This window comes from Ilumatobacteraceae bacterium, from assembly GCA_033344875.1.
Lineage (GTDB): Bacteria > Actinomycetota > Acidimicrobiia > Acidimicrobiales > Ilumatobacteraceae > Ilumatobacter.
On the sequence record JAWPMO010000001.1, the window covers coordinates 3,102,581 to 3,563,953 of the forward strand.

The 461,373-nt window shown below is 67.5% G+C and carries 417 protein-coding genes and 7 tRNA genes (2 of these 424 only partly in view); 206 read left to right on the forward strand and 218 right to left on the reverse strand.

Going from position 1 to position 461,373, the window contains the following annotated elements:
* From R8G01_14680 to R8G01_14690, 3 genes are all read left to right on the forward strand, one after another.
* Positions 1–860 carry the 3' portion of a hypothetical protein gene (locus tag R8G01_14680; protein MDW3215244.1) on the forward strand. It extends 478 nt beyond the left edge of the window, so only the last 860 of its 1,338 coding nucleotides appear in the window; the start codon falls outside the window, past its left edge; its stop codon occupies positions 858–860.
* Positions 861–978: 118 nt separating this feature from the next.
* Positions 979–1,353: a hypothetical protein gene (locus R8G01_14685; protein ID MDW3215245.1), complete on the forward strand. Its 375-nt coding sequence runs from the start codon at positions 979–981 to the stop codon at positions 1,351–1,353.
* Between the two features lie 388 nt (positions 1,354–1,741).
* A complete protein-coding gene (locus R8G01_14690; GenBank protein MDW3215246.1) occupies positions 1,742–2,890 on the forward strand; it encodes an IS110 family transposase in 1,149 nt (382 codons plus the stop codon).
* 228 nt (positions 2,891–3,118) lie between these two features.
* On the opposite strand, the gene R8G01_14695 is transcribed toward R8G01_14690, so the two are convergent.
* Together R8G01_14695 and R8G01_14700 are read right to left on the reverse strand one after the other, a co-directional pair.
* Positions 3,119–4,258, reverse strand: a complete 1,140-nt coding sequence (locus tag R8G01_14695; protein ID MDW3215247.1) for a site-specific integrase — start codon at positions 4,256–4,258, stop codon at positions 3,119–3,121.
* A 101-nt stretch (positions 4,259–4,359) separates the two neighbouring features.
* Positions 4,360–4,435 (reverse strand) — tRNA-Ala (locus R8G01_14700).
* A 659-nt stretch (positions 4,436–5,094) separates the two neighbouring features.
* Here R8G01_14700 and R8G01_14705 point away from each other — a divergent pair.
* The 6 genes from R8G01_14705 to R8G01_14730 are packed head-to-tail and all read left to right on the forward strand — an operon-like array spanning position 5,095 to position 11,690.
* Positions 5,095–5,553, forward strand: coding sequence for an OB-fold domain-containing protein (locus tag R8G01_14705; GenBank protein MDW3215248.1), 459 nt, complete (start codon positions 5,095–5,097; stop codon positions 5,551–5,553).
* Positions 5,550–6,743, forward strand: a complete 1,194-nt coding sequence (locus R8G01_14710; GenBank protein ID MDW3215249.1) for a lipid-transfer protein — start codon at positions 5,550–5,552, stop codon at positions 6,741–6,743. The genes R8G01_14705 and R8G01_14710 overlap by 4 nt, the downstream gene beginning before the upstream one ends.
* A 2-nt stretch (positions 6,744–6,745) precedes the next feature.
* Positions 6,746–7,900 carry an acyl-CoA dehydrogenase family protein gene (locus tag R8G01_14715; protein MDW3215250.1) on the forward strand — a complete coding sequence of 385 codons (1,155 nt, stop codon included), beginning with the start codon at positions 6,746–6,748 and terminating at the stop codon, positions 7,898–7,900.
* 3 nt (positions 7,901–7,903) lie between these two features.
* On the forward strand, positions 7,904–8,920 hold the full coding sequence (locus tag R8G01_14720) for an acyl-CoA dehydrogenase family protein (protein ID MDW3215251.1): 1,017 nt from the start codon (positions 7,904–7,906) through the stop codon (positions 8,918–8,920).
* Positions 8,917–10,173: a cytochrome P450 gene (locus R8G01_14725; protein MDW3215252.1), complete on the forward strand. Its 1,257-nt coding sequence runs from the start codon at positions 8,917–8,919 to the stop codon at positions 10,171–10,173. Before R8G01_14720 ends, R8G01_14725 begins: the two co-directional genes overlap by 4 nt.
* A complete protein-coding gene (locus R8G01_14730) occupies positions 10,170–11,690 on the forward strand; it encodes a class I adenylate-forming enzyme family protein (protein ID MDW3215253.1) in 1,521 nt (506 codons plus the stop codon). The genes R8G01_14725 and R8G01_14730 overlap by 4 nt, the downstream gene beginning before the upstream one ends.
* Before the next feature lie 23 nt (positions 11,691–11,713).
* Here R8G01_14730 and R8G01_14735 read toward each other — a convergent pair whose 3' ends face one another.
* Entirely contained in the window at positions 11,714–12,169 is a 456-nt protein-coding gene (locus R8G01_14735; protein ID MDW3215254.1) for a pyridoxamine 5'-phosphate oxidase family protein, read from the reverse strand.
* An 89-nt stretch (positions 12,170–12,258) separates the two neighbouring features.
* On the opposite strand from R8G01_14735, the gene R8G01_14740 reads away from it, so the two are divergent.
* Positions 12,259–13,233 carry an LLM class F420-dependent oxidoreductase gene (locus tag R8G01_14740; protein MDW3215255.1) on the forward strand — a complete coding sequence of 325 codons (975 nt, stop codon included), beginning with the start codon at positions 12,259–12,261 and terminating at the stop codon, positions 13,231–13,233.
* A 50-nt stretch (positions 13,234–13,283) separates the two neighbouring features.
* Positions 13,284–14,510, forward strand: coding sequence for an acyl-CoA dehydrogenase family protein (locus R8G01_14745; GenBank protein ID MDW3215256.1), 1,227 nt, complete (start codon positions 13,284–13,286; stop codon positions 14,508–14,510).
* Positions 14,511–14,514: 4 nt separating this feature from the next.
* Here the strand turns inward: R8G01_14745 and R8G01_14750 are convergent, their stop codons facing one another.
* The 5 genes from R8G01_14750 to R8G01_14770 all read right to left on the reverse strand — a co-directional run bounded on the left by R8G01_14750 (position 14,515) and on the right by R8G01_14770 (position 20,512).
* Entirely contained in the window at positions 14,515–16,167 is a 1,653-nt protein-coding gene (locus R8G01_14750; protein MDW3215257.1) for an AMP-binding protein, read from the reverse strand.
* 5 nt (positions 16,168–16,172) lie between these two features.
* Entirely contained in the window at positions 16,173–16,661 is a 489-nt protein-coding gene (locus R8G01_14755; GenBank protein ID MDW3215258.1) for a hypothetical protein, read from the reverse strand.
* A 75-nt stretch (positions 16,662–16,736) separates the two neighbouring features.
* A complete protein-coding gene (locus R8G01_14760) occupies positions 16,737–17,858 on the reverse strand; it encodes an LLM class flavin-dependent oxidoreductase (protein MDW3215259.1) in 1,122 nt (373 codons plus the stop codon).
* Between the two features lie 235 nt (positions 17,859–18,093).
* Complete coding sequence (locus R8G01_14765) at positions 18,094–18,903, reverse strand: thioesterase family protein (protein ID MDW3215260.1); 810 nt, start codon at positions 18,901–18,903, stop codon at positions 18,094–18,096.
* Between the two features lie 25 nt (positions 18,904–18,928).
* The gene (locus R8G01_14770) at positions 18,929–20,512 is read right to left on the reverse strand and encodes a class I adenylate-forming enzyme family protein (protein ID MDW3215261.1); all 1,584 of its coding nucleotides are present in this window, start codon (positions 20,510–20,512) and stop codon (positions 18,929–18,931) included.
* An 83-nt stretch (positions 20,513–20,595) separates the two neighbouring features.
* Between R8G01_14770 and R8G01_14775 the strand changes: the two genes are divergently transcribed.
* The 4 genes from R8G01_14775 (at position 20,596) to R8G01_14790 (ending at position 24,207) form a co-directional block, all read left to right on the forward strand.
* Positions 20,596–21,837, forward strand: a complete 1,242-nt coding sequence (locus R8G01_14775; protein ID MDW3215262.1) for an acyl-CoA dehydrogenase family protein — start codon at positions 20,596–20,598, stop codon at positions 21,835–21,837.
* On the forward strand, positions 21,834–23,006 hold the full coding sequence (locus R8G01_14780; GenBank protein ID MDW3215263.1) for an acetyl-CoA acetyltransferase: 1,173 nt from the start codon (positions 21,834–21,836) through the stop codon (positions 23,004–23,006). The genes R8G01_14775 and R8G01_14780 overlap by 4 nt, the downstream gene beginning before the upstream one ends.
* Positions 23,007–23,200: 194 nt before the next feature.
* Positions 23,201–23,407, forward strand: a complete 207-nt coding sequence (locus R8G01_14785; protein ID MDW3215264.1) for a hypothetical protein — start codon at positions 23,201–23,203, stop codon at positions 23,405–23,407.
* Positions 23,407–24,207 carry an SDR family oxidoreductase gene (locus R8G01_14790; GenBank protein ID MDW3215265.1) on the forward strand — a complete coding sequence of 267 codons (801 nt, stop codon included), beginning with the start codon at positions 23,407–23,409 and terminating at the stop codon, positions 24,205–24,207. Before R8G01_14785 ends, R8G01_14790 begins: the two co-directional genes overlap by 1 nt.
* A gap of 20 nt (positions 24,208–24,227) precedes the next feature.
* On the opposite strand, the gene R8G01_14795 is transcribed toward R8G01_14790, so the two are convergent.
* From R8G01_14795 to R8G01_14830, 8 genes are all read right to left on the reverse strand, one after another.
* A complete protein-coding gene (locus tag R8G01_14795; protein ID MDW3215266.1) occupies positions 24,228–25,013 on the reverse strand; it encodes a GntR family transcriptional regulator in 786 nt (261 codons plus the stop codon).
* Positions 25,014–25,340: 327 nt separating this feature from the next.
* Entirely contained in the window at positions 25,341–26,117 is a 777-nt protein-coding gene (locus tag R8G01_14800) for a crotonase/enoyl-CoA hydratase family protein (protein ID MDW3215267.1), read from the reverse strand.
* Positions 26,114–27,163 (reverse strand): ATP-binding cassette domain-containing protein, encoded by a 1,050-nt coding sequence (locus R8G01_14805; protein ID MDW3215268.1) that lies wholly within the window; start codon positions 27,161–27,163, stop codon positions 26,114–26,116. Before R8G01_14805 ends, R8G01_14800 begins: the two co-directional genes overlap by 4 nt.
* Positions 27,160–28,200, reverse strand: coding sequence for an ABC transporter ATP-binding protein (locus R8G01_14810; protein MDW3215269.1), 1,041 nt, complete (start codon positions 28,198–28,200; stop codon positions 27,160–27,162). The genes R8G01_14805 and R8G01_14810 overlap by 4 nt, the downstream gene beginning before the upstream one ends.
* The gene (locus tag R8G01_14815) at positions 28,197–29,108 is read right to left on the reverse strand and encodes an ABC transporter permease (protein MDW3215270.1); all 912 of its coding nucleotides are present in this window, start codon (positions 29,106–29,108) and stop codon (positions 28,197–28,199) included. The genes R8G01_14810 and R8G01_14815 overlap by 4 nt, the downstream gene beginning before the upstream one ends.
* Positions 29,108–30,049 carry an ABC transporter permease gene (locus R8G01_14820; protein ID MDW3215271.1) on the reverse strand — a complete coding sequence of 314 codons (942 nt, stop codon included), beginning with the start codon at positions 30,047–30,049 and terminating at the stop codon, positions 29,108–29,110. Before R8G01_14820 ends, R8G01_14815 begins: the two co-directional genes overlap by 1 nt.
* 28 nt (positions 30,050–30,077) lie before the next feature.
* The gene (locus R8G01_14825) at positions 30,078–31,757 is read right to left on the reverse strand and encodes an ABC transporter substrate-binding protein (protein MDW3215272.1); all 1,680 of its coding nucleotides are present in this window, start codon (positions 31,755–31,757) and stop codon (positions 30,078–30,080) included.
* Positions 31,758–31,770: 13 nt separating this feature from the next.
* On the reverse strand, positions 31,771–33,363 hold the full coding sequence (locus R8G01_14830; GenBank protein ID MDW3215273.1) for an AMP-binding protein: 1,593 nt from the start codon (positions 33,361–33,363) through the stop codon (positions 31,771–31,773).
* Between the two features lie 90 nt (positions 33,364–33,453).
* On the opposite strand from R8G01_14830, the gene R8G01_14835 reads away from it, so the two are divergent.
* Together R8G01_14835 and R8G01_14840 are read left to right on the forward strand one after the other, a co-directional pair.
* A complete protein-coding gene (locus R8G01_14835) occupies positions 33,454–34,224 on the forward strand; it encodes an alpha/beta hydrolase (GenBank protein ID MDW3215274.1) in 771 nt (256 codons plus the stop codon).
* A gap of 119 nt (positions 34,225–34,343) precedes the next feature.
* Positions 34,344–34,811: a hypothetical protein gene (locus tag R8G01_14840; protein MDW3215275.1), complete on the forward strand. Its 468-nt coding sequence runs from the start codon at positions 34,344–34,346 to the stop codon at positions 34,809–34,811.
* 526 nt (positions 34,812–35,337) lie between these two features.
* Here the strand turns inward: R8G01_14840 and R8G01_14845 are convergent.
* The 5 genes from R8G01_14845 to R8G01_14865 form a co-directional block, all read right to left on the reverse strand.
* Complete coding sequence (locus R8G01_14845) at positions 35,338–37,032, reverse strand: amidohydrolase family protein (protein ID MDW3215276.1); 1,695 nt, start codon at positions 37,030–37,032, stop codon at positions 35,338–35,340.
* Between the two features lie 27 nt (positions 37,033–37,059).
* Positions 37,060–38,238: an amidohydrolase family protein gene (locus R8G01_14850; GenBank protein ID MDW3215277.1), complete on the reverse strand. Its 1,179-nt coding sequence runs from the start codon at positions 38,236–38,238 to the stop codon at positions 37,060–37,062.
* On the reverse strand, positions 38,235–39,887 hold the full coding sequence (locus R8G01_14855; protein MDW3215278.1) for an ABC transporter substrate-binding protein: 1,653 nt from the start codon (positions 39,885–39,887) through the stop codon (positions 38,235–38,237). Before R8G01_14855 ends, R8G01_14850 begins: the two co-directional genes overlap by 4 nt.
* Positions 39,888–40,847: 960 nt before the next feature.
* On the reverse strand, positions 40,848–42,500 hold the full coding sequence (locus tag R8G01_14860; protein MDW3215279.1) for an AMP-binding protein: 1,653 nt from the start codon (positions 42,498–42,500) through the stop codon (positions 40,848–40,850).
* Positions 42,497–43,663, reverse strand: a complete 1,167-nt coding sequence (locus tag R8G01_14865; GenBank protein ID MDW3215280.1) for an alcohol dehydrogenase catalytic domain-containing protein — start codon at positions 43,661–43,663, stop codon at positions 42,497–42,499. Before R8G01_14865 ends, R8G01_14860 begins: the two co-directional genes overlap by 4 nt.
* A gap of 193 nt (positions 43,664–43,856) precedes the next feature.
* Here R8G01_14865 and R8G01_14870 point away from each other — a divergent pair, with 193 nt between their 5' ends.
* Complete coding sequence (locus R8G01_14870) at positions 43,857–44,822, forward strand: alpha/beta hydrolase (GenBank protein ID MDW3215281.1); 966 nt, start codon at positions 43,857–43,859, stop codon at positions 44,820–44,822.
* Positions 44,819–45,670 (forward strand): SMP-30/gluconolactonase/LRE family protein, encoded by an 852-nt coding sequence (locus R8G01_14875; protein ID MDW3215282.1) that lies wholly within the window; start codon positions 44,819–44,821, stop codon positions 45,668–45,670. The genes R8G01_14870 and R8G01_14875 overlap by 4 nt, the downstream gene beginning before the upstream one ends.
* A gap of 19 nt (positions 45,671–45,689) precedes the next feature.
* Here the strand turns inward: R8G01_14875 and R8G01_14880 are convergent, their stop codons facing one another.
* The 10 genes from R8G01_14880 to R8G01_14925 all read right to left on the reverse strand — a co-directional run bounded on the left by R8G01_14880 (position 45,690) and on the right by R8G01_14925 (position 56,649).
* Complete coding sequence (locus R8G01_14880) at positions 45,690–46,220, reverse strand: cupin domain-containing protein (protein MDW3215283.1); 531 nt, start codon at positions 46,218–46,220, stop codon at positions 45,690–45,692.
* 73 nt (positions 46,221–46,293) lie between these two features.
* The gene (locus R8G01_14885) at positions 46,294–47,307 is read right to left on the reverse strand and encodes an ABC transporter permease (GenBank protein ID MDW3215284.1); all 1,014 of its coding nucleotides are present in this window, start codon (positions 47,305–47,307) and stop codon (positions 46,294–46,296) included.
* Positions 47,300–48,424, reverse strand: a complete 1,125-nt coding sequence (locus tag R8G01_14890) for an ABC transporter permease (GenBank protein ID MDW3215285.1) — start codon at positions 48,422–48,424, stop codon at positions 47,300–47,302. The genes R8G01_14885 and R8G01_14890 overlap by 8 nt, the downstream gene beginning before the upstream one ends.
* A complete protein-coding gene (locus tag R8G01_14895; GenBank protein ID MDW3215286.1) occupies positions 48,421–49,416 on the reverse strand; it encodes an ATP-binding cassette domain-containing protein in 996 nt (331 codons plus the stop codon). Before R8G01_14895 ends, R8G01_14890 begins: the two co-directional genes overlap by 4 nt.
* Positions 49,416–50,456 carry an ABC transporter ATP-binding protein gene (locus R8G01_14900; protein MDW3215287.1) on the reverse strand — a complete coding sequence of 347 codons (1,041 nt, stop codon included), beginning with the start codon at positions 50,454–50,456 and terminating at the stop codon, positions 49,416–49,418. The genes R8G01_14895 and R8G01_14900 overlap by 1 nt, the downstream gene beginning before the upstream one ends.
* 28 nt (positions 50,457–50,484) lie before the next feature.
* A complete protein-coding gene (locus tag R8G01_14905; GenBank protein MDW3215288.1) occupies positions 50,485–52,197 on the reverse strand; it encodes an ABC transporter substrate-binding protein in 1,713 nt (570 codons plus the stop codon).
* Between the two features lie 332 nt (positions 52,198–52,529).
* Positions 52,530–53,411, reverse strand: coding sequence for a glucose 1-dehydrogenase (locus R8G01_14910; GenBank protein MDW3215289.1), 882 nt, complete (start codon positions 53,409–53,411; stop codon positions 52,530–52,532).
* A gap of 27 nt (positions 53,412–53,438) precedes the next feature.
* Complete coding sequence (locus R8G01_14915) at positions 53,439–54,620, reverse strand: amidohydrolase family protein (GenBank protein ID MDW3215290.1); 1,182 nt, start codon at positions 54,618–54,620, stop codon at positions 53,439–53,441.
* Positions 54,621–54,660: 40 nt separating this feature from the next.
* A complete protein-coding gene (locus R8G01_14920; protein MDW3215291.1) occupies positions 54,661–55,569 on the reverse strand; it encodes an SDR family NAD(P)-dependent oxidoreductase in 909 nt (302 codons plus the stop codon).
* A 252-nt stretch (positions 55,570–55,821) separates the two neighbouring features.
* Positions 55,822–56,649, reverse strand: a complete 828-nt coding sequence (locus R8G01_14925) for an enoyl-CoA hydratase-related protein (protein ID MDW3215292.1) — start codon at positions 56,647–56,649, stop codon at positions 55,822–55,824.
* Positions 56,650–56,712: 63 nt separating this feature from the next.
* On the opposite strand from R8G01_14925, the gene R8G01_14930 reads away from it, so the two are divergent.
* From R8G01_14930 to R8G01_14950, 5 genes are all read left to right on the forward strand, one after another.
* Positions 56,713–58,371, forward strand: coding sequence for a class I adenylate-forming enzyme family protein (locus tag R8G01_14930; protein ID MDW3215293.1), 1,659 nt, complete (start codon positions 56,713–56,715; stop codon positions 58,369–58,371).
* Positions 58,372–58,466: 95 nt separating this feature from the next.
* Positions 58,467–59,171, forward strand: coding sequence for a class II aldolase/adducin family protein (locus tag R8G01_14935; GenBank protein ID MDW3215294.1), 705 nt, complete (start codon positions 58,467–58,469; stop codon positions 59,169–59,171).
* Positions 59,168–60,094, forward strand: coding sequence for a CoA ester lyase (locus tag R8G01_14940; GenBank protein ID MDW3215295.1), 927 nt, complete (start codon positions 59,168–59,170; stop codon positions 60,092–60,094). Before R8G01_14935 ends, R8G01_14940 begins: the two co-directional genes overlap by 4 nt.
* Positions 60,091–62,484: a CoA transferase gene (locus R8G01_14945; GenBank protein MDW3215296.1), complete on the forward strand. Its 2,394-nt coding sequence runs from the start codon at positions 60,091–60,093 to the stop codon at positions 62,482–62,484. The genes R8G01_14940 and R8G01_14945 overlap by 4 nt, the downstream gene beginning before the upstream one ends.
* Positions 62,481–63,239 (forward strand): hypothetical protein, encoded by a 759-nt coding sequence (locus R8G01_14950; protein MDW3215297.1) that lies wholly within the window; start codon positions 62,481–62,483, stop codon positions 63,237–63,239. The genes R8G01_14945 and R8G01_14950 overlap by 4 nt, the downstream gene beginning before the upstream one ends.
* Positions 63,240–63,244: 5 nt before the next feature.
* Here R8G01_14950 and R8G01_14955 read toward each other — a convergent pair whose 3' ends face one another.
* The 3 genes from R8G01_14955 to R8G01_14965 are packed head-to-tail and all read right to left on the reverse strand — an operon-like array spanning position 63,245 to position 65,679.
* Entirely contained in the window at positions 63,245–64,420 is a 1,176-nt protein-coding gene (locus tag R8G01_14955; protein ID MDW3215298.1) for an acyl-CoA dehydrogenase family protein, read from the reverse strand.
* The gene (locus R8G01_14960) at positions 64,417–64,827 is read right to left on the reverse strand and encodes a nuclear transport factor 2 family protein (protein ID MDW3215299.1); all 411 of its coding nucleotides are present in this window, start codon (positions 64,825–64,827) and stop codon (positions 64,417–64,419) included. Before R8G01_14960 ends, R8G01_14955 begins: the two co-directional genes overlap by 4 nt.
* Before the next feature lie 9 nt (positions 64,828–64,836).
* The gene (locus R8G01_14965) at positions 64,837–65,679 is read right to left on the reverse strand and encodes a MaoC/PaaZ C-terminal domain-containing protein (protein MDW3215300.1); all 843 of its coding nucleotides are present in this window, start codon (positions 65,677–65,679) and stop codon (positions 64,837–64,839) included.
* Positions 65,680–65,777: 98 nt separating this feature from the next.
* Between R8G01_14965 and R8G01_14970 the strand changes: the two genes are divergently transcribed.
* On the forward strand, positions 65,778–65,966 hold the full coding sequence (locus tag R8G01_14970; GenBank protein MDW3215301.1) for a hypothetical protein: 189 nt from the start codon (positions 65,778–65,780) through the stop codon (positions 65,964–65,966).
* Between the two features lie 28 nt (positions 65,967–65,994).
* Positions 65,995–66,312 (forward strand): hypothetical protein, encoded by a 318-nt coding sequence (locus tag R8G01_14975; GenBank protein ID MDW3215302.1) that lies wholly within the window; start codon positions 65,995–65,997, stop codon positions 66,310–66,312.
* Here R8G01_14975 and R8G01_14980 read toward each other — a convergent pair.
* From R8G01_14980 to R8G01_15015, 8 genes are all read right to left on the reverse strand, one after another.
* On the reverse strand, positions 66,302–67,507 hold the full coding sequence (locus R8G01_14980) for an amidohydrolase family protein (protein MDW3215303.1): 1,206 nt from the start codon (positions 67,505–67,507) through the stop codon (positions 66,302–66,304). The two genes, R8G01_14975 and R8G01_14980, sit on opposite strands and share 11 nt — an antisense overlap.
* Before the next feature lie 160 nt (positions 67,508–67,667).
* Positions 67,668–68,438, reverse strand: a complete 771-nt coding sequence (locus R8G01_14985; protein ID MDW3215304.1) for a class II aldolase/adducin family protein — start codon at positions 68,436–68,438, stop codon at positions 67,668–67,670.
* Positions 68,438–69,187 carry an ABC transporter ATP-binding protein gene (locus R8G01_14990; GenBank protein MDW3215305.1) on the reverse strand — a complete coding sequence of 250 codons (750 nt, stop codon included), beginning with the start codon at positions 69,185–69,187 and terminating at the stop codon, positions 68,438–68,440. The genes R8G01_14985 and R8G01_14990 overlap by 1 nt, the downstream gene beginning before the upstream one ends.
* Before the next feature lies 1 nt (position 69,188).
* The gene (locus R8G01_14995) at positions 69,189–69,950 is read right to left on the reverse strand and encodes an ABC transporter ATP-binding protein (protein MDW3215306.1); all 762 of its coding nucleotides are present in this window, start codon (positions 69,948–69,950) and stop codon (positions 69,189–69,191) included.
* Positions 69,943–70,950, reverse strand: a complete 1,008-nt coding sequence (locus tag R8G01_15000; protein ID MDW3215307.1) for a branched-chain amino acid ABC transporter permease — start codon at positions 70,948–70,950, stop codon at positions 69,943–69,945. The genes R8G01_14995 and R8G01_15000 overlap by 8 nt, the downstream gene beginning before the upstream one ends.
* Before the next feature lie 2 nt (positions 70,951–70,952).
* Positions 70,953–71,828, reverse strand: coding sequence for a branched-chain amino acid ABC transporter permease (locus R8G01_15005; GenBank protein ID MDW3215308.1), 876 nt, complete (start codon positions 71,826–71,828; stop codon positions 70,953–70,955).
* 86 nt (positions 71,829–71,914) lie between these two features.
* Complete coding sequence (locus R8G01_15010; protein MDW3215309.1) at positions 71,915–73,150, reverse strand: ABC transporter substrate-binding protein; 1,236 nt, start codon at positions 73,148–73,150, stop codon at positions 71,915–71,917.
* A 156-nt stretch (positions 73,151–73,306) separates the two neighbouring features.
* Positions 73,307–73,483, reverse strand: a complete 177-nt coding sequence (locus R8G01_15015) for a hypothetical protein (protein ID MDW3215310.1) — start codon at positions 73,481–73,483, stop codon at positions 73,307–73,309.
* Between the two features lie 75 nt (positions 73,484–73,558).
* Between R8G01_15015 and R8G01_15020 the strand changes: the two genes are divergently transcribed.
* The 4 genes from R8G01_15020 to R8G01_15035 all read left to right on the forward strand — a co-directional run bounded on the left by R8G01_15020 (position 73,559) and on the right by R8G01_15035 (position 78,820).
* The gene (locus tag R8G01_15020) at positions 73,559–74,959 is read left to right on the forward strand and encodes a hypothetical protein (protein MDW3215311.1); all 1,401 of its coding nucleotides are present in this window, start codon (positions 73,559–73,561) and stop codon (positions 74,957–74,959) included.
* A 92-nt stretch (positions 74,960–75,051) separates the two neighbouring features.
* Positions 75,052–77,547, forward strand: a complete 2,496-nt coding sequence (locus tag R8G01_15025) for a xanthine dehydrogenase family protein molybdopterin-binding subunit (protein ID MDW3215312.1) — start codon at positions 75,052–75,054, stop codon at positions 77,545–77,547.
* 179 nt (positions 77,548–77,726) lie between these two features.
* Entirely contained in the window at positions 77,727–78,170 is a 444-nt protein-coding gene (locus R8G01_15030; GenBank protein ID MDW3215313.1) for a GNAT family N-acetyltransferase, read from the forward strand.
* On the forward strand, positions 78,164–78,820 hold the full coding sequence (locus R8G01_15035) for a trypsin-like peptidase domain-containing protein (GenBank protein ID MDW3215314.1): 657 nt from the start codon (positions 78,164–78,166) through the stop codon (positions 78,818–78,820). The genes R8G01_15030 and R8G01_15035 overlap by 7 nt, the downstream gene beginning before the upstream one ends.
* 16 nt (positions 78,821–78,836) lie before the next feature.
* On the opposite strand, the gene R8G01_15040 is transcribed toward R8G01_15035, so the two are convergent.
* The 16 genes from R8G01_15040 to R8G01_15115 all read right to left on the reverse strand — a co-directional run bounded on the left by R8G01_15040 (position 78,837) and on the right by R8G01_15115 (position 96,477).
* On the reverse strand, positions 78,837–80,231 hold the full coding sequence (locus tag R8G01_15040; protein ID MDW3215315.1) for a site-specific DNA-methyltransferase: 1,395 nt from the start codon (positions 80,229–80,231) through the stop codon (positions 78,837–78,839).
* Positions 80,221–81,483, reverse strand: a complete 1,263-nt coding sequence (locus tag R8G01_15045) for a TIGR03862 family flavoprotein (protein MDW3215316.1) — start codon at positions 81,481–81,483, stop codon at positions 80,221–80,223. Before R8G01_15045 ends, R8G01_15040 begins: the two co-directional genes overlap by 11 nt.
* 80 nt (positions 81,484–81,563) lie before the next feature.
* Positions 81,564–82,010, reverse strand: coding sequence for a GNAT family N-acetyltransferase (locus R8G01_15050; GenBank protein MDW3215317.1), 447 nt, complete (start codon positions 82,008–82,010; stop codon positions 81,564–81,566).
* A 160-nt stretch (positions 82,011–82,170) separates the two neighbouring features.
* Positions 82,171–83,769 (reverse strand): M20/M25/M40 family metallo-hydrolase, encoded by a 1,599-nt coding sequence (locus tag R8G01_15055; GenBank protein MDW3215318.1) that lies wholly within the window; start codon positions 83,767–83,769, stop codon positions 82,171–82,173.
* A gap of 176 nt (positions 83,770–83,945) precedes the next feature.
* Positions 83,946–85,247: a D-arabinono-1,4-lactone oxidase gene (locus tag R8G01_15060; protein MDW3215319.1), complete on the reverse strand. Its 1,302-nt coding sequence runs from the start codon at positions 85,245–85,247 to the stop codon at positions 83,946–83,948.
* A 62-nt stretch (positions 85,248–85,309) separates the two neighbouring features.
* Positions 85,310–85,702: an ATP-binding protein gene (locus R8G01_15065; protein MDW3215320.1), complete on the reverse strand. Its 393-nt coding sequence runs from the start codon at positions 85,700–85,702 to the stop codon at positions 85,310–85,312.
* A 26-nt stretch (positions 85,703–85,728) separates the two neighbouring features.
* The gene (locus tag R8G01_15070) at positions 85,729–86,334 is read right to left on the reverse strand and encodes a response regulator transcription factor (GenBank protein ID MDW3215321.1); all 606 of its coding nucleotides are present in this window, start codon (positions 86,332–86,334) and stop codon (positions 85,729–85,731) included.
* Between the two features lie 283 nt (positions 86,335–86,617).
* A complete protein-coding gene (locus R8G01_15075) occupies positions 86,618–87,781 on the reverse strand; it encodes a phospholipase D-like domain-containing protein (GenBank protein ID MDW3215322.1) in 1,164 nt (387 codons plus the stop codon).
* Complete coding sequence (locus tag R8G01_15080; protein ID MDW3215323.1) at positions 87,778–88,548, reverse strand: phosphatase PAP2 family protein; 771 nt, start codon at positions 88,546–88,548, stop codon at positions 87,778–87,780. The genes R8G01_15075 and R8G01_15080 overlap by 4 nt, the downstream gene beginning before the upstream one ends.
* Positions 88,549–88,557: 9 nt before the next feature.
* The gene (locus R8G01_15085) at positions 88,558–89,394 is read right to left on the reverse strand and encodes a polyphosphate kinase 2 family protein (GenBank protein MDW3215324.1); all 837 of its coding nucleotides are present in this window, start codon (positions 89,392–89,394) and stop codon (positions 88,558–88,560) included.
* Positions 89,391–90,263, reverse strand: a complete 873-nt coding sequence (locus R8G01_15090; GenBank protein ID MDW3215325.1) for a diacylglycerol kinase family lipid kinase — start codon at positions 90,261–90,263, stop codon at positions 89,391–89,393. Before R8G01_15090 ends, R8G01_15085 begins: the two co-directional genes overlap by 4 nt.
* Entirely contained in the window at positions 90,260–91,123 is an 864-nt protein-coding gene (locus R8G01_15095) for a DUF1206 domain-containing protein (protein MDW3215326.1), read from the reverse strand. The genes R8G01_15090 and R8G01_15095 overlap by 4 nt, the downstream gene beginning before the upstream one ends.
* A complete protein-coding gene (locus tag R8G01_15100; protein MDW3215327.1) occupies positions 91,120–92,019 on the reverse strand; it encodes a hypothetical protein in 900 nt (299 codons plus the stop codon). Before R8G01_15100 ends, R8G01_15095 begins: the two co-directional genes overlap by 4 nt.
* Entirely contained in the window at positions 92,016–93,533 is a 1,518-nt protein-coding gene (locus R8G01_15105) for an ABC transporter permease (GenBank protein MDW3215328.1), read from the reverse strand. Before R8G01_15105 ends, R8G01_15100 begins: the two co-directional genes overlap by 4 nt.
* Positions 93,530–94,633: an ABC transporter ATP-binding protein gene (locus R8G01_15110; protein MDW3215329.1), complete on the reverse strand. Its 1,104-nt coding sequence runs from the start codon at positions 94,631–94,633 to the stop codon at positions 93,530–93,532. Before R8G01_15110 ends, R8G01_15105 begins: the two co-directional genes overlap by 4 nt.
* Positions 94,634–94,722: 89 nt before the next feature.
* Positions 94,723–96,477 carry an alkaline phosphatase D family protein gene (locus tag R8G01_15115; protein MDW3215330.1) on the reverse strand — a complete coding sequence of 585 codons (1,755 nt, stop codon included), beginning with the start codon at positions 96,475–96,477 and terminating at the stop codon, positions 94,723–94,725.
* A gap of 174 nt (positions 96,478–96,651) precedes the next feature.
* Between R8G01_15115 and R8G01_15120 the strand changes: the two genes are divergently transcribed.
* Together R8G01_15120 and R8G01_15125 are read left to right on the forward strand one after the other, a co-directional pair.
* Positions 96,652–97,482, forward strand: coding sequence for a hypothetical protein (locus tag R8G01_15120; protein ID MDW3215331.1), 831 nt, complete (start codon positions 96,652–96,654; stop codon positions 97,480–97,482).
* A 57-nt stretch (positions 97,483–97,539) separates the two neighbouring features.
* Positions 97,540–98,157, forward strand: a complete 618-nt coding sequence (locus R8G01_15125) for a class F sortase (GenBank protein ID MDW3215332.1) — start codon at positions 97,540–97,542, stop codon at positions 98,155–98,157.
* Between the two features lie 18 nt (positions 98,158–98,175).
* On the opposite strand, the gene R8G01_15130 is transcribed toward R8G01_15125, so the two are convergent.
* Entirely contained in the window at positions 98,176–98,955 is a 780-nt protein-coding gene (locus tag R8G01_15130) for a SigB/SigF/SigG family RNA polymerase sigma factor (GenBank protein ID MDW3215333.1), read from the reverse strand.
* Positions 98,942–99,325, reverse strand: coding sequence for a hypothetical protein (locus tag R8G01_15135; protein MDW3215334.1), 384 nt, complete (start codon positions 99,323–99,325; stop codon positions 98,942–98,944). The genes R8G01_15130 and R8G01_15135 overlap by 14 nt, the downstream gene beginning before the upstream one ends.
* A gap of 245 nt (positions 99,326–99,570) precedes the next feature.
* On the opposite strand from R8G01_15135, the gene R8G01_15140 reads away from it, so the two are divergent.
* Complete coding sequence (locus R8G01_15140) at positions 99,571–99,873, forward strand: STAS domain-containing protein (protein MDW3215335.1); 303 nt, start codon at positions 99,571–99,573, stop codon at positions 99,871–99,873.
* 106 nt (positions 99,874–99,979) lie between these two features.
* Here R8G01_15140 and R8G01_15145 read toward each other — a convergent pair whose 3' ends face one another.
* On the reverse strand, positions 99,980–100,297 hold the full coding sequence (locus R8G01_15145) for a CsbD family protein (GenBank protein ID MDW3215336.1): 318 nt from the start codon (positions 100,295–100,297) through the stop codon (positions 99,980–99,982).
* 171 nt (positions 100,298–100,468) lie between these two features.
* Between R8G01_15145 and R8G01_15150 the strand changes: the two genes are divergently transcribed.
* Both R8G01_15150 and R8G01_15155 read left to right on the forward strand, forming a co-directional pair.
* On the forward strand, positions 100,469–101,959 hold the full coding sequence (locus tag R8G01_15150) for an SDR family oxidoreductase (protein MDW3215337.1): 1,491 nt from the start codon (positions 100,469–100,471) through the stop codon (positions 101,957–101,959).
* On the forward strand, positions 101,872–102,225 hold the full coding sequence (locus R8G01_15155; GenBank protein ID MDW3215338.1) for an AraC family transcriptional regulator: 354 nt from the start codon (positions 101,872–101,874) through the stop codon (positions 102,223–102,225). The genes R8G01_15150 and R8G01_15155 overlap by 88 nt, the downstream gene beginning before the upstream one ends.
* Positions 102,226–102,434: 209 nt before the next feature.
* Here the strand turns inward: R8G01_15155 and R8G01_15160 are convergent, their stop codons facing one another.
* Positions 102,435–103,235 carry a hypothetical protein gene (locus tag R8G01_15160; GenBank protein ID MDW3215339.1) on the reverse strand — a complete coding sequence of 267 codons (801 nt, stop codon included), beginning with the start codon at positions 103,233–103,235 and terminating at the stop codon, positions 102,435–102,437.
* A 79-nt stretch (positions 103,236–103,314) separates the two neighbouring features.
* Here R8G01_15160 and R8G01_15165 point away from each other — a divergent pair, with 79 nt between their 5' ends.
* From R8G01_15165 to R8G01_15180, 4 genes are all read left to right on the forward strand, one after another.
* Entirely contained in the window at positions 103,315–103,824 is a 510-nt protein-coding gene (locus R8G01_15165; protein MDW3215340.1) for a helix-turn-helix domain-containing protein, read from the forward strand.
* Between the two features lie 127 nt (positions 103,825–103,951).
* The gene (locus R8G01_15170) at positions 103,952–106,000 is read left to right on the forward strand and encodes a molybdopterin-dependent oxidoreductase (protein ID MDW3215341.1); all 2,049 of its coding nucleotides are present in this window, start codon (positions 103,952–103,954) and stop codon (positions 105,998–106,000) included.
* A 90-nt stretch (positions 106,001–106,090) separates the two neighbouring features.
* Entirely contained in the window at positions 106,091–107,347 is a 1,257-nt protein-coding gene (locus R8G01_15175; GenBank protein MDW3215342.1) for a CBS domain-containing protein, read from the forward strand.
* Positions 107,344–107,892 carry a DUF1003 domain-containing protein gene (locus R8G01_15180; GenBank protein MDW3215343.1) on the forward strand — a complete coding sequence of 183 codons (549 nt, stop codon included), beginning with the start codon at positions 107,344–107,346 and terminating at the stop codon, positions 107,890–107,892. Before R8G01_15175 ends, R8G01_15180 begins: the two co-directional genes overlap by 4 nt.
* Before the next feature lie 4 nt (positions 107,893–107,896).
* Here R8G01_15180 and R8G01_15185 read toward each other — a convergent pair whose 3' ends face one another.
* Together R8G01_15185 and R8G01_15190 are read right to left on the reverse strand one after the other, a co-directional pair.
* Complete coding sequence (locus R8G01_15185; GenBank protein ID MDW3215344.1) at positions 107,897–108,826, reverse strand: hypothetical protein; 930 nt, start codon at positions 108,824–108,826, stop codon at positions 107,897–107,899.
* Positions 108,826–108,969 carry a hypothetical protein gene (locus R8G01_15190; GenBank protein ID MDW3215345.1) on the reverse strand — a complete coding sequence of 48 codons (144 nt, stop codon included), beginning with the start codon at positions 108,967–108,969 and terminating at the stop codon, positions 108,826–108,828. Before R8G01_15190 ends, R8G01_15185 begins: the two co-directional genes overlap by 1 nt.
* 80 nt (positions 108,970–109,049) lie before the next feature.
* Here R8G01_15190 and R8G01_15195 point away from each other — a divergent pair, with 80 nt between their 5' ends.
* On the forward strand, positions 109,050–111,179 hold the full coding sequence (locus R8G01_15195; GenBank protein MDW3215346.1) for a DEAD/DEAH box helicase: 2,130 nt from the start codon (positions 109,050–109,052) through the stop codon (positions 111,177–111,179).
* Positions 111,180–111,233: 54 nt separating this feature from the next.
* Here R8G01_15195 and R8G01_15200 read toward each other — a convergent pair whose 3' ends face one another.
* On the reverse strand, positions 111,234–112,625 hold the full coding sequence (locus R8G01_15200) for a tetratricopeptide repeat protein (GenBank protein ID MDW3215347.1): 1,392 nt from the start codon (positions 112,623–112,625) through the stop codon (positions 111,234–111,236).
* A gap of 113 nt (positions 112,626–112,738) precedes the next feature.
* Entirely contained in the window at positions 112,739–115,372 is a 2,634-nt protein-coding gene (locus R8G01_15205) for a DUF4331 domain-containing protein (protein ID MDW3215348.1), read from the reverse strand.
* 501 nt (positions 115,373–115,873) lie between these two features.
* Between R8G01_15205 and R8G01_15210 the strand changes: the two genes are divergently transcribed.
* The 3 genes from R8G01_15210 to R8G01_15220 all read left to right on the forward strand — a co-directional run bounded on the left by R8G01_15210 (position 115,874) and on the right by R8G01_15220 (position 118,372).
* Positions 115,874–116,986 (forward strand): tyrosine-type recombinase/integrase, encoded by a 1,113-nt coding sequence (locus R8G01_15210; GenBank protein MDW3215349.1) that lies wholly within the window; start codon positions 115,874–115,876, stop codon positions 116,984–116,986.
* Between the two features lie 320 nt (positions 116,987–117,306).
* Entirely contained in the window at positions 117,307–117,807 is a 501-nt protein-coding gene (locus tag R8G01_15215; GenBank protein MDW3215350.1) for a DUF433 domain-containing protein, read from the forward strand.
* An 82-nt stretch (positions 117,808–117,889) separates the two neighbouring features.
* The gene (locus tag R8G01_15220; protein MDW3215351.1) at positions 117,890–118,372 is read left to right on the forward strand and encodes a hypothetical protein; all 483 of its coding nucleotides are present in this window, start codon (positions 117,890–117,892) and stop codon (positions 118,370–118,372) included.
* 21 nt (positions 118,373–118,393) lie between these two features.
* Here R8G01_15220 and mobF (R8G01_15225) read toward each other — a convergent pair whose 3' ends face one another.
* From mobF (R8G01_15225) to R8G01_15245, 5 genes are all read right to left on the reverse strand, one after another.
* On the reverse strand, positions 118,394–121,687 hold the full coding sequence (gene mobF, locus R8G01_15225) for a MobF family relaxase (protein MDW3215352.1): 3,294 nt from the start codon (positions 121,685–121,687) through the stop codon (positions 118,394–118,396).
* Positions 121,688–121,773: 86 nt separating this feature from the next.
* On the reverse strand, positions 121,774–122,178 hold the full coding sequence (locus tag R8G01_15230; protein ID MDW3215353.1) for a MarR family transcriptional regulator: 405 nt from the start codon (positions 122,176–122,178) through the stop codon (positions 121,774–121,776).
* On the reverse strand, positions 122,168–122,449 hold the full coding sequence (locus R8G01_15235) for a helix-turn-helix domain-containing protein (protein ID MDW3215354.1): 282 nt from the start codon (positions 122,447–122,449) through the stop codon (positions 122,168–122,170). The genes R8G01_15230 and R8G01_15235 overlap by 11 nt, the downstream gene beginning before the upstream one ends.
* A gap of 485 nt (positions 122,450–122,934) precedes the next feature.
* Complete coding sequence (locus tag R8G01_15240; protein ID MDW3215355.1) at positions 122,935–124,527, reverse strand: hypothetical protein; 1,593 nt, start codon at positions 124,525–124,527, stop codon at positions 122,935–122,937.
* Positions 124,524–125,069 (reverse strand): sigma-70 family RNA polymerase sigma factor, encoded by a 546-nt coding sequence (locus R8G01_15245; GenBank protein MDW3215356.1) that lies wholly within the window; start codon positions 125,067–125,069, stop codon positions 124,524–124,526. The genes R8G01_15240 and R8G01_15245 overlap by 4 nt, the downstream gene beginning before the upstream one ends.
* A gap of 434 nt (positions 125,070–125,503) precedes the next feature.
* Here R8G01_15245 and R8G01_15250 point away from each other — a divergent pair, with 434 nt between their 5' ends.
* Both R8G01_15250 and R8G01_15255 read left to right on the forward strand, forming a co-directional pair.
* A complete protein-coding gene (locus tag R8G01_15250; protein MDW3215357.1) occupies positions 125,504–126,055 on the forward strand; it encodes an RNA polymerase sigma factor in 552 nt (183 codons plus the stop codon).
* A gap of 452 nt (positions 126,056–126,507) precedes the next feature.
* Complete coding sequence (locus R8G01_15255; GenBank protein MDW3215358.1) at positions 126,508–127,833, forward strand: hypothetical protein; 1,326 nt, start codon at positions 126,508–126,510, stop codon at positions 127,831–127,833.
* 343 nt (positions 127,834–128,176) lie between these two features.
* On the opposite strand, the gene R8G01_15260 is transcribed toward R8G01_15255, so the two are convergent.
* The 6 genes from R8G01_15260 to gyrB form a co-directional block, all read right to left on the reverse strand.
* A complete protein-coding gene (locus R8G01_15260) occupies positions 128,177–128,692 on the reverse strand; it encodes a GNAT family N-acetyltransferase (GenBank protein MDW3215359.1) in 516 nt (171 codons plus the stop codon).
* Positions 128,693–129,093: 401 nt separating this feature from the next.
* Positions 129,094–129,170: transfer RNA gene (locus tag R8G01_15265), tRNA-Ile, on the reverse strand.
* 37 nt (positions 129,171–129,207) lie between these two features.
* Positions 129,208–130,188 (reverse strand): DUF3566 domain-containing protein, encoded by a 981-nt coding sequence (locus tag R8G01_15270; protein MDW3215360.1) that lies wholly within the window; start codon positions 130,186–130,188, stop codon positions 129,208–129,210.
* Between the two features lie 21 nt (positions 130,189–130,209).
* A complete protein-coding gene (locus R8G01_15275) occupies positions 130,210–130,506 on the reverse strand; it encodes a hypothetical protein (GenBank protein ID MDW3215361.1) in 297 nt (98 codons plus the stop codon).
* A gap of 66 nt (positions 130,507–130,572) precedes the next feature.
* A complete protein-coding gene (gene gyrA, locus R8G01_15280; GenBank protein MDW3215362.1) occupies positions 130,573–133,089 on the reverse strand; it encodes a DNA gyrase subunit A in 2,517 nt (838 codons plus the stop codon).
* A 191-nt stretch (positions 133,090–133,280) separates the two neighbouring features.
* Positions 133,281–135,254, reverse strand: coding sequence for a DNA topoisomerase (ATP-hydrolyzing) subunit B (gene gyrB / locus R8G01_15285; protein ID MDW3215363.1), 1,974 nt, complete (start codon positions 135,252–135,254; stop codon positions 133,281–133,283).
* A 323-nt stretch (positions 135,255–135,577) separates the two neighbouring features.
* On the opposite strand from gyrB, the gene R8G01_15290 reads away from it, so the two are divergent.
* Complete coding sequence (locus R8G01_15290; GenBank protein ID MDW3215364.1) at positions 135,578–136,069, forward strand: sigma-70 family RNA polymerase sigma factor; 492 nt, start codon at positions 135,578–135,580, stop codon at positions 136,067–136,069.
* On the forward strand, positions 136,062–138,563 hold the full coding sequence (locus R8G01_15295; GenBank protein MDW3215365.1) for a hypothetical protein: 2,502 nt from the start codon (positions 136,062–136,064) through the stop codon (positions 138,561–138,563). The genes R8G01_15290 and R8G01_15295 overlap by 8 nt, the downstream gene beginning before the upstream one ends.
* 55 nt (positions 138,564–138,618) lie before the next feature.
* Here the strand turns inward: R8G01_15295 and R8G01_15300 are convergent, their stop codons facing one another.
* Complete coding sequence (locus R8G01_15300) at positions 138,619–139,095, reverse strand: GatB/YqeY domain-containing protein (GenBank protein MDW3215366.1); 477 nt, start codon at positions 139,093–139,095, stop codon at positions 138,619–138,621.
* A 9-nt stretch (positions 139,096–139,104) separates the two neighbouring features.
* Here R8G01_15300 and R8G01_15305 point away from each other — a divergent pair, with 9 nt between their 5' ends.
* The gene (locus R8G01_15305; GenBank protein MDW3215367.1) at positions 139,105–139,806 is read left to right on the forward strand and encodes a hypothetical protein; all 702 of its coding nucleotides are present in this window, start codon (positions 139,105–139,107) and stop codon (positions 139,804–139,806) included.
* Between the two features lie 15 nt (positions 139,807–139,821).
* Here R8G01_15305 and R8G01_15310 read toward each other — a convergent pair whose 3' ends face one another.
* Complete coding sequence (locus R8G01_15310; GenBank protein MDW3215368.1) at positions 139,822–140,142, reverse strand: DUF721 domain-containing protein; 321 nt, start codon at positions 140,140–140,142, stop codon at positions 139,822–139,824.
* Positions 140,129–141,226, reverse strand: a complete 1,098-nt coding sequence (locus R8G01_15315; protein ID MDW3215369.1) for a DNA replication/repair protein RecF — start codon at positions 141,224–141,226, stop codon at positions 140,129–140,131. Before R8G01_15315 ends, R8G01_15310 begins: the two co-directional genes overlap by 14 nt.
* Before the next feature lie 184 nt (positions 141,227–141,410).
* Between R8G01_15315 and R8G01_15320 the strand changes: the two genes are divergently transcribed.
* Positions 141,411–141,812: a hypothetical protein gene (locus R8G01_15320; protein ID MDW3215370.1), complete on the forward strand. Its 402-nt coding sequence runs from the start codon at positions 141,411–141,413 to the stop codon at positions 141,810–141,812.
* Between the two features lie 102 nt (positions 141,813–141,914).
* A complete protein-coding gene (locus R8G01_15325; GenBank protein ID MDW3215371.1) occupies positions 141,915–142,481 on the forward strand; it encodes a hypothetical protein in 567 nt (188 codons plus the stop codon).
* A 22-nt stretch (positions 142,482–142,503) separates the two neighbouring features.
* Here R8G01_15325 and dnaN read toward each other — a convergent pair whose 3' ends face one another.
* Positions 142,504–143,598, reverse strand: coding sequence for a DNA polymerase III subunit beta (gene dnaN, locus R8G01_15330; GenBank protein ID MDW3215372.1), 1,095 nt, complete (start codon positions 143,596–143,598; stop codon positions 142,504–142,506).
* Between the two features lie 250 nt (positions 143,599–143,848).
* Positions 143,849–145,240 carry a chromosomal replication initiator protein DnaA gene (dnaA, locus tag R8G01_15335; GenBank protein MDW3215373.1) on the reverse strand — a complete coding sequence of 464 codons (1,392 nt, stop codon included), beginning with the start codon at positions 145,238–145,240 and terminating at the stop codon, positions 143,849–143,851.
* A 265-nt stretch (positions 145,241–145,505) separates the two neighbouring features.
* Between dnaA and rpmH the strand changes: the two genes are divergently transcribed.
* The 6 genes from rpmH to R8G01_15365 all read left to right on the forward strand — a co-directional run bounded on the left by rpmH (position 145,506) and on the right by R8G01_15365 (position 151,991).
* Positions 145,506–145,640 carry a 50S ribosomal protein L34 gene (rpmH, locus tag R8G01_15340; GenBank protein ID MDW3215374.1) on the forward strand — a complete coding sequence of 45 codons (135 nt, stop codon included), beginning with the start codon at positions 145,506–145,508 and terminating at the stop codon, positions 145,638–145,640.
* 564 nt (positions 145,641–146,204) lie between these two features.
* Positions 146,205–147,386 carry a YidC/Oxa1 family membrane protein insertase gene (locus R8G01_15345; protein MDW3215375.1) on the forward strand — a complete coding sequence of 394 codons (1,182 nt, stop codon included), beginning with the start codon at positions 146,205–146,207 and terminating at the stop codon, positions 147,384–147,386.
* Between the two features lie 44 nt (positions 147,387–147,430).
* Complete coding sequence (jag, locus tag R8G01_15350; protein ID MDW3215376.1) at positions 147,431–148,285, forward strand: RNA-binding cell elongation regulator Jag/EloR; 855 nt, start codon at positions 147,431–147,433, stop codon at positions 148,283–148,285.
* Between the two features lie 18 nt (positions 148,286–148,303).
* Positions 148,304–148,840, forward strand: coding sequence for an RsmG family class I SAM-dependent methyltransferase (locus R8G01_15355; protein ID MDW3215377.1), 537 nt, complete (start codon positions 148,304–148,306; stop codon positions 148,838–148,840).
* Positions 148,841–150,286: 1,446 nt separating this feature from the next.
* On the forward strand, positions 150,287–151,087 hold the full coding sequence (locus R8G01_15360; protein ID MDW3215378.1) for an AAA family ATPase: 801 nt from the start codon (positions 150,287–150,289) through the stop codon (positions 151,085–151,087).
* On the forward strand, positions 151,074–151,991 hold the full coding sequence (locus R8G01_15365) for a ParB/RepB/Spo0J family partition protein (GenBank protein MDW3215379.1): 918 nt from the start codon (positions 151,074–151,076) through the stop codon (positions 151,989–151,991). Before R8G01_15360 ends, R8G01_15365 begins: the two co-directional genes overlap by 14 nt.
* A 135-nt stretch (positions 151,992–152,126) precedes the next feature.
* Here the strand turns inward: R8G01_15365 and R8G01_15370 are convergent, their stop codons facing one another.
* The 9 genes from R8G01_15370 to R8G01_15410 form a co-directional block, all read right to left on the reverse strand.
* Positions 152,127–152,873 (reverse strand): peptidoglycan-binding protein, encoded by a 747-nt coding sequence (locus R8G01_15370; protein ID MDW3215380.1) that lies wholly within the window; start codon positions 152,871–152,873, stop codon positions 152,127–152,129.
* 221 nt (positions 152,874–153,094) lie between these two features.
* Complete coding sequence (gene trxA, locus R8G01_15375) at positions 153,095–153,433, reverse strand: thioredoxin (protein MDW3215381.1); 339 nt, start codon at positions 153,431–153,433, stop codon at positions 153,095–153,097.
* Positions 153,434–153,681: 248 nt separating this feature from the next.
* Positions 153,682–154,680, reverse strand: a complete 999-nt coding sequence (trxB, locus tag R8G01_15380) for a thioredoxin-disulfide reductase (protein ID MDW3215382.1) — start codon at positions 154,678–154,680, stop codon at positions 153,682–153,684.
* A 29-nt stretch (positions 154,681–154,709) separates the two neighbouring features.
* A complete protein-coding gene (locus R8G01_15385) occupies positions 154,710–155,033 on the reverse strand; it encodes a hypothetical protein (protein MDW3215383.1) in 324 nt (107 codons plus the stop codon).
* Between the two features lie 45 nt (positions 155,034–155,078).
* A complete protein-coding gene (locus R8G01_15390) occupies positions 155,079–156,029 on the reverse strand; it encodes a hypothetical protein (GenBank protein ID MDW3215384.1) in 951 nt (316 codons plus the stop codon).
* Positions 156,026–156,625 carry a sigma-70 family RNA polymerase sigma factor gene (locus R8G01_15395; GenBank protein MDW3215385.1) on the reverse strand — a complete coding sequence of 200 codons (600 nt, stop codon included), beginning with the start codon at positions 156,623–156,625 and terminating at the stop codon, positions 156,026–156,028. The genes R8G01_15390 and R8G01_15395 overlap by 4 nt, the downstream gene beginning before the upstream one ends.
* Positions 156,622–158,457: a protein kinase gene (locus R8G01_15400; GenBank protein MDW3215386.1), complete on the reverse strand. Its 1,836-nt coding sequence runs from the start codon at positions 158,455–158,457 to the stop codon at positions 156,622–156,624. Before R8G01_15400 ends, R8G01_15395 begins: the two co-directional genes overlap by 4 nt.
* 82 nt (positions 158,458–158,539) lie before the next feature.
* Complete coding sequence (locus tag R8G01_15405; protein MDW3215387.1) at positions 158,540–159,376, reverse strand: DegV family protein; 837 nt, start codon at positions 159,374–159,376, stop codon at positions 158,540–158,542.
* A gap of 12 nt (positions 159,377–159,388) precedes the next feature.
* Entirely contained in the window at positions 159,389–161,236 is a 1,848-nt protein-coding gene (locus R8G01_15410) for a DUF6049 family protein (GenBank protein ID MDW3215388.1), read from the reverse strand.
* Here R8G01_15410 and R8G01_15415 point away from each other — a divergent pair.
* Positions 161,235–161,549 (forward strand): hypothetical protein, encoded by a 315-nt coding sequence (locus R8G01_15415; protein MDW3215389.1) that lies wholly within the window; start codon positions 161,235–161,237, stop codon positions 161,547–161,549. The two genes, R8G01_15410 and R8G01_15415, sit on opposite strands and share 2 nt — an antisense overlap.
* Positions 161,550–161,610: 61 nt before the next feature.
* Here R8G01_15415 and R8G01_15420 read toward each other — a convergent pair whose 3' ends face one another.
* Positions 161,611–162,285, reverse strand: a complete 675-nt coding sequence (locus tag R8G01_15420; GenBank protein ID MDW3215390.1) for a GNAT family N-acetyltransferase — start codon at positions 162,283–162,285, stop codon at positions 161,611–161,613.
* Between the two features lie 164 nt (positions 162,286–162,449).
* Between R8G01_15420 and R8G01_15425 the strand changes: the two genes are divergently transcribed.
* Both R8G01_15425 and R8G01_15430 read left to right on the forward strand, forming a co-directional pair.
* Complete coding sequence (locus R8G01_15425; protein MDW3215391.1) at positions 162,450–163,874, forward strand: CCA tRNA nucleotidyltransferase; 1,425 nt, start codon at positions 162,450–162,452, stop codon at positions 163,872–163,874.
* A 79-nt stretch (positions 163,875–163,953) separates the two neighbouring features.
* Complete coding sequence (locus R8G01_15430; protein ID MDW3215392.1) at positions 163,954–166,113, forward strand: EAL domain-containing protein; 2,160 nt, start codon at positions 163,954–163,956, stop codon at positions 166,111–166,113.
* 96 nt (positions 166,114–166,209) lie between these two features.
* Here R8G01_15430 and R8G01_15435 read toward each other — a convergent pair whose 3' ends face one another.
* Positions 166,210–166,806 carry a methyltransferase domain-containing protein gene (locus tag R8G01_15435; GenBank protein ID MDW3215393.1) on the reverse strand — a complete coding sequence of 199 codons (597 nt, stop codon included), beginning with the start codon at positions 166,804–166,806 and terminating at the stop codon, positions 166,210–166,212.
* A gap of 33 nt (positions 166,807–166,839) precedes the next feature.
* Here R8G01_15435 and R8G01_15440 point away from each other — a divergent pair, with 33 nt between their 5' ends.
* Complete coding sequence (locus tag R8G01_15440) at positions 166,840–167,232, forward strand: DUF5318 family protein (GenBank protein ID MDW3215394.1); 393 nt, start codon at positions 166,840–166,842, stop codon at positions 167,230–167,232.
* Between the two features lie 26 nt (positions 167,233–167,258).
* Complete coding sequence (locus R8G01_15445; GenBank protein MDW3215395.1) at positions 167,259–167,807, forward strand: DinB family protein; 549 nt, start codon at positions 167,259–167,261, stop codon at positions 167,805–167,807.
* 15 nt (positions 167,808–167,822) lie between these two features.
* On the opposite strand, the gene R8G01_15450 is transcribed toward R8G01_15445, so the two are convergent.
* Positions 167,823–168,308: a DUF4234 domain-containing protein gene (locus R8G01_15450; protein ID MDW3215396.1), complete on the reverse strand. Its 486-nt coding sequence runs from the start codon at positions 168,306–168,308 to the stop codon at positions 167,823–167,825.
* A gap of 89 nt (positions 168,309–168,397) precedes the next feature.
* Between R8G01_15450 and mftD the strand changes: the two genes are divergently transcribed.
* Complete coding sequence (gene mftD / locus R8G01_15455) at positions 168,398–169,570, forward strand: pre-mycofactocin synthase MftD (protein ID MDW3215397.1); 1,173 nt, start codon at positions 168,398–168,400, stop codon at positions 169,568–169,570.
* A gap of 12 nt (positions 169,571–169,582) precedes the next feature.
* On the opposite strand, the gene R8G01_15460 is transcribed toward mftD, so the two are convergent.
* Positions 169,583–169,753, reverse strand: coding sequence for a hypothetical protein (locus tag R8G01_15460; GenBank protein ID MDW3215398.1), 171 nt, complete (start codon positions 169,751–169,753; stop codon positions 169,583–169,585).
* A 210-nt stretch (positions 169,754–169,963) separates the two neighbouring features.
* Between R8G01_15460 and R8G01_15465 the strand changes: the two genes are divergently transcribed.
* On the forward strand, positions 169,964–170,473 hold the full coding sequence (locus tag R8G01_15465; protein ID MDW3215399.1) for a DUF192 domain-containing protein: 510 nt from the start codon (positions 169,964–169,966) through the stop codon (positions 170,471–170,473).
* A gap of 879 nt (positions 170,474–171,352) precedes the next feature.
* Here the strand turns inward: R8G01_15465 and R8G01_15470 are convergent.
* Together R8G01_15470 and R8G01_15475 are read right to left on the reverse strand one after the other, a co-directional pair.
* On the reverse strand, positions 171,353–173,149 hold the full coding sequence (locus R8G01_15470; GenBank protein ID MDW3215400.1) for an ABC transporter ATP-binding protein: 1,797 nt from the start codon (positions 173,147–173,149) through the stop codon (positions 171,353–171,355).
* On the reverse strand, positions 173,146–174,912 hold the full coding sequence (locus R8G01_15475; GenBank protein MDW3215401.1) for an ABC transporter ATP-binding protein: 1,767 nt from the start codon (positions 174,910–174,912) through the stop codon (positions 173,146–173,148). The genes R8G01_15470 and R8G01_15475 overlap by 4 nt, the downstream gene beginning before the upstream one ends.
* Positions 174,913–175,046: 134 nt before the next feature.
* Here R8G01_15475 and R8G01_15480 point away from each other — a divergent pair, with 134 nt between their 5' ends.
* The 5 genes from R8G01_15480 (at position 175,047) to rplI (ending at position 178,026) form a co-directional block, all read left to right on the forward strand.
* Positions 175,047–176,021, forward strand: coding sequence for an AAA family ATPase (locus tag R8G01_15480; GenBank protein MDW3215402.1), 975 nt, complete (start codon positions 175,047–175,049; stop codon positions 176,019–176,021).
* A 206-nt stretch (positions 176,022–176,227) separates the two neighbouring features.
* Positions 176,228–176,557 carry a 30S ribosomal protein S6 gene (rpsF, locus tag R8G01_15485; protein MDW3215403.1) on the forward strand — a complete coding sequence of 110 codons (330 nt, stop codon included), beginning with the start codon at positions 176,228–176,230 and terminating at the stop codon, positions 176,555–176,557.
* Positions 176,558–176,591: 34 nt separating this feature from the next.
* Positions 176,592–177,059, forward strand: coding sequence for a single-stranded DNA-binding protein (gene ssb / locus R8G01_15490; GenBank protein ID MDW3215404.1), 468 nt, complete (start codon positions 176,592–176,594; stop codon positions 177,057–177,059).
* A 62-nt stretch (positions 177,060–177,121) separates the two neighbouring features.
* Positions 177,122–177,574, forward strand: coding sequence for a 30S ribosomal protein S18 (gene rpsR, locus R8G01_15495; protein ID MDW3215405.1), 453 nt, complete (start codon positions 177,122–177,124; stop codon positions 177,572–177,574).
* Between the two features lie 2 nt (positions 177,575–177,576).
* Positions 177,577–178,026, forward strand: a complete 450-nt coding sequence (gene rplI, locus R8G01_15500; protein MDW3215406.1) for a 50S ribosomal protein L9 — start codon at positions 177,577–177,579, stop codon at positions 178,024–178,026.
* Between the two features lie 113 nt (positions 178,027–178,139).
* Here rplI and R8G01_15505 read toward each other — a convergent pair whose 3' ends face one another.
* Entirely contained in the window at positions 178,140–178,553 is a 414-nt protein-coding gene (locus tag R8G01_15505; protein MDW3215407.1) for a hypothetical protein, read from the reverse strand.
* Positions 178,554–178,601: 48 nt separating this feature from the next.
* On the opposite strand from R8G01_15505, the gene R8G01_15510 reads away from it, so the two are divergent.
* Positions 178,602–179,408, forward strand: a complete 807-nt coding sequence (locus R8G01_15510; protein ID MDW3215408.1) for a thioesterase family protein — start codon at positions 178,602–178,604, stop codon at positions 179,406–179,408.
* 14 nt (positions 179,409–179,422) lie between these two features.
* On the opposite strand, the gene R8G01_15515 is transcribed toward R8G01_15510, so the two are convergent.
* A complete protein-coding gene (locus tag R8G01_15515; GenBank protein ID MDW3215409.1) occupies positions 179,423–180,364 on the reverse strand; it encodes an LLM class F420-dependent oxidoreductase in 942 nt (313 codons plus the stop codon).
* Between the two features lie 49 nt (positions 180,365–180,413).
* On the opposite strand from R8G01_15515, the gene pyrE reads away from it, so the two are divergent.
* Positions 180,414–180,983, forward strand: coding sequence for an orotate phosphoribosyltransferase (pyrE, locus tag R8G01_15520; GenBank protein MDW3215410.1), 570 nt, complete (start codon positions 180,414–180,416; stop codon positions 180,981–180,983).
* Between the two features lie 5 nt (positions 180,984–180,988).
* Here the strand turns inward: pyrE and R8G01_15525 are convergent, their stop codons facing one another.
* The 7 genes from R8G01_15525 to R8G01_15555 all read right to left on the reverse strand — a co-directional run bounded on the left by R8G01_15525 (position 180,989) and on the right by R8G01_15555 (position 189,127).
* Entirely contained in the window at positions 180,989–182,407 is a 1,419-nt protein-coding gene (locus R8G01_15525) for a hypothetical protein (GenBank protein MDW3215411.1), read from the reverse strand.
* Positions 182,404–183,675 (reverse strand): prepilin-type N-terminal cleavage/methylation domain-containing protein, encoded by a 1,272-nt coding sequence (locus tag R8G01_15530; GenBank protein ID MDW3215412.1) that lies wholly within the window; start codon positions 183,673–183,675, stop codon positions 182,404–182,406. Before R8G01_15530 ends, R8G01_15525 begins: the two co-directional genes overlap by 4 nt.
* A gap of 32 nt (positions 183,676–183,707) precedes the next feature.
* Entirely contained in the window at positions 183,708–184,235 is a 528-nt protein-coding gene (locus R8G01_15535) for a hypothetical protein (GenBank protein MDW3215413.1), read from the reverse strand.
* Between the two features lie 66 nt (positions 184,236–184,301).
* Positions 184,302–185,540 carry a hypothetical protein gene (locus R8G01_15540; GenBank protein MDW3215414.1) on the reverse strand — a complete coding sequence of 413 codons (1,239 nt, stop codon included), beginning with the start codon at positions 185,538–185,540 and terminating at the stop codon, positions 184,302–184,304.
* A 67-nt stretch (positions 185,541–185,607) separates the two neighbouring features.
* Positions 185,608–186,807: a hypothetical protein gene (locus R8G01_15545; protein ID MDW3215415.1), complete on the reverse strand. Its 1,200-nt coding sequence runs from the start codon at positions 186,805–186,807 to the stop codon at positions 185,608–185,610.
* A complete protein-coding gene (locus R8G01_15550; protein ID MDW3215416.1) occupies positions 186,801–188,384 on the reverse strand; it encodes a collagen-binding domain-containing protein in 1,584 nt (527 codons plus the stop codon). Before R8G01_15550 ends, R8G01_15545 begins: the two co-directional genes overlap by 7 nt.
* Positions 188,381–189,127, reverse strand: a complete 747-nt coding sequence (locus R8G01_15555) for a hypothetical protein (protein ID MDW3215417.1) — start codon at positions 189,125–189,127, stop codon at positions 188,381–188,383. The genes R8G01_15550 and R8G01_15555 overlap by 4 nt, the downstream gene beginning before the upstream one ends.
* A gap of 57 nt (positions 189,128–189,184) precedes the next feature.
* Between R8G01_15555 and R8G01_15560 the strand changes: the two genes are divergently transcribed.
* Entirely contained in the window at positions 189,185–192,220 is a 3,036-nt protein-coding gene (locus R8G01_15560; protein ID MDW3215418.1) for an MMPL family transporter, read from the forward strand.
* A gap of 509 nt (positions 192,221–192,729) precedes the next feature.
* Here the strand turns inward: R8G01_15560 and R8G01_15565 are convergent.
* From R8G01_15565 to R8G01_15605, 9 genes are all read right to left on the reverse strand, one after another.
* A complete protein-coding gene (locus R8G01_15565; protein ID MDW3215419.1) occupies positions 192,730–193,524 on the reverse strand; it encodes a hypothetical protein in 795 nt (264 codons plus the stop codon).
* A 118-nt stretch (positions 193,525–193,642) separates the two neighbouring features.
* Entirely contained in the window at positions 193,643–194,422 is a 780-nt protein-coding gene (locus tag R8G01_15570) for an ABC transporter permease (GenBank protein ID MDW3215420.1), read from the reverse strand.
* The gene (locus tag R8G01_15575; GenBank protein ID MDW3215421.1) at positions 194,419–195,387 is read right to left on the reverse strand and encodes an ATP-binding cassette domain-containing protein; all 969 of its coding nucleotides are present in this window, start codon (positions 195,385–195,387) and stop codon (positions 194,419–194,421) included. Before R8G01_15575 ends, R8G01_15570 begins: the two co-directional genes overlap by 4 nt.
* Positions 195,388–195,462: 75 nt before the next feature.
* A complete protein-coding gene (locus tag R8G01_15580) occupies positions 195,463–195,864 on the reverse strand; it encodes a PaaI family thioesterase (GenBank protein MDW3215422.1) in 402 nt (133 codons plus the stop codon).
* Between the two features lie 4 nt (positions 195,865–195,868).
* Positions 195,869–196,561 carry a hypothetical protein gene (locus R8G01_15585; GenBank protein ID MDW3215423.1) on the reverse strand — a complete coding sequence of 231 codons (693 nt, stop codon included), beginning with the start codon at positions 196,559–196,561 and terminating at the stop codon, positions 195,869–195,871.
* Positions 196,562–196,637: 76 nt separating this feature from the next.
* Positions 196,638–198,071: a replicative DNA helicase gene (gene dnaB / locus R8G01_15590; GenBank protein MDW3215424.1), complete on the reverse strand. Its 1,434-nt coding sequence runs from the start codon at positions 198,069–198,071 to the stop codon at positions 196,638–196,640.
* 171 nt (positions 198,072–198,242) lie between these two features.
* A complete protein-coding gene (locus R8G01_15595; GenBank protein ID MDW3215425.1) occupies positions 198,243–198,866 on the reverse strand; it encodes a hypothetical protein in 624 nt (207 codons plus the stop codon).
* Between the two features lie 5 nt (positions 198,867–198,871).
* Positions 198,872–200,185, reverse strand: coding sequence for an adenylosuccinate lyase (gene purB / locus R8G01_15600; GenBank protein ID MDW3215426.1), 1,314 nt, complete (start codon positions 200,183–200,185; stop codon positions 198,872–198,874).
* Between the two features lie 159 nt (positions 200,186–200,344).
* Positions 200,345–201,619 carry an adenylosuccinate synthase gene (locus R8G01_15605; protein MDW3215427.1) on the reverse strand — a complete coding sequence of 425 codons (1,275 nt, stop codon included), beginning with the start codon at positions 201,617–201,619 and terminating at the stop codon, positions 200,345–200,347.
* Positions 201,620–201,811: 192 nt separating this feature from the next.
* Here R8G01_15605 and hisD point away from each other — a divergent pair, with 192 nt between their 5' ends.
* From hisD to R8G01_15620, 3 genes are all read left to right on the forward strand, one after another.
* Complete coding sequence (gene hisD / locus R8G01_15610) at positions 201,812–203,098, forward strand: histidinol dehydrogenase (GenBank protein ID MDW3215428.1); 1,287 nt, start codon at positions 201,812–201,814, stop codon at positions 203,096–203,098.
* 78 nt (positions 203,099–203,176) lie between these two features.
* A complete protein-coding gene (locus tag R8G01_15615) occupies positions 203,177–203,857 on the forward strand; it encodes a response regulator transcription factor (GenBank protein MDW3215429.1) in 681 nt (226 codons plus the stop codon).
* A gap of 12 nt (positions 203,858–203,869) precedes the next feature.
* Positions 203,870–205,114, forward strand: coding sequence for a HAMP domain-containing sensor histidine kinase (locus R8G01_15620; GenBank protein ID MDW3215430.1), 1,245 nt, complete (start codon positions 203,870–203,872; stop codon positions 205,112–205,114).
* 202 nt (positions 205,115–205,316) lie between these two features.
* Here the strand turns inward: R8G01_15620 and R8G01_15625 are convergent, their stop codons facing one another.
* The gene (locus tag R8G01_15625) at positions 205,317–207,833 is read right to left on the reverse strand and encodes an AAA family ATPase (GenBank protein MDW3215431.1); all 2,517 of its coding nucleotides are present in this window, start codon (positions 207,831–207,833) and stop codon (positions 205,317–205,319) included.
* Between the two features lie 176 nt (positions 207,834–208,009).
* The gene (locus tag R8G01_15630) at positions 208,010–209,788 is read right to left on the reverse strand and encodes an acyl-CoA dehydrogenase (protein MDW3215432.1); all 1,779 of its coding nucleotides are present in this window, start codon (positions 209,786–209,788) and stop codon (positions 208,010–208,012) included.
* 138 nt (positions 209,789–209,926) lie between these two features.
* Here R8G01_15630 and R8G01_15635 point away from each other — a divergent pair, with 138 nt between their 5' ends.
* From R8G01_15635 to R8G01_15660, 6 genes are all read left to right on the forward strand, one after another.
* Positions 209,927–211,795, forward strand: coding sequence for an AMP-binding protein (locus R8G01_15635; protein MDW3215433.1), 1,869 nt, complete (start codon positions 209,927–209,929; stop codon positions 211,793–211,795).
* Positions 211,795–212,868 (forward strand): branched-chain amino acid ABC transporter permease, encoded by a 1,074-nt coding sequence (locus tag R8G01_15640; GenBank protein ID MDW3215434.1) that lies wholly within the window; start codon positions 211,795–211,797, stop codon positions 212,866–212,868. The genes R8G01_15635 and R8G01_15640 overlap by 1 nt, the downstream gene beginning before the upstream one ends.
* Positions 212,869–212,871: 3 nt before the next feature.
* The gene (locus tag R8G01_15645) at positions 212,872–214,179 is read left to right on the forward strand and encodes a branched-chain amino acid ABC transporter permease (GenBank protein MDW3215435.1); all 1,308 of its coding nucleotides are present in this window, start codon (positions 212,872–212,874) and stop codon (positions 214,177–214,179) included.
* 121 nt (positions 214,180–214,300) lie between these two features.
* Complete coding sequence (locus tag R8G01_15650; GenBank protein MDW3215436.1) at positions 214,301–215,779, forward strand: ABC transporter substrate-binding protein; 1,479 nt, start codon at positions 214,301–214,303, stop codon at positions 215,777–215,779.
* A 105-nt stretch (positions 215,780–215,884) separates the two neighbouring features.
* Positions 215,885–216,679, forward strand: a complete 795-nt coding sequence (locus tag R8G01_15655; GenBank protein MDW3215437.1) for an ABC transporter ATP-binding protein — start codon at positions 215,885–215,887, stop codon at positions 216,677–216,679.
* Between the two features lie 118 nt (positions 216,680–216,797).
* Entirely contained in the window at positions 216,798–217,625 is an 828-nt protein-coding gene (locus R8G01_15660; GenBank protein MDW3215438.1) for an ABC transporter ATP-binding protein, read from the forward strand.
* A gap of 364 nt (positions 217,626–217,989) precedes the next feature.
* Here the strand turns inward: R8G01_15660 and R8G01_15665 are convergent, their stop codons facing one another.
* Positions 217,990–218,415 (reverse strand): hotdog fold thioesterase, encoded by a 426-nt coding sequence (locus R8G01_15665; GenBank protein MDW3215439.1) that lies wholly within the window; start codon positions 218,413–218,415, stop codon positions 217,990–217,992.
* A 60-nt stretch (positions 218,416–218,475) separates the two neighbouring features.
* On the opposite strand from R8G01_15665, the gene R8G01_15670 reads away from it, so the two are divergent.
* The 6 genes from R8G01_15670 to R8G01_15695 all read left to right on the forward strand — a co-directional run bounded on the left by R8G01_15670 (position 218,476) and on the right by R8G01_15695 (position 227,007).
* Entirely contained in the window at positions 218,476–219,003 is a 528-nt protein-coding gene (locus R8G01_15670) for a CAP domain-containing protein (GenBank protein ID MDW3215440.1), read from the forward strand.
* A 63-nt stretch (positions 219,004–219,066) separates the two neighbouring features.
* Positions 219,067–222,048, forward strand: a complete 2,982-nt coding sequence (locus tag R8G01_15675; protein MDW3215441.1) for a DEAD/DEAH box helicase — start codon at positions 219,067–219,069, stop codon at positions 222,046–222,048.
* Positions 222,045–222,746, forward strand: coding sequence for an SWIM zinc finger family protein (locus tag R8G01_15680; GenBank protein MDW3215442.1), 702 nt, complete (start codon positions 222,045–222,047; stop codon positions 222,744–222,746). The genes R8G01_15675 and R8G01_15680 overlap by 4 nt, the downstream gene beginning before the upstream one ends.
* A gap of 81 nt (positions 222,747–222,827) precedes the next feature.
* A complete protein-coding gene (locus tag R8G01_15685) occupies positions 222,828–223,778 on the forward strand; it encodes a MoxR family ATPase (protein ID MDW3215443.1) in 951 nt (316 codons plus the stop codon).
* Positions 223,778–224,887: a DUF58 domain-containing protein gene (locus tag R8G01_15690; GenBank protein MDW3215444.1), complete on the forward strand. Its 1,110-nt coding sequence runs from the start codon at positions 223,778–223,780 to the stop codon at positions 224,885–224,887. Before R8G01_15685 ends, R8G01_15690 begins: the two co-directional genes overlap by 1 nt.
* Complete coding sequence (locus tag R8G01_15695) at positions 224,878–227,007, forward strand: transglutaminase domain-containing protein (protein ID MDW3215445.1); 2,130 nt, start codon at positions 224,878–224,880, stop codon at positions 227,005–227,007. Before R8G01_15690 ends, R8G01_15695 begins: the two co-directional genes overlap by 10 nt.
* A gap of 7 nt (positions 227,008–227,014) precedes the next feature.
* Here the strand turns inward: R8G01_15695 and R8G01_15700 are convergent, their stop codons facing one another.
* Both R8G01_15700 and yihA read right to left on the reverse strand, forming a co-directional pair.
* On the reverse strand, positions 227,015–228,751 hold the full coding sequence (locus R8G01_15700) for a class I adenylate-forming enzyme family protein (protein ID MDW3215446.1): 1,737 nt from the start codon (positions 228,749–228,751) through the stop codon (positions 227,015–227,017).
* 43 nt (positions 228,752–228,794) lie between these two features.
* Positions 228,795–229,379 (reverse strand): ribosome biogenesis GTP-binding protein YihA/YsxC, encoded by a 585-nt coding sequence (yihA, locus tag R8G01_15705; GenBank protein MDW3215447.1) that lies wholly within the window; start codon positions 229,377–229,379, stop codon positions 228,795–228,797.
* Between the two features lie 103 nt (positions 229,380–229,482).
* Here yihA and R8G01_15710 point away from each other — a divergent pair, with 103 nt between their 5' ends.
* Entirely contained in the window at positions 229,483–230,094 is a 612-nt protein-coding gene (locus R8G01_15710) for a hypothetical protein (protein ID MDW3215448.1), read from the forward strand.
* A 31-nt stretch (positions 230,095–230,125) separates the two neighbouring features.
* Here the strand turns inward: R8G01_15710 and R8G01_15715 are convergent, their stop codons facing one another.
* Positions 230,126–230,335, reverse strand: a complete 210-nt coding sequence (locus R8G01_15715; protein ID MDW3215449.1) for a hypothetical protein — start codon at positions 230,333–230,335, stop codon at positions 230,126–230,128.
* Between the two features lie 42 nt (positions 230,336–230,377).
* On the opposite strand from R8G01_15715, the gene R8G01_15720 reads away from it, so the two are divergent.
* The 12 genes from R8G01_15720 (at position 230,378) to R8G01_15775 (ending at position 244,553) form a co-directional block, all read left to right on the forward strand.
* Entirely contained in the window at positions 230,378–231,763 is a 1,386-nt protein-coding gene (locus R8G01_15720) for an AMP-binding protein (protein ID MDW3215450.1), read from the forward strand.
* Between the two features lie 97 nt (positions 231,764–231,860).
* Positions 231,861–232,130, forward strand: a complete 270-nt coding sequence (locus R8G01_15725; GenBank protein MDW3215451.1) for a WXG100 family type VII secretion target — start codon at positions 231,861–231,863, stop codon at positions 232,128–232,130.
* 12 nt (positions 232,131–232,142) lie between these two features.
* The gene (locus R8G01_15730; protein MDW3215452.1) at positions 232,143–232,415 is read left to right on the forward strand and encodes a hypothetical protein; all 273 of its coding nucleotides are present in this window, start codon (positions 232,143–232,145) and stop codon (positions 232,413–232,415) included.
* 16 nt (positions 232,416–232,431) lie between these two features.
* Positions 232,432–233,502, forward strand: a complete 1,071-nt coding sequence (locus R8G01_15735; protein MDW3215453.1) for a hypothetical protein — start codon at positions 232,432–232,434, stop codon at positions 233,500–233,502.
* A 12-nt stretch (positions 233,503–233,514) separates the two neighbouring features.
* A complete protein-coding gene (locus R8G01_15740) occupies positions 233,515–234,108 on the forward strand; it encodes a hypothetical protein (GenBank protein ID MDW3215454.1) in 594 nt (197 codons plus the stop codon).
* Positions 234,109–234,148: 40 nt separating this feature from the next.
* Positions 234,149–234,847, forward strand: a complete 699-nt coding sequence (locus R8G01_15745; GenBank protein ID MDW3215455.1) for a hypothetical protein — start codon at positions 234,149–234,151, stop codon at positions 234,845–234,847.
* A gap of 81 nt (positions 234,848–234,928) precedes the next feature.
* Entirely contained in the window at positions 234,929–235,654 is a 726-nt protein-coding gene (locus tag R8G01_15750; GenBank protein ID MDW3215456.1) for a protein phosphatase 2C domain-containing protein, read from the forward strand.
* The gene (locus R8G01_15755; protein ID MDW3215457.1) at positions 235,651–236,505 is read left to right on the forward strand and encodes an FHA domain-containing protein; all 855 of its coding nucleotides are present in this window, start codon (positions 235,651–235,653) and stop codon (positions 236,503–236,505) included. The genes R8G01_15750 and R8G01_15755 overlap by 4 nt, the downstream gene beginning before the upstream one ends.
* 59 nt (positions 236,506–236,564) lie before the next feature.
* The gene (locus tag R8G01_15760) at positions 236,565–237,326 is read left to right on the forward strand and encodes a hypothetical protein (protein MDW3215458.1); all 762 of its coding nucleotides are present in this window, start codon (positions 236,565–236,567) and stop codon (positions 237,324–237,326) included.
* Positions 237,327–237,332: 6 nt separating this feature from the next.
* Positions 237,333–241,670, forward strand: coding sequence for an FtsK/SpoIIIE domain-containing protein (locus tag R8G01_15765; protein ID MDW3215459.1), 4,338 nt, complete (start codon positions 237,333–237,335; stop codon positions 241,668–241,670).
* Positions 241,667–243,202, forward strand: coding sequence for a serine/threonine-protein kinase (locus tag R8G01_15770; GenBank protein MDW3215460.1), 1,536 nt, complete (start codon positions 241,667–241,669; stop codon positions 243,200–243,202). Before R8G01_15765 ends, R8G01_15770 begins: the two co-directional genes overlap by 4 nt.
* 115 nt (positions 243,203–243,317) lie before the next feature.
* Positions 243,318–244,553, forward strand: a complete 1,236-nt coding sequence (locus R8G01_15775; GenBank protein MDW3215461.1) for a hypothetical protein — start codon at positions 243,318–243,320, stop codon at positions 244,551–244,553.
* 544 nt (positions 244,554–245,097) lie between these two features.
* Here R8G01_15775 and R8G01_15780 read toward each other — a convergent pair.
* From R8G01_15780 to R8G01_15790, 3 genes are read right to left on the reverse strand one after another with little or no spacing between them, the layout of a single operon-like run.
* Positions 245,098–245,541, reverse strand: coding sequence for a universal stress protein (locus R8G01_15780; GenBank protein ID MDW3215462.1), 444 nt, complete (start codon positions 245,539–245,541; stop codon positions 245,098–245,100).
* 6 nt (positions 245,542–245,547) lie between these two features.
* Positions 245,548–247,185, reverse strand: coding sequence for an MDR family MFS transporter (locus R8G01_15785; GenBank protein MDW3215463.1), 1,638 nt, complete (start codon positions 247,183–247,185; stop codon positions 245,548–245,550).
* Positions 247,182–247,664 (reverse strand): MarR family transcriptional regulator, encoded by a 483-nt coding sequence (locus R8G01_15790; GenBank protein ID MDW3215464.1) that lies wholly within the window; start codon positions 247,662–247,664, stop codon positions 247,182–247,184. Before R8G01_15790 ends, R8G01_15785 begins: the two co-directional genes overlap by 4 nt.
* Before the next feature lie 141 nt (positions 247,665–247,805).
* Between R8G01_15790 and R8G01_15795 the strand changes: the two genes are divergently transcribed.
* The 6 genes from R8G01_15795 to R8G01_15820 all read left to right on the forward strand — a co-directional run bounded on the left by R8G01_15795 (position 247,806) and on the right by R8G01_15820 (position 252,645).
* The gene (locus tag R8G01_15795; protein ID MDW3215465.1) at positions 247,806–249,077 is read left to right on the forward strand and encodes an IS256 family transposase; all 1,272 of its coding nucleotides are present in this window, start codon (positions 247,806–247,808) and stop codon (positions 249,075–249,077) included.
* A gap of 255 nt (positions 249,078–249,332) precedes the next feature.
* Positions 249,333–250,031 carry a hotdog domain-containing protein gene (locus tag R8G01_15800; protein MDW3215466.1) on the forward strand — a complete coding sequence of 233 codons (699 nt, stop codon included), beginning with the start codon at positions 249,333–249,335 and terminating at the stop codon, positions 250,029–250,031.
* A 33-nt stretch (positions 250,032–250,064) separates the two neighbouring features.
* Entirely contained in the window at positions 250,065–250,655 is a 591-nt protein-coding gene (locus tag R8G01_15805; GenBank protein MDW3215467.1) for a TetR/AcrR family transcriptional regulator, read from the forward strand.
* 196 nt (positions 250,656–250,851) lie between these two features.
* Entirely contained in the window at positions 250,852–251,217 is a 366-nt protein-coding gene (locus tag R8G01_15810; GenBank protein MDW3215468.1) for a hypothetical protein, read from the forward strand.
* Positions 251,214–252,116 (forward strand): alpha/beta hydrolase, encoded by a 903-nt coding sequence (locus R8G01_15815; GenBank protein ID MDW3215469.1) that lies wholly within the window; start codon positions 251,214–251,216, stop codon positions 252,114–252,116. The genes R8G01_15810 and R8G01_15815 overlap by 4 nt, the downstream gene beginning before the upstream one ends.
* Positions 252,117–252,288: 172 nt before the next feature.
* A complete protein-coding gene (locus R8G01_15820; GenBank protein MDW3215470.1) occupies positions 252,289–252,645 on the forward strand; it encodes a MarR family transcriptional regulator in 357 nt (118 codons plus the stop codon).
* Between the two features lie 364 nt (positions 252,646–253,009).
* Here the strand turns inward: R8G01_15820 and R8G01_15825 are convergent, their stop codons facing one another.
* The 5 genes from R8G01_15825 to R8G01_15845 all read right to left on the reverse strand — a co-directional run bounded on the left by R8G01_15825 (position 253,010) and on the right by R8G01_15845 (position 260,539).
* A complete protein-coding gene (locus R8G01_15825; GenBank protein ID MDW3215471.1) occupies positions 253,010–254,551 on the reverse strand; it encodes an IS1182 family transposase in 1,542 nt (513 codons plus the stop codon).
* Between the two features lie 854 nt (positions 254,552–255,405).
* The gene (locus tag R8G01_15830) at positions 255,406–255,999 is read right to left on the reverse strand and encodes a TetR/AcrR family transcriptional regulator (GenBank protein ID MDW3215472.1); all 594 of its coding nucleotides are present in this window, start codon (positions 255,997–255,999) and stop codon (positions 255,406–255,408) included.
* A 2-nt stretch (positions 256,000–256,001) separates the two neighbouring features.
* Positions 256,002–256,409 carry a hypothetical protein gene (locus tag R8G01_15835; GenBank protein MDW3215473.1) on the reverse strand — a complete coding sequence of 136 codons (408 nt, stop codon included), beginning with the start codon at positions 256,407–256,409 and terminating at the stop codon, positions 256,002–256,004.
* A gap of 104 nt (positions 256,410–256,513) precedes the next feature.
* Complete coding sequence (locus tag R8G01_15840) at positions 256,514–258,091, reverse strand: MFS transporter (GenBank protein ID MDW3215474.1); 1,578 nt, start codon at positions 258,089–258,091, stop codon at positions 256,514–256,516.
* Between the two features lie 159 nt (positions 258,092–258,250).
* A complete protein-coding gene (locus tag R8G01_15845) occupies positions 258,251–260,539 on the reverse strand; it encodes an MMPL family transporter (protein MDW3215475.1) in 2,289 nt (762 codons plus the stop codon).
* 142 nt (positions 260,540–260,681) lie between these two features.
* Between R8G01_15845 and R8G01_15850 the strand changes: the two genes are divergently transcribed.
* Positions 260,682–261,230, forward strand: coding sequence for a TetR/AcrR family transcriptional regulator (locus tag R8G01_15850; GenBank protein MDW3215476.1), 549 nt, complete (start codon positions 260,682–260,684; stop codon positions 261,228–261,230).
* Between the two features lie 285 nt (positions 261,231–261,515).
* Here the strand turns inward: R8G01_15850 and R8G01_15855 are convergent, their stop codons facing one another.
* Positions 261,516–262,133 (reverse strand): biotin transporter BioY, encoded by a 618-nt coding sequence (locus R8G01_15855; protein MDW3215477.1) that lies wholly within the window; start codon positions 262,131–262,133, stop codon positions 261,516–261,518.
* Positions 262,134–262,306: 173 nt separating this feature from the next.
* Here R8G01_15855 and R8G01_15860 point away from each other — a divergent pair, with 173 nt between their 5' ends.
* The 5 genes from R8G01_15860 (at position 262,307) to R8G01_15880 (ending at position 264,507) form a co-directional block, all read left to right on the forward strand.
* Positions 262,307–262,828: a YceI family protein gene (locus R8G01_15860; GenBank protein MDW3215478.1), complete on the forward strand. Its 522-nt coding sequence runs from the start codon at positions 262,307–262,309 to the stop codon at positions 262,826–262,828.
* Positions 262,825–263,316, forward strand: coding sequence for a MarR family transcriptional regulator (locus tag R8G01_15865; GenBank protein MDW3215479.1), 492 nt, complete (start codon positions 262,825–262,827; stop codon positions 263,314–263,316). Before R8G01_15860 ends, R8G01_15865 begins: the two co-directional genes overlap by 4 nt.
* 6 nt (positions 263,317–263,322) lie before the next feature.
* Entirely contained in the window at positions 263,323–263,598 is a 276-nt protein-coding gene (locus tag R8G01_15870) for a hypothetical protein (GenBank protein ID MDW3215480.1), read from the forward strand.
* Between the two features lie 142 nt (positions 263,599–263,740).
* Entirely contained in the window at positions 263,741–264,055 is a 315-nt protein-coding gene (locus R8G01_15875) for a hypothetical protein (protein ID MDW3215481.1), read from the forward strand.
* A complete protein-coding gene (locus R8G01_15880; GenBank protein MDW3215482.1) occupies positions 264,052–264,507 on the forward strand; it encodes a GNAT family N-acetyltransferase in 456 nt (151 codons plus the stop codon). The genes R8G01_15875 and R8G01_15880 overlap by 4 nt, the downstream gene beginning before the upstream one ends.
* A 27-nt stretch (positions 264,508–264,534) precedes the next feature.
* On the opposite strand, the gene R8G01_15885 is transcribed toward R8G01_15880, so the two are convergent.
* Together R8G01_15885 and R8G01_15890 are read right to left on the reverse strand one after the other, a co-directional pair.
* A complete protein-coding gene (locus R8G01_15885; protein ID MDW3215483.1) occupies positions 264,535–265,722 on the reverse strand; it encodes a tyrosine-type recombinase/integrase in 1,188 nt (395 codons plus the stop codon).
* Positions 265,706–266,404 (reverse strand): helix-turn-helix transcriptional regulator, encoded by a 699-nt coding sequence (locus R8G01_15890; protein ID MDW3215484.1) that lies wholly within the window; start codon positions 266,402–266,404, stop codon positions 265,706–265,708. The genes R8G01_15885 and R8G01_15890 overlap by 17 nt, the downstream gene beginning before the upstream one ends.
* 106 nt (positions 266,405–266,510) lie before the next feature.
* Between R8G01_15890 and R8G01_15895 the strand changes: the two genes are divergently transcribed.
* The 4 genes from R8G01_15895 to R8G01_15910 all read left to right on the forward strand — a co-directional run bounded on the left by R8G01_15895 (position 266,511) and on the right by R8G01_15910 (position 271,330).
* Positions 266,511–266,702, forward strand: a complete 192-nt coding sequence (locus R8G01_15895; GenBank protein ID MDW3215485.1) for a hypothetical protein — start codon at positions 266,511–266,513, stop codon at positions 266,700–266,702.
* Positions 266,703–266,714: 12 nt separating this feature from the next.
* Positions 266,715–267,119: a hypothetical protein gene (locus R8G01_15900; protein ID MDW3215486.1), complete on the forward strand. Its 405-nt coding sequence runs from the start codon at positions 266,715–266,717 to the stop codon at positions 267,117–267,119.
* 295 nt (positions 267,120–267,414) lie between these two features.
* Entirely contained in the window at positions 267,415–270,336 is a 2,922-nt protein-coding gene (mobF, locus tag R8G01_15905; GenBank protein MDW3215487.1) for a MobF family relaxase, read from the forward strand.
* Between the two features lie 187 nt (positions 270,337–270,523).
* Entirely contained in the window at positions 270,524–271,330 is an 807-nt protein-coding gene (locus tag R8G01_15910; GenBank protein MDW3215488.1) for a hypothetical protein, read from the forward strand.
* Positions 271,331–271,406: 76 nt separating this feature from the next.
* Here the strand turns inward: R8G01_15910 and R8G01_15915 are convergent, their stop codons facing one another.
* Entirely contained in the window at positions 271,407–271,562 is a 156-nt protein-coding gene (locus R8G01_15915) for a hypothetical protein (protein ID MDW3215489.1), read from the reverse strand.
* Between the two features lie 688 nt (positions 271,563–272,250).
* On the opposite strand from R8G01_15915, the gene R8G01_15920 reads away from it, so the two are divergent.
* Together R8G01_15920 and R8G01_15925 are read left to right on the forward strand one after the other, a co-directional pair.
* Positions 272,251–272,433, forward strand: a complete 183-nt coding sequence (locus tag R8G01_15920; protein MDW3215490.1) for a hypothetical protein — start codon at positions 272,251–272,253, stop codon at positions 272,431–272,433.
* A gap of 120 nt (positions 272,434–272,553) precedes the next feature.
* Complete coding sequence (locus R8G01_15925; protein MDW3215491.1) at positions 272,554–273,786, forward strand: IS256 family transposase; 1,233 nt, start codon at positions 272,554–272,556, stop codon at positions 273,784–273,786.
* A 654-nt stretch (positions 273,787–274,440) separates the two neighbouring features.
* Here R8G01_15925 and R8G01_15930 read toward each other — a convergent pair.
* The 3 genes from R8G01_15930 to R8G01_15940 form a co-directional block, all read right to left on the reverse strand.
* Positions 274,441–274,513: transfer RNA gene (locus tag R8G01_15930), tRNA-Phe, on the reverse strand.
* A gap of 64 nt (positions 274,514–274,577) precedes the next feature.
* Positions 274,578–274,652, reverse strand: a tRNA-Asp gene (locus tag R8G01_15935).
* A 16-nt stretch (positions 274,653–274,668) separates the two neighbouring features.
* A tRNA-Glu gene (locus tag R8G01_15940) sits at positions 274,669–274,741 on the reverse strand.
* Between the two features lie 239 nt (positions 274,742–274,980).
* Between R8G01_15940 and R8G01_15945 the strand changes: the two genes are divergently transcribed.
* The 4 genes from R8G01_15945 (at position 274,981) to R8G01_15960 (ending at position 278,742) form a co-directional block, all read left to right on the forward strand.
* Positions 274,981–276,603: a CAP domain-containing protein gene (locus tag R8G01_15945; GenBank protein ID MDW3215492.1), complete on the forward strand. Its 1,623-nt coding sequence runs from the start codon at positions 274,981–274,983 to the stop codon at positions 276,601–276,603.
* Between the two features lie 70 nt (positions 276,604–276,673).
* On the forward strand, positions 276,674–277,156 hold the full coding sequence (locus R8G01_15950) for a glycine/sarcosine/betaine reductase selenoprotein B family protein (GenBank protein ID MDW3215493.1): 483 nt from the start codon (positions 276,674–276,676) through the stop codon (positions 277,154–277,156).
* Between the two features lie 18 nt (positions 277,157–277,174).
* A complete protein-coding gene (locus R8G01_15955; GenBank protein MDW3215494.1) occupies positions 277,175–277,855 on the forward strand; it encodes a hypothetical protein in 681 nt (226 codons plus the stop codon).
* A gap of 80 nt (positions 277,856–277,935) precedes the next feature.
* The gene (locus R8G01_15960) at positions 277,936–278,742 is read left to right on the forward strand and encodes a crotonase/enoyl-CoA hydratase family protein (GenBank protein MDW3215495.1); all 807 of its coding nucleotides are present in this window, start codon (positions 277,936–277,938) and stop codon (positions 278,740–278,742) included.
* 17 nt (positions 278,743–278,759) lie between these two features.
* Here R8G01_15960 and R8G01_15965 read toward each other — a convergent pair whose 3' ends face one another.
* Entirely contained in the window at positions 278,760–278,894 is a 135-nt protein-coding gene (locus R8G01_15965; GenBank protein MDW3215496.1) for a hypothetical protein, read from the reverse strand.
* A 140-nt stretch (positions 278,895–279,034) separates the two neighbouring features.
* On the opposite strand from R8G01_15965, the gene R8G01_15970 reads away from it, so the two are divergent.
* The 3 genes from R8G01_15970 to R8G01_15980 are packed head-to-tail and all read left to right on the forward strand — an operon-like array spanning position 279,035 to position 280,743.
* Positions 279,035–279,373 (forward strand): DUF6204 family protein, encoded by a 339-nt coding sequence (locus R8G01_15970; GenBank protein ID MDW3215497.1) that lies wholly within the window; start codon positions 279,035–279,037, stop codon positions 279,371–279,373.
* 45 nt (positions 279,374–279,418) lie between these two features.
* Positions 279,419–280,027 (forward strand): MBL fold metallo-hydrolase, encoded by a 609-nt coding sequence (locus tag R8G01_15975; protein MDW3215498.1) that lies wholly within the window; start codon positions 279,419–279,421, stop codon positions 280,025–280,027.
* The gene (locus tag R8G01_15980) at positions 280,024–280,743 is read left to right on the forward strand and encodes an alkyl sulfatase dimerization domain-containing protein (GenBank protein ID MDW3215499.1); all 720 of its coding nucleotides are present in this window, start codon (positions 280,024–280,026) and stop codon (positions 280,741–280,743) included. The genes R8G01_15975 and R8G01_15980 overlap by 4 nt, the downstream gene beginning before the upstream one ends.
* Positions 280,744–280,746: 3 nt before the next feature.
* Here the strand turns inward: R8G01_15980 and R8G01_15985 are convergent, their stop codons facing one another.
* A complete protein-coding gene (locus tag R8G01_15985) occupies positions 280,747–283,188 on the reverse strand; it encodes a hypothetical protein (GenBank protein ID MDW3215500.1) in 2,442 nt (813 codons plus the stop codon).
* A gap of 62 nt (positions 283,189–283,250) precedes the next feature.
* Here R8G01_15985 and R8G01_15990 point away from each other — a divergent pair, with 62 nt between their 5' ends.
* On the forward strand, positions 283,251–284,207 hold the full coding sequence (locus R8G01_15990) for a DMT family transporter (protein MDW3215501.1): 957 nt from the start codon (positions 283,251–283,253) through the stop codon (positions 284,205–284,207).
* Here R8G01_15990 and R8G01_15995 read toward each other — a convergent pair.
* Genes R8G01_15995 through R8G01_16010 form a run of 4 tightly spaced genes read right to left on the reverse strand, consistent with a single transcriptional unit; the run spans position 284,171 to position 288,103 of the window.
* The gene (locus R8G01_15995) at positions 284,171–285,601 is read right to left on the reverse strand and encodes a cyclopropane-fatty-acyl-phospholipid synthase family protein (GenBank protein ID MDW3215502.1); all 1,431 of its coding nucleotides are present in this window, start codon (positions 285,599–285,601) and stop codon (positions 284,171–284,173) included. The genes R8G01_15990 and R8G01_15995 overlap by 37 nt on opposite strands.
* Positions 285,598–286,374: a DUF1365 domain-containing protein gene (locus tag R8G01_16000; GenBank protein MDW3215503.1), complete on the reverse strand. Its 777-nt coding sequence runs from the start codon at positions 286,372–286,374 to the stop codon at positions 285,598–285,600. Before R8G01_16000 ends, R8G01_15995 begins: the two co-directional genes overlap by 4 nt.
* The gene (locus tag R8G01_16005; GenBank protein MDW3215504.1) at positions 286,371–287,666 is read right to left on the reverse strand and encodes an FAD-dependent oxidoreductase; all 1,296 of its coding nucleotides are present in this window, start codon (positions 287,664–287,666) and stop codon (positions 286,371–286,373) included. Before R8G01_16005 ends, R8G01_16000 begins: the two co-directional genes overlap by 4 nt.
* On the reverse strand, positions 287,663–288,103 hold the full coding sequence (locus R8G01_16010; GenBank protein MDW3215505.1) for an SRPBCC family protein: 441 nt from the start codon (positions 288,101–288,103) through the stop codon (positions 287,663–287,665). The genes R8G01_16005 and R8G01_16010 overlap by 4 nt, the downstream gene beginning before the upstream one ends.
* A 274-nt stretch (positions 288,104–288,377) precedes the next feature.
* On the opposite strand from R8G01_16010, the gene R8G01_16015 reads away from it, so the two are divergent.
* Entirely contained in the window at positions 288,378–288,689 is a 312-nt protein-coding gene (locus R8G01_16015) for a putative quinol monooxygenase (GenBank protein MDW3215506.1), read from the forward strand.
* Between the two features lie 103 nt (positions 288,690–288,792).
* Positions 288,793–292,041 (forward strand): SdrD B-like domain-containing protein, encoded by a 3,249-nt coding sequence (locus R8G01_16020; GenBank protein MDW3215507.1) that lies wholly within the window; start codon positions 288,793–288,795, stop codon positions 292,039–292,041.
* Between the two features lie 86 nt (positions 292,042–292,127).
* Here the strand turns inward: R8G01_16020 and R8G01_16025 are convergent, their stop codons facing one another.
* Entirely contained in the window at positions 292,128–293,489 is a 1,362-nt protein-coding gene (locus R8G01_16025; protein ID MDW3215508.1) for a hypothetical protein, read from the reverse strand.
* Positions 293,486–294,109, reverse strand: a complete 624-nt coding sequence (locus R8G01_16030) for an ATP/GTP-binding protein (protein ID MDW3215509.1) — start codon at positions 294,107–294,109, stop codon at positions 293,486–293,488. The genes R8G01_16025 and R8G01_16030 overlap by 4 nt, the downstream gene beginning before the upstream one ends.
* Positions 294,110–294,282: 173 nt before the next feature.
* Between R8G01_16030 and R8G01_16035 the strand changes: the two genes are divergently transcribed.
* Positions 294,283–294,370, forward strand: a tRNA-Ser gene (locus tag R8G01_16035).
* Positions 294,371–294,440: 70 nt separating this feature from the next.
* On the opposite strand, the gene R8G01_16040 is transcribed toward R8G01_16035, so the two are convergent.
* Positions 294,441–296,021, reverse strand: coding sequence for an alpha/beta hydrolase (locus R8G01_16040; GenBank protein MDW3215510.1), 1,581 nt, complete (start codon positions 296,019–296,021; stop codon positions 294,441–294,443).
* A gap of 75 nt (positions 296,022–296,096) precedes the next feature.
* Between R8G01_16040 and R8G01_16045 the strand changes: the two genes are divergently transcribed.
* Positions 296,097–297,965: an ABC transporter ATP-binding protein gene (locus R8G01_16045; protein ID MDW3215511.1), complete on the forward strand. Its 1,869-nt coding sequence runs from the start codon at positions 296,097–296,099 to the stop codon at positions 297,963–297,965.
* 147 nt (positions 297,966–298,112) lie between these two features.
* Here the strand turns inward: R8G01_16045 and R8G01_16050 are convergent, their stop codons facing one another.
* The 8 genes from R8G01_16050 to R8G01_16085 form a co-directional block, all read right to left on the reverse strand.
* Entirely contained in the window at positions 298,113–300,965 is a 2,853-nt protein-coding gene (locus R8G01_16050) for a hypothetical protein (GenBank protein ID MDW3215512.1), read from the reverse strand.
* On the reverse strand, positions 300,962–302,956 hold the full coding sequence (locus R8G01_16055; protein ID MDW3215513.1) for a prepilin-type N-terminal cleavage/methylation domain-containing protein: 1,995 nt from the start codon (positions 302,954–302,956) through the stop codon (positions 300,962–300,964). Before R8G01_16055 ends, R8G01_16050 begins: the two co-directional genes overlap by 4 nt.
* Positions 302,956–303,441: a prepilin-type N-terminal cleavage/methylation domain-containing protein gene (locus R8G01_16060; GenBank protein MDW3215514.1), complete on the reverse strand. Its 486-nt coding sequence runs from the start codon at positions 303,439–303,441 to the stop codon at positions 302,956–302,958. Before R8G01_16060 ends, R8G01_16055 begins: the two co-directional genes overlap by 1 nt.
* 529 nt (positions 303,442–303,970) lie before the next feature.
* Entirely contained in the window at positions 303,971–304,210 is a 240-nt protein-coding gene (locus R8G01_16065; protein ID MDW3215515.1) for a hypothetical protein, read from the reverse strand.
* Between the two features lie 119 nt (positions 304,211–304,329).
* Positions 304,330–305,022 (reverse strand): peptide-methionine (S)-S-oxide reductase MsrA, encoded by a 693-nt coding sequence (gene msrA / locus R8G01_16070; protein ID MDW3215516.1) that lies wholly within the window; start codon positions 305,020–305,022, stop codon positions 304,330–304,332.
* A gap of 78 nt (positions 305,023–305,100) precedes the next feature.
* Complete coding sequence (locus R8G01_16075; GenBank protein ID MDW3215517.1) at positions 305,101–305,910, reverse strand: ABC transporter permease; 810 nt, start codon at positions 305,908–305,910, stop codon at positions 305,101–305,103.
* On the reverse strand, positions 305,907–306,689 hold the full coding sequence (locus R8G01_16080; protein ID MDW3215518.1) for an ABC transporter permease: 783 nt from the start codon (positions 306,687–306,689) through the stop codon (positions 305,907–305,909). Before R8G01_16080 ends, R8G01_16075 begins: the two co-directional genes overlap by 4 nt.
* Positions 306,690–306,704: 15 nt before the next feature.
* On the reverse strand, positions 306,705–307,643 hold the full coding sequence (locus R8G01_16085) for an ABC transporter ATP-binding protein (protein ID MDW3215519.1): 939 nt from the start codon (positions 307,641–307,643) through the stop codon (positions 306,705–306,707).
* On the opposite strand from R8G01_16085, the gene R8G01_16090 reads away from it, so the two are divergent.
* A complete protein-coding gene (locus tag R8G01_16090) occupies positions 307,642–308,628 on the forward strand; it encodes a GNAT family N-acetyltransferase (GenBank protein ID MDW3215520.1) in 987 nt (328 codons plus the stop codon). The two genes, R8G01_16085 and R8G01_16090, sit on opposite strands and share 2 nt — an antisense overlap.
* Before the next feature lie 10 nt (positions 308,629–308,638).
* Positions 308,639–309,148, forward strand: a complete 510-nt coding sequence (locus R8G01_16095) for a GNAT family N-acetyltransferase (protein ID MDW3215521.1) — start codon at positions 308,639–308,641, stop codon at positions 309,146–309,148.
* Here R8G01_16095 and R8G01_16100 read toward each other — a convergent pair.
* Genes R8G01_16100 through pobA form a run of 3 tightly spaced genes read right to left on the reverse strand, consistent with a single transcriptional unit; the run spans position 309,141 to position 311,854 of the window.
* Entirely contained in the window at positions 309,141–309,989 is an 849-nt protein-coding gene (locus tag R8G01_16100; protein ID MDW3215522.1) for a DegV family protein, read from the reverse strand. The genes R8G01_16095 and R8G01_16100 overlap by 8 nt on opposite strands.
* Positions 309,990–309,996: 7 nt before the next feature.
* Positions 309,997–310,629 carry a glycerol-3-phosphate acyltransferase gene (locus R8G01_16105; GenBank protein ID MDW3215523.1) on the reverse strand — a complete coding sequence of 211 codons (633 nt, stop codon included), beginning with the start codon at positions 310,627–310,629 and terminating at the stop codon, positions 309,997–309,999.
* A 43-nt stretch (positions 310,630–310,672) separates the two neighbouring features.
* Positions 310,673–311,854: a 4-hydroxybenzoate 3-monooxygenase gene (gene pobA / locus R8G01_16110; protein MDW3215524.1), complete on the reverse strand. Its 1,182-nt coding sequence runs from the start codon at positions 311,852–311,854 to the stop codon at positions 310,673–310,675.
* 59 nt (positions 311,855–311,913) lie between these two features.
* Between pobA and R8G01_16115 the strand changes: the two genes are divergently transcribed.
* Genes R8G01_16115 through R8G01_16135 form a run of 5 tightly spaced genes read left to right on the forward strand, consistent with a single transcriptional unit; the run spans position 311,914 to position 315,886 of the window.
* Positions 311,914–312,957, forward strand: a complete 1,044-nt coding sequence (locus R8G01_16115; GenBank protein ID MDW3215525.1) for an amidohydrolase family protein — start codon at positions 311,914–311,916, stop codon at positions 312,955–312,957.
* A complete protein-coding gene (locus R8G01_16120; protein MDW3215526.1) occupies positions 312,954–313,634 on the forward strand; it encodes a 4-carboxy-4-hydroxy-2-oxoadipate aldolase/oxaloacetate decarboxylase in 681 nt (226 codons plus the stop codon). Before R8G01_16115 ends, R8G01_16120 begins: the two co-directional genes overlap by 4 nt.
* Positions 313,635–313,638: 4 nt before the next feature.
* On the forward strand, positions 313,639–314,055 hold the full coding sequence (ligA, locus tag R8G01_16125; GenBank protein ID MDW3215527.1) for a protocatechuate 4,5-dioxygenase subunit alpha: 417 nt from the start codon (positions 313,639–313,641) through the stop codon (positions 314,053–314,055).
* On the forward strand, positions 314,055–314,936 hold the full coding sequence (locus R8G01_16130; GenBank protein ID MDW3215528.1) for a class III extradiol dioxygenase subunit beta: 882 nt from the start codon (positions 314,055–314,057) through the stop codon (positions 314,934–314,936). Before ligA ends, R8G01_16130 begins: the two co-directional genes overlap by 1 nt.
* A complete protein-coding gene (locus R8G01_16135) occupies positions 314,933–315,886 on the forward strand; it encodes a Gfo/Idh/MocA family oxidoreductase (protein ID MDW3215529.1) in 954 nt (317 codons plus the stop codon). The genes R8G01_16130 and R8G01_16135 overlap by 4 nt, the downstream gene beginning before the upstream one ends.
* Positions 315,887–315,904: 18 nt before the next feature.
* Here R8G01_16135 and R8G01_16140 read toward each other — a convergent pair whose 3' ends face one another.
* The 7 genes from R8G01_16140 to R8G01_16170 form a co-directional block, all read right to left on the reverse strand.
* Positions 315,905–316,159, reverse strand: a complete 255-nt coding sequence (locus tag R8G01_16140; protein ID MDW3215530.1) for a YrhK family protein — start codon at positions 316,157–316,159, stop codon at positions 315,905–315,907.
* A gap of 84 nt (positions 316,160–316,243) precedes the next feature.
* On the reverse strand, positions 316,244–317,815 hold the full coding sequence (locus tag R8G01_16145; GenBank protein MDW3215531.1) for an AMP-binding protein: 1,572 nt from the start codon (positions 317,813–317,815) through the stop codon (positions 316,244–316,246).
* A 304-nt stretch (positions 317,816–318,119) separates the two neighbouring features.
* A complete protein-coding gene (locus tag R8G01_16150) occupies positions 318,120–319,571 on the reverse strand; it encodes an NAD(P)/FAD-dependent oxidoreductase (GenBank protein MDW3215532.1) in 1,452 nt (483 codons plus the stop codon).
* A 7-nt stretch (positions 319,572–319,578) separates the two neighbouring features.
* A complete protein-coding gene (locus tag R8G01_16155; protein MDW3215533.1) occupies positions 319,579–320,319 on the reverse strand; it encodes an SDR family NAD(P)-dependent oxidoreductase in 741 nt (246 codons plus the stop codon).
* A 76-nt stretch (positions 320,320–320,395) separates the two neighbouring features.
* Positions 320,396–321,682, reverse strand: a complete 1,287-nt coding sequence (locus tag R8G01_16160) for an acyl-CoA dehydrogenase family protein (GenBank protein ID MDW3215534.1) — start codon at positions 321,680–321,682, stop codon at positions 320,396–320,398.
* A gap of 10 nt (positions 321,683–321,692) precedes the next feature.
* The gene (locus R8G01_16165) at positions 321,693–322,406 is read right to left on the reverse strand and encodes a GntR family transcriptional regulator (protein MDW3215535.1); all 714 of its coding nucleotides are present in this window, start codon (positions 322,404–322,406) and stop codon (positions 321,693–321,695) included.
* 152 nt (positions 322,407–322,558) lie between these two features.
* Entirely contained in the window at positions 322,559–323,890 is a 1,332-nt protein-coding gene (locus tag R8G01_16170) for an ABC transporter substrate-binding protein (GenBank protein ID MDW3215536.1), read from the reverse strand.
* A gap of 324 nt (positions 323,891–324,214) precedes the next feature.
* On the opposite strand from R8G01_16170, the gene R8G01_16175 reads away from it, so the two are divergent.
* Genes R8G01_16175 through R8G01_16185 form a run of 3 tightly spaced genes read left to right on the forward strand, consistent with a single transcriptional unit; the run spans position 324,215 to position 329,666 of the window.
* Positions 324,215–326,965 carry a branched-chain amino acid ABC transporter permease/ATP-binding protein gene (locus R8G01_16175; protein MDW3215537.1) on the forward strand — a complete coding sequence of 917 codons (2,751 nt, stop codon included), beginning with the start codon at positions 324,215–324,217 and terminating at the stop codon, positions 326,963–326,965.
* Positions 326,962–327,870, forward strand: coding sequence for an ABC transporter ATP-binding protein (locus R8G01_16180; GenBank protein MDW3215538.1), 909 nt, complete (start codon positions 326,962–326,964; stop codon positions 327,868–327,870). Before R8G01_16175 ends, R8G01_16180 begins: the two co-directional genes overlap by 4 nt.
* A 5-nt stretch (positions 327,871–327,875) precedes the next feature.
* Positions 327,876–329,666: a DUF3556 domain-containing protein gene (locus R8G01_16185; protein ID MDW3215539.1), complete on the forward strand. Its 1,791-nt coding sequence runs from the start codon at positions 327,876–327,878 to the stop codon at positions 329,664–329,666.
* 70 nt (positions 329,667–329,736) lie between these two features.
* On the opposite strand, the gene R8G01_16190 is transcribed toward R8G01_16185, so the two are convergent.
* Both R8G01_16190 and R8G01_16195 read right to left on the reverse strand, forming a co-directional pair.
* Positions 329,737–332,088, reverse strand: coding sequence for a hypothetical protein (locus R8G01_16190; GenBank protein MDW3215540.1), 2,352 nt, complete (start codon positions 332,086–332,088; stop codon positions 329,737–329,739).
* A 129-nt stretch (positions 332,089–332,217) separates the two neighbouring features.
* A complete protein-coding gene (locus tag R8G01_16195) occupies positions 332,218–332,373 on the reverse strand; it encodes a hypothetical protein (protein ID MDW3215541.1) in 156 nt (51 codons plus the stop codon).
* A gap of 438 nt (positions 332,374–332,811) precedes the next feature.
* On the opposite strand from R8G01_16195, the gene R8G01_16200 reads away from it, so the two are divergent.
* Complete coding sequence (locus tag R8G01_16200) at positions 332,812–333,528, forward strand: hemolysin III family protein (protein ID MDW3215542.1); 717 nt, start codon at positions 332,812–332,814, stop codon at positions 333,526–333,528.
* Between the two features lie 283 nt (positions 333,529–333,811).
* Here the strand turns inward: R8G01_16200 and R8G01_16205 are convergent, their stop codons facing one another.
* Entirely contained in the window at positions 333,812–335,662 is a 1,851-nt protein-coding gene (locus tag R8G01_16205) for an NAD-binding protein (protein ID MDW3215543.1), read from the reverse strand.
* 92 nt (positions 335,663–335,754) lie between these two features.
* On the opposite strand from R8G01_16205, the gene R8G01_16210 reads away from it, so the two are divergent.
* Positions 335,755–335,937: a hypothetical protein gene (locus R8G01_16210; protein MDW3215544.1), complete on the forward strand. Its 183-nt coding sequence runs from the start codon at positions 335,755–335,757 to the stop codon at positions 335,935–335,937.
* 63 nt (positions 335,938–336,000) lie between these two features.
* On the opposite strand, the gene R8G01_16215 is transcribed toward R8G01_16210, so the two are convergent.
* A complete protein-coding gene (locus R8G01_16215) occupies positions 336,001–338,148 on the reverse strand; it encodes a hypothetical protein (GenBank protein ID MDW3215545.1) in 2,148 nt (715 codons plus the stop codon).
* A 295-nt stretch (positions 338,149–338,443) separates the two neighbouring features.
* Between R8G01_16215 and R8G01_16220 the strand changes: the two genes are divergently transcribed.
* The gene (locus R8G01_16220) at positions 338,444–338,983 is read left to right on the forward strand and encodes a TetR family transcriptional regulator (GenBank protein ID MDW3215546.1); all 540 of its coding nucleotides are present in this window, start codon (positions 338,444–338,446) and stop codon (positions 338,981–338,983) included.
* On the opposite strand, the gene R8G01_16225 is transcribed toward R8G01_16220, so the two are convergent.
* The 5 genes from R8G01_16225 to R8G01_16245 all read right to left on the reverse strand — a co-directional run bounded on the left by R8G01_16225 (position 338,975) and on the right by R8G01_16245 (position 343,803).
* On the reverse strand, positions 338,975–339,448 hold the full coding sequence (locus R8G01_16225; GenBank protein MDW3215547.1) for a rhodanese-like domain-containing protein: 474 nt from the start codon (positions 339,446–339,448) through the stop codon (positions 338,975–338,977). The genes R8G01_16220 and R8G01_16225 overlap by 9 nt on opposite strands.
* Before the next feature lie 33 nt (positions 339,449–339,481).
* The gene (locus R8G01_16230; protein MDW3215548.1) at positions 339,482–340,561 is read right to left on the reverse strand and encodes a TauD/TfdA family dioxygenase; all 1,080 of its coding nucleotides are present in this window, start codon (positions 340,559–340,561) and stop codon (positions 339,482–339,484) included.
* Between the two features lie 210 nt (positions 340,562–340,771).
* Positions 340,772–342,052: a collagen-like protein gene (locus tag R8G01_16235; GenBank protein MDW3215549.1), complete on the reverse strand. Its 1,281-nt coding sequence runs from the start codon at positions 342,050–342,052 to the stop codon at positions 340,772–340,774.
* A gap of 167 nt (positions 342,053–342,219) precedes the next feature.
* Positions 342,220–342,552 (reverse strand): hypothetical protein, encoded by a 333-nt coding sequence (locus R8G01_16240; GenBank protein ID MDW3215550.1) that lies wholly within the window; start codon positions 342,550–342,552, stop codon positions 342,220–342,222.
* Positions 342,553–342,681: 129 nt separating this feature from the next.
* Positions 342,682–343,803: a helix-turn-helix transcriptional regulator gene (locus R8G01_16245; protein MDW3215551.1), complete on the reverse strand. Its 1,122-nt coding sequence runs from the start codon at positions 343,801–343,803 to the stop codon at positions 342,682–342,684.
* A gap of 466 nt (positions 343,804–344,269) precedes the next feature.
* Here R8G01_16245 and gdhA point away from each other — a divergent pair, with 466 nt between their 5' ends.
* The gene (gene gdhA, locus R8G01_16250; GenBank protein ID MDW3215552.1) at positions 344,270–345,610 is read left to right on the forward strand and encodes an NADP-specific glutamate dehydrogenase; all 1,341 of its coding nucleotides are present in this window, start codon (positions 344,270–344,272) and stop codon (positions 345,608–345,610) included.
* 28 nt (positions 345,611–345,638) lie between these two features.
* Here the strand turns inward: gdhA and R8G01_16255 are convergent, their stop codons facing one another.
* The 3 genes from R8G01_16255 to R8G01_16265 all read right to left on the reverse strand — a co-directional run bounded on the left by R8G01_16255 (position 345,639) and on the right by R8G01_16265 (position 348,258).
* Positions 345,639–346,916 carry an amidohydrolase family protein gene (locus tag R8G01_16255; GenBank protein ID MDW3215553.1) on the reverse strand — a complete coding sequence of 426 codons (1,278 nt, stop codon included), beginning with the start codon at positions 346,914–346,916 and terminating at the stop codon, positions 345,639–345,641.
* A 99-nt stretch (positions 346,917–347,015) separates the two neighbouring features.
* Positions 347,016–347,429 (reverse strand): hypothetical protein, encoded by a 414-nt coding sequence (locus R8G01_16260; GenBank protein MDW3215554.1) that lies wholly within the window; start codon positions 347,427–347,429, stop codon positions 347,016–347,018.
* Between the two features lie 46 nt (positions 347,430–347,475).
* Positions 347,476–348,258 (reverse strand): enoyl-CoA hydratase-related protein, encoded by a 783-nt coding sequence (locus tag R8G01_16265; protein ID MDW3215555.1) that lies wholly within the window; start codon positions 348,256–348,258, stop codon positions 347,476–347,478.
* Between the two features lie 450 nt (positions 348,259–348,708).
* Here R8G01_16265 and R8G01_16270 point away from each other — a divergent pair, with 450 nt between their 5' ends.
* From R8G01_16270 to R8G01_16280, 3 genes are all read left to right on the forward strand, one after another.
* Entirely contained in the window at positions 348,709–348,900 is a 192-nt protein-coding gene (locus tag R8G01_16270; protein MDW3215556.1) for a hypothetical protein, read from the forward strand.
* Entirely contained in the window at positions 348,901–349,818 is a 918-nt protein-coding gene (locus R8G01_16275; protein ID MDW3215557.1) for an aldolase/citrate lyase family protein, read from the forward strand. It begins immediately after the preceding gene.
* A 106-nt stretch (positions 349,819–349,924) separates the two neighbouring features.
* On the forward strand, positions 349,925–351,022 hold the full coding sequence (locus R8G01_16280) for an amidohydrolase family protein (GenBank protein MDW3215558.1): 1,098 nt from the start codon (positions 349,925–349,927) through the stop codon (positions 351,020–351,022).
* Positions 351,023–351,061: 39 nt separating this feature from the next.
* Here the strand turns inward: R8G01_16280 and R8G01_16285 are convergent, their stop codons facing one another.
* Positions 351,062–353,407 (reverse strand): CoA transferase, encoded by a 2,346-nt coding sequence (locus R8G01_16285; GenBank protein ID MDW3215559.1) that lies wholly within the window; start codon positions 353,405–353,407, stop codon positions 351,062–351,064.
* 129 nt (positions 353,408–353,536) lie between these two features.
* Between R8G01_16285 and R8G01_16290 the strand changes: the two genes are divergently transcribed.
* From R8G01_16290 to R8G01_16310, 5 genes are all read left to right on the forward strand, one after another.
* Positions 353,537–354,433 carry a CoA ester lyase gene (locus R8G01_16290; GenBank protein MDW3215560.1) on the forward strand — a complete coding sequence of 299 codons (897 nt, stop codon included), beginning with the start codon at positions 353,537–353,539 and terminating at the stop codon, positions 354,431–354,433.
* The gene (locus R8G01_16295; protein ID MDW3215561.1) at positions 354,430–355,212 is read left to right on the forward strand and encodes a GntR family transcriptional regulator; all 783 of its coding nucleotides are present in this window, start codon (positions 354,430–354,432) and stop codon (positions 355,210–355,212) included. Before R8G01_16290 ends, R8G01_16295 begins: the two co-directional genes overlap by 4 nt.
* A gap of 115 nt (positions 355,213–355,327) precedes the next feature.
* Positions 355,328–357,064, forward strand: coding sequence for an ABC transporter substrate-binding protein (locus R8G01_16300; GenBank protein ID MDW3215562.1), 1,737 nt, complete (start codon positions 355,328–355,330; stop codon positions 357,062–357,064).
* Between the two features lie 93 nt (positions 357,065–357,157).
* Positions 357,158–357,874, forward strand: coding sequence for a class II aldolase/adducin family protein (locus tag R8G01_16305; GenBank protein ID MDW3215563.1), 717 nt, complete (start codon positions 357,158–357,160; stop codon positions 357,872–357,874).
* A complete protein-coding gene (locus tag R8G01_16310) occupies positions 357,861–358,793 on the forward strand; it encodes a CoA ester lyase (GenBank protein MDW3215564.1) in 933 nt (310 codons plus the stop codon). The genes R8G01_16305 and R8G01_16310 overlap by 14 nt, the downstream gene beginning before the upstream one ends.
* 86 nt (positions 358,794–358,879) lie before the next feature.
* On the opposite strand, the gene R8G01_16315 is transcribed toward R8G01_16310, so the two are convergent.
* Positions 358,880–359,821: a TIGR03619 family F420-dependent LLM class oxidoreductase gene (locus R8G01_16315; protein ID MDW3215565.1), complete on the reverse strand. Its 942-nt coding sequence runs from the start codon at positions 359,819–359,821 to the stop codon at positions 358,880–358,882.
* Positions 359,822–360,033: 212 nt separating this feature from the next.
* Here R8G01_16315 and R8G01_16320 point away from each other — a divergent pair, with 212 nt between their 5' ends.
* From R8G01_16320 to R8G01_16360, 9 genes are all read left to right on the forward strand, one after another.
* Positions 360,034–360,819 (forward strand): hypothetical protein, encoded by a 786-nt coding sequence (locus R8G01_16320; GenBank protein ID MDW3215566.1) that lies wholly within the window; start codon positions 360,034–360,036, stop codon positions 360,817–360,819.
* Between the two features lie 87 nt (positions 360,820–360,906).
* Positions 360,907–361,371, forward strand: a complete 465-nt coding sequence (locus R8G01_16325; GenBank protein MDW3215567.1) for a hypothetical protein — start codon at positions 360,907–360,909, stop codon at positions 361,369–361,371.
* Positions 361,368–362,312 (forward strand): aldolase/citrate lyase family protein, encoded by a 945-nt coding sequence (locus R8G01_16330; protein ID MDW3215568.1) that lies wholly within the window; start codon positions 361,368–361,370, stop codon positions 362,310–362,312. Before R8G01_16325 ends, R8G01_16330 begins: the two co-directional genes overlap by 4 nt.
* Before the next feature lie 6 nt (positions 362,313–362,318).
* Positions 362,319–363,260: an ABC transporter permease gene (locus R8G01_16335; GenBank protein MDW3215569.1), complete on the forward strand. Its 942-nt coding sequence runs from the start codon at positions 362,319–362,321 to the stop codon at positions 363,258–363,260.
* Between the two features lie 13 nt (positions 363,261–363,273).
* A complete protein-coding gene (locus tag R8G01_16340) occupies positions 363,274–364,212 on the forward strand; it encodes an ABC transporter permease (GenBank protein ID MDW3215570.1) in 939 nt (312 codons plus the stop codon).
* A complete protein-coding gene (locus R8G01_16345) occupies positions 364,209–365,261 on the forward strand; it encodes an ABC transporter ATP-binding protein (GenBank protein MDW3215571.1) in 1,053 nt (350 codons plus the stop codon). The genes R8G01_16340 and R8G01_16345 overlap by 4 nt, the downstream gene beginning before the upstream one ends.
* On the forward strand, positions 365,258–366,340 hold the full coding sequence (locus R8G01_16350; GenBank protein ID MDW3215572.1) for an ABC transporter ATP-binding protein: 1,083 nt from the start codon (positions 365,258–365,260) through the stop codon (positions 366,338–366,340). Before R8G01_16345 ends, R8G01_16350 begins: the two co-directional genes overlap by 4 nt.
* 106 nt (positions 366,341–366,446) lie before the next feature.
* Positions 366,447–367,229: a hypothetical protein gene (locus R8G01_16355; GenBank protein MDW3215573.1), complete on the forward strand. Its 783-nt coding sequence runs from the start codon at positions 366,447–366,449 to the stop codon at positions 367,227–367,229.
* On the forward strand, positions 367,219–368,460 hold the full coding sequence (locus R8G01_16360) for an MFS transporter (GenBank protein MDW3215574.1): 1,242 nt from the start codon (positions 367,219–367,221) through the stop codon (positions 368,458–368,460). The genes R8G01_16355 and R8G01_16360 overlap by 11 nt, the downstream gene beginning before the upstream one ends.
* A 37-nt stretch (positions 368,461–368,497) precedes the next feature.
* On the opposite strand, the gene R8G01_16365 is transcribed toward R8G01_16360, so the two are convergent.
* Complete coding sequence (locus tag R8G01_16365) at positions 368,498–369,952, reverse strand: amidohydrolase family protein (GenBank protein MDW3215575.1); 1,455 nt, start codon at positions 369,950–369,952, stop codon at positions 368,498–368,500.
* 329 nt (positions 369,953–370,281) lie between these two features.
* Positions 370,282–371,064, reverse strand: coding sequence for a GntR family transcriptional regulator (locus R8G01_16370; protein MDW3215576.1), 783 nt, complete (start codon positions 371,062–371,064; stop codon positions 370,282–370,284).
* 219 nt (positions 371,065–371,283) lie between these two features.
* Here R8G01_16370 and R8G01_16375 point away from each other — a divergent pair, with 219 nt between their 5' ends.
* Positions 371,284–371,847, forward strand: coding sequence for a hypothetical protein (locus tag R8G01_16375; GenBank protein MDW3215577.1), 564 nt, complete (start codon positions 371,284–371,286; stop codon positions 371,845–371,847).
* Positions 371,848–372,017: 170 nt separating this feature from the next.
* Here the strand turns inward: R8G01_16375 and R8G01_16380 are convergent, their stop codons facing one another.
* Positions 372,018–373,172 (reverse strand): acetyl-CoA C-acetyltransferase, encoded by a 1,155-nt coding sequence (locus tag R8G01_16380; GenBank protein ID MDW3215578.1) that lies wholly within the window; start codon positions 373,170–373,172, stop codon positions 372,018–372,020.
* 102 nt (positions 373,173–373,274) lie between these two features.
* On the opposite strand from R8G01_16380, the gene R8G01_16385 reads away from it, so the two are divergent.
* From R8G01_16385 to R8G01_16395, 3 genes are read left to right on the forward strand one after another with little or no spacing between them, the layout of a single operon-like run.
* Positions 373,275–374,864 carry a FadD3 family acyl-CoA ligase gene (locus R8G01_16385; protein MDW3215579.1) on the forward strand — a complete coding sequence of 530 codons (1,590 nt, stop codon included), beginning with the start codon at positions 373,275–373,277 and terminating at the stop codon, positions 374,862–374,864.
* A gap of 34 nt (positions 374,865–374,898) precedes the next feature.
* On the forward strand, positions 374,899–375,798 hold the full coding sequence (locus R8G01_16390) for an SDR family oxidoreductase (protein ID MDW3215580.1): 900 nt from the start codon (positions 374,899–374,901) through the stop codon (positions 375,796–375,798).
* A 12-nt stretch (positions 375,799–375,810) separates the two neighbouring features.
* Entirely contained in the window at positions 375,811–376,458 is a 648-nt protein-coding gene (locus tag R8G01_16395) for a TetR family transcriptional regulator (GenBank protein MDW3215581.1), read from the forward strand.
* Here the strand turns inward: R8G01_16395 and R8G01_16400 are convergent.
* The gene (locus R8G01_16400; protein MDW3215582.1) at positions 376,455–377,207 is read right to left on the reverse strand and encodes an SDR family oxidoreductase; all 753 of its coding nucleotides are present in this window, start codon (positions 377,205–377,207) and stop codon (positions 376,455–376,457) included. The two genes, R8G01_16395 and R8G01_16400, sit on opposite strands and share 4 nt — an antisense overlap.
* A 158-nt stretch (positions 377,208–377,365) precedes the next feature.
* On the opposite strand from R8G01_16400, the gene R8G01_16405 reads away from it, so the two are divergent.
* The 8 genes from R8G01_16405 to R8G01_16440 all read left to right on the forward strand — a co-directional run bounded on the left by R8G01_16405 (position 377,366) and on the right by R8G01_16440 (position 385,470).
* Positions 377,366–377,899, forward strand: coding sequence for a hypothetical protein (locus R8G01_16405; protein MDW3215583.1), 534 nt, complete (start codon positions 377,366–377,368; stop codon positions 377,897–377,899).
* Positions 377,896–379,086: an alpha-hydroxy acid oxidase gene (locus R8G01_16410; GenBank protein MDW3215584.1), complete on the forward strand. Its 1,191-nt coding sequence runs from the start codon at positions 377,896–377,898 to the stop codon at positions 379,084–379,086. The genes R8G01_16405 and R8G01_16410 overlap by 4 nt, the downstream gene beginning before the upstream one ends.
* A gap of 23 nt (positions 379,087–379,109) precedes the next feature.
* The gene (locus R8G01_16415; protein MDW3215585.1) at positions 379,110–380,072 is read left to right on the forward strand and encodes an NAD(P)-dependent oxidoreductase; all 963 of its coding nucleotides are present in this window, start codon (positions 379,110–379,112) and stop codon (positions 380,070–380,072) included.
* Between the two features lie 229 nt (positions 380,073–380,301).
* Positions 380,302–380,976: a class II aldolase/adducin family protein gene (locus R8G01_16420; protein ID MDW3215586.1), complete on the forward strand. Its 675-nt coding sequence runs from the start codon at positions 380,302–380,304 to the stop codon at positions 380,974–380,976.
* A gap of 51 nt (positions 380,977–381,027) precedes the next feature.
* Positions 381,028–382,287: an amidohydrolase family protein gene (locus R8G01_16425; GenBank protein ID MDW3215587.1), complete on the forward strand. Its 1,260-nt coding sequence runs from the start codon at positions 381,028–381,030 to the stop codon at positions 382,285–382,287.
* Between the two features lie 156 nt (positions 382,288–382,443).
* Positions 382,444–383,421: a D-2-hydroxyacid dehydrogenase family protein gene (locus R8G01_16430; GenBank protein ID MDW3215588.1), complete on the forward strand. Its 978-nt coding sequence runs from the start codon at positions 382,444–382,446 to the stop codon at positions 383,419–383,421.
* 64 nt (positions 383,422–383,485) lie between these two features.
* Positions 383,486–384,685 (forward strand): acyl-CoA dehydrogenase family protein, encoded by a 1,200-nt coding sequence (locus tag R8G01_16435; protein ID MDW3215589.1) that lies wholly within the window; start codon positions 383,486–383,488, stop codon positions 384,683–384,685.
* Positions 384,686–384,708: 23 nt separating this feature from the next.
* Positions 384,709–385,470, forward strand: a complete 762-nt coding sequence (locus R8G01_16440; protein MDW3215590.1) for an SDR family oxidoreductase — start codon at positions 384,709–384,711, stop codon at positions 385,468–385,470.
* 5 nt (positions 385,471–385,475) lie between these two features.
* On the opposite strand, the gene R8G01_16445 is transcribed toward R8G01_16440, so the two are convergent.
* Positions 385,476–387,098, reverse strand: coding sequence for a class I adenylate-forming enzyme family protein (locus R8G01_16445; GenBank protein ID MDW3215591.1), 1,623 nt, complete (start codon positions 387,096–387,098; stop codon positions 385,476–385,478).
* A gap of 301 nt (positions 387,099–387,399) precedes the next feature.
* Here R8G01_16445 and R8G01_16450 point away from each other — a divergent pair, with 301 nt between their 5' ends.
* From R8G01_16450 to R8G01_16505, 12 genes are all read left to right on the forward strand, one after another.
* Complete coding sequence (locus R8G01_16450) at positions 387,400–388,203, forward strand: alpha/beta hydrolase (protein ID MDW3215592.1); 804 nt, start codon at positions 387,400–387,402, stop codon at positions 388,201–388,203.
* Between the two features lie 35 nt (positions 388,204–388,238).
* Positions 388,239–389,432 carry an LLM class flavin-dependent oxidoreductase gene (locus R8G01_16455; protein ID MDW3215593.1) on the forward strand — a complete coding sequence of 398 codons (1,194 nt, stop codon included), beginning with the start codon at positions 388,239–388,241 and terminating at the stop codon, positions 389,430–389,432.
* Complete coding sequence (locus R8G01_16460; protein MDW3215594.1) at positions 389,429–390,274, forward strand: NAD(P)-binding domain-containing protein; 846 nt, start codon at positions 389,429–389,431, stop codon at positions 390,272–390,274. The genes R8G01_16455 and R8G01_16460 overlap by 4 nt, the downstream gene beginning before the upstream one ends.
* On the forward strand, positions 390,264–391,001 hold the full coding sequence (locus R8G01_16465) for an SDR family NAD(P)-dependent oxidoreductase (protein MDW3215595.1): 738 nt from the start codon (positions 390,264–390,266) through the stop codon (positions 390,999–391,001). The genes R8G01_16460 and R8G01_16465 overlap by 11 nt, the downstream gene beginning before the upstream one ends.
* A complete protein-coding gene (locus R8G01_16470) occupies positions 390,998–391,153 on the forward strand; it encodes a hypothetical protein (protein MDW3215596.1) in 156 nt (51 codons plus the stop codon). The genes R8G01_16465 and R8G01_16470 overlap by 4 nt, the downstream gene beginning before the upstream one ends.
* A gap of 8 nt (positions 391,154–391,161) precedes the next feature.
* Positions 391,162–392,337, forward strand: coding sequence for an LLM class flavin-dependent oxidoreductase (locus tag R8G01_16475; protein MDW3215597.1), 1,176 nt, complete (start codon positions 391,162–391,164; stop codon positions 392,335–392,337).
* 119 nt (positions 392,338–392,456) lie between these two features.
* Positions 392,457–393,788, forward strand: coding sequence for an ABC transporter substrate-binding protein (locus R8G01_16480; protein ID MDW3215598.1), 1,332 nt, complete (start codon positions 392,457–392,459; stop codon positions 393,786–393,788).
* A gap of 78 nt (positions 393,789–393,866) precedes the next feature.
* Positions 393,867–394,742: a branched-chain amino acid ABC transporter permease gene (locus tag R8G01_16485; GenBank protein MDW3215599.1), complete on the forward strand. Its 876-nt coding sequence runs from the start codon at positions 393,867–393,869 to the stop codon at positions 394,740–394,742.
* Positions 394,729–395,820 carry a branched-chain amino acid ABC transporter permease gene (locus R8G01_16490; protein MDW3215600.1) on the forward strand — a complete coding sequence of 364 codons (1,092 nt, stop codon included), beginning with the start codon at positions 394,729–394,731 and terminating at the stop codon, positions 395,818–395,820. The genes R8G01_16485 and R8G01_16490 overlap by 14 nt, the downstream gene beginning before the upstream one ends.
* Entirely contained in the window at positions 395,804–396,550 is a 747-nt protein-coding gene (locus R8G01_16495; protein ID MDW3215601.1) for an ABC transporter ATP-binding protein, read from the forward strand. The genes R8G01_16490 and R8G01_16495 overlap by 17 nt, the downstream gene beginning before the upstream one ends.
* A 3-nt stretch (positions 396,551–396,553) precedes the next feature.
* A complete protein-coding gene (locus tag R8G01_16500; protein ID MDW3215602.1) occupies positions 396,554–397,282 on the forward strand; it encodes an ABC transporter ATP-binding protein in 729 nt (242 codons plus the stop codon).
* A complete protein-coding gene (locus tag R8G01_16505) occupies positions 397,279–398,949 on the forward strand; it encodes an NAD(P)/FAD-dependent oxidoreductase (GenBank protein MDW3215603.1) in 1,671 nt (556 codons plus the stop codon). Before R8G01_16500 ends, R8G01_16505 begins: the two co-directional genes overlap by 4 nt.
* A 24-nt stretch (positions 398,950–398,973) precedes the next feature.
* Here R8G01_16505 and R8G01_16510 read toward each other — a convergent pair whose 3' ends face one another.
* Genes R8G01_16510 through R8G01_16520 form a run of 3 tightly spaced genes read right to left on the reverse strand, consistent with a single transcriptional unit; the run spans position 398,974 to position 401,550 of the window.
* A complete protein-coding gene (locus tag R8G01_16510) occupies positions 398,974–399,906 on the reverse strand; it encodes an alpha/beta hydrolase (protein MDW3215604.1) in 933 nt (310 codons plus the stop codon).
* 58 nt (positions 399,907–399,964) lie between these two features.
* On the reverse strand, positions 399,965–400,783 hold the full coding sequence (locus tag R8G01_16515; protein MDW3215605.1) for a phytanoyl-CoA dioxygenase family protein: 819 nt from the start codon (positions 400,781–400,783) through the stop codon (positions 399,965–399,967).
* Positions 400,780–401,550 carry an SDR family oxidoreductase gene (locus R8G01_16520; GenBank protein ID MDW3215606.1) on the reverse strand — a complete coding sequence of 257 codons (771 nt, stop codon included), beginning with the start codon at positions 401,548–401,550 and terminating at the stop codon, positions 400,780–400,782. Before R8G01_16520 ends, R8G01_16515 begins: the two co-directional genes overlap by 4 nt.
* 62 nt (positions 401,551–401,612) lie before the next feature.
* Between R8G01_16520 and R8G01_16525 the strand changes: the two genes are divergently transcribed.
* Genes R8G01_16525 through R8G01_16545 form a run of 5 tightly spaced genes read left to right on the forward strand, consistent with a single transcriptional unit; the run spans position 401,613 to position 405,556 of the window.
* The gene (locus R8G01_16525; protein MDW3215607.1) at positions 401,613–402,389 is read left to right on the forward strand and encodes an enoyl-CoA hydratase family protein; all 777 of its coding nucleotides are present in this window, start codon (positions 401,613–401,615) and stop codon (positions 402,387–402,389) included.
* Positions 402,386–403,276, forward strand: a complete 891-nt coding sequence (locus R8G01_16530; protein ID MDW3215608.1) for a CoA-transferase — start codon at positions 402,386–402,388, stop codon at positions 403,274–403,276. The genes R8G01_16525 and R8G01_16530 overlap by 4 nt, the downstream gene beginning before the upstream one ends.
* A complete protein-coding gene (locus R8G01_16535) occupies positions 403,273–404,025 on the forward strand; it encodes a CoA-transferase (protein MDW3215609.1) in 753 nt (250 codons plus the stop codon). Before R8G01_16530 ends, R8G01_16535 begins: the two co-directional genes overlap by 4 nt.
* Positions 404,025–405,089, forward strand: a complete 1,065-nt coding sequence (locus R8G01_16540) for a nitronate monooxygenase family protein (protein MDW3215610.1) — start codon at positions 404,025–404,027, stop codon at positions 405,087–405,089. The genes R8G01_16535 and R8G01_16540 overlap by 1 nt, the downstream gene beginning before the upstream one ends.
* 8 nt (positions 405,090–405,097) lie before the next feature.
* Complete coding sequence (locus tag R8G01_16545; GenBank protein ID MDW3215611.1) at positions 405,098–405,556, forward strand: dehydratase; 459 nt, start codon at positions 405,098–405,100, stop codon at positions 405,554–405,556.
* 79 nt (positions 405,557–405,635) lie between these two features.
* On the opposite strand, the gene R8G01_16550 is transcribed toward R8G01_16545, so the two are convergent.
* From R8G01_16550 to R8G01_16560, 3 genes are all read right to left on the reverse strand, one after another.
* Positions 405,636–406,340 (reverse strand): class II aldolase/adducin family protein, encoded by a 705-nt coding sequence (locus R8G01_16550; GenBank protein MDW3215612.1) that lies wholly within the window; start codon positions 406,338–406,340, stop codon positions 405,636–405,638.
* A gap of 109 nt (positions 406,341–406,449) precedes the next feature.
* The gene (locus R8G01_16555) at positions 406,450–407,196 is read right to left on the reverse strand and encodes a GntR family transcriptional regulator (protein ID MDW3215613.1); all 747 of its coding nucleotides are present in this window, start codon (positions 407,194–407,196) and stop codon (positions 406,450–406,452) included.
* A gap of 196 nt (positions 407,197–407,392) precedes the next feature.
* The gene (locus R8G01_16560) at positions 407,393–408,247 is read right to left on the reverse strand and encodes an LLM class F420-dependent oxidoreductase (protein ID MDW3215614.1); all 855 of its coding nucleotides are present in this window, start codon (positions 408,245–408,247) and stop codon (positions 407,393–407,395) included.
* A gap of 215 nt (positions 408,248–408,462) precedes the next feature.
* Between R8G01_16560 and R8G01_16565 the strand changes: the two genes are divergently transcribed.
* Together R8G01_16565 and R8G01_16570 are read left to right on the forward strand one after the other, a co-directional pair.
* Positions 408,463–409,419, forward strand: a complete 957-nt coding sequence (locus tag R8G01_16565) for a TauD/TfdA family dioxygenase (GenBank protein MDW3215615.1) — start codon at positions 408,463–408,465, stop codon at positions 409,417–409,419.
* Positions 409,420–409,717: 298 nt separating this feature from the next.
* Complete coding sequence (locus R8G01_16570; protein MDW3215616.1) at positions 409,718–411,133, forward strand: peptidoglycan-binding protein; 1,416 nt, start codon at positions 409,718–409,720, stop codon at positions 411,131–411,133.
* A 97-nt stretch (positions 411,134–411,230) separates the two neighbouring features.
* Here the strand turns inward: R8G01_16570 and R8G01_16575 are convergent, their stop codons facing one another.
* Positions 411,231–412,634: a lipase maturation factor family protein gene (locus R8G01_16575; GenBank protein MDW3215617.1), complete on the reverse strand. Its 1,404-nt coding sequence runs from the start codon at positions 412,632–412,634 to the stop codon at positions 411,231–411,233.
* A gap of 140 nt (positions 412,635–412,774) precedes the next feature.
* The gene (locus R8G01_16580; GenBank protein MDW3215618.1) at positions 412,775–413,926 is read right to left on the reverse strand and encodes a trypsin-like peptidase domain-containing protein; all 1,152 of its coding nucleotides are present in this window, start codon (positions 413,924–413,926) and stop codon (positions 412,775–412,777) included.
* Between the two features lie 109 nt (positions 413,927–414,035).
* On the opposite strand from R8G01_16580, the gene R8G01_16585 reads away from it, so the two are divergent.
* On the forward strand, positions 414,036–414,248 hold the full coding sequence (locus R8G01_16585; protein ID MDW3215619.1) for a hypothetical protein: 213 nt from the start codon (positions 414,036–414,038) through the stop codon (positions 414,246–414,248).
* Positions 414,221–416,611, forward strand: coding sequence for a M23 family metallopeptidase (locus tag R8G01_16590; GenBank protein MDW3215620.1), 2,391 nt, complete (start codon positions 414,221–414,223; stop codon positions 416,609–416,611). Before R8G01_16585 ends, R8G01_16590 begins: the two co-directional genes overlap by 28 nt.
* A gap of 231 nt (positions 416,612–416,842) precedes the next feature.
* On the opposite strand, the gene R8G01_16595 is transcribed toward R8G01_16590, so the two are convergent.
* The 6 genes from R8G01_16595 to R8G01_16620 all read right to left on the reverse strand — a co-directional run bounded on the left by R8G01_16595 (position 416,843) and on the right by R8G01_16620 (position 421,235).
* Positions 416,843–417,799 carry a Ku protein gene (locus R8G01_16595; protein MDW3215621.1) on the reverse strand — a complete coding sequence of 319 codons (957 nt, stop codon included), beginning with the start codon at positions 417,797–417,799 and terminating at the stop codon, positions 416,843–416,845.
* 12 nt (positions 417,800–417,811) lie between these two features.
* The gene (locus tag R8G01_16600) at positions 417,812–418,084 is read right to left on the reverse strand and encodes a Rho termination factor N-terminal domain-containing protein (GenBank protein ID MDW3215622.1); all 273 of its coding nucleotides are present in this window, start codon (positions 418,082–418,084) and stop codon (positions 417,812–417,814) included.
* Between the two features lie 169 nt (positions 418,085–418,253).
* Positions 418,254–418,715: a nitroreductase family deazaflavin-dependent oxidoreductase gene (locus R8G01_16605; GenBank protein ID MDW3215623.1), complete on the reverse strand. Its 462-nt coding sequence runs from the start codon at positions 418,713–418,715 to the stop codon at positions 418,254–418,256.
* Positions 418,712–419,479: an ABC transporter permease gene (locus tag R8G01_16610; protein ID MDW3215624.1), complete on the reverse strand. Its 768-nt coding sequence runs from the start codon at positions 419,477–419,479 to the stop codon at positions 418,712–418,714. Before R8G01_16610 ends, R8G01_16605 begins: the two co-directional genes overlap by 4 nt.
* On the reverse strand, positions 419,476–420,255 hold the full coding sequence (locus tag R8G01_16615) for an ABC transporter permease (protein MDW3215625.1): 780 nt from the start codon (positions 420,253–420,255) through the stop codon (positions 419,476–419,478). Before R8G01_16615 ends, R8G01_16610 begins: the two co-directional genes overlap by 4 nt.
* Positions 420,252–421,235, reverse strand: a complete 984-nt coding sequence (locus R8G01_16620; protein MDW3215626.1) for an ATP-binding cassette domain-containing protein — start codon at positions 421,233–421,235, stop codon at positions 420,252–420,254. The genes R8G01_16615 and R8G01_16620 overlap by 4 nt, the downstream gene beginning before the upstream one ends.
* 55 nt (positions 421,236–421,290) lie before the next feature.
* Between R8G01_16620 and R8G01_16625 the strand changes: the two genes are divergently transcribed.
* The gene (locus tag R8G01_16625) at positions 421,291–421,863 is read left to right on the forward strand and encodes a TetR/AcrR family transcriptional regulator (protein MDW3215627.1); all 573 of its coding nucleotides are present in this window, start codon (positions 421,291–421,293) and stop codon (positions 421,861–421,863) included.
* Between the two features lie 27 nt (positions 421,864–421,890).
* Here the strand turns inward: R8G01_16625 and R8G01_16630 are convergent, their stop codons facing one another.
* The gene (locus R8G01_16630) at positions 421,891–422,544 is read right to left on the reverse strand and encodes a response regulator transcription factor (GenBank protein ID MDW3215628.1); all 654 of its coding nucleotides are present in this window, start codon (positions 422,542–422,544) and stop codon (positions 421,891–421,893) included.
* The gene (locus R8G01_16635) at positions 422,541–423,683 is read right to left on the reverse strand and encodes a histidine kinase (protein MDW3215629.1); all 1,143 of its coding nucleotides are present in this window, start codon (positions 423,681–423,683) and stop codon (positions 422,541–422,543) included. The genes R8G01_16630 and R8G01_16635 overlap by 4 nt, the downstream gene beginning before the upstream one ends.
* Before the next feature lie 131 nt (positions 423,684–423,814).
* Between R8G01_16635 and R8G01_16640 the strand changes: the two genes are divergently transcribed.
* Genes R8G01_16640 through R8G01_16650 form a run of 3 tightly spaced genes read left to right on the forward strand, consistent with a single transcriptional unit; the run spans position 423,815 to position 425,448 of the window.
* Positions 423,815–424,564 (forward strand): ATP-binding cassette domain-containing protein, encoded by a 750-nt coding sequence (locus R8G01_16640; GenBank protein MDW3215630.1) that lies wholly within the window; start codon positions 423,815–423,817, stop codon positions 424,562–424,564.
* Positions 424,561–425,298 carry a hypothetical protein gene (locus tag R8G01_16645; GenBank protein MDW3215631.1) on the forward strand — a complete coding sequence of 246 codons (738 nt, stop codon included), beginning with the start codon at positions 424,561–424,563 and terminating at the stop codon, positions 425,296–425,298. The genes R8G01_16640 and R8G01_16645 overlap by 4 nt, the downstream gene beginning before the upstream one ends.
* A gap of 12 nt (positions 425,299–425,310) precedes the next feature.
* Positions 425,311–425,448: a hypothetical protein gene (locus tag R8G01_16650; GenBank protein ID MDW3215632.1), complete on the forward strand. Its 138-nt coding sequence runs from the start codon at positions 425,311–425,313 to the stop codon at positions 425,446–425,448.
* Positions 425,449–425,640: 192 nt separating this feature from the next.
* On the opposite strand, the gene R8G01_16655 is transcribed toward R8G01_16650, so the two are convergent.
* The 4 genes from R8G01_16655 to R8G01_16670 all read right to left on the reverse strand — a co-directional run bounded on the left by R8G01_16655 (position 425,641) and on the right by R8G01_16670 (position 430,203).
* Complete coding sequence (locus R8G01_16655; protein ID MDW3215633.1) at positions 425,641–425,874, reverse strand: HigA family addiction module antitoxin; 234 nt, start codon at positions 425,872–425,874, stop codon at positions 425,641–425,643.
* Positions 425,875–425,954: 80 nt separating this feature from the next.
* On the reverse strand, positions 425,955–428,069 hold the full coding sequence (locus R8G01_16660) for a hypothetical protein (protein MDW3215634.1): 2,115 nt from the start codon (positions 428,067–428,069) through the stop codon (positions 425,955–425,957).
* A gap of 253 nt (positions 428,070–428,322) precedes the next feature.
* Positions 428,323–429,441 carry an NAD(P)-dependent alcohol dehydrogenase gene (locus R8G01_16665; protein MDW3215635.1) on the reverse strand — a complete coding sequence of 373 codons (1,119 nt, stop codon included), beginning with the start codon at positions 429,439–429,441 and terminating at the stop codon, positions 428,323–428,325.
* An 18-nt stretch (positions 429,442–429,459) separates the two neighbouring features.
* The gene (locus R8G01_16670; GenBank protein MDW3215636.1) at positions 429,460–430,203 is read right to left on the reverse strand and encodes a DUF4386 domain-containing protein; all 744 of its coding nucleotides are present in this window, start codon (positions 430,201–430,203) and stop codon (positions 429,460–429,462) included.
* A 158-nt stretch (positions 430,204–430,361) separates the two neighbouring features.
* Between R8G01_16670 and R8G01_16675 the strand changes: the two genes are divergently transcribed.
* The gene (locus R8G01_16675; GenBank protein MDW3215637.1) at positions 430,362–431,327 is read left to right on the forward strand and encodes an AraC family transcriptional regulator ligand-binding domain-containing protein; all 966 of its coding nucleotides are present in this window, start codon (positions 430,362–430,364) and stop codon (positions 431,325–431,327) included.
* Positions 431,328–431,524: 197 nt separating this feature from the next.
* On the opposite strand, the gene R8G01_16680 is transcribed toward R8G01_16675, so the two are convergent.
* Positions 431,525–435,388 carry a hypothetical protein gene (locus R8G01_16680; GenBank protein MDW3215638.1) on the reverse strand — a complete coding sequence of 1,288 codons (3,864 nt, stop codon included), beginning with the start codon at positions 435,386–435,388 and terminating at the stop codon, positions 431,525–431,527.
* Positions 435,389–435,492: 104 nt separating this feature from the next.
* Between R8G01_16680 and R8G01_16685 the strand changes: the two genes are divergently transcribed.
* Together R8G01_16685 and R8G01_16690 are read left to right on the forward strand one after the other, a co-directional pair.
* Positions 435,493–437,931: a winged helix-turn-helix domain-containing protein gene (locus R8G01_16685; GenBank protein ID MDW3215639.1), complete on the forward strand. Its 2,439-nt coding sequence runs from the start codon at positions 435,493–435,495 to the stop codon at positions 437,929–437,931.
* Positions 437,932–438,054: 123 nt separating this feature from the next.
* The gene (locus R8G01_16690) at positions 438,055–440,994 is read left to right on the forward strand and encodes an EAL domain-containing protein (protein MDW3215640.1); all 2,940 of its coding nucleotides are present in this window, start codon (positions 438,055–438,057) and stop codon (positions 440,992–440,994) included.
* A gap of 300 nt (positions 440,995–441,294) precedes the next feature.
* Here the strand turns inward: R8G01_16690 and R8G01_16695 are convergent, their stop codons facing one another.
* From R8G01_16695 to R8G01_16715, 5 genes are all read right to left on the reverse strand, one after another.
* The gene (locus R8G01_16695; GenBank protein MDW3215641.1) at positions 441,295–442,458 is read right to left on the reverse strand and encodes an ABC transporter permease; all 1,164 of its coding nucleotides are present in this window, start codon (positions 442,456–442,458) and stop codon (positions 441,295–441,297) included.
* A 10-nt stretch (positions 442,459–442,468) separates the two neighbouring features.
* Positions 442,469–443,641 (reverse strand): ABC transporter permease, encoded by a 1,173-nt coding sequence (locus R8G01_16700; protein ID MDW3215642.1) that lies wholly within the window; start codon positions 443,639–443,641, stop codon positions 442,469–442,471.
* Positions 443,641–444,588 carry an ABC transporter ATP-binding protein gene (locus tag R8G01_16705; protein MDW3215643.1) on the reverse strand — a complete coding sequence of 316 codons (948 nt, stop codon included), beginning with the start codon at positions 444,586–444,588 and terminating at the stop codon, positions 443,641–443,643. Before R8G01_16705 ends, R8G01_16700 begins: the two co-directional genes overlap by 1 nt.
* Before the next feature lie 260 nt (positions 444,589–444,848).
* On the reverse strand, positions 444,849–446,003 hold the full coding sequence (locus tag R8G01_16710; GenBank protein ID MDW3215644.1) for an ABC transporter permease: 1,155 nt from the start codon (positions 446,001–446,003) through the stop codon (positions 444,849–444,851).
* Positions 446,000–446,896 (reverse strand): ATP-binding cassette domain-containing protein, encoded by an 897-nt coding sequence (locus tag R8G01_16715; protein MDW3215645.1) that lies wholly within the window; start codon positions 446,894–446,896, stop codon positions 446,000–446,002. The genes R8G01_16710 and R8G01_16715 overlap by 4 nt, the downstream gene beginning before the upstream one ends.
* 236 nt (positions 446,897–447,132) lie before the next feature.
* Between R8G01_16715 and R8G01_16720 the strand changes: the two genes are divergently transcribed.
* The gene (locus R8G01_16720; protein ID MDW3215646.1) at positions 447,133–448,404 is read left to right on the forward strand and encodes an IS256 family transposase; all 1,272 of its coding nucleotides are present in this window, start codon (positions 447,133–447,135) and stop codon (positions 448,402–448,404) included.
* 145 nt (positions 448,405–448,549) lie between these two features.
* On the opposite strand, the gene R8G01_16725 is transcribed toward R8G01_16720, so the two are convergent.
* The 3 genes from R8G01_16725 to R8G01_16735 all read right to left on the reverse strand — a co-directional run bounded on the left by R8G01_16725 (position 448,550) and on the right by R8G01_16735 (position 450,532).
* A tRNA-Gly gene (locus tag R8G01_16725) sits at positions 448,550–448,627 on the reverse strand.
* 236 nt (positions 448,628–448,863) lie between these two features.
* Complete coding sequence (locus R8G01_16730) at positions 448,864–450,225, reverse strand: NAD(P)/FAD-dependent oxidoreductase (protein MDW3215647.1); 1,362 nt, start codon at positions 450,223–450,225, stop codon at positions 448,864–448,866.
* 58 nt (positions 450,226–450,283) lie between these two features.
* Positions 450,284–450,532 carry a hypothetical protein gene (locus R8G01_16735; GenBank protein ID MDW3215648.1) on the reverse strand — a complete coding sequence of 83 codons (249 nt, stop codon included), beginning with the start codon at positions 450,530–450,532 and terminating at the stop codon, positions 450,284–450,286.
* 362 nt (positions 450,533–450,894) lie between these two features.
* On the opposite strand from R8G01_16735, the gene R8G01_16740 reads away from it, so the two are divergent.
* Positions 450,895–451,299: a heavy metal-responsive transcriptional regulator gene (locus tag R8G01_16740; protein ID MDW3215649.1), complete on the forward strand. Its 405-nt coding sequence runs from the start codon at positions 450,895–450,897 to the stop codon at positions 451,297–451,299.
* A 74-nt stretch (positions 451,300–451,373) separates the two neighbouring features.
* Here R8G01_16740 and R8G01_16745 read toward each other — a convergent pair whose 3' ends face one another.
* Positions 451,374–451,712 carry a YnfA family protein gene (locus tag R8G01_16745; protein ID MDW3215650.1) on the reverse strand — a complete coding sequence of 113 codons (339 nt, stop codon included), beginning with the start codon at positions 451,710–451,712 and terminating at the stop codon, positions 451,374–451,376.
* 73 nt (positions 451,713–451,785) lie between these two features.
* Here R8G01_16745 and R8G01_16750 point away from each other — a divergent pair, with 73 nt between their 5' ends.
* A complete protein-coding gene (locus tag R8G01_16750) occupies positions 451,786–452,778 on the forward strand; it encodes an alpha/beta hydrolase (protein MDW3215651.1) in 993 nt (330 codons plus the stop codon).
* A 287-nt stretch (positions 452,779–453,065) separates the two neighbouring features.
* Here the strand turns inward: R8G01_16750 and R8G01_16755 are convergent, their stop codons facing one another.
* From R8G01_16755 to R8G01_16765, 3 genes are all read right to left on the reverse strand, one after another.
* Positions 453,066–454,295: an MFS transporter gene (locus R8G01_16755; GenBank protein MDW3215652.1), complete on the reverse strand. Its 1,230-nt coding sequence runs from the start codon at positions 454,293–454,295 to the stop codon at positions 453,066–453,068.
* 627 nt (positions 454,296–454,922) lie between these two features.
* Positions 454,923–457,100 carry a heavy metal translocating P-type ATPase gene (locus R8G01_16760; protein ID MDW3215653.1) on the reverse strand — a complete coding sequence of 726 codons (2,178 nt, stop codon included), beginning with the start codon at positions 457,098–457,100 and terminating at the stop codon, positions 454,923–454,925.
* Entirely contained in the window at positions 457,097–457,414 is a 318-nt protein-coding gene (locus R8G01_16765) for a metal-sensitive transcriptional regulator (GenBank protein MDW3215654.1), read from the reverse strand. Before R8G01_16765 ends, R8G01_16760 begins: the two co-directional genes overlap by 4 nt.
* A 240-nt stretch (positions 457,415–457,654) precedes the next feature.
* Between R8G01_16765 and R8G01_16770 the strand changes: the two genes are divergently transcribed.
* The 3 genes from R8G01_16770 (at position 457,655) to R8G01_16780 (ending at position 459,837) form a co-directional block, all read left to right on the forward strand.
* Positions 457,655–458,029, forward strand: coding sequence for a hypothetical protein (locus R8G01_16770; protein ID MDW3215655.1), 375 nt, complete (start codon positions 457,655–457,657; stop codon positions 458,027–458,029).
* 96 nt (positions 458,030–458,125) lie between these two features.
* A complete protein-coding gene (locus R8G01_16775; protein ID MDW3215656.1) occupies positions 458,126–459,268 on the forward strand; it encodes a L,D-transpeptidase family protein in 1,143 nt (380 codons plus the stop codon).
* Positions 459,269–459,516: 248 nt separating this feature from the next.
* Complete coding sequence (locus R8G01_16780) at positions 459,517–459,837, forward strand: DUF2933 domain-containing protein (protein ID MDW3215657.1); 321 nt, start codon at positions 459,517–459,519, stop codon at positions 459,835–459,837.
* Between the two features lie 52 nt (positions 459,838–459,889).
* Here the strand turns inward: R8G01_16780 and R8G01_16785 are convergent, their stop codons facing one another.
* The 3 genes in view from R8G01_16785 to R8G01_16795 are tightly spaced (at most 1 nt apart) and all read right to left on the reverse strand, a layout consistent with a single transcriptional unit that may run on beyond the window.
* Entirely contained in the window at positions 459,890–460,516 is a 627-nt protein-coding gene (locus R8G01_16785) for a TlpA disulfide reductase family protein (protein ID MDW3215658.1), read from the reverse strand.
* A gap of 1 nt (position 460,517) precedes the next feature.
* The gene (locus R8G01_16790; protein ID MDW3215659.1) at positions 460,518–460,772 is read right to left on the reverse strand and encodes a hypothetical protein; all 255 of its coding nucleotides are present in this window, start codon (positions 460,770–460,772) and stop codon (positions 460,518–460,520) included.
* On the reverse strand, positions 460,769–461,373 hold the 3' portion of the coding sequence (locus R8G01_16795; GenBank protein ID MDW3215660.1) for a redoxin domain-containing protein. Its footprint extends 112 nt past the window's final position; only the last 605 of its 717 coding nucleotides appear in the window; its start codon lies off the right edge, out of view; it ends in the stop codon at positions 460,769–460,771. The genes R8G01_16790 and R8G01_16795 overlap by 4 nt, the downstream gene beginning before the upstream one ends.

Consider the following 461,373-nt stretch of genomic DNA (forward strand, 5'->3'; position numbering starts at 1 on the left):
CGTTCTCGCTCGCGCGACGCACCTTGGTCGTCGTCGATCGCCATGTCCTTCCCGACTGGGACATGGTGACGGGCACCGACGAGTGGTCGTCGGTGAGCGTCGAACTCGACCAAGGTTCGTGGACGAGCACGCGCGATGCGCTGGGCACGTCTTTCTTCAACTACTCGGTGCGCCAGACGCCGCAGGGTGCCGAGTTGCTCGACGAGGACGGCACGGTCGTGCTCGGGGTCAACGGTGTGCCCGGCTTCGTCGGTGCCGACCCAGTCCAGCTTTTCGCCGGAGGTGTCTCCGTCACCGAGCTGTACGAGTTCGACAGCGGCACCCTCCGATCGATCGATGTTCCCTGGGGAGTCGGTGACCGTATTCGGTTCGCGGAACTCAACGGAACGCTCATGGCCTACCGCTCGTCGTCGCCCCCAGCGAATCAGACGCTCGCAGCGTGGTCGTCGGCCGACGGCCTCACCTGGGATCGACTGGCCCTCCCGGTAGACGCAGCCGACGGCTACTTCAACCGCAACGTCGACGGCGACGTCATGCTGATCGACACGAGTATCCCGTCACGGGCTTGGACGACCGTCGACGGGCGCTCATTCGAATCGATCCAGCCCACCGAGGGAGACGGGCGTTCTGCTGGAGACTTCGGGTTCGTCACAGTCGCGAACTACGACAGCCCGTCAGTGCTCGTCAGCCCGGACGGCGCCGAATGGGAGCGCATCGACGTCGACGACCTACGAGAATTGGACGACGGCACCACCTTCGACTTCTTCGAGTTCCGGGCGATCGGCGACCGGATCTTCCTGACCGGCAGCGACGGCAACCGACGGCTACTCCTTTTCGGAACCGTGTCATCGAACGAATGAAACTCGCCCCGTCTCGATGCCGGCGCACTGGTTCGCATATTACGTGGCACCGCACCGGGGCCGCGATGCGGCGCGGAGGCGTCCGAACGTCAAGTTCGACGCGTGGTAGCTGGCCGGTGTGGAAGTGTGGATTCAGACCTTTGACCCGATCATGGAGGCACGGATGAAGCGAAGCGCAACGCGAACTCTCTTCGGCGGCGCAACGGTCGCGTTGGCCGCCGCCGGTTGCGGCGGCTCCGAGGCTGACTCCTCGAGCGATGCAAATTCTGCGACACAGTTCTTCCTCGACTTCGCCGACGTGGCGGGTGTCGAACTCGACCGATCGTGCGTCGAAGATGCGGTCGAAACGCTGAGCCCTGAGGACACGAAGATTCTGGCCGACGCGCCGGCCGCGAGCATGGAACTGATCGCAAGTGCGCCGTTCAACGACGCGATCGAAGCCGTCGGTGAAAGGATATTTGATGACTGCGTCACACCGGAGCTTGACGAGTGACGCTTCTGCTCTAAGGTCAGTCCGTTGGTCGGCGTCCATTTCAACGCTCGACATCGCCCCAGACCTGCGCGATATCCTCACTTCCAATCGGGGACAGCGCGCTGCTCCAGCTCATAATCGCGGCCGAGAACGGGCTGTCCCGTACTCGGCTTCCGGCCTCTTGTCATAGTTGACGGTGATCCGGGGGCTCGGCCAGCCTTTGGGTCGGGGTTCTGGATGGTTCGCTCGGTATTCCGGCTGCCCGACGCGTTGTAGCGCGGCGTGGCTCTGCTTTCGGCTTGCGGCCTGAACCTCGAGACGGGGTCGTGGCTGAAGAGAGGTCTGCACAGCTCAAAGAGGCGTTGCCCTGCTCCGTCGCACAACCTGCAACGAGAGAAGGGAATCTGTGATGTTGAACGAAGTCGTGATCGGTCTCGATCCGCACAAGGTGTCGAACACGATCGTCGTGTTGGAACGCGACGAGACGTTGTTAACGAGACGCCGATTTGTCCATGACGACGACGGCCTGGCCGCGATGTTCGCGGCGGTGGCCGAGTTCCCGAAGCGGGTCTGGGCGGTCGAGGGTGCGAATGGGATGGGCCGCAACATCGCCCAACGGCTTGTCGCCGCGGGTGAGACGGTGATCGATGTGCCGGCGAAGTTGTCGACTCGGGTGAGGGTGTATTCGACCGGGCACGGCACCAAGACCGATCACACCGACGCGGTCGCGATCGCTCGTGCTGCGATCCACTCCAAGCATCTGCGTCGGGTGCAGCCTGACGGTCCGAACGTGGCGTTGAAACTGTTGTCGGATCGACGCACCGAACTCGTGCGGTCACGCACCTCCGCGGTGTGCCGGCTGCACAGGTTCTTGCGCGAACTGATCTCGGGTGGGGCGCGACTGTCACTGTCAGCTGAGCATGCGTTTGACCTGCTCACAGCACTTGAGGTCGACAACGTCGCCGATCAGATGCGGGTTGAGCTCGCGATGGAGTTGATCGACGACATCGCCCGGCTGGATCTGAAGATCGATGAGATCACCAAGCGCATCAACGCCACCGTGAAGGCGTCGGGCACCACGTTGACGCGGGTGTATGGGGTCGGGCCGATCAACGCTGCGTTGATTCTCGGTGAGGTCGAAGACGTCTCCCGTTTCGCCACCCGTGATCACTTCGCGAGCTACTGCGGGACCGCCCCGATCGCAGTGTCATCCGGTGATGTGAACCGGCATCGACTGTCACGTTCCGGGAACCGTCAACTCAACCGAGCCATCCACATGGCTGCGGTCACCCAGATCAGATTCGACACCCCCGGACGGGACTACTACCGCCGCAAGATCGCCGAAGGCAAGAGCCGCCTCGAAGCACTCCGCTGTCTGAAACGACGTGTGACCGACGCCGTGTGGCGCCAACTCCAAGTCGACCGGCAAGACGACCAAACCCAAGACGACACCTGGCCACGCCGGCCATCGACACGACAAGGTGAACCGTCGTATCGGTCACCAGCGACACTGCGGATGAACGGCAAGCCGATGCAACCACGACCGACCCCGGTCTAACCTCGGCGTCGGGTTCGGGGTGTGGCCGCAACGAAGAATCAGCCTCGAGGTGCGAGCTGATCACGCGGACGGCACACGCCAACAGACGTCCTCATATGCCCACCCCGAACCCACCTCTTGACAGAGAGGAGCCGAAGTCGCACGCCTGATCGGCAACTTGGGGCGCCCCATAATCTCCGAGTTCGCGGGCGAGCGGATAGCTCGAACAACCCAGGCGTTCCTGACCGCTTACCCGCGCTGCTCGGGCCCTCGGCGGAGACGCTCGACGACGGCGGCTTGGCTGTTGGGCAAGGCGTGGGCGTAGGTGTTCATGAGCATCTCGGGGCTGTGGCCTAACAGGTCGGCGATCGCTCTCAGCTCGCCGAGATCTGTCGAACCCTGGACCATGTGGGTGGCGGCCGTGTGGCGCAGCCCATGGGACGTGAGTCCGGGGAGGTTGTTCCGTTCGATGATGGTGGCCAAGGCTCGATCGAACGATCGTGGGAGCACCAGTCGACCTGACCGCGTCGCAATGATCAGGTTGTTGTCCTCCCACTCGCTGCCGGCTGCCAACCGTTCTGCCGCCTGTTCGGCCCTTCGCTTCGCGACGACCCGCATCGTGTCGTCGTCGATCGGGATCGTGCGTCTCGAGCGTTCGTTCTTCGCGTCGCTCCATCGCGGTCCCGCCTTGGTCGCGACCAGACTCTCGTCGATCCGCAACGTGTTCGCCTTCACGTCGAGGTCGTCCCAACGCAATGCGAGCACCTCGCTCCGACGCAGGCCATAGAGCACGCCCAGCCGAAACGCGATCGCCCAGCGATGGTCGGCGGTGGCGGCGAGGAAGCGGTCAACTTGCTCCGCCGTCCACGCAACCGTCTCTTTCTCCTTGACCGGCTTCGCCACCGACCGGGGCAAGCCAACACGAGCCGCCGGCGATCGGGAGATCAGACCTTCGTCGACGGCCTCCGTCAACGCCGCCCTCAGCACCGTCCGACAGATCTGCACGCTGCGCTTCGACAGCCGTCCGCCAGCGGCGAGCGCTTCGATCCATTGCGCCACATCGTCCCGGTCCAACGTCGCCAAGGGAATCGCACCGAGACCGTCCTCGATGTGCGGGATCGCCCAGGCGTACTGCTCCTGCGCCTTCTCGGTGATGTCGGTCCGGCCGGCCACGTAGCGACGCACGAGCCAACTCACCGTCCCACGTTCGGTCGACCGATCCTCGGCCTTCATCGACCGCGCTGCGGCAAGAGCGGACCGCTGCGACGCGTACGTCCCGATCTGCCGCGGGCGGTGTTTGCCGGTGGCAGTGTCGATCCCGTCGACACGCACGACCCACTTGTCACGCTGCTTGCGGACTGTCGGCTGACCGGTTGGCTTCCACGCCATGTCGCCACCCCCGAGGCTGATCGGCGCCCGGCGGCTGATACATCGCTGATACATCCACGATTTGCCGGACTACCTCCAAGCGTATCATGCCTGGTCAGACCTGGTGGAGACGATGGGAATCGAACCCACGACCTTCTGCTTGCAAAGCAGATGCTCTACCAATTGAGCTACGTCCCCGAGTTGGCGACCGTCAGGATAGCGAGCGATTCCGGGTTCTCCAGAGGTCCGACCGGTGCGGATGTCGGCGAACTGCACCGCACGGTGCTCGAGCGTCGAGGACCGTGGACCTTGCTCCGTCCGCCCGCGTGACCATCGTCGGCACCGTTGGCAATCCAACATGCAATAGATTACAATCTTCTTGATGGCTAGCGAGGTGAGCCCCACCGACGATGGCACCCGCAGGGTGATCGTGGGTGCATTCGTCTCCGACGCCCCGCCAAGTGTCGGCCGACACGAAGTCGCAACGGACCGAGGCACGGACCTCAGCCGATGAGTCTCGACACACGCACCGATCTCGCCGACATCGTCGCCGAACTCGAATCCAGGATGACAATCGCCATCGGCGGACGGGCCACTCGTTCTCGCCGGTGCCAGCCGGCGCGACCTGATCCGCGAAGGTGTTGCGATGAAGCGTGGACCAGTCCGATCATGGACCCAGACCATGCTCGCCACCGAAGCACCGATGCTGATCGGTCCGGTCTCGTCGAGGGCCGAGTCGGCGCCGGAATTCTCCCGACCGGTCAGGTCGTCGGCGCGATCGACGACCTTCCCTCCGTTGCCAACCTGATGACCGAGATCGATGCGCGCAGCGCACGAGCCACACCAGAGAGGGCCTGATGAGCCAGACCGCAAGCCGCACACCGATTCCCGCCGTCGACGGGTGGTTCGAACTCGAACCCGAACCCGCCCTCATCGGAGCACGATGTGTCGAATGCTCGACCGTGGTGTTCCCGCCACCGAGCGAGTCGACCCCGTGCCCGAACCCGCGTTGCGCGAGTGACCGGTTCGAGTCCCACCGCCTCGCGACCACCGGAACGATCTGGTCGTACACCGACGCCCAATATCAACCGCCACCCCCCTACATCCCCACCACCGACCCATACGAACCTTTCGCGTTGGCCGCAGTCGACCTGGCCGACGACGGCTTGATCGTGCTCGGCCAGGTCGCGGAGGGTTTCGGCGTCGACGATCTCGCCGTGGGCATGCAGGTCACCCTCGTGATCGAGACCTTGTACAGCGACGACCAGCACGATCACCTGATGTGGCGCTGGCGACCCGAAGGAGACCAGTCATGAAACACGATGACGTCGTGATCGCAGGTGCAGGGATGCACCCCTGGGGCAAGTGGGGGCGCCACTTCAGCACGTACGGTGTCGCAGCGGCGCGGACCGCGCTGGCCGACGCCGGGATCGAGTGGACCGACGTCGACTTCATCGTCGGCGGAGAAACCGTGCGCAACGGCTATCCCGGATACGTTGCCGGCGCGACGTTCGCTCAGGCCCTCGGCTGGTCGGGGGCGCGGGTGGCGACGTCGTACGCCGCATGCGCTTCGGGCGCCCAGGCGATCGATGTCGCCCGCGCCCGGATCATGGCCGGGTTGTCGGAAGTGGCATTGGTCGTGGGGGCCGACACGACACCGAAGGGCTTTCTCGCACCGGTTGCCGGTGATCGCTGGGACGATCCGGACTGGCTGCGGTTCCGTCTGCTCGGAGCCACGAACCCGACGTACTTCGGCTTGTACGCCCGCCGCCGGATCGACCTCTACGGAGCGACGACGGACGATTTCGCCCACGTCAAGGTGAAGAACGCCCGTCATGGTCTCCACAACCCGAACGCTCGGTACCGCAAGGAGGTCACGACCGACGACGTCGCAGCGTCGCCGGTCGTCGCCGATCCGCTCCGACTGCTCGACATCTGCGCGACGAGCGACGGCGGGGCCGCCGTCGTGCTGTGCAGCGCGGACTACGCACGACGACTCGACGATGCTCGTCCGGTTCGCGTCCGTGGCGTCTCGACGGTCACGCCGACCTACCCGAACACGGTCATCGAGATGCCCAACTTCGCCACCGACTCGAGCGCGGTGGTCACACCGTCCGACACGGCGTTCCGCGACGCCATCGCCGCCGCCGCGTACGCGGAGGCGGGTCTCGGCCCTGATGACGTCGACGTCGCCGAGGTCTACGACCTGTCCACCGCACTCGAACTCGACTGGTACGAGAACCTGCAACTCTGCGGTGTCGGCGAAGCGGAGAAGTTCCTGCGTGACGGACACTCGACGATCGGTGGTCGGACCCCGGTCAATCCGTCCGGTGGGCTGGCCTGTTTCGGTGAGGCGGTGCCCGCTCAGGCGCTCGCCCAAGTCTGCGAACTCACGTGGCAGTTGCGCGGCGAGGCCGGCGACCGTCAGGTCGAGGGCGCTCGGGTCGGAATCACCGCGAACCAGGGCCTGTTCGGTCACGGCTCATCTGTCATCCTGTCGACCTGACGATGGACCTTCGATGGACGCCGGAACAGGACGACTTCCGGCACGAAGCACGCAACTGGCTCGTGGAGCACCGAGATCAGTGGCTCCAGTCGTGTGACCACCGCCCCGAATCGGGTGACACGAAGACCGGGTTCGCCCAGCACCTCGAATGGGAGCGAATGCTCCATCAGGGTGGCTGGGCTGCGGTGTCGTGGCCGAGCCGGTACGGCGGGCGCGACGCCTCGCTGTGGGAATGGCTGATCTTCGAGGAGGAGTACTACCGCGCCGAGTGCCCGCAACGGGTCACGCAGAACGGGATCTTCCTGCTGGCGCCGACCGTGTTCGAATTCGGAAACGATGCGCAGCGCGACCACGTCCTGCCTCGGCTCGCAGCCGCAGACGACCTCTGGTGCCAGGGTTGGTCCGAACCGAACGCAGGTTCCGACCTCGCCTCGCTGACGTGTCGAGCCGAGCGCGTCGACGACGGGTGGCTGCTCAACGGCCAGAAGACGTGGACGACGCGAGGCGCGTTCTGCACGCACCTGTTCGGATTGTTCCGCACCGATCCCGAGCAGCAACGGCACCGCGGCCTGTCGTACCTGATGGTTCCGCTCGACGCCGACGGCGTCACGGTCCGCGGATTCGGCCGACTCGATGGTGACGAGGGTTTCGCCGAGGTGTTCTTCGACGACGCCTTCGTGCCCGACACCGCGATCCCTGGCGGGGTGGTGCTCGGTGGCGTCGACGACGGTTGGGCGGTCGCCATGGCGACGACCGGTTCCGAGCGCGGTCTCACCCTGCGATCTCCTGGACGATTCACCGCTGCGGTGAATCGGCTCGTCGACCTCGCCTCCGAGACCGACCACGCCGTCACCGACGACATCGCCGACGTCTGGATGCGGGCCGAGGCCTACCAACTCTTCACGCTGCAAACCGTGACCCAGCTCGCGAACGGGGCGTCGATCGGAGCCGAGTCGTCGATCAACAAGATCTGGTGGTCGGAGCTCGACATCGGCATCCACGAACTCGCGCTCGATCTGCTCGGCCCAGATGCCGAACTCGAGCATGCGTGGTCGAAGGCATTCCAGTTCGCCCTGTCCGGTCCGATCTACGCCGGGACCAACGAGATCCAGCGCAACATCGCCGCTGAACGTCTCCTCGGTCTCCCCAGGAAGTGACCCATGCACTTTTCGTTCGATGATGATCACCATGCCTTTGCCGACGCGACGCGAGCGGTCCTCTCCGAGCAGTGTGGCCCCGACGTGGTCCGCGCCGCATGGGAGGCACCGGCCGGACAGCTCGATCGTGCGGTCTGGGATCAACTGGTCGGCCTCGGCGTCAATGCGCTCCTGGTCGACGAGCAGCACGGCGGGCTCGGGCTCGACGAGGTCTGGGCGGCACTCGTGCTCGAACAGACCGGACGGGCCGCTCTGCCGCACCCGCTCGTCGAGTCCGCGATCGTCGCTGCGGCGTTCGATCCGTCGGTGGTCGACGGCACGTTGATCTCGACCGATCTCGGCGGCCCCAACGTTCCATGTGCTGCCGACGCGGACCGGCTGCTCCTGCTCGACGAACGCGCCGGTGCGCTCCATCTCGTGGATCGCGAATCGGTCGAGCTCGTTCCCGACACCGCGGTCGACCGCTCGCGGCGGATCGCCACCGTGGTGTGGTCACCTTCCCCCGATTCGATCGTGACCGACGACGCAGCCGAGATCGCACTCGCGCGCGACCGCGGCGCCTTCGGGACCGCCGCCGTGCTCCTCGGCCTGGCCGACTCGATGTTGGCGATGACGGCGGACTACGTGCGGGAGCGTCGCCAGTTCGGCGTACCGGTCGGATCGTTCCAAGCCGTCAAGCACCAGCTCGCGGATGCACTCATGCAGGTGTCGTTCGCCCGACCCGCCGTGCACCGCGCCGCGTGGTCGATCGCCCGGGGCGAGCCGACGCGCCGCCGGGACGTTTCGATGGCCAAGGCGCTCGCCTCCGATGCCGGTGTCACGGTCGCACGCACTGCGCTGCAGTGTCACGGGGCGATCGGGTACACGGTCGAACACGACCTGCACCTCTTCCTGAAACGCACGTTTGCGCTGTCGAGGTGTTGGGGCAGCGCCGCCGACCATCGACGCGTCGTCGCCGCGGCGATCACCCGTGAGCGCGACCGGGATCGTGATCGGCACGGGGCAACGACGACCGTATGACGCTCGACGACGACATCGACATCTGGATGACGCCCGGCCATCCCGACCGAGCGTCCTTGATCGCGGATCCGTACGCACTGTTCGATCGGATACGCGAGCAGGATCCCGTCTATCGGTCGCGGTCGGGAACATGGATCCTGACCAACTTCGATGACGTGCTCGAGGTCTTGCGCGACCGGCGCTGGAGTCGCGACAGTCGTCACGCACGATTCGCGGACCTCCGCAAATCGGACGCCCCGGCATCCGGCGACGTTTCAGGAGCGTCGGGCGCCGTTCAGCGCATCTTCGCGACCTGGATGCTGTACGCCGACCCGCCGGAACACACCCGACTGCGGCGACTGGTCGCCCGTGCGTTCTCGCCGCACGCCGTGGCACGTCGTTCGGAGCGGATCCACGAGGCCATCGATCGGTTGACGAGCGAGGTCCGGGCGCGCGACCAGTTCGATCTCCACGGCGAGTTCTCCACGGTCTTGACGGGGATCGTGATGAGCGAGATCATCGGCATGCCGCTCGAACGCTTCGATGAGTTCGCGAGATGGTCCGGTGCCTTGATCCGTCTCCAAGAGCCCGACGCCGACTCCGATGCGACGCTCGAAGCGCAGGCGCTCCTCCAGGACTGTCTCGACTTCTTCGAGGAGTTGATCGCCGAGCGCCGACGACACCCGACCGACGACATCGTCTCGTTGCTCCTCGAGACCGAACGGGACGAACGTGTCAGCCACGAAGAGATCGTCGGCATGTGCCTCATGTTGCACGTCGCCGGACACGAGACGACGGCGAATCGGATCACGAACTCGATGTACCACCTCCTGCAGGATCCGGAGCAGTACGCACTGCTGCGGTCCGAACCGGCGCGCACCGAAAACGCCATGGAGGAGACGTTGCGGCTCGGCTCCACGGGTCCCCTCCCGAGGTTCGCGATCGAAGACATCGACATCGCGGGGACGACGATTCCGGCCGGCGACATCGTCATCCCGTCGCAGGGGGCCGCCAATCGGGACCCGCAGCGGTTCCCCGACCCTCACCGTTTCGACATCACGCGTACGAACGCGGCCGACCACATCGCATTCGGCGCCGGAATCCACTTCTGTCTCGGCAGCCACCTCGCCCGCCTGGAAGCCATCGAAGCACTCCGTGCACTCGTGACGACCGACACGGAACTCGTGCTGACCGGTGAGGCCGTCACCTGGCGCGACAGCTTCGTCGTCCGCGGACTCGAAGCGCTTCCGGTCACCTGGAGCAGCGCCGCATGACGCTGATCGGATCGATCATCAGGCGCGCTGCATCTCGCAGCGGCGATCGGGCGGCGATCATCACCCCGGCCGGCTGGACGGTCTCGTTCAACGATCTCGATCGATGGTCCGACGAAGTCGCGGGCACCTTCGTCCGTCGGGGCGTCACGGCCGGCGACCCGGTCGTGATCTCGCTCGCCTCCGGTCCCGAGTACGCGGTCACCTATCTGGCATTGGCCAAACTCGGCGCGATCACCGCCGGCGTCAACCCCCTCCTCACGACCACCGAACGGTCATCGCTGATCGACATCTCAGGTGCCCGGCTCGTCGTCACGACGAGCGAGAGCGTCGAACATCTCCCGCACGAGGTCGACGCTGTCGTGGTCCGACCCGCCACACGGCCCGACGACGTGATGGCCGATCATCGCGTCGAGGGCCATGTCCCTGCGCCGATTCCCGAGGACGACGACCGCGTGGTCGCGATCGTCTTCACGTCCGGAACGACCGGGGTCCCGAAGGGAGCAACGTTCGGGGAACGCCAACTGCGAGCCGTCCTTGCGTCGGAGTTGGCCGACCCGTGGGCGGCCGACGGGCACATCCTGTCGGGGACCCAGTTCGCCCATGTCGGTTTCATGCTGCGGCTTCACACGTATCTGGAGATGAACACGACCCTGTGTCTGATGGATCGCTGGCGCGCCGCCGACGCACTCGAGCTGATCGAGCGATACGCGATGCCCGCCGTCAACGGCGTGTCGTCGCAGATCGCCTTGATGCTGCAGGTACCCGAGTTCGCGACGTACGACCTGTCGTCGGTGCGTCGGATCGTCACCGGGGGCGGGCCATCGACTCCCGACCTCGTCGACGAGGCGACCCGACGATTCGCGGCGCCGTACACGACACGCTATTCGATGACCGAATCAGGCGGAATGGGAACTGCGACGAGCATCGACGCTTCCGACGAGGAGCGGTACCACACGGTCGGCCGGCCACGCACGGGCCTGGAGCTGCGAATCGGACGTCACGATGACCCGACCGGTATCGGCGACGTGGGAGAGGTGTGCGTTCGCGGACCTTCGGTCATGACGGGCTACTGGGGAGATCCAGCGGCGACCGAGAACACGATCGTCGATGGATGGCTCCACACCGGCGACCTCGGACGGATCGACGATCAGGGCTGTCTCCGATTGGCAGGTCGCAGCAAGGAGATGTACATCCGGGGCGGATACAACGTGTATCCCCAAGAGGTCGAAGCGGTGCTCAACAGCCACCCGGGGGTTCGCTCCGTCGTCGTCGTTCCGCGGCCGGATGCCGTGATGGGCGAGATCGGCGTCGCGGTCATCGTCCCGTCGACGGTCGGTTCATTGCCGACGCTCGACGAACTGCGTCGGTTCGGAGCCGAGAGACTGACGCACTTCAAGTTGCCCGAAGCGCTCCGACTGACCGACGCCCTCCCCGTGACCTCGATGCAGAAGGTCGACCGGCGAGCGTTGCTCGACGACGTGAGCGATCCATCTGGCGACGCCGAACGGTTGCGCTGATCGACGACGTCGCCCGACGCCGGTCACGCCGTCGGGCGGACCAGTTTCGAGTTGTCCCACGTGAGCTCGCGCCGTTCGGGCACCAGCCGGTAGTACATCGTCTCGTCGGCGTAGTGCGCCGACGTGGCCGTCGGGACCTCGTCGGGAACCCCGCGACCACGGTACTTGTCGTTCAGCGCGTCCTCGACCGCGGTCGCGGCGTCACCGGTCACCTCGACCATCGTGCCGCTGATCGCCACGGAGCGGAGATCGACCCATGCCGCTCCGCTGTCGACGACGAAGCATGCCCGCCCATCGCGTGCGATCCGGCCGACCTTGCGTGCCGACGCTCGGGTCCGGATGTGGACGTCACCATCGATCATCACGAACCACATCGGCAACGCGATCGGACTCCCGTCGCGCCGCAACGTTGCGAGCACCCCGGTGTCGGCCTGTTCCAGGAACGTATCGCGCTCCGCTGCCGTCATCCGGACACTCATGCGTCGTCCTCGACGATTCGCTCTCGCTCCGCATCCATCTATACAATCTTAGCTATGTTGAGGTCGACGGTGTGCATCGGAGCACCCAGATGAGCGTCGGTGTGACCATGCCGCTCGGTGATCTCCCGCTGCATCGACACGGCCCAGCGATCGTCGAGTTGGCCGACCTCGGTGTCCGCCATCTCTGGGCAGGGGAAGCCAACGGTCTCGACGCCGTGGTGCCGTTGGCTGCGGCAGCCGCATGGGAACCACGCATGCACGTCGGCACCAGCATTCTGCCGGCGTTCACCCGTGGCCCCGGCGTCCTCGCGACCACCGCAGCGGCGCTGGCCGAACTCGCGCCGCAGCGGGCCTCGGTCGGCATCGGAGCGTCGTCGCCGATCGTCGTCGGCGATTGGAACGCCGGCGAGTTCTCCCAGCCCTATCAGCGAACCGCCGACATGCTCGACTTCCTCCGCCGCGCCCTGAACGGCGAACGCGTCACGAAGTCGTACGACACGTTCGACGTCACCGGATTCAAGCTGGACCGACCACCGGCCGCGCCGCCCTCGCTCCTGATCGCCGCACTCCGGCCTCGAATGCTCTCGCTCGCCGCGCGCCGAGCCGACGGAGCCATCACGACATGGGTCGCGCCGGCCCACACCGCCCAGGTCGCACGCGAGCTCCGCGCCAACGCACCCGACGGCGTCACCCCACGACTCGTGGTCTGGGTGACGGTCGCTCCCGCCATCGACCCCGACCTCGTCCGCCGGCGCGCCCGCCCGCTGATCGCGTCGTATCTGAATGTTCCCGCCTACGCGGCGTTCCATCGATGGCTGGCCAACGACGAGTTGCTCCGACCCGTCTGGGACGAATGGGCTGCCGGACGACGCCGGCAGGCTCTCGACGCCGTGAGCGACGAACTCGTCGACCAGTTGATCATCCATGGTTCGCCGACACACTGCATCGAGCAGATCGACGCCCACCTCGAGGCCGGCGCCACCGACGTGGCGGTCACCGTCCAGTACGGGACGGACGACCCGATGGCCGCGCTCCGCCGGATCTCGGATGCGTTCACCGGCTGACCGATGTCGTTCTCGAAGTCCACGTACCCATCGAAACGGAGTCACCCCGAATGGACCTGACCTACCCGCCGGAAGCCGAGGCGTTCCGATCCGTCGTTCGCGACTGGCTCGACGAGGAACTGCCGGACGGCTGGTTCCACGGCGACCGGCCGACCGGCTCGGATTGGATCGCGTTCTGCGACGCGTGGAACGAGCGCATCCACGCGACTGGCTGGGCGACGCCGACTTGGCCGACGGAGTACGGCGGCCGCGGTCTGCAGCAGATCGAAGCGATCGTGCTCGCCGAAGAGTTGGCGAACTCCGGTGTGCCGATCCAACCACCCGCCGGCGGTGAGATCCTGCTCGGTCCGACGGTCCTGCACTGGGGGACACCCGAGCAGAAGGCTCGCTTCCTCCCCCCGATCGCGCGCGGCGAGGAGATCTGGTGCCAAGGCTTTTCCGAGCCCGATTCGGGGTCGGACCTCGCGTCGCTCCGAACGAGCGCAGTCCGAGACGGTTCGGACTGGCGAGTCAACGGCCACAAGATCTGGACGAGTCAGGCGCAGGACGCCGACTATTGCTTCATGCTCGTGCGCAGCGACCCCGAGACCACACGCCACCAGGGGATCTCCTACATCCTGATGCCGATGGACCAACCTGGCGTCGAGGTTCGCACGATCGTCCAGCCCGACGGCACCGCCGGGTTCGCCGAAGTGTTCTTCGACGACGCCATCTGCCCCGTGGAGAACACGGTGGGACCGATCGGCGAGGGGTGGCGCGTCGCGATGTCCACGCTCGGATTCGAACGCGGCACGTCGGCAACGTCCAGTTGGCAGCGGTACGCCCGCGATCTCGACGCGATGATCGCCCGGGCCCATGAGCGCGGCCTGACGGACGACCCGATCGTCAGACAGGCGTTGGCGCGCGCGCACACCGAGATCGACCTCATGCGCATCGGCGGCCTCCGGGTCCTCACGAGCGTGCTGCACCCAGAACGGCAAGCCGCGACCGCCGCACTGGAAGCGGGAACCAAGATCGCGTGGACCGAAGCGCAGCAGCGGTTGACCAATCTCGCCATCGACCTCATGGGAGCCGACGGGCAGATCTTGTCAGGTGCCGACGAGCCTGCGGTCGGCGTCGGACTCGGCGATCGCGCCGTGGTGCACGACTACCCGGCCGGCGCCGTACAGAGCGCGTTTCTGTTCGCTCTCGCCGGGACGATCTTCGGCGGCACGAGCGAGATCCAGCGCAACATCGTCGCCGAGCGAGTGCTCGGGCTTCCGCGCGAACCTCGTTGAACGATCAGTCGCCCGCCGTCGCTCGGAGCCACCGATGATCCAGCTTGCCTGACGGACTCCGAAGCACTTCGTCCACGACGATCAGACGGCGCGGCGCCTTGTAGCCGGCGAGCTGCGACTTCACGTGAGTCCGGAGCGTCTCCAAGTCGATCGACGCGCCCTCACGACACGACACGATCGCGGCGACCGCTTCCCCGAAACGGTCGTCGGGCACGCCGATGCACGCCGCATCGGCCACCGCCGGGTGGCGGCGCACCACTTCGTCGACCTCTTCGGGATAGATCTTCTCGCCTCCCGAGTTGATGCATGATGAGCCACGCCCCAACAGGTGCAAGGTTCCGTCGGCATCGACTCGAGCGAAGTCACCCGGGATCCCGTATCGAACGCCGTCGATCTCCCGGAAGGTGCTGGCCGATTTGTCGGGATCATTGTGATATCCGACCGGCAGCACACCGCCGAGCGCCACCAGCCCCTCGCCGGCTTCGCCCGGCGCCAAGAACTCTCCGTCGTCGGTGATCACCCTGACCTGCGGCCCGAGCACGAAGTCGGCGGTGTCGCGGACGTCCCCGCGCGTCGAGATGTTGATGCCGATCCCCGATGCTTCCGACGATCCGAAGGCGTCGACGATCGAGATGTCGGGCAGATGCTCGAGCAATCGCTCCTTCACGACCCGGCTGAAGGTCGCGCCCGACGACACCACGGCCACGAGTGACTCGAGGTCGAGTCGGTCACCGATGGCGTCGAGCGCGTCGACGATCGGTCGGGCCATCGCATCTCCGACGATCACGAGCAACGTCGCGCCCGCACGCGCTGCGGTGGTCAACAGGACGTGAGCGTCGAACGACTCGCCCGGCACGACGACGCTCGTCCCACCGGCCGCGAGCGTGATCAGTTGGTTGAACAACCCGGTCGCGTGCATGTACGGACACGCCGCGACGTCGACCGGCCCCGGACGCGACGTCGCGACGTCGACCAGGTGATCCAACGATTCCGGGGCCGGGAGGTCACGCCATGGGTTTCCCTTCGCGAGCAGGATCTCGAACAGGTCGCGTTGACGCCAGATCACGCCTTTCGGCATGCCGGTCGTCCCCCCGGTGTAGAGCAAGATGGGCACGTCGCCGCTCGGTGCCGAGTTCGAGAGCGCCGCGCTCTCCTCGGCAGAGTTGTCGGTCGCCGCGATGGCGCGATGGTCGGTCGCCCACTCCGGCGCGCTCCCCGCGGTTCCGTCGGGTACCTCGATCCAGACCACGTCGTCGGAAGCCGTTGCTCGAACCGTCTCGATCACGTCACGGAACGCGGCGTGGTAGACCACCGCCCGCGCCCCGGAATCCGCGAGCAGGTAGTCGGTCTCCTCGGCGCCGTACCGATAGTTGATGTTGACCGGAACGAAACCGGCGCGGAACGACGCGGCATACGTCTCGAGGAACGCCGACGAGTTCCGCATGAACACGGCGATCGAATCGCCACGTCCCAGCCCGCGATCGAGCAGGTGGGCGGCGATCCGATTCGAGTTCTGTACGAACTCTGACCACGAGACCGTGGAGCCGTCGGCGTCGACGACGGCGGCGCGATCACCCACACGGGCGGCGATCCGCTCGAAGACGTACGAGAACGGGCCATCGTCGTGGACAAGGGACAGATGCTGATCGACCGTCATGTGTCTCACCAACCGACGTCACTGGTGGGCCGGCATTCGAGGTAGGCGCTGATGCCTTCGCCCGCATCGACGGTCGTCATGTTGAGATCTCGAACGACCGCTTCGAGTGCGAGCGAGTCGTCGCGCCCGGGAGGGAGCGACCGATTCACGAGCGACGTGCACCACGCGATCGTGCATCCCACCGGCGACCTCACCGACGGCTCGGAATGTGGCGCTGTCCGGTCGCGGTCGCCCGAGGAGTGGCGCGCCCAGGTCGGCGCCGGCACAGAACGAGCCGCCACTGCCGGAGAGTACGACGCTCGTACATCCCACCGCTTCGAGACGTCGTCGAGGAACTCGATGATCCGGACGCGTTGGGGTCGCGACGTCGCGTTGCGCCGGTGCGGACGGTTCAGCGTGATCCGTGCGACGCCGTCGGTCACATCGAACAGAACGTCGTCGGTGACGTCCTGACTCCCGCTGTCGACCTCCGCACTCACTGTCACCGCTCCCATCCATAAATGTCTATCTTTCAGATGATAGCGACGCTGCGTGGTGCTGGCGTGTGCACCGGCCGGCGGTGACCCGTTTCACGAGACCGTCGACTGCGCCCTCCTGGGGCGTACCTCGGCAAGCTCCTCGGTGCGCCATTCCTTCAGCACCGGAAGGACCTCGGTCGCGAACAGCGACAGGCTCTCGTGCGCGACGTCTTCGGGCATGTCCGCGAAGTTGAACGACGGATTGAACGCCGCCATGCCCAGGAGATCACGCAACGTCGACAGCTTGTCCAAGACCTGATCAGGCGTCCCCCACGGCATGAGGTTGACGTAGTCGGCCGCGGCGCCGTCCATTCCACGCCGTTCGACGTGCTTGCCGATGCCCGCATAGAACTCATAGCCGCGCACGCCGGCGTGAGCGTTCTCGTTGAACCCGTAGTGCTCGATCACCGAGTGGTAGTAGCCACCGATGTAGCGGTGGGCGCGCTCTCTCGCAGTGTCCGCGTTTGCGTGGAGGACGATGTTGCCGGCGCAGAGCGGAGCCGGTGGCGCCACGTCGGGACCGTGACGGTCGGCCCAGGCCGAACGGTAGGCGTCGAGATCCTCTCCGACGGCCGACCACTCCTTCTGGGGCACCACCAGCACACCGACGCCCAACTTGGCCATGATCGGCATCGCCTCGGAAGACATCGACGCGGCGTAGGTGCGGCCGCGGAACGAATGCACAGGTCGCGGTCGGATTTCGCGTCGGGGTTGGGTGATGAACTCGCCGTCGGCCTCGACCGCTCCCGACTCGAGACCTTCGAGGACGAACTCGGCGTACTCGACGAACCGTTCTCGGGACGTGTTCATGTCAACCCGGTATCCGTCGTACTCGACCTTGCCGAGTCCGCGTCCGATACCCAGGATCATGCGTCCGTTCGACAGATTGTCGAGCATCGTGATCTGCTCGGTGCAACGCACCGGATCGTGCCACGGCAGCACGATGACCCCGGTTCCGAGACGCACGTCCGGGTAGCGCGCCGCACACCAGGTGAGGAACTGCACCGGGTCGGGCGACAGGAAGTAGTCGGTGAAATGGTGTTCGACGACCCAGATCGAGTCGAAGCTGTAGTCGACCGCGGCGTCGATGAGGGAGGTCTCGGTGGCGTACACCTCGGCGTCGGTCTTGTGCTCGGCCGGATTCTGGAAGGACACCGCATATCCCACGTGCATGGACGAACTCCTTCCTGGAACATGACCAAGCGATCGAGTGGTCAGTGCAAGTGCAACCGTAGTCGTCCGCGCCGACGACGGACGATCAGATCGCGCGCCGTCGGCGATTCGTGATGTCGAACAGGATCGCGAAGCCCACGTCGCGCCGGTGCCGTCTGGTCTCGACGGCCAGGAGAGCGATCGATGATCGACGCGCTCCGATCGGAGGACGGCTCGAACCGACAGACCGGCGTCGTCACGGTGAGTCGAGTGGTTCGAGTCGGATGATGCTGCTCTGTTGGGCGGTCCCCAGCAGGCGTCCGTCCTCGCTCCACGTGCGCAACGAACCGTGACCGGTCGAGCGATGGAACCCATCGGGGATCAACTCGATCAACGCCCACTCCGATGGCTCGGGATCGATGACCCGCACGGTGTGATCGAGGCTGATGCCAGTCGCTCGAACATTCAGCGCAGCGCACACGGCGAGCGGGATGATGTCGGTCACGAACGCCTGAGTCGCAGGGCTACCGATGGCTCCGTCGCGAACGCGACACCAGAGCATCACCCGTCCATCGGCGAAAGCGCCGACCCCGCCGGCCTCGTCATCGGTCGCCAGGCGACGCTCGATCCGATCGAGGAACGAGCCCGTCGGCGCACCCTCGAAGGGATCGATGCCACAATCATTCGGACTCGGCACATCCGGCATCGCGCCGAAGTGGGCCCGGTCGCCGCCGGCGCGCGATGTGTGCGCGCACAGTGACGTGAACACCGTCCGGTCGTCGATCGTGCAGGTGACGTGCGACTGCGTCGTCGTCTTTCCCGCCGCCGGGACGGTGACCTCGATGTCGATGTTCTCCGACGGCACGGCCGAACCGACGAACTGGGTGGTGATCCACTGCAGCGGTCGCCCGGTCGCTTGTTCGGCGGCCTCGGCACACGCCGCGACGCCGATGCCGCCGTACATCCTGCCGAACGGTGTTGCGAGCGCGGTGGTCACCGGCAGACGGAATCGTGTCGTCGACACCCGTTCGAGACGCAGCAGGTCGAACTCGGGCAGATCCGTCATCGGACTCGGCCCGTCATCGGCGTGTTCACGTCGTCCCCCCACGATCGACCAACCGGTCTCGCAGCTCCGATTTCACGATCTTTCCCGAGTCGTTGCGCGGGAGTTCGTCGACCACCACGACCCGCTCGGGAAACTTCTGCGACATGACCTCCAGGTCACGCAGGTGCGACACGATGCGATCGAAGTCGACAGAACGTCCGGCGACAACGGTGACCGCAGCGCACACCAACTCGCCACGCTCCCCGTCCGGGAGCCCGACGACTGCGACGTCGGCGACGTCGGGATGGCTGAAGATCAGTTCCTCCACCTCGCGGGCGCTGATGTTCTCGCCCTTTCGCACGATGACATCCTTCAACCGTCCGGTGACGACGAGGAAGCCGTCCGGATCCAGATGTCCGAGGTCACCGGTGTGGAAGAAGCCGTCGGCGTCGAAGACCGCTTCATCGAGTGAAGCATCGACGTATCCCGACATTCGGTGCGGGCCGCGGGCACAGATCTCACCGTCCTCGCCCGGACCGCACTCGCGTCCATCGGCGCCGACGATGGCCACTTCGACCCCGGGTGACGGCCGTCCTTCGCTGATCGCGCGAGAGCTCGCCGGATCGTCGATCGAGTTCATCGTGATCATCGGGAACTCCGTCAGCCCGAACCCCGAGATGATGCCGACACCGCCGACGGTCTCGACGAGATCCTGTTGGAGTGTCCGGGGCTTCGGTGCCGCGCCACCCGGATACGCGCGCACACGCGGGAGCAGCGGCCGATCGGGCCCTCGTTCCCGCTGCTCGGCGAGGTACGCGAGGTGGAACGCCGTCGTGACCCCGGCGAGCGTGACGGGCTCGCCGGCGATGAGGTCCATCGTCTCGGGCGCCGCGAACGACTCGACGACGAGCAGCGAACACCCGGTCATCAGCGACGCCATCAGCCAGTTGATGCCACCGATGTGCGTGAACGGGAACGCCACGACGCTGTGGTCGTCGGCGACGATCTGCATCCCGGCGCACATGGACGACGTCGCGGCGGCCACCGACTCGTGGCCGTGCCGGACGCCCTTGGGCACGCCGGTCGTGCCGGAGGTGTAGAAGTACCAGTGGTCGGTGCGCTCGTCGCGGCCCGTTGCGACCGGCGCGACGACCTCACCGTCGCGTTCGGGCAGGTGCGGACGTCCGATCTCGATCGTTCCGAGCGACGGCACCACGTCGTCGACCAGCCGACTGCCGAGCGCCGAGTAGTCGTAGCCGCGCCACGTGCCGGGGTGGATGTACCACGACGCCGCGACCTCGGAGACGATGAACCCGACCTCGCGGGCCCGCAACTGCGGCAACAACGGATTCTGGATCGTTCGCAAGAAGTCGAGCGCTCCGGTCAGCACGAGACTCTCGAGCCAGGTCGGCATCTGCCACGACACGACGTCGCCGCCACGAACACCTCGGGCGGCGAGTTCGACGGCCAGCGTCCGACACCGGTCACGGTACGCCGCGAACGTGAGTCGACGGCCCAGCTCGTCGGTCGCGAGGAGCGCTCCGGGTGACATGTCGGCACGACGCTCGACCAGGTCCCACAACGAACGACCGGGGTGTGTGGATTCGACTTTCACTCCGGCAACTTCCATCGCTATGATTGTAATGTTATGAACACTGGCAGCACGATTCCGACCGTGTCCCTCGCAGGCCTTCGGCGCGTCGGGCGTCGATGATGGCGGTCACCGACGCTCCGTCCGACCGCGAGCGACAGCTCGTCACCGAGCGGGTCGACCGACTGCTCGAGCTCCACGATCCCACGACCACGCCGCGCGAAACGATCTGGGCGACCCAGTTCGATCTCGGACTGGCCTGGGTCCACTTCGCCGAGGGCCACGGCGGACTCGGCGTGCGACCCCAGCTGCAAGAGGTCGTCAACCAGCGCCTGATCGCGGCCGGCGTGACCAGCAACTACCTCCACAACTTCGTCGGCGTCGGAACCGCCGCACCCACGATCGAAGCGTTCGGCACCACCGAACAGCAGGAGCGTCTGCTCCGCCCGCTGTTCACGTGCGAGGAGATCTGGTGCCAACTCTTCAGTGAGCCCGATGCCGGTTCCGACCTGGCTGCGGTGACGACCACCGCGCAACGCGACGGCGACGAGTGGATCCTCGACGGCCACAAGGTGTGGACCACGATGGGTCACATCGCCAAGTGGGGGATCTGTGTGGCGCGAACCCACCCCGAACTCCCGAAGCATCAGGGGCTCACCTATTTTCTGGTCGACATGACCGTGCCGGGGATCGACGTCCGGCCGCTGCGCCAGATCAGTGGCGAGGCCGAGTTCAACGAAGTGATCTTCGACGGCGCACGCGTGCACGATTCGATGCGGGTCGGTGAGCCGGGAGCCGGCTGGCGCGTCACAATCGGCACGCTGATGAGTGAGCGGGCACACAACGGCGACTCCGCCAAGAAGCCTCGCGGTTTCGGCCCGATCGGTCACGCGGTGCGTGCCTGGCAGGCGACCGACCGGAACGACCCGGTCGCCCGCGACGAGTTGATGCGGCTCTGGAGTCGCGCCGAGGTCATCCGTCTCACCGCGCTGCGAGCCGATGCCTCGCGCCGGTCGGGTACGCCCGGACCCGAGGGATCGGTGCTCAAACTCGCGATCGGCATCCTGCCCCAGGACATCTTCGACTTCGCTGTACGCATGCAGGGTGCGAACGGGATGCTGATCTCGGGATACGACTTCGAGCAGCCGGACGTCATGGCACAGGATCGCATGGGTGACGGAACGGAGGACATCGACGTGGTCAAGGCATTCATCAACGCACGATCGAACACGATCGGCGGTGGCACGACCGAGATTCAGCGCAACACGATCGGCGACCGGGTGCTCGGTCTGCCGGCCGAGCCGAAGGTCGACCGTGATCTGCCCTGGAACGACCTGATCGCGTCGCGGGAGGTCACACGATGACGTTCGATCTACGCGGCGCCACGGCGATCGTCGGTGTCGCCGACGATGCCGACCCGAGCGGCCAACTCCCCGACCACGGCCTCGCGCTCGAGATGCGGATTGCGGCCGAGGCGATCGCCGATGCGGGTCTCACCCCCGATCAGGTCGATGGTCTCGCGATCGCAGGCGGCGCGATGAGCCCGCTGCTCACCGCGCAACGGTTGGGTCTCCGGCCCCGGTGGGTCGACAGCACACACGTCGGCGGGTCGAGCTTCGAACTCCACGTCGAACACGCCGCCGCAGCGATCGCGGCCGGTCTGTGCGACACCGTGCTCATCGTCTACGCCAACACCCCGAAGGGCGATCGCAAGCGCACCGGCGCACTGCGTGGTGATCCCGCACCGTGGGGTACCGATTTCGCCGAGTTCGAAGCCCCCTACGGCATCATGATGCCGCTGGGCCCGTACGCACTCGCTGCTCAGCGGCACATGGCCGTGCACGGCACGACGCCTGAGCAACTCGCACGCTTCGCGGTGGCGTCACGATCGTGGGCGGCCGACAACCCTCGCGCCCGCAACCGTGAACCTCTGACCGTCGACGACGTCATGGCACAGTCCGCGATCTGTGGGCCGTTGCGACCCGCCGACTGTTGCCTCATCACCGATGGCGCCGGAGCCGTCGTCATGACCCGGGCCGACCGCGCTCGCGAACTCCGACCGGACGCCGCGTTCGTGCTCGGCGCGGCCAGCGCCCAGAGTCATCTGACGATTCCGGCGATGGAGGATCTCACGGTCACCCCGGGCGCCGTGAGTGGTCCGAACGCCTTCGCAATGGCAGGCATCACGCCCGCCGACGTCGACGTGCTCCAGATCTACGACTCCTTCACGATCACGGTGCTGCTCGCGCTCGAGGACCTCGGGTTCTGCGCGAAGGGCGACGGCGGTGCATTCGTCGAAGCGGGCCACATCGAACCGGGCGGCTCACTCCCCACGAACACGAGTGGCGGCGGACTGTCCTACACCCATCCCGGCATGTTCGGCGTCTTCTTGCTCGTCGAAGCGGCACGGCAGCTACGCGGTCGTTCGAGCGGACAGGTGGTCGACGACGTCGACATCTCGGTCGCCCACGGCTGCGGTGGCGTGCTGTCGTCGACCGGAACCATCGTGCTCGGAGGAGAGGCCACCGTATGACGCCGATCGAGTTGACCCCGTCCGAGTGGAGCCGACCGTATTGGGACGCGACACGCGAGCGCCGCCTGGTCGTGCAGCGCTGCGAATCGTGTGACACGTGGGCAGCGACGCCACGTCCGCGTTGCCCCCACTGCTGGCGGCCCGACCTGCAGTGGACCGAACCGAAATTCGAACCCCGGTTGTACTCGTGGGCCATGCATCGCGGTCGCGGTGACACCCCCGACCGGATGGTGGCACTCGTCGACCTGCTACCCGGACTGCGTGTGCTGTCCAACCTGATCGACGACGACCTCGACGGGCTGTCGATCGACGAACCACTGGAACTCGCCTGGCTCCCGCTCGACGACGGTCGGGCCCTGCCTCAGTTCCGACGAACGAACTCCCCGGCGGTCAGCAGCTGATGATCGACCTCAACGGAAAAAGGGCGATCATCACCGGAGCAGCATCCGGAGTCGGCGCGGCGACTGCGGCGACGTTCGGGCGGCTCGGCGCTTCGGTGACCGTCGCCGACATCGTCGGCGACGGCGCAACCGCCGTCGCCGACGGCATCAACAACGCTGGAGGCACTGCGATCGCCGTCACCGTCGACGTGACCGACGAAGACCAGGTCGCCGAGATGATCGGTCTGACGAAGCGCGAGTTCGGCGGCATCGATGTGCTCCACAACAATGCCGCTGCACTCTCCAACGACGTTCTCGGCCGCGATCGCGACCTGACCGAGATGACAGCCGAGCTCTGGGATCTCACACATGCGGTGAACCTGCGCGGCGTCATGTTCGGGTGCAAACATGCCGTTCCGGTGATGCTCGAACAGGGCAGTGGGTGCATCGTCAACACGACCTCGACCGCCGGTCAGGCCGGCGACATCTTGCGGGCCGCCTACGGCTCCTCGAAGGCGGGGGTCGAGATGTTCACCAAGTATGTGGCGACGATGTACGGACACCGGGGCATCCGCGCCAACGCCGTGGCTCCGGGTCTGATCCTGAGCCCGATCGCGCTCGCCAATCTGGATCCTGCCGCGTCGGCTCGGTTCCGGCGCGGACGTCTGATCGAACGAGCGGGCACACCTGACGACATCGCGTCGATGGTGGCCTACCTCGCGTCGGACCTGGCCGGCTTCATCACCGGGCAGGTGTTCAATGTCGACGGCGGGGTGCTGGCGCATGCCCCGTCGTATGCCGACAATCTCGGCGAGTTCTGACGCTCCGGCGGAACACGTGATCAGCGCAGCGCTGCTGCGTTGATCCCCATCGCGCCGCCGCCCGAGACGGCGTAGAAGATCGAACCTTCCAGGTGGTGGCGAGCCGCTCGCTCCACCGCGTCGGCATCACCGGCGATGATCAGATCGAGAATCTCCTGGTGCTTGGCCAATGAGTTCGCACGCACTTGTTCGTCGGGGAACTCACCTTGCGCGCTCACGCGCTGCGCCCATTCCTGTTGGTGGGCCGACCACAGCGTCTCGAGCGCACCCACGAGCTGAATCATCGTTTCGTTGCCGCATCCGGCCACGAGTTCCTCGTGGAACAACCGTGCGTACTGGGTCATCTTCAGCTCGTCGTCGGCCGGACACGCGATCGCGGCCTCGTGGAGTTCGGTGAGACGCGGGACGACGGTCGTCATCCGGTCGTCGCGCGCGGCACACAGCGCGGCGCACACCGGCTCGATGTGTTTGATCGCCGCGCCCACGTCGTGCAGCGAGACTTCGCGCGACTGGAGCACGAGGCTGAGCATGTAGGCCGTATTCGACGCTTGTGGTGCGTGAACGATCGCTCCGCCGACATTGCCCCGCTGGACGGTGATCAGTCCCTCGGTCTCGAGGATCCGAAACGCCTCGCGCATCGACGGTTTGGAGACGCCGAACTCCTCGATCAGCTCCTCCTGCTTGGGCAGCGTCGACCCATCGGCGAGTTGACCACTGAGGATCCGATGACGCAGCGTGTCGGCGACCATTTCGGCGAGACGCGGCTGACGAAGCTGCCTGCGTCCTTCATGTAGCGCTTCTGGCACGAACTCCACCTTCGAGTCTGAGCGGTCCACGGCGGTGAACCGGCGGTTGGTCTGGCTTCATCTTGATGATTGACATTGTTCCGGAACCGCACGGGGCGGGTTCAGTAGTCCTGCTCGGCCGGGTGGATCAGGCCAGCCCGCGTCTCGACGTTCGGCTGGAGATTGGAGCCGAACGCCACCGCCGTGAGTTCCGCCTGCCATCGCGATGATGTCGAGATTAGGAAAGATACACATCTTAGGGAGGCGGGACCTGATCAGGGGCACTGGGCAACGGGTGCAGCTCGACCAAGCGGCAGCGGACGGGTGCCACTCGCTTCATCGGTGTCGTCAATCGGCGTCCCAGCGCGGCGGTCGCTTGTCGACGAACGCGCGAGGGCCCTCGATGAAGTCGGCACTCGCCTGCACGACCGCCATCGCTCGTGCGTTCGACTCCCAGCCCGCCGCCTCGCCGAGGTCGGCGGATGCTTCGACCACCGACCTGGATTCGCGGACGGCGACCGACGGGTTGGCGGCGATGTCGACCGCCAACGCCCGGGCGGTCTCGAGCGCGCGCCCGTCATCGGCGATGACGTTCACCAGGCCGAGCGCATGCGCGCGTCCGGCGGTGATCGGCTCGCCCAGGAGCGCGAGCTCCATCGCGACGTTGCGAGGGATGCGGTGCGGAAGCCGGACGAGTCCGCCACCGCCGGCTACGAGCCCACGCTTGACCTCCGGTATGCCGAAACTGGCCGATGACCCGGCGACGACGAGATCACACGCCAGCACGATCTCGAGTCCTCCGGCCAGTGCGCCACCCTCGACCGCTGCGATCAGCGGAGTCTGTCGTTGACGCTCGACCACTCCGGCGAATCCGCCGCGGTCGGTCATCGCGGTGACGGTCCCCTCGGCGATCATCTTCAGGTCGGCGCCCGAGCAGAAGTACGACCCGTCACCGGCGATCACCGCGACCCTGATCCGGTCGTCAGCGTCGATCGTGTCGAGTGCTGCTTCGAGGCCGGCGGCGACACGATGGTCGACGGCATTGCGTACCTCTTGTCGACAGATCGTGATGATCGCGATGCCGTCCGACACGTCGAACCGTACGACGTCGTCGGACCCACTCATGAGAGCCCGGGCATGCGGACGGGTCGGTCGACACCCACCGCCGCGTCGAGCCCTTCGAGGTGCACTTCCTCATCGAGATCGAGCAGGTGGCAGGCGGCCTCGCCACCGCCATCGAGCTGTTGGAGTCGTGGCTCATCGACCGAGCAGCGCGGCATCGCGTACCGACAACGGTCGTGGAACGCACAACCGCTCGGGATCGCGGTCGGGTCGGGCGGGTCGCCCTCGAGCGTGATCCGGTCGCGTGACCGCTGGACGCGAGGGTCCGGGATCGGGATGGCCGAGAGCAGGGCTTCGGTGTACGGGTGAGCGGGCGCCGAGAAGACCCGCTCGATCGGGCCGGACTCGACGACCCTGCCGAGGTACATCACGAGGACTCGATGCGCGATGTGCCGCACCACGGACAAGTCGTGCGCGATGAAAAGGTACGACGTCCGACTGTCGCGTTGGATGTCCTCGAAAAGGTTGATGACCTGGTTCTGGGTCGAGACGTCGAGTGCACTCACCGACTCGTCGCACACGATCAGCTTCGGTTCCAACGCGAGCGCACGGGCGATCGCCACTCGTTGCCGCTGACCGCCCGAGAGCTCGTCGGGGTACCGGTCGGCATAGTCGCGGTCGAGACCGACTCGTTCGAGCAGCCCACCGACCATCTCCGTGCGCTCGGACTTGCTGACGGTGCGGTGAACGACGAGGGGTTGGGCGATGGACTCGCCCACCGTCATCGACGAATCGAGTGACGAGTACGGATCCTGGAACACCATCTGGAACTGGGGCCGGAGCCGCCGGAGGGCCTTGGCGGAGAGCTCGTCGATGCGCACCCCGTCGAGTTCCACCTTGCCGCGGTCGGCCTCGAGCAATCGCATCACGACGCGGGCGAGCGTGCTCTTGCCGGAGCCGGACTCGCCGACGACTCCCAACGTCTCACCACGCCCGAGCTCGAACGAGACGCCGTCGAGCGCACGCACTCCGCCACCCACGCGCACGCGACGACGGCGCGAGAACGTGACCGCGACGTCTTCCACACGGAGCAACGTCGAGTCGGTCACGGGGTGCCACCGGCGAAGAGTTCGGTCCGGCGGATGCACCGTGAGGCCCGCCCGTCTTCGTAGAACTCGAGGTCGACGCTCTCGGCGGCACATGCTTCGGTCGATGCGGGGCAGCGCGGGTGGAAGCGGCAACCCGTCGGGAACCGGCCGGCTCGCGGTGCGACGCCGGGGATGCTCGACAGGCGTCCGCGACGCGCTCCCAACTGCGGGAGTGCGTCGAGCAGTGCGCACGAGTAGGGATGATTCGGTGCGTCGAAAAGTGTCTCGATCGGCGCCTGCTCGACCACCTGGCCGGCGTACATGACGACGACTCGATCGCAGAGATCGGCGACGACGCCGAGGTCATGGGTCACGAACAGGACCCCGGTTCCGAACTCGGCGCACATGGACCGCAAGACGTCGAGGACCTGAGCTTGCACGGTGACGTCGAGCGCGGTCGTCGGCTCGTCGGCGATCAACAGGCTCGGCTCGCACGACAACGCCATGGCGATCATGGCCCGCTGGAGCATGCCGCCGGAGAGTTCGTGGGGGTAGGCATGGATCCGCTGCTTCGGCGCGGCGATACCGACGGCGTCGAGCATTTCGACGGCCCGCAGCGTCGCGTCACGTCGCGAACTCCCCCGATGGCGTCGGACGACTTCGGCGATCTGTTCGCCCACCGTGAACGCCGGGTTCAGGCTCGTCATGGGCTCCTGGAAGATCATCGAGATCTCGCGACCGCGCACATCTTCGAGTTGGCGTGGGGTGACCGCTCGGAGGTCGCGGCCATCGAGCAGGATCCTGCCGGTGGCGATGCGCGAGGTCCGGGCGGGAAGCAACTGGGTGATCGAGAGGCAGGTCACCGACTTGCCCGAGCCCGACTCACCGACCAATCCGACGACCTCGCCGCGATCCACCGAGAATCCGACGTCCTCGACCACGGGACGCCATCCGACGTCGGTCAGGAATTCGACGGTCAGTTCCTCGATCTCCAGGACGGGAGCATCGGCTCGGTCGGGCGTGACCACCGGTGCCTTGTCGGTCGTGAACCGGCTCATGCCTGCCGTTCCCCTCGTCGTCGGAAGCCTCGGCGCAGCCCCTCGCCGATCATGTTGCACGCCAGGACCACGGTCACGATCGCAACACCGGGATACACCGCCTGCCACGGCGCGCGCGAGACGTGACGGTACGACGATCCGAGCATCGAACCCCAACTCGCGTCGGGCGGTTGCACACCGAGACCCAGAAAACTGAGACCGGCCTCGGAGAGCATGCCCAGCCCGGTGGCCAACATGATCTGGATGAGCAGCGGGGAGACGACGTTCGGCAGCACGTGGGAACGGATGATCCGAGCGTTGGTGCAGCCGATCGTTCTGGCGGCATCGACGAAGGTCTCCTCCCGGACGGCGAGCACACTGCCACGTACTACCCGGAAGAACCGCGGGGAGAAGACCACGCCGATCGCGAGCATGGCGTTGGTGAGCCCGGGGCCGAGCACACCGACGATCGCGATCGCGAGCAGGAGTGGAGGAAAGCTCAGGACGCCGTCGGCGACCCGGCTGGCCACCGCATCGAACCAGCCGCGGAAGAACCCGCTGATCAAACCGACGGGCACACCCAGCACGATGCCGACCAGCACCGCCTCCGTGGCGGCGAGCAAGGAGACACGCGCGCCGAACACCAATCGACTCAGGACATCCCGGCCGAGTTCGTCGGTACCGAGCCAGTACTCACCACTCGGGCCTTCGAGCACGTGCCGAAGGTTCTGCGCGTCTGGGTCAGCCGGGGCGAACAGCGGGGCGAAGGCTGCGATCACGACGACGACAGCGAGGAACACGAGCGCGACGACCGCGGAGCGGCGAGATGCGAAACGTCGCCAGAACGTCGAGCGACGGGCCGGTTCGGCGGGATCGGACGGTGGGCGCGGCCCGAGGTCGTCATCGATCGGTTCGATCACGATGCTCATCAGGCCCGAACCTTCGGGTTCAGCCAGGCGTAGGCGAGATCGACGAGGAGGTTGATTCCGACCGACACCACCACCGCAACGAGGACGACCCCTTGGATCATGGGGATGTCGCGCGCCAGGACGGCCGTGATCGCCAGTGATCCCAGTCCTGGGATCGCGAACATCTGCTCGATGATCACCGAGCCGCCGAGCAGGAAGGTCACCTGGAGGCCGAGCACGGTGAGGACGGGGCTGCCGGCGTTCTTCAGCGCGTGCTTGTACAACACGGTCCCGCCCCGCATGCCCTTCGACCGAGCGGTGCGCACGTAGTCGGAATCGAGCACGTCGAGCATCGCCCCGCGCAACTGGCGTGTCGTCTCGGCGGCACCGGCCGTCCCGAGCGCGATGGCCGGGAGCACCATGTGCCGTGCCCACTCGAGTGGGTCGTCACCGAAACTCACGTATCCGACGGGCGGGAACCATCCCAGGCGGAGTGCGAAGACGATGATGAGCACCATGCCGATCCAGAAGCTCGGCAACGCGATGCCGATGGTCGCCACACCGGTGGACGCGTGGTCGATGACGCCTCCCGGACGTCGGGCTGCCAGCAGCCCCAACGGCACCGCGACCATCACCGAGAAGATGATGGCGGCACCGGTCAGCGACAGCGTGACCGGGAGTCGTGACCAGATCGCATCGGTGACCGACGCTGAGCTGTACAGCGACGTCCCCAAGTCGCCACGAACCGCATCCGACACCCACCGTCCGTATTGGACGATGATCGGATCGTCGAGTCCCAGCTGGCTACGAATCTCGGCGATCTGTTCGGGCGTTGGATTGTCGCCCGCCAACGTGATGGCCGGGTCGCCCGGCGTCAGCAGGAGCAACGAGAAGACGATGAACGACACGACGAGCAGCAGCGGGATCAGCGCCAGCAAGCGCCTCACTACTGCCCGTCGCATCGTCGTCAACCCGTCAATTCACCAGGGCTCAGGAACTGATCCCGACACCACGGAACTCGATGACGTCCTTCCAACTCTGCAGACCCGTGACCTTGTCGTTGAAGCCCCACGGGTTCTGCGGATGGAAGATCACGATCGCGAACGCCTGCTCGACGAGCGTTGCCGAGAGCTCTTGGAGAACGGCGTCGCGTTCCTCGATGGTCAGCGTCGAATCGAGGCTCTGTTGATACAGCGCTTCGACCTCGGGAGATGATGCACCGCCGGGGTTGGTGAACGCCCCCGGTTGGAACTGGAGGGCGGTCTCGCTCGGGTCCGGTCGAGCGGCTCCGATCACCGCGGTACCTTCGCCGTTCGCGTCGACGTACACGACCTGACCATACTGCGACAGTTCGACGGCGTTGACCGTGACGTCCACGCCGATCTCTCCGAGCTGGGCCTGGATCGCTTCGGCGTAGGCGACGACGAAGTCGAGTGCCGCCACGTTGATCTCCATCGAGAATCCGTCCTCCAGGCCGGCCTCGGCCAGGAGTTCCCGGGCACGATCCGGGTCGTAGGCGTAGCGATCAGCCGAGACGTCCGGATTGTGGCCGAGGAATCCCTCGGGATAGATCTGCACGGACGGTGTCCCGAGGCCGAAGAACAGCCCCTCGACGATGGCCTCGCGATCGATCGCGTGGTTGAGCGCCTGACGAACTCGAACGTCGTCGAGCGGTGCCTTCGCTCGATTGAGCTGCAGCATGCCGATCTCGATCGAGTCCTGCTTCAGCAGGTTCAGACCAGCGGACTCCAACTCGGCGGCCTGAGCCGGTTCGAGGCGGGCCGCGTCGAGCTGATCGTCGCGCAGGGCGTTCAAGCGGGCGGTGAAGTCGGGCATGATCACGATCTCCATACCGCCGAGCTGCTGAGCCTCTTGGTCCCAGTACTCGTCCCACGCCTCGAGCGTCAGCTTCACGCCGGGCTCGTACGACGTCGGACGGTACATTCCGGCACCGACGGGGTTCTGGTCGAGGTCAGGATTGTCGAGCGCCGCCGGGCTGATCATCATCCCGGGTTGGTTGGCGAGCGTGATCGGCAACGATGCAGCCGGCCCCGACAGGTTGAAGCGGACCGTCAGCGGGTCGATGACCTCGACCGATTCGATCACCGCGAGGTTGCCGGCGACCGACGAACCCTCGAGCGATTGACCTCGCTCGATGTTGGCCTTGACCGCTTCGGCATCGAACGGCTCCCCGTCCTGGAACACCACGCCTTCGCGCAGTTGCAGTTCGAGGTACGACCCGTCGTCGGAGAACTCCCACGACGTGGCGAGTCCGGGCACCGGCTCGACATTGGGTGAGAGGTGCACCAGGCGGTCGTACATCGGATACAGGACGTACTTGTCGGCGCCGATCGACGACTTGTGGGGGTCGAGGCTCGTCGGGGCGACCCACGGGTACCTCAGGACACCGTCGGCGTCGCCGGCGGGTTCGTCACCTGGTTCGTCACCGGAGGTGGCGTCGTCGCCCGAGTCGTCATCGGACGGCTCGTCTCCCGCAGGTTCGTCATCGGCCGGTTCGTCATCAGCCGGTTCATCACCGGCTGGTTCGTCATCGGTCGTGGCATCGTCGGCGGTCGGCTCGTCCGGGGAGGCATCGTCGTCGTCCCCCCCGCACGCCGTCGTCACCAGCGCCAGCGCCAGCGCGCCTGCCATGAGCTTTCGTCTCAGCATGTCGGTCTTCCTTTCACTCGAGGTCTGACGACCCTGGATTGCTCTGACCAGCGGCGCCGATCGGAGATTTGGAGCTCGCGAGGTAGGTCTCGCGAACCTTGCGTTTGAACAACTTGCCGCTCGGGTCGCGGGGAAGCTGATCGATGAACGAGAACTCGCGCGGCACCTTGAATCGGGCCAGGAGCCGCTCGCAGTGCGCTCGCAGCGCCTCGACGTCGGGAGGCTCGTTCCGCGCTTCGACCACCGCGACCACGCGCTCACCCAGGTCATCGTCGGGTATCCCGAACACGGCGACGTCCGCGACGTCGTCGTGCGACAGCAGGGCGTTCTCGATCTCGGCGGGGTAGATGTTGACGCCGCCTGCGATGATCAGGTTCGACGACCGGTCTTTCAAGAAGAGATAGCCGTCGTCGTCCATGTAGCCGATGTCGCCGACGGTGAAGTAGTCGCCGACCCGCGAAGCGGCCGTCTTCTCGTCGTCATTGTGATACCGGAAGCCTTCCGGTCCGAGGTAGATGTACACCGAACCGATCTCCCCCGACGGCACCCGTTCACCCTCGGTGTCGAGGATGCGAAGGTCGGCGCCCTCCCACGCGCGCCCGACCGTGCCGGGGCGCGCGAGCCAATCCGATGAGTTCACGAAGGTTCCACCACCCTCGGTCGTGCCGTAGTACTCGTAGATGACCGGCCCCCACCATTCGATCATTCGCCGTTTGACGTCGGGCGGGCACGGTGCCGCCCCGTGGACCACGTAGCGGAGCGACGACACGTCGACGCCCTTGCGGACCGCGTCCGGAAGGGCGAGGAGCCGATGGAACTGGGTCGGCACCATGTGCGAGTTGGTGACGCCGTACCGCTCGATGAGCTCCAGCGTCTGCGCTGCGTCGAACCGGTCCATCAGCACGACCTGCTGACCGGTGTGGAGCGCCGACGCGGCGAACGCGAGCACGGCCGTGTGGTACAGCGGTGACGTGCACAGGTGGACGTCGTCGCTCGACGTGGTGATCCCGAACAAGCCGAGCATGTCGAGGAAGGGGATCGCGGCATCGTCCGGTGAGGAGTCGGGGAGCGGGCGCCGGACACCCTTCGGACGACCGGTCGTTCCCGACGTGTAGTACATGACGGCGCCGGCCGTTCGGTCGTCCGGCGTTGCCGGGGAGGCCGAGGAGATCCACTGTTCGAACGACTGGTAGCCGTCGACCTCTCCGACGAACGCCGTCGTCGGCGGTGATTCGAGTGTGGCGAGCGCGGCACCGACCGTCTGGCCGTAGCGTTCGTGAGCGATCACGCATCGCGCCTCGGAGTTGGCGATGAGGTACGCGATCTCCGACTCGGTCAGATGATGGTTGACGGGTGTGAGGTACCAACCGGCTTGCATGGCGGCGAGATAGGCGGCCATGATCTCGAGACCATTGGGCAGCACGGTCGCCACGACGTCTCCGACGCCGACACCGTCGGCCCGACCTCGATCGACGATCCGATTCGCCATCGCGAGGACCTCACCGGCCCGATGTTCGACACCGCCCGCGGTGACGAGCACAATTCGATCAGGATCGGCCGTAGCACGGCTCCAGAACCGCATTCTCACCCACTTTCCCCTCGGCATCGTCGATCGCGATCGGCGTCGACGGTTGGTAGTGTAACATCTGTCTACGCAAAGATGTCAAAGGTATAGATGATTGATGATGGTTCCGGCGTGCACATCGATCTGATCGCCGGACCCGACGGTCGGCTCGAGGTCCGCGTGGCCGGCCGAGGGACGACGCTGGTGATGATCGCGTCGCTCGGGAGGAGCGCCGACGACTTCGACGAGCTGGCCGAACTGGTCGCCGCCGTCGGATACCGCGTGGTGGCTCCCGAACCACGCGGGATCAGGGGCTCGGAGCCCGGCCCCGACGACGTCGACCTCCGCGGCTTGAGCGACGATGTCGCCGCGGTGATCGCGCACTACGGCGGACCCGCATTCGTCCTCGGGCACGCGTTCGGGAACCGTGTGGCACGGATGGTCGCAACGAGACATCCGACCCTCGTCGCCGGCGTCATCCTCCTCGGCTGTGGAGGCGCGATCCTGCCGGAGCCGGTCGATGGCCGGGCATTGATCGATGTCTTCGACGAGTCACTCGACGCCGAACGTCACCTCGAGGCGGTCCGCCGCGCGTTCTTCGCTCCGGGCAACGATCCGGCGCCCTGGCGGGACGGCTGGCACCCTGCGGTCGCACAGATGCAGGGGCGTTCGATGACCGACATCGACCCCGACGTGTGGTGGCGCAGCGGCGACGCCCGCGTGCTCGTCGTCCAAGCCGCGAACGACGTCATCGCACCGCCGGCGAACGGCGAGAAGCTGATCGGGGATCTCGGGAATCGGGGCGAACTCCGCATGCTCGGGGGCGCCGGTCACGCGATGCTGCCCGAGCAGCCGGTTCAGCTGGCGGAGATGATCACGGACTGGTTGCGGCGTCACGGGTGATCCGGCTCGCAGCGACCGTCGGCGCGCTTGTCCGAGGCACCAATGTTTTCTATCATTAAAATGTTGATCAATCACCTGGGGGACGGGACACACCCACCCTCGTCATCGAAAGGTCCGTCGTGAACATCTCCGACACACTCACCGCCCGTCTCGGATCGGAACTGGTCGTGACGCCGGCGGACCCGCTCGCCCCCTGCACCGTCATCGAACTCGACGCACTTCCCTGGGTGCCCTACGTCGGTGAAGACGGCGATGCATCGGCGTCGCTGGTCTTCACCAAGACGCTCGTCGATCCCGAATCCGGCCATTATGCGATGGCGGTCAAGCTGATGCCCGGCATCGGTGGGCGAACCCACTGGCACCGCTCCGACACGCTCTACATCGTGCGCCGCGGTGAACTGCACATCGAAGGTGAGGGTGTCTTTCGGGAAGGCAGCTTCCGATGGGTTCGGGGCGGCTACGCCTACGGCCCGGAAACCCCTGGCCCGGAGGGAGCGGAGTTCTTCTTCATCAGCATGGGCCCCTACGGACTGTTCGTCGCCGACGAACACCCACCGCCCCTCGGACGGTGGGACGACCCCGCTTGAGATCGTCGCTCGCAGTAGTGAGACCCGCCGCCGAAGAACTCGACCGATGACCGAGCTGTGGCGTCGTGGCCCCGTCAGCGCGGTCGCCGATGTCGACACACCTGTCGTCGAGCGAATGCGTGCTGCAGACACGATTCCGATCGGTCGGGCGAGTCTGTCGGACCTCGGGCTACGAGTGCACACCATATCGACGTTGCACGGCTGGACCCAAGATCCGTGGAGTCCGGACGTGACCGCCAGCGGGTCGCGAACGGACGGGTCGATCTCACGGTCGGCGTCGGCCTCGTGGCTCAGACCCCGCTCGTGTCGTTCGGCGCAACCGTACGGCTACGACCACTGCGGACCGACGACTGGCCTTCGGCTGGATCACCGACCCCTACCGGAATCTGATCGAACTCGTCACGTACGGTTCGGCCCGTCCGCTGCCCGACGTCGATCAGGTGTCGGGCGCCATCGACGAGGTCATAACTTGACGAGCGCGCGCCCTGCGTGACTCGTCGTCGGCCGAATCATCGGTCGTACGGAATCACCCGTCCGACCGGCCCAACCGCGTCCCGCCCACGATCCGGCCTGCGGCCTCGGTGACGAGAAGTTCGATTCCGTCCTGTCGCACCTGGGTGCCATTGACCCACACGTGGACGAAGCCGACGCTCTCGACGACCACCCGGTCCTCGTCGCCGGGCAGGTCAAACCATCGCTGCTCGGGCTGTGTGTCGATCGTGTCGAGGTCGAACACGACGAGGTCCGCTTTGTGACCAGCGACGATCGTGCCACGATCCGCCAGTCCGACGATCTCAGCCGGTTGTCCCGTCAACATGTGGATGGCGTGTTCCAGGCTGAATGCTGCACGATCCCGGACCCAGCGAGCGATCAGATCGGTCGGCAGGCAGGCGTCGCACAGTTGGCTCGCGTGCGCGCCCGCGTCGGACAACCCGAGCGTGGTCGATTCGTGCTCGAGCAACCGGACCACCTGCTCGGGATCGTCGTTCAGGAGCACCTCGCGGTAGCGGGTCGTCCCGCCGACCGCTAGGTCCACCATCACATCGAACGGCGTGGTGTCGCGAGCGGCGGCCAGATCCTCGAGCGTTCGGCCGACGGCGGACGAATCGGCGGTCGACTCCGCGACGGTGATCCGCGACCAGCGGTGACGCCAGGCCTCGAGTACCTGCGGCCGGGCCCGATCACGCCACTCCGTCGTCCGATAGACGTCGAGCCGCTCCGCTCTGGGTACTTCGAAGATGTCGTGGAACGCCGGCAACGACGCCAAGGATCCGGGCGGGACATCCAGCATCATCTGGAACGTCACCGGACGGGGGGTGACCTGTGGCCACACATTGCCCGGGAGCGCAGCCTGCGCCTCGACGACCTCGATCGCCGGGCGGCGCAGTTCCTGCATGCCGGCGATGTCGGCGAGGAACGACTCCTGACCGACCAGGGCGGCAGCCCAGGTGATCTTCACGCCGTGCGCCACGCTCAGCCGACTGAAATCCGTCGGCGAGAGCCCCGGACCCGCCGTCGCTTGGAGCAGCCCGCCCCACCTGCCGACCTCGGCCACGATCTGTTCTATCTCGTCGGCACCGGCGAGTCGGCTCGGCACCGGGCGGCCACGATCACCGACGTGCGTCGGCGACGCCGACGTCGCGAACCCGACGGCGCCGTTGGCCATCGCGTCGCGGACGTGACCGACCATCTCGGCGATCTCGTCACTCGTCGCCTTTCGCTCGAAGGCGTCGTCGCCCATCACATAGATGCGCAGCGGTGTGTGGCCGATGAAGAAGGCCATATTGGAGCGTAATGAACGCCGTCGCACGGCATCGAGGTACTCGGGAAAGGTCTCGAACTCCCAGGTGATCCCTTCCGTCAGAGCGGTTCGCGACATGCCCTCGACGGTCTCGAGGGTGTTGACGATCGCAGAACGGTCGTCGGGACGAACCGGCGCTATCCCGAAACCGCAGTTGCCCGCCACCACAGTCGTGACCCCATGCCACGACGACGGAGTCATGTCGGGATCCCACAAGACCTGTGCGTCGTAGTGCGTGTGCAAGTCGATGAAACCAGGCGACACGACCAGGCCCGTCACGTCGATCGTGCGATCGAACGAGCCATCGATGTCATCGTCGACCCGGGCGATCACGTCGCCGTCGATCACGACATCGGCCCGGCGAGGGGGGCTACCAGTACCGTCGACCACGATCCCGCCTCGCAACAACGTCGTCGTCATGAGTGCCCCTTGCTCTCCGACATCATCTCAGGTGTCGAGTCCGTAGAGCTCGGAGGCGTTCGTCACGGCAAGTCGTTCGACCGTCTCGAAGTCCAGTGACGCCGCGGTGGCGTCGCGTTGGAGCGCACCGATCGAGTCCGGCCAGGTCCCGGCCCCGTGCGGATAGTCGCTCGACCACATGAAGTGGTCGGCGCCAGTGAACGAGAGGTTGTTGAGCCCGATCGGATCGGTGATGTACGTGAGGCCGACGTTGCGTCGGAAGTAGAACGATGGCGGTTCGGTCAGATCATCCTGACGCGCCGACCAGTGCTTGAAGCTCGCGTCCAGCCGACGTTCCATGCTGGCGGCGTAGTAGATGCCGCCCTCGGCGCCGATCACCCGCAGATCGGGGTGGCGGGCGAACACACCCGACGCGATCAGCTCACAAATCGAACGTTGGAGCTCCTCCTGGACCCCGATCGACAAGTAGAAGCTCGACTCGACCCCATCGGAGAACGATGCCAACTGTTTGCTCTGACGGTGACCGGCGAGGGTGTGCAGCGAGATCGGCAAGTTCATCTCACTCGCCGTCGCCCAGAGCGGCTCGTAGCGAGGCGAGAAGAAACTCTCGCCGACCGGCGGAGCAGTCCAGATGATGATGCCGCGATGACCCAGCTCGGCCGCGCGCCGGACCTCGGCCAACGCGTCGTCGATGTCCCACACCGAGATCAGCGCATAGCCCAACAACCGCGACGGCGCCGTCGAGCAGAAGTCAGCCAACCAGTCGTTGTAGATGCGGAAGCAGGCATCCTGCAGCGGGGGGTCTTCGAGCTGCAGGAGGCTGAGCCCCGCCGTCGGGTAGAGCACCTCGGCTGCGACACCGTCGCGGTCCATGTCGGTGAGCCGGGCGTCGGGATCGAATCCGCCGCGTGCCCCCACGTCGCGGGTGGGGTCGTCGGCGAGCAGACGATCGACTTCGCCCGGCGCCATCCCAGCGGTCCGCGACAACGTGAGATCAATCGCACGGGGATGATCCGGCATCGAGAGGTAGGTGTGATGATTGTCCGGGTCGCGCACGGCGCGCGGACCACGGTCGGCGAGGTCGTCGGGGAGATGTTCCGACCAGAGGTCGCCGGGCTCCACCACGTGGGAATCGGCCGAGATCAAGCGACCGGTCAACCGCTCCGCGATCGCGTTTTCGATGGTCGGATCGGTCATCGTGCTCATTCGGTCTCCTCGATCGAGACGCCACGGAACTCGGGCTTGCCCGAGAGGTAGGACTCGAAGCCGCTCACCGTCGGGGCGGTCGCCCACGGCCGCTCCGTGTGGAACAGCACCACGTTCATCGCGTCCTCGGCGACGATCCGCGACAGTTCCTGCAAGGTCTCCGCTCGTTGTTCGGGGTCGACGCTCGAGTCGAGCGACGACGTGATCAGCTGCTGAATCTCAGGCGTCGTCGCGCCACCCGGATTGGTCAACGTGTCGGTGAACAGCGCGGCAAACATCTGTGACGGGTCGTTGCGGCTGAAACCGGTCGAGATCACGGCGTCGCCTTGCTCTTGCACATAGACGAGCTCACCGAACTGGGAAACTTCGACCGGAACGATCTTCATGTCGATCCCCGCATCCGCGAGCATCGCCTGGATCGCTTCGGCCGTCGTCGTGACGAAGTCCACCGCCGGCACGTTCAGCTCGAACTCCACACCGTCGTCATAGCCGGCCTCTGACAGCGTCCTCCGAGCGAGTTCGGGGTCGTACGGGTAGAGATCGGGCTCGACCTCGTCGGAGTGAGCGAAGAAGCCTTCGGGGTACGGCTGGACGTCGGGCTCGCCCCAGCCGAACAGCACGGCATCGACGAGGGCTTGCCGATCGATCGCATAGCTGATCGCACGGCGGACGGCGACGTCGTCGAGCGGCGGCTTCGAACGGTTGAACTGCAGTTGGCCGAACTCGACGCTCTTGACGTTGACGACGTCAAGGCCGGCGTCGCCGGCTTCGTCCGCCTGTCCGGGCTCGATCAGCGCCACATCGAGCTGGTCGCTGCGCAGGCCATTGAGGCGAGCGACAAAGTCGCCGATCAACTTCGCCTCCATGCCCCCGAGCAGAGCGGCTTCGGGATCCCAGTAGGAGTCCCACGCCTCGTAGGAGATGTTGACGCCCGGCTCGTAGTCAGTGATCCGATACATGCCGGCGCCGGAGGGGATTGCGTCAGAGGCTCCGGCCCCGACCGACTCGGGGCTGACCATCATGCCCGGTGCCCCCGACAGCACCAGCGGCAACGAGGCAGCCGGTCCGTTGAGTTGCAGGCGGACGGTGTACTGGTCGACGACCTCGACCCCGTCGATCACCGCCAGATCGGCCGCGACACCCGAGCCCTCGATCGTCTGACCACGCTCGATGTTGAACGCCACGGTTTCGGCGTCGAACGGCGTCCCATCCTGGAACACCACGTCGTCTCGCAGCTCCAACTCGAGCACGGTTCCGTCGTCGACGAAGGACCACGCCGACGCGAGCCCGGGGACCGAATCGCCATTGGGCGCCTGGTGGATCAGGCGATCGAATGCCGGGTACAACACGACGAGATCCGACGAGATCGTCGACAGGTGGGGGTCGACCGTCGAGGGGGCCACCCACGCGAATCGGAGCACGGCATCGGAGCCTTCCGGTTCGTTGTCGGGTTCGTCGCCCGTGCCCTCGGCGGGAGACGTCGACGTCCGCGTGGTGTCGTCGCCACCCGCCGACGGTTGACCGTCGGCGTTGTCGTTCGACGCCGCCTCGGTCGTATCGGCGTCGTCGCCGGCGTCGTCGCCGCCGCAACTAGCGCCGATCACGATCGCAACGGCTCCCAGCAACGCACCCAAGTGCCGAGTTCTCATCAGTACCCCCAAGTCTCGATAGAGCATCCATCTTTACAGAGATATCAATGTTAGGCAAGATCGAGTGGCGGAGTCCTGTGAGCCGCCCTCTGTGCTCGTGACCCGTTTCCGCTGATCGACCACGGGCGGACGAACCCTCGGAGGGGGCACCCATGGCCACCACTGCACTCGACGACGACGCGACCGGGGATCGACCGGGAGCCGAGCGGATCCGCGACGTCGACGACGAGCGAGCGCATCGCAAGTACAACGTCGCGGCGGCGTTGCGCCTGCTCGCCGCTCAAGGCGTCACCCACGGTGCAGCGGGTCACATCAGCGCCCGCGACCCATGTCACGACAACCGGTTTCTGGGTCAACCCCCGGTGCGAGACGTCTCGCGAATGCCGTCGGACGACCTCCTGCTCGTCGATGGCGCGGTCACGTCCTCGTCGGCGTCGGCCCTCAACCAGGCAGCCTTCGCGATCCATTCACGGCTCCATCGCCCCCGACCCGAAATCGTCGGCGCGGCACATGCCCACTCACCGGACGCCGAGATCTGGGCGTCGACCCGCCGTTTGCTGAAACCCCTGGACGGCTGCGCATACTTCGAGGATCACGAGGTGTTCGCGAGGTTCTGCGGCGTGGTGCTCGACGCCGCCGAGGGCGATGCGATCGCGACGACGCTCGGCGGCCACAAGGCCGCCATCTTGGCCAACCACGGGTTGCTGACGGTCGGCACGTCGGTCGAAGCAGCTGCGTGGTGGTTCCTCCCGATGAAAGACGCCTGCCGGGACACAGGTCCACAGCGAAGCGATTGGAGCACCGATCACGATCAGCGACGACGAAGCCCGACGAAGGTGGGAGCACGTCGGCAAGCCCCAGGTCGGACGGGCTCAGTTCGAGTACGAGATCCAGGCCGTCGATATCGACTTCCCACACCCCTGACCCGATCGATGATGGTTCTGGGGCACGCCCGGGGGATCACGAAGCGCGTTCGATCGCCAACGCCTTCAGCGACGGCCGATCCAGCTTCCCGTTGGGAGCGCGCATCAGGTCGTCGACCAACACGATCGTGCGCGGCGCCTTGTACCTGGCAAGCCGCGAGCGACAGTGCTCGATCAGTTCGTCGGCCGTCGGCGACGCTCCCGGCCTGACCTGGACGACGGCGCAGACTGTTTCGCCGAATCGTTCGTCGGGCAGACCGAGGCATGCCGCATCCTCCACGGCGTCGTGGAGCTTCAACGTCTCCTCGATCTCCTCCGGGTACACCTTCTCGCCACCGGTGTTGATGCACGACGAGCCTCTTCCGAGCAAGGTCAGCGAGCCGTCGTGTTCGACCATGACGTAGTCTCCGGGGACCGAATAGCGGACACCGCCGACCTCCACGAAGGTCTCGGCTGACTTCTTCGCATCCTTGAAGTAGCCGATCGGAACCGGCTCTCGGACTGCGATCCGGCCCGGAACGCCACTCCCGGGCTCGACCCACGAACCGTCGTCGGCCAGGACGTTCGCCCGGTCGCCCAACGCGAACGTTGCGGTCGTGGTCGCCGCTGCCGAACGACGAGTCACCGAGGCCCCGAGCCCCATCGCCTCCGACGAGGCAAAGCTGTCGTAGAGCGTGACGTCGGGCAGGTGTTCGAGGAGCCCCTCCTTGACCGGTTGGCTCCACATCGCTCCCGACGACGAGATCACGGCCAGCGACCCGAGGTCGCGATCCGGATCAGCGTCGAGCGCGTCACGCAACGGTGCTGCGAACGGATCGCCGACGAGGGTCAAGACGTGAACCCGATACCGCTCCAGCAGATCGATCACGTCGGACGCCACGAACCGGTGGGCACCGGTGATGACGACCTTGCCGCCGTCGAACAGGTTGGACAACTGGCTGATCAGTCCGGTGCCGTGCATCAGCGGAGCGACGGTCAGCGTGGTCAGCTGCACGTCGCCGAGATCGCTCTGGGCCGCGAGCGCCCGCATCGTGCCGGTGTAGAGCTTCACCAGATCGCCCTGGCGCCACATCGCGGCCTTGGGCATTCCGGTGGTGCCGCCGGTGTACAGGAACATCAGGTCATCGCCGTTGCCGCGACCCTCGACCGTCCGATCGGCGCTCCGCACCGATCGATAGTCGACCCATTCGGCCGCCCCGGCATCGTCAGCGGTGGGGTGGTCGATCGGCTCGGTGCCGTCGTCGACCACGTACACGACACGAACCGACGGGGAATCGACCAGCGCGTCGCGCAGCACCGACTGGAACTCGCGATGGACCACGACCGCTTCGGCGTCGGCGTTGCCGAGCAGATACGCGATCTCGGGCGCGGTGTACCGGAAGTTGATGTTGAACGGCGTCATCGAACCAGCGGACGCCCCGATGTACGTCTCGAGGAAGGCGGAGCAGTTCCGCATGTACACCCCGACGCGGGCGCCCGGACCCGACAACCGGTCGATGAGATCGGCGGCGAGGGCGCCCGAGCGTGCACCGAAGGTCCGGTAGTCGACTTCTTCCCCATCGGCGTCGACGATGGCGATCCGGTCGGGTTCGGCGACGACCCACTCCTCGACCGCCTCGGCCATCGAGCGGTACGGGCCCTCGGCGGCGGGGAGGGCGGTGCTCTGGCCGGCGGACGCGGTGTCGTTCATTGGTTCCTCTGCTTCGACGGGTGCGATTCGGCTGCGGGTGCGGAGTCGGAATCGTCGAACCGGATCACGCCGCGGATGTTGTGACCTGCGGCCAGGTCGTCGAACGCGTCGTTGATCTGATCGAGCCGGTAGGTGGTGGTGATGAGCGACTCCAGGTCGAGGCGGCCGTCACGGTACAACTCGAGGTACTTCGCGGCGTCGAGCGCCGGGTCCATACCGCCGTACACGGTTCCGGTGAACGAGACCTGCTTGCGGGTGAACACCGATGGCGAGACGGGAAGATGGTCGAGACCCGACGTCGACGACCCCACCTGCACCGCGATCCCACCCGGTGCCAGGGCTTCGAGTGCCAGCGTGTAATGCTCGGGCAGGGTGCGATCGACGGTGAGGATGACACAGTCGACTCCCCACCCGTTCGTGAGTTCGCGCAACGCGTCGGCCACGTCGGTCTCGCGGGCATTGACGAAGTGCGACGCGCCGAACCCTTCGGCGGCACTCCGCTTGCGGTCGTGAACGTCGACACCGACGATCAGGCCCGCCCCACCGAGTTGGGCGCCCATGATCGCAGCGGCGCCCACGCCTCCGACCCCGATCACCGCGACCGAGTCCCCGGGCCTCATCCGGGCGACGTTCAGCACGGAGCCGATCCCGGTCGAGACGCCACAGGCGACGAGCGCGGCGTGGCCGAGATCGACGTCACCCGGCACGACGACACAGTTCCGGGCCGGGCTGACCGTGTGCGAGCTGAAACTGCCGAGTCCGAGCGTCGTGCCGATGTCGACCCCGTCGCTGCCGTGCATCCGGTACGTACCGTCCGGCAGGCGGCCATCGACGCTCCAGCCGGCGGTGCAGAAGGTGCGCTTGCCGCGACGACAGGCGTTGCATCGACCGCACGGTCCGACGAACGTCTGGATCACATGGTCGCCGACCGAGATCGAGTCGACGCCTTCACCAACCGCCTCGACGACGCCGGCGCCTTCGTGGCCGCAGACCGACGGCGTCGAACTGGGGAAGTGTCCCTCGAGGACGTGGCGGTCGGATCCACAGATCCCGACCGCGGCCATCCGGATCAGCACCTCACCCGCCCGGGGTTCGTCGAGTTCGATCTCCTCGATCGAGAGCGGCTCGTCGAGCGCCCGCATCACTGCTGCTGTCGTCTGCACGTTGGTTGGTCGGTCCCTCGGGTGGCGGCTCGTTCGTCCGGCGGCATGATCGGCCGCTGTTTGATCTAAGATCATAATGATATGCATACCAGCCCCGGACGCGGCGGGTCACACGACCGCTCGGACCGGATTCGGACCCACGACGAGCCATCGGCCGACCGTCCGAGCGACCACCACGAAAGCAGGACGAAGCGTGACCTTGCACCCACGAGCCCGGGCGATCGTCGACCACATGGCGGCTGTCTTCCCGCCCCCCGACCCGTCGATCAGTGGCACCGAGATGCGTCAGCTGATCAAGGAACGCGCCGGCGACGTCATCCCCGACGCCCCGGAGCCGGTCGGCGAGGTCGCCGACATCGAAGCGGATGGGCCGAACGGCGCCATTCCGGTTCGGGTGTACCGGCCCCTCGACGCCGATCCGGATGAGGTGTTGCCGCTCGTCGTGTTCTTCCACGGAGGCGGTTGGGTCGTCTGCGACCTCGATTCCCACGACGGTTTCTGCCGCACGCTGACGAACCAGTCGAGGTGCTGCGTCGCGTCCGTCGACTACCGGCTGGCTCCCGAGCACCGCTTCCCCGTCCCGGTCGAGGATTGCTACGGGGCACTCACCTGGCTGGCGCGGCATGCCGACGAGCTCCGATGCGACCCGGACCGGATCTCGGTCGCCGGCGACAGCGCGGGCGGGAACCTCGCGGCGGTCGTCTGTCTGATGGCGCGCGACCGCTCCGGTCCCACCATCTCGTCGCAGGTCCTGATGTACCCGGTGATCGATCACCGGTTCGACACCGATTCGCACACGACACAGGGCACGACCAACGGGTTGACGTCATCGGAGGTCCAGTACTACTGGCGCGAGTACCTGCCCGACGACGGAACCGCCGACACGGCGGCCGACGACCCGTACGCATCCCCACTCCGGGCACAACACTTCGGCGAGCTACCGCGGGCGTTGCTGGTACTGCCCGAGCACGATCCGCTGCGGTCCGAGGGCGAGGCCTACGGTTCGGCGCTCGCAGCCGCCGAGGTGCCGACCATCGTGACGGTCTACGGGGGCATGTTCCACTCGTTCTTGATGTTCGGTGGCGTCCTCGAGGCCGCCGACGCGGCAGTGAACCAGATCGCATCCGAGCTGCGCACGGCGTTGGGCGTGACGTCGTGACGTCGTCACCGGAGTGGGAGGTCATCGTCGACGGGCTGGCGTTCCCCGAGGGCATGCGCTGGCGCGACGGCCACCTGTACTACTCCGACATCTTCGGCGGCGTGGTGCAGCGCGTCGCACCGGGCGGGTCGCCCGAGACCCTCGCCGAGGTCGATGGCCTCCCGAGCGGCTTGGGTTTTGCTCCCGACGGCACGATCCTGGTCGTGTCGATGCGGACGCGATCCGTCATGCGGCTCGGCCCCAATGGACCCGAGCTCTGGGCCGACCTCGCCGACCTCACCAACGGTGACTGCAACGACATGCTCGTCGACCCGCTCGGTCGCGCCTACGTCGGCAACTTCGGTTACGACTACGTCGGTGGAGCCGAACGACAGCCGGCGGCACTGGTGATGGTCGATGTCGACGGTTCGGCGCGTCAGGTCGCCGACGGCCTGTGGTTCCCGAACGGCATGGTGCTCACCCCCGACGGCAACACGCTCCTGGTCGCAGAGACCCGAGGCGAGCGGATCACGGCATTCGACGTGGCGGCCGACGGTTCGTTGAGCGGACGACGGGTGTTCGCGACGCTGCCGGATCGCGGGCCCGACGGGATGGGCATCGATCGTGACGGCGGAGTGTGGTTCGGTGACCCGCACACCCGCCAGGTCGTACACGTCGATGCCGACGGCGAGGTGCAGACCACGTGGGAGGCGCCGAACGAACAAACCCAGGCATGCGCGTTGGGTGGGCCCGATGGCCACACCCTGTTCGTGGCGTGTTCGCCCACCGCCGATCAACACGAAGCGACGTCACGACGCCCGGCGAAGATCCTCTCCACCCGTGTCGCGGTGGGCGCCCCGAACGGCTGAGCGACACGCTCGTCGCCGGTCAGCCGGTTCGTTCGGCACCGATCATGAAGCCCGCCACCAACACCGTTGTCGACGAGAAATTCTTCCACGCGTGCCGGGTGCCGCGTTGGACCACACAATCACCGGGTCCGAGACGTATCGCTGCGCCGTCGTCGAGCTCGAGCGTGATCTCACCGTCGATGACCACGAGATAGTCGACGGTGTCGGTCACGTGGAAGCCGTCGGCATCGTCGGCGAGTACCTCCGTGAGACCGTCGATGGCGCCGACCGGCTCGTCGTTCGCTGGTGCCGCTCCCACGGGCGGCGCCTCGAACAACACGAATCGTGAGCCACCCAGGGGTGCGAAGAACGGAAGCCGCGACGCGGCGTGATCGAGCCCGGGTCCGACCGTCGCCTGGTCCGGGTCGGTCCCCCACACCATGGCATACGCGTTTCCCGCCCGGTCACCGGCCGGGTCGCCTTGGCGGACCACGGGATCGATCATCGACTCCTCGTGAACGGTACGGCCCGCTTCGTCGATCCGGGTGACCACGAGTCGAGTCGGTTTCATGCGCTGCTCCTCGAAGGCCGGTTCGGCCGGCTCCGGAGCACCCGCGCGCGGGCGTCGGTCGCTCGTGCGGCGTTCAACGCCGTCGCCTGCTCCACTTGGCGGACGCCGCCTCACCGACCCGATTGAGTGCGAAGACGGTCAGGAACAGGACGATGCCGGGTCCGAACACGAGGTGAGGGTGTCGGTTGAAGCTGTCCTGGCCCGCGGCGATCATGTTGCCCCAGGTCGGATTCGGGCGATTGATCGACAGCCCGAGGTAGCTGAGCGATGCTTCGGCGACGATCAGCACGGCGATGAGCACGAACGAGTAGGCGACGACCACCGGCAGCACGTTCGGCACGATCTCGCTGAAGATCAGCCGTCGATTCCGAGCACCGAGCACGCGCGCCGCCAACACGTACTCCCGCTTGGCGACCGCAAGCGTCGTGGCTCGAGCGAGGCGGAGATAGATCGGCACACTGATGATCGCGAGTCCGAGCGTCACGTTGCGAACGCTCGGTTCGAGCACGGCGACCATCGCCAGGAGCAGCACGAGGGGCGGAAATGCGAGGAGGAGGTCGGCCAGGAGCAGCATCAGACTTTCGGTTCGACCACGCTTGAAACCGGCGAGGATGCCGGCCAGGACGCCGATCAGCGCCCCGACCAGCACGGCACCGCCGCCGACGATCAGCGAGACCCGGGCGCCGTAGATGATGCCTCCGAGGATGTCGAGGCCCTGATTGTCGGTGCCGAGTGGATGCGCGGACAGGAGGTCGGGTCGCAGGCGCGCCTCGACGTCGAGCGTCTCGCCCGGGCGACGGGACTCCGACAGCGGCAGCAGATCGGCCAGTGCCGCAGCGATGATCACCATCGCGAGCCAGGCGAACGAGAGCCAGAGCCCGACATGGACCTTGCGTCCAGCGATGGCGGTGAGCAACCGGCCCAGCCCGACGACCAGCAGGGCGATTCCGGCGACGACCAACGGCACCCTCCACTCGGCCGTGACGTCGACGAGGACGGCGGTGCCCGTCCAGACCGCGGCGGCGCCCGCCAACATCGCGGGGACGGCCGTCCACAGATCGCGGTAGCGTCCGCGCCGATCAGACATGCCGGGCCCTGATCCGTGGGTCGAGATAGGCGTAGGTGAGATCGACGAGCGCGTTCATCATGACGAAGACGACGGCGAGCACGGCGACTCCGGCCTGCACCACCGGATAGTCCTTCGTCTGGATCGCGTTGACGATGAGATCGCCCATGCCGGGGACGTTGAAGACCGCTTCGACGATGATCGTTCCGCCCAGCAGTCGCGCGAAACCGACTCCGGCCACCGTCACCAGCGACAGCGACGACGGGCGGAGCGCGTGAAACGTCATGACGCGCCAGACGGGCAGACCCTTCGACTCGGCCGACAGCAAGAAGTCCTCGTCGAGCGTGGTCACGAGGTCGGCACGCAGGACCCGCAGATAGACCGAACCCTCCAGGAGCGCGAGCGTCAACGCGGGCAGGAACGCGCTGCGGAGGTTGGCGATCGGGCCGCCATCGGTGATCCGGACGAAGCCCTGGCGTGGGAAGCTCGGCAGCCGCCAGACGATCAGTGCGGTGAGCACCGCCACCGCCGCCACGATGCCGGCCGATCGAGCCCACTCACGCCCGCCGGATGGTCGTCGGTCCCGCTCGGTCCACCCGTACACGATGCCGACGACGACCGCCGCGCCGACGACCGAGATCAGGACCTTCGCGGCTCCCTGGTGAAACACGAACAAGAAGATGACGAGCAGCGCCGAGAGGAACGGCGGGACCGAAATGGCGCCGAACGCGAAACCGCTGACCAGCCGGTCGCCCGCCCCGCCGGATTGGTACGCGGTCCACATCGCGAGCGGCACCGCTGCCAAGAGCGACAGCAGCATCGCCAGCACGGCGATCTCCAGCGTGATGGGCAGACGCGCCGAGATCAGCGAGCTGACCTCGGTCACCGGGGGGACGATCGAGCGGCCGAAGTCGCCGGTGACCGCATTCCCGAGCCAGTCGCCGTACCGACTGAGGACCGGTTGGTCGAGGCCCAGCTCCTGTCGGAGCGCATCGTACTGCTCCGCGGTCGCCCCCTCACCGAGCACGTTCGTCGCCACGTCCCCAGGCACCAGTTCGAGCATCAACGTGGTGCCGAGAGTTACCAGCAACACGATCACGATCATGCGAACGACCTTGAGCACCCCGCGCCGGATCACGTCGCCACCGGGGCTTCAGCGTGGTGACACGCCACGAAATGGCCTGGTCCGAGTCGACGGACCTGCGGCTCCTCCGCTGCGCAGATGTCGGTCGCGAGTGGACATCGGGTTCGAAAGCGGCAACCCGAGGGCGGTGCCAGGGGACTGGGTAGTTCACCTTTGAGTCCCGCCGGCGCCACCGGCAGACGCGGATCGGGATTCGGAACGGCCTGCACGAGAGCCTGGGTGTACGGATGGGCCGCGGCGTCGAACAGAGTGTCAGCGTCGGCGACCTCACAGATCTTTCCGAGGTACATCACGATCACCCGGTCGCTGATGTTCCTCACGACCGCCAGGTCGTGGGCGATGAACATCATGGTGAGGGTGTACGCAGCCTTCATCTCCCGGATCAGGTTCAGGAGCTGTGCCTGCACCGAGACATCGAGCGCCGACACCGGCTCGTCGCAGATCAGGAGTTCGGGCTCGAGCGCGAGCGCTCTCGCGATGCAGATTCGCTGGCACTGGCCACCCGAGAACTGATGAGGGCGCCGGTCGCGCACGAGTTCGGGGTCGAGTCCGACGGCGGTCAGCACCTCGTCGATCCGCTCGTCGCGTCCCTCGTTCCGCCCCCAGATCGTCAGCCCTTCACCGACGATCTGACGGATCGTGCGGCGGGGATTCAGCGACGAGACCGGGTCCTGCAGGATCATCTGCATACGGATCCGAGTTCTCCTCAGCGCCTCGTCGGAAAGCGCACCGAGGTCGACGCCGTCGAACGAGACCGTGCCTGACGTCGGTCGCGGCAACTGCAACACGGCACGACCCGTGGTCGACTTGCCACAACCCGACTCCCCCACCAGACCGAGCGTTTCCCCCCGTCGGATGTCGAAACTGATACCGCTCACGGCCTGAACGACGTCGTCCCTCCCGATCGGGAACTCGACGGTCAGGTCAGCGACCCTGAGGACGACATCGCCGTCCGGGTGGAGATGCGCAGTACCGGTCCCAGCCATCAGGCCCGACCCGAGTCCGTGTCGACGTGAGGCTGCGGGGCGTTGCCACGCGGATGCCAGCAGGCCACGGCGTGGCCGTGGGGGTCCGACTCGAGCGGCGGGTCGACCTCGCCGCAGCGCTGCGTGGCGTAGCTGCATCGAGGCTCGAAACGGCAACCGTCGGGCAACGCCACGAGGTCCGGCGGACGACCGGGCAGCGCGTCGAGTGCTTTCTGACTGGCGTCGGTGATGCGCGGAATCGACGCCAGGAGTCCTTCGGTGTAGGGGTGGCGGACGTCGGCGAATGTGGCGGCCGTCTCGGCGGTCTCGATGATTCGGCCGGAGTACATCACCGCCACGCGATCCGTTCTTCCGGCGACGACACCGAGATCGTGGGTCACGAGGATCATGGCCATGCCGCGCTCGGCCTGCAGGCGGCCGAGCAGCTCGAGGATCTGCTGCTGCACGGTGACATCGAGCGCCGTCGTGGGTTCATCGGCGATCAACAAACGCGGCCGGCACGCGATCGCGACGGCGATCGTGACACGCTGGCGCATCCCACCCGACAGCTCGTGGGGGTACTGGTCCACTCTGCGGGCAGCATCCGGGATTCCGACCTGGTCGAGCAGCGAGATCGCCTCGCGTTGTGCGTCGCGGCGACCGAGGCGGAGGTGATAGCGGAGCGACTCCGTGATGTGTTGGCCGACCCGCTTCGTGGGATTGAGCGACGTCATCGGATCCTGGAAGACCATGGCGATCTCGGTCCCCCAGAGTCGTCGTGTCGTGCGTCGCGAACCCAGCAGGTCCTGACCGTCGAACACCGCCTGCCCCGCCACGGTGACTCCGTGGCGGGGCAGCAAGCCCATGATCGTCCGCATCAGTACGGACTTCCCAGAACCGGATTCGCCGACGATGCCGAGCGTCTCCCCGACCGATACCCGCAGGGAGACCCCATCGACCGCACGAAGCTGCCCGCGCTCGGTCGTGAAGTCGGTGCAGACCTCGTCGACGGCGAGCAGTGACGCAGCGGACGGCCCCCCGTCGATCGAATCGTGGTTCATGGCGAATTCGGCGTCGACCGGCGATGAACTACGACTCGATGGAGGCGTCAGCGAAGAACGTCATCGTGTTACTCGACGGCTGGATTCCGGTGACGGCTTCGTTGTGGATGACGCGGTCCGCGGTGCTCAGCAAGATGAGAGCCGGCACGATCTCGTTCCACTCTGCCTGGATCTCGTTGAGGGCCTGCGTGACCTCGTCTGCGGTCGAAGCGACCCGGAGATCATCGACCGCTTGATCGGCGCGAGGACTCACGCCGCCACCATAGTTGGCTGGGCTGTCGCTCGAGAGGGAGTTGTTGAACGAAACCCACGGCTGCTCGTCGGCGGTGTTGAATCCCCAGCACGCCAGGTCGAAGTCCTGATTCACGATGATGGCATCGACCAGTGGCCCGAAGTTCGGCACGACCTGGACGTCGATCGTCACCCCGGCGTCGGCCGCCTGAGCGGCGATGGCCAGCGCCACCTCTTCACGACCGGCGTCGCAGATCAACCTCAGGTTGCCGTCCCAACCGTCTGCCTTCGCTTCGTCGAGCAGCGCGCGGGCAGCTTCCACGTCCGGAGCGGTTGCAGCGACCTCGAGGTCGAACCGCGAACTCGCCCCCAACACTGCGCCGTCGGCGTCACCGAGCCCTTCGTTGGCACGTTCGTTCACTGCTTCGGTGTCGATCGCCAACGCCAAGCCCTGGCGAACCCGCACATCGTTCGCCGGTGACGGGGCACCGACCCCGGAGTTGAACAGCAACGCGCTCGACGCACTCACGTACCGGCTGAAGCCAGGGTACTCGGAGCTCGCCTCGAGCGGGATCGGGTCCCTGAGGTACACGACATCGAACTCACCGTTCTCGAAAGCTTCCAGGCGAGCTTGGTCGGCGGGCAGTGGCACGAACCGAAGTTCCTCGATGCAGGGCGTGCCGTTCCAGTAGTCCTCCTTGGCCGTGAGCGTGGTGATCTCTCCGGATGTGAAGGTGTCGAGTTCGTAGGCACCGACGCCGGCGCCGGCCGGATCCAGGGCAAAGGACTCGCCTGCCGCATCGACGACCGCCGTGTTGACGATCATCCCGGGCTGGAGCGACAGGGTGAACGGGAAGCCCGACCACGCCTCGTTCAACGTGAAGACCAGGGTCAGGTCGTCGATGACCTCCATGGCGGTGATCTTCGAGGTGAGGCTCTTGAACGGCCCGGTGGAGAGTTCGTTGAACCGCTCGATGCTGGCCTTGACCGCGTCGGCGGTGAGCGGATCACCATTGCCGAATGCGATGCCCTCGCGCAGCGTCAGGGTCCAGTTGATGAAATCGGCGTCGGGTTCCAATGACTCGGCAACGCGTGGCATGTACGTGCCGGAGTCGGAATCCCACTGCATCAGGGTGTCGTAGATCTGTGCGACTGCGGTGATGCCGGTGGACTCCGCTCCGGGAACCAACACCGGATCCAGCCCGGCGGGTTGGCTGGGCGAGCCGTACGTGAGCACTCCGCCCGTCTCACCCTCGCAGGTGCCGGCGCCCGACCCGTCGGCATCCGTGGTGCCGGTGTCGTCGGACGTGTCGTCGCTCTCGCTGGATTCGCCGTCGTCGGACGTGTCGTCGGTCTCGCCCGATTCGCCGTCGTCGGACGTGTCGTCGGCCGTCGAATCGGCATCCGTGGGCGTCGGGGCGCTGTCGGTGTCGTCGTCGCCGCCGCATGCCGTGGCGACGAGGGTCAGCGCCACGAGCGCTCCGAACCCCTTCTTCGTGCGTGCTCTCATGATTCACTCTTTCTTTTCTCGAGGTCAAGAGTTCTTGACGGTGGGTGTCCTTCGTCCCGAGCGTTGCCGTTGGTCCACCAGCGCTCGGTCGTCAATCGCGTGCAGGTCCGGAACAACGATCGATTCGCCACGATGCGATGTCACAAAGGAAGTCGACGATTCCCCGGGTCGACCTCCGATAGGGCAATGATAACATTGATTGCATTGAACGTGCAAATTCAAACGGGGCACTTGCAAGCTGGAGCGGGAGGGCTGAACGAGCCAAGCCGTGTGCGCCCCTGGTTCCGCGCTACGTCAGACCAGCACCTGTCGAACTGAAACCGGTCGACCGGCTACGACGGCAGCTTGCCCTCGCGCGAGCGGTCGTGATCTCTCTGGGTTCGCAGGATCTCGACTTCGGCGTACGTGGGGGAGTGCGCCAGCGCACCACCATCGACCGAGATGACCTGACCGGTGATGAAGCCGGCCTCGTCGGAGGCAAGAAACGCGACCATCGCCGCAATGTCCTCGGGGGTGCCGAGCCGCCGGGTGAGCGCATGACGGGAGAACATGTCGACGTCACTCTCGGTCAGGTTCCGTTCGGCAGCCGGCGTCATGATCAAGCCGGGCGCGATCGCGTTGCACCGGATGCCGTCCCGTCCGAATGCCGTCGCCGTGTACTGCGTGAACATGTTCACACCCGCCTTCGACGCGCCGTACGCCGAACGCGTTGAGTGGCCGGTCAGGCCGGAACCCGAACTCGTGTTGATGATCGATCCCCGACCGGCCTCGACCATGTGCGGGCTCGCATGCTTGGTGCAGAGCATGACGCCCCGGAGGTTCACCGCCATCGTGCGGTCCCACACGTCGATGTCGAGCCGGCGAATGTCGCCATCGCGGCCGATGGTGTCCAGCTCGACCGCTCCGGCGTTGTTGTGCAACACGTCGATCTGGCCGTATCGCTCGATCGTGGACGCGACCAAGGAGGCGACCTGGTTCTCGTCGGCGACATCGGCGACGATGGCCGATGCCTCGAACCCGTCGGCTCGCAGCTGCTCGGCAACCTCTTCCGCACTCGTGCGGTCGATGTCGCCGACGACGACCGACATACCCTCCTCGGCCAGGCGGCGGACGGTCGACAGACCGATCCCGCTCCCGGCGCCGGTCACGACAGCCACCCGTCCTCGGAGCCCGCGGCGCTCGACGAGTTCGCGGACGTTCACATCAGTGGTCATGGTTGCCCTCCCAGGCGTCTCCGTCGGTCATCCCAACAGTTCGTTCAGGTTGTGTCGCATGATGCGCGCCACCGCATCGGGCGGCAGATTCGCCAGGCCCTCGAGGTAGTCGATCGGCTCGGCGACGCCCTCGGGGTGAGGGAAATCCGAGCCGAAGACGACCCGGTCGGCCCCCAACAGCTCGACCACCGGGCGATGATCTTCCTCGTGGAAGGGCGAGACGTAGAGGTGTTCGCGACAGATGTCGCTCGGACGGTCGAGCACCGGCCCGCCCAGCCACGGGCTACGACGACCCATGCCCTTCATCTTGTCCATCGCCGCGAGTAGGTACGGCACCCACAGCGAGCCGTTCTCGAGGCTCATGACCCGCAGCTTCGGGAACCGGCCGAACAGGTTGTGCAGGACGAACGCGGCGATCGTGTCCATGATCGGCCGATCGCCGTACGCCACGGTCCACTGGAACGCCGAGATGTTCCATGCGTTCGGACGAGGGGCCTCACTCCAACGAGTGGTGAGGTCCCGGTTGTACCCGCTCTCCGAGATGTGGAGGACCACGACGATGCCGGCCTCTTCGACTCGCGCCCAGAAAGGATCGAACACCGGGTCGGCAGGAGAGCGATCGCCTGCCGGACCGGGTCGAAGATGCGCGAACCGCCCGCCGTGGTCGGCGATCCACTCGATCTGCCCGACAGCCAGGTCGACGTCGAGGAGCGAGACCATCGGCGTCGTGAAGATGCGGTCCTCGTATGTCAGGCCCCAGTCGTCGTCGAGCCAACGATTGAACGCTCGAATGTTCGCGTCGGTCTGCGCCGCGTCGTCATCCATGAACGTCTCGACCACTCCGCCGAGACTGGGAACCACGACCGCACGTTCGACGAAGTGGTCATCCATCCATGCGAGCCGAGCCGCCGGGTCAACGAACTCCGGTCGGTTCGGACCGGTCAACCGCTCCTCGGTGATCTGCCCGCTGTCGAGCGCGCGCAGCACCTCACGCAGACTGCCCGGCACCGGAACCGTGTCGTACAGCGGCTGCACGAAGGTCATGGGAACATCGCCCACCATGATCTGTTCCTGACCGTCGACGTGCTCGACCCGCACCGCGCGTTCACGGAACTCGGGTTCGATGTATCTGGTGAACGCGTCGCGGGGCTCGTACAGGTGGCTGTCCGCGTCGACGAACCACTCGACGGGCGGCATCGCAGTCTTCATCACGAGCCCCTGCTCACGAGTCTCTCGTCACGACCGACCGTCAGTACCTGAGGCCTGGGGTCACCACGCCGAACAGGTCCATGTCGACCCGTGCGCCGGCGGCCTCGGGCGTCCACCGCTTGTCGCCGTTGTTGACCTCGGGGCCGTACGACAGCGGAAGAATTCGAGCCAGACGATCTCCGTACGCACGGATCACCTGACCGGTGATGTGCGCCGCCTTGTCACTCGACAGCCAGGCGACGAGTGGTGCACTCGACGACGGGTCCATCAGGTCGAACTCGGTGTACTCGTTCGGTTCCTTGATCGGGATGCCGGCCGTGGGGATGGTCGCCGCGATGCGGGTCGTGCCCGTCGGCGAGATGCAGTTGACGGTGACGCCGAGACGACGGAGTTCGACGCTGACGGTCTGCGTGAAGCCGATCAGTCCGGCCTTCGCCGTGGCGTAGTTCGCCTGCCCGGCGTTGCCGAACACTCCGGCGCCTGACGTCGTGTTGATCACACGGCCGGCCACGGGGCGATCGGCCTTGGTTTCGGCACGCCAGTACTTGGCAGCGTGATGGGTCGGGGCGAACGTTCCCTTGAGGTGCACGCGGATGACCGAATCCCAGGCCTCTTCGGTCATGTTGAAGATCATCGTGTCACGAGCGATCCCGGCGTTGTTCACGAGGATGTCGAGCTTGCCGTATGCGTCGATCGCCTGTTCGACCATGCGCCCGGCGCCATCGAAATCTGCGACGTCTTCGTAGTTCGCGACGGCGGTCCCGCCGGCCTCTTCGATCAGGCCGACCGTGAGGTCGGCGTCCATGCTCGAATCGGCACCATCGACCGAGCAACCCAGGTCGTTGACGACGACCTTGGCACCTTCCTTGGCGAGTTCGAGCGCGTGACCGCGCCCGATGCCGTGTGCAGCTCCGGTGACGATCGCTACTTTGCCGTCGAGCAGACCCATGGGATGTTCCTCCGAATTGTCGTGTTGCGAGTTTGAGTTGTTGATGGTGGTGTGGACGTGTGACTTCGATGATGCGGGTGATGGTGGCGACGCGCACCCGGCCGGATCAGGCCGGCAGCTCAGAAGGACTCGGGCTCGGCCCATTCGGATGACGGTGCGCCAACATATATATCTTACATACGATAAGGGCTCCGAGGACGGTCCGCAAGTCGGCCCGACCGTTGCACCTCGACCATCACGACCATCGGCTGGTCACCAACCGCGGTACGTCGGCTTGCGCCGCTCGATGAAGCTCTGAACACCCTCGTTCGCATCGGTCGTCGTCATGTTCAGGTCTTGCGCGATCGCTTCGGCGGCGAGGGCCGAATCGCGGTCCATGTCGAACGACCTGTTGACCAGCGCCTTGCACATCGCGATCGAACGCGTCGGACCGACCGCGAGTCGATCGGTCCACGCTGCGACGGCGTCGTCGAGCTCCGCCGTCGGTACGACGCGGTTGACCAGGCCGATTCGCTCCGCCTCGACGGCCGACACCGAGTCGCCGAGGAAGAAGAGTTCTTTGGCCTTCTGCGGACCGATCAGCCGCGGGAGCAGATAGCTGGCCGCCGCGTCCGGCACCAACCCGCGACGGACGAAGACCTCGACGAACGATGCCTCCTCGGCGGCCACAACGAGGTCGCAGGCCAACGCGACGTGCACACCCATCCCTGCGGCCACGCCGTTGACGGCGGCGATGATCGGCTTCTCGCAGTCCATGATCGACGTGATCAGGCGTTGCGCGTTCGTTCGAATGCCTCGCGCGACCTCGCCGGCGATCCGATCGGGGGCGTCGGCAGGCCGATGCGGCTGCGCGATCGGCGCGCTCAGGTCGGCACCGGTGCAGAATGCATCGCCCGTACCCGTCAACACGACGACACGCACGTCGACGCGTTCGGCGCACTCGTCGAGCATCGCGATCATCTCGTCGCGATTGGCACGAGTGATCGCATTGCGGCGCGCCGGACGATCGATGACGATCCGGGCGACCCCGTCGGTCACGTCGAAGTGGATGTCCGTGGGATCGTCGTCGGCGCTCGGCATGTGAAGACTCTATCTTTGCAATGATACCATGGGAGCATCGAGTCGGAAGTCGGAGGCAGGGGCATGAATGATGGCGACCGGGCACGGTCCACATCGTGGCGTCGCGGCCCGTCCGACCCACAGCTCGAACCGTGGTCGATCCCATTCGCGCTCCGACGCGCCGTCGACCTTGCCCCCGATCGGATCGCCCTCGTCGACGGCACCCCGTCGGGAGCCGGTCGCCGATGGACGTACCAGCAGCTGTACGACCAATCGGTCGAGCTCGCCGTGGAGTTGGCCGGGTCCAACCAACCCGGTGACCGCATCGTCATCTGGGGCGCCAATCATCCCGCCTGGCTGATCACCAACCTCGCCGCCGCGCTGGCCGGCCTCGTGACCGTACCGATCAATCCCGCCTACGGCCTCGGCGAGGCGATCGCTCTGGTCGAACGAACCCGTCCGAGGTTCATCGCCCATGCCGCTGAGCACCGTGACCACGACCTCCGTGCCTCGGTCGACGAGATCGCCCGAATCGTGCCGTCGGTGACCGCCACGCGCGAGTTCGACGAGATCCTCGGTTCGAATCCCACCCGCGCCGACGGGGGCAGCGTCGTCGACGACACCACCCTCCCGGTCGTCGACCCGAACGACGTCACCCAGATCCAGTTCACGTCGGGCACCACAGGAACTCCCAAGGGCGTGCTGCTGCACCATCGCGGTCTGGTCGGCATGTCGGCCACCGCGGTCGAACTGATGGACCTCGACCGTCCGCCCACCTGGCTCAACGTGATCCCGCTGTTCCACATCGGCGGCTGCGGTGTGAGCACATTCGGTCCGATCACCGCACTCGGCACGCAGATCCTCGCCGAGCGGTTCACGGTTCGCGGGGCGCTCGACCTGATCGAATCCGAGCAGGTGACCGTGATGGGATCCGTACCGACGATGTTGGTCGATCTGCTCCGGGATCCCGGGCGCCGCGAGCGGAACCTCGAATCGCTCGAGGTCGTGATGTCCGGTGGCGCACCCGTGTCGCCGCGGCTGGTCCGAGAGATCGAACGTGAACTCGACGTCCGGTTCGTCGTCGCCTTCGGTCAGACCGAGTGCCACGGTCACATCACGCAGACGCGACCGGACGACTCAGCGATCCTCAAGGCCGAGACGGTGGGCCGGCCCCTCCCCCATGTCGAGGTGAAAGTCGTCGACGCCGATTCGGGGAGGGTCGTCGACATCGGGGAACCCGGTGAGGTCTGGACGCGCAGCCCGTTCGTGATGCACGGGTATCACGACGACCCGACCACCACCGCCGACGCCCTGACGAACGACGGGTACCTCCGTACCGGCGATCTCTGCACGATGGACCCCGATGGATACCTGCGCGTCGTCGGGCGTCTGAAAGACCAGATCTGCCGCGGTGGGGAGAACATCTCGCCGGGCGAGATCGAAGCGGTCGTCGACGCACATCCCGCCGTCGCCCAGACCGCCGTCATCGGTCTCCCCGACGAACGCTGGGGCGAAATCGTCGCAGCATTCGTGCTCCCCCACGGTGAACACCCGTCCACTGACGCGCTCACAGCATGGACCGGTGAGCACCTCGCCGACTACAAGGTGCCGTCTCGTTGGTTCGTCGTCGACGAGCTTCCCATGACGCCGTCGGGAAAGATCCGCAAACACGTCCTGCGCGACACGGCGAGCACCGTCGACAACCGGACCGCCGGCAGCGACGAACGGGAAGCCCGATCGTGACCACCGTGGCCGCGAACACCACGCAAGCGTACGACTCCCCCATTGGACCACAGCAGAGCAATGATTAAGATGTTAAAGATGATGGAGCTGTCGCGATGATCGACATGACCACGGTCGGCTTCCGCCTCGCTGCGGCGCGGCGGATCATGTACCGCAACGGATGCGACAGCACGGTCGCGGGTCACCTGAGCGCACGCGCCGCGGACGGTGAAGGGTTCGTGATGACCCCCTTCGAGTACTTCGACGAGACCCTGCCGACGGGCACCAGCACACTCGACTGGGATCTCAACGTGATCGGCTCTCCGTCGGAAACGTCACCGGCCGCATCGTTCCACTCCAGCATCTATCGTCGCCGCGACGACGTGGGCGCCATCGCGCACATCCACTCGCACTGGGTATCCGTCCTGGCCAGCACCGACCAGTTCATCGGGATGTACAACGTCGGTGCCAGCCTCTTCCACGAAGAGCAGGCCGACTACGTCGACGATGGAACGGTCCCGTCGGTCGACGGCGAACGCATGGCCGACCGTCTCGGCAGCCGAAGCGTGCTCCTGATGCGCAACCATGGCGCGGTCGTCGTCGCCGACACGATCGAGCACGCGGCGATTCTCGCGCTCATGCTCGAACAGTCGGCTCGTTATCACCTCGAGTGCACCGTCGCCGGCGGACGCGAGATCGCAGAGGACGAAGTCCGACGCGTGAAGGGCCAATACCACAAGTACTTCCTCGATCAGATGTGGACGGCCAATCTGCGCCGTCTCCGCCGAAGCGACCCCGACCTCTTCGAAAGTGACCGATGACCGGTTCGGTTCCCGCCCCCCTCGTCCGATCCGCACTGTTCGTTCCCGCGAGCAGTGAACGGTTCCTCCGCAGTGCAGAGCGATGCGCTGCCGACGCGTTGATCCTCGATCTCGAGGACGGTGTCGCCGACAGTTCGCGTGCCGATGCCCGCAGGACGGCGAACGCATTCATCTCGGCGCGGCCCGAGCACGGCTCGCCCATGATCTTCGCGCGGATCAACCCGCTGACCGCCGGCCAGGTCGATGCCGATCTCGATGCCGTCGTCCATCCCGCGCTCGGGGCCGTACTCCTGCCGAAGCTCTCCGGCCCCGAAGATGTCGTCGAACTCGACCGGAAGCTCTCCTGGCACGAGGGCAAGGGTGGTCTGCGCCACGGATCCATCCGCATCTGGCCGTTGATCGAGACGCCGGCCGCGATCTCGCACGTCGACTCGATCGCGATCGCGAGTGACCGGGTGGCCTTTCTCGGCGGTGCCATCGCCGACGGCGGCGACCTCGTCAGCTCACTTCGCATCGAAGTCGGCGGCGATGGGTCCGAGAGTTTGTACCTCCGGAGCCGACTGCTCATCGCGGCACGGAGCGCCGGTATCGCGAACCCGATCACCGGACTGTGCACGGACCTCGACGATCTCGACGGACTCGAGCACGCCGCCCTCGCGGGCCGGCGTCTGGGGTACGAGGGCATGATGGTGATCCACCCGAGCCACGTACCCATCGTCAACCGGGTGTTCTCCCCCTCCGCCGAAGCGGTCACCGACGCCCGCCGCGTGCTCGAGGTCCTCGACGCTGCCGACCAGGACGGGTCCGGCACCGTGCGGCTCGACGGTCGGATGATCGACGCCGCGATGGGCGAGTCGGCCCGGCTCGTCGTCGAGCGCGATGCCAGAGTCCGAACGATGCAACCCCAGGACGGTGACCGATGACCCAGCGCGACACGACCCCCGCCGACGGCAAAGATCAGCGACCGTGCTCAGGCATTCGGATCGTCGATCTCACACAGGGAATGGCGGGTCCGATGGCCACCATGGTCCTCGCCGACCACGGAGCCGACGTGGTCAAGGTCGAACCACCCGGCGGCGACTGGGCGCGGGCCCACCTCCGAGGGTTCCACATGTGGAACCGGGGCAAGCGCTCCGTCGAACTCGACCTGTCGAACGGGTCCGATCGCGCCGACCTCGTCGCTCTCGTCGCCCGGGCCGACGTCGTCGTGACAGATTCGTGGACAACATCGACCGAACTCGAACACGAGTCGCTGATCGGGGCCAATCCGCGCATCGTCCACTGCCACATCAGCGCGTGGGGTGGCGTACGCGACGAGCACGGTCCCGACTACGAAGCGACGGTCGCGGCCGCGTCCGGACAGTTCATCGGTCTGGACCTCCTGAGTGGTCAGGTGCTGCACCCGTCGCGTCCGGATCCCACGTTCTCCCTTCCGCCCACGGCGAGCTACGGCGCAGCGATGATCGCGGTCCAGGCGCTGCTGGCGGCGCTCCTCGGCCGTCACGACGATCAGCCCGGCGAATACATCGAGACGAGCCTGTTCCACGGGTCGATGGCCTTCCTGATGCGTCAGGAACTCGCTCGTCCGGTTCCGCCACGATCGACCACCGAGCCCGACCTCACCCATCGCGGCATCGAGCTCTCGTTCCTCACCGCGGAGTGCGCCGACGGGCGCTACATCCAGATGTGTGCACGACAGGACCATCACTTCCGGTCGTGGCTGCGGGTGCTCGACGTCGAACACCTGCTCGACGACGACCGATTCTCTGGTGCACCGATGGGCATCGCCAGTCTTGCCGCTGCGGACGAACTCGAGGCGATCCTGCGCGACAGGATGCGCACCCGATCGCAGGCCGAATGGATGTCCATCTTCGTACGCGACCGCGACATCGGTGCCGATCCGTTCCTGACACCCGAAGAGTTCCTGACGCACGACCAGATGGTGCTCAATCATCGGATCGTCGACGTCGACGATCCGGAACTCGGGCTGTCGACCCAGATCGGATCACTGTTGACCATCGACGGCGCTGCTCCGTCCACGATGCCGCCGGCACCCCGGCTCGGGCAACACGGCGCCGAGATCCGGTCCGAGCTGGCGGCTCGGTCGGGTGAGGTCGCTGCGCCGATCGGAAGTTCGACACCCGGCGCGAGGCGTCCACTCGAAGGTGTGACGATCCTCGAGGTCGCCTACTTCATCGCCGGTCCGCTCGCCGCAACCCTGCTGGCCGAACTCGGTGCCCGCGTGATCAAGGTCGAGCCGCTCGCCGGCGACCCGTATCGTCGGACCGGACTGCAGTCCGCCAAGTACCTGCACGGCAAGGAGAGCATCGCGCTCGACCTCAAGCACCCGGACGGCCAGGCGGTACTCCACGAGTTGATCGCAGAGTGCGACGTTCTCGTCCACAGCTTCCGGAGCGGTGTGCCCGAGCGGCTCAAGATGGACGAAGCCACCGCCAGAGCCATCAATCCCGACCTGATCTATCTGAACGCCGCATCGTACGGGTCGCACGGACCCGAGTCCGGCCGGGTCGCCTTCCATTCGACGCCGACAGCCCTCAGCGGCGCCGGCATCGCCCAAGCCGGGACCGGCAACGCACCCGTCGACGACTCGTTCCCCGACCCCGCGGCCGGGCTCGGAGCGGCGACGGCACTGATGATCGCGCTGCATCACCGTTCGCGGGTCGCGGGCGGCTGCAGCATCGAAACGACGATGCTGACGAGCGCCGGCTACGTGATGTCCAACGATCTGGTGATGGTGGCCGGCAACGCTCACCAACGAATCGCCGACCACGAACAACTCGGTGTGTGCGCGACGTATCGGTTGTATCCGTGCGCGGACGGGTGGACGTTCCTCGCGATCGTCACCGAGCAGGAATGGCGGCGCTTCGTCGAGGCGGTCGACGACCCCGCGATCCGCGACGATCCTCGCTTCGGCACGCTCGACGATCGCCGCCGTCACGACGGCGCGCTCACCGAGGCCATCGGCCGTGTGCTGCTCGAGCAGGACGCAAGTTCCTGGGAGAAGACCCTGACTGCGCACGACGTCGTCGGCGCGACGGTGGATTTCTCGGGTTTCGAGTCCTGGCTCGAACAGCACGGTGTGGCGATCCCGGCCGAGCACCCCGCATTTCGCGATTACTATCACTTGCCACCGAAGTCGATGTTCGCGCAGCGGCCCCTCACCGTCGGACCGGCATGCGCGATCGGCGAGCACACCACCCGGATCCTGCACGAACTCGGCCATAGCGACGTCGAGATCGCCGCCCTGCTCGACAACGGGGCGGTTCAGCAGTGGGAGAACGAGTCGCCGTGAAGCCGCGACCGGCCGGCACCGGCCGGCTCGCCGAGATGGCAGCCAGATCCGAACGCCCGATCAGCCGACTCGGGGGCGGATTCATGGGCGACCCATCGCTGCTCGCTGCAGGGGCGAACCTCGGGTACGAATCGAACGACTTCTACTACGCCGGTCGGGTCGGGGTGATGGGCGAGGTCTCGTCGCCGGTCGCCATCGCCGCACTCGTGTTCTTCGCTCCGACGCGTGTCGAACTCGCGTGGGAGCGCTCGACAGGTCTGCAACATCGACGTGAGGCTGCGCTCCTCTACACCACGTGCGCGTCCGAATGGGCCGAGCAGAACTTCGTTGCGGACATCGACTGGCAACGGATCGCCGACGAGGCCGATCGGGTGATCGAGGCGATCTCGTACGCCGGCGCACCGCTGTACGCGGGTTGGATGTCGATGCCCGACGGTGAGACGCCGAACACCAGGGCGCAGCACCGGCTCAACGGACTCCGTGAGTACCGAATGGCCGTCCACGGCGCCGCGATTTCGGTTGTCGGAGTGAGCGTCGGCGACGCGGTGCGACACGCCGCCCCGCAACACGTCGGCCTGTTCGGGTGGTCGCCCGACTTCGATGACGATCCCGAGACGGTCGCCACACGCTGGCAGGAGGCCGAACGAATCACCGACCGGATGATGGGGGCCGCACTCTCCGTCCTCGGCGACGACCTCGATGACTTCGTCGAGCGGTGTGAACTCGCCGAAGCCGCAGTCTTCCGTCGGCCCTGACACCGTCAGGGACCAGGGTGCGGCTCGCGCGGGAGTCCGAGCACCCGCTCGCCGATGATGTTGCGTTGGATCTCACTCGTCCCACCCGCGATCGACAGCGACGGAGCGTGGAGGATGCCGCGCGCCAACGCTGCGGCTTCGTCGTCATCGTGGCTCCATGCCTGCGCGTCGAGACCGGCGACGCTGGAGTTCACCGCCGCAGCCGACCGGACCAGTTCGGATCCCATCAGCTTGGCGATCGAGCCTTCCGGGCCCGGGGTGTTCCCCGCCCTCGCCCTGGTCCGTACGGAGGACGCGACGAATTCGAGGACACGTTCCTCGACGGCGAGTTGCGCGAGCCCGTCGCGTTCGACGGGGTCGTCGTTCCGTCCGGCGCGTTGTGCTCGCTCGCTCGCTTCGATCGCCAAACCCGAGACGAGCGGCGAACTGCTGGCGCCGAGCGCAACTCGTTCGTTCATGAGCATCGCGGACACACAACGCCAACCGTCGCCGACGGCGCCGATCAGGTGATCGGCGGGAATCCGAACGTCCGTGCAGAAGACTTCGTTGAAGGCCGACTGACCGGTCATCAATCGGAGTGGCCGGACCTCGACGCCCGGAGTGTCGAGCGGCAGCATGAACATCGAGATCCCGCCGTGGCGAGCGATGTCCTGGTCGGTCCGCGCGGCACACATCGCGACATCGGCGTAGTGGGCTGCAGACGTCCAGACCTTCTGTCCGTCGAGCACCCACCCGTCGCCATCGCTGACGGCACGGAGTTGCAGCGAGGCGAGATCGCTGCCCGCACCGGGTTCGCTGAACATCTGGCACCAGATCTCGTCACCCCGCAACATCGGGGGAACGTGTCGCAGTTTCTGTTCTTCGGTACCGAACTCCAGCAACACCGGGACACACATCCCGATCGTGACGGAGAAGAGCATCGACGGCAGCCAGTACTCGGCCGCTTCCTCGTTGAAGATCTCGACGTGATCGCGACCGAGACCGGCGCCGCCGTACCGCGTGGGGACCGACAGCCCGACGAGTCCCGCAGCGGTCAACCGTTTCTGGAACGCGACGCCGTCGGCGCGAGGAACGTACGCAGGGACCGCTCCCAACTCGTCACGCCGGACCGCCATCTGCGCCAGGACCTCACGGACGTGATGACGGAACGCCTGCGGATCGGTGGGCGCCGTCGTGCTCACGGTGCGAGCGCTCGCGCCGCGACGAGGGGGTTGAAGAACTCACGCTGGTAGCAGATCCTCCCGTCCCGGAACCGGAACACGGCGATATAGGTGTTGGCGTAGGTTTTTCCCGTGCTCGTCAGATGACCGTTGCTGACGAACTCGACGATCAGTTCGTCAGGATCGGCGCACTCGTGGACCTCGGTGATGGTGAGCTCCATCTTGTACTCCTCGAACGCCGACTCGAGCATCGACAGAGCTCGGGGCTTGCCGACGAGGCGCATCGGTGGGTCGGTGAACGGCAGGTCGAGCACCATGTCGTCGGTGTACTGCGTGAGTTGACGGGCCGCATCGGCGGCGCCGACCCCGGCGAACGCTTCGCGTACGACGTCGAGATGTGCGATGGCTGGACGGTCTGGTTCGGACATCGTTCGTGCTCAGGTCCGGTGCTCCAAGAGGCCGTCATCCAAGACGACCTGATCGCCACTCCACACCTTGACGCCGGTCGTGTCGTCCGAGAGGTTCCACAGCCCGACCGAGAGAACGTCGCCCGGCAGAACCGGGCGCGAGAAGCGAGCAGTGAACGCGCCGAACCGTTCCGGGTCCCCGTCGAGACACTCGTGGAGCGCCACACGGCCGGCGATTCCGTAGGTGCACAGCCCGTGGAGGATCGGGCGCTCGAACCCGACTCGACGGGCGAACTCGGGGTTGGAGTGGAGCGGGTTCCGGTCACCATTGAGGCGGTACAGCAACGCCTGGTCCTCGCGTGTCGGCACGGTCACGGTCCGGTCGGGATCGCGGTCGTCCGGGAGCGGGGTCGTGGAGTCGGTCCCGCGGTCGCCTCCGAAGCCGCCCTGCCCGCGGAGCACGAGAGTCTGCGTACACGTGAACACGGGGTCGCCGGATGCGGCGTCGGCCGCCTCGTGGGCGATCACCAGCACCGCATGCTTGCCACGATCCTGGACCGCGACGAGCACCGCCGAGATGTCGATGACACCGTCGGGCTGCAGCGGCTGATGCAGTTCGGTGCGTTCCGCGCCGTGCACCATGGTGGACCGATCGGTCACTCCCGCCGCATCCCAGAGCGCGCTCAGATCGGCGGTACGGGTCGCAGCGAACGTCGGGTACACGGACTGCGGGATCCCCGAGTTCTCGGTGACGAACCCGAGCGCCTCCTCCCCGGCACCCACGCTGAGCGCGTAGAGCAGACACGCCGACGAGTCCCACGCGAGTTGCTCCACCGGGGTACGAGCGCCGATATCTGCCTGTTTCAAGTTCATCATCGCTATCTTAATGATGTTACAACGAGAACGACAGCTCCCACATCGCGGTCGTCGAGATCGACACCGAGACCGGCAGGGTCCAACTCGTCCGGCACGTGGCCGTCGACGACTTCGGCACGGTTATCGCGCCCTTGTCGGTGCTCGGGCAGCAGCACGGCGGCAATGCCGCCGTGCTGCTGGTCAGGCCCTGTTCGAGCGAGTCCGCTACGACGTCGATGCCAATCCCGTCACGTCGAATCTCGCCGACTACTGTCTGGCCGCTGCAAGCGAACTCCCGTCGTTGAGGCGCACCCGAGCGAGACGCCCACGCCGTTGAATCCCTTGGGAGCCAAGGGGATCGGCGAAGCCGCCACCATCGGGTCGACCCCGGCGATCCAGAACGCGGTCATCGATGCGCTTGCTCACCTCGGGGTTCGGCACATCGACCTGCGCTGCACACCCGAACGGGTCTGGCGAGCCGCGAGCGATGCGCGACGCGGCGCGACCGTCGATCCCTGGCGCGAGCCGCCCGGTGACTTCGAGCGGTCGACGCAATCGGTTGCCTCGATCAACGCCGACGTGACCGCCGGGACCATCGCCGACGGCGCGTGGACTCCACCGTCGGGGTCGGCACCTTTCCTCAGCTCGTGATGCCGAGCCGCTCGAGTCCGAAGGCGCGAATCGCCGAGCCGCGCATCAACTCGTAGATCTCTCCATCGTCGAGCCCGAACTTCCGGCAACTCTCCATCGCGCCGGAGTGCGATTCGGGGAACGTCGTCACCGAGTGCGGGTAGTCGGTCTCGAAACACATCTGGCGAACACCGATCGAATCCCGGTTCTTGATCGCGACATCGTCGTGGAAGATCGACGTGAAGACCCGGTCGACGAGATACGACGTGGGAGGGTTCGGGAGGTCGACGCTCATGGACGAGCCCTCGCGAAGCGCCCACAATGCATCCGCCTGCTCGAGCACGAACGGCAACCAGCCCGCCTGGCTCTCGGCGAAGAACAGCTTCAGGTTCGGGATGCGGTCGAGCGTTCCGGAGAAGATGAAATCGAGCAGCGAACCGGCCGAGACCGAGAAGTGCGTCAGCGACGAGATGATGTGCGGAGCGTCCGGTGACGTGGTCGGCATGTGCGAGCTGGAGCCGATGTGCATGCACACGGTGGTCTCGGTGTCGGCCGCAGTCTGGAAGAACGGATCCCAGTAGCCGGAATGCAACGACGGAAGGCCCAGCTGGTACGGATTCTCGGAGAACGCGACGGCGACCGTGCCCTTCTCCGCACAGCGCTGCAACTCGGCCACCGCGAGATTCACGTCCCACAGCGGGATCAGCGTGAGCGGGAGGAGGCGTCCATGCCCCGCACCGCCGCACCACTCGTCGATCATCCAGTCGTTGTAGCTCCGGACGCACTCCAACGACGTTTCGCGGTCGCCGCGCTCGAGGAACGTCTGGCCGCAGAACCGCGGTACGAGGTTCGGGTAACACATCGACGCGCTGACGCCGTCGGTCGTCATGTCGTCCAGTCGCGGGCCCTGCTTCCACGTGCCAGGGTGCAGGGCGTCGTAGGTGGTCGGCAGGAAGTCGGGCTTCTCGAACCCGACCTTCGCAGCTGCCGTGATCAGAGCGATCTCGACGTCCGCGTAGACCCACCAGTCGCAGGGGTCGCCTTCGTCGTCGCTCCGGTGGAGCACCATGCGGCCGTCGACCATCTGCGCGACGGCTCGAGCCCGCTCGACATGTGGGACGTCGTTCTTGCGCGACGCCGGCGCACGGGAGGTCCAGATCTCCGGGTCCTCCATCACATGATCGTCGACCGAAATCATCAATGGTTCCATCGTCATCCTGCTCACTCCATTCTGGGTTCAGCGACTGTGTTGCAGATCATCACCCGACGATGCCGGTGCTGCGGCCGGAAGCGTGCCTCCGTCGTCGAGACCCGATCCGATGAACTCGTCGAAACGATGCGACGTCGTCGACCTTCGCTCCGGAACACCATTGTATCTATCTTTGATCTTTTTGCAATCGAGGCTCGGGCCTGCCCGGGTGGAACAGATCCGGGTCGGTGTGGCGCAAACGCCGAACGTGAGCCGCCCAACTCAGTTCGACGTACGCGCGTTCGTGCGCGGCCTTGGTCGACCGGAGATGCGCGGGCGACATCTCGTCGGCGCCGCGCTCGCTCGCCTCCAGATGCAGCCGGGCCTGCTGCTCGACGACGCAGGCGAGCACGGTGGCGCGTTCGATCGATGACGAGGCGATCACCACCCCATGGTTCTTCATCAGGAGCACCTCGCGATCGCCGAGTGCATCCGCCACCCGCTCACCGCGGGTCCGGTTGGGGTCGATCTGGTCGCTCCAGGTGACCTGGCGCTCGTGGAGCAGCGAGGCGGTCGAGTTGTACATGCCGATCTCCTGGCCGAGCGCACACAGCACCATCACCCAGAACGAATGGGCGTGGACGACGGCGTGGACGTCGCTGCGGCGCCGATACAGCTCGATGTAGTCGGCGGCGTAGCGACGGGCGTCTCGCGAATTCGACCCGTCCGCCGAACCATCGAGCGCGAACGCCGCCACGTCCTCTGCACGGCAGATCTCACCGAACTCGAGCGGAGAGACCCAGACGAGATCGTTGTCGTCACGTTCGCTGACGTGCTGGGCGATCCCGGTGTCGCATCCCTCCCGGGCCAACACTCGCCGAGCCATCGCCACTCGGAGCGCCGGTCGGATCGGGCGACGGGTCACCGCGGTGGAGCCGGCATCGGGATCGGGGTCCATCACGTTCGTTCCGCCTGTGGGGTCTCGCCGTCTTCCTGGCCACGTGGCGCGTCATGGGTGTGGCCGAGATAGGCCGCCATCATTCCCTCCCGGTCCTGCATCTCCGAACTCCGACCACTCATGACGAACTCACCCCCGACCATCACGATCGCTCGGTCGGAGAGTTCGAGCGCCACCGAGGTGCTCTGCTCGACGAGCAGCACCGGCATCGCGGCGGTCACCTCTCGGAGCGCCGCGTAGACGACCTTCGTCACGATGGGTGCCAGTCCGAGCGATGGTTCGTCCAGCATCAAGAGTCGGGGCGCCGCGAGCAGCGCACGTCCGATCGCCACCATCTGGAGTTCGCCACCCGACAGCGACCACCCCTCGCGGTCGCGCAGCTGCCGCAATGCGGGGAAGAGGTCGTACACCTCGTCGATCGTGTGCCGAGCACGCCGACCGGCCGTGGCGGTCTGCCCGACTTGCAGGTTCTCGTGGACCGTCAACGTCGGGAAGACCCGACGTCCCTCGGGCACGTGGATCAGACCCATCCGCGCCAGGCGTTGCGCCGACGTGCGCTGGAGATCGTGCCCGTCGAAGATCACCCTGCCGCGGCTCGGCGTCAAGCGCGAGATCGCGCGCAGTGTCGAGGTCTTACCGGCGCCGTTGGGGCCCAAGAGCGCGATGCACCCACGTTCGAGATCGAGCGACACGCCGCGCACGGCGTCCACCGGGCCGTAGCTGACCGTGAGGTCGCTGATCTCCAGCACGTCAGCCCTGCTCCGCGCGTCCGCCGAGGTACGCATCCATGACCCGATGGTCGGCGAACACCGCTGCGGGCTCGCCTTCGGCGATCTTGCGACCGAGTTCGAGCACGACGATCCGTTCACACAGCTCGGTGACGAAGTCGATCTTGTGCTCGATCACCAAGACGGCGATCCCGTCGGCGCGGACGGCCGCGATCAGAGCGGCGAGCTCGTCGGTCTCGACCTGGTTCAGGCCCGCCGCAGGCTCGTCGAGGAGGATGAGCGAGGGTTGCGCCGCCAGACCACGGGCGAACTCGAGGATTCGCTGACGTCCGTACGACAGGTCTCCGGCGGGTGCCTCGGTCCGATCGCCGAGCCCGACCCGTTCGAGCAGCGCCGCGGCCTCGGCCCATCGCTCCCGTTCGGAACCGAGCATCTCGCGTCGGAGGACGGTCGCCCCGAGGAACCCGTTGCGATGCCGCGGTCGCATGGCGAGCAACACGTTCTCGAGACAACTCAGGTCGGCGAAGACGCGAGGCGTCTGATAGGTGCGGACGATGCCGGCCCGGTACGACGGTCCCGGGGCGCCGAGGCGGAGTTCGCTGCCGTCGACCCTGACGGTCCCGGTCGCGCTCACCATGCCGGTGACGGCATTGACCAGTGTCGTCTTTCCGGATCCGTTCGGCCCGATCAGACCGACGGTCGTGCCTCGCTCGACCTCGAACGACACGCCGTCCAAGGCGTGGACACCGCCGAACGTCACCGAGAGTTGATCGATCTCAAGCACGTCGAGTCCAACGCTTCCAGGCTTGGCGGATGCCGATGAGACCTTCCGGGAGCAAGAGGATGGTGCCGACGAGCAGAATCGCGAACACGAGCTCTCGGTACTCGGCGAACGTGCGGAGCCACTCCGGCAGCAGGACGACGAACGCCGCCCCGATGACCGCACCCCACATGTTCCGGATACCACCGAGGATCACCATGAGGAAGATGTTCATGCCGAGCGCGACGCCGAAGGATTCCGGGCTGATGAACCCCTGGTCTGCCGCGAACAACGCCCCGGCGGCGCCGGCGTATGCCGAGCCGAGGACGAAGGTGACGAGCCGGACCCTCAGGATCGGGACGCCGACGCTGGATGCCACCTCGGGGTGGTCGCGCATCGCGATCGCCTCCCGACGCAGCGGGGATCGCTCGACCAACGCCATCAACGCGAGCGCCACCGCAGCGCACACCAGCAGGAACCAGTACATCCGGAACTCGGTGTCGAACTCGAACCCGAAGATCGATGGCGGGTGGGGAACGGCGACCTCACCGCCGAGACCGGTGAAGGCACGCCATTCTCGAAACACGAGCAGCGCGATCTCACTCAGTCCGAGCGTCGCGATCGCGAAGTAGAAGTGGTTGGCCCGACGAACGGTCCAGGCGAACACGAGGGCCACCAGCGAGGTGATCAGCGTCCCGATCAGCAAGCCGGGCCAGAACCCGACGCCACGTGATGCCCACACGAAGCTGTACGCGCCGAGACCGAAGAACGCGGCGTGCGAGAACGCGAACTGTCCGGAGATCCCGAACACCAGATAGAAGCCGACGGCCGCGATCGCGTACGTGATCACGAGGTTGGCGACGCTGAGGTGGTACGCGCCGCCGTAGAGGAACGGCACGATCGTCGCCGCCGCCGCCACGATCACGACCGTGCGCAGCTGATGTCGCTGCATGGTCGGGGGTCGCGCGAGCGTCGTCCCGGCGGCGGTGGTCTGCGAACTCCTGATGGGTACCGGTTCGCTCATGGCTAGTGCCGAGTCCGTAGCTCGCTCCCGAAGAGTCCCTCGGGGCGGAGAGCGATCACCAGGATCATCAGCGCGAAGGGATACACCTCCCGGAACTGGTAGGCGACGTACCCCGCCGCCATCTGCTCGACCACACCGATCATCAGCGCTCCAGCGACCACGCCCCCGATACGGCCGAAGCCACCGAGGATCGCCGCCGCGAAGCCGTTGAGCATCGCCACGAAGCCGAGATTCAGGTTGACGCTCGCGATCGGGGCGAACAGCACACCGCCGAGGCCGGCGAGCGCCCCGGCGAGACCGAAGGTCAACAGCGACATGCGTGTCACCATCACACCCTGCAATCGCGCCGCCTCGTTGTCGGTGGCGAGCGCCCGGAGCTGACGTCCGAACGATGTCTTCTGGAACAACACCACCAGCGCGACCACCACGACCGACGTGACCCCCACGATCAGGACGTTCTGCATGGGGATCCGAGCGCCGAGTAGCTCGAACGTGCGGATGCCGAGCGGACTGCGCAGATTCCTGGGTCGGGATCCCTGCCAGATGCCGATCGCCGCGCGTATCGCGAGGCCGGCACCGAGCGTCGCGATGACCACGACATGGACGGATCTGTTCCGCAGCGGAGCCGCCGTCACCCGCTCGAGCGCGACACCCACGAAGAACATGAGGCCGATCGCCACCACGTAGGCCCACCCGGTCGCGAGGCCGTGCGTGCTCGCGGCCCAGTACGCGAAGTAGGCGCCCAGCGTCGCGAGGTCGCCTTGCGCGAAGTTGATCACGCCGGTCGCCTTGTAGATCAACACGAAGCCGAGCGCCACCAGGGCGTAGATCGCGCCGGAGGCGATGCCCGCCGAGAGGAGAGCGACGAAACGACTCATCGAATCGTGACCCGTCCGGGCCGCGAGCGGGAGTTCCGGTGTCGTCGCATGGTCGTCGCTCTCCTCGTCGGGGTGGGCCGGGTCACTCAGTCGCGATAGATCGCGACCGTCTCGCTGGCTCCGTTGCCGAAGAACACGATGAACACGTCGTGGCTGAGGTTGTTGTTCTCGTCGGCGCGATAGTTCTCCTGGCACACACCGCCGTCCCATGCCGTGTTCTGCATCGCGTCGCGGATGGCCGTACCGTCCGTGCCGCCGGCTCGTTCGATCGCCATCTTGAACATGTACACGCCGTCCCACGTGAACGCCGAGTTGGCTTCGGGGACGTAGCCGAACCGTTCTTCGAACTCGGCCGCCCAGTCGAGCACGTATTGACGCTCGTCGCCGGGCGGGTTGCACACGGCGGCACCGTAGAACTGCTCCATCGCCTCCGGTTCGGCGAGTTCCAACGAGTAGGTGAGGACGGCGCTGTCGGAGTCCATCGTGGGGATCTCCAACCCGTTCTGGACGAACTGGTTGAGCTGCAGGCCGATCGTGTTCGGGAATCCCCAGTTCAGCACTGCGTCGGCGTCCGCCATCGCGAGCACCTGCTCGGTGAGGTCCGTCGCATCGAACGAATAGCTCCGGTCCGCCGCGATCGTTCCGCCGTTCTCGGTGATGGTCGCCTCGGCGGCATCTCGGGCTGTCTGGCCGTAGTTGTCGTTCGTGTACATCAGGCCGATGTTGCTGGCTCCGAGTTCGTCCATCAGATAACGAGCACCAGCGGACGCCTGGGCGGAGTTCTCGAGCTTGACGCGGAACGTCCAGTCGCTGCCGCCGGAGTCGATGCTGGTCTCATCGGCCGCAGAGAAGTGGATCATGGGAATCTGCGCCTCCTCGAGGAGCGGTGCCGCTGCGAGCACCTGTGAGGTGATCGCGTAACCCATCAGAATCGTCGGGTCGTCCTCGAGCGCCCGACGAAGCGCCGTCAGGCCTTGCTCGGGAGCGAAACCGGAGTCGTACGTGCGGACCTCGACCGGGTGGCCACCGATGCCGCCGGACGCGTTGATCGCCTCGACGGCCATCGCCATCGGATCCTCGAAGACCTCGGGGATCGCCGCCGATCCGGTCTGCGGGATGATCAGCCCGATCCGGACCGGTTCGTCGAGTTGCAACTCGCTGCTGGGTTCGGCCGACGGCTCCTCGGCGGTCGGCTGCGTGTCAGCAGGAGCATCGGTCCCGACGGGCTCGGCGGTCTCGGCATCATCGTCGCCGCCGCAAGCGGCGACGAGCGACATCGTGACCCCGAGCGCAAACAGCGTGCGCAGTGTGTGTGATCGCATTGATGTACCCCTTCGTGTCGTTCGGGCAACCTGCCCGACGCGTTCTCACCATGATTACTGTCTTATAGATGATGGCGCAAATCGGGCCAGTGGGACTCCACCGACGACTCGACGGGTCGGAACTCGACCGATTCGCCTCGGACAGCCCGAGTCGGATCAGTCCTTGAGGGCGACGGCGTTGGGGGTGACGTTCATCTTCGGCTCGTACTCGGCGAGCTCGACGACACGGCCCTCGCTGCGGAACATCTCGCGCAACTGGCCCCGGCACGACTCGCACGGACCGTAGAACCGCGCCTCGGTCGTGGTCTGGCAGCGGGGGCAGGTGATCTCCACGTGGGCGATGGTACCGGGCGACAATCCTGTGACAAGTGACGCACCACCGCGCTGCGTTGCCTACAGTCCACATCGATGTCCGAGACGCCGACGCCCACGCCGACGGACGGCACCACGCGCTCGACGACGCCCCCGAACTACGCCGCGCGTCGGATGTTGGTCACCACCGTGGCGATCATGGCGATCGTCGCGTTCGCCGTGATCGGCTACACCGTCGTGCGCGGCGACGACGACTCCACGGGCGGGGGCGGCGGCAGTTGGGACGAGATCGCGCTCGTCGACCGCGTTTCGGGTGACGTCGTCGTGGTCGACGGCGACGGCGATGTCGTCGACACGATCGAGGGCCTCGGCCGGGTCACCGACGTGTACGCCATCGGCAGCCGGACGGCGCTCGTCGGAGCGACGCAGATCGTGCTCGACGGCGACGGTGAGCAGACGGTGGTGGAGATCGACCGGACCGACACCGTCACCCCGATCCGCACCCCCGGCACGCTCCACCTCGTCGTCGGCGACGCGAACGGCGGCGACGTCGCGATCGTCGACGTCATCACCGGTGAACAGCTGAACGTGGGGGAACTCGCCGAGCAGGCCGAACCACAGATCTTCTCCAACGCCCTGCTGTTCGCCGAGACGCTTCGATGGTCCGCCGATGCGACATCGTTCGCGGTGGCCGACGCATCGAGTTTCCAGACGATCGTCGTCCGGAGCGGCTCGACCGAGGTCGCGTTCTTCGGGTCGCAGCCGGTTGCGCTGAGCGGCGATCGGGTCGTCACCAGCCAGACGATCGGCGGCCAGGCCGACATCGAACTGCTCGACTACGAACGCGACAGCAAGGCTCGCGTGCCCACGCCCATACCGGCCGGTGGCGTGATGGTCGACGATGACCTGCTGATGGTCAGCATCGACGGCGGCGTCTACCGCATCACCGGCGGCTCGACCGAGGCCGAGCGGCTCGGGCAGGTCGCCGTGCCATCCGGCGGCACCGTGGCGTCGGTGCGCCCCACGTTCGACGGCGAACGTCTCGTCGTCACCGGCCCGGCGTTCGAGGCCGTGATCGACCTCGAGGGCCGCACGATCTTCACGACCACATTCACCGCACCCATCGACACGGTGACGCCGCACCCCGACTGGACCTGCCTGCCGGTCGGCGGCGACGGCTCGTACCACTCGCTGGTCGCGCTCGAGTCCGGCGACCAGCTCGCCGACCTCTCGGGCGTCGACGTCGTCGGCACGTCCGCCGACGGCTGCATCGTGTTGGGCGAACGCGCCGGCATCACCGAGTTGATCACCGCGGACGGCAACGTGTCGCTCGGTCGTGTCCGGTCAGCGGCGTTGGGGCCCGACGGTCGCACCGTCGTCCGGACGACGACGACCGGCACCACCGAGGTCGTCCGCGTCGACGACGACCTCGAACTCGGCGACCCCGTCGAACTCACGGCGTCACCTCTGAACCCGGTCGTGGCCTTCCTGCACTAGCAGGATGCCGAGAATCGCGGGTTGAGGGTCCCTCCACCCGACCGAAGTACTGTCGACGGCATGAGCTCCCGGCCAGCATCCACCGACACGCGGTGAGTCCCGGCACCACCTCCGGAGGTCGACGACACTCCGACCGCGCCGGCAACTCCGGAGTCTCGCAGGAGGCACCCGGCGGCTCGATCCTGGGCACGCGGGTACGGCGCACCGAAGACCCGGCGCTGCTCACCGGGGCCGCCCGATACGTGGCCGACCTGCCGCTCGAGCGCCCGCTCCACGCCGCATTCGTCCGCAGCGACATCCCCCACGGGATCCTCACAGCCGTGCATCTCGACGACGCAGCCGCGATGCCCGGCGTCGTCGCCGTGTGGACCGCAGCCGAGCTCGGCCTGCCGCCCCATCAGGGCCGCGTCACCGCCCACGAGCACTTCGCGCGGCCTCCGCTCGCGACCGAGCGGGTGCGGTTCGTGGGCGAGCCGATCGCGGTGGTGTTCGCGGAGACCGGCCGAGCCGCCGCTGACGCGGCCGAGGCGGTGTGGGCCGACATCGATCTGCTTCCCGCGCTGATCGACCCGGAAGAGGCCATCGCCGCCGACGCGCCGGCGTTGTTCCCGGAGCACGGCTCGAACGAAGTGCGCAACATCGTCGATCCCGTCCGGCTCGACCCGTCGATCGGCGCCGACCACGTCGTGCGGGGGCGGTATGTGAACCAACGCATCGCGGTCGCCTCGATGGAACCTGACGCGTGCGCCGCGGCACCTGCCGACGACGGGCGCCTCACCGTGTGGGCATCGACGCAGGGCGCTCAGCTGCTGCGGACCCAGCTCGCCGCGGCGCTGGGCATCTCACCCGACGAGTTGCACCTGATCACGCCGCACGTCGGCGGCGGCTTCGGCGGCAAGATCGGGGTCCACTCCGAGTACGTCGTCGTCGCGGCGGCGGCCCGCCGGCTCGGTCGGGCTGTGCGATGGATCCCGACGCGGCGCGACGACATGGTCGCCATGTTCCACGCTCGCGCCCAGGTCCAGTACGTCGAGTTGGGTTGCCGTTCCGATGGCACGTTCACCGGATTGCGGGTGCGGCTGGTCGGCGACGCCGGGGCCTACCCGGGCATGGGGGCGGCGCTACCGGTCAACACGCGCAAGATGGCCCACGGCAACTATGAGCTGCCCGGCATTCAGTTCGACGTCGTCACCGCCGCAACCAACACTACGCCGATCGGCGCGTACCGGGGCGCGGGCCGACCGGAGGCGACGGCGTTGATCGAACGGGCCGTTGACCAGGCGGCGCTCGAGCTGGGGATCGACCCGATCGAGCTGCGCGAACGGACGCTCCTGACCGACGATGTGTTCCCGTTCACCACGCTCACCGGAGTTCGCTACGACTCGGGGCGATACCGCCATGCGCTGCGCACCGCGGCCGAACTCGTCGACTACGACGACCTGCGCGCCGAACAGGCCGCCCGTCGGGAACGCAACGAGCCGGTGCAGCTCGGCATCGGCGTGGCGGCATACGTGGAGATCACCGCCGCCGGCGCACCCAACGAGTACGCCGCGGTGGAAGTCCACGCGGACGGCTCCGCGACGGTTTTCGCCGGCACGTCGGCGCACGGCCAGGGCCATCAGACCGCGTACGCCATGATCGTGTCGGCCGCCACCGGCATCCCGGTGGAACGAATGCGTCTGGTCGACGGCGACACCGACCGCGTCCCCGTCGGTTCCGGCACGGGCGGGTCGCGGTCGCTGCAGATCGGCGGATCGGCGGTCCATCGCGCCGCCGAAGTGCTCGTCGATCGGGCCCGGCACCTCGCGGCGTCGCTGCTCGAAGCCGACCCGGGCGACATCGTGGTCGACGTCTCGGAGGGCACGATCGGCGTCGTCGGAGTACCGGCGGTGTCGTACACGTGGGCCCAGCTCGCCGAGGCCTCGACCGAGCCGCTCGATGGCGACTTCATCTTCGAACAGCTCGGTGCGACATTTCCGTTCGGGGCTCATATCAGCGTGGTCGAGGTCGACCTCGAGACGGGTCGCACCGTCGTGCTCCGTCACGTCGCGGTCGACGACTGCGGCACCGTGCTCAATCCGTTGCTCGTCGAGGGTCAACAACACGGCGGGATCGCCGCGGCCATCGGCCAAGCGTTGTTCGAGGAGATCCGTTTCGACGACGACGGCAACCCGATCACGTCGAACTTCGCCGACTACGGGCTGATGTCGGCGGCCGAGCTCCCGAGCTTCGACGTGCACTCCACCGAGACGCCGACGCCGCTCAACCCGCTCGGCGCCAAGGGCATCGGCGAAGCCGCCACCATCGGTGGCACGCCCGCCGTGCAGAACGCGGTCATCGACGCGGTCTCCCACCTTGGTATCCGTCACCTCGACATGCCGTGCACGCCGGAGCGAGTGTGGCGCGCAGTGCGCGACGCCCGCGCCGGCAACCCGCCTCCCCCGTGGCGACCACCGCCCCCGATTTTCGATCGCCTCGATGCGGAAGCCGTAGCTGTCGACGACGTCGAGGCCACCCGCGGAGCGATCGATGCCCCCGATGTGGAGACACCCGGATCGACGGTCGACGCCGACGCCGACGCGCTCTGAACACCCGAACCGTTCGAGCCGAACACCGAGGGCTGCCGGCTCAGTGCCCCGACAGCGGTCAACGTGACGCGACGGGCGGGTGCCCGTGCGGCGGCCGCATGACCCTGACACCACGGCGGGCGTCGACGCCAGAGTGCGCGCACCGGGCGGCGGTGCCCGGTCCCGTATCGTCGGGGTTCGTGACGATCGAGATCCGGCGGGCGGTACCAGACGACCTCACCGACGTCCTCGAGCTCGTCGCCGAGTACTGCGCCGCCGACGGCCACACGTACGCCGTGGAAACCGCGACGGCAGGCGTCGAGCCGCTCCTGCACGACGACCGCCACGGCACGATCTGGTTCGCGCACGAGGGCGAAAGACCCGAGGGGTACGCCATCGTGACCTGGGGGTGGTCGATCGAGGTCGGCGGTCTCGACGTCGTGCTCGACGAGATCTACGTGCGCGACCGCAACCGCGGCACCGGGAGCCGACTGATCGAGCTGCTCGAGCTCGACTGCCGGCAGCGAGCCGTGAAGCGCATCTTCCTCGAGACCGAAGGCCCCAACCACGATGCGCGCCGGTTGTACGAACGACACGGCTACACCGCCGACACATCGATCTGGATGGCGAAGGAACTGTGCTGAAGGCCGCCGCTCTGGCGGCCACGTCTCTGCTCATCGGCACCGCGTGTGCCCCCGACCCTCCGAGCGCGGTGATCGGCATCGTCGTCGACTCGTGCGACCCGGGCCAGGAGGTCGGCAGCGGCATGATCGTCGCCCCGGGACTCGCCCTCACCGCCGCGCACGTCGTCGCCGGCGCCGACGAGATCGTCGTACGTCGCGGCGCCCACGAGACCGTGGCGACCATCACCGGGTTCGATCCGGAGATGGATCTCGCATACCTCACGTTCGACGCCGTCCCCACGCGGGTGATGCCGGTCGACAGCACTGACGTCGAGGCCGGCGACATCGGGCTCGCGTACGTCGTGCGCGATGGCGAGGTCGTGTCGGTACCGGTCGTGATCCGGCGTCGCATCAACATCCGGACCGAGGACATCTACATCGAGGGGGAGACACTTCGGCCCGGGTTCGACCTCGATGCCGAGATCCAGTCGGGTGACTCGGGCGGTGCCGTCGTCGTCGACGGTCGGATCGTCGGCGTGATCTGGGCCCGCAGCAACCGGTTCGACCGTCGCGCCTACGCGATCGATCCGGTCCGCGCCGGCGACCTCATCTCCGAGCAACGACGGACCGGGCAGCTCGGCGACGAGGTCGACATCGCCCGCTGCCACTGACCCCGTCGGCGCAGCGTCAGGACAGATCGCCGGGGTTCCAGAACCCCGGCAGCGGCGTCGACCGGCCGGCGGCATACGCCGCGAGTCGGGCCAGCGCCTCGTCGTCGAACACGTCGATGATGTCGAACACGGCCTCGGGTCCGGCGGCTCGCACGGCGAGATCGAACTCCGACCGGTGCTTCGGCAGCGCCGATGTGAGCACGAGCACACGCTCGCCGAGCCCGCGGAGCGTGTGCGCTCGTCCGAGGGTCCGCCAGACGGCGTCGATCGACGTCAGGCCGCCGCGGTAGCGGACGAACGCGCCGCCGACCTCGATCACCCATCGACCACCGGTCGCGTCCTCGACGACGTCGTGCACCACGAGACCGCTGCCCTTCAGCCGCACGCCGGGGCCGGAACCCTCCGTGAACCCGGCAGCCGCGAGGACCTCGGCCACTCGGTCCTTCGCGCCGCTCTGACGCACCGTGTCGAGCGGGAGCGGCTCGCCCTCTTCCTCCACCCGGGCACGAGCGAGCTCGACGTAGCCGGGATCGAGGTCGTACCCGACATAGCGCCGACCGAGACGCGACGCCGCCACCAACGACGATCCGCTCCCCATGAACGGGTCGAGCACCAGGTCGTCGGCGTACGTGTACAGCTCGATCAGTTTCTCGGGGAGTTCGACGGGGAAGGGCGCGGGGTGTCCCACCCGCCGGGCGCTCTCGGTGGGCGTCTGCCAGACGTCGAGCGTCAGCGCCATGAAGTCCTCGGTGCTGATCGTCGGCTCGTGCGGCAACTCCTGCTTGCGCCGCTGCTCGGGCGTGAGGGCGCGTTGGAAGCGGCCCTTGCTCGCCACGATCACCCGTTCGGTCACGTCGCGCAGCACCGGGTTGGACGGGCTCCGGAACGACCCCCAGGCGCACGACCCGCTGGCACCGGCGCCCTTCTGCCACACGATCTCGCCGCGCAACAGCAGGCCGAGCCGGTCTTGCAGGATGTGGATGACGTCGGCCGCGAGGCTCCGGTACGGCTTGCGGCCCAGGTTCGCGACGTTGACGGCGATCCGGCCCCCGGGTTCGAGCACACGCACACACTCGGCGAAGACGTCGTGGAGCAGTTCGAGGTATTCGAGGTACGAGCTGGGGACACCGTCACGTTCCAACTCCTCCTCGTACTGCTTGCCGGCGAAGTACGGCGGGGAGGTGACGACGAGCGCCACCGATCCGTCGTCGACCGCGGTCATGTCGCGGGCGTCGCCGACCACGAACGGTTCGGCGACCGGCTCGGGCGGGAGCACGGTTGCATCGTCGTCGAGCACCGGCGGCTCGAACCGGCCGTAGAAGCCCGAGGCGTCGTGCGACTCGCGTCGGCTCACCCCGAAGTTGGACGTGGCGGTGCCACGAGCGCGCGCGTCCGGGGCTTCATCCGTCATCGCTCGTCAGGCTACGCGACCCGTCGCGCTCACCGCGCGACCACTTCGACGCTGCGCGCGCAGCCACCACGCCGGTGCTGAACGACGCCTGCAGCAGGTACCCGCCGGTCGGCGCGTCCCAGTCGATCATCTCACCGGCCACGAACGTGCCGGGGCGGCGGCGCAGCATCAGATCGGTGTCGAGTTCGTCGAGCGAGATGCCGCCGGCGGTCGAGATCGCCCGGTCGATCGGCATCAGGTCGTCGACCGCGATCGGGACGTGTTTGACGAGCGCCGCCATCGCCGCAGGCTCGTCCGGCAGGGCCGGACCGCACCCCTCGCGGAGCAGGTTGATCGCGACGAGGTCGAGGCCGAGCGCTCGCCGCAGCCAGGTGCTGACCGAGTCTTTCGGGCGGCGCCGTTCGAGTCGCGCGGCGAGCTGGTCGGCCGTCTGGTCGGGATGCAGGTCGATCGCGATCGTGGCGACACCGGCCCGCTCGAGTTCGGTCCGCACCGCACGGCCGACTCCGTACACCGGGCCACCTTCCAGCCCGGTCGCGGCGACGATCGCGTCGCCCCGCACCGTGGCACGGCCGGCGGTGATCGAGACGTTCTTGAGCGGTTGACCGGCGAACCGCTCGGCGAAGCCGTCGCTCCAGCGCACCGCGAACCCGGCGTTGGCCGGGCGGAGCGACGTGACGCCGACACCGATCGACTCGACGAGCGGCACCCATCCCCCGTCGGAGCCGACCCGTGGCCAACTCGCTCCGCCCAGAGCCAGCACGGTCACGTCGGGACGCACCCCGATCTCCGCACCGTCGGCATCGGCGAAACGGTGCGCGCCGTCGGCGTCCCACCCGAGCCACCGGTGACGCGTCGCGAACTGCACGCCGAGATCGTCGAGCCGCCGCAACCAGGCCCGCAGCAGCGGCGTCGCCCGGAACGACACCGGGAACACCCGTCCGCTCGAACCGACAAACGTCTCCTCGCCCAGCGATGCACACCAGGCGCGGAGATCGTCGGGCCCGAACTCGGCGAGCAGCGGTGCGACCCACCCCGTCGCGTCGTAGCGGCGGGTGAACGAGTCGAGTGGTTCGCTGTGTGTCAGGTTGAGCCCGCCGCGGCCGGCGAGGAGCAGTTTGCGGCCGACCGACGGCTTGTGCTCGTAGACGGTCACCGCGACACCGTCGCCGGCCAGGTACTCGGCCGCGATCAGGCCGGCGGGTCCTCCACCGATCACCGCGGCGGTCCGGGCGCGCTGCGCCTCAGGCATCAGTGACCACCAACATCGGCAACCATCATGTCGGCGACCGGGGCCCGACCGGCACACGCCGGCGCGAAGGGTCGGCGATGTCAGGTCGGGCCAAGGCGGAACATCCAACGGTCGGGCTCGGCAAGCGGCTCGTAACCGAACCGGGCGTACAGGTCGTGGGCGTCGGCGGTGGCGAGCAGTTGCCGCTTGATTGTGACCACGTCGGGGTGCTCGACGATCGCCCGGACCATCGCGGCGCCGAGGCCGGCGCCGCGCGCCTCGTCGACCACGTACACGTCGGCCAGCCAGGCGAACGTGGCGAGGTCGGTCACCATCCGGGCGAACCCGACCTGGTCACCGTCGGCCGCGTACGCGCCCACGACGAGCGCGCTGTGCTCGATCGCCCGGCGCTGCGTCTCGAACGATCGCCCGGGCGCCCAATACGACTCGACGGAGATCCACCGATGCACCGCCTCGACGTCCACGCGGGCCCGGTCGGTACTGACCACGTGGCTCCCGTGAACGAACTCGATCAATCGTGGCGGCACCGGACCATCATGGCCGCCGACCGCATCCCGTCGCCTCTTGGGTTCGCACGCGACGATGTCCACGGCGGCGTGCCGTGGACATCGTCGTCGGCGACACCGACCATGGTCGAACACGGTCGACCGGTCGGGATCAGTCGGGGTCAGTCGGGGTCAGTCGGGGTCAGTCGACGTCGAGATCGTGGTCGTGATCATCGGCGAGGCCACCGCCGCCCGGGAGGAACGTGCCTTCCGGGCCTGCGGGTGCCGCGAGCGACTGGCTCGAGGGCACCTTGCGACCCGGGACACCGTTGACGCTGGCCGTCGAGTACGCGTAGGTCAACACGGCGAATGCGATCGCGTCGCTGTTGACATCGAGCGCCTCGAGGTTCACGTTGTCGTACGTGTCGCACGCCAGGTGGTAGCACGGGTCGTACTGATCGCCGGCGGTGCCGCCCCAGATCGCGACCTGAGCGGGCGACTTGATCCCCTCGGCCCCGGTGAAGAGGCCGCTGGCCGGGATGCCGTTGTTGATGAACGCCTGATAGTCACTCCGACCGGAGAACGCCGAGTCCTCGTAGGGGACGCCACGCATCGTGAAGAACGACTCCAGCGTGTCCTCGAGGTCGATCGACCCGTCGGGGATCGGTGCCGTGGCGGTGAACGTCGACTCGTCGGCGTCGTAGATACCGAAGATGTGGTTCGGTGAGCCGATCATGTCGAAGTTGAGGTAGAGCGCAATCTCGTCCAACTGCTCCTGTGTGCGCTGCGCGACCCACTCGGTCGAGCCGATGAGGCCCGCTTCTTCGGCGCCCCACCATGCGAATCGCACGGTGTTCTGCGGCCGGTGGTTCGCGAGCTGCTCGGCGATCTCGAGGAGTGCTGCCGAACCGCTTCCGTTGTCGTTGATACCTGGGCCACGCTGCACCGAATCGAGGTGTGCGCCGGCCATGACGATGTTGGCATCGTTCCGTCCGGGCAGTTCGGCGATCACGTTCTTCTGCGGCCGGCTCTCGGGTGGATCGACATCGACGAATGCGGTCGCTCCGGCTTGGGACAGCGACACACCGTCGGCGAACGACGCGCCGACGACGGGAATGGCCACGATGTTCGGCCCGCCGAGCGTGCCGACGATCAGGCCCTCACGAGTCGGGTCGTTGCCCTGGTTGAAGATGATCACGGCCTCTGCTCCTGCCGCCTCGGCGTTGAGCGCCTTGATCGCGAAGCTGCACGTACCACGCTGGATCAGCGCGATGTCGGCCGGCCCGGAGAAGTCGAGTCCGACGAAGTCGCTCGCCTCACACGCGCTGGTGCTCGCCCGCGGCGGTTCGAGCGCGAGGTCGACGCCGATCACGCCACCCGACACCTCAGCGAAGCCGCTACCGGTGTAGGCACCGGTCTCGTAGGTTCCGGTCACCGGCGTGAGCTGCTGCAACACGGGGGGCGGGGTGAAGATGAACGGGAACTCCTCGACGGTGACGTTCCAGCCGGCCGCCTCCATCGTGTCGACCACGTAGTCGACACTCTGCTCGTAGCCCTCGGTACCTGCCGCCCGGATGCCGCCATTGGCATCGGCGATCGCCTGGAACGCTGCCTGGTGTTCGCGGACTCCGTCGACGCGTACGCATTCGAGCAACTTGTCGTAGGTGTTGTTGTTTCGCGTGTCGCAGCCGTCCTGGCTGGGTGCGGCCGCAGCCGACACCGGTATCAGCGTGGTCGCAGCCATGGCGGCGGCCACGAGACCGGCACGGGCGACACGTCGGCGAGATCGATCGATGGTCATGTGGAACATCCCTTCGTCAGCCAGTCATCGACTGGAACAGTTGACCCGCCCGGCGCGCGAACATAACCATCCGAGTGGCCACTGTCGAGCGGTGCGGCGAACGCTTGACACGACGACACAATCACCTGACTCGGCCCCTCTCGCGCCGATTCGCGCGGCCGTTCCGCCGGCGTCGGTCAAGCGACGGGGTCGAGGACGCGGTCGGTGTAGTCGTTGGCGAACGTGCCGTCGGGGTCGAGCCGGGCCCGGGCGGCGTGGAACGCGTCCCACTCCGGATAGCGGCCGCGGAGCGTGCCGGCGCTCTGGTAGTGCAGCTTGCCCCAGTGCGGCCGACCGTCGTAGTCGTTCATGATCGCCTCGACGCCCTGGAAGTACGACTCGTACGGGGCACCGCGGTACTGGTGCACGGCGATCCACCCGTTGGTGCGACCGTGCCCGGTCGACAGCGGGATGTCGTCGGCGGCCGACACCCGGACCTCGACCGGGAACAGCGTCGGGAAGCTGAGCGACGCCGCCAGATCGCGGACACGACGCACGGCCTCGGGCACCGCGTCGATCGGCACGCCGTACTCCATCTCGACGAACTTGACGTGCCGCGGGCTCGCGAACACGCGGTCGCTGCGGTCGATCAGATCGCGCTCGCCGGCGGCGCTCGACACCAGCTTGGAGATCTTCGGCGCGAACGACGGGAACCGGCGACCCGTTCGGCACACGAGATCGAACGCGAGGTTCTCCGCGACGTACTTGTCGCGCACGTACGCCAGCTTCGACGGCGGGCGGGCCGGCTCGTCGGTGCGCCGGTTGCGTTTGACCTGGCAGCGCCGGGCCCCCGGCATCCAGAAGAACTCGGCGTGTTCGGCGCTCTGCGAGAACTCGGCGAACCCGTCGAGCAGGTCGTCGAGCGTCTCGATGGTCTCGATGGCGTGCAGGTTGAACGCCGGCACGCACTGGATCGTCACCTGCGTCGCAATACCGAGCGCGCCCACGCCCACACGGGCGGCCTGCAGCAGCTCGGGGTTGGTGTCGGCGTCGCACCGGACGACGTCGCCGCGCCCGCCGACGAGTTCCATCGCCACGATCGTCGTGGCGATGTTGCCGAGCTCGAGGCCGGTGCCGTGGGTGGCGGTGTTGATCGCGCCGGCGATCGACTGCACGTTGATGTCACCCAGGTTCGGCATGGCGAGGCCGACCGCCGCCAATTCGTCACCAAGCGCTCGGAGCGTCTTGCCCGCCTGAACGGTCACCAGGCCGGCGGCGACGTCGATGTCGATCACGCGGTCGAGGTGTTCGAGTGAGATCAGCGTGCCGCTCGTCATCGCGGTGGCGGTGAACGAGTGCCCGGCACCGATCGCCTTGACCCGCTGCCCGGCGACGTGCGCACGCCGCACGATCGCGGCGACCTCGTCGGTCGAGCGGGGTCGTTCGACGGCGATGGGAACACACGCCTGGTTCTTCGCCCAGTTCCGAACCGCAGCCATCGGCCCATCGTACGGAGCGGCCTGCTCCGGAGCGCCGTCGGGGCGGCGACGGCCGCTCGGATTCAGACCGCGAGTCGTGCGGTGATCACGAGGCGGCCGTTGCAGCGCCTCACGTCGACACGTTCGGCGATCGAGCGGACGATGCCCAACCCACGGCCGGTGATCTGCTCGACGGGGGCGACCCGCCAGCTGCTGACCTCACCGACGTCGGGTGCCGGGCCCTGGCTCTCGACCGTGAGCGCAACGGCGGCGTCGTCGCACTCGAGCTCGAACAGGACCGGCCCACCGGTGCCGTGCTCGACCGCGTTGGTGACGAGTTCGCTGGCGACGAGTTGCGCATCCGAGTTGAGTTCGGGAGGCGAATCGGCCAGGTGCTTGCGCACGAAGCGCCGGGCAGCTCCCACCTCGGCGAGGTCGGCTGCCAATTCGCACCTCATGACGCGCCCGTTCGCCATACGCTTCAGTCTACCCATCGACCATGTCACCCCGATCGTTGTGCGAGGCGACGCTCGGGTGGGGGGAGGTCGTACTTGGCCGCGAGCAGCGCCGCGTTCGTCCGGTTGTTGACACCGAGCTTCGCGAACACGCGCCGCACATACGTCTTGACGGTGTCGACCGAGAGGAAGAGTTCCTGCGCGATCTCGGGATTGGAGAAGCCGAGCGCCAGCAGGGCGAGCACCTCCTGCTCGCGCATCGACAGTGCTTCGCCGGAGCCGCGCCCGACCGAACGGCTCGAGTCGGACCAGCCGAGGCGTTCGCCCGCAGCGACCCGTTCGAGCTGTTCGACCAGCAACTCACCGCTGACACTCTTCAGGATGACGGCGGACACCCCGATCGACTTGGCGATGTCGAGGAATCGGGGCGCCGCGTCCCACGTGTAGAGCACGATGTGGTCGACGAGGCCGTCCTCGGTCATCTGCCGGGCGCGGTCGAGCGCATCCCGGCGACCCGCGAACGTGTCGAAGAGGGCGATGTGGGCGCGCTCGTCCGGGGTGCCGCCGATCTGGTGTTCGACGACGGTGATCCGGTCGCTGAACGGGCTCAGCATCGAGTGCAGCCCTCGCAGGATCACCTCGTAGTCGTTCACGAGTGACACCCGGATCGGCGACGGGACGTTCCGCCCCGACCCTCCGGGGGACGGGATCGTGTCGGGCTCGCGGTCCCGGCCCATCACGCGGTGACCGCCATCTCGGCGGACGGCTCGGCACCGGGTGAGACACCTTGCGGAGTCGCAGCCGCAACCGGCGGATCGGTGCGGGTCGGTGCGATCATGGGCAGGTCTCCTTCCGTGGCGCCGGGGGATCTACTGGGCGCTGAACCGGACATACCCGTCGTTCCACGGGGCGAAACCAGCAGGGTGACCGCGACCGCTACATCCACGGACGCATCTGGTGCATCGCCCGCTCGAGGAGGCGTTGCGGCAGGCCCCGCCGTTCCCAGCGGGAGAGGTCGATCTCTTCGCTCCGTCCGAGGTCGGCGTCGAAGTCGGTGTCGAGCGCCGACACGAACGAGTCGTCGAACACCACCAGGTTCACCTCCTCGTCGAGCGACGTCGACCGATGGTTGAAGTTGGCGGAACCGATGATCCCGACGGCGCCGTCGACCGTCATCACCTTGGCGTGCAACATCGACGGCTGGTAGTTCCACACGTCGATTCCCGCGTCGAGCAGCTCGCGGTAGCGAACCTCGCCGGCGAGCTGGACGAACCGCTTGTCGGCACCCGGCCCGGGGGTCAGCAACTGGACGTCGACCCCCCGGTCCGCGGCAGCGACCAGGCGACCGGACAGATCGTCGTCGGGCACGAAGTACGCGGTCGTGATCCGGATCCGTTCGGTGGCGAGTTCGACGATCGCCCGCACGGTCATCGAGATCGAGTTCCACCCCGGCTCGGCGGTCCCCATGATCACCTGCACGTCGACATCCCCGGGTGCGCCGTGGTCGGGGAAGCGATCGACCTCGGCATCGAACAGACATGGCTCGGTCTCGATCCAGTTGTCGAGGAAGGCGGCGCGCAGACCATTGACCGCCGGGCCGGACAGACGCACATGTGTGTCGCGCCATCCCCCGTCGGTGTGACCGTCGCCCATCCATTCGTCGGCGATCCCGACCCCGCCGGTGAACCCGACGAGCTCGTCGCACACCATGACCTTGCGGTGCGTTCGGTGGTTGGCTTGCAGTGGGTGTCGTGGATCGGGCTGCCGGAACCAGCGCACGTCGACGCCGTGGTCTTCCATCCGATGCACGAGCGCTCGGTCGACCGGCTTCGCTCCGACGCCGTCGAGCAGTACCCGCACGCGCACCCCGCGGTCGGCGGCGCGCCCGAGGGCGTCCGCGAACTGGGTGCCGATCGCTCCGGTCCAGTACACGAACGTGAGCAGGTCGATCGACGTCGTCGCGTCCTCGATCGCCGCCAGCATGGCGGGGAAGATCTGTTCGCCGTTGCGCAGGACGTCGATCCGGTTGCCCGACGTGGTCGGTACCCCGCTGACGGCTGTGAGGGTGCGGCGCAGCTGTTCGACACGTTGGTCGATCACGAGGTGACCAGTTCGTCGGGGTCGAGCTCGGCACGATCGTGGAGTTGTGGTGACTCCTCGAACGGCAACGTGCGGTGCACGACCCTCCACATGACGACGAGCACGACCGCACCGAGCGCCAAGCCCGCGACGGCGTCGCTGAGATAGTGCATGCCGAGGTACAGCCGCGACAGCACCATGCCGATCGGCATCACCACCGCGATCAGCACGGCGATCGCACGCGGACCAGGGCGTCGGGTCCGCATGAAGATGACCAGGGCGAGCCCGACGTAGAACACGGTGGCGGCAGCGATGTGGCCGCTCGGGAAGCTGTCGGTCGGCGCGCCGTCGAGCTGTTCGACCGGTGGTCGATCGCGACCCACGAGTCGCGCGGAGAGACCGAAGGCCGACACCTCCACCAGCAGCCCGCCGACGATCAGTGCGTACTCGTGCCATCGTCGGAACAGCCACAGGCAGACCGGGATCAGCGCGACCCCGACGATCACCTTGGTCAACGTGTCGCTGGCGAGGGAGACGAGTTCGGCGAACGTCGTCAGCGACGCGGAACGTCGATCTTCGAACCAGCGGATCAGGTCGGCGTCGCGCTCGCCGAGAGCGGAGCCGTCCCACCACTCGACGACGGCGAGTCCGACGATCGTGAGCACGCCGGCGGACGCGAGGAACGTCGTCAGCATCATCAACCAACCGGTCCGATCGATCGGCGACGTCCGCCAATCGATGCCGGGACGCCGGTCGTCGGTCTGCTCACGTGGGTGGTCGTCGGTCATGTCCGCCTCTCAGTTCGGGGGCTCGAGGCGGGCACGCAGCGCCGCGAGCTCGGCATCGGTGAAGGGCTCGGGGTAGCTCTCGCCGAACCGTTCGAAGTGTTCGACGAGGAGGGACCCGACGACCCAGTTGCGGTGCCACTTGTGGTCGGCCGGGATCACGTACCAGGGGGCGTGTTCGGTCGAGGTCCGGCCGACGGCCTTGCCGTAGACGACCTGCCACTCGTCCCATCGGGCACGGGTCTCGACGTCGGACTCGGAGAACTTCCAGCGTTTGTCGGCGCGGCGCAAACGGCGCAGGAACCTCGCCCGCTGCTCGTCGTAGGAGATGTGGAGCAGACACTTCACGACGGTGACGCCGTCGTTCGTCAGTTCGTCCTCGAAGTCGATGATCTCACCGATGCGCTCGTCGAACTCGTCACCGGTCATACCGTCCTCGACCGCCGGGACGAAGAGGTCTTCGTAGTGGGAGCGGTCGAACACGGTGAGGCGACCGGGCTCGGGCACCTGGCGCCGGATCCGCTCGAGGAAGTGTTCGTCGACCTCGTCGCCCTCGGGTTCGGTGAAGCTGGCGACGTCCACCTTGGCGGGGTTCATCGCTTGCACCACGTGCTTGATCGTCCCGTTCTTGCCCGAACAGTCGAGCCCCTGCAGGATCAGGAGGATCGCATGGTCCTCGTTCGCCATCATCAATTCGTGCAGGTCGAACAGGCGGGGGCGGATGTCGTCGTCGAGTTGGTCTTTCGCGTCCGACTTCGAGAGCAGGGTCGCGCCGGGGTCGAAGCCGGCGAGGGTCAGGTCGTCGTCGCCGGGAGCGGTCAGACGGGCGCTCAGCGGTTGATCGCTCACGGGCACCTGACCTCCAGCGCCGCGGGTTCGATCGTGAACTCGAGTCGATCCGTCTCGGGACGGTCCTCGCCATCGAGTTCGTACGGCGCCGGTTCATCGAGGTCGACGGTGACCGTGGTGCCGGTGTACCGCTCGACCAGATGCTTCGGTTGTTCGCGCCGACGCATGAGGCGCCAGCCGATCGTCAGCCAGTCACGGAGCCGTTCTGCGGTGAGGATCGCGATGTCGAGGCGGCCGTCGTCGGGCGCCGCGTCGGGGAACACCTGGAGGCCGCCGGTGACCGCGCCGCAGTTGCCGACGAGCACCATCGCCGTGCGGCCGGACCACACCGCCTCGCCGTCGACCGTCACCGATGCTCGGACGATCTGCGCCGGCAGGTTCTTCGCGCCGGAGATCATGTAGGCGACGCTCCCGAACCGACGTTTGACGGTGGAGTCGGCATCGCGGATCATCGCCGCGTCGAAGCCGACGCCGGCCATGACGAGGAACTTCTCGTCGTTGACCACGCCGACGTCGAGGGTGGTCGTCGTCGACGACACCGCGCACGGCACCGCGTCGAGACCGACGGGGATCGACAGGTTCTCGGCGAGCAGGTTCCCGGTGCCCAGTGGCACCACGCCGAGCGCCGTCGAGGTGCCGGCGAGTGTCTCAGCGACCGCTCGCACCGTGCCGTCGCCACCGCAGGCGACCACGGTGTCGCAGCCACGCTCGATCGCCTCGGCCGTCTGGCCGGGCCCCGGATCGTCGGCGGTCGTGGGCGACCATCGGATCCGGTGCGCCGATTCGTGCGGGGCGAACGCCCGCTCGAGATCGCCGACCGTGATGGCGCTGCCGGACTTCGGGTTGTAGACGACGGTGACGTCGCTCACGAATTGTCCTCGATCCGGCGGTACCGGTGGCTGAACACGCAGAACGCTCCGTACAGCATCAGGCCGACGGCGCTCACCCAGACGAGCAGTTCCCCCGTCGTAGTGGTCGCGACCTTGCGGAGGGCCCCGTCGAAACCGCGGGCATCGTCGGGATCGAACCTGATCGCGGCGCGAGCGACGAAGAATCCGACGAGGATCGTCACGACACCCCGACCGATCCACCCGGCGACACCGGCGGCGATGACGACCCGGTCGACCGCCTCGTCGTCGGATTCATCGACACCGTGGAGGTCCTCCGTGAAGCTGCGCATGATGCCCTTGTGCACGACGAACACGAGGCCGACTGCGATCGTGATCACACCGCCGGCCGTCACGAGCACACGTCCCCATCCCGTCTCGAGCAACGACTTGGACAGCTGCTCGACGGTGCTCTCGCCGCCGCTCTCACTGCCGCGCTGCACGGTCCGTGCCGCCGTGAACGCGAGGAGCACGTAGAAGCCCGCCGAGAATCCGTAGCCGACACGGTGTGCCCATGCCGACAGGTCGTTGCCTCGGATCACCGCGACGCTCAACACCCGCCAGAGGAAGTACAGGACGAGCCCGACCGCCATCACCGAGAGCAGGATGCGACCGCCCGGCTGCTCGAGCACTCGATTGAGCGCGCCGCTCGGTGAGGCTTCGTCGTCGCTCGGTTCCTGTCGGGCGATCTGCGTCGCCGTCGCACCGAAGAGGAGGTACACGAACCCTTTGGCGACCCAGCCGAGCTGACCGACCGTCTCGAGCCACGGGCGTTCGCGCACCGCGTCGTTCACTCCGTCGGCGACGTCGTCGCCATCGGTTCGCAAGCCTGCTGTGCTCATGTTGGTTCCCCGTGGTCCGTGGTCGTCGTCGAGGTGAGATCGGCCGGATGGTGGTCGTCGGCGGTCTCGTGACGTGGGTCGCCGGTACCCCGATCGGGTGAACCCGAAACCTGCACGACGGGCAGTCGAGCCGCCAACCACCAGGGCACGAACTGGGCGACGACGACGAAGAGGGCCAGCAGCAGCGTCGCCAGTCGCGCCAGTGCGAACGCACGCGACATGTCGCCGCGACTCGACACGGCGAGCAGCCCTGCGTCGGTCGCGGTGCGCCGATAGTCGTCGAGGAGATCGGCGCTGTTCGCCAGCGCCGCTCGGGTCTCCGCGAGGTCGGCCCGCACCGCGTCGACGCGGCCGCCGATGTCGTCCGACCCGTCGGCGAACGTCTGCAGTTCGCTCGTCAGTCTCGTGAGGTCGTCGCCGATCGGGTCGAACGCGGCGCGCAGGTTGGAGATCGCGACGGGCAGCGGGACCTCCGGGTCGTAGTCGGGTCCGAACGGGACACTCGACAGCCCGCTGAGCGCAGTATCGATCGCGCCACTCAACGACTGGACCGTCGACAGCGCGACGTCGATGTCTTCGAAGCTCTCCGGCAGCGAGGACGACAGCGACGCGGTGGTCGAGGCCACTCCGGCGGTGTCGCCCAACGCCGATTCGACCGCGCCGAGCGTCGCCCCGACCGTCTCGAGGCCCGCGTCGAGCGACTCGATGAGTTGCTCGGCGACGTCGATCGTCTCGATCACGCTGACCGACGCCGCCTCACCGATCTGCAGGCTCTGGTCGAGGTTCTCGTCGAGATCCGTCAGGAACAGCCAGCCGGTGACCCCGAGCACCAGACCGGCGACGACGCCGAACACCGCGATCCCACGGAAACAACGGGCGGCGGTTGCTGCGTTCACGCCGCCGCCTTCGCCGAGAGCTGCCGCCTCAGACCGAGGATGGCGATCGCGCCGTAGCCGACCACGAGGGCGGACAGGCCGATGATCACCGAGTTGTCCGGCGGGAGACCGCGCAGCATCACGTCCTGGAACGAGGCGATGCCATAGGTCACCGGCAACATCCAGGAGATGACGCTGACCGGAGCGGCGAGACCGTCGATCGGGAGGATGAAACCGCTGAAGAACAGTCCGGCCAGCAGCACGAGCATCGCATACTGCACCGCCTGACTCTCGGTGCCCGCCACGATGGCGAGCACCATGCCGAGCGCGAGCGAGGCCAGGAGCACGCCGACGACCGTGAAGGCGACCCAGCCGACCGAGCCGGCCAGTGGGACGCTGAGGCCGTACACCGATGCCGCCATCAGCAACGCACCGACGGCCGTGCCAACCAGCAGGTAGGCGAAGATCTTGCCGATGATGATCTCGACCGACGAGAGCGGTCCGACCCGCATGAGTTCGAACAGTCCGGTCCGACGGTCACGCACCAGTGACAAGGCCGCGAACGTGAGTGCGAGGTGCTGGAGCAGGAGTGCGAGCGAGGCCGGGGTGAAGTACTCGGTGGGGTTGATCCGGCCGTCGAGTCGGTTGTCGGTGCGGCTCTGGAAGGGTCGGATCAGGATCTCGGGATCGAGGATCACGACCTCGTCGAGCGATGCCGTCAGGGTGGCGACGGCATCGGCGAGTTCGGTGAGTTCCTCGTCGGTCGTCTCCTCGCTGATGGTCTGCAACTCGTCGGTGATCTCCAACGTGTCGGTCCGGGCCGCTGCCAGTGCCTCGCCGCGCTGATCGTCACCGAGGTCCAGACGGTCGAGCACGGTCGCCGAGCCGCTCAGCGCGTCCTCGACCAGATCGAGTTCGGTGACGAGCAGATCGCGGGTCGCGATCGGGTCCTCGGCCAGTTCGTTGCTCAGCGCGAGCAGCCGGTCGCGCATCGTTGCGCTGTCGGGCATCGAGTCCTGCGCCTCGACGGCGAGCGTGGTCAGCACGGTCGCGTTCACCTCTTGGATCGCGAGCCGGGCAGAGATCTCGACCGCGCCTTCCTGAATGGGATCGATCTCGTTGTGGATCAACCGGATGACGGCGCGCTCCCCGGCCATGACCTCAGTCGCCGGGTCGTCCGGGAAGATCACGACGAGGTCGGCACGCCCCGCGTCGAGTTCGGCGACGCCTTCGGCCTCGGTGGCCACCATGCCCTGCGACTCGATGAAGTCGGAGAGGTCGGCCTCGTAGGTGTCGAGCACCTCCTCGTAGATCGAACCCTCCGGCCCGACGAAGATCGCTCGCTTCACGATCGCCGTCTCCGAGTATCCCGACCCGAACAGCACCAGCAGTGCGAACGGGCCGACGACGAGGAGCGCGACCAAGCGCGGTTGGCGGATGATCTCGACGACCTCTTTGCGGAGGAACGCGAACGAACGAATGACGACGGCCCAGAGCGGGCGGACGACCGAGAGGGAGTTGTCGGTGACGCTCACGCCTCGGCCCCCTCGTCGAGCCGCCCTTGTGTCGCCGACCGGTGGCGTTGCACGACCCGCACGAACGCCTCGTCGTAGTCGACCTCGTGCTCACCTGCTTCGAGCACGTCGACACCGAGTTCGGAGAACGACCGGTCGAGGTCGGTGATGGCGCGGTCGGCGTCGTCGACGACGAACCGCACGGCGGTCACGTCGGTGCGTTCGATCTCGCCGACGACGAACTCGTGCTCGGAGAGGCGATCGAGTTCGGCACGACTCAGGGGGCGTGAGGTGACGACGTCGACGACCTGACCGTCGAACGCCGCACGGCGGAGGTTGGCGGGGGTGTCGACGAGGAGGAGGTCGCCGTCGCTGAGCAGCCCGACCTCGTCGCACATGCCGGCCTCACCGACGTACTGGGTGGTGACGACGAGCGTCTTGCCCGAGGATGCGACCTCGCGGAACTGTGTCCAGATCTTGTCGCGCAGGATGGGGTCGATTCCCGCCGTGGGTTCGTCGAGGAAGACGATGTCCGGATCGTGCACGAACGCCGCGGCCAGTGCGAGGCGGCGCTGCATGCCACCGGACGCATCCGAGACCCGCTTGCCGGCGTCGTCGCTGAGTTCGACCCAGTCGAGCACCGACATGAGGCGACGCTTGCGACGCAACGGCAGCCCGTACATCGACGCGTGGAAGCTGAGGTTCTCCATCAGCGACAGGTCGGGGAAGAGTGCCGGGGTCTGCGGGAGGTAGCCGATCCGTGACCGCTGCGCGCTCGTGAGGTCGACCGCACGCGTGCCGCCGATCCACGCCTCACCCGAGGTGGGCGCGAGCAACCCGGTCATCAACCGGACCGTGGTCGTCTTGCCGCAGCCGCTCGGCCCGATCAACCCGACGATCGTTCCCGGTTCGACGGCGAGATCGAGCCCGTGCAGCACCTCGACGTCGTCGAAGGACTTGCGCAGTTCGCTGGTCCTGACGGAATTGAGCGAATCACCCAGCCCTCCCCGCGAGCGTCTGGCGGACCGGCCGTGCTCGACGGTGTCGGTCGTGTCGGTGCGTGTGCCGGATGTGCTCGTGTTCGTAGTCGTGTTCGTGGTGATGTTCGAGCTCGTGGTCATGTCTGCCTTCTCCTGGCCCACCCGTCGGGGCGGCGGGCAGCCAGTACCCGGCGCAGCGCGGCCGGAAACCAACGCGTCGTCGACCGTCGTCAGCCGTCGCCGTCGCCGACGACGAAGTCATGGCGGAGCAGCACCTCGCCGTCGTAGCGCTTCGCACGCAGCGCGACCGTGATCGTCTCGCCGTCGTCGTCGATCTCGACCAGTCCGTACTGTCCGCTCTCACCGATCGCGCCCTCGCTGTACGGGCCGCCCTTGATGCTGCCCGGCCGGTCGAGCGGCGCAGCGTGCAGCAACGGGAATCCGGCGTCGCCGGACGCGGAGTAGTCGGTGTTGGTGCCGTCGTCGATGGCGACCATGTGCGCATCGCCGCTGACCATCAGGAGGTGGTCGATGTCGTGTTCGGCGATCACGTCGGCGATCCGGCGACGCTCGTCGGCGTAGCCGCCCCAGTGGTCGGCGCCGTCCTCGGCTTCGGCCAGCCATGGCACGGGGTTCACCCACACGACGAGTTCCTGTTCCTCGGCGGCGGTGACCAGTTCGTCGAGGAACCAGGCGAGCTGCGACTCGCCCAGCATCGTCTCGCCCGGTTCACGAGCCGATCGTGCATCGGTGATCAGGAACCGCACCCGGCCGACATCGAACGACTGGAACACGGCCGAGAGCTCGCCGGCGAGGGGATAGCTCGGGACGTTGGTGCGATACGCGTCCATCGCCGCGACCCGACTCTCGGAATAGAAGTTCGAGTCGTTGATGCCGTAGTCGTGGTCGTCCCAGACATAGGCGATCGGTACCGAGCGATACAGGGCCGCCTGTGCCGGCTGCCGCAGGGTGAGGTCGATCACCTCGTCGTATCGAGCCCGGTCGTCATCGGGGATGTCGCCGTAGTGGAAGTCACCCGTGATCAGGTGGAAGAGCTGATCCTCGTCGCGGATCGTGTCGAACACGGATCCGTTCGAACCCACGCGTGCGCAGGCGCCGACCGTGAAGGAGAACGACGCCGCCTCCTCGGGGAACGTGGTGAACTCGCCCGTGCGAACGAGGTCGAGTTCACCGTCGATCTCCACCGCGTAACGGTGCCGCACGTCGGGGTCGAGGTCGTTCGCCGTGAACGAGACGATGTTGCCGTCACGATCGTCGACGGGATGGTACGTCGCATCGGCGAAGTCGTCGGTGGCCGTCACGGCGAGGCGAGCGGACTCGAACGGTACGTCGGCGGCGGCCCGCAACCGGGCCTCGGACGACGTGACGCCGCCCGACCACACCCAGCGGAGCGCCGAGTCGGGCAGGGACTCGAGTTCCGACGGCGGGTGCGTGGGTCCGAACTGCGAGTCGTACACGTACTCGCCGACGAACGACCCGGCCACCACCGCGGCCACGGTCCCCACGATCGCTGCGACGCCACGGCGGTGCGACCAGCCCGCCAGGTCGGCCAACAACCACGCCGAAGCGGGCACGGCGAGCAGGACGATGACGAGCACCGCATGGCGTCCGACCAGCTGGTTCACGGCGATCGCGCCGATCGCGCCGGCCGCGAAGCCGGCGATGACGCCGCCGACGAACTCCCACCTGAGCGCGGCGAGTGCGCCGAGCACCAGCAAGACGTAGAACACCGGCCGCACGTAGGTGAAGAACGCGGTGCCACCCGGCTGATAATCCAGCCACCCCGCGCGCGCGTCCAGCCACATGAAGATCACGGCAGCGGCGGCGGCGACCAGTCCGATCAGCCGGAGTCCTCGCGCCCAGTGGTCTCGCTCGACCGGGTCGTCCGGTGGTTTCACGGCATCGGGAACCGCGTCCAGCAGTGATGTTTCGGGGGATTCGCGCGCGTCGTCGGGTCCATGCACCACCCCGGGGTACCCGGACGAACGCGACGTCAACCGGCTCGTGCCAACGCGGTCGGCACGACCGGGTCGAGTCGGGACAATTCTTGACACGATCAAGAAACACTTGTCCCACTGTTTCGCGACGAGATGCTGGGGTACCGTTGCTCCACGGACGGACCACTGGAGGAACCGAAGATGAAGCGCGTACTCATGGGCTTGGCGGCAATTGCCGCGATCGCCTGCATCCCACAGACCACATCGGCGCAGAGCGCAGCCGACCTCACCCTCGTGCACGGCATCCCGGGCACCACCGTCGACCTGACGGTCGACGGAACGGTGGTCATCGACGCGTTCGTGCCGGGTTCGCTCGCCAACATCTCGTCGTTCGCCGGCCAGACACTGCAGAACGTCACCGTGACCGACGACGCCACCGACGACGTGGTGATCGGACCGATCGCCAGCCTCGTCATCCCCGCCTCGGGGAGCCACAGCCTCGTGGCACACCTCGACGCCGACGGCACCCCGGTCCTCAGCACGTTCGAGAACAACACGGCCGACGCCTCGACCGGCGATGCCCGTCTGACCCTCCGGCACACCGCCGAGGCCCCGGCCGTCGACCTGATCGTGGGCGACCAGCGCCCGATCGTCGGTGCCACCAACGGGCAGAGCGCCGAACTCGAACTGCCCGATGGTGCGCTGACCGACGCCCAGCTCGCACCGACCGGCGACGTCGCGATCGCCGAGATCGCCACGCTCGACCTGGCCGCCAACACCAACACCATCGTGTACGCCGTCGGCTCGGTCGAGGACGACACACTCGACTTCGTCGTTCAGATCGTCGACTTCGCCGTGACGGCACCCACCACGACGACCACGGTCGCCGGAGCGACGACCACGAGTGCCGTTCCCACGGCGGTCAACACCGGTTCACCGTTGGGTGGCAGCAGCAGCACGACGCTCGTCGTGGTGGCTCTGGGCGGGCTCGCCCTCGCCGGCGGCGCCATGTTCGCTCGACGTCACGTCTGATCACTCATGCCTCGATACCGGCGGACGTCATGGATCCGGAGACTCTTCGGATACGTGATGTTCGCCGGTTTCGTCGTTTTCGCGGTCGCCGGCACGATGGTGGCTCGCAACTACCTCAACGGTGACGGCGTCGTCCTCGTCGTCGACAACGCCAAAGGCGAGACACCCGACACCATCCCGACCGACGCGGCGGCGGTCGAGCGCAGCTCACCGCAGGCGATCAGGATCGGCGACCTCGAACTCGACAATCCCATTCGAGCGGTCGGGATCGAAGAGGACGGCGAGCTCGAGGTGCCCGACGAGACCGAGGTCGGCTGGTACCAGTACGGCTCGGCACCGGGTCTCCCGGGGGCCACGGTGCTCGCCGCGCACGTGTCGTGGAACCGCAAGATCGGCCCGTTCCACCAGCTGGGCAACCTCGAGCCCGGCGCGCAGGTCGACGTCGTCGCCGACGACGGTTCGATTCGGGTCTACGAGGTGGTCGAACGGACGATCTACGACAAGGACTCGCTGCCGATCGATCGGATCTGGACCACGACCGGCGACGAGACGCTGGTCCTGATCACCTGCGGCGGCAGCTACAACCCCGACATCCGGCGCTACCGCCAGAACATCGTCGTCTACGCCGTCCCGGTCGACCTCGTGCCCGCCGACGCCGTCGACGAGCGCATCTGACGACGGCGCCCGGTCAGGTCACTCTTCTTCGTCGGCGTCGTCGTACTCGCCGTCGCCGTCGAGATCACCGTACGCGCCACGCAGTTCCTTGAAGGCCCGCTTGAGCAGTCGCGAGACGTGCATCTGGGACACGCCGACGATCTCGGCGATCTCCACCTGCGACATCTCCTCGTAGAACCGCAGACGGACGATCTCGCGCTCGCGCTCGGCGAGGGTCTCGAGCAACTGCTCGACGACCGCATCGTTCTCGACGTCGACGAAGCCCCCGTCGCGACTCGACGTCGCGCGCTGACGGGCCGACGAGACCCCGCCCTCGTCGCCGGCCGGCGGGTCGATCGACTCGACCCGGCGAGCTTCGCCCACCGAGAGGCCGGTGATCACGTCGTCCTCGGGGACCTCGAGGTGGGCGGCGACCTCGGCGACCGACGGCGAGCGTCCCAGCTTCGACGAGAGCTCGTCGCTGGCCCGGCGCACCGACAGATGCAGTTCCTTCGCCCCGCGAGGCACCTTGATCGACCACGTCGCGTCGCGGAAGTGACGCTTGATCTCGCCTTCGATCGTCCGGCCGGCGAACGCGGCGAACGGCACCCCGACCGTCGGATCGAATCGATCGACGGCCTTGACCAGCGCCAGCATCGCCACCTGTTCGATGTCGTCGTCGCGGCCGGCGCGCACGTTGTACCGCTTCGCGATGTGGACCGCGAGGCCCATGTGCTCTTCGACGATCTGGTTGCGGATCCGGCGTCGGCCGGTCTTCGCGAACTCCTCGAAGAGGACCGTCGTGTCAGGAGTCGCCATCTGCCGGCACTTGTTTGACCAGCCGGAATGCGCCCGTGTCGTCGACCGAGTACTCGTCGACGACGGCGCCGAGGATCCGTTCCGCCAACACGTCGAGTTCGACGTTGGGTTCGTCATCGACGCCGGACCGACTGACGATGACCAGGATCTGGCCCGGCCCGACCTCGAATCGGACGTGGAGCCGACCGGAGTCGGCGACATCGTCGTCGACGTCGGTCAACACCGAGATCGCCTCGTTCACGCCGAGGCGGAGGTCGTCGATGTCGTCGATCGACATCGAGATCGTCGACGCCATCGAAGCGGCCACCGCTCGGACGGTGGTGGCGTAGCGTGCCGACAGCGGCAGGTCGAGTTCAGCGTGTTCGCTCATGCGCCTGCCAAGTTAGCTGCGACGCGAGATGGTGCGCTCTCGTCGACCGACGTTTCGCGCCAACAACCCTCGGCGTGATCGGCCACCACGATGCCACCGAACCTCACCCGAACGGGTGATCCTCGAAGGTCGTTCGCGATCCCTCGCCCTCATCACTCGACATGACCTACGCTGTCACCCGGTGGTGCCACACCCGGGTGCTGCCCATGTTCCTGAAATCATCGACTCGGAGATACAGTTTCCTCATGACTGCGGCTGCCCCGCTCGAGATCAGCGTCAACGAAACCGGGCTCGTGCTCGCCGGCGAGATCGACGCGTACACCGCGCCCGCCCTCGCCGAGGCGATCGAGCAGTGCGATCTGTCCCACGTGTTGATCGACATGGCCGAGGTCGAGTTCGTCGATTCCAGCGGCCTCCGGGTCCTGATCGAGGCCCACCAGGTGGCCCAGGCGGCCGAGCGGCAACTCCAGCTCACCAACCCGTCGCCCGCCGTCAGCCGTCTGCTCGAGATCAGTGGGATCGACGACTACCTCAACGTCACCGACTGACGCCTGACGCGGCAACGACGGGCGCTGAACGCCCGCCGCTGCCGGAGTGTCGCCGCCGACCGACCGAGGGGTGGACGGTGGTGCGGCCGATGCTCGATCGAGCGCCTCAGTTGTCGTCGAAGCGGTCCTTCACGTTGTCGATGGCGTCGTTCACGCCGTCCTTGACGTCGTCGACGGCGTCCTTCGCCTTGCCGGCGGCCTCGTCGGCCTCGCCTTCACGCTCGAGCTCGTCGTTGTCGGTGAGGTCGCCCGCTGCCTGCTTGGCTCGTCCGGTGACCTTGTCCATGGCTCCACTCATCGGGGGTTCCTTTCGTCGGGGATCGACCGATGCGTACCCGGCATCGTGCTCGTCGAAACGCGCCGCCGCCCGCCCGGTCCACCCCACCGATCGTGCGACGCGGATCACCCGATCGAGGACACTCATCCGGTTTGGAACCTTCGCTCGCGGGGTACCTCGGCGCCATGCTGTACACGATCTTCATCATCCTCGCCATCGTCGCCCTCGCGCTGTTCATCCTCGGGCGTCGGTGACCGCCCACCGGCGGCCTCGTGACCGGAGCACCGCCGTCCCCGCCGACCCGCCGAAACGAGTGACGTGACCGACACCGACCGACCAAACCACCGGACCCTCGTCCTCGGGGCGTCCGGCTACGTCGGCGGACGCCTCGTCCCCGAACTCGTCGATGACGGGGCGACCGTCCGATGCCTGACCCGATCGGCGTCGTCGCTGCGGTCGATCCCCTGGGCCGACCAGGTCGAGATCGCCGAGGCCGACCTCGAGGACCCCGACACGCTCGACGACGCGTTCAGCGACGTCGACACCGTCGTGTACCTGGTGCATTCGCTCGGACGCGACGACTTCGAAACCGTCGAGCAGACGACCGCCCGGACCGTCGCCGACGCGTGTGAACGCGCCGGCGTCGGCCACATCATCTACATGAGCGGGCTGGGTCGTGACGACGACGAACTCTCGGCGCACCTGCGCTCACGTCACGCCGTGGGCGCCACGCTCGCGTCGGGGCCGACACCGGTCACCGAACTCCGCGCCGCCGTCGTGCTCGGTGCCGGGTCGGCATCGTTCGAGATGCTGCGCAGCCTGGTCGAGGTCCTGCCGGCGATGGTCGCACCCGCCTGGGTGACCCGCACCCTCGTCCAACCGATCGCGATCACCGACGTGCTGCGGTACATCCGGGCCGCGCTGACGGCCGGAGCCGGCGACCACCATCGCATCGTCGAGATCGGTGGGCCCGACCAACTGACGTACCAGGACCTGATCACCACCTACGCCGACGTGGCCGGGTTGCGACGCCGCCTCATCCTGCCGGTGCCATTCGTGAGCCCCACGTTCTCGACCCACTGGGTCAATCTGGTGACACCGCTCCCCCGCGGCCTCGCCGCCTCGCTGATCGACTCGTTGCGCAACCACGTCGTCGTCACCGACGACTCGGCCCGGGCGCTCTCCGATCACACCTGCAAGACGACCCGGGCCGCGATCGAGTCATCGCTGACGCGCGTGCAGGATCTCGACATCCCCACGCGCTGGTCGGGTATCCGGGGTGCCGACGATGCTGCAACGCCCAAGCCGTGGGACCCCGACTGGAGCGGTGGCACCGCCCTCGAAGACGCTCGCAGCACCGACGTCGACGCCGATCCGGCGACCGTACAGCGCATCGTCCGCGGTATCGGCGGCGAGCGTGGCTGGTACGGGTTCCGGCCGCTCTGGGCCATTCGCGGGTTCATGGACAAGGTGGCGGGCGGCGTCGGCCTGCGACGCGGCCGGCGGCACCCCGACGACATCACCGTCGGCGAGGCGCTCGACTTCTGGCGAGTGGTGGCCATCGATGACGATCTGTTCCGCCTCCACGCCGAGATGCGACTGCCCGGCGACGCATGGCTCGAATGGGTCACCGAACCGCTCGACGACGGACGCACCCGACTGACGCAGCGCGCTCGGTTCGTCCCCCGCGGCATCCTCGGTCGCGCCTACTGGTGGGCGATGTGGCCGTTCCACGTCGCGATCTTCCCGATCATGGCCCGACGCATCGGTCGCGAGGCCGCGGCGGCGTCTGGATCATCGGACGGCTGACACGTACGGGCGACGGCGCGGAGAACCGGCCAACGAGCGGAAGGTTCAAGCAAGTCACGACGCTGTCGCCCATCCGGTTTGGAATGGGGATCCGGCTCAATGGCGCGGCCATGAGAATGGCCGGAGGCATGACTGTCGACGAGGCAGCCACCGAAGTCGGCGACGCGAGCTCCTCCCAGTTCAGCCGAGAGTTCAAGCGGATGTACGGGCAATCTCCCAAGCAGTGGAGCAGCACCAGGCAACCACTCACCGCCGGACTGACCTGACGCACCCGGATTCCCGGATCGCGTTCGACGACCACCACCACGACCACCACGACGGCCTGATCCAACCTCCGCCGACGTGCCCGGACCGCACCTGTCGGTTCCCGGCGACAAGTCCGACCACCCGTCGTCTGCGAAAGAAGTTCCGCTCCACACCGGCACCTCGGCGATCGGTCTGTTGATCGGGAACGTGACCCCGGGCGGCACGTCGGTCATGCGAGGAACTCTCCGAGGTGATCGAGGGTGCGCTCGTGGCCGTTGCGGTAGCCATCGAGCATTCCGGCACCGACGAGCGAGGTGACCTGAACGACGATCGACACGTTCGTGGAGTCGCCATCGGCGTCGAACGACCAGTGGGTCGTGTCGATCGACACCGGTGTGCCGTCCCTGCTGATCTCGCTGGTGGCGACGAGCGACCGGGGTGCGTCGATGTATCCGTAGCGGGTCGTCACGTGGCTGGCGAGATCATCGGGGGGCCCGCATCGGTACACGTCGGTGCCGCCGACCACGAAGTCGCTGGCGTCGTACTCGACGACCTCGCCCTTCGGGACCGACCACACCGATCGCTGGGCGATGTCGGCGTAGGCGTCCCACACCACGGCTGCCGCCGCAGGGAAGCGACGCTCGAAGTGCATCGTCGCTCTCGCCACGGGTCCGTCGACGGTTCGCCCGTGAGCGGCGTCGGGGTCGAGCAGCACCACCTGGTTGTCGTCGGGATCCGCAAGGACCACCAGGTGCCCTCCACCACCCTCCTGCACGCCACCGTGGTCGACGCCCACCCGGACGAGGCGCTCAACGACGTCATCGAGATCGACCACGCCGACGACGACCGTGGAGTTGCCGGCACGATCAGGATCGTGGAAGACCTGGAGCCCGTGCGCGGGACCGAATCGCCACTCGATCAATCCGTCCATCGGTCGCAGGTGGGGTGACGAGTCGAGCACACGCCGATACCACGTTTCGGCGATGGCGATGTCGGACACCGCCGCATGGGCCATGGTCAGGTCGATCATGTCGACACGTCCCTTCGAGTCATACCGCTTGTGTTTTGCAATCACCAAGGATACTCAGGCCGGTGGTACCTTGCAAGCAGTGAGTGTCAAGCGCGACGAGCCACGTTCCGGATGCGCGATCAACGCCGCGATCGAAGTGATCGGCGACCGCTGGAGCCTCATCGTGCTGCGCGACATCATGTTCGGAGACCGGCGACACTTCCGAGAGCTGCAGCGCAACAACGAAGAAGGGATCGCGTCGAACATCCTCGCCAGCCGACTCCGCGACCTCGTCGACCACGGACTCCTCACCCGCGACGACCCCGGCCCGGGCCGTACGGTCACGTACTCGCTGGCCGAACCGGCGATCGAACTCGTTCCGGTGCTCGCCGAACTCGGCTGGTGGGGCCTCCGGCACCGCCCGACCACCGATGCGCTGCGAGTCAGGGCCCAACTTCTCTACGAGGGAGGTCGACCGATGTGGGAGGACTTCATGGCGGAGCTCCGCACCCGCCACCTCGATGCACCGCCCGCCGACCCCGACTCGCCGTCGGTCACCGAGCGACTCAACCGGGCCGCCGCCGAGTCGGCCCGCGCCGAGGGGCGGTAGGACGGGCCGTTCGGCTCATGCGATCCGCTCCGGATCGGGCGCGGTGGTGACCGGTCGTCGCTCCGGGCGAGGCCACGGCGTCCGATCCTCGCCATGCCGCTCCCGGGGCAGGACGTACGATCGGAGCATGACCGCGACCGTGAACGGAACCTGCCATCACGACTGCCCCGATTCGTGCGGGTGGACGGTGACCGTCGACCACAGCGGGCCGGCGCCGGTCGCGGTGAAACTGCGGGGCAATCCCGAGCATCCGTACAGCTACGGCGAACTCTGTCCGAAGGTCAACCGCTTCCTCGACCGCGTGTACTCACCCGACCGGGTGCTCCACCCGATGCGCCGGGTCGGACCGAAGGGCAGCGGCGAGTTCGAACAGATCTCCTGGGATGATGCGCTGGCCGAGATCGGCTCGCGGCTGGCTGCCGTCATCGACGAGCACGGCGGCGAGGCGGTCATGCCGTTCAGCGACGCGGGCAACCAGAGCATCCTCGCCACCGAGGGGGTGTCGTCGCGATTCTTCCACCACATCGGGGCGACCCGCCTGCTGCGCAACATCTGCGGGCCGACGGTCGGCGCCGGTGTCGCGATGACCAACGGCAGCTCGCTCGGCGCCGATGCGCTCGATCTCGAGCACTCGAAACTGATCCTCCTGTGGGGCACCAACACCAAGCTCACGAACCGGCACCTGTGGCCGGTGATCGAGAAGGCGAGAGCGAACGGCGCCAGGTTGGTGGTGATCGATCCGATCCGGACGCTGACCGCCGACGACTGCGACCAACACATCCAGCCACTGCCCGGCACCGACATCGCCATGATGCTCGCGATGATGCACGTCGTCATCCGTGACGACCTGCTCGACCGCGAGTGGGTCGATGCTCACACACTCGGATTCGACGAACTGGCCGAATCGGTCGCCGAGGCGACCCCGGCGTGGGCAGCCGTGCAGTGCGGCGTCGACGCCGAGGTGATCGAGACACTGGCGCGCGCGTACGCGACCACCAGACCCGCCGCGATCCGCACGCTGATCGGCGCCGAGCACCACGAGAACGGCGCCATGTTCTACCGGACCATGGCGTGCCTCCCCGCGCTGACGGGCGCCTGGCGTGATCGTGGTGGCGGTCTGTTCCGCAGCGTCGGCACCTGGCAGGACGCGCTCGTCGACGAGGCTGCGCTCGGCCGACCCGACCTGCTCGCCGGGCGCGGGGTGCGCACGCTCAACATGAGCCGGCTCGGCGAGATCCTGCTCGACGAGCAGCCGCCGGTGTACGCGATGATCGTCTGGAACTCGAACCCGTTGGTGATCGTGCCGAACGCCGATCAGGCTCGCCGCGGCATGGCCCGTGAGGACCTCTTCACGATCGTGCACGAGCAGTTCATGACCGACACCGCTCGATACGCCGACATCGTGCTCCCGGCGACGACCCAGATCGAAGCGCACGACGTCACCCCGGCGTGGGGACACCTGTGGATGGGCTGGAACGAAGCCGCGATCGAGCCGCTCGGCGAGGCGGTGAGCAACAGCGAGTGTTTCCGACGGATCGCGGGCGCCATGGGACTCACCGAACCGTCGCTGTTCGACGACGACCTGACGATCCTGCGCGACGTCCTCCCGACGGTCGACCTCGACGCACTCCGTCGCGACGGCTGGATGAAGGTGCCGTACCCCGAGAACGGCACCCCGTGGGCCGACGGCGGCTTCCCCAGCGAATCGGGGAAGGTCGAGTTCGTGTCGAGCCGCCTCGAGGCGATGGGGCAACCGCGGCTGCCCACCTTCGTCCCGCCGACGGAGGGGCCGCAGGGTCCGAACGCCGAACGGTTCCCCCTGCAGCTGATGACCCCGAAGCACCATACGCGCTTCCTCAACTCCGGCTACTCACACCTCCCCAAACACGGTCCGGCCGAGGGTGGACCGTTCGTCGAACTCGACATCGTGGATGCCTCGGCGAGGGGTCTCGCCGACGGCGGAACCGCCCGGGTGTTCAACGACCGGGCCAGCCTCGAACTCCCGGTCAAGGTCACCACCCGCCTGCGTCCCGGACTCGCGTCGATCCCGTGGGGATGGTGGCGCGAACATCACCCCGACGGCCAGGTCGCCAACGACCTCACCAACGACACGTTGACCGAGTGGGGCGGCGGCGTGGCCTACAGCGACACCCTGGTGCAGGTCGAGGGGCTCTGATCGCTCCCGGTCGCGGCGGGCGTCGGCACGGGTGTCGCACCCGGCCGGTCCTCGGGTCCGCACGAGGGGTCAACGGGTAGTCTGCGCTGCATGGCAGGCGAGCTGATCTACGCGTTCAGAGTGATGCGTCTGCCGCTGCTCGACGCGGGCGGTGCGGAGATCGGCAAGATCGAGGACATCGTCGTCGTCCCCGGTCGCGTCGGGCACCCGCCGCGGGTCACCGGGTTCGTCGCGTCGAGCCAGCACCGCCGCATCTTCGTCAACGCCGCCCGCATCGCCGATCTCGACAGCGATGGCGTTCGTCTGCGCAGCTGGGACCTCGACCTCAACCCGTTCAAGCCCCGCCCCGGCGAAACGCTGATCAACAACGAGGTCATCGACCGCTCGATCGAGGGCGGCGAGCGGGTGAGCGACGTCGGCCTGATCGAGAAGAACGACGGCCGATCGAGCCACTGGGAAGTGTCGAAGGTGCGGCTCGCACGACGCAACACGCTGCGGCGGCGGCCGAGCTACCGGCTCGTCGAGTGGCGTGAGGTCGCCGTCCTGTTCGCCGCCAACACGGCGATGGAGGCCGAGGCCGCCCGTCTGCGCGACATGCACCCGAGCGATGTCGCCCACATCGTGCGTACCATGCCGCTCGCGCAGCGTCGCCAGCTCGCCGAGTCGATGGACGACGAGCGCCTCGCCGACGTGCTCGAAGAGCTCCCCGAGTCCGAGCAGCTCCGGCTGATCGAAGGGCTCGACCTCGACCGCCTGGTCGGTGTGCTCGACGAGATGGAGTACGACGATCTCGCCGACCTGCTCGGCGAGATGCCCACCCAGCAGCGCGCCGCCGTCCTCGCCGCGATGGACGACGACGAGGCCGAGGTCATCACCCGTCTCCTCTCCTACGAAGAAGCCACGGCGGGCGGCATGATGACGCCCGAGATCATCATTCTCGGTCCGTCGGCCACCGTTGCCGAAGCCCTCGCCCAGCTCCGCGACCCCAGCTGGACGCCGAGCATCGCGAGCCAGGTGTTCGTCACCCAGGCTCCGTTCAAACCGCCGACCGGCAAGCACCTCGGGATCGTGTTCATGCAGCGCCTCCTCCGGGAGCCACCGAGCATGGAACTGCGTCACTGCGTGGCCCGCGACGTGCCCACCGTGTCGCCCGACACCACCGACCGCGCCGTGTTCGAGGAGTTCGCGTCGTACGACATGTTGGCGCTGGCCGTCGTCGACGAAGCAGGGCGTCTGCTGGGTGCGGTCAGCGTCGACGACGTCGTCGACCGCATGCTCGGCGCCGGATGGCGCCTTCGGCACCGCCGTCAGGACCGCGCGGCAGAGCAGGCGGCTGCCCGCTCGTGAAGCGCCGCAACGAGCTCACCCAGCCACGACAGCGTGGCCGCTTCGACCTGTCGTACGACTCCGAGGCGTTCGGCATCTTCAGCGAGTCGATCGCCCGCTATCTCGGCACCGCCCGGTTCCTGGTGTGGCAGACCGGGATCATCGTCGTCTGGCTGGCGTTCAACATCATCCCGCCCGCCGACTACCAGTTCGACCCGTGGGATCGCGGCCTCGTGCTGCTCACGCTGGTGCTCTCACTCCAGGCGTCGTACGCGGCGCCGCTGATCCTGCTCGCCCAGAACCGTCAGGAGCGGCGCGATCGGGTCGCCGCCGACTACGACCGCGAGGTCGCCGAACGCACGCAGGCCGACACCGAGTTCCTCGCCCGCGAGATCGCTGGGGTCCGGCTCGCGCTGGCCGACGTGGTGACCGGCGAAGAGCTGCGCGACCAGCTCAACGATCTCACCAAGTCGATCGAACGGTTGAGTCGACGTCTCGACGAGGTCGCCCCACCATCACCCGACGACGGCGAAACGCTCGAAGCATCCAGCCCGGCGAACGACTGAACGGTCACCCCGGCTGCGGGACGCCGGTGAACTCCTGGAGGCGAACCCCTGCCGCCTCGATGCGACGCAGCAGGCCGAGCGTGTCGAGCTGAGGGTCACTGGTCGCCACGGCACCGTGGGGGAGCTCGTCCGCGAGGGCGGCCGACGCGAACACGGCAGCCATCGCAGCCGACGCGGTGCCGACGAGTTCGGCGACGCCGAGGATGCGCGTGAGACGGGCGCCGTCGGATGCGCTGCCACGCACCTCGACGCGCAGCGCTCCGACCCGTCCCTCACGGTGGGGCGGGCGGAGCATCGGCAGTCGAGACGTGAACCGGTCGCGACGCCGCGCGCTGCGGCGGGCGTCGATCCGGATCGCGTCGGGAAACGACTGGTGCAGCAGGACCGGGCTCGCGATCTCGGCGTGGTAACAATCGCGGGCGCCGACCGGCTCGGGGAACCAGCACAGCTCGCGGCCGCCACCGCCGAGCGAGTGCCGCCATTCGCCATCGCGCCAGCTGACGGCGCGTCCGCTCAGCGATCGGTGGTGCTCACGTGCGCAGCTCGGCCCGGCGGTCCCGTGGACCGCGACGTGGATCTCGTCGACGGCCGCCATCTCGAACGACAGGTACCGAGCCAGGAGACCCGACAATCCGGGCGTGAGCGCCGCCCCGATCACCAGCGAGGCGTCGGATGCCGCGAAGTCACGGTCGAGCGCCATCAGTTCCCGGGTGTCGTCGAGGCCGTCGCCGACGGTGACGACCGACGCACCGCGCACGCCGAGCACCCGAGCGAGCGGCGCATGGTCGACCGGATGCGCCAAGACGGCGACGTCACCCGGACCGACGAGCGGCGTCGGCTCGATGCGCGGGTCGTGCGAGCGCACGTCGAACTCCGCCAGCATCCGCTGCACACGACGGCCGACGATGCCGTCACCGACCACCCAGATCGCCATCAGCGTTCCGTGTCGGTGGGCAACTCGAGTGGCCGCCATCCACCATGCTGCGGCGGGGTGCCCCCACGCCCGCGGACCCGTAGGCCGGCTGCCGCGATCCCGGCCATCGTGAGCGCGCCGAGGATGCGCCGCAGCAACTTCATGGACGCAGACGGTACCTCGCCGGGCCGCCGGTCGGTGACGCCCGGCGCGGGTGCGACACCCAGTCGATACGGTCCGATGCATGCCCGCCGCCGTGATCGAACCTCCCCGACCATCGGTCGACGACGTCGAACGCGAACTCGCCGAGCACGTCCGGGCCCTCGCCGGGCCCGACGCCGTGCCGCGCGCCGACCAGGTCGCAGCGGTCGCAGCGGTCGTCGCCGAGCGTCGCCGCACCCTGCTGGTCGCCCGGACCGGCTTCGGCAAGTCGGCCGTCTACTTCTCGGCCACCCGGATGTTGCGCGACCGCGGCTGGGGTCCGACGGTGGTCGTGTCTCCCCTCCTGGCCCTGATGCGCGATCAGGTCGCAGCGGCCGAACGGCTCGGTCTCAACGCGGTCACGATCAACTCGTCCAACATCGATGCGTGGGCCGAGATGGAAGAGCAGATCGGTCGCGACGAGGTCGACCTGCTCCTGATCGCGCCCGAGCGGCTCGCCAACGCCGGGTTCCGTCGACGAGTGTTCGACACGATGCAGACGCGGGCGTTCGCGCTGGTCTGCGACGAGGCCCACTGCATCTCCGACTGGGGTCACGACTTCCGGCCCGACTACCGCCGCCTGCGCCGATTGTTGGCCGACCTCCCGAGCTGGACCCCGGTCCTCGCCACCACGGCGACCGCGAACCAGCGGGTCACCGACGACGTGGCGAAGCAACTCGGCGACGACACGCTCGTGCTCCGCACACCGCTCGACCGAGCGTCGTTGCACCTGTCGGTCGTCGACCTCCCCGACGACGCACACCGGCTCGCCTGGTTGGCCGAAACCCTCGGCGACCTGCCGGGCTCGGGCATCATCTACTGCCTCACGGTCGACCAGGCCGAGACGGCTGCGGCGTGGTTGCGGTCGCGTGGGCACGAGGTGGCTGCGTACACGGGCTCGGTCGAACCCGGCGAGCGGTTGGCGATGGAGTCGGCGCTGCGCGCCAACGAACTCAAAGCGCTCGTGGCCACGTCGGCGCTCGGCATGGGGTTCGACAAGGGTGACCTGGCGTTCTGCGTCCACCTCGGGCTCCCGCCGTCGCCGGTGGCGTACTACCAGCAGGTCGGTCGTGCCGGCCGCGCCATCGACCGTGCCGAGGTCATCGCGGTGCCGCGCCCGACCGAAGACGCCGCGGTGTGGAGATGGTTCGAGTCGGTGTCGCTCCCCTCCGAGGAGATCTGCCGCTCGGTCCTCGACCTGCTCGATCCCGACGCACCGACGTCGGTCGCGGCGATCGAACCGAACGTCAACCTCGGTCGCAGCCGGCTCGGCATCCTGCTCAGCATTCTCGAGGTCGACGGCGCCATCACGCGCGCCGGCAACGGCTTCATCCGCACCGACGCCGACTGGCGGTACGACCACGAACTCGTCGACGCGCTCCGCACCCTCCGCCGCGCCGAGTCCGATCAGATGCTCGCCTGGGCCGACCTGTCCACCTGCCGGCTCCGGTACCTCCGCGAGGCGCTCGACGACGACACGGCCGACGATTGTGGTCGCTGTGATCGTTGCACCGATCACTCATGGCAGCGTGAGCCCGACCCGCTGCTGGTCGCGGCCGCGCACGATGCACTGCGCGGTGGCGACATCACCGTCGAACCGCGCCGCCAGTGGCCGTCGGGGTTGGGCGACCCGAAGGGTCGCATCGCCGTCGACCGTCAGGCCGTACCAGGGCGAGCCCTCGCCCGGCTCGGCGACGGCGGATGGAACCCGGTCGTCGAGCGGCTCATCACGGCCGTCGACGCCGGCGGTTCGGCCGAGGTGCCGTCCGAACTGGTCGACGCGATCGCCGCCGTGCTCAAACGGTGGCCGTGGGCCGAGCGCCCGACCTGGATCTGCCCCGTGCCGTCACGTCGTCGCTCGGCCCTGGTCGGGCACGTCGCCGATGCCCTCGGGTCGCTCGGCAAGCTGCCCGTTCATCGGGCGCTCGTCGATGCCGATCCCGACGGGCGCGGGTTCCAGTCGGCGCAAGACAACTCGGCGCATCAGGTCACCAACGTGTGGGGCCGGTTCGAGGTCGATCACGCCGCACTGCCGGCGGCCGACATCTTGGGTGGGCCGGTGCTGCTCGTCGACGACGAGGTCGACAGCCGTTGGACGATGACGGTGGCCGCCTGGCAGCTCACGGGCGCCGGCACGGCAGCCGTGCTCCCGTTCGCGCTGCGCTCGCGCTGACGACTCGCGGCGCGATCGGCCGACCGTCGGCCGTACATCGCTCCAACCCGGCTGTCAGCGGCGCTCGAGCTGAGCGATCACCTCGGCATCGGAGTCGAGCAGGTACGGGACTCCCAGCGGGTTGATCGCCGTCGCCGTCGCCAGTTCGGCCCTCGCCGCGTCGTCGTCTCCCAACGCGTGGTGGATGAGCGCCGAACGGACGTGCAGCTCCGGATCGCGGATCCCGAGCACGCTCGCGCGCTCGATCGCGTCGGCCGCTTCAGCGAAGTTCCCGGTGCGATAGAGCGCCCAGGCGTGTGCCTCGTGGAGCTCGAAGAAGGGCCGGTCGGCGACGGCCTCTTCGGCTTGGCGGAGCGCGACGGCCGGGTCGCCGTGATCGGCTTCGAAGAAGATCAGCCCAGCGTCGGGCTGCACACCGTTCGACCGATCGATCGCGATCTGCTCCCTGGCCCGGTCGTACCAGGTCTCGGCCGCTTCGGATCGCCCCTCGCCGTCGAGGAACTCGCCGAACTCGATCATGAAGTCGGCGAGCGGTGTCCGTTCGACGAGCAGTTCGTAGTTGGCGATGGCGGTCTCGATCTGCCCGGCCTGACCGAGGGCATGCGCCTTTCCGGAGAGTGCGCTGATGTCGTCGGGTGACGCCTCGAGCGCGTCGAGGAAGTAGCCGAGCGCCGAGTTCGGATCGCCGCCGCCGAGTTCCATCTCACCGATCTGGAACAGGGCGAACGCCCGGTCGTCGCCCGTGAACGCTTCGTCGAGCGCACGCTCCATCAGACGTCGCGCCTCGTCGTCGTCGCCCGTCAGCTCGGCAACGTAGGCGGCTCGTGTGATCGAGGCGATGTCGGGCACGAGTTCACCCATGCGGGCGACCGACTCGAACCCGTCGTCGTAGTCGCCCAACTGGATCTGGGCGTCGCTCAACACGCCCCACAACGTCGCGTTGGCGGGGTTGATCTCCAGGCCGGTCAGCGCGTGGCGCTCAGCGGTCGGGAAGTCGTGGCGGGCAGCGGCGACGGCCGCCAAGCCGGCGTACGCCAGGAAGTTGTCGTCGTCGTTCACCTCGAGCGAGTCGCCGAGCACCTGATCGGCCCGTGCGTAGCGGGTGGGATCGCCGGTGATCCGCGCGTGATCGACGTACGCGATCCCGAGCGTGGCCAACGCCACGTCGTCGTTCGGGAACGCCACGATGCGCGCTTCGAGCTGCGTCACCGTCTCGGCGATCGATCCGGCGCCGAGCCGACCCGTCATGCCACTCACGCGAGCGTCGACCGCGGGCGTCGCTGCCGGGGCGGGCGGGTCGTCTCTTCGGAGTCCGAAGGCTCCCGCCGCGACGATCGCGACACCGAGCACCGCACCGACGGCGATCACCGGCAGGCGACGGGACCGCGATGGCGCCTCGTTCGATTCGGGGGTGGGAGCCGAACGCTCCATCGTCGACGTGTTCATCTTCGTTCCTCGTTCGTTGCTGGGATGTCGTACTGGTTCGCAGACCCGGCTGGTGCGCCGGGGTGGGGCGGCGGCCGCCCACGTCGAACGTGAGCGGCCGCCGTCAACCGGATTCAGCTGACGCCGAGACCCGGGAAGTACCCGACGAGATCGACCACGAGGTCGGCCGGGTTCTTGAGGAAGATGCAGACCTTGCCGCCCTCGCCGATGTTGGCGGCCACCAGGTTGGCGGTCGACTGACCTTCACCCCGGTAGTTGCCGTTCGACGCGGTCGGCTGCTGCACGCCACACGGCCACACCGTGATGAACCCCACACTCGACTCGTTGGTCGTCGTGATGTTCAAGAAGGCGGCCGAGGTGCCGGCGGGGACGGCGGCGTCGCCGACTCCCGTGACCTGGACCTCGACGACCTGGCCGTCCTGCGGCTGCGAGCCGCTGTACCCGACCTGACCGAACTCTTCGCGGGTCTCGAGGATCCGCTCGGGACCGGCCGGCGTGTACTGCGAGTCCGCCGGGAGCACACCCATGAGGTCGACGATGAGGTCCGTGCCCGAGAGCGTGTACAGGCACACCGTGCCCTCGTCGCTCAGCTGCGCCACCGCAAGGTTCGGGATGACGGCGCCCGGCTCGTAGTTGAGCGTCGAAGCGGTGGGCGGGTTGCCCTCACAGTCCCAGACGGTGACGAAGCCCGGAGCGGTCGAATCGGTCGACGTCACGTTGAGGAACGCTGCCGTGGCACCGTCCTCGACCTGATCGCTCGATCCGACATCGACGACGATCGTCGCGCCTGCTGCCGGCTGGCTGCCGGAGTAGCCGGTCTGACCGAACTCCTCGCGGGTCTCGAGGATCCGCTCGGGGGTCACCGGGGTGACACCCGACGTCGACGGGACGTAGCCACCGATGTCGGCCACGAGGTGGCTGGCGGCCAGCGTGTACAGGCAGATGGTGCCGGCATCGCTGATCCCCACGAGCGTGAGATTCGAGGTACCACCGGTGATCTCGAGCGAGTTCACGTTCGAGGCCGTCGGCTGGTCGTCGTCACAGTCGAATGCCGTGACGAACGTCGGACCTTCGTTCTCCGTCACGGTGACGTTGACCGCCACTGCTTGGGCGTCGTCCGGCACGAGCGAGCTGCCCACGCCGGTGACCTTGACCTCGACCACGTCGCCGGCTCCCGGCTTGTCGCCGATGAAGCCGATCTGGCCGGCCTGCGAACGAGTCTCGAGGACACGGTCGGGCGACACGGTCACGAACTCGCTGGCCCGCGGCGGTCGCTCGGTCCCGTTGTTGACGCTGTCGTTGTGCGGCAGCGCCAGGTACGGGAACGTCGAGCGGAACTCACGGTCGTTGCGGTCGACAGCGTCGCCGGCGGCGAGCGCTGCCACGAGCTGGCCCGATTGTGCGGCGCCTTCGACGGTCTGGATCGCGATGTCGACGACGTCGTCACCGAGTCGGCGACCGTTCGGGAACCCGTCGAACTGCTCGGCGAAGAGGCCGAGACGATTCGGGTTGGCCGACGGAGCGATGCTCATGTTCAGCCGCAACTGTTCGGACGGCCGCAATGTCGTCGTGGTGTTCGCGACGGCGTTCAAGTTGTGGCCGTTCAGGTCGACGGGCAACACCACGTCGGGATCGCCACCGAGACCGGCATTCGCGACGCTGACGCCCTGCAGGAAGATCTCCTGGAGGTCGTAGCGGGGACCCTCGGGGGCCGGAACACCGTAGATCGACTCGATCAACTCGGGGAGGATCGGGTTGGTGACCGCGTCGACCGCGGCTGCCACCGACGCATCGTCGGCCGGGGCGAGCCCGTTGAACGCATCCTTGAGCGCGAGCGGCAGGACGACCTCGTTGACGAGCGGATTGCCGAGTCGCGACACCTGCGTGTACTCGACGGCGCCCTGTGCGGAACCGTCGGCGTTGCGGACGCTGCGCCGGTCGGTCGTGCTCCAGATGCCGATCACGGGGTTCGCGTCCGGCGCGCCGGCCGCGGCCAGCAGCGTCTTGGGAACCTGGATCGCCACGGAGTTGACGTTGTAGCCGGCGAGCGTGTCTTCACCGACCTCGGAGAGGTCGCCACCGTAGAGGAGGTCGAACACCCGGAGGTCGAGGAAGAACGGATCGTCGGCCTGTCCCGCGTACGTCTGTCCCTCTCCGCTGAACAGGTCATAGGTCGCCTGCTCCATGAGCGGGGCGTAGTCGGGGATCGACCCGGGCCCGGTGAGCGATGGTGCGGCGCGGACGTCGTCGAGCAGCGTGGTGCTGACGTCGGCGACGCCGGGAGCCGAGATCGTCTGGATCAGGTCGTACGTCTGGAAGTAGAGCAGGTTCTCGTCATCGAGCGACGTGACGGGCCCGTTGTTGTAGAGGAACGTCGAACCGTCGTACTGCGTGGTGAACTCCCACGTGTACGTGATGTCCTCCAATGCGTCGCCGTCGTTGTCGATCTTGATGTTGTATCGGGTGTCCTCGGCCCACGGATAGAAGTTCGGGCCGCCGTTCGGTTCCTCGAACGGGATCCAGTTGGAGATCAACGTCACGGTGTCGGTGTCGTCGGGGCTCACGAACGCGTAGACGTCGGTGTTGTCAGCGCGTGGGTCGCCGGCGATCAGTGGTGCTTCTCGGTGGCTGGATGCCGTCGTGCCGCCGGGGCCTCCGACGGCGATGGCGCCACCGACCAGGGCGAGCGCTGCGCCGATCACGGCACCCCGCTTTCCCGTTCGGGCGGATGGTCGGGTGAGTTGCATGGTTCCTCCTCGGGTGGCGGGCACCGAGGTGCCTGCCGTTGTCTGCGACCACAGGAGGGTTCCCGTGAGCCGTCGAACCGCGACCAGCGGAGCACGAACGTGCTTCGCTGGTCACCTCTTGTTCGGACTGCCAACGGGAACGGATTGCCGGTTTCGAGATTCCCGCCGAGAACGTGGGCGGATCGCAGCCGCCCCCACCCGTCGTCGCCGGGCGGGCGCGATGACCGCTCCGGCTCGACCGTGCCGAGAGCCGGAGCCGGGAGCAAGGTGCCGAAAACGACGAAACGGGACGCCTTTCGGCGTCCCGTCGTGGTGGGGCTAACAAGAATCGAACTTGTGACCTCTGCCTTATCAGGGCAGATCACAGGTGTCCGTGGTTGTGCACTGTTGTTCGTTTATACCATTTGAACTGGTGTTTTGTGATCGAGAGTGTTGGCTCATGTCGGCTCGTGTTGCGTGGTCCGCGGACCTGACGCGGACCTGGAGGGCTAGAATCGGAGTGTGGCGTCGATCCGAACGAAGCGATTGGGCAACGGAAGAGCGGCCTATCTCGTTCGCTTTCGCGCAGTCGACGGCAAGGAGCGATCCAAGCAGTTCTCCCGCCGACGCGATGCCGAGCACTTCGCCCACGTGATCGAGATCGACCGGATGCAGGGTTCGTTCGTCGACCCGCGGCTCGGCAAGCTCACCGTGGAGAAGTGGTACGAGCAGTGGTGGCCGACGGTCACGAATCTCCGGCCGAGCACGCGCGCTCGCAACGAGATCGCGATGCGGACCCACGTGTTGCCGACATTCGCGACGGTGCCGCTGGCGCGCGTCGATCGAACGAGCTTGCGCGAATGGGTCGCACACATGGCCGACGAGGGCGGTCTGGCGCCGGCGACTGTGGCCAAAAACGTTCAGGTGTTCAACAAGCTGATGCGCGCCGCCGTCGAGGACCGGTTGATCTCCGCCAACCCGCTCGAACGTCTACCGCTCCCCCGAATCGAACGCGAGGAGATGCGATTCCTCGCGCCGGCCGAACTGGCAAGACTCGCGGACACGATCGATCCCCGGTACCGAAGCTTCGTGATCCTTGCGGGTTACAGCGGTCTGAGGCTCGGCGAGTTGCTGGCTCTCCGGTGGGCTCACATCGACGTTCGGCGCCGGCAGATTCAGGTGAGTGAGACCTTGTCGGCGGTCGGAGGTCAGATCAGCTTCGGCCCGCCAAAGACCAAAGCCGCGATCCGAACAGTGGGTGTCCCCGGCTTTGTGATCGAGGAGATGCTGAGCGTCGGCGACCCTGCGGCCGGCCCCAACCGCCTCGTCTTCGCCTCGCCCGAGGGCCACCCCATCCGACCGACACTGTTTCGTCGACGGTTCTGGAATCCAGCGGTCGAGGCCGCCGGTCTCGCACCGCTGCGAATCCACGACCTTCGCCACACGGCAGTCGCACTCTGGATCGCCGCCGGAGGACATCCCAAGCAGATCGCCGCGCGAGCTGGTCACACCAGCGTCTCGGTCGTGCTCGACCGCTACGGTCACCTACTCCCGAACCACGAGGACGCGTTCATGCAAGCCCTCGAGAACCTCGGTGCCGCAACCACAGCCGAACCCCAAGACGAGTCGGATTAGCCGCGACCGCTACGTCGATGCTGCCATGCCGCGTTGTTGAACGGCATTCTTGCCCTCGTTGGAGAAGGTGGGCGAAGTTACACTCGCGTCATCCGATAGGCGCCGAGGAGGAGGGCACGGCAATGGCACCATCAAGACATCCGGGTCCGTCTGACCTCGTGCTCCAATCGCTGCGTCATCCGCGAGGCCGCTATCCGGCGGATCGAGCAGCTCAGCTCTCGGGCATCCCTCGATCGACTCTGTATGACTGGCAACGAAACTCGGTCTACGTGCCCGATTTTGCTGGTGGCAGTCCAATGGCCTGGTCCTACCGAGATCTCGTGTTCGTCAGAGTGCTCGCATGGCTGCGCAACGACGTCAAGACGCCGCGCCCAGCCGCTGCCGAGCGTGTTAGCAGGCTCAAGCGACACATTAGCGCTGGTAAGCCAGTGACGATCCTGCACGCTGATCGAGACACGCTGGCCGCAGACGGCGACGTGAGCGCTCCCCTGGAAGGCCGGAGCCGGCTCTTCGCCGACCTCCTGCAGACGTTCGACCTGACCGCTGCTGTCGAGGACTTCGGCCGAAGCGCAAGGTTGTGGGGTCCGAACCTCGTCACGCCGAGCACCCACACCTACATCTCTCCGTGGGTCCTCGGTGGCGATCCGTGCGTCGAGCGAACGCGCATCCCCTCGGCATCGATCTACTCGTTGCGAACCGAGCGCGGCCTTGACATAGCGGAGATCGTGAATCTCTACCCTGGCCTCGACGAGTCCGCCGCCGAGGACGCGTTCGAGTTGGAGACACGTCTTCGTGGTGCGCACGAGCTCGAAGCAGCCTGACAGGATTCGGCTGCTCCTCGATCAGGGGTTTCCCAAGCCGCCCGGGTTCGAACCGAGCGATGTCGATCGCAACCTCGAGTGGATGCATCTGTGGGACTGGAATCGTAGGCTCTCCGAGCGTTCGACGCCTGACTGGGCGCTGTACTGCGAGGCCGCGTTCAGCGGGTTCAACGCAATCGTCACGCGCGACTTCACACAAGCGGAGCAGGCCGAAGAGATGGTCTGCCTGAGCCATCTTCGGGACTTCCACGTGATCAGCTGGCGGCAACGCATGGAGGATCCCATTTCGGAGTGGGGTCAGCTGCTCGCGTACCTCCCGGCGATCCGACGCTTCATCGGCCAGCACGACAGTCGGGTGATCTTCCTCCCGGTTCCGACGTTGGCGAACGATCGCAACGTTCACCCACCAAAGGAGTTCATCGGGAGGATCGCAAAGAGTCGAGGTCAGTCGGTGCAACAGGTGCGACGCGAGGCCATCGATGCAATGCGAGATTGGGAGACCTATGTCGAGGACGACCCGGCGAAGTACACGGGTCGGCTCCTGCCAAAGCGCTCGAAGCCATAGGCGCCCTTCCCAGACACCCGATCAGAAGCCGATCTCGAGTCCGGGCGGATCGGGCCGACGCGGATGCTCGAAGGTGGGTCGCTGAGCCAGCGCTTGGTGTTGTGGTGCGAGGTCGTTCTGGTGGATCCAGGTGTTGAGGGGTTCAGCGAGCAGGGCGTGGTGGCCGCCGGTGTGGTGGAGGTGGTGGGCGGCGTTGATGAGTTGGGCGGGGCGTGGGGTGTGTCCGTTGGCCCAGTCGGCCCAGGTGTCGAGGGCGTCGAGGCGGTGTTGGGCGTTGAGGAGTCGGTGGTCGTAGCGGTCGAGTTGTCGGGCGAGTTGGCGGTCGATGGTGAGGTGCTGTTGGAGTCGGTTGCGTTCGGCGCGGAGCTGGTCTCGCTGGTCGAGTAGCGGTTGGGCGCGGCGGGTGATCTCGTCGAGTGCAGTCCGGGCGGTGGTGACGTCGTTGGCGCAGTCGGCGACGGTGTGTCGGACCGTTCGGCGGTGGAGTCGTCCGGTGGTGGCGAGTTCTCGTTCGGCTTGACGGTGGCGTTGTTGTGCGTGGTGGAGGTCGTTGGTGACTCTGGTGATGGTGTGGTCGTGGGGTGTGCAGTGTGGTTCGAGGTCGACGAGTTGTCGGGTGAGCTGGTCGATGCGTTGTTGGAGTTCGAGGTCGCGTTGCTGGTGTGCGGCGGCGTCGGCTCTGGCGTCGGTGAGTTCGTGTCGAGCGTGGTGGTGGAGGTCGTGGAACCAGTCGGGGATCTGACACCGCGGCTGCAGTGTTGGTGTGGGCGGGGTGGTGGCGGCGAGTTCGCGGCGGGTGCGGGTGGCGGGGTGGTCAGCGCGGTCGGTCGCGAGGATCTGTTCGAGGACGTCGATGGCGTCGCTGATGTCGTGGGTGTCGGTGACGACGCAGATCAGGTTCTCGGCTTGGCCGCGGGTGACAGCGACGTACAGGCCGCGGCAGGTGGTGGCGCCGGTGGCGAGGGTGATGGAGGCGGTGGCGGTGTCTGATTGGTTGCCGGGTTCGGTGGCGGCGTAACCGAGCTGGACGTGTTCGGTGACGTAGTCGTGGGGGAGGGTGACGGTGCCGTGTCCGTCGATGCGGGTCACGGTCAACTCCCCGTCGGTGGTGATCGTGTTGATGGTCCAGTAGTCGCGGTTGCGAACGCTGTCGCCGGTCGAGGTGCGCAGGAGGCGTTGGTTGCGTCGGGTTGTGATGACGTCACCGACATGGAGCGTCGCGTCGCCGATGTCGAGGTGTTGGTCGTCGAGTTGTCCGAGGGTGAGGCGGTGGGTTTGCACCGCCCGGTTGATCGCGTTGACGTGGTTGTTGGTGGTGGTGGTGATCGCGGTGTACTCGTCGCGTTGGTGGGCGCCGGTCCAGGCTGCGGCGATGTTGTCGAGGTGTTCGGCGAACGGTGCTGCGTGGATGCGGTCGTGGGCTGTGTACGCGTCGAGGCCGGTGGGGTCGCCGTGTCGCAGTTTGAGGGATGCGGCGGCTTCCCAGTGGTTGTGGAAGCGGTGGATGGTGTCGAGTTCGATGGTGCGCCCGGTCGCGCAGAGTTCGGCGAACATGCCACCGCGGCCGACGGCGTGAAGTTGGTGCGGGTCGCCGACCAGGGCGAGTCGCCATCGGTGATGGTCGGCGAGCAGGGTGAGGTGGTGGAGGTCGGCGGTGGCGAGCATCCCGGCCTCGTCGACGATCAAGGTGGTGCCGGCCGGGAGCTGCCAGAACGGGTCGGGTGGTCGGTCTTGGCGGTTGTGTTCGTAGAGGAGTTTGGCGACGGTGTCCGTTGGCATGCCGGTGCCGGTTTCGAGGACGCGGGCTGCTTTCGCGGTGGGTGCCAACCCGAACACCGGCCGACCGTGTCCGGTGAGGTCGGACACGGCGGCATGCAGCATGGTGGTCTTGCCGGCCCCGGCCGGGCCGACCACGAGGACGAGTCGGTCGGTGCCGCCGACCGCGGCGGCGGCTTCGACCTGCATCACATCCAACCCGTCGCCGTTGATGGTGGTGGAGGGGTTGGGCGGGTCGAGTTGGTGGTCGATCGCCCACACGATGATGTGTTCTTCTTGAGCGAGGACGACGGTGCTGGTGTGGTGGCGGGCGGATGGTTCGATCCACACCGACCGCCCATCAGATGTCCGGCGTCGGCTGTGGATGTCCTGTGGATCGAGGTCGATGCACGCTTCGAGGACGGTCTCGGTTGCGGACTCGAGGAGTGCGGCCCAGCGGGTGCCGTCAACACCGGGCTGTGGGCGGACGGTGTCACACAGGGTTTGGGTGACATCCAGGCGATGCCATGCGGAACGCCGCTCGGCGAGTTCGCTGACGACTTCGCCGACGGTCACATGTTGTCGCTCGGTCGACCGTGCTTGTGCCGTGAGGTGGATGTCGGCGTTGAGCGTGTCGGCGGTGACGCCCACGGTTGCGGCTTCGGCGAGCCACCGTGACCGCAGATCCGGGACACCGTTGCCCGTCTTGTGACCACGGGTGTCGGCAGCGGCTTCACGGCCGAGGGCGCCGCGTTCTTTCGGGGTCGGGTCGCGTCCCTCCCGCGCCCAGAACTCCGCCAACTTCGCCTGGAACGCAGCATCGACCTGGACGGTCCGTTTCGAGAACACCTCCAACACCTCGTCGCCGATGCCGGCGATCTCGGCTTGGCCCTTGTCGATCTCGCCCCAGGCGACGCGGTAGCGGGCGGTGACCTCGGCGCGCAGCACCGACTGATAGATGCCACCGAGCGCCCGCTGGAACCCCTTCAACGTGCGCGCGTCGAGCGCCAGCCACCGGCCGTCGCCAGACTGCACTTTGGAGGAGATCACGACATGGGAATGCAACTGCGGATCATCCAGACGGCTCGTCGTCTGACGGAACACCGCTGCGGTGAGTCCTTGGGTGTCTGGGTGGAGTCGGTGTCCGTTCGACCGGATCCGGGTGGTCGAGCCGTAGCGTTCGATCCAGTCGACGACCGCACGGACTGCGATGTCGTGACATTCGGCGAGCCGGTCGTCGCCGGTGAGTGCCCACCACACCGACAACGACTTCGGTGCCGACAACGTCGCATCGAACCCGGCCACCGCCCGCACCGTCTTCCCCGACTTGATGACCCGATCGATGAGCGGATAACCGAGCGGTGACCCAGAGATCGGGTCACGGCCCCCCAACAGCGCTTCGAGCGCGTCGGTGGTGACCTCGCCCTGAAGTCCGAGCAGGTCGGCCTGTCGGCCGGTCCATTGGCCGGGGAGTTCGGAGTCGGCTTGAGTCAGGTACCGGGTGTAGTACTGCGCCGTCGCTGCCGCGGTCGACGCGTAGAGGGTCGTCACTCGCAGCATGTCCGCTCCCGAGGACTCGCGGGCACCTGTCTGTGTGGTGGGGGTGTGGTGATAGTCGGGAAGGTGTTCATGGTGGCGAGGTGTGGTCAGGGCGTGAGGGGGAGGGCGAGCTGGGCGGTGGTCGCGGTGGAGCGGGAAGGGGGTAGTGCGCTTGAGGTGAGAGGCGGTGTCTGGCTGAGGTCGTCGACGGTGACGGAGGTGGGGACGGAGAGCGTGTAGGTGCCGATCGCGTAGACACCGGTCGCGGTCCGCGACTGGGAACCCTCGACGAGCCCGGCGCGACGGAGACGGTTCAGGGCGCGGGCCACCGTGTCTTTCGCCAGACCGAGCTGGGCGGCCAACGACCGGACCGACACCGACGCTCGACACCCATCACCGCAGTCGGTCGACTCGAGCAGGAGCTGTTCGAACACGACCCACGCGGACGGGTCAAGCCGGCGACGCAACTCGACCGTGCCCGCGGTCAACACCAGTCGACGCTCAGTCGACATCAGCTGGGACCTTGACCGAGACATCCTCCGGGATGACGGCGTCACAGAGCCGCACGACCCGCCCCGTAAAAGCGAGTTCGAGCAGCGCCCAGCGCGGGACCCGCAAACAGCCACCCAACCGGATGACGGGCAGGCCCGAGACACCGCCCGTGGCGTCATACTCGCCGGCCAACTGATAGGCCAGCGACCGGCCGATCCGCAACACACCCGCGGCCTCCTCCACCGTCAACAACGGTGTCGCCGGCACCCCCAACATCACGGACGCATCCATCAGACCGTCCGACTTACACCCCTGTCATTTCCGAGGCAAGACCCCCCAAATCGGGTCGGTCGTCCGGCCAGTGTCCGTGAGTGTCCTCTGGTGTCCGTGCGTGTCCGTGAGTGTCCGTACGTCCGGAAACATAGTGACGAATGTCACATCCAGGGATGTGACAGCAATCTTGGGACACGGACTCCCAACACGGCCCGAGATCAGCCAGCGGGTTCGAGAGGAGTGATAATGCGGTGTCCTCGAGCGCCGCGAACGCCACCACTTCGCCGGCTCTGCATCGCGGGCGCTAGCGATCCGGGCCGTGATTATCGCCTGGGTCTGGCGACCTGTAGCGCTCCGCGGACGTGCCGCTCTCGCGTGGGCCTCGGCGCATTGTCGGACCGCGATTATGCGCTCGCTGGGATGCCTGGCGGTCGTGGGGTTTGCATGCGCGCGGCGTAGCCCGAGTGCTGCCGCTCGGGCCTGCCGCGTGCTGATGCTGTCGATCAGAAATCGTAGGAGCTTGGCGCAGTGGTCGACATTCCAGTCTTTCCGTCGCCGGTGGTGTAGTTGATCTGTGGCGGTTGTTCGCCGGCGGGAACGTTGATCCGGGTGAACCGGCCTGCTGCGGTCGTGACCTGCTGGTCGATCTGGGCCGTAGTGGTGGCTGGCTGCGCCTGTGACGGGTCGGTGACGATTCCGGACGGGCTGAGCGTCGGTTCGCCGAGCCGTTCTGCTTCAGCGGTGTCGTCCCATGCGATGAGGATGGTCTGTCCGTTGATGTCGAACGCAGCCAGAATGCTGTGCTGGTAGGCGCCACCGAGTGAGGTCTCGCTGAACGAGAGTCGGCATCGCTCGATCGGCGCGTCGACGCAGATGGCGATCGCGCCGCTGCCGGTTTCGCCTGGTGTGAGGCTCCGGACGGACACGGTGAGGCCGTCGTCGAAGGTCGTCTGGTCGAGGACGTCGAGGCGGGCGGCGGTGGTGGTGATCGCGGCGCCGGCTGCGGCGAACTCGTCGCTGGACACCTGAGTGATGCCTTCGGCGACGGCGATGACTTCCTCGGACGGGGCGCGTCCGGTGACGGAGATGATGGCGTCGCCGTCGATCCATTCGACGCTCGTGAACGGGCCGAGACTGTCGGGTGCTTGGATCCGAACGAGGCGTTCGATGCCGCCGATGATCCGGCGTTCGTAGCCGTCGCCTCGGGCTTGCATCGTGTCGAGAGTGTCTCCGGAGGTGTTCGGCATGCTGGCGGCGCTGATGAAACCGCCGGGGAGGCCATCGGTTCGAGTAAGGCCGAGACCCGTAGCGACCGTGTTGTCCATGACGACCGGGTTCGGATCCTGTCGGTTGAAGCCGGGCAGGGCGCCGTCGGGGAGGTTGACCGTCGGGCCCGCGGCATCGAGGACGAGCGCCTCGGCAGCGGCGAGTGTGTCATTGACGGAGAGGTTCCTGCCTCGTGCTGACACGATCCAGTCGCCCTCGACCCAGGTGACCACGATGCCCTCACCGGAGTCGAAACTCATCGCCGGCTGGCCATGGATCGTGGCGTTCGGTCGAAGTTCGAGATCGGGTTGGCTCGCAGCAGGCTGGACCGAGACACTGAACTGCGACACGCCCCGGTCCTCGGTGCTCAGCCAGCGGCCGACGTCGGGATCGGCGCTTGGTGTGGCCGGGTAGGCGGCAAGGTTCGTAATCTCGTACCCCTCGGGAACGTAGGTGGGAAGCACGAACCCGGTCGCTGTTGCGAGCGGATCGGCAGATGCTGTTGTGGTGGTCGTCGGGTCAGTGGGGCCCGATGTGGTCGGACCGGTGGCCGAGGGTGCTGAGGCATCCGGCGACGAGTCCGAGACCGCCGGATCGTCGGATTGCCGCATGACGGTGAGGCCGCCGATGCCGACGACGAGCACGGCTGCTGCGGCGGCTCCGACGATTAGCCGCGGTCGGTCGTTCGCGGGCTGGTACTGATCGAGGAGGTTCGGGTCGGTGGGTGCGGTCCGAGTGGCTGGTGCGGTGTCCATGATGGCGGCGAGGGCGCCGTGGAGTGGGCGCTTGAGGTCGGCGTCGTTGGCTCGTCGGGTGTGGAGGTCGTTCATGAGAGTTCCTTTCGGAGTTGGAACCGCGCTCGGGACAGGTGGCGGCGCACGGTCGCTGGCGCGATGTCGAGCAGGTGGGCGACCTCGCGGGAGTCGAGGTCTTCCCAGTAGGTGAAGTAGACGACGGCGCGCTGTTGCACGCTGAGTTCGGCAACGGCACGCCGGATGTCGAGCTCTGTACCCGAGGCTTCGACGGTCGCTGTCGGTGAGCTGGCGGCCGCGCGGAGGTCACGTTCTTGACGGCGTCTCTGAGACCGGTGTTGATCGGTTGCCGCGTTGGTGACCGATCGCATCAGGTAGGCACGAACGTTCGGGATCGATTGGCCGTCGTCGAGTCGTTGCGTCACTCGGTGGAACGCGATGGAAACGATGTCGTGGGCATCGTGCGGCCCGACGAGCAAGGTGGCGTACCGTGTGAGATCTGCCGCGTGCTGGCGCCACAGATCACCGTGAGGCAGAGACGGCTCAGGCTCGTGTGCGTCCTGGTGCGGTGCCCATGAACTGGGTCGAGGCGGATTGTCGCTTCTCGGTGGATGAGTCATCACACCTTCAAGACGTCACGGGTGGGCTCACGCGTGCACACCGAGTCAGATTATTGGTCACCACGAGCGTGCCGCCGTCGCACGTCGCCGACTCCGGCAACAGTTACGGCGCCGCTACGGACCACTCGGCATCGACACTGGCCCGGGTGCTCGTACAAGCACGCAGAATCGGCAACAGCGCGAAGCGGAGGTCCGTGGCGAGCCGCACAGAACGCGCGCTCCGTAATCCCGGTCGAGAATGGCGAGCACGCGCTGCACAGCGGCCCGTTCGTGACATGGAAGATTCCGGCCGCCGAGCGGTCGGCGCATGCGATCTCGTCCGGCGATCGCAGTCGATGGTGAACGCTTGGTCTCGTGCGGGGTCCACCACGACCGCCGGAACTTTCTTGAGGTTTTGTGAACAGGGTGAGTTGGTTCGGGCAACAGTGGGTGTGATGTGCGATCAGATCGACTCGGCCGTGCCTCGCCGCGGGATCGACGCAACCCGGGTTGTTGGTGGTTGGTTTGATCTGCATGTCGAGACGATTCACTCGTATGTTGCTCGTCGCGTGGGCGACGAGGCGGCCCGTGATGTGACGGCCGAGACGTTCAAGGTCGCGTTGGAGCAGTTCAATCGGTTCGATCCGAAGCTGGGCGGTGAGCGGGCGTGGCTGTATGGGATCGCATCGAATCTGCTGCGTCGTCATTGGCGAACCGAGCAGCGCCGCTTACGAGCGCAGCTTCGACATGCCGGTAGCGATCGGGTTCCTGGTGATCCTCTGATCGCGGTGGATGCCCGGGTCGACGCCGAGCGAAGGTGGGGGCAGGTGATAGCGGCGGTGGAGGACCTCGAACCCGAGGACCGGGACTTGCTGGTGTTGATCGCGTGGGAGCGCTGCACGAGCGGCGAGGCAGCCCAGGCCCTCGGGATCCCTGCCGGCACTGTGCGATCGCGACTGAGTCGGATCCGCACCCAGCTACGCAATGAGCGAGGAGCACCACAATGAACGAGTTGCAAACCTTTGAAGCCCTTCGCCCGGAGATCCGACCGTTGACGCCAGAGGATCGGGCGGCGATGCGTACCGAGGTGTTCGGGGGTGCAGGCGACGGTGTCGGTTCGGTCTTCGGGACCACCGGTGGCGTGTCGTCTGCGGGCGATGCTGAATTGGCCGATCTTTACTCGATGCGGTTCGATCTCGAACACGGCGTCGAATCGAGCGCGGCACACTCGGCAGGTCGGTCGTGGCTGACGGTGGCGGCTGCGTTGGTTGCAGTCGCCGGTGTTGTCGGTGTGTGGGCGGCGATCGCGAACCGTGGCGTGGACGATCGACGCGCGCCCGCGCAGCAGCCCGTGACGAGCCCTGCTGTCACGGAGGTTTCGGCTGCTCCGGCGACGACTACCTCGATCGTGTCAAGCGTCGGTGATGTTCTGCCTGGCACAGTTCTGACCGGGAACGTGATGACTGTGCCCGAGTCGGAATCGGACTACTACGAGCCGCCGTGGGACCCGATCCCCCTCGCCGCAGGCACAATCGGTTGGTTCGACGCCGGCGAGAACCTGCCTGACGAGATTCGAGCACTCGGCGACGGTGACGGCGCACCGAGCATCGAGGCAACGGCCGGGTTCTTTGTGTGTCGCGAGTGGACGCTTTCGGGTGGCCTTCCAAGGTGTAGCGCGCTCGGCGGTGGCAACGGGATCGAACACGTCGACTATGGCGAACGGCTCGGTATCGGCGTTGAGCTCGGCGACACCGACGCACGCACCCAACTCTGGGCTCAAGCACAGGGCTCGCTGTGGGGGATGGACACTGTCACCGATCCACCTGAACCGACGGTTCTCGACGTTGGCCGCACCGACGGCTACAGCTATCGCGAGGGTGATCACGCCTACCTGGTGTGGGAGTACCAGCCTGGAGTCGTGGTCTGGTTGCACAGCCGCGGTCTCGACGACACCCAACTCGCCAACATCGCCGCTGGGGTCCATCCCGTCGAACTCCCGACCGAGCTCCCGCTACTGCTGCAACTCGATCAACCGATCTCGACCGAGCTCGGACCGGGCAGCAACTCGTCGAACTCCGCGCTCAAACTCGGCTACCTCGACGGTCAACCGTGCATCGGTTTCGAACTCTGGGAGCACTGCACCATTCCTGACCAGCCCGCCGTGTTCGGGACCGCGGTATGGGGGGACGGCAAAGCCGACCGCTACGCCGCTGTCGCCCCGACCGGCACCGGCGACGCGCTACGCGTCAACACCGACACTCAAGGCTGGCTGACGATCCCACTCGAGCCGACCGAGTTCGGGTTCGACGTCGCCACCTGGAGCGGTGACACAGGAGACCGCCTCCTCGAGGCCGGACTCGTCGACATCGCCGGCGACACGATCGTCGCAACCGGCCCGCTCAGCCCCGTGCCGGGCCGCGACGACGACACCGTCGTTGCCGAAGGACACACCGAAGTCGCCTGGATCGTGCATCGCCAAGACCCCGACGACCCAAACCCCGCCAACATGGTCTACAACCCTGGCGACGACTCCGCCGTGGACCCGTACTGCCTGCTGCTCTCGGGTCCGTCGGAGTTCACACCGCTCTGCCCTCCGGACAATCCGCCCACCAGCGGCATCGGCCAACGCGCCGACTACCACAACCTTCTCGACCTCGCCGAGATCGCGGCGGACGTCACCAAGATCACCTGCGCGACGTCCGAAATGCCGATCTTCACCGACCCTCGAATAGACGACCGACGCTTCGCCGTCCTCACCTGCGACACCCCCACAATCACTCCGTAATCAACCCGGAAGGCGGCCGAACACGGGTGGCCGCTCCACTGGCGGCGGGGCCAGACAGCGTGATCACCAACAGCCGAGCCGGGCTGAGACTCAGCAGCACAGACGTCGACGAACTCACCGAGCGACTCCAAGCGCTCGTGTACGACTTCGCACAACGACCCACAGGCCCCGACGGCATTCGCGTCCTTCTCATCACCACGCTGCACCGCCTCGACGCCCCCGAGAGCGGCGATAAGGATCGGTGAGTGCCGGTCGCCGGGACAGACGCGACCGGAGACTGTGCTCGATTGAACCGACAGGATCCGCTCGGTCATTCACCCGGATCGAGGCGGCCCAAGCCGGCCTAAGCCAGTACACGCGGCGGCCTGGTCATGCGGCCGCCGTCGAAGTCAAAGCCGTGCCGGCGATACCACCGCTCGGTCCGTTGACTTCGGTCACCAACGTCTTCAAGATCCGGCTGGAACATGCCAACCACGGTGAGCCTGTGATGATCGGCGTAGGCGCAGAGGTCAGTCAGTACGGCCGACCCGAGGCCTCGAGTCTCACGCTCGGGTTCGACCTTGATGTCTCCCAGCAGGATCGTTCGCTCGCCATACTCACCGACGAGCTTCAGGTCGTAGTTCGGCCATCCGCGAGCACGGCCTCGTATGTGGATCAGATTGTCGACAGGTTCGTCGTGCGGCCGACGGCCAAGTGGAATCCACAGGCGGAGGGGAGCAACCCGGGAGATCCCTCCGCTGCTCAACCGCCGGTAGACGTCCACGAGCTGATCGTTCACTGCGCCGAGTTCGGACTCATTGCTTGCGTCAGGTCGAAGACGGGTGATCGTCTCGGACAACGTCGCCAGCGCATCGATCAAGGGAGCGTCGTGTGCATGCCAATCGATCAACTCCCAAAGCAGCTCTTCGAGGACGTACCCACCCACATTGGCAACCGCGTCCGAATCGGCTGGCGAGGCTGTGTGCGACCGACATCGATACGCGAAGTCGAGTTGCCGTACGACCTCCAAACCAGATCGCCGCGAGAGCGACCACCGGAACCACAATCGCGATGGTGACCATCTCGCAGAACCGGCGCTCTCGAACACTCTTCGCCGGAGACGGCTCCGTGCGACGGTTCCCGATGTTCCACGCCCCGACACCACACCAATCGACGATACTCGGCAGGACTCGGGCCGTATCGCGCGGACCTGACGCGGACCTGACAACGAGAACGGGAGGCCTCTCGGCCTCCCGCATCACTATCTACCTGGTGTTTATCTGGTGGGGCTAACAAGAATCGAACTTGTGACCTCTGCCTTATCAGGGCAGCGCTCTAACCGACTGAGCTATAGCCCCAGCAAGAGAGCGAGGCTATCTGCGGCAACGCCGATCCTCAACTGATCGGCGGCGCAACGTGTGATTCGTCATCACCGGCGCCAACGCGGTCGCCACCTTTGTTGTCATCATCACCGTCGCCATCACCGTCGCCGTGATCGTCGATCGACCAGTCGTCGGGCGCGACGCGCGGCTGGGCGGGTCGCGCGTCGGCGGCGTCGGGCGTCGGGCCGTCGCTGTCGCCGATGTCCCAGTCGTCGCCACCGCCGGCACCGGCGACCGGTGTCCGCCGCACCACGTACCGGCGGGTGGACGACACGGTGCGCTCGACGACCTCTTCTTCGAGCACGGTCATACGAACACCACCCACGATGTCGCTGACCAGGTTGAACAGGGTCGCCAACAGGACGAGTCCGCCGGTGAGCGCCACCGCGCCGAACAGGCCGATGATCCAGGCGTTGTGGAAGATCTCGCCGCCCTTGAGCTCGAAGGTCTCCCACCCGAACTGGGTGAACCACCGCTCGACGTTGTCGAGCGTTCCGGTGCTGTCGGCGACCCGCCAGAGCAGCACGCCGGAGGTGAGCGAGACCAGGTAGGCCACCACACTGAACAGCAACGCCACCTTGAAGGTGCTCCACGGGTCGATGTGACGCAGGACTCGGGTCACCCGACGTACGCGGGGGCGGCGACCGGGTGCCCGGAGGGGGCCACCTTGCGCGTTGGCCGGAAGATTCGTCATGTGGTCGCCCCACGCCGTCGCCGGAGCCGTCGGAGGGGCGGCGGTCGGGCGGGGTGCGGCCGGTGCGGTCGGTGCGGTCGGCCCCGGCATCGCCGGCGCGGCGGGCGCGGCCGCCGGTGGCGCCGTAGGGGCATCGACGGTGGCGGGCACGATCTCGGGCAGGGTCACCGGGCCGGTCGGTTCGTCGTCGGCGTCGTCGACATGCCAGTCGTCGCGCGCCGAGCCATCGGCGCCACCGGCGAACACGTCGGCGAGCGCGCTCTCGAGCCGGGAGGAGGCGTCACCGTCGCTCGTGCTCACCAAACCGAGTGTAGGCAGTCATCAGGGCCCGTCGGTGGCGCGTGCGGTCACGGTCTGACCTCCGACACGCACGGTCACGGTGACCTCGTGACCGGATCGCGCCCAACCGATCAGCACCGCGTCGTTGGCCGATGCCAGCGAGGCCGCAGCGGCACGCCCGCCCGTCACACCGGCCAAGGCGGCCGCGTCGGCGGCGGAGCGGGCCTGTTGTCGATCGGCCAGCTCACCGAGCACCGGCACGAGGCCGACGATGATCGCCCCCGTGATCGCCAACGCGACCAACACCACCAACACCGTCATCGCACCTCGATCGCGCACGACCGCTCCTCTCACAACTCATGGGTGGAGCAGCCGGGCTGCGAGCGAGCGGCGATGCCGCCGAGATCAGGCTTCGACGATGTCGTCGGCGATGATTGGAGCGACCGACGCCACGGTCTGGCCGTCGTCGAGATTCATGATCCGCACACCGGTCGCATCGCGACCCTGCGAACTGATCTCACGGACGCTCATCCGGATCGTGACGCCACCCGAGGACACGGCGACGATCTCGTCGTCGATGCCGACCATGAAGGCGGCGGTGACGAACCCCTTCTTGCCGGTGAGCTTGATGCCACGAACGCCCTGGCCACCGCGGCCCTGGACGTTGAACTTGTCGAGCTGGGTGCGCTTGCCGTACCCGCCGTCGGTCATGACCAGGATCGCGACGTCGTCGCGGGCCACGTCGCACGAGACGACGGCGTCGTCCTTGCCCGCCTTGAGTTTCATACCGCGCACGCCGGCCGCGGTGCGACCCATCGAACGGACGTCGTTCTCGTTGAACCGGATCGTCATGCCGCCCTTGCTCACCATGAACACGTCGTCGTCGCCGGAGGTCTCGATGACCTTGACGAGTTCGTCGCCCTCGTGGAGGTTGATGGCGATGATGCCGTCGCGTCGGCTGGAGTCGTACGCGTCGAAGGTCGTCTTCTTGACGGTGCCCTGCTTGGTGGCGAAGAACAGGTAGCGGTCGCCGGCGAACTCGCGCGTGTCGATGATCGCCTGGATGCTCTCGCCTGCCTGCAACGGCAGCAGGTTGACGATCGGCATGCCCTTGGCGGTGCGTTCGCGCTCGGGGATCTCGAGCGCGCGCAATCGGTACACCTTGCCGCGGTTGGAGAAGAACAGCAGATGCGCGTGCGCGGTGGTGAAGATCACGTGACGCACGATGTCTTCGGCCTTGAGCTTGCCGCCGCTGACGCCGCGGCCACCGCGGCCCTGCGACTTGAACGAGCTGGCCGAGACCGACTTCACGTACTGCGCCTCGGTCATCACGATGACGAGTTCCTTGTCGTCGACGAGGTCTTCGATCGACATCTCGCCGTCGTCGTACGTCAGCTCGCAGATGCGTGGCGTCGCGAACTCGTCTTTGATGGCGAGCATCTCGTCTTTGATCACCGAGCGCAGCAGAGCGTCGTCGGCAAGGATCGCCTCGAGTTCGGCGATCTTCGACCGCTCGTCTTCGAGCTGGGTTTCCAACTCGATTCGCGACAGTCGAGTGAGCTGGCGCAGCTGCATGTCGAGGATGTCGACCGCCTGCACCTCGGTGAACTCGTACGGGTCGGCCATCAAACCGGCCTTGGCCGAGGCCACGTCGTCGCTCGCACGGATCAACGCGATGATCGCGTCGATCACGTTGAGGGCCTTGATGCGCCCCTCGAGGATGTGGGCCCGACGCTGGGCCTTCGCGAGCCGGAACTGCGACCGGCGGGTGACGACTTCGATCTGGTGGCGGACGTAGCCCTCGAGCGCCGTCAGCAGGTTGAGCGTGCGGGGCACGCTGTCGACGAGCGCCACCATGTTGATCGAGAAGCTGCTCTGCAGCTGCGTCATCTTGTAGAGATTGTTCAGCACGACGTTCGGGTTCGCATCGCGCTTGAGGGTGACGATCAGGCTCGTCCTGCCCCCGGCCGAGCCGTCGTTGACGTCGGCGATGCCGTCGAGGTCGCCGTTGGTGACGAGCTCTTCGATGCGGCCGGCGATCGACGAGCAGCTCGTCTGGTACGGCAGCTCGGTGACGACGATCTCGTACCGGCCGTTCTTCCCCTCTTCGATCGAGGCCTTGGCGCGGGTCTTCACGCTGCCACGGCCGGTGCGGTAGGCGTCGATGATGCCCGACTTGCCGAGGATCTGACCGCCGGTCGGGAAATCAGGGCCTTTCACGTATTCCATCAGGTCGTCGACCGTGGTGGCTTCCGGGTTGTCGGCGTTGTTCGGATTGTCGAGCAGGTGCACCGTGGCGTCGATGACCTCGCCGAGGTTGTGCGGCGGGATGTTGGTCGCCATGCCGACGGCGATGCCCTGGCTGCCGTTGACGAGCAGGTTCGGGTAGCGAGCCGGCAGCGCGACGGGCTCTTCGGTGGAGCCGTCGTAGTTGGGCCGCATGTCGACGGTGTCTTCGTCGATGTCGGCGAGCAACTGCATCGCCAAGGGGTGCAACCGGCACTCGGTGTACCGGGATGCGGCCGGACCGAAGTCGGGCGAGCCATAGTTGCCGTGGAACGCGATCAGCGGGTGACGCAGCGAGAAGGGCTGGGCCATGCGGACCAACGCGTCGTAGATCGCACTGTCGCCGTGCGGGTGGTACGTCCCCATGGTGTGGCCGGTGACGCGGGCGCACTTGACGAACGGGCGATCGGGGCGGAACCCCTGCTGTTCCATGTCCCAGATGATGCGGCGATGGACCGGCTTGAGGCCGTCACGCACGTCGGGGAGGGCACGCGACATGATGACCGACATCGCATAGTCGAGGAACGAGTTCTCCATCTCGTCCTGCAACGAGATCGGCTGGATCGGCCCGTCGCCCTCTGGCCCATCGGGCCCGTCGGTATCGACCGGAGGCGGTGGAGTAGGTGTGTCAGACATTCGAATTTCCTTGTCGGGGTTCGAGCACGTGAGTCAGCGGTGGGGGTGGTGTGGAGGGGGCACGAAGTGATCCCCCTCCACCATCGACCGACTCGACGAAGTCGTGAGGTCGATCACGGTTGGGTGCGGCGGAGCCGCTCAGAACAGAACTCGGTGGAGTGGAGTGAGCGCAGCGAACGAACGACACCGAACTAGAAATCCAGGTTGCGGACGTCGCGGGCGTTGGTGGTGATGAAGTCGCGGCGCGATTCGACGTTGTCGCCCATCAGCACGCTCATGATCGTGTCGGCCTCGGCGGCCTCTTCGACGGTGACCTGCAGCAGCGTGCGGGTGTCGGGGTTCATCGTCGTGTCTTTCAACTCTTCCCAGTCCATCTCGCCGAGTCCCTTCAGGCGGGCGAACTCCTTCTTGTGATTGGGGCGCTCCTGGAGGAACTTGGCCTTGGCGACCTCGTCTTTGAGGTAGACCTTCTCCTTGCCGATCTCGGTCGAGAACAGCGGCGGCTGCGCGATGTAGACGTAGCCGGCCTCGACCATGTCGCGCATCTGGCGGAAGAAGAACGTGAGCAGCAGCGTGCGGATGTGGCTGCCGTCGACGTCGGCGTCGCACAGGGCGATGATCTTGTGATAGCGGCACTTCTCGACGTCGTACTCTTCGCCGACCCCGGCACCGATCGCGGTGATCAACGCCTGGATCTCGTTGTTCTTCATCATCTTGTCGATGCGGGCCCGCTCGACGTTGAGGATCTTGCCGCGGATCGGCAGGATCGCCTGCGTCTGCGGGTTGCGGGCGTCGAGCGCCGTACCACCGGCGGAGTCGCCCTCGACGATGAACAACTCGGACTCGTCGGCGTTCTTCGACGTGCAGTCCTTGAGCTTGTCGGGCATGCCGGCGCCGGACAGTGCCGTCTTGCGGCGGATCGCGTTGCGGGCGTTCTTGGCGGCCACCCGGGCCTGGGCCGCGGCGAGCGCCTTCTTGACGACCTTGTTGGCCTCGGTCGGGTTCTCCGACAACCACTCGCCCATGCGCTCGTAGGTGACCTTCTGCACGAAGGAACGCATCGGCACGTTGCCGAGCTTGGCCTTGGTCTGGCCCTCGAACTGCGGCTCGCGCAGCTTGACCGAGATGATGGCGGTGAGACCCTCGCGGATGTCTTCGCCGGTGAGGTTCGGGTCTTTCTCCTTGAGGAGGTTCTTCTCGCGGGCGTACTTGTTGACCGTGCTGGTGAGGGCGGTGCGGAAACCCTCGACGTGCATGCCGCCCTCGATGGTGGAGATGCCGTTGGCGTAACCGTGGATGCCCTCGTGGTAGCCGGTGTTCCACTGCAGGGCGATGTCGAGCGCCTGGCCGTCGTCTTCGTCTTCGTCTTCGAAGTTGCAGACCTTGGAGAACAGCGGGTCCTTCGACGCGTTCATGTGCTTGACGAAGTCGACGAGGCCACCCTTGTACTGGTAGGTGACCTTGTTCTCCTTCTCGGGGCGCTGGTCTTCGAACGCGATCTCGAGGCTCTTGTTGAGGAACGCCATCGTCTGCAGCCGTTCGAGCACGGTGCGTGCGACGAACTCGATGCCCTCGGCCTGGAAGATGACCGGGTCGGGCCAGAAGGTGATCGTGGTGCCGGTCTCGCGGCCGCGCTTGGGCGTGTCGCCGACGATCTGCATCTTGCCCTGCGGGACCCCGCCCTTGGCGTACTCCTGGAACCAGCGCTTGCCCTCGCGGTCGACCTCGATCGTGAGCCGCTCGGACAGGGCGTTGACGACCGACACGCCGACGCCGTGCAGGCCACCGGAGACCTTGTAGCCCTCGCCACCGAACTTGCCGCCGGCGTGGAGCACGGTGAGCACGACCTCGGCCGCGCTCTTGCCTTTGTGCTGGCCGGTCTTGTAGGGGTCGACCGGGATGCCGCGACCGTTGTCGTCGACCTGGCAGCCGCCGTCGGCCAACAGCGTCACACCGATGCGGTCGCAGTAGCCCGCCATCGCCTCGTCGACCGAGTTGTCGACGACTTCCCAGATCAGGTGGTGGAGACCCTGCAGCCCGGTGGAACCGATGTACATACCCGGCCGCTTGCGGACCGGATCGAGCCCCTCGAGGACCTGGATGTCCTTGGCGCCGTAGCTGCCGGTGGGCTTCGTGGAACTTGCTGGTTTGGTGTCAGCGGACACGCAGTACCTCAGATCGCGATCGAGTGATGTTCGTGGGAGCGGGACGTTCCGGGCGGCCGATGCCGCCGGCACCGATCGTGTGTTCGAGAATGCCCCAAGTCACACTCGTGTGATTGTACCAGCGGGGTGCAGCAGAGATGGGCTCATCCAGCCCTCAATCGCCCGGAAATCGACGAAATTCGGGTGCTGAGCCTCCCGACTGCGCCCAATTCGCTCTCCGGCCACCCAGGGCGTGCGTCGGGCGACTGATGGGGAGACCTCGATCGACCGCCTCCGCTCCGGGTAACCGACCACGGCGCTGTTCCGTGTACGAGGATGTGACCGTGGCCGTCGAGACCGAATTCGAGGCGTTGTTCCGTGACGTGTTCCCCCGTCTCGTCTCACTCGGCGCCCTGAAGACCGGCCGCGTCGACATCGCGCGCGACCTGGCGCAGGAGACGATGACGCGAGCGCATGCCCGGTGGGACGAGCTCGCGACCTACGACGCCCCGGCTGCGTGGTGTCGGACCGTGATGGTCAACCTGCTGATCGACCACCACCGCAGCCGCGCCGCCGAGCAGCGGGCGGTCGAGCGGATCGGTGGTGCACCGGACCCGGCACCGCTCGCGACACCGTCGCTCGACGAGTGGACCGAACTCGTCGCGCCGCTTCCGGAGCGGCAGCGGATGATCGTCACGCTGTACTACGCCGACGACCTCACCGTCGGCCAGATCGCCCAGTTGCTCGACACGTCGAGGGGTGCGATCAAGGCCGCGCTGTTCAAGGCACGACGAACGCTGCGCCAACGACTCGACGAGGAGCACCCCGATGAATGACGAACTGCGACGCCGCGCCCGCGCCGCCCGCGCCGAGGTCGAGGCCCAGGTCGACGTGGATGCCGAGCTCGCCGGTCGCCCCTCGACGTCGGACGTCGCCCCGATCACCCCACTGCCCCCTCGCCGTCGTCTCGTCGCGGTCGCCGGATCGATCGCCGCGGTCGCCGTCGCGATCGTCGGCGGTGTGGTCCTGCTGCGCGGTTCCGATTCGATCGAGACCTCCGACTCGACGATCGACGCCACGACGAGCATCCCGTCGGCGATCCCCACCACACTGCCGGGGCCCACCACGGTCGTGCCGACCACGAGCTCGACCGGCATCACGGCGACGACGAATCCGGCTGCTACCGCGGTCGCCGCCGTGTCGTATCTCGACCCGCCGGCCGCCACGACGCTCACCCCGCTCGGCACCGTTCCTGTGCCCGACCCGACCGTCGGTGCGTACCAGGTCGCGGTCGGCGACCTCGGCGTGGCGATCGCGACCTGGCCGTACGACTCGTCCGGGGGTCGGGTCGACGTGATCGGGTTCGACGGCTCCACACGGACCGTCGAGAACCTGCCGACCAACGGCGCCATCGCCTACGGGCCCGGCGACGTGGTCTACTCGACCGTGCAGGGCGAGACGATCGAGGACTTCGCCGTGGTCGCGATGCCGCTGTCGGGTGACCGGGTCGGTGAGATCGTCGCGTCCGAGCCGGCGAACTGGATGCGCTACATCGAGTACCCGCCCTCGTCGTTCGGGCACGGGGCCGAAGGGATGACGATGCGGCGCGACGGCGGCGAGGTCGCGATCGGGTTCGTCGACGTCGATGGCAACCCGACCACGCTCGACGGCGAGCCGCCGACGTACGACATCGATCGAGATCTGCTCACCGAGATCCCACGCGGTGGCCCCCGTTCCGGGGTCGTCACCTCATCGGAGGGCGACACCTGGAACCTCTCGGTCGACAAGCACCCGGACGCCGCGGAGACCTACGTCGGGCCGTCGCCGGTCGCGCCGACGACCGACGGCGACGGTGTGCTCTGGACCCACGTCGGACCCGACATCGCACCGGAGGTCGATTTCGGCGAACCGTCGCAGTGGGTCGTCGCCCAACTGCATCCCGGCGGTTCGGCGATCTGGTGGTCGCTGCCCGACGGTTGGACGATCGCCGCCAGCGACATCTGGGGCACGGTCGCGGTCCGACAGACCGACGACCGACTCGAGGTCGCCCTCGTCGACTTCGCCACCGACGAACCACCGACCGGCACGACGACCACCACCACCACGACATCGACCACCAGCACGGTGCCCACGACCGTTCCGGCCGCCACCGCCGTCGCGTGGCAGACCTTGACCTGGGAAGCAGCCGGAATCGAGCGGGACTGCTCGGGCGAGGAGTCCGTCGGGTGCACCCAGATCCTGGTCGACCGTGACGGGTCGATCGTGTCGTACGACCCGACCACCCGCGCCCTGACCCGCCGCACCACGCCGGCGATCACCGCGCAGGTCGACGAAGGTCTCGGCGACGTCGCCCTCCAACTGCTCGGGCCCGATCACATCGTCTACCTGAACGTCGACGCGGCGGAGCCCGGCGATGGCGCAGCAGATCTCGTGGCGATGTCGCTCGCTCCCGACGACGCCGGGCGTGTGCTGGGCCGTTGGGCCGGCATCACCGATCGCGTCGGAGATCAGGATCTCGTGGCGACCCGCGACGGGCTCGTCGTCGTCGGGTGCTGCGACCACGAACTGCTCCGGCCGGCACCCGACGCCGAGCTGGTGCTGCCGTGGATCGGTCGCGACGGTGGGACCACGTCGATCTCGGGACCGGTCATGCGCACCGAGGTCGATGCGCCGACGCTCACGGTGCACCGCGACGACGATCTGCCGGCCGGCACCCGGACCTGGTCGTTCGACCTGCCGGCCGACTGGCAGCCGCGCGGCATGCCGACGGTGATCCCCACGTTCGACGGCGGCTTCATCGCGACCACCTACGGAACGAACCAGACGATCACCAGGGGCTGGGTCGACGGCACGATCACGACGGTCTCGCTCGACACGTTCGAGTTCCCGATCCTCGACCCGAACGGTCGGGTCATGATCGCCGACGGGGACCGCTTCGTCCGGATCGAGCCGTTCGGCGACCGCACGGAGTACTGGGCCGGGCGGCCGGAGTACGGCGACGACGGCACCGTCACCCTGCCCGACATCGACACCCCGATCGATGCCGAGGCACCGTGGGCTCGGAATCCCATCGCGTTCGGCAACGCCGTCGCCGGACGACTCGCCGTGAACGAGCGCCGAACGATCGAGTACGTACGGCCAACCGCATCCGAGTTCCGTGTCACCGTCGTCACCTCCAACTTCTTCGACGACTCGGTGTTCGCCTCCCGCCTCGAACTGATGTTGCGGCGGGACGACGTCGGCCGCTTCCGGTTCGTGTCGGGTGAATGGGGACAGGTGTGCCAACCCGGCCGCGGCCAACAGGAGTTCTCACCCGAACTCTGCATCTGAACCGACCCGACGGGCCGACGGCGGAACGTTCGGCGACCGTCAGGACGACAGGACGTCAGCCGGCGAGCTTGGACTTGACCAGTGCGGCGATGCGGCCACCGTCGGCACTCGCGCCCGCCCGTTCGCGGACCGCCTTGATGACCATGCCCATCGCCTTGCCGCCCTCGGCACCGTTCGCGGCCGCCGTGGCGATCTCCACGTCGACGATCGCGGCGAGCTCGGCGTCGCCCATCGCCGCCGGCAGGTAGCGCTCGATCACCTCGAGCTCGGCGCGCTCCTTGGCGGCCGAGTCCGGCCGGTCGTTCTCCTCGTACACCGCAGCCGACTCGGCTCGCTTCTTCGCCTCGGACTGCAGCACGGCGACCGCCTGCTCGTCGGTCAGTTCGACGGCCTCGTCGCCCGCGACCTCGGCGTTCATGATCGCCGCACGCAGCATGCGGATCGTCGACAGCGCGACCTCGTCGCGGGCCTTCATCGCAACGGTGAGGTCGGTCTGCAGGCGGGTCTTCACGGAGTCGGTCTCATTCGACATTCGTCAAGCATGCCGCGTCCGCTCAAGATCCGCGCGGCCGGTACCGATGCAGGAGCCATGAGTGAGACGGCGCTGACGCCCACCAACGACACGACACCTTCCACCACCCCGGAGAACCTGTTGCTCGAAGGTGACGCCCCCCGACTCGGCTCTGCGCCCCTCACGGCCCCCGCTCCGATGGGTGGCACCGGGACGCCGACCGTCGGCGACGCGCCGGCAGCACCCACCCTTCCGGTCGTGTCACCGGTACTCAGCGATCCGAACACCCCGATGCAGAGCGGTGCCGACCTCGCCACCCCCACGCTCGCTGCCGCGCCCACCTTGGCGGCTGCGCCGGCCCTGTCCACCGCACCGGCGCCCGCTCCGGTCATGCCGTCCGTCGATGACACGCCGTCGATCCCCGCACCGTCGTTGCCGTCGCTGCCGACGGCTTCCCCGGCATCGACCGCACCGACCAGCGACGAAGCCGCAACGGCCGATGACGATCATCCCATGGCGCACCTGATGGGCGGTGCCAACAAGGTCAGCGAGGCATCGCAGCGCGCGGCCGAGTTGCGCGCCGCCAAAAAGGCCAAGGCGAAGAAGATGAAGATCGGCTTCGCCGTCGGTTCGCTCGTCGTGTCGGCCGTCGTCGGTCCCCCGCTCTGGTCGTGGTTCACGAACGCGCTCAACGAGGCCGGCGACACCAGCACCGAAGAGCCCACCGACTGAGCCGGGCGCCGACGCTCAATACTTCGCGCCGCGCGCGCCGCGGCGTTCGACGCGCACCTCGATGCGGTCGATCTTCACACCCGCGACGGCGATCAGCCGTTCGGTGATCATCGGCGTCAGGAACTTGACCTGCGTCGCCCACGCCGGATCGTCGACTTCGACGATCAACGTGCCCTCGTCGAGCTTGCGGGGGGTGACGTGTTGGGCGACCTGCTCACCGACCGCCTCGTCCCACCGCCCGAAGAGGCCACCGACCGCTTCGCGGCTGGGGCCGCGCAGCGACCGGACGACGCCATCGAGCGCACTCGAGATCGGGACGGGTTCAGGGCTGGGCATCGGGACTCGTCACGACCGTACCCGCTTCGATCCGGAGCACACGATCAGGTCGGGCCGCCGGAGGCAACGGTGACGCCGACGTGATCACGACCTGCCCGGGCGGCAGGTTCGACAGCAGCGCCGTGGCCCGATCCGGGTCGAGTTCCGACAGCACGTCGTCGAGCACCAGCACCGGTGTCGACTCGGTCCGATCGGCGACCAGCCGGTGGGCGGCCAGCCGCAACGCGAGCGCCAACGTGCGCTGTTCACCCTGCGACGCATGGGTGCGGGCCGGGAGTCCGTTGAGCCCGATCGCCACCTCGTCGCGGTGCGGACCCACCGTCGAGATGCCACGTCGCACATCGAGCTCACGGGCCGCGGCGAGGGCCGCCACCAGGCCTGTCGCCCGCCATTCGGGTTCGTAGATCAGTTCGACCGGAGCGGCGTCGCCGGCGAGTTGTTCGTACGCCTCCGACACCATCGGCTGACACCGTGCGACGAGCGTGGCGCGGGCGTAACCGAGCTGCTCACCGAGTTCGGCCAATCGGGCGTCCCACACGTCGAGCGTCACCGCGACCTCGTCGCTGAGCCGGCCGCCCGCCTGCTTCAACAGGGTGCTGCGCTGCCGGACCACCCGATCGAGCTCGAGGCGCATCGAGTCGTAGCTGACCTTCAACGCGACGAGCGTGTCGTCGAGGAAGCGTCGCCGCTCCGACGGGCCACCCTTGATCATGATCAGGTCGTCGGGCGCGAACACGCTCACCCGCATCACACCGAGCAGGTCGCGTGTGCGACCGAGCTTCTGCTTGTTGACCTGCACCCGGTTGCGGCCGACACGTGAGAGTTCCGCTTCGATCAGCACCTCGCGACCGTCGTGGTCGCGCACGGTCGCACGGATGATCCCGGCGTCGGCTCCCACCCGGACGAGCGCGTCCGCCGGAGCGCCCCGGAAACTCGACAGGGTGGCGAGGTACGCCATCGACTCGGCGAGGTTCGTCTTGCCCTGGCCGTTCTTGCCGAGCACGGCGGTGATCCCGGCGGTGAGGTCGAACGACGCCGACTCGTAGTTGCGGAAGTCCACCAGTTCGAGCCGCTCGACGATCATGACGGGCCAACCCTACGGGCCGCCGTCGGCCAGTCCGCTGATCGGTCGGCTGATCGGTCGGCCCGCACGACGGCGTCGTCAGGACCCACCCGACACCATCACCCGAACCACGACCGAACCACCCAGGCCGGTCTGGGGGATGTCCCCGATGGCGCCCGAACGAGCGCTCCCGCACACTGTGGTCATGAGCGAACCACGCACCGGCTTCCCACCACCGACACCGGCGGAGGCGGCACCGACGGCCACCACGCCGAGTCGTTGGCGACATCCCGTCGCACTGTTCGCCGTCGCCGCGGCGATCGGCACCGTCGCGGCCCTGATCACCGGTTTCGCGGCCGGCGCCCTCGTCTTCTCACTCGGCAGCAACGACTGTTCGCCGAGCGACGGTTGGTGTGACCTCGGCGCCGCCGTCTTCGGCCTGCTCGCCGGGGTGGTGGTCGGCACGATCGCCTACGTCGCAACCGGCGTGACCACCATCGTCCGGAGCCGTCCGTCCGGACGACGCGGCGGACACATCGCCGCCCACCTGGTGTTTCCTCCGCTGGCGTTCGTCACCCTCGGAGTCGTCGGCGAACTCCTCGGCTGACCCGGCGTTCCGAGCCGACGCACGGCAGCGTTTGACTGCCGACGGCATCGGCAACGCTCCAAGGTGCACACCTCCACAGCACGGCATCCACAGAAAGGCATCATGAGTTTCCAGCACGGCACCACCCGAGTCATCGCAACGAGCGCTGCGATCGGAGCGCTCGCCCTGGGAGGTGGATACCTCGGATCGGCGATCAGCGCGTCGGCAGCACCGACACCCGCCGCGACGCCGGCACCGGCTCAGGCCGCCGTCGCGGCCGCGCCCAGCGCGTTCGTCCCGATTTCCGGCTATCGCAGCTACGACTCCCGGGTGGATCCCGACGAGAGCGGCAAGATCTACCTCCAGGAACAGCGCTTCGTCGACGTGGCGCTCGACCTCGAGGGCGACGAACGAATTCCCGACGAAGCGACCGCCGTGTCGTTCAACGTCACGGTGACCGAGACCGAGAGCGCCGGTTTCGTCCAGATCTCCGCTCCGGGCAGCCAGTTCGGTGACACCTCCACGGTCAACTGGACCGCCTCGGGTCAAACCGTCGCCAATGCCGGTGATGCGCTCATGTACGAGGGCGACATCTTCGACAACAACATCGTGTTCCACGTCGACGGCGCCGGCGGTGCCGGTGCGCACGTCATCATCGACATCACCGGGTACTACGTGCCGATCGACTGACGCCGGCCGACGGGAACGTCGGTTACGGCACCCGCACCGGCATGAGCAGGTAGAGGTAGTCGTCGTGGCCGACGCCGCGCAGCACGGCCGGCTTCATCGGGTCCATCGTCGCCAAGGTGATCTCGTCGCCTTCGACGGCGTCGATGCCCGATGCCAGGTAGTCGGGGTTGAACGCCACGGTCATCTCGGCGCCCTCGTAGCTGGCGTCGATCTCCTCGGCCGCGTTACCGACGTCTTGGGTGATCGCCGTCAGCTGCAACGTGTCGGAGCCGAGCGTCAGCCGAACCGGCGTCGAATCCTGCGCCAGGATCTTCACACGACGTAGCGCCTCGAGCAGCGCCTCGCGACCGACCGTCAGGATGTTCGGGTACGACGACGGCAACAGGTTGCGGTAGTTCGGGTACTCGCCCTCGATCAGGCGGGTCGTCAACCGGGTCTCGCCGGCCTCGAACACGGCCTCACGTGCGCCGAGCCGGACGGTGAGTTCGTCGCCGTTCGACACGATCCGCTGCAGTTCGGCCAGCGCACGGCTCGGGACGAGCACCTTCTGGCCGGCACCGAGCATCGACGACTGCGGAAGATCACGCACCGCGAGTCGGTACGAGTCGGTCGCCACCATCTTGAGCCCGTCGTCCTCGGCCGCGATCAGCACGCCGGTCAGGACGGCGCGGGCATCGTCGGTCGATGCTGCCCTCACGACCTGGCGGAGCGCATCGGAGACCTGGTCGCTCGACAGCGTGACCGGCTCGGCGTCGGGTTCGACCTGGGCCGGATAGTCGCTCAACGACAACGGGCGCACCGAGAACTGGGAGCGGCCGGCGCTGATCGACATCTCGTCGTCGTCGACGCTGACCTCGACCGCACCGGCCGGCAGCGCCTTGACGATGTCGGCAACCAGGCGAGCCGGCACGACCGCTGAACCGTCACGGTCGCTGTGGACCGGCACCGTCAGTCGGATCGTCAATTCCAGATCGGTACCCGTGACCGTCAGCTCACCGTCGTTGACATCGAGGCGGACACCGGAGAGCACCGGCAAGGTGCCGGTCCTGCTCGTGGCGGCTCGCCCTGCGGTGGCCAGTGCGTCGGCCAGGATCTCTCGCTCACAACGGAACTTCACAGTGCCGCCCTTCTCCCCAGTATGTGATGTACAGAATTAGCAGTAGTAGTAGGAGCTGTGGATTGGGGACAACTCCTCATTCGCCCAGCGTACGGCCTCCGCGCGGTCGCGCGCTGTTGTCCACGCGCGTCCACACCGCGCGGATGACGCCCATGTGATTCGGTGGACGACCCACAGTTGTCCACCGCGCGCCCACGCGTTGTCCCTGGTGTCGTCCACACCTCTGCGCGCGGTGTTCCGGTGGAGAGGATCACGTGAACTTCAACTTCTGCAGGACGTCGGTGACCTGCTCGTAGATGGCTTGGCGCTCGCCCATCTGCCTGGCGATCTTCTCGACGGCATGGATGACGGTGGTGTGGTCGCGGCCACCGAACAGCCGGGCGATGCTCGGGTAGCTCAGATCGGTGAACTCGCGGAACACGTACATCGCGATCTGACGGGCGGTCACGAGCGGGCGCTGTCGGCTCTTGCCCTTGAGCGCCTCGACCTCGAAGCCGAGGATCCCGGCGATCTCGTCGAGCAGCTCGGCGTCGGTCCGAGGTTTGGGCGGCGTGTTGGTCAGCAGGTCGGCCAGTTGCTGTTGCGCGAGTTCGGTGGTGATCGGCTCGCCGCTGAGGCTCGCGAACGCCGTGACCCGGATCAGTGCGCCTTCGAGCTCACGGATGTTCGTCGAGATGTTGGTCGCGATGAACTCGAGCGTCTCGGCCGGCACCTGGACGCGTTCACGCTCGGCCTTGTTGCGGAGGATCGCGAGGCGGGTCTCGAGGTCGGGTGGCTGGATGTCGGTGATCAGCCCCCACTTGAAGCGGCCACGCAGCCGTTCTTCGAGGGTGGGGATGGCGTCGGGCATCCGGTCGGACGAGATCACGATCTGCTTGTTGGCGCCGTGCAGCGAGTTGAACGTGTGGAAGAACTCCTCCTGGAGCCCTTCCTTGCCTTCGAGGAACTGGACGTCGTCGATCAGGAGGACGTCGATCTCGCGGTACTTGCGGCGCAGACCGGCCATCGAGTTCGAGCGGATCGCGTCGACGTATTCGTTCATGAACGTCTCGGTCGACACGTAGCGCACCACGTGGTGCTGGTAGTTGCTGTGGACGTAGTGGCCGATCGCGTGCAACAGGTGGGTCTTGCCGAGACCGGCCGACCCGTAGATGAACAGTGGGTTGTAGCTGCGGGCCGGTGTCTCGGCCACACGCAGTGCAGCGGCCAGCGGGAACTGGTTGGAGGCACCCTTCACGAAGGTCTCGAACGTGTAGCGGGGGTTGAGTCCGGCGGCGTCGAGGGCGTCGGCCTGTTCGGCGGCGCTGTTCGTGACCTCGGCCGACGGGGTCGGTGCCGCATCGGCGCTCGGCTGGTCCCCACGCTCGGGGGATTCGTGGACGACGTGCTCGGTTTCGGCGGTGATCACGTCGAACCGGCAGTCGTCGCGCCCGAGTTCGGCCAGCGCGTCGGTGATCAGCGGCTGGTATCGGGTGAGGATCCGGTCGCGCGCCAGCGTGCTGGGGACCTGGATCACCAGGCTGTTCGTGTCGTCGACGACCTGCGGGACGACCTCGGAAAATGTCGAGTACCAGACGGATTCGGTGAGCTGGGCACGGAGCAGCTGGGCCACAGCCGTCCACACCTCGAATTGATCACTCACCCTCGAACCTCCGGAGACACCCGCACTCACGTCCACACGGTTGTCCACAACTGTGGACAACTGCTCGACTGGCGTGGACGTCGCAACCTAGCACGATCGCACGAGCCTCCGAAACCGTGCCTTCCGGACATTTTCGGTGTGGTTGCCGCAAGTGGCCGCCCGGCCGTAGCCTTGTCAGGTCGAGATCGCGTACTCGTTCGCGTCTCGCTGCACCAGATCGTGTCGACCCGGCACTGCATCCCGCCGGGTTCCCGAGGAGGACGACGTGAAGCGTACATTTCAACCCAACACCCACCGACGTGCCAAGAAGCACGGGTTCCGCGCTCGGATGAGCACTCGCGCCGGCCGCGCCGTGCTCAAGAACCGCCGCGCCAAGGGCCGCGCCCGACTCTCGGCTTGATCCATCGAATCCGCGAGCGCTCCGCGTTCGAACGGTTGGCGCGTGACGGCACGCGGATTCGTCGATCAGCCCTGTGGTGTACCTGGTGTCCAGATCCCGACTCGACCGCAACATGTGTAGCGTTCGCGTTCAGTCGCGCGTTCGGGCCGGCGGTGCACCGCAACCGGATTCGTCGGCGCCTGCGGTCGATCCTGACCGAACTCGACCGGGAACAACCACTCCCGCCGGGTCTGCTGGTGATCGGGGGCCGTCCCCAGCTGCTCGAACAGACGTTCGACCGTCTGAAGGCCGACACGAGGGCACTGGTGTCCCAGCTGCGGCGCACGGACGACTCCAAGGGATGATGTTGCGGGCGATCGTCTGGTACCAGCGAGGTGCCGAAGGTCGCCCGTCGCCCTGCCGCTACTTCCCCACCTGCTCCGAGTACGGCCACGAGGCCATCTCGGTCCACGGCCCCGGCCGAGGTCTGTGGTTGACGATTCGGCGTCTGCTCCGGTGTCGACCGTTCGGTCCGTCGGGTTTCGACCCGGTCCCCCTCCCCCGTGACGCTCACGAGAAGGATTCATGATGATCGCTGGCATCTTCGAGTGGCCTGCCGCCGTACTGGCCTGGCTCTACGACCTGACGGGCAACTACGCGCTCGCGATCGGGTTGATCGCCGTGATCGTGATGGCGCTCGTCACCCCGCTGATCCTGAAGAGCACCAAGGGGATGCTCGAGATGCAGCGGTTGGCTCCCGAGATGCGCCGGCTCCAGCAGGAGCACAAGGGTGACCGTCAGAAGCTCAACGAAGAGATGATGAAGCTCTACCAGGAGCACAAGGTCAACCCGATGGCGTCGTGCCTGCCACTGGTCGCGCAGATGCCGGTCTTCATCATCATGTTCCGCATCCTGCACGGCATGACCTACGAGCCGGCCGGTGGCAACGAGCTCGTCGCTCGGGCCGTGATGAACGCCGGCGGTGCACCGGCCGATCAGGCGATCGGGTTCATGCCGCGCTACCTGTCCACCGGTTCGGAGCTCTACCAGTCGCTGGTGCGTTCCACCGAGATGTCGGCGTTCGGACTCGATCTCTCGGTCTCGCCGTCGGACATGCTGGGTCAGGACTTCGCTCGCGGCCTGGTCTACGCCGGGCTCGTCGCCGTGCTCGGTGGTCTGTACTTCTTCCAGCAGCGCATGGTCGCTGCTCGGGCCGCCGTGAGCCCGACCATGTCGGAGACCCAGCAGAAGCTGATGCAGTACCTGCCGGTCGTGTTCGCCGTGTTCCAGATCTTCTTCCTGCTCGGCCTGGTCGTCTACTACATCGTCCAGTCGGTGCTCCGGATCCTGCAGCAGTTCTACATCACCAAGCGGTTCTACGCCGGCGACGAGTCGTTGGGTCGTCAGGCCCAGGCTGCGAGCGAACGAGCGCGTGAACTCGCCAAGACCGACGGGGGCGGCGGCCCGCTCGCCCAGGCCCGTCGTGATCTCGCCGATGCCAAGAAGGGCGCCAAGAGCGACAGCAAGAACGGCGACAGCAAGAACAGCGACAGCAAGAACAGCGGGGGGAAGAACGGCGGGGGGAAGCAGCAGCCCGCCGCCAAGAAGAAGGGCAAGGGCGCCGAGACGCCCGAGCCCGCCGTGCGTCCGTCCAAGCGGACGACGCCACCGAAGAATCGACCGACACCATCCGCCAAGTCGGGTGGCCGTCCGGCCGGACGTCCAGGAGGACGCCCGGCATCGAGCAACCGCCGCAAGCGTAAGTAGACGTCGGCGCCGAGCAGGAGCAGGAGAACAACACGATGGAATGGGTGGAAACCACCGCCAAGACGGTCGCCGAGGCGCAGGATGTGGCGCTCGACCAACTCGGCGTCGCCGCCGACGAGGCCGAGTTCGAGGTCCTCGAAGAACCGAAGTCCGGTCTGTTCGGACGAGTGCGTGGCGAGGCCCGCGTTCGCGCCCGGGTGAAGCCGACGGCCGTCCGACCCAAGCAGGAGCGCCGCCAGCGCGGCAAGGGTCCGAAGCGTGACGGCGCGAAGAAGTCGGGTGGCAGGTCGAAGAGCAACGATGACCGGTCCGAATCCAAGGCATCCGACGGGGCCGACGACGCCCCCGCGACCGAGTCCAGCAAGCCTGCTCGACCGAAGCAACAGCGTCAGAACAAGGAGAGCAAGCGTATGGAGCACGAGCACCCCCAGTCCGACGTGACCCCGCAGGAGGTGGGCGACGCCGCGGCGGCCTTCATGTCCCAGCTGGCCACGGCGTTCGGCGCCGAGAACGCCGAGACCGAACTCACGGTCGACGGCACCGACCTCGACGTCCGGGTCACCGGGAGCGAGCTCGGTCTGATGGTCGGCCCGGGCGGCCGCACCCTCACCGCGATCCAGGACCTGGTCCGGGTGTCGGCGCAGCGTCGCCTCGGCGACCACGAGACCCGCCTGCGGATCGACGTCGGTGGCTACCGCGAGAAGCGCCGCGCCGCACTCGAGCAGTTCGCCGGCAAGGTGGCCGCTCAGGTCATCGAGACCAACACCGCCAAGGCACTCGAGCCGATGTCGTCGAGCGACCGCAAGGCCGTGCACGATGCGGTCATCGAGATCGACGGCGTCACCAGCCATTCCGAAGGCGATGACCCGAACCGCCGGGTGGTCATCACGCCGAACTGATCGGCTGATCCGATCGCCATGAACACCGAGTTGCTCGAAACGCTGCGCGACGCGCAGCGTTTCGGCTTTTTCGGCGGCCGTCCGGTCGAGCAGGCGGCAGAACACGCGCTCGGCTTCGTCGATGCGCTGGGCCCGCTCGACGCCGGTTGCCGGCTGGTCGACCTCGGGAGCGGTGGCGGGCTCCCCGGTTTGGTGCTCGCCGACGCCTATCCCGAAATCCGCATCACGCTGGTCGATCGTCGCGAGAAGCGCACCGACTTCCTGCGACGCGCCGTCCTGCGTCTCGACTTCACCCACGTCGATGTCGTCGCCGCCGACGTCGACGTGTTGATCGGAGAGGTCGATGACGGGATCCGGCATCGCTTCGACGTCGTGACGGCTCGGGGATTCGGCCCCCCGTCGACGACGCTGACGGTCGCCTGTGACCTGCTCGCCCCCGCTGGTCGAGTGGTGATCAGCGAGCCGCCCGCCGGCGACCGGTGGGACGCAGAGCTCCTGACATCGCTCGGTGTGACTCGCCTGCCGGTGGGGCACGTGAGCGTCTTCCAGCGCTGACGACGCCGATTCGCTGCTGGAACGTCGGTCGACGGAGGTCGGCGGGGTACGCATCGCGAGGTCGGTACGGGCGGCACCGCTCGATCGGCCCGATGGCGCGAACCCGGTCGGCGCGACGGGGCGGCCGGACGGAACGGCGCGTTCGGTCCCCGTCGCCCGGCGACCGATGCCGTGACAGGACGGAAGTGTGCTGTGGGTCGACCGCAGCAGTGACCGCACCGGACCCGGAAGCATCCGGCACGCGCGATCGGGGTGGGACGCTGCAGTTGGTGATGTTCCACGTGGAACCTCGAGCCGCTCGAGTGGTGTGCGCACCGCCCGCTACACCGACCGAACGGCCCGTCCACGCGATGAGCCACAGGGTTGCTGTCTCTGGTGCAGGTGATGGGCGACGAGCCGCAGAGCCGTGCGGCGTCGAGACGTCCATGGAAGCCACGGCGCCGATGTGACTCACCAGTATCGGGTGTATACCTCTGGGCTGCCGAACATCGGGTCGACGATGACCGGGTAGGTGGTCGAGTGGTGGGCCGGGCTCTGCACGTTCGATCGTTCCACGTGGGACAGGGGGCGGCTCCGCCGGATGAACGTCCGGGGAGCGGAAGCCACGGGCCGGACCGACGGTTCTCGGTGCCACCAGGGGCGACGACTCCCAGGTGCCCGGCTGATGGACGTTCGATTGTTCCACGTGAAACATGTCTGGAGCCCGCCGTGGGAGGGTCCGTCGGTGGGGTGCGGTTTGTCGGCCGGACCCGTGGTTCGCCGGCGGCCGTCACCAGGGGCGAGGACATCTCAGATCACCCGGCTGCCGGGCGTTCGATGTTCCACGTGAAACATGGCGGATGGCTCGCGGGGCGGGCCGGCCGGGGAACGGCTCAACCCGGCTCTCGTGACGTCGGTCGCAGCACGTCTGCGGATCGTCGCCGGTCCGTCGGCCGCTCGCGAACGGTGACGTTGTTGCACCTTGAACGTCGGACAACCCTCGGGGCGGTCGTCGCCGAGCTGGGGGCGGATGTGCTGTCCTGCGCACAGTGTGGAGTTGCCTGCGGCCCTGTCCCGTGTCGGTTACCAGCATCTGACCGCGCGATGTTTCACGTGGAACAACGACGTCTCGGTGCCCGGCAATCGAGGGTCCCGAGGTCGGGTCGGTTTGCGGTGGTCAGAGACGGTCGCCGTTCGCGACCGAGACCCTCGTGTTCGCTCCCCGACGACACGTTCGGTGTCTCACGTGGAACCGGGGCCAGGATGACGCAGATCCCGCAAACGAAGCGGTCGGCCCGGCCACCCTGCCGCTTCGGCCGGGAGCCCACCCAACCGTCCGGCTGTGTTCGTCGGGCGAGTGGAACGGTCGTCGGACGCGCCCGGATGGTTTCACGTGGAACATCTGACGCCGCGGTGAAACCGTGACCATCCTCGCATTTGGCTCGTTGACCGGCCAGACTGTGTGCAATGGACGCCGAAGCACCACGCCCGACCGGGCGGCCACTCCCCCGCGTCATCGCGATCGCCAACCAGAAGGGTGGCGTCGGGAAGACGACCACCACCATCAACGTCGGGGCCTGCCTGGCCGAGATGGGACTGCGGACCCTCGTGGTCGACCTCGATCCGCAGGGGAACGCCTCCACGGGGCTGGGGATCGAGAACCGAGGTCTCGAGACGTCGATGTACCACGTGCTGATGCACGACGTCCCGCTGGAGAACTGCATCGAGCCGACGGACGTTCGGAACCTCTTCGTCGCGCCGGCGAGCCTCGATCTGGCAGGTGCGGAGATCGAACTCGTTCCGGCCTTCAGCCGCGAGACTCGCCTCAAGAACGCCATCGCCGCCGTGATCGACGACTACGACTATGTCCTCATCGACTGTCCGCCCACACTCGGCCTTCTGACGGTCAACGGCCTGGCCGCAGCGACCGAGGTGATGGTGCCGATCCAGACCGAGTACTACGCGCTCGAAGGCCTGGGCCAGCTGCTGCGCAACGTCGACCTCGTCAAACGGAACCTGAACCCGACGCTCGAGGTGTCGACCATCGTCTGCGTGATGTACGACGCACGAACGAAGCTGTCCGACCAGGTCGTGCAAGAGGTCCGTGAGCATTTCGGCGACAAGGTGGTCCGCAGTGTGGTCCCGAGGTCGGTCCGATTGTCGGAAGCCCCCTCGTTCGGACAACCGATCATCACGTTCGATCCACGTTCGCGGGGCGCCGTCGCCTATCGCGATGTGGCCAAGGAGGTACACGATGGCGCGGCGTAGCGGTTTGGGCAAGGGGCTGAGTTCGCTGATCCCGCCAGGCGAGGCAGAACCAGGGGAGTCCGACGCCGGAGCGTTCCTCCGCGACATCCCGGTCGGTGATGTGACCCCGAATCCCCACCAGCCGCGCGTGCACTTCGATGAGGAATCACTCGCGGAACTGACGGCCTCGGTGCAGCAGCTCGGTGTCCTGCAACCGATCCTGGTGCGACCGACCGACCACGGCTTCGAACTGATCGCGGGGGAGCGACGGTGGCGGGCTGCCGGCCGTGCCGGTCTCGCGATGATCCCGGCTGTAATCCGGGTGACCGATGACCTTGCGTCGGTCGAGCAAGCGTTGGTGGAGAACCTGCACCGCCAGGACCTGACGGCGCTGGAGGAGGCAGCGGCCTACCAACAGCTGATCGACGATTTCGACCTCACGCACGAGCAACTCGCTGATCGGGTCGGGAAGAGTCGCTCGTCGATCACCAACACTCTGCGTTTGCTGGGACTGCCGCCGGGCATCCAGCATCTGCTCGCCGACGGCAAACTCAGTGCCGGTCACGCCCGTGCGCTCCTGGCGACGCCCGACCGCAGTCTGCAGGAATCGCTTGCCCGGCAGGCCGCCGACGAAGGATGGAGCGTTCGCGCCGTCGAAGAGGCCGTCAAGGCCGGTGGCGCGGTACCGACGATCGACGAGGAAGCCGTCACCGAGGCTCCGGTGCCGGCGCCGGAACACGACGGCGCCGGCGTGGCACCCTCGACCCGCTTGCGGCCGCCGGGTCTGCTCGAACTCGAAGAGCTCCTGGCCGATCACCTCGAGACCCGGGTCTCGGTACAGATGGGTGCCAAGCGGGGGCGGATCTCGATCGAGTTCGCCGACCTCGAGGACTTGGAGCGGATCTACCGCCGTATGGCGGACTGAGGGCACCTCGGTGATACGTCCGAATCCACATTGTCCGGACCTATTTGACCCTCAACATTCGACCCGCGCGTGACGTTCAGTCACAGGGTGGGGAGAATTCTGTGGATAAACCATCGATCCCAGGGTGAGTTCGGCTCAACCTGGGGATAACACCGGTATTCTTCCCCAGTCCTCGAGGGCCTCGACCACTGCGTGAACGATCTGCGGAGCGTGGTCGAGCGCCTGTTGGATCGCGCCGAGCGTGAACAACACCGCCGGCATGCGGGTTTCGCGGAGCACCTGCAGTCGCATGCCCTCGACCTGTGGATCAAGGTCCATCTCACGCGACGCGCAGCACTGCGAGATCCGGAGCGCAAGGGCACGCCCGCCCGCCGATTCGAACTGTGGCACCGCGTAGTAGTGGATCGTCGATGCCGGACCCGCCTGCGCCTCGAACCCGATGTACACCGTGGCCGCGAACCGGTTCGCGGTCGCCGCCTGGACCCCGGCATCGGGCTCGTCGGAGGCGACCACGGTCGCGCTCCGCTGCCGCAGGGCCTGGACGAGCTGGCGTGACAGTGCACTCAGGCCGCCGAACTGGCCCACGACGACCCGGAGATCGCTCAGCGAGCGAGCGGTCGCCGTCAGCGCCTCGAGTTCGCGGAGCGCGGTGATGCCCGGGCCCCTGCCGGTCTGCCGGGCCAACACCTCGAGGGCACGCACCGTTGCCGGTCCACAGACCCCGTCGACGTTGAGCCCGCTGTTGTGCTGGAAGTCCTCGAGTGCGCCGGCCGTCGCCGGGCCGAAGATGCCGTCGACACGGCCGGAATCGAAACCGATCCGTGCCAACGACGACTGGAGTTCGGCGACGTCGTCACCGCGCAGGTTCGGCGCGACCAGCATGAGCAGGCGGTCGCCGAGCTTCCAGGAAGCTTCGACGATGGCGCGCCAGGTGCCCTGATCACAGCGTCCGGTGGCTCGCAGGCCCCGCCCTTGCTGGAACTCGATGACGCTGCGCTCGGTGACCGCACAGAAAAAGCCCGCCTCGGCGCCGACCGGCGGGAAGCCGGCGGTACCGAGGCGGCGTTGCAGGTCGCGGATCGCTTCGCCGCGTTGACCGGGGGTCAGTGGGAAGTGGCCAGAAATTCGTCGAGCTCCTGGAGGAGGGCACCCTTGCCCTTGGCACCGACGATCTTCTTCTTGACGTCGCCGTCCTGGAGGACGAGGAGCGTCGGAATGCTCATCACGCTGAACCGCATCGCGATCTCGGGGTTTTCGTCGACGTTGAGCTTGGTGATGTTGATCTGCTCACCGAGTTCGCCGGCCAGTTCTTCGAGGATCGGTGCGATCTGCTTGCACGGACCACACCACTCGGCCCAGAAGTCGACGAGGACGGGTGCCGACGAGCTGTTGACGGTCTCGTCGAAGGTCGCAGTGGTGAGGTTGGTGATCCCGTTGGCCATGGTTTCGGTCCTTTGCATCTCGCCCGATGGGGCGTAGGGGAGTGTACCGAAAGGGAACCGGGTGCCCGGGTCATCTATTCCGCGTCGACGGTCGGCGACTGGTCGCCGACCGCCTGGGGCTCACTTCGACCGCTCACCGACTGCGCCTCGTCGCTGGCGCTTCCGTCGTCGCGTCGTTGATGGCCGGGCGTGACGGGTCGCCGTTGGCCCTGGGGTCAGGGCGCCTGTCGCGCCGTTGGGGTGGCGACTCAGGCGTCGACCTGGGTGGGGGCCCAGTGCTCCTCGATGGTGGCGATGTCGTCGTCTTCGCGGTCTTCGAGCCAGCGCTCGGCGTCGATCGCGGCCATACAGCCGGAGCCGGCGGCGGTGATCGCCTGCCGGTAGGTGTGATCCTGCACATCACCGCAGGCGAACACGCCGTCGATGTTGGTGTACGTCGACCCTTCCTTGGTGATCAGGTAGCCGTTGTCCTCCATGTCGAGCACACCCTGGAACAGGTCGGTGTTGGGGCGGTGGCCGATCGCCACGAACAGACCCGCCACCGGCATCTCGGAGACGGCGCCGTCGACCGTGCTGGTGACTTCGATCCCCTCGACCCGATCATCGCCCCTGATGGCGGTGACCGTGTGGTTCCACAGGAACTCGATCTTCGGGTTCGCCTTCGCACGATCCTGCATGATCTTCGAGGCGCGCAATTCGTCGCGACGGTGGACGATCGTCACCTTGTCGGCGAACTTCGTGAGGAAGGTCGCCTCCTCGATGGCGGAGTCGCCACCGCCGACGACCGCGATCTCCTGGCCGCGGAAGAAGAAGCCGTCACAGGTCGCACACGTCGACAGACCGTGCCCCATCAGGCGCGATTCCTCCTCGAGGCCGAGCATCAGCGACTGGGCACCGGTCGACACGATGATCGAGGCGGCCTGGTATTCCTGATCGCGGATCCACACCTTGAACGGACGCTGCGAGAAGTCGATGCGGCTCACCTTCTCGGTGATGAACTCGGCGCCGAAACGTTCGGCCTGCGAGCGGAAGTTCATCATGAGCTCGGGGCCCATGATGCCGTCGGGGAAGCCGGGGAAGTTCTCGACCTCGGTGGTGAGCATCAGCTGACCACCCGGCTGGTCGGAGGTGGACGACGGTTCACCCTCGATCACCAGCGGCGCCAGGTTGGCGCGGGCGGCGTAGATCGCAGCGGTCAGGCCGGCGGGGCCGGAACCGATCACGATGACGTTGCGGACTTCGGACATGGTGCCTCCCGGAGGGCGAAGAGCGAGGGTCAGGCGGAGGTGCTGTGACGCTTCGACATGAGGAACCATCCACCGACCGTCAAGATTCCACCGACGATGAAGTAGCTGATGTAGACCGACTTGTCCCACTCGAAGAAGATGTCGAGCAGCGACTGCAGCCCGCGGGTGGCGATGATCAGCAGCAACACGATCGCGACCATTCCGAGGAACAGGCTCATGAGCCCGAAGACGACGCCCCGTACGACCTTGATCGCGTTGTTGGTCGTCTTGTCGCGCACGTTGCCGACGAACGTCGTGATCTGTTCGGTGAGGTCGTTCGCCCAGTTCGGGTCGGTCAATGGATTGCCCGGCATCCCCTGAACTGTAGCGGCGATGCGGAACGGCTCCCGCATGCGCGGTCAGCCGGCGAAGAGCGACCCGACCACGAGCTCGACGCAGGTGTCGGTTTGCAGGGCCACGACGAGACCGTCGGTCTCCCGGACGTCGATGTACACGGGCACCGGTTCGTCGTCGAGCAGCAGGGTCGCCTCGTCGAGGATCTGTCGGGCATCGACGCAGGCGTGGTTCGGGGTGGGCGGCAACGTGCCGGCGTCGCGCTCGCCGAGCAGGTAGACGCCGTAGACGCCGAGCTCGACCTCGTCGGCGATCGGCGCCTCGGGGTCGAAGTCGGTCGGCACCGCCATGTAGGCGAGCGAGTCGGACGTGGGGACTTCGCCTGCATCGTTCGAGCCGTCGTCCGCCGCGTCGTCGTCCGCGTCGTCGTCCGTGTCGGCGGTGCTCTCGTCGGTCGGTTCGAACTCGCCGTCGTCGGCCATCTCGTCGTCGGCCGTTTCGTCGTCGCCGGCCATGTCGGCACCGCCGGCGTCCTCGGCGACCATGACCTCGCTCTCGGCAGCGTCGGCGGTGTCGGCCGATTCGGTGAAGGCGCCGTCGCGTTCGACGCTCGCGGCTGCTGGTTCGGCGGTGTCGGCCGAGTCGTCGTCACCACCGAGGCCGGCCTGGGAGACGATGATGCCGAGCCCCGCCACCGCGACGACGGCAGCCGCCACACCCAGGTATTTCGCGTATGCCGGACGCGGTCGGAACGGGACCACGGGCGAGGTGGCCGGCTCGGGCACGTCGGTGTCAGCGGTGTCGGCGGCAGCACCGAACGCAGCCATCGCGGCGTTGATCGCCGACTCACGAGCGTCGGCGCTCGGGCCGGGAACGTCGCGCAGTCCGGCCTGCAGGACGCGGAGTTCCTCGACCTCGGCCATCACCTCGGGGTCGGCTTCGGCGATCCGACGTTCGTCGGCGGTGAGTTCACCGTCGAGGTACGCGTTCGCGAGGAAGTACTGCTCGTCGTTCATGGTTCGTTGGGGGGATTGCTGATTGGACGTTCGCCGGGAGGGTTCTGGTTCCCGAGTTTCTCGACGAGCATGCGTCGACCGCGAGCGATCCGGGATTTGACGGTACCGACGGGGATCCCGAGCGCCTCGGCGATCTCCGCGTAGTCGAGGTCGCCGACGTCGCGCATGACCACGGCGGCCTTGAACTCTTCGGGCAGACCGGCCAGTGCCGCGTCGATCGTGATGCGATCGGCGACGTCGTCGATGTGCCGGTGGGCGAACTCGTCGGCGGGCTCCGGCACGTCGCCGTCGTCGTCGACGACGTGGAACTGCGGTCGACGCTTGCGCTTGCGGAGTTCGTCGAGCGCCGTGTTCGTGGCGATCCGGTACACCCAGGTGCCGAACGCCGAACGGCCGTCGAACTTGTCGATGTTGCGGACGACGCGGATCATCGCCTCCTGGGCGGCGTCGTCGGCGTCACGGGTGCTGCCGGCGATCCGACGACACACCGCATGCGCCCGGTCGTAGTGCCGGCGCAGGAGCAGATCCATGGCGGCGCCGTCGCCACGCTGTGCCGCAGCGACGAGATCGTCGTCGCTGCGCTCGAGGGAGCTCACGGCCCGAAGGAGATCTCGCCGAGCCGACCCCGATAGGGGTTCGCCGAGGTGCACACCTCGTCGGGGCCGAGCTCCTTCAGCCAGACGAGCAGGTAGTTCGCCGGTTCGGTGATCTCCACCTCGATGGTGCCGGGTGCGTCGTCGAACCGGGTGTCGCCGACCTTGCTCCAGCCGTCGAGCTCCGCTGGTGCCGCCGCGCCGTTCGCCGTCATGACGTCGATCTGGTACGGCCCGTTGGCCGACTCGATCGACAGGGTGCCGGTGGCGGCCCCGTTGAGGCCGAGGATGAGGCCGACGCCGCTCTTGCCGCCCATGTAGCGATCTTGATAGCACTCGGTCGGCCACATGGTGCTCTCGCTACCGTCGGCGATCGCCAGGTTCGCCTGGGCGTCGTTCTCCTGCCCGTTGTCACCGTCGGGGTCGAACGCCTGCACCGTGATGATGCGGGCATCGGCGGGGTCGATCGCACCGGGCGCCGCTGCAGCGGTCTCGCCGTCGTCGGATCCGGCCGGGTCGCCTTGGTCGGCGTCGGGTTGCTCGGCGTCGTCGGCCCGGGTGTCGTCGGTCTGGGCGGTGTCGGTCTGGGCGGTGTCGGCCCCCGGATCGACGACCGTCGGCAGATCGTCGGGCGAATCGCCCCGGTTCACGCTGACGAACAGCACGAGCGCGACGACGAGCGCGACGGCCAGGAGGGCCCCGACGGCGATCAGGCTCGGCGTCCAGCGTTGTTGGTCCTGCCGGGCGGGTGCGCCGCGGATCGGCTTGGGTGCCGACGGTGTGCTGTCGCGGCGCGCGACGGGCTCGGTGCCGGCGTCGGGTTGCGATGGCTGCGGTCGTGGCCGTGCCGGGCGGGTCACGGGCACCACGCCGCTCACGTGCGGGTCGCCGGGTACGCCGGGCCCGGCACCGAGGGCGCGCTTGGGCGGATTGGCGATGCGCGGTGGCGGGTCGGCGGGTGTGCCGTCGATCTCGGGCGGCGTCGTGTCGACCGAGAGCAGCGAGCTGCGCAGTTCGTTGCCGGACTGTGGCCGGTGTGCCGGGTTGCGGGCGAGCGACTTGTGGATCAGGTTGACGAGCCCGATCGGGAGGGTCGGACGCAGGTGACCGAGGTCGGTCGGGTCGCGCTGCAGGCGCGCCAGGGCGGTGTCGGCGTCGCTCTCGCCGAGGAACGGCACGCGGCCGGCGAGGCACTCGTAGAGCACGAGACCGAGCGAGTAGAGGTCGGCGCGACCGTCGAGCCGACGTCCGCGCACCTGCTCGGGCGACAGGTACTTGGCCGTGCCCATCATCACGTTGTCGCTGGTCAGGTCTTCGTCGCCGACCTGCAGACCCTTGGCGATGCCGAAGTCGGTGAGCAGCACCCGCCCGTCGGAGGTGACGAGGATGTTGCCCGGCTTGACGTCGCGGTGGACGAACCCGGCGCGGTGTGCCTCGTCGAGCGCACCGGCGATGGCGGCACCGATGTGGATGGTGAGTTCGGGGCCGAGCCGGCGCTGCGAATCGAGCAACTGCCGGAGGCTCTTGCCGTCGACGAGCTGCATCACGACCGCCTGGCGGCCTTCGTGCACGAACACGTCGTGGACGGCGACGATATTCGGGTGTGTCAGCCGGGCGACCGCGATGGCCTCACGCCGGAAGCGTTCGGTGACGACCGGGTCGGTGGCGAGGTTGGTCTTCAACCACTTGACGGCGACCCGGCGATCGAGGTCGGTGTCGGTCGCGACCCAGACCTCGGCCATACCACCCTGGCCGATGCGACGTTCCAGCTGGTACCGGTCCGCAAGCAGCGCGCCCGCGGGCGCCTGCGATGGGTTGGGTGCACTGGAGGCCATGATCGGTCGTCACGCTAGTGGGCTGGAACCCATGGAAACCGGCATTGAATCGACGAATCGAAGGTCGGCGCGCCGGTTCAGGTCACGCTCGGACGTCGAACGCGACCCCGATCGTGCCGCGACCGGCATGTGTGCCGATCACGGGCCCGATCTCGCCGACGACGATCTCACCGTCGTAGTGGGGTCGGAGCAGTTCGACGAACTGGTCGACGTCACTGCAGTCGGCGTGCAGCACGGCGAGGTCGCTGATGCGTCCCTCGTACTCGGCGACCTTGTCGACCAGGAACTTGAGGGCCTTCGAGCGGGTGCGCTGCTTACCGCTCTGTTCGACCGCACCGTCGACGACCTCGATGATCGGCTTGATCGCGAGCGCCGTGGCGAGCAGCGCCTTGGCGTTGCCGATCCGGCCGCCCTTCTTGAGGTTCTCGAGCGTGTCGAGCGCCCCGAACACCTTGGTGCGCGAGGCCCGGTCGACCGCGAGTGCCTCGACCTCGTCGATGGACGCGCCGTCGGCGGCGAGTCGGGCGCAGGCGAGCACGATGGTGCCGACGCCGAGCGTGACCGAGCGGCTGTCGACCACCCGGATGGGGACCTCGTCGATGGAGCGGGCGGCGAGCTCGGCGCTCTGCATCGTGGCCGACAGCGCACCGGAGAGCGAGACCACGACGATCCCGGTGGCACCCTCGGCGATGAGCTCACGGTACGTCTGCTCGAACTGGCCCGGTGCCGGCGCGGCCGTCTCGGGCAGGGTGTCCTGCTGACTGCAGCGCGCCCAGAACTCGGCGGTCGTGAGTTGTTCGCGGTCGATGAACTCCTCGTCGCCGAAGCGGATCGACAGCGGCACGACGCGCACGCCGTGTTCGGCGACGACGGCCTCGGGCAGGTCGCAGGATGAGTCGGTGACGATACGGATGCTCACGGGGACGCGAGCCTACTGCTCGTCGTCGGCATCGTGTGCCGGGCGTGGGTCGGCGGCCACGGTCGGGTGCCGTTCCTGTGCTTCGACGATGCCGTTGGCGCGGCGCTCGATCCGGCGTCGTCGGAAGTAGCTGAACCACCAGGTGGCCAGCACCAGCAGGGCGCCGACGGTGACGAGCCGACCGAGGCCGGTGAGCGTGCTGACGCGGGCCGTCAGCTCGACCGGTTCGGTGAGCGCCGTGCCGTTCGGCGTGCGGAGTTCGACCACCACGGGGAACACACCGTTGGAGCGAGCCTCGACCGGGATGTCGACGTTGGTGATCTGGTTGGCTTCGAGCAACTGTTCGAAGTCGCCGCTCGGGAAGTCGAGCTTGTCGGACTCGACGTGCACCTGGACGCGCAGCGGTGTGTCACCACGGTTCTCGACGCGCAGCGGGATCGGCGCCGCGTCGCCGGCGATCGTGAACGAGAACGGTTCGGGCTGGACGACCTGGGCGCGCACCAGGTCGATGTCGGTGTCGACCGCATCGACGATCTCGGCCGACTCCCTCCCGGTGAGTCCGGTCGACAGCGCGGTCCGCAGGTCCTGGTCCCACGCTCCGGGCCTCGGGTCGTCGGCGGGCAGCATCGACGCGGTGTCGGCCGCGTGGAGCCGCACGATCTGGGCGGCCTGTGCCCGAGCGCCGAGGCTGATGCCGGGACGGGGGTCGAGGTCGACGACGACGGGTGTGCCGCCGTTGAACAGCGTGTTGGTGAGGTCGGGGATCTGCCCGACGGTCTGGAACGTGATGGCCGGGTGCTGGGCCGCGAGCAGGGAGAGTTCGCCGAGCACAGCGGGGTCGGGGATGCCGATGTCGGGCGTGGTGAGGATCAGCGAACGTCGGTCGGGGTCGAGCTGGTAGCGCAGTGCGCTCGCGTCGGCCATCAGATGGACCGCCCGTTCGATCGGGCTGCCCTCGGCATCGGGGTCGAGCAGTTCGACGATCGGATCGACCACCATCATCCGCATCGCCGAGTCGTCGGTGAGCGCGGCGTCGAACATCAACGTCGGATCGGTGAACGCGCCGAGGTTGTTGCCGAGGGTGAGGTACCGATCGAACGGCACGACGAGCAGCGGGATGCCGAGACTTCTGATCGCCGTGGCCCCCTCGGCGGTGATCGGCCCGTCGGCGATCCAGGCCCCTCGGACGGTCGGCGTCACGCTGAACCGCTGGTCGAGCTGCGCCTCGCCGTTGGCGATGCCCCGAGCGAGTTCGTCCTCGAGCCCCGCCTCGACGGCGGCCGAGGGATCGAGTGGCTGGTCGGGCAGCACGAGCAGTCGGTCGTCGGCGTCGAGCGCCGCCGTCAGTTCGCCACCGAGCTGGACGGTGCGGTCGAGCACCGTGGACAGGTAGGTCGGGGGCAGCGCGACGGTGACGGGTTCATCGACGGCGTTCACGAGTTCGATGAGTCGCTCGATCTCGACCGCGGCGGCGACCGACTCGCTCTCATTCGGCAGCGGCCCGCTGTCGCGCAGCGCAGCGAGGATCGTGAACGCGAGCGGTCCGCGCCCCGGACCGTCGGTGCGGATCACGTCGACCAACGTGGTCGCTTCGGCGATGAGCAGTCCGCCGCGTCGGATCTGGACCGACACGGGGTGGACGCCCTCCTGCAGCAGGTCGAGTTGGTTGACCTCGGCCACCCCGGCCGCGATCGGCACGTCGACCATCAGCCGTCGTTCGCCGGTCTCCTCGTCGAACACCGCGACGTCGTCGAGATCGAACTCGAGGATGTCGAGCACCGGGCCCGGGTCGCCGGCGACCGCCGCGGCGACCCCGGCTCGTGTCGCGATCGCGCGGTGCGATCGGACCTGCACCGTCATGCGCGGTCCCGGCGGCAACGTCGTGGTGGTCGTCGTGCTCGGTGCCGTCGTCGTCACCGCCGGCGTCGACGGCTCGGTGGGTGTCGGCACCGTGGACGCCACCTGGCCCGGCAACGTGGTGGTGGTCGTCGTCGTGGTCGTGGTGGTGGTCGTCGTGGTCGTGGTGGTGGTCGTGGTGGTCGTCGTCGGTGCGATCTCGGGGACGTCGCCGGTCACCATGAACTCGAACCTGGCCACCCCACCCGGCGAGACGGCGAACGTCTGCGCCGTCAGCTCCAGCCCGGAAGCGGTGCTCTGGGACGACGCCGGCTGACCCCACCAGAGGGGCACGGCCCCCGCGAGCACCAGGGCGCCCGCCGCGATCGACCGGCGCTTCATTCTGGTGAGCGTCGCTCGGCGATGGTCAGGAGGTCGGGCAACCGGGTGAACCCGAGCCCTTCGTACAACGCGAGGGCGGCGTGGTTGTCGACACCGGTGTTGACGAGGGCACGGAGCCGCCGGTCGGCGTGCATCCACGTCAAGGCGTCGATGACCAGGTCGCGAGCGATGCCCAGACGCCGATGCTCCGGGTCGACGGCGATCCGCTGGAGGTAACCGCTGTCGGCCGCTGCGCCGGCGAGCGCGAACCCGGCGAGGCGACGACCCACCCGCACCATCCGAGCCCGGTGCGCAGGCGTGGCGGTGCGGATGTCGCGCAGGCTGGCAGCGTCGTTGCCCCACAGCGGCCCGAACGCCCGCTGGTCGACCGCGGCGGCCACGTGATGGCTCCACGGCGTCATCGACCGGGTTCGGTGACGCGGTTCGCCCAGGCGGCGCATCGTGGTCTGGTCGAGCTGGACCTGGAGCAGCGCGAGCTGATCGATCGGCGCGAAGCCGGCCGACGCGACCATCGCCGCCGACGCCGGGAAGAGCGCCGAGGTCCGGATCGCGCGGGCGCCCTTGGCCCAGGCGTGCTCGACGGCCGACTCGACGACCTCCCTGGTCGGCACCGTCTGGTGGTCGACGAAGATCAGGTGCGCGACGGTGGGGTCGTTGGGCCACTGGCGCATCCGCCAGATCCGCGCGGAAGCTCTCGACGTCCGCACGACCGACCCGTTCACAGCTCCGACGGTAGTCCGGCGACGACGCGCGAGTACGTCGTTCACGCACGGTCGCAGCGTCGGTCGAACCGAACCGCCCCGATCGCCCGGCGGTCTCCTAGCCTGGGCGCGCCATGATTCCCGATCGTTTCACCCCGGTGCTCGCCGAGCTCGCACCGCTCGCCGAACGCTTCGAGTCGGCCGGTCATCGGTTGTACCTGGTCGGCGGCACGGTGCGCGACCTGCTGATGGACGCCCAGGGCGACGAGCACGACCTCGATCTGACCACCGACGCACGTCCCGACGAGATCAAGGCCTGCCTCGCCGGTTGGGCGACGGCGTTGTGGACCCAGGGCGAACGCTTCGGAACGATCGGCGCCAAGTTCGGCGAACGCGTCTACGAGATCACCACGTTCCGCGCCGAGTCGTACACCGACGACTCCCGCAAACCGCACGTCACCTACGCCGACGACATCGAGACCGACCTCGGGCGTCGCGACTTCACCATCAACGCGATGGCCCTCGAGCTCACCGGCGGCGGCACGCCGACGCTCGTCGATCCGCACGGCGGTGCCGTCGACCTGCTCCAGAAGGTGCTCAGGACCCCGCTCGGGCCCGACATCAGCTTCAGCGACGATCCGCTCCGGATGCTTCGAGCGGCCCGGTTCATCGCCCGGTTCGAGCTGGAGCCGACCGAGCAGCTGCTCGCCGCGGTCGCAGCGATGGCGACGCGGCTCGAGATCGTGTCGGCCGAACGCATCCGCGACGAGTTCGACAAGTTGATCACGGTCGACCATCCGGCCGGTGGCCTGTGGTTCCTCTACGACACCGGTCTCGCCGACCAGTTCCTCCCCGAGCTCTCGCTGATGCGGCTCGAGCACGACCCGATCCATCGTCACAAGGACGTGCTGTCGCACACGATCGCCGTCGTCGAGAACGTCCGTCCGCCCCGTGAACAGCCCGAGGGTCGCCCCGAGTTCGACTTCCGGATCGTGCGGCTCGCGGCCCTGTTCCACGACATCGGCAAGCCGAGGACCCGTGGCTATCTCGAGGGCAAGGGCACCACGTTCCACCACCACGACGCGGTCGGGGCGCGCATGACCAAGAAGCGCATGACCGCCCTGCGTTACTCGAACGACGACGTCGCGTCGGTCACGGCGTTGGTTGCGCTCCACCTGCGGTTCCACACGTACCGGCTGGGCTGGTCCGATGCGGCGGTGCGTCGGTACGTGCGCGACGCCGACGACCTCCTGCACGAGCTGAACGTGTTGACGCGCTGCGACTGCACGACGCGCAACGAGAAGAAGGCCAAGCAGCTGTCGAAACGGATGGACGACCTCGAGGCGCGCATCGAGACGTTGGCCGAAGCCGAGGAGATCGCCAAGATCCGCCCGGAACTCGACGGCAAGGCGGTGATGGATCACCTGGGTCTGGCACCCGGCCGCGAGATCGGCGAGGCGCTCGACTTCCTGCTCGAGATCCGGCTCGAGGAGGGCTTGATCGGCGAGGAGGCGAGCAAACAGCGGCTCGACGCCTGGTGGTCGGAGCGCTCGTCGTGACGGTCGCGACCGGTGGCGGCGGTGCTCGATCCGACGGGAATCGCTCGCACCACGGCCCGTGTGGCTCTAACCTCTCCCCGTGAGCAGTAGTTCGAACTTCGCCGCGGTCGTCATCGGCCTCGTCGCGATCGTCACCCTGGTGCTCAGCGTGTGGAACTCACGGCGGCAGCGGCGAAAGCTCCAGTGGCAGCTCGCCGCGGTGCGTTCGGCGGGCGCCGAGGTGAAGCGGCTGCTCGACGAGTTGCCCGAGGCGGTCCTCCTCGTCGACCGCGAGTTCGTGGTGCAGTCGACGAACGCGGCAGCGATGACCCTGTTCGACATGGACACGTCCGACCTGGTCGGCGCCCACCTGCTCGATCACACCGACGGCGAAGACGAACTCGCACTCGACGCGGCGATGCGGCGGGCGCTCGACGGTGAGGTCGACCCGATCCAGATCGAAGTCGTCGCCGGTGCCGATCGTCGCGTGATCGTCGAGGCGTCGTTCCACCTGCCGAAGCACCACGACGAGGCATCCCTCGACGGTCAGCGTCTCCTCGTACGACTCCGCGATGTGTCCGAACGCGAGCAGCAGACCCGGGCGCTCGACCAGGCCCGCCGCCGGTTCCAGCAGGCGTTCCAGTCGGCGCCGACCGGGATGGCGCTGGTGCGGCTCGACGACGGCCGGATCGTCGACGCCAACCAGTCGCTCGGCGAGATGTTGCGCCGCAACGTGAAGGAACTCGTCGGCTGCACCCTCCGGGAGTTCACCCACCCCGACGATGTCCGGGCCGCCCAGCCGCACCGGGCCCGACTCGAACTCGGCATCGTCGATTCGTTCCGGATCGACCAGCGCTACCGCCGCCGCGACGGCGAGTTCGTCTGGGCGCGGACCCGGGTCTCGACCACCGAGGACGACGGCGTGATGCTCGCGATCACGCACATCGAAGACGTCACCGAGCAGCGGCGGGCGGCCGAGCAGCTCCGGTACGCGGCCCGTCACGACGAACTGACCGCGCTGCCCAACCGGTCGTACCTGATGCACATCCTCCACGACCGGCTCGCGACCGCCGGCATCGACGGAGTCGCCGTGCTCTTCGTCGACCTCGACCAGTTCAAGGTCGTCAACGACAGCCTCGGGCACGAAGTCGGCGACCTGCTGATCCAGGAGGTCGCCGGACGACTGCGCTCGGCGTTGCGTGACGACGACGTGCTCGCCCGCTTCGGCGGTGACGAGTTCATCGTCGTGCTGAGCGGCGAACCGGTCGACGTCGCCGAACGGCTCCGAAAGGCGGTGCACCCTCCGATCACGATCGGTGAGCACGAGCTGTACGTCACCGCGTCGATCGGCTACGCGACCAATCACGAGGTCGGGATGAGCCCCAACGACATGCTGCGCGACGCCGACGCAGCGATGTACCGGGCCAAGGCGCGCGGCCGCGACTGCGTCGAGGCGTTCGAGGCCGGCGGTCACGAGACCGGCGTGCAGGCGCTGCGCACCACCGGTGAACTGCGGCGCGGCATCGAGCGCGGCGAGGTGGTGCCGTACTTCCAGCCGATCGTCGATCTCGAGTCGGGTCGTGCGCTCGGCTTCGAGGTCCTCGCACGGTGGCTCCATCCCGACCGCGGGCTCCTGCCGCCCGTCGAGTTCCTCCCGCTGGCCGAGGAGACCGGTCTGCTCGTCGATCTCGGCGCGCGCATCCTCCGTGACTCGATGGCCCAGCTCGCCCAATGGCGCACCGCCGGCCATGCGTTCGCCAACTGCAGCCTGTCGGTCAACGTCGGCACCCGCCAGCTGGTCGATCCCAACTTCTACGACGTGGTCGTCGACGCGCTCGCCGAGACCGGTCTCGACGCCGGTTCGCTGTGGCTCGAGATCACCGAGACGGCCCTGCTCGCCGACGTCAAGGCCGCAACGGTCGCCCTGCGCGAGCTGCGCAGCCTCGGTCTGCACCTGTCCGTCGACGACTTCGGAACGGGTTACTCGTCGCTCACGTACCTCAAGCGGTTCCCGGTCGAGGCGATCAAGATCGACCGATCGTTCGTCGCCGGACTCGGGATCGAGAGCGAGGACTCGACCATCGTCGAGGCCGTCGTCCGGCTGGGTCAGTCGCTCGGCCTCAACGTCGTCGCCGAAGGCATCGAGTCACCGCTGCAGCTGGCCCGGCTGCGCGACCTCGGCTGCGATCGTGGTCAGGGCTACCTGTTCGGCCGCCCCCGCCCCGCCGAGCTCATCGAACGCGAACGCGCCAACGTCTGAGGCGGGCCGAGTCCGTCGGCCGCGGCGTTGCATCTCACCGCGCTCGACCGCGGTCAGCAGGCCGATCGGTGTCGGCGTGCGCCCGGTCGGGTCGAGTCAGTCGCCTTCTTTTTGGGCTCGGATGACGAGGGTGGTCGGCACGGGCGAGATGTTGCTGACGCCCAGTTCGAGGATGCGGTCGACCCGGAAGTTGGCCCGGTTGAGTTGGATGTGCCAGTCGCCGATCGTGCGGCCGACCGTGCCGTACGGCAGCACCTTCGACCCCAGCTCGTCGGTCGAGTGCACGCCGGCGAACGGGTGCGGGACCGAGATCACGAACGGGCGGCTCGACTTGAGCACCCGGTGCACCTGACGCAGGAGCCGACCGAAGTCGTCGACGCTGTCGTCGATCGTGTGGTCGGCCACGACCAGTTCGATCGACCCGCTGGTCGCGAAACCGAGGTCGGCGAGGTCGGTGACGTGGCAGGCGACGGTGACCTCCGCCTCGGTGGCCGCGGCGCGGATCGACTCGATCTTGCCCTCGTCGGGATCGACGGCGATGGCCTTGGCGCCGGCGAGCGCGAACGCGATGGCGTTCTGCGATCGACCGATGCCCAGTTCGAGGGCTCGCTTGCCGCCGGCGATGTCGCCGCAGAGGCGCAGCTCGGCGTCATCGGGGATGTCGCGTCCGAATGAGATTGCCTTGGTCGTCACGGGACCAGTCTGGCGGATCGGTACCCTGAAGCGATGGGTTTCTCGGTCGGCGCACTGCGAGGGGGTCAGCAACGACGCGGCATCGTCGATCATCGGCTCGCTCGCCGCATGCTGATCAACCAGGTGCGGCTCGGCCGGATCAGCCGGACCGAAGTCTGCGACGCCCACCCCGAGTTGATCAGGGCCGCCAAGAACGTCGGCACCGAAACCACCGCCGACTGCCCGGTCTGCGAGGACGACAAGCTCCGCATCATCACGTACGTGTTCGGTTACCGGCTGCCCGCCTCAGGCCGCTGCGTCAGCACCAAGAAGGAGCTGCGACAGCTCGCGGCCCAGGCGCAGGGCGAGTTGACGGCGTACGTGGTCGAGGCCTGCCCGGGCTGTCGCTGGCACCACCTGCTGCGCGTGTTACCGCTCTCCGGCTGAGCCGACGGGGCCGCTACGTTCGGACCATGGCGATCACCCCCGACACGAAGAACTGGACCTGGGTGCTCGACCAGGTGTGCCCCGAGTGTGGGTTCGACGCTGCCGCTGTCGACCTGGCCTCCGTCGGTGCGCTGGTGCGCGACAACGTCGCGGCGTGGCCGACGCTGCTCGCCGATGCACGTGTGCGTGAGCGGCCGGCCGACGACCAGTGGTCGGCGCTCGAGTACGGCTGCCACGTCCGTGACGTGTTCATCCTGTTCGACGAACGTCTCCACCGGATGCTGAACGAGGACGGTCCGCAGTTCGCGAACTGGGACCAGGACGTCACCGCCGTCGAGCAGCGCTACGACCTCCAGGACCCGGCCGTCGTGAGCGACGAACTGGTGGCGGCCGGCACCGCCTGTGCGGCCCGATGGGACGAGGTCACCGATGGCGACTGGGGACGAACCGGCGACCGCAGCGACGGATCGTCGTTCACGATCGACAGCTTCGCCCGCTACTTCCTGCACGACCCCGTCCACCATCTGGCCGACGTCCTGGCCGGCTACGGACGACTCGGCCCGCCTGCTCGCTGAGCAACCCGTCGGGTCTCAGAGACTCGGGTCGTTCGTCTGCCCGTGTGCGGTCCAGTACCCGTTGATCGCGTCCTGGATGCGGAGGTACCAGATCAGGTTGCCGATCAGCGGGAGCAGGAACCACAAACCCCACAGCGTCGTGATCGGCGGTTCCCGTCCGTCGTCGCGGTAGCGCTGCTCGACCTCGCCGGCGAGCAGGAACATGGTGACCGGCGACGCCAGGATCGTCACGATGAGGTGGACGACGCCGCCGAGTCCCTTGCCCGAGTACCGCTGGAGTTCGTCGCCGTTCTGGTACGACCACACGATCGCCCAGATCCCGCAGGTGACGATCGTGAGCAGGACGACGAGGCCGGCCGACCGTCGTTGGCCCGGTTGACCGGTGGGTGGTGCGACCCCGAAACCGCCGGCGGGCGCGACGGGGTACGACGAAGCGCCGCCGGCGCCCGCCCGCGGGGGCGGTGGTGGCGGTGGCGGCGGGGGCGGCGGCATGTCGGGCATCGCCGCACGTTAGACCGCGTCCCGGGTCACCGCCGCCGACGGCTCGGTCGGCTGCGTCACCCCGGGGGCCGTCCCCCTACGCTGGTCGGGTGGCAAATCCCTGGTTCGAGTCCGTGGCGGTCGCGCAGGAGCGGGCGAAGAAGCGCTTGCCCAAGTCGGTGTACGGCGCGCTGATCGCCGGGACCGAGCGCGGCACGTCGATGAGCGACAACCTGGGGGCGTTCGACGAGCTCGGTGTCCGCCCGATCACCGCCGGCCAGTCGCCGACCCGCGAGATGGCGACCGAGGTGATGGGGCAACCGATGTCGATGCCGGTGATGATCTCGCCGACCGGCGTGCAGGCCGTGCATCCCGACGGCGAGGTCGCGGTCGCCCGCGCCGCAGCGGCGCGCGGCGTCGTGATGGGGCTCAGTTCGTTCGCGAGCAAGCCGCTCGACGAGGTGATCGCAGCCAACCCGCAGACGTTCTTCCAGATCTACTGGGCCGGTGACCGCGACTCGATGGTCACGCGGATCGAGCGGGCCAGGGCGGCCGGCGCAGCGGGGTTGATCCTCACGCTCGACTGGTCGTTCGTACACAGCCGCGATTGGGGCAGCCCCTCGATTCCCCAGTCGATCGATCTCAAGACGGCGGTGCAGTTCGCTCCCGAGGTCGTGGTACGGCCCCGTTGGTTGCTCGACTGGGTCCGCTCCGGCGCGCTCCCCGACCTCGGCGTGCCGAACATGGTCACCGGGAACGAGCAGCCTCCCGGCTTCTTCGAGGCGTACGGCATGTGGATGGGGACACCACCTCCGACCTGGGACGACGTCGCCTGGCTGCGCGAGCAGTGGGGTGGGCCGTTCATGGTCAAGGGCATCGGCCGGGCCGACGAGGCGCGGCGCGCCGTCGAGGCGGGCGCCACGGCGATCTCGGTGTCGAACCACGGCGGCAACAACCTCGATGGCACGCCGGCACCGATCCGGGTGCTCCCCGAAGTCGTCGCCGCGGTCGGCGGCCAGGTCGAGATCGTGATGGACGGCGGCATCCGTCGTGGCAGCGACGTCGTCAAGGCGCTCGCGCTCGGCGCGAAGGCCGTGATGATCGGGCGCGCCTACCTGTGGGGCCTCGCCGCCAACGGTCAGGCCGGTGTCGAGAACGTCCTCGACGTGCTCCGGATGGGGATCGACTCGAATCTGCTCGGCATGGGCAAGTCGTCGATCGGCGAACTGGGGCCCGACGACCTCGTGATCCCCGACGATTTCAGCCCGCCGCCGACGAGCTGACCCCGGCCGGGCTCACCCGCCGACGGGCTCGTGCGGATACTGCGTTCGACACGAGATGCACCAGTGCTCGACCTCGTCGAGGACGCGGCTCACGGTCGTGTCGCCGCCGGGGGCGAGCGTGACGTACTTGCGGTGGACCGGCGTCAGGTCATGGTCGTCGGCACCGCACGATTCGCAGGTCATGGACCCGAACCTACGTCGTCGGTGCCGGCCCGTAGCCTGCGGAGCGTGCGATGGACGGTGGTACTGGCGGTCGTGTTGACGGCGTGTGCCTCTGCGTCCGATCCGTCGGGCTCCGGTCCGACGGGGTCAGCTCCGGCAGGGTCAGCTCCGGCAGGGTCAGCTCCGACGGAGTCAGCTCCGACGAGGTCAGCTCCGACGGGGTCAGCTCCGGTGCCCGGCACGGCCGGGTCGGACCCCGCCGACACGGCACCGGATTCGACCCTGAAGCCGGGCCCGGACCGGTCGCCGGTCAGCAGCGATCAGATCGGTGTGCGGCCCGAGGGCTTCGCCACGGTCGCGGCGCGCGCCACGTTGTCCGACGGCACGGTCTGCGAGCTGTGTGTGTGGCTGGCCGACACGGCGTCCCAGCGATCGCAGGGCCTCATGTTCGTCACCGACCTCGGTCCGGCCGATGCGATGGCGTTCCGTTATCCCGAGCCGCACACCGGCACGTTCTGGATGAAGAACACCGTGCTGCCGTTGTCGATCGCCTTCTTCGACTCCGACGGCGGCTTCCTGACGTCGTTCGACATGGAACCGTGCACGTCGGATCCCTGCCCGAACTACCGAACCCCCGACGACTTCTCGATCGCCGTCGAGGTACCGCGGGGAACGCTGGCCGACCTCGGCCTCGTCGAGGGCAGCACCTTCGAACTCCTCGACCTCCCCTGCACCCCCTGATCCCGCGACCCAGGGGTCGGGCGTGGGGTCTGTGTCGCGGTTGTGGGCGTGGCAGGCGCAGGTTCGCGACACGGCGGGTGAGGAAGATGGGCGGTGTCGCGGTTGTGCGCGTGGCAGGCGCAGGTTCGCGACACGGCGGGTGAGGAAGATGGGCGGTGTCGCGGTCCTGGGCGTGGCAGGCGCAGGTTCGCGACACGGCGGGTGGGTTGCTGGTGTCGGACGGGGTCGAGGGTCCGGGGCGTGGGGTCTGTGTCGCGGTTGTGCGCGTGGCGGGCGCAGGTTCGCGACACGGCGGGTGGAGAGGATGGGCGGTGTCGCGGTTGTGCGCGTGGCGGGCGCAGGTTCGCGACATGGCGGGTGGGCAGGGTCCCGGTCGAGGGTTGAGCGTCCGGGGCACCGGGGTCTGTGTCGCGGTTCTGGGCGTGGCGAGCGCAGGTTCGCGACACGGTGGGTGAGGAGGATGGGCGGTGTCGAGGGTCCTGGGCGTGGGGTCTGTGTCGCGGTCCTGGGCGTGGCGGGCGCAGGTTCGCGACACGGTGGGTGAGGAGGATGGGCGGTGTCGAGGGTCCTGGGCGTGGGGTCTGTGTCACGGTTCTGGGGGTGGCGGGCGCAGGTTCGCGACACGGCGGTTGGGCAGGGTCCCGGTCGAGGGTTGAGCGTCCGGGCATGGGGTCTGTGTCGCGGTTCTGGGCGTGGCCGGCCCAGGTTCGACACGGTGCGTGGGGTGCCGCGCGGTGTCGCGGTTGTGCGCGTGGCAGGCGCAGGTTCGCGACACGGCGGGTGAGGAGGATGGGCGGTGTCGCGGTTCTGGGCGTGGCAGGCGCAGGTTCGCGACACGCCTGGTCTGCGGCCGGTCGGGTCGGTCGGGTCCGGGGTGGGTCAGGAGGTGGAGGTGGCGGACAGCCAGGACTCGAACAGGCGGGCGTAGGTGCCGCCGGCTTCGAGGAGTTGGTCGTGGTGGCCGTCTTCGACCAGGCGGCCCGCTTCGAGGACGAGCACCCGGTCGGCGCGGGCCGCGGTGGAGAGACGGTGCGCGATCGCGATCGTCGTCCGTCCGGCGGCGAGCTTCTCGAGGGCGTGCGACGTACGCACCTCCGTCAACGCGTCGACCGACGACGTGGCCTCGTCGAGCAGCAGCACGTCCGGGTCGGCGATCCCGGCCCGGAGCAGGGCGACCAGCTGACGCTCACCGGCGGAGAGCGACTCGCCACGTTCGCCGACGCGGGTGTCGAGTCCGTCGGGTAGCCCGTCGATCCAGTCGCGCACGTCGAGGTCGTCGACGATGCGCTCGACGTCGACACGCTCGGCATCAGGGCGCGCGAACCGGACGTTGGCGAGCAGCGTGTCGTCGAACAGGAACGGCTCCTGCGCGACCACCACGAGTCGATGCCGGAGCTCGGCGTCGTCGACCAGGGTCAGCGGGACCCCACCGAGTCGGATCTCGCCGATGACCGGGTCGGCCATCCGAGCGATCAGCCGACCGAGCGTGGTCTTGCCCGAGCCGGTCGCGCCGATCATGGCGACCTGCTGGCCCGACGGGATGTGGACCGAGATGCGTTCGAGCACGACGTCGTCGTCGAGGTTGCGATCGGCACGACTGCGGTACGAGAACGTCACGTCGTCGATGTCGACGTCGAGACCGCCAGGGGGCAACGCGCGGGGAGTGGTCGGCGGCGGTGGGCCGGCCGGGATGTCGAGCACGGTCAGGACCCGCCGCAACCCGGCGACGGCGTTCTGCATCTGGTTGAGGACCTCGGTGAACTCCCAGATCGGTTCGAGGAACCGATACGCGAGGAACACGAATCCGATCAGCGCGCCGGCGGTGAGTCCGCCCGCCGGTCCGACCCACACCCCGATCGCGACGACGGTCGCGATCGTCACGGCGCTGAACAGGTCGCCGGTCGAACCCATCAGCGCGCTGATCACATTGGCGCGCACCTGCGCTCGTCGGCGGGCACGGACGGCCGCCTTGGTCCGCTTCCGGAAGAGGGAGCCGGCGTCGTAGGCCCGGATCGTCTCGGCGCCGGTCACGAGTTCGCTGAGCGCCGCCAGCATGTCGCTGTTGCGTTCGCGCACACGGTCGTACGCATCGCGGAGGTGTCGCTGCACGATCTGCAACACGGCGAAGAGCGGCACCGCGAGGCCGATCACGATCAGCGCGAGCAACCAGTTGTAGGCGAGCATGACGCCCGCGACGATCACCATCAGCGTGCTGTTGATCAGGAGCGAGAGCCCGCCCCACCGGAAGAACTCGGCGAGCGTCTCGATGTCGCTGGTGACGCGAGCCACGAGCGAGCCACGGCGCTCCTCGTTGTGGTCGGCCAGGCTGATGCGGTGGATGTGCGAGACGAGTCGTCCGCGGAGATCGTTGAGCGCATGCTCGCTGCGCGTGCCGAGTCGGACGATCGCCGTTCGCTGACACCACGCCGCCGCGAACTGCGCGACGACACCGATCAGGGCACACCAGACGACGAATCGGATGTCGACACCCTGCTCCTGGTCGATGATCCCGCGGTCGACGGCCTGCTGCACGACGATCGGCACCACGACGCGACCGCCGGCGCCGAGCGCGGCGATCAACCAGGTGAGACCGAGCCCCTGGCGGAGGACGGGTGCCTCCTCGAGACCACGCCCGATCGCGTTCGCCGCGGTGAACCGGCCCATCGGCTCGCTCATGTCGCACCTCCCGCCGGTGCCGCGCGGTCGGCCTCGAACGCTTCGACGAGTGCCCGGTAGTCGGGCACGGTCTCCATCAGTTCGTCGTGTGTCCCGTGGGCGGCGATGCGCCCGGCCGCGATGTAGACCACGTCGTCCGCCAGCGAGACGGTCGACGGCCGCGAGGCGACCATGACGACGGTGGCGTCCGCCAGGGAGCCGCGGAGGTTGTTGAGCACCGTGAGTTCGGTCGACGGGTCGAGGGCCGAGGTCGTGTCGTCGAGGAACAGCAGGTCGGGGCGTCGGGCGAGGGCTCGCGCCAGCGCGACCCGTTGCCGCTGGCCGCCGCTGAGGGTCACGCCGCGCTCGCCGACGAGGGTGTCGAGGCCCGCGGGAAGGTCGCGCACGAACTGGTCGGCCGACGACAGCCGGAGCGCCTCCCACACGGCGTCGTCGTCGAGGTCGGCGTCGATCACGATGTTGTCTCGCACGGTCCCGCCGAACAGGAATGCCTCCTGGAACACGACGGCACGCGTCCCCTCGCGCAGCGAGACCGTGCCTTCGGTGGGGGCGAGGAGTCCCGACAGGAGGTCGATCAGTGTCGACTTGCCGGAGCCGGTGGGGCCGACGAATGCCGTCACCGTGCCGCGCGCGACCTGGAGGGTGGCGTGTTCGATCACCGGCTGCGCCTCGCCGGGGAACCGGAAGCTGACCCGATCGAGCTTGAGCGCGGCCGGAGCCGTCGACGTGCCGATCGAACCTTCGGGGTCGAACTCGAGCGGGTCGTCGGCCGTCTCCCGGATCCGGCGATACCCGGCGTACGAGTGGGGGAGTTCCGACAGGGCGTAGCCGATCAGCCGCAGCGGGAACACGAGCAGGGTGAACATGTAGATGAACCCCGACAACTCGCCGACGGTGACCTCGCCGGCGTCGACCCGGTAGGCGCCGAGGACCACGAGCCCGATGTTCGAGAGCGACGGGAGCACTTCGAGCACGGCTTCGAAGTTGCCGCGGATCCTGACGGCGAGGACGCGTGCGTCGCGGATCTTCTCGGACATGACCGAGAGCCGTGCGGTCTCGCGCTCCTGTGCGCCGTACGCCTTGACCAGCTGCACCGCTTCGAAGCTCTCGTGCACGTCGCCGGAGAATTCGCCGATCGCGTCCTGGGCGTCGTCGAAGTGGACCGTGACCCGGTTCTGGTAGATCACGTTGAGGACCATCAGCACCGGGAACACCGCGACGGCCGCCAGACCCATGATCCAGTCGGTGTAGAGCAACCATGCCCCGGCCACGACGACCATGACGATCGTGCCGGTCGCGAACGGGATCGGCGCCATCACGCTGACGCTGGTGTCGACGTCGACGCCGGCACGGGCGAGCAGCTGACCGTCGGATTGCCGCTGGTGCCAGCTGGCCGGCTGGTCGACCAGTTGGTCGACGACCTGGTCGCTGAGCGAACCGGCCATCCGCCACTGTGCGATCCCGGCGAACGAGCGCCGCACGACGACGCCGAGGATGCGAACCATCCCGACGCCGAAGATCAAGGCGCAACCGAGCAGCACGGTGCCGGTCGAGACGTCGACGCCGTCGTCGAGGTCGAAACGCGGCACGATCACGTGGTCGATGTTCCACTGCACCGCGATGCTCGATGCGACCGTGGCGACCGCGAAGAGCAGCGCACCGCCGACCGCGATCGCGAAGGGCTTCGGGTGCAGTCGAACCAGCCCGCGGACGAAGATCGCGTACTCGCGCAGATGCACTCGTTCCTCGGATGGTTTCGGCACGGAACGTTTCTACCAGCGGACCACGATGCGGCCGCGGTGACTTCCGTCGTCGGGTCGGACGGTGACGGCCAGGCGAGCACGGCCAGGCGAGCGGGGGAGCGCGGCGAGGGCGTGCTGTCGGTACTGTCAGCGGTATGGCGATACCCGGCAGCGGAATCGGCCGTCGTTTGCGACGGGCCGGCACCACGGCGTTCCGTGAGGCGGAGCGCCGTGTCGACGAGCGGCGCCATGCGATTCCCACCGGTCGATCGGGCCCGCCGCGACCGCTGACGGAGATCCAGGCCGAACTCGATTCGCTCGTCGGACTCGAGTCGGTGAAGGAGCAGGTGCGCACGCTGATGGCGTTCCTGCAGATCCAACGCGAGCGCCAACGCCGTGGTCTCAGCGAGGTCCCGACCAGCCAGCACCTGGTGTTCCTCGGCAACCCGGGCACCGGCAAGACGACGATGGCACGGCTCGTCGCCGAGATGTACGGCTCGATCGGATTGCTCGAACGGGGCCATCTCGTCGAGGTCGACCGCGCCAACCTGGTCGGTCAGTACGTGGGTCACACGGCGTTCAAGACCAACCGTGCGATCCGCCGGGCGCTCGACGGCGTGTTGTTCATCGACGAGGCGTACGCCCTCGCACCACCCGGCCCGAAGAGCCTCGACTTCGGTTCGGAGGCGGTCGAGACGCTGATCAAACGGATGGAGGACCATCGCGACCGCCTCGTCGTCATCGTGGCCGGCTACCCGAAGCTGATGCATCAGTTCCTCGACTCGAACCCGGGGCTGCGATCACGGTTCGCTCGCGAGATCGAGTTCCCGGACTATTCCAGCGATGAACTCGTGGCGATCACCCGCTCGATGGTGGACGCGGCCGACTATCGGCTGGGCGACGGCGCCGTCGAAGCGCTGCTCGGGGTGTACGACAGGGCGCACCGGGCCCCTGGCTTCGGCAACGGCCGCTACGCCAGGAACCTCTTCGAACAGGCACTCAACCGTCAGGCGCTCCGTCTCTCGGAAGGCGACGTGAGTGCGTTGCGCGAGGACGAACTGACGACCCTCGGCGCCGACGACTTCGAGGCGGCGGCACGACTGCTCTCGGCCGGCGCCGGCGCCGGTTGAGCACCGGCCACGCGAGTGCCGGAAGCGACCCCGAGGGTGATCGCATGGTGGCTGTGACACCCTCCGGGCAGAGTCGTGTCCATGCACCTCGAACCGGCGGTACACTGTCGCCCGACATATGACCCTGCTCCATCAACCGGATGGGGCCGTCGGTCACCGGTGCGAATCCTCGTGTCGGTGCCCATGTCCGAAGGGAGATACCACGCATGATGCGTGCTTATGAATTGATGGTCATCATCGACGGCGACGTCGATGACCCCAAGGCCCAGTCGTTCACCAAGATGGTGGTCGACGAGATCGAGAAGGCCGGGGGTTCGATCCACGGCAAGCCCAATTGGTGGGGCAAGCGCCCGTTCGCTTACCCGATCAACAAGAAGGAAGCCGGCTACTACCTCGTGGTCGAGTGCCTCGCCGACGGTGGCGCACTCGATGAGCTCGAGCGTCAGCTCCGCCTCGCAGACGAGATCGTCCGCCACAAGCTCATCCGACTGCCCGACGCCGAGGCCGAGCGCCGCGGCATGGCGGTCTCGGCCTGACTCCGGTCGGGTCGACCCACGAAGGGAGCCAAGCATGGCAAACGACAACTACGTTCAGATCATCGGCAATCTCACCCGAGACCCGGAGCTGCGTTACACCACCGGTGGCGTCGCCGTCTGTTCGTTCGGGATCGCGTGGACGCCTCGCCGTCGCAACGCGAACGGCGAATGGGAAGACGGCGAGACGTCGTTCTTCAACTGTTCGGCGTGGCGTGATCTCGGCGAGAACATCGCGGCGTCGGTCGCGAAGGGCAACCGCGTCGTGGTCACCGGATCGGTCCGTTCTCGCGACTGGGAAGACCGTGACGGCAACAAGCGCACGTCCATCGAGATCGATGTCGACGAGTGCTCGCCGAGCCTGCGTTGGGCGCAAGCCACCATCGAGCGGACCGAACGGTCCGGCGGTGGCGGTGGCGGTGGCTACTCCGGTGGCGGCGGCAACACCAATGCCCCGGCCAACCGTGCCCCCGATCCTGTTTACGGCGACGAAGAGCCGTTCTGATACGTACCCCTCGATTCTGCGTCGTCACCGACCGGATCGTCCTTGGAAGGACCTGAAACACCATGGCGAAGAAGCCACAACGAGGCCGCGGGAAGCCTGAAAATCCCCGCAAATACAAGAAGAAGACCAGCCCGCTCCTGATCGAGAAGGTCGAGTACGTCGATTACAAAGACGTCGACCTCCTCAGCCGTTTCATGAGCGACCGGGCCAAGATCCGCAACATGCGGGTCAGCGGCAACAACCGTCAGCAGCAGCTCGAGATCGCGAACGCGATCAAGATCGCTCGCGAGATGGCACTGCTGCCGTACGCCCGTCGAGTTGCCTCGACCGGCCGTCCGGGCCGTGGCGGCCGCGATCGTGACGGAGGCCGCGACGGCGGTCGCCCGTCGCGCGACGAGAGCCGTGACAGCCAGTCCGACAGCAGCAACGAGTCGACCGAGGCAACCGCCGAGGCCGACACGAGCGTGTCCGACGGCGCCGCAGCCGAGTCGACGACCGACGAGAGCGAGGCCTGATCATGCAGGTGATTCTCCGCAACGACGTCGACGGTCTCGGCAAGCGCGGCGACCTCGTCGACGTCGCCGATGGCCACGCGCGCAACTTCCTGTTCCCGAAGGGTCACGCCATGAAGGCGACCGACGGCGCAGTGACCCAGGCCGCGCGGATGCGTCGGGCTCGCGATCTCAAGGACGCGAGCGACCGCGAGGCAGCCACCACGGTGGCGTCGACGCTGGTGCCGAAGGTCATCCAGGTGTCGGCCAAGGCCGGCGCCGAGGGCAAGCTGTTCGGTTCGATCACCAACGCCGACATCGTGGCGGCGATCGAGGAACAGACCGGCATCGTGCTCGACCGCAAGGTCCTGTCACACGACGAGCAGATCAAGACGCTCGGTCAGCACACCGTGACGGCAGCGCTGCACAGCGCCGTGTCGTTCCCGGTGACGATCGAGGTCGTCGCCGAGGACTGACGTCCCACTCCTGACTCCGCCCGAGCGGAGACACGCCACGGGCCCCGCTGTCGAGCGGGGCCCGTGGCGCGTGTCGGGGTCGGCGCGGGGTGCGCCGGAAGCCGATCTGAGGGTCAGGAACTGCGGCTGATGCCGGCGCGCTTGAGCGTGGCGGCGGAGACGCCGACCTCGCGCCACGAGCCGTACGAGATCCCCTTGCGCTCGCCATAGGCGGCCGCGACGCCGACGAAGGCCTCCTCGAGCTCGGTCAGGTCGACGCCCTGGTCCATCTGCTCGAGCTCGGCGGTCAGGTCACGCCGTTCCTGGATGAGCTGGAGCTCCTCGATCGCGGTCGCCTCGGTCAGCGCCTCCTCGATCTTCTGCAGGCGACTATTGATCGACTCAGGGGTGCGTTTGCGGCCGCGCTTGGGCTTGCTGCTGCGAAGACCTTCGAGATAATCGCGCACGATTCGGCCCTCGGCTCTGCCGCGTTCGAGCGCGGCCTTGTGCTCGTCGGTCATTTCCTTTGGTCCTCGTTTGGTGGCCATGTATTGAAGTGTACGCGGCTCGGTCTATACGACCAATAGCGTGGTGGGATGTTCGATCTGGAGCAGCACGGGCCCGACACCTTCGTCGGAGCCGGCCCGAAATATCCCTGGGGAGGCCTCTATGGCGGCCAGATCGTCGCACAGGCACTTCGCGCAGCGACCTACTCGGTCGACGCCGAATTTCTTCCCCATTCGATCCGCGCGTACTTCATCCGCCCTGGCGATCATGCCGAACCGATCAGGTACGAGGTCGACCGGATCAGGAACGGACGGAGTTTCACCACCCGCCGAGTCGTCGCACGCCAGGCGATCGGCGCGATCCTCAACGCCGAGTGCTCCTTTCAGCGAGCCGAGGGGTCCGCAGCCATCCAGACCGTCGACGCCCCGTCGGCCCCGTCGTTCGACGTGGTCGCCGACACGTCGTTCACCGACAGGTTCCACCGTCACACGGTCGACGTCGACGCCGACGCATCGGCCGAGCGCACCGGGTCGGGTCGCACGACCGCATGGATGAAGGTGCGCGACGAGATCCCGCGAGGCGAGGCTCCCGGTTCGCTGTTCGACCAGTGCTGGCTCGCCTACCTGTCCGACGACCTGGCGACCGACGCGGTCCGTCGGGCGTACCTGCACCACGTCGAGGGAGCCGTCGGCGAGGATCTGACCGGCGTGAGCCTCGATCACACGGTCTGGTTCCACCGTCCGCTCCGGGCCGACGACTGGCACCTCCACGATGTCACGTGCCATCACTTCGCGGGCGGACGCGGCTTGGTGGTCGGCCACGTGTTCGACTCGTCGGGACGGCACGCGATGACCTACGCCCAGGAGGTGCTGGTCCGGGTTCGCCGACCGGACTGACCGGACGGCGGCGATCAGCCGAGCAGCGGGGCCACCCGTTCGGCGATGAGGTCGAGATGGTCGAGATCGGACAGGTCGAGGATCTGCAGGTAGATCCGCTCGGCGCCGGCCTCGATCCAACGTTGCATCGTCGCAGCCGCTTCGTCGGGTGTGCCGGCCACACCGTTCTCGCGCAGCTCGCTCGCGTCACGTCCGATGGCGGCGGCCCGCCGATCGACCTCGGCGTCGTTCTCGCCGACACAGCCGACCAGCGCGATCGAGTACACGAGGCTGTCGGGATCGCGTCCCTCGGTGTCGCACGCGCGCCGGACGTTGTCGCACTGGCTGGTGAACCGGTCGATCGACACGAACGGCATGTTGAACTCGGCGGCGTACCGAGCGGCGAGGCGCGGCGTGCGGGTCGCCCCGCCGCCGCCGATCAGGATCGGCGGTCCACCGGCCTGCACCGGTTTGGGCAGTGCGGGTGAGTCGGTGACCTGCCAGACGTCGCCGTCGTACGAGAACGTGTCGCCGTCAGGCGTGTTCCAGAGTCCGTGGATGATCGCGGTCTGTTCTTCGAGGTTGTCGAATCGTGCCCCGAGTTCGGGGAACGGGATGCCGTACGCCTCGTGCTCCTGCTGGTACCAACCGGCGCCGATGCCGAGTTCGACGCGGCCGTTCGACATCTGGTCGACCTGCGCGACCGAGATAGCGAGTGGCCCGGGGAGCCGGAACGTCGCCGCGGTGACCAGCGTGCCGAGGCGGATGGTCGACGTCTCGCGGGCGATGCCGCCGAGGGTGACCCAGGCGTCGGTCGGACCGGGGAGCCCGTCACCGTCGCCCATGCTGAGGTAGTGGTCGCTGCGGAAGAACGCGCCGAACCCGCACCGCTCGGCGCGCTGTGCCACGGCGAGCAGATCGTCGTAGGTCGCGCCCTGCTGTGGTTCGGTGAAGATGCGGATGTCGCCCAGTTGCATGCCGGCGACGCTACCTCCGGCCTCGGCGCCGGAGCTAGCGTGCACGGCGATGAGTGAGCTCCCCGCCCTGTCACCGACCCTCGAGGCCCTGCGGGCGCACGTGTTGGAGCACTCGGTCAAGCGGGGGGAGTTCACCCTCAAGTCGGGTGCCAGGTCGTCGTGGTTCCTCGACACGAAACAGACGGCGTGTCGGCCCGACGGGATCGTGCTCGTCGCCGACGCGATGCTCGACGTGATCCCCGACGACGCGACGGCGATCGGCGGGCTGACGATGGGTGCCGACCCGGTGGCGTTCGGCGTCGCGGCGGTCGCGGCCACACGTGGCCGCAACCTGCGCAGCTTCAGCGTCCGCAAGGAGGCGAAGGATCACGGGGTCATGGGTCGACTCGCCGGAGCGATCCAGCCGGGCGACCGTGTGGTGATCACCGAGGACACGACCACCCGAGGATCCTCGTTGATGGAGGCGGTCGACGTGGTCCGTGAGTTCGGCGCGGTGCCGGTGCTCGTGTCGCTGATCGTCGACCGTGGCGACACCTGCGCCGCGATGTGCGCCGAGGCGGGCGTCGCCTATGCGCCGCTGTTGACGGCGGTCGACCTCGGCTTCCAGCCGGGGGACTGACCGCGCTATTCGCGGACGCGCAGTGAGCGCACTGCGGTCGTGCCCTGGTCGTCGACCTGTACCACGGCGGTCATGGTGGTCGACTGGTTGTTGAGCGTGGCGGTGGAGTCGAGGCGCAACTCGAACGCGATCGGTGAGGTCTCGACTCGGATGATGAACGACGACGCCGACGCCGACGCCTGGAGCACGATCCGCGACACGACAGCGCCGCCGAGGAGCTGACCATTCGCCGAGTTGGTCACGTTGCCGAACTCGAGTTGAGCCTTCGGCGCCCAGATCAGGCCGTGCATCGCGAGGTCGCTGTTGTTGCCGGACTTCGTGTAGATGACGTTGTCGTTGTAACCGAGCGTGCTGGCGGCGCGATCGGCGGTGCTGCTGGTGATCGCGTGCACGCTCACGAGCGAGTCGCCCTGGAGCCGGCGCAGGATCTCGAGGCTGCCCTTGTTGCCGATCTCGATCTTGCTCGAGCCACCGAGGTAGAAGGTGGCGCCGGGGGTCGACCCGACGGTCGAGCTGTCGTCCGAGACGGCGCCGTCACACGGCTCGTTGGCGATGAACTGCTGGTCGCCGTAGCGATCGAAGTCGGGCCAGCCGGCGGTCACCACGCTGTTCGTGACGTCGAGCGTCACGTTGTGGAAGTAGTAGTTGCCGCTCTTGAAGTAGGTGTTCGGGCCGAGTGCCGGCATCACCGTGTATCGCCCGGGCGAGAACACGGTGCACGTGCCGTTCATCGTCGGTGCCGGATTGGTGTTGGCGATGTCACCGGCGCCGGGGAACGCGCCGACGGCGGGTTCCGTGTACACCTGGTCCCAGGTGCTCTCGACGCAGATCGTGCCGCGGTAGGCCGGCGTGAAGGTCAGGTTGGATTCGAGTGACAGCGGCGGCGAGGGGTTCTCGCAGTCGGGCCGGTAGTACCAGATGTCGCCGTCCTCGACCTCGACGGGCGATTTGAGGTCGGAGCGGCCGGGGTCGGTGATCCACACCGGCCCGCCGAGCAGCTTGGTCTTGCCGCCACCGGACTGGCTGCGCCACATCCACTGGCCGTTCGGGACGCCTTGGCCGGTCACGACGATCGCCCAGGCCTTGATGTCGCCGATGCCGTTGGAACCCTTGGTGCAGGTGACCTCGACGTCGGCACCGTTGACCTGGACCGGAAAGTCGATCGAGAAGCCGCTGGTGCCGAGGTTGCTCAGGCAACCGGCGTACGCCGAGTTGCCCAGTCGTTCGATCGCGTAGCGCAGCCCGCCGTCGGCGGCCGCCAGTCGGTCGGCGCGTTCTTCGACGACCGTGCCGTACCTGAGGCTGGTGGTGACGTACGAGGCCAGCGACATGACCACGACGGAGATCACGACCGCCATGACCAGGACGAGAACCAGGATGGCGCCGTCATCGCGTTCGCCGGAGGTGTGCGTTCGAGAGCTCATTTGGGGTTCACCGTCAATGTGGTTGTCGCGAGGAGGTTGTCGAAGCCGTCGCGGACTTCGAGCGTGTGCGTGCCGGTGGCCCACAACTCGGTGCCGTGCGGGTGGCCGTAGAGCGTGATGTCGTACGGAGCGGCGTTGCCGAGGTTCTGGACGTACTGGCTGTTGGGTGCGCCGGTGTCGTACTGGAGGGTGAGCCCGACGCAGTAGCCACCGGTGACGTTGACGAGGATGTCGACGTCGTCGGCGAGCTTGCTGGGCGAGCTGTTGAACTTCTGCTTGACCGACCCCGGGTTGACCGAGATGCCCGACACGACGCACGGCGGCAACGTGGTCGTCGTCGTGGTGGTCGACGTCGAGGTCGTCGTGGTGGTCGTCGTCGCAGCGGCGGTGATGTTCACGGTCAGCGTTGAGGTGGCGGTGGCGCCGCTGTTGTCGGTGACCTCGTAGGTGAGCGCGTAGGTGCCCGGTGCGTCGACCGCGACGAGGTCGACGGCGGTGCCGTTCGTCGTGGCGACCCATCCGGCCGGGAGCGAGCCGATGCTGGACGACACGATCGTGCCGTCGCTGTCGGTCGCGTCGAGCGTCATGGCGCTGAGGACACTCGCATTGACGGTCCACGTGGTCGGATTGGCGACCGGAGCGGCGTTCGGGATCGTCGTGGTCGTGGTCGACGTCGTGGTCGTCGACGGGTTGGTGACGTTCGGGGGCAGCGTCTCGGCCGGGTTCTTGGAGGCGGCATCGATGTAGACGACCTCGCCGGAGAACGTCTCGATCGTGATCTTCAGTTGGTCGACGTCGCCGTCGCCGTTGCTGTCGTACAGGTCGACGACCGGCAGCGTCGAGCTCAATTGGGCGGTCATGGTGAGCACGGAAGGGCTGCTGAGTGAGAACTGGCCCGAGCAGGTCACGCGTTGGATGTAGCCACCGTCGGCGTCGGGCACGTAGCGGTAGTTGGCGACGTAGTTCGTGATCGACCCGTAGAACTCCTCGAACCACGTCATGTGGACGACGTTGATGCCGGCGTCGGTGCCGGCGCACCCGGAGGGCGTGCCGGGATCGATGTCGAACGCGCCCGGCTCGGTCGAGTCGACATCGGGCGGCAGGAAGGTGGTGATGCCCTGCACGGCGATGGAACTGTCGGCCCGACTGGTGACGTTGGGCGCGGTGCGAATGCTCGTGATGATCGCCATGGTCACCACTGAGACGAGCATCGCCATGAGGGTGATCGCGATCATCAACTCGGGGAGGGTGAAGCCGCGGTCGCTCACGCGGCCCGACGCTGCAGATGGCGTGCGTGGGTTCACTTGACGATCTCCACCGACTCGATGATCTTGTTGTTCGTGCTCCGGACCTCGAGCTGGATCAGTTGCAGCGTGAGGCTCGGGTCGCAGTCGCTGCCGAAGAAGAACTCGATGTCCGGATCGGCGTCGATGTTGGCGGAGTTCCAGAACTGCACCGGCCCGACGACGCGAATCTGCCAGTCCTTCCAGTCCTGCGGATTGGGTACACCGTCGACGACCGTCTCGTAGGCGGCCCGGACGAACGCCTCGCCGTTGTCGGGCTGCGACGAGTCACAGGAGACCTTGGGGGCGGCGTAGAGGATGTCGGAAGCGGACTGGAGCCAGCCGTGGGCGTTGGAGTGGTCGCGGTGGAGCGTCCCGGCGATGGTGGTGGCACGCAGGGTCGCCATCGTCCCGGCGATCACGCCGCCGATCAGGACGACGGCGATCAGGATCTCGATGATGGTGACACCGCCGTCGCGTGGACGAGGGTGGTGGCGTACGCGTCCAGCGCGGGCTGCCCGGGCGAACCCGTGTGGTCGTGGCATGCCATGACATCGCCCTGCGTCGCTCGGGCTTGAGGCAATTCGCGAAGAATTGTACGGATATCGCGGTTATGCCGACGAGGAGGGAGCGAGCGCGTCGCTCACGAGGCACGAGGTGAGGTGCAGGGTGCTCTCGATCCGGACCACACGCTTCGGTTCATCCGGCCCGCGTCCGCACATCGACAACGCTGCTTTCACGCACGCTTCCTCGTCGGGGAGCACCATCGGCATCCGGGCGCGACGCATGCCGGCCGGGCCGGCGGTGAAGCAGTTGATGTACGTCTTGCGGAAATCGAGGCGGTTCGCGAGCGATGCCGGGATGAAGTCGGCGAACCCCATGCCGAGCGCGTTGCCGCCGCTGACGTCGGTCAGGTCGAGCAGGACGATGGCGCCGACCCGCGGCGTCTCCAGGTCGTCGAGGCCCGGCACCCAGAAACGCCCGGTGACGTTCGGGTCCATCGTCGTGCCGCTGATGTCCTTGCCGCCCCGTTCGATGATCAGGACGTCGATCTCGTCGAACGGCAATGCCGGGACCAGCGTTCGCGAGTACTCGGTGAGCTCGTGCTCGAGGTCGGTGCCGACGTCGCCGGCTCCCAGCCCGGCGATCCGGACGATGTCGCCCGCCGTCGACTCGATCGACCCGATGCCGCCCAACAGCCGTCCGGTGCCGCGTAGCGCGGCGCAGGCGGCGAGCAGCCGGTCGCGCATCTCGATCGGCCCACACGAGTGCACCAGGGCCGCGCCGGGCTGTTTGCCGAAGCCGACGACCGCCATCTTCATGCAACCCGATTCGACCGGGCCCTTGAAGCAGGTGTGCGGCTTGATCCGGTTGACCGGCAGGAAGCGGTCGGCGCCGGCGGCGTTGGCGTCGAGGTGGACCGGCGTGCCCGCTTCGGTGTGGGCCACGATGACGGTGTCCATCGTGGCCCGGATCTCGGCGCCGACCGTCGCCTCGGTGATGCCGAGTTCGCTCAGGATGTGGAGTTGCCCCTCGGCGGTCGCCCCGCCGTGCGAGCCCATCGCCGGGACGACGAACGGTTCGGCGCCGAGTTCACGCAGGGCCGAGATCGTGCCACGAACGAGATCGACCCGACCGGTGAGCCCACGCGATCCGGCGCCGACCGCGACGGTCATGCCCGGTGTGATCGTGTCGCGGAACGTGTTCAGCGCGGCGTCGTACGCGCCGCGTTCGATGTCGGGAACCGCAGGAGGCGTTGGCACGTCGAGCGGATACGGGTGCAGCTCCGGAATCGTGAGCCCCTCCGCGAACGGCAGCTCCACCCCCGACACCAACTGCTCCCACGACATGGTCACGAGCCTATTCGGCGGTGGGACCGGGCACCCTCCAGGAGGTTGGCCACCTCATGCCCGGCGTTCAGGGCGGATTGATCATCGAACACGTGAACGTGTCGTTCAGAATCAGCTTCTGACCGTTCGGACCGTTCTCGAGCGTGGCAGATGCGATGAACGTCGGACCTTGGTTGGGCGTGACCGACTCGTTGCTCGCGTCGCTGTCGATGACGTAGGCCGACCCGCCGACACCGACCGGCCCGGGCCACGTGAAGTCCCAAGGCCCGCCGTACTTGATGCGACTGACGCTGAGTTGCCAGCCGGTGAACGCCCCGCCACTCGTGTTCGACAGCGACAGGGTCCCGGCACCGCTCTTTCCGCCGTTGTTGACCGAGCTGATCCGGAACTCGCAATCGGGGTTCGGAGCGATGGTGGTGGTCGTGGTCGTCGACGACGTGGTCGTGGTGGTCGTACTCGGCGGCGTCGTCGATGTGACGATCTGGATCGTGGACGATGCCGTCGCGCCACCGTCATCGGTGACCGTGTAGTCCAGGTTGTACGTGCCGTCGCTGCTAGCGAAGAACGTGAACGAACTCGGTCCAGCCGACACGATGCTGTCGAGACCGGCCGGCAGTGGCGTGGTGTCGATCGTGGCGCTGACGATCGTGCCGTCGCTGTCGAACGCATCGAGCACGGCGGTCACCGAGCTCCCGGTTGCGCCGACCCAGTTCGTCGGATTGGCGGTCGGTGCCGCGTTGGCGATGGTCGTGCTCGTGGTGGTGGTCGCGCTCGGGATCGACGTCGTCGTGGTGACGTACGCAGGGACGTCGATCGGGATGTCGACACGCCAGTCGGCGATGCGGGCCCCATGCGTGTACTTGGGCACCTCGACCGTGGCCTCGACGGTGCGCGGCGCGCCACCTGACGGTGTGACCCGAGCGACGAGGTGGACCATGGGTTCGGTCGCGATCGGGGTGGTCTGTGAGCACGTGAGAGTCGCCGTGTAACCGTTCGGGAGCAGTGCGGTCGGAACGACGATCGGCTGGCTGGCTGGTGCGTCCCCGCAGTCGGCGTCCGGCAGGAGCTGCTTCTTCGAGAACTGCTCGATCGCCCACGACATGGTGGCAGATGCATCGGCGTTGGTGTCGGTGCGTTGTGTGGCGACCGACGAGGTCTTCAGGCCGGTCGTGGCGAAGTTGGCGATCGCGATCACGACGACGGCGAGGATGACCGTGAACACCAGGGTCAGAACGAGGATCGTGCCGCCGTCGCGGTGCTTCACCATCCGAAGATCCCCTCGAAGCTGAAGGAGGCGTTCAGCGACGACCCGCTCATGTAGAACTCGCTGGCGATGACCCCGCCTTTGATCGAGATCGTGCTGGTCACGACCGAGTACGGAGCCATGATCGTGCCGTCGACAGTGCTGGCTCCGGCTCCGGCCACGACGTTGACAACGTCGGCGTTGGGAAAGTTCCAGACGACGTGTACGGATGCGCTACCGATCCCGACGAGCGTCGGAGGATTGAAGGTGATCGTGCCCCCGATCTGACTGCCGACATTGATGACCACCGGGGTGTTCTGGTTGATCTGGCTCGGTGGAAAGTTGAGCTGGATCGACTCGAGATCCAGGAGGTTCGCTTCCTCGAGATTGAGCACGTTGACCTGATTCGGCACCAACGTCAGATCGAGTTGTGGGCCGCCCGCCGACGCCGTGCCGGGGTAGCCGGTCGGGAGACCGACGTGAGAGGCGCACGCTCCGTTCTTGCAGCTGTCGGGCAGCGCCGCCATCCGGTCGGAGCAAGACCGCAGCTCGATGAACGCCGCCCCGGGCGGTACGGGGAGGTCGGTGCCGACCGGAGCGATGATCTGACCGCCCGATCCCTGCAGGCTGATACGTGGTGTGCCGCCTGCTTCGGAGATCGGGCCGCTGCTGCCACCGACGTAGTTTCCGTCTTGCACGACGGCATCGGTGCCGCTCCGGACCCTGAGGGTTCCGGACGAAGCCGACCATCCGACGCTGTTCGCGAAGAGCCCGACGTTGTTGTATGGAGACCCCGGGCCCAGATCGGGTGGGTTGGCGTTGCTCTGTGCCACATCGGGCTCGCCTTCGAACGTGAGTGTGCCGCCGACGTAGAGGCTGCTCTTGACCGCCGTGCCGTCGAGATGGACATCACCTTCGATGAACGTGTCGATGTTCTTGGTTGCTCCGAGAGGATCGGGGCCGCACACGCCGCTCGACGACAGCGGAAGTTCTTCGCGCGGAGCGGCCTGGATGGTCTCGACGTCGCCACGCTGGACGTAGCGGACCTCGACACCCGTCACCTGCTGGTCGACGATGGGCGCTGCAGGGTTCGAGACCAGCACAGTCGCCTCGGCGATCGGCGAGGCGGTGCCGTCGAGCGCATCGGCAACGTTGAGCACCGAGGTCGAGTTCCAGGTCGTGCCGTCGAACTCGCACACGAGTCGATCGATCCGGGCGGTCTCGCCGGTCGACACGATCTGGTAGGCGATTCGACGGTCGACGACCGTGAGCCGCCGATCGGTGACGTCGATCCGCAGCACGTTCTCGTTGCCGACGTCGTCGCACCCACTGCCGCGGTCGCCGGCTGCGCCTCCGGTGGCCGCTCGGTACGCGTCGGCTCGGCTGGGTCCGGACGCCACGTCCAGCGGGACGTAGCTGACGATCTGCTGGGTGTCGTGCGACTCCGAGGTGCTGGACACGACGCCGTCACCATTGCGCAGGATGACGATGATGGCGGCTGCGATCACCGATGACATCAAACCGATCACGACGATGGTCACGACGACCTCGACGAACGTGAAGCCTTCGTCGGGGCGGCGAGCAGGACGGTGGTTGGTCATGGTCCGTTGATTCCCGGTGTCGGTGAGACGGTTGCCTGTCCAGAACCACCGGAGAAGGGCGGCACGGGCGGGGCCGGCACGGTGTCGGCGGTCGGCACGTCGTTGGGGCGCTTGACCACGACGACTTCCTTGACGGTGCCGTCGACGACCGTCGAGATGGTGAGCTGTTGGAGTCGGTCGCCCTGGGCGTAGCGGCAACCGGCAACGAACGCGCCGCCGGCGCCCGCTGTGCGATCCCAGTTGGCAACCGAAACAGTCACCGACTGCGGGGGCGGGAACAATGTGGTGAGCACGGCCTGATAACTGGCCTGCGGGTTGCTGTCGCAGTCGACGTAGGGGAGGGCTTCGGGCTCGGTGTCGGTGGCGAGATCGGCGGCCTCGGCCAGGAGCGCCTGACTTTGAGCGACGCGGTCGTGGACTCGGGCGCCGACGATGGTCGCCTGGAGAGCGGTCAGCACAGCAATACCGACCGTGCCGAGCAGGACGACCGAGACCAGGACCTCGATGAAGGTCGCGCCCAGGTCGCGCCGCGGGGCATCGATCGATCGCGACCGCACCGCCGATCCCGTCTGGGATCCACGATCGCGTCGTGAGGTGGTGCCGGTGTCGGCCATGTGGTCGTCCTTGATGGTGGTCTGTGTCGACGACGTGTAGCTCGAGAGAGCCAGGTCCGCCGCCCGCACCAACGACTGTACTCGCGCGATCGCGCCCTTGTCCCGCGGAACATCGCGAAACGTGGCCATGCGTCACCCTCTGCGCGCGCGGAGTGAGGGTGACGGCACATGGCGTACGCTCACTTCATGGAATCTTTCTGGAGGGCCACCGGAATCAACCTGGGGAAGTACTGGAAGGCCGTGGCGGCCGCCGTGGTGGCCGTCACCGCGATCCTCGCGATCGGGCTCACACAGGTTGAGTTCGCGACCGGTCAGGACAGCTACCTGAACCCGGAGTCGCAGATCGCGCTCGACAACGTCGAGTTCCAGGAGAACTTCGGTGGGGAGACGGTCATCTTGTTGATGTCGGCCAACGAGGACGGTGTCGACGTCGCCGACCTGGTCGGTCCGGCGAACCTCTCGGCACTCGAGCAACTCACCGCTGAACTCGAGGCGGTCGACAACGTGTTCTCGGTGATCACACCGCCGGTGTCGTTGACGTTCAGCGACGAACTGATCAAGGGTCCGGGCCGGGCCGCGTTGATCGCCGCCGCAGGTCGTGATGCCGACGGTGGTGAGGCCCGCGGTGCCGACATCCAGGTCGGTCTCGCCAGGCTCGCCGAGGTCGACGACCAAACCCTCGGCAACCCGGCGTGGAACGACGTGCTCATCTACGGCAACGACGGATTCGAACTCACCGACGGCGAGCTGACCGCCCCGGCCGACGACGAGCGTGCGATCCGGCTGTCGCTGGCCGGCACGTTCCCCGACGCACAGACCGCCGTGGCCGGTGTGGTGCTCGACGGCAACCTCGATCTCGATGCCCAATCGCTCGCGACCGAGGAGGTGCTCGACCTCCTGGAGGGCGTCGACCTCGAGGGCTTTGACCTGACGGTCACCGGCTCGCCGGTGTACCTCAAGGAGATCAACGACTACCTCAAGGGTGGGATGCTCACCCTCGGTGCGATCGCACTCGGTGTGATGGCGCTCGTGCTCGGTCTCATGTTCCGGGTGCGGTGGCGCCTGCTCCCGCTGCTCGCCGTGCTGATCGGCGTGCTGTGGACGTTCTCGATCCTCGGCCTGATCGGCATCGACCTGAGCCTCGTCACGATCTCCGGCCTGCCGATCCTGATCGGTCTCGGCATCGACTTCGCGATCCAGATCCACAACCGAGTCGAGGAAGAGCAGGTCCTCGATCATGACGAGCACCCGATCGCGGAGACGGTCTCGAACCTGGCACCCCCGCTGATCGTCGCGGCCATCGCCGGCATCGTCGCATTCCTCGCCCTGCAGTTGTCGAAGGTGCCGATGATCCGTGACTTCGGCGTGCTGCTCGCGATCGGCGTGCTCGTGCTCGTGGCCGTCGGCATCGTCGTGCCGGCGTCGATCCTCGGCATTCGTGAGTGGACGACGCCGACCGACGATCGTGGTGACTCGCTGGTCGAACGCATCGTGGTCAAGCTCGGCGGGTTGCCGACCAAGGCCGGTATCGGCCTCGTACTCGCGTCGGTCGTGCTGTTCGTCGGCGGGATCCTCGTCGAGGGCCGCACCAAGATCGAGAGCGACCCGGTCAAGTGGATCGACCAGGGCTCCGAGGTCGTCGCCGACATCGAGCGGCTGGAGAACGAGACCGGGTTCGGCACCACGCTCGGTGTCCTCGTGCAGGCCAACAACGTGTACGACCAGGACGTCATCGACCTGGTGCACGAGTTCACCATCGCGGCCGAAGCGCGCGACGACGTGGTGGCGTCGTCGAGCCTCGTGAACACGATGGCCAAGATCATCACGATTCCCGGTGCCACCGTGATCCCACCGACGGAGGAGGAGATCGCGGGGGCCGCAGGTGTCATGCCCGAAGCGATCGCGCGGGCGCTGGTCAACGACGGCCAGACCGCCGCACAGGTCAACCTGCGGCTCGCGCCGGCGAGCCTCGAGGAGCGCGCCGTACTCGTCGACGAGTTGCGCGACGACCTCGACGCGCGCCTCGCCGACCTGCAACTCGACCCCGACAGCATCCTGTTGACCGACCTGCCCGCCGATCAGGAACCCGTCAGGGTCACGCCGGCGGGTCTCGCCACCGTCGGCATCGGTCTGCTCGAGAACCTGTCCGCCAACCGTGCGGCGCTCACCTACCTGTCGCTGTGTCTCGCCGGGCTGTGGCTCGTGCTCCGCTTCCGCAGCTTGAGCCGGGCCCTGCTCGCGCTGGTGCCGGTGTTCCTGGCGGTCGGAGCGTCGTCGCTGATCGTCGGTCTCGTCGGTATCCAGCTCAGCCCGCTGACGACGGTGTCGGGTCCGCTCGTCATCGCCAGCTGTACCGAGTTCTCGGTGCTGATCTTCGGCAGATACCTGGAGGAACGACAGACAGGTCTGGCCTCGCGCCTCGCGAGCGACACGGCCGCTGCGCGTACCGGCCGAGCGTTCTTCACCTCGGCCGCGACGACGATCGGCGGGTTCGCCGTGTTGATGATCTCGCCGCTGCCGCTGCTGCGTGACTTCGGCCTGATCGTGACGCTCAACGTGGCCATCGCCCTGATGGCGGCACTCATCGTGATGCCGCCGATCATGGTGTGGGTCGACGACCGCGGTTGGCTCGGCATCGAGCCGCAGGTCGATCCGAACCGGTCGGTCCGTCTCGCCGCCCCGGTGCCCGGAGATCAGACCGTGCTGGCGGGAGTCGGCGCAGTGGCCTTCATCGGTGCCGCCGCCGGCGTGTACGCGTCGGCCGACACGTCACAGGGAGATGCCACCACGGTCGAGTACGCCTCGGTCGCGCTCCCCACCACGACGACGACCGTGGCGCCCACCACGACGACCACGGTTCCGCCCACGACGGTCCCGCCGACGACGGTCGAAGGCGAGGAACCGCCGCCGTCGACCGAGGCGCCGGCCACGACCGAACCGTCCGGCCCCGTGATCGATCCGGCCGACTTCCCCGACACCGTGCCCGCCGGGGTGTTCGCTCCGGCGCTGTTCGGACTGCTGACCGACGCGGGCCTCCCCGGCAACACGGCCAATTGCGTGATCGCGACCTCGTTCGAGCGGGGTGGCGGCGAGGAGACGCTCGTGCCGCTCCTCCTGGCGAGCGACCCGACCGCACTCGAGACCGTGCGGCAGGCCGGCGCCGACTGCGGTGCCCCAGCCGACCAGGTCGACGCCGCGATCGCCGCCGGCACCGGCGGCTGACCACTCCCAGCCCGCACCGGTCGCCGCCGACCCCCGGCCCCAGCCCCCAGGCGACTCGTCGAGCAGCCCTGTCGCGGTCTCGAGTGCGGGGGACTCAGGTTCGCGACATGGTGGGGTGATGGTTGAGGGGTCTGCGGGGCTGTGTCGCGGTTGTGGGTGTGGGGGCCTCAGGTTCGCGACACGGTGGGGTGATGGTTGAGGGGTCTGCGGGGCTGTGTCGCGGTTGTGGGTGTGGGGGCCTCAGGTTCGCGACACGGTGGGCGGGGATGGCGGACAGCCGTGCTGTGTCGCGATTGTGGGTGTGGGGGACTCAGGTTCGCGACACGGCCGGGTGATGGTTGAGGGGTCCGCGGGGCTGTGTCGCGGTTGTGGGTGTGGGGCTCTCAGGTTCGCGACATGGTGGGGTGATGGTTGAGGGGTCCGCGGGGCTGTGTCGCGATTGTGGGCGTGGGGGCCTCAGGTTCGCGACACGGCTGGGTGGTTCGTGGGGCGGGGTGTGGGGACGGGAGTCAGGTGGCTCGGTCGGTGGCCAGGTGGCCTCGGCGGTGGCCGCCTTGCCAGTCCTCGTGCTCGGGGACTGTGGTCGCACCACCGAGGATCGCGAGTTGCGGGCGCTCGCGCAGGCTGCGCTTCATCTCGGCGAATCCGGGGAACTTCGCGAGCGTGGTGACGGCGTCCCACAGCGGTACCGCCTCGTCGGGGTGGGGTACGCGTGAGATGACCGGGCCGAAGAACGACACACCGTCCGGGGGTTGGAACGTGATGATCGGGGTCCCGACGTCCCGACCGGTGCGCGAGAGCGCCAGCTCCGACTCGGCATCGAGGAGCTGATCCCACGACGTGTTGTCGAGCGCCTCGGCGTACCGGGTCGGGAGACCGGCGGCGTCGAGCACCTCGACGACGTGTTCGTGGGTACTGAGCCGGTCTCGCATCCCCGAACCCTCGGGGAGATCCCAGTAGCTCTCCCCGTAGGCCGTGACGAGCGCGCCGAGCGGCTCGCGTCCGAGCTCGTCACGGACTGCAGCAGCGACCCGGAGCATGCGGAGACCGGCGGTGTGACCGAACTCGTACTCGGGCGGGAACTCCGTGGCGTAGTCCTTGTGCTTGTTGATCAACCGCAACGAGATGAACCGCCAGTCGACCCGGAAGTCACGCTGTGCCGCGACCTGCTCGACCCACCGAGAGGTGATCCAGGCGAACGGACACACCGGGTCCCAGAAGAACTCGATGTCGTAGCTCGGGTCGGAGGGTGGAGGGAAGGTGGAGGGCATGGCCCAGGTCAACGCGACCTGCCGACCAGGCATTCCCCGACGATGACTGGTGACGGGGAAGCAGTGCCGACCGTCGGGCGGCGCGCGAGTGGAGCACGAGGAGCGGACACACCCCGCCGCGGCTCGAGCCGATGTCGAACGCGGGCCGTGCCTACGCGGACGTCGAGCTGTTGAACTTCCGAATGCTCAGCCCGGCGAACACGACGATGATGCCGACCGACCACAGGATCGACCACAGCGCGTCGTTGCCGACCGGGTTGCCGTTGTACAGGGCCCGCGCCGCGTTGGTGACGATCGTGAACGGGTTGGCGTCGGCGACCGGTTGGAGCCAACCGGGCATCGACTCGGGGTCGACGAACGCCGACGACACGAAGGTCATCGGGAACATCCAGATGAAGCCGGCCGAGTTGGCGGCCTCGACCGAACCGACCGACAGACCCATCAGTGCCTGCACCCAGCTCAGGGCGTAGCTGAACAGCAGCAGCAGCAACGTGGCCAGCACCGCTTCGAAGAGGGATCCTTCGAATCGGAAACCGATCGGCCAGAACGACACGGCCAACATCACGAAGAACGTGAGGAGGTTGCGCACCAGGTCGCTCACCGTTCGCCCGATCAGCACCGCCGCACGCGACATGGGCAACGAACGGAGCCGGTCGACGAGACCCTTGCTGAGGTCTTCGGCGAGGCCGATGCCGGTGAACGCCGAGCCGAACACGAGCGACTGACTGAAGATGCCGGGGATCAGGAACTGGTCGTAGTTGGCGAACCCGTCGACCTGGATCGCGCCGCCGAACACGTACACGAACAGCACCACGAACATGATCGGCTGGATCGTGGCGAAGATCAGCAGCTCGATGTTGCGCGGGATGATGCGCAGGTGGCGCTCGGCTTCGACCCAGGAGTCGCGCAACGTCATCTCGACGGCGTTCATGTCGCCACCTCCTCGAGCTCGTCGCTGGTCGCTCGCCCGGTGAGGGTGAGGAACACGTCGTCGAGCGTCGGTCGCCGGACCTCGACGTCGAGCACGTCGATGCCGGCATCGTCGAGTGCCCGGATCACGCCGGGCACCACCCGGTCGCCGGACCGGATCGGCGCCGAGAACGAGCGCCCGTCGCCGCTGACCTCGACGTTTCCGGTGCACAAGGGGGCGAGGGTGGCGAGTGCACCCTCACGGTTCTCGGCGCGGGCGATCGAGACGCTCAGCCGGTCGCCACCGATGCGGTTCTTCAGCTCGTCGGAGGTGCCGTTGGCGATGACGGTGCCGGAGTCGATCACGATGATGCGCTCGGCGAGCCGGTCGGCCTCGTCGAGGTACTGCGTGGTGAGCAGGACGGTGGTGCCGTCTTGTTCGAGCTCTTCGATGAGGTCCCACATGGCCAGCCGGCTGCGCGGGTCGAGGCCGGTCGTCGGCTCGTCGAGGAACAGCACGGACGGCCGCGCGATCAGGCTCATCGCGATGTCGAGCCGTCGGCGCATACCGCCCGAGTAGCCCTTGACGACGCGGTCGGCTGCATCGACCAGGTCGAAACGTTGGAGGAGGTCGCGCGCCCGTGACTTCACGTCGCGGGTCGGCAGATGGAACAGCCGGCCGACGTACTCCATGTTCTCGCGACCGGTGAGGCGTTCCTCGACGGCGGCGTACTGACCGGTGAGCCCGATCCGTTCGCGGACACCGTGCGGGTCCGACAGGACGTCGACGCCGTCGATGGTCGCGTGCCCGGCATCGGGGCGGAGCAGGGTGGTCAACACGCGGACCGTCGTGGTCTTGCCCGCACCGTTGGGCCCGAGCAACCCGTAGATCGCCCCGCGCGGGACCTCGAGGTCGACACCGTCGAGGGCGAGCGTGTCACCGAATCGTTTCACGAGGCCACGTGCCTCGACTGCCAGATCTGTCATCCGCTCATCATGCCTGGCGGGTGTGGCAACCGTCGATGGAGTTCCGGGCCGGCGTGGGCAGCGCGGAATCGCCGGTCAGCGAGCGTGCAGGACGGACTGCGTCTGGGTGGTCTTGCCGACCAGGCGTTCGTCGACGCGCAGCTCGGTCTCGATCACGATGGTGGTCCGGCCGACGTGCAGCGGTGTGGCGGTCGCCGTGAGCGACGAACCCTCGCGGACCGCGCCCAGGAAGTTGGTCTTGGACTCGATCGTCGAGGTGCCGACCGCGCCCTCCGGAAGGTTGAGGAAGGCGCACGCACCGCCTGTGGCGTCGGCGAGGGCCATGACGGCCCCGCCGTGGAGCAGCCCGCCGGCGGTGCACAGCTCGGGGCGCCAGTCGAGGTGGGCCACGACCCGATCGGCGCCCGCCTCGGATCCGGTGATGCCGAGGGTCGCGCACAGCGGCATCGACGACTGGAGGAGTTGCGTCGGACTCATGCGGTCAACCTGTCTCGGGGAGTGCCGGTGCGGTCGGGTTGCCTCCGGCCGGCGCGGTCGTCGGGACGGCGCTCGCCACCATGTCGACACGCAGCGCCGGGTCGATCGACGCGGTCGCCTCGCCGCACCGGAACTGGAAGACGAATGAGGTGATGGCGTCCGATTCGGTCGGCGCGGTCCACAGGTACGTCCAGGGTGACGTGGTGGCACCGGTGTCGACCTCGCGGGATGCACCGTCGGCTTCGCTGGTGACCCGGACGATCACCGGGCTCGTCGGTCCAGCGGCGTCGCAGGTGCCGTCGAACCGGACCGTGCCTCCGGCCCCGACGATCGTCTGCGAGGCGACGACGGACGCGGCGACGACCGGCATGGTCGTGGTGGTCGCGGCGGTGGTGATCGTCGTGGTCGAGGTCGAGGTGGTGGTCGTGGTCGAGGTGGTGGTCGTGGTCGAGGTGGTGCTGGTCGTCGTCGGGACCGTCGTGCCGGCGGTCGTGGTGGTCGCTGTGGTCGGCGTCGTGGTGGTCGCGGTCGTGGTCGTGGTGGTGCTGGACGTCGAGGATGGTTCGTCGGGGGGATCGAGTTCGTCGTCGGCGACGGGGACCCCGTCGGCCGGCGTGGCGGCCAACAGGAACAGCCCGCATGTTGCGACCGCGGCGACGAGCGCGATCGAAGCCATCCCGCGCCACGGCGTCGTCATGCCGAAATCTTGACAGATCGGCCGCTCGACGTGGTGGAATCGCGGTGAGTGATACGGACCGTGGTGGACGGGGGTGTCAGACGCTGCGCGCCGCGTTGTCGAAGCGGGTGTACTGACCCAGGAAGACGAGCCGTTTGGTGCCGATCGGGCCGGCACGGTGCTTGGCGACGATCACCTCGGCCGAACCCTTGTCGGGCGAGTCGGCGTGGTACACCTCGTCGCGATAGAGGAACATGACGACGTCGGCGTCCTGCTCGAGTGATCCGGACTCGCGCAGGTCGCTGAGCATCGGTCGCTTGTCGGCCCGAGCCTCGAGCGAACGGCTGAGCTGGCTCGCGGCGACGATCGGTACCTCGAGTTCACGGGCGAGGATCTTCAGGTTTCGGCTGATCTCGCTGACCTCGAGCTGCCGGTTCTCGGAGTTGCCCGTGCCGCCCATCAGCTGGAGATAGTCGATGAGGATCAGGCCGATGCCGCCGAAACGCGCCTTGATGCGTCGGGCCTTGGCCCGGATCTCCATCACGGTCACCCGTGGGTTGTCGTCGAGGAACAGCGGCACCTCGAGCCGACCGATCGCCTTGCCGATCTTGGCCCAGTCGCTCTCGGCCAGTTTGCCCGTTCGGAGCTTGGTGCGATCGACACGCCCCTCGCCGGCGAGGATGCTCTGCGTCATCTCCTGGTGGCCCATCTCGAGCGAGAACATCAGCACCGGTTTGGCCGCCTGTTGCGCGACATGGGTCGCCATGCCGAGCAGGAAGCTCGACTTGCCCATGGCGGGCCGTGCTCCGACGATGTACAGCGCGTTGGGCTGCAGACCCGACAGCAGCTCGTCGAGGTCGGTGTACCCGCTGGGGACGCCGGTGATCGTGTCGCCACGGTCGTACGTCTCTTGGAGGTGGTCCATCACCTCGGGCAGCAGTTCTTCGATCGTCCGGGTCGAGTCGGTGACGCGCTGCTCGGCGACGTTGAAGATCTTGGTCTCGGCCTCGTCGAGCGCCTTGACGACGTCGTCGGGCTCGCTGTACGCCAGTTCGGCGATGTCGCCGGCTGCGTAGATCAGCTGCCGGAGGAGCGCGGTCTCCTGGACGATCTTGGCGTAGTGGCCGGCGGATGAGATCGCCGGGGTCGCGTTCTGGAGTTCGTGCAGCGCGCTCGGACCGCCGACCTCGTCGAGGAGCCCAGCGCGACGCAGTTCGTCGGCGACGGTGACCGTGTCGGCCGGCGCCGCGCTGGAGTACAGCGCCCGGATCGCGTCGAAGATGTGACGGTTCGCCGGACGGTAGAAGTCGGCGGGGGTGAGCCCCATCTCGCTGACGACGCCGATCGCGTCGCGCGACAGCAGCATCGCGCCGAGCACCGATTCTTCGGCGTCGATGTTGTGCGGTGGCACGCGCCCGCGGCTGCCGGACGAGGACCCCGACGAACGAGGCCCATCGGAGTGTCGAGGACCGCCGCCACCGAAACCGCCACCACCGTCGGTATCGATGGGGAAGTACTCGTCACCGGCCATGAGGCCACCATCCTGGCGGTGTTGCCCTGTGCGTTGAAAGGGGACAACGCAGCAATGACGTGGACAACCGAGAAATCCCGTGGATAAGACCACCCTGGTTGTGGACGTCCATGTGGACAAGCCTCGTCGCAGGGTGTGGCAGGGTGTGGCAGGGTGCCGCGGGCGGGAGTGCTAGGACACCCGTCGGAACAGATAGGCGAACGGCGACGTCGTGTAGGCGATGCCGCGCCCGAGTTCGTGGAGCAGCTCACGGGTGATCGGCGCCGGCCGCTTCGGCACCAGGTGTCGGCCGAGGTCGTCATCGGACACCCGGTACACGCCGTCGCGAGCCGTGACGACAGCCGCCAGCGCGTATCGGTCGTCGATCGACGCCATCGCCGCGTCGCCGTGGCTGGAGTTGACCAGCAACGTCCCGCCGATCCGCAGGTGGCGGGTGCAGTGCTCCGAGACGAAGCCGGCATAGAGCGAGATCAGGAGGTCGAATGCTTCGTCGGCGAGTGGGAGTTCGTCGGTGTAGTCGGCGTGGACGAACGCGATCGTGCGGGTTTGCGTCCCCACCTCGGCCTGCACGATCTGCTCGACACCCGCCCGGTCGCCGAAGAACCGGTTCGCCCGGCGATCGACATCGACGTAGGTGACGTCGGGGATCGAGAACGACGGAGCGATGTCGACGTAGCTGCCGGGATAGAGGGCCGACGTCGCACCGGTCGCCTCGGCGACGACCTCGAAGAGCCGCCGTCGATCGCCGACCGATCGATCCTGGCGCTCCCAGAGCTCGACGGTCGACTCCGGCATCGGCGTCAGGTCCGGAGGGCGGCGAGTTCGTCGAAGACGACGTCGAGGTTGCGCAGGCTGCGCCGCAGGTCGAACGCGTCGTCGAGCAGTTCGTTGGGCACCTCGTCGTCGGCCTCGAGCAGCGAGCGGAAGTCGGTGCCCTCGTCCCAGGCTCGCATCGCGTTGCGCTGCACGATCCGGTATGCGTCGTCGCGGCTCATCCCCGAGGCGACCAGTCCGAGCAGCACCGGCTGGCTGAACACGAGCCCGTAGCTGGCGTCGAGGTTGGCCTGCATGCGGTCCGGGAACACGACGAGATTCGACAGCAACCGACCCATGCGGCGCATCACGTAGTGGGCCATGTGTGATGAGTCGGGCAGCACCACACGTTCGACCGACGAGTGCGAGATGTCGCGCTCGTGCCACAGCGCGACGTCCTGCAACCCGGCGAGCAGGTTCGAACGCAGCACCCGCGACAGACCGGTGATGGTCTCCGCCGAGATCGGGTTGCGCTTGTGCGGCATCGCCGACGAACCCTTCTGACCCGGTTTGAATCCCTCCTGGACCTCGCGGACCTCGGTTCGTTGCAGATGGCGCAGCTCGACCGCCATCAGCTCGCAGGTGGCACCGATCGAAGCGCACGCGTAGAGGAACTCACCGTGGCGGTCGCGGGCGATCACCTGGGTGGCGGGGACGGGACGGAGTCCGAGTGCGTCGCCGACGAACCGCTCGACCGACGGTGCGATGTTCGAGTAGGTGCCGACGGCGCCCGAGAGCTTCATGACAGCGATCGACTCGCGAGCAGCCTGGAGTCGGGTGTGGTCGCGGTCGACCTGGAGCGCCCACAGGGCGAGCTTGGCACCGAACGTGGTCGGTTCGGCATGGACGCCGTGGGTGCGTCCGATCATCACGGTGTCGCGGTGCTCGTCCGCGAGGCCGAGGAGCGTCTGGAGCAGCCGCCCCGACTCGTCGATCAGGGCGTCGGCGGCGTCGGTCATCTGCCAGCACAGGACGGTGTCGCCGACATCGGACGAGGTCAGCCCGTAGTGGATCCACTTGCCGGCTTCCTCGGCGCCGCCGGCGGTGATCGAACCCTGGACGACGTCGACGAACGCGGCGACGTCGTGGTCGGTCACGGCCTCGCGTTCGAGGATCGCGGCGACGAACGCGTCGTCGGCGACCGGTGCGTTGGCGCGGCAGGCCGCCGCGTCGTCGGCCGGCACGACGCCGATCTCGACGTGCGCCTCGGTCGCCAAGAGTTCGACCTCGAGGTACCGCGCCCACTTCGACGTGTCCGACCAGACCGCCGTCATCTCGGGGGTGGAGTAGCGCGGGATCATCGGATTCCTCCGGTGCCGGTGCCGGTGCCGGTGCCGGTGCCGGTGACGCCGCCGTGTCGCGGTCTGGGGAGCGTGCGTCCCGGGTTCGCGACACGGTGGGGTCGGTGGCCGATCCCCGGGGAGCCGGCGGAGGACGTGGGTGCGTCGGCGGACGTCACGTCAGGCAGACCAGAGCAGGTAGTCGTCGCGTTCGGCGCCGACGCCCACCACGTTGACGGGCACGCCGACCTGTTGCTCGACCAGGGCGAGGAACGCCTTGGCCGCCGGCGGGAGTTCGCCGGTCTCACGGATCCGCGACAGGTCGGTCTTCCAACCGGGCAGCGTCTCGTACACCGGCTCCACCGCGCCGAGGACATCGGAGATGTCGGGGTAGTAGTCGATCGGTTCGCCGTCGAGGCGGTAGCCGGTGCAGACCTTGACCTCGTCGAACCCGTCGAGGATGTCGAGCTTGGTGAGCGCGATCTCGGTGAGGCTGTTGAGGCGGACGGCCTGGCGCAGCATCACGCAGTCGAGCCAGCCGGCGCGCCGTCGGCGGCCGGTCACGGTGCCGAACTCGCGGCCGACGTCGATCAGCGTCTCGCCGTCGTCGTCGAGCAGTTCGGTCGGGAACGGTCCGGCACCGACACGGGTCGTGTACGCCTTGGTGATGCCGACGATGCGGCTGATGTCGCGTGGGCCGAGTCCGCTTCCGGCGCAGGCGCCACCGGCGGTCGGGTTCGACGACGTCACATAGGGGTAGGTGCCGTGGTCGAGGTCGAGGAAGGTCGCCTGCGCGCCCTCGAGCAGGATCTCCGCGCCGCTCGCCAGCGCGTCGTGCAGCAGCGTGACGGTGTCGGCGACGTACGGCCGCAACCGCTCGCCGAACGCGACGAACCGGGCCACGATCTGGTCGACGTCGAGCGGCTCGCCGCCGGCGTGCTCGATCAGGGAGTTCTCGGCGATCGCGCGGGCGCGGACGGTGGCCGCGAACCGCTCGGGGTCGACGACTTCGCCGACGCGCACGCCGACGCGGCGCGCCTTGTCGGCGTAGGCCGGTCCGATGCCCTTGAGGGTGGTGCCGATCTTGTCGTCGCCGCGCATCGCCTCCGCGATCGCGTCGTGGGCCTGATGCCACGGGAAGATCAGGTGGGCGAGGGTCGAGACCTTGAGCTCGGCGCACGAGATGCCGCGGCCCTCGAGCGTGTCGATCTCGTTGAACAGCGTCGGCAGGTCGACGACGACACCGTTCGCGATCACGGGGACGACATGGTCGTACAGCACGCCGCTCGGGATGAGCTGGAGTGCGTATTTCTGATCGTCGACCACGACGGTGTGACCGGCGTTGTGACCACCCTGGTAGCGCACCACATAGGTGTGCTCCTTCGAGAGCAGGTCGATGATCTTGGCCTTGCCTTCGTCACCCCATTGGGCGCCGACGACGACGGTGACGGGCATGGGCACGCTCCCCGGAGAGTTCGGACTGGAACGTGGCATGACTCTACTCCGCACGATCCCGCAGCACCGCTTCCGCGGCCGGTTCTGAACGATTTGTCCGGTGTGCCCAGGGAGGAACCACCGCCACTGCGTCGGAGATCGGCCGGTACCGTGAGACGCGTGAGTGTGCTGCGGCTTCAACGGTGGTCGGACATGGACGAGACGGCTCGGGTCGCGCTCCTCGCCCGAGGGCTCGACGACATCTTCGAGCCCGGGCTCCGGGCGTCGATCGGCGGCCTGATCGACGATGTGCGCGAACGTGGCGACGACGCGGTCTGCGACGCGCTGGCCCGCTTCGACGGGATCGAGATCGAGCCCGACGGTCTGCGGGTGTCCGATGACGAGCTCGACTCGGCGAGGGTGTCCGACGAGGTCGACGCGGCGATCGACGATGCGATCGCCCATCTGCGGGCGTTCAACGAACAGCAACTCGCCCGATTCGACGACTGGTCGTTCGAGTCGGAACCGGGCTTGACCGTCGGCGAGAAGATCACACCGATCTCGTCGGCCGGCCTCTTCACGCCGTCGGGCAAGGCCAGCTATCCGAGTGTCACCTACCAACTCGCGGTGCCCGCCGTCGTCGCCGGCGTCCCCGCGGTCACCGTGGTCGTGCCGCCGGTGCCGGGTGGTTCGGGCGAGGTCGACCCGGCGGTCCGGGTCGTGTGCCGCAAGCTGGGGCTCCGCGACCTCGTGCGCGTCAACGGCCCGGCCGGGATCGCAGCGCTCGGGTTCGGCACGCACACGGTCTCCCGGGTCGCCAAGGTGATGGGGCCCGGCTCGCCGGCCGTCACGATCGCCCAGGTCGAGATGCAGCGACACGGCGTCTCGACGGTGATGCTGCTCGGTCCGACCGAGAGCGTCGTCATCGCCGACGAGTCGGCCGATCCGATGCGTCTCGCGGCCGACCTGCTGGTCGAGGCCGAACACGGCACCGACAGTTCCGTGGTCCTGCTGACCCCGAGCGCCGACCTCGTCGCGGCCACCGACGAGCACCTCGCACGACAGATCGATGAACTCCCCGAGGCGCGCGCCGAGGCGGCACGCGCCGCACTCGGGCCCAACGGCGGCGCCGTCGTGGTCGGTGACCTGGGCGTCGCCGTCGAGATCGCGAACGCGTACGCGCCCGAGCACCTGCAGGTCGCCGTCGCCGACGACCGGGTCGATGAGGTCGTCGGCGGACTGGTCAACGCGGGCGAGATCCTGATCGGCCAGCACACCCCGTTCAGCGCCGCGAACTTCGTGATCGGGTGCCCCGCCTCACTCCCGACGAGCGGGTTCGCGCACGTCAGTTCGGGGATCACCGCCGCGACGTTCCTCAAACGGACCGCGATCGCGCGGGCGGACCGGGTGGCGTTCGACCGCATGTCCGACTCGGTGATCGCGCTCGCCGACCACGAGGGTTTTCCGGCGCACGCGGCGGCGATCCACCGCCGCCGCTGACCCGATTCGACCACTCCCGGCGGGCGAAGGCGCGCACGTCGCGTGATCTGACCGCCGACGTGGCGTACGCTGCAACATGTGACGACCATTTTGCTGGTTGAGGACGACGAGCGGATCAGCGAGCCGCTGCTCCGGGTACTCGGCACCGAAGGGTTCGAAGCCGTCCACGCATCGAGCGGTCTCGAGGGTCTCGAGCTGCTGACCGCACGACGCCCGGACCTCATGCTGCTCGACCTCACGCTCCCCGACATCGACGGACTCGACGTGTGCCGCAAGGTCCGCGAGGAGCGACCGGAGCTGCCGATCATCATGTTGACGGCCCGCGCCGAGGAGATGGACGTGATCGTCGGTCTGGGTGCCGGCGCCGACGACTACGTGCCCAAGCCGTTCCGGCTCGCGGAGCTGGTCGCTCGGATCAAGGCCCGGCTCCGGGTCGCCGAAGCCGCGAACCAGATGCCGCGCGAGATCATCGGCGGCCCACTGCGCGTCAACACCGAGTCCCGTCGGGCGTACCTCGACGGCGACGAACTCGAACTGACGTCGAAGGAGTTCGACCTGCTCGCGCTGTTGATGAGCAAGCCGGACGCCACCTTCACCCGCGAACAGATCATGGCGTCGGTGTGGGACGAGAACTACTGGGGTTCGACTCGCACGCTTGACACGCACATCTCCACCCTCCGCCGCAAGATCGGCGACGACACGGATCCGCCGTCGCTGATCGTGACCGTCAGAGGTGTGGGATTCCGGTTCGAGGGCTGACCCGAACCGACCATGCGGCGTCGGCTCGTCATCTCCACGATCGCGATCGTGCTCGTCGTGCTCGGCGCGCTCGCCGTGCCGGTCGGCAAGATCGTGTTCGACGCCGCCGAGGAGCAGCTCAACGTCAGGCTGAACAGCGATGCGCAATCCCTGGTCGACGCCTGGGAGCGAGCGAGCGCTCGCGGTGAGGAACTGACCGACGGTGAACTCGTCGATCTGATCCTTCCCGGTGACGCGCTGGTGGTCATCGAGGACGACGGCGCCCGGGCGGTCCAGGACCTGGCGAGCGGCACCTCGTCCACCCGCAACGTCAAGCTCGCGGCGGCCGATGGCACGTCGTTCAGCCTGTCGACGGCCGCCGATCCGCTGAACGAGGACTTCCGCCGCCAGCTCCGGATCCTGCTCCTGCTCGCGCTGGGCGCGATCGTCGCCGCGGCCGGTCTGGCGGCGGTGCAGGCCCGACAGTTGGCGCGTCCACTCGAGCGACTGGCGTTGCGCGCCGGCCGGATCGGCGACGGCGACTTCAGCCGGCGACCGTTCACCCCGACGCACATCCCCGAGATCGACCACATCGGATCGTCGCTCGATTTGAGTGCGATGCGGGTCGAGACGATGTTGGCGAACGAGCGGCACTTCACCGCCGACGCGACCCATCAGCTCCGCACCGGGATCGCCGGGATCGCGATGCGCCTCGAGCTACTGAGCCTGCACCCCGATGCGCTGGTGGCGACCGATGCGTCCGAGGGCCTCCGTCAGACCGACCAGCTCAACGCGACGATCGACGACCTCCTCGCCGCGGCTCGGAACCGGACCACGAACGAGCGTGAGGTGTTCGACCTCGCCACGATCATCAACGACCACGCCGACGAATGGCAGCCGAGGTTCCAGGCGGTCCGCCGCCACATCTCGGTGATCACGTCCAACCCGGCACCGCCGGTGTTCGGGACGAAAGGGTTGACCGGTCAGGTGCTCGACATCTTGATCGACAACGCGCTCAAGCACGGTGCCGGTGCGGTCACATTGATGATCGACGGGCCGTCGGTCGTGGTGATCGACCAGGGTTCGGGCATGTCGAAGGCGCGACTGTCGTCGGTGTTCGACGGACCGGTCGATCCGTCGGCCAAGCACGGCCGCGGGCTCGCCCTGGCGCGGCGGTTGGCCCAGGTCGACGGTGGCGCGCTGTCGGTGGTGGGCAACAACCCGTTGCGACTGCGGCTCGAACTCGTCAGGGGCGACATCGGCCCGGTCGCCGGCTGAGTCGGTCGGCGGCACCGTCGGCACTGCCCCGAAAAAACCAGTCGCCGTCTCCAGAAGGCGGGATCTCTGGAGACGGCGAGCGGAAGGAAACGCCAACATCTTGGCGCACCCGACCTGGATCTGCCGACAACTCGATGTCAAGTCTCGGCAAAATGAGGGCGGAACCGGCGGGAGTGCGGCCGCCGGGGTGACGGCCGGGCCGTCAGGCCGGGTCGGGCGTCGATGCCGAGACCTCGAGCCGGCGATCGTCGGACTCGCCCGACGCATCGACGACGAGGGTGCCCCCGTCGGTGACGGCCCCGTCGAGGATCAGCAGGGCGGCGCGGTCGCCGATCTCGCGTTGGATCACCCGCTTGAGCGGCCGGGCACCGAACGCCGGATCGAAACCCAGCGCGGCGAGGACCGCCATCGCATCGTCGGACACCTCGAGCCCGATGCGTTGGTCGGTGAGCCGGGCGCGGAGCCGTTCGACCTGGATGGTCGCGATCTCGCGCACCGCCGCTTCGTCGAGCGACGCGAACCGGATGATGTCGTCGACCCGGTTGATGAACTCGGGCTTGAAGTGGTCGGCCGGGTCACCGGGCAGGTTCGACGTCATGATCAGCACCGTGTTGGTGAAGTCGACCGTGCGGCCCTGGCCGTCGGTGAGGCGACCGTCGTCGAGCACCTGGAGCAAGGTGTTGAACACGTCGGGGTGAGCCTTCTCGATCTCGTCGAGCAGCACGACCGAGTACGGGCGGCGGCGCACGGCTTCGGTGAGCTGGCCACCCTCGTCGTAACCGACGTACCCGGGGGGAGCTCCGATCAGGCGGCTGACGGCGTGCTTCTCCATGTACTCGCCCATGTCGATGCGGACCATCGCCCGCTGGTCGTCGAACAGGAACTCGGCGAGCGCACGCGCCAGCTCGGTCTTGCCGACGCCGGTGGGGCCGAGGAACATGAACGACCCGATCGGGCGATCGGGATCGGCGAGACCGGCCCGGCTGCGGCGGACGGCGTTGGCGACCGCCCGCACGGCGTCGTCCTGACCGATCACGCGCTCGTGGAGCGAGTCCTCGAGGTGGATCAGCTTGGCCATCTCCGACTCGATCAGCCGGCTGAGCGGCACGCCCGTCCACTTGGACACGACCTCGGCGATGTCTTCGGCGTCGACCTCTTCCTTGAGCATCCGTTCCGAACCCTGCAGCTCGTCGAGATGCGCGGTCGCCTCGTCGATCCGACGTTCGAGTTCGGGGATCCGGCCGTAGCGGATCTCGGCGGCGACGTTGAGGTCGGTCTCGCGCTCGAGCTGGTTGCGCAGGTGCTCGAGTTCTTCTTTCAGGTTGCGGATCGCGTCGATCGCCTGACGTTCGCCCTCCCAGTGCTGCTTCATCTCGGCCAGTCGGACGTTGAGGTCGGCGAGCTCGTCGTGGAGCGCATCGAGGCGTTCGCGCGAGATGTCGTCGCTCTCCTTCTCGAGCGCGACCTGTTCGATCTCGAGTTGGAGGATGCGTCGCTGCACGACATCGATCTCGGTCGGCATCGAGTCGATCTCGATCCGCAGCTTCGAGGCGGCCTCGTCCATGAGGTCGATCGCCTTGTCGGGCAGGAAGCGGTTGGTCAGGTAGCGGTTGGACAGCACGGCCGCGCTGACGAGCGCGGAGTCCTGGATCCGGACGCCGTGGTGCACCTCGTACCGCTCCTTGAGTCCGCGGAGGATGCCGACGGTGTCCTCGACCGAGGGTTCACCGACGTAGACCTGCTGGAACCGGCGCTCGAGCGCCGGATCCTTCTCGACGTGCTTGCGGTACTCGTCGAGCGTCGTCGCGCCGATCATGCGGAGTTCGCCACGGGCGAGCATCGGCTTGATCATGTTGCCGGCGTCCATCGCGCCTTCGGAACCGCCGCCGGCCCCGACGATCGTGTGGAGTTCGTCGACGAAGGTGATGACCTCGCCGGCGGCATCGGTGATCTCCTTGAGGACGGCCTTGAGCCGCTCCTCGAACTCGCCGCGGTACTTGGCCCCGGCGAGCATCGACGAGACGTCGAGGGAGATGAGCCGTTTGCCCTTGAGGCCCTCGGGCACGTCACCGTCGGAGATGCGGCGGGCGAGCCCCTCGACGATCGCCGTCTTGCCGACGCCGGGTTCGCCGATCAGCACCGGGTTGTTCTTCGTGCGACGGCTGAGCACCTGGATCACGCGGCGGATCTCGTCGTCGCGCCCGATGACCGGGTCGATCTTGCCTTCGGCGGCGCGAGCGGTGAGGTCCTGGCCGTACTTGTCGAGCGCGGCGAACTTCTCCTCGGGGTTCTGGTCGGTGACGCGGTGGCTGCCGCGCACCTCCTTCAGGACGCCGAGCAGCTCCTCGCTGCCGACGCCGAGTCGGTCGTTCATCGCCAGGAGCAGGTGCTCGACCGACAGGTAGTCGTCTTTGAGGTCCTTGCGGAACTGGGTCGCTCGGTCGGTGACGTTGTTGAGCTCGCGGCTCATCCGGGGTTCGTCACCACCGTGTGCCTGCGGGAGTCGTTCGATCGCCTCGGTCGCCCGGTCGCGCACCATGTTGGGCGCTTGGCCGAGTTTGGCGAGGACGGGTGCGACGACCGTGCCCTCCTGGGCGACGATCGCCGCGAGGACGTGGTCGGGGGTCAGCTCGGGGTTCGACTTGGCCTTGGCCAGGTCGATCGCGGCGGCAAATGCCTCTTGGGTCTTGACGGTCCAGGTCTTCGGGTCGAACGCCATGCGGTCAGTGTACGAGTCCCGACCGATCTTGACACGTGACGACTCAAGTTTTCTGACATCAGCGTTTCGGCGCGTTCGGCCTCAGCGGGTGCGGGACGGGCCGTGTCGCGGGTGTACGGCTGGGAATCTCAGGATCGCGACACGGCCGGGGTGAGCGCGATGGCCGCGTCTGGGGGTCAGCGGGTGGCGAGTTGGGTGGCGTCGAGTTCGTAGAGGGCGTCGGCATCGGCGGTGATCGCGGGCAGCAGCCCGGCGACCGTCGGCAAGATCTGCTCGCCGAAGAAGCGTGCGCTCGCCCGTTTGGCCACCGCATCGGCGTCGTCACCGGCGCCGAGCACACCCTTGGCCAGCAGACCGGCGCACACCGTGGTGCCGAGCAGACGCAGGTAGGGGCTCGAGCCTGCGAGCAGCGACCGGGGATCGCCGGGTGCGATGCGAACGAGGTGCTCGGTCGCCCGGCGGGCGTCGGCGACCGCGGTCCGCAGCCGCTCACCGAACGCACCCGTGTCGCCGGCGGCATCGAGTGCATCGGCCCGCGCGTCGAACTCGTCGAGCAGTTCGGTCACCACACCGCCCGACCGCATGCCGAGCTTGCGCCCGACCAGGTCGGCGGCCTGGATGCCGTTGGTGCCCTCGTAGATCGCCGCGATGCGCGCATCGCGGTAGTGCTGGGCGGCGCCGGTCTCCTCGACGTACCCCATGCCACCGTGGATCTGGAGGGCGAGCGACGTCATCTCGTTGCCGACGTCGGTGCACAGGCCCTTGCTGAGCGGGATCAACAGGTCGGCCAACTCCTGCCAGCTCCGCGCCTCGTCGACCTCGCCCGCCGCCCTGGCCGCGTCGGCCCGGTCGAGCGCGGCGGCATTCGTGTAGACCAGCGCCCGCATCCCGTCGATCCACGCGCGCTGCGTCATCAGCATGCGACGCACGTCGGGATGGTCGATGATCGGGCTCGACGCTCCGGCGGGGGCGCCGACCGCACGGCCCTGTTCGCGGTCCTGCGCGTACTGGAGCGCCTGCTGGTACGCACGCTCGCTGATGCACAAACCTTCCAGCCCGACCGAGAGCCGGGCGCTGTTCATCATCGTGAACATGTTGCGCATGCCCTCGTGCTCACCGCCGACGAGCCAGCCGATCGCGTCGTCGTAGGCCATCACGCACGTCGGCGAACCGTGGATGCCGAGCTTGTGCTCGATCGACACGCACGTGGCGGTGTTGCGGTCGCCGAGCGAGCCGTCCGCCTCGACCAGGTACTTCGGGACGACGAACATCGAGATGCCCTTGGTCCCCGGAGGCGAGCCGGGGGTGCGCGCCAGGACGAGGTGCACGATGTTCTCGGCGACGTCGTGCTCACCCCACGTGATGAAGATCTTCTGGCCGGTGATCGCCCACGAACCGTCGTCACGCGGCTGGGCCTTGGTCGCGACGGCGCCGACGTCGGACCCGGCTTGGGGCTCGGTGAGGTTCATCGTGCCGGTCCACTCGCCGGTCAGCATCTTCGGCAGGTACATCGCCTTCTGCTCGTCGGAGCCGTGGGCGTGGATCGCCTCGATCGCGCCCTGCGTGAGCAGTGGGCACAGCGACAGCGCCATGTTCGCCGAGGTGAGCATCTCCTGGACGGCGATCGCCGTGATCCAGGGGAAGCCGGCGCCGCCGTAGTCGGGGTCGAACGGCATCGCCCCGAAGCCCGATTCGACCCACTTCGCGTACGCGGGTGTGAAGCTGTCGGGGAGCGTCACGGTGCCGTCGTCGTGCCACGTGGCGCCGACCGTGTCGCCGTCACGGTTCGTCGGGGCGACGACCTCGGCCATCAGCCGGCCCACTTCGCCGAGCACGTCGTGGATCGTGTCGGGGTCGGCGTGACCGAACAGTTCGGTCGCCGCGATCTCATCGAGATCCGCGATGTGTTCCATCACGAATCGGATGTCGCGCAGTGGTGGTGTGTAGTCGCTCACGCCGAAAGGCTTCCACATCGTGACCACCGACCGAAACTCGGGTTTGATCCTGCGCGGGGACCCCCTGCTATGTTGCCCGCAACACGATCTGGTCTTGGGGAAGACACACAGGTCGTCGATGCATCGTAGGGGGATGAGATGACGCTGACCGAGCAATCGCAGCCGACGGGATCGGGCACCACTGGCGTGACCACGGTCGCGTCGCTGGCCAGGGACTGGGCCCGACGTGCCCCCGATCAGGTCGCCATGCGCGAGAAGGACTTCGGGATCTGGCGCGAGATCACGTGGGGCGCTCTGTGGGAGACGATCGAAGAGGTCGCGCACGGGCTGCTCGCCCTCGGGATCGAACCCGGCGACCGGGTCGCCATCCACTCGGAAGACCGGCCCGAGTGGGTGATCCTCGATCTCGCCACGGTCGCCGTCCGCGGCATCACGGTCGGCTTCTATCCCACCAACCCCGCCGCCGAGGTCAAGTACCTGCTCGACGACTGCGGTGCCGCCGTGCACTTCGCCGAAGACGAGGAACAGTACGACAAGGTCGACGAGATCGATCCCGCCGAGCTGCCGGGGCTCCGAACGATCCTGTTCGTCGAACCCCGCGGCATGGTCGGCAAGGACGACGAGCGGCTGCTGTTCTGGGACAGTCTGATCGAACTGGGTCGCGAGCACCGGGCCGCGCACCCCACCGCCGTCGCCGACCGGATGGCTGCCGCCACCGACGACGACGTGATGACGCTGGTGTACACGTCGGGCACGACCGGCCCGCCCAAGGGGGCGATGCTCACCAACAAGAACTCGGCATTCTGCATCGACAAGATCGTCAACGCCGACGAGCGTGTGCCGGGCGGTGCACCGACACCCAGCGACCAGATCGTCACCTACCTGCCGCTCTGTCACGTCGCCGAACGCATCTTCTCCACCTGGACGATGGTCGGAGCCGGTCCGGTGCTCAACTTCGCCGAGTCGATCGAGACCGTCAACGAGAACCTGCGCGAGGTGCAGCCGACGATCTTCTTCGCCGTCCCACGCATCTGGGAGAAGTTGCACGCGATGGCGCTCATCCGTGCGAACGACGCGACGTGGTTCAAGCGCAAGATGGTCGGGTTCGGGCTCAACCTGGCGTCACGGATCGGCAAGATCAAGGTCGCGAACCAGGGTGAGCACACCGTGACGTCACGCTTGCTCGCCGCCGTCGGGTGGGTCCTCGTGTTCCGGCCCCTGCGCGAGCGGCTCGGGCTCCGCCGCTGCCGCTACGCGAGTTCGGGTGCCGCCGCGATCGCGCCCGAGGTGCTCGAGTTCTTCATCGGGCTCGGCGTGCCCGTGTACGAGTTGTACGGCATGACCGAGAACTCGGCGATCGCGACCGCCAACTTCGTCGGCCGCATGAAGCTCGGCACCGTCGGCGAACCGTACCAGGGGATCGGGTTCCGGATCGCCGAGGACACCGGCGAGATCCAGACCCAGCACGACGGTGTCTTCAAGGGGTACTGGAACAAGCCCGACAAGACGGCCGAGACGTTCACGGCCGACGGCTGGTTGATGACCGGCGACGTCGGCGAGTGGGTCGACGGCACCCACGTGCGCATCGTCGATCGCATCAAACACATCATCATCACGAGCGGCGGCAAGAACATCTCGCCGTCCGAGATCGAGAACAGCCTCAAGACCTCGCCGTACGTCAACGAGGCGATGGTCGTCGGCGAAGGTCGCAAGTACCTGACCGCGTTGATCGGTATCGAGTTCGACACCGTCGGTGACTGGGCGCTGCGACGCGGCCTGCCGTACACCACCTACCGCGACCTCAGCGAGAAGCCCGAGGTGATCGAACTGATCGAACAGGTCGTCGCCCAGACGAACGAGAAGTTCGCCCGCGTCGAGAACATCCGCAAGTTCGCCCTCCTCCCGAAGGAGCTCGACCACGAGGACGGGGAATTGACCGCCACCCAGAAACTCAAGCGTTCGGCGATGATGGATTCGTTCGGCGACCTCGTGGAGTCGATGTACTGATGGCAAGACTCAAGTTCGACTCGACCGAGCCGAGTCACCTCGTCGGTCTGGCGCTGCTCGTCGGCGGCATCGTCTTCAGCGCCTACCAGCTCGCGACCGGCGCCGACATCTACTTCACGACCCTGCTCAAGTCGCTCGCGCTGGGGTCGGTGTACGCACTGATCGCACTCGGCTTCGTCCTGATCTTCAAGGCGACCGAGGTCGTCAACTTCAGTCAGGGTGCGCTGGCCATGATCGGCGCGCTGTTCATCTCGTTCATGGTCGCCGACGAGAACCTGCCGATCATCGGGTTCTTCTGGGAGATCCCGAACCCGATCTACCAGCTCGGCGGACCCGAGTGGATCCGATGGGGACTCAGCGTCATCGTGGCCCTGGGGTTCGCCGCACTGCTCGGCCTCGTGATCGAACGGGTGACGATCCGCCCGATGATCGGGCAGCCACTGTTCTCGGTGGCGGTGATCACGCTCGGGCTCGAGATCTCGCTGCGGGTGCTGGCCAACGATGCCGTCAAGATCAGCTTCCGCAGCGTCGACGCCCCGTGGGGCAATGGCGGCTTCAACATCGGCGCCGGGTTCGTCAACTGGTCGTACTTCGCGGCGATGATCACGGCCGCCGTCGCGTTCGTCGCGGTGTTCTTCTTCTACCGCTCACGGATGGGCATCTCGATGCGAGCCGTCGCCCGCGACCAGGAGGCCGCGATGGCCCAGGGCATCAACATCGGGCGCGTCTTCGCCATCGCGTGGGGTGCGGGTGCAGTGCTGGCGGCGCTCGGCGGTCTGTTCGCCACGCAGCAGCCGATCAAACAGACCGGTGCCATCGACCAGGACACGTCGTTGATCGCGTTCCGCGCCCTGCCCGCCGTCATCCTCGGCGGCCTCGACTCGGTGCAGGGCGCTCTGATCGGTGGCCTGATGGTGGGCACCGCCGAGATCTACGCCGGCCAGTACCTGTCGGGCTACACGTCGGTGCTCGGCTCCGGCTACCCGCTGATCGTGCCCTACGTGGTGATGATCATCGGGTTGCTCGTCAAACCCTACGGCTTGTTCGGCACGCCCGAGATTCGGAGGGTCTGAGTCATGTTCCTGCGACCGAATCTGTACACGTCGTATGAAGAAGAGACGCAGATGTTGCCGACCTACACCAAGAAGGTGTTGGCCGGCATCGCGATCATCGTGCTCTTCCTGATTCCCTTCGACGTGCCCTTGATCACAGCCTCGACCGATCTGCCGGTGTTGCGCAACATCCCGGTGATCTCCAACGGCATCCCGCCGCTGCGGTTCCTCGGCGACTCCTCGTGGCTCCGGGCGATGGACGAAGCGCTCATGTTCGCGATCGCCGCGCTGGGCCTCAACATCCTGACCGGCATGGCCGGACAGGTGTCGCTCGGCCATGCGTTCTTCATGGGGGTCGGTGCGTACACCGGTGCCGTCCTCGGCGGCGTCGCCACGTCGAGCGTGTGGGGCTGGAGCCTCCCGATCTGGATCTGGCTGCCGGGCGCCGGCATCGGTGCGGCGATCGTCGGCATCATCGTGTCGCCCGTCGCGGTCAAGCTCCGCGGGCTGTACCTCGCGATCGTGACGCTCGGGCTCGTGTTCATCGGCATCCACATGTCGAACACGAACTGGGGCAAGAAGCTCGCCGGTGACCCCGGCCTCGGCCGCGACTTCCCGACCTACGACATCCGGCTCTGGAAGGAGGAGACCCCGCTCGTCTCGATCGACGACGACGGCACGTGGTTCGGGTTCCTGGACGTGACCGACAACCAGAAGACGTACCTGTTCCTGGCGGTGCTGTTCCTGCTGTTCATCGTCCTGGCAAAGAACATCGCCCGCACCCGGACCGGTCGGGCGCTGCAGGCGATCCGCGACCGCGACATCGCCGCCGAGGTGATGGGCGTGCCCGAGTTCAAGTACAAGCTGATCGCCTTCGCGACCAGTTCGTTCTTCGCCGGCGTCGCCGGTGCGCTGTTCGCGTCGTTCGCGGGCAAGCTGCCTGCCAGTCAGTTCAGCCTGGCACTGTCGGTCGAGTTCATCGCGATCCTGCTGATCGGCGGCGTCGGCACGGTGAGCGGGACCGTCATGGGCACCTTCTTCGTCGTGCTGACGCCCAAATTCGTCGAGTCGTTCACCGAGTGGCTCGCCGACAAGACCGAGGGCGACGGTATCGGTGCCAAGGTCGCCGACGTGGTCATCTCCAACGGATCCGACCAGGGTCCGGTGTCGGCGGCGACCCAGACACCCGGGTATCCACTCAACGTGTTCGACTGGAACCTCGTGCTCTACGGCGCGCTCATCATCGTGTTCTTGATCTTCGAACCGCTGGGCCTGTACGGCATCTGGATCCGGATCCGCAACTACTGGAAGCGGTGGCCGTTCAGTTACTGAATCGTGACGTTCGGTCGACCGACCGGACGTCGACCCCTCACATGGGCCACCATGGGAGCGGGGACAACAGATGTGAGGCGACCAACCCGTCGCCTCCCAACCCAATACACAGGGGGAAATCATGAGAAAAGTGACCAAGGGGTTCGCCCCGCTGGTGGCGCTCGCACTCGTTGCAGCGGCATGCGGCGGCGACGACGACGCGGCCGACGAGCCATCAGAACCACCAGCAGAGGACACCGCCGACGAGCCCACCGGGGACACCGCCGACGAGCCGACCGAAGACACGGCCGACGAGCCGACCGAAGACACGGCCGACGAGCCGACCGAAGACACGGCCGACGAGCCGAGCGAGGACACCGGTGGGCAAGAGCCGGCCGAGGAGATCGTCACCGATTTCGGCGTGACCGAGGACACCATCAGGATCGGCCTCAACGCCGACCTCTCGGGTCTTTTCGCTCCGCTCGTTACCCAGATCACCGATGCTCAGCAGGTTTTCTGGGAGATCGTGAACGACAACGGAGGTATCGCCGGTCGCCAGGTCGAGCTGGTCATCATCGACAACGCGTACGACGTGCCGACGCACCTCGAGAACTATGCGGAGATGGCCGACGAGAGTGAGGAAGGCGTCATCTTCTTCAGCCAGTCGACCGGCTCGCCGCACACCGCGGCGACCGCCGAAGATCTCGTCGACGACGACCTCATCGCGATCCCGCTGTCGTGGTACTCCGGGTTCGCCGACCCGGGGATCGGCCAGAATGTCATGGAGCTCTACACCAACTACTGCATCGAAGCCATGAACGGCATCGAGTATCTGGCGGGCGAGAACGGTGCCACGACACTCGGCATCGTCTCGTTCCCGGGCGAGTACGGCCAGGACGGTGCGCAGGGCGCCAAGATCGCCGCCGAGGCGCTCGGCCTCGAGATCGTGTACGACGGTGAAGGCGCCGTGGTGCCCGGCTCCGATCAGACCCCGGTCATCACCGAACTGGTCGCCGCCGATCCTGACCTGGTCTGGGCGACGCTGAACCCGACGACGCTCGCCGAGGTGCTCGGCGGTGCGTACCAGCAGGGCCTCCGGGCCCTCTGGTCGGGCAACTCGCCGACCTGGAACTACCAGTTGCTGGCGACCGATCTCGGCCCGATTGCGGATGAGGTGTTTCACTACTCGACGTACACCGCGCTGTGGGGCGCCATCGATTCACCAGGCATGACCGAGATGATCGAGGGCATGCGGGCCAAGCGACCCGACGCCGTCCTCTCGGACACCTACATCGTCGGCTGGACCGAGGGTCTCGCCACGAAGGCAGTGCTCGAACAGGCCGCGGCCAACGGCGACATGACCCGAGCCGGCGTCGTGAAGGCGTTCAACGAGGTCGAGGTCGACATGAAGGGCCTGGCCCCTGACCAGAGCTGGTTCGGTGAGCCGAACGACTTCATCGTGCGTGAGTCGTACATCTACGACGTCGTGCTCGACGAGTTCGATGCCGGCGCCACCGTCAGCGACGACGACGTCGGAACCGGTCATGTTCTCGAGGTCGGCCCGTACTCGGGCAGCATCGCCGAGGGCTACGACTTCCAGGAAGCCTGCTTCAGCGGCTGACCTGACCGGCACATCATCACTGAGTGAGTCGTCGGGGCGGGATGCCGATCCCGCCCCGACGACCACTCGTCACACGCACACCACCACCCGGACGGAGCAACCAACGTGCTGGAACTCGCCAACGTCGAAGTCGTCTACAACGACGTGATCCTCGTGCTGCGCGGCCTGTCGATCGAGGTCCCCGACGGCCAGATCGTCGCGCTCCTCGGTGCCAACGGTGCCGGCAAGACCACGACGTTGCGCGCCATCTCCGGCTTGCTCGACAATCACAACGGCGAGATCACCAAGGGCACCGTCTCGTACAACGGCGAGGTCATCAACGGCAAGAAGCCGTCCGACATCGTGCTGTCGGGCATCACGCAGGTGATGGAGGGTCGGCGGGTCTTCTCCGATCTCACCGTCGACGAGAACCTCGTCTGCGGTGGCATCACCGTCAAGGACAAGGCGCAGACCGACGCGGCGTACGAACGGGTCATGGACCTGTTCCCCCGCCTGGCCGAGCGCCGCAAACAAGTCTCCGGGTACCTCTCGGGTGGCGAGCAGCAGATGCTCGCCATCGGACGTGCCCTCATGGCCGGCCCGAAGCTGCTCGTGCTCGACGAGCCGTCGCTCGGCCTGGCCCCCAAACTGATCGAACAGATCCGTGACATCATCGTCGACATCAACAAGCAGGGCACCAGCGTGCTGCTGATCGAGCAGAACGCCATGATGGCGCTCTCGATCGCGAACTACGGCTACATCATGGAGACCGGCAAGGTCGTCATGGACGGCGACGGTCAGAAGCTCCTGGCCGACGACGACGTCAAGGAGTTCTACCTCGGCCTCCACGGCGACGAAGGCGAGAAGAAGTCGTTCAAGGACGTCAAGCACTACCGGCGCCGGAAGCGGTGGGCATCGTGATCGTCGACCTCACCACCCGTTCGGCGGCGCCTCGCCGTTCGGTTCGCGCTGGCAGCGTGCGGTGGTGCCGACACGGGGACCGGGCTGCGGTCGTCACTGGATTCGACTGGAGCATTTCATGACCGATGACATTTCGATTTCGGGGATCCCGACGCGGTCGGCCGACGTGCCACCCGGAGTGCCGCTGCTCGACGTCAGCAACATCACGCTCCGCTTCGGCGGCGTCACGGCGATCAACGACGTGTCGTTCGACGTCCACCCCGAAGAGCTGTTCGCCATCATCGGTCCCAATGGCGCCGGCAAGACGTCGATCTTCAACACGATCAGTCAGGTGTACCGACCGCAGGAAGGCACGATCACCTTCGAGGGCGAATCGATCATGGGCACCCGCCCCGACCGGATCGCCGAACTCGGCATCGCACGCACGTTCCAGAACATCGAACTGTTCCCGCAGATGAACGTGATCGACAACCTGCTCACCGGACGCCACATCCGGATGAGCGGCTCGATCTTCGACGGCGCGCTCTGGTTCGGCAAGGCCAAGCGCGAGGAGATCGAGAACCGCCGCAAGGTCGAAGACATCATCGACTTCCTCGAGATCGAACAGTGGCGCAAGCACCCGGTCGCGCTGCTGCCCTACGGGTTCCAGAAGCGGGTCGAGCTCGGGCGAGCGCTCGCGATGGAACCCAAGCTGCTGCTGCTCGACGAGCCGGTCGCCGGCATGAACCTCGAAGAGACCGAGGACATGGCCCGCTTCATCCTCGACATCAAGCGCGAGCTGAACATCCCGATGGTCATGGTCGAGCACGACATGGGGCTCGTGATGGACATCGCCGACCGGGTGATGGTGCTCGACTTCGGGCAGCGGATCGCGATGGGTACCCCCGACGAGGTGCAGGCGAACCCCGACGTCATCGCCGCCTACCTCGGCTCCGAATTCGCCTGATTGCGGCCGGTTGCGGCGATCGCTTCGTTGCGGCTCGCCGCTCTCCATCCCAAGATGGAGAGGGCTCGTCGCGCCTTGCGCTCCCCACAACCGATCCGCAATCAGCGAGCTGAGATCGGTTGATTCGTGTGGCGTGTTGCGACGCCCTTGTTCGGGTTCGTCGCGCCTTGCCCTCGACCACCTCGATCACCGCTCAGCGGGGTTGGGGTGGGCCGCTCGACGTGTGCTTCGTGAGGGTTTCGGGTTCGGGTCGTGGGGCCTTGACCGCGTCGACCTCGATCCCGAACCAGCGAGCTGAGATCGGTTGATTCGTGTGGCGTTTCGCGACGCCTTTGGTTCGACGGAGGGGGCAGACCCCCTCCGATCACTCGGTGACGGGGCGGCCGACCTTTCTGGTGCGGCCTCGGAAGAGGGCGATGGGGGTGGCGTCGCCGTCGGGTTCGTCGGACGCCGACACCGTGACGTCCCAGACCGCCGAGCGCCCGCCGCCTGCCCGCCGTTCGGCGACCGCGGTGAGCCACTGACCAGCGGTGCCGGGTGCGAGCCAGTCGATCTCGGCCGAGGTCGCGAACGCCATGTCGTTCTCGGAGTTGCTCGCGAAGGCCATCGCACTGTCGGCCAGCAGGAACGTCATCCCACCGTGGACGACCGCGAGCCCGTTGCACATGTCGGGGCGGATCCGCATCCGGGTCACCGCACGTGTCGGCCCGGCCTCGAGCAACTCGATCCCGAACGCCGGTGCGGTCGCGTCGCGGTCGTACATCGCACGAGCGACGGCGTGATGATCCATGTCGGCATCGTAGAACCTGACTCGCGGTCCGCCGACGGTGGCGGACTACCGTGGCGTCGCATGCGGGCTCCGGGGTTGGTCATCGTCGTCACCGCGCTCGCGGTCGGATCGGTCGCCGCCGCGTCGGCAACGGCGATCGTCGCGCCCGCCGAGGTGGGCCGTGAGGCCTACCGCGTCGCCCCGCCGTTCCGCCCCGACCAGACCTCGGTCGAACGCGCCGTCGACGCGGTGATCGAACTCGTCAACGACGAACGGGCCCGTCGCGGCCTCCCGGTCATGCGGCCGCACGAACTCGTGACCGCCGCCGCGATGGCGCACGCCGCCGACATGGCCGACCGGCGGGCCATGGTGCACGTCGGTGCCGACGGTTCCGACACCGGTGAGCGTCTCGACCGCGCAGGGTTCGTCTGGCGTTCGTGGGGCGAGGCGATCGGTGGGGGTTACGGAACGCCCGAGCCGCTGTTCGATGCGTGGATGGCGAGCGACGAGCACCGCCCTCACATCATCGGCGAGCACTTCTACCTGGGTGTCGGCGTCGCGACGACGTCCGACGGCGTGCCCTACTGGGTGCTCGTCGTCGCCAGCTGACGTCGGACTCCCGACCTCGCGCACCGCGGGTCGGCGCCACACCCCGTCGGTACCCTCGTAGGGGTGTCCCGTGATCGTGCGCCCTTCGTCGCCCAGGGCTCCTGGCGTTCGGGTGCGCTCCACGTGTGGGGCTGGAACGGCGAATCGCCGGCGTCGGCCGCGTGGCTGTACGGCGGCTTCGGTCGCAGCCGCTGGAGCGCCGACGCCGAACAGGGCTGGCACGACTCCCCGATCAGCTACGGCGAACTCGGGCGCATCCAGCTCGAACTGCCCGAGGGCGGCGTGCGTTCCGTGCCCGCCGTGCAACTCGACCCGTTCGGCGCGTCGGTCTGGCTGTCGGAGACGCCGACCGGCGACCAGCTGTCGCCGTCGCTGGCCTGGTTCGCCCGGTTGACCTCGTTCGCGGTCCGCCTGGTCGGTCAGCGACGGGTCGTCCCCGAGGTGCTCGACGAGGGCCCGTTCACCGTCGCCCGATGGCGACCGGTGCTGTCACCCGAGTACGACGACGCGTTGGCGTACGCCGCCGCCAGCGCACCGGCGATCTGCCGCAACGGCTCGTCGGCGTCGACCGTCGACATCCTGCGCGCGCTCGTCGACGGCCTGGCGCGTGCCGTCCTCCACCACGGTGGCTGGAAACCCGACCTCGGACGCCAGCGGTCCAGCGAGGTGCAGGCGCTCCGGGCGGTGTTCACGGCGCTCGCCAAGCACGACCCGGTGATCCGTTCGGGGTCCGACGAGTTCCACCACGCGGTCGACGACCTGTCGCGGTCGCTCGATCGGCATCGGCTGCGGTTGGCGGGCGAGCCCGTCGTGCGCGGCCGCGTGCGACTGACGCTGCCCGACGATCCGGGCGACCCGTGGCTGGTCGAGCTCGAACTCGTCGACGACGCCGATCCGGGTCGGTGGTGCTCGGCCGACGACGTCTGGAACGGCTCGCCCCGAGCGGTCGACCTCGCCGGCGGCGAGCACCGCCTTCCGGTGCTCGTCGCCGAGGTCACCTCGCTGTGCGACGTCGTCGCCCCCGCCGTCCCCGGGCTCGCCGACCTCGCCTCCCAGCACGAGCCCGGTGCGGTCGAGCTCGACCTCGAGGAGGCCGACGACTTCATCGACATCGCGCCGGCGGTCCTCGAACGTCTCGGCATCGAACTGATCGGCCCCGAGCACCTCGTCACCGCCGGGGTCAGCGTGCGGGCGACGGCGACCGACTCGCCCAAAGACGATCGCAAGGCGCGGTTCGGCAAGGAGGCGCTCGTCGAGTGGGAGGCGATCATCGACGACACGCCCGTGTCCCAGGCCGACATGGAACGCGCCGAGGCGGCCGGTGCCACGTTGATGCGCGCCGGGCACCGCTGGGTCCGCATCGACCCGGCCGGGCTCCGGCGGGCCCGGGCGCTCATCGAGCAGCAGCGGTCGAGCAAACAGGCCGTCGGTGCGGTCGAACTCCTGCGGCTCGCGGCCGGGCACTCGCCCGACGGTGAGACGCCGGTCGAACTGGTCGCGGGCGGCGAACCCGGTGACGCACGCCCGCTCGATCCGCAGTCCGACGAGGCGATGGCGGCCGACCCGGGTTGGGTGCGGTCGCTGCTCGGCGGCCTGCCCGACGAGCGGCTCGAAGAGGTCGAGGAGTCCGATGCCTTCGTCGGCGAACTCCGCCACTACCAGCGGCGAGGACTCGGCTGGATGCAGTTCCTGGCTCGCGTCGGACTGGGCGGTTGCCTCGCCGACGACATGGGGCTCGGCAAGACCGCGACGACGCTGGCCCATCTGGTCGAGCGCCCCGGACCGCACCTCGTCGTGTGCCCGCTGAGCGTCGTGCACAACTGGGAGTCCGAGGCGCACCGGTTCACCCCGGGCCTGACCGTGCTCGTGCACCACGGGGCCGGTCGGCAGCAGGGCGCGCCGGCTCTGTTCGGCCTGGCCGATGCCGACATCGTGGTGACCACCTACGGGTTGCTGCCCCGCGACCTCGAAGCGCTCGGTGAGGTCGACTGGACCACGGTCGTCCTCGACGAGGCGCAGATGGTCAAGAACCCGAGCACCAAGGCGGCCAAGGCCGTCCGCCAGCTCCGGGCGGCCCAGAAGCTGGCGCTGACCGGCACGCCGGTCGAGAACCGACTGTCCGAGCTCTGGGCGATCCTCGACGCCTGCAATCCGGGTCTGCTCGGCAGCCAAACCAAGTTCCGCGAACAGTACGCCGGGCCGATCGAGCGCAGCAACGACGCCGAGGCGGCCGAGCGCCTGCGCACGCTCACCCGACCGTTCGTGTTGCGCCGCACCAAGGCCGACCGCCGGCTGCTGCCCGATCTGCCCGACAAGATCGAACAGATCGCGTACGCCCAGTTGACCAAGGAGCAGGCGACCCTGTACCAGCGAGTCGTCGATCAACTCCTGGTCGACGCGAAGGAGATGGAAGGCATGCAGCGCCGGGGCCGGGTGCTGTCGGCGCTCACCCGTCTGAAACAGATCTGCAACCATCCGGCACACGCGCTCAAGGACGGATCACGGCTGGCCGGACGCTCGGGCAAGCTCAACCGATTCGACGAGTTGGTCACCGAGCTCCTCGACGTCGACGAGCGAGCGCTCGTCTTCACCCAGTTCCGCGAGATGGGCGACCTGTTGCAGATCCACCTCCGAGAACGGTTCGAGATGCCGGCCCCGTTCCTCCACGGTGGGGTGTCGCGCACCGGTCGCGACGCCATGGTTGCGGCGTTCCAGTCCGGCGAGGCACCGCCGCTGCTCCTCGTCTCGCTGAAGGCGGGCGGCACCGGGCTCAACCTCACCGCGGCCAGCCAGGTCATCCACTACGACCGATGGTGGAACCCGGCGGTCGAAGACCAGGCAACCGACCGCGCCTGGCGCCTCGGCCAGCAGCGCACCGTCAACGTCCACAAGCTGGTCTGCCAGGGCACCGTCGAAGAACGCATCGGCCAGGTGATCGACGAGAAGCGTGCGATCGCCGACGCCGTGATCGGTACCGGTGAGGCGTGGCTCTCCGAGCTGTCGACCGACGATCTGGCGGAGCTGGTGCTCCTGGAGGCCACATGAGCCGCCCCCGCAAGCCGTACGGGCCGAACCCTCCCGGCCGGTTGCTCGGCACGATGATCAAGGTGCTCGCCGCCGAGATGAGCGATCAGGGCCGACTCGCGCGTGGCAAGCGGTACTGGGCCGACGACGCGGTCATCGACATCGTCGTGGGTCACGGCGCGGTGACCGCCGAGATCCAGGGCTCGCGTCCCGAGCCGTACGTGGTCACGATCGAGGCGTCGAGCGGATCGGGCGTTCCCGGCAAGCGCGACGTCTGGGCGCAATGCACCTGTCCCGACGACACCGGCACCGGTGCCGATCTGTGCAAGCACGCGGTCGCCGCGTTCTTCACTCTCGCCGACGAGGTGTCGATCGACCCCGAACTCGTCGACCGGTGGCGTCGCAGCGCGCGGCGCGACCGTCCCGACGCCGAGGTCACCGAGCTCCGACCCGCCCGCCACGACGACGAGGATCACGACGACGAGGATCTTGACGATCACGACGACGATCACGACGACGAGGGTGCCGAGGTGATCGAGCTGCGGCCTCGGATCGATCCCGACCTCGACGCGATCTCACATCTGCTCCGGTCACCTGCGGGGGCCTCGCCGCCCGAGTTCCCCGAGGTGACCGAGCTCGAGCACGGTCTGATCCGTGATCCACTGCTCGCCGACGTGCTCGCCGACGCGCTCGACCATCTCGCGATCCGCTGGGAGTGAGCCCGGAGGTCGACGTTGTGTGGCGGTCCGAGTTCGGGGTGTGGCAGGCGCAACGGTCGGTCGGGTCCTACACTCGGCCGCATGTCGGGTGAGATCACAGCGGTCGTGCAGGCCTTGGTCAACAACGTCGATGCGGTGGTGCGCGGCAAGCACCACGAGATCCGCATGGCGGTCGCCTGCCTCCTGACCGAGGGACACCTGCTCCTCGACGATGTGCCGGGAACCGGCAAGACCTCGTTGGCCAAGGCGATCGCGGGCTCGATCGGCGGCACCTGGAAGCGGGTCCAGTTCACCCCTGACCTGCTGCCCAGCGACATCACCGGCGTCATGGTGTACGACCAGTCGACCAGCGTGTTCAACTTCCGCGAGGGGCCGGTCTTCGCCAACGTGCTGATCGGTGACGAGATCAACCGTGGCAGCCCCAAGACGCAGTCGGCCCTGCTCGAGGTGATGGAGGAGCGGCAGGTCACCACCGACGGGGTCGCGCGCGCGGTGCCCAGACCGTTCTTCGTGGTCGCGACGCAGAACCCGCGCGACTTCCAGGGCACCTTTCCGCTGCCCGACGTGCAGCTCGACCGCTTCACGATGCGGATCAGCCTGGGCTACACCGACCACAACACCGAGGTCCGCGTCCTCGAGGACTACCGGCGCAGCTCGCGCGACGTCTCGGTCAGCGCCGTCACCGACGCCGAGACGCTGGAGTCGGTGATCGGCCAGGTCGACGAGCTCGAGGTCGCACCTGGGGTGCACGACTACATCGTCCGGATCGCCGAATCCACGCGCGGCCACCCCGACCTGCGGCTGGGTGTGTCGACCCGTGGCACGATCGCCCTGTTGCGGGCATCGCGGGCGTGGGCGGCGACCGCCGAGCGCGACTACGTGACGCCCGACGACGTCCAGGACGTGGCACCGTCGGTGTGCTCGCACCGGATCGCCCTGACCCCCGAAGCCGAGCTTCGAGGGTCCGACACGGCGAGCATCCTGGCGAACCTGCTGGACGAGGTTCCGGTACCCCGCAGCCGAGAGGGCTGATGCTCACTCGGTCGGGTCTCGGAGCGGCCGTCGCCACGATCGTGCTGATCGTCTGCGGGACGTGGTGGCGCTACGAGGAGCTCGTCGTCGTCGGGGCCGCGCTCGCGGTAGCGCTGGTGATCGCGCTCTGGAGCGCGCGTGCGACGCAGCGCGCCGACGTCGTTCGAATTGTCACGTCACCGAGAGTCGCCCGCGGCGATCCGGTCAGGGCCATCTATCGCGTCACCAACCCGGGTCGGCGCCGTCTGGCACCGATGACGATCGTCGACGAGTGCGATGAGCAGGTCGCGCGGGTTCCCATCGGTGAGATCGGGCCGCTCGACCGGACGGAGGCGGTCGGTCTGATCCCGACCCGCCGACGTGGGCTGTTCCCGATCGGCCCGTGGGCGATCGAGCGCACCGACCCGTTCCGCCTCGCCGTCGGCCGCCGCCAGAGCGACGCGACCGGTCAGATCATCGTGCACCCACGGATCTACCCGCTCGCCGGTCCCTACGGGGCCATGCACACGGTCGAGGACGAGGCGATCGTCCGTACGGCCGCCTCCGACCCGTTGAGCGGGTTCGTGTCGCTGCGCGAGTACGTCGACGGCGACGACCCCCGGCTCATCCACTGGCCGACCTCGGCGCGTATGGGCACCCTGATGCTGCGCGAGCACGTCGAACTCCGTCGGCCCGAGTTCACGGTGGTCCTCGACGCGGTCGACACCGCGGCGACGGCCGACGACTTCGAAGAGATGGCCGATGTCGCCGCATCGGTCTCGGTGCACGCACTCGGGAGCGGCGTGACGGTACGGCTCCGCACCACGTCCCGGGAGTTCCCCGGCGCCGCTCGGCCGATCGATCGCGACACGCAGGTGCTCGATCTGCTGACGCCGGTCCGACAGTGCGACGACTCGGCGTCGCTCGCGTTGGCGGAGATCTTCCAGGGTGGACTCGACCACTCGACGATCGTGTTCATCACCGGGCCGTCGGGGCCGTCGACGACGCTCCGCAACGCCGATCGTCTGTCGGTGGTCCGGATCGGCGCCGGGGCCGAGGCCGGCATCGGCATCACGATGGCGGCCGATGACGCGGTGACCTTCGTCCAACGGTGGCGCCCGTGGATGTGACCCGACTCCGCCTAGTGCTCACCACGGCGCTCGGGGTGCTGCTCGCGCTCGTGGCGAGCAACGCCTTCGACTCGACCCAGTGGCCGCTGCTGCTGCCGGTGGGGATCGCGGCGGTCGGCGCCGTGCTCGTCGTCAACCGCCGTCTGGTGCTGCGACTGGCCGTCGGCACCGTGGCGGTCGTCGGGGGCGTGTTCGCCGCCACCCTCGCCGCCGATGGCGCACCGAGCGCAGCGTGGAACGCGCTGGTCGAGGGGCCGCGGCAGCTGCTCACGACCGAGTGGCCGAGCCCGGCGGTCCCGTCGGTCGTCGGCGCGGTGGCATTGCTCGTGGGTGTGACCGTGGCGATCGCGCTCGACCTGGCAGGCCGTGCGCGTTGGCACCTCGCACCGCTCGGGGTGATCGCGATCGGGTGGGTGGCAGCGCTGTCGATCGGTGCGCCGGTGCGCCCACCGATCTGGGTCTTCGCGCTGGGTGGTGTCTGCGCCGTCGTGTTCGCGCTCACCCGTCACGATCGGGGCGTCGCCGGAGCCTCCGGGGTCCTCGCTGCCGACCGCACGATCGCCATGTCGGTCGTCGCGATCGCGGCCGTCACACTCGGCACGGCGTCGGCGGTCGCGTGGGCCGACCGGGCCGATCCCCGTCGCACCGCCGATGCCGAGACCAACGCCGCGGTGCTCGACCCGATCGAGGCGATGGTCGCGCTCCGCCGTGCCGACCCGCCGTTCCCCCTGTTCTCGATCGTCGATCGGTCTCGTGTGGTCGGTCAGTCGTTCCCGGCCCGGTGGCGGATCGCAGCGCTCGACACGTACGACGGCCAGCGCTGGGTCCCGCGCGTCACGCTGCGCCCGATCGGCGGACGGTTGGGACTCCCGACCCCACCGAGCGTCGAACGTCCGCCGGCCGTCGACTACGAGTTGACCTACGAGTCCGACGACATCGCCCTGTTGCCGTACCCGGGTGCGCCGCTGTCGGCGTCGGTCGACGTCGAGACCGACCTCGGTCGCGTCGTCGTCCGCCCCCTCGAGGCGCCCCAGGTCGACGACGTCGTGATGATGTCGTCGGAGGTCGCGCCGACGTCGCGTTCGGCGCTCGACGGCACGGTCGGCAGGCGCCCGGTCGACGACATTGCCGAGGGTTTCGGCGACCGGGCGCGGGCCCTGGTCGACGAGGACACCACCGTCATCGAACAGTTGCGCCAAATCGAAGCGACGATGCGCGACGAGTGGCAGCTCGACCCGTCGGCCCCTGGAGGCGGGCAGCAGCTCGCGTTGATCGACCGGTTCCTGGGCGAGACGACCCGCGGGACCCGTGAGCAGTTCGTGACCGCGTTCGTGCTGTTGGCCAGGTCGCTCGGGGTCGATGCGCGGGTGGCGACCGGATTCATCGTGCCGCCCGAATCGATCGGACCGTCGCTCGTGCTCGAGTCGAGCATGGCATCGGTCTGGCCGGAGGTGCGGTTCGAGAACGTGGGATGGGTGCCCTTCGATCCGGTTCCGCAAGTGGTGTCGCCCGACGACGGCGACCCCGAGCCGCCCCCGGAGGCCCAGACCCCGGCGGCCGCTCAGCCGCCGATCGCGCCACCCAACGAGGACGTCGAGCCGACCGACGAAGAGGTCCCCGAGGTCGTGACCGCGACCGATCGATGGGACGGTGTCCGCCGATGGCTGCAGCGTGGTGCGGTGGTCTCCGCGATCGGGCTGCTCCCGATCCTGCTCGCCGTCGGCCTGATCGTCGGCATCAAGTGGCGGCGCCGTCGCCGTCGCCGTCGTGCGCCCGATCCGGTCGCCCGCATCAGGGGTGTCTGGGCCAACGCGACCGACGCGCTCGTCGACGCCGGGATGACGATCGGTCCGAGCTGGACCGACGACACCATCGCGTCGTCGGCGGCGTCGTTGGCGCCGAGCGTCCCGCACGAACTGCGACGCCTCGCGGCGATGTCGACCCAGGTCACGTTCGGTGCCGCCCACGGTGCAGACGCGCTCGCGGACGACGCCGTGCTCACCTCGGCCGCGGTCGATCAGGCGGTCCGGGACGAACGAACCCGCTGGCAGCGCGTTCGTTGGCGCCTCAGCCTGCGGTCGTTGCGACGCTCGACCCGGTCGCCGGTGTCACCCGACTGACGCCGTCTCAGCCACCGACGAGTTCATCGCGCAGCGTGCGCTTCACGAACTTGCCGTTGGCGTTGCGCGGGAGCTCCTGGGAGCGGAACCAGATCGAGGTGGGGACCTTGAACTTCGCGAGGCGCTCGGCCAGGAACTCGGTGAGCTCGTCGTCGGTCATCGAGCCCCCCGAACGGAGCACGACCGCGGCGCCGACGGCTTCGCCCAGCCGATCGTCGGGCACGCCGAACACCGCCGCCTCGGCGACGTCCGGATGCTCGTAGATCGCCGCCTCGACCTCGGCGCAGTACACGTTCTCGCCGCCACGCAGCACCATGTCCTTGACCCGGTCGACGATGAACACGAACCCGTCCTCGTCGATGCGGGCGATGTCGCCCGTCCGGAACCACCCGTCGACGATCGCGTCGGCGGTCGCATCGGGCCGGTTGAGATACCCCTTGATCACGATCGAACCGCGGACGCAGAGCTCGCCGAGCGCATCGGGACCCTCGACGACCTCGCCGTCGGCGTTCTCCAGTTTCGCGTCGAGCGTCGGGACCACTCGCCCGCACGACGCCGGTTTGGCCGTGTACAGCGTGGCCTGGTTCGCCGTGACGATCCCGTGTGTCTCGGTCAGGCCGTACCCGGTCGACGGTGCGCCACCGGCGAGCGACCGGTCGATCTTGGCGACCAGATCGGGCTGGATCGGCGCCCCGCCGCCGCCCATGCCCTTGACCGAGGAGGTGTCGCGGATCGCCCAGTCGGGATGCATCAGCATCTCGCGGCTCATCGTCGGTACGCCGGAGAAGTTCGTGACCCGCTCGCGCTCGATCAGTTCGAGCGCCCGAGCGGCGTCCCACTTGTACATGAAGACGATCGCGCCGCCCGCGAGGGTGCAGGGTTGGAGCAGGCAGTTGTTCGCGGTGACGTGAAACAGCGGCGTCGGCGCCATGAACACGGGCGGGGTCGCGGCCGGGTCGGGCGGGGTGACCGGCGTTCCGGCGGCGGCCGCCGCCTTGGCCTCGGCCATCGCCGACACCGTCGCCATGAACGCAAGGTTCATCACGTTGTGCACCGACCCGCGATGGGTGAGCTGTGCACCTTTCGGGAAGCCGGTGGTGCCGGACGTGTAGAAGATCGTGGCGTCGTCGTCGGGGTCGATCTCGGCAGGTGGCAGGGCGGCGGGCGCGTCGGTCGGATCGACGACGTCGTCCCAGCGGGCCGCGTCGTCGGGCAGTTCGCGTTCGCTCCGCACTGCGACGACGTGGAGGGGCAGTTCGGCCCGGAGACCGTCGAGGACCGGCAGCACCCCCTCGAGTCGTTCGTCGTCGGCGATCAGCACCTTCGGGCGTGAGTCGCGGAGGCCGAACTCCATTTCGGTACTGGTCCACCAGGCGTTCATGCCGACGACCGCAGCACCGATCGACACCGTCGCCCAGTACCCGATGACCCATTCTGGGTAGTTCCGCATGGCGATCGCGACCCGGTCACCGGACCCGACACCGTGCTCGTCACGGAGCACTCCGGCGAGTGCACGAACCCGCGCGTCGACCTCGGCGTAGGTGAGCCGCTCGTCTTCGTAGACGATGTAGGTCTTGTCACCGTGGAATGTCGCCAACTCCCAGAGCGACCGCATCGAGGGCGGGGCATTGTCGTACACCCGCATCGGGTTGCCCCGTACCTCCAGGTCGGTCATGGCGAAGGCAGCGCCCGCAGCGGTCAGTTCGTCCCAGGCCTCGTTGAAGTGCTCGATCACCCGCCCCATGATGCCCGACCCCTCGTCGGTCGGGCGACCGGGGGGTCGCCGTTCAGGCGAGGTGGCCGACGACGAGGCCGCGGAGCTGGTCGATGTTGACGCCCTTGGCCGCACTGACCCAGACGATGTCGCCGGTCTCGAGCATGCAGCCCTGCGCCAGCTCGCGTTTGCGGGTGGGTCGCTTGGACGACTTGACCTTGTCCATCTTGGTCGCCACGATCGTGTGCGGCACCTCGTTCTCGCGCAGCCAGGCGAGCATCTGCTGGTCGAGCGGGGTGGGACCGATCGCACCGTCGACGAGCACGAACACCATCTCGAGCCCGTCGCGTCCGAGCAGGTACCCCTCGATCATCTCGGGCCATTCGCGCCGCACGTGGCCGGGCACCTTGGCATACCCGTAGCCCGGCAGGTCGACGACGGTGCCGCCGTCGCGGTGCTCGAACAGGTTGATGAGTTGCGTGCGGCCCGGCGTGTTGGACACCCGGGCGAGCTGCTTCTGGTTGGCCAGGGCGTTGATCAGCGACGACTTGCCGACGTTGGATCGACCGACGAAGGCGACCTCGGCGTCGCTCTCGGGCAACTGGCCGGTGTGCTTGGCCGACGACACGAACTTGATCTGCAGCGGTCGTCCGGACATCCCGGCAGTGTACGGGCGACAAATCCCCGGCGTCGTGGGATCGGATCTGCCACGATCGGGGGAGCGGACAGGAGGTACCGACGTGCAGCAACGTCACGGATACATGTTGATCGGACTCGCCCTGGTGGCGACGTCGTGTGGCGGCGAGCAGATCGCCGAACGGATCGCCGAGAACCGGATCGAGGCCGAAGGTGGTGGCGACGTCGACATCGATCTCGACGGCGGCAACTTCTCGGTGAAGACCGAGGACGGCGAATTCTCGATCAAGACCGACGACGACGGCAACGTCTCGATCCAGGGCGGCGGTGAGAACGGTGACGAGTCGTTCACGATCGATTCCGAGAACGGTGAGACCGTCGTCGAGAGCGACGGTGGCACGGCGGTGTTCACCCAGGGCGGCGATCTGCCCGACGGCTTCCCGTCCGACATCCCGGTGCCCTCCGACATGGCGATCATCTACGCGCAGGCGGCCAACTCCGAGGACGGCCAGGCCTTCTCGATCGCCGGGTCGTCGTCGATGTCGTTGGACGACGTGATCGCCGACACGCAGGCCGGGCTCGAGTCGGCCGGCTATGACGAGATGCAGGTCACGACGACACCTGATGGTGCGCTGCTGACCTACCGCGGCGATACGCACGACGTGATGGTGGTGATCGGCACCGGTGGCGACGGCGAGACCTCGGTCACGATGAACGTCACGCCGACCGACGGCTGACGGCGCGCTCGCGCTCCGGCGCCCCGCCCGGTCAACCGGCGATCAGGGTCGCGAGCGCCCAGACGGCCACGACGAACCCGAGCCCGGCGTACAGCAGACTGCGTCCGACGGGCGCTCGTTCGAGGTTGCCCTCTTCGCGCTGGACGGCCGGCGGCCGGATGATCGCGGCCAGGTTGCCGGCGAACAGTGCGCCGCCGAGCGCGAGCGCCAGGAAGGCGAGGAGGTCGTCGCCGAGGAACATCCCGTCATCATGGCGCAGAATCCGGCGTGCGACACTGGCCGGATGGGGGCCGCGACCATCGTCGAGCTGTTCGGTCGGTCGAGGTCGACCCTGCACTTCGAGGACGGGACGCACCGGACCGCCCGCGACCTCCTCGCCGACGGCCGGCAGATCGCCGCTCGTCTGAGCGAGGCGGGCGTGCGGCGCGGCGATCGGCTGGCGCTCCACCTGCCGAACGGTCCCGAGTACGTTCGGCGCCTGCTCGCCTGCGCGGTCGGCGGGTTCGTCGCCGTCTCGGTCAACACCCGCTACTCCGACGACGAGGTCGACTCGCTGGTCGAGCGGTCGGGCGCCATCGACGTCGCGTGGCCCGAGGACCGGCCGGCCGCTCGACCCGATCCGAGCACGGGTCACGCCGACGACCCGTTCGTCGTGTTCACCACCTCGGGCACGACGAGCCGCCCGAAGATGGTGATCCACGCGCAACGGTCGATCGCCGTGCACGCCGGCGACGCAGCGACGGGTTTCGGGTACACGGTGGCCGACGTCGTGATGGTGGCGATGCCGCTGTGCGGGACGTTCGGCCTCACCTCGCTCACCGCGGCGGTGGCGGCTGACGCGACGATCGTGCTGTCCGACTTCGAACTCCGGCGGACGGCCGACCTGATCGGTCGCCATCGTGTCACCGCGATCAACGGCAGCGACGACATGTTCCACCGCCTGATCGCCCACGGCACGCCGATGGGCACGATCGACCTCGGTGGCTACGCGCGGTTCAACAGCAGCCTCGACCGGGTCGTCGCCGATGCGGAATCGGTCGGCGCGCGCCTCACGGGCCTCTACGGCATGAGCGAGGTGCAGGCGCTGTTCAGCGTGCGCGACCTCGCTGCCGACTCCTTCGATCGAGCGCGTCCGGGCGGCACGCTCGTGTCGCCGGCGGCCGCCTACCGGTTGGTCGATGACGAACTGCAGGTCAGGGGACCGAGTCTGATGGTGGGCTACCTCGCCGAGGGTGGGGCGGAAGTCGACGGCGAACTGACCGCCGCCCATTTCGACGACGGGTGGTTCCGTACCGGCGACCTGGCGCGCGCCGACGACGAGCGGACCTTCGAGTACCTGACCCGCCGTGGCGACGCGATGCGACTCGGTGGGTTCCTGGTCGATCCGACCGAGGTCGAGGCCGTGATCACCGAGGTCGCCGGCGTCGCCGCGGCGCAGGTCGTCGCGGTCGACCGGCCTGGAGGCGCGCGACCCGTCGCGTTCGTGATCGGCACGTTCGACGAGGCCGAGGTGATCGCGCGATGCCGCGACCGAATGGCGAGGTTCAAGGTGCCGATCCGCGTGATCGGGATCGACGCATTCCCGGCCATCCCCGGCGCCAACGGCACGAAGATCCAGCGCGGCAAGCTGCGCGAGCTCGCAACATCGCTGCTGACCGACGAGGTCTGACCGACGGGGACTCCTCCCCATTCCCTGGGTCCGCCCGCTTCCTTACCGTGATCCGTGTCGACCGATCGGGGTCGACCCGACCCACAAAGGAACGATCATGGCCAACTTCACGGGGATGGACATCCCCGCCGTTCGCACCCTCTCGAAGCAGCTCAAGAGCCGGGCCGATGAGATCCAGACCATCAGCCAGCAGCTGACGTCGCAGCTCGACTCCACTCCCTGGAACGGACCCGACCGGCAGCAGTTCCACGGCGAGTGGAACGGCCGCTACCGCCAGGCGCTCAACACCGTGGTCCAGGGGCTCGAGCAGGCGTCACAGACGGCGCAACGCAACGCCAACGAGCAAGAGCAGGCCTCGAGCCGCTGAGGCTGATCCGTCATGCCGATGTTCGGTGCCGACATCGCCGCCCTGCGCGGTCTCGCGTGGTCGCTGCGACGCAAGCGGCAGGAGATCGACGAGAGCCGCCGGAGGTTGGCCGCGATCGTCGACAGCCTGCCGTGGACCGGCGTCGACCACGACCGGTTCGTCGACGAGTGGCGATGGGTGCACGGCCCGGCCCTGATGGCGATCGCCACCGAGTTGTCGCAGGCGTCGAGCCAGGCGACGTATCACGCCGACCGCCAGGAGCAGGCGTCGCGTCGTCGCGCCTGACCGCACGAGGAACCCCATGCCCGCCACCATGCCCGCCACCATGATCGGCGCCGACGCCGATGAACTGGAACGCATCGCCGGAACACTGCGCTCGGTTGCCGATGAGCTCGACAGCCATGCCGGGTCGGTCACGACGACCTTGAGATCGGTGGCGTGGGTCGGTGGTGTCGCCGCCCGGTTCGGGTCGAACTGGCACGGCGGTCACCGCCCTCGGATCGCAGCGACGGCGGAGTACGTACGCGACGCCGCGCGCCAACTCGACCGCAACGCCGCCGAGCAACGCCAGGCCAGCCGTGGCGGCGGTCAGGCCGGCGGACGAGGTGGCCCTGGGCCGACGATCGGCCCACCGGTACCGGACCCGGCAGGGTCCGGTGGCTCGTCGTCGTCGATCGGCGACGCGCCCGGCAATCCGACCCTCGATCGGATCGGCGACTTGCTCACGACGTTCGGTGCCGGCCGCGATGCCGTCGAAGCACTGGCGGAGCACGCTCACCTCCTCGAAGGTGCCGGCGTCGACCGGTTGCTCGACATCCTGACCGACGACGACTTCGTGGCGTTGCTCGCCGGACTCGACAAGGTGCTCGAGGTCGGCGACGTGGTCGTCGATCTCGTCAGCGACTTCGTCGAACACCCGACCCTGCCGTTCGACGAACGGATCGTGCACGCCCTCGCCGACGCGGCGACGCTGTTCGGCATCGATCAGGGCGTCGAGTACGCCGCGAACTTCCTCGCCCAGGCGGCCACGACGGCACTGCTCCCCGGGCTGGGTGCCGCGCTCGCGCCCTTCGCCGGACAGGCGGCCGGGGCGATCGCCGACGCCGTGATCGGCGAGATCGTCGACGCGGTCGACGGCGCGACCGACGTCGTCGACATCGCCGCCGACGGGGCCGTCGACGCGTATCGGGCGTTCAAGGAGGCGTTCGGGCTGGTCCTCGATGCGGCGGGCGCCGTCATCGACGTCGCCGGCGACGCGGTCGACCTCGCCGGTGATGTGGCGGGCGCCGTCGTGGATGCCGGCGGCACGGTGATCGGCGCCGGAGCCGACGCGGTCGGCGGCGTCGTCGGATCACTCAACCCCTTCGACTAGGCAGGACACCGTATGGACACCACCCACCCGGCGGCCACGTTCACGGCCACCCGTCACGAACTGCTCGGCGCCGAGCCCCTGCTCGCCGCTGCCGAGATCGCACGGGGTGTCTGTCGATCCGCCGATCGGACGGTCAGCGTGTTGGCGATCACGCCGACGAGGATGCGCCGGATCGACGGCTGGCTCGGCGCGGTCGGGTTCGTCACCCACGCTGCGGCGCCCGATCCGGGGCGGCCACTTCTCGGTTCGGTGTGCGATCGCGCCGAGGCCCCAGCGCTGCTGCGCCGGATCCTCGAGTCGCTCGTCGGTGCGGTTCCCGACCACGCGGCCGACGCGCCGATCGAGCTACCGGCGCTGACCGGGTTCGCCCCGGTCTCGGTCCCCGACGGCGTCGTCTGGGTCGTCGTGGTGTCCGCGACATCGATCCACGACGACCCGGAACACGTGATGTTCGCCGATTTCGACGGCTTGCTCGTGGGCGATGTGACGGCGTTCGATCGTCCGGTCCGTCTCGAACCCGTCGACGTCGACCGCGTCGACAGCCGGCTGGCCGAGCTCGCGGGCGCCTCGCCGCGGTCGGTGCGCGACCTCCTGCTCGACGACTGACCGCGGCCACCCCACCGCGCGGTGCTGCCAGACTGGACGGATGCAACCGACTCCACCGCCGAGCGGTGAACGATGGAACGTGAACATGCCGGCCGTGATCGGTGTGGTGTTCGTGTTCCTGGTCGGTGTCGTGATCTGGGTGATCGCATCCTCCGACGGCGACGGCGACGGCGACGATGCTGCGCCCGTCGACGATCCGGCCACGTCGGGTGTCGTCACGAGCGACCAGCCGGCCACCTCCGATGGCGGGCCCACCTCCTCCACGACAGCGCCCACCACGTCACCCACCCCGCTGCCGAACACGAGCGTGGCGCCGAGCACCGCACCGACGACGGCACCCCCGACCACCCCGACCACCGCACCGCCCGTCACCGCCGCCCCCGGTGCCGGCGACGACGCGGTGCCCGGCGATCTCGGCATCCCGGGACGCGCCATGTTGCGCCCATCGTGCGACGACAGCTTCATCACCGTGCTCGCCTCGCCGATCGGTAGTCAGGCGACGGCAGACGGCGTGGCGGCGGTGCTCGACCGATATCCCGGCTCGAGCTATCTCCGGACCGACCAGACGTGTCCGTCCCTGACCCAGTCGTCGGACGGCCAGCCGATCTACGTGATCTTCCTCGGGCCCTTCGCGTTCGACACCGATGCGTGCGCCGCCCGCGCCGAGGGCCCCGACGGTGCGTACGCCCGCCGGCTGAGCGACGACGTCGGCCCCGACCACACCGTCAACTGCGCCTGAACGGCATCACCTGCTGACGCATCCAGCGGGTGGGGAGTTCTCCCCATGTCGCTCCGGGCCGCCGCTCGCGACGATGGGCCCATGGAATCGATCGCCGTCACGGCCGCCACCACGGTGCACGCAGGTGCCTGCAGCGCCGTCGGGCGAGACCGCGACGCGGACGTCGTCGTGTGCGGGCCGACCTGGTTCGCGATCGCCGACGGGGTGGGCGGCCACGACGACGGTGACGTCGCCGGACGGGTCGTCGCCGACGCGCTCGCATCGGAGGCCGCGCCGCGTTCGCTCGACGACGTGGCGGCATCGATCGGGCGAGTGGACGACGCCGTTCGCTCGGCCGCTCGGCGCAACGGTGACGTCGCCATGGGCGCCACGCTCGTCGCAGCCGTGCCCCTTGCGGGTGGCATGGCGGTCGCGCACGTGGGCGACGCGCGCTGCTACAGGTTGACCGGCGGCGCGCTCACCCTGCTGACCCACGACCACTCGTACGTGCAGGAACTCGTCGATCTCGGCCGGTTGACGCCGGACGAGGCCCGCCATCACCGCCTCCGGCACCTCGTCACGCGCGCCCTCGGCGTCGACGGAGCGGCGCAGCCAGAGGTCGCGTTCGTCCCCCATGCCGTCGGACGCCTCCTGCTGTGTACCGACGGGCTGGCGAGCACCGTCTCCCCGCGCTCCATCGGCCGGGTCCTGTCGGGGATCGACGATCCGCGAGCCGCCGCCGATCGGCTCGTCGCCCTGTCGACACGAGCCGGCTCGGTCGACAGCGTCACGGCACTCGTCGTCGACGACCGAGGCGAGCGGTCGTGACCGACACTCGCTTCGCTCCGGGCCCGGCGACGGCCTACGTCACCAGCTGCGTGCTCGCGCTGAGCCGCGCCCCGGGCATCGACGACGAGTTGATGCAGCGGTGCTCCACGGCGACCGAGTGGGAGGACCTGGCCGACGTCGCCCGTGAGCGTCACGTCACCGCGCTGGTGATGCACGACGCCGACCGGTTGCGGCTGGCGGTCGGCGGTGACGCCTCGATCGTCGTCGAGACGCCCGACGGCGACCGGCGCTTCGACGGCAACGCCAGCTGGACGCTCGACACGGTCGACGACGCCCGCTTCGTCACGCTCACCGCCACCCGTGATCAGGGCGACGGCGCGATCTATCGAACCGACGGTGGCGTCGTGCCGGCCTCGCGGGTGTCGCGCCGGCTGGCCGCCGCCGCGATCGCACCGACCGATCCGTTCGAGCTGCTGTTCGGCCACACGGTCGCACGGTCGGTCGAGTCGGCCGCAGTTCGACCGTCGGTCGACGAACGCGAGCGACACACCGCACTCGCGGTGCTGGTGTTCTCCACCGGCCAACGGGTCGTCGTCGACCGCACGATCGTGATCGGTCGCAACCCGGGTCCGCTCGACGCGTCGGCGCACACGGCGCGACCCCGTCTGGTGAAGCTCCCGCAGGCGGGCGTGTCACGCCGCCATGCTGCGGTGCGTCTCGACCGTTGGACGGCGACCATCGAAGACCTCGGGTCGGCCAACGGCACGACGGTGACATCGCCCGGTCGGACCGCCGTCGACCTCCGGCCGGGTCACCCGTTCGAACTCGCCGTCGGCGCGGTCGTCGACCTGGGTGGCGACGTGTCGTTCGCCGTGGAGGAGGCCGCATGACACAGTTGCTCGAACGACACCGGACGCGGGGCCTCCGGCGGGGAGACGAGGAGACATCGATGAGCACGACGGGCGACCGGCGACCGGAAATCCACTTCTGCGGCGAGGTCGCCGTGGTCGGCCACGAACCGTTCACGATCGGGCGCGACGCCGACTTCGTGATCGACGACGACAACCGGTTCCTGCACCGCCAGTTCCTGGGCCTGTCCACAGCGCAGGGAGTGTGGCTCCTCGCCAACGTCGGCTCGCAGCTGACCGCCACCGTCTCCGACCCCGAAGGGCGGCTCGAGGCATTCGTGTCGCCTGGTGCGGTGCTTCCGCTCGTGTTCGACCGGACACTGGTCCGGTTCACCGCCGGTCCCACCTCGTACGAGTTCTCGATTGTGCTGTCCGAGCCGGCATTCGTCGCGAGCCAGATCGACGAGAACGACACCGGCGACACGACGGTCGGACGCACGGTGATGACCCCCGACCAGCTGCGGCTGATCCTGGCGCTGGCCGAACCGGCCCTGCTCGGGCAGGCGCGGGGTGGCACGGCGATGCCGTCGTCGGGCGAAGCGGCACAGCGACTCGGCTGGACCACGACGAAGTTCAACCGCAAGCTCGACAACGTCTGCCAGAAGCTGGCGGCGCAGGGTGTGCGGGGACTCCACGGGGAGCCCGGCCGGTTGGCGTCGAATCGCCGTGCCCGGCTGGTCGAGTACTCGCTCGCCGTCCGCCTGGTGACCCGCGACGACCTCGCGCTGATCTCGGCGGCATCCCTCGGTCTCGACGGTGTCGATGACGTCGATGAGGGTGACGACGGCATCGCCGGGGACTGACCCGACGTGCAGCTGAAGCTCCGTCTGCTGTCCGACGGGCGCGCCGACGACGTCGTCGTCGATGTGGCCCCGCACACGACCGTCGGAGCGTTGGCGGTCGCCCTCTTCCCCGAGGCGGTCCCGTCCGGCATGTCGGCGACCGAGCTCGGTCTCGTCGTCGACGTCGACCGTCCGGGTCGTCGCGTGGTGGCACCCGACGCGACGATCGACGGCTCGGGCATCCGGTCGGGCAGTTCGATCGGTCCCAGCACCGCCCGGCTCGCGAGCGCGCCCACCGGCCCCGCTGCGACTTTGACCGTGCACGACGGCCCGGACGCCCCGGCGACGTTCCCGTTGCCCGTCGGTCGGACGTCGGTCGGCCGGGGCGACGACCGAGACCTGCGTTTCACCGATCGGCTGATGAGCAAACGGCACGCGCACGTCGTCGTCGGCGACGTCGTCGAGATCATCGACGATGCATCGGCCAACGGTGTCCTGTTGAACGGCCGCCCGGTCGATCGGGCGGTGCTGCACACCGGCGACCGGTTGACGTTGGGTGGTACGACGATCTCGGTGGCGCACCGGGCCCGGCGCGGTGGGCACACGTCGGTCCATGCCAACGACGTGCCGTTCAACCGGTCGCCACGGCTCGATCCGCGGTACGAGGGCATCACGCTGCTCGCTCCCGAACCGCCGCAACCACCGGCGCCTCAGCGGTTCCCGGTGGCGATGGTGATCGCCCCGGTCGGGCTCGCCGTCGCCCTCTACCTGTTCACGCAGAACATCCTGTCGATCCTGTTCTTCGCACTCAGCCCCGTGCTGATCGTCGGCAGCTGGTTCGAGACCCGCTCGGCCAACCGCAAGCAGATCGCGACCGAGACGGCTCGCTTCCGCAGCTCACTCGCCGACCTCGCGGATCAGCTCGAGTACGCACAGCGACTCGAACGGAGCGGCCGACGGCACGAGCACCCGAGCGTCGTCGAACTGATCGAGGCGGTCGAGGACCGGGGGCCGCTGGTCTGGACACGCCGCCCCGAGCACGACTCCTTCGGCCGGATCCGTCTCGGACTGGGGACCCAGCCATCGCGCAATGCGGTCGAGCTTCCCGCGTCCAACAAGACGCTGCCGGGCCTGTGGCGGGAGCTGACCGACACCGTCGCACGCTTCGTCGACGTCGCCGGCGTGCCGGTCGTCGCCGACCTGCGAGCGTGCGGCAACGTCGGTGTCGGCGGACCGGGCATCGCCGCAGAGCCGGTGCTCCGCGGCCTGCTCGCACAGTGCGTCGCCCTGCATTCCCCCGCCGAGTTCGAGCTCGCCGCGTTCGCTCCGGGCGACGGCTGGGACTGGCTGAAGTGGCTGCCACACACGTCCGGTTCGCGGCTGGCCGGCGACGCCGCCGAGGCGGCGACGCTCGCCACGTGGGTCGAGTCGCTCCTCGACGACCGGCTCGCGGCCTGCCCGGCCGACGACGCGTCTCCGCCGCTGCCGCTCGTGCTCGTCGTCGCCCACGACGACGCCCCGATCGCACGATCGCGTCTGGTCCAGATCGCCGAGCGTGGGCCGGCGGCCGGCGTACATGTCGTCTGGTTCGCGGCCGATGTCGAACGTCTGCCGGCGGCGTGCCGGACGTTCGTCGACATCGACGCCAACACGGGTCGCGGCCGGGCCGGGTTCGTCCAGGGTGGCGTGTCGGTGACGGACCTCGCGGTCGAGCCGGCCGGTGATGCGGCCACCACACGCCTCGCCAGGACCCTCTCGCCGATGATCGACAGCGGGGCGCCGATCGACACGTCGTCCGACCTGCCGCGATCGGTCGCCTTCGTCGATCTCGCCGGACACGAGATCGCGTCGGCGCCCGACGCGGTGGCCGATCGGTGGCGTGAGAACGAGTCGGTGTCCGGTGCGCCCCCGCCTGGTGGGCGCGATCGCGGGTTGCGAGCACTGGTCGGCCGAACGGTCGACGGGCCGCTCCACCTCGACCTGCGCACGCAGGGGCCACACGCGCTCGTCGGTGGCACGACCGGATCGGGCAAGAGCGAGTTCCTCCAGAGCTGGATCCTCGGGATGGCGACCGACAACAGCCCGTCGCGTGTCACGTTCCTGCTGGTCGACTACAAGGGCGGGGCGGCGTTCGCCGACTGTGTCGAACTGCCGCACTGCGTCGGTCTGGTCACCGACCTCAGCCCTCACTTGGTGCGCCGCGCGCTCGCGTCGCTCGACGCCGAACTGCGGCATCGAGAACAGCTGCTGCACGACAAACGAGCCAAGGACCTCCTCGAACTCGAGCGTCGCAACGACCCCGACTGCCCACCGAGCCTCGTGATCGTCGTCGACGAGTTCGCCGCACTCGTCTCCGAGGTGCCCGAGTTCGTCGACGGCGTGGTCAACATCGCCCAACGCGGGCGTTCGCTCGGGTTGCATCTCGTGCTCGCGACGCAGCGACCGGCCGGCGTCATCAAGGACAACCTGCGAGCCAACACCAACCTGCGCATCGCGCTGCGAATGGCCGACGAGGGCGACTCCGACGACGTGATCGGGACCACCCGGGCGGCCCTGTTCGACCCGGATGTGCCCGGACGGGCGATCGTCAAGGCCGGTCCGGGCCGCGTGACCGGGTTCCAGGCCGCGTACTCGGGCGGCCGCCACGCCGGGCGGACCGCCCCCACGCCGATCGAGGTCGCATCGCTGCGGTTCGGCGTCGGCACACCGCGACCCGTCGCCGCTGCTCCGCGCGAGGACAGCGCCGTAGGAGGCGAGGGTCCGACCGACATCGAGCGCATCGTCCACACCATCGGCGTGGCGACCTCGCACCTCGGGATCGGCCGTCCACGGCGCCCGTGGCTGCCCGAGCTCGCCGATCGGTACTGTCTCGAAGCGCTGCCGACCGATCGCACCGACACTGCGCTCGTGTTCGGCGTCGCCGACGACCCCGGGTCGCAACAGCAGCCGGTGGTGGCGTTCCACCCGGACGTCGACGGCAACATGGCGATCTTCGGTACGGGCGGCACCGGCAAGTCCGGAGCGCTGCGTGCGATCGGCGTCGCCGCCGGGTTCGGTGCAGCACGCGGGGGTCCGACATGGGTCCACGGACTCGACTTCGGTTCGCGGGGGCTCCAACCGCTGAGTCGGCTGCCACACGTGGGCAGCGTGATCCCGGGCGACGACGGTGAGCGAGTCCAGCGACTCCTCCGTCGGCTGGAGTCGATGATGGACGAACGCAGCGATCGCTACGCGCGGGCGGAGGCGACGACGATCACCGAGTTCCGGCGTCGCAGCGGCCACGCCACCGAGCCCCGTGTGCTGGTCCTCGTCGACGGGGTCGGCGCGTTCCGGACCGAATACGAGGGCGGTCTGCTGACGCGGTGGTGGGAGCTGTTCCTGCGGATCGTCGCCGAGGGCCGTGCCTTGGGGATCCACGTCGTGATGTCGGCCGACCGTCCGTCGTCGGTGCCGTCGAACCTCGCGTCGGCGGTCCAGCGAGAACTCGTCCTGCGCCTCGCCGGCGAGATGGACTACGCGATGGTCGACGTGCCGGTCGACGCCTACGGGCCGGGTACCCCCGCCGGCCGCGGGTTCCTCGACGGTCGCGAGGTGCAGGTCGCCGTGGTCGGCGGCTCCGGCGACCTTGCCGAACAGGGTGTGGCGATGCAGCGTTGTGCGGTGGTGATGGAACGCAACGGCGTCACACCGGCACCGCCCGTCGGGTCGCTTCCCGCGCGAGTCGTGCTGTCCGAACTGCCCACCGACGCTCGCCGCCCGACGATCGGCATCGGCGATGACACGCTCGGCGCGATCGGGTTCGTGCCGGAGGGTGTGTTCCTCGTCGCCGGTGCACCGCAGAGCGGGACGAGCACCGCGGCGGCGACGATGATTCGGAGTCTCGCGGCCGTTCGGTCCGACACCGACTTCGTGCTGTTCGGTCGGCGTCGATCGCCGCTCACGACGGTCACGACCTGGGCTGCGGCGGCGCACGGTCCCGTCGAGAACGACCGGCTGGCGTCCAAGCTCGCCGGTCGGCTCGGAGAGGCGGCGGGCAGGTCGATCGTCGTCGTGATCGAGGCAGTCGGCGAACTGCTCGACACCGAGGCCGACATGCCGTTGCAGGAGCTGCTTCGCGTCTGCCGCGACCAGGGGATCTTCGTCATCGCCGAGGGTGAGACCAGCAGCCTGACCGGTTCGTGGCCGTTGCTCCAGGCGGTGAAGTCGTATCGATGTGGCATCGTGTTGCAGCCGGACCAGATGGACGGCGACACGCTGTTCAAGACGCCGTTCCCGAGGACGACCCGTCCCGAGTTCCCCGCCGGGCGCGGCCTGATGGTGCAAGGTGGCCAGGTGACCAAGGTGCAGGTGGCGGTGCCCGAATGATCTCGATCGACGGCTACACCGACATCGAGCGGATCGGGCGTGGCGGACTCGGCGACGTGTACCGGGCCGTCCGGACCTCGACCGGCGGCACGGTGGCGATCAAGGTGCTCCGCGACGTGTCCGACGAGTCGGTCGCATGGCATCGCACCCGCCGCGAGCTGACGGCGCTCGTGTCGCTCGCCGGACACGCCAACGTGATCCAGCTGCTCGAGGTGCTCGACCTGCCGGAGGGGCCGGTGCTGGTGATGGAGTACGCGCCCGGTGGTTCGGTCGCCGACCTGATGCTCCGCCGTGACCGCCCGCTCAGCGTCGGCGAGACGGTGCTGGTCGGACGCCAGACCGCCACCGCGCTGGTCGCGGCTCACGAACGCGGCATCGTGCATCGCGACGTCAAGCCGCAGAACCTGCTGATCGATGCCTACGGCCAGGTCAAACTCTGTGACTTCGGCATCGCGGCGATGGCCCGTTCGGAGGAGTTCCAGTCGCGTACGAGTGCGATCTCGATGCGGTACGCCAGTCCGGAAGATCTCGACGACGACATCGACGTGGGTCCTCCTTCCGACGTGTACTCGCTCGGCGCGACGATGCTGCATCTCGCCCGCGGGGCGCCGCCGACGCTGAAGGAGCGGCTCGCGCCGTGGATGCCGCCCGCGACCGACGACGAGGAGTTGGCGGCGCTCGACGCGATCGTCGCGTCGTGTCTGCAGCCCCAACCCGGAGCGCGGCCGTCGGCGTCGGAGGTCGCCGACGAACTCGAACGGCTCGGCTGGTCGATCGACGAACGCAACCGGGCGATCGCGTTCGAGTCGGTCGATCTCGACGTCGACCTCGACGACGCACCCACCGATCCGCGCACCGGCCGCCCGTCGTCGCCCGACGAATCCGTCGGACGGGACGACGGCGGCTCGGGCACCGACGACGCGCCGACCGTGCCGCGCGCCTCGGCGTCGCCGGAGCCGTTCGACCGCGACCGTGATCCGGGCGCGCACGACGACACGGTGTATCGACCCGACCGCCTGCCGGCGCGACCGGCGCCGACACCGACACGGCGACGCCGTCCGTTCGTGATCGGCGCGCTCCTGGTCGTCGCGGCGGTCGCGCTCGTCGTCCTGTGGCCGAACGGGGACGGCGTGGGCGTGACGTTCGTCGAACGTCCGGCCGGGCTCACCGACGTCCGAGCCCTCGACTGGCCGTTCGGCGATGTCGGTGAGTGCCTGGTGCAGCGCGACGAGAGGCTCGACCCGGTCGGTTGCGACGCGCCACACGATCTCCAGCGGATCGCCGTCGGCACGCTCGACGCCGCAGCCGACGCCGCGTTCGACCAGGCGGCGGTGCGAGCGGAGGTCGGTGCCGCGTGCGAAGCCGCATTCCTCACCTTCGTGGGTGCGTCGCCCGCCGACAGCGACCTCGACGCACCCTTCACGGCGCCGTCCGCCGCGAGCTGGACGCAGGACGGCGACCGGCGGTTCCAGTGTCTCGTCGGTGCCGCCGATCGTCGGATCGTCGGCGATGCCGAGGGCGCCGGCCGCTGACTCGACGCTCGCCCATCGCCCGCTGCCGGGGAGTCGTCCCCATTCCTTGACGTCGCCCGGTTCCGTACCGTCGTCGTCGACGGGGCGAACGGTCGCCCGGGGAGGAGGAGGCACGATGGGAGGCGATCTGGTCGGCGCCGATGCCGACGTGCTCACGACCACCGCCCGCCGCTTCGGTCGATGCTCGGTGCTGCTCGAACAACACCGGGCGCATCTGACGTCGCTGTACGTCGGCGCCGGGTGGGTGGGCGACGACGCCGAGCGCAACCGTCGCGAGTGGACGGCGGTCGGCGCACCAGCATTGCTGCAGACGAGCGAGTTTCTCGCCGAGATCGAGGCCCGGCTCCTCAGGCACGCCGACGAGCAACGACGTGCGAGCGCCGCGACCGCCACGCCGACGGCCGGACCGGTCGGCTTCGGCGGCGGCTGGATCGACGACCTGCTCGACGACTGGTTCGGAGGCGACGACCGACCGGCGGTCCCCACGGTGCCGCCCGTCGGCGAACCGGGCGCGATCGTCGGCTTGCGCCCGAGCGGGTTCGACGCACCGTCGGACGGGCGGGGCGCGGTGCTCGCCGCGATGGAGGGTTTGGCCGACGAGAGCCGGATCGGACGCGACGAGATCGAGATCCGCGCCCTCGACAACGGCCGCTACGTCGTCGTGCTGCCCGGGGTCACCGACCTCTCCGCCGGGATCGACCAGTTCGTCGACCGGGTGCGGGACGACCCGTTCGGCGTCGGGGATGCCGGCCGGGACGCGATCGACACGTGGGCCGACAGCGACGCACCGACCGTGCGCAAGATGCGATACGCGTACGAAGCGGCCGTGCGCGACGACACGACGGTCAACGAGTACTCGGTCGTGACGATCGCGGCACTCGAGGCCGCCGGCGTGCCGGCAGGCGCCGAGGTCATGATCATCGGGCACAGCTTCGGCGCGTACACGGCGATGGATCTCGCGGCCGACCCGGCATTCAACGCCGCGCACGGCCTCGACCCGCTCGGCTACCACGTGCAGGTCACGCACGTGGTCGCCGTGGGCGCCGAGACCGACTGGCGGTTCGACGAGGTACCCGCCGATACCGACACGCTGGTGCTGAACAACCGCTTCGATCTCGTCTACCGCACCGAAGACCTGCTGCACCGCGACGGCGACGCCGAGCATCCCGGTCACCTCGAACAGAACTTCTGGGGAGGATGGCGGGGCAGCGGCCACGACGAGCACAACTACATCGACTGGCTCGCCGACACGGGGAACAACGGGGTCGAGGACTGGCTGGACGGCGCCGGTGCGAGGTACACGGCGGGCGGCACGAGGGTGAGCGCCCAGGTGCCCGACCCGAACCTGTGACGACCGGGGCGCACCTCACCGCGACGCCTGACCGCGACACCTGTCCCGAGCACGAAAGAAGGCCCCGCCTGGGCGGAGCCTTCGTTCCGGTGGTCGAGACCGGCGTCGATCCGGTGACCCCACGCTTTTCAGGTCGAAGCGAGGGGATTTCGGCGGAATCCGGTGGAATCACGCGGAGACGGTTGGAGACGAAACACCAGGTAGACGGCCTACTACGGTCTCATGCGCTCTTGCCCGGAAGGCTGTGGAAAATTCCGGATGCGGACAAAAAGCGGACAAGTAGCGCGCGTTGCGTCCCTCGGCTTCAGCACTCGACCGCCGTCCTCGCCAGTCTCGTCACCGGACCAACTACCGAACCGCCAGCTGTCGCCCGCCAGCGTGGTGGGACCACTCGAGCGTCAGTGTGATGGGACCAGTTGCCCTGACCGGCATATCCTCGGAACGATGCCGCGATCGGGTTCCGGCCCTCGAGAAGCAGCACTACTTCGTCCACGGTGCAGGCCACGAGAACTTCGTCATCGATCCGGGTCAGTTTCGCGGGGGGTTATGTTGGGGGAGGGATGATCAGCAGCGGGTGCCGGGCGTGGTGGAGGAGTCGTTGGCTGACGGAACCGGCGAGGAGCCGGGCGAGGCCGTGGTGGCCGTGGCGTCCGACCACGAGGTAGGTAGCGGTATGTTCTGCTGCTGCGTCGGCGAGTTCGTCGGCTGGGTTGCCACGTCGGATTTCGAATGTCCAGTGGACACCCGCGGCGTCGAGGATGTCGGCGCAGTTGGTGCGACAGACCTCGGCAAATGAGTCCTCGGCTTCGATCATCGCGCCGGCGCCGAATCCCATCGCGGTGCCGGCTGCGGCGATCGGCTGGTTGTGCTCGACATGCACGACGACAACCGGTCGGTTGGTGGCAAGAGCGAGGTTGATGGCGGCGAACAGCGCTGCGTGCGACCCAACGGTCCCGTCGACGCCGACCACGATCGCACCATCGGGCATCGCGAATCAGCCTCTCCGGTGGTCGGTGCCGTCACCGCTGGTGCCGATGTGCGGCAGTTCCGTTGCCGGAACGCGATCAGGGACTGGGTCGGGAGCGATACCGAGGTCGTCGCCGATGGCTTCCATGCCGATGTGGGCGCTTTCGCGCAGCGGGAGCTCCTTGAGGAACAACACGACGACGAAGCCGATCGCGGCGACCGGGATCACCGCAAGGAATGTGACATGCAAGGCTTGAGCGAATGCGTCGACAATGACCGCCTGCGTGTCGGCGGTGAGCGCTCGAAGCGCGTCCGGGCCGGACTGGATCACTGCCGGGTCTACCCCGTCGAGTTGCGGGCCGGCGTCGGCGAGGTAGTGGTCGAGCCGGTTGTTGAAGATCGACCCGAAGATCGCGACACCGAATGCTCCACCCATCGAACGGAAGAATGAACTGGCCGACGTGGCCACTCCGAGATCTTTCGCCTCGACGGCGTTCTGGGTGGCCAGGACGAGAACCTGCATCACCAGCCCAATCCCCAGCCCGACCACGGCCATGTACAGGGACTGGACCGCCCGCGACGTGTCGGCGTCGAACCGTGATAGCAGGAACAGCCCGAACGTCATGATCGCCGTGCCAGCGACCGGATACACCTTGTAGCGGCCGGTCCGGCTGATCGCCCGTCCAGAGCCGACGGTGCCGATGATCAGTCCCAACATCAACGGCGTGAGCAGCAGCCCCGACCGAGTCGGGCTGGCGCCGTTGACGACCTGCAAGAACAACGGGACGAAGATGAGCACTCCGAACATCGACAGACCGACGATGAACGCGGCGCCGCTCGACACCGAGAACACGGTGTTGCGGAACAGGTACAACGGCAACACCGGTTCCGGCGCCCGACGCTCATGGGCGAGGAACACGAAGGCGAGCACCACTGCTGCGATGGCCAGAGTGATGATCGTCGGCGACCCCCACTTGTATTCGCTGCCACCCCACACCGTGACCAACAGCAGGCACGTGACCGCGGCGACGAGCAGCGCGGAGCCGAGGAAATCGATTGCATGCTGACGGCGGGTGAACGGCAGGCGCAACACCGAACTCGTCACGACCAGCGCGGCGATCCCGATCGGGATGTTGATGTAGAACACCCACCGCCACGACAGATGATCGACGAAGAACCCGCCGATCAGCGGGCCGCCGACACTCGCGATCGCGAACACGGCACCCGTGTACCCCTGGTACCGGCCGCGCTCACGAGGCGAGACGATGTCGCCGATGATCGCCAACGCCATCGCCATCAGACCGCCCGCCCCGAGGCCCTGGATGGCCCGGAACCCGATCAGCTGCCCCATGTTCTGCGACAACCCCGACAATGCCGACCCGACCAGGAACACCACGATCGCGGACTGAAACATGATCTTGCGCCCGTACAGATCGCTGATCTTGCCGTACAACGGCGTCGACGCGGTCGACGTCAGCAAATACGCCGTCACCACCCACGACAGATGATTCAAGCCGCCCAGATCCCCCACGATCGTCGGCAACGCCGTCGCCACGATCGTCTGATCCAACGCCGCGAGGAACATCCCCAACATCAACCCGCTGAACACCACCAGGATCTGACGATGCGACAGCTGCGAACCGCCCGTCGGCGCCGGAACACTCACGTACGGCCTCCCCGTTCCAAAACCTCATTCGCCAACCGCTCGAGCAACGGAGCCAAGGCCTCCCGCTCACCCTCGGTCCAACCGGCCAGCAACTCCGTGAAATACCGGTGCCGCGCCTCACCCAACAACCGCAACACCTCTACCCCGGCAGCCGTCAACCCAACACGCAGGGCGCGACCATCCAACGGATCCTCGGCCCGCACCACAAACCCGCCACCCTCCAACGTCTTCACATGCCGGCTCATCGTTGACGTATCCACGCCAAGAATCTGTGCCAACTCACTCACCCGGAGCTCGCCGCGCTCCGACACACACCGCAACACTCCAAACCCGGCCCGCTCCACCGGCACACCCGCGGCACCGATCAACCGTTCCTGCGTCGAAGCCAACGAGAACTCACGAACAAGCGTTACCACCGCTTCCTCGATCGCAACGACCGGATCCGAATTGCGGCGAACCCGAACCCTCGTCAACTCCACATCAGCAACATAGATGGTTGCAGCACCCAACTACAACCGGGTTTGATCCATCATCGAGTCGCGTGAGGACTGTCAGATCCGCGGTGTAACTGGTCTGGCCTGAAACGCTGAACCGACATGGTTCGGCCGGAAGGACAGACAATGACAGACCATGATGTGACGGTGGCGACACCGTCGAACGAGACGAACGAGGAGCGGCCGGACAGGTCACTCGCGGAGCAGCTCGTCGACCAAGCACGAGCGGACGGGGTTGACCTGGTCGGCCCCGGCGGCCTGTTGTCGGATCTCACCAAGCAGGTCCTCGAGACCGGGTTGGAGGTCGAGATGGAAGACCATCTCGGCTACCCGAAACACGCAGCCGAGGGCCGCAACCACGGCAACTCACGCAACGGCTCGAGAGCCAAGACGGTGATCACCGAGGTCGGCCCAGTCGACATCGACGTGCCGCGTGATCGTGACGGCAGTTTCGAACCCAAGACGGTCCGCAAGAACCAACGCCGGCTCGACGGTGTCGACTCGATGGTGATCTCGTTGACGGCGAAGGGGTTGACGACTGGTGAGATCGAGGCCCACCTGGCCGAGGTGTACTCGACGAACATCTCCCGCGAGACGATCTCGAAGATCACCGACCGGGTCCTCGACGACCTCGGCGACTGGTTGAACCGGCCGCTCGACCGCGTGTTTCCGGTGATCTTCATCGATGCGATCGTGGTGAAGATCCGCGACGGCCAAGTCGCGAACCGACCCGTCTACACCGCCATTGGGGTCACCGTGGACGGCAAACGCGAGATCCTCGGGCTCTGGATTGGTTCAGGCGGCGAAGGCGCCAAGTATTGGTTGCAGGTGTTGACCGAGATCAAGAACCGTGGCGTCGACGACGCCTGCATCGTCGTCTGCGACGGCCTCAAAGGCCTGCCGGAATCGATCGAAGCGACGTGGCCGCTGGCAGTGATCCAAACCTGCGTGCTGCACCTGATCCGCAACACCTTCCGCCTCGCGAGCCGGGCCGACTGGGACAAGATGGCCCGCGATCTCCGCCCGATCTACACCGCCGTCAACGAAGCCGACGCGGCAGCCCGACTCGATGAGTTCCACACGATCTGGGGCAACCGCTACCCGGCGATCCGGTCGCTGTGGACGAACGCCTGGGCCGAGTTCGTGCCGTTCTTGGACTACTCACCCGAGATCCGCCGGGTCATCTACTCGACCAACGCCATCGAGTCCTTGAACGCCAGATTCCGCCGGGCGACGAGAGCGAGGGGACACTTCCCCAACGAGCAAGCAGCGCTGAAATGCCTCTACCTCGTCGTCAGATCACTCGACCCGAAAGGCACCGGCCAGGAACGATGGATGAACCGCTGGAAGCCCGCCCTCAACGCCTTCGCCATCACCTTCGAAGGCCGCCTCTTCTGAGGCCCTAACATCACCAATGACAATGACCAGCCAGACCAGTTACACCAACTTCCTGACAGACCCGTCGCGTGCATGTGCAGCCGCCCATGCAGACGTCGATGCGTCGCCCGCTTGGATCGTCGGATTGGAAGATGATTACAGTGTGGTGATCCAACAACTTGATGGGTGCGTGCGGTTTGGTGCGGTTCTTCAACGATCGATTTGAGTGCTCGTGGCCGGACATCTCGCGCTCGGACAGATATGGAGTATTCCGGCATGGTCGATGAACATCCGGACCTGCCGGCGCGGATCGACGCTGCGACGGTCGTGCGCCAGCTCGCACATGGTCTGGTGTCGCGTCGGGTCGAGGTATCGATGCTGCGTCGCATCGCCGCGGATGTCGAGGCGTTGGCGAACGGGGTCGAGGCTTCGCCGACCCGAAGCCGGCTGGCGGAGATGGCGGCGAACCCCCGCTTTGCTGCCGCGTTGAAGTCGGGGACGATGAGCGACGTCGTCGAAGACGGCGCGTTCGTCGATCTCTTCCACGACTCGCCGGTCTCGGGCTCGGCGAACCCGTTGAGCATCGGACTGCGGATCCGGCGTGACAACGATCAGTCCGTTGGCACGGTCACGTTGGCACCGGGTTGGGAGGGCGCACCGGGACGCAGCCATGGCGGTGTCGTGGCGGCATGTGTCGACGAGACGATCGGCGGCTTGCTTCCGATCTTGGGGACCATGGCATTCACCGGTGAGTTGACGCTGCGGTATCGGGCACCGTGCCCGTTGGGTGTTCCACTCGAGTTTCGAGCCTGGCTCGTCGAACGCGACGGCCGCCGTTTGCATATCGCGGCGTCCGGCGCCGGACCCGACGGCGTGTTCGTCGAGTCGACGGCCTTGTTCATCGCCGTCGACATTGCCCATCTCGCAGAAATGAACACGCCACGCGACGGAGACGTCGACCATGCACCAATCTGATACCGACATCCACACCCAGCAGAGGGGGCACTGATGCGTACGATTTCGGTTGATCTTGCGGCGAAGTTGCGCCTCGGCGCCGCCGTCTTTGCCGAGCGCGGGTACGACGCTGCAACGATCGAAGCGTTGAGTGAGGCGACGGCGGTGCCATCGTCGACGCTGTACTACAACTTTGCTGGCAAGCAGGAGATCTTGGCGTTCTTGCTCCAGGACTGGCTTGATCGCACATCGGTCGTGGTCGCAACGGCTATCGAGGGGCCCAGCAATGCGGCGGTCCGGTTGGAGGCGGTGATTCGAGCGCAGTTGGGGGCGATGGCGGAGGATCCGTCGACGTGTCAGATGCTGCTCGCCGAACTTGGTCGTATCGATCGCCTGCCCCATATTGCCGCAGCGGTGCAGCAGGCTTTTCATCGACCGGTCGCGAAGCTGCTCGTCGAGGGTGCTGCCGATGGTTCGTTGGCCGAGGTGTCGATCGAGAACGCGACAGCGGTGATCTATGGCGCGGTCACTCTGACGGGTCTGCGCCACGTGGTGGCCGGGGACGGCCAGACCCCGGCATTCGATGTCGACGAGGTGGCCGGCGATGTCGTCGGGCTCGTCATGAACGGGCTCGGCGCCCGATGACCACCTATGACGACGGGAGCTGACCGATGACCGATCTGGCCGAGGGCACGGCCTTAGCTGACCCAGAGTTGCTGGCGTTTTCCGCAACCTCGACACTCGGGCGAATCGGTGCTCCACTCGCCCGACTCGAAGACGAAATCGTATTCAACGAACTGCTGCGACGCCTCCCCAACGTGGACGGCAACAACGACGCTACGTGGCAGCCAAGCCCGACGCTGCGGGGCCTCGAATGCTCCGATTGCTCCGTGTCATGACCACACCGCACACCGACGCAGCGCCGGCGGCCGATCTCACCCACCGGCAACGAACGATCATCATCGTCGGATTGATGACCGGGCTGATGCTCGCCGCGCTCGACACTGCAACTTCGCAGCTCGGCGAACCACCCAAGAGTGCGGTCACCGCAGCGCTGTTCGACTCGATCACGACCACGTTCCTCCTCGCCACCTTCGTGATGATAGCGGCGTTCATCGTGACCGTGTTCATGCGCGAGATCGCGCTCCGGACAACGACCACCGCCCAGTCGGCAACGGCGCCTACACCCACCCAGGAACCCGCATGAACAACACATCGGTCCGCACCCTGCGCGGACACGAATCGATCAAGATCACCGCTGAGGTCTTCGACGGAGACCCCCACAACCAACGTCCGTCGGTGTTCATGCTCCATGGCGGTGGCCAGAACCGACACGCCTGGACCAACACGGCGCGAGCTCTCAGCGACCACGGGAACACTGTGGTCACCATCGACACCCGCGGCCACGGCGACAGCGAATGGGACCCGACGGGCAACTACGAAACCGACGACCTCACCCACGACCTGCTCGCCATCCACACCCAGATGTCGAGAGGGCGCCCGGTCGTCGCGGTCGGTGCCTCCATGGGCGGGATGACCATCCTCAACGCCCACCGTCACGCCCCACCAGATCTGTGGGCCGGCGTCGTACTCGTCGACGTGACCCCACGCATGGAGATCGCTGGCGCCCAACGCGTCGTGGCGTTCATGGCCGCCCATCCCGACGGCTTCGCGAGCCTCCAAGAAGCCTCCGACGTCATCGCGGCGTACAACCCTCACCGGCCCCGACCAACCAACCTCGACGGGCTCCTCAAAGTGCTGCGCCGACGCGACGACGACCGATACGTCTGGCGCTGGGATCCTGCGTTCATCACGTCCAAGACCGACGCAATGAACCAACACACCAACGGCAGCACGCACCGCTACGAAGAGATCGCGAACCAACTCCTCGAAGGCGCCGCCTGCATCACCGCACCCACCCTGCTGGTCCGCGGCGCGATGTCCGACCTCGTGAGCCCCGACACCGTCGAGGAGTTCCTCGCCACCGTCCCACACGCAACCGCCATCGACGTCTCCAACACCGGCCACATGGTCGCCGGCGACGACAACGACGCCTTCACCACCGCCGTCCTCGACTTCTTGAACCAGCTCGACCCGATCAACTGAACGAAAGGCTCGCACCATGTACGACCATGGGCTGACAACAAATCAGACGGCGACGTCCGGTGCCGACGAAGTCACGGTACGGGTCGCTCAGAGTTGGCGGAACCTTCGTCGAGGAGCCGCCGCACGCCAACTCCGCACACTGTTCTGGGAAACCGGCCCACCGCGGCTCACCATGGGACAAGTCGACAGCCTCGACCTCCTCGTTACCCGCCCGAGGTGGAGGATGGTCGAGTTCGCGGCGGGACTCGACCTCTCGCCATCGTCTGCCACCCGAGCGATCGACAAGCTCGTCGACGACGGACTCGCCAAGCGAACAGTCTGCGTCGAAGACCAACGAGTTCATATCGCGAGTGCTACGCGTAAAGGCCGCAGAATCCAACGCACCGTCATGCGATCGCACCTCAACATCGTCAGCCAGGCGCTCTCAGGTTTCGATCACACAGAACGGGCCGCACTCGCCGATCTCACCGAACGATTCATCACACAACTCGACGCCGCCGTCAAGGCCAAGGCAATTGGGCAGGGCTGACGGTCCGAGCTCGGCGCGAGGCGACTCGCCAGGGCTTGGTCGATGGGTCAGCTTGCACGGGCTGCGGCGCAGACTCGGACGGGATTCGACCTCACTGTTCGACGACGAGTGGAGGAACAGGTCGAGTGGCCGACTGTCGGGCGGAGCGGGGGTCTCGTTGACACCGGGCGTTTTGTCACGTCACGCGCACGGTTGGACGAGTGGCGTTTGAGGGTCGTGGCGGTCGTGGTTACGATAGGTGTCACCAGCTAGGAGACTGCTGAGCAATCGTTGTTGGTCTGGTGATGAGGAGGGTGCGATCGCGCCGAGTTGGTCGGGCTGGGATCTGTTGGCAGGGGCTGGTGGTTGGCCTCGGCTGAACTGGTCAGCTCGGGGCGAGGTTCCAGGTGGTGCCGTTGTGGTCGAGGCCGAGGTTGATGAGTCGTTTGAGGTTGATGACGGCTGCTCGGGTGGAGAACCCGATGCGGTTGCGGTCGACGCCGCGGTAGCGGCAGCGTCGGTGGCCGTTGGTGACGAGCCAGGCAATGGTGCGTTCGACCATGGGTCGGTGTTGGCGGTAGTCGTCGACGAGGTCGGTGTCGGTTCGCCAGCGGGCCCGGTTCGCGGCGAGGTGCTGGTCGTGTTGTGAGACGAGGAACGTCTTGCCGGCCGCTGCTGAGGTGCAACGCGATCTGACAGGACAGCTGCGGCACTTTGCTTTGAAGGTGGCTGTTCCGCTGTTGGTGATGTGAGTGGTGACGCCGTTGGGGCAGGTGACGGTGCGGGCGGTGTAGTCGATGGTGAAGTCGTCGCGGCTGAACTGGTCGTCACCGAGGTTCGGGTTGCGGGCGAGCGGCCAGGGTTTGATCAGAATCCGATGCTGAGCGTCGTCGAGTCTGGCGAGGGAATCGCCAGATCCGTAGGCGGAATCGGCGAGCACGTCGAGTCCGGCGGGTTCGTCGGCGAGGAGCGCAATGCCGGTCGGGCCGTCGCCGGTGTTCGCTGGTGTGAGATCACATGCGGTGATCAGCCCGGTCGAGGGTTCGACTGCGATGTGGGCTTTGTAGCCGTCGCGATACGACGACCTCGACTTGTGCATGTGGCGCGTCTCGGGATCGACCGTGGAGATCACGCGATGCTTCGCGACGTTGCGTTCGATGCGCCAGGTGCCTTCTTCGTCGCCGGGTTCGACGTCTTGGCCGGCAACCAACGCGAGCAGACCGACCAGTTGCTGCTGGTTGTTGTCGAGGTCAACACCGTCGAGCGCGTCGAGCACGCTGAGTGCGTCGTTGACGAGGCGAGACACGAGTTCGTCGCGAGCAATCGGGTCGTTCCACGCGCACGATGGCTTGCCGGAGCCAGCCTGATAGTCGTCACCGACCACCTCGGCGGCGGCGGCTTCGGGAATCGCGGTGCGGACTCGGCGGATCATCGACACCAACTGCGTCACCGTGTCCTGGGTTGCGACAGCGTCATCCAACAGCGTCGAGTCCAAAGCTCGCCGGGTCTTGTTTGCCAGCACGTTCGTCGAGCTGATCACGTCACGCACCGCGTCGAAGATTCGTTCCGGTCGATCCGACCGGCGCAGCTTGTTGCGCCACAGGGTCAACACCGTTGGATGGAAACCAGGATCGGTGATCGCCAGACCAGCTGCGACCTTCCACCGCAGATCGGTCGCCAACGCCTGCAACGCGTCACGATCCGACAGCCCCTCGAGTGACTGCAACACCAGCACCGTCGCGACCAGATCGGCCGGCTGCGACGGGCGACCCCGACCCGAGGGAAACAGATCGGCGAACATGTCGTCGGGGAACAGCCGGTGACGGTGCTCGGCCAAGAACGCGTACACCGAACCCTCCGGGATCAAATGCGACACGAACGCTGCCGCATCCAGCAGCTCGCGGTCAGGACCAGACGTTCCCTGCATCCCCCAATTCTCATCCATCCCACCGACGAACGCGAGCCTTTCCAGGCGATTTGCTCAGCAGTCTCCTAGTCCCGGTGCACCGAGGGGGGTGTGATGGACGACGAGGAAGTCGCTTTGGCGATCGCGGAGATCGAGCGTGGCTTGTGCGACGAGGATCCGAATGCCGCTCGGCGGATGCGCCGGATTCATCATCTCTTTGTCGCCAGGTTTGCCGCGGTCGTGGGCGCTTTGATCGCGGCGCCGATCTTGTTGACGGTTGGGTTGGCGACTGCGTCAGGGGGCACTTGGCTGGCAGGAGTGGTGGTGTTTCTCTTGGCGTTTGCCGTCGACCCGGATCGCGCTTCGAAGGATGCTGATCGCGTGACCGTGGTTGAGCAGCGTGTGGATCGATGGGATGAGTGTGTCTCGGTGAGGGGGACCTGGTCATCGACTGTCCGTGAGTTGCGGGCCGCGGGTGGTTTGGATCGATGGTGTCCCAACGTTCGCCGGGTCGCAGACGGTGGCCGTGGCGCGTCAACGGTTTCGATCGGGCGTTGGCGTCCACTCCGACTGGAGGTTCAGCGCCGATGGTTCGCAGAGGGAATCCGATGGCGTGCCGGAGGTCGTGGACCGATCGTGACCGGCGAACTTCGATGTCAACCGGGGCCGATTGCTGATGAGGTTCTGATCTGGGTGCATGCAGAGGCTCGGCGCTGCCGACACTCGCGCAGCGCGCTTCGAGCGATCCGGCAGGAAACGAGAACCGGTTTGCGACGCTTGGCCACGGCGCAGGGCACTCCGACGCAGGCATAGACTCAAGGTCGAATTCGGCAGTCTTGAAGCGGAGATATCGCTGCGACAGACGTGTTCGGCTGTCAGTCGTGATCGGGCCGGTGGGCGTGTAGTACGCCGTCAATGACTGATGCGATGAATGCGGCGTTTGTGCGTGTCGATTCGACGTAGGCGTAGAGGAATGGGCCGACGAGTTGTGCTGTCACGGTGTTGGAGTCGGTTCGAGGGGCGATCCGGCCGTGTGTGATGCCGTGCTGGACGAGCGCGTCGACGGCTGCGACGATGGTTTCGTGGGCTCGTTGGTGGAGTTCGGCGAAGGTGGGATGATGGCGACTGAGGATCAGGAGTGCTTCGTGGGCGGCGGCTCGGTACGGGTCGCTGAATGCGTCGATGAGGTCGGAAATGAAGACGGAGATCGCGTCGTCGAATGGAAGGTCGGTTCGAGGGGTTGGGTACTGGGAGGTGTGGGCGTTGATGGCGTCAACGAGGATGTTGTCGCGTGACGGCCAGTGTCGATAGATGGTGGCCTTGGACACCCGGGACTTGGCCGCTATTGCTTCGATGGTGACGTTGGTGGGTTGGGTCGTGACGAGGAGATCGATCGTGGCGTCGAGCACCTTGCGGCGACTCTGTTCGATGCGGGGATCGGGCCTGGTTTCGTGGCGGGGTGCGGCCATGTTCAATCCGAGTCGAGGTTGGAGGTCGTGTCGAGTTCGTGACGGAGGTGGCTCAGGCCACGCTCGATGACGTCGCGTAGCACGGGTTCGACCTTGGCTGAATCGGTTGATTTCTCGAGTTCGACGTGCACCCAGATCTCGGTACCGGCATGGATACCGCCGTCGTTGATCGTTCGGACGACTGCCCGGACGGTGAGGTGGCCGTTGATGCGTGCGGTTCCGATACGCCCATCCGCGATGAACGCCTTGGCGGTGGGGAGCCATTGCTCGTCGACGTGGTCGATCGTCACGGTCGCGGACGGTGTCGTTGCGGTCACCGATGCGGCGCTGCGTTGTGCTGAGAACCAGCCGTGGACCGCTTCGACGCTGTCGAGGTGTTGGATCGCGTCGTCGATGTCGCAGGCAAGCAAGCAAGCAACTCCCGTCGATGTGGAGAAGTTCGTGACGCGACATCGGGGTAACGGCTGTGGGCTCTACCGGAGTGGATGGACAGCGTTGTCGAGGGTCGGTGTGTTCATGGTGTCTGGCGTCGTTTGTCTTGTATTCCGGTCCAGGTGGTGTACGCGGCCGCGAGGACCGCGACTGCTGCGCCGAGGAGCAGCGCTGGTTGCATCCCATCGACGTAGGCGTTGCGGGCGGCGGCGACGAGTTGTTGGCCGTCGGGTCCGAGTTGTGCTGCCGAGCTGAGCGCGCCGCCGATCCCCTTCTTGATGCGATCTGCGGTGTCGGCCGGGAAGGTGTTGGCGGTGTCGGTGATGTTGGCCCGGTATTGCGCGTTGAGGATCGATCCGATGAGCGCGAGCCCGACGGCGGCGCCGATCTCTCGGACGGTGTCGTTGAGAGCGGACGCGACGCCTTGTTTGTCCTCGGGGAGCGACGCGGTGATCGCAGTCGTCGATGGGCTCATCGCCAGGCCGACGCCGGCACCAACGGCGAGGAGGCCGGGAAGCACGGAGAGGTAGCCGCCGGCAGGGTCGGCGAGCAGTGCGAGCAGCGTGAGCCCGACGGCGAGGATGATCATCCCGGACGTGACGGTGCGTCGGTAGCCGACACGGTGGGCGATGGTCGGCGCGATGGTTGACAGCGGCATCATCATCACCGCCATCGGCAGCAGTCCGGAGGCGGCTCGGAGCGCGGTGTAGCCGAGGATTGCCTGGAGGAACTGCACGAGCACCAAGAACAGCGCGAACATCACCGCGAACACGACGAACAGGTTCAGCGAGCCGGTGGTCAGGCCGCGGTTGGCGAACAGGCGGACGTCGAGCAGTGGGTGGTCGCGGCGCAGCTCGGTTCGCACGAACGCGACCGAGGCGGCCAGTCCGATCACGAATGCGACGATCGTGAGCGGGCTGGCCCAGCCGCGTTCGGGGCCTTCCTGGATGGCGAGCACGAGTCCCCCAACAGCAACAACCGAAAGGATCGCACCGTGGACGTCGAAACCGGTTTCGACGTGTTCACGAGAGTGGGGGACGACGAACACGGTCGCTGCGAGTGACACGACGGCGAGGATGACCGGAATCGAGAACACCCACGGCCACGTGGCGTTGTCGATGATCGCGGCTGAGGCAAACAACCCGATGATGCCGCCGGCACCGGCGACGCCGGCCCAGGTTCCGATCGCTTTGGCTCGTTCGGCGGCGGGAAAGCTGGTGGTGATCACCGACAGGGTGACCGGCATGATCATCGCCGCCGCAATCCCGGCGATGACACGCAGCGCGATGAGCGGCTCGGGACTGTTCACGAACGCGGAGGCGAGGTTGGCGGCGGCGAACACCAACAACCCGATGATCAGGATCGGTTTTCGTCCCCACCGATCCCCGATCGCGCCGATCGGCATCAGCAACGCGGCCAAAGCGAGCGTGTATCCGTTGATGATCCACAACAGCTGACCCTGGGATGCTCCGATGTCGGCGGCGAGGGCTTGTTGGGCGACGTTGAGTCCCGATGACGACGCGATCACCGCGATCAGCGACACGCACATCGTGATCAGGATCAGCCGGCGTTGCCTGGCGTCTGCGACCGCTTCGTCGTCAGTGTGCGGATCGACGGGATCGAGCAGCGCTGCGTCAACGGGTCCGCGGGGAGGTGTCACGAGAGTTTCCTGTCTGGTCGAGGTCGGAGAGGTTTGTTCTCGACGATCACGTGTGGGGTGGGTTCGCGTACTCGATCATCGACGAATTGCACAACGGTCTTGACAACACGGTGGGACGCGACGGTTCCCGGGTACGGGCCGATGGTTGACCGGGTCATGTCAATGGGCCGGTTCGTGGTCGGCTGGTGCCAGATCGGGTTCGTGGTCGGCTGGTGCCGGGTCAGGCTGGTCGGTGGGTCCTTCGACGTTGAGGCTGGGCAGGATTCGATCGAGCCATCCGGGCAGCCACCAGTTCTTGTCGCCGAGGAGTTCCATGGCGGCGGGGACGAGCAGCATCCGGACCAGCGTGGCGTCGAGCAGCACGGCCGCCGCAAGGCCGACTCCGAAGAGTTTGATGATCCGATTGTCCTCGAGTAGAAAGGCGCCGAACACAACGATCATGATCGCTGCCGCAGCGGTGATGACGTGGGCGGTGGAGGCGAGCCCGTCGGCAACCGACGTACGCGAGTCTCGGGTCCGGTCGTATTCCTCTCGGATGCGTGACAACAAGAAGACCTCATAGTCCATCGACAGCCCGAACACGATCGCGAACATCATCATCGGCACGAACGGTTCGATCGGTGCCGGTTCGACACCGAACACCGGTTTCAGCCAGCCCCACTGGAACACAGCGACGACCACCCCGTATGCGGCGGCGATCGACAACAGATTCATGATCACCGCCTTGATCGGCACCAGCAGCGACCGGAACACCATCATCAGCAACACGAACGACAACAACAACACGACACCGATGAAGACGAACAAACGGTCGGCGAGATAGTCGGTGAAATCGATCGCCGCCGCCGTGCTACCGGTCACGTACACCTCGAGGTCGGTGCCGTCGATCACTGCGGGGATGATCTCGGAACGCAGGCGTTCGATCGTGTCGGTCGTCGCATCGTCTTGTGGTGACGTCGTCAAGATGATCTGCAGCAGCGCCGCCTGCGGCGACGACGGATCATCAGTGGTCGCCGGCGAGACGAACTGCACCCCTGGGTCGTTTCCGATCGCAGCGTTCAAACTCGACACGGCTTCGGCGTCGGTCGGGTCGCCGATAGTCACTGCGGCGACGAGTGGACCGTTGAAACCGGGCCCGAACCCGTCGGCCAACATTTCGTAGGCACGGCGGGTCGTCGTGTCCTCGCTGTAGTTCCCCTCGTCGGAGAACCCGAGGCGGAGCGACAACACCGGAGCGGCCAGGGCCAGCAGCACGATCGTGCCGCCGACCAGGGCCCTCCATGGGTGAGCTTGAACGACACGACTCCACCGGAACGGCAACGTCTGACGCGTCGGCTTGTCCTTCCGGGGCGGCAACTCACGACGCAACGGCGCGATCGCGAACCCGGCGAGCAGCGTGACGACAGCGAGCGGTGCCCCGATCAGCAGCGGGTTGATCGACAAGCCGAGCCCGAACAACGCGACCGCCACGAAGCCGGCGGCGACGATCCCGCGCCATCGGGTGACCTCGATCCGGTGTCCGGCGAAGCCGAGCAACGCCGGCAAGAGGGTGATTGACGCGATCATCGTGACCGCCACCGTCGTTGCGGCGCCGATCCCGAGACCCGAGATGAATTCGAGACCGATCAACAACATGCCGAGCAACGAGATCACCACCGTCACCCCAGCGAACACCACCGCCCGGCCGGCGGTGTCCATCGCGTTGACCGTCGCTTCCTCGAACGACTGACCCTTCTTCAAGTTCTCCCGATAGCGGGTCACGATGAACAACGCGTAATCAATCCCGACCGCGATCCCGATCATCGCCCCGAGCGTGGTCGCGAAGTCGGGAATCGTGACCAGGTTGCTGAACAGCGCCACGACACTGGCGCCGATCCCGACACCGAACAAGGCGACACCGATCGGCAACCCCATCGCCAGGACCGACCCGAACGCCAGGATCAACACGATGATCGCGAACCCCAACCCGATCAACTCCGACTCCGGCGGTTCGAACTCGGCCAACGCCTGGCCGCCGATCTCGACGGTCAACCCGTCAACGACCGGGATCCGTTCTTCCATCGAGGCGCCGATATCGCTCAGTTCGATCTGGTCCAGAGAGTCAGCGAGGTTCACCGTCGCGTAGGCGATCGATCCCGACGGGTCGATCTGGCGTTCACCCCCATCTTCGTAGGGGCTGAGCACGGTGACACCCTCGATCGTGTCGACCTCAGCGAAGTAGTCGGTCATCGTTGCCTGTACGTCCGCGTCGGTGACGCCTTGCTCGGCGCGAAACACGATCGACCCGGACTGCCGGCTCGCACCCTGTTGCGGGAAGAACTCCGACATCACCTCGAACCCGGTCGCGCTCTCCGACGCCGGGATCTCGAACGCGCTCGAATACGACGGGCCGACGATCACGTTCCCGAGCGCGGCGAAACCGACCAGCGCCACCAACCACGAGATCACCGTCGTACGCCGGTGTTGAAAGGTCCATCGACCAAGTCGAGCCATCACGTCAGCAAATCCAATCGTCCGCAGGGGAAGTTCGCGCAACGCTACGGTACCGTAGCATTCTCCGCGGTGACGAGAATTGAGCAAAGGTGGTCAAGTGACACGTGGCACACAACGAACGGTCCGTGACACCGCTCTCGAACTCCTCATCGCCCAAGGCGTGGCTGGATTCAGCATCGAGGAGATCCACCGCCGATGCGGAGTCGCGAAAACCACCATCTACCGCTACTGGCCAAGCGTCCACGACCTCCTCATCGACACCGTCGACAGCCAGATCCAACACCTACCGACACCTGACACCGGCACACTCCGATCCGACCTCGGCGCTCTCTTCGGACAAGTGATGTCCATGCCCGAACTCGCCTCCAAGCGACGCATGATGCTCGGACTCTTCCAAGCCGCCACCGACGACCCGCCGCTGCGTGACGCTCTCAACGCACTCACCACGAAACGATCCGAACCGGTCCGCAACGTGCTCCGCCAGGCCCGACAACGCGGCGAACTCCGCGACGAGATCGACATCGATCACGCCGTGAACATCATCGAAGGACCAATCATCTACCGCTACATGGTCCGCGGCGACACCTTCCACCCAGACGACCTCGACGCCATCCTCGACCTCGTCACCGCCGCCGTCACCAAGTGACGCAGTCGCAGAGCAAGCCACGCAGGATCGTTCGCCACGTCCAGCTGGTATCCGGGAGGTCGCACACGTCGTGCTCGCCGGGGCGCTGACAATCTGCGACCACAATCACGAAGCGACCCACGAACTGCTCAGGCCCGTATCAGGCCATCGCCTTCGACCACGCCGACGAGATCGCCACCGCCCTGCGACATTGCTATCCAACCCTGATCAAATGCCAGCAATCATCTCGTGCACCGCAGGAACACTGCAGGGACGGTACCGACCGACCGAACAAACCGGTACGTGTTATCGCAGCGTGGTGGATGCTCGCCATGCGGCAGGGAGCAAGACGCCGGCAAGGATTGCTTTCGCGAGGTCGCCGACCAGGAACGGGGCAACGCCATAGGCGATCGCGCTCGGCTCACCGACCGCCGCGGTGAGCGGAACATCGATCGATGCCGCGAGCCATACCGATCCGCACACGTAGATCACGGCCGTGCCGGCGAGGAACGCCGGCACTGCGGTGAACAGGTGTCGGTCCTGACCGTGCTCCGACATGAACCCGATCACACCGGCCGCGATGACGAACCCGACGAAGTACCCGGCGGTCGATCCGGTCGCGACGTCCCAGCCGCCTTGTCCGTCCGCGTAGAACGGAAGTCCGAGCGCACCGAGCGCGACGTAGAGCAGTTGTGACGATGCCCCCCGGGCGGCGCCGAGCGTTCCGCCGGCCAGGAGCACCGCGAAGGTCTGTCCGGTGACCGGCACGGGCGTGAAACCGAGCGGGATCGAGATCTGGGCTGCGACCGCGGTCAACAACGCGAACCCGGCCACCAACGCAACGTCGACGACTCGACGGCGCGGCATGAGGTCGACAAGCGTCGGTTGTCGGGTCGTGGTATGGAGCGCTGCGGTGGAAGCCATGATGAATCATTCTTGACCAAGTCGGAGGCGCAGCTCAATTCGCGCGCTCGGCGGATTGTTGTTGGTCGTAGATCTTCAGACGGCACGGCGGGACTCCCGCCCAACCACCGTCTCACAATGCGGTATGTTCACTACGATAGTTGAAGGCTCAAACAAATCAAGGGAGACAAACTATGCACGACGAATCCTCCGCTTCTCGACTCGAGCCCGGTCTTTGGCTCGTCGACCCGTCCAGGTCGACCATCGCATTTCGGACCCGAAACGTCATCGGCATGAAGGTCGATGGACGCTTCACCGATGTCGACGGCGCCGTCGAGATCGCCGATGCCGCCGCCAAACCCATGGTCCGAGTGTCGATTCCGGTGAAGGGGGTCGACTCCGGGAGCCGGATGCGTGATCGGGATCTGTTGAAGAAGTCGGTGTTCGATGCCGACCAGTGGCGGGACATCCGCTTCGAGAGCACCGACATCGTTCCCGGTGATCACGGCCGGTTCGCGATGAATGGCACGCTGCGTGTTCGCGACCGGGCCAAGTCCATCGAGCTGGCGGCGACGCAAGCCGAGTCCGGCCCCGGCGAGCACCGCTACGCGGCCACATGCACCGTCAACCCCCGCGACTTCGGCATCACCCACCCGTTCATCCGTCGCGATGTCGAGATCAACGTCGACGTCTGGCTCGAACGGGCCGGCGGGTGAGCGCGGACCGCACCAACGGTCCCAGTAGCGCCCACGGCGACGTCCGATGGCTCGACGCCGACGAGCAGGCCACGTGGCGGGCACTGCTGCTGTGCTCCCAGCTATTGGACGAGGCCCTCGACCGCCAGCTCCAACGCGACTCGGGACTGGCCCACAGCCACTACGCCATCCTCGCCGCGCTCTCGGAGGCCGCCCACTCCGCGATGCGAATGAACGAGCTGGCCTCGGTGCTTCGCTTCTCCTCCAGCCGGATGACCCACGCCATCACCAGCCTCGAACGCAAGGGATGGGTCACCCGCACCCGCTGCCCCGAAGACGGCCGCGGTCAACACGCGGCCCTCACCGACCGGGGCAGGCTGGTGCTCGAACAGACCGCGCCCGGACACGTCACCGAAGTCCGTCGCTGTGTCTTCGACCGCCTGACCCCGACCCGGCAACACCAACTGCGCGACATCTGTACCGCCATCCTCGACGGCCTCGACCCATAGCTCATCGTGCCGAAGTCGTATCGGCCGCGTCGGCGGGGCGGCGACCTCTACCGGGTGCGCCGCGCCGACCTGGCACCCGACGAGGTCGACGGGGTGCCGGTCGTCGCGCCAGCGGTGGCAATCCGCGACGCGATCGGGGATGATGCCGGTGCCGACTTCGTCGAACAGACGATCCGACGCGCCGAGGCACGCGAGCTGATCGGACGCCAGACCACCGCACGTCTGGCGGTTGCGCTCTACGACCGCGGCGCAACGCCCACGAAGCGGCCGACGACGAGATGAGCGAGCAACGCCGCCCCGGCGACCTGTCACACCTCGAACGGCTGATCGACCGCTGGTCGAACGCCGACTTGGAGGACCGCTCATCGGCCGGGCGGGGCATGCTCGGGGGTCTACAGGGTCGGCGAGTAGTAGACTTGCACACATGTCGGTGACGACGCTCGATGCCCGCGACGAGTTGCTCGGTTACGTCCACGACTACCTGAGCGCGGCCGCCAAATCCGGCGCCGGTGATCTTGGTCGGCTCGACTTCGTGTCGTCGTGGGAGCCGGCGCTTCGTAGCCGGTTCCTGGAAGGGATGGCCGAGGCCCTCAAGGCGAGTATCGAGGCGGACGACCTGGCTCCGGTCGAGGCCTACGTCCGCCTGATGCGGCGCGGGGGCGACCCAATCGCGCCGCAGTTCGATCCGTCGTTCGTCGATCGGGTGGGAAGCGAACTGCGAGCTCGAACCAGGCGGTGACTCTCGAGCTGGTCGAGCTCGGGCCGACCAACTTTGACTTGCTCGACGCCATCGAAAGAACTCCCGAGCCGACCGATGAGTGGGTTCGCGAGGTCGAGGACTTCATCCTCGGCCCGGCCGTGCGCACCCACCTGGACGAACCGGCGAGCTTCATCGTGGCGGTGAAGATCGACGGCGATGTGCGCGGCGCAGTCGTGCACCACCAGCTGGTCGAGTACCCGGGCTCGGAGTACATCAGCGCCGTGCTGATCGACCACCGCAGCCGTGGGCGGGGACACGGAAGATCGCTCGTCGAGGCCGTCGTGCAGCATGCAACCGGCGCGAGCGGACGTTCCTACGCCGTTTGGGCAGTGCATCCGGGCAACGCCGTCATGCTCGAACTGTCAGCTGCTGTCGGCGAGGAGTTCGCCGTCGACGGGCAAACGGGATATCGCTTCCTTGTTGCACCGTGACGCGGCCACCATCCGGTGGCCCGAGGTTTAGGCGGTGCCGCGGTGGAGGGCGTCGAGGCGGTCGGCGACTTGCTCACTGCGTCCGGGCATCAGCTTGCCGTACTGATCGAGTGTCATGGCCGCCGATGCGTGGCCGAGCATGTCTTGAAGAACCTTCACGTCGGCTCCGGCCGCTATCGCGAGTGACGCGCAGGTGTGTCGCAGGTCGTGCACGCGAAGACCAGTGAACCCGGCCTTGCGCACAGCCGGCTGCCAGACCCGGTGCCGGAAGTTGTGGATCTGCAATGGCGTGCTCCCGGGCGAAGCGAACACGAATGCGCCGCGCTCGCTCGGTGACTGCGTCGCGCCGAACCGTGCGTGCACCCCGAGCACGTCGGCGACGAACCGGGGCATGACGATCGTCCGATAGCTCGCCGTGGTCTTGAGCGGTGCGAGCTGCTGCTCGTCGGTGCCGAGTTGGTTCTCGACGGTGATGCGGCGTTGCAGCATGTCGACGTCGCTCCACCGCAGCCCGGCGAGTTCTCCGAGGCGAAGACCGCAGTACGCGCCGACCAACACGAACGCGCGGTAGCTCGGGTTGATGGTGTCAGCGAGGTCCTCGACTTCAGCCTGGGTGAGGAACCGCATCGGAACCCTCAACGGCTTGGGCGGCTTGATCGGGCCGAGCGGATTCTTCGCCAACCGCTCGTCCTCGACCGCGGCTCGCAGCAACGCGTTGAGCGTCCGGTACACCTGGTTCACCGTCGTTGGCGAAAGGTTGCGCTGCTCATCGGCCGACAGCTCGGCGATCCAGTGTCGCAGCGCCTCGGTCGTGATGGCTCCGAGCGCCATCGGGCCGAGTTCGATGTCGCCGACCTTCGCCAGGATGTGGAGACGGAGGTTGCCTTCGTAAATGCGCCGAGTGCTCTTGCGGAGGTCGACGCGCGTGCGCAGCCAGTGGTGCGCGTACTCGGCCAACGTGACGCGACCGGCCGACGGGTCGAACCACTGCCCTTTCGATCGGTCGGCGAGTTGGTTGGTGCGCCAGTTCTTCGCGGCTGTCAGGGTCGGGAAGTACTTGGCGTGCTCCTTGCCGTCGGCTCCGTAGCAGCGCGCCTTGTATGTGACCTTCGGCGCACCACGAGGTTCGCCGTGCTCGTCGAAGCGCACGACGGTGCGCTTCCAGATGCCTGGGTGCGCCGTGGTGTCCAGCGACGTCTCAGCCGGCTTCGCCATCACCAACCTCCTCCAAATCGATGGGGAACTCGTCATTGGTGGGGAACTCGTCGCCCTCGGTTCGGGCTCGCGACGTCAGGAACCCGCGGGCACCGAACTCGAGGATGTCGTTGCCCAGCTCTTGGAGTAGTCGTGCGAGCGGGTTGAGCTGGTCGTCGTACTTCGACTCGAGTTGGTAGAGACGTTGCAGCCGCCACTCGCGGAATCGTCGGAACCAGCCCGGGGGCCCGGCGATGAACCCGGGCGCGAGATCGCCGTCTTCGGCGCCGGTCAACTCGCCGATCGCCTCGTCGAACGCCGCAACCTGATCGTTGGTGCCGATCAAGCTGAGTGGCAGTGCATTGACTTCGTACCGGCTATCACGCATGAGCTCCGACTGCATGCCCGGCGGTGGGATGAAGAAGTAGGCGATCGGCACGTCGAGCACGAGGGACAGCAGGTAGAGCTCTTGAGCGTCGAACATCCGCTGCTTGTCGCCGTCCCAACGCTCCATCGCGCCGATCGACGACTGCGGCAGGATGTGGCCGGTGAGCTGGCCGAGTTCCCGGGCGAACTCCTGCTGTGTGTACCCCTTGCGCTCGCGCGCAGACCGGATGCGATACGACACGACCGAGTTGGCATTCAGCCCCTTGTCGGCGTCCGGGTGCCGGTCGACGGTGTTCGACTTGCGAGATCTGGCCATCTAGCGATCATCTCCACAGAAGTATGGTTGACATCAATACGACGATATACGTAACATCTTCCCTGTGTTGGGTAACCCTCTCGGAATAGTATCAGACTGGAACGAGATGCCGGTCACGATGTCCGTTGCTCAGGCGGGCAAGCTCCTGTTCGGCTACGAGAAGTCCAAGTCGTACGCACTCGCGAAGACCGGCGAGATCCCCACTCGCCGACTCGCGGGCAGCAGCAAGCAGATCGTGTTCCGAGACGACCTGCGCGCCAAGCACGACCCGAACTTCCCCGGCGTCGCTGCGGCGTAGGGAAGTGCTCCGATGATTCGGCGTCACCTGCCGTCGTCCCGCATGCGCCGTCGGCGTCGCCCGTCGTGCTTGTTGTCGGCAGCCGAGCAGAGCGGCGCCACGCCCGACTACTCGATCGACGAGCTGGCGCGGATTTACCCGGACGTGATCTTCCAGACGGCGGCAGCGGCGGCCGCCGACGCGGACATGCACTTCTACGACGCCGCAGTCGTGTGGCGTCTGCCGTGTGCCGCGTACGTCTGGACGCCCGCCGACGACTCGCGGGTCGTGTCGGTTGCCGGTCTCATCCCGCTCTCGCAGCTGTGGTTCGCCGAGGCGTACGACCGTCTCGACCGTGAGTTCGCCGTGGACGCGATCGGCCCCCAGGAAGTGCTGTGGCGCGACTGCGGCGGCGGGGAGTGGCAACGTGCGGAGTGACGTGACCGTCGTCGAACCGGCGCTTGGTGTCGTTGATCCCGCCGCCGTTGCGGGTACTCGTCGACCCGTCCGTCTGGGCGTGCCGCGTGCATCGGCCATCGTCGCTACGCCTCCCCGGTTCGGCCCCGCCTCGATTCGACTCCGGGCGCTGTAGGTCGGCCATCATGTGCAGTCAGGCTCGTGATCACCGCCCGTTTTTTGGTCACACACTGGCACTATCAGTGCAGAGGCGGCGGTTGCGCCGCCGTTCGGTGCGGTCGCCCCGCACTGGTGCTGGCTCCCGAGAGGCTCCGACGTGGTCGCCTCGGTAGGCCGGATCACGGCCGGGACGGGCTACGAGTACCTCACTCGTGAGGTAGCCACGTCGAAGCACGACTACTACACCGGCGCCGGCGAGACGCCGGGTAAATGGGCGGGGCGAGGCGCCGCGCTGCTCGGGCTCGCGGGTGAGGTGGACGCCGACGACATGGCTGCGCTGTACGGACGGTTCGTGGTGCCGTCGACCGCCGGCGGGACGCGGCTGTCATCGGGACGATGGCTGCACGAGCAGATTCTTGGCCGCAAGGTATCGCCGCGCGTCCGTCCTGACGGAACCGTTGCCGAGCCGATCGCCGCGTTCGACGTGACGTTCTCGCCGTCGAAGTCGGTGTCGTTGCTCTGGGCGCTCACGTCGCGTCCCGAAGTGCAAGCAGCCGTTCTCGCCGCCCACGACGAGGCCGTGACGGTCGCGCTGGAGTACCTCGACCACCACGCAGGGCACACCCGTTCGGGTTCGGGCGGAGTGCGCAAGGTGCACGGGGACGGGTTCGTCATCACCCACTTCCGTCATCGCACGGCGCGCTCGACAACGCCCGGCGAGCGCGTCGGCGATCCTCAACTGCACTCGCACTGCGCGATCTTGAATCGGGTTCGCGGCGTCGACGGGAAGTGGCGCACGCTCGACTCCAAGGCGATCTACCGGCACGCTCACGCAGCGGGTGCGGTGTACGGCGCGCACCTCGAACGGCTCCTGACCGAACGGCTCGGCGTGGCCTGGGAGACCCCGGACGGACGCGTTCCGATGCGCGAGATCGCGGGGATACCCTCCGCGTTGCGAGCCCGGTTCTCGACCCGCCGCGCCGATGTGCTCGCCACCTACGACCGGCTCGAAGCGCAGTGGCGTGACGTCCACGGACGTAGCCCGACCACCGCCGAACGGGCCGAGCTGCACCAGCAGGCGACGCTGCGGTCGCGCAACCCCAAGGCCGGAGGCGTCTCCGACCTGCATACCCGATGGCGCGCCGAGTGCACCGGTGCCGAGTTGGCAGACGTGGACGCCACCGTCGCGCGAGGACGAATGGCCGAGCGGATGGCGGCGGATGGAGGTCGCATCCCATCGGCGAGCAACGAGTTGACTGGCGCGGTGTTCGACCGCCTCCATCAGCAGCGTTCATGGTGGACGCGAGCTCACATCGCCCATGAGGTCGCGGACCTGATCGCCGAACCGACGCTCGAAGCGATCGAGGTCGAGACGGAGCGGATCGCCCAACTCTGTGTCCCGCTCGAGCGCGACGATGACGTCGAGTACGCCGACCACGACGCCTCCAAGCTCACCTCGACGACGATCTTCGACGCCGAGCACAGGGTGCTGACCGCCGCCGGCAACACCACGACCATTGTGGTCCCCGCCAAGCCTGCGGCCGAACTCGGCGACGACCAGGCCGCCGCCGTGCGCGCACTGTGCGCCGGCGACCGCCAGGTGCAGACTGTGGTCGGCCCGGCCGGCGCCGGCAAGACGACCATGCTGCGTTCCGTCGCCGACTCGTGGGCGGCCGTCGATCGCGAGGTGACCGTGCTCGCGTTGTCGGCCGCGGCGGGCCGCGTGGTCACGAACGAAACCGGCCTGCCTGCCCACACAATCGCCTCATGGCGAATCGGCCAGGTCGTCCTGCCTCGCGGTGGCTTGGTGATCGTCGACGAAGCATCGATGGTGCCGACCCTGACGCTCGACCAACTCGTCCGAGTCGCGAGCGCCCACAACACCCGCGTGGCGTTGCTCGGCGACTACGCCCAGATGGGCTCGCCCGAATCGGGGGGTTTGCTGCGCGACTTGGCCGCCAAGCCGAGCGCGGTCGAACTCGTCGCCGTGCGCCGCTTCCGGGAGGAGTGGGAGCGAACGGCATCGAAGCGACTCCGGGCTCACGATCCCAAGGTCGCAGCCGAGTACGAGGAGCGTGGGCGGATCGTCGGAACGCTCGCCACGCAGGCCACCGTGTCCGTATGTGACGCCTGGTTCGCCGACAACGTCGACGGCCTCGACAGCGTGATCGTCGTCGAAACCGAAGCTGCCGCGGCAGCACTGTCCGGCCGCTGCCAGGAGCTGCTGCGGGTCGGTGATCGGCTCGGCGAACGCGTCGCCGACGCGTGCGGCGACGGCAACCCGCTCCATCTCGGCGACATGATCCAGACCCGCCGCAACACCCGCGAACTCGCCACCAGCGACCGCACCCGTGTCCTGAACCGCGACGTGTGGCGCATCACCGGACGCTCCGCCAACGGCGAGATCCAGGCGGTCAGTCTGACCCGCCGGGCCACTGTGACGCTCACTCGTGAGTACGTCACCGCCGACGTGGTGCTGGCCTACGCCACCACGATCGCTGGCGCCCAGGGCCGAACCACCGACACCGGTCACGTTGTCGTGACGCCGCGCACGTCGAGCGCTGCCGTCTACGTCGGTATGACCCGAGGACGACGCCGCAACACCGCCCACGTCATCACCGACGGCCACGACCACGCCGAACTCGATCTCGGCGATCGCACCGCGACTCAGGCGTTCGCCGACGCGATCACGCGGACCGGCGACGGTCAACGCTCCGCCCACAGCGTCCGCGCCGACTGGAAGATTGGCACGCCAGCACGCCAAGCCGGTCGCGCTGACGACCGTCGCACCCGAGCAGCGGAAGACTGGTGGGAGCGAATCCGACCCCAACTTCCACCCGCCGTCGCGACCGCTCTCAACGGCCACGACCACGAAGTGATCGCCGCCCTCGCTCACAGCACCAGCGATCACTACCGCCGCCAGTCGGTACGCGTTGCGATTCGCTCAACCCGTTGGGACCACCCCAACGCTGGGGGGAACTTCGTCCGTAGGCTCGCTGCGATAACACGCCCCGCGACACAGAATCCGTCGCCGGGCTTGTCGTACCACCGGCCTATCGGCCCTGAATACGGCCGATAGGCCACCGACGGTCCTCCTGCACCCGCTCCGTAGGCTGATCAGCGTGGTCGGCCCGACGCGCACCGTTGACAACGACGAGTTCCGTGCCATGTTGCGTCCGTTCACGAGCGCCTTGTCCGACTATGCCGTCGCCATGTCGCGTCACCCTGACGGTCACGGTCACCTCCCGGCCGCAACGTCCACGGCAATGCGCGAACTCGCAGCCGAGCAGCGCTGGGGAACTCCCGAATGGAGCGAGCCGGCACGCAATGCCCACAACTACGGCATGATGCTCGCCTATGTGACTGCTGAGCACCTGGCCGCGATCGCCGCCATCATCGACGCCAGCCAGGTCGGACCGCGGTTCGCGTATCTCCCACCCGTGCGGGCGATCATGGAGACCGCGCCGATCGCCCGCTGGCTCCTCGAGCCCTCCGTCGGAGTCGACACGAGAATCCGGCGGAGCATCGCCTACCGCCTCGAGTCAGCGAACCAGCAGGGTCGTCTGCGCGAGGTTCCCGACGCCGCCGACGCCAAGGAGCGAACCCGCGCCGCCTGCCACGCCTACGCCACCCGGCACGGCTGGGCGGTCACCGGCACATCGACCGGAAAGCCCGTGATCGACGGCGAAGCGCTTCCCCATCCGGCCGACGGCTTCTCGCAGGTCGCTTTCGGCAACGACGGCGACGGACTCGACCCGACCCTGTGGGGCGTCCTGTCGGCGACCAGCCACGGAACCTGGTACGCCGTCAGCGCAGGAATGCTCGAGCGCATGCAGCGCACCGATCCATTCGACCCGAACGGAGGCATGGCCCCGATCGTTGTTGAGTCGCAGCAGCTCTACCTCTACGGACTGATGGCCTACTACGCGTGCGACGCGGTGACGATCGCCCGGGCAGACCTGATGGGGTGGCCCGACACCGACGAACTCGCCGACGCCCGGCGACGGCTGCGCGACATCAGTCGCAGCTTCGCCGACCAGCTCAGGGACGCCGGATTCGACGATCCACAATGATGCCTGGTTGACCGGACAGCACGAAGCCCGGCTCGAAACCGAATGCGAGCAAATCAGACAACGAGGCTTGCGTCGGTCAGTCGTCGGGCTCGGTGATTGATCGAAGGTGTTCGTTGAAGTCCTCGACGATCTGGTCCGTCTTGTAGTCCGCCCAGCGGTGGAGGCCTTCGTTAAACGCGGCGGGGGCGAGTAGTAAGACAGCGAGCAGCACGGCACCTGCGCCGTTGCTCACCAGCTGAGTGATTCGAAGTCTCGGGGGTAGAAGTTCAAGTTGGTCAAGGAGCCACAGAGCGACAAGCACCGCTCCAGCGGCTACGGAGAGTGTGATGGCGATCATGATCGATGCGATCCCCTGAGGGGTGAGGCCGAAGCCCCACCCCTCATCGGGTCAGCTCACGCGTGCTGCGTAAGCTTCCACGTGACCGCCTGGTTGTTGTACGGGGGCATGGTGTTGCCCTTGGCGATCGGGGCCGTCGTTGACGGCGTGCCGACCACCTTCCAGACACCACTCTCAGGGCAGGTCTGGCCCGTTCGGGCGGTGGTTCCAATGGGGTGTTTGGTGCGCATGTTCACGCTGATGAACCTCCTTGGGTTCGTTTGTGTGCGGCACGCACCGAATCAGGAGGCCGACCAAACCCATCAGCGCTACATCAAGTAGCGTCTGACTTGCAAGTGGTCGTGAGCCAGTCTCTCGATCCAGCCATGCCCCGGTCCCGGCAAGGATCGGGGCATGTTGCGTGAGGAGGGAGTTGCTTGCCTCCTGGCCGTCAGATTATTCGATGGGTGTCACGGGATCGGGTGATCCACAACGACTTCATTTAGCACCACGCGCGCAGCACGCTGGATCATCGCGCGCCGTTGTGCTCGCATCGCGCGCAAGATGATTGCACTACGCTCGCGTAGTTACTACGATGTAGTTCATGGCCCACGAGAAGAAGCGCACAGCGACCGCAATCCGCTTTCCACAGCAGCTGCATGACGATCTCGTCAAGGCTGCGGACGAGCGCGGGCTGTCGGTGAACTTCCTCGTCACTGAGGCCGTAAAGGAGTTCCTGCCTCGGTTGACGCCCGTCGAGGAGTTCTCGCTGACGCGTTCGGCATAGCCAAGAAAGATAGAGCCCCGTGGCGTGGTGGGGATTCGTAGGTCCACCAGCCGGTGAGCCATCGGCGTGATCCTTGGTGTGTTCCGCAAGAACCCACCGAAGGAGAACACACCGATGGCTCTGTCTGAGTCTGCCCTGTCCGAACTTCTTGTCGCGCTCACCGATCGAGAACGCGGCGTCGACCTGGTCCGTGAGTTGGCCGAGTACCTGGCACAAGAACTGATCGAGGTCCAAGCCACCCAGGCGATCGGCGCCGGCCGCTACGAACGATCCGATGAGCGGGTGACCGAACGCAACGGACACCGCGACCGCGTCTTGACGACGAAGGCCGGCGATCTCGAGTTGGCGATCCCGAAGCTGCGCAAGGGCAGCTTCTTCCCGTCGATCCTCGAACCACGCCGTCGGATCGACCAGGCCCTGTACGCGGTCGTGATGGAGGCGTACGTGTCGGGGGTGTCGACCCGCTCGGTCGACGCGTTGGTCGAGTCGATGGGCGCCGCGTCGGGGATCTCCAAGTCGGAGGTCTCCCGGATCTGTGCCGGGCTCGACGAACGTGTCACGGCGTTCCGCAACCGCACGCTCGGCCACACCGAGTTCCCGTACGTGTACCTCGACGCGATCTACGTCCATGTGCGTGACGACGCCCTCGGCCAGGTCGTGTCGCGGGCGATCGTCGTGGCGACCGGGGTGACCGCCCAGGGCGGCCGTGAGGTGCTCGGCGTCGACGTTGGCGACTCGGAGGCCGAGACGTTCTGGACTGCGTTCTTGCGCTCGCTCAAGGCCCGAGGACTCAGCGGTGTGCGCCTCGTCATCTCCGACGCACACGAGGGCCTACGCGCGGCGATCCGCAAGAACCTGCAGGGCGCGAGTTGGCAACGCTGCCGCGTTCACTACGTCCGGAACCTGATGGCACCGGTGCCCAAAGCTCATCAGGAGATGGTCGCCGCCGCGTTCCGGTCGATCTTCACGCTGACCACCCCCGCCGACGTCGCGGCACGCTGGGACGAGGTCGCGGTCATGCTCACCGACCGGTTCCCCAAGGCCGGCGCACTCATGGACTCGGCCAAGACCGACGTGCTCGCGTTCACCGCGTTCCCGAAAGAGCACTGGCGCCAGATCTGGTCGAACAACCCGTTGGAGCGACTCAACAAGGAGATCCGCCGCCGCACCAACGTGGTCGGCATCTTCCCCAACGACCTCGCCGTGATCCGCCTCGTCGGCGCCGTGCTCGCCGACCAGCACGACGAGTGGGCCGTCGCCCGCCGCTACTTCTCTGAAGCCTCGATGGCCAAGCTCTACGCCGTGCGCGATACTGACCCCGCCGTCACCGCCGAGCTCGAGCCCGGCTCCTGACGGCCACCAGGGATCGCGTCACGCGAACCCCACCACTCCGCGGGACTCATACGCCAAGAAATACGCATCCATCTCACTCCACGGGCTGGTGGCCACAGCCCTACGGCCTTGCCTCATGTGCACCGACGAACGCTGGTCAACGCTGGAAATCTCCCAGTGATCAAGTTCTAGCGTCCTCCCGCGCTCGCTGGCTATGGCGGCTTGACAATGAAGAACGCTCTCGACGTAGACCGCTGCCCGAGCAGCGATGTGCCGATACTTGGAACACGCTGTCGACCTCGGTGCGCCCGTGCGCAGCAGTGTCGTCGGGGGTCGTCACAGAGCGATGGCGACCGGCTGGAGGCGAGCCATGAGGTCGTGGGGCCCTCGCTGAGGGACCAACCGAGTTGGGTGCCATCTCCTGCTCCTCAACCACAGCGATACCCCGAGCTCGTCCCCGGTGACGAACATCCAGGCCAGCTTGTTCTTTCGCGACCACGACCCCAGGCAGGCTCGTCGGCAACAGCGCTACATCAGTGGCGTTCGAGGGGGTGACGGTTGCGTCTGGACCCTCAGAAAGGCCGTGCGGACAGATAACGGACAAATCCGCAAATCGCCCGTCCAGACACGTCGAAGCCCCTGGCAGATCTAGCGATCTACCAGGGGCTTCTCGAGTGGTCGAGCGGGGCGTCGATCCCCGGACCCCACGCTTTTCAGGCGTGTGCTCTGCCAACTGAGCTACTCGACCGTGTGACCGGGCGTGGTGAACGCCCGGTGATAATGCACAGGGCCGCCTTGCGGCGGCCCTGTAGCGGTCCCGACGGGACTTGAACCCGCGACCTCCGGCTTGACAGGCCGGCGTGAACTCCAGACTTCACCACGGGACCTGGAGGTTGTATTGCGCACCCCCAACGGGATTCGAACCCGTGCCGCCACCTTGAAAGGGTGGTGTCCTAGGCCACTAGACGATGGGGGCAGGAACTTCGACTCGTTGAGAGCGACGAAAACCTATCACCAGCGTAGGAGTGTTCCACCCTTTCTTCCACCTTCCGTGTTCGGCGCCGCTCCACGGCCAGTCCCACGGAAAGTGTTCGAGCCGCTACGCCCCGTCAGACTTCTGCCAAATATGTCAATTGGATGACGGTGACGTTGCGCTCGAATGACGCCGTCTGCCAGAGTGTCGACCCACGGGCGCGAACCGGAGAGCCACGCCACATGCCGACACCCACCTCACGTCTCGTTCGCACCCGATGCGCCACCGCCCTCGGTGTCATCGCGCTCGTGGCCACGGTCGCGCTGGCGCCCGGTCAACCGGCGACCGCCGGCAACTCGACGGTCGACGGTCGCGATGCGGGTGGCGGTCTGCGGCCTGCCGGCAGCGTGTTGGAGTTGGATGTGACGGGGCGCGGCGGGAGTGCGTCGGATGCGTCGGCGGTGGCGTTGAACCTGACGGCGACCGAGACCGGTGGTGCGGGGTTCGCCACGGTGTACCCGTGTGGTTCGTCGCGTCCTGAGGCGTCGACGATCAATTACGGGTCGGGCGCGACGATCGCGAACGGGATCATCGCCAAGGTCGGTTCCGGTGGCAAGGTCTGCATCTACACGCACGCTCGTGCGCACCTCGTGGTCGACATCGACGGGTACTTCCCGGCGCGCAGCGACTACCGTTCGCTCACGCCCGCCCGACTGCTCGACACCCGCAGCGGGCAGTCCACCATCGACGGCAGCGACGCCGGCGTCGGCGCCCGCCACGGTGGGTCGCTCTACGAACTCGACGTCACCGGCCGCGGCGGCACCGCCTCCAATGCGGCCGCCGTCACGGTCAACCTCACCGCGACCGAGACCAGCGCCCCCGGTTTCGCCACCGTGTTCCCGTGCGGCACCGCACGCCCCGCGTCGTCCACCATCAACTACGCACGCGGCGCCACGATCGCCAACTCGGTCGTCACCAAGGTCGGCGCCGGTGGCAAGGTCTGCATCTACACCCACGCCCGATCGCACTTCGTCGTCGACGTGACCGGCTACTTCCCCTCGGGCAGCGACTACCGACCGCTCGCTCCGGCTCGCCTGCTCGACACCCGCCCCGGCAACTCGACGGTCGACGGTCGCGATGCGGGTGGCGGTCTGCGGCCTGCCGGCAGCGTGTTGGAGTTGGATGTGACGGGGCGCGGCGGGAGTGCGTCGGATGCGTCGGCGGTGGCGTTGAACCTGACGGCGACCGAGACCGGTGGTGCGGGGTTCGCCACGGTGTACCCGTGTGGTTCGTCGCGTCCTGAGGCGTCGACGATCAATTACGGGTCGGGCGCGACGATCGCGAACGGGATCATCGCCAAGGTCGGTTCCGGTGGCAAGGTCTGCATCTACACGCACGCTCGTGCGCACCTCGTGGTCGACATCGACGGGTACTTCCCGGCGCGCAGCGACTACCGGTCGCTCACGCCCGCCCGACTGCTCGACACCCGTCCCGCCACCGCCACCGCACCGGCGCCGAGCGACGCCGCCTCGGCCACGTCGCTCGAGTTGCTGAACCGACTCCGTGCGGCGCACGGCGTCGGCCCGGTCGTGTACGACCCCGGCATGTCCACACAAGCGCTGGCCTGGTCGCAGGAGATGTCGCGCAGCGGCTTCCGCCACAGCGGTGCCGGATACGCCGAGAACATCGCCTGGCACAGCCTCTCGTCGATGAGCGCCGCGGCCGCGGCCACGGCGCTGCACGACATGTGGGTCGACAGTCCCGGTCACTACCGGAACATGCTCGACCCGCGATGGACCCGGATCGGGATCGGGCTCCACGTCGACGGTTCCGGCTGGTACGGCACCCACATGTTCGCCGACTGATCCGCCGCGTCGATCAGCCGATCGATCGCTCGGCTTCGTGTGCGACGCCGTCACCTGTCACCATCTCGACATGCCCACCCCCACAGCAGGTGCATCCTCACCCGGCGACGCGCGCATGCGCTCACTCGGAGCCGCATCGGCGGTGCCCGAGTTCGAACGGACGGCCTTCACCACTCTCGAGCGGCCGCTCGCCGACGCCACGGTCGCGATCGTCACGTCGGCGGCCCTGCACCGTCAGGGCGACGACGGATTCACCCGCAGCGACACCTCGTACCGCACGATCGACCGGGCCGACCGCGACCTGGTCCTCGGGCACTGGAGCCCCAACTTCGACCACAGCGGCTTCGCGATCGACCTCAACGTCGTCTACCCGATCGACCGGCTGGAGGAACTCGCCGAGGCCGGCGTCATCGGCGCGGTGGCGCCCCGTCACTATGCGTTCGCCGGCAACCAGCCCGACACCGTGAGCGAGCTCCGGCTCGACACCGGCCCGGCCTGTGCGGCCGACCTGCTCGCCGACGGCGTCGACGTGGTGGTGCTCACCCCCGTTTGACCACTGTGCACGCGTACCGTGAGTACGCTCGCCCACGTTCTCGAGGCGGCCGGTCTGGCCACGATCGTCCTGGCCTCCATGTGGGAGGTCGTCGAGCGGATGGCTCCGCCGAGGGCGCTGTACTGCAACTTCCCGCTCGGACGGCCGCTCGGCCACCCGGCCGACGCCGAGTTCCAGCACGACGTCCTCCGCCGGGCGTTCGATCTCCTCGCCGCCGACGGCCCGGTCCTCGAGGCCCACCCGGTGGTCATCGAAGCCGACGAGACGCCGATGGCCTGCACGATCCCGCCCCGCTTCGACCCGACCCTGCCACCTGCGGTCGACGAGGCGAACGGCCTCCGCGCCGCCTACGAGCGAGCGCGCGCCCGACGCGGCGTCACGTCGGTCGGTCGTGTGATCGACGCCGACACGGTGCCCGAGGCGCTCGCGGTGCTGCACGAGTGGGCCGGTGGAGCGGACTGGAACGAGCACCCGGTTCCCGGCACGAACACGACCGCCGTCTGCCACGACATCCGCACCTACTACGAAGAAGCGGCGCTCGAACTCGTGACCGGTCCGCCCCCCGGCGGACGCGCCGCCGAGGCGTGGTTCTTCGAGACGACCGAGGCCGGAGCGACGGTCCTCGCCGCCCGCCGGGCGATCAAGGCCCAGGGTGCTCCCCACCCGGTCTGGTTCTACATGGCCCCCGGACATCGGTGACCGCCGCACCGTCGACACTCGCGACCCTCGCGTGGCGTTGCGGCTCGGCTCCGTGACGCCCGGGCGACCAAGCTGGTGAGATGACCGTACGGATCGAAACCGATGGGTCGGTCTGGACCGTGGTTCATTCGCGGCCGGAGGCCCGCAACGCGATGGACCCGACGAGCGCGCGCGAACTGTACGAGGCGTTCGTCGCGTTCGATCGCGACCCCGACGCAGCGGTCGCGGTGTTCTGGGGTGAGGGTGGAGCGTTCTGCTCCGGGTTCGACCTCAAGCACGCGGCGTCGCTGTCGACCGACGACGACGGCATCGACCGTCTCGCGTTCGATGCCGACGACGCGTCCCCGCGCGGTCCCATGGGGCCGAGTCGGCTCGAACTCTCGAAACCGGTGATCGCGGCGGTTGCCGGGCCGGCGGTCGCCGGCGGGATGGAACTCGCGTTGTGGGCCGACATCCGGGTGATGGAGGAGACCGCCTACATGGGGGTCTACTGCCGGCGCTGGGGTGTGCCGCTGATCGACGGAGGCACGGTTCGCCTGCCGCGTCTGGTGGGTCAGGGGCGGGCGCTCGACCTGGTGCTGACGGGTCGACAGGTGATGGCCGACGAATGCGAGCGGATCGGTCTGTGCGAGTACGTGGTGCCGGAGGGGGAGGCGCGGGTACGGGCCGAACGGCTGGCCCATGACATCGCCCGGTTCCCGCAGGCGTGTGTGCGCGCCGATCGTCGTTCGACGCGCACCTCGGGCGATCTGTCGGTCCGGGAGGCGTTGGTCCGAGAGTGGGAGGGCGGTCGCGATGTGGTGGCCGCCGAGGGCATCGACGGAGCTCGACGATTCGCCGACGGAGCCGGGCGCGGTGGCGACTTCTCCGACCTCGGTACCGACTGACGCCTGGCCCGGCGGGTTCAGGAGACGGCGGCCAGGACGCGTTCGGCGGCCTCGAAGGGGTGGACCACCGCGCTGATGTCGTCACCGGGGAGCTCGATCACCGGGAACGAGGCGTTGCGCTCGGCGCTGCTGGGGTCGTGGTCGCTGTCCATGCGGTCCGGGTACCCCGGCCCGCGCCGGGCGAAACTCGGGGAACATGACGGTTCGGTTGCAGTCGGAGGTGATCGTTCCGGCCACCGTCACCGGGAACCCCCGACTCGGTGACGGGTGCGTCCGAGTACGGTCGTTCCCCATGGATGCCGACCGGACGTTCCGCGTCACCGTGCGCGGACGGTTTCACGAGCTGTCGGAGCGGTCGCGCGCCTACCTCGAGAGCGCACGTGCCGAACACGACATCTTCGTGTCCGCCTACACGCCGGAGGGCTCGCTGACCTACGACGACCGGATCGACTTCTTCAACCTGCGGTACGAGTGCCGTGCCGACGACGCCGACGCGGCAGGCGTCGAGAGTCTGGAGGAGGCCGAACGGTTCCTCACCACGATGAAGTTCGGGTACCGCGATCTGCGCGTCGACGTCGTCGACCTGTCCGCGATGTGGGACGACGCGGCGAGACGCCGCTCGCCGAGCTGAACCTCCGATCACGGCCGACGTCGAGGTGCCGACCAGACTCGCGTCATGAGCGAGCACCCGCTGGAGTTGTCGGCCCGCATGATCGACTCAGGCAACGTCGACACGGCCCCGAACCGGGTCACCGAGGAACTGTCCGAACTCGCCGACGGTGTCGCGATCGTCGAGTCGTTCAGCCACGTGGTGATGATCGACACCGGCGACGGGATCGTGGCGTTCGACTCGAGCAGTGCCAAAACCGGCAAGCGGGTGGTCGAGTCGATGCGCAGCTGGAGCGACGCGCCGGTCCACACCCTCGTCTACACGCACGGCCACGCCGACCACGTCGGCGGATCGCGCGACTTCGCCGCCGACGCCCTGCGCCACGACCGGCCGGTGCCGCGCGTGCTCGGCCACGAGCGTGTCGGCCCGCGGTTCGATCGGTACGCGGCGACCAACGGGTACAACCAGCGCATCAACCTGCGTCAGTTCGGCGGGGCGGCGCGCGACGTCGGTGCGGCGGCCGATCGGCCCTTCCTCCCGACCGGCACACTGCGGCCCGATGTGACCTATGACGGTCGGCTGGTCGAACGGATCGGCGGGATCGAGATGGAGTTCAACGCGTGCCTCGGCGAGACCGACGACCACACCTGGACCTGGATCCCGCAGCACGGATGATCAGCGCGGGCGACCAGTTCATCTGGAACTTCCCCAACTGCGGCAACCCGCAGAAGGTGCAGCGCTACCCGCTGGAGTGGGCGGCGTCGCTGCGCGACATGGCGAGCCGCGACGTCGAACTGTTCGTGCCGGCCCACGGTCTGCCGATCGCCGGTCAGGCGCGGATCCGGCACTGCCTCGACACCGTGGCGTCGACGCTCGAGACCCTGGTGCAACGGGTGGTCGACGCGATGAACGCCGGCGCCCGCCTCGACGAGATCGTGCACGAGGTCGAGGTGCCGGCCGACACGCTGGCGCTGCCGTACCTCCGGCCGATGTACGACGAGCCCGAGTTCGTGATCCGCAACATCTGGCGGCTCTACGGCGGCTGGTGGGACGGCAACCCGGCGCGCCTCAAACCGCCGTCCGACGCCGAGATCGGGATCGAGGTGGCGTCGCTGGTCGGCGGCGTCGAGGTGTTGGTCGACCGGGCGGTCGAGCTCTCGGGAGCGGGTGAGCACCGTCTGGCGTGCCAACTGATCGAGTACGCCGTGAACGCCGACCCCGAGTCGCAGCTCGCGCACGAGGCGCGTGCGACGATCTACACCGCGCGCCGGCGGTCCGAGACGTCGCTGATGGCCAAGGGCATCTTCCGATCCGCCACGGCCGACTCCGAGGCGGTCGTCACCGGTGAGACGCCGGCACCCAACATGGTGCTGTCGATCGGGGAGGACTGACGGTCAGAGCACGCAGCCGGCGTCGAGCGCGTCGGCGAACTCGAACGTCGCACACGATGCCGGCCGAAGCGCGATCGATTCGGTGAAGAACGCGTCGTCGGGAGGTCGGTACGTACCGGCAACGCGCAGTTCGAACATGTCGCCGACCCGACGCAGCACGGTGATCGTCAACCCGTGCACGGTCGTGGTGTCGCCGACGGCGAGGACGTGGTCGTAGCTGTCGCCCGGTCCGATCGCCTGGCGTTGGATGCGCGACGTGCTGAGGCCGCTGAGGTTGCCGAACCGCTGCTGCTGATCGATCACGTGGAGTGCCACGCCCTCGCTGTCGATGAAGTCGTCGTCGCCGACGGCGGGGCGGGCCTCGAGCGTGAGCATGCTCTGCGGTTCGACCGGGTCGGGAGCGACGATGACCTGGAGGCCGCCGGCAGTGGGGCGATCGAGGACGTAGTTCACGGTGCCCGACGTGTGCGCGATGACCTGGCCGTTGCGCAGCCACCCGGACGCGAGTCGGTTCAGCGCCAGCGTGCTGCCGGGTTCGCACTGGTACGACAGCGTGCCGATCGTGCACCATCCGAATCCACTGCTCATCACGTCGATCGGATTGTCGTACTCGTCGTTGAGTCCGACGTACGAATGTGGCCAGTGGAGGGTGTGACCCAGCTCGTGCGCGATCGTGCCGGGATTCGGTCGTTCGGAGATCGTGGCACCGCCGACCCAGCCGCCGCGGCGTGCCTGCAGCGGCGTCCGGTCGAACACGTCGAAGTCGGGCCCGGAGGACGACGTGAAGATCGTTCCGGGGCTCGCGAAGCCGCCGCCCGCGAGCGTCGAGTCCGCGACGAGCACATTGGTGAACGAGCTGCCGGCGAGCTCGAGGGCCGCCTGGATGCAGTCCTCGGGTCCGTCGTCGCGGTCGGCCACGATCGTCCCGTTGGCGACGAACTCCACCGTGTACGCGCCGCCTGACGCAGCGGCGAAGTACGGGGCGACCTCGGCGTTGGCGAGGTCGGCGAAGTCCTGATCGGTCGCGGTGTGCTGCTGATCGCCGTTGAACCGGGTCGAGTCGGCCGGGATCCGGCACAGGTGGACCCCCACCCGGTCGATGCCGACGGCTCGCAGCAGTGCCGGACGCCGCATGTGGGTGGCGCGGTAGGTCTCGGCGGTCTCGGGCGCGATGCGCCCCGGGCAGGACCGCGCAGCGGTGGGCGGTGGCGGCCCCGTGAGCCAACCGGCGACATCGACCACCAGGTGGGTGGACCCACGCGTGAACAGGCACACGTCACCGGTCGACCCGAGCGCGGCCACGACGAGGTTCGCCACCGTGCGGCCGCCGACGAAGTTGACGTTCGAGGCAGCGGCGAGTCCGGAGCCCTGCGGGTGCGCGGTGACGAAGCCGGGCGTCGGTGAACCGGTGCTCGTGACGTTGAGCACCACCGCGGTCGCGTCGTCGGGCACCTGCGCCCGACCGGCGACCGGGAGTTGCAGCGTCGCCCCGTCGAGTTGGAGCCCGCCACCGCGGAACGTCTGGTCGTACGTCGACTCACCCGGCCGTGTGTCGAGCAGTCGGCGCGGCTCGGGCAGCGGGACGAACGAGTCGACGGGCAGCGAGCCGGCGACGTCGATGACGAGATCGACTGCCCGCAGCGTGTACACGCAGACCCGGCCGTCGGGGTCGAGCCGACTGAACACGAGGTTCGGTGTGGTGAGCCCCGGCTCGTAGTTGACGTTGGAGGCGAGCGGTCGATCGGCGTCGCACGGATACACGGAGAGGAACCCCGCGTCGCCGACGGTGGTGGCGGTCACGTTGAGCGCGACGGCGGTGGCGCCGGCTGGCAGCGAGCCGCGCCCGGCCACCTGCACCGAGTAGGTGCTGTCGGCCGCACGGAGGCCGTCGCCGGCGAACCGGCCGTCGACGGTGCGTTCGCCCTCACGCGTGTCGGCGAGGCGTTCCGGTGCATCGAGCGGCTCGAAGCTGTCGGCGGGGAACTCGCCGGCCGCGTCGATGATGATGTGGGTGGGGGCGAGCGTGTACACGCAGACCTGACCGTCGGGGGCCACGCGCGAGATCGCCGCGACGGCGACGACCTGACCGGCGACGTAGTTGAGATTGGAGGCCGTCGGCCGGCTCTGGTCGCACGGCCACACCGTGAGGAAGCCGGCGGCGTCGGGTTGGTCGACCGTGAGGTTCAGCACGACCGAGCCGACCGGTTCGGCGAGCCCGGCTCGTCCGGCCACATCGAGGCGCAGCGTCGAATCGGCCCTGCGCTTGCCGCCGCCCGCGAAGTCGCCGTCGGCCGTCTGCTCACCTGGACGGGTGTCGAGCAGCCGCTGCGGGGCGGGCAACGGTCGGTATCCGGTCGAGGCGGCGTCGAGTGGGGCTCCGGAGCCGACGGACCACGACATCGTCGCCACGAGCGACGCGACGACGAACCAGGTGAGTCGAGACATGGACCCTGTTCCTAGCAGAGCTACATGATCGATAGGGTCCGCCGTCGAGGAGTGGCCGATCGATGTCCAGCAACCGGGTTTCGCCGTCGCCGACCGCGGCCACGCCGACGTTCGTGATGATCACGATCGTCGTGGTCGCGGCGCTGATCGGTGGCAACTTCACGGCACTGAAGTACGCCCTCGATCACGCACCGCCGTTCTCGGTGGCGGCCATGCGGACGGTCATCGGCGGGACCTTCCTGGTGAGTCTGGCGCACGGCCGAGGCGAACGGTTCCCGACCGATCGTGCCGTGCTCACCCGCATCTTCGTCGTCAGTTTCAGCATCACGACGGTCTCCAGCGCGCTGCTCGTGTTCGGGGTGAACCGGATCCCGGCCGGGTTCGCGTCGCTGATGTCGAGCACGATGCCGCTGTTCACGGCGTCGCTGTCGCTGGTGCTGCTCCACGTGAAGATCCGCCCGCTCGGCATCGTCGGGTTGGTGATCGGCTTCGTCGGCACGGCCGTGCTCGCGTCGCCGGCCCTGGACGGTGGCGGTGAGTTGATCGGTGCCGTCTCGCTGTTGCTCTCGGCGCTCGCCTGGGCGTTCGGCACCGTGTTCATGAAGTGGAAGGACTTCAGCGCGGTCTCGCCGATCATGCTCGTCGGGGTCCAGCTCTGGATGTCGGCGGTGGTGCTGGCGCCGTTCGCTGTCGCGGTCGAGGGGGTCGGCGACACCGATTGGTCGGTCGGGCTGTTCGTGCCGCTGCTGTACGCGGCGATCCCCGCCAATGCCGTCACGTTCGCCCTGATGGCGACGGTCGTTCGGCGGGCGACGCCAACGCAGGCAGCCGCGACGGCCTACCTGATTCCGCTGTTCGGCGTGTTCTTCGGCTGGCTGATACGCGACGAGGTGCTCGGCCGGGTCGAGGTGCTCGGTGGGCTGCTCGTGGTCGCCGGCGTCGCCGTCGTGGTCACCGCCGGGTCGTCGGGCCCGTCCGGCGATCAGCCGTTCGCGGGCGATCGACCGGCGGGTCGCTGATCCTCGATGAGGATCTGGACGACCGAGCAGTGCCGCTCGAGGAACCCGGCTTCGCAGTACGCGAGGTAGAAGCGCCACAGCCGTTGGAATCGCTCGTCGAGTCCGAGCGCAGCGACCTCGTCGAGGCGTGCATCGAAGCGCTCCCGCCATCGACGGAGTGTCTCGGCGTAGTGCTCGGCGTAGTCGTGCACCTCGGCGACCCGCAGCCGGGTGGCCCGTGCCAGCGACTCCTCGATGGCGCCGACCGACGGGAGATACCCGTTGGGGAAGACGAAGCGTCGGATGAAGTCCTCGGTCTTCTTCGCACGGTGCCAGCGGTCGTCGGGGAGCACGATCGCCTGGAGTGCGACACGGCCGCCTGGCCGCAGCCGCTGCTCGATCGTGGCGAAGAAGTCGTCGTAGTCGCGCCAGTTGACCGCCTCGATCATCTCGATCGACACGATCCGGTCGTATCGTCCGTCGAGGTCGCGCCAGTCGGCGTCGAGCACCGTGACCCGGTCGTCGAGCCCGGCGTCGGCCACGCGCTGCCGCGCCTCTGCGAACTGCTCGGCGGAGATCGTGGTGGTCGTCACGTGGTTCCCGCGGCCGGCCGCACGGATGGCCATGCCGCCCCAACCCGTCCCGATCTCGAGCAGATGGTGATCGCGATCGAGGTCGAGCAGGTCGAGGAGCAGGTCGTACTTGTGCCGGCTCGCGTCGGCCAGTGGTGTGTCGGCGGTCGGGAACACGGCCGACGAGTACGTCATCGTCTCGTCGAGGAACAGCTGGAAGAAGTCGTTGCCGATGTCGTAGTGCGCACCGATGTCGTCACGGTTGCGTTCTCGGCTGTCGCGGGCACGGAGTGTCCGGATGCGGTCGGTCGCCCACCCGGTCGCCGACTCCCAGCGGTTCCGGATCCGGTCGAACGTGCCCATGTTGCGGATCACGACCTGGACGACCGCGACGGGGTCGTCGGACGTCCACCAGCCTTCGATGAAGCCGCGACCGAATCCGATCGAACCCTCGGTCAACACGGCGGAGTAGGCGCGGCGGTCGACGACGACCACCCGGGCCGTCAGGCCGTCGTCGAAACCGTAGGAGCGGTCTCGGGCCGCGTGGCCGGGGATCCGCTCGGCGACGTCGAGTCGGTCGCTGCCGAGCCGCGAGAGCAACGCGTGCAGGACGCGCGCGGCGACCCGCCCGGTGCAACGCTCGGCGAACGACACCGACCGAGACGTGTTGGCGTGGGCGAGCAGGCGATCGGCCTGGACGTCGGCTCGCGACGCCGGCCGGCGGTCGACGATGTCGACGGGCCGGTCGTCGGGGAGGTTCTCGTCGCGGCGGTGCGGGCGACGGCGGTCGCGGACGGGAATGTCGCCGACGTGTTCGTGATCGGTCAGGACGTCGGAGCTCATGCGTTGCCTTTTCGCTTCGAGGGATGGGGGACGAACGGAACCCGCTTGCGCCACAGGCGCAACGCCTGGGCGTGGATGCCCGCCGACACGCGGTGGGTCGGGAACGGGTTGGCGCGCAGGTTGGCGCCGAGTGACGCACGGCTCGCGGCGCGCCGGTCGACCGACATCGCGGTGAGGAGGGTCGGGTCGTCGTGGCCGTGAGGGACGACATCGAGTTCCAACTCGATCCGGCCCGCTGATCCGCGGAGCCGGAGGTCGTACCGGAATTCCTCGTCGAGGAACGGCGAGACATGGAGCTCCTTGTCGGTGGTCGCGGTCATCCAACCGGAGGTGTTCGGTGGGGTGAGCGCGACCGGGTACCGGTGCCGCTCCTTCCACGGGGTGTTCGTCACCTCGAGCACGGCGCCGACGGGGACGTCCGGATCGGAGTCCCACGCCACGTAGACCGTGATCGGGTTGAACAGCCAGCCCCATCGACGCACCTGCGTCAGCATGCGGACATCGCCGGTCGGAGCGCTCCCGATCGTCGGTGCGAGCGCGTCGCGCACCCCGGTGGACAGCGAGCCTGTCGTCGTGTCGCCGTAGTCGGACCGGCGGAACCGGGCGGGCGCCGGCCTGCGCGCCGACCACAGGGGGTGGCGATCGCACAGGTCGGCGGGGTCGTCGGGGTCGATCCACACCTGGCTGAGCGGCGCGGCGAACTCGTGAACGGCGGGCCGTCGGCGTCGGTGCAGGACGGTGCCCTCGCACACTGCGGGCCCGCCGGCCCTCACGCCGGCACCCCGGCTGCGGAGGCGATTCGATCGCAGACACGACGGCCCGAGGCGATCCCGTCCTCGTGGAAGCCGTAGCCCCACCAAGCCCCGCAGAAATGGAAGCCGTCGACGCCGTCGATCTCGTCGAAGCGCTGCTGGGCCCGGATCGCCGGCCCGTCGAAGACCGGGTGGGCGTAGTCGAAGGTCTGGATCACGCGGTCGGGGTCGATGTGGTCGGTGCTGTTGAGGCTCACGAGGTAGCGCTCGGATCCGGGAAGATGCTGGAGTGCCGTCATGTCGTACGTCAGCGTCGCAGCGTCCTGGTCTGCGCTGCGCCGGTCGTAGTTCCACGCCGCCCAGGCGCGCCGCCGCGGCGAGAGTAGGCCGACATCGGTGTGCAGCACCGCTCGATTCGGTTGGAATCGAATCGCTCCGAGCACGTCGCGCTGGGTCGGGGTGGGCTCGGCGAGCATCCTGAGCGCCTGGTCGCTGTGGGTGGCGACGATCACGCGGTCGAACGTCTCACGCCCGTCGGCGGTCACGACGGTCGGGCCCGCGCCGGTCGCTGCCGGCCGTTCGAGGCGCTGCACCGGGGTCGAGGTGCGGATCTCGCCGGCGAACCGGTCGGCGATGCGATCGACGTACACGCGGCTACCACCGAGGATCGTTCGCCACTGCGGCCGATCGCCGACGCCGAGCAGACCGTGGTGCCGCAAGAACGTGAACAGGCTCCGAGCGGGGAAGGCCCCGAAGGCGTTCGGGTCGGCCGACCAGACCGACGCCCCCATCGGGATGAGGTGGAGGTCGGTGAACTCGCGGCCGTACCCGTTCCGGGTCACGAATTCGTCGAGCGTGGTGATGTCGTCGCCGTCGTCGAGGAACGCCTCGGCGTGCCGATAGAACCGCACGATGTCGCGCAGCATCCGCCACATCGCCGGTCGGACGAGGTTCCGGCGGTCGGCGAACAGCGTGTTCGGACTGGTCGCTCGATAGGTGAATCCGGTGGTGGGGGAGTCGGGGTCGCGGTCGGTGACCCCGAAACTCATCTCCGTGTCGACGGTCGGCACGTCGAGTTCTTCGAACAGGCGGACCAGGTTCGGGTAGTTGCGGTCGTTGTGGACGATGAACCCGGTGTCGATCGCGAGCCGGCCGACGTCGCGATCGTCGACGTCGACGGTGTTGGCGTGGCCGCCGAGTCGCGACGAGGCCTCGAACAGCACGACGTCGTGGTCGGGGCCCAGCTCGTGCGCGCACGCGAGCCCGGCGATGCCGGACCCGACGATCGCGATCCGTTGGCGGGGTCCGTTCACACCTTGTCCCCGTCGAGCGCCCGCTGGAGGCCGGTGTCGGCGCGCCCGCCGATGCGGTTGAACACCGGGCGGAGGAGCAGGTCGAACACCCCGAGCGGCCCGTTCAGGCTCAGTTCGGCGTCGTACGTGACCAGCGACCCGGTGCCGTCGGGTTCGACGTCGATCCGGTCGAGCGAGGTGAACATCTTGCTCTCGGCCTTGACGACGACGCGGCGTGGCTCGTCGTACTCGGTCGTGACGTAACGGAGGGTGAGGCCCGTGCCCGGTGCGTCGACCACGACGTCGAACGAGGCGTCAGGACCGCCGCCGGTACCGTCGACCTGGGTCGCACGCTGCACGCCCGGGTCCCAGTCCTCGAAGTTCCGGAGGTCGGCCATGAAGGCGAACGCTTCGGCGGGGGACAGGTCGGTGCGGACAGTGGTGCGGTATCGGGCCATGGTGTCGGGTGCTCCTCGGGTTCGGTGGCGGCACGTCTGAGGTGCTTCGCTACCCGGTGATACGGAACGGATGGCACGAACGGATGCAGACCGCCGGGGCGGGTTGCAGCGAAGGTGCCCCCACCGTGCGGTGGCGAAACGTCGATCCAGTGCGGTCGTCACGCGCCTCCAGCCTGCCATGTCGAGGATTCGGACGGTGACGGCCGACGGATTGGTCGGCTCCTGCGCCTGCTCCGGCTTCTGCGGTGCAGCTCGGGTTCGGTACGTTGCCGGCATGTCGAAGATCTCTCTCATCGCGAAGCTGACCGCTGCCGACGGCAAGGCAGACGAACTCGAGGTCGCGCTGCGCGGCGTGATCGAGGCGGCCGCCGAGGAGGAAGGGCTCGAGGTGTACAGCGCCCACGCCGCCTCCGACGAGCCCGGCGTGTACTACTTCTTCGAGCTGTACCGCGACCAGGCCGCGATCGACGTGCACGGCAAGGGTGAGGGCATGCGGTCGGCGATGGGAGCCTTCGGCGGATTGCTCGCCGGACGGCCCGAGCTGACGATGATGTCGCCGATCGCGGCGAAGGGACTCGACGTCTGATTCGGGCGGCGGTTCACGGCCGTGACCACGGCCGGAATCGTCAAGAAACCGGCAGGACGTGCCGATATCCGTGCGAGCACCACCTCGCCGAAAACCGCCGTCCATGTCTCGCACGACCCGCCTTCTCACCGTCGTCACGCTGGGGTTCGGCGCGTTCGGAGCGTTGGGGTCGGGCACTGCAGCGGTCGCTGCCGAGTCGTCGTCGACCGCGTGCGGCGGTGTCGTGTTCCACGATCTGGATGCCGACGGGCGCCGGGTCGAGACCCTCGAACACGACCGGCGCGCCGACGATGTCGAGCCGGGCGTCGGTGGTGTCGACGTCGTCGTGGTCGACGTCGACGGGACGCGTCGCAGCGCGACGACCCGATTCGACGGTTCGTGGTCGATCGATCTGCCCGAGCTGGCGTATCCGATCCGGCTCGAGTTCGCACTCCCGGAGGGCCACGCCGCCGGACGTCCCGGGCCCGACGGCGGACACGTCGTGCAGTTCGCCGAGACGCCATCGGACTGCGACGGCCGTCCCCTCGGCAACCTCGGCGTCTACCCGCTCGACGGGTTCTGCGCGTCGCGGCCCGCGGTCGCGGTCCCGTGTTACGTGACCACCCGGGCCGCTGACCTCGCCGATCAGCCCGCGATCCGAGTGGTGTCGAACGCCGCGATCGACGACGGCGAGTCGTCGTCGAACTCGATCGACGAGTGGCTCTCGCCGTCGTCGAGCGTGCTCGCGACCGTCGGCGAGGTGGGCACCGTCTACGGACAGGCCGCTGCCGCCGACGGCACGCTGTACTCCGCCGCCTTCACGAAGCGGCACACGGCCCTGACGACCGAACTCAACCCGATCGGCAACCCGACCGTGATCTACCGGATCCCTCCCGGTGGGGCACCCGAGTTGTTCGTCGTCCTCGACCCGACGACGACAGACCCGCACGGTCCGCCGGACGGCCAGGACATCGACGATGTCGGTGCCATGGCCGCCGTGTTCACGACGGGCATCGGCGACATCGAACTCTCGCCCGACGGCACGACGCTGTACGCGGTCGACCTCGGTCGACGGGAACTCGTCCAGATCGACGCCACGACGGGCCGGATCGACCGTCGCCGCCGCTTGGACGGAGCCGCCCTCGGTCGGACGGACTGTGCGGTGTCGCCGACCAACCGGTACGGCGACCTCCGCGCCTTCGGCCTGGGATGGCACGGTGACGACCTGCTGATCGGCGTCGTCTGTTCGGGCGAGTCGTCGGTCGAACCCGGCCGTGCCGTGCGCGAGCGCGGGGCGCTCGGGCCGGGCGGCGGCGATCACGATCGGCTCGTCGGTCACGTGTACGCCCTGAGCGGCGGTTCGTTCGTGGAACGGTTGGCGTGGCCCCTGTCCGGCGACCGCGGCGAGACCCACTCGACCGACCTGGTCTCGAACGACGCCTCCTGGCACCCGTGGGTCGACGCCCTCCCGTTCGACGACGAGCACCAGGCCGTCTCGTATCCGCAGCCGGCGATCACCGACCTGGTCGTCGACGCATCCGGCAACCTCGTGATCGCCGTCGGCGACCGCTGGTCGCACCAGACGGCTCCCGACACCGAGGTGCCGGCGTTCGACGGTTCGACGCGACACATCACCGAGACGGTCGCCGCCGGCGACCTGCAGCGTGCGTGTCGGCGCGGTGGCGGCTGGGTCATCGAGGGGACGCCCGGCTGTGACGGGGGCGTGGGGAACGGCTGGGAGTTCTTCGACGGCGACAGCTACGGCTGGCAGGCCGAGACGGCGCTCGGCTCGGTCGCCCGGTTGCCCGGACGGTCCGAGATCGTCGCCACGCACATGAATCCGATCACCGCCGACCATGCCTGGAGCGCCGGTGGTCTGGCGTGGCACACCACCGACGACGGCGACCGCGCCCACGGCGTCCGCATCGTCGACGGGCGTGTCGCCGAGCCCGGGTCGTCGTTCGGCAACGCATCGGGCCTCGGCGACCTGGCCGTCATGTGCGGCGGGCCGGCTCCGAGCATCGGTGGCGCGATCTGGCACGACCGGGACGCGAACGGCATCCGCGATCCCGGCGACGGGCCGGTCGTCGGCGTGGCGGTCGAACTCATCGACGCCGATGGTGTCGTCGTGTCGGTCGATGTTTCCGACGAGCAGGGCGCCTACGCGTTCGACGACGGCAACGTGTCCGACGGCATCGAGGCGGGTGCCCGCTACGTCCTCGCGCTCGCCGACCGCAACGGACGCTCGGGATTGGGTGCCCTGACGGGCATCGGCCCGCACACCGGCCTCGTTCCGACCATCGCGAACGTCGGGAATCGGGACGACCTCGACAGCGACGCGTCGCCGGGCACGACGCGGGGCGGACGGTCATCGATCGCGTTCATGGAAGTGTGGACCGCCGATCCGGCGGCCGACCCGACCGTCAGCCCGATCGCCATGGGGTACGACTTCGGGCTCCGTGACCGCTACGACCTTTCCATCGCGACGTCGGCGGGCGACGCGATGGTCGACGCCGGCATCGTGGCGTTCCGGATCGAGATCCGCAACGAGGGCAGCCTCGCCTCCGGCCCGTTCGAGGTCCGGGCGAACCTGCCGCGGGAGACGTCGTTGCGGGTCACCGGGGTGACGTCGACGCCGCCGAGTTCGATCGGTACGGGATCGGTGACCTGGTCGTTTGGCGACGCCGGGTCCGTCCCGCCGGGTGGCACGCGTGTGATCGACATGGAGTTGCTCGTCACCGATCCCACGGTGACGTCGGTCGAGAACTCGGTCGAGATCATCAGCGACTCCGGCAACGACGAGGACTCGGACCCGGGTCGAGTTCGCGGTGAGGACGACGAGGACCGGTATGCCGTCGAGCTGTTCGGGATCTCCGGTGCGATCTGGGTCGACGAGGCCGATGCCGACACCGAACGGGTCGAGCACGCCATCGACGGTGTCGTCGTGCAGATCCTCGCCGAGGACGGCAGGCGGGTGGGCGCGACGACGACCGACGCCACCGGGCGCTTCCTCTTCGACTCGTTCCCGGCCGGTCGGTATCGCGTGGCGATCCCGGCGTCGGAGTTCGATCAGGGCCGGCCGCTGGTCGGCTACGACCAGGCCGTCGGTGCCCAGTCGGGCAACGTGGCGCGACTGCTGCGCCGCGATGGATTCGTGATGTCGGAGCCGGTCGAGCTGGGACGCGGTAGCGACAACCGTGACGGCGTCGTTCGCATGGGACTCGTGCGACGACCGCCGACACCGCTGATCGACATCGTCGTCCCTGCGGTGCTCGTGCCGCTGTCGCTGCTCTGCATCGGCTTCCTGGTGCTCGATCGTCGCCGTCGTCTCGGCGGGATCCGAGACCCGCTCCGGCGAGCACGAACCGTCTGAGTTCGTGCTCGGCGAGCACATGGAACGGTGCGCCGACCCGGCGTCGGTCGAGCGCGGGCCTCACCACGCAGCAGGGGGCGGGTGGGTCAGCGGCGGCGGAGTCCGCCGATGAGCCGCCGCAGTGCCGACACCCGTTGCGGTTCGGGGGCGTGCGTCTCGGGGTGCGCACCGATGGGCAGCGGCGTGGCCGCAGCCGGCTCGGGGCTCCTGCTCGGTTCGTCGAACACGGAACGCGCTCCGTGTTCGTCGAAGTTGGTGACGCTGCGCAGGCCGGCCTCGGTACGGGTGGCGACGCGGCCGGGGACCACGAGATCGGTGCCTCGGGACGAATCGTCGTTCAGCGGAGCCTCGGCGAGCCGACGGCGGGCGGCGAGCGACCCGGTCTCGATCGATGCGACGGCACGCCGCATCGACAGCGCGACGTCGTCGGTCATCTCGAGCTCGTCGGGCTCCTTGGCCGTGACGGGCGAGTCGTCGTCTGGCCCGAACGACGGCGGCGACGCTTCGACGTCCCAGAGTCCGGCGTCGTCGGCGGGAGGCGCCTCGGTGTCTGGCGCCGATGTCGACGACCTGGCGATCCGTGCGGTCGGACCGGTGCGATCGAGGTCGTCGGCCCCCTCGACCGACTCGGAGAAGTCGTCGTCGATGTGGCCGGACGGCCAGATCAGTTCGAAACGATCGGGTGGCTGGACCGGAAGGTTCGGCAGTGTGGCGGTCGGGGTGAGCGGGTCGGTCCCGGGCTCGGGGAGGCCGGCCCACTCGAGTTGGTCGACCCAGTCGTCGTCGAGCGAGGACGATGCCGCGCTCGCCACCGGCGGCAGCGTGCCGGACACGCCGGGCCGGTCGTCGAGCCACGATGGCTCGTCCCAGTGGATCAGCGGGTCGTGATCGTGCGTGACGCCGGTGAACACCGACTCGGGTGGGGTGATCTCCACCGGTCGGGCGGCGGGGTCGGGGGCGGGGAGCGGATCGCCGGGGTGCAGCTCGTGGCTGCCGTCGTCGCGGGTCCAGTGATGGACGCCGGAGGGATGGCGCCGGTACGGCATCGACTCGACGTCGGCGACGTTCTGGCGCGCGAGCCAGGCGATGCACGTGTCGTTCATCATCTCGGTGACGACCAGCGTCGTCTGGCGGCTGACGGACGGCACCCGATCGAAGAGCCGACCGAGGTACTCGCCGTCGCCGACCCGCATGGCCCCGTGCTCGAGCTGAGCCGCGTTGAGCACCCCGGCGTCGACGAGGCGTGCGCCGAGGCCCGGGTCGAGGGAACGTTCCGCGAGATAGATCGCGCCACGATCGAAGTAGACACGCACCTCGGGTTCGACGACGAAGACCAACTCGCCGGTGAACCGATGGTCGCGGGCCGCGTCGAGCACGACCCAACCCGGTCGCGGGAAGGTGCCGGCCAGACCGAACAGCTCGGCAACGTGTTCACGCTCCAAGGTCATGCTGCTCCGGCGAGGGCCAGGACGCGCTCGAGCGGTTCGAGGAATCGGACGTCGGCGCGTTCGAGCCGGTCGAGGACGGCGAGGAGCGCCTCGATCGTGACGTCGCGCGCGGACTCGGGATGGATGAGCTGGCAGGGCACGGCGGCCTCGCGGAGCAGCGCGCCGAGTTGGCGGGCGAGCACGTTGGCCGACTCGGGATCGTCGCACCGGTTGACGGCGACGACCACCGGTACACGGATGTCGGCGAGGAGTGCCCGCATCGCGGCGCCGGCTTCGGCATGGGTGTGCGTGGCGTCGGCGTCGACGACGAACACGACGGCGTCGACCTCACCTTTCATGATGTCGGTCATGAACTGGAATCGGGCCTGCCCGGGGGTGCCGAACAGCAGCAGACGGACGTCGCTGTCGCCGGCCTCGTCGTGGAGGGAGTAGCTCCCGAAGTCCATCGCCACGGTCGTGTGGGTCTTGACCTCGGATTCGGTGCCGGAGGTCTCGACGTCGGTGCCGACGACCGGGGTCTGCGACACGGATTGGATCAACGACGTCTTCCCGGCGGCGTAGGGGCCGGTGACGAGGAGTTTGAACACGTGCTCGGCGCGCGGCACTGCAGCGTGCGTCATGTGTTCCCTCCTTCGTGGTCCTGCTGTGGCGACGATCGCGCCGCCCCCGTCCGAGTATGTGAGCTTCCTGTCAAATGTATCGGTTCCTTGTGACCTGCTCTTGAATCCACGATGACAGTGTTCTCGAACCGTAACAGTCGTCGTCGCAGGCGTTTCCCGCTAGCTTGCTCGGCGGAGAAGTGCCCGAGCGGCCGAAGGGACACGCCTCGAAAGCGTGCGACGTGCAAGCGTCCGTGGGTTCAAATCCCACCTTCTCCGCCATCGACGACCGTCGGCTCGACCCACCGGGTCACCGGCGGTCGTTGCGCGTCCGGCGGCACCTGGTGGCACGTCAGCGGCACTCGGTCTCGTCGGCCGGTGCTTCGAGGTCGATCAGGTAGTCGTTGACGATGTCGATGACGCACCGGTTGACGCCGTACCCCGTGTGCTGGTCGGCCTCGACGATGATCAGGCGACCGTCTTCGAGCGTGTTCGACATCCGCACCGTCGAGTCGAAGGGGGTGGCCGGGTCGCCGGTGGTGCCGACCACGACGATCGGCCCCGCGCCGGCCGTGTCGATGTCGACCCGAGGGTCGAGTGCCGGCGGGAAGAACGTGCAGAAGTAGCCACCTGCCGACCCTTCGGGGACCAGTCGGGGGGCGACCGCCGTGAACAGGTCGTTCTCGCCGTCGGTCTCCTCGACCGTCTTGCGTTCGGCGGTATCGGCGCACGAGATCACCTGGAACGCCTCGAGTTCGTTGCCGTACGTGCCGTCGGGCATGCGCTGGTAGTAGCGGTCCGCCAGTTCGAGCAGTCCGCTGCCGTCACCGCGGGCAGCGGCCGCCAACGACTCCTCGAGCACCGGCCAGAACGTCTCGGAGTACATCGCCTGCACCACGCCGGTCGTGGCCACGTCACGGTTGACCGGGGGACGTCCGCCGTCGCTCGCGAGGGGGTCGGCGTCGAGCTGTGCCATCAGTTCGTCGAACGCCGTCTCCGCGTCACCGTCGTTGTGGAACGCGCAGTCCTCGCGAGCGCTGCACTGGGCGAGGAACGTCGCCAGCGACGCCTCGAACCCCTGGACCTGCTGGAGACTCGACTCCAACGCATCGGCGGCGGGATCGGATGCGCCGTCGAGCACGGCCGCCCGCACGGTGTCGGGGAACAGGGTCGCCCAGGTGGCTCCGAGTTCGCTGCCGTAGCTGAACCCGAAGTACGAGATCGTGTCCTCACCGAGCGCTCGCCGGATCGTGTCCATGTCGCGCGCGCTGTTGTTGGTCCCGACGAACTCGACGATGTCGGCGTTCTCGGCCTGGCACTCCGCTGCGAACTCCTCGGCGATGTCGACGAGGAGCCGGCGTTCGTCGTCGGTCTCGGGCGTTGCGTCGATCTCGTTGAAGTACCGGTCGTAGTCGTCGATGCAGTCGATCGCCGGCTCGCTCTCACCGGTGCCGCGGGGGTCCCAGCCGAGGATGTCGAAACGTTCCAGCAGCGGCTGATCGAAGATCTGCGCGGCGAAGAACGCGAAGTCGGAACCGCCGAATCCCGGCCCACCCGGGTTGACGAGCAGCGTGCCGATGCGGTTGTCCTGGTCGATCGCGCGGAACCTGGCGAGGAACAGTTCGATGGTCGCCCCGTCGGGATCGCCGTAGTCGACGGGGACGTCGAAGGTCGCCACGTCGACGTCGTCGTCGAACGACTCCCACTCGACCGGCGCCGGCTCGAAGGGAGCGTCGACGTCGATCGTCGGCCCGTCGCCGGTGTCGTCTGCGGCGGGTTCGTCGGTGATGTCGGTCGTGCCCGTGGTGTTCGTCGGTGCCGACCTGTCCACCCGATCGGCGGTGGAGGTGGTCGACGCCCCGCTGTCTCCCGACGAACAGGCCGTGGTGACCACGGCGAGGCTGATCACGAGTCCGACGAGGCGTCCGGGCATCGGGACATCGTACGAGCCGTCCCCGCCGTCGGGGCGGCGAGCCGGAACGTCGCCTCGCACGCGTAGCCTGCCCGCATGCGTATGGGCCCGCACCACATGATGCCTCGGGACACCGACGCCGTGAAGGACGCGACGCTGGCGCGCGACACCGCCCGGCGGGTGTGGGGTTTCGCGAAGCCGTATCGCGGCACGATCATCGTGTTCCTGTCGGCGATCGTGCTCGCTGCACTGCTGGCCCTCGTCCCGCCGTTGATCGTGCGCCGGATCCTCGACGTCGCGATCCCGAACGCACAGGCCGACGGCAACCGCTCACCCATCTGGTGGCTCGCCGGGATCGCCGTGTTCGCCGCGCTGGCCGACGCCGCACTCCAGATCGTCCAGCGTTGGTGCAGCGCGCGGGTCGGTGAGGGTCTGATCGCCGACCTGCGGCGTTCGCTGTACGCCAAGGTGCAACGTCTCCCGCTGGCCTTCTTCACCCGCACACCCACGGGCACGATCACGAGCCGGCTCAACAACGACGTCGTCGGTGCCCAGTCGGCGGTGACGAGCACGCTGGGGAGTGTCGTCAGCAACGTCATCGTCCTCGTCACGACGCTCACGACCATGCTGCTCCTCGAGTGGCGGCTCACGCTGCTCGCGCTGATCGTCCTGCCGATCTTCATCATCCCGGCCCGCCGCGTCGGTCGCCGCCTGCAGACCATCGCCCGCGATCAGATGACGCACAACGCAGCCATGAACACGCAGATGACCGAGCGGTTCAACGTGTCGGGTGCGGCGCTGGTCAAGCTGTTCGGATCGCTCGACCGTGAGAACGAGAAGTTCGCCGGGCAGGCGAACGCGGTGCGCGACGCCGGCGTGCGGGCGGCGATGCTCGGGCGCGTGTTCTTCGTCGCGCTCGGCCTCGTCGCCGCGTTGGGAACCGCCGCGATCTACGGCATCGGGGCGCAGCTGGTCGTCAGTGGCGACATCACGCCCGGCACGCTGGTCGCCCTCGCGACGCTGGTCACGCGGGTGTACCAACCGCTGACCGGGCTGACCAACGCCCGGGTCGACCTGATGACGTCGATGGTGTCGTTCGAGCGGGTCTTCGAGGTGCTCGACACGCGCGAGCCGATCACCGACAAGCCGTCGGCCGTCGACCTCGTCGACCCGGTCGGACGCGTCGAGTTCGACGACGTCACATTCCGGTACCCGCCGGCCGGTGAGTCGTCGATCGCGTCGATGGAGACGCAGGCGATCCCCGGAGCCGACCCCGACCGCGACGTGCTGACCGGGCTGTCGATCGTGCTCGAGCCGGGCGAGACCGTCGCCCTCGTCGGTGCGTCGGGGGCCGGCAAGAGCACGCTGTCGTCGCTGATCCCTCGCCTCTACGACGTGACCGGCGGCGCCGTCCGGATCGACGGGCACGACGTGCGCGACCTGACGCTCGACTCACTCCGCCGTGCGATCGGCGTCGTGTCGCAGGACCCGCACCTGTTCCACGAGTCGATCGGCGACAACCTGCGCTACGCGGCACCCGACGCGAGCGACGAGCGGATCGTCGAGGCGTGCCGGGCCGCCCGGATCCACGACACGATCGCATCCCTGCCCGACGGATACGACACGGTGGTCGGCGAACGCGGCTACCGCCTGAGCGGCGGCGAGAAGCAGCGGCTGGCGATCGCCCGACTGCTCCTCAAAGACCCGGCCGTGATGATCCTCGACGAGGCGACGAGCCATCTCGACAACGACAACGAAGCGCACGTGCAGGCCTCGATCGAGGCCGCGCTCCACGGCCGCACCGCACTCGTGATCGCCCACCGGCTGTCGACCGTGCGTTCGGCCGACCGCATCGCGGTCCTCCACGGCGGCACGATCGTCGAGATCGGCGATCACGACGAACTCGTCGCGAACGACGGGCTCTACGCCGCTCAGCTCCGCGCCGGCGACCTCCTCACGGCCTGAGTGACCACGCCGACCGGGCGGGCGTCGGTCGGTGGTTCCGTACCGACTCGCCGGACTCGGTTCTCCCGCAAGATCGAGCCCGGCAAGTCGGCCGGAGACTGGGTTGCTGCGTCACCCGCCGCAGCGCCGATGAGGTCGGCCGCGGGGTCAGCCGACGACCCAGGTGTTGACCGCGTAGCCGGCGCCGTCCTCGTTGAGTTCGACGATGGCGGTCGAGGTGATGTTGCCGGCGACCGACACGATCCGGACCTTGCGCTGGAGCACGATGTCGTTCTTGAAGCCGATCGGCAGCGATCCGGCCGTCCCGGTGTCGCGTGCGTCGTTGATGGCGAACGTCCCGGCCATCACACCGCCGTTGACCCGGATGTCGAAGCCGTTCGGATTCTCGACGGCGACCCGACCCATCGGCACGGCGACGTAGCCGGCGACCGCGAGTTCGACTGGTGCGGCACCGGACACGTCGATGTCGATGATCGGTTCGGGCACCCACGGTGTGACGAGGCGGGGTGGCGGCGGCAGGAGGCCGATGCCGGTGCCGTCGAAGCCGAGCGGGAGCGGAGCGGTGCTCAGTCCCAGAGCCGACGAACCGGCGGCGTTGGTGGCGACCACGTCGAAGAGGTAGCCGACGTTGCCCGACGTGGGGGTGCCGGGCGTGAGGTCGGGCAGGCTCATCTCGCACACGTTGGCCATGACGACGCCGGGGTCGGACGTGACCGTGCACGAAGCGACGGGCTGCACGTCGCGGGCGACCGTCACCTCGATCGTCGAGTCCGTGGAGGCGCCGCTGCTGTCGGTCACGGAGTAGGGGATCGTGTACACGCCGTCGGGTGCGACGGTCGTGATCGAGACGTCGAGCCCGCTCACGGAGACGTTCCAGTCGGCGTCGAGGCCCGTCGTGTCGACGGTGATCGGCACCGCGGCGAGCGGCATGCCGTCGCTGTCGCCCACCGGCAACCGGGACACGATGGGGACGCCGACGTCGGCCAGCAGCTGGACGCTCTCGGCATCGGGGTCGTGGAGCGTCAACGCTGTGAGCGCCACGATCTCGACGGTCAGCTCGCCGGCTGCGGTCTCGCCCGACGGATCGGTGACCACGTACGGGATCGAGTACGACCCCGCGAGGAGCAGGCCGTTGAGCGTGACCTCGATCGTGTCGTCGGCGTCGTTCGCGACGGCCGTCAGTTCGGGCGGCAGCGATGATGTGTCGATCGTGAGGGTCAGGTCATCGCCGTTGGGATCGAAGGCGCGGACGTGGCCGACGACGCTGCGCGGACCGGTGAAGATCAGCGGCACGCCGATGTCGACGGTCTCGCTGCCGATCGGCGCTGCGACCGGCGCGACGTTGGCATGCGGGACCAACGCGACCTGATAGGCCGTCGCTGTGTACCCGGTGATCGGTGCGCCACCGTCGGAGGCGGGTGCGTCCCACGAGACCTGGGCGACGTCGTCGACGGCACCGTCGACGGCCGCGACGTTCGTCACCGACGACGGGGCAGCGATGATCGGCGACCCGGGCAGCGAGCGGACGTCTTCCTGTTCCCACGGGCTGGTGCCGACCTCGTTGACCGTCCGGATCCTGACGTCGTAGTCGCGGTTGGCGTCGAGGCCGGTGATGACGCACGAGATCACGTTCGGGTCGCCGACCGTGGCGGGCGGCGTGATCATGAGGTCGTTCGCCGGGCAGGTGTCGTACCAGGTCGTCGTGGAGCGCTCACGGATCTGCACGTCGTACGGCGAGGTGACCCAGGCGCCGGTGGCGTCCTGTTCGCCGAGCAGCGCACCGCCGGCGGCCTGGCCGGTGACCTCGTCCCAGGTGAGGACGACGCCGCCGTTGGGCGCCGGGTCGGTGGTGCGGAACTCGTCGTCCTCCACGTTCGCCGGCTCCTCGGGCAGGCGGGCCTTGTCGGTGAAGGTGGAGGACGACACCTGGTAGCCCGTGCCGTCGACCGGGACCTCGTAGATGTCGTTGAGCATCAGCGAACGGGGGATGCGGTTGACCTTGGCGACGTCGTGGTCGCCGCTCGTGGCGTCGTCGCCGTTGACGGTCATGATCGAGATGCGACCGCCGCGGTCGGCGGTGTCGTACCGCTGGTTGAATCGGATCCGGGCGCCCGAGCCCATCGCCGAGTTGTCGATGATCAGGCGGGCGTCGGCGCCGAACACCCAGGTCGCACCGCCACCGCTGATGTCGTACGTCGACGGCGGGTCGATCACGTTGGACGCGACCTGGAGGTCGTCGGCACAGTCGGAGGCGGGGCTGAAGTCCTCGAGGCCGTAGCCGACGACGACGTCGGCGTCATCGGCGACCGTGACCGGCTCCTCGAAGTAGTACACGCCCGAGGTGAAGTAGATGTTGCCCGACAGGTCGACCGGCTGGGTGTAGTGCCCGGGGAAGAACACCTGGCAGTCGAACGCCGCCGGCATGTCGTACGGATCGGGATCACGATGGGTCGACGGGATGCGCGGCAGCTCGGGCATCCAGATCAGATCCTCGGTGGCCGTCGCCGAGTACTGCGCGCCGGGGTCCGGTGCGGCCGGCGACGCCCACCAGTCGGGGTCGGCCGGGTACGGGTAGGCCGGCCCCGACGATGCGGTCGTACCGCTGAACGAGGCTGGCAGATCGGCGCCGAGCTGTGTGGCGACCGCGCCCTTGGGCACGGCGTAGCCGAGCGCTGCGGCCGGACCGACTTCGCTGACCTCGGTGCACGTCGTCTGGACGGACACGCCGTTGATCGTGGAGTCGGCGGGCGTGAGGTTGCCACCGCCGTCGCAGGTGAGGAACACGTTCTTGGGGTCGCCGAGCGCCATGCGCAGGCCACCCTTCGCGGCTTCGGTGTTCGCGGTGCGGTCGGTGACGACCCGGTTCGACCGGAACACCGCGATCGTGTAGTCGAGCATCGGGACGACGACCAGTGCGCCGACCACCATCAGGACGAGCACCATCGGAAGGACGGAGCCCTCGTCACGTCGACGCTGCGACATCGTTCGCTCGGACATCATGGGCTCACTCGCAGTGTGCACGAGACGGCCGCCGAGGCGCTCACGGTGACTTCGATGCCGTCACCGGGGGTACCGGGCGTGATGAGGTTCCAGTCGGATCCCTCGACCAGGTCGCTGCCGCCGGCACGGCACCGCCAACTCGCCGGCGTGTAGCCGGTACCGGCGAACGACTGCGGTACGAGTTCGACCGTGGCGCTCGGGATACCGCTGAGCGGGATGTCGAACGTGGCGGCCTTGGCGATCCGGGTCGTGGTGACGACCTCTTCACCGACCTGGTAGGTGATCGAGGCGTCGGCAGGGTCGCCGGCGCTGTCACGGGTCTGCACGGTCAGGGTGCCGCCACATTCGGCGAGCGCGATCTGTGTGAGGGCGCTACCGAAGTTCGCCATGTTGTTCGTGACGAGCAGGTTGGCGTTGGAGACGTCGCCCCAACCGCTGCTGTTGCTGTAGGTGCGCATGACGTAGCCGCCCGAGGCCGACGAGCCGTGCTGGCTCGGGTCGCCGCCGGCGGTCAGATCGCCGAGGAACACCTCGTTGGGGATCGGAGCGGCGACTTCCTCGCGGTACCAGCCGTAGCGCCAGTTGCCCCTGTTGTCCCGGTACCAGCCGTACTCCCAGCCGCCCTGCGTGGTCGGCCAACCCGACCGGTTGACCGTGGTCGAGTCGTCGAACGCCGAGCCGACGCCCACGCCGATCATGCGGATGTCACGGAACTGGTCGACGATGAAATCGGCTCGGTACCAGGCCCGGGCCCCGAAGCTGGACCCGTTCGGGTTGTCGTCGAACCGGCTCGGGATCGACGATGGTCCGAACGAGCTGTCGTCGGAGTCGGCGTTCTCGCGGTCGTAGGTGGGGACACCGTCGGTGAAGAACACGACGAGCTCGGGTGTCGGTGCTGCCGGGTTGCCGAGTTCGTCGTACGGTGTGCCGTCCTTGGAGAAGAACGCACGGTGGAGTGCGTCCTCCCAGTTGGTGCCGCCGTCACGTGCGATCGAGCTGATCAGGCCTGAGGTGCCGCTGGGGCCCATCAGGTCCCGGACGTCACCGTCGATGTCGGCGAGATCGAAGAAGCGGTTCCAGCCGGTCGTGCCGAGCGCCTTCGAGCGGGTGCCGAACGTGATGATCTGCAGGTGGGTCGGTGTGCCCTCGAAAGCGTTGACGAAGCTCCGGACGCCGGTCTTGATGTCGCTGATGTCGCTGTTGCTCAGCGAGTTCGAGTTGTCGACGATGAGCGTGACCGGACCGCCGCACCCGCTGTTCGCCTCGAGGAACGAGGGGCCGGAGAACGTCGCCGGGTCGAGCGCGCCGAGGGTGGAACCACCGGCGGTGAAGCTGACCGTGCTGCTGCGGTCGACGCCGTCGTTGCCGGGCGAACCGTTGACGTTCACGATGACGCGCTGTGCACGGGTGTCGGTGTCGCAGTCGGGGTCGGCCGGCACCGCTGCCGGGTCGCAGGTGCCGCTCGAACCGACCGCCAGTGGGACGGTGACGTTGATCACCGTGTCGGGCACCGGGTCGCCGGCCGCCCAGGGGACGGGGATGCCGTCGTCGTCGGAGGGTACCGAGAGGTCGCGCAGGACGATCTGGTCGCGGCAGCTGCCCGCCTTGCACACGACGCGGTGCAGCTCGTAGGAGAGGCCGTCCTTGCTCGGGCCGTAGCGGTAGGAGACGATCGTTTCGCCGGTCCCGTCGTTCCAGCTGAGCTGCAGCGCGTTGGACCCGTAGAGGCACGAACCGGAACCGCACGGGGTGTCGCCCTCCTCGGCGCTGACCGTCGTCGCCGACGCCAGGTCGGCGGGCAGCCAGAGCGCGAGGCTCTGCTCCCACCGGGCGACGTCGAGACGCCCTTCGGTTTCGGGCTGCTGCCGGATCGTCACGATGACGGCCGACGCGAGGACGGCCACGATCGTGCCGAGCACGGCGACGCAGATCAGCAACTCGATCAGCGTCATACCGCGATCGCGCTGGCCGGTGGTGGGGTGGTGGTGCATCAGATGTCTCCTCGGATGACTTGCAGCGATCGGGTGATTCCTTCGTCGGGGCTGGTGATGGTGATGGTGATCCGCTGGACGATGCCGGTCTGGAACGAGCCACCAGGGCAGGCCGTACCGGTCGGGTCGGTCTGCCACTGTTCGTCGATGTCGAGATATTCGTGACCGACGTTCACGCTCGACGCCGGCCAGCCCACCGTCTCGACTGCGGCGACCACCGGGCTCGTGAGATCGCAGGGGAAGTCGCCACGCGTGGCACGATTGACGCGGTCGACGGCGTTGACCAGCAGGGTCTCGACCTGGGCCGAGTCCTCGCTGACGCGCGACGATCGCACCGAGGTGGCGACGGCGACGAGGATCGGCACGACGATGACGCCCATGAGCGTGATGGTGATCACGATCTCGATCAGCGTGACGCCTCGGTCACGCGTGCGGCGGTCGGAGGTCGAGCGACGCTGCCGCCGCATCAGGGTGGTGAACTTCACGTGAACCGCCTCGCTGGTCGGCGGGCGACCGTGGATGTCGCCGTTGCCGTGGTGTCGTTGTCGATCGAATGTCCAGCGGGAGTGAACGGGTCCAGGTGTAACAAAACGGCAGGTCGATGACCATCGCGAAGTCGGCAAGCTTCCGGCAAGAACGTCGAAAGACCGACCCGCTGCCGGCGGATCGGTGAGAGAATTGTCGTCGTGTCGGTCATGCCGGGTGCTCCATCCCCGCCCGCTTCGAGTTGGCGAACGCTCGTGATCACAGCATTATTCGGACCGACTTGTACTCAACTTGACATTGGCTTCGTCAAGATGCGCAGCCGGTTCTTGACCGTCCGGCCGCGTCACGTCGACCGCGGGCGCCCGTTGTACGCGCGCCGTGACATCCCTGGCCGCCGTCCGGCGCGCTCGTCGGTGACCCATGCCACGGGATCGATCGACCGGAAAGTCGCCCGGGACGCGAACGAGCCACCCGTCGCCGGGTGGCTCGTCAACATGACTCGTGAGCGGCGGACGTGCCGCCGGACGACTACTTCCCGTCGCCGTCGCTGTCGCCGGGAATGATGTCCTCGACCTTGTCGGACACCTTGTCGTATCCGTCCTTCACCTGGTCGGGCACCTTGTCGCCGGCCTTGTCGACGAGGTCGTCGACCTTGTCCTTGATGTCGCCCGCCTTGTCCTTGAGGGCGTCGAGCCCGCCGCCCTCTGCCGTCGCCTTGTCCTTGGCGCCTGCGAACATGCCCTTGATCTTGTCCAGAATTCCGGCCATCGATGGCCCCTCTCGTGTGTGGTGTATCACGTTGCATCGTGGTCGTCTGACCGCGATGGCGTCATCCTACTGGGTGAGACGAACCGACGGGGTCGATGCGTGGTCGGCCGGGTCGGGCCTCAGGCGTCGGGCAGGGTCGCGCGGGCCGCGCCCTGGCCGTGCGCGTCGAGGTCGTAGCCGATCTGGCAGAAGCCGTGGTTGCAGTAGCCGCCCGGGTGCTTGTGGAGGTAACCCTGGTGGTCGTCCTCGGCGTAGTAGAAGACGCCATCGCCGGCGTTCTCGAGCCGGTCGATCTGCGTGGTGATCTCGCCGTAGCCGGCCGCGGTCAACGCCGCCTGGTAGCGAGCACGCGACGCCTCGACGGCTGCGTGCTGGGCGTCGGTGGTGGTGAACACCGCCGATCGATACTGGGTGCCCACGTCGTTGCCCTGTCGGTTGGCGGTCGTCGGATCGTGGTTCTCCCAGAACGCCTTCATCAGCTGGTCGACCGTGACGACCTGGGGGTCGTAGGCGACCAGCACGGTCTCGGTGTGACCCGTCTGGGCGGTGCAGGTCTCCGCGTAGGTCGGGTGCTTGGTCCATCCGCCGGCGTATCCGGCCGCCGTGGTGTACACACCGTCGAGTTGCCAGTAGATGCGCTCGGCACCCCAGAAACAGCCCATCGCGACGTAGATCGTCTCGATGCCGTCGGGGAACGGCGGGGTGATCGGTGTGCCGAGCACGACGTGATCGGCGACGACCGGCATCGGTTCGTCGCGGCCCGGCAAGGCGTCGGACGGTTCGATCATCTCGGTCTTCTTGCGGAACAGCATGGTCCCAGCGTACGTGTCGGCCACGGTGCTGGGGACCCGCGCGACGAGGTTCGCGGAACGTTCACCGTTGCCGGTGGGTCAGGGCAGCAGGAGTCGCTCGATGCGGCGCGACGCGATCGCGACGCCGGTGATCAGCATCGCGACGAGCACCGCCAGGTGGGCCGGGTACGCCCACGACCACTCGCCGAAGCTGGCACCCCGGACGAGCGCGACACCGTGGTAGAGCGGGCTGAGCTGGACGACCCAGCCCCAGTCGCCGTAGCTCGACAGGGGATAGAACGTCGCGGAGAACAGGAACATCGGGAGGGTGATCGACGGCACGTACTCGAAGTCGGCCCACGACCGCATGTAGGTCGTGGTCGCCATGCCGACCGCGCTGAACGCGAGCGCGATCAGCACACAGACCGGCACCGCCAGCACGACCCACGGCGACTGGGCCATCCCGAGCGCCACGAGGGTCACGAGGAACGCCACCGAGTACAGCGAGCCGCGGAACGTCGCATAGAGGATCTCGCCGATCGCGACGTCGCCCGACGTGAGCGGCGTCGCGAGCGCGGCGTCGTAGACCTTGTCGTACTTGAGTTGGAAGAAGATGTTCATCGTCGACTCGAACACGGCACCGTTCATCGCCGACGCAGCCATCAGCGCGGGCGCCACGAACTCGGCGTACGAGATCACGCGGTCGCCGTCGGTGATGTCGCCGACGAGCGAGCCGAACCCCACCCGGATCGACAGCAGGTAGAAGAGCGGCTCGAAGAACCCGGAGACGACGATCATCCAACCGCCCGAGCGGTTGATGATCCAGTGCCGTTCGAGCAGGCGGTGCGGGCGTCGAGCCTGCAGCACCTGGCGCGGGATGATCCGGAGGGGCAGATCGGCGAGGCTCATGCCGCCAACCGCTTCGCGAAGGCCCACCGGGAGAGCGCCCAACCACCCAGCGCGAAGGCGAGCAGCACCGTGCAGTGCACGAGCGCCTCGGTCACGCCGAGCCGGCCGTGGACCGCGTTGCGGCACAGCTCGACGCCGTGCCAGAGCGGCGTGACCTTGGCGACCGGTTCGATCCAGTCGGGCAGTTGGCTGACGGGGAAGAACGCACCGCCGAACAGGAACAGCGGGATGATGCCGAACCGCATGATCGTCGGGAACGACGACTCACGTTCGCGGGTGGCGGTCCATCCGGTGATCGGCGCAGCGAACGCCACGCCGGTGAGGCCGCCGAACAGCACGGCGAGTGCGAGCCCCGGCGAACGGGTCTCGGGGAAGAACACCAGGACCACGGCGACACCCGACACCGAGATCAGCGAGCGGGTGGTCTGCCAGAGGGCGAGGCCTCCGGTGATCTGGCCGGCACTGAGCGGGCTCGCAGCCTGGGCGTGGAACGTGCGCTGCCACTTGAATCCGCCGAGCACCGGCCACAGCGATTCTTGGGCCGAGATCATCATCCCGGTCGTCGCCAGCAGGCCGGGTGCGAGGAACTCGAAGTACGTGAGCCCGTCGAGCAGCTGACCTGACGATTCGTTGCGGTTGACGAGCGCGCCGACGCCGAGGCCCATGCCGAGCAGGTACAGGAACGGTTGCAGGACGGCGCCCATCACGTTCGAACGCCAGATGGTCCGGTACAGCGTGAAGTGGCTCTCCCAGACGCGGATCGCGGCGGGCGTCGACATCTCGGACCCGCCTCCTCAGTCCACCAGCGTCCGGCCGGTGAGCCGGAGGAAGACGTCTTCGAGCGAGCTGCGTCGGACGAGCGCGGACTCTGGCTGGCTGCCCCGGGCGTGCACCTCGTGAAGTGCCGCTTCGCCGTCGTTCGCGTAGATCAGCACCCGGTCGGGCAGCAGCTCGCTGCGGTCGCCGATCCCGTCGACCTCGCTCGACCGCTCCTCGTTGGTGCCGGCGGCGTAGCGGAGCTCGAGCACCTCACGGGTGGAGTGGGTGGTGATCAGGTCGCGCGGAGAGCCCTCGGCGACGATCTTGCCGTGGTCCATCACGACGAGTCGGTCGCAGAGCTGCTCGGCTTCGTCCATGTAGTGCGTGGTCAGCACGAGCGTGACACCGCGCTGCTTCAGGCGGTAGAGCCGGTCCCACAGCACGTGGCGGGCCTGCGGGTCGAGTCCGGTCGTCGGTTCGTCGAGCAGCAAGAGTTCGGGCTCGTTGATCAGCGAGCGGGCGATCGTGACCCGGCGCTTCATGCCGCCCGACAGCGGCTCGATCCGGCTCTTGGCGCGATCGGCGAGCTGCACGAAGTCGAGCAGCTCGGCGGTGCGGCGTCGGCACTCGGCACGGGGAATGTCGAAGTACCGGCCGTACAGCACCATGTTGTCCTCGACCGTGAGCTGCTCGTCGAGTTGGTCGAGCTGCGGCACGACGCCCATGCGAGCCCGGATCTGCTTGCCGTCGCTCGCCGGGTCGAGACCGAAGATGCTCAGGTGGCCATCGGTGACCGGAGAGACACATCCGATCATCCGCATCGTCGACGACTTGCCGGCACCGTTGGGGCCGAGGAACCCGAACGACTCGCCGGGGCGCACCTCGACGTCGATGCCGTCGACAGCGACGAAGTCGTCGAATCGTTTCACCAGTTGCCGTGCGCTGATCAGGACGTCACCACCAGAAGCTGTCATGCGGCGAGTCACGCTAGCGGTCGTCCGGTTCGCGCTCGTGGTCGGATTCGTCGCCGGGCTCGCTGGTGCGCCGCCGGTGGCGAAGCGGTCGGGGGTCGTCGTCACGGGCTCGCACGGTACGACTTCAACAGCGCTTGAAGTCAAGCATCCCGACCGCATCGATCCGATCGGCGAGACTGACCTCGTGATCCGACGGGTGGTGCACGCGTGGGCCGACGGCCTCGCAGCGGTCGCGTCGGTGCTCGGCGAGCAGGACCCGTCGTGGGGTTCGGAGGCGTTCGACCTCGGCGGCGGCCGGGTCGCGCTGTGGGGCGCCGGGTCGTACGTCAACCGCGCGGTCGCCGTCGGGGTCGACCGCCCGATGACGGTGGCTGAATTCGAGGTGCTCGAACACCGCAGCACCGCGGCCGGCGTCGAGGCGGCGATCGACGTGACGCCCGTGACCCGACCCGAGGTGGTGACGATGGCCGTCGAACGTGGCTATGTCGAGGTCGCGACCGCGTCCGCATTCCGTCACGTCGCCGACGTTCCCGTCCCAGCGGAGGTGGTGGTCGATGTGTCGGTCGAGTCGGCCGTCGACCAGGTCGCGACCTGGCAGGCGGTCAGCGCCGCCGGATGGGGGCACGTCACGCCGGCCGCGCGTCGGGTGAGCGACGCGTTCGCCGCTGCGACCGCCGTGGTCGACGGTGACGGGTTCGTGCTCGCCCGTGACGTAGCGGACGGGCGTCCGCTCGGCTGCGCGAGCGTGGCGATCCGCGACGGTGTGGCGACGCTCGGTGCCATGGCGACGTTGCCGGACGAACGCGGACGCGGCGTGCAGGCGGCGCTGGTGCGTCACCGCGTCTCCCTGGGTCGCGTCGCCGGATGCGAGGTCGCCGTGGCCACGACCGCCCGTGGGAGTGCGTCCGAGCGCAACCTGCTCCGCCTCGGGTTCGACCACTGGTTCGACGTGACGACGCTGTCGCGGCCGACCGACGGTCGGTAGCGTCGGCGCCATGCTCCTCCGCGGCTACCGATCCGACGACCTCGACGCGGTGCACGCGATCAACGAGGCGGAGGTCCCGGCGGTGGGCAGCGTCACCCGCGACGAACTCGCCCACATCGCATCCGAGGCGTCGATTGCGTTGGTGGCCGAGTTCGACGGTGTCGTCGCCGGGTTCTGTCTGGTGCTCGCTCCTGGCGCCGACTACGGCTCGTCGAACTTCGCGTGGTTCGCCGAGCGGTACGACGACTTCGTGTACCTCGATCGGGTCGCGATCTCGCCGGCATTCCAGCGTCGCGGGATCGGTCGTGCGCTGTACGCCGAGGTCGAGCGGGTCGCACCCGACCGGTGCCACTCGGCGCGCGACTTCCTGCTCGAGGTCAACCTGCGACCCCGCAACGACCAGTCGCTCGCGTTCCACGCGGGGCTCGGATTCGTCGAGGTCGGCCGGCGTGACACCGACTACGGCGTCACGGTCAGCATGCTCGCCAAGCCGCTGACGGCGGCCCGGTCGGCTACCTGATCGTCGGGAACACGAACAGCCCGAACGTGCCGGGACCGGTGTGGGCGCCGACGCTCGGCCCGATCCGATAGTGGATCACCTCGTCGACGGCGGCGAGTCCGGAGAGCGCTCGGTCGAGCCGGTCGGACAACGGCCGGCTCGGCTGATCCGAGGTCCCGATCGCGACCGTGACACCGTCACCCCACGACGTCGCATAGGTCGACATGACGTCGATCGTGTCGTCGATCGTCGTCACGCGCTCGAGCACGTCGAGCTTGCCGTCGGCCATGCCGAGCACGGCGATGCCGTCGTCGGACAGGTCGACCTCGGCTGCCCGACCACCACGTTCGGTGAGCATCGGTACCCCGACCATGAACGACGTCGCGATGCGCGGCACCAGGTTGGCCACGCGCCGTTCGAGGTCGGCGATGTTCGCCCCTCGATCGACGGCGATGCCCGCGGCCCAGACACACACCGAGACACCGAAGCTGGCGCTCCCGGTGTCGATCACCGTGACCTCGACCGGTGCCGACGGAGCGGCGACGCGGGCGCTGTCGACGGTTCCCGACATCGTCGCGCTGAGGTGGAGCGACACGATCTGATCGACGCCCCGAGCGGCGACCCTGGCGTAGGCCTCGGTGAACCGGCCCGGGGACGGTTGACTCGTCCCGACCTCGGGGGTCGCCCCGTCGACGAAGGCCTCGTAGAAGGCGTCGGCGTCGAGTTCGTCGCCCTCGAGATGATCGACGCCGTCGATCGTCACGGTCATCGGCACGACCTCGATGTCGAATCGTTCGACGAGTTCGTCGGTGATCTGGCTGCTGGAGTCGGTCACGATGCCGATCCGTCGCTCGGTCAGCACGGCGGCGTCAACTCGGCTCGACGGTCGCCGCAGCCGCGGGCTGTGACTCGATGAACCGGCGGATGATCACGGCGCTGCTCACGGCCGACGCGATCGGCAACGCGAGCGAGGGCTTCGGTCCCCACAGGTTGCGCATCCCCCGGGCCCACCAGACGACACCACCGATCACCCAGCAGACCGACGACGCGAGCGTCGCCGCGTAGGCCCGCTGCTTCCAACGCGGGTTGGCGACGGTGATCACCGCGACGGCGGCGTCGATCGGGAAGTAGGCGGGGAACGTCGCCAGGCACTGACCGACGCTGGTGGCGACGCCTTTGCCACCCCGGAAACCGTTCCACACCGGATAGCAGTGACCGACGACCGACGACGTGCCGGCCACGTGTGCGCCGACCGGGCCGGCGACGACGGCGCCGACGGCGCATGCGGCTGCTCCCTTGGCGACATCGCCGACGAGCACCTGGGCACCTGCCCGCTTCCCGAGCACGTTGATCGCGTTGGCGGTGCCCGGGTTGCCGGATCCGCTCGCCCGCAGATCGACCGCACCCCGCGTGACGCGCCGGGCGACGAGGTCGGCGGTCGGGAACGTGCCGAGCAGGTAGCCGAACGCCGCAGCGGAGGGGATGCGGGTCAGCAGTGACACGGAGGTGCACCGTAGCGCCGGCCCGGGCGGCCGCGCTGGCGGGTCAGGACTCGAACGCCAGACCGGCGTACTGCTCCGCGACCGAGGCCTGCGCGTGGGCCGACGACGCGAGGTAGTCGAGTTCGGCCTCCTGGGCTCGCTGGTCGAACTCGGTCTGGTCGGGGAACCGATGGAGCAGCGTCGTCATCCACCACGAGAACCGCACCGCGCCCCAGACTCGACGCAGGGCCATCTCGGAGTAGCGGTCGAGGTAGGCATCGTCACCCGAGACGAAGTGGTCGGTGAGCGCGCGTGACAGGTAGTACACGTCGGAGATCGCGAGGTTGAGCCCCTTCGCGCCGGTCGGTGGCACGATGTGCGCCGCGTCGCCGGCCAGGAACAGGTTGCCGTAGCGCATCGGTTCGGCGACGAAGCTGCGGAGCGGAGCGATCGACTTCTCGATCGAGGGGCCGGTGACGACCTGGTCGCCGACCGTGGGGCCGAGCCGGGTCGTCAGCTCCGACCAGAAACGATCGTCGGACCAGTCGTCGACCGAATCGTCGAGTGGGCACTGCACGTAGTAGCGGCTGAGCACCGGGCTTCGCTGCGACGCGAGCGCGAACCCGCGCGGATGGTTGGCGTAGACGAGATCGCGCAGCGGTGGCGTCTCCGACATGATCCCGAGCCACCCGAACGGATACTCCTTCTCGAACGTGCGCAGGACGGTGTGGGGGATCGCGGGACGGGCGGCGCCGTGGTAGCCGTCGCAGCCGACGACGAAGTCGGCCTCGATCCGCTCGGCGACACCGTCGATCTCGAACGTGACCGACGGTCGTTGGCTCGACGGGTCGTGCACCTCGACGCCCGAGGCCTCGAAGACGATCGTGGCGCCCCGCCCGTCGGCCGCGGCGTACAGATCTTCCTGGATCTTCGTCTGCCCGTACGACATGAAGTGCGAGCCGACGTGCTCGTCGATGTCGATGTGGAACGGCTCGCGTCCGCCCCACACGAGGGCCGTGCTGTCGTGCACGTGACCCTCGGCGTCCATGCGTCCACCGAGTCCGGCGCTGCGGAGCACCTCGACCGACCCCCACTCGAGCACACCGGCCCGGATCCGGCTCAGCACGTGATCGCGACTCGAGCGTTCGACGACGACCGAGTCGACGTCGGCCAGGTGGAGGAGGTGGGACAGCAACGACCCGGCCGGTCCCGCACCGATGATGGCAACGGAGGTCGAGATCGTCACCGGGCCAGTCTCCCCGATTGTTGACAATCCGGCAAGCGTCCCACCAGAATGCCGACACGATGATCATCGACTGCCACGGCCACTACACGACGGCACCACCGCAGCTCGGTGACTATCGCGAGGCCCAGAAGGCCGCCCTGCAAGCCGACCCCGGCCATGTGGGCGACAAGGGTGCGCTGGAGATCTCCGACGATGCGCTCCGCGAGAGCCTGGAGGGCAACCAACTCCGACTCCAGCGCGAGCGCGACATCGATCTCACCCTCTTCTCGCCACGGGCGTCGTGGATGGGTCACCACATCGGCAACGAACACACGAGCCGGTTCTGGACCGAGCACTGCAACGAACTGATCGCCCGCATCTGCGACCTGTACCCGAGCAACTTCGCGCCGGTGTGTCAGCTGCCGCAGTCGCCCGGCGTCGGCATCGAGTCGTCGGTGCGCGAACTGCGTCGTTGCGTCGACGAACTGGGCTTCATCGGGTGCAACCTCAACCCCGACCCGTCCGGTGGTAACTGGACCGGCCCGCCGCTGTTCGACCCGTACTGGCGGCCTCTGTTCGAGGCGATGTGTGAACTCGACGTGCCGGCGATGGTGCACGTGAGCGCCAGCTGCAATCCGAACTTTCACTTCACCAGCTCGCACTACCTCGGTGCCGACACCACCGCGTTCGTGCAGGCGATGACGTCGGGTCTGTTCCGCGACTTCCCCGAGATGCGCTGGGTGATTCCCCACGGCGGCGGCGCGGTGCCGTATCACTGGGGCCGGTTCAAGGGGATGGCCGAAGGGGCCCGCGAGGGCGGCGGCGACGGAGCGGCGTGGTCGCTGCTCGACGAACTGATGGACAACATCTTCTTCGACACGTGCGTCTACCACCAGCCGGGCATCGACCTGCTCGTCGACGTCGTACCCGCCGCCAACGTCCTGTTCGGTTCCGAGATGCTGGGCGCGGTCAAGGGTCTCGATCCCGAGACCGGTCACGGGTACGACGACACCAAGCGCTACATCGACCAGGCCGACCTCACGCCCGAGCAGCGCACACAGATCTTCAGCGGGAACGTCCAGCGTGTCTACCCCCGCCTCACCCTGCCGGAGGCAGCCGCATGAACCAGCACGTGATCGTCCGCAACATCGAGCGTGCCGACCCCGGCGTGATCGAGCGGCTCGGTGATGCCGGCACGGCGACGGTGCACGAGGCGATCGGCCGCGTCGGATTCGTCGGCACGCACCTGCGCCCCATCCAGCTCGACACGAAGGTCGCCGGGTCCGCCGTCACCGTGCTCAGCCACCCCGGCGACAACATGATGATTCACGCCGCGGTCGAGATGTGCGGGCCGGGCGACATCCTCGTCGTCACCAACACGGCCCCGTCGACGCACGGCATGTTCGGTGACCTGCTCGCGACCTCGCTGATGGCGCGTGGTGTTCGCGGTCTCGTGATCGACGCCGGTGTCCGCGACACCGCCGACCTGCGGTCGATGGGCTTTCCGGTCTGGTCGCAGCACGTCTCGTGCCAGGGCACCGTGAAGAACACGCCCGGTTCGGTCAACGTGCCGGTCGTGCTCGGTGGGATCACGGTCCAGCCGGGCGACGTGGTGTGTGCCGACGACGACGGTGTGGTCATCGTGCCGCGCGAGCAGGCCGAGTGGGCGCTCGAACAGTCCGATGCCCGACTCGCGAAGGAGGCCACGATGCGCACGCGGCTCGAGGCCGGCGAGCTGGGCGTCGACGTCTACGGGCTGCGTCAGCGGTTGCTCGACCTGGGCGTCGAGTACGTCGACTGAGAAGATGGCGACGAACGATTCGGAGACGCAGATGGCACTCGACAAGCCGTACCTCGACATTCCCGGCACGACCGTGTTCGACGCGGCACAGGCCCGCAAGGGCTACTGGCTCAATCAGTTCTGCATGTCGCTGATGCGCGCCGACCATCGGGAACGGTTCCTCGCCGACGAGCGGGCGTACCTCGACGAGTGGGACATGACCGAGGACCAGAAGCAGGCCGTGCTCGACCGCGACATGAACCGCATGATCGCGCTGGGGGGCAACATCTACTTCCTCGCCAAGATCGGCGCGACCGACGGCAAGAGCTTCCAGCAGATGGCGGGGTCGATGACCGGCATGAGCGAGGAGGAGTACCGGGCGATGATGCTCGCCGGCGGCCGGTCGATCGACGGCAACCGCTACGTCGGGGAGGAGCGCTGATGGCTCGCATCACGTCGTCCGTCTACACGTCGCACGTACCCGCGATCGGCGTCGCGATCGACACCGGCATCACCGATCAGCCCTACTGGCAGCCGCTGTTCGCCGGGTACGAACCGTCGAGAGCGTGGATCGGGGAGCATCCGCCCGACGCGATCGTGCTCGTCTTCAACGATCACGCCACGTCGTTCAGTCTCGACCTGATCCCGACGTTCGCGATCGGCACCGGCGCCTCCTACGCGGTCGCCGACGAGGGGTGGGGTCCGCGCCCCGTGCCGCCGGTGATCGGTCACCCCGATCTCGCCGCGCACATCGCACACTCGGTCATCCAGGACGACTTCGACCTGACGATCGTCAACAAGATGGACGTCGACCACGGGCTCACCGTGCCGCTGTCGCTGATGTTCGGACAGCCCGACGCGTGGCCGTGCCCGGTGATCCCGTTCGCCGTCAACGTCGTGCAGTTCCCGCCCCCGTCCGGGCAACGCTGTCTGCACCTCGGTCGGGCCATCCGACGGGCGGTCGAGTCGTACGACGAGCCCATGAACGTGCAGATCTGGGGGACCGGCGGCATGAGCCACCAGCTGCAGGGTCCCCGCGCCGGTCTGATCAACGCCGACTTCGACGCCGCGTTCCTCGATCAGCTGATCGCCGACCCGGCCGAACTCGCCCGCAAGCCCCACGTCGACTACCTCCGTGAGGCCGGGTCCGAGGGGGTCGAACTCGTGATGTGGCTCGTCGCGCGCGGCGCGATGGGCGATCTCGCCGGCGGTCCGCCGCCGAGCGTGCGGCACCGCTTCTACCATGTGCCGGCGAGCAACACGGCCGTCGGCCATCTGATCCTCGACGACCAACTCATCCTCGACGACACGGAGACACCATGACGATCAACGTCGCCCTGGCCGGTGCCGGCGCGTTCGGCATCAAGCACCTCGACGCGATGGCGCAGATCGACGACGTCCGGGTCGTCTCGGTCGTCGGTCGCGAGCTCGGTCCGACCCAGGAGGTCGCCGAGACGTACGGTATCGATCACGTCACGACCGACCTCGCCGAGACCCTGGCGCTCGACACCGTCGACGCCGTCGTGCTCGCCACACCGACGCAGATGCACGCCGAGCAGTCGATCGCGTGTCTCGAAGCGGGCAAGCACGTCGAGGTCGAGATCCCGTTGTGCGACGACCTGGCCGACGGCCGCCGCGTCGTCGAGGCGCAGCAGCGAACCGGACTCGTCGCGATGTGCGGTCACACGCGCCGCTTCAACCCGAGTCACCAGTGGGTCAACCGTCGGGTGCGGTCTGGCGAATTCTCGATCCAGCAGATGGACGTGCAGACGTACTTCTTCCGGCGCACCAACACCAACGCGCTCGGCCAGCCGCGCAGCTGGACCGACCATCTGCTGTGGCACCACGCGGCCCACACCGTCGACCTGTTCGCCTACCAGTGCGGCAGCCCGATCGTCGACGCCCACGCGATGCAGGGTCCGATCCATCCCGAGCTCGGCATCGCGATGGACATGTCGGTCCAGCTGCGCGCCGAGTCGGGCGCGATCTGCACGCTGTCGTTGTCGTTCAACAACGACGGCCCGTTCGGCACCTTCTTCCGGTACATCGGTGACACCGGCACGTACATCGCCCGGTACGACGACCTGGTCGACGGCCGTGAGGAACCGATCGATGTGTCCGACGTCGACGTGTCGACCAACGGCATCGAGTTGCAGGACCGCGAGTTCTTCGCCGCCATCCGCGAGGGTCGCGAGCCGAACAGCAGCGTCAGTCAGGTGCTGCCGTGCTACGAGGTACTCGACGGCCTCGAACGACAACTCGCCGTCGACTGAGCGCCGTCGCGTTGGCCGTCACTCGTCGGAGTACACGTCGGCGATCGCCCTGCCGATGCTGCCCAGCAACATGCCGGCGGCACCCACGATGAAGAGCCAGACGCCGGCTGTCTTGAGATCCTCGTCGAGGAAGAACACCGAACCCACCAGGAACGCGAGGTTCCCGGCCAGCCCGAGGCTCGTGTGCAGCCATTCGTAGTTGTTGACCACCGCCATGATCGGGTGGGGCCGGTGTACCGACCGGTGCTCACCGGCGCGGACGTCGTCGATCATGCTGACTTCCTTTGGCGTTTGACGGCTCGACATCTCGGCGCGCTACCCGCCTCGGGCCCGGTCCAAACGAGCGGCGGTTCCGTCTCAGCCGACGGAGCGGTCGGTGCCCGACCAGTAGCGTGCTCGCACCGCCTTCTTGTCGGGCTTGCCGACCGGCGTCAGCGGCACCGCGTCGACGTAGTCGACGGTCTTCGGTGACTGCTGCGACCCCTTCGCCTCCTTGACCAGGGCCTGGATCTCGGCGGTGAGTTCGTCGCTCGATTCGAATCCGGGTGCGAGCACGACCACCGCCTTCACCGCCTCGCCCCACTTGTCGTCGGGTACGCCCACCACCATCACCGTGTTCACGGCTGCGTGCGTGCTGATCACGTCTTCCACCTCGCGGGGGAAGACGTTGAATCCACCGGTGATGACCATGTCCTTCGTGCGGTCGACGATGTAGAGGAACCCCTCGTCGTCGAACCGACCGACATCGCCGGTGTGCAACCAGTCACCCGACAGCGTCTCGGCCGTCTGGTCGGCCATGTCGTGGTAGCCGACCATCACGAGCGGCCCGCGGGCGCAGATCTCGCCGGGTTCACCGGGACCGGTCGGTTGGTCATCCGGACCGAGCAACGCCACGTGGACCCACGGCGCCGGGCGACCGCACGAGGCGAGTCGCTCGGGTTTCGACAGGTCGTGCTCGTCCTTCTTCATGTGGGCGATCACCATCGGCGCTTCCGACTGGCCGTAGAACTGGAAGAAGATCGACCCCCACAGGTCGATCGCGTCAGCGAGCTTCGGCGGGCTCATGGGCGATGCGCCGTAGAAGATCGTCTCCATGCTCGACATGTCGGCGGTTCGGTAGCGCTCGTTGCCCTGCAGCGCATAGAGCATCACCGGCACGATCATCGTGGTCGTGATGCGGTGTGTTTCGACGAGATCGAAGAACCCGTCGGGACTGAACGCCTCCATCACGTGGAACACACCGCCGTGGAGCAGCACCGGGCCCAGCAACGTCATCGCTGCGTGTGACAGCGGCGTCGCCACGAGCATCCGCACCTCGCGCGGGAACTCCCACTCGGCCATCTGGATGAACGTGAGGTTGGACCACACCCGCTGCGGGAGCAGGACGCCCTTGGGCAGACCGGTCGTCCCACCCGTGTACGCCAGCGTGCAGAGATCGTCGGGACCGATGTCAGGCGCGACCAGTGGTTGCGGCTCGAACGTGGCAGCGAGTTCGAGGTAGTCGTCGGCGACGTCGCTGGGACCGAGGCCGAGCACGACGAGGTCGGGGAAACGCTCGCGGAGCTGCGAGGTCCGCTCTGCGAAGTGGTCGACGTCGACGACGAGGCATTCGATCGACGCCGCGCCGATGACGTAGGCGTGGTCGTCGAACGATCCCATCGGGTGGAGTGGGGTGATCACCGAGCCGTTGATCATCGACGCCGTCAGGTTCGTCAGCACCTCCGGACGGTTCTTGGAGAGCACCGCGAGCCGGGCGCCGCGTGCGATGCCCCGAGACCGGAGCACCTGGATCAACTGGCTGGTCTGTCGCCGGACGTCGGCGTACGAGAGCACCTGATCACCGAGATGGATGCACGGCTCGTGCTCGAAGCGCTCGAGCGCGGTGATGATCAGATGGGGCAACAGCGGCTCGTGGTGCAGCGTCGACACGCTCACTCCTTCGTCGATGGATGGTGGACGGCCCCGACCGTACCGATCAGACATCGGATGTCTGCGGTCGGAGCGGCTCGAGGGGGTGGTCGGTGTCACTGCGCCGCAGCGTCATACCAGCCGCGTGACCACGACCACGATCAGCACCGCCGTGAGCACGAGAATGCCCATGGCCGCGAGGCCGTCTGAGCGTGCCCGGTTGCGTGTTACCTGCTCTGATTCGCCGTTCATGACGTTGTTCCTCCTCGTGGTTGTCCAATTCTCGATCACGACTTCACCGCTCCGCAATGTGGCGTCAGCTGTCTCACCCGTCGTCGACCCCGGCCGTCGGCGCCGACGTGTCGTGCCCCAGACGTCGGAGCGCCGACTGGGCCGCGTGGTAGCCGCACATGCCGTGCGCGCCGGCCCCCGGCGGGGTGGCGGCCGAGCACAGGAAGTGCCCGGGCACGCCGAGCGAGTACGGGTCGAGCCCGACGCGCGGCCGGAACACCAGTTGCCGAGGTGAGTTGGCACCGGTGACGATGTCGCCGTCGACGATGTTCGCGTTCCGTGCCGAGAGGTCGGATGTCGACTGGACGTGCCGGGCCACGATCCGGTCGCGGAAGCCGGGCGCGAACCGTTCGATCTGACGCTCGATCGCCTCGGTCGCGTCGCCGGTGAACCCGGCCGGGACGTGGGCGTACGCGTAGAGCGGGTGTACGTCGCCGTTCGATCGACCGGGGTCGGCGAGGTACTGCTGGCCGACCAGCACGAACGGACGCTCGGGCATCTGCCCGCGGTGCACCATCGCCTCCACGGCGGCGGTCTCGTCGTAGCCGCCGCTGACGTGCACGGTGCCGGCACGACGCGACGGCTCATGACTCCACGGGACACCACCCTCGACGGCGAAGTCGACCTTGAACGCGGCAGGACCGTGCCGGTATCGGCCGAGCGAACGGCGGAACCGTGCGGGCATCGTGTCGCCGAGCATCGCGACCGCAGCGCCGGGAGCGACGTCGAGCATGACGATGTCGGGTGAGTCGAGATCGTGCACCGAGACCACCCGGTGGTCGGTCTCGATCGTCCCGCCGTTGGCGGCGAGCGCATCGGCCATCGCCGTGGTGATCGACGCCGAACCGCCGACGGCGACCGGCCAGCCGTACGTGTGTGCCGCCGTGCCGAGCGCCGTGCCGATCGCCGACGACAGCACCGAGCGGAACGGCCAGAACGCATGCGCGGCGACGCCGCCGAACAGCGCGCGACCCTCCTCGGTCGAGAATCGTCTCGCCAGGAGCGCGGCCGGGAGGGCTGCTCGCAGTCCGAACCGGGCGAGCTCGAGAGGGTGGTCGGGGACCCCGATGATCGGACCGAGGAAGTCGCCGGCGATGTCGCCGAAGCGGGGCACGAGGGGGCCGAAGACCGACCGCCACGCTCGCTCGTCACCGACGAGGCCGTCGGCCGTCTCGTCGACCGACCGAACCGCGGCACCGCCGGCGGCGCCGCCGATCGGATGCGAGTACTGCACCTCGGGCCATGCCCACTGCAAGCCGTGTCGTTCGAGTCGGGCGAGTTCCGCGAACTTGGTGTCGAAGCTCAACGGGTGGAAGCCGGAGCACTCGTCGTGGAGCAGACCCGGGACGGTCAGCTCGCTGCTCCGTGTGCCGCCGCCGATCCGTGGTGCGGCCTCGAGCACCGTGACCTCGACCCCGGCCGTCGCCAGCGTGAGCGCGGCGGCCAGCCCGTTCGGTCCGGCCCCGACGACGACCGCGGTGGTCACGCGATGCTCAAATCGACAGTCCGCCGTCGACCGGAACGACCACGCCGGTGATGTAGCCCGCCTGTTCGGAGGCGAGGAACCCGACCAGCGGTGCGGTTTCCTCGGGTGCGGAGAAGCGTCCCATCGGGATCTCGGCCTGCAGCTCGGCGAGGCGGTCGGGAGGGATCGAGGCGACCATGTCGGTCTCGGCGTTGGGCGAGATGGCGTTGACCGTGATGCCGAACCCCGCCAACTCCTTGGCGGTGGTGCGGGTGAACCCGATGATGCCGGCTTTGGCGGCCGCATAGTTGGCCTGACCGATGTTGCCGTGCAGCCCGGTGTACGAGGTGACGTTCACGATCCGGCCGTAGCCGCGTTCGCGCATCGTCGGCACGACGGCACGGGTGAGGTTGAAGGTGCCGGTGAGATGCACGCCGAGCACCGCCTGCCAGTCGTCGTCGGTCAGTTTCCAGACCACACGGTCGCGCAGGATCCCGGCGTTGTTGACGACGATGTCGATGCGGCCGGTCACGCCGAGCACGTGGTCGACCGCGGCGTTCACCGACTCGGAATCGGCGACGTCGGCGACGAGCGGGATCGCGTCGTCGAGTTCGCCGACGAGCACGTCGGCGAGTGCCTGCTCGTTCACGTCGGCCACCGCCACGGTGGCACCGGCGGCAGCGAAGAATCGGCTGAGTGCCAGCCCGATGCCCCGCCCGCCGCCGGTCACGATGACGGTGCGGTCGCTGAAGTCGTATGAGGTGCTCATGGTGTTCCGATGATAGGGACGAGGCCGCCGCCGCGGCCAGCGTCGGCGGTCGTGTCGGAGGCCGGATGCACCGGCTTCACGCCCAGTCCGGGGTGTACTCGATGTGGGGTTCGATCGGCCCGAGGTCGGCGTGGCGGCGGAGCTCGTACCGGCCGAGCTGGTTGCGGTGCACCTCGTCGGGCCCGTCGGCGAGGCGCAGCAGCCGGGCGGTGGCGTAGGCGGCGGCCAGGCCGAAGTCGTTGTTGGTGCCGGCACCGCCGAACGCCTGGATCGCCCAGTCGACGATCTTGCAAGCCATCGTCGGCGCGGCGATCTTGATCATCGCGATTTCGCTGCGGGCTTTCTTGTTGCCGACCGTGTCCATCAGGTGGGCGGTCTTGAGGGTCAACAGGCGGGTCTGCTCGATTGCGATCCGCGACTCGGCGATCCGTTCGAGCGTCACCGACTGCTCGGACACCGCACGGCCCCAGGTGACCCGGTGCTGGGTCCGCCGGCACATCATCTCGAGTGCCCGCTCGGCCAGACCGATCAGCCGCATGCAGTGATGGATGCGGCCCGGGCCGAGGCGACCCTGGGCGATCTCGAACCCGCGCCCCTCGCCGAGCAGCATGTTGGTCGCCGGCACGCGCACGTCGACGAAGTCGACCTCGGAGGCCCGATCGGGCATGCCGTAGAAGTTGAACACCGGCAGCGGACGCATCACGTCGACGCCCGGTGTGTCTTTCGGCACGAGGATCATCGACTGCTGCCGGTGACGATCGGTGCTGTCGGGGTTCGACTTCCCCATGAAGATGATGACGTCGCACCGGGGGTCGGTCGCGTTGGTGGTGTACCACTTGCGGCCGTTGATCACGTATTCGTCGCCGTCGCGCACGATCGAGCTCTGGATGTTCGTCGCGTCGCTCGACGCGACGAACGGCTCGGTCATCGCGAACGACGAGCGGGTCTCGCCGGCGAGCAGCGGTCGCAACCACCGCTCCTGGTGCTCCGGCGTGCCGTAGCGGGCGAGCACCTCCATGTTGCCGGTGTCGGGCGCCGAGCAGTTGAACACCTCAGGTGCGAGGTGTGAGCGGCCCATCACCTCGCAGAGCGGCGCGTACTCGAGGTTGGTGAGGCCAGGTCCGTGCTCGCTGTCGGGGAGGAACAGGTTCCACAGACCGGCCTCGCGTGCGAGCGGCTTGAGTTCCTCGACGACCGGCCACACCGCCCACGGGCCCAACTCCGCCGACTCGGCGAAGTAGCGGGCCTCGTTCGGATAGATGTGTTCGTCCATGAACGCCTCGAGCCGCTCCCGCAGCTCGCGCGTGCGGGCGTTCTCACCCAGGTCCATGGGCGTCGGGCCCGTCGTCGTGTCGGTTGCCATCACGTGTCGTTCACCGTTCGTTGGTCGCCATCGGGGGGTCGGGGGTGTGCGTTCCGGCGCGGAGGCTCTCGATCCACTGTTCGCGCGTGTCGACGCGGACGGTGGCGATCGAACGTGCCATCTCGCTGTCGCCGCGTTCGAAGGCATCGAGCAGCATGCGGTCGTGCGCGAGCGCCACTTCTCGTCGCTTCGGAGAGGTGAGCCAGGCGCGTCGGAGGTTCTCGTCGCGGAGCTGGATCGCGGAGAGGATCGAGCTGAGTGTCTCGTTGCCGGTCGCGTCACCAACCAGCGCTTGGAACCGTCGTTGGAGGCGTGCGACCTCGGCGGGGTCGGTGGCGGCCTCGAGTTCGTCGATCACCGCGTGCATCCCGGCAAGTTGCTCCGGGGTGACGCGCTGGGCGGCGAGCGCCGTGGCGGACGGGAGCAGCATCCGACGAACCTCCAGCACCTCGTCGACGCCGTGGGTCTGGAGCAGTTCCATCGCGAACGACAGACCCGACAGCAGCTCACTGGGTGCCAGGCTCGTGACGTAGGTGCCGTCGCCGCGGCGGACGTCGAGGACGTTGATCTGCTTCAGTGCCCGCACGGCCTCGCGCAGCGAGCCGCGTGAGACGCCGAGTTGGTCGGCCAGCTCCTGCTCGGGTGGCAGCCGGTCGCCCGGACGCAGCTGGCCGGATCCGATCATCTGCCGGATGCTGTCAATCGCTCTCGTGGTGACGCCCATGCCACTTCTCCCGTCTCGTGATCGCCGCCCAGCGTGCCATATGGAACGCTCCGTGCTCGTTGGGTCGTGGGAGCGTCATCGGCTCCGAGTCCCATTCGTGAACGACCCGCCGCACCCCGAGGGCTGCGGCGGGTCGTTCGACATCATCGGGATCAGCCGGCGTCGCCGGTCGCCAGTGCGCTGACGTCCTCGAACTCGCCGTCGATCGGGACGACCTTGCCGTTCTCGAGCCGGCTGTACACCACGCTCCGGTTGAAGAGGCGGTTGTACCCCTCGAGGCCGTCGGTCCACTCCTGCGTGAAGTCGAGCACCGGCACCATGCCGTTCAGGTCGAGGCTCGACGTGGTGTTCGCCGCGTTGTAGAACGACTCGGCGGTGATGTCACCGTCGATCGTCTCGGCGATCTGGGTGAACCCGACGAACGCGGCCCACGTGCCCATGCCGCCGAGCGAGTTGTAGTCCAACGCCGTCGTGTCGATGCCACCCTCGTCGAGCGCCAGGCGGTACTCAGCCCACGGCTCGGTCGAGATGTCGGGGTACATCCCGACGATGATGTCGCCGTCGGTGGCCTCTTCGGCGCCCTTGGCGGACACTTCGTTCAGGTTGCCCTGCGGACCGTACTGCCGGGCCTCGGTACCCGACTGGGCCCAGGCGGTGTTCCACGTGATGTAGGGCGTCTCGGAGATGACGGCGACGACGCAGTCGGCATCGGTGGTGGCCTGGGCGACTTCGGCCGAGTAGTCCTGCGCGGTGGGGGGCAGGATGATCGTGTTGCCGAAGCTCATGCCGAGCGCGGTGATCGCGTTCTCCATCGGCGGGATGAACACCTGCGCACCGTCGATGATGACGGCGTTGATGCTCTCACAACCGTCTTCGACCGCCTTCTTCACCTCGCCGACCGCGTACATCGGCTGGTTGCCGATGTTGAACGAGTACGGGCTGGTGAGCTCCGCCGGTGTGATCGGACAGCACGCGCCGAACCAGGTGATGCTCGATTCGGCGATGACGGGGACGATGCTCTCGGCGAAGTACGTGAACGAGCCGACGATCGAGACCATGCCTTCCTCGACGGCCTGGCGGGCGCAGGTCGTGGCGATCGCCGGGTCGAACTGCTCGTCGCAGACGGTGACCTCGAGCGGCCGGCCGGCGATGCCGCCCCGGGCGTTGATGAAGTCCTGGTAGAGGTTCGCCGTGTTGGCGATGTTCTGGTAGGTCGGTCCGGCGGCGTTGAGCGTGGTGACCGTCATGACCTTGAGCGGTTCGCCGGTCGGCTCGGTCGAGTCACCGGTCGACTCGGCGGTGGAGTCACCGGAATCCGTCGTGTCGTCGGATGGTTCGGCGGAGTCGCCGGCCGTGGCGGTGTCGTCGGCGGGTTCGGCGGTGTCGTCGTCGCCGCCGCACGCCGAAGCGACGAGCGCCAGGGCGATGAGTGGAGCGACGATGGCCCGCAACGAACGTGTGCGCTGGGCAGGTCCTCTGGACATTGGTTGGTTCCCCCTTGATGTGGATGTGCGTGCGAAGTCGACCGACGTTGCATCGACACGACCCCCTGTGTGCCAGACGTCATTTGAACACAAACATCGGATGTTCGCCAGTTGGACATCCGATGTTGTTGGAGATCTGCCGCTCGACGTAGAACGTCGGCATTCGTCTGCATTGGCCCGTTCATCGCTCAGGCGTGCGGCTTCCGCTTCGATTGGATCGCGTTCGAATGTCGCGCTACTGTCCCGCCACGCGCCGAGCGATCCGATGTTTCAGCATCGGAGATCGCACCGGTGTGGGGGAATTCGCATCGACCGAGGGGGAAGATGAACGAAGTCATCAGATTCGCGCTGCTGGGGCTCGGGGTCGGAGCGTTGTACGCGTTCGGCTCGCAGGGCCTCATCGTCATCTACCGCGGCACCGGCGTCCTCAACTTCTCGCTCGGCGCGACTGCGATCGCCGGGGTCTTCGTGCAGTGGGAACTCCAGTACGAGCACGGCTGGCCGTTCGTCGCCGCGGCGGTCGTCGGCGTCGCGCTCTCGGCGCTGCTCGGTGCACTGACCCACTGGGTGATCATGCGCCCCCTTCGGCGCGCCAGCTCACTCGTCCGGGTGATCGCCACGCTCGGTGTGCTCATCACGGTCCAGGCCGGGGTCGTGATCCGCTACGGCTCGGCGCCACGTCAGGTCGACAGCTGGCTCCCGACCGACCGGGTGACCCTGTGGGGCGACGTCGGTATCACCGTCGACCGCTTCATCCTGATCGGCATCGCCGGTGTGTCGGCATTCTGCTTGTGGCTGCTCTACCGATCCAGCCAGTTCGGTCTCGCGACCGAAGCGGTGTCGGAGAGCGAGCGCTCGGCGTCCGCCGTTGGCGTGTCACCCAACCGGATCGCCGTGTTGAACTGGTCGCTCGGTTCGGCACTCGCCGCCTTCGCCGGCATCCTCGTCGTGCCGATCATCACCTTGCAGGTCACGTCGATGACCTCGCTCGTGCTGGCCGCGCTGGCCGCGGCGCTCGTCGCCGACTTCCGGTCGTTCCCGATCGCCACCGCCGCCGGTGTGGGGCTCGGGGTCGGCCAGACGTTGGTGGGTCGCTTCGTCGATCAGCAGGGACTCGGCCCGTCGCTGCCGTTCCTCGTGATCATCGTGTTCCTGGTCCTCCGCGGACGGTCGCTGCCGCTGCGCGACTATTTCCTGCGGGAGTTGCCCATGATCGGCAACGGTCGCATGTCGTGGGATTGGACGATCTTCGGGTCGCTGGTCGTCATCTTCCTCATGCTCACCAAGCAGGCCAAGTGGGTCGACGCGATCACGGTGTCGCTGGGCGTCTCGATCGTGCTGCTGTCGATCGTGGTGCTGACCGGTTACGCGGGACAGCTCTCCCTCGCGCAGTACTCGATGGCCGGATTCGGTGCCTGGGTCGCCGGTCGGCTCGTCGCGGTCTACGACATCCCGTTCCTGCTCGGTCTCGTCGCCGGTGTCGCCGCCGCCGTGCCGCTCGGTCTGGCGTTTGCGCTGCCGGCCGTGCGCACCCGCGGCATCAACCTCGCAATCGTCACGCTCGGACTCGGCACCACGATGGAACTGATGCTGTTCCGGAACCGGGACTACACCGGCGGGGTGCAGGGCACCCAGGTCGGTAATCCGGATCTGTTCGGCTTCGACATCGGTTCGATCAACCATCCGGCTCGTTACGGCATCTTCACGCTCGCGATGGCGCTGCTGGCGGTGTGGGTGATCTCGAACGTGCGACGCGGCCGGAGTGGTCGTCGCCTGATCGCGGTCCGTACCAACGAGCGCGCGGCCGCTGCGCTGGGCATCGACGTGATGGCCGCCAAGCTCTTCGCGTTCGCGTTCGCCGCTGCGATCGCGGCGTTGGGCGGCATCCTCCTGGCGTTCCGTCTCAGCTCGATCAGCTACCAGTCGTTCACCAACTTCACGTCGGTCACCTACGTCGGTTTGGCGCTGGTCGGTGGCGTCGGCCACCTCCTCGGTGCGTTCGTCGGTGCGTTGATGGCGACGGCCGGTGTCAACCAGGAGGTCCTCGAATCGACCTGGGGCGGCGTCGGCAAGTGGATCCAGCTGATCAGCGGCATCGCGATCCTCCTCACCGTGCTCGCCTACCAGGACGGTGTCGCCGCCGAGTGGGTGAAGATCTTCCGGTTCTTCAAGAAGGCCCGCAAGTGGGGGCGCTCGTACATCATCGAACTCGCCGACGTCGCTGCGCCGATGCCCGAGGACGGCCACTTGGTCAAGGTGCCACCACGAACGCTGTCGATGGAAGGCCTCACGGTCCGTTACGGCGCGGTGGTCGCGGTCAACGACGTCTCCCACCGGGTCGAGCCCGGACGGGTGACCGGCCTGATCGGTCCGAACGGTGCCGGCAAGACATCGCTGATCGACGCGCTGAGCGGCTTCACGTCGGCCGAGGGCCGAGTCATGCTCGACGACGTCGACCTCTCGAACCAGTCGGCGACGCGACGGGCGCGAGCGGGTGTGGCCCGGTCGTTCCAGTCGCTCGAACTCTTCGAGGACTCGACCGTGTTCGAGAACCTCAGCGTGGCCGCCGACCCGCAGGACCTCCGTTCGTATCTTCGCGACCTCGTGCAGCCGGTCAACCCGCCATTCCCACCCGAGGTCGTCCGGGCGATCAAGGAGTTCCAGCTCGACGAGGATCTCCACCGCGACGTGAAGGATCTGTCGTACGGCAAGCGACGACTGCTCGCGATCGCCCGCGCCGTTGCGATGCACCCGAGCGTGCTCCTCCTCGACGAACCGGCCGCCGGTCTGAGTTCGGCCGAGAGCGCCGAACTGGCCCGAGTCGTCCGCCGCCTCGCCGACGACTGGGGCATGGCGATCCTGGTGGTCGAGCACGACATGGAGTTCGTGATGGGGGTGTGCGACGAGGTGATCGTCCTCGACTTCGGCACCAAGATCGCCTCGGGTGTGCCCGAGGACGTCCAGTCGAACCCGGCCGTGATCGCCGCCTACCTCGGTGACGAGACCGACCACGACGACGAGGTCGAGATCGACGAGTCGGATCGAACCGTGTCGACGATCGGAGGGACGTCGTGAACACCCAACTCTCACCGGTGGTGCGACCGCTGCTGCAGACCCGCAACCTCAAGGCCGGCTATCAGGGTCGCGAGGTGGTCCGAAAGGTCGACCTGACCGTGCGGCGCGGCGAGGTCGTGTGCCTGCTCGGCCCGAACGGCGCCGGCAAGACCACCACGCTGCTCACCATCGCCGGCGAGCTGGCGCCGGTCGACGGCATCGTGCTGTTCGACAACGTGCCGACGTTCACACCGATGTACCAGCGGGTGCGCAACGGCATCGGCCTGGTCACCGAGGAGCGCCTGGTCTTCACCAAGATGTCAGCGCGTGACAACCTGCGGATCGGCGGCGGCGACGTCGAACGGGCACTCGCGCTGTTCCCCGAGCTCGAGCCGCGGCTGTCGGTCCGCGGCGGGATGCTCTCGGGCGGTGAGCAGCAAATGCTCGCGCTCGCACGGGCGCTCAGCCTCGACCCGAAGCTGCTGCTCGCGGACGAGTTGTCGCTCGGGCTCGCGCCGAAGATCGTCGACCGTCTGCTCGGAGCGGTCCGGACCGCGGCCGACGACCACGGCACGGGTGCCCTGATCGTCGAACAGCATGCGCGCAAGGCGCTCAAGTACGCCGACCGCATGTATCTCATGGCGCGCGGACAGGTACTGCTCGAACTCCCGGCCGACGAGGCGATCGAACGACTCGACGAGATCGAGGAGGCGTACCTGCGCGGCACCTCCGAGACCGAGGAAGACCACATCGAACACAAGCGCCGGAAAGACAAGAAGAAGGCATGGCGACGTCTGCGGGTTCGTGAACGCGAGCTGGCGCGACTGACCGGACGAATCGTCTCCACCAGGAGGGAAGAGGATGATGACCACTACTTGGAGATCGAGCGCGTTCGGCGTGACCGGTCGATGCGAGCAAGGAAGTAACTGACATGGGCTACCGCACCGCTGAACTCCCCCCGGTCGATCTCGACGAGTTCGCCAAGATCCCGTTCATGGAACGGATGAAGATGCTGCAGCTCCACTGGGTGGAGCAGGGTTTCGGCACGCCGAAACAGACGGGCACCTTCTACGCCTGGAAGATCTTCCTCTACGCGCTGTTCGGGTTGATCTTCGCGGGTGCGTTCACCGCCGGACTCGAGTTCAACGACATCGGCGGCTGGTGGGACGAACCGATCCTCTACCAGAAGCTGATGATCTGGACGATCCTGATGGAGATCATGGGGCTCGCGGCCACGTGCGGCCCCCTGGCGTTCCACTTCGACCCACCGATCGGCGGGATCCTGTACTGGTGGCAGAACGACACGCTCCGGGTGCCGCCGTACCCGAACCACGTGCCGTTCACGAAGGGCAGCCGTCGCACCCCATGGGACACCGGGATCTACAAGCTGATCCTGGCGAGCCTGATCTTGCTGCTGTTCCTGTCGGGCGATCCGGTCGAAGGCTTACCCGAGGGTCGTGCCGGCATGCTCCCGCAGTGGGCGATCCTCATCTACTGCGGACTCATCATCACGATGGGGCTGCGCGACAAGGTGGTGTTCCTGTCGTCACGCGCCGAGCAGTACGTGCCGACGCTGCTCTGCTTCGGGTTGATGACCAACTTCGTCGACATGATCGTCGCGGCCAAGATCTTCATCGTCGTCGTGTGGATGGGTGCCGGGTTCTCGAAGCTCCAGCACGGGTTCTCCTCGACGGTCTCGATCATGGTGCAGAACACGCCGTGGGTGACGTCCGACAAGTTCCGCAAGGCGACGGTCAAGGACTATCCCAACGACATCCGGCCATCGAGAATCACGCACCTGATGGCGCACATCGGTGGAACCACCTGCGAGATCGTGATGCCGCTCGTGCTGCTCTTCTCGCCGTGGCCCTGGATGACCTGGATCGCGATCGTGTCGATCTGGGCGCTCCACACGTTCATCATCTCGACGTTCCCGCTCGCCGTGCCGCTGGAGTGGAACGTGTTCTTCATGTTCTGCGCAGCGTTCCTGTTCGGCAACTTCAAGGCCGGTGAGGGCTACGGCGTCGGCGACATGGATCCGTTGCTCCTGGCGGTCGTGGTCGGCGTCGCGCTGTTCCCGATCGTCCTCGGTGCGCTCCGCCCGCAGTACGTGTCGTTCCTGGTCGGGATGAAGCAGTACGCCGGCAACTGGGCGTCCGCCACCTTCTCGCTCCGCAACAAGGAGATCGAGGACCGCATCAACGAGAAGATCGTCAAAGCGGCCGACAACCAGATCGACCAGCTCGAGCCGCTGTTCGGCAAGGAGATCTCGGAGATCTTCATCCAGAAGGCCGTGGCGTTCCGGATGATGCATCCGATGGGTCGGATGCACATCTCCGGGCTGATGTGCCACGTCGACAGTCTCGACGATCGCATCCAGCGTGAGGGTGAGTTCTTGAGCAACGTGCTGACCGGCTGGAACTTCGGCGACGGTCACTGTCTCGACGAGCGACTGATCGCGGCGTGGCAGGAGCGCTGTGAGTACGAGCCCGGTGACGTCGTCGCCGTGTTCACCGAGTCGCAGCCGGCGTTCAGCAAGAAGGTCCAGTACCGGGTGATCGATGCCGCCCTCGGCACGGTCGAGAAGGGCTGGTACCACAACGACGACGCCTACCACGAGCAACCGTGGCTCCCGAACGGCCCGATCCCGCACACCGTCACCTGGCGGCTCGAGGACTATGAGCCGCAGGGCGTGCCGCACCCGGGCACCGGCGGCCGGTGACCCCTCGGCCGCTCCGAGCCGCCGCGTGACGGCGGCTCGGAGCCCGGTCGGGTGACGAGCGCTGCGTCGCTCAGTCGGTGGTGTGGTCGCCGCTGCCGACCACTTCGGGCGTCGCGATCGGCGCCTCGACCTCCGTGCCGAGCGGCCAGTGGGAGTAGCCGCCCCAGCACACGGCCGAGGTGTCCTCGCGGACGGCGCACGAATAGCCGTAACCCGTCTGCATCGACACGATCGGCTGGGCGGCGCCGTTGACATCCACCGGCGTCGGTTCGCCGTCGGAGGTCGGGGTGCCGTCACCGGCCTGACCGTTGCCGTTCTCACCCCAGCACTGTGCGGTGGCGTCGCCGAGTGTGACGCACGCGGTCGCGTGTCCGGCGCTGATCGACTCGGCGTCGCTCACGCCGGTCACGTCGACCGGGAGCGCGCTGTTCGTCTTGTCGCCGTTGCCGAGCTGGCCTGAGCCCGCCGACCCCCAGCACTGGACGCTGCCGCCATCGATGACGACGCACCCGTGGCCGTCGCCGACCGCGAGGTCGACCGCCGAATCGACGCCGACGACAGCTGCGGGCCCGCTCGAACCGCTCCCGCCGGTGCGAGAGCTGTTGCCCCAGCACCACACGGTGCCGTCGTCGAGCGTGGCACACGAGATGGCGCTGCCGACCTCGATGTCGACGGCGGTCCGTTCCGCCGGCAACCCGACGACCTCGATCGGCGTGGTGCGTTCGACACCTGACGCGAGCCCGGCACCCAGCTCGTTGAACGTGTTGAGTCCCCAGCACCACACGCCGGATCCGGGGCCGTCGGCGATGGCGCAGCTGTGGCGGTACCACGTGGAGATGTCGGTGACCCCCGTCAGACCGGTGACCTCGACCGGCGAGAACCGGCGTGTCGTCGTACCGTTGCCGTCGTCGGTCCCGTCGCCGAGCTGGCCGCGTGAGTTCTCGCCCCAACACCTGGCGGTGCCGTCGTCGAGCACGGCGCACACCGTCGACCATCCCGAGACGACCTGGGTGGCGTTCGTGATCGTGGTCGGCTGCGGCTGGTAGCGGCGGACGTTGGTGCCGTCGCCGAGATGCCCGGCCTCGCCCCAACACCAGACCGCGCCGTCGGTCATCAGCGAACACGTCTGTTCGTACCCGGCCGAGATCTCCGCGATGCCGAACAGACCTGCCGCCGGCACGTAGCCATTGACGTCGACGATCACGTCGGTCTCGGCGAGGCTGTAGATGCAGATCTGTCCCTCGCCATCGAGGCTGACCTTGGACAGCACGCCGTTCGGTTGGATCTGTCCCGGCCCGTAGTTCACGTTGGACGTCGTCGGCCGATCGGCGTCGCACGGCCACACGGTGAGGAATCCGGCGGCGGAGGGCAGCACGGCCGTGACGTTGAGATAGGCGGCCGTGGCGTCGTCGGGGATGTTGCAGCGGCCACCGATGTCGACGACGTACACCTCGTCGGGCCCGAACCGTCCGTCGCCCTGGAACAGACCGTCGAATGTCACTCCGTCGGGTCGCGTGTCGGCGCAGCGGGCGGGTTCGATCGCAACACGGTTGCCGCCCGGCGGCACGTAGGCGTTGACATCGGCGATCACATCGGCCGGAGCGAGGGAGAAGATGCAGACGAACCCGTCGTCGGAGACGGTGGCGAGCACCGCATTCGGGTTGACGTCGCCCGGCCCGTAGTTGACGTTGGACGTCTCGGGGACCTCGTCGGTGCAGGGATAGACCGTGAGGAACCCGGGTGCGTCGGGGAAGATCGCGGTGACGTTGAGGTACACGGCTTCGGTCCCGACGGGGACCTCGCCGCGATCCCACACCTTGAACTTGGCGATGCCACCGGCGTCGAGTCGGCCGTAGGCCGCGTACTGACCGTCGACGGTCTCGTTGCCGGGTGGCTGACGGGTCTCGAGCAATCGCGCCGGTTCGACGGGGATCGGTGCACCGCCGACCGGCACGTAGCCGGTGACGTCGACGATGACATCGGTCGTCGCGAGCGAGTAGACGCACACCGTGCCCTCGTCGGAGACCTTGGCCATCACGGAGTTGGGCACGATGTCGCCCGCGAAGTAGTTCACGTGCGATGCGACGGGCACTTCTGCGGTGCACGGATAGACGGTCAGGAACCCGAGTGTCTCGGGTGCGACGGCCGTCACGTTCAGCATCACGGCGGCGGGGTTGTCGGCGACACCGCCGCGGCCGGCGACGTAGAGGGTGACGTGCGTGCCGGCGTCGACTTGACCGATCCCTTCGAACAGTCCGTCGATCGTCTCCTGTCCCGGCCCGATGCGGGTGTCCATCAACCGCGCCGGGACGATCGGCACGAGGTTGGCGTCGCCGACCGCGTCGGCCTCGGGTGCGTTGCCCGCGAGGACGGCCGTGGCGGCCAGGACCAGGGCGGCGACGACCAGGACCGGTCGGCGCACGCCTTGCGCCCGTGTGGGGGGACGAATGACATCGGATGGGGCTGACATCCGGACGAACGTAGTCGAACGCGCTCGGTTCGATTTCCGCAATGCCGGCGGGCTTTGTCCAGGCGCGGCGTGGGGCACGGGTCACCCGAACGCGCGGCGGATGCCGGCGCTCAGTGTGTCGATCGCGAACGTGAGCACGACGAGTGCACCGATGGCACCGAGCACCGCGGCGTCGTCGCGGGCGACGAGGTGCTCCTGCAGCAGCCGACCCAACCCCGCTGCTCCGACCACACCCACGATGACCGTCCTGGGAATGGCATCTGAATGCTCCTTGGTTCGATGGATGGTCGAACGGACCATTTCTGCGGGGCCACTCGGGCCACCGGGTCGACGGTCACCTCGGTGACATCTTCGGACCGCGGGGTGTGAGGCCGCGAACAGAGGTACGATGAAGCCCTTGGGATGAGTCGCCTTGTCTGGGCGGGACGGCCGTAGCGCTGTCGCCCGGTGCAGGCCCGACGCCTCGACCTGAGCCAACGGCTCGAGGAGTCACATGAACGTCCACTCGTTTCCCATCTCGCGGTCGGTTCCGACCGTCACCGGTCAGACGGCCGCCGCAGCGGTCTGGTCGCCGCGAGTCCGCGGCCGCCGCGGGCGCGTCGCGATCCGACTCCCGTGGGCGCGCAGCATCGCGGTCGACCCCGCTCGGGTCACGGTCGAAACGCGACGAGCGGCGTGAGCGACACACGAGGGGTCACGCGGTTCCTCCCGTCCACCACGCCGCGCTTAACCGACGCGCTGCTGCTCGACGCACCGCTCGGTTCGCCGAGCCGGCCTTCGTGGCGCGGCCGCCTCCATCTGTTCGCGCTGGTGGTGGCGATTCCGATGCTCGTCCTGCTCACGATCGAGTCCGGCGCTGCCGACGCTCGCGCCTCGGTCATCATCTACGCCACCGGACTGTGCTCGATGCTCGCCGTGTCGACGACGTACCACCGCTACGTGCACACCATCCGAGGACGTGCGGCGTGGCGTCGCGCCGATCACGCCACGATCTTCGCGGCGATCGCGGGCACCTTCAGTGCGCTCGCGATGTCGAGCTTCAGTGCCGGGCCGACGATCGCCCTGCTGATCGTCATCTGGGGCGCGGCGGCGGTCGGGGCGGCGTTCAAGATCTTCAGCTTCCACCGCTCCAGCCGGTTCGGAGCAGCGATGTACATCGCGCTCGGCTGGGCCGGCGTCGCGATCGTCCCGGCGGTGTGGCAGCGTGGCGGACCGGTCTCCGTCGGTCTGCTGCTCGGCGGTGGGGTGCTCTACACGGTCGGCGCGATCGGGTTCGGACGCAAGTGGCCGACGCTGCGACCGGAGACGTTCTCGTACCACGAGGTGTGGCACGCGTTCACGATCGCCGCCGCCGGCCTCCACTTCGCGGCGGTGTGGACCGTGGCGACGTGACCACCGCCGATGACGCCCGGCCCGAAGCCGTCGAGCGACAATGCGCGAGGTGCCGGATGGCGTTCCCCGTCGAACCCGGGACTCACCCGATGGAGCTGATCGGCTGGTGGACATGTGAGGGGTGCACCGCGTCGTTGCTCCCCGCGCGACATCGGACCACGACCGTGTCCGACGCCGGCACGGGTTGAGGCCACGTCCGCGGCTCTCGTGGGTGCACAGGTCCTGGTTCGCCTGTCGGTGCCGGTCTCGACCCGGTTCGCAGCCACCGTGGGAGGGCTCAGGATCACCGATGTGACGGGGGAGTGCTCGCACGACGGCGCACCCAGCGCCGCTCCGTACCGAACTGATCGGTGAAGCTGGACTCGGCGACATCGGTGCCGACGAGCACGAGCTCGCCGTCGGCCGGTAGCGGTTGGCGAGCGTCGGGGTTGGCCTCGACCCAGTCGCCATGGTCGACCGCGACGACGTTGCACTGGGTGCGTCGGTACAGGTGGACGTCGGCGAGCGTCTTGCCGGCGAGCGCCTTCGGGACCGGGGCTCGGAACACGTGGAGTCCCTGAGCAACGAGCAGCGTTTCGTCGCCGCGGAAGTGGTTCCAGATCGCAGCGGAGCCGGTGCCGGCGTACGACAGCACCGAGTCGGCTCCGGCCCGGTAGAGCGTGCTGACGTTGCGATCGAGGCGTGATCGCGAGACGATCCTCACATCGGGACGCAGCCCGCGGCAATAGCGAGTCAGATAGACGTTCACGTCGTCGTCATGGGTCGTGATCAGCACGGCGCCGGCCTCCTCGAGCCCGGCCTCGTCGAGAACCGAGCGGTCCGCTGCGTCGCCGATCACGTATCGGACGCCCGGCCGCTCGCGGTCGGGGAGTTGCTCGACGATCGCGTAGGTCACTCCTTCTCGATCGAACGTGCTCCCGATCGCCCGGCCGACCCGTCCACCGCCGACGATCACGGCGTGTCGTGCGTCGGCGGAGTGGACGGCGTACTCGGCGTCGAACGCTGCGAGCTGATCGTCGGTCGCGGCCAGGAGCAGGATCATCGAATCTTGCATCACCATGTCACCGTTCGCGATCGAGAACTCGCCTCGATCCCACACCCCGATGATCCCGACCCCCAGCCGCGCGCGTAGACCGAGCTGACTCAGTGTCTTGCCGACCATCGCGGTGCCGACAGCTCCCGCTTCGGCGATCTTCAACCCGACGAACTCACCGATCACGTGGCTCGTCCCGCCGATGTCGAGCGTGCGCGCCGCCATCGCCGACCCGAGGATCTCGCCGAGCTGGAGCACGTGGTCGGCGCCGGCGATCTCGAGGATGTCGACCGACGCCGGCGAGTTGGCGGTCGCGAGGATCTGGGTGTCGGGTGCGATCTCGCGGACGGTGAATGCGATGTTGGTGTTCGTCGGGTCGTTGCGGGTCGCGACCACCATCGCTGCACTCGCCACGCGCGCGCTGCGGTAGGTCTCCGGGTCGTCGAGTTCGCCGACCATCACGCGTCGACCCTCGTCGTGGAGGCGGCCGGCGACGTCGAGGTCGTCGACGAGTACGACGTAGGGCACCTTCGCCTGGTCGGATCGTTCGACCAGCGCCTGCTCGACCGGCCCCATGGAGGTGAGGATGAGGTGCCCCTCGATCGTGGCGGGCAGTGAACGCGGCGCCCGTCGCCGGTCCCGTTCGTTCATCCACGGGACGAACACGAACTGGATGAACACGAACGGCAACATGACGAGCAGGAAGGTCGAGCCGGACAGCAGGACCACGATCGAGAAGATGCGGCCGAGATCGGACTCGAACGTGATGTCACCGAAGCCGAGCGTCGTCATCGTGGTGAGTGTCCAGTAGACGCTCGTGGCCCAGGAGTAGGAACGACCCTCGTAGTCCATCAGCTCGTGGAACAGGGTGGAGAAGAGCGACACCATCGCGACGAAGGCGAGCGCGAGCACGAGCACGGTCTTGTACCGGCGACGCCACTCGGCGCGTCGGATCGAGAGCTGGGCCCGTTCGTCGCCCGAGATCCGCTCATTGGAGGACACGTCGCTCGCCCGTCCGCTCAGCTGGGCGACCATCACCCCCAACGACTTCAGCACGGTGGCGGCCGACGCGGGGTGGTGAACACGTCCATGGCGACCCATGATGACATGCCCCACGGAGATCCGAATGCCGGGCGTCGATGACCCGGAGCGCCGACCGAGCGGGCCTCGATCGGTCAGGCGATGATGCAGTGATGTCGTTGTCGCCGGGATGGAGCGTCCAGGTCGTGCGGGGTTGCTCGTCGAGGCCGGCGGCCGGCCGCCTTCCGCCCGTCGCCCGCCCGTCGCAGGCGAGCGCAGCGCCACCGATCACCACGCCGGAGGTGACCGGCATGACCAGCACCGATGCGATCGCGAACAGCCAAGCCGATCGGTGAGAAGTTGGAACCGGCGTTGCGTCCGTCGACGCGCGCCGGCCCGTCACCCCCGTGGCGAGGGCGTCAGATCCGTCGGCGCGTCAGTCCCACACAGGCGACACCTGCTGCGAGCACGAGCGTTGCCAGGCTGATCGTCGTGGAGTTGCCGCCACCACCGGTCGATGGGAGGACGCTGGCGATGACGGAGATGGGCAGTTCGACCTCGCTCGGTGATCCTTCGGCGTCGTCGCCGACCAGCACGATGTGGTGCTGTCCGATGGTCGCTGCCATCGGAATGGTCACGACTGCGTTCAGGTTGCCGCTCCCGTCAGCGTTGACGGTCGCGAGCAGGATCGGTGTCGAGCGCAGCCAGATCTCGACCGATCCACCCGGTTGGAAGTCCCAGCCGACGACTGCAATCGTCTCACCTGATTGCACCGATGCGTGTCCGGCGGCGCCGGATTGGCTCGGGCCGAAGCCCGCCGACGGAGGCGGTGGGGGAGCAATCGTGGCGCCCGTACCGCGATCGCCGGTCGTCGTGGTCGTCGCGGTCGTCGCGGTCGTCGTGGTCGTCGTGGTCGCACCGGTGGTGCCGGGGTCCGTCGTCGGGCTGCTGGTCGTGGCACCGGGGGTCGAGGTCGTCGACGAGCCCGGATTCGTCGTCGTGGTCGACGGCTCGGTCGTGGTCGGGGTCGTGGTCGTGGTGCTCGTGGTGCTCGTGGTCGACGGCTCGGTCGTGCTCGTGGTGCTCGTGGTGCTCGTGGTCGACGGCTCGGTCGTGGTCGTGGTGCTCGTGGTGGTCGTGGTGGTCGACGGTGTGATCTCGGGTTCGGCCGGGAGCGGTGCGTCTCGAAACACGACGGTCAGGCGAGCTGCCTCCGACACCGGGATGGTCGGGCCGACGTCCCCGCCGGCGTGAGCGAACGTGACGGTCGATGCGTCGGGCACACTGAGCACCTCGGCGGTGTACGAGCAGAATTGCCAGGCCGTCGCGATGATCGCCTGGATACCGCAGACCCGCACGGTCTCGCCGACCGTCAGCCCGTGTGCGCTCCGGGTCGTCAGCGTGACGACGCCGGACGTGCGGGAGTACGTCTGCACCTCGGCGCTGGGCCCGGTGACCTCCGAACACCCGTGGGACATCGAGAACGTCGTTCCCGATACCTGGGCGATCGCGACCGACGCGGTGCGGGTACAACTGTCGATCGTGCTGTCGGTGATCGTCGCCAGGGTGTTGTCGAGCGTGAGGCCGGTCACGCCGTCGGGAGCGTCGATCGTGACGTCGTCGAGCAGGACGCTGCTGTTGTTGGCGACCGCGACACTGTCGCCGATGAAGTCGGTACTCGTGACGCTCGTGGGCATCCCGATGCCCGCGATCAGGAGTCCTGGTCGCGGATTCCCCCGCATGTCGACGGAGTCGGAGAACTCCGACGCCGAGATCGTCGCCGGGAGGTAGGTGCCGACAGCGGCGCTGGATGCGGCGATGTTGCCGATGAAGACCGAGTCGGAGATCGACATCGTGTTGCCGTTGCCATCGCCCATCGCGATCGCCGGGAAGCACCGCGCCACGTTCCGCTCGAAGCGCGAGTTCGTCGCGACGATGTTGCTGCGATCGGCCTTGATCGCACCGCCGCAGTAGTTGCCGTATCCAACGTTGCCGGACATCACGACGTCGTCGATGGTCACCCCGCCGCTGCGCATGTTGATTGCGCCACCACGTTCGGCGAAGAAGTTCGCGATTGTCATGCCCTCGAACGTCGGATAGACGTTGCCGTTCCAGGCGAACGCGCTGTAGGCGGCCCCGTCGGCCCCGGTCGCGACGACGTCGGCGAGCGGGGTCGCAGGGGCGTCGGGTACCGATGTCCCCGAGATCGTGAACTCGCTGCCGGACACCGACGCGATCAGGACGAATTCGGCGAGGGGGCTCGCTGCGCCGGAGATCGCAATGTACGAACCGGCGGCGAAGGGAATCGTGTCGGCGCCGACGAACGTGACGACGCCGCCGGCGGCGCTGTACGAGGTGAGCGCCACGTCGGCTCGGCTGCCCTCGATCGTCAGCAGGTCCGAACCGGGTCCCTCGATCGTGATGTGCCGCCCGGGCGTGATCTGCGAGTTCAGTCGAAGCACCTGGTGGTCGGCCGGGAACAAGGTTGCATCGAACGTGATCGTGTCGCCGTTGGCGGAAGAGGTGACCGCCTCGCGCAAGGACAGCAGGCCGTCGGATGCGTCCACGACGTCATCGAGTGTCGTCACCGTCCACGACGCGGCGCTCGCCGAACTCGAGGGGACCGCTGCCGCTGTGAGCGCCAGTAGGCCGACCATCGTGGACAGCACCAATCCGCGACGCAACGCAGATGGCCGCGCCGGGTGGGTGGTACGTGAGACAGTGGGGCGGTGCAACGATCTTCCTCCGGTTTGAGTATCCGGTGGTTACTCGGCGAGAAGTGAGACGGACTTGAGCAACTTCGGAAAGGATTCTCCGCCCCCGCGCACGCGGGCCACGCCCCGCGCCGACGGAATGGCGAACATGATCGACGCGACCCTGGAGTTGTTGGCCGACCGCCCGGTCGAACACATCACCGTGCGTGAGGTCGCTGAGCGGTCCGGGCACCATCACCGCTTCGTGGCCGCCTGGTTCGGCGGCAAGGCGGGGCTGTTCAAGGCGGTCTTCGAACAACTGGTCCGCCAGCTTGCGCCGACGGGTCGGATGCTCACCGAGTCGGGCCATATCGATCCCCGTGCCGAGCAGGTCGTCCAGCTGCTCAACTGGCTCGTCGCGAACCACCCTGAGGCATTCGCCGATCGCGCCGAGACTCCGTTGGTCGACGCCATGGCCGCGGCTCACGTCGCGATGGGAATCGCCGATGACGATGCTCGGCTGTTGGCTCAACTCGTGCTCGCTGCGACGGTCGGAGTCATCCTGTTCGGCAACGTGCTCGGACTGCAGCCCGGCGACGCTGCGCGCCTGTACGAGATGCAGATGCAGATGGCAACTGCACTTCGCCACGACAGCGGTGCCGACGCCCGTCATCCGGTCGTGCCCGACGGGACGCCGGGTTCAGCCTGAGGCGGTGACGACCGGGAGGCCTGCTTCCTGCCAACCGACGATTCCACCGTCGATGTCCTCGACCGACTCGAAACCGAGGTCGGCCATGATTGCGCGGGCCTGGCTGCTGCGGTTGCCGGAGCGGCAATACAGGACGTACGGCCTCGTCGGGTCGAACTTCGCGAGTTCGTCGGCGAAGTCGTCTCGGTAGAAGTCCAGCATCACGGCACCTTCGATGTGCCCGTCGTCGAACTCCTCTCGAGTCCGAACGTCGAGGATGACGAGGTCGTCGGGCGCGTCGGCGATGGTGCGGGCCGCAACTTCGGGCGCGACGACACGGATGTCGGCGACGTCCGTGTCGTTGCCCTGCACCGTTGCGGTCGAGTCGGCTGGTGCGGTCTCGGCGCCGGTGTCGTTTCCCCCGCAGGCGGCGAGTGTGGTCGCTGCGGTGAGCACCACGGCGAGCAGTGCGCGAGATGACGTCATCGTGTGAATCGTACGGCGATGGGAGTGTGTTGCTCAGGATCCGAGTCGAGGCACGGCCGCGGTGCCGATCCGGAAGTTGTCGCCGTTGCGATCGTCGTCCGGATTGATGTCGGTGCGATCCCGGCCGGTCACCACGGCGTTCTTCCCGAATCCCGGGGCGATGGGGCGGCCTCCCTCACGGCGGAGCCAGAGTCGGAGGAGATGGCGGCGGCGCTGTGGTTCGGGCCAGTCGACGAACGACGCGCGCGAATGGAGCGCGGCGTAGTTCGACAACCATTGGATGTCGCCCGGCCGGAAGTCCATCTCGACAGCCATGCCCGGTTCCATCGCGATCTCGTCGAACAGGTCGAGCAGTTCGAGCTGTTCGGGCCGCAGACGTGGCACTTCCGGGTAGTCCTGGGCGGTCTTCACGTAGAGCGCGCCGGCATAGATGCTGAACACGCCGTCGGTGATGCTGACGATCGGTGAGGTGTAGGTACGGGCTGGAGCGTTGTGGTCTTGGCGGTACCAATCCCAATGCAACGGCTCGAACAGCAGCGGCGCCAGGTCCGGTCGACGGCGAAGAATCTCGTTGTAGATCTCGGCACCCGACACCAGGCACGACGCACCACCGATACGGGCCGGCCGCAGACACATCAGCGCCACGAGATCCGAGCTGTCGGAGTGGAACGGCAGCACGTCACGGACCCGGGCCGACAGCGCGGTCGGGTCGTCCATCGTCTTGTCGGAGGTGGCGTACACGTGATCGACGAGGTCGCCCAGGTTGTTCTGGTGCATCGGTTCACCGAGATGGAGACCGAGGATGTAGTAGATCGCAGCCGACAACGCATCCGAGTACAGCTCGGTTCGCAGCCCGCGCACCAGGACGAAGCCTCGTCCCGAATCGACGTCGGCCGCCCACTGGGCGAGGCCGTCGGCGCATGCGGCGAGTGGATAGTCCGCTGCCTGGACGTACCGAAGGTCGGGATCGTCGGCAACGAACCGCTGCCCGAGCTGTTCGAGTTCAGCGACCTGATCGGTTCCGAGTCGATAGATCCACTCGGAACCGGCGCCCAGCTCGTCACCTCGCCACGCTGCCGATGTGGTGACTGGTTGAGGGTCGATCGAACTCATGGTCTGACAATAAGACCAGAACGAACGATTGTCGAGCGGTGTGTGCCCGCAGCGGGAGCTCCCGACCTCTGATCGTCCGGGGAGATCACCGACTCGGCCGGCGCTCGACGAGGTCGCGAGAAACGCCGAAGGGGTCCGCGTCCGGTGACGCGAACCCCTTCGGCATCCTGCTGCGGCAACCGGCTCGGGCCGCGCAAGGTGGTTGGTTGGTCAGTCCGTGCTGATCGACAGCGGTGTCGCGACCGGGAAGGCCGGCAGTCCGACGGCCGTTGGTGTCACAGCGGTGAGTAGATAGCCGTGACTGGTTCCCGACGTCGTGCCGCAGGTCGGGTTGTCGAACCCGGTCTTGGTGAAGGCGACGTTGGGCGACAACCCGTTCGCGTCGGCATTGTCGATGGCCATGAGGGTGTTCAGCGACCCGGAGTAGACGACGCCGCCGGCCCACGTCGGGGGCGCCTGCTCCCACCCGGAGTTGAGGTAGGCCGTGCCGGTGCAGCCCCCGCCGGTGTAGTAGATCTGCGAGGGCGACATGGTGCCGTCCCAGTTGAGGCCGAGGACGTGACCGGTCGACGTGTAGATCTCGACCACGGAACTCTCGGCCGGCAGCGAGGTGATGATGCCGAGTTCGACGCCGTTCGCGTCCTTCAGGGTCATCGCGCCTCCGGCGGGTCCTGCGGGACCGGTCGCGCCGGTCGCACCGGTCGCGCCGGCGGGTCCGGTCGGCCCTGCGGGTCCGGTCGGCCCTGCGGGTCCGGTCGGCCCTGCGGGCCCAGCCGGTCCTGCTGGTCCTGCTGGTCCTGCTGGTCCGGTGTCGCCCGTCGCCCCGGTGGGTCCGGCCGGTCCTGCTGGTCCTGCTGGTCCGGTGTCGCCGGTCGCCCCGGTGGGACCCTCGGGTCCGGTGGGTCCTGCTGGTCCGGTGTCGCCGGTCGCGCCGGTGGGACCCTCGGGTCCGGTGGGTCCTGCTGGTCCGGTGTCGCCGGTCGCGCCGGTGGGACCCTGCGGGCCCGGTGCGCCCGACCCGGGCGAGTACCAGCCGAGGACATCGACGATGACGTCCATCGAACCGGCGAGGTTGAAGAGCGCGATGCCGTCGGTGCCGAGGCGGACGTCCGTCGAGTTCGCGAGGACGGGGATCTCCGGGCCGACGTTCATCGTCGATGCGATCGGACGGCTCGCGCCGGCCGGGTACAACGTGACGAAGGAGGGCTCGGTCGGCAGGATCGCGGTGAGGTTCACCGACAAGGCCGTGGCCGCGGCAGGTACCCCGCAGTTCCCGGCGACGGCGATCGTTCGCGTCTGATCGGCCTGCAGCCAGCCTCCGGCGATGCCCGCGTCTCGGGAGTCGAGCAGTCGGCACGGGTCGGCCGGGTTGAACACCGACGGAGCGGCCGACGGCGATGAGGCCGATGACGCTGCGACGACGCCGGCGGTCGCGACGAGTGCGGCGACGACGGCGGCCGTACCGAGTCGCCAGGAGGAAGGTGTACGCATGTGTGGCCTCGAGTCTGGTAGGGGGATACTGCGTTGAGTGGCGACTCTACCGCGCAGCGTGTTCGAACGGGCAGACTCGTCCCCGCCGGTGCCCGATCAGGCGTGGCCGCGCGTCGGCAGCCCGACGGATGTCGAGCGCCCTCGCGGAGTGGCGCTCGGTGCACGCGTCATGCGCAACCGGCGCAGCGGGCGACGAACGGAATCATCTGCAGGCGCTCGTCCGGCATCGCACGGCCGCAGGTGACGCAGCGCCCGTAGGTGCCGGCCTCGATGCGGGCGAGAGCGCGCCGGATCTCGATCACGTCGGCGCGGATCGAACCCAATACGGCCCGGGCGCTGTTGCGATCCTCCTGGATCGTGTCGGTGTCGACCAGGATCAACTCGAGTTCGAGGATCTGGCGCTCGCCCCGTTCGGCCTGTTCCAGCAGTCGGCGCTCGATGAGTGCAAGCTCGGGCGCCGAGGTGTGCGACGTGGTGGCGGCAGCGGGGTGGTGCGACATGGCATCTCCAACGACAGATCCACCCGGACCCCCCCGGTGTGCCTCGGACCGTATGACGGTCCCGTCGGTCGGGCACGCCGGGTGAGCGGTGCTGTCGGGGTGGTGTCCAGGTGCCCGAGCGTCCCGTTCTCAATCGCGCAGGATCCAGTGGCAGGCGGCGTCGTGCGCTCGGAGGTTCCGCCACGCACGGACTCGGCCGTTCTCGACGATCAGCACGTCGCCGGCCCGCAGCACCGGGCGATCGTCGTCGAGCTCGATCTGGATCAGGCCGCGCAGCGGTGCGATCGCGGCGACGCCTCGGTGATCGAACGGTGGCTGGCCGCGCTCGTCGCCTGGCAGGTTCACGAGAAACATGCGCAGACCGGTCGTGACGTCGGTTGCCAACGCTGCGATCGTCGAGTTCGGCACGTTGCGGGCGCGGTCGTGCCGGGCGAGGTGGTACGACCGCGGGTTCCCGGCCGACAGCAGCCGGTCGATCGAGACGCCGAGCCGGTCGGCCAGGGTGATCACCGTGTCGAGTGAGAGTCCGCGCGTTCCGCTCTCGGCCTGCGAAATCGCACTCGCGGTCACCCCTGCTGCCGCAGCCAACTCGGCTTGGGAGAGGCCGAGTTCCTTGCGGATGGTCGCCAGTCCACGGGCGAGACGTCCGCCCGCCGGTGGGGGGACCGCATCGACGTCGCCCTCATCGTGCTGCAGTCGGTACGAGATCCCGTGCAGGGCGTCGGGTCGACCTTCCGCTTTGAGGACGCGGAGCCGGTCGTGGCGAACATCCAGGAGACACTGAGTGATCTGCCGGGCGTGTTCGATGAACGACGGGCCGAGGGCCGAGCCGACCTGCCAGTACGCGGTGACGCCGGCTTCCAACATGGCAGGGCACACACGCTCGAAGAATGCCGCCACAGCATCGGCGCCCCAGCGGCGGATCACGGTTCCGAGGTCGTCGACGATCAGGCAGGTGGGGTCGTGGTCCCTGACATGGCGCTCGATCGCGTCGACGAGTTGCCTGGCGGAAGCGAGCTCGGAGCCGGGCGTCGCATCGATCATCGTGACACCCTCGAGCGCGAGCGGGTCGCCCGCACGGAACGACACGAACATCGCCCGACGTCCGGGGCGCGACGCGCTCCCCACGAGCCCAGCCGCGAGCGATCGGTACAGGGCCGGGTCGTCGCAGATCCACGCAACGTTGTCGCCGGAGATCAGGCCGCCGAGCGCCGCGTCGAGACCGCCGAAACCCGTACCGACGCGGTCCATGACCGGAGATTAGCAATGCTTACCTCGAACCTCTCCATCATCAGCAACGAGAACCGGTCGATCCCCGGGTTCGACGAGGATCGGCAGGGTTTGGCGAGGTTTGGCGAGGTTTGGCGAGTTTTGGCGAGGATCGCCGGTGACGAGCGCGAAGGGGCTCGTCTGAGCGACGCGTCGAGTGCGTGACCACCGACGGCGTGATCGCTGCGACGACAGCAGGAGTCACACGACCGGTCGCCATTCCGTGTGGATCGTTGCCGTCGTACAGCCAGCGTGATGGGACCCGCCGGTCGTCGCCGACGCCGGTACCTTCCCGAGCGGCGATGACCGCCTCGTGCACAGCGTCGTGCCCGGAACGGGTCGTCGGCTCGGTCGACCGATGTTGACCGAGCCGCCCCGTCCGTGGTGGACGTCGCGACTGCGCTGCGAGTCCCCTGATTCCGCAGCTGGCGCGAAGGAGACGGATCGGATGATCGACGAGAAGCTCGAGGACGTCCTCGACGAGGTGCTACGCCGCAATCCGGGCGAGGTGGAGTTCCACCAGTCGGTGCGGGAGGTGTTGGAGAGCCTCGGGCCCGTGGTGGCGAAGCACCCGGAACTGCTCGAGCACAAGATCGTGCAGCGGCTGTGCGAGCCCGAGCGGCAACTCGTCTTCCGCGTGCCGTGGCAGGACGACAGCGGCGAGTTCCACATCAACCGTGGGTTCCGGATCGAGTTCAACAGCGCGCTCGGCCCGTACAAGGGCGGGCTGCGCTTCCACCCGTCCGTGAACACGGGCATCGTGAAGTTCCTCGGCTTCGAGCAGGTGTTCAAGAACGCGTTGACCGGCATGCCGATCGGAGGCGGCAAAGGCGGCAGCGACTTCGATCCGAAGGGTCGATCCGACGGCGAGATCATGCGCTTCTGCCAGAGCTTCATGACCGAGCTGTATCGGCACATCGGTGAGTACACCGACGTCCCCGCCGGCGACATCGGTGTCGGGGCGCGTGAGATCGGTTACCTCTTCGGGCAGTACAAGCGCATCACCAACCGGTACGAGTCCTCCGTCATCACCGGCAAGGGTGTCGAGTGGGGCGGTGCGCTGGTGCGGAACGAGGCGACCGGGTACGGCGCGGTGTTCTTCCTGCGGGAGATGCTCGCAGCGCGGAACTGTTCGATCGACGGCCGTACCGCCATCGTGTCGGGATCGGGCAACGTCGCCGTGTTCGCGATCGAGAAACTGCAGGCGCTCGGTGCTCACGTGATCGCGTGTTCCGACTCGTCGGGCTACGTCGTCGACGACGACGGCATCGACCTCGACGTCTTGAAGCAGGTCAAGACGGTCGAGCGCGGTCGCGTCGCCGACTACGCCGCGCGGCGCCCCAAGGCCGTCGTGGTCGAAGGCGGCAACGTGTGGGACCTGCCGACCGAACTGGCGTTGCCCTGCGCGACCCAGAACGAGCTGTCCGGTCGCGACGCCAAGATGCTCATCGACCACGGATGCATCGCGGTCGCCGAGGGTGCGAACATGCCCTGCACGCCCGATGCCGTGCGTTCGTTCGCCGTCGCCGGTGTCGCTTTCGCGCCGGGGAAGGCGGCCAACGCCGGGGGTGTGGCGACGTCGGCGCTGGAGATGCAGCAGAACGCGTCGCGCGACTCCTGGTCCTTCGCTCACACGGAGGCTCGTCTGGACGAGATCATGACGAACATCCACGAGACCTGCGCGGCGACCGCCGACGACTTCGGTGCCCCGGGCGACCTCGTCCGAGGCGCCAACATCGCCGGCTTCCAACGCGTCGCGTTGGCGATGGACGCCCTCGGTCTCGTGTGACCGTCGGGGCAGCCGAACGTACAGCCGCCTAGAAGTTGTCGGGGTCGGCGGCGATGGCTGCCGAAACAGGATGGCGGAACAGCTTGGAAGCGTTCTCCCATGTGATCTTTCGCACCTCGTCGGGTGTCGCGTCGGCGAGTGCAGTTGCAACGACCTCTTGCGTGTACGGCCACGTCGAATCGAGATGCGGGTAGTCGGATTCGAGGAGCAGCGAATCGACACCGATCCGATCTCGAATCCTGAAGCTCGATGGATCCTCGATCGCGCAGAACATGAAGTTGCGCTGAAGCACCTCGGCCGGCGTCGGCTCGACGCCTTTCCAGGTATCGAACAGTTCTTGGTACCGGCCGACGTGGTCGAGACGATCGAGCACTCCGGCCACCCAGCCGATGCCGCCCTCCGCCAGGCAGATCTTGATGTTCGGGAACCGAACCGGGATCTTGGAAAAGAGCCAGTCGACCGCGGAGAACATCGCGTAGCCGAAGAACAACACACCAACGGTCTCCGGCGGCGCATCCGATGAGGTGGTCGGTGTGGTGGACGACGAACCGACGTGCAGGCACACGACCGTCTCCGTCTCTTCGCACGCGGCCATCAGGGGGTCCCAGTAACCGGTGTGCAGCGACGGCAACCCGAGCTTCTCGGGCGCTTCGGTGAACGCGATCGCCTTGAAGCCGCGTTCAGCATTGCTGCGAACCTCAGCGGCAGCGACCTCCGGGTCGAGCATCCAGGGAACTTGGCACGGGATGATCCGGTCGGGGTATGGCCCTGCCCATGCCTCGATATGCCAGTCGTTCCAGGCCCGCACGGTGGCGAGTCCGAGCTCTGGTTCGACGCCGAGCTGGAGGCGCTGGCCGGCGAACCCCGGAAGTCCCGATGGAAAGTTCACGGAAGCGTAGATGCCGTTGAGATCCATGTCTCGGACGCGAGCATCGATGTCCCATGCGCCTCGACGCATCTCGTCGAAGCGCTTCGGCTCGAACGATGCCTCGGCGATCGGTCGTCCGACAACGGCGTTCAGGCCGATGTCGGGACGCAACTGGTCGTTGAAGAGCCAGACCTCGCCGCCGTTGTCACTCTCCACGATGCGTGGCGCAAGGTCGGCGAACTTTGCCGGCAGACGTCCTTCGAATGTGTCCGGGGGTTCGACGACATGATCGTCTGCCGAGATGATCGTGAACTGACGTCGAGCGGGTTCCGGGTCGGGCAGCAGGGTGACCGTACGTGGTTGGTCGGCAATGCCACGAAAGAACGTCTCGGTCGAGCGGCCGGACGTGGCGTCTGTGGTGGCTTCAGTGGACTCCATCGTCCCTCCTGGGTAGTCGTCGACGCAGCGCGTTTCGACCGCGTCGATGTGAATTATTGTAATGATAGCACTACGAGTGCCGCGTCCTTGGTGCGACCGTCACTTGGCGTCCCAACGCCCGGCGGGCGGGGGATGTTCATCGGGGTCGAACCGACCGTACGGACCGAGGCTGATGAAGATGAAGAGGCATCCGTCCGGACCGCCGATCTCGGCTCCGTAGGCGAACCCTCCGTTGACGAATCGGACCTCACCGGCGGCGTAGGTGGCCTCGTCCTCGATCGTGAGGCTTCCTTCGAGAAAGACGTACAGGGTGTCGGAAGGGTGCCAGTGCGGCTCGCCGCGTTGACCCGGCGCGAACCTGACGTAGAACACCGCATGACCGCTCGTCGGATCGACCAGGGTCTTTCGCCAGGTGGGTTCACCGCCCGCAGGATCGGCAACGGAGACGGCGGTGGGGAGGTCTGCCAGCGAGATCGGAACGCGAGCGGCGAGGGAGGGCGGTCGCTCGGTCATCCGACGACGGCACGCTCGGAGATGTCCGACGGCCGCCTGTGCTGCGTCACGACCAGCTCCAGTCGGCGTCGCGCTTCTCGAGGAACGCCTGCATCGCCTCTCGGGAGTCGTCGTAGGTTCGCAGGCGGTTGGAGTAGTCGTTCTCGGTCCGGTACCGGCCCATCAACTCGTCGCCTTCGATTCGAAGGATGGACTCCTTCGCGAGCCGGAGTGCGATTGGGCTCTTCTCGGCCATCTGCATTCCCAGTTCGATGGCGCGATCCTCGGCCGATCCCTCCGGGACGACCTCATCGATCGCACCGAGGCGATAGAACTCGGCCGCGTCGACCATCTCGCCGAGAAACATCATCCGCCGCGCCTTCGACGGGCCGAGCAACCGAAGCGCTTTGCTGGCGCCACCGAGCAGGCCGACTTTGATCTCGGTCAGCCCGAACGTCGCCTTCTCGCCGGCAATGACGAGGTCGCACACACCGGCGAGTCCGAAGCCGGCACCGATCGCCGCTCGTTCGATGGCTCCGATCACCGGAACCAGGCATTCCCGAATCGACAATTGTGTCCGACGCCATTCCCAGAACGGGTCCAGGAGTGCGTGCAGGTCGTCGTGTTGCTCGGGATCGTCCGATGCGGTCTCCTTGAGATCGATGCCGCCGCAGAAGGCACGTTCGCCCGAGGCGCTGAGCACCGCGGCGCCGATCGACCGATCTTGACCGATCGTGTCGAACGCCTGCGTCAATTCGCGCATCATCAACTTGTTGACCGCGTTGACCGGCGGGCGGTCGAGCCGGACGATCGCGACGCCATCACGGTGTTCGATGTCGATGGTTTCCATTGCTGCTCCTTGATAGTTGCGAGAGCTCGATGAGTTTCCCAGAGACCGGCTGCACCAGCCGAATCGGCGATTGCCCCGCCGTCAGCCCCGGGCCGATCCGTCGGCGGGGAGTTCGCCGGCGAGTGCACCCGCGACGCGATGCCAGGCGTCGGTTGCGCCGTGGCGCAGCGAGCCGACGTCACGGATGTGATCGTTCACTCCGGACGCTTTGATCACGACGAGGATGCCGGCGGTCGGTGCCTCGCCAGCTGCCCCGGCGCGGCGCCCATCGGACCGCCAGCGGTCTCGACGGTCACTTCGTTCGCTGTCACGTCATCATCTTAACATTATTAAGGCAGTAAACATTAGTGTGTTACGCTTCGCAGGTCGCCGAGTCCGTCCGTCCGCCCCGAGAGAGCGCGTCGCCGGGATCGTCGTGAGTGAGGTGACCCGTTGAGACGTGCCGACCGAATGACGAATGACACGAGTGCCGTGTGGGCCCGTGGGGAACGCGGCCGCGGCCGCGTCGCGGCCGAGCGCCGCAATGGCCGCGGGTCGATCACGGCGACGATCGATCCGGCGCCGCCACCTTCGCTGATCGATCGCGATGGCCTGCTACGTGCCGAACGCGACGATCTCGTATTCATCCAGAAGGAGACCTGAATGCCCCATCCCGAAACCTCACGACCCGCTCCGCAGTGGGTCCGAACCCTCGTGTACCTCGGTGGTCACGATCTGGCCAAGGTCGAGGCGGTCGCGGCGTCGGAACCGGACGCGCTCTGCGTCGACCTCGAGGACTCGACCCCGCTCGCCGCCAAGGACGACGCCAGAGCCAACCTCGCCGCGATCGCCGACATCGCGCGCGCCGCCCGAAGTCTCTTGTTCGTTCGAGTCAACGGCGGAGCGCTCGAGGCGGACGACCTCGCCGCCAGCGAGGGGCTCGGCGTCCATTGCCTGAACATCCCGAAGGTCGAAGATGGTCGCGCCGTATCCGACTTCGTCGCCAGGGTGGCTGACGTCGGCGGTGACCTCGCCGGCGTCCTGGTCCGTCCCGTGATCGAGACCCCGCTCGGAGTGATCGGCGCGTACGAGATCGCGTCAGCGAGCGCACTCGTTGCGTACATGGGCGGTGTCGAGGGCGGCATCTACGGCGACCTGGGCGGAGCTCTCGGCTATCAGCAGACCGACGATGGCGTCGAGACCCACTATCTGCGGAGCAAGGTGTTGATGGACGTGCGCGCGGCCCGCGTGCCGTTCCCGATCGGCGGTGGTACGACTGCCCGACGCGACGTCGAAGGCGCTGTCGACTTCGCTCGACGAAATCGGGCGCTCGGGTATTCGGGTGTCCACTGCGCCGCTGACCCCGACATCGTGCGTGCCGTCAACGAGGCCTTGACCCCGACGACCGACGAACTCGAGCATCTCTCGAGCCTCGTGCCCCGACTCGAGGAGGTTGAGAAGACCGGCGACCACGTGGCGCATCTCGACGGTCGGGTGTACGACCTGGTGGCCCTGGATCGGCTCCGCGAGCAGCTCGAGCTCGGTCGTCGACTCGGTCTGGTCGGAGAGGCACCTCGATGACCTCGCGCACTCACGTCCTGGCTGCGGCTGCCGAACGTGCGCTGTGGGGTAGCGCCGAAGAACTCAGTCTTTCCATCCACCCCAAAAACTATCTAAGATTGAGAAGATGAGTTCCTATTCCGTCATCTCCGCCGACAGCCACATCAACGAGCCGCCTGATCTGTGGACCACACGCGTCCAGGCCAAGTACCGCGATCGCGCGCCGCGGGTGGAGCGATTCGATCAGGGTGACGCATGGGTGATCGAAGGTGCTCTCGATCCGATCAACTTCGGTGGCAACTGCTCGGCCGGGCTGCCACTCGAGGTGCGAAGCCCGTGGATCCGAGCCGACGAGATGCGACCCGGCGGATACCTGCCGGCACCGCGAATCGAGGACCAGGACCAGGACGGTGTCGACGCCGAGGTGCTGTACCCGACCCCACGAATCGGGAACTCGTTGTTCTGGAATCGGGACGACAAGGAGTTCCACGTCGATTGCATTCGCGCATACAACGATTGGCTGTCCGAGTTCTGCTCACACGATCCTGACCGGTTGTGGGGAGTGGCGATGGTCCCGAATGCCGGTGTCGAGTCAGCGGTTGCCGAGTTCGAGCGGGCGACGTCGCTCCCAGGAATCCGGGGTGCGATGATCGGCCAGTATCCCCACGGCGGCGAGGTCATGGATGCCTCCGACGATCCGCTGTGGGCGTCGGCTGCCGAGCGCAAGGTCCCGATCTCGATCCACGTGTCGTTCGCCACCCAGGCGCAGGGCGACAAGAAGCGGATGAAGCTCACCGGCGACATGCGCTTCTTCGACGTGCCGGTTCGCGCGTCACAGTTCATCAACGGTGCGGTGTTCGATCGGTTCCCAGACCTGACCCTGGTGCTGGTCGAGGTCGACAGCGGCTGGATCCCGTATCTGCGCGAACAGATGACCGATCGCTTCCTCCGTCAATCCCCGGAGGACCAGAAACGACTCGCTCGCAAGCCCGACGAGTACTTCGACACGAACATCGCGTCGACGTTCATCACCGACGAGTACGGGGTGGCCAATCGGCACCGCGTGGGCCTCACCCAGATGATGTGGTCGAGCGACTTCCCGCACGGCGGTTCCGACTGGCCCAAGTCGAAGGCCTCGATCGAGAGCCAGACAGCCGGCGTTCCCGACGACGAGAAGCACCTGCTGATCGCGGGCAACGCCGCGCGTCTCTACGGCGTCGGGTGATCGGCCCGGTCGGCGCGAACGTCTCGGCCGGAGCCGTCGTCAGCTGTCGAGTCCGTGGCCGACCGGCGCGGTCACGCCCTGTGCTTCGAGTCGGTCGATCTCGACCTCGTCGCGACCGATCTCGGCGAGCACCTTGCGCGTCGAGGTGCCGAGTGTCTCGCAACTCCCGAGTGCACGCGTTGACCGTGAGAAATCGACGGTCCCCGCACTGCGATGGAACTGTTCGCCGTCGGGCAATGCGGCCGGTATGGACAGCCCGTTGGCTCGGGTCTGGTCGCTGCCGAGCATGAATTGCCCGTGATCGATGCCGTCGGCACGGACGCATCCGAGGCCGGCGCCCACCAGCAATTCTTCCCACTCGTCGGCGCTGCGCTCACCGAGCGCGTCGCCGATCGTGGCGACCAGTTCGGTGTCGTGCCGTCGACGTGAGGACTCGTCCGCGAATCGGTCGTCGTCGACGATGGCGACGTCGAGGAGTTCTGCGAATCGGCCGACGTCGCGGTCGGGAACGTAGACGAAGAGCCAGCCGTCGGCGGTCTCGTACAGACGGTGCAAGGCGTGGAACCCGTGTTGACCCTGGTCGGGCATCGGGCCGTGGTCGGACTTGCCGTCGTACTGCACGCTCCACCGGGACACCGTGTACGCCATCGACGCCAGCATCGTCGTCTCGACGTATTGACCGCGGCCGGTTCGCTCACGAGCCGAGAGGGCGAGCAGCGTTGCGGTCGCGCACGCCAATGCGCCCGCCGGGTCGGCGTAGGTGCGGTTGATGGGCGGGTTGTCCCGGCCCGCCTCGATGATCCCCGAACCGGAGATGGCGTTGGGTGACGAGTGGAATCCAGGTCGTCGGGCCCACGGTCCGCTCGAACCGAATGCGCCTCCGTAGACGTACACGAGACGGGGATTGAGTTCGGCCAGTTGCTCGTACCCGATGCCGAGTCGCTCGGGTACCCCGGGGCGGAAGTTGTGGAGGAACACGTCGGCCTGCCCGGCGAGGTCGTGCACGATCTGGAGGCCTTCGGGCGTCTTGAGGTCGGCGACGACGCTCTCCTTGCCGACCGTGCCCTTCTGGTAGACCGTGAGCCAGTTGCGTCGCGTGGGGTCACCGGCGGGGGGCTCGACCTTGATGACCCGGGCGCCGAGTTCGGCGAGGAGCGTCATGCCGAAGGGGGCGGCGTAGAAGTAGCCGAGTTCGAGCACGGTGATGCCCTCGAGCGGGGGCCGGCTGACCGGAGTGGTCGGCTCGGTCGCGGGCGTACGTACCGGTTCGAGGTTGCCGAGCACTTCGTCGGTGTGCGCGCCGAGCACGGGTTCGCCGACGCCGATGACCGACGGCGTGTCCGACATCTGAGCGATCGGCCCGATCTGGGTCGTCGTGCCGACCGTCGGTGACTCGACCGTCGCCACGCGTCCGTTGTCGATCGCCTGCGGATGCAGGAGGAACTCTTCGGCGCTCAGGAACGGATCGCCGCCGATGTCGTTGGCGAGGAACACGTCCATCCACTTGTCGAAGGTGCGCTCCTCCATGCGGGCGGCGAGGATCGCGCGGACCCGTTCGAGGTCGGCCTCCGACGGGAGCAGGTCGGGCATGTGCTCGAGGCCGGGTTCGTCGAGGAGGTCGACGACGCCGAGCGCCGTCAGCCAGTTGCGGAACAGATGCGGCTGTCGGCTGCACATCTGGATGAATCGGTCGTCCTTGGTCTTGGCGGTCATGAAGGCGAGCGGCATGACACCGAAGATCCGGCCCGAATCGTCCACCTGATGGGTCCGGCTTCCGTGGCCGCTGATCATGTCGTACGAGACCAGGGCATGGAGGAGACTGGTGTGGACCCGCTGGCCCAGACCGCTCCGGGAACGTTCGAGCAGGGCAGCCATCGCACCCTGCGACGCGAGCATCGCTGCGCCGTACGTGGCGATCGGCACCGGGGTGAAGATCGGACCATCGCGGTATCCCTTGAGCGACGCCATCCGGCCGGACTTCGCGGCGACCACGTGCTCGTGGCCGACGAGATCGGCCAGCGGTCCGTGCTCGCCGAAGCCCGTGATCTCGACGGTGATCAGCCGGGGGTTCAACTCGCTCGTTCGGGCGTGACCGAGCCCGAGCCGCTCTGCCACGCCCGGCCGCATGTCGGTGATCACGACGTCGGCCCATGTGATCAGGGCATCGCGGGCGTCGGCGGTCGTCGCGTCGGTGAGGTCGAGCACGACGCTCCGTTTGCCGCGATTCCAGACCTTGAAGCCATCATGGACGCGATTCGGGTCACCGTCGGGCGACTCCACCTTGATCACATCGGCACCGTTGTCGGCGAACATCATGCCGGTCATCGAACCCGACATGTGTCGGCTGGCATCGACGACGCGGACACCCTCGAGTGCGGTGGTCATTGACGTCCCTCTCTCATCGAGCATTTCCGTGCTGGATGTGATATCAATCATTGCTACAACACTCGACAATAGCCCATCGAGCGTTGGCGGATCCGCATCGTTGGATGGGCGTGACACGAAGGAGTCGCGATGGTGCGACCGGTACGAAGCTTGTTGTTCGTCCCCGGGAATCGGACGGCGTGGATGCCCAAAGCGGCACGCGCCGGTGCCGATGCCGTCGTCTTCGACCTCGAAGGTGCTCTGCCTCCTGCCGAGAAGGACCAGGGTCGTCGGGCGGTGGCCGAGGTCGCCGAGTCGTGCGGTATCGACCCGTCCCAGCCGGCCGTGATGGTGCGCATCAACGACGTCCGATCGGAACACTGGCGTCCCGATCTCGACCGGGTCGTCGTCGACGGACTTCACGCCGTGCTGCTTCCGCAAGTCGCCGGTCTCGACGACGTGGTCGAGGTCGACGAAGAACTCACCGCCATCGAGAGCCGGCGCGGTCTGCCACCGAACTCGATCGCCCTCGATCCGCTCATGGAGACGCCGCAGGCGATCCGTCAGGCGTACGAGATCGCCACCTGCTCGCCTCGAATCGCCTACATGGGAGCCGGTATCTCGAAGCGCGGTGACATCGCCCGCACCATCGGATACCGCTGGAGTGAGGAGGGCCTCGAGACGCTGTACTTCCGGTCGAAGGTGCTCCTCGACGTTCGCGCCGCCGGTGTCGTCAACCCGATCTCGGGAATGTGGGGCGGTATCGAGGATCTGGACGGACTTCGGCGGTTCGCCGAGCACACCGCCGGGCTGGGATACGAAGGACTGATGGTGATTCACCCCAGCCATGTGTCGGTGGTCAACGAGGTCTTCTCGCCGCCCGACTCCGAGATCGAGTTGTGGACCGCGACCCTCGCCGCGATGGAGGAGGCGCACGAGTCCGGCAACGGAGCGATTCGCTTCCGCGGTGAAGTCGTCGATGAGGCGCACGTGCTCACGGCTCGCCAAGGTCTCGAGCGAGCTCGACGTCTGGGGGTCGTGCAGTGACGGGGGAGCAGCTCCGTCAGCCCCGTCTGGCTGAACTGATCGCGGGCATTCTTCGCGATCGGATCATGGCCGGCGAGTACAGCGACGGCGACTTCCTGCCGAAGCAGGAGCAGTTGTTGACGGAGTTCCGAGTCAGCAAGCCATCGGTTCGGGAAGCACTGCGTGTGCTCGAGACCGAGGGACTGATCGACGTCCGGCGAGGGAATCAGGGTGGTGCGATCGTCCACCGCCCTCAACCCCGTGATGCGGCCTACATGCTCGGACTCGTCCTGCAGAACAGGTCGGTGAGTGTGGCCGACGTCGGTCGAGCGCTCGTGCGTCTCGAACCGGCGTGCGCCGGGCTCTGCGCGGCCCGGCCCGACCGTGTATCCGCCGTGGAACGACTCTCGGAGATCCACCGCCTCGCTGAGGAGTCGCTGATGGACGACATCGCATTCGTGGGGCACATGCGTCGGTTCCACGAGGTGCTGGTCGACGAGTGCGGCAACGAGACCATGAAGGCGGTCGTCGGAGTGCTCGAGGTGCTGTGGTCGACGCGCGAGCACGCGTGGGCCCAGTCGGCTGCCGGAACCGTCGAGTACCCGGGGCGCGAGATTCGCGAGGCGGGTCTGCGGGCTCATGCCCGCATCGTCGACCTCATCGCAGCCGGCGACAGCTCGGGTGTGATCCGTCTCGCCGGGTCGCATCTCGCGGTCTCGCAGATCCATGCCCAGTCGGGTGCCGACGATGTGGTCGTCGATGCGACCGATCTGCGGGCGACGACCCACCGCCCGGGATGATCGTCGGCTCCGACGACGGCTCTAAAGACATAATGATTGACAATCTCCTAATCATCTGACATTGTGAGTTTTGCCGCTCGGCGTCCGCGGGCGACCGAACAACAAGGGGGAAAGCATGAAGAGGACCACTCCACGCTCGACTACTGCTCTCGCGATTCTGGCCACATGTGGCCTGCTCGTGGGCGCCTGCGGAGGTGACGACGACACCGATGCGAGCCCGACGACGGAAGCGCCAGATGACGGTGGCTCCGCGAGCGAACCGACCGAAGAGCCCGCTGACGGCGGCGACTCCGGCGACGAACCGACCGAAGAGCCCGCTGACGGCGGCGACTCCGGCGACGAACCGACCGGGGAGCCCGCCGACGAGCCCAGCTCGGACATCAATGCCGATACGAGTCGGCGATTGCGTCTGATCGGCACCGCCGGCGTCCAGCAGCTCGATCCCGTCACGGGTGTCGTCCCCTGCGAGGTCGAGATGCTGCGATGGGTGTACGACTCGTTGATCTACGCGCTTCCCGACGGCACGTTCGCTCCGGGCCTCGCCGAGTCGTGGGAGTCGCCCGACGAGAACACCTTCGTGCTCAACCTCCGAGAAGGCGTGAGCTTCCAGGACGGGACGCCGTTCGATGCCGAAGCCGTGAAGGCACATCTGGAGCGCGGCAAGAACGATCCGGCCTCTGCGATCTCCGGTCAGCTCGAGTCGATCGAGTCGATCGAGGTCACTGACGACCTGACGGTGGTGCTCAACCTGTCCCAGCCCCGTGCCGGCATCCTGCCTGCGGTCCTCGCCGACCGCGCCGGCATGGTGCCATCCCCGACGGCCGTCGAAGCCGACGGTGACACCTATGGAGCGAACGGTGGCATCGGTGCCGGCCCCTACGTCTACGACAGCCACACCCCGGCCGAGGACATCCACGTCTCGGCGTGGGACGGCTACTGGAACCAGGATCAGCGCTTCCTCGCCGGCATCGACATGCTCGGCTCGGCGAGCGAGTTCCAGGTCGACCGGATCGAGAGCGGCGAGGTCGACTACTCGGCGATGAAGGACACCGATCTGCCCTCGGCAGTAGCCGGCGCCGAGCGTGGGGTCGTCGAGTACACGATCACCCCATCGCCGCAATACTCCGAGATCTACATCAACTGGGAGATCGCACCGTTCGATGACATTCGAGTGCGTCAGGCACTCCAGCACGCCATCGACCGTGACCTGCTCACCGAGGTGCTCACCGAAGGCTCGGGTACGCCGGCGTACTCGCCCATCCCTGCCGACAGCTGGGCCCATGATCCCGGCGTCGAGGGCCTGTATCCGTTCGATCCCGAGAAGGCTCGTGAGCTGCTGGCCGAGGCCGGTTATCCCGACGGTGTCGATCTGACGGTCGGCCAGATCGAGCACCCGTACTACACGAGGCTCGCCGCAGCGGTGCAGGACATGGTCAGCGAGAGCGGCTTCAACTTCGAGCTCGAGTCGGTCACCGGCGCCGAGATCAACAACCGGTTGTACCAGTTGAAGGATCTGCCGGTCGCCATCACCGCCTTCCGCGGCACCTCCGACCCGGGTCTCATGCTCGAGCAGAAGTTCGCCTCGGACGCCAACTCGAACCCGGCCGGGACCACGGTCGACGGTATCGACGAACTGCTCGCCGAGGGCGCTGCCACCGTCGATCAGGACGCCCGGGCAGCGGCCTACCAGGAAGTCGAGCGGCTCGTCATGGAGAACGCCCTGTCGGTTCCGATGTTCCACAACGGTGGGCTGGTCGCCTACGTTCCCGAGTTCAAGGGCGTGGAGCGGGGGTACACGACGTGCCAGTTCGGCGACTTCGTCTCGGTGCCCGTCTACTTCGCCGCCGAGTGAGGCGTCACCTTCCCTGACCCCCACACCATGGTCCTGGGTGCCGCGCGATCGTGCGAGGCACCCAGGACCTGATCACATCACGAGGAGTTCCCGATGTCGACCTTTGAACCTGAACTGACCGACCCGCGACTCCGAATCGCAGTGGCTCGCCGCATCCTGGCGAGAAACGGCTGCGAGAGCATGGTCGCCGGTCACGTGAGCGAGCGTGCCGATGACGACGGCTTCTGGGTCTCGCCGTTCGGCTACTTCGAGGAGACGACCCCGGACATGGTGATCAAGGCCGGTTTCGACCTCGAGCGCCTCGAAGGTGACTGGGAACCCTCACCGGCGATCCAGTTCCACGCCGCGATCTACCAGAACCGTCCGGATGTGAAATCGGTGATCCACACGCATTCGCACTGGGCCTCGGTCGTTGCGACCCTCGGTCGGCCGATCGGGATGTACAACGTCGGATCGGTCCTGTTCTTCGACGATCAAGTGCTGCACGCAGACGACGGGACGAAGCCGCCCGTCGACGGGAACGAATTGGCCGCCGAACTCGGCGACAAGCGCGTCGTCATCGTGAAGAACCATGGTGCGATCATCGCCTCGCAATCCCTCGAGCAGTGCACGATCGAGGCGATGATGCTCGAAGTCGCAGCTCGATACCACCTCGAGGCCGAAGCGGCGGGGGGGACCGAGTTCCCCGATGCCGAAGCGGAGCGCGGCAAGCTCGCCTATCGGCGGCATTTCATTCCCAACATGTGGGCTGCCAACGTCCGTCGAATCACGCGGTCCGATCCCGAGTTGTTCGGCGATGCGATCGGCTGATCCAGCTCGACCACGAATCCGTTCCGCCCTCTTCCTGCCGGCCCAGCGAGCGGATTTTCTCGAGCGTGCCGGCGAACGCGATGCAGATGCCGTAATTCTCGATCTCGAGGACGCGGTGGCTGCGGCCGGCAAGTCGTCGGCACGAGCCAACGCTGCGATGTGGTTGTCGGAGCGTTCCCCCAGCACGCGCCCGTACGGCATGGTCCGCGTCAACTCGATCGACTCCGGGCTGCTCGACGACGACCTCGACGCGGTGGTCGGCGCGAATCTGGAGGCGGTCCTCGTCCCGAAGATCCGCTCGGCCCACGACGTGAGGCTGATCTCCGACCGGTTGGCGTGGCTGGAGGGCCATCGCGGACTCCCGCTCGGACGGGTTGCGATCTGGCCGATCATCGAGACCGCCGACGCGATCGTGGCCATCGACGAAGTCGCTCGGGCCTCGAAGCGGGTGGCCTATCTCGGAGGTGGAACCTCGGAGGAGGGCGATCTCGCACGTGACATCGGCTTCGAGTGGACCGTCGCCGGATGGGAGACGCTCTACATCCGCAGCAGGGTCCTCGTCGCAGCCCGATCGGCGGGCATCCACAATCCGATGACCGGTCTGGTGTCGACCCTGGCCGAACCGGCGGAAGTCGAGCAGTTCGCTCTGCAGGCTCGACAACTGGGGTACAGCGGCATGATGGTGATCCACCCATCGCACGTCGGGACGGTCAACGCGGTGTTCACCCCGTCCGAGGCGGACGTCGTCAGGGCCGGCGCGGTCGTCCGGGCCCTCGCCGATGCGGCCCAATCGGGCACGGGGGCGGTCACGTTCGAGGGGCGGATGGTCGATGTCGCGATGGGTCACACCGCGCGCCGTGTGTTGGACGATGCGGCACAGGTGCGCGAGAACACCTCGAGGCCCGACGGTGACGACTGACAGGCACTTTCCGGGGGCTCCGGGTGGTCGATCTCACCACCGGTATGGCGGGTCCGATGGTGTCGCGAGAACGCGGCGACGACCCATCAGGTCCTGAAGCGACGATGGAATGCTTCGGCCCACAGTCCGAAGACTTCCTCGGCCGATTCGGACGCAGCGACCGGTAGGCGCGCCACGAGGTCGGTGGCGCCGGCATCGACGAGCTGCTCGGCGACGGCCATCGTCGACGGCACATCCCGGGAGCCGTCGGCGCCGGTCTGGGTGGGGAGGTTGCCGACGACCCGCAGTCCACCGGGATCTCCTCCTTCGTCCGTCATCATCCGACGCAGTCGTGGGAGGCTGGTCGCGAGATCGTCCGCGTCGTCGCCCCATGGAATCCATCCGGTCCCGAACCGAACGAGCCGTCGTGCGACGCGACGGGACACCCGCCCGCTGATCCAGATCGGCACGCCTCCTGGCTGAACCGGCTTGGGCATCTGGTGGATGCGCTCGACCGTCGCGTCACCAGCGGTGATCGTCGCCGCCCGATCCCGCCACATCGTGGTGCAGAGGTCGAGACACTCGTCGAGCAGTCGCCCCCGGTCGTCGAACGGGAGGCCGGCCGCGTCGTACTCCTCACGCTGCCAGCCGACGCCGACCCCGATGTCGATTCGACCGTCGGCGAGCACGTCGAGTGTCGACAGCGATTTGGCGAGCACGATCGGGCGCCGCAGTGCCGCCAACAGGACATGTGAAGCGAAACGAACGTTGGTCGTGCGTCCAGCGAGGAACGACATCAAGGTGACGGGCTCCAGCCAATGCCCGTCGGGTCCCGTCGGCTGTCGGCCACCGGCAACACCGCCGACTTCCGGCCGGGCGTACTCATCGAGCCGCTCACCGAATGCGACGTGGTCGGACACGACCAACTTGTCGATCCCGCTGCGATCCGCCGCTTCGGCATTGGCCAGGAGTCGGGCCCAGTCAGGGTGGTCGTCCTCCTGGAAATTCTGGAGATGAATCCCCAGCCGAGGAACAGGATGCCCGGTCATCGAGAGCGGTCAAGCACTGAGACCCAGAGCGAGTTGCCGGGGCCGATGCGATCGGAATCGACCGAGATGAGCATGTTGCCTCCTGATGGACGTGAACGGTACGTCACAGAGATGTTATCATTGCAATGATACTGTGAGATCGTCAGCATGGTTGTCCACGGACGTGGACCGCCTCGGTCCGAGCAGTTGAGCATCGAAGAGGGAGTCGTGCCATGAAGGGTCTTGCGGTTTGTCGTTACGACGAGACCGAGCCGTCGGCGGCGCACCCGATCGACGGACATGTCGTCGACGGCGCGCTCGTCGCTCGAATGCTGGGCCCGGCCGACTACTCGCTCTGGCTCGTCGAACTGTCGATCGAGGCGAACGCCGAGATCCACCTGCCCGATGTCCATGGCGATGAGGCGCTCTACGTGTGCTCGGGTGAGTTGGACGTGGGCGGTCGTTCCTGCCCGGCCGGAGGGTCGGTCGTGATCGAATCAGAGGCGCACCCGGTCGTTCGAACGGCGGTTCCCAGCGTCGTGCTCCACATGGGTCCGGTCGAGCCGTCCGCGACGTCTCGCAGCGGAACAGCGGAGCGGCGCTCGTCCGTGCACATCGTGGGCCCCGAGGGTTGGCTCGCGGCGATCTCGCCGGGGCGGGCTTCGCGCTACTACGCGGATTCCACGTGCGAGGGGTGCGATCTGACCTTGCTCTTCACGTCGCGCGATCGGGCCTATGTCTCGCCGACGCACAGTCATTCCGTCGATGAGCTGATCCACGTCCTGGAAGGACCGATCCGTCTCGGTGCCCACACCCTCGATGCGGGCGACACACTTGCGGTCGCTGCCGATCGGCGGTACGGCTTCCGGGCCGATGACGGGTTCGCGTTCTTGAACTACCGCAGCGCTGCGTCGGTCCAAACCGTCGAGCGGGGCAGCCCTCCGATCGTCGAGGGAGGCCTCGTCAACGGTTTCTCGCCGATCCCCGACGGAGCGGTCGACATTCGAGTTGAAGGCTAAATCATCTTAATGTTAAGGTCGACCGAGACGCTCGTTGGAGGGGACCGAACGGGGTCCGACCAACTCGGTTCGACAGGGGGAAGACCAGTGGCAAGTGCATCCGATGTGTTCTTCAAGCAGATCGACGAGGTCCCATGGCTCGATCTGGCTGCATCGCCGGACAAGGCGCGCCCTGCGCGCGGGAGCAGTGCTCGGATCAAGTGGATGGGCGGCGATTCCGACACCGGGCCCTGGGTGTACTACATCGAACACCCGGCCGACGCGATCGTCAGGCCGCACAAGCACAATGCCCGGCGCGTCGAGTACGTGCTCGATGGCGAGATCGAGTTCTACCAAGGCGATGACGCCCTGGCGTGGCATCGCGGCGACACGACCATCGAGGGGACCCGACACGGAGCAGGCACCGTGTCATGGGTGCCGCCGGGGACGGTGTACGGCTACCGGATCGTGCGGGCGTCGAAGCTGTTGCACGTGTTCTTCGAGAACCCCGTGGGCCGCACCACTCACATTGCCGCCGAGACGTCGACGGCCGAAGGCGAGGTGCAGCCATGAGCCCGAAGCAATCCGCACGTCCGCTCCGCACGGCGCTCTTCACCGCCGGCAGCGACGAGGCCGAACTCGCCGCATGCATGTCCCACGGCGCCGACGCCGTCGTGATCGACATCGAAGAACCACGCACACCGTTTCCCGAGTCCGAGCGTGAGCGCACCCGAGGCCTGGTCCGCGACTTCCTCGACGATGCGCCGACCGGGCCGGAGTCGCCGTTGCTGTTCGTGCGGGTGCAACCGATCGACAGCGGCCACACGCTCCGCGATCTCAACGCCGTGATGCGTCCCTCCCTCTACGGCATCCTGCTCCCCAAGGTGCAGTCGTCCCACGACGTCATCGCGGCATCGGCGCTCCTCGACGGTGTCGAGGTGGAAACCGGCCGTGAGCGCGGATCAACGGCGATCTATCCGATTCTCGAGACCGCTCGAGCGATCAACAACGCGTACGAGATCGGCGCGGCGTCCGAACGGGTCGCCTACATGGGTGGGGCGGTGTCGCGGTTCGGCGACATTCATCAGGCAATCGGATTCCGCTGGACGCCCGAGGGGCGCGAGTCGTTGTACCTTCGGTCGAAGGCGTTGATCGATGCGAGAGCCGCGGGTGTCCTCTGGCCGATCAGCGGGATGTGGGGCGGTGACCTCGACGACACGGAGGGGTACCGTCGATGGGCGCTCGAACTCCGCGATCTCGGCTATCGCGGGATGATGATCGGCGACCCTTCCCTGATCGAGATCGCGCACGAGGTCTTCACTCCCAGCGAGGACGAGATCGCCTACTGGAGCGACCTCGACCGGTTGGCGAGCGAAGCCGAAGACCACGACACCGGGCCGATCACCTACGGCGATGCCAATCAGGGCGAAGGGCACGTCGTACACATCGCGCATGTCGGATCTGCTCGCATGAACCTCGATTGGGCGCGTCAACTCGGCGCGACGGATCGGTGACCTGACATGATCTGGCGCCGCCTCCTGGCGATCATCCCACTCGTTCTCGTCGTCTCGTTCCTCGTGTTCCTGCTGACGGTCTTCCTGCCAGGGGACGAGGCCGTCACCCTCGCGGGTGAGAATGCGAGCGCCGAGCGAGTCGAGGAGATCCGCCAGGCGCTCGGACTCGATGAGCCGCTGCCCGTCCGCTACGTCGAGTGGGTGGGCAACGCGGTGCAGGGCGACCTCGGCCGCTCGCTGTTCACCAAGCGCGAGGTCACGGCCGAGATCGCATCCCGATGGATCGTGACGCTCCAACTCGTGATCGGGTCGCTCGTGCTCGCATTGTTGGTCGGTGTGCCGGCAGGCATCATCGCCGGTCGATCCAAAGGCAAGTGGCCGGATCGCGTCGCGACGTTGTTCGCCAGTTTCGGTGTTGCGGTGCCGAGTTTCGTCGTCGGGTTGTGGTTGATCGTGGTCTTCGCGGCTTGGCTCGATCTCGTTCCGTTCGCCGGATTCGTGGCGTTCGGTGAGAGCCCGACCGAATGGGCCAAGCGCATGATCCTGCCGATGTTCGCTCTGAGCGGCGTGATGATCGCCGAACTGACCCGTCAGATCCGGGCCGGACTGGTGGACACGCTCGAGACCGACTACATCCGCACCGCCCGGGCGAAGGGACTCCCGGAGCGAACCGTGGTCAACAAGCACGCGCTCCGGGTCGCGATTTCGCCGGCGCTCGCCGTGGTCAGTGTCAACGTCGCCCGATCGTTCGGTGGTGCGGTCGTCATCGAGCAGGTGTTCGCGCTGCCCGGCCTCGGGCGGTTGACGGTCAACGCGATCATCCAACGAGACCTCCCGATCCTGCAGGGGGTCATTCCGATCGCGGTGCTCGTCGCAGTGGTGATGACGTTGATCTCCGACGTGATCAACATGAAACTCAATCCGCGCCTGCGGTTCGAATCGAAGTAGGAGGAACAACCACATGGTGAACCGACCTGCCGACTCCGGAAGCGCTCTTGCTGCCGAGGACGTGACCATCGCGGACGAGCTGCCCGAACGCCTCGAGGGACGGCGTCTCCGCTCCTTCCTGCGCAATCGTGCTGCGCTGATCTCCCTGGTCGTGCTCGTGGCGGTCGTCGTGAGCGCTCTCGCTGCTCCGTGGCTGACCGGGCTCGACCCGAACAAGAACGAGCTCCGGCTCGTCTTCGCCGACCCCCTCACCCAATGTGGGGACGATCTGTGCTCCCAGGCCGGGAGGCGTTGGCTCGGCACCGATGACATCGGACGGGACATTCTCAGTCGGTTGCTGCACGGGTCGCGGGTGTCACTCCTGGTCGGTCTGGGCTCGGTGCTCGCCTCGCTGGTCGTTGCCCTCCCCGTCGGAATGCTCGCCGGCTACGTCGGCGGCAAACTCGACTGGTTGATGATGCGTTTGGTCGACATCGTGCTCAGCATCCCGCCGTTGATCCTGGTGTTCGCCGTGGCGGGTGTGCTCGGCGCGAGTCTCCGCAACGCGATCATCGCGCTCGGTGTGTACTTCACGCCGCTCTTCATCCGATTGATCCGATCGGAGGTCCTCCGAATGCGCACGAGCCAACTCGTCGAGAGCGAGCGGGCGGTCGGCGTACCGAACTGGTACATCCTCGGTCGTCATGTCCTTCCCAACATCTCGTCGTCATTGATCGTGCAGGTGTCGCTCGCCATCGGCACCGCGATCATCGCCGAGGCGAGCCTGAGCTTCCTGGGTCTCGGGGTGCAGGCGCCACAGTCGAGCTGGGGCATCATGCTCCGGTCCGCATTCGAGTTCATCTCGCGGGAGCCCTGGATGATCCTGCCGCCGAGTCTGATGATCGCTGCCACCGTCCTGTCGCTGAATCTCATCGGTGACGGGCTGCGCGACGCGTTGGGCAGGGTTCGATGACGCACGACGACCAACTCCCGCCGACCTCCCCCGAGCCGGCCGAACCGTCGCGCACCGCGCTCCTCGAGCTCGATCATGTCTCGCTCGCTCTGCCGACCGAGACCGGCATGGTCGGAATTCTCGACGACGTCTCGTTCCGTATCCACCCGGGAGAGATGGTCGGACTCGCCGGTGAGAGCGGCTCGGGCAAGACGATGACGGCGCTGTCGATCATGCGTTTGCTGCCTGAGCGCCATCAACTCGATGGTCGGATCCTGTTCGAGGGCCATGATCTCGCGACGATGACGGCGTCGAACATCCGGTCGCTCCGGGGTCGTGACATCGCGATGATCTTCCAGGAACCGATGTCGAGCCTGCATCCGTCGTGGACCGTCGGTGAACAGATTGCCGAATCCGTCAGGGCCCATGAGCACGTGGGTCGGAAGGCCGCGTGGGCCCGTGCGGTCGAGATGCTTCGACTCGTCGACATTCCGAATCCCGAACTCCGGGCCAAGCAGTATCCGTTCCAGTTCTCCGGTGGAATGCAGCAGCGCGTGATGATCGCAATGGCGCTGGTGTGTCGGCCCAAGCTGCTCATCGCCGACGAGCCGACCACGGCGCTGGATGTCACCGTCCAGGCGCAGATCATCGAGCTCATCCGAGGGCTCGGCGATGAATTCGGTATGGCGGTGTTGTTCGTCACCCATGATCTCGGTGTGCTCGCCGGGCTCACCGAGCGGCTGATCATCATGTACGGCGGCCAGGTCGCCGAGATCGCAGCGACCGAGGACATGTTCGATCGTCCGAAGCATCCGTACACCGAAGCGCTGATCCGTACGGCTCCCCATCCCGACCTCAAGGGTCACCGGCTCGAGACCATTCCGGGATCGCCGCCCCACCCCGGTCGACTCCCGACTGGCTGCCGGTTCCAGCCACGATGTCAGTACCAGGATGAGATCTGCCGGACCGAGGCCGTGCCGATCGAACGCGTCGGTGACCGCCAAGCGGTGCGATGCCATCACCACGACGAACTCGAACTCAGGGCCACCGTCGAGCGGAGCGAGCGATGAGCGCACACGACCGAACGAGCGATGTGAACGCTTCGGGCAACGATGCGCTGCTCGAACTGATCGGTGTCCGCAAAGTGTTCAAGTCCGGTGCTCGGAGCGATCCGGACGCAGTCGCGGTCGACTCGGTCGACCTCACCGTTCGACCAGGCGAGAGTGTCGGACTCGTCGGCGAGAGCGGTTCGGGCAAATCGACCCTGGGACGCCTGGCGCTCCGCCTGCTCGAGCCCGACGCCGGCCAGATCGTCTTCGACGGCCGTGACATCACCAACGTCAAGGGGGGCGAGCTCCGACGGCTCCGCTCGGAGATGCAAGCCGTCTTCCAGGACATCAGCGGATCACTCAACTCCAAGCTCACGGTGGGGCAGCTCCTGTCCGAGCCGCTCCGTTTCCACCGCGACGTCGCTCGGAACGAACGCATGCCGATCGCCGAGGAACTCCTCGGCATGGTCGGACTCGACCGGCACCACCTCGGTCGCTACCCCTACGAGCTGTCGGGCGGGCAGCGGCAACGCATCAGCCTTGCTCGGGCACTGGCGGTCGAACCTCGACTGCTGGTCCTCGACGAGCCGGTCAGTGCGCTCGACGTGTCGACGCAGTCGCAGGCGATCAACCTGCTGAGCGATCTCCAAGAACGTCTCGGTGTCGCATACCTGTTCATCGCGCACGACCTGTTCGTCGTGCACCATGTCAGCCATCGGATCGCCGTGATGTACCTCGGCGCGATCGGCGAGCTCGGCACGGCTGCGCAGGTCTACGGTCATCCACGCCATCCGTACACGCAGGCGCTCCTGTCGGCGATCCCACACCCCGATCCCACGATCGAGCGGTCGCGGCGTCGGATCCTGCTCACCGGCGAGGTGCCGAGTCCGACCGCGGTACCGTCCGGCTGTCGCTTCCACACTCGTTGCCCCTACGCGATGGACGTCTGCCGGCACGAGGTGCCGCCGGTGTTGAACTTCGATGACGGCGGCACGGTCGCGTGCCACCTCCACACGACCGGACCCAAGCTGGAAGGCGACACCGTCGACGTGCTCATCGACTCACCCAGTGGATTCGCCCCGGCGAACGTCGTGTCATGAGGAGGTCCCGTTCGGTGAACGCGCTCTGCTGCACGTCACGATCAACCAGGATTCGTCTCGCGTCGTGGCCGACGCTGGGGCGTTCCGAGAACGACGGGTGTTTCGCGTGACGAAGTGGACCAGCATCGCAGCTTCCGACGTGCCGGCAGCGCCGGAGTACCCGGTGGAACGCGCCGTGTCGGGACTCGTCGAGGCCCGGTTGCTCAGCCCGCCCGGGTATTCGCTGTGGTTGTGTCTCGCGGAGTTCGAAGCCGGTGGTTCGATCGAGTGGACCACTCCGCATTCCGACGACGCGCTCTACGTCCTCGACGGAATCGTCGAGGTCGACGACCGACAGGTCGGCTCCGGCGGCGCCGTGATCGTCGAACACGGCGCCGCAGCACGTCTGACCGTCGTCGAGCGGGCCAAGCTCGCTCACTTCGGATCACACACCGACGGACCGGCTCTCGGCGGGCCACTGGGCGATCCCGGCGAGCCGATGAACAGCGTTCATGTCATCGGACCGGAGGGCACGCACGTGTCGGGCGCACGCGAGAACGTCCATGCCGTCTGGTTCGCGGACGGCACGTGCGATCACTGTCGCGCACAACTGCTGCAGGTCACGGCGCCGCCGAGCGACGAGTCGCGTGGCAAGGCCCACCACCACAGCCAGGACGAGATCATCCTCCTGCTCGAAGGCGAACTGTCGATGGGTTCACACCACTTCGGGCCCATGAGCGCACTGTCGATCCCGGGTGATGTCCGATACGCCCTCGTCGGCGGACAGGATGGGCACCGATTCGTGAACTTCCGGCGGGATGTCTCGTGGCAGGTGTACGCCCGCGACAGCGAGCCGTTGCTCGAGACCGCGCTCGCGCGAGGCGGTCGACCGACGGCCGATGGCGCCTGAGCCTGCGCTCGCTTCGCCGCGTCGTCGTCCAGGCCCGCTCCGACTCGCGCTCCTCGAACCGAACTTCACGCCCTACCTGATCGGCACGCTGCTCTCGACCTGCGGCACGTGGTTCCAGAACATCGCGCAGACACTGCTGGTGTACCGCCTCACCGGGTCGGTTTTCCTGGTCGGCGTCGTCAACGCGGCCCAGTTCCTCGGGGTCTTCGTGGTCGGACCCTGGGCCGGAGTCGCCGCCGACCGTTGGGATCGACGCCGGCTGCTCCTGGGTACTCAATCGGTCGCAGCCGCGATCACGCTCATACTCGCGGCTGCATCTGCAGCAGATCAGGCCAGCATTCCGCTGATCGTCGTCGTGGCACTGGCGCTCGGACTCGCGCAGGCGTTCAGCGTGCCGGCGATGCTGTCGCTCGTGCCGCAGCTCGTCCCCGACGACTGCGTCGGTGCCGCGGTGGCTCTCAACGTGGCCACGTTCAACACGGCGCGCGCCATCGGACCTGTCCTCGGTGCCGTCGTTGTCTCCGCGTTCGGGGTCAGCGCGGCGTTCGCGATCAACGCGCTGTCGTTCGTCGCGCTTGCTTGCGCCCTGATGGTCGTCAAGCCGAGCGAACGACCCGGCCGGCCGGACCGCAGGCGGGCGCGGCTGCGCGACACGGTTCGTTCGGTGGCGGCCCGCTCATCGATCGCCCGAGTCTTCGTGGTCGCAACGGCAGCGTCGTTCGCTGTCGACCCGGTGACGACCCTGTCACCCGAGTTCGCCACCGAGATCTTCGAGCGCTCCGACACCTTGGTGGGTTGGATCGTCGGCGTGTTCGGCTGCGGTGCCGTCGTTGCCGCGTTGTTCGTGTCGGGTCGCCCCCTCGCATCGGATCGCGGACTGGGTCGTACGGCGTTGGCGCTGGTCGTCTCGATGGGTGCGTTCGCGGTCAGTAGCGCGCTGTGGTTCGCCCTCGTCGCCATGTTCGCCGCAGGCTGCTCGTTCATCGCCTTGACCACGGCGTCGCTGACGAGGATCCAGCGGACGACACCTGCCGACGAACACGGTCGTCTAATGGCACTCTGGGCGATCTCGTTCATGGGCTCGCGCCCGATTGCCGGCATCGTGGACGGCGCACTCGCGACCCCGTTCGGCGTGCGGGTGACCACGTTGCTCGTGATCATTCCCGTTGCGTGGGCGGGCGGTTGGCTCGCGGTGCGGGGGGACGCGACGACGCCCCAACCGTCGCAGTGACGATCGGGGCGTCGGTCGCCGGGGGGACGGGTTGGGATCACATGGTCGCGATGACCTTGGCGGCCTCCGCCTCGACAGCGGTCCCTTCGAAGAACTTCGGGTTGGATGAGGCGTGGAGTTTGATCGCGTTCTCGAACATGAACTCGCGGAACTGATCGCCCGTCACGAGACCGTGTTCGACCAGTTCATAGGCCTCCTCGACCGGTTCGGTCATGTCCGGCACGTCCCAGTGAGAGATGTCCGAACCGAACAGCGGCTGGAGCTTGGCGCCCAACGGGTTGACGTCATCGCGAAACGCCCAGGCGATGAGCGGGTCGTCGGCCTCACAACCGAAGAAGAAGCGCGGCACGAACTTGTCCCGAAGGTCTTCCGGCTTGGAGATGTGAGCCGGCTCGAACTCGTCCAGCATCACCGGCCGGGCGGCGGGCCGAGAGAAGAAGGCTCTGATCTCGGCGGCCTTGTCGTGCATCTCCTGGTCGCCGTACTTGTCCACATAGTTCATGAGGGCATCGACGTCGAGGGTGTCGGGGTCGAGCTGACCGATCTGGCCGGCGTTGCGCTTCTCCCAGTGGCCGAGCATGTCGCTGTACAGGCTGCACGCCCACCCGACTCCGCCTTCGAGAAAGCCCACTCTGAGCTCGGGGAAACGGTGCGTGACGCCACCCATGAACAACGACTTGCAGAGCGATTCGTGCATCGCGGCGAGGCCACCGACGTGGTTGTACACGTAGTTCGAGATCGACCGGGTGACCCGGTGGGCCTGCAGCGAACTGTGTGAAACGGGGCTGATGCCGTGATGCACACAGGCCCGCCAGAACGGGTCGTAGTCGTACTCGCTGTCGATACCGAAGGTGTCGAGCCGGTACGCGATGGTGTCGAGGCTCGGATCCGCGGCGTGAACTGCTGGGATCGGGCGTTTCACCGAACCGGCGATGACCGCGGTCTTGAAGCCGAGGCCGACCGCGTGCTCGAGTCCGGCGACCGCGATGTCCGGGGTGCTCATCGGCACGAGCGCTCCGACCGTCATCCGGTCGCGATACGGGGCGAAGGTCCGGGCGTGCATTTCGTTGACCGCCTGGCAGACGATCGCGGCCAGTTCTGCATTGAGCAAGTCGAGGAACGACAAGCTCATCGAGGGGTAGATGAGGGCGTAGTCGAGACCGAACTCATCGAGCCGCTCGTTCAGGAGCGAGGGGAGGTGCATGCTCGCCCGGTCGTAGGTGTTCTCGCATTGCCAGCCCCACCAGGACGGCATCGCTCTCCAACGTTCGCGGATGGACGGGTCCTGTCGGTCGGCGAGGTTCACCGCCGTGTCGATCGGAGCAGCGGCACCGGCGAGGTAGAGATCCCGGAGTTCGGTCCCTCCGTGTTCTTCGACGTAGGTGACGATCTGGTCGTGGAGGATCGGACCGATCTCGACGAAATGGCCGTCGGCGTCGATGATCGGGTGGCCGAGCCGACGCCGGATCTCGGCGGCGCTGGTAGAGCTCATGTTTCCCCATTCCCCTTCGTGGATGTGCTTATCTTCTGAATCTTAGCAATAAGAGAAGAGGTGGTCGAATTGATCACCGAGCGCCTGCGCGAACCACCCACGGGCAAGCCTGAGCGACGCACGACCACCCGCGGACGCACGACCACCCGCGCAGCACGTGCCGGGCCGCTCGACCCCTCGGGGCGCTCCCGGCTGCCTGGTCACCGTCGGCCGTGGAAGCCGAGCGCCGTGCCGGCTGGTGGGTGCCGTCGCGTCGACGTCCGACGGTTTCGTCGCGGTCGGTCACCGCCGGAGCGGACCGACCGGTGCGACGGACGGGTGGGCGGCGACTACTTCAAGCTGTCGGCGTCGATCGGCCTGTCGCCGTCGCTGGACGCGTAGAAGATCGACTCCTCGAGGTGTTGGCGGGCCAGTTTTTCCACGGCATCGGCCTTCCCCTGTTCGATGAGATCGATCATCTTGGCGTGGACCTTGAGCGAGGTCGAGCGGACCGGAGGCTGCGGGAAGTCGCCGTCCGAGGCGCGTTTGCGCGCCCACTGCCGTTCGTGGGACGTCCAGAGCGATTCGAGCGCGCCCACGAGCTGGATCATCGTCTCGTTGCCGCAATGCGCCACCATCTCTTCGTGGAAATCGCGCATCGCATCAGTGAACCCGACGGGATCTGTGTCGCGAAGAGCGATCGCCGCCTCATGCCGTTCGCGCAGGCGGGGCACGACCGTTTCCGCTCGATCGTCGCGCATCGCACAGAGCGAGCTGCACAGGGGCTCGATGTACTTGAGGGCCGCGCCGAGGTCTCGGAGCTTCACGTGCTTGGCCTGGAGCACCAATCCCAGCATGTACGCGGCACTCCCGCTCCGGGGCACATGCACGACGGCGCCGCCGGTGTTGCCGCGCAGCACGGTGATGAGGCCTTCGGTCTCGAGAATCCGCAGCGCTTCTCGCACCGACGGCTTCGAGACGTTGAACTCGTCGATCAGTTCTTCCTGCTTGGGAAGCGTCGAGTTGTCGGGGAGCTCGCCCGAGATGATCCGCTTGCGCAGTACATCTGCGACCATCTCGGCGATCCGGGGCTGGCGGAGCTGAGCCCGGACATCCGGGCTGGAGTTGGTCACTGCGACGTCATCCTCGTGTGACGTGCCGAAGGGCTCCGGAGCGAAGTTGAACTCATAGCAATGATGCTACCGCGTCGCTCGCGATGGGGTTGAGATGCCCATCCACTCGAACGTCCGCTGGGTCGACGCCGTGGATTCGACCCGGTGCTGGCCCTCGACTCGACACTTGTCCGCGACTAACATATAGATGATTTCATTTATTGGGGTGCCAGGGAGGTCATGATGATGTTGGATCGGATGCTGAGCGCGAGGCGCGTCGAGGAGCGGATCGATGGAACGACGAACGAGCGACACCGCAAGATGTTGCAGGTCCTGCATGCCCACCTGATCGCCGAAGCCGACCTCAATCTCGACGGACTCATGGCGACCCTCGTGGACGAACCGGAGTACCACCTGTGGGGGAGCGGTCGGGACACGGGTCCCAAAGGACGGGATGCCGTCGCTCGCTACTACACCGACCTGGTCGCGGCACGGCGGGGCGTTCTCGAGTACGACATCGAGCGGATCGTCGTCGACGATGACACCATCGTCACCGAGGGTTTCATTCGCGCGTACCAGCACGGACCGGTCGCCGCCGAGTTCGGCTACGCGGTCCCCGAACTGGATGCGCACTACATCGTGCGCTATCGGGCTCTGGTCCTGTGGCCGTTCGACGACGATGGCCGCCTCCTCGGCGAAGACGGTTACGGCGGCGTCGATCAGACCGACTTCGTGCGCGTCGAGACGGCCGACCTGTCCGATGAGTACCGGTCGCTGTTTCCAGAGCTCGATGGGGTCAGTTGAGGTGAGCGCGGGCGCGACCCGAGCGTCCCGACCGTCGGCATGGTCCCGGGTGGGCTGATCCCGGCCGAGCTCATCGGAGAGGACTGGTTCCCGAAGCGGCCTCGATCAGCTGACCGCCGTCGCGAACGAACACCGCCGTCGACACGTCGAGCGCGCCGGCGCGGCGTTCGTCAGCGGCGGAGGTTCTCGATGATCGTGACGTTCGCCTGGCCTCCGCCCTCGCACATGGTCTGGAGTCCGAACCGCCCACCGGTCCGCTCGAGTTCGTGGAGCAACGTGGTCATGAGGCGGGCGCCGGTGGCGCCGAGCGGGTGCCCCAACGCGATCGCTCCGCCGTTGACGTTGACCCGCTCGTGGTCGAAACCGGTCTCGGCCAGCCACGCGAGGACGACCGGGGCGAAGGCCTCGTTGATCTCGACCAGATCGATGTCGTCCGGTGTCAGCCCGGTCCGCTCGAGCGCTCGCTTCGTCGCAGGGATCGGTGCGGACAACATCATGATCGGATCGTCTGCCATCACGGAGAGGTGATGGATGCGCGCCCGAGGTTCGAGGCCATACCGTTCGACTGCTCGCTCACCCGCGATCAGCAGGGCTGCGGATGCATCCGAGATCTGGCTCGACGTCGCGGCCGTGATGCGGCCGCCCTCGACGAGGGTACGCAGTGAGCGGATGCGTTCGATGTCGGGCTCTCGTGGGCCCTCGTCGTCCGACACCCCTGCGATCGGCGCGATCTCGGCCTCGAATCGGCCGGATGACCGTGCGTCGATGGCCCGGCGGTGTGACTCGACAGCGAAGTCCTCCATCTGCCGGCGGCTGATCTCCCAGCGGTCCGCCATCATCTCGGCGCCGGTGAACTGGCTCACGTCGCCACTGCCGTATCGAGTGGTCCAGCCGGTCGACCCGGTGAACGGGTCGTCGAAGCCGAGCGCCTGGCCGGCGGTCATCGCGGCAGAGATCGGAATCATCGACATGTTCTGGACACCGCCGGCGACGACCAGTTCCATCGTGCCGCTCATCACCGCCTGCGAGGCGAAGTGGACCGCCTGCTGTGCCGAACCGCACTGGCGGTCGACCGTCGTTCCCGGGACGTGATCGGGCAGTCCGGCCGCCAGCCAGGCGGTCCGTGCGATACATCCGGCCTGTGGCCCGATCGAGTCGACATTGCCCAGGATCACGTCATCGACGGTTCCCGGATCGATCCCCGTACGATCGATGAGCGCCGCGATGGAATGACCGCCGAGATCTGCCGGGTGGATCTCGGCGAGTCCGCCGCCGCGCCGACCGACCGGGGTGCGGACTGCGTCGATGATGTAGGCCTCTGGCATGTCGCCGAGCGTACTGTTCCCTCGCGACAAACCTGATGCCGCGTCAGATTCGCCTCATTCCGTTCTGACGGGCGGTCAGATCGCGATGTTAGAGTCGCCACCATGCGGCCAGATCTGGAGTTCGGCACGGTCGGCCGCATGGTGCGAGCCGCCCGAATTCGGTTCGGTGACCTCGAAGCCGTGGTGGACGACGCCCAGCGGTGGACCTTCGCCCACCTCGCCGATCGGATCGACGAGGCGGCAGGTGCCGCCGTCTCGGCCGGGATCGAGCGAGGCGACAGCGTCGCGATCTGGGCGCCGAACAGTCGAGAATGGATCGTCTCCGCTCTCGGGTGCGTCTCGATCGGAGCTTCGCTCGTGCCGGTCAACACCCGGTTCCGAGGTGCCGAAGCCGCCGAGATCATCGACCGGAGTGGCGCTCGGTTGTTGTTCACGGTCACCGGCTTCCTCGGCAACGACTATGTCGCCGAACTGAGGGGTGCGGGCCGCGAACTCGACAGGCTCGAGCGAATCGTGGTCATGAACGGTCACGCGCCGTCCGGCACCTCCACGTGGTCCGACTTCCTCGCCGAGAGCAGCTCGGTGTCGACGCGCCTCCTCGACGAGCGGATGGAGTCGGTCGAGCCGGACGACGTTTCCGACGTGCTCTTCACGTCGGGGACGACCGGTCGACCGAAGGGTGTGATGACCACGCACGCGCAGAACCTGCGGGTCTTCCAGGCATGGGCGGACACGGTCGGGCTCGAGCGGGGCGATCGCTACCTGATGGTGAACCCGTACTTTCATTCGTTCGGCTACAAGGCCGGCATCCTCGCCTGCATGCTCCAAGGGGCCACCATGTTCCCCGAGCCCGTGTTCGACGTCGAGCGCGTCTTCGAGCGAATCGAATCGGAGTCGATCACCGTGCTCCCGGGAGCGCCGACGATCCACCTGTCGATGCTCGACCACCCGGACCGCGATGTTCACCGACTGTCGTCGTTGCGGCTCGCGGTGACCGGCGCGGCGAACATCCCCGTCGAGCTGATCCGACGGATGCGGTCGGAGATGTCGTACGACACCGTCGTCTCGGCGTACGGTCTCACCGAGGCGACGGGAACCGTGAGCATCTGTCGACCCGATGACGATGCCGAGACGATCGCGACCACGTCGGGTCGCGCAATTCCCGACACCGAGGTGTCGGTCGTCGACGAGGCGGGTCGTGAGGTGCCGCGCGGCGAACCGGGTGAGGTCGTCTGTCGCGGCTACCACGTGATGATCGGCTACCTCGATGATCCGGAGGCGACTGCCCAAGCGATCGATGAGAACGGTTGGCTGCACACCGGCGACATCGGCACCATGGACGATCGGGGCTACCTGTCGATCACCGATCGGAAAAAGGACATGTTCATCGTGGGCGGATTCAACGTCTATCCGGCCGAGGTCGAGAACGGTCTGCTCGCCCACCCGGATATCGCAAACGCCGCTGTGGTCGGTGTGCCCGACCGGCGCCTCGGCGAGGTCGGAAACGCCTACGTCGTCCCGAGGGCGGGAGCGCTCCTCGAGGCGACCGAGTTGACCGAGTGGTGCCGGACGCGAATGGCGAACTTCAAGGTGCCGCGGGCATTCCACGTCGTGGAGTCGCTCCCGACGAATGCGAGCGGCAAGGTGCTCAAGTACGAACTCCGCGCTGTTGCGAGCGGAGCCAGCGGATGATCGAGCGTCACGCAACTCCAGGAAGGAAGTAGGAATGGGAATCTGCGACGATCGGGTCGTGATCGTGACCGGTGCCGGCCGGGGGCTCGGTCGAGCTCATGCGTTGACGTTCGCCGAGGCGGGCGCACGGGTCGTGGTGAACGACATCGGTGCCAGCCTGACGGGTGAGGGGCGTGACCGGTCTCCCGCGGCGGACGTCGTCGATCAGATCGAGGCCGCCGGCGGTGAAGCGATCGTCAGCGGCCACGACGTCAGCGACTGGGACGAGGCGGGCGCGCTCGTGCAGCAGGCTCTCGACCGATGGGGTCGTCTCGACACACTGGTCTGCAATGCAGGCATCGTCCGCGACCGGATGCTCGTCAACATGAGCGTCGACGAGTGGGACGCGGTGATGCGCGTCCACCTGCGCGGCACGTTCTGCCCGGTGCGGCATGCGATCGATCACTGGCGTCGCGAGTCGAAGGCCGGCAACGACCCCATGGCCCGAATCGTCACCACGTCGTCGGGAGCGGGACTCTTCGGCAGCGTGTCACAGGCCAACTACTCGGCGGCGAAAGCCGGGATCGCCACGTTCACGGTGTGTGCCGCCGCTGAACTCCACCGGTACGGCATTCTCGTGAACGGGATCGCGCCGTCCGCGAGGAGTCGGATGACGGAAACGGCGTTCGCGGACATGATGCGCCGTCCCGACGCCGGTTTCGACGCGATGGATCCGGCCAACACCAGTCCGGCGGTCGTCTGGTTGGGCTCCGGGAGGTGCGACGTCACTGGTCGAATCTTCGAAGTCGCCGGCGGTGAGATCTCCGTGGTCGACGGATGGCAGCACGGGAACCCGGTCGACCGGGGACGGCGATTGACGCCCGAGGAGATCGGCCCGATCGTGACCGGCTTGATCGATGACGCCCCCGATCCGGCGCCGGTCTACGGTGGATGAGCAACGGGTCAGGTGAGCGCGGTGCCGAGCGACCCGCTGCGACCAGGTGATCAGGCCGTCGACGGTCGTGCGATCGGGCGACGGGCACAGATCACCCGACGTCGCCTCCTCGACGAAACGGCGCGACTCCTCGAACTGCACGGCGTGGTCGATCTCAAGGTCGTCGAGGTGAGCCGGGCCGCGGGAACGTCGTCGGCGACCTTCTACCAGTACTTCACCGACATGGATGACGCCATTTTGGCCCTCGCCGCCGAGGCGGGGGAACGGGAACGAGCGCTGCTCGAGTTCGTCACCGAGGCGTGGGTGGGCGCCGACGGTCGTGACCTCGTGCGCGACTTCATCGACAGGTACCACCATTTCTGGAGCGAGTACCGCGGCGTCCTGCGAGTCCGCAATCTGAAAGCTGAGGAGGGTGACCCGCGATATCAGCGGATTCGAAGCCGGTCGAGCATCCCGATGGCCGAAGCGTTGGGCGCGTTGGTGCACCGCGATGGCGAGTTCTCCGGTCTCGTCCCGTTCGCGACGGGCGGGGCGATGCTCGGCATGATCGAGCGGCTGTTCGCGTACGAGGATGTGTTCGCCCGAAAGGGAACCACGCTCGACGATCTGAAGTCCACGCTGACCACCATCTTGGTCCGGACCTTGGTCGACGACTCCTAGGCGATCGAACCGCCGTCGACGACCAAGACCGCTCCCGTGATCTGGGACGCCTCGTTCGACGCCAGGAACGCGATACTTGCTGCGATCTCCTCGGGCGTGGACATTCGACCGGTGACGCCGGCGGACCGTCCGAGGAGCACCTCGTTGGCATCTTCGGGTGGAGCGAACAGCCGCAACAGCGGTGTGTCGACTCCGCCGGGACACACACAGTTCGCGCGCACCCCGGTTTCTCCGATCTCGACGGCGAGCGACTTGGTGAAGGCCACCATCGCCCCTTTCGACGCGCTGTATGCCGTGAGGTAGGCGCTGCCCCGTAACGCCGCGGCGGAGGCGACGTTGACGATCGAACCCTGCGTCTCGCCGAGTGCCCCGAGCGCGGCCTGACACGTGGCGAACGAACCCGTGAAGTTGACGGCCATCACCCGTTCCAGTTCGGACCGCGACGTGTCCTGCACCCGACGGTGGAAGCCGGTTCCGGCGCAGTTCACGAGAGCGTCCAATCGTCCGCCCCACTCGACGGCGGCAGCGATCGATCGTGGCACGGCGTCGGCGTCAGCGACGTCGCATTCGATCGCGATCGACGAGCCGCCGTTGCGTTCGATGTCGGAGACGGTGCTGCTCCCGCCAAGGTCGGCGACGTCGAGGATCGCGACCCGGCCCCCTTCTGCGGCGATACGCGTGGCGGTCGCCCGTCCGATGCCAGAGGCACCCCCGGTGACGACGACGCATTGATCGGTGAATCTGGTCACGATGCTCCTTCGGTCTGCGTCCGGCGCACACGCCGAACCCATCGCATGCTCGCGCGGGCGTTTCGCTGTGCTCGAATTCCGTGTGCCGGCTGGACTTGCATCCGGTCCCGCCGCTTGGCGAAACTGGCGCGGCGTCAGATTCGACAAGGGGGCACAACATGGGGAGCGACGGGGTCGAGGCGTATCGGCTCGGTCGTGACTACACCGTGATGCCGATCCCGATCGATCCGGAACGGTGTCTGGAGATCGATGCGGGGCCGCTGCTGTTCATCGCAGAGGCGCGTTGGCTGTCGGGGGACGCCGTGCGCGAGCACGCGTCGGGGTCCGACCAGCTGGCCGAGATCGACGAGGTCGAGGGTTTGCAGGACAGCGGCTTGTCGGTGCATGTGCTCGATGCCGCCGATCGCCGCGAGCACCTTCGTTTCGATTGCTTCGAGAACGAGCCGCACTACCACTACATCCGTCACTCGATCGGTAGCAACACCGTCGTTCGGCTCGATGACATCGCCGAGGGCGATCCGCTGCGATGGGTGCTGGGTCGGTTGCGCGATCGACTTCCCGAGATGCTCGAGTTCCTGGACCTCGACGATCTTGCGAACCGCGTCCGGGCCGAAGGCGCCGTCGTCGCCCGCTCGATCGACGTGCTGGAGCGGGAGATCGCGAAATTCGAACACTCGGGCGGTCTGGAGTGAAGCCGTTCATCTCGGTGACCGATGCCCGGCGGCGTGCACGACGGGCGCTGCCGTCGTCTGTGTTCGACGTCGTGGACGGCGGGAGCGACGACGAGGTCACGATGCGTCGGAATCGTGAAGCGTTCGAGGGTTGGTCGGTGAGCCAGCGCGTCGGGGTCGAGTTCGACCGCGCCGACCTGACGACCACGTTGCACGGCAACCCGCTCGCGGCCCCTGTCGTCTTCGCGCCGTGTGGTCTCACCGGGCTCGTCCACCCCGATGGGGAGCTCGCCGTCGCGCGGGTGGCGTCGCGACGGGGCACGTTGGCGATGTTCAGTACCTTCTCGACGCACTCGCTCGAAACAATCGCGCTCGCAGCGTCGGGCCCCAAGTGGTTCCAGCTCTACTTCCTCGGCGGGCGAGCGGGCGCAGACCAACTCGTCGCCCGCGCCGAGACGGCAGGGTTCACCGGCCTCGTGATCACGCTCGACACATCGGTGGTCGGCAATCGCGAACGTGACCTCGCGCACGGGATCTCGTATCCGATGGAGCGCGACGTCGGGACGGTCGCCAGACTCCTGCCACAGCTGATGCGGCATCCGCGATGGCTCGGCCGTTTTCTCCGTGCCGGGCTGCCGATGGACATGGGGAATGCGAGCGATCCCGGAGCGGCCCGTGACCGGCGCGCTGCGTCGGACATGGCGGCGGGGATGTTCGAATCGCCCCCCGGCTGGCCCGACGTCGAACGGCTCCGCGAACGCTGGGGCGGAACGCTGGTCGTGAAGGGTGTGCTGGATCCGCGCGATGCACGACGGGCGGTCGAACTCGGCGCCGATGTCGTGGTCGTATCGAATCACGGCGGGCGCCAGCTCGGCTCGGCGATGGGAACGTTGCAAGCGCTCCCCGCTGTCGTGGCCGAGGTCGGTGACTCGGTCGAGGTGGTACTCGACGGCGGGGTTCGACGTGGCACCGACGTCGTCAAGGCGTTGGCGCTCGGCGCGCGAGCGGTGGCGATCGGGCGGCCGTATCTCTACGGTCTCGGCGTCGGCGGAGAGCAGGGTGTCGAGGCGGTCTGGTCGGTGCTCGTGGACGGGCTCGCACGCGACATGAGGCTCGCTGGTTGTCCGAGCGTTCGCCAACTCTCGGGTGAGTGGATTCAGCGGTGCCCCGAGCCACGATCGAACGAGCCATCGGCCATGCGGCGGTGAGCCCGGGCCACACCATTGCGCTGATGTACCCGTCGTCGGTACACGGTTCGTCCGAGCGGTGCGACGACGACGTCGAGCGGTTGCGTACCAACCTGCCTGAGGCGGCCGACGTGATCGAATGCTTCGATCGTCCGTTGGCGTCGCTGTCCGGCATCGGGCGTGACCGCCTCGATGCGGTGGATGTCGCAGTGGTGCTCGGTGACCCTTCCGAACTGATCGGCGAACTTCCTCGTTTGGCGTGGGTGCAGATGATCACGACCGGCATCGATCATGTCGACACCGCAGCGCTCGCGACTGCTGACATCCGGCTCACGACGGCGGCCGGGACATCGTCGCCCGAGATCGCGGAATTCGTGGTCGCCCGACTCCTCGAGCAGTGGAAGCGGCTTCCCGAGCTCGCAGACCTGCAGCTCGGCCATCGGTGGGACCCGCTGTACGGTCGCCCACTGCAGGGCAGCAAGATCCTGCTGGTCGGTTTCGGCGCGATCAACCGGGCCGTGGCCACGCGGCTTGCTCCGTTCCAGGTGGAACTGCGAGCGGTGCGTCGTTCCGTGAGCATGGACGTGCCCGATGTCTCCGTCATCACGTTCGACGAACTCGATGCCGGGCTGGCCTGGGCCGATGCCGTGCTGGTGGCGCTCCCCGGACATCCGGACCTCGACGGATTGTTCGATGCGAGGCGGTTCGCGGAGATGCGACCGGGGACCTTCTTCTGCAACGTCGGGCGAGGTTCGGCCGTGTGCGAGTCGGCGCTCACCGATGCGCTGGCGAGCGGCCACCTCGGGGGTGTCGCGCTCGATGTCACCCGGGTGGAGCCGCTGCCGCCGGACGACGAGCTGTGGGGCTCGGGAGCGCGCATCTCGCCTCACTGCTCGAGCGCCCCTGAGGTGGCGATCTCCCGCGTCCTCGACTTGACGAGCGAGAACTTGCGTCGCTTCGCCGCCGGGTCCCGAATGCACAACGAGGTGTCGTTCGACGCCGAGTGAGTCTCGGTTCGCGGGGCGCGTCGGCGCCGCGTTTTGACATCGCGGCCGAAACTCGCAATGATCGTGAAGAGATAGATGATGAGCGAGGGTTCGGCAGCCGCAGCAGGAGGACGACATGACGACAGCTGATGCACCGGATCGGACGGAGCGCCGAGGTGGATACGAAACCTGGGCGCCTCGGGTCGTGCCAGGCATTGGGCGCGAGCTCACCGACGAACAGAAATTGGCGATGTCGTTCCGCTGGCTCGCGCGCGAAGGATTCGCCGAGAACATCGCCGGCCACATCACCTGGCAGCGACCCGGTTCCGACACGATGCTCATCAACCCGTGGGGGCTGTGGTGGCGCGAGATCGGTGCCTCCGACATCTGCGAGATCGATACCGACGGGCGGGTCGTGGCCGGCCGCTGGGACGTGACCCCGGCAGTTCACATCCACACCGAACTGCATCGTCGGCGACCCGACGCACGCGTCGTGATCCACAACCACCCGTACTACGTCTGCGTGCTGGCTGCGATCGGTGCCCTCCCGGCGATCGCGAACCAGACCGCGAGCATGTTCGCCGACGACGTCGGTTTCGTCGACGAGTACACCGGTGAGGTCGACACGGCGGAGTTGGGTGCCGATCTCGCAGAGCGCATCGGCTCGTCGTCGGTCGTGCTGCTGAGCGGTCACGGCATCATCGTGACGGGACCGACGATCGAGGAGGCCACGTATCGGGCGGCGAGCATCGACCGCGTGTGCCGGATGACGCTCGACATCCGGCTGGCGGGAGCATCTCCGACCGAACTCGATCTCGGACTGGTCGCGGGAATGAAGACATCCCTGCTCGAACGAGGATCGGATGTGTTCTTCGACGGGCTCGCACGACAGCTGATCCGTGAAGAGCCCGACGTCCTCGTCTGACCATCGCCGACCGACACTGCCCCCGACCGCCCAAGCAAAGGAACGCCACTGATGAAATCCCTCGACGAACTCGCAGCAGATCTCTCGTTCACGTCCGCCAAGACCGGAGACGAACGCTCGGTCACCTGGCTCCCCGAACCCGAGCGAGCTGATCGTCGCTATCTGGTCATCTCGGCTGACGATCACATCGTCGAGCCGCCGGACACGTTCGAAGGACGCCTGCCCCAGAAGTTCATCGACCGCGGTCCCAAGATCGTCACCTCCGACGATGGTTCCGAGTCGTGGGTCTACGACGGGCAAGCATTCCCCAACGTCGGGTTCAACGCTGTCGTCGGCCGCCCGGTCTCCGAGTACACATTCGAGCCGGCTCGGTTCGACGAGATGCGCCGAGGCGCCTGGGACATCGACGCCCGCATCGCCGACATGGACGTGAACGGTGTCTATGCGTCCGTCAACTTCCCGTCGTTCCTTCCCGGCTTCGCCGGTCAACGGCTCCAGCTGTCGACCGACGACCGAGACCTCGCGATGGCCTCCGTGAGGGCCTGGAACGACTGGCACCTCGACGCGTGGGCGGGCCCGTACCCCGACCGGATCGTCCCGTGCCAGCTGCCGTGGTTGCTCGACCCACAGGTCGGAGCCGACATGATTCGCGAGAACGCCGAGCGGGGTTTCAAGGCGGTCACGTTCTCCGAGGCGCCGGACAAGCTCGGTCTGCCGTCGATCCACAGCGGCCACTGGGAGCCCGTCTTGCAGGCGTGCGCCGAGACGGGCACGGTCATCAACCTCCACATCGGCTCATCGGGTCAATCGCCGGCGACGTCGGCCGACGCGCCACCCGACGTCGTCGGTGTGCTCTTCTTCGCCTACGCCATGAACGCCGCCGTCGACTGGCTCTACTCGCTGGCTCCGGTCAGGCATCCCGATCTCAAGATCTGCATGTCCGAGGGAGGCATCGGCTGGGTCGCCGGGTTGATGGACCGTCTCGACCACATGCTGTCGTACCACGAGATGTACGGGACGTGGAAGGGCGACCTGACGCCGGCCGAGGTACTCAAGCGCAACTTCTGGTTCTGCGCGGTCGAGGATCCGTCGGCGTTCGTGCAGCGCGAGCGGATCGGGGTCGAGAACATTCTCGTCGAGTCCGACTATCCGCACTGCGACTCGACATGGCCCCGCACCCAGGTAGTCATCCACCGCGAGATCGGCGATCTGCCGGCCGATGACATCGAGCGAATCACGTGGCGCAATGCGGCCGAGTTGTACGGGCTCGAGATCCCGGACGCCGTCATCGCAGACCCGAACTCGTTCTGAGGATCCCGCACCGATGTGCTCCGACCCGGCGACATCGCGTGCTGTTCGGACGCAACGACGGCCCGTCGGCACGGCGCGGATCGCACGGGATCGTCCCTCATCGATGAACAGGTCGGACCGGGCGATGAAGATGTCCGGCCGACCAGCGGTGTCGTGATGAGTCAGCCATCCGCGCTTCGGCTCGTCGTGCTCGACGACTATCAACGAGCCGCTTCCCGATTCGGTCGTTGGGACACGATCCCGGGTGACGTGTCCGTCGAGTCGATCGAGGACCACATCGACGATCGAGCCGAACTCGCCGGTCGCCTCGCCGATGCCGACGTCGTCGTGGCCATGAGGGAACGAACGACGATCGACGCTCCGCTCCTCGACATGCTGCCTGCGCTCCGACTGCTCGTGACGACCGGTCCGACGAACGCTGCGATCGATGTCGCTGCGGCCGTCGAGCGTGGAGTCGTCGTGTGCGGTACCGGCGGCTACGTGACACCGACATCCGAACTGACATGGGCCCTGATCCTGGCGGCCGCGCGCCGGGTGCCCAACGAGCACGCCGCCATCCGCGCCGGCGGATGGCAGCACACCATCGGCACCGAGCTCGCTGGTCGTACCCTCGGTCTGCTCGGACTCGGTCGGATCGGCCAGCTGGTGGCGCGCGTGGGGATCGCGTTCGGTATGCACGTCATCGCGTGGAGCGAGCATCTCGACCCGGAGCTGGCCCGCTCGGTCGGCGTGACGGCGGTGGAGCGCTCCGAGTTGTTCGAGCGCTCCGACGTCCTCAGCATCCACCTCGTGCTCTCGGAGCGTTCCGTCGGGGCGGTGGGCGAGCGCGAGCTGGCGATGATGAAGCCGACGTCGATCCTCGTGAACACCTCACGCGGCCCGATCGTCGACGAGCGTGCGCTGGTCGCGGCCGTGCGCGATCGGCGGATCGCGACCGCCGCGCTCGACGTCTTCGACGCCGAACCGTTGTCGGGCGACCATCCGCTCCGACAACTCGACAACGTCGTGCTGACACCGCACCTCGGATATGTCACCGACGGGCTCTATCGGCTCTTCTACGACGAGATCGCCGAGGATGTCGCGGCGTGGGTCCGTGGCGCGCCCGTGCGGATCGTGCCGATGCCGTCAGGATGAGTGGGGGCGGAGCACGCCTCTCGGTACGTAGATCTGACGCGCTGTCAGATATGTTCGAGGAGACATGCAGGATGAGATCGAACGACAGTCGTGCGTGTTGCGTCTCCACGCCGATGACGCGACGTTTCGTCACGACGCGCGCACCTGGCTCGAGACGAACATGGTCGGGCGGTACGCCGAGCTCCGGGGTCGCGGAGGACCCGGTGACGAAGCGACCGGATTCGACAGCCGCGTCGAGTGGGAGCGCCTGCTCGGGCAAGCCGGCCTCATCGGACTGGGTTGGCCGGTCGAACACGGCGGAGGCGGGGCCACGATCGATCAACAGATCGCCTGGGCCGAGGAATACGCCCGCGTCGGGGCTCCGGGCCGCGTCAACCACATGGGCGAGCACCTGCTCGGACCGACCCTCATCGCCTACGGAACTGCCGCCCAGCGCGAACGGTTCCTACCAGGGATCCTCGCCGGCACCGAGCGCTGGTGTCAGGGATACAGCGAGCCCAACGCCGGCAGTGATCTCGCGAACGTCGCAACACGCGCTCGGTTGGACGGCGACGAGTGGGTCGTCGTCGGCCAGAAGACATGGACGTCGCTCGCTCACCTCAGCGATTGGTGCTTCGTGCTCGTCCGCACGGAACCCGGCTCCGTGCGACACCGCGGGTTGTCGCTGCTGCTGGTGCCGATGGATCAGGCGGGAGTCGAGACCCGGCGCATTCGTCAGCTGACCGGCGACGGCGAGTTCTGCGAGACGTTCTTCACCGACGCTCGAACCGACGCCCGCAACGTCGTCGGTCAGCCGGGCGAGGGTTGGAGTGTGGCGATGGGCCTGCTCGGTTTCGAGCGCGGCATCTCGACGCTGGCCCAGCAGATCGGTTTCGAGCGCGAGTTCCAAGCGACGGTGGAGGCGGCCCGGACCGGTGGTCGTCGGCCCGACCCGGTCACCGTGCAGCGCCTTGCGGCCGCCCGCATCGGCCTCACGGTGATGAAGCTCAACGCGCGTCGGAGCATGTCGGCGAGCGGTGTGCCCGGACCCGAGGCCAGCATCTCGAAGCTCTTCTGGGGCAACTGGCATCGCGACCTCGGGGAGTTGATGCTCGACCTGCTCGGCGCGCGTGGTGTCGCCCACGACGGGGTCTCGGATGTCGTCCAACTCGCACAGCAGCTGTTCCTGTTCTCCCGGTCCGACACGATCTACGGCGGTTCCAACGAGATCCAGCGGAACATCATCGGCGAACGGGTGCTGGGCCTGCCCAAGGAACCCGCGTGACCCGACAACCCATGGAGGAAACGATGAGCGATGCTCCGCAGTATGTGAGCGGCCACGGCCTGCTCGAGAACAAGGCCGCCGTCATCACGGCGGCCGCAGGTAGCGGGATCGGATCGGCGACGGCGCGACGCTTCGTCGAAGAAGGTGCACGGGTGATCATTTCGGATCGACACGAGCGCCGACTCGCCGAGATGGCGGACGAACTCGGCGTCGTGGGGGTTCCGTGCGACGTCACCGACGAGACCAGCGTTCGAGAACTCGTGTCGACCGCGTCGGAGCAGCTCGGGTCGATCGACGTCTGGGTGAACAACGCCGGGCTCGGCGGCTCCGCGTTGATCACCGAGATGTCCGACGATCAGTGGTTCGGCGTCCTCGACGTCACGCTGACCGGCACGTTCCGTTGTCTCCGCGCCGTGCTGTCGCACATGTACGAACAGAAGTCCGGGGTCGTCATCAACAATGCGTCGGTGCTCGGCTGGCGGGCCCAAGCCGAGCAGGCGCACTATGCGGCAGCCAAGGCGGGAGTCATGGCGCTGACGCGCTGCGCCTCCATCGAAGCCGCGGATCATGGGGTCCGGGTGAACGCGGTCGCCCCGTCGCTCGCGATGCACGAGAATCTGTCGAAGGTCACGAGCGACGAGTTGCTGGTGGAGCTGACCGCTCGCGAGGCGCTCAAGCGTGCCGCCCACCCCTGGGAGATCTCCAACGTGATGGTCTTCCTGGCGTCGGACTACAGCTCGTACCTGACCGGGGAAGTCATCAGCGTGAGCGCTCAGCACCCATGACGGCGCTACTGCCGGGGAGTGGTCCTGGCCTTCACGATCGCGGTGAGTTCGCCCTTGGCGATCTTGGCGCCACTCGATCGTGGTAGCTCGGGCATGACCTCGAGCGCCTCGGGGATCAGTTCGACCGAGGTGCCCCGCTCGAGGAGGAACGAGCGGAGGTCGTCGATCGACAGCGACTCGGCGTCGGCGTGGAGTTCGACGAAGACGAGCACACGTTCACCGAAGATCTCATCGGGGGTGGCAACCGCTGCCGCCAACGCCACCGATGGATGACTGCAGACCTCGTCTTCGACCTGGCCCGCACTGATGTTCTTCCCGCCCCGGATGATGATGTCGGACGTCCGCCCGGTCACCCGCAGGATGCCGTCGTCGTCGATCGTGCACAGGTCGCCCATCAACATCCATCCGTCGGACGTGAAGAGTTGCTGGTTGGCTTCGGTGTCCAGATAGCCGATGCAGGTGGCGGGGCCCTTGCCGGCGGGGCGACCCTCGTGCTGGACCCGCTCGGATCCGGACTCGTCGTAGAGTTCCACGCGCATGTCCGGTTCGATCCGGCCGGCGGTCTCGAATCGGACCCAGCTCGGGTCGGTCGTGCGCGTGCCGGAGAGCAAGCCGGTCTCGTTGGACCCGTAGAACTGGAGCACGCAGCAGCCGGTCGAGCTCTCGAACTGTTCGGCGCGCGCCGTGGGGACCGCCTCACCTCCGGTGAACATCACCCGCAGCGACGACAGGTTCTGCGTGCCGAGTGCAGGGTCGTTCAGAATCATCAGGAACTGTGTGCTGACGCAGCACAGCACGGTCACTCCGTGGCGGGCGATCGCTTCCATCGCCGTGGTCGAGTTGAACCGTCGGCTGACGACGGTCGTGGCGCCGAGCAGGATCGGAGAGAAGTGCGACGTCCAGAGTCCGAAACCGAACGGGGCGGGCACGGCAGCCATGAAGACCTCGTCGTCGCCGAGCTCGCCGTTCCTGACGGCGAGCTGGTGGAAGTACATCCACCGGTTCTGGGTGTGGAGCACGCACTTGGGCAAGCCGGTGGTCCCCGACGTCGAGTTGATCATGAACAGGTCGTCCGGTCGCACCCGGCGATCGTCGAAGTCGACGTCCGGTGCTTGGTCTGCCACCTCGCCGTCGACGACGATCGGCGCGTCCGGCGCTGCCTCGAACATCGGGACCTGGACGACCTGGCCGTCCCAGTCGAGTGTTGCGAGGAGTTCGTCGGCCGACAGATCCCGGTGGCGGTCACCCATGACGAGCGACCGGGCGCCCGTCGTGGAGAGCAGATGGTCGATCTCGCGGGTTCCCGCTCGAGCGCCGATGCCCACCGCGATGATGCCCGCCTTCTCGAGCGCCAGCAGCGCAACGTGAACCGTGGCGCTGTCGGGGAGGATCACCGCGACTCGCGAACCAGCCTCGTTCCCCGCAGCGCACAGCACGCGAGCGAGTCGGTCGGAGGCGTCGTCGACCTGTCGCCACGACATCGTTCCGTCGTCGGCGATGTAGGCGACGCCGTCCGGCCGCTCGACCACATGTCGGCGGAGGTGGTCGACGAGACAGTCGTCACCCCACCAACCGTGCTCGCGGTAGTCGGCGGCGACCTGCGGATCGACGACGTCTCGAAACTTCATGACCAACCTCCGGGTGGGGATCGACGTACTTGCGGCTGTGACCGTATCACTCTCAATCATTGATACTTCAGTGGGAGCTGCGAGAGTACGGTGCGTTCCGGCCTCGAGCGCGCGGTGACGGCCGCCCGCTCTTGACATGGGTAAATGATTAGATCATTATTCTCTTTCGGAACGGGCCGGAAGGTCGGCCCGAGCGAGTGAGCGATGACCGGAGGTACGGAGTGAGAGACGACAACTGGTGTGCAGCGATCGTTCGAAACCGGCCTGGTCGAGCGAACACCGCCCACGGCGGAGCGCGACGATGACTGCCGGCGCGGTCACCGACCGTCGAAGCGTCGACCTGCCGACGTCGACGATGACCGTCGACCGGACGGGTGCGGGTGAGCCGATCATCGTCGTGCACGGCGAAGACGGCACACTCTTCACGGATCCGATGGTCGAGGCGCTCGGCCAGCACAGGACCGTCCACCTCGTCCATCTGCCGGGTTGGGGGGTCTCGCCGGGATCGGACCACGTCGAGGGAGTGGATGATCTGGCGCTCCTGGTGAGCGAGTACGCCTCGGCCGAATTCGACGATCGCGTGCCGGTGATCGGGTTCTCCTTCGGTGGCTGGGTCGTCGCACAGGCAGCGGTGCTGGACCTTCACTCGTTCTCGCACGTCGCTCTCGTCGCTCCGGTCGGCGTCAAGACCACGGGGCGTCAAGACCGTTCCTACGTCGATCTCTGGGCCACGGATGCCGATGAGCTGCGCAGTCGGCTCTACGGCGCCCCGGAGCGGATCCCGGATCTGCGGAATCTCGACGACGATCAGTTTCTGCGGCTGGCTCACGCTGGGGAGGCGGTTGCCCGGCACGCGTGGCAGCCGTACCTGTTCGATCCGAAGCTGGCACGGCGTCTGGCGCGTCTGACCGCACCCGTGCTGATCGTGACCGGGGACCGGGATCGCTTCGTCCTCGAACCGAACTTCGGGGATCGCTGGGCCGAACTGGTCGGCGGTTCCTCACAGCACGTCGTGCTCGATGGCGTCGGTCACCGTATCGAGGAAGAAGCGCCGGCCGATCTCGCTCGTGTCGTGAACGAGTTCCTCGAAGCCGAACACCGCTGACCGCGCCGACACCCTGAACGCTAGGAGATAGCTCGATGTTCCGAACCTGGGTCTTCACCGAAATGCCCTATCCGTACACCCCGCCGGCCGAGACGTACGACTCCGTGCGGGTGACGCTGCCGAGTCGGCACTACGACCCCGAGACCGGGCGGGAGCTCTTCCACCGGTACTACGACATCTATCGGCGTGCCGACGAACTCGGGCTCGACATCATGGTGAACGAGCACCACAGCACGGCGACCTGCGTCGAGCCGTCTGCTCCCATCTCGCTCGGTGTGCTCGCCCGGGAGACCAAGCGGGCGCGCTTGCTGGCATTGGGCAATCCGATCGCCAACCGGTCGGACCCCGTTCGGGTGGCAGAGGAGATGGCGATGATCGATGTCATCTCGGGTGGGCGACTCGAGGCCGGTCTGGTCCGGGGCGTGCCCATGGAAATCTCGGCGCAGAACTCCAACCCGGTCGACATGAAGGAACGCTTCTGGGAAGCGGCGGATCTCATCGTGCGGGCGTGGGAGACCCACGACGGGCCCTTTTCGTGGGAAGGCAAGTACTTCCATCATCGCCAGGTGAACATCTGGCCGCGCCCGTACCAGCAGTCCGGCCTGCCGGTCTGGATCCCGACGCAGAGCACGTCGACCGCGATCGAGGCAGCAGAACGTGGCTACACCCTGGCGACGATCCTCAATGGCATGAAGGGCTGCAAGCGGATCTTCGATGCGTACCGCTCGCGGTCAGAGGAGATCGGGACCACCGTCGGCCCTGACAAGCTCGCGTATCTCGGGCTCGTGTACGTCGGGGAGACCGAGCGCGAAGCCCTCGATGGCGGTCGTCGCCTGCAGTGGTACCTCCAGAACAACAAGGTGGCCGATCAGTTCATGAACGTACCCGGCTACCTCGACGTCCACGCTCGGGCCTCGATGCTGCGCGACGCCGCTCACGGCCGAGCGCCACGGTCACCGCTGGCCGATGTGATCGATTCGTCCGTCGAGGACCTGGTCGACGCCGGCCTCTTCTTCGTCGGTACCCCCGAGCAGGTCGTCGAGCAGGTGATCCGCTTCCACGGAGCAGTCGGCGGTTTCGACCACTTCCTGGCGATGGTGCAGGCCGGGACGATGGCCACCGACATGGTGAACCGGAGCATGGGGTTGTTCGCCGAAGAAGTACTCCCACGGCTCCGACGGGAGTTCACCCCGTCGTCCGACCTCGCGGGTGCGGCTGCAGCACGATGACCGGTTCACCGCGCTGTTTCGTCATCGGTCTCGGGAACATGGGGGCAGCGATCGGTGAGCGTCTCGCAAGCACCGGTGCCGACGTGGTCGGCGTCGACATGTCGGCCGATGCCCGTGGCGTCTTCGAGGCAGCGACAGCTTGCCCGACGTTCGAGCGATGGGACCCGGCGACCGCGTCGCCGGGTGATCGGGTGATGATCCTGGTGCGGACGCCGGCGCAGGCGCGAGCCGTGCTGCAGGAGCTCGACGAATCCGGGCTCGAACTCATCGCCTATGTGATGACGACGCTCGACGTCGTCGCCGCCCGGGAACTCGCCGACGCCGGTCGAGGCGCCGTGCGCGTCGTCGAAGCCCCGCTGTCCGGTGGCCGTTCCGGCGCCATCGACGGCTCGTTGACGATGATGATCGCGGGGCCGGTCACCGACGACGACCGAGCGTTCCTGCTCGGACACATCGCCGGCCATGTCGTCGACTTCGAGCACTACGGCCAGCCCAACGCCGCCAAGTTGCACAACAACGTCCTGGCCGCCTACCACGCACGGGCCCATGCAGAGGTCCTGTTGGTCGGCGAGCGCAACGGGATCGACATCGAGCGCCTCGATCAAGTACTCAATCACTCGTCCGGCGCGAGCTGGATGGGGGAGCACCTCGCGGTGGTCGTCGATGATCTGCTCGACAAGGACGTCGCGCTCTTCGCCGAGTCGTTCGGCGCCCCGCCCGCGATAACGATCGGTGCCGACTCCGATCTCGCAGCAGCGCTGGCGACAGCACGAGAACGTCTGACCGGACCCGACACCGATCGTGCCCGAACCCGCCCCGATGGAAGCACCCATGCGGGATGACGCACGGGTAGCCGTGGTGACCGGCGCCGGGTCCGGGCTCGGCCGCTCCGTCGCACACGAACTCGGCGCCTCGGGGTTCAGCGTGTTCTGTCTCGACGTCGACGGTGACCGTGCGACGAAGACCGCGGACGAACTGGGCGAGAGTGGGATCGCGGTCCAGTGCGACGTCGCCGACGAGACCTCCGTCGTCGCTGCCGCCACATGGCTGACCGAGCAGGTGGCCGGTGTCGACGCGTTGATCAACGTTGCCGGCGTCGCGTCCATGTCGCGCACCGAGGACGTCTCGCTCGACGAGTGGCAGCGGATCTTGAACGTCAACCTCACCGGAACGTTCCTGGTCACCCAGCGGCTGCTCCCGCTGCTGCTCGATCGCCGCGGGTGCGTCGTCAACGTCGCATCGGTTGCCGGCTTGCGCGGATGGCGTCACATGGCGGCCTACGCGGCATCGAAGGGTGGCGTCGTGGCACTGAGCCGGTCGTTGGCGGTCGAGTACGGGCATCGCGGAGTTCGCGTCAACTGTGTCTGTCCAGGCGGTATCGACACGCCGCTCGCCGCACATCTCGAACGTCCGACCGATACCGGACCGGCGGACCGGGCGCGGCCACTCGTCGAGCCGGCGGTCGCCTCACCCGACGAGATCGCCAAGACGATCGCGTTCCTCGTGTCGCCGGCAGCCCGGTTCATCGTGGGCGCCGACATCGTGATCGACGGCGGTGTTCTCGCATGAACTCCGCCGTGTTGTCCGCGACCGGGTGCATCGATGCCACCCCCGTGCCCGAGTCGACGTCCGACTGTGTGTCACGAACGAACGACGACATGGCCGGTGCATTCGCCGACGCGATGAACCCGACGACGAGCCCAGGAGGCCGATTGCAGTGATCTTTTCGATGATCTTCGAAGCGCAGCTCATGGATGCTGATCCGGAGGGCGAACGACGTGTGCTCCACGAGTGCCTCGAACAGGCGTTGCTCGCGGAGGAACTCGGTTTCGATCGGATCTGGGCCGTCGAGCACCATGCGCTGGTGCAGTACGCGCACATGAGCGCACCCGAGATCTTCTTGAGTTTCGTCGCGGCGCGGACGTCCAGGATCCGTATCGGCCATGGCGTCGTGTGCGTGCCGTTCCGGTACAACCATCCGGTCAGGGTTGCCGAGCGCGCCGCAACCTTGGACATTCTCTCCGGAGGTCGTGTCGACGTCGGGGTGGGCCGGGGCGCGACGCCGCGGGAGACGGGTACGTTCGGGATCGAAGCCGAGGAGACGCAGCCGCAGCTCGAGGATTCGCTGCGCATGCTGCCGGGAATATGGACCAACAAGGAATTCTCGTACCAGAGCGATCTGATCGAGATGCCGCTGCGAGAGATCGTTCCCAAGCCGCTGCAGTCGCCGCATCCGCCGCTCTTCATGGCCTGCACCAAGGAATCAACCCTCAATCTCGCCGGCAAGCTCGGCGTCGGAGCGCTGGCGTTGGGATTCGCCGGCCCGGACGACATCGCGGAGAAGAACAAGGTGTACCGGGCCGCAGTGGCGGAACGGGACCCGGCCGACGTGGTCGGGTCCTTCCCGGTCGACCATTTCTCGGCGCTGTGCCCGGCGATCGTGCTCGACGACGACGATCTCGCGCGTGAGATCGGGTTCCGGGGCCAGCGGTTCTTCAGGGAGTCGTTGAACCAGTGGGCGCGCGACGCTCCGGCCCCGGACCCGGCCGACTACTCCGGTGACAACGAGGCCGAAATTCGGCGAACGAGGGAAGACCTCGAGTTGCAGTTCGGTTCGGAGGTCGTGCAGATGGAGGATCCCACGATGATGCGCGATGCCGAACAGAAGGCGGGGTTGCACCTGGTGCGCACCGATCAGGCCTACGGCGATGTCGACCACTGCATCCAGCAGGTGCAACGCCTGGCCGATGCCGGCGCCGATGAGATCATGTTCCTGATTCAGATGGGCACCGTGCCCCAGGAGGTCTGCCTCGAGACGATCCGCAACATCGGGTACCACGTGATCCCGCACTTCCGGGACGGTTCGTCGGGACCGTCGAGAGGTTCCGGCGTGGGTGTTGCCTGATGCGCTTGCTCTGCAAGCTGTGCACTCGCTAACATATTAATCGATCAAATGATTTCACCGGACGCACCGGTGGACTTCTCAGAGGGGGAAAGATGACGAACTTCAGGTCAGGTCGACCCGTGAACACGTCCAAGAGAGTGGTGGCTGCTCTGGCGGCGCTCACGCTGGTCACTGCAGCATGTGGTGGCGACGACGACGACGCCGAAGAACCGGCAGCCGAAGAACCGGCAGCCGAGGAACCGGCAGCCGAAGAACCGGCAGCCGAAGACACCGGCGAAGAGACTGCGGGTGAAGAACCCGCGGCCGAAGAACCGTCGGCCGACGAACCTGCAGGAGATGAGCTGGACCTCGGACGTTCGGTCATCATTGCTTCCATCGAGCCGATGACCGGCTCGAACATCCTGACCCAGTACATCAACGGTGTGCGGATGGCGGTCGACGACATCAACGCAGCCGGCGGTATCGGTGGTTATCCGATCGAGTTCAAGGAGTACGACAACAAGCTCGACGCTCAGGCGGCTGTGTCCGCGGCGCAGCTTGCGGTGTCCGATGGCGCCGACATCGTCATCGGGATGCCGGCATCGATCACGAACAACGCGGCGGCACCGATCATCCAGGATGCCGGGATCGTCTACCTCAATGCCGGAGTTTCGACCCCCATCGCACTCGACGAGCCCTTGGGTGGCGAGCGGACGTTCCGCATCATGACGCCCATGCCCGAGCTCATCCACGCGATTTCGCAGTACACGGTCAACGAACTCGCGCCCGACAAGGTCGGGTTGATGGGCCTGAACATCGACTACGGCCAGAACGCATTGCCGCAGTTCCAGGAAGTCTTCGACGCCGCCGGCATCGAGACCACCGATCAGCGTCTCTACCCGTTCGACGTCACCGACGTGACCGCCGACATCCTGGAGATGCAGGGGACTGACGCGATCGTCGACTGGAGCTACCCGAACCAGATGGCGCTCGGCCTCCGGACAGCGATCCAGAACGGGCTCGGCGACATTCCCTACATCGGAGGCCCGTCGGCCTCGATCGTCAACTCGAGAGAGTTGGTGCCGGCCGACGCCCAGAAGAACCTGTACGGCGCTCAATCATGTGACCCGCGCACCGACAGCAGAGAGTACGTGCAGGAGTGGGCGCAGCGGTACGAGGAGACCTTCGACGAGGCGCCTGACTACTCCTCGCCGTCGGTCTACGATGCGGTCTTCTTCGCCAAGAAGGCGATCGAGACGGCTGGTTCGCTCGACCACGGTGAGATCGCAGCCGCCATGGCCGAGATCACCCTCGACGAAGGGACGATGTGCGCAACCTCGTACTCCGCCGACGAGCGGAACCAGCTCAGCCATGAGGCAGTCGTGATGTCGTTCGTCGACGGCGTGCCCGTGCAGCGGCAGCAGTTCACCGCTGCTGATCTCGAGGGCCAAGGACGGGTGCAGGGCGGCTGATCGAACCGTTCTCCTGAGGTATGTGCGAACGCGCCGGGTCGACGCCCGGCGCGTTCACACCGTTCGTGAAAGGACCACATGTCGAAGTTCGTAGCACTGTTCTTCAGCGGGCTCACCGTCGGCTCGATCTATTCACTCGTCGCGGTCGGCATCCTCTTGCTGTACAAGGCGACCAGTGTGGTCAACGCCGCTCAGTTCGGCCTGGTCGGGCTGGGTGGGTACGTCGCATTCTGGGGTACCGACTCGTTCGGCCTGCCACTCGTGGCGACGTACGCGATGACCATCGTCGTGATGGGTGTCGTCGGTCTGATCCTCGAACGGGTTGCATACGCGCCGTTGCGGAACCGGGCGCACGAGACCGTGCTCCTGTCGACGCTGGCAGGAGGTTTCGCCATCGTCGGGCTCGTGGTCCTGTGGTACGGGCCCGAACCCCGCAACCTGCCGAGTCCTTTCGGCTTCGACACCTTCAAGTTCATGGGCGCAGCCATCCCGCAGCACTCGTTGTTCGTCATCGGGACCACGATGGTCCTCGTCTTGAGCCTGGCGCTGATGTTCAACCGGACCCAGTTCGGGCGCCAGGTTCGCGCGATCGCGGCCGATCGCGACACGGCGCGGCTCCAGGGCATCCCGGTCAACCGTCTGTCGTTGATCACGTTCGCCGTGGCGAGTTCGACCGCCGGGTTGGCAGGTGCGCTGCTCGCGCCGTTCTCCGCGCTGACCCCGCAGATGGGTTTCACCCCGATGCTGCTCGCCTTCGGCGCCGCGATCATGGGTGGGTTCGGCCGCCTGTGGGGAGTGGTCATCGGCTCGGTGGCACTCGGCCTCGCGCAGCAGCTCGGCGGCGGGTACATCCTGCCGAACATGCGTGAGGCATTCCCGTTCCTGTTGATGTTCATCGTCATCGCGGTTCGGCCGGAAGGGCTCTTCGGAGGTGAGGCCAGTGTCCGCCTCTAGCACGCCGTCATCCGCCGAACCGTTGGCCGAACAAGGGGCCCCCGACGCCACTCGGGGCTCGTTCATCGACCGCCTGCGCCAAGGCGCGGCCGGGCACCTGCCGGCGTACGGACCGCCGGTCAACCGACGGCACTACTACCTCAGCATCGTCGGGTTCGCCCTCCTGGTCGCAGCGCTCGGTATGAAGTGGAGCGGTGACCCGTACCGGCTCGGGGTCATGGTCAACTCGCTGATCTTCGCGATCGCAGCGATCGGTCTCTACTTCGCCTACACGCTCGGCGGGTTGTTCGCCTTCTCCCAGGGAGCGTTCATGGGGATCGGCGCTTACACCTCCGCCCGCATCTCGGAAAGCAACGGATTCCTCGCCGGACTCGGCGCTGCGATCGGCGTCACGCTGATCGTCGGCATCGTCCTCGGCTTCCTGCTTCGAAAGGCGAAACATCTGTACTTCGCGATCGGTGCGCTCGCGTTCGCCGAGGTCTGTGTCCTTCTCTTCCGGAACTGGTCGGTCTTCACCGGGGGGAAGGGAGCCGGCAACCTGTTCGGCCTCGACAAGCCGACGATCGCCGGCTACGAATTCCGGTCCTCCTCGCAGGTCTTCTGGTTCGTGCTGGCAACGACCTGCGTCGTCTTGGTGATCGGGGCATGGGTCGAACGCTCGCCCGTGCGCCGCAGCGGGCTCGCCACGAAGGAGATCCCGATGGTCGCCCACGCGAACGGCGTGCCGGTTCACCGCGTCGTCATCTTCCTGTTCGGATTCGGCTGTGCGCTCGCCGGTCTGGCCGGTTCGTTGTCGGCGCACTCGATCGGTTCGATCACACCGGAGGCGTTCCTCGTCGGGCTGTCGATCAACCTGTATCTGATGATCCTCCTCGGCGGCCTCGGGAGCATGTGGGGTGCTGTCGCCGGAGCGTTCTTCGTGACCTGGCTCCCCGAGCTGCTCCGTCCGATCCAGGAGTACACCACCGTGGTGTTCTCGGTGCTGCTGCTCGCCACGATCGTGATCATGCCCGAAGGCGTGACGGGCACCGGCGGCAAGGCGATTCGTGGGGTGGTGAAGCGTGTTAGAGGCTCATAGCGTCTCGGTCAACTTCGGGGCGGTCGTCGCCGTCAACGACGTTCGACTGTCGCTGAAGCGCAACGAAGTGCTCGGGATCGTCGGTCCGAACGGGTCGGGGAAGAGCACCTTGCTCAATGCGCTGAGCGGTCTCGTGCCTGCCGTCGGCACCGTCGAGATCGATGGCGAGCCGGTCGCGCGACGGAACCCACTGCGCGTCCGTCGGGCCGGTTTCGTTCGGACGTTCCAGACCCCGCAGGCGTTCACCGAGCTGTCGTGTATCGAGAACGTCATGGTGTCATCGCCCGACACGTCGCTCACGGGCATGGTCGGTGCATTGGTCAACCGGCCAGGGATGTGGCGACACGAGCGCGCCCGGATCGAGGCGGCGTACGAGGCCCTCGAGCGGGTCGGTCTCGCCGAGCACGCGACGTCGCCGGCGGCCGGGCTCGCATACGGCCAGAATCGCTACCTCGAGATCGCACGAGCGATCGCCGCGAAGCCGCTGATCCTGGCCATGGACGAACCGTCGGCGGGCCTCAACCAGCTCGAGACCGCCGAACTCGCGAAACTGATCCTGTCGCTGCGCGATGACGGCCTGTCGATCCTGGTGGTCGACCACAAGATCGGTTTTCTCCGTTCGATCTGCGATCGGATGATGGTGCTCTCACTCGGTGAGGTCCTCGCCGAGGGACGACCTGACGCCGTGTTCGAGGACCCCGCTGTCATCGACGCCTACCTGGGAGCCTGAACGATGCTCGAAATCCGGTCACTCCGAGTCGAATACGGGTCGACCGTCGCCGTCGACGGTATCGATCTCACGGTCGGGGCTCGGGGCGCAGTCGCCCTGCTCGGGCCCAACGGGGCGGGCAAGTCGTCGACGCTCGATGCGATCTCCGGGCTCGTGCCGTACGAAGGCGAGGTTGTCTTCGACGGCACGGAACTCAGTGGTCTCCCGGCAGAAAAGGTGGCGCGCCTGGGGCTGATCCATGTGCCGGAAGGCCGCAAAGTCTTCCCGACGCTGACCGTTCACGAGAATCTGTTGGTCGGCACCTCGGCGCGCGCCGGTCGCACCGACGGGTTCTCGCTCGACGACGTCTATGACCTCCTCCCGCCACTTCAGGGGTTGCGGAAGCGGACCGGTTGGGCGCTGTCCGGCGGCGAGCAGCAGATGGTCGCGATCGGTCGCGGACTGGTGGCCGCCCCACGACTACTCATGCTCGACGAGCCGTCGCTCGGCCTCGCGCCGATCATCGTTCGCGATGTCATGGCCACGATCGAGACCGTCTCGGATCGCATCCCGATCCTGATCGTGGAGCAGAACTCGACGGCCGCCATGCGGGTGTGCTCTCGTGCGTCCGTGCTGGTGAAAGGAAAGGTCGTGCTCGAGGGAACCGCAGAGAGCATGAGCAACCGTGAAGCCTTGATCGAGTCGTACTTGGGCACCTCACTCGAATCGACGGACGCCCCGCCGTCCCGATGACGCCGTCGTCCGGTGAAGACGGGTCGCAGCGCGACAGCGTGGCTGCGGGGAGTCCAGCGGACGACACCGAGATGCCCGGCGAGTCGCCGCACTTCGACGTCGTCGTCGTCGGTGCCGGGATCGGCGGCATCTATGCGACGTACAAGTTTCGCGAACAGGGGTTGTCGGTCCGATGCATCGAGGGAGCCGGTGGCGTCGGCGGCGTGTGGTATCACAACCGCTATCCCGGAGCGCGCGTCGACGTCGACAGCTTCGACTACTGCTACTACTTCTCCGAGGACCTCTACCGCGACTGGGAGTGGAGCGAACGATACGCCGCCCAGCCCGAGTTGCTGGCCTACCTGAACCACGTCACCGATCGGTTCGACCTCCGACAACACATGCGCTTCGACACCTGGGTGACCGGTGCCGAGTGGAACTCCGACCAACACCGGTACGTGATCACGACGAGCCGGGGCGACCGGTGCACGGCGCAGTTCCTGGTCATGGCGACGGGCATGTTGTCCGCGGCCCGCACACCGGATTTTTCGGGCCTCGAGGACTTCGAGGGTGAGTGGGTCCAGACCTCGCACTGGCCCGACCACCCGGTCGACTGGGCAGGGAAACGGGTCGCCGTCATCGGCACCGGATCGTCCGGCGTGCAAACGGTGCCCGTGGTCGCCGAGGACGCCCGGCACGTCCACGTGTTCCAACGGACACCGAACTATTCGGTGCCGGCGCGCAACGGCCCGATGGACGCCGCGACGTGGAGGGAGATCGCCTCCGACCTCGACAAGGCACGCCAGGACCTCTACGGACACGCCGGTGCGACGCACATCGTCTACGGCGACGAACCGGCGTCCAGGTTCACCGCTGACGAGCGGATCGAAGTGCTCGAGCAGTTCTGGCGGGACGGCGGGCACGGCTTCGGGCGGGTCTTCAGTGATCAGGGCCTCGACGCGGACGTCAACGATCTCGTCGCTGACTTCGTGCGCGACAAGATTCGCTCCACGGTGGACGATCCCGAGACGGCTGAACGGCTCTGCCCCTGGGACCACCCGATCGGCACACGTCGACTGGTGCTCGACATCGGCTACTACGAGTCGTTCAATCGCGACAACGTGACGCTCGTGGACGCCCGAGACGAAGCGATCGAGCATCTCACGGCGACCGGCATCCAGACGTCCGGTCGACACTACGAGGTGGACCTGATCATCTTCGCGCTCGGGTTCCACGCGTTCACCGGTGCGATCGATCGTGCCGGGATCCGAAACGATCAGGGCGCGTCGCCGACCGATCATTGGGACCGCGGCCCACGAACGTTCCTCGGCGTGATGACCGCAGGCTTTCCGAACTTCTTCATGTTGACGGGACCGGGGAGCCCGTCGGTGCTCGCCAACATGACCATCGGCAACGAGTTCCACGTCGACTGGGTGGCGCAGGTGATCGAGCACCTGCGGACCGAGGGAAAGTCGATGGTCGAGCCGACCGCCGAGGGCGAAGCAGCGTGGGTCGCCGAAGTCGCGGCGGTTTCCGATCGGCTGCTTCGTCGCAGGGTCCGGAACTACATGGTGCACATCAACGACGACGACGACGACGAGTTCGTGTTCATCCCGTACGCGGGGGGCTTCAACCGCTATGTCGAGCGCGTCGAGTCCATCGGCTACGACGGTCTGTCGTTTCGCTGACGCCCCGGCGCGGCGCCGCGTACGTCACCCCTCGAGTGCCCGATCCAGGGCCCGCACGATCTCGTTCATCGTTGCCTCGGCGACAGGCGTCGTGGGCGCCAACGACATGAATCCGTGTGGCACGTCCGGCACCACGTGGAGCTCGACGTCGACTCCGGCGCGCATCATCCGGACCGCGTGATCGACGGCGTCGTCACGGAGGCAATCGAGTCCGGCCGCGAGCACGTAGGCCGCGGGGAGGTTCGCCACGTCGGTCGCCCGCGTGGGGGCGGCGTACGCCGGGACCTCGTCGCGATCGGTGCCGAGGTAGTGGTCCCACGCGATGCGTGCATCTTCGGCATTGAAGACGATCGCGTCCGCCGCCGTGCTGAACGATGCGCCCTGGCGGCGGTCGTCGATGAACGGGTACAGCAGGAGTTGGAACGCGAGGTCGGGGCCGCCCCGGTCTCGGGCGTCGAGCGCCACGGCGGCAGCGAGCCCTGCTCCAGCACTCGTACCGCCCACGGCCACCCGGTCGGATGGCACGCCGGTCAGCGCGCCCGCCGCGACCTGTTCGACGACGTGGACGCAGTCGTGGAAACCCGCTGGAAACGGATGCTCCGGTGCCAGCCGGTAGTCGACGGATACGACCGTCGAACCCGTGCGGCCCGAGAGTTCCGAGCAGATCAGATCCTCGTGGTCGGCCGCTCCGATGCAGTACGCGCCGCCGTGGATCCACACGAGCGTGCCACGGCTGCTGTCGGGAGCTGCGGGCCGGTGAACGCGGATCGGCACCGGGTCGCCGTCGGGGCGAGGGACAGCAGCGTCCTCGATGCGGACGCCGTGCCGCGGTACGAATGGTGGGAGCGCGCTGCGCGCCTCGCGGACGCGTTCGCGCTGGACCGCCGGGTGGACGAAGTCGACGGGCGACCACGAGGCGAGGATGGTTGCGACGTCAGGATCCATGGACATGCTCATCGATCAATCCAAGTACAGAGGGTCGCCGGGCCAACTCCGGCCCCCACGCTCGGCACGGTCACTTGATCCGGTCCCAGACCATCGGCTTGCCTGCCGCCGGATCGAACCACGACGCTGGGTCCTCGCCGGCGACGTGGCCGTGTAGCCCACGGAACGTGCCATAACCGACCAGTCGGCGCAGCCGTGCGGGAAACTCGGCGACTTGATCCCGGCCCACCCCGAGGAGCTGGTTCTCCTCCTGTCGGAGCCAGCCGGCGCAGTAGTTGCAGACGATTCCCATTCGACGATGCTGTGAGTCGTTGGCACCACCGCCATGCCAGAGCGAACCGTTGTAGATCAAGATGCTCCCCGCCGGCATCTCGGTCGGGACGGCGGACGGTGCGTCGGCCCGTGTGGGGCGTCGGTCCGCGTCGTGCGAGCGCGGCACGACGAGCGTCCCCCCGTTCTCCTCGGTGAAGTCCGTGAGCGCCCAGATGGCAACGAGGGCGAGCGGGTCGTGGGGTCGAGGCACCGGAATCGATGCGTCATCTGCATGCAGAGGTTGGGCGGTCTCACCGGGGTGGATCTCGATCGCCGTGAGGGATGACAGCAGAAGGTCGGGTCCGAGCACGGCCTCGGCCACGCCGAGCGCCTGGTCGAACGTCGGTACCGACGCGAACGCCGGATCTCGACTGAGCAGGTTGTAGATCCGTCGTGTGCGGCGTCCGATGAAGTCATTCGTGCCGAACGGCGTGTCGAGCCGATCCAGCGTCCGGTCAATGGTGTCGACGAGTTGCTCGACCAGGACGCTCGGGACGACGCCGTCGAGGACGACGAAGCCGTCGGTGCGGATTCGTTCGACGGCATCGGCCGGCCGGATGTGGTCGGAGGTGGTCATCGGCCGCCCGCCGCGTCGAGGAACGGCGGTCGATCGCCGCCGCCGTGGACCACGAGTTCGGAACCCGAGATGTAACTCGCGAGCGGCGAACTGAGGAAGACACAGGCATCAGCGATGTCGAGGGGTGTGGCGAAGCGGCTCATGGGGATCGTCGCTGCGATTCGGTCAGTGGCACCCGCGTCACCGTAGTGAGCGTCGGAGTCGTCGGTCCTGACCATTCCGACGGTCACGCAGTTCGACCGGATCGCCGGCGCCCACTCCTGACCGATCGTTCTGGTGAAGTTGGCCAGGCCGGCCTTCGCCGCCGCGTACGCAGCGACGGTCGGGCCGGGTCGGTTCGCAGCGACACTCGAGATGTTGACGATCGACCCGCCACCGTCGCGCTGCGTGTCGTCTCCGAGCAGATGCCGGTGTGCCGCCTGGCTGCAGTGCATCGCGGCGAGCAAGTTGAGCGAGACGATCCGCTCGGTGAACCGAGGTGACACGGTCGCCGTGTCGGCCGGCGGTGACCCGCCTGCGTTGTTGACGACGATGTCGAGACGGCCGTGGGCCGCGACGACCGACTCGATCGCGGCGGCGGCCTGTTCCGCGTCTCGGAGGTCGGCGACGTGGAACGACCAATCGTCCGGGAGTTCGACCGGGGTGCGAGCGCAGACAGCGATAGCGGCGCCCGCCTGGGCGAACCGTTCGGCGATACCACGTCCGATACCTCTGGTTCCGCCGGTGACCACCACCGTCCGTCCGCTGAGGTCGATCGTGATGGCCACGCCGACGAAGGTAGCTCCCCGTCACTTTCTGACGCAACGTCAGATCAGACTAAGGTGCTGCCATGGGCATCGAGACGTACACAGATCGCACGGGGGTCGCCGAGGTGGTCATGGACTGCCCGCCGGTCAACGCCTTGACGGTCGCCGAATGGTTCGAACTCGCTCGGGTCGTCCGACAGTGCGGCGAGGAGCCGTCGACCAGGGCGGTGGTCCTGCGTGCCGAAGGGCGCGGGTTCAATGCCGGCGTCGACATCAAGGAGATGCAGAACACCGACGGGTTCGATGCGTTGATCGGGGCGAACCGCGGCTGCTACGAAGCCTTCGCTGCGGTGTACGACTGTCCGGTACCGGTCATCTCGGCCGTGCACGGCTTCTGCGTCGGCGGCGGGATCGGACTGGTCGGCAACAGCGACGTGATCGTGGCGAGCGACGACGCCTACTTCGGGTTGCCGGAGGTCGATCGTGGAGCGCTGGGCGCCGCGACCCACCTGTCGCGCCTCGTTCCCCAACACAAGATGAGGGCGATGGTGTACACGTCGGCGACCGCGACAGCGGCCGAATTGCAGGCGTGGGGCAGCGTGCTCGACGTGGTCCCCGCGGATCGGCTGCTCGAGACGGCTCGTGGAGTCGCCGGGCTCATCGCCGAGAAGTCGCCGACCGTCATCCGGGCAGCGAAGGAGAGCCTCAACGGCATCGACCTGTGGGACGTCAAGCGCAGCTACCGGTATGAGCAGGGCTTCACGTTCGAACTGAATCTCTCGGGCGTCAGCGATGAGTTGCGTGACGACTTCGCCCGGACCGACAAAGCGGAACGCAACGAGCACGGAGGCACGAAATGACCAGCGACAAGCGACTGTCCAGCGACGAGGCGGTTGCCTCGCTGTCCGACGGTATGACGATCGGGATCGGCGGGTGGGGGAGCCGACGGAAGCCGATGAGTTTCGTGCGAGCGTTGTTGCGGTCGTCCCTCACGGACCTCACGATCGTCTCCTACGGTGGTCCGGATGTCGGGCTGCTCTGTGCGGCGGGCAAGGTTCGGCGACTCGTCTACGGCTTCGTCTCGCTCGACTCGGTGCCGTTGGAACCGCACTTCCGGGCCGCTCGTCAGGCCGGGACGATCCCGGAACTCGTCGAGTACGACGAAGGCATGCTGCAGTGGGCGCTCTACGCCGGCTCGCTGCGTCTGCCGTTCCTGCCGACCCGCGCCGGTCTGGGCAGCGGCGTGATGGAGGTCAACCCATCGCTCCGACTCGTGACGTCGCCCTATGAGGACGGCGAGGACCTGGTGGCGGTTCCGGGACTTCGTCTCGACGCTGCCTGCGTCCATCTGAACCGTGCCGACGCTCGAGGCAACGCCCAGTACCTGGGGCCGGACCTGTATTTCGACGACCTGTTCCTCACCGCATGCGAACCCGGGCATCGGTTCGTGAGCTGTGAACGTGTGATCCCGACCGAGTCGCTCCTCGACGAGGGCTCGTTCCACACGCTGCGGATCAATCGCTCGATGGTGGATGGGGTCATCGAGGCACCGCGAGGTGCGCACTTCACCACATGCGAGCCCGACTACGGCCGCGACGAGGCCTTTCAACGGGCGTACGTGACGGCTGCCCGCGACGCTGCACAATGGGAGACGTTCACCGAGCGGTTCCTGGGCGGCAGCGAGGACGATTACCTGCGGGCGGTCGACGCATGGCACGCCGAACAGCAGGAGGAGACGAACCGATGAGCGAACCAACACTTGCCGACGTCGTGGTCGTCGCGTGCGCCGAGGCGTTCCGGGGCGACGGCGAAATATTCGCGTCGGGGATGGGAACGATCCCGATGCTCGGTGCCCGCCTCGCCCGCGCCACCTTCGAGCCCGACCTGCTCGTTTCCGACGGCGAAGCGTTCTATGTCGCGAACGATCTCGAGGTCGGAGGCACCGACAAGGTGATCGAGGGCTGGATCCCGTTCCGTTCTGTCTTCGACACGGTGTGGGGTGGACGCCGGCACGTGATGATGGGCGCTACCCAGATCGACGTGCACGGGAACACGAACATCGCGAACATCGGTTCGTGGGACCGGCCGAAGGTCCAGTTGCTCGGGGTCCGTGGAGGACCTGGGAACACGGTCAACCACGCGACCAGTTTCTGGATACCCAACCACACGACGCGGGTGTTCACGCCAACCGTCGACATGGTGAGTGGCCTCGGCACCGATCGGGCGGCACAGCTCGGTGGATGGGTCGCCGCTCACCATCGACTGGTGCGCGTCGTCACGAACCTCGCCACACTCGATTTCGGCGGTGAAGGTGGCCGGATGCGCCTGCTGAGCGTTCATCCCGGAGTGAGCGTGGACGATGTCACGACGAACACCGACTTCGAGCTCGAGATCGGCTCTGACGTCCCCACGACCCGTGCGCCCACCGACGTCGAACTCGAAGCGCTGCAGCGCCTCGACCCTCGGGGCCTGCGACACCGCGAAGCCGGTGGGTGATGCACCGAGCGCTGAACACCAACTTCTGTGAACTGGTCGGTGTCGAGGTCCCGATCGTCCAGACCGGCATGGGTTGGGTGGCGGGTCCGCGTCTCGTCACGGCCACCGCTCGGGCCGGAGGCCTCGGCATTCTTGCCAGTGCCACGATGACGCTCGACGAAATGACGCGAGCGATCGATGAGGTCGTCTCGGCGACCGATCGTCCGTTCGGGGTCAACCTGCGTGCCGACTCACCCGACGTCGAGGACCGGATCGACGTGATGATCGGGCGGGGAGTTCGTGTGGCGAGCTTCGCCCAGGCTCCTCGACGCGATCTGATCGAGCGGCTGCAGGCGAACGGCTTGATCGTGATTCCGTCGATCGGCGCGCGTCGGCACGCCGAGAAGGTGCTCGAATGGGGGGTCGACGCCGTCCTGGTCCAAGGTGGCGAAGGTGGCGGACACACGGGCTCGGTCCCGACGACCATTCTGCTGCCGCAGGTCGTCGACGCCGTCGCCGGTCGAGTTCCGGTCATCGCGGCCGGGGGTTTCTTCGACGGTCGCGGCCTCGTCGCCGCGCTCGCGTTCGGTGCGGACGCGATTGCGATGGGAACGCGCTTCTTGCTGACCAGCGATTCGGCCGTTCCCGAGCAGGTCAAGTCGCAGTACCTGAACAGCGGCGTGCTCGATACGGTCGTGACGAAGCAGGTCGACGGTGTTCCTCATCGGGTGTTGCGGACACCGCTCGTGGAGCAACTCGAGTCGACGGGTGGTCGGCTGCTCAGCGTGCCCATGGCACTTCGCAACGCGATCCGGTTTCGTTCGCTCACCGGAATGTCGATGCGTGACATGCTCTCGGAGGGGCGGGCGATGAAGGCCAGCAACGATCTGTCGTGGCTGCAGGTCGTGATGGCTGCCAACACACCGATGTTGCTCAAGTCGGCGCTCGTCGATGGTCGTGTCGACGCGGGCGTCATGGCGAGTGGCCAGGTCGTCGGCGTCGTGGACGACCTGCCGACCGTCGATGACCTGATCGACCGGATCATGAGCGAGGCCGACGACCTGCTCTCCGGGTGGTCGGGTTGAGGAGTGCGGTGACCGTGCTCGACGGCCGTGACGAGGTCATCGCGGCCGTCGGGCAACATCTCGGACACAGTTCTTGGCTCTCGATCGGCGAGGATCGTGTCCGGTTGTTCGCGGAGGCGACGGGCGACCACCGCGGAGCGGACGCCGCTGGTGAGCACGTCCGAACCGGGTCGCGTGGGCGACCGATGATCCAGGACCATCTGTTGCTGTCGCTGTCGAACCTGTTCCTCCCGGAGATCCTCGAGGTCCGCGGGTTCACGGCGGGAATCAACACCGGAACCGATGAGGTGCGGTTCGTTTCCGCCGCGCCCGTCGGGAGCACGGTCAGGGCGGCTGCCGAGATGCTCGATGCGACCGAGCTGCCGGATGGAAACGGCGTCGACACCGTGGTCGGGATCGTCATCGAGGTCGAGGGGGCAGCGGAACCGGTGTGCTCGGTCAGGTCGCGTTCACGCTGGTTGTCGTGAGTCCGGCGCCCTCGGCAGGGCCCCGTGCTTCAGCCACGCCCGATGGGGCGCATGGTTCACCCGTCGGCGCAGCGCGTCGTCACCGCGGGTCCGGAACGAAGAGATCCGCGTCGGTGTTCGGCAGCCGACGCAGCATCGCGTTCCAGGTCATCGATCGGTAGTAGCGGTCGTAATCCGCCTGGTTCTGTGCGACTTCGCTCGGTTGCATCGGTGCGCCTCCGGCTGCGACGCAGGCGAGGTGGATGCCGGCCTGTTGCTCGAACGTGATGGCCTCGACCGTCGCGTTCTCGAGCGTGTCGGAAACGATGAGTACACCGTGGTTCTGCATGATCAGGACGTGAGCGTCCCCGAGGGCTTCGACCATCGCCGGTCCGTGCGCCGGAGGCAGGACGCCATCGTCCCGGAAGAGTGCCTGGCGTCCGGCGAAGATCGTGGCCCCGGCGTGGTACATGCCGAGCTCGACGCCGAGCGTCGACAACACGATCGCATTCGGGGAATGTGTATGGATCACCGCTCCGACATCGGGTCGTGCGGCGTAGATGGCCGCGTGGAACTGCACGGCCGGAGACGCCTCGCCGTCACCGTCGAGCGTCCGGAGGTCGGGACCGAGCCGAATCACCGAACCGGGAACGGTCTCGACGAAGTACTCGAACGGTGTCACCCAGAAGCTGTCACCGTCGTCCGCGCGACGACTGACGTGTCCGGCGATCCCGCTGTCGCAGCCGTGACGATGGAGCAGGCGGCGCGAGGCTGCGATGTGCCACCGAACGTCGGACGTGTTCATGTCCTGCCTGCGTTCGCCGTGCCAGCCATCAGATTTATCATTGTGATCATCGACCCATTATCGGCCAGGAGGCGTCCGGCGCGCAATCGGGTGATCAGCGCTCGAGCGCTCAGGTCGGAGGGCTCGGCAGATGTCGCAGCGGCGCGGCCACCACCAGGCGATGCGGGTCGTTCTCTTCGACGTAGAACTGTTCGGGCTCGAAGTGGCCCATCGCCATCGTGGCCGCCCCGGCGACGTCTCCCGCCTCGATCAGATCGGTGAGCGTGTCGTGCGCCGCCACCCCGTCCAGCCGATACTGGCGACTCGGGAAGCGACCCATGTCGTTCACCCGCTCCGCCCAGGTCCTGACGTGGGCGAGCCACAGCGACTCGACCGCACCGGCGACCGTCGACAACGTCGCGTTCCCGCATCCGCCGATCATGCGCTCGTGGAACACGGCCATCGTGTGGGTGTACGGCAGCGGGTCGTCGATCTGGCGTCGAGCCTGCTCGTTGCATTCGCGCAGACTCGGGACCAGCACGTCAGCCCGATCCGGCCGTTGAGCACACAATGCCGCACAGTCGGCCTCGAGGCGTCGGAGTGCCTGGCCGACATCATCGACCGTGATCGACCGAGATTCGAGCACGAGTCCGATGCTGTAGGCCGTGTTGCCCGTCTTGGGTCGGTGGACGATCGCTCCACCTGTCGCGCCCCGGCGGACCGAGACGAGACCTTCGGTCTCGAGGATCCTGAGCGCTTCACGAATCGTGGGCTTGGACACGCCGAATTCCTGCAGGAGCCGATCCTGGGACGGCAGCGCGTCGCCGTCCCCCAACTCGCCGGTCAGTATCCGCGCCCGCAATCGATCGGCCGCCATCTCGGCGAGTCGAGGCGCTCGAAGTGCCTCACCGTCGCTACCCATCAATCTGTCGCATCGCCATTTTGCCTCGTGGAGCCGCCGTCGGTGTCGCAGCCCGCCGCAGCAGCCTAGCCAGAGCGTGCTCGGTCTGGCCGTGATGTGCACCTCGCTGTCGGAGGCTCCCCGTCCGGTTCGCTCGAACCTGCCCGACGGTTCAATCGAGGACGTATCGCTCGCCGAACTCCATGTTCTCGTCGAGTTCGCGGAGCACGGCGTCACGACCCGTGTCCGCTCGCACATCCATCGAGACCCCGATGATGCCGGCCTCGTGATACGCCTCGATCCTCGCCGGATTCCGTCCGACGCCGACCACATAGACCGAAAGGGTCTCCGGATCGCGACCGGCGTCGTCCGCCATCGAGCGCAGTGTGCGGACGAGCTTCGACACCGGAACTGCTCCTTCGACCGGCATCCACCCGTCGGCCCACTCGACGACGTGTGGGATGGTCGCCTTACCGCCGCCGATCCAGATCGGCGGATGAGGACGCTGGACCGGCTTGGGCCACTGCCAACTCGGCCCGAACTCGACGTGTTGGCCGCTGAACGAAGCGACCTCGTTGGTCCACAACTCCTTCATCGCGAGCGTCTTCTCGCGACCGATCGCTCGTCGTCTGTCGGGATCGACGCCGTGATGACGCATCTCGTCGACGTTCCAACCGAAGCCGACGCCGAGGATCAGTCGGCCGTTCGAGACGTGGTCCAGGGTGGAGACCGTCTTGGCAAGGGTGATGGGGTCATGCTGTGTGATCAGGCACACGCCGGTACCGATGTCGAGCGTGGTCGTCGCAGCAGCAGCAGCTGCGAGGGCGACGAACGGGTCGTGCGATCGTCGGTACTGCTCGGGCAGCTCGGCCTCCGGCTCCATCGGCCAGGCCGTCTCTCGTCCGGTGGGAATGTGCGTGTGCTCGGGTAGCCACAGTTCGGTGAAGCCTCTCGACTCGGCCGCCCGAGCCATCTCGGCGATGCCGATCGAACGATCGGTCAAGAAGCAATTGACGCCGAGACGCACGGATCCTCCTTCGGTCGTTCCCGGATGTTCTCGGAGACCCCGGAATCGGTGCCGACTCGCAGACGTGTGGAGTTGTGCCGAGCCCGCCTCGACGACCGCACGGTGGATGGTCTCACGATCGACTCCGGTTCTAGATGTATTATTGCAATGATAATGTCACCGGCGAGCGAGGAGTGCCGCTGCGGCGCGAATCAGTGAGCGAGTGAGAGGATTCCATGAGCGACCAATCCGGGCCCCTCGAAATCGAGAGCGTCAACAGCCGGTTCGGTTCCCGGGTGACGGGTATCGACTTGCGCGATGGGGTGAGCGACGACACGCGCGACATTCTTCGTGACTTGCTCTGGGAGCGTGGCGTGTTGGTGTTTCCTGGCCAGGTGCTCACGCGAGACGAGCAACTCGACTTCACTGGGATCTTCGCCGAGCCGGCCCCCCAACCCGTACGGAGTTTTCTCGGCGGGAACGACTGCATCACCGTCATCGACCCGCAATACGTCGACGGCTCGGCCGTCGACTCGTCCGACCACGTCGCGCCGGTCGCCCGGTTTCCCGAGTTCGAGGGTTGGCACAGCGACAGCACGTTCGCACGCGACATCAACGCCGTGGCGACGCTGCGAGCGGAGGTCACGCCGCCGGTCGGTGGGGACACCTGCTTCGCCAGCATGGCCGCGGCCCATGACGACCTCTCTCCGATGCTTCGCGACTGGCTCGGCAGTTGTGAGGCGCTCCACTGGTACCCGCCATATTTCATCAGCGCTTTCAAGTTCCATCTGTACGGCGCTGACGCTGAGGAGCGGTTCGTCGAGCGCTATCAACCCTGGCGCCATCCCGTGGTCGTGCGGCACCCGGAGACCGGACGCCGATCTCTGTTCGTCAACCCCGTCTACACCACCGAGATCGTCGGCCTCGCGCAGGCGGAGAGCCGTGAGCTCCTGACGTTCCTGTTCCGGCATGCGACGTCCAGCGAGTATGTGTATCGACACCACTGGACACCGAACGACCTCGTCATCTGGGACGAACTGTCGATGATCCACCTCGCCCCGCAGGACTTTGCGCCCCACCAGCGGAGGATGGTCCGCGCGACCGGCGGCGTGATCGAGCCGGAGGCGGCCTCCGGGATCGTCAGAAGCGACCAGCACAGCCACCTCGTTCGGGTCCCGGTCACAGCTCGCTAGCTTCTGGCACTGGCCTCTGAGCAGGGTCGCGTCGACGTCGTCGTCGTACCGAGCCGTTCCCCCCGGAGCAGACCATCCGATCGACGATCGTTCGGCCCATCCGCGCGTTGCGCTCGCCACGACTCGGCCATCCGACGACGCCTCCGTGAGACCGACCGCACGCGTCTCGACCGAACCGAGCGTGCGCAGGACAGCTCGACGAATGACGACCGAGTGGTCCGGGTAGGGAAATTCCAGGCAACGAAGCGATCTCGGAATCGCTCCCACCCCACGCAGACGACGAAAGGAAGTGATCTGCATGAGGCCCACGATGCGCCTCACGATTCCCACTCTGACAGCAACGGCGTTCTTCGCCGGTTCGTCGATCCTGGCCGGACCTGCCGCTCATGCCGGCGAGTTCCCGCACCGTCCGATCCAGCTGGTCGCCCAGGCCGATCCTGGTGCGCCGCCGATCGAGCGGGGTGAGCGCAGCGAGTTGGCTGCGTGGTGGCAGGATCGTTTGAACACGTGGTTGCAGTTGTCGGGTTCGTCGACGGGCCAGATCGTGGTCGATGGTTGGTATGGCCCGAACACCGAGGCGGCGACCCTGGAGTTCCAGGAGTCGACCGATGAGGTCCCGGCCGATGGTGTCGTCGACCCCGAAGATCGCGTCGCGTTGGCTGAGGCGATCATGGCGTTGGAGACCGATCCTGGTGCGCCGCCGATCGAGCGGGGTGAGCGCAGCGAGTTGGCGGCGTGGTGGCAGGATCGTTTGAACACGTGGTTGCAGTTGTCGGGTTCGTCGACGGGCCAGATCGTGGTCGATGGTTGGTATGGCCCGAACACCGAGGCGGCGACCCTGGAGTTCCAGGAGTCGACCGATGAGGTGCCGGCCGATGGTGTCGTCGACCCCGAAGATCGCGTCGCGTTGGCTGAGGCGATCATGGCGTTGGAGACCGATCCTGGTGCGCCGCCGATCGAGCGGGGTGAGCGCAGCGAGTTGGCGGCGTGGTGGCAGGATCGTTTGAACACGTGGTTGCAGTTGTCGGGTTCGTCGACGGGCCAGATCGTGGTCGATGGTTGGTATGGCCCGAACACCGAGGCGGCGACCCTGGAGTTCCAGGAGTCGACCGATGAGGTCCCGGCCGATGGTGTCGTCGACCCCGAAGATCGCGTCGCCCTCCATGACGCGATCGTTGCCCTGGGCGGCAGCTCGCCGATCGACGACGGGGCCGATGACGGGACCGACGACGGGGCCGATGATTCACTCCCCAGCGGCGAGTTCTCGGCCGACGACACGTCTGCGGAGGGCACGGCCACGCTCACCGCTCAGCTCTCCGACGTGACGACCGCCGCGCGGCAGGTCGGCGACCGGATCGAGTTCACGTTCGGCGCCGGTGACGCCAGCGGCACGGTCGGCTACGAGATCGGCTACGTCGACGAGGCACCGGCGGGTGCGTCGGGCGAACCGGTCGAGGTCGATGGCGACGCCCTGCTCCAGGTGGTGTTGCGGCCGGCCGCCGGCTACGACCCGGCGACGGGATCGGAGACGTACACCGGCCCCGACCGTGTCACGTTCGACGAGTCGCTCGTCATCAGCGAGGCGGTCCTCGTCGTGGACTTCGAAGGTGTGATGACCTGGGTCATCGGGACTCGAAGCGAGGCGCCGTTCAGGGTGGCCAGCTCGGAGGACCCGACCCGGGTCGTGGTCGAGATCTCTCACGAGACGGACTGACGAGGTCCCTCTCGGGAGGCGCCGGGCCGAGCGACTCGCTCGGCCCGGCGAAGGTCACCCCGTCCGGATCGGCCGGGCTCTCGGGTCCGCACGCACTTCATCCACCCGTGAGGGGGCCCAACATCGGCCGTGAGGCCCCGGTGACCCAGCGGTGTCCGGTCTCGCGCCGTTCCGATCGGGTAGCGAAGCGGTAGTCGACGATCCGCGCCCGCACCATCGTCGGGGGTCGACCGTCGAACGGATCGTGGGCGAGCAGGGCCAGTGTCGCAGGATCAGCCTCCAGCAGCCGATCGACGAAGCGTTCGAACCAGGCGCTGCCGTAGCGCGGCGACAGCGCGAGGAACCACATCAGCCAGTCGAGCCGGAGGTGGTACGGAGCGAACTGTCCGGGCCGACGATCCGGGTCGGTCGGTTTGCCACGGAACTCGTAGGCCTGCCACGTCTCGCCGTCGACGGAGCCTTCGACGACCACCTCGCGCCGGTGTCGGGTGATGCTGCCGAACGCGCCGTAGGAGTTGACCACGTGATACGGGTTGTAGGAGAAGTTCATCCGCTGATCGGGGCTGAACAGGTTCAGCAGCGGTCGCCAACTCAAGATCACCACGCCGACGGCGAACGCCAGGGCCAGCCATTCGAACCACGTCGCCGACGCCGGTTGTGTGCCGACCGAGATGCCCACGGCGTCGAACCAGCTGTCGGGAATTGCTGCGAATCCGAGGATCAGGGTGACGAAGTTGAGCCATGCGTAGTTCCCCGACAGCATCAGGTAGCACTGCGTCACGATGATCAGCGCCGCCCCGATGCCCGCGATCGGCTGCGGGAAGAACAGCGCCCAGGGCGCCACGAGTTGCGCAACGTGGTTGGAGCCGGTCTCGATGCGATGGAACCACGTGGGAAGCAGGTGGAAGGTGCGCGAGGTGGGGCTCGGCATCGGTTGGGTCTCGTGGTGGTAGTCGAGGCAGGTGAGGTTGCGCCAGCAGGCGTCGCCGCGCATCTTGATCATCCCTGCGCCGAATTCGACGCGGAACAGCAGCCACCGCAGCACGAACAGCGTGACGATCGGGGTGGCGACCTGTGCGTTGCCGAGAAACGCCACGCACAGCCCGGCCTCGAGGAGCAGCGACTCCCATCCGAAGCCGTAGAACGTCTGGCCGACGTTGACCACCGACAGATAGAGCGCCCACAGCACCAACCACCCGACGAGTGCGGCCCAGACGGGCACGGCGTCGAAGCCGCCGGACAACGCCGCCGTCGCCAGCACGACACCGGTCCACCCGATCGCCGCCGCCAGCGAATCGGAGTAGTGCCACTGGAACAGGCTCGGAGCTCGGCGAAAGTCGACTCGTTCCAGATAGCGCGGCACGGGCATCAGCCCCTGCTCGCCGAGCAGCGGACGGAACTGATCGAGCACGTTCACGAAGGCGAGCAGGTACGTGAGCGCCACCCCACGCTGGAGCACGATCCGAGCGACGTCGTACTCGCCGGTCGTCACCCAGTCCACAGGCGGAACCTTCCGGCGTCGGGTGATTCGTCGCGATCGCCGCGATCGTTCGTGTGATCGTGCGTCATGGGAACCGGATACCCGATTCGGCTCGTCATGATGCGATCCGCTCCGCGACGCCACGCGGGCGGGTCCTCGCCTCAGTCGATGGGCCGCTCGGTCAGTTGGACGTCGACGGTCATCGTTTCGCCATCACGCACGACGGACAGCTCGACGGTGTCGCCGGGATCGAATCGGCGGAGCACCGTCAGGAAGCCGGAGAGGTCGGCGATCGAGTTGTCGTCGACTTCGACGATCACGTCACCCGGCTCCAGGCCGGCGCGCTGGGCGGGTGTACCGGGTTCGGCAGCGATCACGGCGACCCCGCGGCCGACCTCCACGCTCAGCTGGTCCGCCATCATGTCGGTCACCGTCGACAGCTGCACCCCGAGGTAGGCGTGTTCGGCCGTGCCGTCGGCGAGGAGCTCGTCGATCACGTCGATCACCGTCGGCGACGGGATCGCGAAGCCGAGGCTCACGGCACCCACGGCCGGCGGGATGTAGGCGACGTTGATCCCGACCACTCGCCCTTCGGCGTCGACGAGCGCACCGCCGGAGTTGCCCGGCGAGATCGCCGCATCCGTCTGGACGAGGTCGACGAGCGACTGACCGCCACGCACTGCGCCCGCAGGGATCGCGCGACCGAGCCCGGAGATGATCCCGGCGGTGACGGTGTTCTCGAAGCCGAGTGGATTCCCGAGGGCCACGGCCAGCTCGCCGATCTCGGGGTAATCGGCGGCGAGCTCGGCGGCCGGGAGGTCGTCGCGATCGATCCGCAGGAGCGCCAGGTCGGTGAACACATCGGTCGCCTCGATCGTCGCGGGCAGCCGCGTGCCGTCGGCGAGCACGACGGCGACGTCCACGGCGTTGTCCACCACGTGGTTGTTGGTGACGACGAGACCGTCGGACCGGATGATGACACCCGATCCCTCGCCACCTGGACCGGCCGTCGAGCTGACGCTCACGGCGACGATCGACGGCTCGATCCGGCGGACGAGCTCGGGCACGAGCCCCAAGCCCCGGGCGGGGGACAGATCGTCTCCCCGATCGTCGTCGACGACGGTGGCCGCCACACTCTCGTCGACCGCGCTCGACGAGTCCGGTGCTCTCGTGGTCGCTCGGCCCGTTGACTCGATCGTCGCAGCGGGGTCGGCGGTGTCCTCACCGGAGTCGCATCCGACGACCAGCAGCGGAACGAGTGTGAATGCCGCGAGAGGAAGCGTGGGAACGGGAAGCCGGTGTCGCTGAGCCATGTCGGGGGCCTACCCGTGGAGATCGACGCCCATTCGTCGACGAGCGGGTGCGAGACGGGCGCACGCTCGCCGAGTGTGCGCATCGAGACGGCGGGGCAGCCAGCCGGGGGTGGCGATCGGATGTCCGGTGTCGCCCGCAGGGCCGGTCGGCTCGTGGCTCGTTCTCGGCAATACGGGGCCCGAACTCGGCACCCACTCCGCCGTCGACGAAAAGTTCTTCGAGATCGGGGTTCATGAAATGCGCTTCGCGACCGAAGAACAGATAGTCAATCGCCAGCTGTCGTGGAGAACCTCATGTTTCGTCGTCGTCAACCAGCCCTGATCGCATCGATCGCCACCGCGGCTTCGCTCGGTCTCGTCGTACCGGTCGTGGCGACCGGTGTTCACGCCAAGGGGGCCTCTGCGGTGTCGCAGGCCGCTGCGGCCCGTGGTGTTGCGCCCGCGGTGGGTTCGGTGGCCGTCGCTGCGGACGCCATGATCTCGCTCGCGGCCCTCGCGGGCGAGGCGTCGGCTGGTGGCGAGGCCGATCCGGCGACGGAACCGGCTTCCGAACCGACCGAATCCACGACGACCACGACCGCACCTGAGGAGGATCCCGCCGGCGACCCCTCGGCCGAAGCTGCCGCCACGACCACGAGCCCGTCGACGACGGTACCGACCGAGTCGACGACGACCACGACCGCACCCGGTGAGGAATCGGCCGGCGACCCCCCGGCCGAAGCCATCACCACGACCACGAGCCCGTCGACGACGGTACCGACCGAGTCGACGACGACCACGACCCCGGAGGCCGCCGAACCGACCTGCGAACCCACTGACGAACCTGCCCCGACGACCACGACCACGACCATTGCGACCACCGAGACCACCACGCCTGTGGACGGTGAGCAGCCGGCGTGCGAACCGTCGGTCGACCCCGCCGCCCCAACAACGACCACGCCGCCGACCACGCCGCCGACCACGACCACGGCGCCGGCGGATGCATCCGAAGCGGCACCAGCGTCTGAACCGACCGAGGCCGCGACGGACACGACCGTGCCCACCACGGTCCCCGCACCTGTCGACGAACCCGTCGATGGCGAGGGCGAGCCCGACGAGAACATCTCGCCCAGCGACGACGAGCCAGCGGACGTCGCCACCGTGGACGAGCCGGCCCAGCGCGTCGAATCCGCCGACGAGCAGGGCGACGGCGAACCACCGGCGGCCGTCGATCAGCCGGTCGCCCCGGAGACCCCGGTCGACACCACGCCGGCCGAGATCAACACCTACGACCCGGGCCTCCGAGCATCGAGCTACGACGGCGTGTACGCCGAGGGCGTGCCCGTCGGTGTCGCCATGGCGACCACCCGCTGGTTGGAGAGTGGCAACCGGTACGACGCACAGGCCCGCGGCTCCACCGCATCCGGTGCCTACCAGGTCATCAACTCGACGTGGAACGGCTACGACGGCTACGCCCGTGCCGTGCTCGCGCCGCCCGAAGTCCAGGACCAGTTCGCGTACGAGTCGTTCACCGCGCTGCTCAAGCGGCACGGGAACGATGTGTCGAAGATCCCGGTCAGCTGGTACATCGGTCACGTCCCGCAGGGCGCCGAGTGGGACACCGTCCCGCACCCCGAAGCCGGCAACACGCTGACGCCCCGCCAGTACCAGGCGAAGTGGATGAAGAAATTCTTCTCGCTGCTGTCCGAAGGTGCGCCGGTGTACCTGCCGTCCGACACCGAGGCATTGGTGCCGGCGATCGCGTTCCCGGTGCTCGGTCCGGTCGAGTTCGTCGACGACTGGCACTTCGAACGCGACGGCGGCGCCCGTCGACACGAAGGCTTGGACCTGCTCGGCTACGAAGGCCAGCCGATCCGCGCCGTGTTCGACGGTGTGATCACCATGATCGACGACGACCCGTCCGGGATCGCCGGCAACGGGTTGCGGCTCACCCGCGACGACGGCCTCTACGCCAACTACTTCCACCTGTCGAACAGTGAGACCGGTCCGGTTCATGCTTCGCTGGAAGTCGGCACCCGCGTCCGCGCCGGCCAGATCATCGGCTTCATGGGCTCGACCGGCAACGCCGGCATCCCGCATCTCCACTTCGAGCTCCGCACCGCCGAGCGTGAGCCGATGGCTCCGTACCCGGCGGTCCTCGAGGCCATTCAGCGAGAGCAGTGCACGGTCGGATTGGGTCCGTGGTCGACCGAGTTCACGTCGCCCGCCGAGCAAGCCGAGGCCGAAGCCGAGGTGTTGAAGGCGCTCGCCGAACTCACCGATGAACAGATCGAGGGTCTGGCACACCTCCCCGAGGCTCCGGCCGAGGAAGTCGAGTACCTCACGATCGAAGGTCCTGACGGTGCACAGTGGGTGATCGGCGACGATGGCTCCGTGACCGCCACCGGACAGGCGGCGATGATCGGTTCGTATCAGGCGGACTGTCCGATGCCGATCGACACCGTCGACGACAATGGCGACCCGATCGTGTTCGGCACCGACGCCGACGGTCTCGCCGTCGACGAATTGCCCATCGGATGGTGGGACGACGAAGCCGTCGAGTGGAAGCCCGACCTCGAGGCCGAGGAGACCTACGTCGACCCGTGGGAACTCGATCAGGCCGATCTCGACGCCTCAGACGAGCACCACGTCGATCACGACGACGACCGAGCTCTCGTCGACCGTCGCCACCTCAGGATGATCTGACGACGTCGGTCGGGGATCGGTCGTTTCGTGAACGATCGGTTCGTGGTCACGTAGGGCCGCGTTGTTCTCGATGCTCCGCGGTGATCATGGTGCACTTGCAGTGCACCTCCTCGCAGCGGATCGTCAACGTGTGCAGTTCCAACGCAGCCGTACATTCGGTGACGGTGCACTCCCAGCCCCCGCCGCGGTGCTCGATGGCCGTCCCCTCGCAACCGGCCAGCCGATCCATGGTCACGAGGCCGCACGCTCCGTCGGTGCCGTGGCTCGAATCGCGTCGATCAGTTCGGCTTTCGTCATCGTCGAGCGGCCCTCGATGTCGAGGTCCTGCGCGGTGTCGTACAGCTCCGACTTGGTCATCGACGACAGGGCCGGGCCGGTCGCGTCGGTGGACCGGTCGCCGGATCTGCGTCCGCGCGCGGCAGCGACCGATTGTTCGAGGACGGCCATCAGATCGACGACCTCTGCCGAGCGGGGTTCTTCCGTCGTGGTGACGACCTCGTCGCCGCGCTGCTTGGCGGCGATCAGTTCGAGCACGCGCTCGCGGTACCGGTCGTGGTACTCGGACGGATCCCAGTCGGCGCTCATCGCCTCGATCAACTGTTCGGCCATCTCGACGTCGCGGTCGGCGAGTTCGCCCTCGTAGGGGTAGTCGTCGAGTTCCTCGCTCGGGTCGCGGATCTCGTCCTCGAAGAACATGGTCTCCAGTGCGAGGACACCATCGACCGGACGGATCGCGACGAGGTACTCCTTCGTGCGCATGACGAACGTCGCGACCGCGCTTCGCCCCGCCTGCTCCATGGCGGCCATCAGCACGCGGTACGGGCGAGCCGCCGATTCGTCGCGAGGGGTGAGGTAGTACGTCTTCTGGAAGTGGATCGGATCGATGTCGCCCTCGTCGACGAACGCCGAGATCTCGATCTCGCGCCGACCACCGGGTTCGACCGACTCCAGTTCCTCACGGCTCACGATCACGTACTCCCCGCCGCCCACGTCGTACCCCTTGACGATGTCGTCGTAGTCGACTTCCTCGCCCGTGTCCTCGTTCACGCGTCGATAGCGGATACGCGACGAGGTCCCCTGCTCGAACTGGTGGAAGCGAACCGAGAGGTCGCGGGTGGCGCTGTGGAGTTCGACGGGAACGGTGACGAGTCCGAACGTCATCGACCCGGTCCAGATCGGTCGTGCCATGGTGCTCTCGCGTCAGTGGTTGCGGAGCGCGTCGATGAGTTCGCTCTTCTTCATCTTCGAGCGGCCGTCGATGCCGATGTCGCGTGCGCGATCCATGAGCTCGTCCTTGGTCCGGTCCTCGTAGGGTTCGGCCTTGCCGCCCCGCCCGCCGACCTCGCCCCGTCCCTCGTTCGCAGACGCGTTGGCGATGCGCGCCGCCTTCTCCTTGCTCATCCCCTCGTCGCGCAGGGACTCGTACTGTTCCGGATCCTTCACGGAAGGACCGGGACGCTTCTTGCCAGGCATGTCGCCCTCCTCGGCTCGTCGGATGCTGTTGGATGGTCAGCCGCCCGGAGTGTCGATACCCGCGGACGGGTTCCGCCAACCCTGATCAGGCGTGACGGTGCGACGACGGGGTGTCCACTCCGTCGGCCGACAGCGCCGCCGAGTCCGACTCACCGTCGGTGATGATCGATCATGCGGCCGTGCGCGTGATCCTGAACACCGGGTGTCGGTCGGCTTCAGCGGCGAACGCGTCGATGCTGTCGCGACCGGATGCGTCGAATGCGGCCCGGACGAACGGAATCGCTCCGAACCGGCGCCGGAAGATTCGCAGCAGCGGTGCCCGCTCGGCGATCGGGAGCTCGGTCAATTCGATCGACCGGAGCCGTCGCCCGCGACCGAGCCGGACGTGGCTGCCGGCCCGGACGTTCAGGACCCATGACGTGTTGCCGAACGGCGACACCAACCACCGCTCTTCTCCGGATCGCAGCAGCACGACCGGGACGCGATGGCTCCGGCCGCTGCGTCGCCCCTGCGTCTCGAGCAGGGCGAGCGGACCCATCGGCACACCGATCGACAGCAGCCGGAACGGGATTCGGCTGAAGGCCAGTAACCCGGCCGAGAAGCGCGGAGCACCGATCGGACCGGCGTTCACGATGCCGCCTCGAGCGACCGGCGGAACCGGTGCGTGGCGAGGCCGTACGTCACCGCACCGAGCACGAGCTCGAACGCGACAGCGACGCCGATCGTCGACCAGTCGGGCGTGTTCCGGAGGATCGACCTGGTCGCGTCGAGATAGGCGGTGACCGGGTTCAGGTCGGAGATCTGTGCGTACCATCCCGGCATCAACGTGCGGGGGCCGAACCACGTCGAGAAGAGCATGATCGGGAAGAACAGCGGCTGCAGGCCGAGGACCGCGGCTGGATTCCTCGTCACCACCGCGGTCAGGAAGAAGATCCCGTTCCACGACACGGCGAAGCCGGTCGTCAGCGCGAGGACCGCGATGGCTCCTCCGAGCGTGACGTGGTCGGCGGCGCCGCGCAGGATGCCGACGGCGAGTATCACGACGGCGGCGACCGAGCCCCGTACCGCCTCGAAGCCGGCCCTCCCTGCGACCAGCGAGGCGGGCAGCGCCGGCGTCAACCTGACGCGGTCGATGAACCCCGACGCGATGTCGCGGAGTAGCTCGGCCGCGGTGAATCCGGCGCCGACGACAGCCGACAGGAACAGCGTGCCGGGGAGCACCCACTCGCCGTAGGAATCGAGGGGGAATCCTGGCAACGCTGCGACGGACTCGAACAACGCCGTGAAGATGGTGCCGATCAGCAGGGCCGGTGCGATCGACTGCCCGAACGCGACCCCGGGGTGGCGGACTGCTTGGTGGGCCGTGCGGACGAACATCAGACGGGTCGCGCTCATGAGTGATCCTTGCGGAGGGTTCGGGTGAGGGTGGAGTGGGCGAGTGCGAGGGATGCCAGGGCGAGGACGCAACCGACGCCGAGCCCCCACGCCACTCGGCCGGACGTGAGGTCGCCGATCATCGCGGCGCGACTGGCGTCGGCGAACGCGGTGATCGGGTTCACGGCGGCGACGGCATCCGCCCAGCCGGGCAGCTGTGCCCTCGGCACGAACGCGCTCGAGAGGAAGGCGAAGATGGTGCCGAGCGGATTCAGGTTGAGCGGTGTCTGCGGATCTCGGGTGAGGATCGCCACGGTGTGGAAGACGCCGGCCAGCGTCATCGACAGCAGCATGGCCAACACGGCCGAGACGGCGACCCCGGCGAGCCCGTTGTCGGCGGCGCCGCCGAATGCGAGCCCCACCCCGACCAGGATCGCGAAGCCCGGCAGGATTCGCACCGCCTCGAACGCGAAGCGGCCGATCAGGAGCGGGAGGAGGCTCGGCGATCCGAGCCGGAGCCGATCGATCAGCCCCGACCGGAAGTCGTGCGCGACCTGCGCCGACGTCGATCCGGCGCCGGCGATGGCGGAGATGATGAGGGCGGAGGGTACGAAGTGCTCGGGGAACGAACGGCCACCGAGGTCGAACACCCCGGCGAGATCGCCGAACAGCGACGTCATCGCCACGATGAGCAGCAGGGGCGGGAGTGTCGGAAGGACGAAGGCGGGTCCTGGGTCGGCGCGCCCCTCCCGGGTCGCCCGACCGAAGACGGCGAACGAGGCGCTCGCGGTACTCACGCTGCGACGCCCGCGTCGGACGCCCGATCGGGCGTGTTGATGTCGTGCCCGGTGAGTTGGATGAAGACGTCTTCGAGCGAGGTCTCCGAGACGGTGAGCCCGTCGAGGTGGCCGACGGCGTCTCGGATCGCGACCAGGGCGACCTCGACGTCGGCTGCCGCCGACCCCTCGATCGTCGTCCTGTCGCCGGCGCTGGTGACGCTCAGCCCCGGCGGTAGACCGCCGAGCGCGTCGGCGTGGTCGCCTCGGATCGTGATCGTCCGGTGGCCGTGGGTGTGTTTCAGGTCGGCGGGTGAGCCCTCGGCGATGATCGTGCCGGCATCGAGGACGACGATCCGGTCGGCCAACTGGTCGGCCTCTTCGAGGTACTGCGTCGTCAGGAACAGGGTCGTCCCCCGTGCCTGCAGGTCGCGGATCTGGGTCCACAATGCGCGACGGCTCTGTGGATCGAGCCCGGTCGTCGGCTCGTCGAGGAACAGCACCGGTGGTTCGTCGAACAACGCCGTGGCGATGTCGAGCCGGCGCTGCATGCCGCCCGAGTAGGAATGGATCGGACGGTCAGCGGCGGCGCTCAGACCGAACTGTTCGAGCAACTCGTCACTGCGACGGCCGACGGCGGCCGAACGGTTGCCCAGCAATCGACCGACGAGGCGAAGGTGTTGGCGACCGGTCATGTTCGGATCGACGGTGGCGTCCTGCAGCGTGACGCCGATCGAGGATCGGACGCGTCGGGGTTGGGCGACGACGTCGAACCCGGCGACGGTGGCGCTGCCGCTCGACGGGGCGAGGAGGGTGGTGAGCATGCGAACGGTCGTCGACTTGCCGGACCCGTTGCGGCCGAGCACGCCGAAGATCTCGCCGGGGCGGACCTCGAACGAGAGGCCGTCGACGACGGTGCGCTGTCCGAATCGCTTGGTGAGATCGTTCGCGACGATCGAACCGGCACCGGCCGCCGATGTTTCGGATGATGGTTCATACATAGGTTTGTACTGTAGTACAAACCGCCGTCGGCGCAACCCGGTAGCATCGAATTCCGTGAAGACGCCGCCCGCTGACCTCGCCGAGCGGCTGCTCGGCGCCAGTGAGCTGATCCTCGCCACCTCGCCGCCGGCACGGTTCGACGACATCGCCGAACGGATCGGGGTCGCTCGCGCGACGCTCTACTACTACTTCTCCGGTCGCGACGACCTGCTGTCGTTCGTGCTCGCCGAGCACATCCGTCGCGGTGCGGAGATCATCGACGCCGCGACCGGCGATTCACCGGCCGAGCGCCTCCGTGTGACCGTGTCAGGACTCGTCCGCTTCCTCGGCGAGCACCCCGAACTGTGTCCGGCGCTCCTCGGCGCCATGGGGAGCGCCGGACGGATGCGTGATGCCCTCGAGGCCAACGAGATCTCGATCGCAGCACCCTTGCGACAGATCGTCAGCGACGGCATGGAGGCCGGTGAGTTCCCCGAAGGTGATCTCGCCGACGTCACCAGCGCGCTGATGGGCGCCATCCTCATGCAGGTCGTGTCGCGCTACCTGCGCTCGGCATCACTCGACAGCGACGAGACCATCGCCGACGTCACCGCGATCGCGACGCGCGTCGTGACCGATTCCGACTGATTGCGCCACTCGCCCCGGTCGAAACGCTCACGATGTGGGGAGGTCCACGACCCCGTGCTCGTAGGCGTAGATGACGGCGTGGACGCGGTCGCGCAGCTGGAGTTTCCGAAAGAGGTGTTTGACGTGGGTCCGCACCGTCGATTCCTCGATGAAGAGCGCGGCCCCGATCTCCGAATTGGTCATGCCGGTCGCGATCAGTCGGAAGACGTCGTGTTCGCGGCCGGTGAGCACATCGAGCGCGGCCGGAGTGGTCGTACGCGGTCGCCGGCCGAGTTGTTCGATGACACGTCGGGTGACGGCGGGGGCGAGCACGGCATCGCCGCTCGCGACGAGGTGTACCGCGTCGAGCAACTCCTCGGGTCGGGCGCGCTTGAGCATGAAGCCGGAAGCCCCGGCTCCGAGGGCATCGAAGACGTACTCGTCGTGGTCGAAGGTCGTCAGGACGACCACTCGGGTATCGGTCAGCTCGGCCGTGATCGACTTCGTCGCAGCGATTCCGTCACCGTTGGGCATACGGACGTCCATCAGCACGATGTCGGGTCGGGTCAACCGGGCGAGCTCGACGGCCCGTACCCCCGAGTCGGCATGCCCGACGATGTCGAGTTCGGGGTCACCGCCGAGGACCTCGATCAAGCCGACGCGCATGAGATGATCGTCGTCGACGACGAGCACCCTGATCACGGTGCCACCCGGCCGTCGAGCGGGAGCGTCGCCCTCAGCACGAAGATTCCGTCCTGCAACCGTGCGTCGACGTTTCCACCGAGCAGGCCGACCCGTTCGTCGATACCGATCAGTCCGTGACCGGTACGCGCCGCAGCGCGCGCCTTCGCTGCGGTGGGGTTGGTGATCGTGACCTCGAGGCTCTCCGGGGTGTACTCGAACACGACGCAGGCGGATCCGGTGCCGTGCCGCGATGCGTTCGTCAGCCCTTCCTGGACGATGCGGTAGGCGGCGTGATCGACGGCCGTCGGGAGTGGTGTCCGCTCCCCGTCGATCCGAACCTCGACCCGATGACCGGCCTCGATGTGCTGCTGGACCACGGCGGGCAGCGCACTGAGCGATGCCGGCGTGGCATCGTCGTCGGCTCGCAGACCGGTGACCATGTGGTCGAGCTCCGCGACCGTGCGTCGCGCCAGGTCCTCGATGGTGGTCAGCGCCTGGAGGGTTCGGTCGGGATCCTCCCCGAGGCGGAGACGTGCTGCCCCTGCGTGTACGGCGATGACGTTGATGGCGTGGCCGGTCGCATCGTGGAGATCGCGGGCGATCCTCATCCGCTCCTCGGCGGCGGCGAGTGCTCGCTCCCGAACGGCGTCCCGACGCAACTCGTCCATCTGCTCGCGCTGCAACCGAGCCCGCTCACCGGCGAGCCAGCTCGCGCTCCACAGCAGCACGGTGTGGAGCAGTTCGGACCACGGCGCGACGCCAGCCGAGATCGCACACGCGGCCAGGTAGCCGGCCATCCCGACGGTGACGGCGGCGGCGAGGCGAAGCGGCCGGTCGAGCGACGAACGTCGTGCCGCGACCGAGTACAGCGCGACACCGGGTGCGATCGCCACCCCGACGGGCGCATCGACCACTGCCAGTGCGGCGAGCGCGATCGTCGAGAGGGCGAACGCGGCCCACGGTCGAGACCGGCGGACGAGCAACGGGAGGGCGCCGAGCCCAGCGAGCGCGATCGCGTACCACGACGGCGGTCGCGGAGCGGGGCTGGTCACCGCGATCTCACCGTTCCACACGAACACAGCGGTCGTGATCCCGGTTGCGATCACGATCAGCGCGTCGTGCACCCGCCCTGACCGCCACATCCGACCGGAACTCATGGCGCCAGCGTACGAGTCGCCCGAGGCCCGTCGCCTCCCCCCACGCGAGGAGGCGCCTCGACGCCGTGACGACCACACGTTCATCCCGTGCACGGATTCGAGCTCGGCGATCGTTCCGTACCGTCGCCGATGTGTCCGATCACCATCCCACGCTCTCATCCGAACCGGCAGCCGAAGCGCGCAATCTGACCAAGCGATACGGCTCGACGGCCGTGGTCGACGACGTCACGTTCCGCGTCCACCCCGGCACGATCACGGGAGTCCTCGGCCCCAACGGTGCCGGTAAGACCACGACGCTCCGGATCCTGCTCGGTCTCGCCACGCCGACGTCGGGCGAGGTCCGCATCGACGGCCACCCGCCGCACGAGCTCGACGATCCCTCCCGTCACGTCGGCGCCGTGCTCGAGGCCAACGACTTCCATCCGGCGCGCAGTGGTCGCGATCACCTCCGGGTGTTGGCCCGCCTCTGTGACGTCGGTGACGGTCGTGTCGACGAACTGCTCGACACCGTCGGCCTGCGGGCGGCGGCTGACCGCCAGGTCGGCCGCTACTCCCTCGGGATGCGCCAACGACTGGGTCTCGCCACCGCTCTGCTGGGTGCACCCGGACTGCTCGTTCTCGACGAACCGACCAACGGGCTGGACCCGGTCGGTGTGAGATGGATGCGTGATCTGATGCGCGGGTTCGCCGACGGCGGCGGCGCCGTCCTGATGTCGAGCCACCTGCTCGCCGAGGCGCAGCACACCGTCGACCACGTGCTGATCATCGACCAGGGCCGGCTCATCGCCGACGCCCCGCTCGCGGACCTCGTGCACCCCGGCTACGACCTCGAGGCCGTGTACCTCGACCTCGTGACCACGACCGCTGGAGCAGATCGATGAGCGCGCTGACCGCCGAGCGGTTGAAGCTCACCTCGACCCGCACCACGTGGTGGCTGGCGGCGGCGTTGGCCGGCATCGTCACCCTCGCCGCCGTCGTTCACTTCCTCAGCTTCGATGCAGCCTTCGTGGACGAAGCGTCGGAACAGCAATCGATCCTCACCGACATCGGCGTCACGATGGGTCTGGTCTTCGCGGCGATCTCCGGCTCGCTCGCGATCACCACCGAGTTCCGCCATGGGACCATCCGCCCGACGCTGCTCAAGCAGCCCGACCGCACGGCGATCGTGTCGGCGAAGCTCGTCACGCAGGCGGTGATCGGCGCCACGCTCGCCGCGTGCGCCGCCGCCTACGCGACGGGCCTCGCAGCGCTCCTGCTCGACGCGCGAGGCCTCCGGTTCGCGCTCGACGCGGGTGACGTGACGCGACTCGTCGTCGGGGCGAGCGTCGGAGGCGTGTTGTTCGCTGCGGGAGGGCTCGCGCTCGGGACCGTCGTACGCAACCAGGTTCCCGTCGTCGTGGGGCTGCTGATCTGGGTCCTCTTCATCGAGAACCTGCTCCGCGCCGGTGCGCCGGACGTCGGGCGGTTCGCGCCCGGCTCACTGGCCCGAGCGATCGCCGCGCCAGGAGCGGGTGCGCTCACGTCACCGGTTGCCGCCGCCGCGACGCTCGCTGCCGTCGTCGTCGCTCTCGTGCTGACCGCACGAACCACGTTCACCCATCGCGACATCATCTGATCAGGAGGCATCGTGGACATCCCCACCCATCCCGCCGATATCGAAGATCCGACCCCTCGGTCACGACGCAGCGCACGCATCGCCATCGTCGTCGTGTTGGTGGTCGTGGCCCTCGCGTCGCTCCACTTCTTGAGTGCCGCGCTCGGCTGACACGTCGCGTTCTGACCTGGGAAACGTGCGTTGACTTGGTGATTCTCGCTCGTCGTGCGCAGCTGCCGCCATCCGGTGTTGACCACTCGTGACCCCTGGGTGAGCCACGGGCTTGGGTGGCGGTCCGATGCGGTGGCGAGAGGTTCAATCTGATCGAGCGTGCCGGGGAGTCGGTCGCGTTCGACCTCGAGTTCATGGTGGGCTCTGGAGGTTGAGCCAGAACCGTTCGCTGGTACCGAAGTGTCGGGTGGGCCGCAGTGCCGTGTCAGCGGTGGTGCTGCGCTTGCCGTGCACGATCTCGTTGACCCGGCGCGGTGGTACGCCGATCGCGACGGCGTCCCGGCGTTGGGTGACGCCGAGCGGTTCGAGATGGTCGAGCATCAGGATCTCGCCGGGGTGGATGGGTTCCACCGTCGACGTGGTCATGTCGTCTCCGTTCAGTGGTAGTCGACGATGCGTTGCGTTGAGTCCGATCGGGATGTCACCGAACGCGGTGACTTCGACGGTCAATCGACGCGTGTGATCGTGAACTCGGAGCGGCGGACGTAGCAGCAGCCGTCCTGTGTCTCCTGGCTGCCGACGATCGTCGTCGCGTCGGTGATCGGTTGCGGGTCGTCCCGGAAGTCGAGCCACGCGGTCATCACACGGCGAGTCCTCGAGGTCGAGCCCTCGCCACAGTTCTCGGACCGTGGGAACTCGGGGCTCTGGGTGATCACGTAGCCGCGGTACCTCACCGGGCTCGACGTCGTGTCGAACTCGATGCCGTAGAAGTCCTCGGGCGCGACGTCGTACGTGAACGTCGTCGAGCTGAAGGTGCAATCGCCGTAGGTGTGGTTGTTGTCCACGTCGACCGTGCCGCCCTCCAGCACATACCGCGGGTACGGCTCGTCGTTGTCCTGCCCCTCCTCGAACACGAGGATCAGGGTCCCCGTCTCGATCGACGGGGTCGACGGCAAGTTCGTGAACATCGAGGAGTGGGTCCCGGTGAGCTCCCACCGAGTTCCCATGATCGGTTCGCCGATCAGCGACGCCGTCTCCTCGTCGAAGCTCTCGCCACCGTCCGGCAGCTCGACCCACGCTCGGAACGTGGCGTCTCGCTCGGCTGCCACGTCTGAGCCCAGGTCGACGACGCCGTCGATCGTCCAGCGCCCCTCGCCGTCGGGGACGCCGGCGTCGACCGCCTGCGGCTCGGCCTCGACACCGTCGACGCTCACGTGGACGACCGCGGCGGCGGCCTCGAAGTCGTCGTGGCCGTCGATGCGCACCCGATACGGCACCGAATCGGGCTCGCCGTCGCCGACCGAGCCGTCGATCGGGACCTCGGCGAACTCGAGGGGTTCGTCGGTCCCCGGCTGGAGCAGCTCGACGACCTCTCGGATGCGCAGGTGGTCACCGTCCGGGCGGTCCCGCATGCCGAGGACGGGAGGATCGTTGTCCTGGTAGGGCGCACCGACAGCCAGGCTCGCGTCGAGCTCGGCGAACGCGACGTCGGCGGTCACGCCTCGCTCGGCCATGTCGGTGTAGAGCGCAGCGGCCGCGTCGAGGGCGTGGAGTGACCCGACGATCTCGCTCCAGCCGACGAACACACTGCTGGTGCCGGTGATCGCCTCCGCCAGGTCGGTCTGACCGCTCCCGAGCGTCTGGCAGGCGTTGACGAAGACGAAGGTGTCCTGCAACCCGCCGGGGTACGTCGCCCGGAAGAAGTCGGCGGTGACGATCACGTACCCGTTGCCCGACCGGCCGATCGAGATCCCGACGCCGGGACGATCCAGGAGGTCGAGGCCGGCGATCTTGTCGATCTGCTCACCGGGTCCCGGCGGCAGGATCGCCTCGAGCGGGCCGACGACCATCATTCCCCGGCACGGCTCCTGGGCACATATCCGCTTGCCGTGGGTACTGACGTGGACGATGTCGTAGTCGCGCCATGTCTCGAAGTCGTCCAGCGTCACATCGGTCGACGACATCGTCGCGTTGCCGGCGTAGTCGACGTTGCCGGCGTAGTCGGGCGTGCCCTCCAGGATGTTCGCGACCACCGGACCGTCGTCGGTGTTCTTGAACTGGTACAGCACCGGCGCCAGTACCAGCGCCCGTTTGACCTCCTCGCCCGGTGCCACGACGTGGTCCGGTGCGCGTGCGGAGACCGGTACGGAGAGCTCGGCCGGGAGACCGGCGTCGTCGACAGCCCCGCCCGCCCGGGACCCCTCGAGCCCGTCACCGAGCAGCCAGAGCCCGTGCGCGCCGGCGACCCGGAACCAGATCGCCTCGTCGTCGCCCTCGACCTCGGCGACGTCGTCGACGCCGGACAGCCAGTCAGCGACCTCGGTCAACGACGCCCCGTCGTCGAGCCGCTCGTTCGCGGTCGCGACCAGCTCGTCGCTCCGGCGGAGGAGCTCGGGTGACGTCGCAGCGATCGAGCACGGATAGCCCTGGCGCTCGCATTCGAGGTCGGCGTCGGGATCGCCGGCGGCGTCGGGAGCGTCGCGCTCGGTGCCGGGTTCCGCCGTCGACGTGGTGACGTCGTCGGCCGTCGTGTCGTCGGCCGCTTCGCCGGCGCCGTCGCCTCCGCTGCACCCGGTGACGAGCACTCCGACGAGCAGCAGCGCCCCCACTCGCCGGCCCATCGGTCTCCAGTCTCGCGCCTCGCCTCCGCTCGCAATACCGAATATCGGCCGAGCAGCATGGTCGGAGAGCGACTCCGTAGATCGTCGCTACCCGGTCGCCCCGCTCACGTTCGACGTGATTGATCGAATCGACAGGCTCGGATCAGCATGGTCGGTGGAGTCCTCGTGCGCACGGGGCGGGCCTGCGCATGGTCGACGAGAAGTTGCGACACGTCGTCCGGCGTGTACGACGAGTCGTGCCGATCTGTCGTGTTCATCGTTGCTCGGTGGTGTCGATGGCGATGGCGATGGCGATCTTGCCGCGGGTCCGTCCGTGCTCGAGGTGGGTGATGGCGTCGGCCGCGTCGGTGAGTGGGAAGGTCCGGTCGACGACGGGGGTGACGTGTCCGGTCTCGACGAGGTCGGCGAGGCGTTCGAGGTGGGCGGCGTCTTCTCGGGCGACGAAGGTGGTCAGTCGCCGACGGGTGACGAGTGAGGTGAGTTTGGCGCGGATCTGGCGGTCGCTGCCGCCGAGCCAGCGGCCGCCGTTCTCGCCACCGACGATGACGAGCGTGCCGGTCGGGGTGAGTGCCCGGCGGAGGTCGCGGAGGCGTCGGTTGCCGCCGGTGTCGATGATGACGTCGTAGCGGTGTGGTTCGGCGAGTGGGTCGTCGGAGCGGTAGTCGATGACACGGCTGGCGCCGAGCTCGCGGACCAGATCGAGCTTGTCGCTGCTCGCGACGCCGGTGACGATGCCGCCGAGGGCGGTGGCGATCTGGACGGCGTAGGTGCCGACCCCGCCGGAGGCGCCGAGCACGAGCACCTGGTCACCGGACCGCACCCGTCCGTGGCCCTCGACGGCTTGGAGCGCGGTCGAACCCGTCACGGCGAGTACTGCGGCCTGGGTCATCGTGAGGTTCGTCGGGATGCCGGCGAGGTGGTCCTCGGATGCTCGCGCGTACTGGGCGAAGGTCCCGTGTCCGGTGCCGAACACCAGGTCGCCCTCGGCGAAGCGGGTGACGGCGGCGCCGACGGTGTCGACGACGCCGGCGAGGTCGAGGCCGGGCACCGGATTGCGGGGGCGTCGGAGCCCGAACGCCAACCGGGTGAGATACGGCCGTCCGGTCATCAGGTGCCAGACGCCGCGGTCGACACCTGCGGTCGCGACGCGGACGAGGACGTCGTGATCGCCGAGAGTGGGTCGGGGGATCGTGCGGAGTTCGAGGGCGTCGGCGGTGCCATAGCGGTCCTGGACGACGGCCAACATCGACTGCTGATCGGCGACGGCGTGCGTGTGGTCGTTGTCGTGGTGGTTGTCGTGGTGGTTGTCGTGGGTGTGGTCCTGTGTGTGGTTGGTGTCGTGTGTCCGGGTGGTGTTCATTTCGGTGTTCATGTTCGGTTCCTTCTGAGTTCAGGCCGCGACCGTGGCGGGTCGGTTGGTGGTGGTCGGGGTCGGGGTGGTGAGTCCACGGGTGACGAGACGGATGGCGAAGGCGAGCTCGACGACGAGGCAGATGGCGTAGAACGGTTCGATGACCGAGCTGGCCCCTGGTGCGAACAGTGCTGCGAACGAACCGACGAGGTAGATGACGCCCGTCGCCGCCATGCCCCAGGCGAGCAGCCGCGGTACCAGACCGCCGGCGAGCAGCAGCCATGCGACGACGAGGCAGCTCAGCCCGAACGCGATCAGGCCGGCGTCGTAGCCGAGGGCGTGGCGTTCGACGGCGTCGAGCGCGTCCTGCGCGGGGCCGGCGAGCACGGTGCCACTGCCGTCGACGGCATCGCGTGCGAACCCGAGCGCCCGGGCCAGGTTGATCAGGTTGACCGCGATCACGGCCCCCTGGATCAGACGGAGCACGGTGGCGGTGACGGCGAGCCGCCGGTTGACGTGGCGCAGCAGACCGAGCAGTCCGAACGCCACGACGACGTCGAGCGCGATCATCACCACGTCGGCGCCGATGCCGACGCCGAACAGGCCCGGCGATTCGGCGATGTTCTCCGCCGTGGCGATCGGGTCGTCGTCGACGACGAGCGATCCGCGTACGGCGAATTCGGCGAAGATCCCGGTTGCGATGATGCCCAGGTAGGCAAGGCCCGTCCGGCGGGCGAGCCTCGACGGGCGAGGCGTGGCGGAGATGGTGTTGACGGTGTTCATGGCGTGTCCTCTCGGTTGATCGGTGTTGTCATCGACGGTACGGATGGCCCCCGCCGCGGGTCTTGGCCCTCGCTGCCAACCCGTTGACCGATCGGGACATTGGACGTTCGTGGTAGAACCCCACGATGGGCTCGGTGGGCACCCCGGTCGTGCGTCGCATGATCGACGTCGCAGACGAACGCCACGATCGCAACGAGCTCCTCGAGAGCGTCGGGCTGTCATCGGACCCGGCCGGTGTCGACTGGGTCGGCGATTCGATCGACGAGGAGACCTACTACGGCCTCCTCGAACGCATCGCCGGCACCGACGATCTCGGGTTTCCGTTCCGGTACGCGCAGGCGCTGCATCCCGACGACCTCGGAGCGCTCGGCCTGGCCATCAAGACCGCCCCCACCCTTCGGGCCGCACTCGAACGTCTGGCTCGCTACGTCCTCGTACTCAGCGACACTCTCCGCTACGAGCTCGTCGACGAACGAGATGGTGCTGCGTTCGTGCTCGTCGGCCGGTCGCACCATCGTCGAGGTGCTGCGATCGCCAACGAGTGCGCTGTCGCCGCCGTGACCTCGGTACTGCGGATCGTCGGTGGGATCACGCTGGAGCCGACGCTCGTCGAGTTCCACCACGCCGCTCCGAGCACCGATCGTCATCACGTCGAGTTCTTCGGCAGTCCGGTGCGCTTCGAGGCCGCGGTCAACGGAATCCATGTCAGCGAGGAACACCTCGCTCGTCGGGCGCTGCTGGCCGACGACGGTCTCTCCACCTACCTGCTGTCGCGACTCGACGACCTCACCGCCCGCAAGGCGCGCCGCTCGATCGTCGACGACGTCCGAGCTGCGATCGCCGACTCGCTGCCAGACGGCCAGCCGAGCAAGTCGCAGATCGCGCGTCGGCTCGCGATCAGCGAACGCACCCTCCATCGCCAGCTCGCCGACCACGACGAGTCCTTCCAGGCCATCGCCACTCGAGCCCGCCGCGACGCCGCGGAGTCGCTGCTGACCACGACGAGCCATTCGATCGCCGACGTCGCGTTCCTCACCGGCTTCGCGGACCAGTCCGCGTTCACCCGCGCCTTCAAGCGCTGGACCGGCACCACCCCGGCCGCCTTCCGCGACCGAACGCTCTGATCGGCACGGCCGGGACGTTCCGCGACACCGCTTGCGCCGTCCCGCCCCAGGCTCGCGTGAGAGCCCGCCGCGGTCACGTCGGATGCCGCGGCCGAGGACGAGCGAAAGGCCGTGGGACCTCGTGGAGGGTTTGCGGTCCCAGTGGAGGAAGAGACGTGGCCGCAGTGGGCCGGCGCGCCGCGCGACGCAGGCTCCGCCTAGTCGCGGAGCCGGTCCATCACTCCGTCGAAGAGGGCGCGTGCGAGGTCGTCCGCGACCAGGTCGTCGAGGTCGCACGACACGTCGAACCGGGTGCAGATGCCGGTCACGCCGAGACCGGCATCTGCCTGCGACGGGGTGATGATCCAGCAGCGACCGTCCTGTTCGCTCGTGCCGATGCCGCACCCGAGGTCGGCGCCGTCTCCAGGGATACCCGGCACCGCCGGCGTCGGAGGCACCGAATAGCAGCGTCCGCCGACCTCGATCGGGTTCTCGACCAGACACACCTTGCTCACCCCGCCGGCTGGTGTTCCACGATCGATCGTGGGAGCGAGCCCGCCGGACGGCCGCCATTCGCCGAGGACGCGCGCGTAGCACCGTCCGCTGCGGAGCTGCATCCCGTACGTCTTGCCGAGCCACGTGAACGAGGCGAGGCAGCGTTCCCCCAGCGGCCGGACGGTGTAGCAGTCGCCACCGGAGGCGAGCGGAGCGAACCGGGGACACGCCATCGCAGCACCGCCGGCGGGAACTCCATCGGTCGCCGGGAGCGGCGGCGTGGTGTAGCAGCGGCCATCCGAGGCGCGGACGGGCGTTGTTGCCCTGCAGATCATCGGGTCGCCACCGGGCGGCAGTGCAACGAGCGGGATCGTGCCGCCGTTGAGGATGATGTCGATCGCGTCGTCGGTGAGTGCCGTGCCCGACTCGATCAGCGGTTCGATCTCGTCGAGCAGCTCACCGACCCACGGCGGCGTCGGAACACCGGCAGCGTCGAAGACTTCGTCGATTCGGGTCAGCGTGCCGACCGGGTCGTCGACCAGTTGTTCGAACAGCTCCACGGCGCGGGCGATGTCGTCGAGCACCTGTCGGCTGTCGAAGAACACGCTGTCGGTGTCGAGATCGATCGATGCACGGCCGCGCAGGCCGAACAGGCGGGCCTCACCATCGAAGCGGAAGTACTGGTCGTCGGCGGTGAGGGCGAGATCGAGGGCGATGTCGCTCCATGCGATCGGTCCGAGGTCGTAGCCCTGGAGCGAACCGACGGCGGTCAGACCGCTTGCGTCGAGTCGGAAGTCGAGGGCCGCGATCGGTGCCGCTCCGGACTCGATCCAGACGTCGCCGACGAGCGCGAAGCCGGCTTCGATGCCGAGGCGTTCGACCGGCTGCGGAGCGAACCGGATCTCGGCGTCGCGGATGGCGAGGTCGGGGTAGTCGGTGAGCGCTGCCGGTTGCCCGCCCGAGGCCGCGGCCATCTGGCTCTGGATCGCGATCAGGTCGGAGAAGGCGAGCCCCTCGGCGCTGGCGCCTTGCACGGCGAAGTTGGTCGGCACGCCGGCGGTCAGCTCGGTGAACATCGCGATCTCGACGTCCTGGTCGCCGAGCACGACCGAGCCGCCGAAGCCGAGTCCGACCGTGCCGATCGGGTCGACGGTGAGGAGCAGCGCAGCGTCGTTGACGGTGAGCCACTCGACCCCGAACGGCGACTCCCATGGACGGTCGGTGCCGAGCTGACCGAACAGTGCGAGTTCGACGCCCGTCGTGACCCGTGCGAACTCGGCGCCGACGACGAATTGCAGATCCTCCCCGTCGACGTGGACGGTCATCTCGCCTTCGAGTCCCAACGACGGGGCGCCGCTGGCCACGAGCGACAGTCGTCCGCCGCGGTACCAGTCGGGAGCATCCACCGGAGTGACCTCCGGGAGCCGGACGGAGAGCGTGAGATCCCTCAGTGCCGAACCCGACGAGCTGCCGCCGAGACCGATTGCGGAGCCCGGGATCGTGCCGACCACCGGGAACTGCCCGTCGTCGAACCCGATCGCGGCGAGTGGAGCTTCGAGCGCGGTGTCGCGCAGGTCGAGCGAGCCGAACAGTGACACACCGGGCGCGAGTCGCAGTGGTCCTGACGAGTCGATCGCGCCGAAGAACCGTCGGGCGGGTTCGGACAACGCGTCCGGTTCGATGGATCCTTCCATCGAGCTGAGGACGAGTGCCGATGGCGGAAAGACCAACTCGTCGAGGAGGGTGCCGTCGACGGCGGGTACGGCATCGGCGAGACGCCACGAGTCGAGCGCGACACCGAGTACGACGCCGGACGAACCGGCGCCGACCGACTCGACACCGGCGAGCACGTCGGCGACCTGCCCGGCCACGGTGGCCCGCCCGCCGATGGCCACCGTCGTGCCCTGGTCGATGCGGATGTCGATCAGTACGTCGTCGATCCGCATGTCCGGCACCGCCGCCGGGGCTGCGGCCCCGGTCGCCCTGGTCAGCAGGTCGATCGCGTCGGCCGCAGTGAGCTCCTCGGTCGCGGCGAGGAGCCGCACCGATGCCGTGTCACCGTCGGCGACCTCGAACGTGAGGTCGGCGGTGCGGCCCGCGACCGTGACCGTGGACTCGAAGCGGGCGACGCTCGCACCGGGTGCGACATCGATCGTCATCGTCGCCGTGTCGAGGTCGAGCCATCCGACACCGAACGGCGATCGCCACGGCTCGCGCAGCTCGGCGACGAGCCGCCCTGATGTCGACTCGTCGCCATCGGCGATCTCGAACCGGCCTGCGAACTGACGTCGGCGTCCGTCGAGTTCGGCATCGAGACCACCGGCGAGCCCGATCGTCAATCCGTCGCCGTCGGTTCGCGACAGCGTGAGAACCCACGGGAGGTCGTCCGAGGGTTCGATCCACTCGGGCAGCGCGGGCGGATCGAGCCCCGGGACCTCGACCGCGAGGGTCGCGGTGGACGGAGCTGCCGAGCCGTCGACGACGCCGAATCCACTGCCGAACGTGGCGCGCACACCGAATCGGGATCCGAGGTTCGTGTCGACGAACCCGGACACGGTGTCGGGGAGGTCGCTGCTGTCGATGCGGGTGAGCGCGGTGACGCCGGCCTCGACGTCGACTGCGGACCCGGAGGCGAGGTCGACCGACACGCTCGCCCATGCTGCCCGCCCGACCGTTCCGCTCGTGAGGCGGGCCGGGCGGTCGGCGAGCAGGAACGTCGTGGAGGGGAGGCGGGTCTCGCCGAGGTCGCCGGAGAAACCGGCGTCGGCGAGCCGCCAGTTCGCGAGACGCAGTCCCCCCAGCAGGGTGGCGGTCGGTTCGCCGTTCCACCGGGCGATGACGAACGCGTCCGCGCGGCCGGCGAGCCCGTCGGTGGCGCCGGTGAACGTGATCGTGCGCGCGTCGTCGTCGGCGGTCCAGGCGACGCCGGGCACGTCGAGCGGGTCGAGTCCCTCGATGCCGCCCAGCCCGACCTCGAGCACCTGCATGCTCGACCCGAGCTCGTCGAGCGCCAGCACCGCGTCCTCGTACGACATCGCTTCGAGCCCGGACAGGATCCCGCTACCGGCGCCGGCCGTGATCCGCAGCACGTGTGGGCTGGTCGACGACGCCCATGCGTCGATGGCGGGGACGAGCGCGTCGACCGAATCGATCGCGCCGCCGGGGTCGATCTCGGCGACGAGCAACGCGACGAGTTCATCGGTGGTCGCAGCATCGGTTGCTGCCGGTCCGAGGCGCCGGATGAGCGCGTCGGCGATCGCTGCCGGCGAGCTGTCGTCGGTGCCGAGAGCAGTCGCGATCCTCGAGATCGCATCGGCGCGTTCGTCATCCGACAACTCGAACGGAACGAGGCCGTCGACCAGGTCGTCGACGAACTCGTCGGGAGCGGCCCCGACCCGGGCGAGCACGGCATCGGTGTAGTCGGTCGAGGTGGGGTCGGGTGCTGCATCGACCGGTTCGCCCCCGAACTGGCCCACGACGACGACGGCGAGTGCGACGACGGCAACGATCGGCACCGTGACGGCGGCGATCGCGAGCGCGGCGTTGCGCGATCGGAGCGCCCGGAACGTGTGGATCAGCCAGTGCATGATCCCAGTGAAGGCCACGGCTCCGGCACAGTCAGGGAGGAGTTCGGGAGATCTGCGGGAGATCGATTCCGTGTGCGAGCACTACAGTTCGCAGCAGGGCTGACATGGGACAACGCGTGCGATTCGGGAGCCATACCGTCGACCTCGGCTCGCGGACCGTCGAATGTGACGGCACGCCGATCTCGCTCGAACCGCAGGTCTTCGACGTGTTGGCCCTGTTGATCGAACACCGCGATCGTGTCGTGACCAAGCTCGAGCTGCTCGATCGGGTCTGGGGCGATCGGTTCGTGTCGCCGGCGACGCTCACATCGCGGGTGCGTGACCTGCGCGCCGCCCTGGGCGACTCGGGACGGTCTCAGCACGTGGTCAAGACCGTCCACGGTCGCGGGTTCCAGTTCGTCGCCCGGCTCGACGTGGTCGATGAGGCGCAGCCCGCTGGGTTCGGGGCGCCGACTCCACTGCGCACGCCGGCTGCCGAGGCGGGACTCAAACCGCTCGTCGGGCGCGCCGATCTGCTCGACGAGGTACATCGCCGACTCGCCGAATGCCGCCTCGTCACCCTCGTCGGCCCCGGTGGTGTCGGTAAGACCCACCTGATGCGCCACGCCACCGCCGGACTGGGCGCGATCGTGACCGACCTCACCGATGTCCGAGACGGCGACGCCCTACTGTTGTCGGTGCTGTCGGCGGTCGGCGGTACCGAACGAGCCGATGCCGATGTAACCGAAGCCTTGGCCGAGATGCTCGCCGGGCGGCACATCCTGCTCGTGCTCGACAACTGTGAACACGTCATCGACGCTGCGATCGCGGCGACCGCAGAACTGCTTCGACGTTGCCCGGGTCTCCGCATCCTGGCGACGAGTCGACGACCGCTGCAGCTCGGCGAGGAGACGGTGATCCGTGTCGGCCAGCTCGATGCCGAGAGCGCCGCCGACGTCCTGATCGGACACGCCGCCCGGCACGGCGTCACGCTCGACCGGTCGGACGAGCTGCTCGACGTGTGTCGGCGGCTCGACGGTCTGCCGCTCGCGCTCGAGTTGGCGGCCTCGAAGACCCGAGCGATCCCGCTCGGCGACCTCTCGCGGCTGCTCGGCGAGCGGCTGGAGCTGCTCACCGATGAGACCAACAACGCCGACGCGCATCACGCGTCGCTCGACACGGCGATCCGCTGGTCGGTCGATCTGCTCACCGAGCGCCAGCGAGAACTGCTCGCCCGCTTCGGTGTCTTCGTCGGGCAGTTCGACCTCGCTGCGGTCGATACCGTGTGCGTCGGGCCGGGCTCCTCCGATCGGACCGAGACGATCACCGACCTCGTGGCACTGGTCGACCTGTCGCTCGTCGAGTTCGATGTCGCGACCGGCCGCTATCGCCTGCTCGAGCCGATCAGGATGTTCGCCGAGTCGTTGGGGATCGACGACGACGTTCGTCTTCGGTATCGGAACCACGTGCTCGACGTGGTCGACGCAGCCGCGCCGATCCGCGTGGCGACCGCAGCTCGCGACCTCGACGCCATCCGGACCGCATGGCCGAGCCTGCGTGCCCTCGTCGCGACTGCCCGCGCCGAGACCGATGCCGCGACGTTGCATCGTGCCGTCGCGGCAGTGACCCGCTTCGCCGAGCAGACGTTCTCGTTCGAGGTGATCGACTGGGCCGAAGCGGCGATCGCGCTCGACGTCGCGGCAGATCGGCCGACGCCGCCCGAGACCCATCTCGCCCTCGCGCTGTTGCGAACCCACCGCAGCGACTTCGACGTCGCGGCCGATCACCTCGCGCGAGTGGAGGGCGCCGACCCGTCGCTGGTCGAGCTCGCCCGTCTGTGGCATCACTACTTCACGGGGGATCTGGCCGCGACGTACGCCTGTCGAGATCGGCTCCGCGAGATCGCCGACGGCACCGGGAGCTACGTCGAGCGCGTCGCGATCACGGCAGGGCACTTCCTCGACAAGGGGGCACAGCGTCCGTTCGATCCGACCGAAGTCGCCCGTCTCGACAGCTGGGCCACCGACGGCGATCCCGTCGTGGCTGCCTCGGCTGCGTTGTGCACGGTGCTCCGCCTCGACTGGGACTCGCAGGCCGACGAGGCGATCGAGGCGCTGACCACCATCATCGAGACGGCCCGCCGGCTCGGGCTCGCGTTCCTCGCCAGCGGGGCGTCGACGGCGAGGTCGATCGTGCTCTCGACCTCTCCGGGTGCCGAATCGTCGGCCCGCGTGTTGCGCGCCACGCTGCGCTCGTACGTCGAAGTGTCGTCATGGCAGTTCGCGCTCGCCGACTTCGCCGCCGCCTCGCTGGCGCTCGTTCATGGCGGCCGAGCGCGCGACGCGGCCGAGTTGTTGGGAGCGCGGCGTGCGGCCGGCTACGTCGGCGATTCGTCAGCCGAGGTCGAAGACCAGGCAACCGAGGCCGCACGGCGAGCGCTCGGTGACCGGGCGTTCGACGAAGCAGTGCGCCAAGGGCACGCTCGTGATGTTGCCACGGCGACCCGCTTGGCGATTGCTGCGTTCGACCAGATCATCGGCGACCGTGTCGCGCCCAGCGCGTGACGGCTTCGAGAACCCGATTGACCGGACAACCTCGCGAGGTGTGTTGATGGCAACGGCTCGTGAGCCGGAACGTGCCGGTCGTACCTCACCTGACACGTCCCGGTACCGCCGTTGGCGTTCGAGGTGTCTTCCCCCGCCCAAGACTCCTCGTCCGGGGACGAGGACGCTTCGGGCGCTCCCATCCATCCCGCTAGGGTTTGTTGGGGCGGACGGCTAAGGGGGCATGCCAAAGAATCCCACTGCTTGTTCCCGTCGAAGGGAGCGGATGAGTTGACGGACAACTCCACTTTCGCTGCGGCACTTGCACGATCGCGCGATGTCGTGATGTTCTTCACGGCCGACGGCACCATCACGTGGGTCAGCGAGGGTTCGAGGACCGTGTTCGGCGTCGCCCCGGCCGAACTCATCGGTCAGAACGGGTTCGGCATGATCCATCCCGACGATCGAGAGAGGGTGTTGGGTGAGTTCGCCGGGCTGGAGCGGTTGGGCGACGCTGTTCGGACCGAGTTCCGGGTCGTTCTGCACAACGGTGAGACGCGCTGGGTCGAGGAGATCGCTGCCAACTACCTCGCCGACCCGACAGTTGGTGCCGTCGTCGCGAACCTGCGTGACGTCACCGACCGTCACCGTGCAGAAGAGGCAGTGGTCTTCCAGGCGCGACTTCTGGCTGCTGTCGGGCAGCCGGTGTTCGCGACCGACACGACCGGTCAGGTCGTCTCTTGGAACGACGCTGCGTGTGCGTTGTTCGGCTGGAGTTCCGACGAGGTCGTGGGGCAGAACATCTCCGATGTCATACCGGTCGCTACGGAGAGCAGCAGTTGGGCGGCGATCATCGCGACCCAGAGTCTGACGAACGACACATGCTCGAGCGAGTTCGACGTTCATCGCCGGGATCAGGAGGTCGTTCCGATCGAGCTCACGACGACGCCGTTGTACGACGAGGCGGGTGCGTTGAGCGTCATCATCGGTACATCGACCGATCTCACCGAGCGAAGGAGGTCGGAACAGCTGCAGACGCGCCTGTCGGCGATCATCGAATCGTCGACCGATGCCATCTTCTCGGAAGATCTCGACGGGCGGATCCTCACGTGGAACCAAGCCGCAGCAGATCTGTTCGGTTACACAGCTGCGGAAATCATCGGCCGCTCTGCCGAGTGTCTGGCACCACCGCAGCTCCGGTCCGAGATCGGTTGGTCTCTGCGCCGCATTGCCTCTGGCGAGGCCTTGTCGAATCGTTCCACTGTTCGGCGTCGCTCCAACGGGGAGGACTTCAATGCGTCCGTGACCGTGTCGCCGGTCCGAGATCGTGAAGGCCGGGTCGTGGCGGCCTCGCTCATCGTGCGCGATGTGACCGATCAGGTGACGGCTCTCGAGGAACTCGACGTGGAACGTCGCCACCTCGCAGCCGCGCAAGAAGCCGCCCATCTCGGAAGCTTCGAGATCGATATGAAGACCGGAAAGGTCCGCCGCTCCGATGAGCTCTGGCGAATCTTGGGCCTCGAGCCGGACCCAGACTTGGGAATCGACTTCAGTCACATTCATCCGGACGATGTCAACCAGGTGCGGTCGGCGCTCGAGGGTGCATTCAAGGGAGACACGGATGTGGGACTGATCCACCGCATCGTGCGCCCCGACGGTGAGATTCGATGGGTCCAGTCGCGTCGCGTCCATGTGTACGGCACCCAGGCCGGGATCATTTCCGGCACCATGCTCGACATCACCGAACGGCGCACCGCTGAAGCCACGATCGAGCACATCGCATTCCACGACGCGCTGACCGGCTTGCGCAACCGGGCCTGGCTCGAGTCGCCACACGGCAGGCCCGCCAGCGACGACACCTGGCTCGCTGCGCCCAGAGTTGTGGCGCTCATCGACATCGACAACTTCGCAGCGGTCAACGACAGCATCGGCACTCGATCAGCCGATGCCGTCTTGCAGCAGGTCGCCGCTCGTCTGGCAGCTGGAGCCGGCGAGTCAGCGATCCTCTGCCGATACGGCGGCGACGAGTTCGTCGTCATCGACGAGGACGACGAACCGGATGCTCTCGTGCAACAAGTCTGTTCCACGTTCGACGCGCCCGTCCAGGTCGGCCATCGCTCGATCACCCTGACGGCCAGCGTCGGAGCCAAACTGGTCGAACCGGCCGACACGCTCGAGACCGCTATCCGTGACGCCGGCACAGCACTCGCTCACGCTCGACGAACCCACACCGCGAGCGCGATCTTCAACGAACGGCTTCGAGTCGAACAGCGACGTCGTCAGCAGATTCAACTCGGCCTCGAGACGGCCTTGGACGGCGAACAACTCTCCCTGGTCTTCCAGCCGATCGTGACGCTGGATACGCAGCAAGTGGTCGGATTCGAATCGTTGCTGCGATGGGACCACCCCACGCTCGGACGTGTCGCTCCGAGCGAGTTCATCCCAATGGCCGAACGCACCGGGATGATCGTCTCCGTCGGCAATTGGGTCATCCGTCAGGCCCTGGCTCAGATCGCATTCTGGCGCTCCGCCACCCCCGCGAACAGGCACCTGTGGGTGGCGGTGAACCTCTCCGCTCGGCAGCTCGAACAGCCGAGTCTCGCCGAGCAACTGCGTGAGGCGATCCGTGACGCCGGGGTCGCTGCCGATGCGTTGCATCTCGAGGTCACCGAAAGCCTGCTCATGGCAAACATCAGCGATGCGTCCACGACGCTCTCCAAAGTTCGCGACGTCGGCGTCCGGATCAGCCTCGACGACTTCGGCACCGGCTATTCGTCACTGAGCTATCTCAAGGACCTGCCGATCGACGCGCTCAAGATCGACCGGTCGTTCATCGCCAGTGACGGGTCGCGAACCCAGACGACGCCCATCATCCAGACCATCGTCGATCTCGCTGACAACCTCGATCTCGACGTCGTCGCGGAAGGCGTCGAGACAGCACAGCAGTTGGCCATGCTGCTCGAACTGGGCTGCCACTACGGACAAGGATTCCTCTGGAGTCGCGGCCTCGACCCCAGCGATGCGACCGAATGGCTGAAGAACGCGAGGGCGCCCGGGTTTGCTGCCGGGCCCGGTGACAACTGATCTGGACTGCCTCGGACAGGGCAGGGCCTGCGTGTTGCTCGGCGCGGTTCACCCTCATGAACCGGGCCGCACAACAACCGTCTCGAGTTCCCAAGCAGTCGAGGCAGGGCCAGCCACGCCAAGAGTGGCCACACGGCAGATGCAGCTTCCGACCGGGTGCCCTCGTGGAGCGGGTGAGGGGCATCGAACTCCGGTACTCAGCTTCGGAAGCTGAGAGTCGGACATTCCGAAGTGCCTGCACAGGCCGCGTTTCGCCGGTCAGGCGGTGGTGGCGCGGCATGACCCGGCCGACGCCGGCTGTTACATCGGTCGGGTCATGCTTCGCCGGAGCGACCAGGCGCCGACGACGACCAGGCCGGCGGCCATCACGGCGAGCGCCGCCAACTGGGGTGCGATGTCGGCCAGGGCGCCGCTGCGGCGCTGGATCTCGGCGAACGCCTCGTAGCCCCAGGAGTGGGGGGAGATCATGGCGACGGTTCGCATGCCGTCGGGGAACAGTTCGAGGGGGAACATCGCCCCGCCGAGCGCCGCCAGGACCAGTCCCAGTCCGATGCCGAGCCCGTTGGCGGCGCCCTCGTTGTCGAGTGTCGTGCCGAGCAGCATCGCTGCGCCGGCGGCGACCAGGCTGAACAGGGCCAGCACCAGCAGCGACAGCCACACGGTGCCCCAGTTCACGGCGAACAGCAGCGCCGAGGCGACCATGATGTAGGCGCCCTGGAAGAAGGCGATCGCCCACCGTCCGGCCGTCACGCCGGCGACCAGCTGGGTGGTGGAGACGGGGGCGGCGAGCATGCGCGACACGACCCGCTGGCGACGGGCCTGGATGAGCGTGGCCGCCCCGGTCAGTGACGACAGGAACACGAACAGCAGCAGCTGGCCGGATGCACCGAAGTCGAACTGTCCGAGCCCGTCGAACTCCTCGCTGAGCTCGTCGGTGCGGGCCACCTCGAGTTCCGGTTCGCTCAGCTCCGCCCTGGCCCGCGTCAGCGCCGCCTCCGCCGCTGCAGGGTCGACGCCCGCCCCGGCCAGCGCCGCTACCTGACTTTGCTCCGAGCGCACCGCCTCCACCGCGGTGCGGACCTGTTGCTCCACCGCCTGCGTCCTCGCCGACGCGCCTCGCACGACCTCCAACGACACCGGCTCGCCGGTGTCGTGTGCGCCCGCCGCCCCGTCGTCCACCTGGACCGCCACGTCGATCCGGCCCCGGGCCAGCTGCTCGAGCGCACCGTCCCAGTCGCCGCCGCTGACGCGCACGTCGTCGTCCTCGAGTTCGTCGACGAGCTGGTCGCGCAGCGCGCTGTCGTCCCCGACGACCGCCACGCGGCCGGCGTTTGCGCCCTCGCCGAACTGGGCGCCGATCAGGGCGACGAGCAGGAGGGGGAAGATGAAGACGAAGAAGATGTTGGAGCGGTCGCGCAGGAACCGTCGCAGCTCGATCCCGGCAACGGTCACGACGTTCCTCACGACATGTTCCTCACGACAGCGCACCCCTGTCGGGAACGAGACGTGAGAGTCCGATCGTCACCGCGGCGAAGCCGAGCATGATCGCGATCGGCACGCCGAGGTCGGCGATGCCGCCGCCGGCGGAGGTGATGCCGAGCCCGCGCAGCAGGGCCGCGACCGGGTTGAGGTCGAGGATCGTGGCGAGCGTGCCGGTGGCGCTCACCGGGATGAAGGCGCCGCCGCCGATGCCGAGCACGAGCGCGACGATGGCGGTGGCGACGCCGGCTTGTTCGCTGGTGCGGGCGATGCGCACGACGAGGAACATCACCGACACACCCGCCGCGGTGGCGCACACGACCAACACGAACACCGGCAGGGGTGACCCGAAGTCGGCGTCGAAGAGCCACCCGCCGGCGGTGAGCAGCACCGAGGTCGAGATGACCCCGAGAATCAGGCTCATCAATGCCTTGCCGGCGACGATGAACCATTGTGGTATCGGCATCGATCGCAGCCGGGAGAGGGTGCCGTTCTCCTTCTCGATGAGAAGTCCGGTGACGCCGAAGCCGACGGTGAACAGCAGGAACAGCCCGGCCTGTCCGGCGACGAGTGCGGCGCCGGAATCGAGCTGTTCGCTGGCGGCCTCGCCCTCGACGAGGTCGTAGGCGGGTCCGCCTGCGGCCGCTTGCTCGGCGAGCCGGCCGACCTGTTCAGGTGGCACGCCTTCGGCGGCGGCCGCGCCGGCGGCGACGGCGCCGGCGTGCGACCGGTCGAGTACACCGTCGACGACCGACAGCACGATGTCGGTCTCGAGCTCGGCCGACCCGCCGCGCAGTGCCTCCACCGTCACGGATGCGCCGGTCTGCACCGCCCGCCCGAACCCGTCGGGCAGCAGGATCGCAACGTCGGCCTCGCCGGTGTCGATCCGTTCACGGGCCACCGACACCGGCAGGTCGGAAACGGTGACGTCGAAACCCTCCCCGTCGAGTGATCGGATCGCGTCGACGACGACCGGTGCCATCTCGTCGTCGGTGGACGAACCGACCGCTACCGCGACGGCCCTGAGCTCGAGCTCGTCGGTGTCGCCGAACACGAGGTTGAACACGAACATCAAAGCGAGCGGCACTGCGAGGGCGAAGATGAGGACCGACCGGTCGCGGATCCGTTGGCGGAGGTCGGACGCCGTGAGGATGAGGAGCCGTCGCATCAGTCGCGCAGCGCCTTGCCGGTGAGGTGGAGGAAGACCGACTCGAGGTCAGGTCGCGTGATCTCGACGTCGGTGAGCGCGACGCCGGCCGACGCCGCGCAGCCGACGATGTCGGCGACGTGGGTGGGTGCGTCGTGGGCGGTGAGGGTGAGGGTCTGGCGGTCGAGGTCGACCCGCTCCACGCCGTCCACCTTGGCAAGCGCGGTTCGGGCGGCGGCGAGGTCGCCCGAGCCGCGCAGCCGGATCGTGTCGACGCCGCCGGTCAGGCGGATCAGCTCGTCACGGGTGCCCTCGGCCTGCAGCGTGCCCGAGTCGATGATGCCGATCCGGTCGCAGAGCCGTTCGGCTTCCTCCATGTAATGGGTGGTGTAGAGCACGGCCATGCCCTCGACCGACAGTGCCTCGACCGACTCGAGGATGGCGTTTCGTGACTGTGGGTCGACACCGACGGTCGGCTCGTCGAGGATCAGCAAGGTCGGCCGGTGGAGCAGCCCGATGCCGATGTTGAGCCGGCGCTTCATGCCGCCGGAGTACTCCTTGGTCGGGTCTTTGGCGCGATCGGTGAGGCCGATCAGGTCGAGCACCTCGTCGACCCGACCGTTCAGCTCGCTGCCGCGCAGACCGTGCAGCTTGCCGAAGAAGACAAGGTTCTCCCGCGCCGTCAACTCCGGGTAGATCGCGAGGTCTTGAGGTACGAGGCCGAGGTGCCGCTTCGGCTCGATCGCCGACGGCGTCATTTCGTGTCCGCACACGGTGACGGTGCCGTCGTCGGCAGCGAGCAGCCCGGCGATCATCGAGATCGCGGTGGTCTTGCCGGCCCCATTCGGCCCGAGCAAGCCGTACGTCTCGCCGTGAGCGATCCGGAACGACACACCGTCGACCGCCGTCAACTCCCCGAACCGCTTGAGCAGCGACTCGGCGCGCAACACGTCAATCTGCTCGACCACATCGCTTCCTTCCCACCTCGGCGACGCGACCAGCGTACTTCGCGACAGCTGAGGCATCAGGTTGATCTCGTTCGAGAAGACCCCGACCACGAGTGTGGCCGCCCCATCTGAAGATCTACGTCGTTGGCGACACCGTGGCGTCCGCGATCCGCCGAACGGACGCTCCCGGTTGGGTCGGCATCGGATCGATGCCAGCCGTCTTCGTGATCGTGATCGCGCGCCGAGGTGCCCTGTCCGATGGCCCTGGCTGGTCGGGCTGGTCAGCGGGCCATGCTGGGTCGGCGGAGCGCATCTCGGATCGGGACGCGGGCGCCGGTGCGCAGGATGGCGTTCATGTAGATCCGTCCTGCGAGGCGGATCATGGCCCAGATCGTCGCGACGGTGAGAACCGTTGCGACGCCGACCTCCCAGAGTTGGGCGTCTCCCGCGGCGATTCTCACGGGCATCGCGAACGGGGCGAACGGTGGGAGCAGAGACAGGACGACCGACAGCGTGCTCGACGGGTCGGGATTGACAACGAACAGTCCTGCGAAGTATCCGATCATCACCACTGCGAGCATCGGGGATTGGGCGCTCTGGGCGTCTGCTTGGCGTGAGACGAGCGAGCCTGCTGCCGCGTAGCCGACGGCGTAGAGCGTGAAGCCGAGCAGGAACCAGCCGACGACGCCGACCGTGCTGGTGGCGACGCCGCCGGGCAGGTCCGGCAGGTTGCCCGCGATCGCCGCGGCCGCTGCGACGACGGCCACGACCGTGCAGAACTGGATGAGTCCGGCGATTCCGTTGCCGATCACCTTGCCGGCGAGAAGTTCGCGAGGGTGGACCGTCGACACGATGATCTCGACGACACGATTCGACTTCTCCTCGAGCACGCTGTTGAGGATCCAGCCGCAGTACGTGACGATGGCGACGAACAATGCGAGCACTCCGGCGAACCCCACGACTTGTCGGGCGTCGTCATCGCCGACCTCGCCGACCTCGCGAACCGAGACTCGGGCTGCTCCCTCTGCGTTCTCGGCGATCAGGTCGGCCTGTCGGACAGCGGTCGTGAGCAAGGCGGCCAGCCGATCATCGGCGGATGCGTCCACGACGATCTCGTTGGCGTTGATGATGACGGCGTCGACGTCGTCGCCCGCTGCGAGCGCGTCGGCATCGGCGGTGTCGGTCTGTCGGATCGAAATCGTCGCCGGATCGCTGTCGTCGAGAAGTTGCAGCGCCTCCTGCGTGCCCGGCGGGGCCTGCCCGGTGACCGCAATCGTCCACTCCGGGCCATCAGGCTCGGGTAGCAACTGTGGTGCGATCACGACGAGGACACCGGCCAGGACGATGACCAGGCTGCCGAGCTGGAAGCTGCGGGATCGCACTCGGGTGAGCAACTCACGACGAGCGATGAGGCCGACGCTGCGGACAACGTTCACGAGTGCACAACCTCCCGGTAGAGGTCCGACAAGTGGGGTGGTTCGTATGCGAACTGCCTGACGTCGCCGATCTCGCCGAGTGCGTCGAGGAGGCGTGCCGGTTCAACGTCAGCGGCGACGGCCAGTCGAACGATCCCGTCACCGTCACCGAGTATCTCGACGTCGGGCACGCGTCGTTGTAGATCCTCGGTCGAGACGCGATCGGTGAATGCGACCTCGACCCGTCGTTGGCCTCCGCGGGCCTGGACATCCTCGAGCGATCCGGACAGCACGTCGTGTCCTTCGTCGATGATGACGACGTCGTCGCAGTGTGACTCGACCAGGTCGAGCTGATGGCTCGAGAACAGCACCGCTGCACCTCGCTCGACCTCAGCACGCAGCACTGCGTGCATCGCGTCGACGCCGAGCGGATCGAGACCGGCGAACGGCTCGTCGAGCACCAGCAGATCTGGATCGTGTACCACGGCCGCAGCGAGCTGCGCCCGTTGCTGGTTCCCATGCGACAGCTCTTCGAGCCGATCGTCGCCCCGGTCGCTGAGACCGACCTGGTCGATTCGGCGCTGCGCAGCCGCAGTGGCGTCATCGCGAGCGACACCATGGAGACGCGCCAGATGAACGAGCTGCTCGCACAGGGACATCTTCGGGTACAACCCGCGCTCTTCTGGCATGTACCCGAAGCGAGCCCGCTCGGCCCGACCGATCGACGCGCCGTTCCACGACACCGAACCGGCATCCAACTCGACCAACCCGAAGATCGCCCGCATCGCGGTGGTCTTCCCCGAGCCATTCTGACCCAACAGACCGACCTGTCGCCCTCGATCCACGGCGAACGAGCAACCGTCCAATGCGACCACGGATCCATAGCGTTTCTCGAGCTGCTGCGCCTTCAACATCGACGCCACCCCTACCCGCGTTCGGTCAGCGCCATTCCCGTCCGGTCGTCTCTGCATCTGCTGAACCGGGTCGCCGCGGTCACACGGACGACCGGTGGTTCAGCGGCCCGAATCGGGCTCTGACCAGCGGCAACGCTTAGGCGCATCGCCGGTCGTACCGGGACTGTCAGATCCGCGGTGTAACTGGTCTGGCCTGAAACGCTGAGCGACCCGCTCGGCGAGAAGGACAGGCAACGATGACAGACCATGATGTGGCGGTGGCGACACCGTCGGACGACACGAATGAGCAGCGGCCGGATCGGTCGCTCGCGGAGCAGCTCGTCGACCAGGCCAAAGCCGACGGGCGCAGCCTCGTCGGGCCGGGAGGCTTGCTCGCGGATCTGACCAAGCAGGTCCTCGAGACCGGGTTGGAGGTCGAGATGGACGACCATGTCGGCTATCCGAAACACGCCGTCGAGGGCCGCAATCACGGCAACAGCCGCAACGGGACGCGTTCCAAGACGGTGATCACCGAGATCGGTCCGATCGAAGTTGACGTGCCCAGGGATCGTGACGGCACGTTCGAGCCGTTGACGGTGCGCAAGGGTCAGCGCCGGCTCGACGGGGTCGACTCGATGGTGATCTCGTTGACTGCGAAGGGGCTCACGACCGGTGAGATCGAAGCCCACCTGGCCGAGGTGTACTCGACGAACATCAGCCGTGAGACGATCTCGAAGATCACCGACCGGGTGCTGGGCGAGCTCGCCGACTGGCAGAACCGGCCCCTCGACCGGGTGTATCCGGTGGTGTTCATCGACGCGATCGTGGTGAAGATCCGCGACGGCCAAGTCGCCAACCGGCCCGTGTATGCAGCGATCGGTGTGACCGTGGATGGTCAACGCGACATCCTCGGGTTGTGGGTCGGCACCGGCGGCGAAGGCGCCAAGTACTGGCTCCAGGTCCTCACCGAGATCAAGAACCGTGGCGTCGACGACGTGTGCATCGTCGTCTGCGACGGGTTGAAGGGTTTGCCGGAGTCGATCGAAGCGACCTGGCCGTTGGCGATCGTGCAGACCTGTGTGCTGCACCTGCTGCGCAACACGTTCCGGCTCGCCAGCCGCAGAGACTGGGACAAGATGGCCCGCGACCTGCGACCCGTGTACACCGCCGTCAACGAAGCCGACGCAGCAGCACGCCTCGACGAGTTCCACACCATCTGGGGCAACCGCTACCCGGCCATCAAGACGCTCTGGGCGAACGCATGGGCCGAGTTCGTGCCGTTCTTGGACTACTCACCCGAGATCCGCCGAGTGATCTACTCGACCAACGCGATCGAGTCGCTCAACGCCAGGTTCCGGCGGGCGACCAGGGCGCGTGGGCACTTCCCCAACGAGCAGGCCGCCATGAAATGCCTCTACCTCGTGGTCCGTTCGCTCGACCCGAAAGGCACCGGCCAAGAGCGATGGATGAACCGCTGGAAGCCCGCCCTCAACGCCTTCGCGATCACCTTCGAAGGCCGCCTCTTCTGAGGCTCTACGATCCCCAACAACAATGACCAGCCAGATCAGTTACACCAACGATCTGACAGTCCCGTCGTACCTCACCGGTAGGGCACGCCGCCGCTGGGCCGGATGGAGGAGATCTCGAAGAACAGCCATCTACCAGGAGTTCTTGAGCGGGTGAGGAGAATCGAACTCCCGTATTCAGCTTGGGAAGCTACACGGCGGATAGTCCCGAAGTGCCTGCACACGCAGAGTTTTCCCTGGTAGTCGGCGAGAAACCGAGGACGGCAGGTCAGTGCGTTGATGCGTTCTGATGCCGTCTGTTGTGTTCTGTTCTAGGCACGTTGTAGGCACGACGACGCTACGTTCAACCTGACTCCCCGGCGATCTTTGTCAGTCTGCAGCGTGAGCATGCTCCGGTGGGAGGCCGGTCGGTCGCATCGGTCCGAGTGACAAGCGTCTGTACGTGTGAGCGCTCGTCGCGGCTCACAGCATCGCGCCGAGGTCGGAGGTGACGGTGGGGTAGTTGGCGGTCATCGATTTGAGTTGCCGGGTGGTGAGGCCGAGTTTGATGGCGAGCGCGCAGAAGTTGATGAGTTCGCCGTATTCGGGGCCGAGCATGTGCGCCCCGACGATCGTGTCGCTGGTGGTGTCGACGAGGATCTTCACCGCCGCGGTCGTTTCCCCGACCCGATAGTTGGAGTACCAGCCGCTGGTGTCGCTGTATCGGACATCGACGTCGATGCCGGCGTCGACGGCCTCGCTCTCGAGCATCCCCACCCGGGTGAGCTCGGGGATCGTGAACACCGCCGTCGGGACCCCGGCGTACTCGGGGATCACGGTGGACGACTTCAGCATGTTCGACGCCGCGACCTTGCCTTCGAACACCGCGACCGGCGTGAGAGGCATGCCGGCGGTGTCGGCGGAGTCGCCGGCCGCGTACACCGCGGCGTTCGTGACGCTCTGCAGGTGTCCGGCGACTTTCACCCCGCGCTCTCCGTATTCGACGTTCGCGGCCTCGAGCCCGAGCCGGGAGAGCTCCGAGATCCTGCCGGCGCCGTGCACGACCAGGTCGGCGTCGAGCGTGGTCTGCTCGCTGTCGCGTTCGACGGTCACGACGGATCCGGAGCCGTCGGTGTCGACCGACACGACCGACGTGTCGGTGCTGACCTCGATGCCGACGTCGGTGCTGCGGTCGATGAGCAGGTCGACGAGGTCGGGGTCGAACCCCTTGAGCGGTCGTGGGCCATGGTCGATGATCGTCGGGCGGGCCCCGGCGCGCGCCGCGATGTGGGCGAACTCGAAGGAGATGAACCCGCCACCGACGAACACGATCCGTTCGGGCAGTTCGTCGAGGTCGAGGAAGGCGGTGCTGTCGATCAAGTGGTCGGCGCCGGGGAAGTCGAGCGGTCGCGGTCGGGCTCCGGTGGCGATCAGGAAATGCTCGGCGGTGTATCCGTCGCCGTTGATGTCGAGCGTGTTGGGGCCGGTGAAGGTGGCCGAGCCGTGGAGCGTGTCGACGCCGTTGTTGTCGAGGCCCTTCTCCATGTTCGCCGGGACGGGTTCGGTGAAGCCGAGCTTGTGCTTCATGAGATCGTTCCAGTTGATGTGCAGGCCGTCGGCGTCGATGCCTTTGCCGGTCATGAGGCGGGCGCTGTCGATGATCTCGGCGCCGCGTCGCAGGATCTTCTTCGGGTCGCACCCGCGGAGCGCGCACGTGCCGCCGTAGGGGAGTTCGTCGACGATCGCCACGCGCCAGCCCGCGGCGGCGCACTTGTTGGCAGCGGCGTTGCCGGCCATGCCGGCGCCGATCACGATCAGGTCGTAGTGGTTGGTGTCGTTGCTCATCAGTGGTCTCGTGGCGCTTTCTGGTGGAGGGGCGGTGACCAACGGGTGTGGGCATCGGTCAGGCGGGCGTGTGTTGGTCCAAGCTCTGCAGGGTCCGGTGAACGTCGGCGAGGCAACACTGACGGCTCGGGTTCAGGTGCTCACACGCGCACGCGCTGTCGGCGACGGCAGCTTTGATGGACGTCTTGATCTGGCTGACGCCGCGATGCGCCTCGAGGTCGTCACGGAGCGCGTCGGCGGTGTGGGCGAAGCAAAAACACACCGGTGTTTCCTTGTCGGTCGCCTTCAGACCGACCTGTGTGCTCACCGAGCCGGCATCGACGGTGTCCCCGCCGAAATAGAAGACGACCGCGCAGTGCTCGTTCGCGCAATGCTGCCAATCACCATGAGCGGCGTCGGTCCGGTGGGGGCGCACCGTTGCCGAGCCGATGATCGGCCCGTCGTGGCCGCACGCGGGGCATGGCTGTGCATCGGTGTCGGACGTGCTGCAGCAACTGTTCATGACGCTTCCTGTTTCGTTGTCGGAGGGTCGGCGTGAGCGAAAATGGGTTCGCGCCGTTCGTGGTCGTGAGCCTCCACTGTAAACATTGCTCTGTAGGAGAAGGTCAAGCCCGGATTCGATGTTTCCCGCGCCTTCTTCTGCGGGAGAGGGTTGGGTACGCTGCGTTCGTGCGCATCGGACAGGTAGCCGAAGCCCTCGGCCTCCCCACGCGAACGATTCGCTTCTACGAACGGCGAGGCTTGCTGCCCAACCCCGAACGGTCAGCGAACGGCTACCGCGTCTACCAAGACGCCACGATCGAGCGGTTGCGATTCATCAAGAGCGCGCAGGCCGCCGGTCTCACGTTGGCGGAGATCGGTAGCGTCATCGATGTCCGCGACGGCGGCGACGCTCCGTGCGAGCACGTCGAGCGCCTGCTGCGATCAAAACTCGAAGCCGTCGAGACGCGACGACGCGAACTCGAGACGCTCGAAGGGGAACTGAACGTGCTGCTGGAGCGGAGCCGACGACTCGACCCTGCCGACTGCGCCGACCGCGACGTCTGTCACATCCTCAACTCGACCCACCAATAGAAAGGGTGAAGTCGAAGCGTGGCGTCGGAGCCTTTTGACCGCTCATTCGGTGCCCGGATCGTCGGTGGTCCCGGTCAGGCGGCACGGGGGGCGTACATGATCACCGCAACACCCACGAGGCAGACCGTGGCGCCGACCATGTCGTAGCGGTCGGGTCGGAATCCGTCCGCGATCACGGCCCACAGCAGCGATCCGGCGACGAACACACCGCCGTAGGCGGCAAGAACTCGACCGAAGTTCGGGTCGGGCTGGAACGTCGCCACGAAGCCGTACCCGGCGAGCGCCACGACACCGATCCCGATCCAGCCGATACCGCGATGCTCGCGGACGCCCTGCCAGATCATCCACGCCCCGCCGATCTCCAAGATCGCGGCGGCAACGAACAACAGGACCGAACGCAACGTGTCAGGCATGCGACCGACGGTATCCCCCACCAGTTCGCGCCTGAGGCTGGAGTCGTCGCTCGGCCGCGCGAAGGTGAGCGGCATGAACTCAGTCGCACGGGCGCACTCGCTTCGCCGAGGCCGTCGGGCGCGCAACCGGGGCGTTCGCCGGGCGCTGGTCGGCGCCGTTGCCGCGGTCGGGCTGAGCGCCGCCGCGTGGTGGTGGACACGTTCGCGGGCGCCATACGTCGCGTCTTGGCGACGGTCGTCCCTACCGTTGCGGACCGACCGCGCGTTGCCGGCGAGGGTCGGGGGTTCCGGTGATCCGACGTTTCTCGTGCTCCACGGTGTGGGTACGACTGCGGACTGTTTCGGGGCTGGCTTCGACCGGCTGGCCGAACACGGCCGGGTGGTCATGCCGGATCTGTTGGGTTTCGGTCGGGCGATGGACTCGACCCGGGACCATTTCGACGTGGTTGATCACCTCAAGGCCCTCGACGAAACCGTGCGGGAACTCGGCAGCGGTGGCCCGGTCGTGGTGGTCGGTCACTCACTCGGCGGCGCGCTCGCGTTGCGGTGGGCGGCCCACAACGTCGATCAGGTCGCCGGAGTCGTGGCCTGGGGACCACCCCTCTATCTCGACGGCGACCGCGCCCGCGCCGAGATCTCGGGCGCGATGCAACGCGCTGTCGCCATCGACACGGATCTGGCGGCGTGGCTGTGCGCCCGCATGTGCAGGTATCGACGGATCGCGGCGGCGATCGCCGTCATGTCGAGCCCGGCAACTCCTTCGGTGTTGGCTCGTCAGGCCGTGCTGCACACCTGGCCGGCCTACCGAGACGCGCTCCGCCATGTGGCCTTCGACACCGGTTGGACGTCCGCGTTGCAGACGTTGAATGATCGCGGCGTGCCGGTGCGGCTCGTGTGGGGGTTCGAGGACCGCATCGGCGACCCGGATGCGATCGCGGCGCTGGCAACGACGATGTCGAACGTAGAGATCGTCCGTGTGCCCGGCGACCACCGCGCCCCTTTGATCGACCCGGGCGGTGCGGTCGACGAGATCGTCGCGATCGCCAACAGCTCGAACATCGCATGAATCGCTGGTGCCACATCAGATGCTCGAAGCTCCAGCAAGATCGCAGAACCGTCGTCCGTAGGTTTGGCCTAGCTGCCGACATCGGGGTTCGCAGCTGACTCCGTAGCTCTGTCAGACGGGGGAAGACGTCGGCGAAGGATTCGGTGGCGCGCAGATCGAAGCGGGGATACAGCCACGTAGCCGACATCGCCGAGGGATCTGCGTCGTCGACGACTGGGGATGTGGGCGGCTGCCGGCACCCAGCCATGCCGATCACGGACGGATTGCGGCCGCCTTCCGAAGCGTGATCATGCACTACCCGATCCGTTGCGTGGGCGTGGTCGTTGGCGGGTGGTGTCGGGTTCTGTTGAGTCGAGGTTCGTTGTGAGTCCGACGGTGGCTGCCGCGAGGAGGAGAGCTGCGGAGATGAGGTAGACGAGGCGGACGTCGGAGACGTCGACGACGAGGGCGCCGAGCGCGAGCGAGACGAGCCGCGCGCCGTTCCAGAGGACGTCGTAGAAGGCGAATGCTCGTCCTCGGGTGTCGGCGGGTACGAGTGTTTGCAGGGTGGTTTGGTAGGCGATCATGCCGGTGCTGGTTGACATGCCGTAGATGGTGAGGGCGCCGCCTGCGACGAGGGGGTTGGCGACGGTTGCGAGTGTGAGGTCGACGCCGCCGCGGACTGCGAACGGTCCGAACAGCCAGCGCTTGTCGCCGGCGCTGATGAATCGGCGCAGGAACAGTGGGCCGGCGGCCGCGCCGACGCCGATCGCGGCGAGCAGGGTGCCGAACCCGCCTGGTCCGACGCCGAGCCAGCGGTCGGCGAGCACGACGAGCAGGCCGCTGGTGGCCCCTGCGGACATCGATGCCAGAATCTGTACGACTGCGAGGCGGGTGAGGAGAGGATCGGCTCGGACGGTATGCACCCCGGCGAGCACTCCGTTCCAGCCGCGTCCGGTTGTATCCGCGCGAACGCGTCCGGCTCGCAGGCCCGCCAGCAGGAGCGCTGACGCGATGAAGGTGGCGGCATTGATCAAGAACGCGATCTCAACACCGAAAGCGGCGATCATGAATCCTGCGACAGGCGCGATGGCAATCTGGGCGATGACGGCTGCGGTCCACATGGCGCTGTTTGCCTCGATGATCTCGTCGCCGTCGACGACTTCGGGGAGGAGTGATGCCGCTGCTGGGTTGAACAGCACGGCACCCATGGAGAGTCCGAACGCCACGGCGTAGGCCATCGCGACGGAGTCTGCGGATGTGACGAGTGCGATGGCGACTGCGGCGCGGAACACGTCGGCTCCGACCATGAGCATGCGACGAGGGACACGGTCGGCTGCGAGCCCGGAGATGGGACCGATCAACAGGACGGGCAGGACCTCGAACATGACTGCGCCGGCAACGCCACGTCCCGTGCCGGTGAGTTCGAACACGAGCACGACGAGCGCGACGGTGTTGAAGGCCTCGCCGGCCCGTGACACGGAGTGAGCGAGGAACAGGCGACGGAACTCGCCTGAGGAGCGCAGAAGCTTCAACATGCCATCACAACGACAGCGAACGTCGCAGTCGAGGGTGTGCGCCGATCATCCCGTCGCCCTCCAGCGCGTCCCATTGTCGTTTCGGCGGGCCCTTTTTGTCGCGTCGGAACGGGACACGCGTTGCTCGACCTCGGTCTGCATGGACATAGAGGCTGAGGAGGTTGGTTGTTCAGCTTCCGGCCTGCTGGTGCGTCGGGTTCGTCGTTGATGATGCCGGCGAGCGCTGAGGCGGCGGCGCTGGCGAACATGGCTGTTCGGAATGCGTCGAGTAGTTCGGGTACGGGGATGTCGAGGTCGAAGCTGCTGATGGCAGGCAGGGCGGCGATGGCGACCACGCCCGCTGTGCGGACAATGGCGGTGTTGACGCCCGACGCAAGAGTTTCGTGGCGATCCTCGATGCCGAAGACGGCGATCCCGACCGACACGAGATGCTCTCGTAGAAGCGGACGGTCTTGGGGTTGACGCCGAGCCGGTCAGACAGTTGCCCGATGCGCATTCAGGATCCTCCCGGTCCAGGCTCGACCGTCCATCCAACTGCTGCTCCAAGGGCCGGGCCGCCATCACGACTCGCGGCGACACGTGCGTCTCGCGTCGAGCGACGTCGGTAGGCGTCGTGGTCGTCGATCGTCATCGGCGAAAGCGGTAGAGGCGGATGCTGTTGAGGACGACGGAGACGCTGGAGAACGCCATGGCGCCGCCGGCGATGATCGGGTTGAGCAGGCCGAGTGCAGCGAGTGGTATGGCGGCGGTGTTGTAGCCGAAGGCCCACACGAGGTTCTGGAGGATGGTGCGGAACGTGCGCCGGGAGAGGCGGATGGCGGTGGCGACGCCGGTCATGTCGTCGGACAGCAGCGTGATGTCGGAGGATTCGATGGCGACATCGGTGCCTGTGCCGATGGCGATGCCGAGGTCTGCCTGGACGAGTGCAGGGGCGTCGTTGATGCCGTCGCCCACCATGGCCACGACCTTGCCGTCGGCCTGCAGGCGAGCGACTTCGGCGGACTTGTCGGCGGGGAGCACCTCGGCGAGGACGGTGTCGATGCCGACCTGGGCGGCGATGGCCTCGGCCGTGCGTTGGTTGTCGCCGGTGATCATCGCCACGGTGACGCCGAGGTCGCGGAGTGCGGCGATGGCTGCGGCGGCGTCGTCTTTGACGGTGTCGGCCACCGCGATCACCCCGCGTGCTTCGCCGTTCCAGCCGGTGAAGATCGCAGTCTTGCCCTCGGTCTCCATGCGGTCGGCCGCTTCCTCGAGTGCGTTGGCGATCGAGAGACCGTCTTGTGCCATCAACTTGCGGCGGCCGACCGACACGACGCGTTCGTCGATGGTGGCGCGTACGCCGTGGCCGGTGACGGACGTGAACTCCGCGACGGTCGGCAGGCCGAATCCTCGCTCGCGAGCTGCCGCGACGACGGCGCGTCCGATCGGGTGTTCCGAGGCGTCTTCCACGGCGGCAGTCAGGATGAGGAGTTCGTCCGGGTCGGCGCCGGGGGCGGGTTCGAGATCGGTGAGGCTCATCTCACCCTTGGTCAACGTGCCGGTCTTGTCGAAGATGACGGTGTCGACGCGCTTCGAGTTCTCGAGGACCTCGGCGCCCTTGATGAGGATGCCCATCGACGCACCCCTCCCGGTGCCGACCATGATCGCCGTCGGCGTGGCTAGTCCGAGCGCGCAGGGGCAGGCGATGATGAGCACCGCCACGGCGGCGACGACACCGTCCGCCGGTTCGCCGACTGCGAGCCACCAGACCAGGAAGGTCGCGATCGCGATCGCCATCACGATCGGAACGAAGATGCCCGAGATGCGGTCGGCCAGGCGTTGGACGGGCGCCTTCGACGCCTGGGCCTGCTCGACGAGTCGGACCATCTGTGCCAGGGCGGTGTCGGATCCCACCGCAGTCGCTCGGATGGTGAGGGCTCCTTGGGTGTTGATGGTGGCCCCGGCCACCCGGTCGCCGGTGGACTTGTCGACGGGTACCGACTCGCCGGTGAGCATCGACTCGTCGACCGCAGAAGCGCCCTCGACGACCTCGCCGTCGACGGGAACCTTCTCGCCGGGGCGGACCCGCAGTAGATCGCCCACGTTCACGTGCTCGATGGGCACGGTTCGTTCCGTTCCCTCCACGATCACGGTGGCTTCCTTGGCGCCCAGCTCGAGCAGGGCGCGAATCGCGCCCGACGCCCGCTGTTTGGCCCGGGCTTCGAAGAAGCGACCCAGGACCAGGAACGCGATGATCAGCGCAGCTGTGTCGAAGTAGAGATCCCCACCGGTGAACAGCCGGACCGTCGAGAACACGAACGCCGCCAACGTGCCGATGGCGATCAGCGTGTCCATGTTCGCCGTGCGGGCCTTCGCCCGTTCCGCAGCAACCGCTAGGAACGGCCAGCCGACGAAGAACTGCACCGGAACCGTCAACGCGGCGATCGTCCAGCGTGCCCAGTCGTCTTCCATGAAACCCAGCGAGAGCACGAGCGTCGCGAGCCCGAGCGGCCATGCGATGAGGACCCGTCGCCACCAAGTCGCCTGTGCGGCGGCCTCTTCATCTGCGTGCGCGTCGGCCTGTTCGAGGCTGGTGAGCCCGTAGCCGATCTTGTCGACGGCGGCCGTCAAGTCGTCGATGTCAACGGCCGAGGGGTCAAACGCGACGTGAGCCTTGCCGGTCGCGAAGTTGACGCTGGCGTCACGGACACCGTGATGGCGGCTCAGTACCTTCTCGACCCGCGCGGCGCACGAACCGCACGTCATTCCCTCGACACCGACGTCGAGCTCGGACACCTCGGACGGGGTGGCGTCGGTCGTGGTCATACCGACACCTCCTCGACGGTCGGCGCTGGTTCCAGCCCGACGGAGGGCGGGCCCGGGTCGAAGCGCAACGCCTCCATCAGTTCGTCGACGATCTCGCCGGTACGACCAGCCTGCATCGCAGCCGCGACGCACGTCTCGAGGTGGTTCCGGAGCATCAGCCGGTTCGCTCCTTGGACGGCGCCCTGCACGGCCGAGAGTTGCTTCATCACGTCGGGGCAGTACGTGTCGTCCTCGACCATGCGGATCACCCCGTCGAGATGACCGCGAGCGTTCTTCAGTCGGCGCAGTACAGCGCTTTGATGTTCAGCTTTCATGACGCATACCCTACCCACCCGGGGGGGGGTTTGCCACTCCACGTGCTGCCACCACCTGTCCGGTGCCCTCGCCCTCTCGGGTCTGCTCCGCGACATCGTGCCCGATTCTGCGAGGCGTCGAAGCCGACGATTCTCGGAACTCCGGGAGCATGACTCGCCCCTACACTGGGTAGGAGTTGTTATCTCTGCCCCGCAGAGCGAGCAAGGATCGGAGTTGTAGGAATAATGAATGGAGACGACATGATGAGCGGCTGGATGGGTGGTTGGATGCTCCTGTGGACGTTGATCGGATTTGCCGTCCTCGTCCTCGTGATCGTGGGGACGATCTGGCTGGTCCGAAACATGGATCGCGGCAGATCGGCCGAGAATGCTCGCCAGGAACTCGACCTACGCTTCGCGCGCGGACAGATGACCGCCGAAGAATACGACCAGAGCCGGGAGCGCCTCCGTTCGAGTTGGCAGCTCGACTTCGCACGAGGTCACCCGCAACGAGGCCAACGCGCTCACCCAGGGCCTCGTCGTTGCGGCGGCATCGTGATCGGCAACCGTTCACGCCACAGACGGGAATCGAACCGGGATGCCATGGGTTCCTCGCAGGACATCGACAGGCGATGACCTGCTCACGGTTCCGGACACCCGCCGCCGGTGCCCGTTCGCCCACTACGCCATGTAGGTTGAAATCTCAAGAGAGCGAGGCACTGCGCACCCGACATGAAACGACACCGACGACATCGCGAACACGACCCCGAACTGCAGGCGATGTACACGCGCCGCCGATTCCTGGTCGCGAGCGCAGCCGCCGCGGTCCCGCTCGGGGCGTGGTGGAGCCTCGGGAGCGCGACCGGGACGACCGGTGCCGAGAATGAGCCCGCCATCCCGACACCGGATGCGACGGGCGCGACGACGTCGGCACCGCCGACGCCAACTCCGGAGTCCACGGCCGTCGAGCCGGCACCGACGCCACCCACGTCGACCGTGCCAGTGCTCGACCACGAGTTGGTCGAAGGGATGGTGGAACCCGAAGTCGAGATCCTGCAGCAACGGTTGACCGACCTCGCGTTCGATCCAGGCCCGATCGACGGGTACTTCGGGGCGTCGACGCTTCGTTCCGTCTGGGCCTTCCAGAAGCTCGTGATGGGGATTCCACGAGAGGATGCAGACGGCATCGTGACGCCCGAGGCATGGGCACGACTGCACGACGAGGTGGTGACCGACCCGCGACGCACCCCGGGCGGGACGCACCTCGAGATCTACCTACCCGAACAGGTCGCGGTGCTGTTCATCGACGGCCGTGCTCGCGTGATCTCCCACGTCTCGAGCGGCGAGGGTGTCGAGTGGTGCGACGAAGTGACCGTCGACCTCGACGACGGCACCACCGAGACAAAGGGCATCTGCGGACGATCGGTCACCCCCGGCGGCGTGTACCACTTCGAACGCAAGGTCGAAGGATGGCGCAACGCCAAGCTCGGACGGCTCTACAAGCCCGTCTACTTCAACTACGGGATCGCCATCCACGGTGCGTCGAACGTCCCGAGCTACCCCGCCTCGCGCGGGTGCGTTCGGTACCCGATGCACATCGCCGACTACATCCAGGACCTCGTCGAGATCGACGACATGGTGTACGTCTTCGACGGCGTCGAAGAACCCGAGCACTACGGCGCCCAACCGATGATCTTCGACTGGCCCGACCCCGACTACACGACGACCACCACGTCGACGACGACCACGACGACTACGACAGTGCCGGAATCCACCACGACGACGTCACCCCCGACCACGACCACATCAACGCCAACCACGACGACAGTCAGCCCTCCGGCCACGACGCCGCCCACGACTCAACCCGGGTCGTAGGGCCGCGCGCTGATCGGTCCGTACCGGCCGGGCGGTCGCTCACGGACATCGGCGTCCCTTCCATCGACGAAACGCCAAGACGGTTCTCCGATGGCATTCCGGCGCCGAACCTCTCGTTGGAGCGGACCGTTTTCTACCGGGTTGCAGACTTCCGATCGGGAGTTAGTATGGCCTACATCGTGTAGGTGTGAGGCGAAGCGATTCGCGGAAGGGATCGAGCGATGAGGATGTGCATCGACAAACGGGTCGTGATCGGTTTGGCAGCCGTCGCCATCGGCATCTTGGTGGTCGCGCCTCGGGCTCTCGGCGCTGCGCTGCCGCTGCTGATCGTGCTGATCTGTCCACTGTCGATGCTGTTCATGATGCGAGGAATGAGCCGCGGTCAAAGCTGCGCCGCCGGCGACTCGCAGGCGGCATCTGGGGACGGTCGGCAAGCAAGCAGCCCGTCGGACGCAGGCGAAGCGGAGTTGATCCAACTGCGAGCCGAAGTCGATCAACTGAGGGCGGACATTCGAGACCGCGAGGCCGCACAGACCGTTCAGCACGAGCACGACGGCCCCAGATCATGATCTCCTGAGTGCCCCGGCGCCGCGCGCCGGTGTCACAGCGGCCGTTCTCACCTCATCGAGGTTGATCTGCCAGCATCGCGTCGATGCGTGCACGGAGACCGTGTGCATCGATCTCGCCGGTCTGGTCGACGATGATGCCGTCGGGTGTGACGAAGAGGGTCATCGGGTAGCTGATCGGGTCAATCTGTTCGATGAAGCGGAGCTCGTCGTCGCGGTACAAGTCGTAGCCGATCCCGGCCTCGGCGGCGAGCGCGAGCATCGTGTCGACGTCGTCGACCGGATTGATGCCGACGAAGCGCACGAGGTCGCGGAGCTCGGCATGGACCGTGGCGACGTCGGCCAGCGCCCGAACGCACCGTCGACAGCTGGAGTACCACAGGTTCACGACGAGTATGGGCCCGACGAGCGAACCCGTGCGCACCGTGCGCCCGTCGACACCGCTCACCTCGACGTCCGGCAACCGCTCACCCACTCGAGAGAGACGCTCAGGTGCCGGCACGGCGTACTCGCCCGGTTGATCAAGCCGTACGTCGATGTCGTCGCCGCTGTACAGGACGTGCGCGCCCAGCCCGCCACCGATACCGACCACGAGCGCGGCGGCGAGTGAGATCGCAACCATCCGCGCCCGGCGCAGGCGTCGGCTCGGCGTCCCCGGGTCGCGGCCCGCGCTCTGCTTCAACTCACCGGTCTCGGGTCAGTTCGCGGCGGAGTCGGCGTTCGGAGAGCCGCCCGAACGCGAACGGCTGGCCGTCGACCAGCACGGCCGGCGGGAACGCCATCCCGGAGGCAACGGCAAGGCGCTGACCTTCTGGTGTGGCCAGGGCGAGTTCCCGGACACTGATGTCGAACTCGCCGCTGAGCCGGTCGAGTATCTCTTTGGCGTGATCGCACAGCGCGCAGCTGGGCTGGGTGAGCACGGTGATCTGCACGGTCACGTCGCGGGTGAGTCGCCGAGCCCGGCGCTCAGGTCGGCCAGCAGGTGCTCGTTCGTGACGTACATCGTGTAGTCCGTCTCGGCGCCGCCGTAGTCACCGCGCCACAGAATCTGGCCGTCTGGGCCGACCACGATGAAGGTGTGCCCGTACATGCCGGTGCCCATCATCCCGTACTGGTTCGCGGTGTACGACGGCCCGAGCGACACATCGGGGTCCGACAGCACGACGCTTTCGAGGCCTTCGTCGTCGACCTTCCGGCGCAACAGGTCGATCGGGTCGACGGTGATGCCGACCATCTCGTCGATGCCGAGTTCACGGTATGCCGCGAAGTTGTCTTCGATGGTGCGCATCTGGTCCCAGCACGGCTGACACATGATTCCTTCCTGGAAGTACAGCATCACTGTCTTGTCGGCGCCGTCACGGCCAAGATCCCAAGTCCCACCGTCGACGGACGCGAGGTTGATGGGTGGCGCCGCTTGGCCGGGGCCGGGTCCGCCGACGACGAAGGCGGGCCCGCCGTCTACGCCGGCTGTCGAGTCGTCCTGCGATCGGGCGACGAAGAACAACACGGCGGCGGCAACCGCGAGCACGATGCCGATCC

Bases quoted from the DNA above. Each gene is read 5' to 3' on its own strand.
- R8G01_15170 (MDW3215341.1), top strand. From the start codon at position 103,952: ATGACCGCGACCGTGAACGGAACCTGCCATCACGACTGCCCCGATTCG.
- R8G01_15605 (MDW3215427.1), bottom strand. From the start codon at position 201,619: ATGCCCGTCACCGTCGTCGTCGGCGCCCAATGGGGTGACGAAGGCAAG.
- R8G01_14900 (MDW3215287.1), bottom strand. From the start codon at position 50,456: ATGAACCACGATTCGATCGACGGGGGGCCGTCCGCTGCGTCACTGCTC.
- pyrE (MDW3215410.1), top strand. From the start codon at position 180,414: ATGAGTGAGCTCCCCGCCCTGTCACCGACCCTCGAGGCCCTGCGGGCG.
- R8G01_14845 (MDW3215276.1), bottom strand. From the start codon at position 37,032: ATGACGACGACGTTGTTGCGAGGCGGGATCGTGGTCGACGGTACTGGT.
- R8G01_15620 (MDW3215430.1), top strand. From the start codon at position 203,870: ATGCGGCGTCGGCTCGTCATCTCCACGATCGCGATCGTGCTCGTCGTG.
- gdhA (MDW3215552.1), top strand. From the start codon at position 344,270: ATGATCGACGAGAAGCTCGAGGACGTCCTCGACGAGGTGCTACGCCGC.
- R8G01_15295 (MDW3215365.1), top strand. From the start codon at position 136,062: ATGAATGACGAACTGCGACGCCGCGCCCGCGCCGCCCGCGCCGAGGTC.
- R8G01_14775 (MDW3215262.1), top strand. From the start codon at position 20,596: ATGGCGGTCACCGACGCTCCGTCCGACCGCGAGCGACAGCTCGTCACC.
- R8G01_16675 (MDW3215637.1), top strand. From the start codon at position 430,362: ATGATCGACGTCGCAGACGAACGCCACGATCGCAACGAGCTCCTCGAG.
- R8G01_15740 (MDW3215454.1), top strand. From the start codon at position 233,515: ATGGACACCACCCACCCGGCGGCCACGTTCACGGCCACCCGTCACGAA.
- R8G01_15120 (MDW3215331.1), top strand. From the start codon at position 96,652: ATGAAGCGCGTACTCATGGGCTTGGCGGCAATTGCCGCGATCGCCTGC.
- R8G01_14730 (MDW3215253.1), top strand. From the start codon at position 10,170: ATGACGCTGATCGGATCGATCATCAGGCGCGCTGCATCTCGCAGCGGC.
- R8G01_15140 (MDW3215335.1), top strand. From the start codon at position 99,571: ATGACTGCGGCTGCCCCGCTCGAGATCAGCGTCAACGAAACCGGGCTC.
- R8G01_14905 (MDW3215288.1), bottom strand. From the start codon at position 52,197: ATGAGAGCACGCACGAAGAAGGGGTTCGGAGCGCTCGTGGCGCTGACC.
- R8G01_16290 (MDW3215560.1), top strand. From the start codon at position 353,537: ATGGTGCGACCGGTACGAAGCTTGTTGTTCGTCCCCGGGAATCGGACG.
- R8G01_15300 (MDW3215366.1), bottom strand. From the start codon at position 139,095: ATGTCGAATGAGACCGACTCCGTGAAGACCCGCCTGCAGACCGACCTC.
- R8G01_16555 (MDW3215613.1), bottom strand. From the start codon at position 407,196: ATGGCGGCCGATCGATTGCGGGCGCGGATACTGACCGGCGAGTTGGGG.
- rpsR (MDW3215405.1), top strand. From the start codon at position 177,122: ATGGCGAAGAAGCCACAACGAGGCCGCGGGAAGCCTGAAAATCCCCGC.
- R8G01_16045 (MDW3215511.1), top strand. From the start codon at position 296,097: ATGCGTATGGGCCCGCACCACATGATGCCTCGGGACACCGACGCCGTG.
- R8G01_15645 (MDW3215435.1), top strand. From the start codon at position 212,872: ATGTTCCTGCGACCGAATCTGTACACGTCGTATGAAGAAGAGACGCAG.
- R8G01_15020 (MDW3215311.1), top strand. From the start codon at position 73,559: ATGTCCGAGACGCCGACGCCCACGCCGACGGACGGCACCACGCGCTCG.
- R8G01_14765 (MDW3215260.1), bottom strand. From the start codon at position 18,903: ATGACGGATCTGCCCGAGTTCGACCTGCTGCGTCTCGAACGGGTGTCG.
- R8G01_14960 (MDW3215299.1), bottom strand. From the start codon at position 64,827: ATGTCCGAACCAGACCGTCCAGCCATCGCACATCTCGACGTCGTACGC.
- R8G01_15470 (MDW3215400.1), bottom strand. From the start codon at position 173,149: ATGAGCGAGCCGATGGGCCGGTTCACCGCGGCGAACGCGATCGGGCGT.
- R8G01_14915 (MDW3215290.1), bottom strand. From the start codon at position 54,620: ATGAAGACTGCGATGCCGCCCGTCGAGTGGTTCGTCGACGCGGACAGC.
- R8G01_15960 (MDW3215495.1), top strand. From the start codon at position 277,936: ATGACCGTACGGATCGAAACCGATGGGTCGGTCTGGACCGTGGTTCAT.
- R8G01_16750 (MDW3215651.1), top strand. From the start codon at position 451,786: ATGAACTCAGTCGCACGGGCGCACTCGCTTCGCCGAGGCCGTCGGGCG.
- R8G01_16210 (MDW3215544.1), top strand. From the start codon at position 335,755: ATGTCGTTGTCGCCGGGATGGAGCGTCCAGGTCGTGCGGGGTTGCTCG.
- R8G01_15125 (MDW3215332.1), top strand. From the start codon at position 97,540: ATGTTCGCCGGTTTCGTCGTTTTCGCGGTCGCCGGCACGATGGTGGCT.
- R8G01_16715 (MDW3215645.1), bottom strand. From the start codon at position 446,896: ATGTTGAAGGCGCAGCAGCTCGAGAAACGCTATGGATCCGTGGTCGCA.
- R8G01_15420 (MDW3215390.1), bottom strand. From the start codon at position 162,285: ATGCGCCAGTGGCCCAACGACCCCACCGTCGCGCACCTGATCTTCGTC.
- R8G01_15445 (MDW3215395.1), top strand. From the start codon at position 167,259: ATGGCGATCACCCCCGACACGAAGAACTGGACCTGGGTGCTCGACCAG.
- R8G01_16610 (MDW3215624.1), bottom strand. From the start codon at position 419,479: ATGAGCGCGACCCGTCTGATGTTCGTCCGCACGGCCCACCAAGCAGTC.
- R8G01_15185 (MDW3215344.1), bottom strand. From the start codon at position 108,826: ATGGCGATCTGGGTGGTCGGTGACGGCATCGTCGGCCGTCGTGTGCAG.
- mobF (MDW3215352.1), bottom strand. From the start codon at position 121,687: ATGCTGCGAGTGACGACCCTCTACGCGTCGACCGCGGCAGCGACGGCG.
- R8G01_15245 (MDW3215356.1), bottom strand. From the start codon at position 125,069: ATGACTCATCCACCGAGAAGCGACAATCCGCCTCGACCCAGTTCATGG.
- R8G01_16140 (MDW3215530.1), bottom strand. From the start codon at position 316,159: ATGATCGACGACGTCCGCGCCGGTGAGCACCGGTCGGTACACCGGCCC.
- R8G01_15535 (MDW3215413.1), bottom strand. From the start codon at position 184,235: ATGCCACGACCACACGGGTTCGCCCGGGCAGCCCGCGCTGGACGCGTA.
- R8G01_15360 (MDW3215378.1), top strand. From the start codon at position 150,287: ATGGACGCCGAAGCACCACGCCCGACCGGGCGGCCACTCCCCCGCGTC.
- R8G01_15480 (MDW3215402.1), top strand. From the start codon at position 175,047: ATGGCGATACCCGGCAGCGGAATCGGCCGTCGTTTGCGACGGGCCGGC.
- R8G01_15985 (MDW3215500.1), bottom strand. From the start codon at position 283,188: ATGTCTCGACTCACCTGGTTCGTCGTCGCGTCGCTCGTGGCGACGATG.
- R8G01_16510 (MDW3215604.1), bottom strand. From the start codon at position 399,906: ATGAGCATGTCCATGGATCCTGACGTCGCAACCATCCTCGCCTCGTGG.
- R8G01_16220 (MDW3215546.1), top strand. From the start codon at position 338,444: ATGATCGACGCGACCCTGGAGTTGTTGGCCGACCGCCCGGTCGAACAC.
- R8G01_16310 (MDW3215564.1), top strand. From the start codon at position 357,861: ATGCGATCGGCTGATCCAGCTCGACCACGAATCCGTTCCGCCCTCTTC.
- R8G01_15045 (MDW3215316.1), bottom strand. From the start codon at position 81,483: ATGCCTGAGGCGCAGCGCGCCCGGACCGCCGCGGTGATCGGTGGAGGA.
- R8G01_15890 (MDW3215484.1), bottom strand. From the start codon at position 266,404: ATGGCCAGATCTCGCAAGTCGAACACCGTCGACCGGCACCCGGACGCC.
- R8G01_16595 (MDW3215621.1), bottom strand. From the start codon at position 417,799: ATGGCACGACCGATCTGGACCGGGTCGATGACGTTCGGACTCGTCACC.
- R8G01_16175 (MDW3215537.1), top strand. From the start codon at position 324,215: ATGAACGAAGTCATCAGATTCGCGCTGCTGGGGCTCGGGGTCGGAGCG.
- ligA (MDW3215527.1), top strand. From the start codon at position 313,639: ATGGCGACGAACGATTCGGAGACGCAGATGGCACTCGACAAGCCGTAC.
- R8G01_14980 (MDW3215303.1), bottom strand. From the start codon at position 67,507: ATGACGATGGAACCATTGATGATTTCGGTCGACGATCATGTGATGGAG.
- R8G01_15545 (MDW3215415.1), bottom strand. From the start codon at position 186,807: ATGGTGAAGCACCGCGACGGCGGCACGATCCTCGTTCTGACCCTGGTG.
- R8G01_16680 (MDW3215638.1), bottom strand. From the start codon at position 435,388: ATGCACTGGCTGATCCACACGTTCCGGGCGCTCCGATCGCGCAACGCC.
- R8G01_16025 (MDW3215508.1), bottom strand. From the start codon at position 293,489: ATGACCTTGGAGCGTGAACACGTTGCCGAGCTGTTCGGTCTGGCCGGC.
- R8G01_15800 (MDW3215466.1), top strand. From the start codon at position 249,333: ATGGTCGATGAACATCCGGACCTGCCGGCGCGGATCGACGCTGCGACG.
- R8G01_15005 (MDW3215308.1), bottom strand. From the start codon at position 71,828: ATGAGTCGTTTCGTCGCTCTCCTCTCGGCGGGCATCGCCTCCGGCGCG.
- R8G01_15195 (MDW3215346.1), top strand. From the start codon at position 109,050: ATGCCCGCCGCCGTGATCGAACCTCCCCGACCATCGGTCGACGACGTC.
- R8G01_15920 (MDW3215490.1), top strand. From the start codon at position 272,251: ATGGCCCACGAGAAGAAGCGCACAGCGACCGCAATCCGCTTTCCACAG.
- R8G01_15345 (MDW3215375.1), top strand. From the start codon at position 146,205: ATGATGATCGCTGGCATCTTCGAGTGGCCTGCCGCCGTACTGGCCTGG.
- R8G01_15585 (MDW3215423.1), bottom strand. From the start codon at position 196,561: ATGACGACGCCGTGGCGCGGGATGGCTTCGATCGCGCTCGTCGCCGCG.
- R8G01_15965 (MDW3215496.1), bottom strand. From the start codon at position 278,894: ATGGACAGCGACCACGACCCCAGCAGCGCCGAGCGCAACGCCTCGTTC.
- R8G01_16075 (MDW3215517.1), bottom strand. From the start codon at position 305,910: ATGAGCCTCGCCGATCTGCCCCTCCGGATCATCCCGCGCCAGGTGCTG.
- R8G01_15515 (MDW3215409.1), bottom strand. From the start codon at position 180,364: ATGCAACTGGGCGACATCCGCATCTTCACCGAACCACAGCAGGGCGCG.
- R8G01_14815 (MDW3215270.1), bottom strand. From the start codon at position 29,108: ATGAGCATCGTGATCGAACCGATCGATGACGACCTCGGGCCGCGCCCA.
- R8G01_15580 (MDW3215422.1), bottom strand. From the start codon at position 195,864: ATGAGTCCGACGCAACTCCTCCAGTCGTCGATGCCGCTGTGCGCGACC.
- msrA (MDW3215516.1), bottom strand. From the start codon at position 305,022: ATGCTGTTCCGCAAGAAGACCGAGATGATCGAACCGTCCGACGCCTTG.
- R8G01_14690 (MDW3215246.1), top strand. From the start codon at position 1,742: ATGTTGAACGAAGTCGTGATCGGTCTCGATCCGCACAAGGTGTCGAAC.
- R8G01_14810 (MDW3215269.1), bottom strand. From the start codon at position 28,200: ATGAGCCGGTTCACGACCGACAAGGCACCGGTGGTCACGCCCGACCGA.
- R8G01_15200 (MDW3215347.1), bottom strand. From the start codon at position 112,625: ATGAACACGTCGACGATGGAGCGTTCGGCTCCCACCCCCGAATCGAAC.
- R8G01_16055 (MDW3215513.1), bottom strand. From the start codon at position 302,956: ATGCACCACCACCCCACCACCGGCCAGCGCGATCGCGGTATGACGCTG.
- R8G01_15505 (MDW3215407.1), bottom strand. From the start codon at position 178,553: ATGGCCACCAAACGAGGACCAAAGGAAATGACCGACGAGCACAAGGCC.
- R8G01_16430 (MDW3215588.1), top strand. From the start codon at position 382,444: ATGAGTCAGCCATCCGCGCTTCGGCTCGTCGTGCTCGACGACTATCAA.
- R8G01_15710 (MDW3215448.1), top strand. From the start codon at position 229,483: ATGTTGATCGGACTCGCCCTGGTGGCGACGTCGTGTGGCGGCGAGCAG.
- R8G01_14910 (MDW3215289.1), bottom strand. From the start codon at position 53,411: ATGACCACTGATGTGAACGTCCGCGAACTCGTCGAGCGCCGCGGGCTC.
- R8G01_15885 (MDW3215483.1), bottom strand. From the start codon at position 265,722: ATGGCGAAGCCGGCTGAGACGTCGCTGGACACCACGGCGCACCCAGGC.
- R8G01_14705 (MDW3215248.1), top strand. From the start codon at position 5,095: ATGAGCCAGACCGCAAGCCGCACACCGATTCCCGCCGTCGACGGGTGG.
- R8G01_16080 (MDW3215518.1), bottom strand. From the start codon at position 306,689: ATGTCGACGCCCGCCGCGATCCGCGTCTGGGAGAGCCACTTCACGCTG.
- R8G01_16265 (MDW3215555.1), bottom strand. From the start codon at position 348,258: ATGGAAACCATCGACATCGAACACCGTGATGGCGTCGCGATCGTCCGG.
- R8G01_15820 (MDW3215470.1), top strand. From the start codon at position 252,289: ATGGGACAAGTCGACAGCCTCGACCTCCTCGTTACCCGCCCGAGGTGG.
- R8G01_16130 (MDW3215528.1), top strand. From the start codon at position 314,055: ATGGCTCGCATCACGTCGTCCGTCTACACGTCGCACGTACCCGCGATC.
- R8G01_16185 (MDW3215539.1), top strand. From the start codon at position 327,876: ATGGGCTACCGCACCGCTGAACTCCCCCCGGTCGATCTCGACGAGTTC.
- R8G01_16230 (MDW3215548.1), bottom strand. From the start codon at position 340,561: ATGAGTTCGATCGACCCTCAACCAGTCACCACATCGGCAGCGTGGCGA.
- R8G01_16365 (MDW3215575.1), bottom strand. From the start codon at position 369,952: ATGAGCTCTACCAGCGCCGCCGAGATCCGGCGTCGGCTCGGCCACCCG.
- yihA (MDW3215447.1), bottom strand. From the start codon at position 229,379: ATGTCCGGACGACCGCTGCAGATCAAGTTCGTGTCGTCGGCCAAGCAC.
- R8G01_16165 (MDW3215535.1), bottom strand. From the start codon at position 322,406: ATGGGCGTCACCACGAGAGCGATTGACAGCATCCGGCAGATGATCGGA.
- R8G01_15745 (MDW3215455.1), top strand. From the start codon at position 234,149: ATGCAACCGACTCCACCGCCGAGCGGTGAACGATGGAACGTGAACATG.
- R8G01_16515 (MDW3215605.1), bottom strand. From the start codon at position 400,783: ATGACCACCTCCGACCACATCCGGCCGGCCGATGCCGTCGAACGAATC.
- R8G01_16050 (MDW3215512.1), bottom strand. From the start codon at position 300,965: ATGATGTCCGAGCGAACGATGTCGCAGCGTCGACGTGACGAGGGCTCC.
- gyrA (MDW3215362.1), bottom strand. From the start codon at position 133,089: ATGTCTGACACACCTACTCCACCGCCTCCGGTCGATACCGACGGGCCC.
- R8G01_16030 (MDW3215509.1), bottom strand. From the start codon at position 294,109: ATGACGCACGCTGCAGTGCCGCGCGCCGAGCACGTGTTCAAACTCCTC.
- R8G01_16530 (MDW3215608.1), top strand. From the start codon at position 402,386: ATGACCAGCGACAAGCGACTGTCCAGCGACGAGGCGGTTGCCTCGCTG.
- purB (MDW3215426.1), bottom strand. From the start codon at position 200,185: ATGATCCCGCGCTACTCCACCCCCGAGATGACGGCGGTCTGGTCGGAC.
- R8G01_15555 (MDW3215417.1), bottom strand. From the start codon at position 189,127: ATGGCCACGTTTCGCGATGTTCCGCGGGACAAGGGCGCGATCGCGCGA.
- R8G01_16095 (MDW3215521.1), top strand. From the start codon at position 308,639: ATGCTCCTCCGCGGCTACCGATCCGACGACCTCGACGCGGTGCACGCG.
- R8G01_15595 (MDW3215425.1), bottom strand. From the start codon at position 198,866: ATGCCGGAGTCGACCGTCGAGCTCTGGGAGCGCCAGGATCGATCGGTC.
- R8G01_16090 (MDW3215520.1), top strand. From the start codon at position 307,642: ATGCGGCGAGTCACGCTAGCGGTCGTCCGGTTCGCGCTCGTGGTCGGA.
- R8G01_16360 (MDW3215574.1), top strand. From the start codon at position 367,219: ATGGCGCCTGAGCCTGCGCTCGCTTCGCCGCGTCGTCGTCCAGGCCCG.
- R8G01_15325 (MDW3215371.1), top strand. From the start codon at position 141,915: ATGAGTTTCCAGCACGGCACCACCCGAGTCATCGCAACGAGCGCTGCG.
- R8G01_15080 (MDW3215323.1), bottom strand. From the start codon at position 88,548: ATGACCGACGACCACCCACGTGAGCAGACCGACGACCGGCGTCCCGGC.
- R8G01_16390 (MDW3215580.1), top strand. From the start codon at position 374,899: ATGGGAATCTGCGACGATCGGGTCGTGATCGTGACCGGTGCCGGCCGG.
- R8G01_16590 (MDW3215620.1), top strand. From the start codon at position 414,221: ATGTTTCGTCGTCGTCAACCAGCCCTGATCGCATCGATCGCCACCGCG.
- R8G01_16550 (MDW3215612.1), bottom strand. From the start codon at position 406,340: ATGAACACGTCCGACGTTCGGTGGCACATCGCAGCCTCGCGCCGCCTG.
- R8G01_16135 (MDW3215529.1), top strand. From the start codon at position 314,933: ATGACGATCAACGTCGCCCTGGCCGGTGCCGGCGCGTTCGGCATCAAG.
- R8G01_15980 (MDW3215499.1), top strand. From the start codon at position 280,024: ATGATCAGCGCGGGCGACCAGTTCATCTGGAACTTCCCCAACTGCGGC.
- R8G01_14780 (MDW3215263.1), top strand. From the start codon at position 21,834: ATGACGTTCGATCTACGCGGCGCCACGGCGATCGTCGGTGTCGCCGAC.
- R8G01_15510 (MDW3215408.1), top strand. From the start codon at position 178,602: ATGTTCGATCTGGAGCAGCACGGGCCCGACACCTTCGTCGGAGCCGGC.
- R8G01_16570 (MDW3215616.1), top strand. From the start codon at position 409,718: ATGAGGCCCACGATGCGCCTCACGATTCCCACTCTGACAGCAACGGCG.
- R8G01_16670 (MDW3215636.1), bottom strand. From the start codon at position 430,203: ATGAACACCGTCAACACCATCTCCGCCACGCCTCGCCCGTCGAGGCTC.
- R8G01_16540 (MDW3215610.1), top strand. From the start codon at position 404,025: ATGCACCGAGCGCTGAACACCAACTTCTGTGAACTGGTCGGTGTCGAG.
- R8G01_16500 (MDW3215602.1), top strand. From the start codon at position 396,554: ATGCTCGAAATCCGGTCACTCCGAGTCGAATACGGGTCGACCGTCGCC.
- R8G01_14825 (MDW3215272.1), bottom strand. From the start codon at position 31,757: ATGCTGAGACGAAAGCTCATGGCAGGCGCGCTGGCGCTGGCGCTGGTG.
- R8G01_15205 (MDW3215348.1), bottom strand. From the start codon at position 115,372: ATGCAACTCACCCGACCATCCGCCCGAACGGGAAAGCGGGGTGCCGTG.
- R8G01_16280 (MDW3215558.1), top strand. From the start codon at position 349,925: ATGAGTTCCTATTCCGTCATCTCCGCCGACAGCCACATCAACGAGCCG.
- R8G01_16010 (MDW3215505.1), bottom strand. From the start codon at position 288,103: ATGGCCCGATACCGCACCACTGTCCGCACCGACCTGTCCCCCGCCGAA.
- R8G01_14820 (MDW3215271.1), bottom strand. From the start codon at position 30,049: ATGCGACGGGCAGTAGTGAGGCGCTTGCTGGCGCTGATCCCGCTGCTG.
- R8G01_15795 (MDW3215465.1), top strand. From the start codon at position 247,806: ATGACAGACCATGATGTGACGGTGGCGACACCGTCGAACGAGACGAAC.
- R8G01_14735 (MDW3215254.1), bottom strand. From the start codon at position 12,169: ATGAGTGTCCGGATGACGGCAGCGGAGCGCGATACGTTCCTGGAACAG.
- R8G01_15565 (MDW3215419.1), bottom strand. From the start codon at position 193,524: ATGCCTGGTCGGCAGGTCGCGTTGACCTGGGCCATGCCCTCCACCTTC.
- R8G01_16620 (MDW3215626.1), bottom strand. From the start codon at position 421,235: ATGTATGAACCATCATCCGAAACATCGGCGGCCGGTGCCGGTTCGATC.
- R8G01_14940 (MDW3215295.1), top strand. From the start codon at position 59,168: ATGACCGGTTCGGTTCCCGCCCCCCTCGTCCGATCCGCACTGTTCGTT.
- R8G01_16255 (MDW3215553.1), bottom strand. From the start codon at position 346,916: ATGGAGTCCACTGAAGCCACCACAGACGCCACGTCCGGCCGCTCGACC.
- R8G01_15860 (MDW3215478.1), top strand. From the start codon at position 262,307: ATGCACGACGAATCCTCCGCTTCTCGACTCGAGCCCGGTCTTTGGCTC.
- R8G01_15235 (MDW3215354.1), bottom strand. From the start codon at position 122,449: ATGGATGCGTCCGTGATGTTGGGGGTGCCGGCGACACCGTTGTTGACG.
- R8G01_14885 (MDW3215284.1), bottom strand. From the start codon at position 47,307: ATGTCTGATCGGCGCGGACGCTACCGCGATCTGTGGACGGCCGTCCCC.
- R8G01_14740 (MDW3215255.1), top strand. From the start codon at position 12,259: ATGAGCGTCGGTGTGACCATGCCGCTCGGTGATCTCCCGCTGCATCGA.
- R8G01_16655 (MDW3215633.1), bottom strand. From the start codon at position 425,874: ATGACCACGTCGACGGTGGAACCCATCCACCCCGGCGAGATCCTGATG.
- R8G01_15720 (MDW3215450.1), top strand. From the start codon at position 230,378: ATGGGGGCCGCGACCATCGTCGAGCTGTTCGGTCGGTCGAGGTCGACC.
- R8G01_16645 (MDW3215631.1), top strand. From the start codon at position 424,561: ATGAGCGCGCTGACCGCCGAGCGGTTGAAGCTCACCTCGACCCGCACC.
- R8G01_15690 (MDW3215444.1), top strand. From the start codon at position 223,778: ATGCTCACTCGGTCGGGTCTCGGAGCGGCCGTCGCCACGATCGTGCTG.
- R8G01_15040 (MDW3215315.1), bottom strand. From the start codon at position 80,231: ATGACGGATGAAGCCCCGGACGCGCGCGCTCGTGGCACCGCCACGTCC.
- R8G01_16600 (MDW3215622.1), bottom strand. From the start codon at position 418,084: ATGCCTGGCAAGAAGCGTCCCGGTCCTTCCGTGAAGGATCCGGAACAG.
- R8G01_14760 (MDW3215259.1), bottom strand. From the start codon at position 17,858: ATGCACGTGGGATATGCGGTGTCCTTCCAGAATCCGGCCGAGCACAAG.
- R8G01_15560 (MDW3215418.1), top strand. From the start codon at position 189,185: ATGGAATCTTTCTGGAGGGCCACCGGAATCAACCTGGGGAAGTACTGG.
- R8G01_16020 (MDW3215507.1), top strand. From the start codon at position 288,793: ATGTCTCGCACGACCCGCCTTCTCACCGTCGTCACGCTGGGGTTCGGC.
- R8G01_15175 (MDW3215342.1), top strand. From the start codon at position 106,091: ATGGCAGGCGAGCTGATCTACGCGTTCAGAGTGATGCGTCTGCCGCTG.
- R8G01_15970 (MDW3215497.1), top strand. From the start codon at position 279,035: ATGGATGCCGACCGGACGTTCCGCGTCACCGTGCGCGGACGGTTTCAC.
- R8G01_16435 (MDW3215589.1), top strand. From the start codon at position 383,486: ATGCAGGATGAGATCGAACGACAGTCGTGCGTGTTGCGTCTCCACGCC.
- R8G01_15735 (MDW3215453.1), top strand. From the start codon at position 232,432: ATGCCCGCCACCATGCCCGCCACCATGATCGGCGCCGACGCCGATGAA.
- R8G01_16245 (MDW3215551.1), bottom strand. From the start codon at position 343,803: ATGGACCGCGTCGGTACGGGTTTCGGCGGTCTCGACGCGGCGCTCGGC.
- R8G01_15425 (MDW3215391.1), top strand. From the start codon at position 162,450: ATGATTCCCGATCGTTTCACCCCGGTGCTCGCCGAGCTCGCACCGCTC.
- R8G01_15945 (MDW3215492.1), top strand. From the start codon at position 274,981: ATGCCGACACCCACCTCACGTCTCGTTCGCACCCGATGCGCCACCGCC.
- R8G01_14935 (MDW3215294.1), top strand. From the start codon at position 58,467: ATGATCGACATGACCACGGTCGGCTTCCGCCTCGCTGCGGCGCGGCGG.
- R8G01_15805 (MDW3215467.1), top strand. From the start codon at position 250,065: ATGCGTACGATTTCGGTTGATCTTGCGGCGAAGTTGCGCCTCGGCGCC.
- R8G01_15910 (MDW3215488.1), top strand. From the start codon at position 270,524: ATGCGCGAACTCGCAGCCGAGCAGCGCTGGGGAACTCCCGAATGGAGC.
- R8G01_15310 (MDW3215368.1), bottom strand. From the start codon at position 140,142: ATGCCCAGCCCTGAACCCGTCCCGATCTCGAGTGCGCTCGATGGCGTC.
- R8G01_14745 (MDW3215256.1), top strand. From the start codon at position 13,284: ATGGACCTGACCTACCCGCCGGAAGCCGAGGCGTTCCGATCCGTCGTT.
- R8G01_16350 (MDW3215572.1), top strand. From the start codon at position 365,258: ATGAGCGCACACGACCGAACGAGCGATGTGAACGCTTCGGGCAACGAT.
- R8G01_16755 (MDW3215652.1), bottom strand. From the start codon at position 454,295: ATGTTGAAGCTTCTGCGCTCCTCAGGCGAGTTCCGTCGCCTGTTCCTC.
- R8G01_16425 (MDW3215587.1), top strand. From the start codon at position 381,028: ATGAAATCCCTCGACGAACTCGCAGCAGATCTCTCGTTCACGTCCGCC.
- R8G01_15760 (MDW3215458.1), top strand. From the start codon at position 236,565: ATGAGCACGACGGGCGACCGGCGACCGGAAATCCACTTCTGCGGCGAG.
- R8G01_14945 (MDW3215296.1), top strand. From the start codon at position 60,091: ATGACCCAGCGCGACACGACCCCCGCCGACGGCAAAGATCAGCGACCG.
- R8G01_16305 (MDW3215563.1), top strand. From the start codon at position 357,158: ATGTCGACCTTTGAACCTGAACTGACCGACCCGCGACTCCGAATCGCA.
- R8G01_16385 (MDW3215579.1), top strand. From the start codon at position 373,275: ATGCGGCCAGATCTGGAGTTCGGCACGGTCGGCCGCATGGTGCGAGCC.
- R8G01_15975 (MDW3215498.1), top strand. From the start codon at position 279,419: ATGAGCGAGCACCCGCTGGAGTTGTCGGCCCGCATGATCGACTCAGGC.
- R8G01_15650 (MDW3215436.1), top strand. From the start codon at position 214,301: ATGAGAAAAGTGACCAAGGGGTTCGCCCCGCTGGTGGCGCTCGCACTC.
- R8G01_14725 (MDW3215252.1), top strand. From the start codon at position 8,917: ATGACGCTCGACGACGACATCGACATCTGGATGACGCCCGGCCATCCC.
- R8G01_16315 (MDW3215565.1), bottom strand. From the start codon at position 359,821: ATGACCGGGCATCCTGTTCCTCGGCTGGGGATTCATCTCCAGAATTTC.
- R8G01_15730 (MDW3215452.1), top strand. From the start codon at position 232,143: ATGCCGATGTTCGGTGCCGACATCGCCGCCCTGCGCGGTCTCGCGTGG.
- dnaB (MDW3215424.1), bottom strand. From the start codon at position 198,071: ATGGCCGGTGACGAGTACTTCCCCATCGATACCGACGGTGGTGGCGGT.
- R8G01_15750 (MDW3215456.1), top strand. From the start codon at position 234,929: ATGGAATCGATCGCCGTCACGGCCGCCACCACGGTGCACGCAGGTGCC.
- trxB (MDW3215382.1), bottom strand. From the start codon at position 154,680: ATGTCCGAAGTCCGCAACGTCATCGTGATCGGTTCCGGCCCCGCCGGC.
- R8G01_15000 (MDW3215307.1), bottom strand. From the start codon at position 70,950: ATGAGCGAACCGGTACCCATCAGGAGTTCGCAGACCACCGCCGCCGGG.
- R8G01_15660 (MDW3215438.1), top strand. From the start codon at position 216,798: ATGACCGATGACATTTCGATTTCGGGGATCCCGACGCGGTCGGCCGAC.
- R8G01_16040 (MDW3215510.1), bottom strand. From the start codon at position 296,021: ATGCCCGGACGCCTCGTCGGACTCGTGATCAGCCTCGCCGTGGTCACC.
- R8G01_15855 (MDW3215477.1), bottom strand. From the start codon at position 262,133: ATGGCTTCCACCGCAGCGCTCCATACCACGACCCGACAACCGACGCTT.
- R8G01_15995 (MDW3215502.1), bottom strand. From the start codon at position 285,601: ATGAGCTCCGACGTCCTGACCGATCACGAACACGTCGGCGACATTCCC.
- R8G01_15370 (MDW3215380.1), bottom strand. From the start codon at position 152,873: ATGCTGGTCGCGCCGAACCTGCGCGGTGACGACGTCGCCGAACTCCAG.
- R8G01_16505 (MDW3215603.1), top strand. From the start codon at position 397,279: ATGACGCCGTCGTCCGGTGAAGACGGGTCGCAGCGCGACAGCGTGGCT.
- R8G01_16775 (MDW3215656.1), top strand. From the start codon at position 458,126: ATGAAACGACACCGACGACATCGCGAACACGACCCCGAACTGCAGGCG.
- rplI (MDW3215406.1), top strand. From the start codon at position 177,577: ATGCAGGTGATTCTCCGCAACGACGTCGACGGTCTCGGCAAGCGCGGC.
- R8G01_16155 (MDW3215533.1), bottom strand. From the start codon at position 320,319: ATGAGCACCTCATACGACTTCAGCGACCGCACCGTCATCGTGACCGGC.
- R8G01_15625 (MDW3215431.1), bottom strand. From the start codon at position 207,833: ATGGCGTTCGACCCGAAGACCTGGACCGTCAAGACCCAAGAGGCATTT.
- R8G01_16455 (MDW3215593.1), top strand. From the start codon at position 388,239: ATGTTCCGAACCTGGGTCTTCACCGAAATGCCCTATCCGTACACCCCG.
- R8G01_15190 (MDW3215345.1), bottom strand. From the start codon at position 108,969: ATGAAGTTGCTGCGGCGCATCCTCGGCGCGCTCACGATGGCCGGGATC.
- R8G01_16535 (MDW3215609.1), top strand. From the start codon at position 403,273: ATGAGCGAACCAACACTTGCCGACGTCGTGGTCGTCGCGTGCGCCGAG.
- R8G01_15415 (MDW3215389.1), top strand. From the start codon at position 161,235: ATGCGCGGTCCCGGCGGCAACGTCGTGGTGGTCGTCGTGCTCGGTGCC.
- R8G01_14855 (MDW3215278.1), bottom strand. From the start codon at position 39,887: ATGAGAACTCGGCACTTGGGTGCGTTGCTGGGAGCCGTTGCGATCGTG.
- R8G01_15525 (MDW3215411.1), bottom strand. From the start codon at position 182,407: ATGAGCTCTCGAACGCACACCTCCGGCGAACGCGATGACGGCGCCATC.
- R8G01_15145 (MDW3215336.1), bottom strand. From the start codon at position 100,297: ATGAGTGTCCTCGATCGGGTGATCCGCGTCGCACGATCGGTGGGGTGG.
- R8G01_15685 (MDW3215443.1), top strand. From the start codon at position 222,828: ATGTCGGGTGAGATCACAGCGGTCGTGCAGGCCTTGGTCAACAACGTC.
- R8G01_15665 (MDW3215439.1), bottom strand. From the start codon at position 218,415: ATGGATCATCACGCCGTCGCTCGTGCGATGTACGACCGCGACGCGACC.
- R8G01_15130 (MDW3215333.1), bottom strand. From the start codon at position 98,955: ATGGCGACTCCTGACACGACGGTCCTCTTCGAGGAGTTCGCGAAGACC.
- R8G01_15775 (MDW3215461.1), top strand. From the start codon at position 243,318: ATGGGAGGCGATCTGGTCGGCGCCGATGCCGACGTGCTCACGACCACC.
- R8G01_14925 (MDW3215292.1), bottom strand. From the start codon at position 56,649: ATGCCGAGCGCCGACGACGATCCCACGGACATCCACTTCGACGTGACC.
- R8G01_15680 (MDW3215442.1), top strand. From the start codon at position 222,045: ATGAGCCGCCCCCGCAAGCCGTACGGGCCGAACCCTCCCGGCCGGTTG.
- R8G01_15900 (MDW3215486.1), top strand. From the start codon at position 266,715: ATGATTCGGCGTCACCTGCCGTCGTCCCGCATGCGCCGTCGGCGTCGC.
- R8G01_15400 (MDW3215386.1), bottom strand. From the start codon at position 158,457: ATGGCCTCCAGTGCACCCAACCCATCGCAGGCGCCCGCGGGCGCGCTG.
- R8G01_14860 (MDW3215279.1), bottom strand. From the start codon at position 42,500: ATGAACGACACCGCGTCCGCCGGCCAGAGCACCGCCCTCCCCGCCGCC.
- R8G01_16440 (MDW3215590.1), top strand. From the start codon at position 384,709: ATGAGCGATGCTCCGCAGTATGTGAGCGGCCACGGCCTGCTCGAGAAC.
- R8G01_16380 (MDW3215578.1), bottom strand. From the start codon at position 373,172: ATGCCAGAGGCCTACATCATCGACGCAGTCCGCACCCCGGTCGGTCGG.
- trxA (MDW3215381.1), bottom strand. From the start codon at position 153,433: ATGGCCAACGGGATCACCAACCTCACCACTGCGACCTTCGACGAGACC.
- R8G01_16345 (MDW3215571.1), top strand. From the start codon at position 364,209: ATGACGCACGACGACCAACTCCCGCCGACCTCCCCCGAGCCGGCCGAA.
- R8G01_15385 (MDW3215383.1), bottom strand. From the start codon at position 155,033: ATGCCGGGCAATCCATTGACCGACCCGAACTGGGCGAACGACCTCACC.
- R8G01_15635 (MDW3215433.1), top strand. From the start codon at position 209,927: ATGACGCTGACCGAGCAATCGCAGCCGACGGGATCGGGCACCACTGGC.
- R8G01_16235 (MDW3215549.1), bottom strand. From the start codon at position 342,052: ATGCGTACACCTTCCTCCTGGCGACTCGGTACGGCCGCCGTCGTCGCC.
- R8G01_15830 (MDW3215472.1), bottom strand. From the start codon at position 255,999: ATGGCCGCACCCCGCCACGAAACCAGGCCCGATCCCCGCATCGAACAG.
- R8G01_16375 (MDW3215577.1), top strand. From the start codon at position 371,284: ATGATGATGTTGGATCGGATGCTGAGCGCGAGGCGCGTCGAGGAGCGG.
- R8G01_15575 (MDW3215421.1), bottom strand. From the start codon at position 195,387: ATGACAGATCTGGCAGTCGAGGCACGTGGCCTCGTGAAACGATTCGGT.
- R8G01_16700 (MDW3215642.1), bottom strand. From the start codon at position 443,641: ATGCGACGGCTCCTCATCCTCACGGCGTCCGACCTCCGCCAACGGATC.
- R8G01_16470 (MDW3215596.1), top strand. From the start codon at position 390,998: ATGAACTCCGCCGTGTTGTCCGCGACCGGGTGCATCGATGCCACCCCC.
- R8G01_16405 (MDW3215583.1), top strand. From the start codon at position 377,366: ATGGGGAGCGACGGGGTCGAGGCGTATCGGCTCGGTCGTGACTACACC.
- R8G01_14790 (MDW3215265.1), top strand. From the start codon at position 23,407: ATGATCGACCTCAACGGAAAAAGGGCGATCATCACCGGAGCAGCATCC.
- R8G01_16285 (MDW3215559.1), bottom strand. From the start codon at position 353,407: ATGACCACCGCACTCGAGGGTGTCCGCGTCGTCGATGCCAGCCGACAC.
- R8G01_14750 (MDW3215257.1), bottom strand. From the start codon at position 16,167: ATGACGGTCGATCAGCATCTGTCCCTTGTCCACGACGATGGCCCGTTC.
- R8G01_14710 (MDW3215249.1), top strand. From the start codon at position 5,550: ATGAAACACGATGACGTCGTGATCGCAGGTGCAGGGATGCACCCCTGG.
- R8G01_16760 (MDW3215653.1), bottom strand. From the start codon at position 457,100: ATGACCACGACCGACGCCACCCCGTCCGAGGTGTCCGAGCTCGACGTC.
- R8G01_14850 (MDW3215277.1), bottom strand. From the start codon at position 38,238: ATGAGCACGATGACCGATCCGACCATCGAAAACGCGATCGCGGAGCGG.
- R8G01_15770 (MDW3215460.1), top strand. From the start codon at position 241,667: ATGATCTCGATCGACGGCTACACCGACATCGAGCGGATCGGGCGTGGC.
- R8G01_15540 (MDW3215414.1), bottom strand. From the start codon at position 185,540: ATGTCGTGGGAGCAGTTGGTGTCGGGGGTGGAGCTGCCGTTCGCGGAG.
- R8G01_16420 (MDW3215586.1), top strand. From the start codon at position 380,302: ATGTCGTTCCGCTGGCTCGCGCGCGAAGGATTCGCCGAGAACATCGCC.
- R8G01_16765 (MDW3215654.1), bottom strand. From the start codon at position 457,414: ATGAAAGCTGAACATCAAAGCGCTGTACTGCGCCGACTGAAGAACGCT.
- R8G01_16120 (MDW3215526.1), top strand. From the start codon at position 312,954: ATGAACCAGCACGTGATCGTCCGCAACATCGAGCGTGCCGACCCCGGC.
- R8G01_16660 (MDW3215634.1), bottom strand. From the start codon at position 428,069: ATGGGCCGGCGAGTGGGGGCGCTGCTGCTCGTCGGAGTGCTCGTCACC.
- R8G01_16465 (MDW3215595.1), top strand. From the start codon at position 390,264: ATGCGGGATGACGCACGGGTAGCCGTGGTGACCGGCGCCGGGTCCGGG.
- R8G01_16205 (MDW3215543.1), bottom strand. From the start codon at position 335,662: ATGGGTCGCCATGGACGTGTTCACCACCCCGCGTCGGCCGCCACCGTG.
- R8G01_16485 (MDW3215599.1), top strand. From the start codon at position 393,867: ATGTCGAAGTTCGTAGCACTGTTCTTCAGCGGGCTCACCGTCGGCTCG.
- R8G01_16475 (MDW3215597.1), top strand. From the start codon at position 391,162: ATGATCTTCGAAGCGCAGCTCATGGATGCTGATCCGGAGGGCGAACGA.
- R8G01_15055 (MDW3215318.1), bottom strand. From the start codon at position 83,769: ATGACCATCGATCGATCTCGCCGACGTGTCGCCCGTGCCGGTCTCGTG.
- R8G01_15320 (MDW3215370.1), top strand. From the start codon at position 141,411: ATGAGCGAACCACGCACCGGCTTCCCACCACCGACACCGGCGGAGGCG.
- R8G01_16170 (MDW3215536.1), bottom strand. From the start codon at position 323,890: ATGTCCAGAGGACCTGCCCAGCGCACACGTTCGTTGCGGGCCATCGTC.
- R8G01_16565 (MDW3215615.1), top strand. From the start codon at position 408,463: ATGAGCGACCAATCCGGGCCCCTCGAAATCGAGAGCGTCAACAGCCGG.
- R8G01_16525 (MDW3215607.1), top strand. From the start codon at position 401,613: ATGGGCATCGAGACGTACACAGATCGCACGGGGGTCGCCGAGGTGGTC.
- R8G01_15410 (MDW3215388.1), bottom strand. From the start codon at position 161,236: ATGACGGTGCAGGTCCGATCGCACCGCGCGATCGCGACACGAGCCGGG.
- R8G01_14930 (MDW3215293.1), top strand. From the start codon at position 56,713: ATGAATGATGGCGACCGGGCACGGTCCACATCGTGGCGTCGCGGCCCG.
- R8G01_15060 (MDW3215319.1), bottom strand. From the start codon at position 85,247: ATGGCTGCGGTTCGGAACTGGGCGAAGAACCAGGCGTGTGTTCCCATC.
- R8G01_15355 (MDW3215377.1), top strand. From the start codon at position 148,304: ATGAACACCGAGTTGCTCGAAACGCTGCGCGACGCGCAGCGTTTCGGC.
- R8G01_16160 (MDW3215534.1), bottom strand. From the start codon at position 321,682: ATGGCAACCGACACGACGACGGGCCCGACGCCCATGGACCTGGGTGAG.
- R8G01_16445 (MDW3215591.1), bottom strand. From the start codon at position 387,098: ATGAAGTTTCGAGACGTCGTCGATCCGCAGGTCGCCGCCGACTACCGC.
- R8G01_15110 (MDW3215329.1), bottom strand. From the start codon at position 94,633: ATGACCACGAGCTCGAACATCACCACGAACACGACTACGAACACGAGC.
- R8G01_14880 (MDW3215283.1), bottom strand. From the start codon at position 46,220: ATGAAACCGACTCGACTCGTGGTCACCCGGATCGACGAAGCGGGCCGT.
- R8G01_15315 (MDW3215369.1), bottom strand. From the start codon at position 141,226: ATGATCGTCGAGCGGCTCGAACTGGTGGACTTCCGCAACTACGAGTCG.
- R8G01_14770 (MDW3215261.1), bottom strand. From the start codon at position 20,512: ATGGAAGTTGCCGGAGTGAAAGTCGAATCCACACACCCCGGTCGTTCG.
- R8G01_16730 (MDW3215647.1), bottom strand. From the start codon at position 450,225: ATGAGCAACGACACCAACCACTACGACCTGATCGTGATCGGCGCCGGC.
- R8G01_14755 (MDW3215258.1), bottom strand. From the start codon at position 16,661: ATGGGAGCGGTGACAGTGAGTGCGGAGGTCGACAGCGGGAGTCAGGAC.
- R8G01_14830 (MDW3215273.1), bottom strand. From the start codon at position 33,363: ATGCCGAGGGGAAAGTGGGTGAGAATGCGGTTCTGGAGCCGTGCTACG.
- R8G01_15670 (MDW3215440.1), top strand. From the start codon at position 218,476: ATGCGGGCTCCGGGGTTGGTCATCGTCGTCACCGCGCTCGCGGTCGGA.
- R8G01_15460 (MDW3215398.1), bottom strand. From the start codon at position 169,753: ATGACCTGCGAATCGTGCGGTGCCGACGACCATGACCTGACGCCGGTC.
- R8G01_15135 (MDW3215334.1), bottom strand. From the start codon at position 99,325: ATGAGCGAACACGCTGAACTCGACCTGCCGCTGTCGGCACGCTACGCC.
- R8G01_16015 (MDW3215506.1), top strand. From the start codon at position 288,378: ATGTCGAAGATCTCTCTCATCGCGAAGCTGACCGCTGCCGACGGCAAG.
- R8G01_16270 (MDW3215556.1), top strand. From the start codon at position 348,709: ATGACGAATGACACGAGTGCCGTGTGGGCCCGTGGGGAACGCGGCCGC.
- R8G01_15390 (MDW3215384.1), bottom strand. From the start codon at position 156,029: ATGAACGACGAGCAGTACTTCCTCGCGAACGCGTACCTCGACGGTGAA.
- R8G01_16460 (MDW3215594.1), top strand. From the start codon at position 389,429: ATGACCGGTTCACCGCGCTGTTTCGTCATCGGTCTCGGGAACATGGGG.
- R8G01_15160 (MDW3215339.1), bottom strand. From the start codon at position 103,235: ATGATCGACCTGACCATGGCCCATGCGGCGGTGTCCGACATCGCCATC.
- R8G01_15250 (MDW3215357.1), top strand. From the start codon at position 125,504: ATGTGCGATCAGATCGACTCGGCCGTGCCTCGCCGCGGGATCGACGCA.
- R8G01_15220 (MDW3215351.1), top strand. From the start codon at position 117,890: ATGCATCTGTGGGACTGGAATCGTAGGCTCTCCGAGCGTTCGACGCCT.
- R8G01_14695 (MDW3215247.1), bottom strand. From the start codon at position 4,258: ATGGCGTGGAAGCCAACCGGTCAGCCGACAGTCCGCAAGCAGCGTGAC.
- R8G01_15365 (MDW3215379.1), top strand. From the start codon at position 151,074: ATGGCGCGGCGTAGCGGTTTGGGCAAGGGGCTGAGTTCGCTGATCCCG.
- R8G01_16065 (MDW3215515.1), bottom strand. From the start codon at position 304,210: ATGGCCGGAATTCTGGACAAGATCAAGGGCATGTTCGCAGGCGCCAAG.
- R8G01_15815 (MDW3215469.1), top strand. From the start codon at position 251,214: ATGAACAACACATCGGTCCGCACCCTGCGCGGACACGAATCGATCAAG.
- R8G01_15570 (MDW3215420.1), bottom strand. From the start codon at position 194,422: ATGAACGCCGTCGAGATGACGTTGCGCGACTCCTGGGTCGAAGCCGAG.
- R8G01_15895 (MDW3215485.1), top strand. From the start codon at position 266,511: ATGCCGGTCACGATGTCCGTTGCTCAGGCGGGCAAGCTCCTGTTCGGC.
- R8G01_15550 (MDW3215416.1), bottom strand. From the start codon at position 188,384: ATGACCAACCACCGTCCTGCTCGCCGCCCCGACGAAGGCTTCACGTTC.
- R8G01_16770 (MDW3215655.1), top strand. From the start codon at position 457,655: ATGATGAGCGGCTGGATGGGTGGTTGGATGCTCCTGTGGACGTTGATC.
- rpsF (MDW3215403.1), top strand. From the start codon at position 176,228: ATGATGCGTGCTTATGAATTGATGGTCATCATCGACGGCGACGTCGAT.
- R8G01_14785 (MDW3215264.1), top strand. From the start codon at position 23,201: ATGCATCGCGGTCGCGGTGACACCCCCGACCGGATGGTGGCACTCGTC.
- R8G01_14965 (MDW3215300.1), bottom strand. From the start codon at position 65,679: ATGAACTTGAAACAGGCAGATATCGGCGCTCGTACCCCGGTGGAGCAA.
- R8G01_16330 (MDW3215568.1), top strand. From the start codon at position 361,368: ATGAGCCCGAAGCAATCCGCACGTCCGCTCCGCACGGCGCTCTTCACC.
- R8G01_16320 (MDW3215566.1), top strand. From the start codon at position 360,034: ATGAAGGGTCTTGCGGTTTGTCGTTACGACGAGACCGAGCCGTCGGCG.
- R8G01_16240 (MDW3215550.1), bottom strand. From the start codon at position 342,552: ATGTCGCACCACCCCGCTGCCGCCACCACGTCGCACACCTCGGCGCCC.
- ssb (MDW3215404.1), top strand. From the start codon at position 176,592: ATGGCAAACGACAACTACGTTCAGATCATCGGCAATCTCACCCGAGAC.
- R8G01_14800 (MDW3215267.1), bottom strand. From the start codon at position 26,117: ATGAGTGGGTCCGACGACGTCGTACGGTTCGACGTGTCGGACGGCATC.
- R8G01_16450 (MDW3215592.1), top strand. From the start codon at position 387,400: ATGACTGCCGGCGCGGTCACCGACCGTCGAAGCGTCGACCTGCCGACG.
- R8G01_15095 (MDW3215326.1), bottom strand. From the start codon at position 91,123: ATGAGCACAGCAGGCTTGCGAACCGATGGCGACGACGTCGCCGACGGA.
- R8G01_15950 (MDW3215493.1), top strand. From the start codon at position 276,674: ATGCCCACCCCCACAGCAGGTGCATCCTCACCCGGCGACGCGCGCATG.
- R8G01_15715 (MDW3215449.1), bottom strand. From the start codon at position 230,335: ATGTTCCTCGGCGACGACCTCCTCGCCTTCCTGGCGCTCGCGCTCGGC.
- R8G01_15875 (MDW3215481.1), top strand. From the start codon at position 263,741: ATGTCGGTGACGACGCTCGATGCCCGCGACGAGTTGCTCGGTTACGTC.
- R8G01_15450 (MDW3215396.1), bottom strand. From the start codon at position 168,308: ATGCCCGACATGCCGCCGCCCCCGCCGCCACCGCCACCACCGCCCCCG.
- R8G01_14985 (MDW3215304.1), bottom strand. From the start codon at position 68,438: ATGGACCCCGATCCCGATGCCGGCTCCACCGCGGTGACCCGTCGCCCG.
- R8G01_15780 (MDW3215462.1), bottom strand. From the start codon at position 245,541: ATGCCCGATGGTGCGATCGTGGTCGGCGTCGACGGGACCGTTGGGTCG.
- R8G01_16115 (MDW3215525.1), top strand. From the start codon at position 311,914: ATGATCATCGACTGCCACGGCCACTACACGACGGCACCACCGCAGCTC.
- R8G01_16580 (MDW3215618.1), bottom strand. From the start codon at position 413,926: ATGGCTCAGCGACACCGGCTTCCCGTTCCCACGCTTCCTCTCGCGGCA.
- R8G01_16685 (MDW3215639.1), top strand. From the start codon at position 435,493: ATGGGACAACGCGTGCGATTCGGGAGCCATACCGTCGACCTCGGCTCG.
- R8G01_16720 (MDW3215646.1), top strand. From the start codon at position 447,133: ATGACAGACCATGATGTGGCGGTGGCGACACCGTCGGACGACACGAAT.
- R8G01_16275 (MDW3215557.1), top strand. From the start codon at position 348,901: ATGCCCCATCCCGAAACCTCACGACCCGCTCCGCAGTGGGTCCGAACC.
- R8G01_14715 (MDW3215250.1), top strand. From the start codon at position 6,746: ATGGACCTTCGATGGACGCCGGAACAGGACGACTTCCGGCACGAAGCA.
- R8G01_15065 (MDW3215320.1), bottom strand. From the start codon at position 85,702: ATGGCGAACGGGCGCGTCATGAGGTGCGAATTGGCAGCCGACCTCGCC.
- R8G01_16415 (MDW3215585.1), top strand. From the start codon at position 379,110: ATGTACCCGTCGTCGGTACACGGTTCGTCCGAGCGGTGCGACGACGAC.
- R8G01_16745 (MDW3215650.1), bottom strand. From the start codon at position 451,712: ATGCCTGACACGTTGCGTTCGGTCCTGTTGTTCGTTGCCGCCGCGATC.
- R8G01_15230 (MDW3215353.1), bottom strand. From the start codon at position 122,178: ATGTCGACTGAGCGTCGACTGGTGTTGACCGCGGGCACGGTCGAGTTG.
- R8G01_14720 (MDW3215251.1), top strand. From the start codon at position 7,904: ATGCACTTTTCGTTCGATGATGATCACCATGCCTTTGCCGACGCGACG.
- R8G01_15700 (MDW3215446.1), bottom strand. From the start codon at position 228,751: ATGGGGCGGGTGATCGAGCACTTCAACGAGGCCTGGGACGAACTGACC.
- R8G01_16665 (MDW3215635.1), bottom strand. From the start codon at position 429,441: ATGAACACCGAAATGAACACCACCCGGACACACGACACCAACCACACA.
- R8G01_15305 (MDW3215367.1), top strand. From the start codon at position 139,105: ATGCCGCGTCCGCTCAAGATCCGCGCGGCCGGTACCGATGCAGGAGCC.
- R8G01_14920 (MDW3215291.1), bottom strand. From the start codon at position 55,569: ATGGGTCTGCTCGACGGCAAAGTAGCGATCGTCACCGGAGCTGCACAC.
- R8G01_15725 (MDW3215451.1), top strand. From the start codon at position 231,861: ATGGCCAACTTCACGGGGATGGACATCCCCGCCGTTCGCACCCTCTCG.
- R8G01_16635 (MDW3215629.1), bottom strand. From the start codon at position 423,683: ATGAGTTCCGGTCGGATGTGGCGGTCAGGGCGGGTGCACGACGCGCTG.
- R8G01_15440 (MDW3215394.1), top strand. From the start codon at position 166,840: ATGGGTTTCTCGGTCGGCGCACTGCGAGGGGGTCAGCAACGACGCGGC.
- R8G01_15240 (MDW3215355.1), bottom strand. From the start codon at position 124,527: ATGAACGACCTCCACACCCGACGAGCCAACGACGCCGACCTCAAGCGC.
- R8G01_14895 (MDW3215286.1), bottom strand. From the start codon at position 49,416: ATGGCTGGGACCGGTACTGCGCATCTCCACCCGGACGGCGATGTCGTC.
- R8G01_16260 (MDW3215554.1), bottom strand. From the start codon at position 347,429: ATGACCGAGCGACCGCCCTCCCTCGCCGCTCGCGTTCCGATCTCGCTG.
- R8G01_16340 (MDW3215570.1), top strand. From the start codon at position 363,274: ATGGTGAACCGACCTGCCGACTCCGGAAGCGCTCTTGCTGCCGAGGAC.
- R8G01_16085 (MDW3215519.1), bottom strand. From the start codon at position 307,643: ATGACAGCTTCTGGTGGTGACGTCCTGATCAGCGCACGGCAACTGGTG.
- R8G01_15990 (MDW3215501.1), top strand. From the start codon at position 283,251: ATGTCCAGCAACCGGGTTTCGCCGTCGCCGACCGCGGCCACGCCGACG.
- R8G01_15255 (MDW3215358.1), top strand. From the start codon at position 126,508: ATGACTGTGCCCGAGTCGGAATCGGACTACTACGAGCCGCCGTGGGAC.
- R8G01_16225 (MDW3215547.1), bottom strand. From the start codon at position 339,448: ATGACGTCATCTCGCGCACTGCTCGCCGTGGTGCTCACCGCAGCGACC.
- R8G01_15825 (MDW3215471.1), bottom strand. From the start codon at position 254,551: ATGCAGGGAACGTCTGGTCCTGACCGCGAGCTGCTGGATGCGGCAGCG.
- R8G01_16300 (MDW3215562.1), top strand. From the start codon at position 355,328: ATGAAGAGGACCACTCCACGCTCGACTACTGCTCTCGCGATTCTGGCC.
- R8G01_15010 (MDW3215309.1), bottom strand. From the start codon at position 73,150: ATGCGATCACACACACTGCGCACGCTGTTTGCGCTCGGGGTCACGATG.
- hisD (MDW3215428.1), top strand. From the start codon at position 201,812: ATGGACGAGACGGCTCGGGTCGCGCTCCTCGCCCGAGGGCTCGACGAC.
- R8G01_15640 (MDW3215434.1), top strand. From the start codon at position 211,795: ATGGCAAGACTCAAGTTCGACTCGACCGAGCCGAGTCACCTCGTCGGT.
- R8G01_16335 (MDW3215569.1), top strand. From the start codon at position 362,319: ATGATCTGGCGCCGCCTCCTGGCGATCATCCCACTCGTTCTCGTCGTC.